The 352,369-nt window shown below is 52.3% G+C and carries 322 protein-coding genes and 2 riboswitches (1 of these 324 cut by a window edge); of the genes, 150 read left to right on the forward strand and 172 right to left on the reverse strand.

Features of this window, described 5'->3' with window-relative positions; translation table 11 throughout:
- The 6 genes in view from thiM to thiD are tightly spaced (at most 14 nt apart) and all read right to left on the reverse strand, a layout consistent with a single transcriptional unit that may run on beyond the window.
- Positions 1 to 446, reverse strand: the 5' portion of a protein-coding gene (gene thiM / locus FCL42_RS07230) for a hydroxyethylthiazole kinase (protein ID WP_136862733.1). Its footprint begins 361 nt before the window's first position; 446 of the gene's 807 nt are visible here — the first part of the coding sequence; its start codon is at positions 444 to 446; the stop codon falls past the left edge of the window.
- A 14-nt stretch (positions 447 to 460) separates the two neighbouring features.
- Positions 461 to 1,123 (reverse strand): thiaminase II, encoded by a 663-nt coding sequence (gene tenA / locus FCL42_RS07235; protein ID WP_136862734.1) that lies wholly within the window; start codon positions 1,121 to 1,123, stop codon positions 461 to 463.
- Positions 1,124 to 1,131: 8 nt separating this feature from the next.
- On the reverse strand, positions 1,132 to 2,070 hold the full coding sequence (locus tag FCL42_RS07240) for an ABC transporter substrate-binding protein (RefSeq protein ID WP_229359804.1): 939 nt from the start codon (positions 2,068 to 2,070) through the stop codon (positions 1,132 to 1,134).
- 14 nt (positions 2,071 to 2,084) lie between these two features.
- Entirely contained in the window at positions 2,085 to 2,846 is a 762-nt protein-coding gene (locus tag FCL42_RS07245; RefSeq protein ID WP_136862736.1) for an ABC transporter permease, read from the reverse strand.
- A complete protein-coding gene (locus FCL42_RS07250) occupies positions 2,833 to 3,591 on the reverse strand; it encodes an ABC transporter ATP-binding protein (RefSeq protein ID WP_136863034.1) in 759 nt (252 codons plus the stop codon). Before FCL42_RS07250 ends, FCL42_RS07245 begins: the two co-directional genes overlap by 14 nt.
- Positions 3,591 to 4,409 (reverse strand): bifunctional hydroxymethylpyrimidine kinase/phosphomethylpyrimidine kinase, encoded by an 819-nt coding sequence (gene thiD, locus FCL42_RS07255; protein WP_136862737.1) that lies wholly within the window; start codon positions 4,407 to 4,409, stop codon positions 3,591 to 3,593. The genes FCL42_RS07250 and thiD overlap by 1 nt, the downstream gene beginning before the upstream one ends.
- 59 nt (positions 4,410 to 4,468) lie before the next feature.
- Positions 4,469 to 4,566, reverse strand: a riboswitch (TPP riboswitch).
- A gap of 255 nt (positions 4,567 to 4,821) precedes the next feature.
- Between thiD and FCL42_RS07260 the strand changes: the two genes are divergently transcribed.
- Positions 4,822 to 5,307 (forward strand): VOC family protein, encoded by a 486-nt coding sequence (locus tag FCL42_RS07260; RefSeq protein WP_136862738.1) that lies wholly within the window; start codon positions 4,822 to 4,824, stop codon positions 5,305 to 5,307.
- Between the two features lie 48 nt (positions 5,308 to 5,355).
- Here FCL42_RS07260 and FCL42_RS07265 read toward each other — a convergent pair whose 3' ends face one another.
- From FCL42_RS07265 to FCL42_RS07280, 4 genes are all read right to left on the reverse strand, one after another.
- The gene (locus FCL42_RS07265) at positions 5,356 to 5,652 is read right to left on the reverse strand and encodes a DUF3325 domain-containing protein (RefSeq protein ID WP_136862739.1); all 297 of its coding nucleotides are present in this window, start codon (positions 5,650 to 5,652) and stop codon (positions 5,356 to 5,358) included.
- Positions 5,652 to 7,235 carry a PepSY-associated TM helix domain-containing protein gene (locus FCL42_RS07270; RefSeq protein ID WP_136862740.1) on the reverse strand — a complete coding sequence of 528 codons (1,584 nt, stop codon included), beginning with the start codon at positions 7,233 to 7,235 and terminating at the stop codon, positions 5,652 to 5,654. Before FCL42_RS07270 ends, FCL42_RS07265 begins: the two co-directional genes overlap by 1 nt.
- A gap of 4 nt (positions 7,236 to 7,239) precedes the next feature.
- On the reverse strand, positions 7,240 to 7,542 hold the full coding sequence (locus FCL42_RS07275) for an iron transporter (RefSeq protein WP_136862741.1): 303 nt from the start codon (positions 7,540 to 7,542) through the stop codon (positions 7,240 to 7,242).
- 181 nt (positions 7,543 to 7,723) lie between these two features.
- Positions 7,724 to 9,526 carry a methyl-accepting chemotaxis protein gene (locus FCL42_RS07280; protein ID WP_169308319.1) on the reverse strand — a complete coding sequence of 601 codons (1,803 nt, stop codon included), beginning with the start codon at positions 9,524 to 9,526 and terminating at the stop codon, positions 7,724 to 7,726.
- A gap of 963 nt (positions 9,527 to 10,489) precedes the next feature.
- Between FCL42_RS07280 and FCL42_RS07285 the strand changes: the two genes are divergently transcribed.
- The 9 genes from FCL42_RS07285 to FCL42_RS07325 all read left to right on the forward strand — a co-directional run bounded on the left by FCL42_RS07285 (position 10,490) and on the right by FCL42_RS07325 (position 22,326).
- Entirely contained in the window at positions 10,490 to 12,928 is a 2,439-nt protein-coding gene (locus FCL42_RS07285) for a TonB-dependent receptor plug domain-containing protein (RefSeq protein WP_169308320.1), read from the forward strand.
- Between the two features lie 80 nt (positions 12,929 to 13,008).
- A complete protein-coding gene (locus FCL42_RS07290; protein ID WP_136862744.1) occupies positions 13,009 to 15,837 on the forward strand; it encodes a M16 family metallopeptidase in 2,829 nt (942 codons plus the stop codon).
- 51 nt (positions 15,838 to 15,888) lie between these two features.
- Complete coding sequence (locus tag FCL42_RS07295) at positions 15,889 to 17,553, forward strand: ABC transporter ATP-binding protein/permease (RefSeq protein WP_136862745.1); 1,665 nt, start codon at positions 15,889 to 15,891, stop codon at positions 17,551 to 17,553.
- Between the two features lie 11 nt (positions 17,554 to 17,564).
- Complete coding sequence (locus FCL42_RS07300) at positions 17,565 to 18,329, forward strand: DUF3450 family protein (RefSeq protein WP_136862746.1); 765 nt, start codon at positions 17,565 to 17,567, stop codon at positions 18,327 to 18,329.
- Positions 18,326 to 19,564 (forward strand): MotA/TolQ/ExbB proton channel family protein, encoded by a 1,239-nt coding sequence (locus FCL42_RS07305; protein WP_136862747.1) that lies wholly within the window; start codon positions 18,326 to 18,328, stop codon positions 19,562 to 19,564. Before FCL42_RS07300 ends, FCL42_RS07305 begins: the two co-directional genes overlap by 4 nt.
- Entirely contained in the window at positions 19,561 to 19,965 is a 405-nt protein-coding gene (locus FCL42_RS07310) for a MotA/TolQ/ExbB proton channel family protein (RefSeq protein ID WP_229359805.1), read from the forward strand. Before FCL42_RS07305 ends, FCL42_RS07310 begins: the two co-directional genes overlap by 4 nt.
- Entirely contained in the window at positions 19,947 to 20,360 is a 414-nt protein-coding gene (locus FCL42_RS07315) for an ExbD/TolR family protein (RefSeq protein WP_136862748.1), read from the forward strand. The genes FCL42_RS07310 and FCL42_RS07315 overlap by 19 nt, the downstream gene beginning before the upstream one ends.
- Positions 20,357 to 20,995, forward strand: coding sequence for an energy transducer TonB (locus FCL42_RS07320; protein WP_136862749.1), 639 nt, complete (start codon positions 20,357 to 20,359; stop codon positions 20,993 to 20,995). The genes FCL42_RS07315 and FCL42_RS07320 overlap by 4 nt, the downstream gene beginning before the upstream one ends.
- On the forward strand, positions 20,992 to 22,326 hold the full coding sequence (locus tag FCL42_RS07325) for a tetratricopeptide repeat protein (RefSeq protein WP_136862750.1): 1,335 nt from the start codon (positions 20,992 to 20,994) through the stop codon (positions 22,324 to 22,326). Before FCL42_RS07320 ends, FCL42_RS07325 begins: the two co-directional genes overlap by 4 nt.
- Before the next feature lie 95 nt (positions 22,327 to 22,421).
- On the opposite strand, the gene FCL42_RS07330 is transcribed toward FCL42_RS07325, so the two are convergent.
- The gene (locus FCL42_RS07330; RefSeq protein ID WP_136862751.1) at positions 22,422 to 23,573 is read right to left on the reverse strand and encodes an ankyrin repeat domain-containing protein; all 1,152 of its coding nucleotides are present in this window, start codon (positions 23,571 to 23,573) and stop codon (positions 22,422 to 22,424) included.
- A gap of 366 nt (positions 23,574 to 23,939) precedes the next feature.
- On the opposite strand from FCL42_RS07330, the gene FCL42_RS07335 reads away from it, so the two are divergent.
- The 3 genes from FCL42_RS07335 (at position 23,940) to FCL42_RS07345 (ending at position 26,408) form a co-directional block, all read left to right on the forward strand.
- A complete protein-coding gene (locus FCL42_RS07335; RefSeq protein ID WP_136862752.1) occupies positions 23,940 to 24,629 on the forward strand; it encodes a tetratricopeptide repeat protein in 690 nt (229 codons plus the stop codon).
- An 85-nt stretch (positions 24,630 to 24,714) separates the two neighbouring features.
- On the forward strand, positions 24,715 to 25,797 hold the full coding sequence (locus tag FCL42_RS07340) for a sensor histidine kinase (RefSeq protein ID WP_169308321.1): 1,083 nt from the start codon (positions 24,715 to 24,717) through the stop codon (positions 25,795 to 25,797).
- Positions 25,798 to 25,814: 17 nt separating this feature from the next.
- Positions 25,815 to 26,408, forward strand: a complete 594-nt coding sequence (locus FCL42_RS07345) for a response regulator transcription factor (protein ID WP_136862754.1) — start codon at positions 25,815 to 25,817, stop codon at positions 26,406 to 26,408.
- Between the two features lie 112 nt (positions 26,409 to 26,520).
- On the opposite strand, the gene ssb is transcribed toward FCL42_RS07345, so the two are convergent.
- The 3 genes from ssb to FCL42_RS07360 form a co-directional block, all read right to left on the reverse strand.
- A complete protein-coding gene (ssb, locus tag FCL42_RS07350) occupies positions 26,521 to 27,168 on the reverse strand; it encodes a single-stranded DNA-binding protein (RefSeq protein WP_136862755.1) in 648 nt (215 codons plus the stop codon).
- Positions 27,169 to 27,234: 66 nt separating this feature from the next.
- Positions 27,235 to 28,389, reverse strand: coding sequence for a type IV pilus assembly protein FimV (locus tag FCL42_RS07355; RefSeq protein ID WP_136862756.1), 1,155 nt, complete (start codon positions 28,387 to 28,389; stop codon positions 27,235 to 27,237).
- Positions 28,390 to 28,406: 17 nt separating this feature from the next.
- Positions 28,407 to 29,762 carry an MFS transporter gene (locus tag FCL42_RS07360; protein ID WP_136862757.1) on the reverse strand — a complete coding sequence of 452 codons (1,356 nt, stop codon included), beginning with the start codon at positions 29,760 to 29,762 and terminating at the stop codon, positions 28,407 to 28,409.
- A gap of 200 nt (positions 29,763 to 29,962) precedes the next feature.
- On the opposite strand from FCL42_RS07360, the gene uvrA reads away from it, so the two are divergent.
- The gene (gene uvrA / locus FCL42_RS07365) at positions 29,963 to 32,785 is read left to right on the forward strand and encodes an excinuclease ABC subunit UvrA (RefSeq protein WP_136862758.1); all 2,823 of its coding nucleotides are present in this window, start codon (positions 29,963 to 29,965) and stop codon (positions 32,783 to 32,785) included.
- Between the two features lie 70 nt (positions 32,786 to 32,855).
- Here the strand turns inward: uvrA and FCL42_RS07370 are convergent, their stop codons facing one another.
- Both FCL42_RS07370 and FCL42_RS07375 read right to left on the reverse strand, forming a co-directional pair.
- Positions 32,856 to 34,448: a hypothetical protein gene (locus FCL42_RS07370; RefSeq protein ID WP_136862759.1), complete on the reverse strand. Its 1,593-nt coding sequence runs from the start codon at positions 34,446 to 34,448 to the stop codon at positions 32,856 to 32,858.
- A gap of 196 nt (positions 34,449 to 34,644) precedes the next feature.
- Positions 34,645 to 35,187 carry a CAP domain-containing protein gene (locus FCL42_RS07375; RefSeq protein WP_136862760.1) on the reverse strand — a complete coding sequence of 181 codons (543 nt, stop codon included), beginning with the start codon at positions 35,185 to 35,187 and terminating at the stop codon, positions 34,645 to 34,647.
- Positions 35,188 to 35,334: 147 nt separating this feature from the next.
- Between FCL42_RS07375 and FCL42_RS07380 the strand changes: the two genes are divergently transcribed.
- The 8 genes from FCL42_RS07380 (at position 35,335) to FCL42_RS07415 (ending at position 45,603) form a co-directional block, all read left to right on the forward strand.
- Complete coding sequence (locus FCL42_RS07380) at positions 35,335 to 36,336, forward strand: RluA family pseudouridine synthase (protein WP_169308322.1); 1,002 nt, start codon at positions 35,335 to 35,337, stop codon at positions 36,334 to 36,336.
- A gap of 336 nt (positions 36,337 to 36,672) precedes the next feature.
- Entirely contained in the window at positions 36,673 to 38,034 is a 1,362-nt protein-coding gene (locus FCL42_RS07385) for an ammonia-forming cytochrome c nitrite reductase subunit c552 (RefSeq protein ID WP_136862762.1), read from the forward strand.
- Between the two features lie 233 nt (positions 38,035 to 38,267).
- Positions 38,268 to 39,275 carry a hypothetical protein gene (locus FCL42_RS07390; protein WP_136862763.1) on the forward strand — a complete coding sequence of 336 codons (1,008 nt, stop codon included), beginning with the start codon at positions 38,268 to 38,270 and terminating at the stop codon, positions 39,273 to 39,275.
- 397 nt (positions 39,276 to 39,672) lie between these two features.
- Positions 39,673 to 41,175: a flavocytochrome c gene (locus tag FCL42_RS07395; RefSeq protein ID WP_136862764.1), complete on the forward strand. Its 1,503-nt coding sequence runs from the start codon at positions 39,673 to 39,675 to the stop codon at positions 41,173 to 41,175.
- Between the two features lie 12 nt (positions 41,176 to 41,187).
- Entirely contained in the window at positions 41,188 to 41,553 is a 366-nt protein-coding gene (locus FCL42_RS07400) for a cytochrome c3 family protein (protein WP_136862765.1), read from the forward strand.
- Between the two features lie 65 nt (positions 41,554 to 41,618).
- Positions 41,619 to 42,353 (forward strand): cupin domain-containing protein, encoded by a 735-nt coding sequence (locus FCL42_RS07405; protein WP_136862766.1) that lies wholly within the window; start codon positions 41,619 to 41,621, stop codon positions 42,351 to 42,353.
- A gap of 55 nt (positions 42,354 to 42,408) precedes the next feature.
- Positions 42,409 to 43,542, forward strand: coding sequence for a hypothetical protein (locus FCL42_RS07410; protein WP_136863036.1), 1,134 nt, complete (start codon positions 42,409 to 42,411; stop codon positions 43,540 to 43,542).
- 285 nt (positions 43,543 to 43,827) lie between these two features.
- A complete protein-coding gene (locus FCL42_RS07415) occupies positions 43,828 to 45,603 on the forward strand; it encodes a polysaccharide deacetylase family protein (RefSeq protein WP_136862767.1) in 1,776 nt (591 codons plus the stop codon).
- A 97-nt stretch (positions 45,604 to 45,700) separates the two neighbouring features.
- On the opposite strand, the gene FCL42_RS07420 is transcribed toward FCL42_RS07415, so the two are convergent.
- The 4 genes from FCL42_RS07420 to FCL42_RS07435 all read right to left on the reverse strand — a co-directional run bounded on the left by FCL42_RS07420 (position 45,701) and on the right by FCL42_RS07435 (position 52,245).
- A complete protein-coding gene (locus FCL42_RS07420; protein WP_169308324.1) occupies positions 45,701 to 46,453 on the reverse strand; it encodes a TetR/AcrR family transcriptional regulator in 753 nt (250 codons plus the stop codon).
- A gap of 196 nt (positions 46,454 to 46,649) precedes the next feature.
- Positions 46,650 to 48,224, reverse strand: a complete 1,575-nt coding sequence (locus FCL42_RS07425) for a methyl-accepting chemotaxis protein (protein WP_136862769.1) — start codon at positions 48,222 to 48,224, stop codon at positions 46,650 to 46,652.
- Positions 48,225 to 48,835: 611 nt separating this feature from the next.
- Positions 48,836 to 50,410: a methyl-accepting chemotaxis protein gene (locus FCL42_RS07430; RefSeq protein ID WP_136862770.1), complete on the reverse strand. Its 1,575-nt coding sequence runs from the start codon at positions 50,408 to 50,410 to the stop codon at positions 48,836 to 48,838.
- Between the two features lie 260 nt (positions 50,411 to 50,670).
- Positions 50,671 to 52,245, reverse strand: coding sequence for a methyl-accepting chemotaxis protein (locus tag FCL42_RS07435; protein WP_136862771.1), 1,575 nt, complete (start codon positions 52,243 to 52,245; stop codon positions 50,671 to 50,673).
- A 730-nt stretch (positions 52,246 to 52,975) separates the two neighbouring features.
- On the opposite strand from FCL42_RS07435, the gene FCL42_RS07440 reads away from it, so the two are divergent.
- From FCL42_RS07440 to FCL42_RS07480, 9 genes are all read left to right on the forward strand, one after another.
- Positions 52,976 to 54,586 (forward strand): methyl-accepting chemotaxis protein, encoded by a 1,611-nt coding sequence (locus FCL42_RS07440; protein ID WP_136862772.1) that lies wholly within the window; start codon positions 52,976 to 52,978, stop codon positions 54,584 to 54,586.
- A gap of 23 nt (positions 54,587 to 54,609) precedes the next feature.
- Entirely contained in the window at positions 54,610 to 55,809 is a 1,200-nt protein-coding gene (locus tag FCL42_RS07445; RefSeq protein ID WP_169308325.1) for a porin, read from the forward strand.
- A gap of 13 nt (positions 55,810 to 55,822) precedes the next feature.
- On the forward strand, positions 55,823 to 56,230 hold the full coding sequence (locus tag FCL42_RS07450; RefSeq protein ID WP_136862774.1) for a type 2 periplasmic-binding domain-containing protein: 408 nt from the start codon (positions 55,823 to 55,825) through the stop codon (positions 56,228 to 56,230).
- A gap of 258 nt (positions 56,231 to 56,488) precedes the next feature.
- Positions 56,489 to 56,731 (forward strand): DUF3297 family protein, encoded by a 243-nt coding sequence (locus tag FCL42_RS07455; RefSeq protein ID WP_136862775.1) that lies wholly within the window; start codon positions 56,489 to 56,491, stop codon positions 56,729 to 56,731.
- Between the two features lie 366 nt (positions 56,732 to 57,097).
- Positions 57,098 to 57,850, forward strand: coding sequence for a dimethylsulfonioproprionate lyase family protein (locus FCL42_RS07460; protein WP_136862776.1), 753 nt, complete (start codon positions 57,098 to 57,100; stop codon positions 57,848 to 57,850).
- Positions 57,851 to 57,907: 57 nt separating this feature from the next.
- Positions 57,908 to 59,020 (forward strand): OprO/OprP family phosphate-selective porin, encoded by a 1,113-nt coding sequence (locus FCL42_RS07465; RefSeq protein WP_229359806.1) that lies wholly within the window; start codon positions 57,908 to 57,910, stop codon positions 59,018 to 59,020.
- 359 nt (positions 59,021 to 59,379) lie between these two features.
- On the forward strand, positions 59,380 to 60,732 hold the full coding sequence (locus tag FCL42_RS07470; protein ID WP_136862777.1) for a sigma-54-dependent transcriptional regulator: 1,353 nt from the start codon (positions 59,380 to 59,382) through the stop codon (positions 60,730 to 60,732).
- A complete protein-coding gene (locus FCL42_RS07475) occupies positions 60,729 to 62,384 on the forward strand; it encodes an ATP-binding protein (RefSeq protein ID WP_136862778.1) in 1,656 nt (551 codons plus the stop codon). Before FCL42_RS07470 ends, FCL42_RS07475 begins: the two co-directional genes overlap by 4 nt.
- A gap of 194 nt (positions 62,385 to 62,578) precedes the next feature.
- Positions 62,579 to 64,333: a flavocytochrome c gene (locus tag FCL42_RS07480; protein WP_169308326.1), complete on the forward strand. Its 1,755-nt coding sequence runs from the start codon at positions 62,579 to 62,581 to the stop codon at positions 64,331 to 64,333.
- 76 nt (positions 64,334 to 64,409) lie between these two features.
- Here FCL42_RS07480 and nrfD read toward each other — a convergent pair whose 3' ends face one another.
- The 6 genes from nrfD to FCL42_RS07510 all read right to left on the reverse strand — a co-directional run bounded on the left by nrfD (position 64,410) and on the right by FCL42_RS07510 (position 71,967).
- On the reverse strand, positions 64,410 to 65,357 hold the full coding sequence (gene nrfD, locus FCL42_RS07485) for an NrfD/PsrC family molybdoenzyme membrane anchor subunit (protein ID WP_136862780.1): 948 nt from the start codon (positions 65,355 to 65,357) through the stop codon (positions 64,410 to 64,412).
- Positions 65,354 to 65,926 carry a 4Fe-4S dicluster domain-containing protein gene (locus FCL42_RS07490; protein WP_136862781.1) on the reverse strand — a complete coding sequence of 191 codons (573 nt, stop codon included), beginning with the start codon at positions 65,924 to 65,926 and terminating at the stop codon, positions 65,354 to 65,356. Before FCL42_RS07490 ends, nrfD begins: the two co-directional genes overlap by 4 nt.
- Before the next feature lie 12 nt (positions 65,927 to 65,938).
- Positions 65,939 to 68,218, reverse strand: a complete 2,280-nt coding sequence (gene phsA / locus FCL42_RS07495; RefSeq protein WP_136862782.1) for a thiosulfate reductase PhsA — start codon at positions 68,216 to 68,218, stop codon at positions 65,939 to 65,941.
- A gap of 313 nt (positions 68,219 to 68,531) precedes the next feature.
- Complete coding sequence (locus tag FCL42_RS21830) at positions 68,532 to 70,484, reverse strand: methyl-accepting chemotaxis protein (RefSeq protein WP_205729239.1); 1,953 nt, start codon at positions 70,482 to 70,484, stop codon at positions 68,532 to 68,534.
- 323 nt (positions 70,485 to 70,807) lie between these two features.
- Positions 70,808 to 71,743 (reverse strand): sodium-dependent bicarbonate transport family permease, encoded by a 936-nt coding sequence (locus FCL42_RS07505; RefSeq protein WP_136862783.1) that lies wholly within the window; start codon positions 71,741 to 71,743, stop codon positions 70,808 to 70,810.
- Positions 71,743 to 71,967: a hypothetical protein gene (locus tag FCL42_RS07510; protein WP_136862784.1), complete on the reverse strand. Its 225-nt coding sequence runs from the start codon at positions 71,965 to 71,967 to the stop codon at positions 71,743 to 71,745. Before FCL42_RS07510 ends, FCL42_RS07505 begins: the two co-directional genes overlap by 1 nt.
- Positions 71,968 to 72,095: 128 nt before the next feature.
- Here FCL42_RS07510 and FCL42_RS07515 point away from each other — a divergent pair, with 128 nt between their 5' ends.
- On the forward strand, positions 72,096 to 73,025 hold the full coding sequence (locus FCL42_RS07515) for a LysR family transcriptional regulator (RefSeq protein WP_136862785.1): 930 nt from the start codon (positions 72,096 to 72,098) through the stop codon (positions 73,023 to 73,025).
- 75 nt (positions 73,026 to 73,100) lie between these two features.
- On the opposite strand, the gene FCL42_RS07520 is transcribed toward FCL42_RS07515, so the two are convergent.
- Both FCL42_RS07520 and FCL42_RS07525 read right to left on the reverse strand, forming a co-directional pair.
- A complete protein-coding gene (locus FCL42_RS07520) occupies positions 73,101 to 73,391 on the reverse strand; it encodes a DUF3144 domain-containing protein (RefSeq protein ID WP_136862786.1) in 291 nt (96 codons plus the stop codon).
- 122 nt (positions 73,392 to 73,513) lie between these two features.
- On the reverse strand, positions 73,514 to 75,298 hold the full coding sequence (locus tag FCL42_RS07525) for a sensor histidine kinase (RefSeq protein ID WP_229359807.1): 1,785 nt from the start codon (positions 75,296 to 75,298) through the stop codon (positions 73,514 to 73,516).
- Between the two features lie 137 nt (positions 75,299 to 75,435).
- Here FCL42_RS07525 and FCL42_RS07530 point away from each other — a divergent pair, with 137 nt between their 5' ends.
- Complete coding sequence (locus FCL42_RS07530) at positions 75,436 to 76,056, forward strand: response regulator transcription factor (RefSeq protein ID WP_136862787.1); 621 nt, start codon at positions 75,436 to 75,438, stop codon at positions 76,054 to 76,056.
- Here the strand turns inward: FCL42_RS07530 and FCL42_RS07535 are convergent.
- The 6 genes from FCL42_RS07535 to FCL42_RS07560 all read right to left on the reverse strand — a co-directional run bounded on the left by FCL42_RS07535 (position 76,053) and on the right by FCL42_RS07560 (position 83,726).
- Complete coding sequence (locus FCL42_RS07535; RefSeq protein WP_136862788.1) at positions 76,053 to 77,906, reverse strand: tetratricopeptide repeat-containing diguanylate cyclase; 1,854 nt, start codon at positions 77,904 to 77,906, stop codon at positions 76,053 to 76,055. The two genes, FCL42_RS07530 and FCL42_RS07535, sit on opposite strands and share 4 nt — an antisense overlap.
- Positions 77,907 to 78,384: 478 nt before the next feature.
- Positions 78,385 to 79,128 (reverse strand): PIG-L deacetylase family protein, encoded by a 744-nt coding sequence (locus FCL42_RS07540; protein WP_136862789.1) that lies wholly within the window; start codon positions 79,126 to 79,128, stop codon positions 78,385 to 78,387.
- Positions 79,129 to 79,143: 15 nt separating this feature from the next.
- Positions 79,144 to 81,027, reverse strand: a complete 1,884-nt coding sequence (locus FCL42_RS07545) for a TonB-dependent receptor plug domain-containing protein (RefSeq protein ID WP_136862790.1) — start codon at positions 81,025 to 81,027, stop codon at positions 79,144 to 79,146.
- On the reverse strand, positions 81,024 to 81,809 hold the full coding sequence (locus FCL42_RS07550) for an ABC transporter ATP-binding protein (RefSeq protein ID WP_136862791.1): 786 nt from the start codon (positions 81,807 to 81,809) through the stop codon (positions 81,024 to 81,026). Before FCL42_RS07550 ends, FCL42_RS07545 begins: the two co-directional genes overlap by 4 nt.
- A complete protein-coding gene (locus FCL42_RS07555; RefSeq protein WP_136862792.1) occupies positions 81,802 to 82,785 on the reverse strand; it encodes a FecCD family ABC transporter permease in 984 nt (327 codons plus the stop codon). The genes FCL42_RS07550 and FCL42_RS07555 overlap by 8 nt, the downstream gene beginning before the upstream one ends.
- Positions 82,785 to 83,726, reverse strand: coding sequence for an ABC transporter substrate-binding protein (locus FCL42_RS07560; RefSeq protein WP_169308327.1), 942 nt, complete (start codon positions 83,724 to 83,726; stop codon positions 82,785 to 82,787). The genes FCL42_RS07555 and FCL42_RS07560 overlap by 1 nt, the downstream gene beginning before the upstream one ends.
- A gap of 123 nt (positions 83,727 to 83,849) precedes the next feature.
- Here FCL42_RS07560 and nikR point away from each other — a divergent pair, with 123 nt between their 5' ends.
- The gene (nikR, locus tag FCL42_RS07565; protein ID WP_136862794.1) at positions 83,850 to 84,275 is read left to right on the forward strand and encodes a nickel-responsive transcriptional regulator NikR; all 426 of its coding nucleotides are present in this window, start codon (positions 83,850 to 83,852) and stop codon (positions 84,273 to 84,275) included.
- A gap of 51 nt (positions 84,276 to 84,326) precedes the next feature.
- On the opposite strand, the gene metF is transcribed toward nikR, so the two are convergent.
- From metF to metB, 3 genes are read right to left on the reverse strand one after another with little or no spacing between them, the layout of a single operon-like run.
- Positions 84,327 to 85,214: a methylenetetrahydrofolate reductase gene (gene metF, locus FCL42_RS07570; protein WP_136862795.1), complete on the reverse strand. Its 888-nt coding sequence runs from the start codon at positions 85,212 to 85,214 to the stop codon at positions 84,327 to 84,329.
- 24 nt (positions 85,215 to 85,238) lie between these two features.
- A complete protein-coding gene (metL, locus tag FCL42_RS07575) occupies positions 85,239 to 87,608 on the reverse strand; it encodes a bifunctional aspartate kinase/homoserine dehydrogenase II (protein ID WP_136862796.1) in 2,370 nt (789 codons plus the stop codon).
- A 12-nt stretch (positions 87,609 to 87,620) separates the two neighbouring features.
- Positions 87,621 to 88,766 carry a cystathionine gamma-synthase gene (gene metB / locus FCL42_RS07580; protein WP_136862797.1) on the reverse strand — a complete coding sequence of 382 codons (1,146 nt, stop codon included), beginning with the start codon at positions 88,764 to 88,766 and terminating at the stop codon, positions 87,621 to 87,623.
- Positions 88,767 to 88,946: 180 nt separating this feature from the next.
- Between metB and metJ the strand changes: the two genes are divergently transcribed.
- A complete protein-coding gene (metJ, locus tag FCL42_RS07585) occupies positions 88,947 to 89,264 on the forward strand; it encodes a met regulon transcriptional regulator MetJ (protein WP_136862798.1) in 318 nt (105 codons plus the stop codon).
- Between the two features lie 62 nt (positions 89,265 to 89,326).
- Here metJ and FCL42_RS07590 read toward each other — a convergent pair whose 3' ends face one another.
- The 6 genes from FCL42_RS07590 to rpmE form a co-directional block, all read right to left on the reverse strand.
- Positions 89,327 to 93,889: a PKD domain-containing protein gene (locus FCL42_RS07590; protein ID WP_136862799.1), complete on the reverse strand. Its 4,563-nt coding sequence runs from the start codon at positions 93,887 to 93,889 to the stop codon at positions 89,327 to 89,329.
- Positions 93,890 to 94,087: 198 nt separating this feature from the next.
- A complete protein-coding gene (locus FCL42_RS07595) occupies positions 94,088 to 95,065 on the reverse strand; it encodes a cytochrome-c peroxidase (protein WP_136862800.1) in 978 nt (325 codons plus the stop codon).
- Between the two features lie 176 nt (positions 95,066 to 95,241).
- Complete coding sequence (locus tag FCL42_RS07600) at positions 95,242 to 95,559, reverse strand: hypothetical protein (protein WP_136862801.1); 318 nt, start codon at positions 95,557 to 95,559, stop codon at positions 95,242 to 95,244.
- A 118-nt stretch (positions 95,560 to 95,677) separates the two neighbouring features.
- The gene (locus FCL42_RS07605) at positions 95,678 to 96,925 is read right to left on the reverse strand and encodes a malic enzyme-like NAD(P)-binding protein (RefSeq protein ID WP_136862802.1); all 1,248 of its coding nucleotides are present in this window, start codon (positions 96,923 to 96,925) and stop codon (positions 95,678 to 95,680) included.
- A 335-nt stretch (positions 96,926 to 97,260) separates the two neighbouring features.
- Positions 97,261 to 98,262 (reverse strand): outer membrane beta-barrel protein, encoded by a 1,002-nt coding sequence (locus tag FCL42_RS07610; RefSeq protein WP_136862803.1) that lies wholly within the window; start codon positions 98,260 to 98,262, stop codon positions 97,261 to 97,263.
- 347 nt (positions 98,263 to 98,609) lie between these two features.
- Complete coding sequence (rpmE, locus tag FCL42_RS07615) at positions 98,610 to 98,825, reverse strand: 50S ribosomal protein L31 (protein WP_136862804.1); 216 nt, start codon at positions 98,823 to 98,825, stop codon at positions 98,610 to 98,612.
- A gap of 196 nt (positions 98,826 to 99,021) precedes the next feature.
- Here rpmE and priA point away from each other — a divergent pair, with 196 nt between their 5' ends.
- From priA to FCL42_RS07655, 8 genes are all read left to right on the forward strand, one after another.
- Complete coding sequence (gene priA / locus FCL42_RS07620) at positions 99,022 to 101,223, forward strand: primosomal protein N' (protein ID WP_136863040.1); 2,202 nt, start codon at positions 99,022 to 99,024, stop codon at positions 101,221 to 101,223.
- Between the two features lie 124 nt (positions 101,224 to 101,347).
- Positions 101,348 to 103,096 carry an arginine--tRNA ligase gene (argS, locus tag FCL42_RS07625; protein WP_136862805.1) on the forward strand — a complete coding sequence of 583 codons (1,749 nt, stop codon included), beginning with the start codon at positions 101,348 to 101,350 and terminating at the stop codon, positions 103,094 to 103,096.
- A 3-nt stretch (positions 103,097 to 103,099) separates the two neighbouring features.
- The gene (locus FCL42_RS07630; protein WP_136862806.1) at positions 103,100 to 103,663 is read left to right on the forward strand and encodes an SPOR domain-containing protein; all 564 of its coding nucleotides are present in this window, start codon (positions 103,100 to 103,102) and stop codon (positions 103,661 to 103,663) included.
- Between the two features lie 218 nt (positions 103,664 to 103,881).
- The gene (locus FCL42_RS07635; RefSeq protein WP_136862807.1) at positions 103,882 to 104,475 is read left to right on the forward strand and encodes a tRNA-uridine aminocarboxypropyltransferase; all 594 of its coding nucleotides are present in this window, start codon (positions 103,882 to 103,884) and stop codon (positions 104,473 to 104,475) included.
- Between the two features lie 41 nt (positions 104,476 to 104,516).
- Entirely contained in the window at positions 104,517 to 106,268 is a 1,752-nt protein-coding gene (locus tag FCL42_RS07640; RefSeq protein ID WP_136862808.1) for a DUF3131 domain-containing protein, read from the forward strand.
- Between the two features lie 88 nt (positions 106,269 to 106,356).
- Complete coding sequence (gene hslV / locus FCL42_RS07645; protein WP_136862809.1) at positions 106,357 to 106,887, forward strand: ATP-dependent protease subunit HslV; 531 nt, start codon at positions 106,357 to 106,359, stop codon at positions 106,885 to 106,887.
- A 5-nt stretch (positions 106,888 to 106,892) separates the two neighbouring features.
- Positions 106,893 to 108,218, forward strand: coding sequence for an HslU--HslV peptidase ATPase subunit (hslU, locus tag FCL42_RS07650; protein ID WP_136862810.1), 1,326 nt, complete (start codon positions 106,893 to 106,895; stop codon positions 108,216 to 108,218).
- Positions 108,219 to 108,226: 8 nt separating this feature from the next.
- Positions 108,227 to 108,613, forward strand: coding sequence for a gamma-butyrobetaine hydroxylase-like domain-containing protein (locus FCL42_RS07655; RefSeq protein WP_136862811.1), 387 nt, complete (start codon positions 108,227 to 108,229; stop codon positions 108,611 to 108,613).
- Between the two features lie 167 nt (positions 108,614 to 108,780).
- Here the strand turns inward: FCL42_RS07655 and FCL42_RS07660 are convergent, their stop codons facing one another.
- The 3 genes from FCL42_RS07660 to FCL42_RS07670 form a co-directional block, all read right to left on the reverse strand.
- Complete coding sequence (locus FCL42_RS07660) at positions 108,781 to 109,842, reverse strand: MJ1255/VC2487 family glycosyltransferase (RefSeq protein WP_136862812.1); 1,062 nt, start codon at positions 109,840 to 109,842, stop codon at positions 108,781 to 108,783.
- An 8-nt stretch (positions 109,843 to 109,850) separates the two neighbouring features.
- Positions 109,851 to 110,369, reverse strand: coding sequence for a phosphatase PAP2 family protein (locus tag FCL42_RS07665; RefSeq protein WP_136862813.1), 519 nt, complete (start codon positions 110,367 to 110,369; stop codon positions 109,851 to 109,853).
- A gap of 156 nt (positions 110,370 to 110,525) precedes the next feature.
- Entirely contained in the window at positions 110,526 to 110,774 is a 249-nt protein-coding gene (locus FCL42_RS07670; RefSeq protein WP_136862814.1) for a YgjV family protein, read from the reverse strand.
- Positions 110,775 to 111,113: 339 nt separating this feature from the next.
- Here FCL42_RS07670 and rraA point away from each other — a divergent pair, with 339 nt between their 5' ends.
- Both rraA and FCL42_RS07680 read left to right on the forward strand, forming a co-directional pair.
- Positions 111,114 to 111,599 (forward strand): ribonuclease E activity regulator RraA, encoded by a 486-nt coding sequence (gene rraA, locus FCL42_RS07675; RefSeq protein ID WP_136862815.1) that lies wholly within the window; start codon positions 111,114 to 111,116, stop codon positions 111,597 to 111,599.
- Positions 111,600 to 111,601: 2 nt separating this feature from the next.
- Positions 111,602 to 112,663 (forward strand): formimidoylglutamase, encoded by a 1,062-nt coding sequence (locus FCL42_RS07680; protein ID WP_136862816.1) that lies wholly within the window; start codon positions 111,602 to 111,604, stop codon positions 112,661 to 112,663.
- On the opposite strand, the gene FCL42_RS07685 is transcribed toward FCL42_RS07680, so the two are convergent.
- Positions 112,626 to 114,551: a bifunctional diguanylate cyclase/phosphodiesterase gene (locus FCL42_RS07685; RefSeq protein WP_136862817.1), complete on the reverse strand. Its 1,926-nt coding sequence runs from the start codon at positions 114,549 to 114,551 to the stop codon at positions 112,626 to 112,628. The two genes, FCL42_RS07680 and FCL42_RS07685, sit on opposite strands and share 38 nt — an antisense overlap.
- Positions 114,548 to 115,198: a transglutaminase-like cysteine peptidase gene (locus tag FCL42_RS07690; protein WP_136862818.1), complete on the reverse strand. Its 651-nt coding sequence runs from the start codon at positions 115,196 to 115,198 to the stop codon at positions 114,548 to 114,550. Before FCL42_RS07690 ends, FCL42_RS07685 begins: the two co-directional genes overlap by 4 nt.
- A gap of 243 nt (positions 115,199 to 115,441) precedes the next feature.
- Here FCL42_RS07690 and ubiE point away from each other — a divergent pair, with 243 nt between their 5' ends.
- The 12 genes from ubiE to FCL42_RS07750 all read left to right on the forward strand — a co-directional run bounded on the left by ubiE (position 115,442) and on the right by FCL42_RS07750 (position 124,348).
- The gene (gene ubiE / locus FCL42_RS07695; protein WP_136862819.1) at positions 115,442 to 116,194 is read left to right on the forward strand and encodes a bifunctional demethylmenaquinone methyltransferase/2-methoxy-6-polyprenyl-1,4-benzoquinol methylase UbiE; all 753 of its coding nucleotides are present in this window, start codon (positions 115,442 to 115,444) and stop codon (positions 116,192 to 116,194) included.
- Between the two features lie 156 nt (positions 116,195 to 116,350).
- Entirely contained in the window at positions 116,351 to 116,947 is a 597-nt protein-coding gene (locus FCL42_RS07700) for a ubiquinone biosynthesis accessory factor UbiJ (RefSeq protein WP_136862820.1), read from the forward strand.
- A 1-nt stretch (position 116,948) separates the two neighbouring features.
- A complete protein-coding gene (gene ubiB, locus FCL42_RS07705; protein WP_136862821.1) occupies positions 116,949 to 118,583 on the forward strand; it encodes a ubiquinone biosynthesis regulatory protein kinase UbiB in 1,635 nt (544 codons plus the stop codon).
- Positions 118,584 to 118,649: 66 nt separating this feature from the next.
- Positions 118,650 to 118,874: a Sec-independent protein translocase subunit TatA gene (gene tatA / locus FCL42_RS07710; RefSeq protein ID WP_136862822.1), complete on the forward strand. Its 225-nt coding sequence runs from the start codon at positions 118,650 to 118,652 to the stop codon at positions 118,872 to 118,874.
- 6 nt (positions 118,875 to 118,880) lie between these two features.
- Positions 118,881 to 119,255 carry a Sec-independent protein translocase protein TatB gene (gene tatB, locus FCL42_RS07715; RefSeq protein ID WP_136862823.1) on the forward strand — a complete coding sequence of 125 codons (375 nt, stop codon included), beginning with the start codon at positions 118,881 to 118,883 and terminating at the stop codon, positions 119,253 to 119,255.
- Positions 119,256 to 119,257: 2 nt separating this feature from the next.
- A complete protein-coding gene (gene tatC / locus FCL42_RS07720) occupies positions 119,258 to 119,995 on the forward strand; it encodes a twin-arginine translocase subunit TatC (RefSeq protein ID WP_136862824.1) in 738 nt (245 codons plus the stop codon).
- Between the two features lie 51 nt (positions 119,996 to 120,046).
- Positions 120,047 to 120,574, forward strand: coding sequence for a hypothetical protein (locus tag FCL42_RS07725; protein ID WP_136862825.1), 528 nt, complete (start codon positions 120,047 to 120,049; stop codon positions 120,572 to 120,574).
- 303 nt (positions 120,575 to 120,877) lie between these two features.
- Complete coding sequence (gene hemB, locus FCL42_RS07730) at positions 120,878 to 121,849, forward strand: porphobilinogen synthase (protein WP_407644369.1); 972 nt, start codon at positions 120,878 to 120,880, stop codon at positions 121,847 to 121,849.
- Positions 121,850 to 121,985: 136 nt separating this feature from the next.
- Positions 121,986 to 122,525 (forward strand): thioredoxin family protein, encoded by a 540-nt coding sequence (locus FCL42_RS07735; protein ID WP_136862827.1) that lies wholly within the window; start codon positions 121,986 to 121,988, stop codon positions 122,523 to 122,525.
- 225 nt (positions 122,526 to 122,750) lie between these two features.
- Complete coding sequence (locus FCL42_RS07740) at positions 122,751 to 123,086, forward strand: DUF3718 domain-containing protein (protein ID WP_169308328.1); 336 nt, start codon at positions 122,751 to 122,753, stop codon at positions 123,084 to 123,086.
- 106 nt (positions 123,087 to 123,192) lie between these two features.
- Positions 123,193 to 123,765, forward strand: a complete 573-nt coding sequence (locus FCL42_RS22040; RefSeq protein ID WP_136862829.1) for a type II secretion system protein — start codon at positions 123,193 to 123,195, stop codon at positions 123,763 to 123,765.
- 217 nt (positions 123,766 to 123,982) lie between these two features.
- Positions 123,983 to 124,348: a hypothetical protein gene (locus tag FCL42_RS07750; protein ID WP_136862830.1), complete on the forward strand. Its 366-nt coding sequence runs from the start codon at positions 123,983 to 123,985 to the stop codon at positions 124,346 to 124,348.
- A 55-nt stretch (positions 124,349 to 124,403) separates the two neighbouring features.
- On the opposite strand, the gene FCL42_RS07755 is transcribed toward FCL42_RS07750, so the two are convergent.
- From FCL42_RS07755 to rhlB, 4 genes are all read right to left on the reverse strand, one after another.
- Entirely contained in the window at positions 124,404 to 125,756 is a 1,353-nt protein-coding gene (locus tag FCL42_RS07755; RefSeq protein ID WP_136862831.1) for a CoA-disulfide reductase, read from the reverse strand.
- On the reverse strand, positions 125,756 to 127,150 hold the full coding sequence (locus FCL42_RS07760; RefSeq protein WP_136862832.1) for an L-cystine transporter: 1,395 nt from the start codon (positions 127,148 to 127,150) through the stop codon (positions 125,756 to 125,758). The genes FCL42_RS07755 and FCL42_RS07760 overlap by 1 nt, the downstream gene beginning before the upstream one ends.
- A 106-nt stretch (positions 127,151 to 127,256) precedes the next feature.
- The gene (locus FCL42_RS07765) at positions 127,257 to 128,177 is read right to left on the reverse strand and encodes a Ppx/GppA phosphatase family protein (protein ID WP_229359808.1); all 921 of its coding nucleotides are present in this window, start codon (positions 128,175 to 128,177) and stop codon (positions 127,257 to 127,259) included.
- Positions 128,164 to 129,459 carry an ATP-dependent RNA helicase RhlB gene (gene rhlB, locus FCL42_RS07770; protein ID WP_136862833.1) on the reverse strand — a complete coding sequence of 432 codons (1,296 nt, stop codon included), beginning with the start codon at positions 129,457 to 129,459 and terminating at the stop codon, positions 128,164 to 128,166. Before rhlB ends, FCL42_RS07765 begins: the two co-directional genes overlap by 14 nt.
- 322 nt (positions 129,460 to 129,781) lie before the next feature.
- On the opposite strand from rhlB, the gene trxA reads away from it, so the two are divergent.
- The gene (trxA, locus tag FCL42_RS07775; protein ID WP_136862834.1) at positions 129,782 to 130,108 is read left to right on the forward strand and encodes a thioredoxin TrxA; all 327 of its coding nucleotides are present in this window, start codon (positions 129,782 to 129,784) and stop codon (positions 130,106 to 130,108) included.
- A 205-nt stretch (positions 130,109 to 130,313) separates the two neighbouring features.
- Positions 130,314 to 131,579: a transcription termination factor Rho gene (gene rho / locus FCL42_RS07780; RefSeq protein WP_136862835.1), complete on the forward strand. Its 1,266-nt coding sequence runs from the start codon at positions 130,314 to 130,316 to the stop codon at positions 131,577 to 131,579.
- A gap of 64 nt (positions 131,580 to 131,643) precedes the next feature.
- Here rho and FCL42_RS07785 read toward each other — a convergent pair whose 3' ends face one another.
- Both FCL42_RS07785 and FCL42_RS07790 read right to left on the reverse strand, forming a co-directional pair.
- Positions 131,644 to 132,102 carry an NfeD family protein gene (locus FCL42_RS07785; protein ID WP_136862836.1) on the reverse strand — a complete coding sequence of 153 codons (459 nt, stop codon included), beginning with the start codon at positions 132,100 to 132,102 and terminating at the stop codon, positions 131,644 to 131,646.
- Positions 132,103 to 133,032, reverse strand: a complete 930-nt coding sequence (locus tag FCL42_RS07790; protein ID WP_205729243.1) for an SPFH domain-containing protein — start codon at positions 133,030 to 133,032, stop codon at positions 132,103 to 132,105.
- 111 nt (positions 133,033 to 133,143) lie between these two features.
- Between FCL42_RS07790 and ubiD the strand changes: the two genes are divergently transcribed.
- Positions 133,144 to 134,610 carry a 4-hydroxy-3-polyprenylbenzoate decarboxylase gene (gene ubiD, locus FCL42_RS07795; RefSeq protein WP_136862837.1) on the forward strand — a complete coding sequence of 489 codons (1,467 nt, stop codon included), beginning with the start codon at positions 133,144 to 133,146 and terminating at the stop codon, positions 134,608 to 134,610.
- An 80-nt stretch (positions 134,611 to 134,690) separates the two neighbouring features.
- Entirely contained in the window at positions 134,691 to 135,383 is a 693-nt protein-coding gene (gene fre / locus FCL42_RS07800; protein ID WP_136862838.1) for an NAD(P)H-flavin reductase, read from the forward strand.
- 68 nt (positions 135,384 to 135,451) lie between these two features.
- On the opposite strand, the gene ubiA is transcribed toward fre, so the two are convergent.
- The 5 genes from ubiA to FCL42_RS07825 form a co-directional block, all read right to left on the reverse strand.
- Positions 135,452 to 136,324: a 4-hydroxybenzoate octaprenyltransferase gene (ubiA, locus tag FCL42_RS07805; protein ID WP_136862839.1), complete on the reverse strand. Its 873-nt coding sequence runs from the start codon at positions 136,322 to 136,324 to the stop codon at positions 135,452 to 135,454.
- Positions 136,325 to 136,409: 85 nt separating this feature from the next.
- Positions 136,410 to 138,035 carry a methyl-accepting chemotaxis protein gene (locus FCL42_RS07810; RefSeq protein ID WP_136862840.1) on the reverse strand — a complete coding sequence of 542 codons (1,626 nt, stop codon included), beginning with the start codon at positions 138,033 to 138,035 and terminating at the stop codon, positions 136,410 to 136,412.
- Between the two features lie 113 nt (positions 138,036 to 138,148).
- Positions 138,149 to 138,652: an aminoacyl-tRNA deacylase gene (locus tag FCL42_RS07815; RefSeq protein ID WP_169308329.1), complete on the reverse strand. Its 504-nt coding sequence runs from the start codon at positions 138,650 to 138,652 to the stop codon at positions 138,149 to 138,151.
- 79 nt (positions 138,653 to 138,731) lie between these two features.
- Positions 138,732 to 140,912, reverse strand: coding sequence for a DNA helicase II (gene uvrD, locus FCL42_RS07820; protein ID WP_136862842.1), 2,181 nt, complete (start codon positions 140,910 to 140,912; stop codon positions 138,732 to 138,734).
- 71 nt (positions 140,913 to 140,983) lie between these two features.
- Positions 140,984 to 141,703, reverse strand: a complete 720-nt coding sequence (locus tag FCL42_RS07825; protein WP_169308330.1) for an HAD-IA family hydrolase — start codon at positions 141,701 to 141,703, stop codon at positions 140,984 to 140,986.
- A 281-nt stretch (positions 141,704 to 141,984) separates the two neighbouring features.
- Between FCL42_RS07825 and FCL42_RS07830 the strand changes: the two genes are divergently transcribed.
- The 7 genes from FCL42_RS07830 to FCL42_RS07860 all read left to right on the forward strand — a co-directional run bounded on the left by FCL42_RS07830 (position 141,985) and on the right by FCL42_RS07860 (position 146,197).
- On the forward strand, positions 141,985 to 143,328 hold the full coding sequence (locus tag FCL42_RS07830; protein ID WP_169308331.1) for an ATP-binding cassette domain-containing protein: 1,344 nt from the start codon (positions 141,985 to 141,987) through the stop codon (positions 143,326 to 143,328).
- Positions 143,318 to 143,944 (forward strand): energy-coupling factor transporter transmembrane component T, encoded by a 627-nt coding sequence (locus FCL42_RS07835; RefSeq protein WP_169308332.1) that lies wholly within the window; start codon positions 143,318 to 143,320, stop codon positions 143,942 to 143,944. Before FCL42_RS07830 ends, FCL42_RS07835 begins: the two co-directional genes overlap by 11 nt.
- On the forward strand, positions 143,945 to 144,481 hold the full coding sequence (locus FCL42_RS07840) for a core component of ECF transporter (protein WP_136862846.1): 537 nt from the start codon (positions 143,945 to 143,947) through the stop codon (positions 144,479 to 144,481).
- The gene (locus FCL42_RS07845; protein ID WP_136862847.1) at positions 144,481 to 145,203 is read left to right on the forward strand and encodes a DNA-binding protein; all 723 of its coding nucleotides are present in this window, start codon (positions 144,481 to 144,483) and stop codon (positions 145,201 to 145,203) included. The genes FCL42_RS07840 and FCL42_RS07845 overlap by 1 nt, the downstream gene beginning before the upstream one ends.
- Positions 145,204 to 145,214: 11 nt before the next feature.
- Complete coding sequence (locus FCL42_RS07850; protein WP_136862848.1) at positions 145,215 to 145,424, forward strand: hypothetical protein; 210 nt, start codon at positions 145,215 to 145,217, stop codon at positions 145,422 to 145,424.
- Between the two features lie 113 nt (positions 145,425 to 145,537).
- Positions 145,538 to 145,867: a DUF2956 family protein gene (locus FCL42_RS07855; protein ID WP_136862849.1), complete on the forward strand. Its 330-nt coding sequence runs from the start codon at positions 145,538 to 145,540 to the stop codon at positions 145,865 to 145,867.
- A gap of 69 nt (positions 145,868 to 145,936) precedes the next feature.
- Positions 145,937 to 146,197 (forward strand): cell division protein ZapB, encoded by a 261-nt coding sequence (locus tag FCL42_RS07860; RefSeq protein WP_136862850.1) that lies wholly within the window; start codon positions 145,937 to 145,939, stop codon positions 146,195 to 146,197.
- Here FCL42_RS07860 and FCL42_RS07865 read toward each other — a convergent pair.
- The 5 genes from FCL42_RS07865 to FCL42_RS07885 all read right to left on the reverse strand — a co-directional run bounded on the left by FCL42_RS07865 (position 146,194) and on the right by FCL42_RS07885 (position 150,252).
- Positions 146,194 to 146,406 carry a DUF1107 family protein gene (locus FCL42_RS07865; protein ID WP_136862851.1) on the reverse strand — a complete coding sequence of 71 codons (213 nt, stop codon included), beginning with the start codon at positions 146,404 to 146,406 and terminating at the stop codon, positions 146,194 to 146,196. The two genes, FCL42_RS07860 and FCL42_RS07865, sit on opposite strands and share 4 nt — an antisense overlap.
- A 496-nt stretch (positions 146,407 to 146,902) precedes the next feature.
- Entirely contained in the window at positions 146,903 to 147,502 is a 600-nt protein-coding gene (locus FCL42_RS07870; RefSeq protein ID WP_136862852.1) for a thiol:disulfide interchange protein DsbA/DsbL, read from the reverse strand.
- Between the two features lie 53 nt (positions 147,503 to 147,555).
- Positions 147,556 to 148,560: a serine/threonine protein kinase gene (locus FCL42_RS07875; protein ID WP_136862853.1), complete on the reverse strand. Its 1,005-nt coding sequence runs from the start codon at positions 148,558 to 148,560 to the stop codon at positions 147,556 to 147,558.
- Positions 148,544 to 148,873: a DUF3630 family protein gene (locus FCL42_RS07880; protein WP_136862854.1), complete on the reverse strand. Its 330-nt coding sequence runs from the start codon at positions 148,871 to 148,873 to the stop codon at positions 148,544 to 148,546. The genes FCL42_RS07875 and FCL42_RS07880 overlap by 17 nt, the downstream gene beginning before the upstream one ends.
- Positions 148,837 to 150,252, reverse strand: coding sequence for a protein adenylyltransferase SelO (locus FCL42_RS07885; protein WP_229359809.1), 1,416 nt, complete (start codon positions 150,250 to 150,252; stop codon positions 148,837 to 148,839). Before FCL42_RS07885 ends, FCL42_RS07880 begins: the two co-directional genes overlap by 37 nt.
- A 41-nt stretch (positions 150,253 to 150,293) precedes the next feature.
- On the opposite strand from FCL42_RS07885, the gene FCL42_RS07890 reads away from it, so the two are divergent.
- From FCL42_RS07890 to FCL42_RS07905, 4 genes are all read left to right on the forward strand, one after another.
- Complete coding sequence (locus FCL42_RS07890) at positions 150,294 to 150,653, forward strand: DsrE/DsrF/TusD sulfur relay family protein (RefSeq protein WP_136862856.1); 360 nt, start codon at positions 150,294 to 150,296, stop codon at positions 150,651 to 150,653.
- Between the two features lie 89 nt (positions 150,654 to 150,742).
- Positions 150,743 to 151,147: a nitrous oxide-stimulated promoter family protein gene (locus tag FCL42_RS07895; RefSeq protein WP_136862857.1), complete on the forward strand. Its 405-nt coding sequence runs from the start codon at positions 150,743 to 150,745 to the stop codon at positions 151,145 to 151,147.
- Between the two features lie 97 nt (positions 151,148 to 151,244).
- Positions 151,245 to 153,290 (forward strand): S9 family peptidase, encoded by a 2,046-nt coding sequence (locus tag FCL42_RS07900; protein ID WP_136862858.1) that lies wholly within the window; start codon positions 151,245 to 151,247, stop codon positions 153,288 to 153,290.
- A gap of 95 nt (positions 153,291 to 153,385) precedes the next feature.
- Complete coding sequence (locus tag FCL42_RS07905; protein WP_136862859.1) at positions 153,386 to 154,681, forward strand: hypothetical protein; 1,296 nt, start codon at positions 153,386 to 153,388, stop codon at positions 154,679 to 154,681.
- A 46-nt stretch (positions 154,682 to 154,727) separates the two neighbouring features.
- Here FCL42_RS07905 and FCL42_RS07910 read toward each other — a convergent pair whose 3' ends face one another.
- Positions 154,728 to 155,762: a hypothetical protein gene (locus FCL42_RS07910; protein WP_136862860.1), complete on the reverse strand. Its 1,035-nt coding sequence runs from the start codon at positions 155,760 to 155,762 to the stop codon at positions 154,728 to 154,730.
- Between the two features lie 194 nt (positions 155,763 to 155,956).
- Here FCL42_RS07910 and FCL42_RS07915 point away from each other — a divergent pair, with 194 nt between their 5' ends.
- The gene (locus tag FCL42_RS07915; RefSeq protein WP_136862861.1) at positions 155,957 to 156,538 is read left to right on the forward strand and encodes a hypothetical protein; all 582 of its coding nucleotides are present in this window, start codon (positions 155,957 to 155,959) and stop codon (positions 156,536 to 156,538) included.
- Positions 156,539 to 156,681: 143 nt separating this feature from the next.
- On the opposite strand, the gene FCL42_RS07920 is transcribed toward FCL42_RS07915, so the two are convergent.
- The 5 genes from FCL42_RS07920 to FCL42_RS07940 form a co-directional block, all read right to left on the reverse strand.
- On the reverse strand, positions 156,682 to 157,806 hold the full coding sequence (locus tag FCL42_RS07920) for a helix-turn-helix transcriptional regulator (RefSeq protein WP_136862862.1): 1,125 nt from the start codon (positions 157,804 to 157,806) through the stop codon (positions 156,682 to 156,684).
- A gap of 312 nt (positions 157,807 to 158,118) precedes the next feature.
- Entirely contained in the window at positions 158,119 to 158,691 is a 573-nt protein-coding gene (locus FCL42_RS07925) for a hypothetical protein (protein WP_136862863.1), read from the reverse strand.
- A 9-nt stretch (positions 158,692 to 158,700) separates the two neighbouring features.
- A complete protein-coding gene (locus FCL42_RS07930; RefSeq protein ID WP_136862864.1) occupies positions 158,701 to 159,894 on the reverse strand; it encodes a S1 family peptidase in 1,194 nt (397 codons plus the stop codon).
- A gap of 180 nt (positions 159,895 to 160,074) precedes the next feature.
- Positions 160,075 to 161,091 carry a helix-turn-helix domain-containing protein gene (locus tag FCL42_RS07935; protein WP_136862865.1) on the reverse strand — a complete coding sequence of 339 codons (1,017 nt, stop codon included), beginning with the start codon at positions 161,089 to 161,091 and terminating at the stop codon, positions 160,075 to 160,077.
- 37 nt (positions 161,092 to 161,128) lie between these two features.
- Positions 161,129 to 162,730, reverse strand: coding sequence for an SLC13 family permease (locus tag FCL42_RS07940; RefSeq protein WP_136862866.1), 1,602 nt, complete (start codon positions 162,728 to 162,730; stop codon positions 161,129 to 161,131).
- A gap of 320 nt (positions 162,731 to 163,050) precedes the next feature.
- On the opposite strand from FCL42_RS07940, the gene FCL42_RS07945 reads away from it, so the two are divergent.
- From FCL42_RS07945 to FCL42_RS07985, 9 genes are all read left to right on the forward strand, one after another.
- Positions 163,051 to 163,686 carry a hypothetical protein gene (locus FCL42_RS07945; RefSeq protein ID WP_136862867.1) on the forward strand — a complete coding sequence of 212 codons (636 nt, stop codon included), beginning with the start codon at positions 163,051 to 163,053 and terminating at the stop codon, positions 163,684 to 163,686.
- 11 nt (positions 163,687 to 163,697) lie between these two features.
- The gene (locus FCL42_RS07950; protein WP_136862868.1) at positions 163,698 to 164,168 is read left to right on the forward strand and encodes a CYTH domain-containing protein; all 471 of its coding nucleotides are present in this window, start codon (positions 163,698 to 163,700) and stop codon (positions 164,166 to 164,168) included.
- 15 nt (positions 164,169 to 164,183) lie between these two features.
- Entirely contained in the window at positions 164,184 to 165,503 is a 1,320-nt protein-coding gene (locus tag FCL42_RS07955; protein WP_136862869.1) for a hypothetical protein, read from the forward strand.
- 251 nt (positions 165,504 to 165,754) lie between these two features.
- Positions 165,755 to 167,128, forward strand: a complete 1,374-nt coding sequence (locus FCL42_RS07960) for an OprO/OprP family phosphate-selective porin (protein WP_136862870.1) — start codon at positions 165,755 to 165,757, stop codon at positions 167,126 to 167,128.
- 12 nt (positions 167,129 to 167,140) lie between these two features.
- Positions 167,141 to 167,968 carry a CYTH domain-containing protein gene (locus tag FCL42_RS07965; protein WP_136862871.1) on the forward strand — a complete coding sequence of 276 codons (828 nt, stop codon included), beginning with the start codon at positions 167,141 to 167,143 and terminating at the stop codon, positions 167,966 to 167,968.
- Positions 167,969 to 168,054: 86 nt separating this feature from the next.
- Positions 168,055 to 168,723, forward strand: coding sequence for a DUF47 domain-containing protein (locus FCL42_RS07970; RefSeq protein WP_136862872.1), 669 nt, complete (start codon positions 168,055 to 168,057; stop codon positions 168,721 to 168,723).
- Between the two features lie 18 nt (positions 168,724 to 168,741).
- The gene (locus FCL42_RS07975; RefSeq protein WP_136862873.1) at positions 168,742 to 169,791 is read left to right on the forward strand and encodes an inorganic phosphate transporter; all 1,050 of its coding nucleotides are present in this window, start codon (positions 168,742 to 168,744) and stop codon (positions 169,789 to 169,791) included.
- A gap of 275 nt (positions 169,792 to 170,066) precedes the next feature.
- Positions 170,067 to 170,402 (forward strand): gamma-glutamylcyclotransferase family protein, encoded by a 336-nt coding sequence (locus tag FCL42_RS07980; RefSeq protein WP_205729240.1) that lies wholly within the window; start codon positions 170,067 to 170,069, stop codon positions 170,400 to 170,402.
- A 152-nt stretch (positions 170,403 to 170,554) separates the two neighbouring features.
- Positions 170,555 to 172,357, forward strand: a complete 1,803-nt coding sequence (locus FCL42_RS07985) for a cation:proton antiporter (protein WP_229359810.1) — start codon at positions 170,555 to 170,557, stop codon at positions 172,355 to 172,357.
- On the opposite strand, the gene FCL42_RS07990 is transcribed toward FCL42_RS07985, so the two are convergent.
- Positions 172,354 to 172,953, reverse strand: a complete 600-nt coding sequence (locus FCL42_RS07990) for a LysE/ArgO family amino acid transporter (RefSeq protein ID WP_136862874.1) — start codon at positions 172,951 to 172,953, stop codon at positions 172,354 to 172,356. The two genes, FCL42_RS07985 and FCL42_RS07990, sit on opposite strands and share 4 nt — an antisense overlap.
- Positions 172,954 to 173,066: 113 nt before the next feature.
- Between FCL42_RS07990 and FCL42_RS07995 the strand changes: the two genes are divergently transcribed.
- Positions 173,067 to 173,954 (forward strand): LysR family transcriptional regulator ArgP, encoded by an 888-nt coding sequence (locus FCL42_RS07995; protein ID WP_136862875.1) that lies wholly within the window; start codon positions 173,067 to 173,069, stop codon positions 173,952 to 173,954.
- A 116-nt stretch (positions 173,955 to 174,070) separates the two neighbouring features.
- Here the strand turns inward: FCL42_RS07995 and FCL42_RS08000 are convergent, their stop codons facing one another.
- The 5 genes from FCL42_RS08000 to leuA form a co-directional block, all read right to left on the reverse strand.
- Positions 174,071 to 175,369: an outer membrane protein transport protein gene (locus FCL42_RS08000; protein ID WP_136862876.1), complete on the reverse strand. Its 1,299-nt coding sequence runs from the start codon at positions 175,367 to 175,369 to the stop codon at positions 174,071 to 174,073.
- Between the two features lie 485 nt (positions 175,370 to 175,854).
- Complete coding sequence (gene leuD, locus FCL42_RS08005) at positions 175,855 to 176,445, reverse strand: 3-isopropylmalate dehydratase small subunit (protein ID WP_136862877.1); 591 nt, start codon at positions 176,443 to 176,445, stop codon at positions 175,855 to 175,857.
- Positions 176,442 to 177,863 (reverse strand): 3-isopropylmalate dehydratase large subunit, encoded by a 1,422-nt coding sequence (leuC, locus tag FCL42_RS08010; protein WP_136862878.1) that lies wholly within the window; start codon positions 177,861 to 177,863, stop codon positions 176,442 to 176,444. The genes leuD and leuC overlap by 4 nt, the downstream gene beginning before the upstream one ends.
- 2 nt (positions 177,864 to 177,865) lie before the next feature.
- The gene (leuB, locus tag FCL42_RS08015; protein WP_136862879.1) at positions 177,866 to 178,975 is read right to left on the reverse strand and encodes a 3-isopropylmalate dehydrogenase; all 1,110 of its coding nucleotides are present in this window, start codon (positions 178,973 to 178,975) and stop codon (positions 177,866 to 177,868) included.
- A gap of 11 nt (positions 178,976 to 178,986) precedes the next feature.
- Entirely contained in the window at positions 178,987 to 180,537 is a 1,551-nt protein-coding gene (leuA, locus tag FCL42_RS08020) for a 2-isopropylmalate synthase (RefSeq protein ID WP_136862880.1), read from the reverse strand.
- 348 nt (positions 180,538 to 180,885) lie between these two features.
- Here leuA and FCL42_RS08025 point away from each other — a divergent pair, with 348 nt between their 5' ends.
- Positions 180,886 to 182,631 carry a tetratricopeptide repeat protein gene (locus FCL42_RS08025; RefSeq protein WP_136862881.1) on the forward strand — a complete coding sequence of 582 codons (1,746 nt, stop codon included), beginning with the start codon at positions 180,886 to 180,888 and terminating at the stop codon, positions 182,629 to 182,631.
- Positions 182,632 to 182,642: 11 nt separating this feature from the next.
- On the opposite strand, the gene recQ is transcribed toward FCL42_RS08025, so the two are convergent.
- Positions 182,643 to 184,469 (reverse strand): DNA helicase RecQ, encoded by a 1,827-nt coding sequence (gene recQ / locus FCL42_RS08030; protein WP_136862882.1) that lies wholly within the window; start codon positions 184,467 to 184,469, stop codon positions 182,643 to 182,645.
- 550 nt (positions 184,470 to 185,019) lie between these two features.
- Here recQ and FCL42_RS08035 point away from each other — a divergent pair.
- Positions 185,020 to 185,481 (forward strand): thioesterase family protein, encoded by a 462-nt coding sequence (locus FCL42_RS08035; protein ID WP_136862883.1) that lies wholly within the window; start codon positions 185,020 to 185,022, stop codon positions 185,479 to 185,481.
- A gap of 74 nt (positions 185,482 to 185,555) precedes the next feature.
- On the forward strand, positions 185,556 to 186,449 hold the full coding sequence (gene rarD / locus FCL42_RS08040; RefSeq protein WP_136862884.1) for an EamA family transporter RarD: 894 nt from the start codon (positions 185,556 to 185,558) through the stop codon (positions 186,447 to 186,449).
- 49 nt (positions 186,450 to 186,498) lie between these two features.
- On the opposite strand, the gene FCL42_RS08045 is transcribed toward rarD, so the two are convergent.
- The 4 genes from FCL42_RS08045 to hemC are packed head-to-tail and all read right to left on the reverse strand — an operon-like array spanning position 186,499 to position 190,632.
- On the reverse strand, positions 186,499 to 187,668 hold the full coding sequence (locus tag FCL42_RS08045; RefSeq protein WP_136862885.1) for a heme biosynthesis protein HemY: 1,170 nt from the start codon (positions 187,666 to 187,668) through the stop codon (positions 186,499 to 186,501).
- On the reverse strand, positions 187,668 to 188,975 hold the full coding sequence (locus tag FCL42_RS08050; protein WP_136862886.1) for a uroporphyrinogen-III C-methyltransferase: 1,308 nt from the start codon (positions 188,973 to 188,975) through the stop codon (positions 187,668 to 187,670). The genes FCL42_RS08045 and FCL42_RS08050 overlap by 1 nt, the downstream gene beginning before the upstream one ends.
- Before the next feature lie 2 nt (positions 188,976 to 188,977).
- The gene (locus tag FCL42_RS08055; protein ID WP_136862887.1) at positions 188,978 to 189,700 is read right to left on the reverse strand and encodes a uroporphyrinogen-III synthase; all 723 of its coding nucleotides are present in this window, start codon (positions 189,698 to 189,700) and stop codon (positions 188,978 to 188,980) included.
- A complete protein-coding gene (gene hemC / locus FCL42_RS08060) occupies positions 189,700 to 190,632 on the reverse strand; it encodes a hydroxymethylbilane synthase (RefSeq protein ID WP_136862888.1) in 933 nt (310 codons plus the stop codon). The genes FCL42_RS08055 and hemC overlap by 1 nt, the downstream gene beginning before the upstream one ends.
- Before the next feature lie 221 nt (positions 190,633 to 190,853).
- Between hemC and FCL42_RS08065 the strand changes: the two genes are divergently transcribed.
- A complete protein-coding gene (locus tag FCL42_RS08065; protein ID WP_136862889.1) occupies positions 190,854 to 193,208 on the forward strand; it encodes a class I adenylate cyclase in 2,355 nt (784 codons plus the stop codon).
- On the opposite strand, the gene cyaY is transcribed toward FCL42_RS08065, so the two are convergent.
- Positions 193,205 to 193,522: an iron donor protein CyaY gene (gene cyaY, locus FCL42_RS08070; protein WP_136862890.1), complete on the reverse strand. Its 318-nt coding sequence runs from the start codon at positions 193,520 to 193,522 to the stop codon at positions 193,205 to 193,207. The two genes, FCL42_RS08065 and cyaY, sit on opposite strands and share 4 nt — an antisense overlap.
- A 78-nt stretch (positions 193,523 to 193,600) precedes the next feature.
- Between cyaY and lptM the strand changes: the two genes are divergently transcribed.
- From lptM to xerC, 4 genes are all read left to right on the forward strand, one after another.
- A complete protein-coding gene (lptM, locus tag FCL42_RS21680) occupies positions 193,601 to 193,762 on the forward strand; it encodes an LPS translocon maturation chaperone LptM (protein WP_169308333.1) in 162 nt (53 codons plus the stop codon).
- Positions 193,763 to 193,854: 92 nt separating this feature from the next.
- Positions 193,855 to 194,682 (forward strand): diaminopimelate epimerase, encoded by an 828-nt coding sequence (gene dapF / locus FCL42_RS08075; RefSeq protein ID WP_136862891.1) that lies wholly within the window; start codon positions 193,855 to 193,857, stop codon positions 194,680 to 194,682.
- Positions 194,679 to 195,335, forward strand: coding sequence for a DUF484 family protein (locus tag FCL42_RS08080; protein WP_136862892.1), 657 nt, complete (start codon positions 194,679 to 194,681; stop codon positions 195,333 to 195,335). The genes dapF and FCL42_RS08080 overlap by 4 nt, the downstream gene beginning before the upstream one ends.
- Positions 195,336 to 195,341: 6 nt before the next feature.
- Entirely contained in the window at positions 195,342 to 196,241 is a 900-nt protein-coding gene (xerC, locus tag FCL42_RS08085) for a tyrosine recombinase XerC (protein ID WP_136862893.1), read from the forward strand.
- Between the two features lie 92 nt (positions 196,242 to 196,333).
- Here the strand turns inward: xerC and FCL42_RS08090 are convergent, their stop codons facing one another.
- Positions 196,334 to 196,606, reverse strand: a complete 273-nt coding sequence (locus FCL42_RS08090; protein WP_136862894.1) for a DUF1496 domain-containing protein — start codon at positions 196,604 to 196,606, stop codon at positions 196,334 to 196,336.
- Between the two features lie 811 nt (positions 196,607 to 197,417).
- Between FCL42_RS08090 and FCL42_RS08095 the strand changes: the two genes are divergently transcribed.
- The 4 genes from FCL42_RS08095 to FCL42_RS08110 are packed head-to-tail and all read left to right on the forward strand — an operon-like array spanning position 197,418 to position 202,119.
- Positions 197,418 to 197,606: a twin-arginine translocation signal domain-containing protein gene (locus FCL42_RS08095; RefSeq protein WP_136862895.1), complete on the forward strand. Its 189-nt coding sequence runs from the start codon at positions 197,418 to 197,420 to the stop codon at positions 197,604 to 197,606.
- A gap of 18 nt (positions 197,607 to 197,624) precedes the next feature.
- Positions 197,625 to 200,489 (forward strand): formate dehydrogenase subunit alpha, encoded by a 2,865-nt coding sequence (locus FCL42_RS08100; protein WP_136862896.1) that lies wholly within the window; start codon positions 197,625 to 197,627, stop codon positions 200,487 to 200,489.
- Positions 200,490 to 200,512: 23 nt separating this feature from the next.
- Complete coding sequence (gene fdh3B / locus FCL42_RS08105; RefSeq protein WP_136862897.1) at positions 200,513 to 201,088, forward strand: formate dehydrogenase FDH3 subunit beta; 576 nt, start codon at positions 200,513 to 200,515, stop codon at positions 201,086 to 201,088.
- 47 nt (positions 201,089 to 201,135) lie between these two features.
- Complete coding sequence (locus tag FCL42_RS08110) at positions 201,136 to 202,119, forward strand: formate dehydrogenase subunit gamma (protein ID WP_136862898.1); 984 nt, start codon at positions 201,136 to 201,138, stop codon at positions 202,117 to 202,119.
- 98 nt (positions 202,120 to 202,217) lie between these two features.
- Here the strand turns inward: FCL42_RS08110 and FCL42_RS08115 are convergent, their stop codons facing one another.
- Entirely contained in the window at positions 202,218 to 202,805 is a 588-nt protein-coding gene (locus FCL42_RS08115; protein ID WP_136862899.1) for a winged helix-turn-helix domain-containing protein, read from the reverse strand.
- 301 nt (positions 202,806 to 203,106) lie between these two features.
- On the opposite strand from FCL42_RS08115, the gene FCL42_RS08120 reads away from it, so the two are divergent.
- The 3 genes from FCL42_RS08120 (at position 203,107) to FCL42_RS08130 (ending at position 206,493) form a co-directional block, all read left to right on the forward strand.
- Positions 203,107 to 204,441, forward strand: a complete 1,335-nt coding sequence (locus FCL42_RS08120; RefSeq protein WP_136862900.1) for a coproporphyrinogen III oxidase family protein — start codon at positions 203,107 to 203,109, stop codon at positions 204,439 to 204,441.
- Between the two features lie 119 nt (positions 204,442 to 204,560).
- On the forward strand, positions 204,561 to 205,406 hold the full coding sequence (locus tag FCL42_RS08125) for a PfkB family carbohydrate kinase (RefSeq protein ID WP_136862901.1): 846 nt from the start codon (positions 204,561 to 204,563) through the stop codon (positions 205,404 to 205,406).
- Between the two features lie 34 nt (positions 205,407 to 205,440).
- On the forward strand, positions 205,441 to 206,493 hold the full coding sequence (locus FCL42_RS08130) for a GGDEF domain-containing protein (RefSeq protein WP_136862902.1): 1,053 nt from the start codon (positions 205,441 to 205,443) through the stop codon (positions 206,491 to 206,493).
- A 64-nt stretch (positions 206,494 to 206,557) separates the two neighbouring features.
- Here FCL42_RS08130 and FCL42_RS08135 read toward each other — a convergent pair whose 3' ends face one another.
- On the reverse strand, positions 206,558 to 208,189 hold the full coding sequence (locus FCL42_RS08135) for an electron transfer flavoprotein-ubiquinone oxidoreductase (protein ID WP_136863045.1): 1,632 nt from the start codon (positions 208,187 to 208,189) through the stop codon (positions 206,558 to 206,560).
- A gap of 205 nt (positions 208,190 to 208,394) precedes the next feature.
- Positions 208,395 to 208,527, forward strand: a riboswitch (molybdenum cofactor riboswitch).
- On the opposite strand from FCL42_RS08135, the gene moaA reads away from it, so the two are divergent.
- The 8 genes from moaA (at position 208,516) to FCL42_RS08175 (ending at position 213,515) form a co-directional block, all read left to right on the forward strand.
- Positions 208,516 to 209,496: a GTP 3',8-cyclase MoaA gene (gene moaA / locus FCL42_RS08140; protein WP_136862903.1), complete on the forward strand. Its 981-nt coding sequence runs from the start codon at positions 208,516 to 208,518 to the stop codon at positions 209,494 to 209,496. Its footprint overlaps the riboswitch before it by 12 nt.
- A gap of 70 nt (positions 209,497 to 209,566) precedes the next feature.
- On the forward strand, positions 209,567 to 210,091 hold the full coding sequence (gene moaB, locus FCL42_RS08145; RefSeq protein ID WP_136862904.1) for a molybdenum cofactor biosynthesis protein B: 525 nt from the start codon (positions 209,567 to 209,569) through the stop codon (positions 210,089 to 210,091).
- Positions 210,091 to 210,576, forward strand: a complete 486-nt coding sequence (gene moaC, locus FCL42_RS08150) for a cyclic pyranopterin monophosphate synthase MoaC (RefSeq protein WP_136862905.1) — start codon at positions 210,091 to 210,093, stop codon at positions 210,574 to 210,576. The genes moaB and moaC overlap by 1 nt, the downstream gene beginning before the upstream one ends.
- 1 nt (position 210,577) lies before the next feature.
- Entirely contained in the window at positions 210,578 to 210,826 is a 249-nt protein-coding gene (gene moaD, locus FCL42_RS08155) for a molybdopterin synthase sulfur carrier subunit (protein ID WP_136862906.1), read from the forward strand.
- Between the two features lie 2 nt (positions 210,827 to 210,828).
- On the forward strand, positions 210,829 to 211,281 hold the full coding sequence (moaE, locus tag FCL42_RS08160) for a molybdopterin synthase catalytic subunit MoaE (protein ID WP_136862907.1): 453 nt from the start codon (positions 210,829 to 210,831) through the stop codon (positions 211,279 to 211,281).
- Positions 211,282 to 211,284: 3 nt separating this feature from the next.
- A complete protein-coding gene (gene modA, locus FCL42_RS08165) occupies positions 211,285 to 212,007 on the forward strand; it encodes a molybdate ABC transporter substrate-binding protein (RefSeq protein ID WP_136862908.1) in 723 nt (240 codons plus the stop codon).
- Positions 212,007 to 212,693 carry a molybdate ABC transporter permease subunit gene (modB, locus tag FCL42_RS08170; protein WP_169308341.1) on the forward strand — a complete coding sequence of 229 codons (687 nt, stop codon included), beginning with the start codon at positions 212,007 to 212,009 and terminating at the stop codon, positions 212,691 to 212,693. Before modA ends, modB begins: the two co-directional genes overlap by 1 nt.
- Positions 212,694 to 213,515: an ATP-binding cassette domain-containing protein gene (locus tag FCL42_RS08175; RefSeq protein WP_136862910.1), complete on the forward strand. Its 822-nt coding sequence runs from the start codon at positions 212,694 to 212,696 to the stop codon at positions 213,513 to 213,515. It begins immediately after the preceding gene.
- A gap of 18 nt (positions 213,516 to 213,533) precedes the next feature.
- Here the strand turns inward: FCL42_RS08175 and FCL42_RS08180 are convergent, their stop codons facing one another.
- A complete protein-coding gene (locus FCL42_RS08180; protein ID WP_205729241.1) occupies positions 213,534 to 213,926 on the reverse strand; it encodes a GFA family protein in 393 nt (130 codons plus the stop codon).
- 52 nt (positions 213,927 to 213,978) lie between these two features.
- Here FCL42_RS08180 and FCL42_RS08185 point away from each other — a divergent pair, with 52 nt between their 5' ends.
- Positions 213,979 to 214,650, forward strand: a complete 672-nt coding sequence (locus FCL42_RS08185) for a TIGR01621 family pseudouridine synthase (protein ID WP_136862911.1) — start codon at positions 213,979 to 213,981, stop codon at positions 214,648 to 214,650.
- 41 nt (positions 214,651 to 214,691) lie between these two features.
- Here FCL42_RS08185 and moeB read toward each other — a convergent pair whose 3' ends face one another.
- Both moeB and moeA read right to left on the reverse strand, forming a co-directional pair.
- The gene (gene moeB / locus FCL42_RS08190; protein ID WP_136862912.1) at positions 214,692 to 215,444 is read right to left on the reverse strand and encodes a molybdopterin-synthase adenylyltransferase MoeB; all 753 of its coding nucleotides are present in this window, start codon (positions 215,442 to 215,444) and stop codon (positions 214,692 to 214,694) included.
- A complete protein-coding gene (gene moeA, locus FCL42_RS08195; RefSeq protein WP_136862913.1) occupies positions 215,444 to 216,691 on the reverse strand; it encodes a molybdopterin molybdotransferase MoeA in 1,248 nt (415 codons plus the stop codon). Before moeA ends, moeB begins: the two co-directional genes overlap by 1 nt.
- A 312-nt stretch (positions 216,692 to 217,003) precedes the next feature.
- On the opposite strand from moeA, the gene FCL42_RS08200 reads away from it, so the two are divergent.
- The 3 genes from FCL42_RS08200 to FCL42_RS08210 are packed head-to-tail and all read left to right on the forward strand — an operon-like array spanning position 217,004 to position 218,757.
- On the forward strand, positions 217,004 to 217,666 hold the full coding sequence (locus tag FCL42_RS08200; RefSeq protein ID WP_136862914.1) for a 7-cyano-7-deazaguanine/7-aminomethyl-7-deazaguanine transporter: 663 nt from the start codon (positions 217,004 to 217,006) through the stop codon (positions 217,664 to 217,666).
- Positions 217,666 to 218,310 (forward strand): HD domain-containing protein, encoded by a 645-nt coding sequence (locus FCL42_RS08205; RefSeq protein ID WP_136862915.1) that lies wholly within the window; start codon positions 217,666 to 217,668, stop codon positions 218,308 to 218,310. The genes FCL42_RS08200 and FCL42_RS08205 overlap by 1 nt, the downstream gene beginning before the upstream one ends.
- Before the next feature lie 12 nt (positions 218,311 to 218,322).
- Positions 218,323 to 218,757: a GNAT family N-acetyltransferase gene (locus FCL42_RS08210; protein WP_136862916.1), complete on the forward strand. Its 435-nt coding sequence runs from the start codon at positions 218,323 to 218,325 to the stop codon at positions 218,755 to 218,757.
- A 365-nt stretch (positions 218,758 to 219,122) separates the two neighbouring features.
- Here FCL42_RS08210 and elbB read toward each other — a convergent pair whose 3' ends face one another.
- On the reverse strand, positions 219,123 to 219,782 hold the full coding sequence (elbB, locus tag FCL42_RS08215) for an isoprenoid biosynthesis glyoxalase ElbB (RefSeq protein ID WP_136862917.1): 660 nt from the start codon (positions 219,780 to 219,782) through the stop codon (positions 219,123 to 219,125).
- 454 nt (positions 219,783 to 220,236) lie between these two features.
- On the opposite strand from elbB, the gene polA reads away from it, so the two are divergent.
- Entirely contained in the window at positions 220,237 to 222,981 is a 2,745-nt protein-coding gene (gene polA / locus FCL42_RS08220) for a DNA polymerase I (RefSeq protein ID WP_136862918.1), read from the forward strand.
- Between the two features lie 630 nt (positions 222,982 to 223,611).
- Here the strand turns inward: polA and yihA are convergent.
- On the reverse strand, positions 223,612 to 224,244 hold the full coding sequence (gene yihA / locus FCL42_RS08225; protein WP_136862919.1) for a ribosome biogenesis GTP-binding protein YihA/YsxC: 633 nt from the start codon (positions 224,242 to 224,244) through the stop codon (positions 223,612 to 223,614).
- 287 nt (positions 224,245 to 224,531) lie between these two features.
- Here yihA and FCL42_RS08230 point away from each other — a divergent pair, with 287 nt between their 5' ends.
- The 3 genes from FCL42_RS08230 to yihI all read left to right on the forward strand — a co-directional run bounded on the left by FCL42_RS08230 (position 224,532) and on the right by yihI (position 227,076).
- Entirely contained in the window at positions 224,532 to 225,161 is a 630-nt protein-coding gene (locus FCL42_RS08230) for a c-type cytochrome (protein ID WP_136862920.1), read from the forward strand.
- Between the two features lie 717 nt (positions 225,162 to 225,878).
- Positions 225,879 to 226,514, forward strand: a complete 636-nt coding sequence (locus FCL42_RS08235; protein WP_136862921.1) for a class I SAM-dependent methyltransferase — start codon at positions 225,879 to 225,881, stop codon at positions 226,512 to 226,514.
- Between the two features lie 37 nt (positions 226,515 to 226,551).
- Positions 226,552 to 227,076 carry a Der GTPase-activating protein YihI gene (gene yihI, locus FCL42_RS08240; RefSeq protein ID WP_136862922.1) on the forward strand — a complete coding sequence of 175 codons (525 nt, stop codon included), beginning with the start codon at positions 226,552 to 226,554 and terminating at the stop codon, positions 227,074 to 227,076.
- Positions 227,077 to 227,170: 94 nt separating this feature from the next.
- Here yihI and FCL42_RS08245 read toward each other — a convergent pair whose 3' ends face one another.
- On the reverse strand, positions 227,171 to 228,451 hold the full coding sequence (locus FCL42_RS08245) for a metal-dependent hydrolase family protein (RefSeq protein ID WP_136862923.1): 1,281 nt from the start codon (positions 228,449 to 228,451) through the stop codon (positions 227,171 to 227,173).
- Positions 228,452 to 228,688: 237 nt separating this feature from the next.
- On the opposite strand from FCL42_RS08245, the gene hemN reads away from it, so the two are divergent.
- Positions 228,689 to 230,059 (forward strand): oxygen-independent coproporphyrinogen III oxidase, encoded by a 1,371-nt coding sequence (gene hemN, locus FCL42_RS08250; RefSeq protein ID WP_136862924.1) that lies wholly within the window; start codon positions 228,689 to 228,691, stop codon positions 230,057 to 230,059.
- A gap of 60 nt (positions 230,060 to 230,119) precedes the next feature.
- On the opposite strand, the gene add is transcribed toward hemN, so the two are convergent.
- Complete coding sequence (gene add, locus FCL42_RS08255) at positions 230,120 to 231,130, reverse strand: adenosine deaminase (protein ID WP_136862925.1); 1,011 nt, start codon at positions 231,128 to 231,130, stop codon at positions 230,120 to 230,122.
- Between the two features lie 130 nt (positions 231,131 to 231,260).
- On the opposite strand from add, the gene FCL42_RS08260 reads away from it, so the two are divergent.
- Entirely contained in the window at positions 231,261 to 233,003 is a 1,743-nt protein-coding gene (locus tag FCL42_RS08260; RefSeq protein WP_136862926.1) for a DUF885 domain-containing protein, read from the forward strand.
- A 47-nt stretch (positions 233,004 to 233,050) separates the two neighbouring features.
- Here the strand turns inward: FCL42_RS08260 and FCL42_RS08265 are convergent, their stop codons facing one another.
- Positions 233,051 to 233,872 carry an alpha/beta fold hydrolase gene (locus FCL42_RS08265; RefSeq protein ID WP_136862927.1) on the reverse strand — a complete coding sequence of 274 codons (822 nt, stop codon included), beginning with the start codon at positions 233,870 to 233,872 and terminating at the stop codon, positions 233,051 to 233,053.
- A 121-nt stretch (positions 233,873 to 233,993) separates the two neighbouring features.
- Between FCL42_RS08265 and FCL42_RS08270 the strand changes: the two genes are divergently transcribed.
- Positions 233,994 to 234,296: a DUF1244 domain-containing protein gene (locus FCL42_RS08270; protein WP_136862928.1), complete on the forward strand. Its 303-nt coding sequence runs from the start codon at positions 233,994 to 233,996 to the stop codon at positions 234,294 to 234,296.
- A gap of 9 nt (positions 234,297 to 234,305) precedes the next feature.
- Complete coding sequence (locus FCL42_RS08275) at positions 234,306 to 235,241, forward strand: alpha/beta fold hydrolase (protein ID WP_136862929.1); 936 nt, start codon at positions 234,306 to 234,308, stop codon at positions 235,239 to 235,241.
- A gap of 61 nt (positions 235,242 to 235,302) precedes the next feature.
- Here the strand turns inward: FCL42_RS08275 and FCL42_RS08280 are convergent, their stop codons facing one another.
- The 9 genes from FCL42_RS08280 to ilvC form a co-directional block, all read right to left on the reverse strand.
- Entirely contained in the window at positions 235,303 to 236,421 is a 1,119-nt protein-coding gene (locus FCL42_RS08280) for a pyridoxal-phosphate-dependent aminotransferase family protein (protein WP_136862930.1), read from the reverse strand.
- 175 nt (positions 236,422 to 236,596) lie between these two features.
- Positions 236,597 to 239,668, reverse strand: coding sequence for an efflux RND transporter permease subunit (locus FCL42_RS08285; protein WP_136862931.1), 3,072 nt, complete (start codon positions 239,666 to 239,668; stop codon positions 236,597 to 236,599).
- Positions 239,669 to 239,677: 9 nt separating this feature from the next.
- Positions 239,678 to 240,760, reverse strand: a complete 1,083-nt coding sequence (locus tag FCL42_RS08290) for an efflux RND transporter periplasmic adaptor subunit (RefSeq protein ID WP_136862932.1) — start codon at positions 240,758 to 240,760, stop codon at positions 239,678 to 239,680.
- Positions 240,761 to 240,985: 225 nt separating this feature from the next.
- The gene (ilvA, locus tag FCL42_RS08295; protein WP_136862933.1) at positions 240,986 to 242,536 is read right to left on the reverse strand and encodes a threonine ammonia-lyase, biosynthetic; all 1,551 of its coding nucleotides are present in this window, start codon (positions 242,534 to 242,536) and stop codon (positions 240,986 to 240,988) included.
- The gene (gene ilvD, locus FCL42_RS08300) at positions 242,533 to 244,368 is read right to left on the reverse strand and encodes a dihydroxy-acid dehydratase (RefSeq protein WP_136862934.1); all 1,836 of its coding nucleotides are present in this window, start codon (positions 244,366 to 244,368) and stop codon (positions 242,533 to 242,535) included. Before ilvD ends, ilvA begins: the two co-directional genes overlap by 4 nt.
- Positions 244,369 to 244,406: 38 nt before the next feature.
- Entirely contained in the window at positions 244,407 to 245,393 is a 987-nt protein-coding gene (locus tag FCL42_RS08305) for a branched-chain amino acid transaminase (protein WP_136862935.1), read from the reverse strand.
- Positions 245,394 to 245,408: 15 nt separating this feature from the next.
- Positions 245,409 to 245,660: an acetolactate synthase 2 small subunit gene (gene ilvM, locus FCL42_RS08310; protein WP_136862936.1), complete on the reverse strand. Its 252-nt coding sequence runs from the start codon at positions 245,658 to 245,660 to the stop codon at positions 245,409 to 245,411.
- A complete protein-coding gene (gene ilvG / locus FCL42_RS08315; protein WP_136862937.1) occupies positions 245,657 to 247,306 on the reverse strand; it encodes an acetolactate synthase 2 catalytic subunit in 1,650 nt (549 codons plus the stop codon). Before ilvG ends, ilvM begins: the two co-directional genes overlap by 4 nt.
- 4 nt (positions 247,307 to 247,310) lie before the next feature.
- Positions 247,311 to 248,309: a ketol-acid reductoisomerase gene (gene ilvC / locus FCL42_RS08320; protein WP_136862938.1), complete on the reverse strand. Its 999-nt coding sequence runs from the start codon at positions 248,307 to 248,309 to the stop codon at positions 247,311 to 247,313.
- Between the two features lie 579 nt (positions 248,310 to 248,888).
- Between ilvC and FCL42_RS08325 the strand changes: the two genes are divergently transcribed.
- From FCL42_RS08325 to FCL42_RS08335, 3 genes are all read left to right on the forward strand, one after another.
- A complete protein-coding gene (locus tag FCL42_RS08325; RefSeq protein WP_136862939.1) occupies positions 248,889 to 250,397 on the forward strand; it encodes a YifB family Mg chelatase-like AAA ATPase in 1,509 nt (502 codons plus the stop codon).
- A gap of 101 nt (positions 250,398 to 250,498) precedes the next feature.
- Positions 250,499 to 251,377: an acyltransferase gene (locus FCL42_RS08330; protein WP_136862940.1), complete on the forward strand. Its 879-nt coding sequence runs from the start codon at positions 250,499 to 250,501 to the stop codon at positions 251,375 to 251,377.
- Between the two features lie 3 nt (positions 251,378 to 251,380).
- The gene (locus tag FCL42_RS08335) at positions 251,381 to 252,319 is read left to right on the forward strand and encodes an acyltransferase (RefSeq protein WP_136862941.1); all 939 of its coding nucleotides are present in this window, start codon (positions 251,381 to 251,383) and stop codon (positions 252,317 to 252,319) included.
- 65 nt (positions 252,320 to 252,384) lie between these two features.
- On the opposite strand, the gene FCL42_RS08340 is transcribed toward FCL42_RS08335, so the two are convergent.
- Positions 252,385 to 253,671, reverse strand: a complete 1,287-nt coding sequence (locus FCL42_RS08340) for an endonuclease/exonuclease/phosphatase family protein (RefSeq protein WP_136862942.1) — start codon at positions 253,669 to 253,671, stop codon at positions 252,385 to 252,387.
- Between the two features lie 262 nt (positions 253,672 to 253,933).
- On the opposite strand from FCL42_RS08340, the gene selD reads away from it, so the two are divergent.
- Both selD and mnmH read left to right on the forward strand, forming a co-directional pair.
- Positions 253,934 to 254,971, forward strand: coding sequence for a selenide, water dikinase SelD (gene selD, locus FCL42_RS08345; RefSeq protein ID WP_136862943.1), 1,038 nt, complete (start codon positions 253,934 to 253,936; stop codon positions 254,969 to 254,971).
- On the forward strand, positions 254,972 to 256,072 hold the full coding sequence (mnmH, locus tag FCL42_RS08350; RefSeq protein WP_136862944.1) for a tRNA 2-selenouridine(34) synthase MnmH: 1,101 nt from the start codon (positions 254,972 to 254,974) through the stop codon (positions 256,070 to 256,072).
- Positions 256,073 to 256,116: 44 nt separating this feature from the next.
- Here mnmH and cysQ read toward each other — a convergent pair whose 3' ends face one another.
- From cysQ to gspC, 14 genes are all read right to left on the reverse strand, one after another.
- Positions 256,117 to 256,926 carry a 3'(2'),5'-bisphosphate nucleotidase CysQ gene (cysQ, locus tag FCL42_RS08355; RefSeq protein WP_229359812.1) on the reverse strand — a complete coding sequence of 270 codons (810 nt, stop codon included), beginning with the start codon at positions 256,924 to 256,926 and terminating at the stop codon, positions 256,117 to 256,119.
- Positions 256,927 to 256,951: 25 nt separating this feature from the next.
- Positions 256,952 to 257,503 (reverse strand): ADP compounds hydrolase NudE, encoded by a 552-nt coding sequence (nudE, locus tag FCL42_RS08360; protein WP_136862946.1) that lies wholly within the window; start codon positions 257,501 to 257,503, stop codon positions 256,952 to 256,954.
- A gap of 202 nt (positions 257,504 to 257,705) precedes the next feature.
- Positions 257,706 to 258,458 carry a type II secretion system protein N gene (locus tag FCL42_RS08365; RefSeq protein WP_136862947.1) on the reverse strand — a complete coding sequence of 251 codons (753 nt, stop codon included), beginning with the start codon at positions 258,456 to 258,458 and terminating at the stop codon, positions 257,706 to 257,708.
- A 1-nt stretch (position 258,459) separates the two neighbouring features.
- Positions 258,460 to 258,936: a type II secretion system protein M gene (locus FCL42_RS08370; RefSeq protein WP_169308334.1), complete on the reverse strand. Its 477-nt coding sequence runs from the start codon at positions 258,934 to 258,936 to the stop codon at positions 258,460 to 258,462.
- Positions 258,936 to 260,129, reverse strand: coding sequence for a type II secretion system protein GspL (gene gspL / locus FCL42_RS08375; protein ID WP_169308335.1), 1,194 nt, complete (start codon positions 260,127 to 260,129; stop codon positions 258,936 to 258,938). The genes FCL42_RS08370 and gspL overlap by 1 nt, the downstream gene beginning before the upstream one ends.
- Positions 260,126 to 261,136 carry a type II secretion system minor pseudopilin GspK gene (gene gspK / locus FCL42_RS08380; protein ID WP_229359813.1) on the reverse strand — a complete coding sequence of 337 codons (1,011 nt, stop codon included), beginning with the start codon at positions 261,134 to 261,136 and terminating at the stop codon, positions 260,126 to 260,128. The genes gspL and gspK overlap by 4 nt, the downstream gene beginning before the upstream one ends.
- Positions 261,126 to 261,854, reverse strand: coding sequence for a type II secretion system minor pseudopilin GspJ (gspJ, locus tag FCL42_RS08385; protein WP_136862950.1), 729 nt, complete (start codon positions 261,852 to 261,854; stop codon positions 261,126 to 261,128). Before gspJ ends, gspK begins: the two co-directional genes overlap by 11 nt.
- Positions 261,835 to 262,212, reverse strand: coding sequence for a type II secretion system minor pseudopilin GspI (gspI, locus tag FCL42_RS08390; protein WP_136862951.1), 378 nt, complete (start codon positions 262,210 to 262,212; stop codon positions 261,835 to 261,837). Before gspI ends, gspJ begins: the two co-directional genes overlap by 20 nt.
- Complete coding sequence (gene gspH, locus FCL42_RS08395) at positions 262,209 to 262,790, reverse strand: type II secretion system minor pseudopilin GspH (RefSeq protein ID WP_136862952.1); 582 nt, start codon at positions 262,788 to 262,790, stop codon at positions 262,209 to 262,211. Before gspH ends, gspI begins: the two co-directional genes overlap by 4 nt.
- Positions 262,790 to 263,227, reverse strand: coding sequence for a type II secretion system major pseudopilin GspG (gene gspG / locus FCL42_RS08400; protein ID WP_136862953.1), 438 nt, complete (start codon positions 263,225 to 263,227; stop codon positions 262,790 to 262,792). The genes gspH and gspG overlap by 1 nt, the downstream gene beginning before the upstream one ends.
- Before the next feature lie 17 nt (positions 263,228 to 263,244).
- Entirely contained in the window at positions 263,245 to 264,462 is a 1,218-nt protein-coding gene (gene gspF, locus FCL42_RS08405; protein WP_136862954.1) for a type II secretion system inner membrane protein GspF, read from the reverse strand.
- A gap of 3 nt (positions 264,463 to 264,465) precedes the next feature.
- Complete coding sequence (gene gspE, locus FCL42_RS08410; RefSeq protein ID WP_136862955.1) at positions 264,466 to 266,007, reverse strand: type II secretion system ATPase GspE; 1,542 nt, start codon at positions 266,005 to 266,007, stop codon at positions 264,466 to 264,468.
- Positions 266,008 to 266,010: 3 nt separating this feature from the next.
- Positions 266,011 to 268,185: a type II secretion system secretin GspD gene (gspD, locus tag FCL42_RS08415; RefSeq protein ID WP_136862956.1), complete on the reverse strand. Its 2,175-nt coding sequence runs from the start codon at positions 268,183 to 268,185 to the stop codon at positions 266,011 to 266,013.
- A 23-nt stretch (positions 268,186 to 268,208) separates the two neighbouring features.
- Positions 268,209 to 269,129: a type II secretion system protein GspC gene (gene gspC, locus FCL42_RS08420; protein WP_136862957.1), complete on the reverse strand. Its 921-nt coding sequence runs from the start codon at positions 269,127 to 269,129 to the stop codon at positions 268,209 to 268,211.
- Between the two features lie 404 nt (positions 269,130 to 269,533).
- On the opposite strand from gspC, the gene hslR reads away from it, so the two are divergent.
- The 4 genes from hslR to FCL42_RS08440 all read left to right on the forward strand — a co-directional run bounded on the left by hslR (position 269,534) and on the right by FCL42_RS08440 (position 274,727).
- The gene (hslR, locus tag FCL42_RS08425) at positions 269,534 to 269,938 is read left to right on the forward strand and encodes a ribosome-associated heat shock protein Hsp15 (protein WP_136862958.1); all 405 of its coding nucleotides are present in this window, start codon (positions 269,534 to 269,536) and stop codon (positions 269,936 to 269,938) included.
- 15 nt (positions 269,939 to 269,953) lie between these two features.
- Entirely contained in the window at positions 269,954 to 270,817 is an 864-nt protein-coding gene (gene hslO / locus FCL42_RS08430; protein WP_136862959.1) for an Hsp33 family molecular chaperone HslO, read from the forward strand.
- Between the two features lie 231 nt (positions 270,818 to 271,048).
- Entirely contained in the window at positions 271,049 to 272,593 is a 1,545-nt protein-coding gene (locus tag FCL42_RS08435; protein ID WP_136862960.1) for a phosphoenolpyruvate carboxykinase, read from the forward strand.
- Positions 272,594 to 272,957: 364 nt separating this feature from the next.
- On the forward strand, positions 272,958 to 274,727 hold the full coding sequence (locus tag FCL42_RS08440) for a S8 family peptidase (protein ID WP_136862961.1): 1,770 nt from the start codon (positions 272,958 to 272,960) through the stop codon (positions 274,725 to 274,727).
- Positions 274,728 to 274,783: 56 nt separating this feature from the next.
- On the opposite strand, the gene FCL42_RS08445 is transcribed toward FCL42_RS08440, so the two are convergent.
- Genes FCL42_RS08445 through greB form a run of 4 tightly spaced genes read right to left on the reverse strand, consistent with a single transcriptional unit; the run spans position 274,784 to position 278,145 of the window.
- Entirely contained in the window at positions 274,784 to 275,554 is a 771-nt protein-coding gene (locus FCL42_RS08445) for an SdiA-regulated/phytase-like domain-containing protein (protein ID WP_136862962.1), read from the reverse strand.
- 38 nt (positions 275,555 to 275,592) lie between these two features.
- Entirely contained in the window at positions 275,593 to 276,891 is a 1,299-nt protein-coding gene (gene envZ / locus FCL42_RS08450; protein WP_136862963.1) for a two-component system sensor histidine kinase EnvZ, read from the reverse strand.
- Between the two features lie 39 nt (positions 276,892 to 276,930).
- Positions 276,931 to 277,656, reverse strand: a complete 726-nt coding sequence (gene ompR / locus FCL42_RS08455) for an osmolarity response regulator transcription factor OmpR (protein ID WP_136862964.1) — start codon at positions 277,654 to 277,656, stop codon at positions 276,931 to 276,933.
- A 9-nt stretch (positions 277,657 to 277,665) separates the two neighbouring features.
- Entirely contained in the window at positions 277,666 to 278,145 is a 480-nt protein-coding gene (gene greB, locus FCL42_RS08460; RefSeq protein ID WP_136862965.1) for a transcription elongation factor GreB, read from the reverse strand.
- Between the two features lie 91 nt (positions 278,146 to 278,236).
- Here greB and FCL42_RS08465 point away from each other — a divergent pair, with 91 nt between their 5' ends.
- On the forward strand, positions 278,237 to 280,576 hold the full coding sequence (locus FCL42_RS08465; RefSeq protein ID WP_136862966.1) for a Tex family protein: 2,340 nt from the start codon (positions 278,237 to 278,239) through the stop codon (positions 280,574 to 280,576).
- Positions 280,577 to 280,583: 7 nt separating this feature from the next.
- Here FCL42_RS08465 and FCL42_RS08470 read toward each other — a convergent pair whose 3' ends face one another.
- On the reverse strand, positions 280,584 to 281,048 hold the full coding sequence (locus tag FCL42_RS08470; RefSeq protein WP_136862967.1) for a hypothetical protein: 465 nt from the start codon (positions 281,046 to 281,048) through the stop codon (positions 280,584 to 280,586).
- 55 nt (positions 281,049 to 281,103) lie between these two features.
- The gene (gene bioH / locus FCL42_RS08475) at positions 281,104 to 281,892 is read right to left on the reverse strand and encodes a pimeloyl-ACP methyl ester esterase BioH (RefSeq protein ID WP_136862968.1); all 789 of its coding nucleotides are present in this window, start codon (positions 281,890 to 281,892) and stop codon (positions 281,104 to 281,106) included.
- Between bioH and FCL42_RS08480 the strand changes: the two genes are divergently transcribed.
- Positions 281,891 to 282,628, forward strand: coding sequence for a ComF family protein (locus FCL42_RS08480; RefSeq protein ID WP_136862969.1), 738 nt, complete (start codon positions 281,891 to 281,893; stop codon positions 282,626 to 282,628). The genes bioH and FCL42_RS08480 overlap by 2 nt on opposite strands.
- Here the strand turns inward: FCL42_RS08480 and FCL42_RS08485 are convergent.
- Positions 282,625 to 285,111, reverse strand: a complete 2,487-nt coding sequence (locus tag FCL42_RS08485; protein ID WP_136862970.1) for a M14 family zinc carboxypeptidase — start codon at positions 285,109 to 285,111, stop codon at positions 282,625 to 282,627. The two genes, FCL42_RS08480 and FCL42_RS08485, sit on opposite strands and share 4 nt — an antisense overlap.
- A 175-nt stretch (positions 285,112 to 285,286) precedes the next feature.
- On the opposite strand from FCL42_RS08485, the gene nfuA reads away from it, so the two are divergent.
- Positions 285,287 to 285,865, forward strand: coding sequence for a Fe-S biogenesis protein NfuA (gene nfuA / locus FCL42_RS08490; protein ID WP_136862971.1), 579 nt, complete (start codon positions 285,287 to 285,289; stop codon positions 285,863 to 285,865).
- A 74-nt stretch (positions 285,866 to 285,939) separates the two neighbouring features.
- Here nfuA and FCL42_RS08495 read toward each other — a convergent pair whose 3' ends face one another.
- Positions 285,940 to 287,280, reverse strand: a complete 1,341-nt coding sequence (locus FCL42_RS08495) for an MATE family efflux transporter (protein WP_136862972.1) — start codon at positions 287,278 to 287,280, stop codon at positions 285,940 to 285,942.
- A 19-nt stretch (positions 287,281 to 287,299) separates the two neighbouring features.
- Here FCL42_RS08495 and FCL42_RS08500 point away from each other — a divergent pair, with 19 nt between their 5' ends.
- Complete coding sequence (locus FCL42_RS08500) at positions 287,300 to 288,352, forward strand: polysaccharide deacetylase family protein (RefSeq protein ID WP_136862973.1); 1,053 nt, start codon at positions 287,300 to 287,302, stop codon at positions 288,350 to 288,352.
- Between the two features lie 58 nt (positions 288,353 to 288,410).
- On the opposite strand, the gene FCL42_RS08505 is transcribed toward FCL42_RS08500, so the two are convergent.
- The 3 genes from FCL42_RS08505 to FCL42_RS08515 are packed head-to-tail and all read right to left on the reverse strand — an operon-like array spanning position 288,411 to position 290,913.
- Entirely contained in the window at positions 288,411 to 288,878 is a 468-nt protein-coding gene (locus tag FCL42_RS08505; RefSeq protein WP_136862974.1) for a MarR family winged helix-turn-helix transcriptional regulator, read from the reverse strand.
- Entirely contained in the window at positions 288,826 to 289,851 is a 1,026-nt protein-coding gene (locus tag FCL42_RS08510) for a DUF2955 domain-containing protein (RefSeq protein WP_136862975.1), read from the reverse strand. Before FCL42_RS08510 ends, FCL42_RS08505 begins: the two co-directional genes overlap by 53 nt.
- 12 nt (positions 289,852 to 289,863) lie before the next feature.
- Positions 289,864 to 290,913, reverse strand: coding sequence for an HlyD family secretion protein (locus tag FCL42_RS08515; protein ID WP_136862976.1), 1,050 nt, complete (start codon positions 290,911 to 290,913; stop codon positions 289,864 to 289,866).
- A gap of 297 nt (positions 290,914 to 291,210) precedes the next feature.
- On the opposite strand from FCL42_RS08515, the gene FCL42_RS08520 reads away from it, so the two are divergent.
- Positions 291,211 to 293,130 carry a hypothetical protein gene (locus FCL42_RS08520; RefSeq protein WP_136862977.1) on the forward strand — a complete coding sequence of 640 codons (1,920 nt, stop codon included), beginning with the start codon at positions 291,211 to 291,213 and terminating at the stop codon, positions 293,128 to 293,130.
- Positions 293,131 to 293,225: 95 nt separating this feature from the next.
- Here FCL42_RS08520 and FCL42_RS08525 read toward each other — a convergent pair whose 3' ends face one another.
- The 7 genes from FCL42_RS08525 to FCL42_RS08555 all read right to left on the reverse strand — a co-directional run bounded on the left by FCL42_RS08525 (position 293,226) and on the right by FCL42_RS08555 (position 299,134).
- Positions 293,226 to 294,011: a helix-turn-helix transcriptional regulator gene (locus FCL42_RS08525; protein ID WP_136862978.1), complete on the reverse strand. Its 786-nt coding sequence runs from the start codon at positions 294,009 to 294,011 to the stop codon at positions 293,226 to 293,228.
- A 98-nt stretch (positions 294,012 to 294,109) separates the two neighbouring features.
- The gene (locus FCL42_RS08530) at positions 294,110 to 295,042 is read right to left on the reverse strand and encodes an alpha/beta hydrolase (RefSeq protein ID WP_136862979.1); all 933 of its coding nucleotides are present in this window, start codon (positions 295,040 to 295,042) and stop codon (positions 294,110 to 294,112) included.
- Between the two features lie 71 nt (positions 295,043 to 295,113).
- Positions 295,114 to 295,746, reverse strand: coding sequence for an SCO family protein (locus tag FCL42_RS08535; RefSeq protein WP_136862980.1), 633 nt, complete (start codon positions 295,744 to 295,746; stop codon positions 295,114 to 295,116).
- A complete protein-coding gene (gene cyoE, locus FCL42_RS08540; protein ID WP_136862981.1) occupies positions 295,740 to 296,711 on the reverse strand; it encodes a heme o synthase in 972 nt (323 codons plus the stop codon). The genes FCL42_RS08535 and cyoE overlap by 7 nt, the downstream gene beginning before the upstream one ends.
- Positions 296,705 to 297,703, reverse strand: a complete 999-nt coding sequence (locus tag FCL42_RS08545) for a COX15/CtaA family protein (RefSeq protein ID WP_229359814.1) — start codon at positions 297,701 to 297,703, stop codon at positions 296,705 to 296,707. The genes cyoE and FCL42_RS08545 overlap by 7 nt, the downstream gene beginning before the upstream one ends.
- A 9-nt stretch (positions 297,704 to 297,712) precedes the next feature.
- Entirely contained in the window at positions 297,713 to 298,255 is a 543-nt protein-coding gene (locus tag FCL42_RS08550) for a hypothetical protein (protein ID WP_136862982.1), read from the reverse strand.
- Positions 298,256 to 298,378: 123 nt separating this feature from the next.
- Positions 298,379 to 299,134 carry an SURF1 family protein gene (locus tag FCL42_RS08555; RefSeq protein ID WP_136862983.1) on the reverse strand — a complete coding sequence of 252 codons (756 nt, stop codon included), beginning with the start codon at positions 299,132 to 299,134 and terminating at the stop codon, positions 298,379 to 298,381.
- A 25-nt stretch (positions 299,135 to 299,159) separates the two neighbouring features.
- On the opposite strand from FCL42_RS08555, the gene FCL42_RS08560 reads away from it, so the two are divergent.
- Positions 299,160 to 299,375 carry a DUF2909 domain-containing protein gene (locus FCL42_RS08560; protein ID WP_136862984.1) on the forward strand — a complete coding sequence of 72 codons (216 nt, stop codon included), beginning with the start codon at positions 299,160 to 299,162 and terminating at the stop codon, positions 299,373 to 299,375.
- A 3-nt stretch (positions 299,376 to 299,378) separates the two neighbouring features.
- Here FCL42_RS08560 and FCL42_RS08565 read toward each other — a convergent pair whose 3' ends face one another.
- From FCL42_RS08565 to lexA, 6 genes are all read right to left on the reverse strand, one after another.
- Positions 299,379 to 300,257: a cytochrome c oxidase subunit 3 gene (locus FCL42_RS08565; protein WP_136862985.1), complete on the reverse strand. Its 879-nt coding sequence runs from the start codon at positions 300,255 to 300,257 to the stop codon at positions 299,379 to 299,381.
- On the reverse strand, positions 300,248 to 300,841 hold the full coding sequence (locus FCL42_RS08570) for a cytochrome c oxidase assembly protein (RefSeq protein WP_136862986.1): 594 nt from the start codon (positions 300,839 to 300,841) through the stop codon (positions 300,248 to 300,250). Before FCL42_RS08570 ends, FCL42_RS08565 begins: the two co-directional genes overlap by 10 nt.
- Positions 300,841 to 302,451 (reverse strand): cytochrome c oxidase subunit I, encoded by a 1,611-nt coding sequence (gene ctaD / locus FCL42_RS08575; protein WP_136862987.1) that lies wholly within the window; start codon positions 302,449 to 302,451, stop codon positions 300,841 to 300,843. The genes FCL42_RS08570 and ctaD overlap by 1 nt, the downstream gene beginning before the upstream one ends.
- A gap of 7 nt (positions 302,452 to 302,458) precedes the next feature.
- The gene (gene coxB, locus FCL42_RS08580) at positions 302,459 to 304,000 is read right to left on the reverse strand and encodes a cytochrome c oxidase subunit II (RefSeq protein WP_229359815.1); all 1,542 of its coding nucleotides are present in this window, start codon (positions 303,998 to 304,000) and stop codon (positions 302,459 to 302,461) included.
- A gap of 445 nt (positions 304,001 to 304,445) precedes the next feature.
- Positions 304,446 to 304,913: a SulA-like leucine-rich domain-containing protein gene (locus FCL42_RS08585; RefSeq protein WP_136862988.1), complete on the reverse strand. Its 468-nt coding sequence runs from the start codon at positions 304,911 to 304,913 to the stop codon at positions 304,446 to 304,448.
- Positions 304,913 to 305,533 (reverse strand): transcriptional repressor LexA, encoded by a 621-nt coding sequence (gene lexA, locus FCL42_RS08590; RefSeq protein WP_136862989.1) that lies wholly within the window; start codon positions 305,531 to 305,533, stop codon positions 304,913 to 304,915. Before lexA ends, FCL42_RS08585 begins: the two co-directional genes overlap by 1 nt.
- A 282-nt stretch (positions 305,534 to 305,815) precedes the next feature.
- On the opposite strand from lexA, the gene plsB reads away from it, so the two are divergent.
- Genes plsB through FCL42_RS08610 form a run of 4 tightly spaced genes read left to right on the forward strand, consistent with a single transcriptional unit; the run spans position 305,816 to position 311,108 of the window.
- The gene (plsB, locus tag FCL42_RS08595) at positions 305,816 to 308,197 is read left to right on the forward strand and encodes a glycerol-3-phosphate 1-O-acyltransferase PlsB (RefSeq protein WP_136863050.1); all 2,382 of its coding nucleotides are present in this window, start codon (positions 305,816 to 305,818) and stop codon (positions 308,195 to 308,197) included.
- Positions 308,198 to 308,248: 51 nt separating this feature from the next.
- Positions 308,249 to 309,484: an aromatic amino acid transporter gene (locus tag FCL42_RS08600; protein ID WP_136862990.1), complete on the forward strand. Its 1,236-nt coding sequence runs from the start codon at positions 308,249 to 308,251 to the stop codon at positions 309,482 to 309,484.
- Positions 309,484 to 310,203 (forward strand): tRNA-uridine aminocarboxypropyltransferase, encoded by a 720-nt coding sequence (locus FCL42_RS08605; RefSeq protein WP_136862991.1) that lies wholly within the window; start codon positions 309,484 to 309,486, stop codon positions 310,201 to 310,203. Before FCL42_RS08600 ends, FCL42_RS08605 begins: the two co-directional genes overlap by 1 nt.
- 2 nt (positions 310,204 to 310,205) lie before the next feature.
- Positions 310,206 to 311,108: a LysR family transcriptional regulator gene (locus FCL42_RS08610; RefSeq protein WP_136862992.1), complete on the forward strand. Its 903-nt coding sequence runs from the start codon at positions 310,206 to 310,208 to the stop codon at positions 311,106 to 311,108.
- Here the strand turns inward: FCL42_RS08610 and FCL42_RS08615 are convergent.
- The 7 genes from FCL42_RS08615 to FCL42_RS08645 form a co-directional block, all read right to left on the reverse strand.
- The gene (locus FCL42_RS08615) at positions 311,070 to 312,254 is read right to left on the reverse strand and encodes an adenosylhomocysteinase (RefSeq protein ID WP_136862993.1); all 1,185 of its coding nucleotides are present in this window, start codon (positions 312,252 to 312,254) and stop codon (positions 311,070 to 311,072) included. The two genes, FCL42_RS08610 and FCL42_RS08615, sit on opposite strands and share 39 nt — an antisense overlap.
- Before the next feature lie 147 nt (positions 312,255 to 312,401).
- Positions 312,402 to 315,536 carry an efflux RND transporter permease subunit gene (locus FCL42_RS08620; RefSeq protein WP_136862994.1) on the reverse strand — a complete coding sequence of 1,045 codons (3,135 nt, stop codon included), beginning with the start codon at positions 315,534 to 315,536 and terminating at the stop codon, positions 312,402 to 312,404.
- An 8-nt stretch (positions 315,537 to 315,544) separates the two neighbouring features.
- Positions 315,545 to 317,170: an efflux RND transporter periplasmic adaptor subunit gene (locus FCL42_RS08625; protein WP_169308336.1), complete on the reverse strand. Its 1,626-nt coding sequence runs from the start codon at positions 317,168 to 317,170 to the stop codon at positions 315,545 to 315,547.
- Between the two features lie 115 nt (positions 317,171 to 317,285).
- Entirely contained in the window at positions 317,286 to 317,696 is a 411-nt protein-coding gene (locus FCL42_RS08630) for a hypothetical protein (protein WP_136862995.1), read from the reverse strand.
- Between the two features lie 59 nt (positions 317,697 to 317,755).
- A complete protein-coding gene (locus FCL42_RS08635) occupies positions 317,756 to 318,193 on the reverse strand; it encodes a heavy metal-binding domain-containing protein (protein ID WP_136862996.1) in 438 nt (145 codons plus the stop codon).
- Between the two features lie 65 nt (positions 318,194 to 318,258).
- Positions 318,259 to 318,603 carry a hypothetical protein gene (locus FCL42_RS08640; protein ID WP_136862997.1) on the reverse strand — a complete coding sequence of 115 codons (345 nt, stop codon included), beginning with the start codon at positions 318,601 to 318,603 and terminating at the stop codon, positions 318,259 to 318,261.
- Between the two features lie 98 nt (positions 318,604 to 318,701).
- Entirely contained in the window at positions 318,702 to 319,247 is a 546-nt protein-coding gene (locus FCL42_RS08645) for a chorismate--pyruvate lyase family protein (protein ID WP_136862998.1), read from the reverse strand.
- A gap of 184 nt (positions 319,248 to 319,431) precedes the next feature.
- On the opposite strand from FCL42_RS08645, the gene FCL42_RS08650 reads away from it, so the two are divergent.
- Positions 319,432 to 319,854, forward strand: coding sequence for a flagellar basal body-associated protein FliL (locus tag FCL42_RS08650; protein ID WP_169308337.1), 423 nt, complete (start codon positions 319,432 to 319,434; stop codon positions 319,852 to 319,854).
- On the opposite strand, the gene glpG is transcribed toward FCL42_RS08650, so the two are convergent.
- From glpG to FCL42_RS08675, 5 genes are all read right to left on the reverse strand, one after another.
- The gene (glpG, locus tag FCL42_RS08655) at positions 319,848 to 320,675 is read right to left on the reverse strand and encodes a rhomboid family intramembrane serine protease GlpG (protein ID WP_229359816.1); all 828 of its coding nucleotides are present in this window, start codon (positions 320,673 to 320,675) and stop codon (positions 319,848 to 319,850) included. The genes FCL42_RS08650 and glpG overlap by 7 nt on opposite strands.
- Complete coding sequence (gene glpE, locus FCL42_RS08660; RefSeq protein ID WP_136863000.1) at positions 320,672 to 320,989, reverse strand: thiosulfate sulfurtransferase GlpE; 318 nt, start codon at positions 320,987 to 320,989, stop codon at positions 320,672 to 320,674. The genes glpG and glpE overlap by 4 nt, the downstream gene beginning before the upstream one ends.
- Before the next feature lie 150 nt (positions 320,990 to 321,139).
- Positions 321,140 to 322,165, reverse strand: coding sequence for an L-threonine 3-dehydrogenase (tdh, locus tag FCL42_RS08665; RefSeq protein ID WP_136863001.1), 1,026 nt, complete (start codon positions 322,163 to 322,165; stop codon positions 321,140 to 321,142).
- The gene (locus tag FCL42_RS08670) at positions 322,162 to 323,361 is read right to left on the reverse strand and encodes a glycine C-acetyltransferase (protein WP_136863002.1); all 1,200 of its coding nucleotides are present in this window, start codon (positions 323,359 to 323,361) and stop codon (positions 322,162 to 322,164) included. The genes tdh and FCL42_RS08670 overlap by 4 nt, the downstream gene beginning before the upstream one ends.
- Positions 323,362 to 323,542: 181 nt before the next feature.
- The gene (locus tag FCL42_RS08675; protein WP_136863003.1) at positions 323,543 to 324,208 is read right to left on the reverse strand and encodes a TetR/AcrR family transcriptional regulator; all 666 of its coding nucleotides are present in this window, start codon (positions 324,206 to 324,208) and stop codon (positions 323,543 to 323,545) included.
- A gap of 109 nt (positions 324,209 to 324,317) precedes the next feature.
- On the opposite strand from FCL42_RS08675, the gene waaA reads away from it, so the two are divergent.
- On the forward strand, positions 324,318 to 325,574 hold the full coding sequence (gene waaA, locus FCL42_RS08680; RefSeq protein ID WP_136863004.1) for a lipid IV(A) 3-deoxy-D-manno-octulosonic acid transferase: 1,257 nt from the start codon (positions 324,318 to 324,320) through the stop codon (positions 325,572 to 325,574).
- Here the strand turns inward: waaA and FCL42_RS08685 are convergent.
- Complete coding sequence (locus tag FCL42_RS08685) at positions 325,571 to 326,284, reverse strand: 3-deoxy-D-manno-octulosonic acid kinase (protein WP_136863005.1); 714 nt, start codon at positions 326,282 to 326,284, stop codon at positions 325,571 to 325,573. The two genes, waaA and FCL42_RS08685, sit on opposite strands and share 4 nt — an antisense overlap.
- 134 nt (positions 326,285 to 326,418) lie before the next feature.
- On the opposite strand from FCL42_RS08685, the gene FCL42_RS08690 reads away from it, so the two are divergent.
- The 3 genes from FCL42_RS08690 to hldE are packed head-to-tail and all read left to right on the forward strand — an operon-like array spanning position 326,419 to position 329,986.
- A complete protein-coding gene (locus tag FCL42_RS08690) occupies positions 326,419 to 327,459 on the forward strand; it encodes a glycosyltransferase family 9 protein (protein WP_136863006.1) in 1,041 nt (346 codons plus the stop codon).
- 54 nt (positions 327,460 to 327,513) lie between these two features.
- Complete coding sequence (locus FCL42_RS08695) at positions 327,514 to 328,512, forward strand: NAD-dependent epimerase (protein ID WP_136863007.1); 999 nt, start codon at positions 327,514 to 327,516, stop codon at positions 328,510 to 328,512.
- Between the two features lie 46 nt (positions 328,513 to 328,558).
- Positions 328,559 to 329,986, forward strand: coding sequence for a bifunctional D-glycero-beta-D-manno-heptose-7-phosphate kinase/D-glycero-beta-D-manno-heptose 1-phosphate adenylyltransferase HldE (gene hldE, locus FCL42_RS08700; RefSeq protein ID WP_136863008.1), 1,428 nt, complete (start codon positions 328,559 to 328,561; stop codon positions 329,984 to 329,986).
- 60 nt (positions 329,987 to 330,046) lie between these two features.
- On the opposite strand, the gene lpcA is transcribed toward hldE, so the two are convergent.
- The 6 genes from lpcA to FCL42_RS08730 all read right to left on the reverse strand — a co-directional run bounded on the left by lpcA (position 330,047) and on the right by FCL42_RS08730 (position 335,784).
- Positions 330,047 to 330,628 (reverse strand): D-sedoheptulose 7-phosphate isomerase, encoded by a 582-nt coding sequence (gene lpcA, locus FCL42_RS08705; protein ID WP_136863009.1) that lies wholly within the window; start codon positions 330,626 to 330,628, stop codon positions 330,047 to 330,049.
- A gap of 66 nt (positions 330,629 to 330,694) precedes the next feature.
- The gene (locus FCL42_RS08710; RefSeq protein WP_136863010.1) at positions 330,695 to 331,729 is read right to left on the reverse strand and encodes a glycosyltransferase family 4 protein; all 1,035 of its coding nucleotides are present in this window, start codon (positions 331,727 to 331,729) and stop codon (positions 330,695 to 330,697) included.
- A 41-nt stretch (positions 331,730 to 331,770) separates the two neighbouring features.
- On the reverse strand, positions 331,771 to 332,778 hold the full coding sequence (locus FCL42_RS08715; protein ID WP_136863011.1) for a WavE lipopolysaccharide synthesis family protein: 1,008 nt from the start codon (positions 332,776 to 332,778) through the stop codon (positions 331,771 to 331,773).
- Positions 332,779 to 332,833: 55 nt separating this feature from the next.
- The gene (locus FCL42_RS08720; RefSeq protein WP_229359818.1) at positions 332,834 to 333,832 is read right to left on the reverse strand and encodes a WavE lipopolysaccharide synthesis family protein; all 999 of its coding nucleotides are present in this window, start codon (positions 333,830 to 333,832) and stop codon (positions 332,834 to 332,836) included.
- A gap of 3 nt (positions 333,833 to 333,835) precedes the next feature.
- Entirely contained in the window at positions 333,836 to 334,915 is a 1,080-nt protein-coding gene (locus tag FCL42_RS08725; RefSeq protein WP_136863013.1) for a glycosyltransferase family protein, read from the reverse strand.
- A 2-nt stretch (positions 334,916 to 334,917) separates the two neighbouring features.
- Complete coding sequence (locus FCL42_RS08730) at positions 334,918 to 335,784, reverse strand: aminoglycoside phosphotransferase family protein (RefSeq protein WP_136863014.1); 867 nt, start codon at positions 335,782 to 335,784, stop codon at positions 334,918 to 334,920.
- 153 nt (positions 335,785 to 335,937) lie between these two features.
- Between FCL42_RS08730 and FCL42_RS08735 the strand changes: the two genes are divergently transcribed.
- A complete protein-coding gene (locus FCL42_RS08735; protein WP_136863015.1) occupies positions 335,938 to 337,032 on the forward strand; it encodes a glycosyltransferase family 4 protein in 1,095 nt (364 codons plus the stop codon).
- A gap of 48 nt (positions 337,033 to 337,080) precedes the next feature.
- Here FCL42_RS08735 and FCL42_RS08740 read toward each other — a convergent pair whose 3' ends face one another.
- The 4 genes from FCL42_RS08740 to rfaD all read right to left on the reverse strand — a co-directional run bounded on the left by FCL42_RS08740 (position 337,081) and on the right by rfaD (position 340,576).
- Positions 337,081 to 337,734, reverse strand: a complete 654-nt coding sequence (locus tag FCL42_RS08740) for a protein kinase family protein (RefSeq protein ID WP_136863016.1) — start codon at positions 337,732 to 337,734, stop codon at positions 337,081 to 337,083.
- 92 nt (positions 337,735 to 337,826) lie between these two features.
- Positions 337,827 to 338,603, reverse strand: a complete 777-nt coding sequence (locus FCL42_RS08745; protein WP_136863017.1) for a glycosyltransferase family 2 protein — start codon at positions 338,601 to 338,603, stop codon at positions 337,827 to 337,829.
- Positions 338,600 to 339,625 carry a lipopolysaccharide heptosyltransferase II gene (waaF, locus tag FCL42_RS08750; protein ID WP_136863018.1) on the reverse strand — a complete coding sequence of 342 codons (1,026 nt, stop codon included), beginning with the start codon at positions 339,623 to 339,625 and terminating at the stop codon, positions 338,600 to 338,602. Before waaF ends, FCL42_RS08745 begins: the two co-directional genes overlap by 4 nt.
- A gap of 9 nt (positions 339,626 to 339,634) precedes the next feature.
- Positions 339,635 to 340,576, reverse strand: a complete 942-nt coding sequence (rfaD, locus tag FCL42_RS08755; protein ID WP_136863019.1) for an ADP-glyceromanno-heptose 6-epimerase — start codon at positions 340,574 to 340,576, stop codon at positions 339,635 to 339,637.
- 200 nt (positions 340,577 to 340,776) lie between these two features.
- On the opposite strand from rfaD, the gene coaD reads away from it, so the two are divergent.
- Positions 340,777 to 341,262, forward strand: coding sequence for a pantetheine-phosphate adenylyltransferase (gene coaD / locus FCL42_RS08760; protein WP_136863020.1), 486 nt, complete (start codon positions 340,777 to 340,779; stop codon positions 341,260 to 341,262).
- 4 nt (positions 341,263 to 341,266) lie between these two features.
- On the opposite strand, the gene mutM is transcribed toward coaD, so the two are convergent.
- The 5 genes from mutM to radC all read right to left on the reverse strand — a co-directional run bounded on the left by mutM (position 341,267) and on the right by radC (position 343,887).
- On the reverse strand, positions 341,267 to 342,079 hold the full coding sequence (gene mutM / locus FCL42_RS08765; protein WP_136863021.1) for a bifunctional DNA-formamidopyrimidine glycosylase/DNA-(apurinic or apyrimidinic site) lyase: 813 nt from the start codon (positions 342,077 to 342,079) through the stop codon (positions 341,267 to 341,269).
- Complete coding sequence (locus tag FCL42_RS08770) at positions 342,079 to 342,528, reverse strand: hypothetical protein (RefSeq protein ID WP_136863022.1); 450 nt, start codon at positions 342,526 to 342,528, stop codon at positions 342,079 to 342,081. Before FCL42_RS08770 ends, mutM begins: the two co-directional genes overlap by 1 nt.
- 151 nt (positions 342,529 to 342,679) lie before the next feature.
- Positions 342,680 to 342,850, reverse strand: a complete 171-nt coding sequence (gene rpmG, locus FCL42_RS08775) for a 50S ribosomal protein L33 (protein WP_028112610.1) — start codon at positions 342,848 to 342,850, stop codon at positions 342,680 to 342,682.
- Between the two features lie 11 nt (positions 342,851 to 342,861).
- Positions 342,862 to 343,098 (reverse strand): 50S ribosomal protein L28, encoded by a 237-nt coding sequence (gene rpmB / locus FCL42_RS08780; protein WP_028112609.1) that lies wholly within the window; start codon positions 343,096 to 343,098, stop codon positions 342,862 to 342,864.
- Positions 343,099 to 343,212: 114 nt separating this feature from the next.
- Positions 343,213 to 343,887 carry a RadC family protein gene (radC, locus tag FCL42_RS08785; protein ID WP_136863023.1) on the reverse strand — a complete coding sequence of 225 codons (675 nt, stop codon included), beginning with the start codon at positions 343,885 to 343,887 and terminating at the stop codon, positions 343,213 to 343,215.
- A gap of 86 nt (positions 343,888 to 343,973) precedes the next feature.
- Between radC and coaBC the strand changes: the two genes are divergently transcribed.
- Genes coaBC through slmA form a run of 3 tightly spaced genes read left to right on the forward strand, consistent with a single transcriptional unit; the run spans position 343,974 to position 346,266 of the window.
- Positions 343,974 to 345,164 carry a bifunctional phosphopantothenoylcysteine decarboxylase/phosphopantothenate--cysteine ligase CoaBC gene (gene coaBC / locus FCL42_RS08790; RefSeq protein WP_136863024.1) on the forward strand — a complete coding sequence of 397 codons (1,191 nt, stop codon included), beginning with the start codon at positions 343,974 to 343,976 and terminating at the stop codon, positions 345,162 to 345,164.
- Positions 345,165 to 345,194: 30 nt separating this feature from the next.
- The gene (gene dut, locus FCL42_RS08795) at positions 345,195 to 345,653 is read left to right on the forward strand and encodes a dUTP diphosphatase (RefSeq protein ID WP_136863025.1); all 459 of its coding nucleotides are present in this window, start codon (positions 345,195 to 345,197) and stop codon (positions 345,651 to 345,653) included.
- A gap of 19 nt (positions 345,654 to 345,672) precedes the next feature.
- Complete coding sequence (gene slmA / locus FCL42_RS08800; RefSeq protein WP_136863026.1) at positions 345,673 to 346,266, forward strand: nucleoid occlusion factor SlmA; 594 nt, start codon at positions 345,673 to 345,675, stop codon at positions 346,264 to 346,266.
- Between the two features lie 81 nt (positions 346,267 to 346,347).
- Here slmA and pyrE read toward each other — a convergent pair whose 3' ends face one another.
- Together pyrE and rph are read right to left on the reverse strand one after the other, a co-directional pair.
- A complete protein-coding gene (gene pyrE / locus FCL42_RS08805; protein WP_136863027.1) occupies positions 346,348 to 346,989 on the reverse strand; it encodes an orotate phosphoribosyltransferase in 642 nt (213 codons plus the stop codon).
- A gap of 67 nt (positions 346,990 to 347,056) precedes the next feature.
- Complete coding sequence (gene rph, locus FCL42_RS08810; protein WP_136863028.1) at positions 347,057 to 347,776, reverse strand: ribonuclease PH; 720 nt, start codon at positions 347,774 to 347,776, stop codon at positions 347,057 to 347,059.
- 182 nt (positions 347,777 to 347,958) lie between these two features.
- On the opposite strand from rph, the gene FCL42_RS08815 reads away from it, so the two are divergent.
- The gene (locus tag FCL42_RS08815) at positions 347,959 to 348,822 is read left to right on the forward strand and encodes a YicC/YloC family endoribonuclease (RefSeq protein ID WP_136863029.1); all 864 of its coding nucleotides are present in this window, start codon (positions 347,959 to 347,961) and stop codon (positions 348,820 to 348,822) included.
- 231 nt (positions 348,823 to 349,053) lie between these two features.
- Positions 349,054 to 350,265 carry a tyrosine-type recombinase/integrase gene (locus FCL42_RS08820; RefSeq protein WP_136863030.1) on the forward strand — a complete coding sequence of 404 codons (1,212 nt, stop codon included), beginning with the start codon at positions 349,054 to 349,056 and terminating at the stop codon, positions 350,263 to 350,265.
- Here the strand turns inward: FCL42_RS08820 and FCL42_RS08825 are convergent.
- A complete protein-coding gene (locus FCL42_RS08825) occupies positions 350,258 to 351,196 on the reverse strand; it encodes a hypothetical protein (RefSeq protein WP_136863031.1) in 939 nt (312 codons plus the stop codon). The two genes, FCL42_RS08820 and FCL42_RS08825, sit on opposite strands and share 8 nt — an antisense overlap.
- A 393-nt stretch (positions 351,197 to 351,589) precedes the next feature.
- Here FCL42_RS08825 and FCL42_RS08830 point away from each other — a divergent pair, with 393 nt between their 5' ends.
- The gene (locus FCL42_RS08830; RefSeq protein ID WP_136863032.1) at positions 351,590 to 352,258 is read left to right on the forward strand and encodes an inovirus Gp2 family protein; all 669 of its coding nucleotides are present in this window, start codon (positions 351,590 to 351,592) and stop codon (positions 352,256 to 352,258) included.
- Positions 352,259 to 352,369 lie beyond the last annotated feature (111 nt).

The raw sequence follows: 352,369 nt of genomic DNA on the forward strand, positions 1-352,369 counted from the left end.
CTGTCCAAGGCGTCAACGCCTTTAGACTGAGCCTGTGCCCCAGCCATCGCCATGATCTCAGAGGCGTTGCCACGAATAGTCAGCTTGTTGGCAAGCTCAGCAAAGTCTCTGGCGGTATCGGTGCGCAATCGGCTGGCACCACAGCCAACTGGGTCCAGCACCACGGGTTTTCCAAACTCATTGGCTTGCTCGATGGCAAAGCGCATGCGCGAAATCCAGTGGCTGTCCAGCGTACCTATGTTGATCACCAGCGATCCGGCGAAGCTCATCATCTCCGCCATCTCTTGCCGGCTATGCGCCATGATTGGCGATGCGCCGATGGCCAGCAGTGCATTGGCACTGTTGTTCATCACCACATAATTGGTCAGGTTCACCACTAAGGGCTTTGCGGTACGCAGCTGCGTCAGCGCTTCACCAATTTTCTGAATGCATTCATTGTGATCCATGAACTTACCTCTACCTAAAGACAGGCATCAATACTCTGTTGCCAGAAAGCCACTTCCATACGCGTTGCGGTGGCGAAGATGGTTTTTAACTGATTGCCTCGCACACTATCAACATCTATCTCTGCCAACAATGTCTCAAGGTGGTCACGACTGCTGCTCACTCCAGTTTGGAACTCATCTCCCCCATAGAGGGCAAGCCAGCTGCCATAGGGGTTTGAGTCTAGGTCGATTTCGCTGTGAAACCGTTCTCGACCAATCTGCGCATACCCTAAGGCGCAGGGCGCTAAGGCAACGTACAGATCGGTGGCGTCTCCTTGGCAACCACTGTCCAGTACATAACGGGTGTAGGCTACGGTGCCAGGCGCTTCCGGCGTTTGCTCCATCGCTGCTTCGCTCAATCCCCACTGCTCACAGTAACTGACGTGATGGGCAATTTCGCTGTCCAAAAGCGCCTGCAAACTGGGCAGCCCATGGCGCATCTCAGCTAGGGTGCGCGCTTTGTAGATCGCCAGTGCGTAGGCGCGGGCATACTGCTTCAAAAACAGAAAGTCTTGCTGCAAGTAGTGTTGATACACCGCTTGGGGCAAGGTACCCGCCGCCAGTTGTTCAACAAATGGATGCTGGGTATAAGCTTGCCAATCGGATTGGCAATGCAGAATCAGGTCTTCAACTTTCATGACATCCCCTACGGCTGAATCACAAACTTAAGGGCAGGAATCGGTTTTTCAATGACTCCGTGCTTAGCCATAAATTGGCTGAAATGGTTGTAACCTTGCAGATCCATCGCCCCAGGGCGCAGGGCAAACCTCGGCAAGGTGTCTCGCCACGCCAATCGATTCAGTTCGGTATTCAAAGTATCTGGCGCGTAGGCCACAAATTCTTGCCAAGCTTGCTGAGGATGGTTGGTGATGTAAGTGACCGCTTGCTCAAGCGCAGCATTGAAGCGCCCTAGAGCATCGGCATCATAGTGCTCTGCATTCGCCACTACCACCAACTCATCGTAGTTTGGCACCCCATGCTCTTCTGGGAAAAACGCCCTCGCCGGGTGCCCCTCCAACGCCAACTGATTGGTCTCAAAGTTACGCAGGCCACCCCAGATGGCATCGACTCGGCCGGTTGCTAAAGAGGATGAGAGTGCCCACCCCACGTTGACGATCTTTACCTCATCGTATCGTATTCCAGCACTGGCCAGCATAGTGCCAATGGTCGCCTCTTCATTGCCGGCAATGGCAATGCCGATGGTTTTGCCTTTGAGATCGGCCAAGGAGCGAACGTTGCCCTTCTCCAATACCATGAGCGCATTCAAAGGGGTTGCGATCAGCGTTGCCGAACGTACCAACGGCAGTCCCGCGGCCACATCGATGGTTAAGCTGGTTTGATAGCTCACCGCAAGATCCACTTTCCCCGCCGCCACCAATTTGGCCGGTGTGCTTGGATCCGCAGGCTCTTGAATGGTGACATCTAGCCCCTGCTCTGCGAAATAGCCCTTCTGCTGGGCGATCACCACTGGGCCGTGATTAGGATTTACAAACCAATCCAGCATCAGAGTCAGTGACCGATTTTCAGCGACGGCCGAGCCACTCAGCAACAGCGTGATTAAGGTTAAACCTCGAACTAATTTCATCTTCATCTTCTTGTTTAATAGGTTGAGTGCCACCAGATGGCACGTCGTAATAAGCGATCAGTCACGAAATAGAGCGTCACTGCCATCGCCGCTAAAACAAATAGGGCTGCAAACATCTCATCAATGTGCATCCGAGCATTGGCTTGCAGCATTAAATAGCCTAAGCCAGCACTGGAGCCCACCCATTCGCCCACCACGGCTCCGATGGGTGCCACCACCACTGCCACTCGAATGCCTGACGCTAATGCAGGCATGGCGGCTGGCAGCCGAACGTGCCACAACAACTGCCAGCGACTGGCCGACAGGGTATTGGCCAGATCCAGATACCCTTGAGGCGTAGAGCGCAAGCCGTCGTAACAGCATGTGGTTACGGGGAAAAAGATAATGATCGCCGCCATCACCACCTTGGAGGTGATGCCATAGCCCAGCCACAGCATCAAAATTGGCGCAATGGCAAACACCGGAATCGCCTGACTGGCGATCAAAATTGGCAGCAACCAGCGCCTAAGTGGCGCAAACAGCAGCATCTGCAGCGCAAACACCAGCCCCATGACCAACCCCAGCATCAGCCCCAACAGAATCTCCTGGGCCGTCACCCAGCCATGCTCAATAAGCACCGGGTAACGGGTCACTAGCTTGGCCAGTACCGCTTGTGGACTTGGCAAAATGAACGAGGGAACCTGAGTAAAACTCACCACCGCCTGCCACAGCCCCAACAACACCAAGGCCGTAATAAGTAAACGGACTCCGGAGCCAACGCCCTTAAACGAGTTCATCGACCGCCTCCGGTTGCAGTTGCTGTAAAATCTGCTGTTGCAGCGCCGCCAACTCACCATCGAGCACTCTTGGCGCCGCTGTGTTAGGTAGCCTCAGCGCCACAGGCATCGCCGGGCGCCCCTGCAGCACATACAGCCGGTCTGCCAGTCGCAACGCCTCTTGGGGATCGTGGGTGATCAGCACCACGGTTTTGTTCGCCAACAATTGGGCCGCCAGATTTTGCAAACGGTGGCGAGTTACCGCATCCAAAGCAGAAAAGGGCTCATCCATCAGCACCAACGGTCGGTCTTGCATCAAGGTTCTCGCCAGCGCTACCCGCTGTCTCTGCCCACCGGACAACTGTTGAGGGTAAGCGTTCACCAACTTGCCCAAGCCAACCTGCTGCAGTAGTTGTGTCGCTCGCTGACGTAAATCACGTTGACTGTCCCCTACCGGAGCAAAGCGCTCGGCCACGCAAACGTTATCCAGCACGCTCAGCCAAGGCAGTAGCAGATCTTGCTGAGCCATGTAAGCCACCCGGCCCGAAAGCGACAAACCGTCATCGGTACGAATCTCTCCGTCACACTTTGCTTGCTGATCCAATAGACCAGCAAGCGCCCGCAGCAAACTGGTTTTGCCGCAGCCACTGGCACCGACAATGACGCTCCACTGACCGGGGGCAATACACAGGTTCAAGTCGTCAAATACGGGATCCTTATCGGCTTCATAGCGCAATCCGAAGCGCCAAAGCTCGATGCCGACCATCAACGGTTTAGCGCATAGAAGTGGTGCACCGGGCCATGGCCTCGACCCACACTGAGCTCATCCGCATGGGCGATGGCGTCACTGATGTAGCGCTTAGCCTGGGTTACCGCCTCAATAAGGTCACTCCCCTGAGCCAGATAACAAGCGATGGCCGCCGACAAGGTACAACCGGTGCCGTGAGTATTGTTGGTTGAGACTCGCGGCGAACTCAGGCGTCGACACTCTTGGGCAAGAATCAACAGATCCGTCGCCTCTGTGGTCTGCTCTAGGTGCCCCCCCTTCAGTAATACCGACTTGCAACCTAAGGCGCGCAGCCCACCGATGCATTGCTCCATCTCCGATTCAGAGCTCGGCACAGGCACACCCAAAAGCGCCGCTCCCTCCGGAAGGTTGGGGGTGATGATGTCTGCCAGAGGCAAAAGCTCCGATTTGAGGGTATCGATGGCCGAGTGTTCCAGCAGCAGGTCGCCGCTGGTGGCCACCATCACTGGGTCCACAACCACGAATTGGGGTTGGTATTGGCGAAGCTTAGACGCCACCGCTTGAATCACCGCACTGTCAGCCAACATGCCTATCTTGACCGCAACCACATTGAGATCGGTGAACACCGCATCCAACTGCTGCTCCACAAACTCAGGAGTCACCGCAAAAATGCCCGACACCCCTAGGGTGTTTTGAGCCGTCAGAGCGGTTATCACTGAAGCGGCATACCCTCCGGTGGCGGAGATCGCTTTAATGTCTGCTTGAATGCCGGCGCCGCCGCCACTGTCAGAGCCAGCAATGGTCAACACAATTGGAGTAGAGGTGGAACTAGACATGGTGTGGCCTTCTCATTGCGCAAGAAACCAAAGCCAGCACCTACGCCACAAAGGCGTGTTGAAGTGGATCATTAGTTCCCTACGTCAGAATTAACTGTTTCAGGTTCAACGGGTCCCGCATCTGCGGTCTCAGCACTAAGCTCCCCGACTAATTAAGAGCAGCCCTTTCGGACTGCCAGAGCACACGTTAGGCGATCCATGAGCCGGTTCGCAAGTCTTTCTCACTGGAACTCCATCCTTGGCCATGTTTTTCTCTACTCGGCGGTCACTTTAGCCACGAATCTGAATGTTTCCCTTTAATTTTGATAAATTTTTATAATCATAAAAATCAAAATTGATAATTTCATAAAATCATACCCTCTCCCTATACTGCCCTCATCAACACAAACACTGAGACATTTTGGAGCGCACTATGAAGATGAGTCACGTAGGCATCATGGTTGGCGACATGGACAAAGCCATCGAATTCTATACCCAAGCACTGGGCCTAAACGTTGTTATGGGCAAGAGTGAAGTACTGGAAGAGCGTAAGACCGCCATCGGCCGCATGTGCATCGCCGTGTTCGGTGAGAACTTTGAAAGCTTCAACATTGCCCACTTGCTGACCTCAGATGGCATTGGTGTTGAATTGTTCGAGATGAAAAATCGTCAACAACGCCACGAAGTCGATTTCAACCGAATCGGTATCTTCCATTTCAGCTTGGAAACCGACGATTTCGAAGGCGTCATCGAGAAAACGATCAAGTTTGGTGGCAAGCAGCGTATGGATGTCATGCGCTACCACCCAGAAGATGACAGCAAACCAGCGAAGATGGTTTATCTGGAAGACCCGTTCGGCAACCTGTTTGAACTCTACTCTCACTCCTATGCAGAAACCTACTCTTCCGAGTACGAGTAATCCAAATACAGACTAAACAGGGTTGGCCAAGAGCCAACCCTTTTCGGCTTAAGTGGACTGGCGTCGCCGCAATTGCTTTCGCTCGGCCCTTAAGGTCAACATAAGGGCTAGGCTTAAGGCGACAACCGTCATATCCCCAAACCAGAACAGCAATGCCAAGCCTAGGTTCATCTGCAACAGGCACCAGCCAAGGGCAGCAACTAAGGCCGCAGAGCCTAACCACTTAAGCAACAGGCAGCGCCGCTCAGAGGGCCGGCTTCCGAAGATATCTCGATAGGTCGCCACCGAGCTCAGGGCAAACAGGGAAAATGCCACCACATTGATAAAAGTCAGTATCAGCAACATTAAGAGCGCTCCTCAGCCATCGCGACGTCAGCCTTTGAATCAGCGCGCTTGCTGTAACGGGCGACCACCAGCAAAGCGGCACCGATCATCAACGCCATCACATCCACCCAAGCGATGAACCACTGCCCGCTGGCGATGTTGGAAATTAGATTCTGTGAGGAGGTCACGCCATTAATCAACGGCACTCCCAGCCACAACGCGGCACCGACTAAGGACGCGCTGCGCCAGCGAAGGCGCCCCACAAAGGCCAGAATGAGTGTCGCCGCCAGCCCAATAAAAAACAGATGAATCTCGGCATCGTATCGAGCCGAATAGCTTGCAGGAATCAAACGGTTGGCCCACAGATAACAGGCCCCAGCGATGGGCAACCCAGCGATCACACCCAAATTAAGGTTGTCCGTGATAAACAGCCCCTTAGATGGCTTAGCCCCTGTAGCCAGCTGCTTTTGCTGCTTCTGGCGCAGTTTTTTACTCCACAACAGTGAACCGGTGGCCACCATAACAAACCCAAGTACACCGCTGATAAACAGCGCAAAGCGCAGCATTGGCGTCGCAAACCGGCCTGCATGCAACCCGATCATGGTTTCATACGCTTCACTGACGGAGGAAACCGCACCATCAGAGCGACCTAGAAATGCACCGGTGACGCCATCAAAAAACAGTCTCGGCTCACTGTCACTGACTCGGTTATCGTTGCGCAGAGTCACCTGAATCTGACTGCCCGCTTGCATCGGCGACTGAATTCGAATATCGCGAATCGGTTGCCCCTGAGCCTGTTGCTCAATGTGGGGCAGCAAGCTGCTAACCGACACCAACTCCGTGTGCTCCGCCGTCGAGGTCATTTGGACAATCTCCGGCATTAAGTCCGCTCGTAACGCGCGGCGGTCACCCTCATAGGTCGCCTGCAGTACTGACGGCATATACATAAACATCAAGGCGATCAGGCCGGTATAGGTGATCATCAGGTGATAAGGCAGAGCCACCACACTGGATAAGGTGTGTCCATCGAGCCAAGAACGCGTCCCCTTCTTAAGACGCAGCGCAAAAAAGTCTTTGAAGATGCGCTTATGGATGACGATGCCTGAGATGATGGCCAGCAGCATCGCCATGGTCGCCAACCCCACCAAGTACCGAGCTAGCGCCACAGGCAGATAATGCAGATCAAAATGAAGCCGATAGAAAAAGTGCCCACCCTTGGTTTCCCGTACCTCGGTGATCATCGAGCCATCGGTCGCCACGATGTGTTCATGGAATTTCCCACGTCGCTGACCCTCTAGTGGTTTATCCTGCCAGCTAAAACTGACGTAGGGCACTCGGTGTGTTGGTAAGCGAAGCATCCAGCTTCTGGCATCTGGAGCCACCTGAGCCAGATAATCTTGACCCTGTTCTAAGGTCTGCGCCAGAGGCACCTGCGCGTATGTCTGCATTACATTAGTGTGCAGTTCAGGCTTCATCCATAGGCTAATTTCATAACGGTAATAGCTGAGTGTGCCGGCAAAGAACACCAGCAGCAGCAACCAAGAGGCCAACAAGCCAGTCCAAGTGTGCAACCAGGTCATGGTGCGGAAAAAGGTCTCTTTCATTCGGCTAATTTCCCTTCAACCACAGGCCAATAACACTGAGCAGAGTAACGCTCAACAGCACCGTCCAAGCACGGCGCTCGGAACGAACCGAAAAGACATAGATGCCCAACGTTGCCCAAATCAAAAAAGACAACATCATCATCAATAGGGTGCTGTCCGCTTTATGCAGGGGAAGTGCCAATGCAATGGCAGCTGACACCGCAGCAGTGGCGATGTAACCGCCAACGGTGGCCGCTAAGGTTCGACGCACCACTGTCCAAGGTGAACCATTTTGTTTAGGGGGTTTAGGAGTTGAGACTGCACTCATTCTAATTTCGTTATCGCGCTTACAGGTTTGCTGGCGAGTTTACATAAATGAGATGAGTATGATAATGATTACCATTGCCAATGCAATCTGAATGTGATTCCGATCGCACTAATCACTAAGGCACCAAAAACAAACAATAAAAAAGCTCGCTATGGGTAGCGAGCTTTTCCACCATTTACAATTACGCTTTAAAAGATGCTGCAAGGGTTTTCAATCGAGTGGAGATCTGATGCAGTTCATTACAAGACAGTTCCAACTCCTTGGCACTCTCCGTGGACAGGGTATTGATTCCCTTAATAGCTTCAATATTAGAAGAGAGCGTCTGCACAACATTTTGCTGCTCCTCCGTTGCCGTTGCGACCAACATATTCATGTTGGTGATGTTACTGATCGCATCCGAAATAGAGTCCAAGGTACTGGCAGCGTCGTCAGAAGCCTTGACCCCTTGGTGGGTGTTTTCAGTACTCAACGCCATGGCATCCACGGCATCTTGGGCTCCTTGCTGGAGTTGACTGATCATCTGCTGGATCTGATTAATGGAGTCTGCAACTCGGCTCGCCAGAGTACGCACCTCGTCCGCCACCACCGCAAAACCGCGACCATGCTCTCCCGCCCGCGCTGCTTCAATGGCAGCATTGAGCGCCAATAAATTGGTTTGCTCAGAGATTGAACGTATCACTTCCAAAATCGAACCAACGTTGTCGGTATTGGCCGCCACGTTGTGAATGATTCCAGAGGTGTTGCCAATCTCTTCGGCAAGCTGATTGATGGTGCTTTTGGCTGTACCCACAATCATCTTGGCATTGGCGGAGCTGTTATTCACATCCTCTGCTGACGTTGAAGCCAGAGAGGCATTGCTGGCATTCTCAGTAATGGTAATGCCCAGTTGATCAATGGCCATAGCCATCTCAATGGTTTGCTGGTTTTGCTCCTGGTTACGCTCTGACGCCAAACCCGCTTTGTCCATCAATGCCAAGGATGCTGCGTTCAACGCCTCGCCAGTTTCAATGATCTCCAATACCGCTTGCTGAATTTTGGAAACAAAACTATTGAAGCCTCGGCTCAAGTCCGTTAACTCATCCTGGCGATCCGCCAAATCAATTCGGTAGGTGAGATCGCCATCCCCTTCGCCAATATCAAGGAACACTTTCGTCACTTGCTGAAGAGGCTTATTAATGGAGTTGGCAATCACCAGCGCCAAACCAATTGAGACCACGACAATGGCGACGACAATCCAGATCACCTTGGCAAAAGCTTGGTTCAATGACTCAAAAATTTCCGATTTTGGCACTTGAGCAATCACATACCAGTCCATCAACGGGATATACTCAGCCGCCACGATGTAATTTTGACCATCAAAGTGGGTTTCAGCATAGCCAAAGCCAGATTGGCTTAATAATTGGCTACTGATGCCGCTCTGATATAGATCGTCCAGCTGCCGACCCACAATCTGCTTGCCCTGATTATGGACCTGGACAACACCTTCGGCGTCAACCAAATAAACAAATCCAGTTTGCTCCAGACGAAAGCCATTAATACGCTCAATCATATCTTCCAAGCTTCGAGATAATCCGGTTACCAAGCCCGATTCCGACAGCGTTTTATAATTGACGTAGATGCGGTGTTCATTCTTCTCAGCACTGGAATATATGTTGATCTTACTTTGCTCAACATCATTACGGAATTTGAAGAACCACTTATCACGCTCGGGCTGCATCACCCGCAGGAAACCGTTTTGGTTCCAGTAATGCCCAGTTTGCTTGTTAATCGCTGACACATCACTTAAATCATATTGACCGGCAATGGCACTCAGTATCGAAATGAGTATCTGCTCATCCCCCTCACTTAACTGGTCCGGCTCTGACAATATTCCCTGTACATAAGGATTCTCAGCAAGTTGTTCTGCAGCAGAAAACAGTGGTGAGATTTCACTTTCTATATCAGAGGTAATACTAGTTAATACCGCTGGAAATTCAGAATCCATCAACCTTGATTCCACTAGTGAGTACGACTCACCACGAATCAAGAAACTAACTAATAATGCGGGAATCACTGCAGACAATACTAATGACACAAGCAGCTTTTTTTTAATTGTCATTTTTATGGCGGGCATTTTAGATCTTATCCTCGAAATAGCAGTAGCCACGATACCGTGATTTATCCGCTATATTCCAAACGGCTCTAAGGGGAATTAAAAAGTGCATATTACTGATTCTTAGAGCCTGCGGTCCTTAGTTTCATCGAACAATGCTAAATGAAATACAGTTACACATCAACCAACAAGACGCACACTTTTGACACAAAAACAGTAGAATTATTGACCTAAAAATACACTTAAGAAATCAAATTACGCCGAAACATCACTGACAAGACAAGTTAAGACCTATTAAGAAAGGAGGGGGGGTTACTACTAAGCTTCAATGAAATTACTAGTATTTTTATTAATTCTTGCCCGAAACTTACAGTGATTCATCTAAACATCACGATATGAGATACGCGTCAAACTGCAGAACTGGACGTTATTTAAACGATCGCTATTCAACTAAATAGAAAAATTTCGAAATACCAATAATTAGACTTGCCAAATATTGGCATCAATTGTCTAAAACACTCAATAAACTACTTTAACCTACCCAATATTGCATTTAAGCCTCTGTACCGTCACTTTCACCAAAAACCTTCCTTCATGGTCATCGCCCCCCTCTAAAACGCGTCTTCCTATACCTATTTTCCCTAAGCCTTAGAGCGTACTCTTCCTGAAATCAGCAGATGACGTGGAAGCTAATAGGTATACCTGAGACTTAAAACCAAGAAAAATTAATAGGATAGATATTACATTTTTTGATCCAGATCACACAAAAAGTAATGCAAATCATTATCGTTTGGATCATCACTTTACCAAGAGCATAATCCTGCACAAATGATAATGATTACCATTAGGTGCATGATGAAACCGGTTCGAATCCCCTCCTTACTAGCAGCCAGCATCGGCTTAGCCTTATACGGCCCGCAGTTGCTCGCCCAAGACGCACTTCCTGTTCTTGAAGAGACCCAAACTCAAACCGTTGAACAAGCGGATGGTCTACTCATCGATCGCGCAGACATTGACGCCAAACCCATGGCCAACTCCACTCTGTCTCAGCTATTGAAAACTCAGCCTGGTATTGCCATTAACGATGCCACCGGTTCAGTACGCGCCGGCGATCTGGCTCCTGAGGAGATCTCACTGGCTAACGCCCGTCCCCACCAAACCAACTACATGATTGGCGGCGTGACCACCAACAACATCACCACATTTAAAGACTCCGACAGCGCTGGCAGCCTAGGCGGCCACACTTCTGGCTACTTCTTCGATACCGATCTATTGGAATCCGTGGAAGTGATGGATCGCAATGTTGATGCAGAATTCGGCAGCTTTACCGGTGGTGTCATCAACGCTGAACTGCGTAAGCCAACCGATACGTTCGAAGCCGAGTATAACTATCGAATGACCGATAGCAGCTGGAACAGCGATCCTAAACTCGATGAAGATAATGGCGATCTGGAATCGCCAGTTTGGGGTGACGGCCGTTACCAAGACAAATACCAAAAGCGTTTCCACAACCTATTCGTTGGCGGCGGCGTTAGCGAAAATCACAAACTGGGTTTTGGTCTCAGCCTACAGGAATCAGACATCCCCCTGATTTACAACGGCGAACGTAAAGATCAGACTCAAACCAACACCAATATGTTCATCAATCACCTAGCAACCCTAGGCGCTTGGGAACTGAGCAATGAGTTTCGCTACTCAGAGTTCACCGAAGAACGTTTCCTAAACGACACCTTTACCAATGAAACTGACGAAAACAGTGACTACGAAAATAGTCATTCTGGTTTTGGTTTTACCGTTAAGCTAAGTCGTGATTTCGAATTAGGTCACTGGCGCAATACCGTTGCCTTCGACCAGTTGAAAGACGAACGAAGTGCAGACGTTGACTACTACAAAACCCATTTTGACTACCGCACCGGTTTCAGCATGGGTTCCGAGGGCTCCTACGGTAACTTAGATCAAACTCAAGACAGCACTAAGCTAAAGTCAGCTTTTGATTTCAACGACATCTTTACTGGCGACGTGCGCCACAGCATCACCGTGGGTGCCGAAGCGACTCTTCACTCCGCTGAGGGTAACTTCCACAACGACTTCCACACTTTCTCTCAATTTAGCAACGCCGACGGTACCGTTGAGCTAGACAACTGGGTAGTGACCTCTGCGGGTAGCTACAAAGCCGATGCCAACCAATACGCGCTGTTTGCCACCGATACCATCGAGTGGAACAAACTGACGGTAGACCTTGGCCTGCGTGCTGAGCACATGGATCTCTTCGATCAAACTGTACTGGCACCTCGCGTGAAGGGCAGCTGGGACTTCGAAACTGACCGCACCAACCGCTTGAGCCTAGGTGTGTCCCGTTACTACAGTGGCAGCCTGCTGGGCTGGGCTTTAACTGCAGAAAAACGCGGCATGCAAGCCAACTACCAAGATTGTGTTGCCAGCATTGATGCCGACAACGTTAGCCTGAACCCGAACGATTACGTTTGTGAAGGCGCTACTCAGTATCAAAAGATCAACCTAAATCAAGCAGAAACTCCATACTCAGACGAAGTGGCGCTGAACTACGATCTGCAGCTTGGCAACATAGTCATGAATGCAGGCTACCTATTCCGCATGCAGCGTGATGGTCTGCAATCGGTTTACAACAGCACCCTTAAGCAAGATGAGCTGTTGAACAACATGGAAAGTGACAGCCACATCTACTCCATCCGTTTCAGCAACGCTCGTAATTACCACGCATTGGGTGGTCAATTCGGCGGCTTTTTGAATTTGGGATACGTCGATTCCAAAGGTTCCGGCAGCGTAACCTCTGTGTATGACAACGAAAACGATCTCAATACCGGCAGCCAACTGGAGTGGGTCGAGCTGGATGGTGAGCTGATGAAGCGTAGCGAGATGGATGCAGGTAGCTACAACAGCGATTTCACCGCCGCGCTAGGACTGAATGCCGCTTGGCCACAATACGGCCTGACTTGGAATAACCTCGTCAACTACGAAGGTGGACGCAAGCTGACGCTGTTCCAACGCCAAGAAAGCCGTGACATCGAGGGCGTTCCAACAGCCGTTGCCGTCATGTCTTCCGCCGAAATGGACAGCCTGATCACTTGGGATACCAAGCTAACTTGGACCCCAAGCATGGCTCACGACCACTTTACCATTGGCTTAAGCGTGACCAACTTACTGGATGAGCAAGTGAAAATCTCCAGCTCCGGCATCGATGGCAATAGCAAATTTACTGATGACTACTACAACAAAGGCCGGGAGGTCTGGCTGAACGTAGGCTTCAAACTTTAATAAAAACCAATATTTAAGTAGAAAACTGGCGGGGTCTTTGGGCTCTGCCAGTTCGTTGTTTCTAACTGGAATAAAACGCAATGAAACGATTAACTTTGAGTGTACTGATCAGTGCCGCCCTAGTGGCAGGCTGCAGCAACTCCGGCCTTAACCTAAACCCTAGCACCACGGATAATGGTGCTAGCTCAGTTTTGGCGCAACAGCCGCTACCAGAGCGCACTGACATCCAGCAAGGACAGCTGGCCAACGGCATGAACTACATTGTTCTGCCCAATGCTGAACCTGCGAACCGCATCTCTATGCAGTTAATTGTTCATGCCGGTTCCCTCGATGAAGCCGACGACCAGAAGGGCATTGCCCACCTAGTTGAACACATGGCGTTTAACGGAACCGAACAGTTCCCAAGTAACGGCATCATTGAGCATCAAGAATCCTTGGGCATGGTCTTTGGTCGTGACGTCAACGCCATGACCGAGTACTACACCACCTCCTACTACCTGCACCTACCAAACAACAGCAACAAGATGTTGGACGAAGCATTTAACATGTTTTCGCAGCAGGTTAGCGCTTTGACGTTCGATCAATCCGAGTTAGAAAACGAGCGCCCAGTCGTGGAAGAGGAGTGGCGCCGTGGCCTTAATATGATGGCTCGCCTAGGTACTGCCAACCGCAAGATTACCCTAAAAGGCAGCCGCTTTGGCGACCGCGACCCGATTGGCGATATGGAGCTGGTTCGCCACATCGGTGCCGATCGCATCGAAGCCTTCTACGATGACTGGTACCATCCAAACAACATGACCCTATTGGTTGTGGGCAGCGTGACCAAGGCACAAGTGGAAACCATGTTGGGTAAACACTTCGCCCAGATGCCAGCTAAACCTCTGCCTGCTCGTCCGGATCTGACCCTGCCTCTGCCGACTGAGTTGACCTTCGATACCATCGAAGATCCTGAGATCACCACAGAAGTGCTCTCAGTAAACCTGCGCGGCGAACAAGCGATGCCACACAACGAAGCCGAGCTGCGTGCAGAGCTTCTCAACAGCATCGCCATGACCATGATGGACAACCGTCTGCGAGTTCAGTATCAAACCGAAACCGACTACATCAGTCGCATGGTCTCAAGTGCCATGCCTCTGGCAACCGGTTACAACAACAACCGTGTTATGGCGATCTTGAAAGATGGCAACTACCTCAACGCCATGAACGAACTGTTCACTGAGGTGAGCCGCTATGCCGCCCACGGTTTTACTCAGCAAGATCTGGACACCGCACGCAAAGGACTCTCTGCCCGCTACCGCGCCATGGCCGATGGCCAAAAAGGCGCTAAAAACAGCCGCCAGATGATGGGGCTGTTCAACCAAATTCGCATGCAGAAGCCTCTGGTTGAGCTCAGCCAGTTTAATGAGATTGCCCAAGGTCTGATGTCGAGCATCACCATCGACGAGATCAACCAGCACTTCACCAAGGTAACTCAAGAACGTACTCCATTGGTGATCGCCCAGATCAACAGCGAACACGCTAAGCAGCTGCCAACTCAGGCAGAAATCGCCAGCCTATGGACCAAGGCTCTGGCCAATCCGCCAGCGGCTCTTGCTCAAAAAGTTCTGCCAAAGAGCCTGTTCGACAAAGCACCTGAAGCAGCCAAGGTGATCAGCCATGAGCAGTTTGACGATGTTCAGAAATGGACTCTGGCCAACGGCGCTCAGGTATGGTTCCAGCACAGTGATGAATCGGCCAATCAAGTTCAGATGCGCTGGCAAGGCTACGGTGGCACCAGTCTGCTGCCACAGGAAGATCGCCGCGCTGCATCTTTGGCAACTCGCAACTTATCCACCTTTGGCTATGGCGGCTTTAACGCCGAAGCATTGGCGGCAATTAACGCTGATCACAACATGCGCCAAATCGCTTACGTGGATCTGACCCAACAAGGCATCTTTGGATCCACCAGCAGTGACGCCGTTGAAGCCTGGCTGCAAAACGTCAACTTGATGCTGACCCAGCCGCAGGTGGACGAAACGATCTGGAAAGCCAAACAGACCTTCATGGCTCGCAGCATGGACCGCCGTAAGGATAACCCCTCTTCCCAATTTAACGAGAAGATCGATCGTCTGCGTTTTGAAAACACCCCATCCCAACAACCGATGACCCCAGAAGAACTTCGCAGCGTCAGTGCCGAGCAGATGCTCAAAGCGTACAAAGGGATCTTTGGAACCGCTGCTGGCCATCAGCTAGTGGTGATTGGTGATATCGACGCCGACACCGTAATTGATCTGGCCAGCCGTTATCTTGGTCACCTGCCAAGTGGCGAAGCCCACGGCGAGCCTAAGCTACCAAAACTGGCCACCGGCAAACACCGCATCTTGGTTGAAGGAGGTGAAGAGCCGCAGGGGATCACCAGCGTACTGTTCAACGCCGATTACCCATACAGCGATACCGCCAAGAATCAGGCTAACCTGCTAACCCGAGTTGTCTCCCTGCGCATGCGCGAGAAGCTGCGTGAAGAAGCCGGTGGCGTGTACACCAGCCGTTTTGGTATCCAACTGGAGCGTGCTCGTCAGCAAGCTTACGGCATGATCAGCTACTCCCACCAACCGGAGCGTGCCGACGAGCTGAAGCAGATGGCGCTGGCAATCGTGGATGAAGTGGCCAAAAACGGCATCACCCAAGAGGAGTTAGACAAAGTTCGTGAGCAGATCATCAGTGGTCTTAAGCCTGAGGCGATCAGCGACCGTGATCGTTATCGCTGGCTGACAGAGATGGCCGCCGACGACAACTACCGCGATCTATTGACTGACTACCTCACTTGGCTAAATCAGGTGACTCCGGATGAACTGCTGCCCATGGCACAAACCATCCTCAGTACCGACAACGTCATCGACGCGTTGTTGTTGCCAGAAAAAAAGTCTTAATTATTTAGCTACTTAAAGGAGCCCCGGCATGTGCTGGGGCTTAACTGGTTTATGAATCTGTTAAAACAGTTTTGGCGCTTGGCCGGACCTTACTGGTTCAACAAACGCAATTGGTTCTCCTGGGTGCTACTGGGCATGTCCATTGGCGCCAGCTTAACCATGATTGAGATCACCGTGTGGCTCAATGAATGGAACCGTGACTTTTACGACGCGCTGGCTGAGCTCAACGTCGACGCCATCTATCCGCTGCTGATCGATTTCTGCTGGCTGGTGGCCATCATTGTTCTACTGAAAGTGTACGCCGATTGGCTCGCTGAATTGGTGCAGATCCGCTGGCGTCAATGGATGACCGAAGGGCTGCTTGAGCGTTGGTTCGCCAACGGCACCTACTACCGCATGACCTTAGGGGAAGAGCCCGACAACCCGGATCAACGTATCGCTGAAGACGCCCGCCTGCTTACCAGCGACAGCGTTGAGCTGTTTGTAGGCGCCATCAAGTCCACCGCCGTGCTGATCGCCTTTACCTCGGTACTGTGGGAGCTCTCTGGCAACTTGGCGATTCCTTGGGATGGCGAGGTGATTCACATCACCGGTTACCTGTTTTGGGTAGCGCTGATCTACGCCATCTTCGGCACCGGCCTGACTCAATTTTTCGGCCACAAACTCCACGGCTTGAATTACCAGCAGCAGCGCAAAGAAGCTAACTTCCGTGCCAGCTTACTGCGTAAGCGAGACAACGCCGAGCAGATCGCGCTGTTCAAAGGGGAAGCCAAGGAACAGATGAACCTCAAAGGCGGCTTTACCGACATCATCGGCAACTGGCGCATGCTCATGAACCGCCGCAAAAACCTTGGTTTGGTGGTAAACAGCTATCACGAAACCGCCAAGATGGTACCGCTATTTGCTGGCATTCCGGCACTGATGGCAGAGGTGATCACCATCGGCGGTCTGTTTCAGGTACGCATGGCGTTTATGAAGGTGTACGCCGGTTTCAGCTGGTTTGTTCACAGTTACGAAAACCTAACTCGCTGGTCCGCCACCGTGGTGCGTATCGGCCAATTCCTCGAGGCCATGGAGCAGCAACAGCCCCTACCACAGCCGGAGAAAGACCAGCAGCTCGATTGCCAGCAGCTGGCGCTGTTTACCCCGAATGGCAAGCCGCTGCTGGATAAAGTCGAGCTGACACTGCCGCCACACTCACAACTGCTGATCTCTGGAGTCAGCGGACTGGGTAAGTCCACCCTACTGCGTACCCTAGCAGGGATCTGGCCCTTCTACGATGGCGAGTTTAAACAGGCGCAGGGGCACACCATGTTGATGCCGCAAAAACCCTACTTACCATCCGGTAGCTTGCGAGCCTGCTTGAGCTACCCCAGTGAAGCCGACTACGACGATCAACAGCTAGTGCAGGTACTGCACGACGTCAATTTGACGCACCTGAGTGACAACCTCAGCTTCGAATGCGAATGGCAACAGCGTTTGTCCGGCGGTGAGCAGCAACGACTCAGCCTCGCCCGAGCCCTACTGGCAAAACCGGATACCTTAATTCTGGATGAAGCCACCAGCAGCTTAGACGAAGCCAGCGCCAAAGCGATGATTGAAACCTTAAAACAACAGCTACCACAAACCAGCTTGATGATGGTGTCGCATCAACGCAGTTTGCAGCCGCTGTTTGAACGACAACTGGATCTGGGCCGCTTCGCCGCGGCGCAATAGAGAGGATCACCGTGTTATCGAAATCCCTAACCTACATCGTCCTTGGGGCGATGTCGGCTCACATAGGATTCGCTGTGGCCAGTTCTGCGGAGTTGGCCAAGCTCGACCTATTGGTGAGCCAGCAGCTTCAAGTCGAGCGAGCTACCTCAGCGCTGCAACTGGAAGCCCAGCAAACACTCGCGGATAACAAGCGTCTGATCGCGCTGTATCAGCAGGAACATAAGGCGCTGTCCAAAGCCCTAGCACGACAGCAGCAGCAACAGGATGAAGTGGCAGAAAAACGCACGGAACTGCTGGCAGCCCAAGAGGTACAGGAACAGCGCACTCAGGCTTACGAGCAGCAATTGGCTCAGGGCAGTGATTTCCTACTGGGTATCTGGCCACAACTGCCACCGCCAATCAGCAAAGCCAACCATGATCAGTGGCTAAAACTGCAAGACAACAAGCTGGGCTTAAGCGAGCGTTTCGCCGCCATGATCGACCTGCTCACCAAATTGGAAGAGTTCGATGCCAGCATCAACCTGCACCAAGGCCAACTGATGCATCAAGGCGAGCAGTGGCATGGCGAGCAGCTGTTTATTGGTTTGTCTCAGGCCTACTACCGCTTACCTAACGGCGAAGGCGTCGGAGTTGGTGGCGTGGTTGACGGCACTTGGGCCTGGCAAAGCAAGCCTGAGGCCCAAGCTGAAATTAACCGAGCCTTTGAGATCTATCAGGGCAAGCAAACCGTGGAGTTTGTCACCCTGCCTCTGACATCCGTGGAGGTGCAACCATGAAACGCAGATGGCTAACCGCATGTTTGCTCTGCCTACCTTTGGTATCCCACCTTGGATTTGCCAAAGACGATCTCAGTCAAGTGACCCGAGAGTTCGAGCGCAAACTCGCCGCTTCGCAGCAGCGCTATCAACAAGTCAGCGATGGCCTGCTAAAGCAGCGTAAACCGCAACTACAGAAACTGCAGAAGCTGGAGCGCCAGCTCATCGAGCTGCGTCAACAATTGGCTGGACATACCCGCGCCAAGGATGAGCAGTTTGTCTCTCTGCAAAGCATGCAAACCAGACTAGGAAAGTGGCAGCAGCAGAACCGCTACATCGATAACCTGCTAGGGCGTTACCTCGGTGGCGACAGCGACATCAAGGATACCAAGCTGTTTACCTCCCGCCTTGCGGCGCTATCGCAAGACCTGCGTCCAGAATGGCGCAGCAGTGAGATAGTTGGCCTGGATGGCCGCATTGTTCAGGGCCAGCAACTGACCGTGGGGCCATTGAGCTGGTTTAAGGACACTCAAGGCCAAGGCTATCTGGCGGACACCATCGCCACGCCCAATAACCTGTTGATGGCCGCCCCAATGGCCATCAACGACATAAACGCCATGCCAGTGGACATCAGCCAAGACAAGGCCATTCGCATCGCCTCCAGCGAAAGCAGTTGGCTATCTAAGTTGGAAAAAGGCGGCATCTGGGTTTACCCCATCTTAGTGCTGGGAGCCCTTGCCCTGTTAGTCGCCCTATACAAACTGGTTACCCTGGCTCGACTGGCAAAACTGCAACCCCAATTTGCCCGACAAGCCCTAGATGGCAATCAACCCGAAACCCACGGCTGGCAGCAACAGCTGTTCGATTTGGCACAAGCCCACCGCCATTGGCCTCATGAAGCTCTGGCCGACAAGCTTCACCACCAATTGCTGGAGTGGAAAGCCCAATTGGACAGCAAGATGGTGATGCTTGCTGCTACCGCTGCCGTAGCACCATTATTGGGTCTGCTCGGAACCGTGAGCGGCATGATTCATACCTTTGAGATGATGAATCTGTTCGGCAACCAAGACCAAAATATGCTGGCCGGGGGCATCTCCGAAGCGCTGGTTACCACCGAGCTTGGTTTGATTGTGGCTGTGCCCACTCTGCTGCTCCACGCCTACATTAATCGTGGCCACCAAGCCTATTTGGCGCAGCTGGAAGCGGACACAGTGCTTCTGGCAGAGCTAAGCAGTGCTAGCAAGGAGTCCTCATGAGCGAGTTGCTGTTATCAGGCAAAGGGATGGTGTTAGTTCTCATCAGCCTATTGGCGCTGGTCATCTATTGGCAGGTGTTCGATCTGATGCAGCGACTGTTCCTGATCAAAGGCCAAGATATGACGGAAATTCTGCAGTGCCAACTGCGAGGCCACCAGCTTTCAGGCTGGGTCAAGGTGCTGCCATTACTCGGCCTACTGGGCACCGTTGGCGGTCTGTTTGACAGTTTCAATGGCCTTGCCAGTGGCGATCAACAAACCCTAACCACCGGCATCGCCGAAGCGCTGTTGACCACTCAGCTTGGGCTGACCACGGCACTACCAGCCTTAATTCTGCTGATGTTGTGCCAGCGTCGCTGCGAACGACGTACTCTGGAGGAAACATGCACCGACACTCAATAACCGATAAGGGTGACCAAAATCTCACCATCGACATCGGTCCACTGCTGGATGTGGTGTTCATCTTATTGATCTTCTTCATCGTCTCGGCGGTATTCGTAAAGGAGACCGGCATCGAGGTCGACAGACCTTCGGCCATCAGTCAGGGCAATGCCGAGCAACAAGCGGTGATGATTGCCTTAAGCGCCGATGGCGAAGTGTGGCACGGCGGCATGCAGATCGGCATGGCTGGCGTCACGCCCATGCTCAAACAGCAACTGCGCAAAGGCCGCTCCGTAGTGATCATTCAGGCAGACAAACACAGCATGACCGAATCTCTGGTTCAATTGGTGGACTTGTGCAAATTGGCGGGCTTTGGTCAGGTCAGTGTTGCCACCAAGTCGGGAGCCAACGGATGACCCTACGCTGGAGCATAAATAGCATCGCAGCCCTGCTTTTGATGGCCGGCCTGTGGCTGTTGCTGCAAGCTCACACGGCGCCGCCACCGCCGCAAGACACCATGATGATCCGCAAACTGGATACCGCGTCGCTACCACCACCACCGCCGCCACCTCCTAGCCAGCCTCGGCCGCAGGAAACCGCCGCCGCCAGCCTGACGCTGTCGCAAGCGAAATCACCGGTAAAGCTGAAGGTGACGCCGCTGGACATGCCGCTGCCGGAGTTATCCGCCCCCAATGCCCTAAGCAGTGCTCCGGTGATGGAGAGCATCCGCTTCGATACCCAGGCGTTGGTATCCGCCATCACCACATTCAGCCTGGATCAGCTGGATGAGATGCCTCGATTGCTGACGCCGATCACCGTGCGCTTGCCCAAAACCCTACGCCAGCAGGGTATTCAAGACGCGCAGTTGCGACTGCATGTGATCATTCATGAAACAGGCAAGGTAGAACTGGTCAATGTGGATCAGGCTCAATATCCGGAGCTCTCCCCATTGGCACAAAAGATCATTAATCAGGCGAGGTTCAGCTCACCTCGCCGCCAAGGTAACAAAGTAAAGGCCGAATTTATCTGGCCTCTAAAGGTCTCTGCATGAAACAGATAATTTTTGCGCTGTGCTGCCTTAGCGCCAGCGCGTCCATCGTAGCCCAAGAGTTCAGTTGGGACGGTGGCGATCTACAATTCGAATTTAGCTCTCTCCCCTATCAACAGCGCGAGCCTAAAATTACTCAACAGGAGTATGAGGTGTTGGGCAAAGTGGTTGACCTAGTCAAACAGCAGCGGGAAGCCGACGCCATTGCCGAACTAAAACTGCAGATCGCCCGCAGCCCAAGTGCGGCGATGTGGTTCTCTCTGGCGCAGATGCAACAGCAGCAACAGCAACCAAATGAAGCGATCGCCGCTTTGGAGGAAGCGGTTAAGTTGATGCCCCACTTCACTCGAGCTCACGAATCTCTAGGAACTCTGCTCACTCAGAAAGGGGAGCTCAAACAAGCTCGTCCCCATCTACAACTGGCCGCCAGCCAAGGGGCGCCGGCACAGATCTATGCCATGTTGGGGTATGGCTACCTGCAAGACAACCAACCTCAAGCGGCCAAAGCCGCCTACAGCCAAGCGTTGATGCTCGCCGGTGATAACCCTCAGTGGCAGCGAGGATTACTCCACGCCGCCGTCACCGCCGGTGATGACGCTCTGGCTCGGTCCTTAACAGAGCAGTTACTGGTCGCCGCCCCCAATGATGCCCAATTGCACCAACTTAGAGCCAGCCTGGCTCAGCGCCAACAAGATTGGCCTCAAACCATTGCCAGCTTGGAAATAGCTCAACAGCTACAACCCCATGATGAAGTCAAATGGAAATTGGCGCAGATCTATCTAGATCAAGGCTACTATCAGCTGGCAGAGCCACATCTTAATCAACTGGTTGCCAAGGGAATTAACGGTCGTCAATCTCAACTTCTTGAGGTCAGTGATTATCTCATTGCTCAGCAGCAATATAAGTCTGCCGCCAGTTTGCTCAAATCCTTGGTAGACCACCAAGGCCTGACCCCAAGTCAAAACAGCCACGCTCTCACCAGCCAAGCCAAGCTATTGGCACAGCAGAATCCGAAACGCTCGGTGAGCACACAGATGGGGCTGCTTAACAAGGCTCTGAAACAGGATCCACTTAATGGCACGGCACTGATTGCATTAGCTCGACACTATGAGTCCAGTGACCAAGCGCAAGCGGAGGCCCTGTATCGCCGCGCCGCGGCCATCTCATCGGTGCAACTAGAAGCCCTGCAGCGCCACGCCCAACTGCTGCTGACCCAAGAAGCCTATCGACGGGCTGAACAGTTGTTGCAGCAAGCGGTGAAGCAGTCCCCTAATGACAAACAGCTGAGGGACAATTTAGCGCTAGTCACTCGGATGGTGCAAAGTCAGGGGTAGTTAACCGACGACAGCAAGCGAAGCAAACAGGCCGGCCCCCCCCCCTCTACTCTTTACCGATTAAAGGGCTGGTGCAGGTCTGTTTCTAATAATATCTATTCGTGAACCCTGTATTTTAGGAAAGCCTCTTCAATCAATTGCTGCTCGATTTTAGTTACCCTCAATGAATCAAGCATCTGAATTGCGGTTTCTCCCTGCCAATTGGCGGCAGTGGTATCAGCACCCTTGGCCAGTAGATATTTGGTAAGCTCAACATTCCCCACCATGACTGCATACATCAGTGGGGTAAACCCAGTTTCATTGCTTTGATTGATATCCGCCCCCGCATCAATAACAGCATCCAATACCTTTTGCTCAGAGCGATACCCATCGCTGATCTGCATAAAAAACCATGAACTCTCGGCTAATCTCGTTAAAGTTTCTGGCGCTATCGCTTCTAATTGCTCCAGATTGATTCCAGCCACCAGCAACTCCCCGAGCACACTGCGAGACGCTTCAATCTCATCCAAGTTCAGTTTTTCCAATAAGTTGGCGACATCGGTATGTTCATCTAATTGATACAGTTCGTTTTTAATTTTTTGCTCTTCAGTGCGCAGTGAATACCCCATCAGTTCGAGGTAAGCCAAGATCCGCTCTCTTTCTACGACACTAGGGTTAAAACTCAGTGCCCCTGTAAAACCCTGTCCGTCGTTGCCACCAGCCACTTCGATGCTGGCTCCTGCATGAACTAAAAACTCAAAGTCTTCAGATGTTCCATACATCGCAACGTAATACAGAGGCTTAGGGCCATATCGAGTCACCTGATCTAAATCGAACCCCCGCTCAACGAGCCAAGTGATCATCTGATAGTTATGCTGACGCAGATAGAATTCCAACACCCCTTCACTCTCACCAATTGGCCAATTGCCAAAGCGCTGGACGCTTTGCGCTTCCAAAAACCACTGCCACTGCTCGGCGGTAATGTGCTCCACCGTCAGCCCCCATGCATCCAGCTCAGAAACGATGAAGTGAGGCAGCGGCTGACTCAAGATTGCAGGTCGATTCTCCTCTGACTGAGGTGGTATTTCAGTATGGGAGTCGGCACCGCCAAGAGCCTCAGGGTTCTTGAGTGTCTCTTGTTGCCACTGTGGACTTTGGGTGTTGAATTGACAGAGTTCGGATTGGCATTGCCACACTAAGGCAATAGAAGTCAGCAATCCTAGCGATAATGCGCCATTTAGCACGCCGAGCATGCGGTTAAACTTCACTCGAGATACATCCCCAATTGATTTGAAACCCCCATTGTCTCGCCCAAACTCGCTAATGATATTGATTTTTATCAATATTTTTAATAACCAACCCAGCGAAGCCCAGCTCTGTGAGCCAGCCGGTGTACCGGGTTCAACAACAACGTCTCCAAGCCGAACACCTTAGTGTTCTTGGCATGAACCGCTGGCCGCTCCCCCTATCCAGTCGTTTTCGGCTTGAGAAAAGAGAGGCGTTATTCCCACTCAAAATCAACTCATGACATTTGTCATCACGATCCCATGACCTTTGTGCCTAATAAAGCAACGGCGGTTCTTTGATACTTAATCCACAGCAATACGCTGCCATTTACTTTAAAGGAATAGATTATGAAAACCGTTGTAATGATCGCTGGACTTGCCCTTTTCAGCCACACGGCTCACGCTGAAATCGCCAACATCGATGCTGCGGCGAACAGCATGGATATTAATAAACTAAAGCAGCTTGTTGTTACCGAACACGATTATAGTCAGGCCTACGCTAACTACCGTTTGGCCATCAGTGCCAATGTATTAGGGCAACCGCAAGTCGCCAAAACCGCTCTGGCTCAAGCACAAGCCACCCTAGAGCTTCTTAATAGCTCACAAGCTAATGGGGAAAACTACACCCTATTGGCCTCGGTTTACGGCATGAAAATCGCCTTGGAACCCATGAGCGCGCAAAGCTTTGGTATCGAGTATGCGAAAGCGCTTGCCAACGCCGAGCAATTGGATCCGCAAAACCCTAGGCTTAAACTGGTGCAGGCCATGGGTGCCTATAACACCCCTGCCGCCTATGGCGGCAGCCCACAACAAGCACTGGAGCTAGCAAATCAAGCCATTACGCTATTCCAAGCCCCTTGCGACACCATCTGCTGGGGTGAAGCGGAAGCCTACACCTGGCGCGGCTTGGCTCAACAAGCCCTTGGAAATGACACCGCTGCCATCGCCGATTGGCAGCAGGCATTAGCGGTGCAAAGTGACTATAGCTGGGCACAGTTTCTTATTCGAAAAAACACCCCCAATGATCAAAGCCAGTAATAACGAATGAAATCACAGCAAGCTAAGACAAATAATTTAGCTTGCTGTACCTTATCCAATATTAATGCGAACCCATGAGGCACCTATGGCTGTCAATATTCCTTCCGATCAAGATGCGGCCTCAGAGAAGCGATACGCGTGGGTCTACCTGCTGAATCTCGGCTTCTATTTCATTCCCCTCATACTAAGCGACCATCACCCATGGCAAATCGGCCTCAGTCTATTGACGCTGGTTCCCTTTGTATTTTTCTATTACCGCGCCTTTAATGCCGATCGTCAAAACGCTCTGTTGCCAATTGTTGGCATGTTGCTATTGGCCATTCTAATTACGCCGATTAATACAGGTTCCCTGTCACTGTTCACTTTCGCCGGTTTCTTTATCGGCTTTTTCTACTCAACCAGCGTCGCGTTATTCAGTTTAATCGGGATATCCATGACGCTTCTCGCCCTAAATCAACTCTTTGGCTTTGACCAATATTACTTTCCAGCCTACGGCACCTTGATCGTTGCCGTCGTGGGCCTATTTGGGGTAATAGAGAAGAGACGCCTAGAAAGCAAAAGGCTGCAGCAAAAAAGCAAAGATGAAATAGCGCAAATGGCGAAAATGGTCGAAAGGGAGCGCATCGCCAGAGATCTGCACGATGTCATGGGCCACAGCCTGTCATCCATCATACTCAAAGCCGAGCTTGCGGAAAAATTGATAGAAAAACAGGAGATAAGCCAGGCCAGTCAACAGCTCGCAGAGCTCGGTACGATTGCCAGAGACAGCCTAAGCCAAATTCGACGTACGGTTTCAAACTACAAACATACCGGCTTAGATGCCACCATTCAGCAGCTATGCCAACGCTTAAGAGATAAGGAGATAGCCGTCGAAGTGACCGGCGAGCTCCAGCCGTTACCCGCCCGTATCGAAAGCCAACTCATACTGATATTGACTGAGCTAGTCAGTAATATACTGCGCCATAGTCAGGCCAAAAATTGCCAAATCATTCTCGACCAACAACCTGACAAGGCCGAACTCAGCGTCATTGAGCAAGTAAAGCTCGATACACTCAAAGCCGGCAATGGCATTCAGGGAGTTAAAGAGCGTGTTGCCAGCCTAAACGGTCAATACATGGTTAAGCTGACCCCCAATTACCACACCCAAATAACCATTCCGCTGCAGTGAGAGGCACAGATAAACCCATGAAAATATTATTAGCGGAAGATCAAGCCATGGTCAGAGGCGCGCTGGCAGCCCTACTATCCATGGAAGGTTTTGAAATAATACAAGCGGAAAACGGCGATGAAGCACTGGCAATTCTAAAACAGATGCCAATCGACCTATTGCTAACCGATATCGAAATGCCGGGACTGAGTGGACTTGAACTTGCCCAGAGGATACAAGCACAACAACTCCCGACCAAGGCCATTATCATCACCACCTTTAGTCGAGTCGGCTACATCAAACGCGCCATTGAGTTAGGGGTGGATGGCTTTCTGCTGAAAGACTCCCCCTCGTCGGAACTCACCGCTGCCATTGCCAAAGTGATGACGGGCAAACGGGTTATCGACCCAGAGCTCGCCATTATGGCGGTGGGCGAGCACGACCCACTCAATGATAAAGAGCGCAAAGCACTGAGACTTGCTGGCGAAGGTCAGTCAACAGCCCAGATCGCCGCAAAGCTATTTATCGCCGAGGGTACGGTGCGTAACTATTTATCGGAAGCCATAGCCAAGCTCAACGCCGGCAATCGCGTTGATGCGGCTCGAATAGCCAAACAAAAAGGCTGGCTCTAATCACCGACAGCAATGCCAGCTTGGTTAATCGGTGTAGTCATTACTTTTCCCGCAACAAAAAAGCCCCTGCAGTGCAGGGGCTCTTAACGAATCGATTCAAAGGCTTAACGGCCTAGAACGGGATATCGTCATCCCAACCGTCGTCCAGATCAGGAGTGTAGTTCTGCTGAGCGGGTTGCTGAGGCGCTGGAGCAGATTGCTGCTGAGGCGCAGATTGCTGTGGTGCTGGCGCAGACTGCTGAGGTGCAGATTGCTGCGGACGTGACTGCTGCTGGAAACCACCAGACTGTTGGCCGCCCTGCTGCTGATAGCCACCTTGCTGACCACCACCGAAGTTACCACCGCCTTGCTGGCCACCTTGGTAACCACCAGGCTGTTGGCCGCCGCCAAAGCCGCCGCCTTGACCGCCTTGCTGGCCGCCACGGGAATCCAGCATCTGCATGTCGTTCACCAGAATCTCAGTGGTGTAACGATCTTGCCCGTTGTTATCTTGCCACTTACGAGTTTGCAGACGACCTTCCAAGTAAACCTTGGAACCTTTACGCAGGTACTCACCAGCAATCTCTGCCAGACGGCGATACATGGTAATGCGGTGCCACTCAGTTTGCTCTTTCTGCTCGCCGGTGTTCTTGTCTTTCCAAGTTTCGCTGGTAGCAACGGTGAAGTTAGCCACGGCGTTGCCGTTAGGCATATAACGAACCTCAGGATCTTGTCCCAGGTTACCCACAATAATTACTTTATTGATGCCACGGCTGGCCATCGCACTCTCCAAATGTTCAAACTGATATTAATCGGCAAAGGGTACCATACCCCCAGCCTTGGATCATCACCTAGTCAGGCTTCTAAAACGGGCTTTGGCCGCCACTTCATCGCGCCACTGGCTGATTGCTGCAGTGGATGGTGCCCTTAGCACCTCACAGATCAATCGGTTAGGGTTTCCAGAGGTAAAACAGCCAGGGTTAGACGTCAGTAACGCCATCATGCTGCCGTACTGCCCTAAACCAAACTTCGACGAACTGGCCTTGGAAAATGACCAAAACGACTGCCCCCCTAATGGCATCAAGGCACCTGGCTTAATGGAACTAGACCCACTGGCGGGGGCTGCCACCTTGGTTACCGGCGTCGGCGTAGCTACTGGTTTGGGCTTCGGCCTAGCCACAGGCTTAGTCACCGGTTTGGGCTTCACTACGACCTTAGGCGTGGTTTTCACCGCCACCTTGGCCACTGGCTTAGGTTGAGGCTTCGTCGGTATCGTCTGAGACTGACTTTTAGGTGGCGCCACAAGCCCTTGCTCAACACGAAGATCTGCGCTCAGTACCGCCGCATCGAAACGCCATTTGGCATCCACTTCATCCTGATAACGGGATAGAATCGCTGCCGAAGGGCACTGTAACTGCTTACAGATAAGATGGTTAGGGTTACCGCCTTCAAAACACTCGGGATTGGCTTCATGGAGCGCCATCAAGCTGCCGAAGTGGCCCAAGCCAAATTGCGGCGCCCACTCTTTGGACTTAGCCCACAGAGACTGCCCCTTGAGATCGCACATCGCCACCTTGACGCGGCGTTCTGCGGGCTGGGTTAGATTGACCCCAATCTGCTGAGTTTGCTTTTTAACCTCAGGTGCCGCCGCATTAGGATTCAAGGCCACGGAAAACTGCAGCACCTTGTTGGCTGAGTCGCGGAATAGGCTGGTCACCAAGATGGTGGCGTGAGTGCCAGCTACGGGTTCATTGCTGGTCAGCTCAACCAAGTAGTCGTTGATGTCGCGGCGCTTTAGCAACCAACGGCGGCCATCGGGCTGTTGTAGGAAAAAGCGCAGCTGTTGCACAACAAAGGGCTGGCCAACAATATTCATGGTTAAACGCAATGGCTGCTCAGGGCCTGAGTAGACCTCATTCACACTCAGGTGCTTGATGGTGGTTTGCGCCCAAGCCAATCCAGACACCAACCACAACATCAACACCGCGCTTCTCAGCCCCATAGCAACGCTACTCCGTATTAACCGACAATTGCCCGCGCTTGTTCGATTTCAAAACCATCCTCAACTTTCAAGTAAGCGGCTTGCTGCTCGATGATCACCGTCACCTCAGCAACGCCTGTTAGCTCTAATAATCGTTTTGCCAACAACTTAGCTTGAACGTCGTCCTCAACAGCGGCATCCATGGTAATGCTCTTTACCGATTTCGGGTTCTTCAACCCAAACATTGGCAGCAACCACAATGTGGTCAACGCAGCACACGCGAGGAAGACCCCTTCGCCACCAAACACGGTATACATGCCGCCGCCCACACTGCCGCCTAAAAATGCACCTAGAAACTGGCTGGTAGAGTAGATGCCCATGGCTGACCCTTTGTCTCCCGGCGGACTAAAACGAGAGATAAGTGTCGGCAATGATGCCTCCATGTAGTTGAATCCTGTGAAAAATACCAGAGTCGCAACCCCCAGAGCCCATAGGCTGTGGTCAGCGTACGCCATCATTAACATGGAAACAATCAGCAAGATCATGGCAAGTAAAAATGGGCTACGGCTGTCACCTTTTTTCACCGAATAGATGATCAGCGGTGCCATAAACAGGAAGGAGAGCAACAGCGCTGGCAGATACAATTTCCAGTGAGACGTTGCCACTAACCCAGCGTCCACGACCGTCAGTGGCAACGCCACAAACAGCGCGCACATAATGAAATGCAGGGAGAAAATACTGATGTCCAAGCGCAGCAACTGTGGGTTTTTCAGCATCTTAAGAAAACGAGCGGGTACCGCAACCACATCTCCGGTGGGGGCTTGACGCACCGCATTGGGCACCAAGGTGTGCACCACAATCAACGCCACAATAGACAGTACCGCGGTCATGTAGAACAAACCGCTGAGGCCAAGGCTCGCTGCCAGAGTTGGGCCTGCCACCAAACTCACCGCAAAGGAGAGCCCAATGAAGGAGCCAATGACCGCCATCACCTTGGGGCGCTGCTCTTCACGGGTGAGATCCGAGGCCAGTGCCAATACTGCCGACGCCACCGCGCCCATGCCTTGCAAGGCGCGACCGACCGTCACCACCTGAATGCTGTCTGCCATACCCGCCACTAGACTACCTATGGCAAACAACACTAAGCCGCCGGTGATCACCGCTTTACGACCAATTTTATCCGACAACATCCCCGCAGGGATCTGCAACAACGCTTGGGTTAGGCCATAGCCACCAATCGCCAAGCCCACCCACATCGGTGAAAACCCGTCGAGGTGCTGACCGTAGATCGCCAAAACCGGCATGATCAAAAACAGCCCAAACATACGCAGGCCATAGATGCTGGCCAAGGTGAACGCCGCGCGGCGCTCTGTTGGGGTTAACCCATTACTCACAGCTTGCTTCCTCAATGTTGGAGCACAATTTTCGGGCGCCAGTTTACCAGAGGTTAATCAAGTTCACATTGGCAAACTGACGCCGATTTTATCGGTGTGGATAACCAATAATGGCGATTAGGGCGATTGAAAGTTGGAAAGTGCCTTCGACAAAGAGATTATGCGATACTGATCAAATTGTTTTTTAGTCTGGCTGCATCATGGATCAGATCGAAGTTCGGGGCGCCCGCACCCACAACCTTAAAGATATCTCCCTGACCTTACCTCGTGATCAACTCATTGTGATCACGGGGCTTTCCGGCTCAGGTAAATCGTCTCTGGCATTCGATACCCTCTATGCCGAGGGGCAACGCCGTTACGTTGAGTCGCTCTCTGCCTACGCCCGTCAGTTCCTCTCCCTGATGGAAAAGCCAGACGTAGACCACATCGAAGGCCTGTCGCCAGCCATCTCCATCGAGCAGAAATCCACCTCTCATAACCCTCGTTCTACCGTGGGCACCATCACCGAGGTGTACGATTACCTGCGTCTGTTGTTCGCCCGAGTGGGTGAACCTCGCTGCCCAACTCACGGCCAACCTCTGGCGGCACAAACCGTCAGTCAGATGGTGGACAAAGTGCTGGAGTTACCCGAAGGCAGCAAACAGATGCTGCTGGCTCCGGTGGTTAAAGGTCGCAAAGGGGAACACACCAAGCTGCTGGAAGGTCTTGCAGCTCAAGGTTACATTCGCGCCCGTATCGACGGTGAGGTGTGCGATCTGTCCGATCCACCGCCCCTGGATCTGCACGTAAAGCACGATATCGAAGTGGTGATCGACCGCTTCAAGGTTCGCAGTGATCTCGCCCAGCGACTGGCCGAATCCATCGAAACCGCTCTGGAACTCTCCGGTGGCGTAGTGCACGTGGCCAGCATGGACGAAAAAGATGCCGAGCCACTGATCTTCAGTGCCAACTTCGCCTGCCCACAGTGTGGCTACGCCATGAGCGAACTTGAACCGCGCATCTTCTCCTTTAACAATCCTGCCGGTGCCTGCCCCACCTGTGATGGCCTTGGGGTACAGCAGTTCTTCGATGCCAATCGCGTAATCACCAATCCCGAACTGTCGCTGGCCGACGGCGCCATTCGCGGTTGGGACAAGCGCAACTTCTACTACCACCAGATGCTGAAATCTCTGGCAGAGCACTACAAATTCGACATCAACGAACCCTTTGAAGACCTGCCCAAGAAAGCCCGTGACGTGGTACTGCATGGATCCGGGCGCACCAACATCGCCTTCAAATACGTCAATGACCGGGGCGATGTGGTCAACCGTAACCACCCGTTCGAGGGAATTCTCAATAACATGCAGCGCCGCTACAAGGACACCGAATCCAATGCGGTACGTGAAGAGTTAACCAAGTACATCAGCAACACCAGCTGTCAAAGCTGTGGCGGCTCGCGCCTGCGAGAAGAGGCCCGAAATGTGTTCGTTGATGACATCAACATGCCAGTGCTGGCTGAATGGTCCATCGGCGATACCATGGCCTGGTTCGAAAGCCTAAAACTGGAAGGCCAGCGCGCTCAGATCGCCGATAAGATCTTAAAAGAGATCCGCGATCGCTTGGGTTTCCTCGTCAACGTGGGTTTGAACTACCTCACCCTATCCCGCTCCGCCGAAACCCTCTCCGGCGGTGAAGCTCAGCGCATTCGTTTGGCCAGTCAGATTGGCGCGGGGCTGGTGGGCGTCATGTACGTGCTGGATGAACCCTCTATCGGCCTGCACCAGCGCGACAACGAGCGACTGCTGAAAACCCTGACCCACCTACGGGATCTGGGTAACACCGTCATCGTGGTGGAGCACGACGAAGACGCCATCCGTCAAGCTGACCACATTGTGGATATTGGCCCAGGAGCCGGGGTGCACGGCGGTCAAGTGATCGCCCAAGGGGATTACCAAGCCATTTGCGACAACACCAACTCCCTAACCGGGCAGTATCTGTCCGGAGCCAAGCAGATTGGGGTTCCCAAATCTCGCACGCCCTACGACAAGTCTCAGGTCATTGAGCTCAAAGGGGCCAGCGGCAACAACCTCAAACAGGTCGACCTCACCATACCTTGCGGCCTGATGACCTGCGTCACCGGGGTTTCCGGTTCGGGTAAATCGACGCTGATCAACGATACCTTCTACAAACTGGCTCACACCCAGCTCAACGGTGCCACTGCCGATGAGCCAGCGCCCTATAAGAGCATCAAAGGACTGGATAACTGCGATAAGGTGGTCGACATCGACCAAAGCCCTATTGGCCGAACGCCTCGCTCCAACCCAGCCACGTACACCGGCATCTTCACCCCAATTCGAGAGCTGTTCGCTGGCACCCACGAATCTCGTGCTCGCGGTTACAAGCCGGGCCGTTTCTCGTTCAACGTTCGCGGCGGCCGCTGTGAAGCCTGTCAGGGTGATGGGGTGATTAAGGTAGAGATGCACTTCCTACCCGACGTGTACGTTCCCTGCGATCAATGTAAGGGCAAGCGTTACAACCGGGAAACCTTGGAAGTGCAATACAAGGGCAAAAACATCCATCAGGTGCTGGAGATGACCGTCGAAGACGCGCGCGAATTCTTCGATCCGGTTCCTGCCATCGCCCGTAAACTCCAGACGCTTATGGATGTGGGCTTGTCCTACATCCGCTTAGGTCAGGCGGCAACCACCCTGTCTGGCGGCGAAGCTCAGCGAGTAAAACTGGCTCGAGAACTGTCCAAGCGCGATACCGGTAAAACCCTGTATATCTTGGATGAGCCCACGACTGGCCTGCACTTCCAAGACATTCAGATGCTGCTGGACGTACTGCACCGTCTTCGCGATCACGGCAATACCGTGGTGGTGATTGAGCACAATCTCGATGTGATCAAAACCGCCGACTGGATTGTGGATTTAGGGCCGGAAGGCGGCTCTGGTGGCGGTGAAATTCTGGTAACCGGCACCCCAGAGCAGGTGGCGAAACACAAAACCTCCCACACCGCTCGCTTCTTGAAGCCGATGCTGTAAATCAAACGAGGCTTATGAACTCAGGTTCATAAGCCTCTGTTGCTTGTTAAGGGTTCGGGTTATTCGTTGACTAGGCTGCCAATGACTTCAGGTACCCGCCCTCCATCTCTTTGAGAATATTATCCAACTTAGCCTTACTTAAGGCTGCCTCTTCCAATACTTCCATTGGCGTATTCGAGAACGTCAGCACAGACATAATAAGCTCAACCTCAAGGTTCACGTTCCCCTTGTCGGCTAGCGGCTCGATCTGGCTACGTAAATGGTCTCGAGTCATTTGATCTGACGCTTCACCGTAGGCCTGCAGCAGATAGTCCAGAGCGATTGATTCCGAACGCATGGCCAGTATTTTGTCTAACTTTCGTTGGCTGACTTTGTCTCTCACATCGACTTTATCGGTATTTTTCTTATTCTCAGCAACGATCTTCTTGCTGACTTGCAACACATCGCCTTCGGGGTCGTTAAGCATAGAAATATAAAGGCCACTTTTCAGTCTCATCATGTAGGTGTAGCTTTCGACATAATCCTCGAACAAAAACTTGAGCTCTCTGGCACTGGAAAACGAATGGTCGCTGCCTGCAATAATGCGACCAATATCCAAGAAGCTTTTCCACAGCCCACTGAGATCATCATGAATTTTGGTAACACTACGCTTAAAATCAGCTAACGAGCCATTTTTATAATTAGAGAGTTCTTCCTTCTGTTCAACATACCAATTTTTTAATTTTTTCGCCGCTTGAATATCCAATATAAATGCTGTTATTAAAAAGGCCGACCCGACGAACACCAATGGCGTTGCCGCCCCCAATACGGTTACACCTATGCCGACCCCGTAAAATGCATTACTCACATGACGTAAGGTCTTACTGTACTTATTTAGCTCAAACCCTGGTATTTGACGACTCATGTGTGACGACGCATCAACAATGCACTTGCTAAAATTAGAAAATGCATCATTTATCTCCCTTAAATTTGCGAGTAGATGATGACTTTCAGTGATCACATTTAAACAATGCTTCAAATCATTATCTATCCCATAGGCCAAGCTAACACAGCTGTCGTAGCGTTCTTTATTACCTGGATACCATGTCGAACCTGCACCTCGCGACATCCCCTCAAGCGTATTGATGGTGTCCTTACGAAATTTATCACGATATACGTCAACATCTTTCTTTTGTTGCTCAAGTGCGTCGATTCTGGCGTTAATAATATCTGCAGAAAAATAATTCTGAGCTTCTTGCATTGTCGGAATAAATACCGCACTGTACCAATTAAAAGCAGTAACATTCTTTTTACTGGCAAAAGGTATTTCGATATAAGACTGGGACTCTTTATCAAAAATATTAATTACAAAAAAACTGGCATCGTCGTCTCGTTGGTGATTAAAGAGTCTAATATGTTCTTCATCTTCCTCATCATAATTAATTACATAAACTTTTTCGTTGTATTTAACAAGCTCAAACCACTCTTTAAATGTGTATTTGTAAACCTTTTCAAATAAGGTTTCTCTAAATGCCCCATGTTCAACTTTTATTTCAATGTTTCGGCTAAACTCTTCTTTATCAGAGTCGTATACCACCGTAAACGTTGTCGAAAACCAATCGCCATTTTCTTTAACCACTGGCAGTTCATGCTTAAATCGAATCGCTTTTCTTTGAATACCCATTTGAAGTCCCTATCATTATATGTTGATAAACGCTAGCTAGGTATAGTTCATCGTTCATTCTCCATGTAGGTAGATTGATACAGCCAGAGTGTGAGACAACGGCTTGCTTAACCCCCAGTCATTCCCCTTTAATCTCATTATTCTGGCGAGCACTATCAAGACCACATGCTCGGTAACTATTGGGATATACGCCGTATTACTGCCTCTTTGACTGCGGCGTCGCAAACACCTGTACCCAGTAATAACGGTAGTCTGACTCGCTGCCCACCACGCAGGCAAAACCGGTTTGCTGGTAATCAGGACTCATCAGATTGGCACAATGCTCATCGCTGGCCAGCCACTCTTTAACCGCCACCTCCACCTTTGGCTGACCTGCCGCAATATTCTCTCCAACCCACTGCCACGGATAACCGTAACTGCTGACCCGAAACCCCACATCACGACCATCTCGACCGGTATGACTCAGAAAGTTGTAGGACGCCATGTCGTACGCGTGCAGTGCCGCAGCGAAACTGAGACGGCTGTCGAGGCTTAATGCAGGAACAGCGGGTAGCTGCTGGTCACCACAACGCATCCCTTGGGTGCGGTGATGGTTCACCAACGCCAACAAGCGGCTGATGTCCGCTTCACAAGGCAAATAGCTGATCTGATCTTGTTGGCTCGCCGTGCTGGAAGCCTGTGCCAATAGGGGGATGAATGCCATGGCCACCGCCCCAAGCAAGCCCTTCTGTTTTCCCATGTTTGCCTAGCAGTCCTTAATCTCTATTCATTCAGTGTAGGTGGTCGCAATTCAGTTCGACAAAACTCGCTAGTTAGAGATCGGCATTTGGTCTCGCCTTAGGATTTCGCTACACTCAATCTGCCCATGCCGAGAAGACACTCCGGCATGCCTTCTCAACCTCTTTGCTCTAAGGCCACTGTGCACCTAACCACTCCTCCTCTCAGTCACCAGTTCAGCCATCACGTTGCCCACGGGCAATCGGGAAAGTCTGCTGAATGGGTTATCCGTTCGCTGTTTCCCTACCTAGATGCACTTATCTGGCAGGACTTTGTTATCGCCAATACGGTGGTCATCGATGGCAAGGTCAGTGACCTATCTGAAGTGGTTGAAACTGGACAGCGGCTGGATTTTAGCATCGAAAACTATCAAGAAGATGAAGTAGATAGCAACTGGAAACTGCTGTGGGAAGGGCAAGAGATCATCGCGGTTCATAAGCCGCCTACATTGCCAGTTAGTCGAACCACCCGCAACGTCTACAACAACTTAGTGCAACTGGTGCGCCGACAAAGTCCTTGGGGCGATGCCCACCTATTACATCGATTGGACCTGGACACCTCAGGCATTGTGCTGATGGCCAAAACCGGTGAGTTCGCCAGTAAATGGCAACCTCAGCTCAGACAACTTATGGAACAGAAGGTGTACCACGCCATCGTCCATGGCAGCCCCAATTGGCAAACCCGAGAGCTTTTGTGTGACCTCAATACCCGAAGCGACAGCCTGATTCGCTGCCAAATGCACATCTGCCTGCCCGGTGAGAAAGGCAAGTTCAGCCACACCCGATTCAAGGTACTTAAGCGAAGCGAGAACTTCAGCCTAATAAAGTGTCAGCTTATCACCGGCCGCAAGCATCAGATTCGCGCCCACTTAGCGCACCTGGATCACCCCATCGTGGGGGATAAGATCTACTCCAATAATGGCGACTATTACCTAAAGCGCCTGCAAGATGCGGTTACCGAGGCCGACAAAACCCAACTGGGCAGTGACCATCATCTGCTGTTGGCCCAGCAAGTGACACTGCGCCTAGATGCACAACAAACCGTCACCATCAGCACCCCACATCGCTCCAAATCCTGGCAAACACTGTGGCAGCAGCAGTTCAAAAGTTAACCCGCAAACCTCTCACCTCGAGTTGCCGGCATTGGCTATGAAATCTTGATCTCATCCAGAGCCAATTTGCCGAACTCGGTCACAAATTGAGCCAGATTTGTCGGCTTCAGTATTTCTGAAACTGTAACAAACCAAAATATAAAACCTACAAATCAATCCCTTAAGCCAAGAAATACCCATTAGTGAGTAGAGGCCATTTAGCAAAAAACTTCACTAACGGTGTGGGTATTTTAGAACCCCAATCCAGTTCCATTCCAATACCCCCAAAGGGGTATGTAGGGGAATTTTTATTCACCCTAATATCATCACAAATAACTACATACATCGGAGATGATCATGAAGCGTACTCAACAGTTTGCTTTATCCGTAGCCATCGCTGCCTTGTGCGGCACAGCAGTTGCTAAAAACAGCCCAGAAGACTACAGCAACCCAACTTGGAAGGAAAAATACCCTGAGCAGTATGCCTCTTGGGCCAGCACTTCTGAATCCACCGACAAAGGCGATATTCTGGCCGACAACCCCAATGCAGTGATCCTGTTTGGTGGTTACGGCTTTGCCAAAGACTACAACAAACCTCGCGGCCACCAGTTTGCCATCACCGACCTGACTCGCAGCCTGCGTACCGGCGGCCCAATGGACAACAGCCAAGGTCCAATGGCAGCAAGCTGCTGGGGTTGTAAGACTCCAGACATGATCCGTATGTACGACGAAGTGGGCGAAGCAACCTTCTCTGACAAGAAGTGGGGCGCTTGGGGTCACGAAATGTCTAACTCCATCGGCTGTGCAGACTGTCACGATGCCGAAACTGGCAAGCCAACTCCTGCTCGCCCATTCGCCATGCGCGCCTTTGTTGCAGCGGGTGAGAAGTTCGAAGATCAGGAAGAGAACATTCAAGCGGCCATGACCTGTGCTCAGTGCCACGTGGAGTACTACTTCGACGGCACCGACCACAAGAAAGTGAAGTTCCCATGGGACGGCGGTCAGAACCCTGATGCAATGCTGGCGTACTACGACGCACTGAACTTCAAAGATTGGACTCACAAGATCTCCAAGGCTCCAATGCTGAAAGCTCAGCACCCTGAGTGGGAAACCTGGAAGCCTAGCGTTCACGCTGAGATGGACGTGACTTGTATCGATTGTCACATGCCAGAAGTAGAAGCCAACGGCAAAACCTTTACTCGCCACAACGTGGGCAATGCCATCGGCAACTTCGATGTAACTTGCTCCGGTTGTCACGACAGCAAAGCCGAGCTGATTGAAACCCTGCACGACAACAAAGTTGCCGTGAAGGAAGCTCAAAGTGCTGCGGAAGCGGTAATCACCAAAGCCCACTTCGACGCTGGCGAAGCCTGGAAAGCCGGTGCAACCGACGCGGAAATGAAAGCGGCTCTGTACGACATTCGTCACGCTCAGTGGCGTTGGGACTACGCCATTGCGTCTCACGGTATCCACGCTCACAACCCAAGCCTGGCAATTGAGCAACTGGAACTGGCGAAGAAGACCGGCGAACAGGCTCGCGCTAAGCTGAAAACCATCCTAGCCAAGCACGGTGTGTCTAAGGTGACCTACCCAGACTACTCCACCAAAGCCAAAGCTCAGGTACTGGTTGGCCTAGACAAAGCCAAGCTGGACGCTCAGAAGAAGAAGTTCCTAGAGGAACGTGTTCAGAAAGAGTGGCCAAACAAAGTTGAGTACTAATACTCATTAGGCAGCTTTCCCACGGTTTCCGTTTCGGCGGAAACCGTTCTCTCCTACTCTCTCATCGCCGGAAGGCTGCCCTCTCCTCTTCCTAAGTCTTTTCAATCATAACCTCCCCCTCTCCGATAGACACAAAGAGAAAAAAATTTCTCTCGCCACCCATCACATAACCACCGTTGCATCATCGTTATGATGGCCGCCCTGTACCACTAACGATGAATAAGATTTCGACTATGTTGCGTCCAATACTCCTGTGCGCCAGCCTATGTGCCAGCACATCAGCTTTGGCTGGAGCCGCTAACCCTTCTGCCGCAGAGCAGGCTGCCATTCTCGCCCCCAGCCTATTTGGCGACATTCAGGTTCAGGCTCTGATGCAGGAGCACTCAATGTCTGAATTCGACGCAAAGGAGGCCAATCTCGGCCTAAAAGGCGGTGGCCAGTTGCCCCACTTCTATCTGGGCTACAACTTAATGGCGCAGTACTCCAATAATTTGGACGACATCGAAGTGCGTAACGCCTACGCCTTCTTAACCGCCGCCCCCGGTACCCTATTTGTGGGTAAAAGTGACTCAGGCTCCTACCAAGACGTATACAGCCATGTGGACATTCACCCGAACCTCAATGCCCACGGCACCGGCAAGCAAGCGCCTTTGCACGAGCAGGGGAAATGGGCCGACAATACCCTAGGCTACGCCAGCCCTTGGTGGCACTCCGGTGCAGGCGATCTGCAACTGAAAACCTCGGTAACGCCGATGGAAAGCAAGTCTGGCAATCATGGCGACGTGTGGATGGGGCGCATCAACTACCGCTACGACAACATCGAAGCGGTACTCAACTACCTAAACATGGCGGGCGACATTGGCGATCAAGACGAAACCTACCATCGAACGGCCATGACCCTTCGCGGCCAATTTGACGCAGTAAAGCTGGTGGCATTGGCTGAGTTGACCAACAACAGCTTCAGCCATGCTCAGAACACCTATGTGGCCTCCGCCAGCTACCAACAAGACCGGTGGCTGTGGGGCATCAGTCATCAATACAAAACCTTTGAAGATGAGCAGCGCTTCCCAGCATTAGGGCTGACCATCGCCTCAGTCAGGTACCAATACTGGCAAGACCTCAGCTTCTATGTTGAGGGCGCGGTCTACTCCGATGATCCAGCCGACTACGTCGACTTTAGCCAAGATCGCTTCGCTCACGCGGGCAACAGCCTCGCCTTAGGAATGCTGTTTAGCTTCTAGGTTCAACCGAGTTCATTCATCATCAAGTCAAAGGTGCCCCAGTGGCACCTTTTTTGATTCCCGTCACCACTCTCGTTGCGATACCCACTCCAATTCGAGTTGAATAACCTCCACCTTGGTTACCATAAAGAAACTTTTTCTCGATATGGCACTGCCAACTGGATCAAAAATCGACGTTTTTCGTCCTGATAGCGCCATCAAACTCCTTAATTAGTTGCGAAACGCTTCACAACTTCTGTGCATTTTGCTCTCCGGTTTTTCAAAACTGGTGGAAAATCCGCTCGGATTTTTGCCTCGGAGAAAAAAGTTTCTCTCTCAGTCAATCACGGTTTCCTTGTCAGGGCATCAGTAACCTTGTCAGCAATCAACAACCCCTGACATTCATAAGGTAAAGCCAATGTCTAGCAGACGTTCTTTCCTCAAACTCTCGGCCTCAGTGGCCGCCGGCGGTCTCACCGCCATGCCCGCTTTTGCAGCGTGCAACGACACCACCTCCTGGGATGAAGAGGTAGACGTTATTGTCATCGGTTCCGGTTTCGCTGGCTTGTCTGCGGCGTACAACGCCCACAAGAACGGCCTAGGTAAGGTACTGGTTCTGGAAAAAATGCAGGTTATTGGCGGCAACTCCGCCATTAACGGTGGCTGGTTTGCGGTGCCTAAAAACCCAATTCAGCTGGCCCAAGGCATTCACGACGACAGCCCGGCAGAGCTGGTGAAAGACCAGATCATCTCCGGCCGTGGCATGGCTAACGTAGAGGCCCTAACCCAGATCGCTGAACACGCTCTGGATGCCTACCACCAGTGCATCGACACCGGCGTAGAGTTCCGTGAAGGCTTCAACATTCAAGTTGGCGGTCACAATAAGGCTCGCGCCATTCGCACCAAGCACGGCGTTGGCGGTGACATCACCACCAAGCTGTATGAAGCCGGTGTGAAAATGGGCATCGAATACCGCCTGCAGAACTACGTGGAACAGTTCGTCATGGACGGCCAAGAGATCCAGGGCTTGGTGGTTCGTCACGGCTATCGCTTCCCAGATCAAAAAACCGGTAGCCTGCGCCGCATTAAAGCCCGCAAAGGCGTTGTGCTGGCCAGTGGTGGCTTTACCCGCAACATGGAGCTGCGCGCAGCGGTGGACCCATCTCTGGATCCAACTCTGGATGGCACCAACCACAAAGGTGCCACCGGCGAAGTGATGCTGGAAGCGATGGCCCATGGTGCCCTGCCGGTTCACCTGAACATGATCCAAACCGGTCACTGGGGCTCCCCAGATGAGGGTGGCTTCGGCTGGTCGAATGCCCTGCTGTCCATCGGTTGGCACCAAGGCATCTCAGTCAGCGTACTGAGCGGCAAGCGCTATATGGACGAACGAGCGGACCGTCTGACCTGCTCCACCGCCATTATGAAGAATCGCTACCAAGATGGCTCTCCGGCCTACCCTATCGTGTTCTTCAACCATGCCCCTTACGCCAAAGACGAGCGCGTTACTCGCGCCCTACGGGACAAGATGGCTTGGAAAGTGGACTCTCTGGAGGGGATTGCCAAGCAGTTCAACCTGCCATTGGCCGAACTGAAAAACACCGTTGCGCGCTACAACAAACACGTTGAAGCCCGTCAGGATCCGGATTTCGGACGCAAGATGGACACCGCAGAAGTGCTCACCGGCCCATTTGTGGTCTCGCGCATCTGGCCAAAAGTCCATTACTGCATGGGTGGTTTGAAGACCGATCTGGATGGCCGCGTTGTCGATGGCCGCACCATGAAACCGATCCGCAAGATGTATGCCGCGGGCGAAGTTACCGGTGGCGTACACGGCCACGCTCGCTTGAGCTCCACCTCCTGCCTTGAGTGTCTGGTAAACGGCATCATCGTAGGCAAAACCCTCGTTGCTGACGCCTAAGGAGACCCAGAGATGAAAGCACAACTTGTTGGCCTGGCTCTGGCCCTAATGAGCGCCCAGTTTGCCCACGCCGGTGATCTGGTTCCAATTAAAGGCAACATCGAAGGGCGCACCAATCACCAGTTCCTATACGAGGACGGCTGTAAAGGCTGCCACTCAGGCTCTGCTCGCAAATTGGTAGACGACAGCGCCTGTGTTGAGTGTCACGGCGACATCAACAGCATCGAAATTACCACTGAGTTGGTGTTGGAAGAGGCAAACCCTCATAACAGCATCCACTACAACAAAGGTGCCAGCTGCCTAGCCTGTCACAGTGAGCATGAAAAAAGTGCCCCACTATGCACCGACTGCCACCGCACTTGGTTTAACGAACGCTAATAACAGATCGGCGGCTGCAAGGCCGCCAACCCAAAATACTAATCACACTCATCTGGAGATGAACGATGAAAAAACTTGCTATTGCTCTTAGCTTAATCTGCTCTGGTTCTGCTTTGGCCGATGCTCACATGGAGATCGCCCAGCGCCCTTACCAACAGCCGACCGCTATCCCATACGACAGCACCCCATTCTCCCCTCAGACCACCATGCCTGAACAGTGTGCCGATCCGATGGTAGAGAAATACATCGCTGACTGGGAAGCGGGTAAAATCGACTTCGAAACCATTCAAGCCAATGACTCCATCGCCAAAGATCAGCGCTACTGCAAAACCTTAGACGACAACGGCAACATCTCTGAAGTTAAAGACTGTGACCGTACTAAGTCTCCTGTGGGCTACATCTGGAAAGAGCTGTCTGATTCCCCAATGGTTATCGGCATCACCGACGGCGGTAAGTCTGACCACGAACCCCACTTCCATGGCCAACCTGAGTGTTACTACGCCGTATCCGGTCGTGCTCGCACCTTATCCGATGGCCAGTACAAGTGGATGGAAAAAGGCATGTACTTCTACATTCCAGGTAACACCATCCACAACACCCCAATCACCGAAGAGGAAGGGTTTGGCGTGATGTACTGGTATCCAAAGAACGCTCACTTCGATGGCTTCAAATACTACTGGCGTAAAGACGTGAAGAACCTGCGCGTAGCTGAAGAAGCGTTTGATCGCGTTGACGCACTGCGTAAAGCGGCAATGGATCTGGGCCCATACGGCACCAACCAAGACAAATTCGCCAAATAAGCAGCACCGAATATCTGGGGGCCGAAGCTGATTGGCTCCCCCTGAAAAAATAATGATGATTGATATGACTAAAACAACTCTACTGGCCGCTGCCATTGCAGCTGCCCTATGCGGTACCGCTCACGCTCAACAACAAGAAGACGGCATCAATGTTGGCGGTGCAGTGCGCGTAAACTACGGCCTGAAATTCTACGATGACGCCTCCAAAGACAAAGGCGGCGACTTCGATTTCGACATGGCGGCCATCAAGTTCTCAGGCAAGCAGGGCGATTTTGGTTTGGCGATGGAGTATCGCTTCACCAAGAGCACCGATTACATCAAGTACGGCTACGGCTACTACGACTACAACGATGAAACTCAAGTTCAACTGGGTATCACCAAGGTGCCTTTCGGTAACCGTGAGTTCATCTCCAACAGCTGGTGGTTCGGTCTGCCTTACTACCTCGGCTTCGAAGATGATTACGATACCGGCATCAAGCTGACCAAAGATGACGGCAAATGGCACACCGACGTGGCGTTCTTCAAAGCGGCAGAGTACGGTCCATCTGAGAACAAGCGTTACTCTACCGACATCTACACCGGCACCATCAACGGCACCGAGTACTACAATGAAGAGACCAACCAGCTGAACTTCCGTCAGACCTACACCACGGATTTCGCTGGCGGCAAAACCACCATGGGTGGCTCGCTGCAATGGGGCCAAATCTACAACAGCAAAACCGGTAAAAACGGTGACCGCTATGCGGTAGCCGCGCACCTGGACAGCAGCTTCAATGGCTGGAACATCCAGTTGCAAGCGATGCAGTACGAATACGATGCAGAAAACCAAGCTGGCGTAGACAACAACAAGATCGGTATGTCAGTAGTGAGCTGGCAGTACGAGATTGCGGCCAAAGGTCAGGCGTACAACTTCAACATCGCCAAGACCATCCCAACCTCTTGGGGTAGCGTGAAGGTGTACAACGACTTCGGCATCATGACCCCAGACACCGATGACGACAGCTTCAACAACAGCTACCAAAACGTAACCGGTGCCGCCTTCTCTGCAGGTCCGGTATACATCATGGCGGACTTCGTTATGGGTAAAAACATGACCTTCTCTACCGAGAAAAACGATCACGTTGGCCTAGATGAAGTGGGCAGTGGCTGGGATCAGCGCATCAACATCAACTTCGGCTACTACTTCTAAGCCGCAACAAACCTTGATTCTTATTTGTTCCTGACGATACTGGCCTCCCTCTGGGAGGCCTTTTTTAATAATTAAAAATAAGCTTAGTCACAATAAATAGGACCAATCAATATAGTAATCACATTCAATCGTTTATTCTGCTGACCTGCATCTCACTTCTATAAAAACAAAACTAACATCTATGGGTTTCCGCATATAAATCAATAGTATAGCCAATCACAATAATGATGGCGGCTTTTTGATAATAGATGTCAAAGCTAAAGACAACAAAACGGAGACAATGAGATGAAAAACCAAAACATCTCAGCAACATTCTTTTTACTTAGCCTGCTAACTGGATGTGGTGGAAGTAGTGGTAGTGATCAAGAAAGTACAAAAGTAAATTACTGCAGCGTCATTGATTTCAACGAAATACCTACAGGCAGGATTGCGAAAGCAACAATATCAAATAATAACACCTTCTTGGTTTTAAAAAATAATGAACATGAACTTTATGATGTTAATAATCAGAAAAAAGTTCGGTGCGATTCATTAATTGAAAGTATTGAGCCCAATAAAAATGATGGAGTTTTCGTTTTTACAAACGATCGATTCTTCCAATATCACGACGGCAGCTTCAGTTCATATAAAAAATATGAAAGGTATTCAATATCTAATGGGGAAGTAATTTTTTCAGAAAATGAAAAACTTAATATATTTGATGGAAATGAAACTATTAGCTTTGGCGTAGGGAATCCAGTCGAAGGTGCTCACAATCAATATTTGAGTTGGAAAACTGATAACAAAGAACTCCAGATAACTAATAAAAATGGTGAGACATTTAATTTTGAAACACCTTACGAATCAATTGAGAGTGTATCAATCCCAACTATTAATGACTCTCAATTAGTAATAAATAAAGAAATATCAAATATTCGATATATCCCATCATCCAAATCCTTTATTGATAACAACTATGAGAAAGATTATCAAATTACTGATCTAATTTTCACACCGTCAGGCTACCTTAGTGAAGATGGAACGCTTTACAACATTGGCCTTCAAGAAATAAAAGTTGTAGATAAAGTTTCAGTATCCTCTCTCGAATTTATATCATCAAATAAAAATGGAGATATATTATTCTTAGAGGGTGACAGTTACTTTCTCAGAAGCAAAAACGGTGAGATCTATAAGCTAGATAACTATAATTTTAATCTCCAGTCAAAACTAGAAGATCTATCCTCAACGATCAGAAAGTTTCCCTACCCATATACATCAGCAATTTCATTGACTGATGATACTGGCTGCATCGATTGTGATTCTGAGTACAGGAACAGGAATTATTTAGAAAACTATGGGATTGGTATTGACTACGAAATAGTAACCTATGATTTCGATAGGAAACCATCTAAAGTCGAAGTGTTGCTAAACGATGTAATAGGGCATGGCCATAGCTTCTATGGGCATGGACATCAACATATCAACCATGACAGTCTCAGCTACGAAGACGCTTTAGCATCATTTAAAACATCAAAAGCGTCACTGGAAAGCTACGGATTAACCCCAGTTGCTTACGCTTATCCAGGCGGAAAAGGAATTGAGAAAGAAACACAACTAGCTCTACAAAAAAGTGGATTTTATTCTGGGCGTAGTTTCAATATGAGAGATTATCCCTACAACGATCTTTTCTTATATAAGTCAAAATCCGAATTTGATCACCCTTGGTTGCTACCAATTATTAGATTCGAAAATCAATCCTCCACTGGTTGCAATACTTGCGTGGATACTGATGAAGAGCTAATAAAATATACGAAGCAAAATAGAGAGTATGAATCCTGGATGATCTTTGTATTCCACTCAATTGGGTGGAAAGAAGGCTGGGGCTACACAGAACGAAAATTCTTTGAACATACTATTGATCATTTAGTATCTGAAGGAGATATTTGGGTGGCATCAATGAACGAAGTAACCAAACAAATCTACCAACATAAATATACAACTTTTTACAAGAGGGGCGAACAAAAGTTTATTGATGACGGTCTATTTGATAAAGTTTTTGACCGTACTTTAGAGTTTAATTAATACCCGTTATTTGTTAATACCTTAGCAATAGCCACCAAACAAAAAGCCCCGTGATTCGTCACAGGGCTTTCCATTATCTGCTTAGCGTCAGCTCGCTCTATTCCAGCGTTTGCGCATGGGTCTTCTGGCAGCGCTCACAACTGTTAAAGTTGTCTCGATTCTGGCTGTAATACATGTGCACGCGCATGCCGATGCGCTCAAAATCCGCCAACTTTAAGGTTTCCCGCCAGCGATAGGGCATGAACACCTTTTTCAGTTGCTTAAACAAAGTGATGCGTTTCTCCTGCAGGTAGTTCTTATCAATAAGACCGCTTTCAAAGGCACTGAGCGCACCACTAAGATAGAAGGTGATCGCTTGTGATAACTCCAGCACCTCCTCTTCTGAGGCATCCAGCTCACCCGCCTCCACCGCTTGCTGCACGTAGCCGGTTACCCAGTGCCAATATTGGTTAATGCGCTTTTTGAACACCAAATTCTTCTCTGGGCTGGCCAGTTTCCACACCATGCTATTCACCGCCACCTGGCGCACTAGATTGAAGCTTGGAGAAAAATAGGTGGCCTCAAAGGTAAAGATGATAGGAATCAGCACCTTTTCCATGGCCGTCATGTTGGGATGCAAGCGTTCAAAATCCGCAAACTGGTTGGCAGTGGCATTGCGAAGAAAACAGCACACCAACAGATCCTCTTTACTCTCAAACAACTTATAAAACGAGTTGTTGGACAGCCCGGAATCTGACACCACCTGAGACACTTTGAATGACACAATGCCCTGATTTGAAATCAGGTTTTCGGCGGCGTCCAACAGCTTTTGACAACGCTGTTGCTGCGCCGCAGTAACTGGACAATGCACAACGGCTACCTTACTAATAAAATGATTAATGAGATTATACGGGAATCCAGAGCCAGCAACCGTTTCAGGGCCATTTCAACCGAGGTTTCAGGGGCTTTTTTTCATTATTGCGGCGTGGGTCTAATATCCCTCAAGTTTGTATTCAGACACACAAAAACGGCGGCTCTGTGGCCGCCGTGTGATTTTGAGTTCCAGCTCAATACTCTCGTTGAACGCTCTGTTTCCAAAACTGACGCGACAGATGGTGAGTCTTATTCGACAGACGCAGCATCTGCTCACTGCGATCTTTGGCGTGCTCTGTTTGCACTAGGCTCTCTTGCGCCAGTTCGCTGATGACCTGAATCGACTTACTGATGTCGGTTGCCACCGTGCTCTGTTGCGCCATCGCCGCCGCGTTTTGTTCTGTCATGGAGCTGATCTTATTGATTGAGGCGCGCAGCTGCTCGAACGCGGCATCGGCCTCTTCTGCCAACTCAACCGAGGTCTTGGCTTGATCCTGTCCGGCCACCATCGCTTGAGTCGCACGAACTGTACTCTCTTGGAACTTGGCCACAATGGTCTCAATCTGAGCCGTTGACTCACTGGTGCGGCTGGACAGCTGACGCACTTCATCGGCCACCACCGCAAAACCTCGGCCAGACTCTCCGGCTCGAGCGGCTTCAATGGCGGCATTTAACGCCAACAGGTTGGTCTGCTCAGCAATACCACGAATCACCCCAAGCACCTCACCAATAGACTGGCTGTCCTGTTCAATGGAGTGCACCACATCGGAGAAGTGTCCCACTTCGGTACTGAGCTTGTTGATGGCATCGATCACCGTCACCAATCGCTCATGACCTAGCTCTGCGACCGTGTGGCTGGCATCCACTTCGGCAGCGGCCTGCTGAGTGTTTTCATTCACTTCATTGAAGCTGGCCGTCATCTCTTCCATCGCCGTTGCCGCTTGGCTGGTCTGTTGACTCTGGCTGTCTGCCCGAGTCCGAGTTTCGTTGATGGTCTCAGTCAGACTGCCGCTCTCCGAGCTGATGGAACCGGCGGAATCGGCCATGCGGCCCACCACGCCTCCGGTTTCTGTCACCAGATAATGGATGGCCATATCCAATTTGCCGATCTCATCACGGCGGCCGGTATAGATACCTTGAGCGATGGGATCGTCAATGATGGTAGTGGCAATACCAACCACGTTACGAAACGGGGCCATCAACTGGTAGATCCCTAGGCCACCAACCACTGCCGCAATCAGTCCAGCAAGCCAAGGGTTGTAGCTCGCCCCCAGCGCGGTAATCCCTGCCAACAACATAACAAACAGAATCAACCGACCAGCAAACCCCAACTTAGCGGGTTTTAGCACCCCAGGGACCTTGCCTTGATTGAGCTGCTGGTACACCGACTCAGCACTGGCAACCTGATTTGGAGTCGGCTTGCGGCGTACCGATTGCATCTCGACCGGTTGGCCATTCTCGAACACCGGTGCCACGTAGGCGTTGACCCAATAGTGGTCACCACTCTTACTGCGGTTTTTCACGATGCCCATCCACGGCTTACCCTGTTTAAGTCGAGTCCACATCGATTCGAACGCGGCTTCAGGCATATCTGGGTGACGCACAATATTATGAGGACTGCCGATCAGCTCCTCATAGGAAAACTCAGCAACGTCAACGAAGGTGTCGTTGGCGTACTTAATGTTTCCATGAAGATCCGTGGTAGAGAGTAGGATGCATTCATTGCTGAGCGGCTTCTCTTTCTGAGTAACCGGTTGGTTTACGCGCATAATTGATCTGCTATTTTTTTGTTCGATTTGGCGGTAGCTGCCGCTCTTATATCAAAAACCACCTCAGGGCTGGGGAGCAATGTGAGCTTTTGTGAACTGGATTACCTAACCACCTGATAAAGTTCACATTTTAATAGGACTATTCACACAAGATTTTCAATCGCCAGCGAAATGATAATGGAATTCATGACCATTCCCTTGGTTAGACAAGCGGGCAGTTGGCCGCTTAGATAGGCAGAGACAACGCAATAACGCTGCAGATTTACGCCTCATTTCACCTCATCATCATGCTCGTTTCGTCTCTGTCCGGCGCATGTTCGTTTCGACGGAAAAAACAAAAACGGCGGCCCGATGGCCGCCGCTTGAAGAGGAGCTTACCTTAGGGTCTGTTGACCTTTTGAGCTCATTTTTGTGCCACAAATTGGCCTTTTAGATCTGAATCTAGCCACTGGTGGCCGTTCGGATCGCAAACAATGGGTTTCTGGGTGCCCTAAGGGGGCCTGACTAACGGCTTCTACGATTTCAACGTAGAACCACTATGCATCAATCGTTTTCCTTGATCAAAAGCCGTTATCCTAGACCAAATTTTCATCACCAAAGATAAACAGACCCTAGTACTCTCTTTGCACGCTTTGTTTCCAAAACTGTTCAGAAAGATGATGGGTTTTATTCGACAGGCGCAGCATCTGCTCACTGCGATCTTTGGCGTGCTCTGTTTGCACTAGGCTCTCTTGCGCCAGTTCGCTGATGACCTGAATCGACTTACTGATGTCCGTCGCCACCGTACTCTGCTGAGCCATCGCCGCCGCATTTTGCTCAGTCATAGAGCTGATCTTATTGATTGAGGCGCGCAGCTGCTCAAAGGCGGCATCGGCCTCTTCTGCCAACTCCACCGAGGTCTTCGCTTGTTCTTGGCCCGCCACCATCGCTTGAGTCGCACGAACCGTGCTCTCTTGGAACTTGGCCACAATGGTCTCAATCTGAGCCGTTGACTCACTGGTGCGGCTGGACAGCTGACGCACTTCATCGGCCACCACCGCAAAACCTCGGCCAGACTCTCCGGCTCGAGCGGCTTCAATGGCGGCGTTTAGCGCCAGCAGGTTGGTCTGCTCGGCGATACCACGAATCACCCCAAGCACTTCACCAATAGACTGGCTGTCCTGCTCAATGGAGCGCACCACATCAGAGAAGTGCCCCACTTCGGTGCTGAGCTTGTTGATGGCATCGATTACCGTTACCAATCGCTCATGACCCAACTCTGCGACTGTGTGGCTGGCATCCACTTCCGCAGCCGCCTGCTGGGTGTTTTCATTGACCTCATTAAAGCTGGCCGTCATCTCTTCCATCGCCGTTGCCGCCTGGCTGGTTTGCTGGCTCTGGCTGTCGGCCCGGGTACGAGTTTCATTGATGGTATCGGTCAAACTGCCGCTTTCGGAGCTGATGGAGCCGGCAGAATCGGCCATGCGCCCCACCACACCACCGGTTTCTGTCACCAGATAATGAATGGCAAGATCCAGCTTACCGATCTCATCCCGGCGTCCGGCATAGATACCTTGAGCGATGGGGTCATCAATAATGCTGGTGGCGGTCTCCACTAACTTCCTAAATGGCGCCATGATCAGGTAGGCACCCAGACCGCCCAAGACCGCGGTCACCACACCGGCGATCACAGGATGATAAGTTGCCGCTGCAGCCGCAACCCCGGCAATTAGCATCGTGAACAGAATGAGTCGGCCCACAAAGCCCAATTTAGCCGGTTTAAGAACCGCTGGGGTTTTCCCCTGATTAAGCTGCTGATACACCGCCTCGGCGCTGGCAACTTGGTTTGCCGTTGGTTTACGGCGAACCGATTGCATCTCATGAGGCTGACCATTTTCAAATACTGGTGCGACGTAGGCATTTACCCAGTAGTGATCGCCTCCCTTAGCGCGGTTCTTAACGATGCCCATCCACGGCTTACCCTGTTTCAGCCGAGTCCACATCGACTCAAATGCCGCCGGCGGCATATCAGGATGACGAACGATATTATGAGGCTGGCCTCTTAGCTCCTCATATGAGTACTCACCAACATCGATAAAGGTGTCGTTGGCGTACTTGATATTACCTTGTAGGTCCGTAGTAGAGAGTAGGATGCATTCATTGCTCAGAGGCTTCTCTACTTGGGTAACCGGTTGGTTTACACGCATAATTTATCTGTTCATTTTTTAGTAAGCGGCCATTCTGACAAACCGATAGCAAATCGATTTTGATTCACATCAAAGTTAAACTCAGTTTATTTCTGTTAGCTTTTTATTCGATTTATCAATAGTTAGCGCTCTTATATCAAAAACCCCGCGTTGGCGAAGCGCCAAAACGGGGTTTTGTGAACTGGATTTTATAAACCGTAGTGGCACCTTGATGACGCTCAAATCTTACTCGCAAATGAGTCTCAATCACTTGATTTAGCTCAATACTCTCTCTGAGCACTCAGTTTCCAAAATTGCCGCGACAGATAGTGAGTTTTATGGGACAAACGGCTCATCTTTTCGCCTCGGGATTTGGCCATTTCGGCTTGCTGCAAACTCTCTTCCGCCAATTCACTCACCACCTGAATCGCGTTGCTGATCTCCTCAGCCACCGTAGTCTGCTGTGAAATGGCGGTGGCATTCTGCTGAGCCACTTCGGTAATTCGAGTAATTGATGCACGCAGCTGCTCAAACGCCGCATCCGCCTCCTCGGCCAGATTGACCGAACGAGTTGCCTGTGTCTGCCCGGCTTCCATCGCTTCTGTGGCCATCTGCGTACTGTGTTGGAATTTGGCCACGATGGATTCGATCTGTGCCGTCGACTCACTGGTTCGACTGGAAAGTTGCCGCACTTCATCGGCCACCACCGCAAAGCCTCGACCGGATTCACCCGCCCGAGCCGCCTCAATGGCTGCATTGAGCGCCAGCAAGTTGGTCTGCTCAGCAATGCCCCGAATCACCTCTAAAGCGCCAGTAATGTCACGACTGTCTTGTTCAATCGCATGCACCACATCGGAGAAGTGGCTAACATCTTGGCTCAGTTGATTGATCGCATCGATCACCGCCACCAGACGATCGTGTCCTAGAGAAGCCGCTTGCTGACTCTGTGCCATCTCAGTCGCCGCCGTCTGGGTGTAGGTATTCACTTCGGCGAAACTGGTGGTCATCTCCTCCATCGCCGCGGCCGCCTGGCTGGTTTGCTGGCTCTGACTGTCTGCCCGAGTCCGAGTTTCGTTGATGGTATTATTCAGATCATCGCTCTGAGCACTGATGTCCCCCGCCGAATCCGCCATTCGGCCGACAACGCCACCGTTCTCGGTAATCAAAAAGTGATACGCGAGATCCAACTGACCAATCTCATCTTGTCTACCGGCATAAACTGCGCGGGCAACGGGATCATCGATGATCTGTTTTGATTGCTCTACCAACTTTCTTAAGGGCGCAAGCAACACATATAAGCCGGTCACCCCCAGTATCGACCCGATAACGACGGCCAATAACGGCTGATAACTTGCAGCCAAACCGGTTAGGGAAACCACCAACACCAGCCACAGCAATAACCTGCCTGAAAGTCCCAAGCGACTGGGGCGAATGCTTCTAGGCTGTTTACCTTGATTAAGCTGTTCGTACAGCGATTTCGCCGCCGCCGACTGTTTGGCGGTTGGCTTTCGTCTTACCGCTTGAAATTCATGCAGCCGCCCCTCTTCAAAAACCGGCGCGATGTAGGTGTTTACCCAATAGTGATCGCCATTTCGACATCGATTTTTAACGATCCCCATCCAGGTCTTGCCAGTTTGCAGTCGCTCCCCCAACCCCGCGAATACCGCCTTGGGCATTTCAGGATGGCGAATGAGCGTTTCAGGCTGACCATGGGCGTCATCAAAGCTGTAGCCATTGACTCGGATAAAGTCGCCATTCACGTATTTGATCTTGCCTTGAAGATTGGTTGTCGACAGTAAGATATCGTCTTCCGTCAACGTCACTTCCTGGTGCGTTACTTTGGTTTCTTGTGTCATCGGTCGCGGCTCTTATCGTTGATGTATTGAGCATTCTGCAGAGCATTAGCTAGACAAAATTTGACCAGAATCAACGGCATCGTGCCTAAGTTCACCAAATGATTAAAGAATGACTTAGATCACAAGCAAGAAAAACTACGATCACTGACCTCAATGGTCAAAAAAACAGCATTCGTTTCTATTTCATGGCATATTTTAAGAAATCTGAGCCAATACTTTTAATTCCACAGAATTTAGTAAAATAATTTCAACAATTTAGGTCAGCTAAAATTTTAAAAATAGTTAACTCAATGGGGTCCATCCTTTGTTTTTATTACTACTAAAAATATCAAGTTAATAAAAATTGATTTGACACCTTCGAATTAATTATGGTTCGAATCAGCTTAAAATCCAGTCAACAAAAATCGCCATTTTTAGCTAGGCAACAGCCAAAACCTCATTGATTTAAACTGGCGTAAAAAGCTTATTCAGCATAACAAGCCAAGTCGTAAAACCTATCAAATTTCAACTCGAAAATGATTATAAATTAGACCTTACGAATGTGATCAAATTTTACACAAGATTATTCGTGTAAATACTCGATTAACAGATAAAAACGCTAAATGAATGAGATTCTGCAATTTTCGCTACAGTTTTTCACTAAATTTTCATGTTGAAAAGCACAATTCAACACGCTTACTATGCATTCCAAATTACACTGGATGTTACGGCCTAAGTTGTTGAGGTACGGATGTTAAAAAGTTTAAAAATCACCCACAAATTTTTCCTGTTAAGCTTTGCTTCCATCTTAGGATTTGTCCTTTTGCTCACCATCTTCAATGTCACGCTGTCGAAGAACAGCCGGATGTTGGAGTCACTTCAATTCAAACTCTATCCGGCACTCACCGAATCTCAAGCTAACGTTGTTCGCCTAAATAAAATTACAGAGGATATGGAAAACGCCGTAATGATGGGTGAATTAGAGATTCTAGATGAAACTCTCACTCTCAAAGATGAGATCAATAAGTCTCTAAACTCGCTTATCGGTTATGACGTTGCCCAAAGTGAAGTGACCGCCCTTAAACAAGCGCTGGAAAATTATCACTCACAAGCCTACTCCCTTGCCAATAAAATGATCGATGGCGACATCGATATGGCCGAGCTAGGAGCCCTAGCCGCGCGCTCCAATGAGCAATTTGAAACAACACTTAGCCTGTTCCAAGCCCAACGAGACCGTGCCAATGACGCCATCGAATCGAACGTCAATGCCACGAGCACTGATACCGCCAGCGCTCAGATTACCGCACTGGCTCTTGGAATAAGCGTGATTGTCATCACCGGCATTCTCACCATGCTGTTGGCCCGAACCATCATCACCGCCTTGAAAAGCGTGACACGCTCTTTGGAAGACATTGCTCAGGGTGAAGGCGATCTTACGGTGCAACTGAAGTATGACGGTGAAGATGAACTTGCCGAATTGGTTGATCACTTTAACCAGTTCATCTCAAAGATTCGCCATATGGTGGCGCAAACCGTTGACAGCGTAGAGCAAATTCAACAAACCTCATCGCAATTAGCGCAGCTGACCTCGCAAGCCACCAATAACATTGGCACTCAATCCAGCGCCATTGATCAGACCACCACGGCGCTGTCTGAGATGTTTGAAAGCATCCGTCACATTGCCGCCCACGCGTCACAAGCATCCACGGTGGCCAACGACGCCAAGCTCTCTGTGGAAGAGGGCAATGCCTTGATGACCTCCAGCATCGACTCCACCAACAAGTTGGCCGATGAAGTTGAGCACACCTCTGAAGAGATCACTCGCCTTGAGCAATACCGCAGCAATGTGGGGCTTATCCTCGACACCATCCGCAGCATTGCCGAGCAAACCAACTTGTTGGCACTGAACGCCGCCATTGAAGCTGCTCGCGCCGGCGAACAAGGGCGTGGCTTTGCGGTGGTCGCCGATGAAGTGCGCTCGCTGGCGTCTCGAACTCAAGACTCTACCGCCGAAATTCAGCAGGTTTTGGAGGAGCTACAACAAGCCTCAGAAGCAGCAGTGACCAGCATTGAGCAAGGCACCAAAATCGCGCAAGCCAGTGTGGAGAAGGTGAACCAGAGCGGTGACGCCATCAACAGCATCCACCAACAAGTCAGCAGCATTAACGACATCAACACTCAGATTGCCACTGCCACAGAGCAGCAAAACCAAACCTCGGAAATTCTGAGCCAGTACGTTAATGACATCAAAGAGTTAACCAGTCAGTCCATCCAGTCTATGTCGGAGTTGGAACAGGTCAGCCATGCGCTGCAGAGCATGAATGCCACCATCAATGACACAGTAAACCAGTTCAAAATATAACGATAAATTCTCGGAGAAGTATGATGAGAACACTACCTTTGGCTCTAGTGTCGAGCTGCCTATTGTCTGCGTTCGGCGCCCACGCCTCTGAATCTCAAGAGATCGACGCCCTAAAAGCCCGCGTTGCAGCACTGGAGTCCAGTGCCCAATCCGATAGCTGGGTAAACTCACTTAGCATCAATGGCTTTGCCAACATCGTCGTCGGTCAGTCTGATAATGATTCGGGCTACTTGGGCTATGACGAAGAGGTAGATTTCGAAAACGAGAGCCTGTTCGCGCTGCAGTTTAACTATCAAGTAACCGACCGCATTGAAACCGTGCTGCAACTGGCTGCCCGCGGTGAAAACGATTGGGATGTGGAAGCCGAGTGGGCGTACGCCTCCTATCAGTTCGACAACGCCGCCAAGATCCGTGCCGGTCGCCTGCGTTTGCCACTGTTCATGGATTCCGACTACCTAGAAGTGGGTTACGCCTACCCTTGGATGCGTCCATCCGATGAGGTGTATAGCTTATTCCCAGTTCAGAGCTACACCGGTATCGAATACATCAAGCCAGTATTGGTAGGCGATGGTGAACTGCGTATACAGGCCAACTACGGCCAGACCACCATCGATGAAAACTTCACTGAAAGCATGGATGTTGCGTCCATCAAGCTGCGAGACATCATCGGTGCCTCCTTTACCTACGAGTTGGATGAGCTGACTCTGCGCAGTAACTACTACGCCGCCAATCTAGAGTCCGATGAGGCTTACATGGATGGCTCAAAAGGCGAATTCATCGGCCTAGGTGGACGCTGGGATAACGGCAACTGGATGGTGTCCAGTGAATTTACCCGAATCGAAGTAGAAGGCTCTGTCGCTGACATCGACAGCTGGTATGTAGCTGGTACTTATCGTATTGGTGACTTCTCGCCGTACATCATGTATTCCACCACCACCACCAAAGATGCCGAAGAGCGCGCGCTTCCTGGGGATCTGGTGGCGCACCTTGATGTTGAACGCAATACCTACAGCGTTGGTGTTCGTTGGGACTTCACCGATAACCTAGCGATTAAAGCTGACGTAAGCCACACCACTGATTTTGATGGTACCTCCGGTTACCTACCCGGGAACCGCACCAACGTTGATCTCCCTGTTCCAGGTGGATCAGTATCCGTACCTGTAAACTCCGGTCAGTTCACCGACGCCACCGTTTACAGCATGTCCATCAACCTGGTCTTTTAAGTAGGAGCATCTGATGAAATTTATTGTATTGGCTCTGTCCCTGCTGGTAAGCAACGTCGCTCTGGCTCAGGTTGTTATTGTTGGTAGCCCATCGGCACCAGAGATCAACGCCGCTCAAGCAAAGCGCCTGTTTCTAGGTAAAATTAAAACCCTACCTGGTGCCGGATCCATCACTGTTGTTGAACGTCAAACCGGTGATGCCCTCAAAGCAGACTTTCACGCCAAAGTCACCGGTAAGTCTGAAGCCCAGTTGAAATCATACTGGTCAAAGCAGGTATTTACCGGTAAAGCCAAAGCCCCCGTTGAGGTGGACTCGGCGGCCATGGTGAAAGCCCAGATCGCCAACAACCCAGGTGCTGTAGGATACATCGATAGTGCCGACGTTGATGCGAGCGTTAAGGTGCTGTTCACTCCGAACTGATCTTCTCGCCACACCGAAAAGGCCGCTCGATTGGGCGGCCTTTGTTCTCGCTGTAGATTCAGTTGTTCGATGGCGCTGATACAAAAACCTCCCTCTCGATACAGTACACGCAATCGCCTCTCAGCAAGAATATAACCCCAAGTCACACAACGGCTTTTGAGACGCAAGCCTCCCTCTGATGGGAACTCAATCCTCATTGAGCGCACCCGCCATTCGGTCTATACTCGCCACGATTTTCACAAACTAAAGATGATGATAATGAGCGATACCAAGCCAGCCTTGCCAGATCACCTGTCTATTAACCCTCGTAGCCCACACTACGCAGAAGAGTGCCTGCAACATGACATCGGCATTCGCCTCAACGGCAAAGAGATCACCAATGTTGAGGAGTACTGCATCAGCGAAGGCTGGGTTAAAGTCGCCTCTCCGCGTGCTTTAGACCGCCGAGGCCAACCGATGTTGGTTAAGCGCAAAGGTACTGTGGAAGCGTTTTACGAATAATTCGCTCACCCGCAAGCGCCAAAAACCACAGTCACTCGGCTGTGGTTTTTTCTTTCATGATCACTACCAAGCAATCCACCATCAAGATGCAGCAGCCGTCTTGCTCGCACTATGATGTAATACCATCAAACTCCAAAAAAACACTAAAAACAAAAAGCTCATCATTAATTAATAGTGAGGAAGTTGACATTTTGCAATCAAAATAAAAAATTGCAAAGCCAATGCCTTCAATCAATATAAGCCATCCTCTTGGCACAAAATAAAAATATAAATAACTTATACAAAGTTACCCGTGATTTTCATCACTGTTCGAATAAGTTAATTGAATATTCTGAATTAGAACTTAATTAACTCGGAATAAGTATTATGAAAAATTCATTGGTTAGTTTATGCATAGCTACCCTGTTCTCTACTGCCGCCATTGCCGACTCCAACCCAAAAAATGGTGAGTGGGAATGGGAAGGGGAATATATCTCCGGCGCTGAGATGAAAAAAGGCGGCTACAACGAATACGGCACCAAGTATCCAGTACCGGGTCCTCGTGTAGAACTGCCTTGGAACATCAACGCTTACGATGAACTGCCGCAGATGAAAACCGCACGCTTCAAAGCTTATAAGAAATGGGCTGCGGACCATGGTATCGATGCCAGCAACATCGAAGCTAACCCAAGCTACACCTACACCTACCCAATGGGCCCTGGTGCTCCACTGGACGTGAAAAACATCATGGCTGGTACCTTTACCTTTGAACCGGGTGCCGTTTACGCCGTTGGCCAGCATCCGAGCTGGGAAACCTATGTGGTAGTTGGTGGCGAGGGTGAATTTTACAACTACGACCGTGTTGTAAAAGCCAAGCCTGGCACCTTCGTTCTAACCCGCCCATTCGACGTTCACGCCATTAAAAACACCGGTGATGAGCCACTGGAAGTGATCTGGTTCTGGTGGAAGGAAGACGACCAAGCATTCGATTCCATCCATGTTGGTGGCCTGCCGTTTATGCCTCAAGAGTGCTGGACCGACGACGATCCTCAGAAGCACTGCGTAATGCCACCTAAGCAGATCGCCCCAGCCGTAGGCAAAGAGGCTGAAGCCTGGATGTACTCAGACGCCGATAAATAACCCTTTAAGAGGCCGAGCACGTCTCGGCCTGTTTTCCCATTGATGATGATGAAAACCATGAAAAAATCACTTATTACACTCAGCATTATTTCAGCCCTATCGGCCAATGTTTTTGCCCATGACGGTGACTTCGATATTGGCGGCTCACTAAAGTACAACTACGCATACAAAGACTTTAGTGACTCCTCCCAATCCAAAGGCGGCGACCTCGACTTCAACAGCTTTGAAATCGTGGTTAAAGGCAACTGGGACGACAATTGGGGCTCCAAAGCCGCTTACCGCTTTATGAATGGCCATGATTACCTGAAGTATGGTTATGTCTACTACACCGGAGTCGAAGATTGGCGCTTTGATGCAGGCATCATTGGCAAGCCTTTCGGTAACCGTAACTATGCCTCTCACAACTGGTGGTACAGCCTGAACTACTACCTTGGTTTCGAGGACGCTTTCGACCTTGGTGGTAAAGCCACTTACCAAAAGGATGGCTGGACCTCAGAGCTGGCTTTCTTTAAGAACTCTGCCTACAAGGCCACTGACAAACGTGGCTTTGCCGCCGATGCCTATCGCGGCACCATCAATGGCACCGAATACAACAACGAAGAAGCCAACACCTTTAATGCTCGCCAAAGCTATGCCTTTGACGCTGTGGGTATCGATTTCGAACTGGGTGCGTCATTGGAATATGGCCAGCTCTACAACGCCAAATTGGATGACAACGGCACCTCTACCGCCTATGCCGTGCACCTAGATGCCAACTATCAGGGTCTGAACATTCAGCTGCAGATGGTGGATTACGATTACGATCAAGCCACCGATGGCAGCAACGACACCAACCGCTACGGCGTGAAAATGCTTAACAGCGCCTATGAGGTGGCAAGCAAAGGCCAGATCTACACTGCAAACATCGCTAAGAAGTTCTCCCGCAGCTGGGGTAGTTTTAACATCTACAACGACTACAGCATCGTAACCCCAGACACCGCCGATACCACTCAGGATGACTCCATCGTCAACACCACCGGGGTGAGCATCAAGGTAAATAAGTTTAAGTTCTACATCGACCACTACTACGCCAAAAACTCCGTATGGTTAGGTGATGCAGGACTTGGCCTAGATGATGCTGACGACAGCTGGAATAGCCGAGTTAACATCAACATCGCCTACTTCTTCTAATTTTTCATTCGTTCCTTGCCAGTTAGGCACCAGTTGCAATTTTGCAATTGGTGTCTTTTAACGCTATCGGTGGGTCACGCTCTGACAAGATAAAAACAGCGAAATACAGAATTGGGCGAAAGTTAACGCCTTTCATTAATCCAACCCAGTACTCTTGCCCCATACTTTCGAGGGGGAATGTCATCCTGCTTAGTTATCTGTTCAACTCAGAAGCGCTCTAATACACAAAGGCACTACTGAGAAGGAATGGTGATCCCTTTTTAGCCAATGTAACGCTGAACCGGTGCTGTAAAAGCACTTGTCGGAAGGCCGATTTATTTCAGCTAAATGGCCAGATAATTAATCCGGAAGGTATATCGATGAAGACCTTGAACACACTGATTCTCGACGACGAACCCGTCTGGGTAGACAACCTTAGCCAGCTGATCAGCGAGCTGCCGGTTGAGGTCAATATTATTAAGTCTTCCGATCCCAAGCAGTGTGCCAGTATTCTGGAAAGTGTCGAAATAGACTTGATTCTATTAGACCTAATGATGCCCGACATTAACGGCTTACAGATAATCAATGAGGTACATTGCCTCTACCCCAACATCACCTTGGTCGTAGTCTCCGGCATGGATAATTTGGCCACTGCAGTAGAATGCATGCGGGCCGGCGCCAGTGATTTTCTGGTCAAGGGTTCGGAAACAGAGCTGCTACAGCAACGACTGCAAACCATACTCGAAAAGACCAACCTAGAGATCAATTACCGCTCTCTGGTTGATCGCTACTTCGAGCCTAATGCCGAATTTGATGCCAATTACGCCAGTCTGATCAGTCGCAGCCCCAAGATGCAGCAGCTGATCGGATACGCCAAAACCATCGAACACAGCCATGCGCCAATCCTGATTCAAGGGGAAACCGGTACCGGCAAGATGACTCTTGCTCGCTGCTTAGGGGGTGAGCACGCCATAGAGCGGCTGCACTGCCATTCCGACAGTCAACAATGGTTACAACAACTGCTTGGCTATAGCCGAGGTTACCAAGGCTTTGGCCAGCCCCAATTAGGACTTTTGCACAAATTGCAGGACGGCTATCTGGTGCTATCGCAAGTCGAGCTCCTAGATTCCTACGCCCAGAGTGTGTTGTTTGAACTGCTTAATCACCACCACTACTCCCCTCTGGGCACCGATGCGCAGCTACCTATTCGCACCCGCATCATCTGCACCACACTGGTGGACCTACAACCTTTCGTTGACGCAGGAAAATTCCGTGCAGATCTCTACTACAAATTAAGTGTTCACCGCATGCGTGTTCCCCCTCTGCGAGAGCGAACTGAAGATCTGGAGTTACTGGTCCCCCACCTATTGCAGCAACTGAGTGCAGAAGCCGCCCTAGCCGAACTGCCCAATAACCTCTACGAACTGCTACGCAGCTACCCTTTCCCCGGCAACATCAGTGAGCTATCGGCACTGTTAACCGAAGCCTGGTATCAAGGGGAAGAGCAGTTATCGCTGCAAGTGCTGACCCAGCGCTGCAAAACGCAACCAAACTCAAATAGCGCCATCATCAGCCATAAAGTGGTGTTCCCCAACCCACTTCCCACTCTGACCGAAACCAATGAGCTGTTGATCAAAGAGGCGCTAAATCGCTGCAACGGCAGCCAAAAAGACGCCGCCGCACTGTTAGGGCTATCACCTGCCGCCCTGTGTCGCCGGATTGCCAAGCTATGATCTTAAGAACCTTTCGCCTGCTGCTGATGCTGCCTTTAGTCCTTAGCTGGAACGCTAGGGCAGACATCGTCTACGGCATTGACCACGACTTCGCCCCCTATGAGTGGATAAACGAACAGGGGGAACCCGAAGGTTTTAATATTGATCTGATGCGGCAAATTGCCGAACAGTTGAACGAAACCTTGGTGATTGTTCCCGGGCCGTGGCGAAAAGTGATGCAAGATTTCAATGCAAGCCGCATCAATGTGGTTGCCATCGGTATCAGCCCAGATGGTGGCCACAACCCAGGGCTCACTCCAGATTTTGAAGCCTATCCATTCTCATTAGCTTACAGCCACATATACAGCCACAAACACGCTCCTGGTATCCGGAAACTGTCAGATCTTAGTGGCCTAACCGTGGCTCTTAATCGTGGAAGCTATACCGAATTTGCCTTTCTAAATTCAGGCATCAATGCTCAAGTTCTGTACGCCGATTCAGAACGGCAAACCATCGAACTGGTCAGTGATGGCCTTGCCGATGCAGCCTTGGCCAATGCCGTGATCGGTCGTGATACTCTGGCCCGATACCCAACAGCAGCCATTGCCAGCAGTGGCCTGCCGTTGTTCCCTCGCTCCTACGCTTATGCCATCAAAAATCAGGACAAATGGTTGCAACAAGGCATCCACGATGCCCTGAATCAGCTCAGCAACGACGGCAGCTTATTTAAGCTGCGCCAGCACTGGTTTAGCACCACAGAACGCATTCGCCGCCATCAACAGCTTACCGATAACTTCATCAACATCACCGCCGCCGGAGTGCTGTTTTTCTTTGCCGTGCTGGTCTGGAACGTCACCCTGCGGCGCTCCGTCAACCGCCATACCGCTGAGCTTAAACGTCAATCCGCCATCGCTGAAGATAAAGCAAAGATGGCCACCCTAGGGATAATCTCCGCTGGTATCGCTCATGAGATCAACAACCCCAACGGCATCATTATGCAGGCATCCCAAAGTTGTCATGCCCACACCAAAAGGCTGCTGACCTTTCTTAAGCAGACCCCGGGGCTGGAACTGGATCTGCAGTTACACCAACTCAACCTTGAAGCGATCGCTAACGACAGTGAGCAGCAGCATCAGCAGTTGCACCTAGCCAGCAAGAAGATCGCCAATATCGTTAAAGAGCTTAAAGACTACGCTCGCCCAACACCGGCGACCGAATTCCAGCCACTCCAGCTCAATGAGCTGTTCCAATCCACGCAACTGCTGTGCAATAGCCTCAGCAACAGCCATAGAATTCCTCTGAAAGTGGAATCGTCCGAACTCGACATTAGGGTAATCGGTAATAAAGCGAGGCTAGAACAGGTGCTGGTAAACCTTATCGATAATGGCATGCGCGCCTGTCCTAAACAGGGAGGTGAAATTCGAGTTACTGCGAAGGTGCAAGCACAACATGCGGTAATCGAAGTGATCGACAACGGCCACGGCATGAGTGAACAGACTCTGGCCAACGCCACCGAAGGTTTCTTCACCACCCGGCGAACCGAGGGTGGATTGGGTTTAGGGCTGGCAATCTGCAAACGCATTATGCTGGAGCACAATGGTAAATTGGTGCTGCAGTCTCAGCCTGAACAAGGAACCTGCGTACAGATGTGGTTGCCGATCAATAAGGAATAAATTAAGAGCTATTACTCACTAATTAAATGGATGATTGCAAATATACAATCATCCATTTAATTTACCTTTCGCATTTTATATTTATATTTACCCAGCCCTCAACACATAAGAAAAATAAAGCCACAGCCACCACTTCAACCTTCGAAAATTCTTTTTATTATGGCCTCAATCCCAATCAGTACGGAAAAGCCATTATGAAAGTTTCCAAGTTATCTTTAGTTGTTTCCGGCGCTCTATTTTTTAGCGCTGGCAGTTTCGCCCAAGGCATTGTGCCGATGCATAAAGAGTTCACCAGCTGCGATAGTTGCCACAGCCAAGATATGGTCGTTCGGGATGCTCTCGCTCAAGAGAACGCCGCTTGTGTAGACTGCCACGGTGAATATGAGGAACTGGCCACGCCAGATAGCCATGATATCGATCCCCACGATTCCCACCTAGATCTAGGTAACCTCAACTGCACCACCTGCCACTCAGGTCATCAGCAAGGCAACCTAATGTGCAACTCTTGCCATGACTTCGACATGAGCCTGCCTGGCGGCAGCAATGAGTGGCAACCGACTAAGGTCGACGTTAACCCTGAGATGGTGAAAAAAGCGATCCAAGCCGGTCCAAAAGAGCAGCACGACATTATCGTTATCGGTTCTGGCGCATCTGGTACCACAGCAGCCGTAGCGGCATCACAAGCTGGCATCGACAACATCCTCATTTTGGAGAAAGAACCACTGCCGGGCGGTAACTCAATGTTGGCAGCGGGCGGCATGGCCTCGGCGGAATCCAGCACTCAAAAAGCACTTAAGATCGGCGACACCAAAGAGGTGTGGTACAACGACATCATGAAGGGCGGCTATCAGCACAACGACAAAGCGTTGGCGCGCACTCTGGCTGAAGGCGGCGCCGAAAGCATCGACTGGTTGAAAGATCTCGGTGCCGATCTGAACTCCGTTGGCCGTCCTGGTGGTCATAGCTACGAGCGTGTTCACCGCCCAACCGGTGGCGCCAAAGCGGGTCCACACATCATGAAGACCCTAATCGCCGCAACCGAAAAAGAGCAGATTGAAATTCGCGTCAACGCACCTGCAGTGAAGCTGGTGGTAGACGATAAAGATCAGATCCAAGGGGTTGTGGTCAAAGGTAAACACCAGGGCTACTACATGGTGGGTGCGAAGAGTGTGGTTATCGCCTCCGGCGGATTTGCTGCCAACAATGACATGGTAGCCAGCTTCCGTAGCGATCTAAAAGGGGTAGCGACCACCAACAACAAGGGTAACCAAGGCGATGGCATCAAGATGGTTGAGGAGATTGGCGGCAAAGTTCGTGACGTCAAAGAGATTCAGCTGTTCCCAACCGCCGCTAAAGGCAAGATCCTGATTACCGGAACCATTCGTGGTGCAGGCGCCATCTTGCTCAATGACCAAGGTGAACGCTTCGTGGATGAACTGGGAACCCGAGACGTGGTTTCTGGCGCCATCATCGATCAAAGTAACAACCATGCTTGGATGCTCTACGATCAGGACGTGGTCAATGAACTAAGCCAGGTGAAAGGCCTAGAGATCTTGGGGCTGGTGGACATCGTCAACAGCTACCAGGAGATGGAGAAGCTAACCGGCATGCCAGCCGCTAAAGCCAAAGCGACGCTGGAGCGCTACAACCAGTTCCAGCAAACCGGTAAAGACCTCGATTTCGGTAAGAAATTCATGAAGACCGACGTTCGCTTCCCAATCTACGTGGTTGATGTGGCACCGGCCATTCACCACACCATGGGCGGCATCGCCATCAATGAAAACACCGAAGTATTCTTGAACGATGGCACTAAGATCAAAGGGCTATATGCCTCCGGAGAAGTAACCGGTGGCGTGCACGGTAAGAACCGCCTTGGCGGTAACGCCATCGCCGACACCGTAGTCTTTGGCCGCATCGCCGGCGCCGAAGCAGCAAAGCAAGCGAAGTAATCTAAATTTTCATCATCACACAAACCAAAGGCCGCCTCATAAAGGCGGCCTTTTTCGTTATGGGAAGTCGGTTTTATTAGCTGATGTACATCTGGCCGGCATAAACCACGAAGTGACGCAGCGACAACACCCCTAAGATGGTGCAGCTGGATACGGCGATCAGATAGGGCTTGGTATGCCGCCAATGATGGGGGGCAAACAAGCTGGCCAGAAGCGGCACGGCGAGCCCTAGGCCCACGACCCCAATCCAGAACACCTGAGCCCAGACGCCGTGACTAATGGCTGCCGTCGCCGCTTGAGCAGCAGGGCCGGAGAAGTTCAATCCCACAAACAGCAGCACCAGACACAGGGCTTCATTAAAGGCCACTGGGTACTCAATACGATGCACATGCTCGATGCAATCTGACTCTTTTTTACTGAAAAACAGTGTCGCCACCAAGATGTTACCCGCCGAACCCACCGACAATGCCGACGCCAAGAACAGCGCAGGCAATACTGCGGTATTGAGGATTGGGTAACTGATCATCGCCGATAACAGGAAGCCGGTGTAGACGCCCACAGCGATCGACAAAGCGAAAATCAGTTTCAGCAGTAACGGCTCCACCGCTCGGCATAATTTGGCCAAACCGGTGAGGGCGGGAAAACGCTGCAGCAATGGCTTCTCAAACACCAGCGCCGAATAGACAAACACCAGCGGGATGTAAACCAACAGCGCCAATACCCCCCAAGCCATCACCGAAGTGAAGTTGTAGTTAATCAAAATCAGATAGAACTGAAACGGCTTAGTCAAATCCAGCACCAGTAATGCCATGCCCGCACAGATGGCCGCCGGGCCGATTATGGCCGATGCCTTGATCACCGGTAAGCCCTCTACCGGCAAACCTCGGCTCTGCTTAAACCAACGTAAGCCGATGGCAACCAACATCGAACCTGCTGACAGTCCCGCCATAAACAGATAGACGGCGATGATCCAGTTCCAAACAACGGGATCGTATTGATCCATCGGTCCCCAGATATTGTTCATGCTTTGATCCCTCCCTTGTTACCAGGAATGCGGTAGATGCGTGGCTCGGTGCCAAGATGCAGTTTGTCTTGATAGTTCAGCTTGGTATTGAGTAGGTGATTCACTTCGGAATTCGGGTCATTGGCGTCACCAAACGTCAGCGCCTTGGTTGGGCAAACGCTGACGCAGGCAGGCTGTTCACCGCGAGCCAAACGAGTGCTCTTACAGAAATCGCACTTATCTGGCACTCGGGTTTCTGGGTTGATAAAGCGCACTTTGTAGGGGCACGCTGCCACACAGTACAGGCAGCCAACGCACTTCTCTTTATCAACCGAAATGATGCCATCGTCGCCCACTGCCGCTGCGCCGGTTGGGCACACTTTCACGCACGGGGCATTTTCACACTGCTGACAGGAAACTCGGTGATACTTGTAATGCAGGTTAGGAAACTGGCCGAAGGGGCCTTCAATACGCACCTGCAGTCGAGTTACCTCATCGGGAATGCCGTTTTCACTGCGGCACGCCACGTTACAGGCTTGGCAACCGATGCACTTATTTTCGTCATGCACCATCACATATCGTTTATTCATCATCGACTCCAATTACAGTTTCAGCAGCTTGACGCCTGTGGTGTGAAGGTTCATGCCGACCACCGGAGAGGTGACATGGGGAAGCAGGTTGCCACAGTGCACGCCCTTACCATGGAACTTGGCCATCTCTTTGTTCTTCGAACCAAAGCCCATGTAGGTGAACACGGTGTCTGGGCGAATGCCTGGGGTCACCTGGGCCACGCTCTCTTCCAAACCGGTGTCGTTGTAGAGACGAATGCGGTCGCCAGATTTGATGTTGAGCAGGCCTGCGGTCAGCGGGTGAATCCAGACGCTGTTCTCTGGCATCAAGCGATGCAGCATCGGCACCGCATGGCTGGCACCATTGGTGTGTACCGCCACCTTGCCCTGAATAAAGAACAGCTCATCGGCTTTCTTCAGGGTGACCTCGCGGTACTGAATCATGCCGCGACCCGGAGCCATCTGCTCCACCTTGTCGGAGTAGAGCTCAATCTTGCCACTTGGGGTCTTGAACTTGATCTGGCTGGCATAGCTGCCATCAGCATCGGCAGCCAATGCCTGAGGATGCCGCGCGCGGAACTTAGCCACCGCCTTGGTATCTCGAAGCAGCAGTGGCGTGCCATAACTGACGTAGCCATCGTTGATGATCGCTTTGTACATCTGCGGATCGTTCTTGGTCTGCAGCATGCGCAAGGTTTCAATGCTGTCCCAAGGGAAGTACTGACCCAGATCCATCGCCTGTGCCAACTCTTTCCAGATCAGCCAGCTCGGCTTGGTATCCCCAATGGTCTCAACCACTTTTTGACGCACGTAATAAGCGGGCTGCTTACCGGATTTGTCGACGAACTCCTCGTCTCGCTCCAGATAGGTGGACTCTGGCAGAATGATGTCGGCGTAGGCGGCGGTTTCACTGACGTAGATGTCACAGCAAACCACCAGCTCCATACGCTGCATCGCCTCAACCACCTTAGCGCGGTCGGTCATGGTCTGCATCGGGTTGGAGCGACTGATCACCCAGCCACGAATGGGGTAAGGCTTGGACTCCAGAGTGGCATCCAAGATGGACTGATAGATGCCGCCGGCACTCCACAACATGGAGAACTGCTTATCCACCGCATCAATACGCTGAGCCTGAATCTCCGGCATCGACTTCACTGACGCTTTTGCCAAGCTTGGAGTGGCGTGCTCACCGGCAAACTTATTGTAGGTCTTTGCCTTTTTAGCCATGTACAGGCCGCCTTTGCACTCCAAATTACCAATCAAGATGTTGACCGCGTAGATGGCTCGGCGCATGTCAAACTCTTCGGTGGTAAAGGTGGTGCGGTGCCCAAAATCGACCAAGGCATGGGGGGCCGCGGCCGCCAGTTCGTGAGCGATACGGCGAATGTCTTTGGCGCTCACATCACTGATGGTCTCCGCCCATTCCGGGGTGTAGCTTGCCACCTGTGCGGCGAACTCCTCGAAACCACTGACGTAACGCTCAACAAAGGCTTTGTCGTAAAGGCCATCGTTGATCAGCACATGACACAGTGACAGGGCGACAGTGACGTCGGTACCCGGTTTGATGGCATGCCATTCATCGGCCTTGTCGGCCACAATGGAGAAGCGAGGCTCAAACACCACCAGCTTACAGCCACCTTCGGTCTGCGCTTTCATCAACCCTCGAGTCTCGGACATATTGATGCCCTCGTAGAGGTTGTGACCAAAGTTGATTACGTACTTGCTGTTGCTCAAATCCCGCTTCAGCGAACCGCCAAACATCGCCTTCGCGGCGACCTTATAAGCCACAGGACAGGTGGTGGCATGGGTAAAGGTGTTTGGGCTACCAAAGGATTTGGCCAGATGGAACAGGTGGTTGGCAAGGGAGCCAGACTTAGAAGAGAAGGCCACACTTTCCGGGCCGTGCTGCTCTTTGATTGCCTGCATCTTGGTGGCGATGTATTGATAGGCTTCATCCCACTCAATCTCTTGCCATTTGCCTTCACCGCGCTCACCGACTCGCTTGAGGGGCTTCACCAATCGCTGGGGATCGTAAAGCTGTGAATGGCCCGCACCGCCACGAGCGCACACCGCACCGCCAAAGGACTTGGCATTGCGGTTTCCCAAGATGGACAGATTTTTGCCATCCACCACTCGAGCAGTAATGGGACAGCGGGTGGAACACATCTCACACACACTGTGGGTAAAACTGCCGAGGCCATTAAGTGGCTGCGTCTCATACGCCGCCAATGTGCCAGGAAGGATACCGGACAGCGCGCATCCCGCCGTACCCACTCCTGCCCCTTTCAAGAAGGTTCGCCGATTCAGTGTCATTTGATTTTCCCCTATGCAGCGACATGGTTGTTAAATGAATTAACACCAGTGTTAAACAAGGTGAAATCGTCGAACATTGTGGTAAACCACATTTCGAATCCGCGATGGTTTAAGAGGTGATCTCCGCCGCATTGAGCCATTTTTGGCCAGCGCATAAGCGCAGGAGTCAATTGTGGTAAACCACATTTAGCGCAATGACATCTGGCTCTAACGGGCTGCTACACGCACCATTCTGAGACACAACACAATAAAAAAACCGGCTCAATCTAGGAGCCGGCTTTGCATTCGCAGTTGCGGTGTCACGCCATTGGGCTTATCTCACCTTAAAGAAGGACAGCTCCTGATTTTGCTGCTCGGCCAGCGCGGCTAGCTCTTGCGCCGCTTTTTGGGTTTGATTGACTGCCGCCACGTTTTCGTTCACCAGATCAAAGGTGCGCGTGGTGTTCTTGGCAATGTCGTCGGTCACGCAGCTCTGCTCTTGAGAGGCCGCGGCCACCAAGGCATTCATATCGGAGATCGATTTGATCGACTCTGAAATGTCATCAAACGACGCCTTCACACTGCGTGACAGTTCAACCGACTCCTGAATCGAGCTGACGTTAGAGATCATCTTATTGTTGGCTTCTTCCGACTTGGCTTGCAGCGTCGAAATGATCTCCTGAATGTCTTTGGTGGATTGCTGAGTCTTACTGGCCAGCACACGTACCTCATCGGCGACCACCGCAAAGCCTCGGCCGTGCTCACCGGCACGAGCCGCTTCAATTGCGGCGTTCAGCGCCAGTAGGTTGGTTTGATCGGAGATGGAACTGATGACGCTAGTGACCTCACCAATATTGATGGTGCTGTTTTTTAGATCTTCAATCATGTGCGCCGTATCTTGTGCCGAGTCACTGATCATCTGCGTCAGGGCTATGGATTTCTCCAGCGCCTCGTTACCCGTGCTGACATTATCAATCGCCTTTCTGGTCTCATCTTCCGCGTACACCGCATTGGAGGAAACCTCTTTCGAGGTATTGGACAGCTCGCTAATGGCCGTTGAGATCTCCTCAATCTGCGCCAGTTCATCTTGAGTGTTCTTGGCGGTATTCTGCATCACGGCAGTAAGCTCTTCAGAAGAGGCGCTGACATTATCCGAAATTGACAACGACGACTTAATGGTCGACGACAATCGATTATTCAAAGACAGAATCGATGAGTAGATGCCGGTTTCGTTATTGGTGATATTTAGATTGCTTGATAAATTGCCGTTTGAAATATCATTAACAATAAATTCAATATCTGTTGGCTCTCCGCCAATGGGGGTGGTAATAAATTTCTTAATCCAAACCAAAACAACAATGCAGAAAGAGGCCATCAGCACAAATAATGAAACGTAGATCATCACTTTAAAGCCATTTACGTCGCTAAACGCAACCGCTTCATCCATCTGCATGCCGACAATCCAATTGTTATGCATGCCCTTGGTGTACAGCACATAACTGTTTCCATCAATAGCGAAGGCATTGGCATTATTGTTGATCGCAGTTTGCATCTCGCTCAAGCGTGGCACCTCGCCTAAACCTTTCATCGCGACACTTTCGTCGCCCACCAAGTAATGGGTCAGAAATGCTCGGTTCTCACCGATTACAAACGCTTGCTGTCCTTCTCTTTGAATCTCTTCAACTAGGTTGCTCATAAACTCCAGACTGATGTCCAAAGTAAAGACTCCCCAGAACTCTCCATCGCGCATTACCTTCTTGGCGCAGGTCACCATACTGGCATTCGAAACCGGATCGACATAGGCATCAGACCAAACACAGCTGCCATTTATGCTACTGTTTTTCGCATCGAGATACCAAGAGTCAGCCTGATAAGGGCTGCTGTCGGCAGCGTTGTATGCATTATTTAATACTACCGAGCCACCTTTTACTTCCCAGAAAATTGAATCTTTCTCTTTATTTCCTGTTAATTTGTAGGGCTCAGGCCAAATACCGCCACCAACAACAATATCCGAACGATTAATGAGTGGTTCAAACGCCTCAATAAATAATTGCCGATCAAGTGGAAGCTTCTCCAATGACTTAGCAATATTGATAACGGTTGTTTCTGGGACGGCTAATTTATTTTCAATCTTTTCGGTGATTAACTGGGCTTCATTATTTAAATCTTGTTCAACTAACGTTGTGATGAAAGGTGAGAGTTTAACCTGCAAAAAAAGCGTGATAAACAATATCACCACCAGAGTTAATGTAGAAAGGCCTACAAAAACAGAGTTTTTTAACTTCATCTAAATTTCCCTGAAAATCCCGAAAACCACAAACCAAACCTCGAATACTCTTCATCGGCTTCATTGTCCTGCTGCCGAGAAACAGTATCGCATCTAAGATGAAGTCATGAACAGATCCAGATCACAGTGTAACTCAGGACAAACGAACAAATAACTAAAAAGAGCAGATCAAAGAGAGTTCAGCCCGCTTATTTTTATCATCCTAAAAATATCGACAAATAACCGAAATCTTGGAAAACATCGTTCAATTAACAATATTCAAGATCCATTTCACAACTGTGATTCATTGAAAATGAAATGGATAATTTAACCACGTGTCTCTGTTAACCCGACATCCAGTACGACGCCAACGCCAAATACACAGGAATGCCCACCATCACATTAAATGGGAACGTAATCGCCAGAGAGGCCGTTAGGGACAAGCTTAGGTTCGCCGATGGCAGCGACACCGACAAAGCCGCAGGCACCGCGATGTAAGAGGCACTGGCACCAAGTACTGCCATCAAGGTGGTGCCACCAATAGACAAACCTAAGCCGTAACCCAGTACGCCTCCGATGCCCGCCCCCAGCAGAGGCATCACCACACCAAAACTCAACAAAAAGACGGTTTTGCCCTTTAAATCCCCCAACCTTTGAGCCGCCACTCGCCCCATCTGCAGCAGAAATAGCGCCAAGACGCCGTGAAATAACTCAAAGAACAGCGGCGCGATATTGGCAACCCGCTCTCCCGCCCACCAGCCGATAAGCAGCCCGCCAATCAATAGCAGCACACCTTGATTCAACAACAGTTCATGGGCCAGTTTGCCCACTTGAGTGTTGTTGCCGTAACTCTTGGCCAACACCAATCCCACGGCGATTGCAGGCACTTCCAGTAAAGCCACGAACAGCGGCAAATACGCTTCATAATGGATCTGCTGAGTTTCTAGAAACGCCACTCCAACGGCAAAGGTGCCCACGCTGACCGAACCATAATGGGCCGCAGTCGCCGCCGCGTCGGTACGGGACCAACCACCGACCCAGCGCAGTAACGGAAATGCCAATAACGGCAGTAGGAAACCCAATGCCAGCACTGCCAATGACTGCCAAACTAGCGCGCTGCTCACGTGCTCATTCAGCGCCATGCCCCCTTTCAGGCCGATGGCCAGCAGCAGAAACAGAATCAGGGTCTGGTACAAGCCTTTGGGGAAATCGATGCGGCTATTAACCAACACCGACACCATGCCCAACACAAAAAATGCAACCACGATATCGATCTGCATTAACGACGACCTCGAGCCGGACTGCGCATTTGGGCTGGCAACAAGGCGTGCTGACGCTGACGGGTTACCCATTGATGGCACCACCCGCCACCGCTGACGACAATCATCAGCGCCGCAACCACGGCCAGTGACCAGTTAATCAGCCCCATTTGCGCCAGTTGACTGGCCGCCAGCAACAACGCCGAGCCACTGGCCATGCCAAATAGATATTGACGAGTTTGCATCTCAGTCTCCTTACAACCTAAATCTGCTGCGGATTCTGAACTAGGCAAAATATAAATAAAAATAGATAATTTCTATCTTTTATATAGATTATTATCTATATAAAACCTGTTCAGAATGGAAACCTTGGATGCCGTCCAGATTACACGCCAAGATCGGTACCCTGCGCCAATTGGAGATCCTGCTGGCCGTTTATCGGCACCGCAGCGTCACCGAAGCCGCCGAGTCACTGCACCTGACCCAACCCACGGTATCGGCTCAGCTTAAGAAACTGACCGATGCCATCGGCATGCCAATCTACTTCCAGTTGGGCAAAACCCTACAGTTCACCGAAGCTGGAGAGCAGGTGGTCAAAAGCGCCAGAGAGGTGATGGACAGCTTTTCACGGCTGGATATGCAACTGACCAATATGCGAGGACTCACGGCGGGTACCCTGAAGCTGTCGGTGGTGACCACGGCTCAGTATTTCGCCCCACACCTGATCGCCGACTTTTGTCGTCTCTACCCTCATATCGACGTGCATTTTACTGTGGGCAACCGCCAGCAGATTGTCGATCGCATGGAGCAGGGAGAGGATGATTTCTGTATCTTCAGCCATCCACCTCAGCATGAGGGCTACCAGTTGGTGGAATTTCTCCCCAACCGTTTGGTGGCCATCGCTCCGACGAATCACCCCCTCAGCCAGCAGTCTAAGGTCTCCTGGAAGGAGTTCTGTCAGGCACCGTTTCTGATGCGCGAGCGGGGATCGGGCACTCGCCATGCCATCGAAGAGCACCTAAAACAGCGCAGCAGTCAGCCCAATGTGCGCATGACCATTGAGAGTAACGAAGCGATCAAACACTCGGTGATGTCAGGACTCGGGGTTTCCATCTTATCGGAGCACACCCTGACCTTTGGCGGCCAGTCGGGCCTGTCGGTGCTGCAAATTGACCAGTTACCCATTGTCACCAACTGGTATCTGGTGCGCATTAAAAATAAGCCAGTAACGCCCATCGCCGACGCACTGTTAACCTTCGTTAAACAGATGGATCGTCAAGCGCTGCTGGCCGACATTGAGTAACGGCAGAGACGAAAAAGCGCCGCAGTCGCGGCGCTAAAATGAGCTCGAAAGGTCAACAGACCCTAGAGTGTGGGCTTACTGCCCTTTCATGTAGGCGTCGAAATTCTCGATGTATTCGTCCATGTGATTTTCCAACGCTTTACGATATTCGTTGACGTAATACTCCATCATCTCCTGCTTACGAGCTGCCATCTGCTCGCCACTTTCACAGCCTGCCGCCCCAAACCAGGCGTTGTAACGGGCCACACCCCACATGAAAGAGGCGCTCACTTCACCGGTTTTAAGTAGCGGATCTTTGTTGTGCTCATTCGCTAGGTTGATGTGGGCATTGGCACGGTCAAAAAAGGCTTTGTTGAATTCGGACATGTATGGATCTCATTTTGAAGGTAACAGAAGTTTCAACACTAACAGTAGTGCCTTTGCGCCGCCGTTTCCGTAATGATGTTCACAAAAGCACTCGCCACCTGACTGGGTCAGCCCTTCTCTGCCTAATCCATCAGTAGCGGCAGCGAAAACTGCGCTCGACATCCTCCCGTCTCTGGGCAGTTATCGATGCGAAACTGCCCCTGATGCTGTTTGATGAGATCGCTAACAATGGCCAATCCCAGCCCCAAGCCCTGCTCCTTGGTGGTACTAAAGCTGGCGAGCATTTTGTGGGGTTCCTCCTGCAATCCTGGGCCATTATCGGTGACCGACAAGGTCACCAGCTCCTCATTAAAGCTGACTTCAATGAAGATCTGTTTCAGGGTACTTTGGGGGGATTCGGCCATGGCATCGGCACTGTTTTTTATGAGGTTGACCAGCACCTGCAACAACCCGACCTTATCGGCCATGACAAACTTCGGCTCTCCGTTGACCTTACTTTGCACGCGAATCTGATGGCGCTCCAGCTCCAGCTTCAACAGATCCAAGCTGTCGTCCACCACGTCCAACAGGTTGGTTTTCTCCAACACGGTTTCGTGACGCTTCAACAGGCCGCGAATTCGATGCACCACCGCCCCAGCGCGCTTCGACTGTTGGTTGATCTTGTCGAGCAGCGCCACCATCTCGGTATCCGGTTGAGTTTGCCCCTGAAGGCGCATCAAGCCACCTTCGCTGTAGTTATTGATGGCGGCGATCGGCTGGTTAATTTCATGGGCCAAGCCCGCGCCAATTTCTCCCACTACGGCGGCGCTGTGCAGGCGTTCCAACTGAATCGCTTTCTGCTTTAGCTCTCGCTCAGTCTGCAACAACCGATCGCTTTTTTGGCGAAATTTAAACTCGATCCAGATGTGATAAAAGGTCGCCATCAAAAACAGCGCCAACGCCGTTAACCCCCAATGCTGATTCTTCTCGATCCAATCCTGAATTGGCTGCCAGTTATTGACCTCTTTGGCTTGGTAATCGAGATTGGAAAACAGCTGTATTACCTTGAGCTGACTGATCGGTGCGGTCCAGCCTAGGGTTTCCGCGGCAATGGCGGCGGGGTCACTGGCATCCAACTCAAACAGCGCTTCGGTTACCTGCTTGGTGATGTGTGGTAGCACCTGCTCACTGGCGGCAAAGGACCAATTGGGATAGAGCTGCGTACTGACCTGACAATCGTACCCCTCAGGTCGACTGGGGTTAAGAACTCGAAAATCGTTGCGACGAACCACGCCACGTTCGACCATTTTCTCCAGAGTGCAAAACGGGGTGATGGCGGCATCAATGTTCTTGTCTCGCACCTGAAACACCAACGGCCCTAAGGGAAACCCCAGAAAACGGATCTCTTTCCAGTAGGATTCAGGATCAATACCAAATTGGCGCATGAGCCCCAGCGCCGCCTGATAGCCACCCAAAGCGTAGAAACCACTGGCAGCCACGGTTTTATCTTTCAGATCGTACAAGGTTTTTATCTTACTGTCGGCGCGCACCACAATGGCAGAGCCGATGGCATAGGTGGTGCCACGGTGTTGACGCGAGCGCATGGTCGCCAGCCACGATAACGGGAACTGGTTGGAGAGGTGCAGGTACTGGCCTGGATTACTCACAATGAACTGAATCTGCCCCGCCAGCATCGCCTGATTCAGCTCTTCAAAGCTGCCTGGGACCACACTGAAACGTGCGCCATCCACACGTTCGCTCAGATAATCCATCATCGGCTGCCAGCGGCGCTCGGCTTGCTGACCGCCCCAGTTCGCCAATACTCCAACTTTGAGCTCTGCGGCCTCCGGCTCAGCCGCAACACAGCATGCCATCGCACCCACTTGGATAATCAATGCCATTAGGAACAGGGAAAAACGGCGGCTCATAAGCGCTCCAAAAACCATCACTAGACTCAGGTTAGTTCAGTCGGTGCTAACATCGATGTGAACCACCTCAAAGTTATCCAAAGGCGATCTGGTTTATGGTGGCGGATTGGGAGTTGCTTCTAAAAGTGAGACTGAACATGCCGAATAATACGCCGCTCTATTTGGTCGATGACGACGAAGCGATTCTCGATTCATTGAGTTTTCTGCTCGGTAATTACGGCCTGAATCCGAAAGCCTTCGCTTCCGGCTCGGCGTTTTTGGACAGCGTTGATCTGCAGCTTCCCGGCTGCGTGATTCTGGACAGCAAGATGCCGCAGCTCAGTGGCCAGGAGCTGCATCAACGGCTGCAACAGCAGCAAAGCCCTCTGGCGGTGATCTTCCTAACTGGTCATGGGGATGTGCCGATGGCGGTGGATGCCTTCAAACAGGGGGCGTTCGATTTCTTCCAGAAACCCGTTCAAGGGAGCGCTCTGGCTCAGTCCATTGAAAAAGCCTTTGAGTACAGCCTTCAGCGCCACCAAGCACTGCAGCAACTGGCCCGCATCGACAGCCTGTCCGACCGTGAACGGCAACTGTTTCAGTTGGTACTTGCCGGTCACACCAACAAACAGATGGCGGAAACTCTATTTGTTTCCCTACGCACCATTGAGGTACACCGAGCCAACATGATGCGTAAATTAGACGCCACCAACGTGGCAGAGTTACTGAAGTACGCCGCCATCGTAGAGGAGTCGTCGGCGGCCCAACCAGACAGTTAACGCCCAACCCGCACCGAGCAATTGCGCCCTAGCGCTTTCGCTTGGTACAGGGCGACATCAACCTCACTCAGTAGCTTATCAATTGGCAACTCACCGCGAGATTCACCATAGCCTATGCTAGCGGTGACCTGACCAATGCCTTCTGGTTGAAGCTGTTCAATGGCATGGCGCACTCGCTCAAGCACCACTTTGCCCTGAGATGCACTGGTTTCAGGCAGTAGGATCAGAAACTCCTCCCCGCCTAAACGGCCGCAGCTGTCTTCACTGCGCATCTGGTTTGAGAGCGCATCGGCGATAAGCTTCAGTACCGCATCCCCCTGCAGATGGCCGTGGGTATCGTTGATCTTTTTGAAGTGGTCAATATCGAGCATCGCCACTACGAAAGAGCGCTGATGACGGGCACTTAATGCCGCCAGTTTAGTTAACTGCTCCATAATACTGCGGCGATTAGGAAGTTGAGTCAGGGGGTCATGATAAGCACTGTGACGCAGTTTATTTGAGAAGGAATAACTTCGAAACCACATTAAGCTCACTAAAATAGCCAAGGTAACGGCAAACCAACTTACTATTTGATTCAGTTGATTCTCAGCCTGAGTTTTATCGATAACCGCTTGGCTAACCTGATATTTATAATTAAGAATCTCGTTTTTCTTTCGCTCGAGACTTTGCTGTAACTCCAATTGGTTTTTCGCAATTTCTCGCTGCACGTCCTGCTCGAAAATCACCTGCAAATGTTCAATTTTCTTATCTTGCGCCTGAAGCGCCATCTCTAACATGCCTAGGTGACGATACACATCAGCAAGAACGTTATAGATACGGCTCAAGCCGATGTGACTATTGGATTGGCGGTAGTGAGACTCGGCTTCCAGAGCCTCGGTGAGCGCTGGTTGGTACTGATGCAATTGAGTCAACCAAGTTGCTCGCTTTAGGTGGACGGTCGCACAGCCATCCACCTCTTTCAATCGATGAAAAGTCGCCGCCACCTTGTCCAAAGTTGATATCGCTAACTGATACTTCCCCTGATGAGCAAACGCTGTGGCAATGGCGATTTTGGCGTAACCTACGCCCGCGGCATCCCCCAATTCAATGGCGATTCGTTTTGACTCTGACGCTAAGCCAATGGCCTTATCAAAATCATCTTGATCAATGCTCACGCTGGCCAGATTGTTCAGCACCGTCAGTTCAGAAAGTCGGTCTTTGTGCTCTCGGGCCAGCAGCAGCGCTTGCTGATAGTTCTCCGACGCTAACGCCATGTTACCAATGTACTTGTAGGTATTGGCCATCGCATTGTAGATGTGCAGCTCATGATGGAGATCGGTCACGCCGCTGCGCTCATACAAGCTCAGCCCTGAATTCAGATTCTCTAGGGCATCCACATACAGCCCTTGGTAAGACTGAATACTCGACAAGGCCACCAACACCATCGACATACCGTAAGGGTTGGCCTCACCATCAACCGCTTTATGAAGCTGCTTAAGGAGCTTAATGGCGCGTTCGTTATGCCCTAAGCGATCAACGGCTGAGGCATAACAGGCACCAAGAGCCAATTGATGGTGGGGAAATCGCGCTAACTCGTCCTCATACTGACGATAGAGCTGTTGGACATCAGCATAGCGATTTAGGCCCAATAGGGCAGTACACCGATATTCTGAAATTTGAAGCCGTTGCTGACGGTTATCCGTGTCCTTTAGGTAGCGGGTACTTAAGAGAAGCGCGGTGGTTCGATTCGTGGTGGATAACCGTTTCAGGGCAACCAGCTTATCTGGAGCAATTGCTCTTACTGGAGCAAACAACGAGCCTATCAAGAGCGCGGTTAGCAGCCATTTCAAGGTTGTCGTCGAATGCGTCATAGAGAGATTGATCTCACTCTTTTGTAATCAGAGGTGCAGTAGCCGCCCAAAATTAACAAACGCCATCGTCTGTGTAATTTCCCAATAACTCAGCTCACTTTATGATCACACACCAACCCTGAAATGCAAAAAATTCTCACTATCAATGAGAAAACTTGTGAGGTAAATTGAAAAGTTAAATATAACAGTGAGCAATTAACTTTAATTTAACGGAAGTCAGGTTAAACAGATTAATTAAATGAAGTAAGGAAATTAATGAGGATAAATTCAGCTGGAGGTGATATTCAAAAATGAGAAAGGAAATATTGAACGGCGAATGAAAACATTTGTCACCATTGATAACGAAATTACATTCTAATAAAACTAATAAATCACAATAAACAAGATGAATACACCTCAATGTTGAATTTCAATCGTCAAAAATAAAGCGACCCGCCATCGGTCATGGATGGCCGCTTCAGTCATCACAGGGGCAAGGCTATGGAATCAACCGCTCCAGCTCCATCAGCCCCTGACGACGGTAGGGCTCAGCCAACGCGAAGCGGCTGTGACTACCTAAGCCACTGTGAAGATACAGCGCGCGATCCATCGCTCGCTGAACCTCACGCCCTCGCTGAGTTGGCGTCAATTCAGCAAACTGTGGGTGGATAGCCTGCTGCTCTTGAACACTCAATCGCTCACTAAAATGGTGACCAGAGAAGGTCATCTGAGCCGATAGACAATCCATCGCACGCTCCTTTTTCTCCCACACCGAGGCCAACGAAATGGTGCAATTTGGCGTTTGTGGACTCATGTAGTACACGGTGGCAACGGGATGTGGTTCAAGTTCGGGCATCTCCTCAAGCCCATAGTCACGACCGGCCAGCGCAATGGCTTCCAGCAGCAATAGCATCGCCGGACGACGATCCGGATCCAGATCCTCATAGCTGTGCTCAGGATCTTGAGTGATGATGATGTCTGGCTTGGTTTCCCGAATAACCCTGACCAATGCCAACTTGTATTCGCGGCGCAGGTCGATGTCGCCTCGCTCAAACTCATTAAAGTAGACCTTTTCCACCCCAAGCACCTGAGCGGCAGCCTGCAGCTCAGTCTGCATCTGTGATTTGGCCAACATGATGGAAGCAAAGGAGCGGCCGCCAGCTTCGGCGTTCAGCGCCAGTGCACCGCCACACTCCACCATCTCCATTCCATACACGCCCAAAAACAGCATCCGATGACTCATAATTATCTCCAATGTTTAAAACTGATAGCGGTAGGAAACTTGCAAATTACGCGGCAAGCCCAAGGTAGGAATCGGCTGTCGATGCCCTTCAGGAGCGGTAGAGCCTGGGTTAAATACACTGACTTTGGCATCCACATCGAGGGCATTTTCTAGGCGCAGGCTGAACTTATGCTGATGCCACTGATAGCTGGTGGATAGGTGCCATAACCAGTAGTCACCCACCTCAACGCCCTTGTCGGTGAACTTGCCGGTATATTGTCCCTGTATGCCCCAACGCCAGTGGCGGGTGACCTGCTGATCAAGGTCGAACTGACCCAACCATTGAGGCACCCCCGCCAGTTGCGACTGCCCCTTCTCTCGACTGTCCGCATAGGTAACTGCGCCGCTCACCTGCCACTGCTCCCCTTGCCAACTGCCGATCAGTTCAGCCCCTTGGGTCTCCACCTCTTTGTCGAGGTTGACGTAGCGATTGCCATCGATGCCGATCAGGTCTTCCACTTGACGCCAAAACAGCTGCGGCTCCCACTGCCAATCACCCACGCTCCACAGCAGGCCTAAGTTGGCACTCAAGCTCTGTTCCGGCTCAAGGTCTGGGTTACCAATGAGGCCCCCTTCCCGCTCTACCGAATACAGCTCCTCGGCACTAGGCAGACGAAAGCCGCTGCCAAACGACGCATTGATGCTGAGTTGCGACACCCACTGATGCTGACCACTGACGCTCCAGTTAAGGCTGTCTCCGGCATCGGAAACGTCGCTGTAACGCAGGCCAAATGCCAACTGGGTGTCATCAAATTCAGGGCGATATTGGGCAAACAGCGACTGCACCGATTCAGTTTCGCTGACAAAATCCATCACCTCATCTTCACCACTGTAGCGCTGCAGCTCGGCGCCAATTAACCAATCTTGCAGCGGGCCGGATTGGTATTGAGCGATGGCTTTCACGCCATAATCTTCAAAACCCCAATAGCTGTCGTCATCCATCACAATGATCTGGCCATCTTCGGTCTGATCCGTGCGGCTGTAATAACTGTCCCAGCCGTGGTAGTACCCCTTGAGCTGCAGCTTCCAGTTGTCAGACAGCGGGCGCTGATAATCCAGGGTGTAGATCTGCTCTTCTCGATCGTTGTTACTGTCGATAGTGGCATAGGGGCGCAGCCGCTCCAAATCCCCTTGATTCCACTGAGCCAACAGCGTCAGTTGCTGATCACCACTGCCAAGCCAGCGCAGCTTACCGCCGATGTTGGCCACCTTATAACCTCGCTCTACATCATCGGCTGCGGTCCAGTGGATCTGCTCATCTTTCCACAATTGATAGCCGTCGCTGTCGGCATAGGAGCCCGCTAAAATCCAGTCCACCTCTCCGACACTGCCACTGACCACGCCATCCACGCTGTGGCTGTTTAGAGTATCGCCTCCCAGACCCACTTCGCCCTGTCCCTCGCCCATGGACTCTCGAGTCACGATGTTGATGACTCCTGCGATGGCACTGCTGCCATACACAATGCCCTGGCTGCCTTTAAGCACCTCAATACGCTCAATGATGTTGGGATTGAGGCTGTCCAAATAGATGCCACCATAGAGGCGGTTATTAAGCCGATTACCATCCAACAGCCACAGGATGTCCTGCTTACGGGAGCCCTGAAGTGAGTAGTAGCTGCCGTCATAACGGCCATTGCGACCTGAGGCAAACAGTCCAGGTACCATCTGCGCTAAGATGGCATTGATGTCAGCCTGACCAAACTGAGCAATCTGCTCTCGTTCAATCACCACCAAGCTGTGGCCAAGATCGGCCTGATCCAAGCTGAGATTTTGCTCCAAAGTCCGGTGATTCACCTGAATCACTTCGTCCACTGGGGTGGCGCTGGCTGCCAACGCCGCCAACAGCATCATGCTGCTCATTCAATATCCTTAGTTGGGGCGAGCCCCATCACTGTTACTTGCACACATCCGTGGGGGCCCAGACTGATGTGGGCATCCACACCAAAAACCTGAGCCAAATGATCACGGGTTAAAACCTGTTCTGGAGTGCCGCAGGCCACCACACGTCCCGGAGCCATAAGCAGCAATTGATCGCAGTATTGCGCCGCCAAATTGATGTCGTGGAAGCTGGCGATCGTCGTCAACGGTTGCTGGCGTAAATTGCCTAGCAACTGATGCAGATGAAAAATATCGAGATGATTGGCGGGCTCGTCGAGCAGCAGCAGTTGGGTATCTTGAAACAGCGCCTGTGCCATCATGGTTCGCTGTAGTTGGCCCCCAGACAGGCACTCCAGAGGTCGCCCCGCCAATGGGGTCAACTGACATTGCGCCAATACGCGCTGCAAACGCGCGTAATCCAAACGCCGGGCCGGAGCGTTACCCAGCGCCACCACCTGCTCTACGGTCAGTCCCCCACAGGGACCGTTGTGTTGCACCATGATTGCGAGGTGCTCAGCACGCTGTCTGGCGCTCAAAGTAAGTAAGGACTTACACCGCCATTGAAGCTGCCCTGTTGCAGCCGGAAGTAGCCCGGCCAGCGTCTTCAATAGCGTGGTTTTGCCACAACCATTAGGGCCCAAGATGCCAAGCCATTGCCCTTGAGGCAGGCGCAAATTCAAGGGCGTCGCCAGGTGGATGCCATTGGCCGCCAGTTGTAGCCCATCGATCATCAAGGGGCTGTGGTCGTTATGCCCCTTACCCATGAGCTTGCCTGCGAATCAGAGAAAGCAGCAAAGGCGCCGTCAATAAGGCCAGCGGCACCGACAAGGGCAATTCTGTGGGGGCCAGTAGCCAACGACACAGCAGATCCACCGCCACACACAACGTGCCACCAACCAGCGCCGCCAGTGGCAGCAACAGACGGTGACTGCCACCAATCGCCAGACGACACAGATGGGGCACCAGCAAGCCAAGAAAACCCACCACCCCAGCGGCGGCCACCGACAATGCCGTTAATAGCAAGATAGCGACCGCTAACTGCCAACGAACCGCCACCAAATTCAGACCTAGAGACTGGGCTTTGTCTTCCCCAAGGAGCAGTCGATCCCATTGATGGCTATAACAAAACAGAAATGGCAGCAGCACCGTCAGAGCAATAACCAACGGCAAGAGATCCCACCACTGCGCCCCAACTAAGGACCCCATCAGCCAGCGCAGTATCTGACTCAATGCCCGCTCGTCACCCAATAGCATCATCAATGTCGTCAGGGCAGCACCCATGGCACTGATGGTGACACCACATAATACGAGCGCCATGGGTGCGAGTCTCAGCCCCCGTTGGTGGGCACTGACCATCACCAACAAAAAGGCCACCACCGCTCCCACGATGGCCAACAGCCATTGGGGTAGCGCCAATCCTAGGGTAATTCCAGTTACCGCCAGCAGCGACGCCCCATTAGCGACCCCCAAAAGATAGGGGTCCGCAAGGGGATTACGCACTAAGGTTTGGCTTAATACTCCAGCCACCGCCAGTGCCGCTCCGACCAACAGTGCCAACAACACCCGAGGCAAACGCATGTCATAAATGATGGTTTGCGCCAATGGCTGCTCTCCCGTTCGGCGCAGCCCCTGCCACAAGGCCTCCATGGAAAGGCTTAAAGGCCCCCAGGCCACACTGAGCGTCATTAAGGCCACCAGCAACAACAGTAAGGCCACAGTCACGCTACCCAAACGCCACATCAGAGTTTGACCTCGAGAAAGCGCTTATGGGCTAAAGCCATGCCATCAATAAGCCGTACACCGGCAACGGTTTCAGAAAAGCCGATGGGGACGAGTTGATTGCTTTTGACCGCCTGCAGTTGACGGCCGAAGGGCGAGCTGTGCAGATGTTGCTGCTTCTGGGCAAAGGAGGACCAGTTTGAGTCCACCATCAAAATCAGATCCGGTTGCTTGGCCAGCACCGCCTCCCACGACAAATGCCCCCAGTGTTTCGGTAACTCTTTGGCGACATTAATGCCGCCAGCGCGCTCAATAAGCAGATTCCCCGCTCCACAGCAGCCGGCCACATAAGGCAGTTCATACTCCCGCAGCCACAATAAAACTCGAGGCTTACGCTGATTCGCAGGCCAATCAAGCTGACGCAGGCGTTGCTGCTGCGCCTGCTGCCAGCGGCGAGCTTGTGACTGTCGCCCTAACAGTTGCCCCAGATGCATCACATCAGCAAACACCCCCTCTAGGCTCACCTCGGCCTGAGGACAACTGGACTCGAACAGGTAGCTGGGCACCCCATACTTCTGCCATCGAGTTCTTGGGCCGATCCCCCAGTCGCTAAAAGCACTGCTAAATCCAGCCACCAGCAGATCTGGTTGTAACCCCAATAAGGTTTCCGGGTTTGGGTACTCGTCAGCAAGCCGGGGAATCGCATTAAACCGAGCCAACCACCGACTGGGGGGCCGGTCATCCTGATAGGCGGTGCCGATAAGCTGTTTATCAGCCCCCAAGGCCAAGATCGCTTCTGCAGCGTGTTGATTCAGTGCCACAACCCGCTGTGCTGGGGCCTCTACGGGCACCGAAATCCCGCAGTTGTCGATGTGCTGCGCCTGAACTGCAGGCCAAAAGAGAGCCAGCAGCAAGGCAAAACCTCTCACCCAAGCCACTGACCATTTTGAAGAAAACGTCACAAAACCCACTCCCTTATCGCGATATTACGATCATAAAAAACTTCATAAATTGATTTATGGATCCAGATCACGAACAATAAGAAGGATTTCAAATTTGTAATACTTTTCTGGAGTAACGGACTGATGACCACCGAACGGATCACCGTCTCCCTCGACAGCGCCCTATTGGCGGACTTCGATCTGATGGCAGAGCAAGGCAGCTATCGCAACCGCAGTGAGCTGTTTCGAGACATGGTAAGAGAGCGACGAGCCGACAATCTGATTCAAGCTCAGCCGGAGATGGCCTGCATGGCCAACCTCAGCTATGTCTTCGACACTCGCAAGCGCACCCTAATGACCCGGTTAATGGAGAATCTGCATCAGCACCATCAGATCGTCCGCGCCACTCAAGTTGTGTGTTTGGACGACCACTTTAGAATGGAGAGCGTGGTGTTAACGGGTGCTGCGGAGGCCTTGCAGGAGTTTGCCAACCTGCAACTCAGCGAAAGTGGCGTCATGAATGGCTGCCTGCATCTGGTACCGATGATGGGCGGTTTCAGCGACAGCTAGATACAAACAAGGCAGCCTGAAGGCTGCCTTGTTTTTTCAGTTCTGTCCCCACTAACAGCTTGGCCGCACGCCCAATGCATGACAGATGGCGTAGCTTAGTTCTGCTCGGTTCAATGTGTAGAAATGAAACTCCTGCACGCCCTCTTTGGCCAGTACCTTAGTCATCTCAATGGCCACATTGGCTCCCACCAATTTTCGAGTGGCCGGATCGTCATCTAAGCCATCAAACATATGATGCAGCCAGTTGGGCACGTGCACCTTGGCAAAATCAGAGAACTTCAGCAGCTGACGGTAGTTGGTTACCGGCAGGATGCCCGGAACGATCTCGGCATCGATCCCCGCCGCCGCACAGCGATCGCGAAAACGCAGGTAGGCTTCGATATCAAAGAAAAACTGGGTGATGGCTCGATTGGCACCGGCATCGATCTTGCGCTTTAAGTTAATCAGATCCGCCTGCGGACTGCTGGCTTCCGGATGCACTTCAGGGTAGGCCGCCACCGAAATCTCAAAGTCATGCTCCTGTTTCAGCAGTGCCACCAGATCCGAAGCATAACGGTCGGGACGCCCCTGCCCCTCAGGCAAGTCGCCACGCAAGGCCACAATGTGTCGCACCCCTTGCTGCCAGTAGTTACGAGCCAACTGACGCAGCTCCTCCTCACTGGCATCCACCACAGTTAGGTGCGGCGCAGCCACCAAATTGGTGTCCTTGTGGATCTTTTCAATCACCTTATGGGTACGGTCACGCACGCCGGAATTGGCCCCATAGGTCACCGATACGAATCGCGGATTGAGCGGTTGCAGTCGCTCCACCGATTGCCACAGGGTTTTCTCCATCTCTTCGGAAGATGGTGGAAAAAACTCGAACGACACCTGAATGTCTTTTAGATGGCTCAGACGCTCATTTAAGGCTTCAAGCTGCTGCGCGTGATGAAATCCCATGTGGTCTACTCCTTGATAAAACCGTTAATGCAATAAACGTCGACAGATGGCCACAAAGTCCGATTGAACCGCGGCGGCGGTAACCGCTCTGCCAGCGCCAGGACCTTGGATAACCAAGCCATTGGGGTAATGTTCACTGACAAACAGAAACTGATTGTCTCCTGCTGGTAAGGTGGCAAAAGGGTGAGTTGCCTCCACATTCTCCAGCCCGACCCGCGCCGAAATCTTGCCATCGCCAATACGCAAACTGGCGGCATACCGCAGCACTTTGCCCTGAGCATGGGCCTCAGCGCTGGCCTTAGCCATCGGTGTATCCAGCTCACCAATGCGAGCCATAAACTGATCCAACGGCAACTGAGCCAGCGCCTCTGGCACCAACGATTCCAGCTCGATCTGATCCAGCTCTAGAGATACGCCTAGCTCGCGAGCCAAGATAAGCAATTTACGCTGCATGTCTCGGCCAGACAGGTCGTCTCTGGGATCCGGCTCGGTCAGCCCTTCCGCTTTGGCGTTGATCACCAGTTCGGAGAACGGCTGACCTTGATCGTAGTGGGCAAACAGCCAACTCAAGGTGCCGGAAAACACGCCGGAAACCGAGCTGATCTCATCGCCACTGCGTCCCAAATCATCGATGCTGTAGAACACTGGCAGACCGGCGCCGACGGAGGCGTTATAACGCCAGTAACGGTGGCAATGCTCTAACTGATGTTGCAGCTCATTGAAAAAGTGCTGAGGACCACTGCCCGCCTGTTTGTTGGCGCTGACCACATGAAGTCCAGCGGCCACCACTTCAGGGTAGTTCAGCCCCAAACTGGCACTGGCGGTGATGTCCAAAAGCACCAACTCGTCCAGATCCAATGCCTGAACCGGTGCTAACCACTCCAGTCCCTGATAATCCTGAGCTTGCTGGGCAAAGCCGGTCTGCCAACGACGGGCATCGATGCCCTCTGGAGCCAGCCAATATTGACGACTACCAAGAATGGCCACCAACCTAAGCTCCGCTTCCAGTTCTTGATTCAGCGCCTGCTGCTGCTTGGCAAACAACTCTAGCCACGCCTCACCGATGTTGCCTTTGCCAGCTAACACCACGCCGATGCGCTTACGCGGCCCCGCCAGACGGCGGTGCACCGATTCCACCAACGCCGTCACTTGAGCCACTGGAACTAGAGTAACTAAGGCGCAGGGGTGGCGATAGCAACTCAACGCGCTGCGGCTTAATAAGCGGGAAAACGCCCCTTGAATGCGATCCGCATGCTGACTTACCAGCCCCACCAGCCCATATCGCTCATCGCATCGTCCTTGAGTTAGCCCCAGTTGCTGCGCCTGCTGATCTAAGGTTTCCCCCAACTGACGGCTCTGCTCACAGGTCAGTGCCAGAGCCACCAACTGAGGGTAGACCGCCAGTGGCGTAATGCCCTGCTGTACCAGCCAAGCTTCAAGATGCGCAATTGCGCTGTGCTCACCACTCCAGCTGTGCAATGCCACTTGACGTAAGCTGGTGACCACCGGCTCCGTCTGCTCACAGCCACTGGCCAGGATCTGAGTGTACTCACTGTTTGGGGTGTAACTGGAACGTACGTTGAGTGCCATTGATAGCTGCGACAACGGCTGTAAGGTTCGGCTATGCAGTACCGGAGAGCCCAGTTTAGCCAGTTGATCCGCTTCTGCTAGGCTCAACTTTGTTTGCAGCCGCGCGTCCGCCAGCAGGTTAGGGTCGGCATTGTAGATGCCCGCCACGTCGGTCCAGATATTCACTTCCGAAACTTCGGCCAGTGCCCCAATTAAGGTGGCGCTGTAGTCGGAACCATTACGCCCCAGCAAACGGGTATTGCCTTCAACATCGGCGCCAAAATAGCCCGTGATCACCAACCTGGATTCAGGGTGGGCAGCGAGGATCTGATGCAGCTGTTCACTTGAGACAGACCAGTCTGCTTGAGGCTGCACCTCGCCCTCTAAGCGCAGAAAGCGGCGCGAGTCCACCGGCAGTGCCGTGGCTCCTTGCTGCTGAAGCAGCGCGGCTAACAGTCGCGCCGACCACAGCTCTCCATAAGCCTGAATGTCAGCACAGGCAATCTGAGCCTCACTCAACATCCCGTCAATCTGAACCGCATCCACACTGAGCTGAGCCAACAGCTCTGTACCCTGTAACCCCAGAGTGCTGTCAATGAGTTGCTGCTGAAACTCAAGCAGTGATGCCAAGGAGGTTTGCCAATCTTCACCCTGTTGAGCTTGGGTAACCAAGGCCAACAAGGCATTGGTGGTTCGGCCAGCGGCGGACACCACCACCAGATCGCCTAAGGTGCCTTGGGTCTGGATAATGTGAGCAACTCGGTGGTAACACTCAGCATTGGCCAAGCTGGAACCACCAAATTTGTGCAGCTGTCGTTGGGTCACGGCCATTCCCTCTTAACCTAGCGCCTGAGCCAGATCCGCCACCAGATCCTGACTGTCTTCAATGCCAACAGACAGGCGAATCAAAGTGTCACCAATGCCCGCCGCCTGACGTGCTTCGGGATCCATGGCGGCGTGAGTCATGGTTGCTGGGTGTGCCACAAGGCTCTCTACCCCACCGAGGCTTTCCGCAAGGGAGAACAGTTCGAGGCGAGATAGGAAAGCGCGCACTTCCGCTTCACCGCCCTTAAGCTCAAAGCTCAACATCGCTCCAAAACCCTGCTGCTGACGTTTAGCCAGTTCATGATTTGGATGGCTCTTAAGCCCTGGGTAGTTCACTTTCGCCACCGCAGGATGACCATCAAGTAGCTCAACGACGGCTTGCGCGTTGGCCTCATGCTGCTTCATCCGCAGTGGTAACGTGCGCAGGCCACGCAGAGTCAGGAAGGAATCAAACGGCGCTCCAGTAATGCCTAAGCAGTTACCCCACCACGCCAGCTTTTCTGCCAACTGTGGATCTTTAGCCACCACCGCGCCACCAACGACATCGGAGTGGCCATTAATGTACTTGGTGGTGGAGTGCACCACGATGTCGGCGCCCAGCGCCAAGGGTTGTTGCAGCACCGGTGATAGGAAAGTGTTGTCTGCGACCACGATGGCCCCCTGCGCCTTGGCCTTTTCGGCGATGGCAGCAACGTCCACTAAACGCAGCAACGGGTTGCTCGGAGTTTCCAACCACACTAACGTCGGCTTCAACGCCAGCGCTTCCTCTAATGCTTGTTCATCCCCTTGATCCACTACCGACAGCTCAAAGGCACCCTTAGCGGCCAAATTGGTGAACAGACGGTAACTGCCACCATAACAGTCGTGAGGCACCAGCAGACGATCCCCTGGGTTTAATAAGCTTACCGCCAACGTCACCGCCGACATCCCAGTGGCGGTGATCACCGCATCGGCGCCCCCTTCCAATTTGGCGATGGCTGACGCCAGCGTATCTCGAGTGGGGTTACCGGAACGGGTGTAATCGTATTTGCGGGGTTCATTGAAGTCGGCAAAGGTGTAATTGCTCGACAGGTAGATAGGTGGAACCACAGCGCCGTGGGCGGTGTCGGTGTCGATGCCTTCACGGGCAACTAGGGTGGCAGGCTGTAGGGGTTTCATCCGTGGCTCCTGATTATTCTGTGATCGCAAGAAGTCTAGACGTCCAAAGCTAATGGATCTTAATCTGGGCGTCAAGGCGTTTAGACGTCTAAACGTATAAAAGTTAAGATGTCGATTATTTGACTCGGCGGAATGAATCATTAAAATTTGCGCGTACACAGTAACTAAAAGGCAAAACGAATGAGCACTGAGTGGGATGGCGAGTACATCAGCCCCTATGCCGAACATGGCAAAAAGAGCGAGCAGGTTAAGAAAATTACCGTTTCCATTCCGCTGGGGGTATTGAAGCTGTTGACCGATGAGCGCACTCGTCGTCAGGTGAACAACTTGCGCCATGCCACCAACAGTGAACTGCTGTGCGAAGCGTTTTTGCACGCCTTTAACGGCCAACCTCTGCCGGTGGATGAAGATCTAAGAAAGGATCGCCCCGACACCATCCCTGCCGCTGCCAAAGCACAGATGCAGGAACTGGGCATCACCTGGGAAGACTTAGACTAAGCATAAGTGTTGTCCAGATAGAAAACTTCAAAAGGGATGCCGCTTGGCATCCCTTTTTCATTCTAATTCAGCTCAATCACGCCCGGGTAGTAGAGATCCGCAGGGCTCGTCTCTGGAATCTCCGTTAATCGAACTTGTCCCGTTATCAGTCCGAAGGCGAACAACTGCTCTCTTGTGCCTCTGACTACGCCAAGAACGTCTCCATCTTGATCCTCGCTCAAGTAACCTACGACTTTCGAACCGCTAAAGTTAGCCACCTCAGTGACGGTAAACGCCACCGAATCAAAACGCATTAATTTACCGTTCTCCGTTCCGTAATAGAGATATCCATCGGATGCCGATAACATTGGGGTACTGGGAATATCCGTCAAACCCGTTACCGCATCCGTCCTCACTGGATTTAGGCAATCGTTGGCGATGCGCTGAATTGTCCCCTCACCAGATGTACTGCTTTCACGAGTTGGGAGATACCACGCATCTTGATTTGCGACATAAGCCAGCCCAACTACAGGATCATGTGCTCCATTGATTGTGAATGAATGAGCCATAACCTTGGCTCGAGTCGTTAAGTTAAAGCAGTACAGGTTTACGTCAGACAGTATCCACGCAATTTGCCCTTGAAGCGCGAGCTCCGTGGTTGCATGGACATTGCCTGTGCTGTCGAATTTTTCGATTTGCGAAAACGCCAAGGAATCAGGATCTAGGCTATAAAGCACCTGCCTAAATGCATCACGAACATCGACTCCTAAGCCATACACCATGCCAGTATCGCTTTCAGCTAAAGCAATGCCAGGACGCACGGTGCCAAAGCCTGAGCCATATTCGATCAACGCCGTTACTGGATCATACCGATAGTTGGTTCCAAAGCCTTCAAAGTCAGGAGCGTATAGGACCGAAGCATATAAACCGCCGTTGCTATGAAGCAGGGGGCGCCCAAAGGTATAAGCGCCTTTTTGATAGCCTAAACTGGTGGTAGACACGCTGTTATCCAGCCTATCTAACGTTACGATCGCACCGCTTTCCATCTCGCCACCATCGTAGCTAATGATGCTAACGAAACGATCATCGACTGGATCATCTGGGTTGTTGGATATACCAGGGTCACCAACAAACAGCTTCCCTCGCTGTTCATCTCCGACAATCAGGGGCGAATCTGAGAAATTAACATTACGTACCTGCTTTACCTGTGATGGCATGTAGCTAAACGGCGAGTCACGGCCGGTGGTACGCTCAAACTCCAACGCCAATGAAGCTGCGGGATCGGTGGCATTGATGAACAGCAGTCCACCCGTTTCCGATGCGGCCAAGCCGGTAGGCTTCATACCTCCCCAATTACTAAATCGCCTCAAATTCACTGATTGGGCACTGCCTCGATTCACCTCCACTAAAATCGGCGGCTGGCTGTTCCCCAATCCTTGGCACAAACCATAGAGTTTTCGGGCATCCCAGGGGAACGTGCCCAAGGGGTTATAGCAATCAAAATTCACATAGCCCCCAGCTCCACCCGCTCGAGTCGTGACCTCAAAAATGGAATCAGGACTGCGATTCCAGACGTTGTAGATGGTATCGTTTTCATAGTGCTGAAAGCGGCCATCAAAAGGAACGGTGATATCAGCAAAACCTTTGGGTACCCAAGGCTTGCTTAGATCAGCAGGATCCGATGGCGTTAGCTCAAAGGCATTGGTTGTCGTCACGCCTTTGCGATTATGGTTTATCACCATAATCCGGTTGCTCCCGCTCCATTGGATATTCGCTGAAGGAATGCGTCCGAAAGTCAGACCACTGGCATCAGTATTGCCCAGTTCTGCAATCCAATTTAACTGGCCGAAGCTTTGACTATTGCGGTCAATATTCAGATGGTAGATACGGCCAGCATCATTAACGGAACCAAACTTAACTAAACCAAACAAGGCGGTACCATCGGGATGAAGCAACAATCGAGTATTAAAGCCATACACGCGATGGCCACTTAGAGTCTCCCCTTCGATGTGACGTATAATCTCGACGTGCTTAGAGACGGGGTCAAAACTGACCACCACACCACCGGCATACACTCCCTCTGTATCCAACTGAGCGTAAAATCGCTTGTCGTTAAGGTTATAAACCAGAGCCAAATCCGACTTGGCTTGAATACTTGGTTTACCACGAAGGCTGATCAAAGGTTGGATGTCACTCAGTGACGACTCACTGATAGAGTAAAAGCCACCCACCTGATTTTCTCCACCCAAGGTGCTGTTCAACACTAAGGTGTGCCCTTGAGGTACTGGATTAACCACAATAGAGCCAGATGGCTTATTGGTGACAGTCACAGTTACAGGCGCGCTAGTCAGTACGCCATCACTGACGACCAGTTGCGCCACAAAAGTACCCGCAACATCTAAGGTAAACTCGGTATCAACCTGATTCGTCGTGGCGAGGTCGACCTGACTGGTGGAAGGTTTGGAAACGAGAGACCATTGATAAGCCAAGGGATCTCCGTTGCCATCAAACGACGCGCTACCACTCAGCAAGACCTTATCCCCAATGTTCACTTGGCGGTCGCTTCCTGCGTCAGCAACGGGTGCCACATTACGCTGCTTATCGTGCACCAATATAGTGTCTGGCAGGCTCGTAGAGACACCATCGCTGACAACAAGCTGGACAAGATAATCTCCCTCCTCGTCGGTCACCAACACCGGATAAGCCGTATCCGCCATCGTTAACTGAGCCTGACTGGCCACCGGGCGACTCAGCAGCGCCCAACGATAGCTGAGTGCATCGCCGTCGGCATCATTGGAACTGCTGCCGTCTAAATTGATAAGCTGTCCAGCTTCAGCCACTTGATCCAGGCCGGCATTCGCAACTGGTAATGAGTTTTGACTTATTTCCCGAATCACTACCGTATCAGGAAGACTGTCAATTTCACCGTCATTGACCACCAATTGCACCACATAATCACCGTCCTCATCGGCCACAAAACTGGGAGTGGGAGTCATGGAGTTAGAGAGGATGGCATTGCTCAGTGCAGGCTTATTGATCAGCGACCAGTTATAGAGCAGTGCAGCGCCCTCTTCATCCGTTGAAGCACTGCCATCTAATACTACCAATTGCCCCTTTGAAACTGACATGCCCGAGCCCGCGTTAGCCCTAGGCATTTTATTTACTTCAGTAATCAATACGGTATCCGGAGCACTTACCGAACTGGCATCGCTGACTATCAACTGGGCGATGTAATCCCCTTCAGCATCTAATGTCAGTGTTGGTTGAGCTGTATTTTGATCCCGTAATTGAGCGTTACTCCCTTGGGGTTTACTGAGCAAAACCCACCGATACGTAATAGCGTCGCCATCAAAATCATAAGAGCCTGAGCCATCTAGGATTACCGTGTCTCCCGGCCCACCTCGTTTGGACAGGCCTGCGTTGGCGACCGGAGGCAAATTTCGCTCTCGATCGCTTAATCGCAGAGTGACCGGTGAGCTGTCTCTTTGACCATCATTTACAATTAACTGAATGATGTAGTCCCCATAGAGATCTGGGGTAAGTTTGGGGTGTACCGAGTGAGCATCAGTAAGCACACTGGCACTGCCATTGGGGGCTGACAAAATCGACCAACGGTAACTAAGCACATCGCCATCGGGATCGTAGGATGCACCACCATCGAGTTGAACAGAGTCGCCGTTGCTCACCCATTGATCATGACCAGCATGGGCTATAGGGGGGCGATTATCGCGGTGTAGGGTCGTAGTCACCAAATCACTAACGTAGACCCCATCACTCACCGTCAAGGCAATGACATAATCGCCTTCTATATCTGGGGTTAAGTTAACTTGAGCAAGGTCTGATGCACTCAATCGTGCCTGGCTATTAGGCGGAGCCGACACTAGGTGCCACTGATAGGTCAAAGCGTCGCCGTCTGCATCCGATGAACCACTGCCATCTAAGCGCACCGATGCACCAGGTAGGGCGTAGCCACCACTGATAATTCGGGCTACTGGCGCGATATTCACATCACTGATGCGGACACTATCCGGCGCGCTGGTTCCCGTGGAATCCGTTACCACCAATTCGGCTTCATAGTCACCGGCAACGTCAAGTTGTAGCACAGGAAAAGGCGTATTCTGCCGCTGCAATTGAGCCATACTTCCTGACGGACGGCTACTTAAGGTCCACTGATAACTCAGGCGCTCTCCATCGGGGTCGATACTCTGACTTCCATCTAGAGTTACCGAGGTTACGCCCGATGCACTGATGTCGTTACCTGCATTAGCTATGGGTAGCGAGCCAGAATCGCTGATGATCACAGTGTCCGGTTCGCTCTCTGATTCCCCATTGCTCACCACCAGAGAAATTTCAAATTCACCGACTGCATCCAAGTACAGCGCTGGATAAGGACTGGTTGCGTCACTCAATTCACTGCTGCTTCCAATGGGTCTATCGGTTATCGTCCAGCGATAACTTATCGACTTGCCTTGAGGGTCGTAAGAGCCACTGCCATTTAAGACTGCCGTTGCCCCAAGGCCGAGAGATTGAGCCAAACCAGCATCGGCAACTGGGCGGGTATCAACCGAAGGTGAAGAATCACTGTCACTGCAGCCAACTAAAAAAACTACACACAGAAAGATGGGGAAAACTTGCGACAATTGCACCGTTTCAACTCCTTTTGAACTGACACCTCGAACGCTAAATTCCGAACGTCCAATTAACTTTTTTATGGAAAAACAATGAAATCCTATCTGAGTTAAAAATTAGTAGAGGCTCTAGCAAGATCAAGTTTCAACAATTGGACGTCTAAAAGAAAAAGGGATACCCATGGGTATCCCTTTATAATTTCTGCTTAACGAGGTTTAGTCTGCAAACGGCGCTGGCTCTGGCGTTGCAGCCACTGACGGTGGCAACAGCGGCAATGTGATTGCAGGCTGCTTCCCGGTCAGGGTCTTTAAGAATGCGGTGATCTTCTCCGCATCACCATCGCTCAATTCACGCCCTAACTGCACCCGCTGCATAGTAATCACCGCCTGCTTCAGGTCGTAAGTGGAACCATCATGGAAGTAGGGGTAGGTCAGCTCAATATTACGCAGCGTTGGTACCTTAAACACCATGCGATCGTGCTCTTTACCGGTTACGTCCACACGCCCTTGAGCTGGGTTAGTGGTTTCAAATGGCTGCATCAAGCCCATCTTCTGATACATGGTGCCACCGGCAGCAGGGCCGTTGTGACAGGCAGCACAGCCGTTAGATTTAAACAGTGCGTAGCCCTGTTTCTCTTCTGCGGTAATGGCCTCTTTATCGCCTTTAAGCCACAAATCGAAGCGGCTATCTGGCGTTACTAAGGTCTCTTCGAAGCGAGCGATGGCGTCGGTTACGCGCTCCAGATCGATGTTGTCATCACCATAAACCCCTTCAAAGCTGGCACGGTATCCAGGAATCGAGCGCAGCACATCCAGCGCCAACTCATGCTTTAGTGCCATCTCTTTTGGATTGGCAATAGGGCCAGCAGCTTGCTCCTGCAGATCCGCAGCACGGCCATCCCAAAACTGCGCCAGCATATAGCGAGAGTTCAGCACAGTTGGGGCGTTGATTGGACCCTCTTGCCAGTTATGGCCGATGGAAGTTGGCAAGATATCCACACCACCTAGGCTTAAGTTGTGGCAGCTATTACAGGATAGAAAGCCCGATTTAGACAAACGCGGCTCAAAAAACAGCTGCTTGCCAAGCTCCACCTTAGCTGGGTTATCCACCTTAACGGCTTCAATAGGTTGAATTGGCTCGCCAGCCATCGCTGCGCCACTGACTAAAGATGCAATCAACGCCACGTATTTCATGGGTAGTCCCTCTATGAGTTAAGATTCATAGCCAGTCTATTCCCACATAGTAATTAGGGATATCGATTAGATACGATTGGAACAATCGCCTGATGAAGGTTCATTCATTGATTTAAATCAATAAATATTTGGTGGATTCATGGTGGTTACTCTGAACAAACCCAACCAAAGCGTGATCAGAATCGCTTTTCGGGTCGAGCAAAGTAACCTACTGGAAGCAGGTCATTACCGTCAAATCGAAACACCGACTGCATCAACACATGATCCTTAAGGCGTCTGGTATTCAACAACACCACACCTTCGGGCAGCGCCACCACACTCTGAACTGGGCCATCCAACTGCAGGCTGATCTCCGCCAGCATGGTCTCGCCTTGGGTTACCATTAGTCGACCCCAATGCTTACCCACAAGGGAACGAACCTCATACACCATCAAGGTTTGAGATTCGCCGAAGGGGTGCTCAGACTTCCATAACTCCTGAGCCACCGCAGGCAAAGAAATTACAAGCCAAACAAGAACGAGCAGGTTTCTAAACATAGTCTCAAGAATACAAAAAAAGGCAGCTAAGTCAGCTACCTTTTCGAAAATTTAATGTTCTATCGAATCAACAGTATTAGTCGATCATGTAGTGATCTGGCATGGCTTCCAGTTCCGCTACACCAGACTCAATGGCAGCTTTAGCCACCGCTTTGGCCACTCGAGGTAGCAGACGCGGGTCCATCGGCTTAGGCAGAACATAATCACTGCCAAACTCCAAGCTCTCCACCTTGTAAGCGTCTAACACGTTTTGAGGCACAGGCTCTTTGGCCAATTGGCGAATCGCTTCTACCGCGGCCACTTTCATCTCACTGTTGATGGCACGAGCGCGAACGTCTAGGGCACCACGGAAGATGAATGGGAAGCACAGTACGTTGTTCACCTGGTTCGGATAATCACTGCGGCCAGTACCCATGATCACATCCGGACGAACCGCCATGGCCAATTCAGGCTTGATTTCAGGATCTGGGTTAGAGCAAGCAAACAACACCGGCTTATCCGCCATCAACTTCACTTGATCCTCAGTAAGCAGATCTGGACCGGATACCCCCACGAACACATCGGCGTCTTGAATCACGTCGGTCAAAGTGCGCTGATCGGTATTATTGGCAAACAGCTTTTTATATTCATTCAGATCTTCACGGCGAGTGTGGATAACGCCTTTACGGTCCAGCATGTAGATCTTTTCGCGAACCGCACCACAGGTAATCAACAGCTCCATACATGCGATGGCTGCAGCGCCAGCACCAAGGCAAACGATCTTAGCGTCTTCCAGCTTTTTGCCTTGAATCTCCAAAGCATTCAACATGCCCGCTGCGGTAACGATGGCGGTACCATGTTGGTCATCATGGAATACAGGAACCTGACAACGCTCAATCAGTTGACGCTCAATCTCAAAACACTCTGGAGCTTTAATGTCTTCTAGGTTGATGCCACCGAAGGTGTCCGCAATATTGGCCACGGTATCGATGAACTCTTCTTGAGTGCGATGCTTCACTTCGATATCGATGGAGTCAATGTTGGCGAAACGCTTAAACAACAGAGCCTTACCTTCCATTACCGGCTTAGATGCCAGCGGGCCAAGGTTACCTAAACCCAAAATAGCGGTGCCGTTGGTGATAACCGCTACCGTATTACCTTTGTTGGTGTATTTGTATGCATCACTCGGATTCGCCGCGATCTCACGTACCGGCTCAGCCACACCAGGGCTGTAGGCCAGTGCCAAATCATGTTGAGTTTCGGCAGATTTAGTAAGGGCAACACTGATTTTCCCTGGTACAGGTTGAGCATGGTATTCCAGGGCTTGTTCTCGAAGATCTGACATTCTTGTTTTTTCCAATCACAAGGTACATAGGTAGGGTCGTTGCAACCTTACTCTCCTGAAGCGGATTTGCAACCGATGCGATCATTAATTCTTGATATAACGTGCTATTCCGACCAGTTTCATTGCCAATAGGGAAAAAGTAAAAGAGTTAGCGCCTTTAATTCAGAAAAAGTGACAAAAGGAAGTTGAAATAACTCCTTTGGTAATAAGTAATTACCTATTGTTAGGTGAAGCTGACCTTACAACCACGGTTAAGTCATCATACCAATGAAATCTGGTCTAAAAAATACAAAAAAGCGCCATTAAAAGGCGCTTTTTCTTTAATTATGTTCGGATTATTTCATACCAAACAGGTTTACCGTTACCTTACGCTCACTGCGATCAATATTGATGGTCGCGCCCTCCTCTCCAACCGACAGGATCTCGACTCGGCTCGCACCAATATTATGCTGCTCCACTAAGGTATCTCGTACGTGCTCGGCACGGCGTAATCCCAATTTTTGGTTGTAGGCAGCGTTACCAACTTTATCGGTATGACCAACCAGTTCAGCCCTGACCTCAGGATGCGCCTTCATGTAGCGACCAATGTCGGATAACTTATCGGCCTCATCGCCGGCAACAATATCAGAATCGAGATCAAAATAGAGTACTGTGGAAGGTGCAACCTCTTTTACTGGCGGTGGCGGAGGAACCGGCTTTGGCTCAGGTTTTGGTTCAGGCTCAACTACGGGTTCAGGTTTGGCGGCGACCACTGGTGCAGGCTTTGCACCGAAATGGTAACTCAATTGCAGCCCCCAATAATGGCTGCTTACCGTATTTGCCATTGATCCAGGATCCATGTCCATAAAATGACGGTAGCGCACCCCCAGTTCCCAATCTTGGCTGAGCTTATAGGTCACCCCAGCGCCAAGGTAAGGCTGAATGCCATCATCACTATTACTGAAGGTTGGCGTATCCACTTCGACGTCATACCAAAAGCCGCCAATTTCAGCATTGAAATCCAATCGCTCCATGATCGGCAGGTTACCAACGATACCAAAACGAACTCCTGAGCCATCGGTATTGCGGCTACTGAGCTGATCACTCCAATCCGCTTCGCCCAAATCCACATAGCCAAGCTCTAAGCCGACATTCGGATTAAAGCGGTAGCCACCGAAAATATCCCAAGCAAAATCATTATCGTCGCAAGATAGATCCCCTGTACCAGTGTCAGGGCAAACTCCTTGCCAGTCATTTTGACCAAGCCCCACCCCCAAGTACCAAGGGTTGTGAGAGTCGGCTACAGCTACTGAGGAGGCTCCCAGCAGCAACAGTGCGGTAACAGCTGAACGTTTCATACCATCTCCTTTGGGTGAAATATCGTCCACAGAACAGAAGCAGGCCACTTATTATGGTGATGCAGGCATAGACCATGCTTAAGTGGACAACACAAGATCCACTAAACTTACTATTAGCCATTTAAACCTAGAGGCTAATTGATACTTTGCCAGAAGAAAGTGACGGAAAAATAGACAAATAACAAAGAAAGGTTAAAAAAGTCACTTCCGCGTGCTGTTCGCAGTTTGAAATGAAGCCTCGGCACCAAAACACCTATTGCTAGCCAACATGCCTGCCTAATCAAAAACCAAACCCCAGAAACGAAAAAAGGCACCCGTGGGTACCTTTTTCAAAGCTGCTTGGCTGCTTACTTCTTGGAAGAAAGTGCACCAAAACGCTTCTTGAACTTGTCCACACGGCCGCCGGTGTCCAGAACTTTTTGCTTACCGGTGTAGAATGGGTGACACTCAGAACATACGTCCAAGTGCAGGTCCTTACCTACGGTAGAGCGAGTTTTGATAACGTTACCGCAAGAGCAGTTAGCGTTGATTTCGGCGTACTCAGGGTGAATACCTTGTTTCATTTGGAAAACCTCGGTTAAGGCCGTATCGCTATCCGATCCAAAGCCGGACACCATACGTCGTTATTGACAATTTTAAGGCGCGTAATAGTACACGATGCAACCAGCCCCCGCAAGACTAATCCCCCAGTCAATGCCTCTGTTTCTGCGTGTACTTAAAGAGTGTGATAGATTGAGCCATCCCAGCCACTGACCAATGATGAGATCGCCTGTGTACATTCAGGTTGCCCTACCGCTGCCTCTACGCCAAAACTTCAGTTATCTACCACGAGAAGGTGAAGCGCTTCCTGAAACAGGATGCCGCGTTTCCGTGCCCTTTGGCCGACAATCACTGGTAGGCGTGGTGGTGGGACACAGCCAAGAGAGCGAGTTTGACCCCGCAAAACTCAAGCCAATCAATTCCGTATTGGACTCAGCTCCTTTGGTCACCGGGCAGTTGTGGAAACTGGCCAATCTTGCGGCGCGGTACTATTTCAGCCCTCTGGGCATGGTGCTTCAGCAGATGTTGCCGGTAAAGCTGCGCCAAGGGGAGTCCGCCGACGCCGCTCCAGTTAAAATCTGGCAGCTCACTGACGCTGGAAAACAGTGCCAGCTCGACACCCTCAAGCGAGCCTTTCAGCAGCAGCGTCTGCTGGCCTACCTGCAAACCAAAATCGAAATCGAAGACGTGGCGGTTTCTCAGCTCGAATTCAGCCGACAAGCACTCAAGGCGCTCGCAGACAAAGGGTTTATTACCGAAGGCGAACGCCAAATCAGTTTCGATACTAACTGGGCGAATAACTTTGAGCTGGGCGAAACCCCGCAAACCCTCAACCGTGAGCAAGCGGTGGCAGTAGCAACGGTTAATGGTGATGGCCTAAATTATGGCGCCTATCTACTGGAGGGGGTTACCGGTTCGGGGAAAACCGAAGTCTACCTGCACTTGATGGAGCCAGTCATTCGAGCCGGAAAATCGGTGCTGGTGTTGGTGCCGGAGATCGGCCTAACCCCGCAAACCATCGAGCGCTTTGCCCGCCGTTATCCTGTCCCCACCGGAGTACTTCACTCCGGCCTGAACGACAACGAGCGACTGCAGGTTTGGCAGCAGGCCAAAGCTGGTGCCTTAGGCATCATCATCGGAACCCGTTCGGCGCTGTTCACCGATCTGCCCAACTTAGGCATGATCATCATTGACGAGGAGCACGACTCCAGCTTCAAGCAGCAGGATGGCTTCCGTTATCACGGCCGAGATCTGGCGGTGATGCGAGCTAACCTGCACAACGTGCCGATCATTTTAGGCTCCGCCACCCCCTCCATTGAAAGCCTGCATAACATCAGCATCGGCAAATACCGCCGGCTGCAGCTAACTCGGCGAGCTGGCGTCGCCCGAGAAGTCAGCCAAGAGATTGTGGACCTGCGCTTGCAGAATTTAGACGCGGGTCTATCGGCCCAATTACTCACCAAGATGGAACAACACCTTGAGGCCGGCAATCAGGTGATGCTGTTCTTGAATCGCCGTGGTTTTGCCCCCGCTCTTCTGTGTCATGAGTGCGGTCACCTTCACGGCTGTAGCCGCTGCGATGCATTTTATACGGTGCATCAGAGTAGCAACCTGGTGCAGTGCCATCACTGCGGCAGCCAAAAGCGCCTGCCCCGTCAATGTGAAGAGTGCGGTTCAACCCAACTCTTTACTCAAGGCGTTGGCACCGAGCAGTTGGAGCAAGCCCTTGCGGCACGCTACCCACAATATCCCCTGGTGCGTATTGATCGCGACACCACTTCCCGCAAAGGCAGTTTGGACAAGCTGCTGGAAAAGATCCGCCGCGGAGAGGCGCGCATTTTGATTGGAACTCAGATGCTCGCCAAGGGCCACCACTTCCCTGATGTCACATTGGTGGGGCTATTGGACGTTGATGGCGCCCTATTCTCCGCCGACTTTCGGGCCTCAGAGCGATTGGCTCAGCTCTATATTCAGGTTGCGGGCCGAGCAGGACGAGCCAGCAAACCGGGAGAGGTGGTGCTGCAGACTCATCAGCCAGATCACCCACTGCTGCACCAACTGACTACCTTGGGATACGGCCCTTTCGCTGAAGCGGCACTCAAAGAGCGCCAAGAAGCACTGCTGCCGCCAGCGGGTCAGATGGCGATCCTACGGGCGGAGGCCAGCCACGCCCATCAAGCTCAGCAATTTTTGGCTGAAGCCAACCACTGTTTTGATCAACTTGCCATTCAGCGTGTGGGCCCGATGCCTGCCCCCATGGAGCGCAAAGCCGGTAAATATCGATTGCATACACTACTGCTCGCCAATGACCGCAAACGGCTGCAACAGGCGATCGAATTGGCACTGCCAAAAATCGAAGCGTTGGCCTCTGGCAAGCGCTGTCGGTGGCACCTAGAGCGCGATCCGCAAGATTTATTGTAATCGCTGGCGAAAATACCAACATTTCTGCCTAACAAAGCGTTGGTATTGACATATTTAGTCGTTAAAATAATCGGTTTGATTATTGCCGTATTTCCGGCTTGCCCCCTAGTTTTTCGGTGTCGTGATGAAACAACATATTCAGCAATTACTTGAGCAGACCGTCGCTCTCCTAAAGGAGCGTGAGATCATTCCAGCAGAGGCCGCGCCTCGAGTTCAGGTAGACCGAACCCGCGACAAGAGCCACGGCGATCTCGCCACTAACTTGGCGATGATGCTGGCTAAGCCAGCCAAGAAAAACCCTCGTGAGCTGGCGCAGCTGATCATCGATACCCTGCCAGCTTCCGAATTGGTGGCCAAAACCGAAATCGCTGGCCCAGGCTTTATCAACTTTTTCCTCGATGCGGGCTGGTTGGGCAAACAGATCGAAGCCATTGCCGACAGCGACCGTGCCAACGTCAAAGCCGTTGACGCAGCGCAGACCATCGTTACCGACTACTCAGCTCCAAACGTGGCCAAAGAGATGGCCGTGCACCACATCCGCTCCACCGTAATTGGTGACGCGGTAACCCGAACCTTAGAGTTCCTAGGCCACAACGTGGTTCGCGCCAACCACATCGGTGACTGGGGCACCCAGTTCGGCATGCTGATCGCCTATCTGGAGAAGATGGAGAACGAGAGCGCCGCCGATATGGATCTGTCGGATCTGGAAGCCTTCTATCGTGAAGCCAAGAAAAACTACGATGACGACGCCGAGTTCGCCGAGCGCGCCCGTAACTACGTGGTGAAACTGCAAGGTGGTGACGACTACTGCCTGACCATGTGGAAAAAACTGGTCGACATCACCATGGCGCAAAACCAAGCGATCTATGACCGCCTAAATGTCTCTTTGACCAACGACAACGTCATGGGCGAATCCCTGTACAACTCCATGCTGCCAGAGGTAGTTGCGGATCTGAGTGAGCAGGGCTTGGCCGTAGAAGACGACGGCGCCACCGTGGTGTTCCTAGACGAATTCAAAGGCAAAGACGGCAACGCCATGGGCGTCATCATCCGTAAACGTGACGGTGGCTTCCTATACACCACCACCGACATTGCGGCTGCTAAGTACCGTGTCGATAACTTCAGTGCCGATCGCATCTTGTACTTCATCGACTCCCGTCAAGCGCAGCACCTGCAGCAAGCTTGGCTGATCGCTCGCAAAGCCGGTTATCTGCCAGAAACCACCACGACTGAGCACTGTGCGTTTGGCATGATGCTGGGTAAAGATGGCAAGCCATTTAAAACCCGTTCTGGCGGCACCGTTAAGTTGGCGGATCTGCTGGAAGAAGCACACCAGCGCGCCATCAAGCTGATCGGCGACAAAAACCCAGATCTGCAGGGCGAAGAGTTAGAATCCATCGCCTCCACCGTGGCCATGGCGTCAGTGAAATACTCGGATCTGTCCAAGAACCGCACCACCGACTACGTATTCGATTGGGACAACATGCTGACCTTCGAAGGCAATACCGCACCTTACATGCTGTACGCCTTCAGCCGCATCCAATCGATTTTCCGCAAAGCGGGCGTAAACGCCGCCGAGCTTAACGGCACCATCACCCTAAACCATGAAAAAGAGGAAGCGCTGGCACAGAAACTGGTACAGCTGAACGATACCGTTCACGCCGTAGCCAACAAAGGCATGCCACACATGATGTGCAGCTACCTGTTTGAACTAGCGGGTGCCTTCATGAGCTTCTACGAAGCCTGCCCAATCAACAAAGATGACGTCAGCGCCGAAGACAAGGCCAGCCGACTGCGTCTGTGTGCAGCCACAGCCAACACCCTGAACGTTGGCCTGAACCTGCTGGGCATCAACACGTTGGAGCGCATGTAACCAATGGCTACCCGGGATTACGCTAAGCGAGGCGGTCGTAAGCCTCGACGTGGCCGTAAAGCGGCTCCTAAACGGTCTTTTCCTTGGGTGGCCGCCGTTGCCGCATTGGCTTTGATTGGTGGCTTCGCCTATCTACTTTGGAACATCAGCGGCTCCTCAGACGAGGTGGTCGAACTTGAACCACAAACTCCTGTTGTTGAAGCTCCTAAACCCAAGATCAAGCCAAAAGAGGTCGACCCTCTGCCTGAGAAACCTCAGGAGACCTGGGAGTACATCGAGACCCTTCCAGAGCAGCAGATTGAAGTGGAAGTGCCAGAACAGAAGCTAGGTGGACCTTATCAGATGCAGTGTGGCTCGTTCCGCAAACAGAGCCAAGCTGAAGAGATGAAGGCCAAAATTGCCTTCTCAGGCCTAGAGGCTGAAGTTCGCCGCACCAAGGGTGACAATGGCGTGTGGTATCGGGTTCGCTTAGGTCCTTACGACCGTAAGCGCGTTGCCGACAGCGACAAAAACACCCTGAAACGGGCGGGTATCGCCACTTGCCAAGTTTGGTTGTGGACTAATTAACTCTCTGACTAAAACGGGCGAAATCGCCCGTTTTATACCAATTCAATTAAGGAAATAGTCAACTTAGTGCGCCGAGTAGATTGTCTCAATCTAGACGCTCAATGCCGTTGCTAGTGGTTCTAACAACAAATTGAGCAACGAAGAGTGCGGCAATTTAAGCAAGCAATAGTGACTGGATCTTTAGTTGAGTTGGTATTTTTATCTGAAATTCGGAATTTATGACCAAACGCCAACGATGCCAGCACTGCCAAAAGCCAATCTCGGTTTGCATTTGCCACGCCATCACACCGCTGTCCAGCCGCCATCAGGTGTGGATACTGCGCCACCCCAGCGAGATAAAATCCGCTAAGGGAACCGCTCAGCTTTGCAGTTTAGTGCTCAATAACTGCCAGCTTTTCGATGGCGAAACTGAAACGGATTTTACTGAGCTAAAGCAACGAATAGCCGCCAGCTCCAGGCCCACCTGGCTGCTCTATCCTGATGACAATGCCACCAGCGTTGAAAACTTGGGAAAACAGACCGCTGCCATCAATCTATTGGTGCTCGATGGCACCTGGAAAAAGGCGTATCGCATCTTGCAGATGAACCCTTGGCTACAGCAGCTGCCCAAGCTGAGCTTTGATGCCGCTCCCGAAGGGCAGTATCAAATCCGCAAAGCCAGTCGCAGCGACTCGCTGTCGACACTCGAAGCCATTGGCCACTGCCTGAATCATCTGGATGAGTGCGATACCCAACCGCTATTTACCGCGTTCGATGCCCTTAAACAGAGTCAACTGGCGCATATGCCGGAAAATATTCGCAAACGCTATTGATGTTCTAAACTGAAATTAAGATTTCAAAAACAGATGCATGGATGCGTTTTCTGCCACAACTTTGGGGGGTTCTGGCTCACCTTGCCGTCATTAGCGGTTTGAGCCTCGGTTTAGCGAGCGATGTTGTCGCTACTGATACGCCTTCACCACCTCAGACTCAACCACAGGAGTCGACCAAACCTAAACAGGCCACCTCAAAACAGGAGGCGGCTCCCATGCGCTTGGGCAATAAATCCCAAGCCAGCAGCAAAGTTACCGAGCACACTACCGACATTCAGCAGATTCAATTGCCCGGCGCCTCCCGTTTAAGCCTTGGGCGCAAACAGATTCAGCCTCCCCCCCAGTCTCCCCCCCAGTCTCCACAACAACCACCAGAGCCTGAGTCGAAACCGGCGCGCCAACCGCCCCTAACCAAACCCTTGGTTAAGGTAGCGAGCAAGCCCAGTACCGAAAACGCAAAAATCCTTACCCAAGCGCTCACCGATTCCCCGCTCCCCAAAGAGCAAGTCAAGGTCACCACTCCACGGCGAGCGGCAATGTTAGAGCTACTTGAACAGCAATCTCCTGAGTTCACCATTGCAGAACAAGCCGAACCAGAATCTCTGCTCAGCCTGCCAAAACTCGGCCAAGGGCGATTCGAGGAACTGCTCAGCGTCCATCGAAATATGGCCATCGCAGCTTGGGAGTATTTTGACAGCCAGTATCAACCCCAAACCGGGCTGATTAACTCAGTAAAAGGCTACAAAGAAACAACGCTGTGGGACGTCGCCAGCGCCATCGGCGGCACCGTTGCTGGCTATGAGTTAGCACTGATCGAACAAGACGAGTTCAAGCAGCGAATCGGCACCTTACTGGATACCTTAGGCAGTATGCCACTCTACAATCACCATCTGCCTGCACGTAACTACCACACCGACACCGGCCTGCCAGTCACCAATAAGAGAAACCGCCTTAAAAATGGCAGTGGCTGGTCTGCGCTGGACATCGCCCGAACCCTAGGTTGGCTGGCAATTCTAGAGAAACGCCACCCTCAATTTCAGCCGCAGATCGCCAAAATAAGCCAACACTGGCAGCTAAAAAGCCTAATCAAAGATGGCGACATCACCGGTGCTCGCTACAACGGCGTACGAGAACGGCGTTATCAGGAGGGCCGCTATGGCTACGAACAATATGCCGCTGCCGCTTTAAGTCTCTGGCAACTGGAGAGTCCCAACGCCAAGGACACCAGCGACATGAACACCACCGAGTTGCAGCAACTGATGGTCACCGTCGACAATCGCAATGTGCCCTTTTTAACCAGCGACCCCTTCTATTTGGCTCTGATTGAGCTTGGGCCCGCTGCTGAGTTTCTTGCCCAAGATAGCGCCACCATCTACGAGTTGCATCGTCGCAGGTGGCAGCAGGAAAATCAGATCTGGTGCTTTGGCGAAGACGCCAGTCAACACCCACCTTGGTTTCTCTACAATAACCTGTGGTATCAAGGCAAAGCGTGGCACAGCACCGACTATCGCGGACAGACCAGCAAACACACCCAAACCCTCAGTGCCAAATGCGCCCTCAGTTGGGCCGTGCTCAGCCAGGATGAATTTGGCGAAGAGTTATGGTTTCAAGCCAGGCAACTGTTTCGCAAAGAGGGCTGGTTCACCGGTCGCTTCGATGATCGCAGCGTGAATGCCAGCCACAACCTCAACACCCACGCGGTGATTTTGACGGCGCTGCTCTACATCCACAATGGAAATCAGCCGCTGATCATCCCCAATGTGGTGGTGCCAGAGCAAGAAACCCGCCTTTAAGGGTTGAAGCCTCTGAAATCGTCCCCAGATATATACCCAGAGTGATTTTCTGCGCACAGTGCGCATCAGTAGATTTTAAGGATCTCCAATGACCACCATTGTATCGGTTCGCCGCGGCGACAAAGTTGTGATCGCTGGTGATGGCCAGGTTTCCCTGGGCAACACCGTCATGAAAGGCAACGCCCGCAAAGTACGCCTGCTTAGCGGTGGAAAAGTGTTGGCAGGATTTGCCGGAGCCACCGCCGATGCCTTCACCTTGTTCGAGTTATTGGAAGCCAAACTGAACGCCCATCAAGGTCACCTCACTCGCGCCGCCGTTGAGCTCGCCAAAGCTTGGCGCACCGAGCGAACCCTACAGAAACTGGAAGCCATGTTGATTGTTGCTGACGAAGAGACCAGCTTGGTGATCTCCGGTAATGGCGACGTGGTGGAGCCAGAGCACGATCTGGTCGCCATCGGCTCTGGCGGTAACTACGCCCAAGCCGCCGCGCTGGCGCTGCTGCAAAATACCGACATGGACGCGCGCGAAATTGCCGAAAAGGCACTAAACATTGCTGGTGACATCTGCGTGTTCACCAACCACAGCCACACCGTTGAAGAATTGACTACTAAGGGTTAAGCCGTATGTCTGAGATGACCCCAAGAGAGATCGTATCCGAACTGAACCGTCACATCATTGGCCAGAACGACGCCAAAAAAGCGGTTTCCATCGCCCTGCGTAACCGCTGGCGTCGGATGCAACTTAACCCTGAGCTGCGTCAGGAAGTGACTCCCAAAAATATTTTGATGATCGGCCCAACCGGTGTGGGTAAGACCGAAATTGCTCGTCGTCTGGCCAAGCTGGCTCGCGCTCCCTTTATCAAGGTGGAAGCCACTAAGTTCACCGAAGTGGGTTACGTGGGCAAAGAGGTTGAACAGATCATTCGTGATCTCACTGACTCCGCCATCAAGATGACCCGCGAGCACGAAGTTGAGCGTAACCGCTTCCGTGCCGAAGAAGCGGCCGAAGAGCGAGTGTTAGATGCACTGCTGCCGCCAGCCAAAGATGAGTGGTCTGCAGACAACAACAAAGACTCCAGTACCCGCCAAGTATTCCGCAAGAAACTGCGTGAAGGCCAGCTGGATGACAAAGAGATCGAGATCGATGTGGCTCAGGCTCCGGCCGGGGTTGAGATCATGACTCCTCCTGGCATGGAAGAGATGGCCAATCAGCTGCAATCCATGTTCCAGAATATGGGCAATCAGCCAAGCAAGCGCCGCAAGATGAAGGTCAAAGACGCCATGAAGGCGATGATCGACGAAGAGGCCGCGAAGCTGGTAAACCCAGAGGAGCTAAAAGAGAAAGCCATTGAAGCGGTTGAGCAAAATGGCATCGTGTTCTTAGATGAGATCGATAAGATCTGTAAGCGCGGCGAAAGCTCAGGTCCCGACGTTTCCCGCGAAGGGGTTCAGCGTGACCTGCTGCCTTTGGTGGAAGGCTGCACCGTGAACACCAAGCACGGCATGGTAAAAACCGATCACATCCTATTTATCGCCTCCGGTGCCTTCCAGCTGGCGAAACCTTCGGATCTTATCCCTGAACTGCAAGGCCGCCTGCCAATTCGTGTTGAGCTGGAAGCCCTGTCTGCAGAGGACTTCGTTCGCATTCTGACCGAGCCTAACGCCAGCCTGACCGAGCAATATAAGGCACTGATGGGCACCGAAGGTGTAAGCATCGAGTTTGCCGAAGATGGCATCAAACGCATCGCCGAGGCCGCATGGCAGGTGAATGAGCGCACCGAAAACATCGGCGCTCGTCGTCTGCACACGGTGATGGAAAAGCTGATGGAGGAGATCTCTTTCGACGCTTCAGACCGATCTGGTGATACCCTGACCATCGATGCCGCATACGTTAACAGCCATCTGGATCAGTTGGTTGAAGACGAAGATCTGTCTCGCTTTATCCTGTAAGGAACACCATGAACATTGCCGTAACCAAACTCAAGCTCAAGCGTAAGTCCCGCCAACTGGAGGTGCACTTCAACACCGGCGAGCAAGCCTCGTTAAGCTGCGAACTGCTGCGAGTCTGCTCCCCCTCGGCGGAGGTGCATGGTCACGGCAACCCGGTATTGGTAACCAACAAGCGTGAAGTGAACATCAACGAGATCAAGCCGGTGGGCGGCTACGCCGTTAAGCTGGTGTTCGACGATGGCCACGATTCCGGCCTCTACTCCTGGGAGCTGCTGCATCAATATGCGCAAAACCAGCAGGAGTTGTGGCAAGACTATCTAGAACGTTTGGCGGCCGCCAAAGGCAGCCGCGAACCGCTACTGGACATCAAGGTGGACTACAGCAACAAGGGCTGAATTTAGCCTCAGTGACCCATCGCAAAACGCCCTCAGATGAGGGCGTTTTTTCGAAAAAATGCTTTTCAGACCATGAGTACGTAACCGGTTAGCCTGCGGCGGGCAAGGGCTTCACCCTCGGCGCACCCATTCGCCTCCAACGGAACGGAGTTCCTCACTCCACGCTATCAGTAAGCGTAAGCCCACTTATGCTTCCAGCTCTCCGGTAACTTAGCTTCACTCCACGCCTGCTGGCACAGCTCACTCACCTTATTCCACTCCCCCTGCTTAAGCCATTTGGCCAGCATGGGCCCCATCTGTGGGTAGTGAATGGGCTCACAGCTGCGGCTGTTGAGCCAAGTCTGAATCTCGTCACTACTGCCCTGCTGCATCACCTGCGCGGCACCCAAAAGCTCCAGTGCCAAAGCGTTAGAGGCCTGCTCAAACTGACCACCAAGGGGCTTTAGCAGCAATTTTTTCCCAAGCACCAATGCTTCAGATACCAGCTCAAATCCCGCCGAGCTTATCACCCCACAGCAGCCCGCGAGATGTTGCTGGAAGCCCAAACGGTCAAAGCCATGCCAATGAATGTGTGCTGGTAAGTCCGCTGGTGCCTGCTGAGCGTGATACACCCGAAACTGCACCTGTGGCAGAGCATCGAGCATATCACGAATGAATTGCGGCGACTCAAATGGCAGGTATACCAGTACGTGTCCCACCTCATCGCCACTTTGATGAGGCGCTTCAATGAACGGTGGCAACAGATCACAGCCGAAGTGATGCCAATGGCAACCGAGGAGGATGGAGGCCGGCGCAAAGTGGTTCATCACCTGCTTATCGATCCAAGACTGGCCAGTAACCGGCACGTCATGTTGAAATGCATTCTGGTGACTGACACTGATACAAGGCTTACCTTGCCGCTTAGCCGCCCACGCAGAGACCGGCTCAAAGTCATTAAGCACTAAGTCATACTGGCTCAAATCCAGCGCATGCACATCGCGCCAGAACTGCACCAATTTGTTATTCAGCGCAGTAGACACAATGTCGACTTTGCCATTACGGGTGGCAAACGTCAGTCCAGATAGGCAGCGAAAGTCCCCGAACGCCTGCATATCAAAAAACTGCGACTTTGCCCTGCCTGAAAACAGATAGTCCACCTCAATCTGTTCCGATTTGAGCGCCGGGGCCATCACTCTGGCTCGAGTCAGGTGGCCATTGCCCGTTCCTTGAATGCCGTAAAGTATCCGCATTGTCATTCCTAAATCACTACGGTCAAACTGATGGTTGCCGCCACTAGGCCAAGGCTAGCGCCCGCAAAGATGTCTCCTGGATAGTGCACCCCCAGTACCACTCGAGAGCAGGCAACCAAGGTCGCCCAACTCCAGGCCAGTATGGCCAGTTGTGGGATATACCAGCCCAACACGGTGGCAAACAGAAAGGCCGCGGCGCTGTGGCCGGAAGGAAAGCTGAATTTATCGTGGGGGTCGACCAAAGGCTGGCAACCCGTAAGCACCTGACAAGGTCTGGCTCGCTGCAACCGATTTTTGAGAAACCAATACGCAGGCAGCTCGATGGCGTAAGCCGTCAACAGCAACAGAAAGAAGGTTGGACCAAGCTCTGGGTCAGCAAAAGCAGCGATGACCCCGAACAAGGCATAGCCATAACCATCACCACTTCTTGAGAAATTTCTGGCCAACCACTGGCTCAGTGGCTGCCGCGAAAATTGGTGTAGCCAATAAAAGCCACGTTTGTCCCATAACGCCAGTTGTTGCCACATATCCAAGCTCTCACACTTTTCCAGTTAGGAGCAGATTAGGCAGTGGCAATGACACTCAAGTGACAGCCAAGGGTCAATTCGATGACAGCGAAGCCCAAGATCAAAAAAGGCCGCTCAAGGCGACCTTTTTAGATGATAACGTGTGGCGTCGTTGCGTTATGCCGTTTCAGGGGCAGAACTGCCGCGCTCACGGAACATCTTAACCAGGTAGTATACGTTCACGCTGGCAACAAAAGCGTTCATCATCCAAACCGGAGCTGCGTCGATCATCAACCCGTAGATCACAAACAGTGAACAGCCAATGAAGTTCAGTACACGCAGACGAACGATGTTTTTCATCATCAGTGAGATAGCAACCATAACGGAAGCCATGTGACCAATAACATCAACCAGGGTCAGTTCCATAACATACTCCAGAATTTATTTGACTATTCCCCTCTTCCTTGACTGGTAATGGAGACTCCGTGCCCCGAACTGTCTGGTGAATAAGTGTTCAAAATCGGAACAAATGGTAACAAACAAGTCGTTAACATCAACATGAACGCCATACAAATGTGATCGCGATCACCCAAAAATGAGCCACAACCCTGATTTATTTCGTAAATTTACAACATTCTGTTTTTGGATTAAAACTGGGCTAAAACTCCAATGACAAACAACGAGTTCTGTTAATCAACACCCATTCCAATCCGGTTAATAAGGGTTATACTGGAGCGGCACTATTCGTCCGATATCGAGGCAACTATGCACTACAACACCTCTGAACTTTGTGATCTTTACGCCGAGCAGGTCGACGTGGTTGAACCCATGTTCACCAACTTTGGTGGTTGTGACTCCTTTGGTGGAGAACTGCAAACCATCAAATGCTTCGAAGACAGCGTGCTGATCGCTGAAACTTTAGAACAAGATGGTACCGGTAAGGTTCTGTTAGTCGATGGAGGTGGTTCGCTACGCCGTGCCTTAATTGATGCCAAGATGGCCGAGCTAGCCGCCCAAAATAATTGGGAAGGGCTGATCGTTTACGGCAGCGTTCGAGAAGTAGATGCATTGGTCGACATCGATATTGGCATTCAAGCGCTGGCTTCCATCCCTGTTGGCGCCTACCAAACCGGCGAAGGCGCGGTAGACGTACCGGTCAACTTTGGTGGCGTTACCTTCCTGCCAGAAGATCACATCTACGCCGATTCCACCGGAATTATTCTGTCGCCGGACCCGCTCGACCTGGATTAATTATGCACCTCCACTTGGCAACGGATGCCGAACTCAATCGCTACTTAAGTCGGCGCGCTGGCGAGCGCCATCAAGGAGAAAGCTGGTTGCTTGGGGATCAGCTTTTGGGGGACTCCCTTACGCAGAAGCTCGCCTTTGCCAAGGCTCAAGGCATCCGCTTTGTGCTGCTGGGAATCCCTGAAGATATCGGCCCAAGGGCCAATCTTGGCCGAGGTGGAGCCGATGGCGGCTGGGACGCCTTTCTCAGCCAATTTGCCAATCAGCAGTGCAATGAGCTCACCTCTGGTGACGACATCCTGCTACTCGGCCACATCGACACCGCCGACCTTCAGTCGCGTTGCCACCAACTCGATGCCTCAAACGACGCGCAATTGCAGCAGCTACGCCATGCCACTGCCGAGCTTGATGCTCGCGTCACTCCCGTAATTGAAGCCATTGCCGCAGAAGGCCTAGAAGCAATTGTCATCGGCGGCGGCCACAACAATGCCTTGCCCATACTGGCAGGCTACCGTTTGGGGCTCAATCAGCCTCTTGCCGCAGTGAATCTCGATCCTCACAGTGATTTTCGAGCTACTGAAGGCCGACACAGCGGAAATGGTTTTGCCTATGCAGCCCAAGCCGGGCACCTGTGTCATTACCATGTGTTAGGCCTCAATGAGCTTAAAAACAATCAACACAGCTTAGATAGCCTTACCGAGCACGGTTTTGGGTGGCATAGCCTGCAGCAACTTTGGATAAGACGAGAGATGTCGCTGACAACGGCTCTATCGGATATCACCGCCTCTTTAAATGCCAAGCAATGTCCAGTGGGACTTGAGCTCGACCTAGATGCCATTGCCGGACTGGCCAGTTCGGCGGAGACCATGGCAGGCATTCCACTTATGGACGCGGCACACATTGTGTATGCTTTAGCCCAATCTCCTCGCTGCACCTACCTGCACCTTGCCGAGGGCGCACCAAGCTGCCACATCAGCGGTCTTCAAGCTGGCAAAAGACAGGTTGGCCAAGCGCTATCAGAGTTGGTATTCAGCTATCTGTCGGCTCGCCGCCAACCGCTTGGCTAAAGGTTTCTGGACCTGAGAAAGCAAACCCTTGCAGACCATCTATCTGATACTCATGCAGGCGCTGAGCCACCGCCTGCTCCTCGACCTGTTCGGCCACCACCAACACCTCTCGAGCGTGGGCGGCAGCCACCATCAGTGGCAGTAAAGATTCATAGCCACTTTGCTGATCCAGATGGCGGCTATAGGCAGCATCCAGCTTGATCCCCTCTACCGGCAATTGATGCAGCTCCGCCAGCCCCGCAGGAGTAATGTGGTCCAGCCATACGGAGATTCCCCGTCGCTGCGCCTGTTCGATAAAATACTTAACGCCACTTATGTGTTCCAGCACCACACTTTCCGCAATCTCCACCGCCAATTGCCCTCCCTCCTGAGTGATGCTGTTGGCCGCCTGAAATAACTGCTCCATAAAGTGCTGTGACAGCACTGCGCCAGAGGTCAGGTTAATGGCAACTTTGGCCTTAAGATCATGCTGTTGGCATTGTTCCATCAGGGTTTGCAAAACCAATACATCCAGCTCAACGCTGCGCTGAAGCCGCTCTGCCAACACCACTACCGCTCCCGGCGCTCGCCACTGCTTGCCATCAAAAAATCGCGTCAGCACTTCGTAATAGAGCAGCTCGGCATCACGGTTAATCACTTTGTGCAGCATCAGCTTCGGCTGCTGCGTCAACATGGCATCCAATCGCCTCTGCTGCTCTTCAATGGAGGTGCGATGACGATCGGCCTCCTTTACCTCCTCACCAGAAAAGTGACGTTGCAGCTGTTGATGCAGCTTCTCTTCAATGGCATCCACAGACTCACCAAACCGGAATGATTCACTGACGATGGCAACGCGCTCACCACCCGCCTGCTGGAGCTTTTCGCTCAGCTCAGCTCCCAGCTCCTCACCATTGGCCAGCCAATCCTGGGATTCCATTCCCGGAAGGATGATCCAGAAATCCACGCCACTCATTCGATAAACTCGAGCAAGAGGGAAGCGAGCGATACGCTCACGAATCGTTTCAGTCAGCGCTTTGAGCATCGGCTTAACTGCCGCCATACCGTGCTGACACTCCATCTGTTCCACCCCAGATAGGTGCACCTGCGCCACCACACCAGACTCCAACTCCCGATCCTTAAGCAGGTGATCCAGGCGATCTCGACCTCGCACGTCATTGGCCAAGCCGGTTTCACTGTCGATGAAGCAGGCTTTCTGAAGCTTATCGATGCGCTCACATTGCTTGTTATAGAGCGCCTCACTGTTCTCCACCATCTTGTTCATGGTCAGCGTCAGCGCTTTAAATTCGTCAATAAATGGCAACGACTCCTGCCGGATAAAACGCCGGCGCCGTAACCCCTCTGCCTGATACTGCGCCCCTTTAAGCGGCTTTAAGATCAACGTCAAAATCAATGCTCCACTGCCAATGGCCAACAACGCCACCACAACAGAGACCAGCAAGGCGCGATAAGCAAGCCGGTACAGATGCAGCAAGGCGGGCTCCGGGTTCGCCACCACCTCCAGCTTGGCCACCAGCTGCCAACCGGCATTGATTTCGGTGTGGCTGGGATCAATGCGCAGATCCATCAGCCCCCGAAACCAAGCCGGAGCGCGTTCACCTGAATGTTCAAAGCGGCGCAGCAGTTGCCGATCCGTTCCGGTCAAAATAAGAGTTTGGTAGTCTCCACGGTCAAAAATGGCATCCACCATTGATTCCGCCAACACCCAATCCTGCTGGGCCAGCACTGGCGATAATGACAACCCAAACGAGGTCGCCGTATCTTGAGCATGGATCGCCAGTTGCTGACGCAGGTAATCTTGGGTGCCTTTGAGAAACAGCACCAGATTGATGCTGGTTAGCGTGGTCACCAGTAACACCAAACACAGCAGTAATAACCTAAATAGGCTCATGATGACTCCTTCAACTGCAGACGCTCCAACAGCTCTTGCCACAACTCGATGCCATTGTCCCCTTGCCGAATCTGCTCACCTTTGTTGAAGGCCCGAGCTCGCCACAGACCTTCACCATTAAAACTGTATACCGGCACCAGATCCGGTCGCTGGGCACCAGGCAGGATTTTGGGATTGATGTTGTCCAGCACCAAGGGCATGGCACTGGAAGGTGGCTGATAGGTCAACACCATGTGGGCCTGATTGAGCTCTACAGCTTTAGCGTACATCAGCCTTAGCTGCGACGACGGCATACCAAGCACCCTTAAGGTGAAAAACTTAGCCAATGAGAAATCTTCACAATCACCGCCACCACTGGCGACAAACTCCAGCGGCGTGGCCCAGTAATCGGCACGCTGCCAATGCTGCTGATCAGAGATAAATTGGTATTGATTGAAAAAATCATTTACCCGCTGCAGCTGCTGTGGCGCGGCAACGGGTTCGGCCAGACTGGTCTCGATGAACGCCTTCAAGGCCATCACCTGCTCAACCCCTTGCTGACCAAATCGGGCTTCAATCATCCGCAGACGCGGCTCATCGAATAACTGTTGCCACTGTGTCACTTTAGGCGTTGCATTGACCGCACCCGTTCCAAAGCACAGCGCCATGCACAGCCACCCTAAAATTCGCAAATCCTTGTGTCCTTTTTTATGCCGTTTCCATCTAAGTTGTTACCACGATGGCTCACTTTGGTCGCACTTGGAAGATCAAGTGCTTAAAGGAACGGCAGCTTATTTTATCACCTCAACTGAGACCGGAACCTGACAGATTGATCTACCCCGTTTCTGTTCCGTGTTTTAAAGTGTAGACTGTGACCAATTTCCAGCTAGTTAACATAGGAATGCCCAGTCATGGCAGATAACGGGGATAAAACCCATTTTGGATACAAGACGGTAGAGTCCGATAAAAAAGCCGACATGGTTGCAGATGTGTTTCACTCTGTGGCATCCAAATACGATCTTATGAACGACCTGATGTCATTTGGCGTTCATCGCTACTGGAAGCGTTTTACCATCGAATGTGCGGCCGCACGTCCAGGCATGCGCGTATTGGATCTGGCCGGCGGTACCGGCGATCTAACCCAAAAGTTTTCTCAGTTGGTGGGTGAATCAGGCCAAGTCATTCTGGCAGACATCAACGAATCGATGCTGAAAGTGGGGCGCGCCAAGCTGCAAGACAACGGCGTCGTGGGCAACGTTAACTACGTTCAAGCCAACGCCGAGGCGCTGCCGTTCCCTGACAATCACTTCGATATCATCACCATCGCCTTCGGTCTTCGTAACGTCACCGAAAAGGCCAAAGCCTTAGCGTCAATGCAACGTGTGCTAAAGCCCGGCGGTAAGCTGCTGGTACTGGAGTTCTCCAAGCCGCAAAATGCCCTGATGCAGAAAGCCTATGACTTCTACAGCTTCCAGGTGATCCCTAAGATGGGCTCCATGGTTGCTGGCGACTCGGAAAGCTATCAGTACCTGTCTGAGTCCATCCGCATGCACCCTGATCAGGAGACCCTGAAACAGATGATGCTGGATGCTGGTTTTGATCAGGCGGATTACGTCAACATGACCAATGGTGTAGTGGCGCTGCACCGAGGCTACAAGTACTAACACCAATCTGAATGAATTCAGGGCACCATTGCTAGATGAGATCGGTACACGCTTGGCTTGCAAGGCTGAACCGATTTCATCAGGTAATTGGATAGCGCACTGAATCAGATTGATACAAGCCCGTTCACGGAAGTCACATAATAAAAAAGAGGCGTTATGCACCTTGCCACCCTGGTCGCAGGCAGCTTGGAAGCTGCATTAGGGCAACTGCTAAAGTATCACCCTCACCCTCGTCCCTTGGCCAAATGCCATGGGCAAGTTATCCAGCTTCAGTTGGCCGAGCTCCCTTGGCCACTCATCCTTATCATGGACGAACCCATCGCGGTTTATAGCCAATACGGCGCAGATGTGGATGCCCAGCTTAACATCAGCTTGTCAACACTGGCCGCCATCCGCAATGGCGAATCCCTGTCTGAACTGGTCAAGCAGCAAAAGCTTGAGATCACTGGCGACATGCAATTGGTGGGCTTGCTGGCTCAGCTGTTGGCCGCCATCGAATTTGATCCCACGGACCCATTGAGCAAGGTTGTCGGTGATGGCATGGCCCACCGAATCCACAAGACCGGCATGGGGCTGTTTAGCCGAGGTCAACAACACGCCAAACGTGCTCAAGCCCATTTGGGAGAGTTTCTGGTTGAAGAGCAACACTTGGCACCTGCCCCAGAGCAGATGCGTCAGTTTTGCGATGACGTGGATGCATTAGCAATGCGAGTCGATCAGATCGCTCAGCGCCTGACGAAGCTGGAGGACTAACATGGCCGTAAGTTCCCTTCGCCGCGCGTATCAAATTACCAAAGTTTTCCGTCAGTACCGCCTCATTGAGCTGATTCCTAAAGCCAAACGGCCGCTGTTACTGAGCCTGTTGGACTCGCTGCTGTTCTGGATGGGTCGCCGGGCCACGGATGCCAATGCCAGCACCCGAACCAAGTTAGCCCTGCAAACCCTAGGACCGGTTTACATCAAATTTGGTCAAATGCTCAGCACGCGCCGCGACCTACTTTCCGATGATTTCGCTGAAGCTCTGTCTCAGCTCCAAGATCAGGTGCCCCCCTTCGATAGCCATCAGGCTAAAGCTCTGATTGAGGAGCAGCTAGGCTGTGCCGTCGAAACCCGATTTGATCACTTCGATCTAACACCACTGGCGTCGGCCTCAGTGGCCCAAGTGCACACCGCACAGCTAAAGGGCACCGATGAAGAGGTGGTGCTCAAAGTCGTGCGTCCTGACATCGAACCGGTGATTCACGCCGACCTTAAGTTGATGGCCAGCTGTGCCGCGTTGGTGGACAAGAGCCAACTCGGCAAACGTCTGCGCGCCCCAGAAGTGGTGGAAGACTACCGCACCACCATTTTGGCCGAACTGGATCTGGTACAGGAAGCCAGCAATGCCCGTCGGCTGCGGGACAATTTTGCCGGTTCAGAAGCGCTGTACATCCCTAAGGTCTATCCCGAACTGTGCCGCCGCAAACTGCTGGTGATGGAGCGCATCTACGGCATTCCCGTCACCGACATCGACGCCCTAAAAGCCCAACAAACCGACATGAAGCTGTTGGCCGAACGTGGCGTGGAGGTGTTCTTCACCCAGGTATTTCGCGATAACTTCTTCCACGCCGACATGCACCCTGGCAACATCTTTGTGAGCCAGGAAGACCCTAGCAATCCGATGTACATCGGCATCGATTGTGGCATCGTGGGTCGCCTCAGCGAGGTGGACAAACGCTGCTTGGCGGATCTGTTTTTGGCGTTCTTCAATCAGGACTACAACCGCTTAGCCCAGGTTTACATTGGCTCCGGCTGGATCGATTCCGATACCAATCCGATGGAATTTGAGCGGGCTTTGCGTCAGGTGCTTGAGCCACTGGCCAACAAGCCACTGTCACAGATAAGCTTCGGCCACTTGCTGGTTGAGCTGTTCCGCTGCGCCCGCCAGTTCAACATGGAGGTGCAGCCACAGTTGGTGCTGCTGGAGAAAACTCTGTTGTATGTTGAAGGCTTAGGGCGTCAGCTCTATCCTCAGCTGGATCTGTGGCAAACGGCAAAACCCTTCCTAGAAGAGTGGATGCATGAGCAGCTTGGTCCTTCGGCACAAGCCAAGCGAGTCAAAGAGAACTTACCGTTTTGGCTGGAAAAGTTGCCAGAGATGCCCGATCTGCTCCATGACAATTTACAATTAAGTAAACAGCTATTAATGCACCCACAAGCGGCATTAGAGGGCTACATTAAACAGCGTAAGAAGATTCACAATAGTCACTATTTCCTAGTAATTGGGTCAGTTTTGTTGATCTGTAGCACAATAATGCTAGTGAATTTCAGTACAATCTGGCCCTCGAGCGCCACTGCAATTCTCGGAGTTGTGGCCTGGGTCAAGGCTTGGCGTCTCAACAATCGGTGATTTCTACTCCGATTGTTGATAAATTGAATAACGTTTTTAAATAGCTTCTACATACCCGGAGATAACATGGGCGGCATCAGCATTTGGCAACTTCTAATCATCGCACTGATCGTGGTTCTACTGTTCGGAACCAAGAAACTGCGCGGTATGGGCTCTGATCTGGGCGGCGCGGTAAAAGGCTTCAAGAAAGCCATGAGCGACGAAAAGCCTAAAGAGGAAGAGAAAGCCATCGAAGATCAGCAAGCAGAGCAGAAAACCGCTGCCGAGCAGAAGAACAAAGAACAGGCTTAATCCATTATGTTTGACGGAATCGGTATGTTCGAACTGGTTCTGATTGCCGTTATGGGCTTAGTAGTACTGGGTCCTGAACGGTTACCAGTCGCCGTGCGCAGCATTAGTCGGTGGATTACCACCATTAAGCGCATGGCGAACTCGGTAAAGGATGAACTCGAACAAGAACTGAAGATCGAACAGCTGCAATCGGACCTGAAAAAGGCCGAATCCAAAGGTCTAGAATCCTTAGACCCAGATCTGCAGCAATCGATTCAAGAACTTCGAGACGCAGCCCAATCGGTCAACCGTCCGTATAAAGTTGAAGAGGCTGACTCCTCAACATCGTCTGCGCCATCTGAAGCTGCTAAACCTAAGGCTTCGGACAAACCTTCAGAGTAAACATGTCTGATCAGCAACCTCTAGTCAGTCATCTGCTCGAGCTAAGAAACCGCCTGATGCATTGCATCGGCGGGGTCTTACTGGTCTTCGCCAGCTTGGCTTACTGGGCAAACGACATCTATCACTACCTGTCGCAGCCACTGCTGGCCGTGATGCCAGACAGTGCGTCGATGATCGCTACCGACGTAGCATCGCCGTTCTTTGCACCGTTCAAACTCACCATGGTGGTGGCGCTATTTGTGGCCATGCCATACGTGCTGTATCAGATCTGGTCCTTTGTGGCTCCCGGTCTTTACAAGCACGAGAAAAAGCTAGTTATGCCACTTCTGTTCAGCAGTTCACTGCTTTTCTACAGTGGTATCGCGTTCGCCTACTACATTGTTTTCCCCGTGGTCTTTGGCTTCTTTACCTCAGTAGCGCCAGAGGGAGTGCAGGTCGCAACGGACATTAACAGCTACTTAAGCTTTGTTCTTAAACTGTTTTTCGCCTTTGGTCTTGCCTTTGAAATCCCCGTTGCGGTTATCCTTATGTGCTGGACCGGCATGACCACCGCGGAAGATTTGAAGAAAAATCGACCTTATATTGTTGTCGGCGCCTTCGTTGTTGGTATGCTACTGACACCGCCAGACATCATCTCTCAAAGCATGTTGGCCGTGCCAATGTTGCTGCTGTTCGAGGGTGGACTGTTCTTTGCTCGCCTCTATCAGCCGAAAGATGATGAGGAGGAGGAAGAGGCATAACTCCGACTGTCGTGGCGGTTCTATGGATTATAAAAATAGAAGGACACTTTTATGAACAAGACCGCCACGCTCTGCTTTGCACTATTTTCCCCTCTGGCTCTAGCCGCTCAAAACTGCTCAGACATCTCCGATCAAAGACAGCGACTGGCCTGTTTCGACAAAGCCGCCACCGCTATGGCCAACTGCCAGAAATTTGAGGACAAGTTAGACCGCTTACTCTGCTTTGACGAGTTGGCAGGTAAACAACCACAAGCCGTTGCCGTGGTCGCCCCAGTCTCCAAACCCGCTCCAACACCTGCAGCACAAACCGCATCCGCAGAAGACCGTTTTGGCATGCCCAAGGTAGAAGCTGAAGATGAAGCACAGTCACTTAGCGCTACCGTCTCCAAAGTGAAATTCGATGCCTATGATCGTTTCATCATCACTCTGGATAATGGCCAGGTTTGGAAACAGGCCGAAAGCCGACGCTACAAAATCAAACCTGACTATAAGGTCACCATCGAAAAAGCCGCGCTAGGTTCATTCCTTCTGATCGCCGAAGGTCGCGGTGGTAGCACCCGAGTTAAGCGGGTTCAATAACCCCAAAAGCGAGCCGGTGCGCATTTTGCACCGGCGCTTAATATCATTTTCATCACGAGTGGAACCAAATCCGGTCACTTGAGTCTACTCAGTGCGCCCTCAAGGGCTCAAAATCTTTCCTTCACGCCCAACAGACCCCAGATGCCTGTTTTTAAGTGTGATTAACCTCCTATGCTTAACAGCAAGGTTTGCTAATATGTGTCGCAATTGATTGGTCTTCACGCTGTTGGTGAATGTCCTTCTAATGCGATTAACAAGGAGCAGCAAGTGACCGTTGTAACCGGACCTTTTACTCGTCGCCGCATGCGTCGTATGCGCCGCCATGACTTCTCTCGCCGCCTGATGGCCGAGAACCACCTAACCGTAAATGATCTCATCTACCCAGTGTTTGTACTCGAGGGCAACCAACGCCGCGAGCAGGTAGAGTCGATGCCAGGCGTTGAGCGCCTCTCCATCGATCTGTTGATCGAAGAAGCTCGCGAAATCGTTGAGCTAGGCATTCCGGCCATGGCACTGTTCCCGGTAACTCCACAAGAATTTAAGTCTCTGGGCGCCGAAGAGGCCTACAACCCTGAAGGTTTGGCACAAAAAGCGGTACGAGCCCTGAAGCGTGAATTCCCTGAGCTGGGCGTCATTACCGATGTGGCTCTGGATCCGTTCACGACTCACGGCCAAGACGGCATCATCGACGATGAGGGCTACATCCTGAATGACATCACCACCGAAGTGCTGGTGAAACAGGCGCTGTCTCATGCCGATGCCGGTGCCGATGTGGTTGCCCCTTCCGATATGATGGATGGCCGTGTGGGTGCCATCCGTGATGCGCTGGAAGCCGCAGGTCACGTCAATACTCAAATTCTGGCGTACTCGGCGAAATACTCCTCCAACTACTATGGCCCATTCCGCGATGCGGTCGGCTCTGCGGGTAACCTGAAAGGTGGCAACAAGCACACCTATCAGATGGACCCAGCTAACTCCGACGAAGCGATTCAGGAAGTGGCCATGGACATCGAGGAAGGCGCCGATATGGTGATGGTGAAACCGGGTATGCCTTACCTGGACATCGTTCGCCGCGTTAAGACCGAGCTACAGGTACCAACCTACGCATATCAGGTAAGTGGTGAGTACGCCATGCACATGGCCGCCATTCAGAATGGCTGGCTGGATGAGCGTAAAATCATCATGGAATCCCTGCTGTGCTTCAAGCGCGCCGGTGCCGATGGCATCCTGACCTACTTCGCCAAGCGCGTTGCTCAGTGGCTAAACGAGAAATAGCGAGTCGCTGACACCATATTCGAGGGCACCCAGTGTGCCCTTTTCCTTTGAATCAGCTCACACTCTCTACGACGCTTCGGCACTTTCTTGCCAATTTTGAATCAAATTTATTCAGACTCGACTTAGGTACTACAGCATGCAAAAATCTCTGCTCGCCAGCTTAATTCTGGCCCCAGCGCTTCTTAGCCCTAACGCCATGGCAAATTCCGGCTGCGGCTTTGAAGAGAATCAATCCGGCCCCTTTGCCACTTGCGATCAACCCAAGCATGAAGAGGTTATCTTGACTGGAGCACTCGAGATGGAAAACATCATGAACGCCATTCCTGGCTATTCCGAAAACTACGAGGCTTATCAACCTCAACAGGAGTGGATCAGCCGCATCGCCGAAGAGAAGACCGCCACCGAAATCGTGGTCATCATCGGCACTTGGTGTCCAGATTGCCACCGCGAAACACCACGTTTTGCCAAGTTGATCGACGCTGCATCCAACAGCAACATTCAGGTACGTTACATCGGCGTGGATCGCCAGAAATCTGATCCTGAAAACCTCTCTAAAGCCTATGACTTCAAACGCATCCCGACCTTCATTGTGATGCAAGAGGGCAAAGAGATTGGCCGCATTGTTGAATCACCGAAAACCACCCTAGAGCAGGATCTGGCCAACATCCTCAACTAAAGCTGGGTGAATTCGAGTGATCTAGGGTGCGTAAAGGCGTGCCCTTTTTTATGCCTTCGAACTATCAGCAAGGATTTATTTTCATTGAAATTGTATACACCACCGATTTAATTAGCCTGCTAGGCTTTAACTTTCGAAGTAATGGTTCGCTCCCGAAAGGACTCGATTCAGCGTCATCATCATGGATGTTGGATGTAACCGCTTCCTGATATGGAGTGTGATGTTATGAAATCGATTGTCCCTTGTTTAGCTCTACTGGCTTCTGCTCCCCTAGCTCAGGCCGCTAACTTCTTCATTAGCGACTCAACTCACGAGTCTAAAATCTGCCTCGCCGCCGCCAGTGGCACCCCAATTCAATTTGATCGAGCCATTAGACACTCTCCCATGAACTTTCGGACCGTGGCCAAACACCTGCAATGCAATCAGACTCCGGTTGCGGACTTCGCAAAACAGTTCTCCCAATACCCGGATATCGTCGTTCGCCTTGAGCCTTACCAAACCGGGGCCAGTGCTGCGGCCTCAGACGCCTCAGAGATCCTGATTACCGCTTCACTCCGATAGGGCGACTTAGGGTCACCCAGAAACCGGTGGCCCTAATCACATACACATTCACTTGAAAGTGTAATAATCTGCTGATCATTATCCGTTTTATCGCAGTAGGCCCAACATGAAAAAAGGATTTACGCTCATTGAGCTGGTCGTCGTTATCGTGATTCTGGCGATTTTGGCGGTCGTTGCTCTTCCTAGGTTCATGAACCTAAAGCCGGAATCGGAGCGTTCCGTTGTATTGGCCACTGCCGCCGCCTACGAGCAGGCTATCGATTTTGCCCACACCAGTTGGCAGATACACAGTGGGCCAAACCAACCCCTTAATGATCTGCCTGGTTATGTCGGTGATGTATTGGATCTTAACGCCAATGGCTATCCACTGGGCATAGACAAAAACAACCCCATGGGTCAGGCGGAGCAGATCGGCCAAGGCGATATAGGCTGCGTCTCCCTATGGCTAACCCTGCTGACCGATGCACCGAGTGTCTCCCTTCCTCAGGATGACCCCAATTTCGACGCCGACTACCATGCCTATCGCCACAATGAATCCGGTGACAACAGCCCCATGAGCCGCTGCAGCTACGTGTATCGGGCTGGAGGCGACCGTGCCGATAGAGACAGTGCCGATAGAGACAGTGCCGATCTGGTGATCGTCTACAACTCAGAAACCGGGGAAGTGACAGTCCCCTAGCCATCGAGAGTGTTTCAAAATGTCAGTGTTGGCAACACAAGTTGACATCAACTGAGTGCAATTGGCTTATAACATCATGATTTAATTTTAGTTTTGTAGCGCCGCCCTCTAATGGTGCAGTTCAATACTTACAGGAGTTCATAGACTCTTAATACATTCTTCAGCGATCTCTGCCATCTGTTAAGGCGTTCGTTTATCACTGAAGGAATCATGGATCATGAACAAATTTTCCACACTGACCGCCGCTGCCACACTCGCCCTAGCCAGCATGCCGATGGCTCATGCTGCTCCACAAGTAATCGCTGCGGATCAGCGCACTGAATCCCAGCTGTGTGCGGCGTCAGCCAACCTTTCGCTATTCCAATTCTCTCAATATGCTAAACAGAAAGGCTACAATCTAAAGTCGCTAGCTCGTCAGCTGAGCTGTAATCAACTGCCGTTGGCAGTGTTCGCTAAACGCTACAACGCCCACGAAAGTCTATCGGGGAAGATCGCCAAATTGAGCCGAGAAGAGGTACAAACTCAGGTTGCCTCGCAACAGCTGTTGGTGTTGAACCAGAGCCTGACCGTGTACGGAAGTTAAAAAAAGCCCAACAAAAAGGGAGCCCTTAGGCTCCCTGTTTCAGTTTGAGTCATCACTACTTAGCGACGTTGCCCGCCACATTGAGTGCATCCCAAGTACGAGCAAATGGCGGCGCATACACCAAATCCATCATCCCCAAATCCTCGGTGGTTAACCCGCCCTGAATGGCGGCGGCGATGGTATCCACTCGCAGCACCGAGCCTGCACCACCGGCAATCTGACCGCCAAGAATGCGTTTGGACTCCGCATCGTAGATGAGCTTGACTCGAATCGCTTGCTGACCTGCCACGTAATTCGTGGTGTTCTTATCGTTGATCACCACGGATTTCACCTGCCAACCCAATTGAGCGGCCTCTCGCTCACTGATGCCAGTTCGCCCGGCTTCAACGCCGAGTACCTTAACCCCAGCGCTGCCTAAGGTGCCGGAAAACACCTTAGCGCCACCACAGAGGTTTTCCCCAAGCAAGCGGCCAATCTTATTGGCTGTAGTTGCCAGCGGAATATACACCGCCTGCTGGCGAAGACGGTGCCAAACTGTGGCGCAGTCACCGGCTGCGTAGACGTTGCTTAATGAGGTTCGCCCCTGCTGGTCAATAACAATGGCACCATTGCCCAAGCGCTCAATGCCAGTGCTCGCTAAGAACTCAGTATTAGGCTTGACGCCGGTCGCTACTACAACGAGGTCGGCCGGATAGCGGCCGAGATTAGTGACAACCCAGCGGCTGCCCTCCTGCGACTCGATGGATTCGACTCGCTCGTTAAGGTGCAGTGCCACTTGATTATCAATCAGTTCTTGCTGAACCAACTCGCTCATCTCACTGTCGAACGACTCGGATAACACTCGCTCAGACAGCTCAATCAAGCGTACTTTCTTGCCCTGATGCACAAGGGCTTCCACCACTTCGAGACCGATGTAACCAGCACCGATAACCACGGTCTCTTGAACCGTCTCATCTTGTACCCGCTGTTTGAGGTTGATGCCATCATCCATGGTTTTTAAGAAAAACACCGACTCATCATCCAGCCCAGCTATTGGTGGACGAATCACCGAAGCACCGCTGGCAATCATCAGGCGATCGTAGCCTTGCTCAAACACCTCGCCGGAGGCCAGATCTTTCACCTTTAGACTTTGGGAATTGGCATCAACACTTAACACCTGATGACCTATGCGCAGATCAATGCCCGACTCACGAAACTGTTCAACGCTGCGCTCCGCCATGTAACTGGTGTCGTCGAAGTTATCCCCCACGTAATAAGGCAGACCACAGGCACCAAAAGAAACCACGTGAGACTGTTCAAACACCAAGATGTCCGCATGGCGATCCGTACGTCTGGCTTTGGCGGCGGCGCTCATGCCCGCCGCCTCGGCACCGATAATGACGATGGTTTGCTTAGTTTCAGTTGTCATTAGGCCGACTCCAGATCCACGTCCAACTCTTGCTCACCGTGGTAAACCTCCATATCAGTTTGACCAAGTACACGACTGGTCACAAAGCCCGCCGTCATGGCGCCGTTAACGTTAAGCGCAGTGCGGCCCATATCAATCAGAGGCTCGATTGAGATCAGCAAACCCGCCAGCGCGACCGGCATATCCAACGCGGTCAGCACAATCAGAGCCGCGAAAGTCGCACCGCCACCCACACCGGCCACACCAAAAGAGCCCACCACAATGGTGGCGATCAAGGTGGCGATGAAAGTTGGGGTCATAGGGTCAATGCCGATGGTTGGGGCGATCATGGCCACCAGCATGGCAGGGTAGATGCCCGCACAGCCATTCTGACCAATGGTGGCACCAAAGGAAGCCGACAAGTTGGCAATGCCATCAGGGATGCCCAAACGTTGAGTCTGGGTCTGTACGTTCAGCGGAATGGTGCCCGCACTGGTACGGCTGGTGAAGGCAAAGGTCAGGACCGGCAGTACCTTCTTAACGAAGATAACTGGGTTTCCCCCCACAAGAGTTACCAAAGCCAGATGCACCAAGAACATCAACGCTAACGCCAGATAAGATGCGCCCACAAAGCTGATCAGATTAAAGATGTCACTAAACTGACTGGTAGCCAACACTTTAGTCATCAGCGCCATCACCCCATACGGAGTCAGGCGCAGTACCAAGGTGACAATGCGCATCACGATGGCGTAAGCCACTTCAATGAAGCTGTCGAACTTAGCCGCCACATCGGGTTGCTTACGATGTAAGCCCAGACCGGCAATTCCAACAAACGCGGAAAAGATCACCACCGAGATGATGGAGGTATCTCGAGCGCCGGTCATGTCCAGGAATGGATTGGCAGGAATCAGATTTACTAGGGTGGATGCAATGGAGATGCCGGTGGCAGCGCTCTCACGAGACATCAGGTAAGAAGCTCGCTCCGCCTCACGAGCTCCTTGAGTTAGCCCTTCCGCAGTCAGGCCAAACAGGTTAGCGACAAAGAAGCCAATGAGGCCCGCGATGGCAACGGTAATCAGCAGGATACCAATGGTCAAACCGCTGATTTTGCCTAAGGCATCGGCGTCTTTAAGCTTCAAAATGGCGCTGATGATCGACACCATCACCAGCGGCATCACGATCATCTTCAGCAATTGCACATAGCCACTGCCGACAATATTAAAGTACTCAATGGAGCCCGATAGCGCTTGGGAGTCGACACCATAGATAAGCTGCAGCGCCAAACCAAAGCCGATACCCATGCCCAAACCGGCAAATACGCGGCGAGTAAATTTCACATGTTTTTGCTGCATGCGGTACAGCACAAACAGCAGCAGTAACATCACAGCTACGTTCGCCATTACCAGAAAACTCATAGGGTTATGCCTCTCTCATGTCTATTTCATCCCCGTAGAGATAAAACTACGGCCCGAACAAACTGCCCAGACCGTCATTGGATTTGTGGTGTTTAATGCCGCTAGATTAACAGCAATTGGCTTGCAGCTGCACTAGTACGCCTTCTCGTAAGGCTCCACCAGCGAGATCGAGACCATCAATGTGCAACAGCTCGAACAGCGCCAATAGGATAGCGACCCCAGCCACAAAGGTAGGACGGCGTTCTGCATCCAAAGACGCAAAAATGGGTTGGGGATCATGGCAAAGCTGCCGCTTCACTTCCTGAAGCTCAGCCCGAGTCACAAGACCTTGGGGCAACCAGCCACTTTCTTTAAGCTCAAACAGCGACCGAACTGTACCAGAAACACCTAAGCAGTGTTGCCATGGTTGCGCCAGCAGTTTCTCCATCTGAGGAGCCAGCGCCTTGGTAACCGCTTGATGGATGCTATCAAAGCTCGCGGATAGGCAGCCTTGAGATAGAAATTGTTGGTTGTAGCTGACGCAGCCCAGCTCAAAAGAGTGTTTAAAACCGATGCTGGTCTCATCGCCAACCACCAACTCAGTACTGGCACCGCCAATATCAATCACCAGTGCAGTACCATCCACCTGACTGCAGGCGCGCATTCCTTGATAGATAAGCTCGGCCTCTCTATCGCCGCTGATCACCTCGATGGGGTACCCCAGCAAAGGTAAAGCCTGCTGGCAGAAAGCATCGCCGTTGTTGGCATAGCGCAGTGCGGCCGTCGCCAACACCTCAACCCCGGCAACCTCTGCGCTTCGCAAAATGTCGCCAAACCAGCTAAGGCACTCAAGGCCACGGGCAAAAGCCTCGTCTCCTAATGCCCCTTGAGCCGTCATGCCGTCCGCCAAACGCACCTTGCGCTTGTGCTTAGCCACGACCTGAGGAATGCCTTGGGGATTCGGCTTAGCGAGGAGAAGATTAAAACTGTTTGACCCTAAGGTAACGGCGGCCAAAAGGCCGCCGTTAATCATGTTATCGCTTGTCATTACGTCGAGGTCCGCGAGGAGCTCCTTGGCGATCTCGACCATTTCCTGGGCGCTTAGCACCAGAGTTCGGCCGGCGATGACGATAAATACGATGTGGCTTTTTCAAGTCGTCCAGCAATGCGCTGGCATCGTAGTTGGTCACTGGAATGGAGTGATCGATGTAGGCTTCGATGTCCGGTAGGTTCAAGGCGTACTCTTCACAAGCAAAGCTGATGGAGGAGCCTTCAGCACCGGCGCGACCGGTACGACCGATGCGGTGTACGTAATCTTCGCAGTCATCGGGCAGATCGTAGTTGAACACGTGGGTTACATCAGAGATGTGCAATCCACGAGCCGCTACGTCAGTGGCCACAAGGAAATCCAGCGTGCCAGCTTTAAATTGCTCTAGGATGCGCAGACGCTTTTTCTGCGGCACATCGCCAGTTAGCAAGCCAACGCGATGACCATCGGCTTCCATCCAACCGTGCAGCTCTTCGCAGCGATGCTTGGTATTGGCGAAAACGATGGCTTTATCTGGCCATTCCTCTTCGATCAATGTCAGCAACAAACGCATCTTGTCTTCGTTAGAGGGGTAAAATAGCTCCTCTTTAATGCGCTTACCGGTTTTCTGCTCCGGCTCAACTTCAACATGAACGGGATCGTTCATGTGCTCGTATGCCAACTCTTTCACTTTGAAAGAGAGAGTGGCCGAGAACAGCATATTACGGCGGTCTTTCGCTGCTGGCATGCGGCGGAAGATATAGCGGATGTCGCGAATAAAGCCAAGATCGAACATGCGATCCGCTTCATCCAGCACCACCACTTGAATGGAGTTAAGGTTGTAGACGCCCTGTTTCAGGTAATCAATCATACGCCCGGTGGTGCCGATCAGCAGGTCGATACCACCTTCAATGGTGGCTCGCTGACTGTCGTAGTTTTCACCACCATAAGCCAACCCCATCTTCAGCCCAGCCGCCTTCGCCAATGGTTCAGCATCCTTGTGGATCTGAATCGCCAGTTCGCGAGTCGGTGCCATCACAATGGCTCGAGGGCTCTTACCGTCGTGCTGCTCTGGAGCAGGTCGAGTAATGAGTTCATGAAACGTAGCCGCTAGGAACGCCAGAGTCTTACCGGTACCGGTTTGCGCTTGGCCAGCAATATCTTTGCCTTCCAATACAACAGGTAGGGACAGCGCCTGGATCGGCGTACAGTGGGTAAACCCTGTCTGCACCAGCACATCGGCCACCTGAGGGGCTAACGGCAGATCGGTGAAGCGGGTGTCGGTCAAGTGTGTTTTGCTCATGGTTGGAAAGCATACCGGATGCGCTTGCAATAGAAAACGTGATCCAGTCAAATATTGTCAAATCCAATAGGGTTTACGCCATCCAAACTCATGGGCTGAACTGCAAAGCATCTTTTTAAGGTAATTAGTGGTTTCAGAAACGCCGATGGGGGCGCTGAATAATTGCTCTGAATGCCATGAACGAACGTGATTTTTGAACCTTTCACCGTAAATGGCACCTAATTTGGACAATTTTTCATCGCTGGGGGTTGAAAGGCTCGGATGCTAACCCAAGATCGCCAACAAGGGACACGATCCCACCCAAAAACAGACGGAGTAAAAAATGAGCGATAAGATTAAACAACTGAGTGACGACGCATTTGAAGCCGACGTCCTGAACTCTGACACCCCGGTACTGGTAGATTTCTGGGCTGAGTGGTGTGGCCCATGCAAAATGATTGCACCAGTGCTGGACGAGCTGGCCGAAGAGTACGGTGACAAGCTAGTTATCGGTAAAATGAACGTTGACCAGAATAACGCCACTCCAGCGAAATTCGGTATCCGTGGTATTCCTACTCTGCTGCTGTTCAAAGGCGGCGAGCTGGCTGGCACCAAAGTGGGTGCAGCCTCGAAAACTCAACTGAAAGAGTTTATCGACAGCCACCTGTAAAACAGATTCACACCCGGGTTCGCCCGGGTGTTTTCATCTATAACCTCAAAAAACGGTTTTAGACTGGACGCTGTTTTTCTTTAGTGCTAGTTTATTAGCCAATACTTCCCAGCCTTTGATGGCCGCCGTGCCTTAGGCACCCTAACCCCAACTTTTGTAACGATGTACCGGAAAAACCGGGCACCAAAACCACAAAGACCCACCCATGAATCTATCTGAATTAAAGCAGAAACCCGTCTCCGAGCTAGTTGCTCTTGCTGAGTCAATGGGACTCGACAATATGGCTCGCGCACGGAAGCAAGACATCCTATTCTCCATCTTAAAAACCCACGCAAAAAGCGGCGAAGACATCTTCGGCGGTGGCGTATTGGAGATTCTGCAAGACGGCTTCGGTTTCCTACGTAGCGCCGACGCGTCTTTCTTGGCCGGTCCAGATGACATCTACGTCTCCCCGAGCCAAATCCGACGCTTCAACCTGCGCACTGGTGATACCATCGCCGGTAAGATTCGACCTCCAAAAGAGGGTGAGCGTTACTTCGCCTTGCTGAAGGTGAATCAGGTTAACCACGATCGTCCAGAAAACTCCCGCAACAAGATCCTGTTCGAAAACCTGACTCCTCTGCACGCCAATGACCGTCTGCGCATGGAGCGTGGTAACGGCTCTACCGAAGACATCACCGCTCGCGTTTTGGACTTGGCCAGCCCTATTGGTAAAGGTCAGCGTGGTCTGATTGTGGCTCCGCCAAAAGCTGGTAAAACTCTGCTGCTGCAGAACATCGCCCAGTCCATCGCCTACAACCACCCAGACTGTGAACTGATGGTACTCCTGATTGACGAACGTCCTGAGGAAGTAACCGAGATGCAGCGTCTGGTTCAAGGTGAAGTGGTAGCCTCCACCTTCGATGAGCCAGCTTCTCGTCACGTTCAAGTTGCAGAAATGGTGATCGAAAAGGCCAAGCGTCTGGTTGAGCACAAGAAAGACGTGGTCATCCTGCTGGATTCCATCACTCGTCTGGCCCGTGCCTACAACACCGTAATCCCTAGCTCAGGTAAGGTACTGACCGGTGGTGTAGACGCCAACGCCCTGCACCGCCCTAAGCGCTTCTTCGGTGCAGCACGTAACGTTGAAGAAGGCGGTAGCCTGACCATCATCGCTACAGCGCTGATCGACACCGGCTCTAAGATGGACGAAGTGATCTACGAAGAGTTTAAAGGTACAGGTAACATGGAACTGCACCTGTCCCGTAAGATCGCCGAGAAGCGTGTCTTCCCAGCCATCGACTTCAACCGCTCCGGTACCCGTCGTGAAGAGCTGCTGACCAGCCAAGATGAGCTGCAGAAGATGTGGATTCTACGTAAGATTCTGCACCCAATGCAGGAGATCGAAGCGATGGAGTTCCTGATCGACCGTCTGGCCATGACCAAGACCAACGATGAGTTCTTCACCGCCATGAAGCGTTCTAAAGGCTAACCCCTTTTTACGCAGTCATAAAAAAAGCCGCATGATGCGGCTTTTTTTGTGTCCATGAACCGCGCTAGTCAGCCTTCTCAACCAACAGCATAGTGCCTTCGATGCTGACCACTTTCACGGTGCAATTCGCCGGTAGGGTTGTTCCCTCTAAACTGCTGGCCAACCAACTGCCATCGCCCACTTTGACTCGGCCGCCAGAGCGAGTTATGTCGGTCATCGCCATGCCACGTTCGCCAATCAAGCTCTTGGCCCGCTGATTCATCACTGAAGATTCAATGGCATGACGGTCTTTGTCCCGCTGGTAGAAATACCACGCCAAGGTGAAGATCACCGAGATGGCCCCAAACAGTACCCACTGCATCTCCGGACTTAAATCCGACAACCTGGCCACCACACTGACCGCCAGCGCCGAACCACCAATCCACAGCAGATAGCCGCCGGATCCCAGCAGCTCCAAAGTTAACAGCACTAACCCCAAAATCAGCCAATGCGTTGCAGTCATAGAGAGAAACAGTTCAATCACTTACTTCCCCTTCACTTGATTAATCAGTTCACTGATCCCCGCCACCGAGCCCATCAAATTGCTGCCTTCCAGCGGCATCAATACCAATTTGCTGGACTCCGCTTTACCGATGTCTGCCAGCGCCTCGGTGTACTTCTGGGCAATAAAGTAATTCACGGCGTTAAGGTCACCTTGGGCAATCGCGTTGGATACTGTGGTAGTCGCGTTGGCCTCCGCCTCTGCTTGACGCTCACGGGCTTCCGCTTCCAAGAACGCCGCTTGACGCTCACCTTCAGCGCGCAGAACGGCAGATTGCTTCTCCCCTTCCGCCTTCAAAATGGCCGCTTGGCGCACCCCTTCCGCTTCCAGAATTTCGGCACGCTTGGAACGATCCGCTTTAAGCTGAGCATTCATGGCATCAATCAGATCCATCGGTGGCGCAATGTCTTTGATTTCGATACGGGTCACTTTCACGCCCCAAGGCTGAGTAGCCGAATCCACCACGGTTAACAGGCGATCATTAATCTCATCACGACGGGAAAGCATCTCATCCAGCTCCATCGAACCCAATACGGTACGCAGATTGGTCATCGCCAAATTCTGGATGGCATTCTCAAGATGGTTCACCTCATAGGACGCTTGGGCAGGGTCGATAACTTGGATGAAGGTTACCCCATCTACGGTCACGTTGGCGTTGTCCCGAGAGATCACAATCTGACTCGGGATATCCAGCACTCGTTCCATCATGTTCACCTTGTGACCAATCTGATCCATAAAGGGTACGATCAGATGCAGGCCCGGCTTTAGAGAGCGGGTATAGCGACCAAAGCGCTCCACGTTCCACTCATAGCCCTGAGGTACAATCTTCACCGCAGTAAAGACGATCACCAAAGCGAACACCGCAAATACCAAACTGGGGCCCATGAACTGAATTAAGTCTGACACTTCCATTTCCTCTGTTTTCGCCGACAGCGACATTAGTCCTGTCCACTAGTATACTAGAGCGCAAATTGGTCGACCGATTGCCGATCAAAAAACGACCACGCAAGTCGAGAGTAACACATGAAATTCAGGGATATACGAAAATTTATCGACCACTTGGAAGGCGCCGGTGAACTCAAGCGCGTCACCACCGAAGTGGACCCTTATCTTCAAATGACCGAGATCAGCGACCGCGTTTTACGCAGTGGCGGTCCAGCACTGCTATTTGAGAACGTCAAAGGCAAACAGATGCCGGTTCTGGCCAACCTATTTGGCACCCCCAAGCGAGTGGCGATGGCGTTAGGCCGCGACGATCCAAGCGCCCTGCGAGAAGTGGGAGAACTGCTGGCGTTCCTGAAAGAGCCAGAAGTACCGTCAGGCTTTAAAGATGCCATCTCCAAGGTGCCGATGTTCAAGCAAGCCCTGAATATGCCGCCGAAACGCGTCAGCAAAGCCCCCTGCCAAGAGGTGGTCATCAGTGGCGATGACGTTGATCTGACCCAACTGCCGATTCAGCACTGCTGGCCCGGCGACGTGGCACCCCTGGTAACCTGGGGTCTCACCATCACCAAGGGCCCTAACCAGAAACGTCAAAACTTAGGGATCTATCGCCAACAGTTATTGGGTAAAAATAAGCTGATCATGCGCTGGCTGGCCCACCGTGGCGGCGCCCTCGACTACAAAGATTTCCAGCAGAAACATCCAGGTGAGCGCTACCCTGTTTCCGTGGCGCTAGGCTCGGATCCGGTCACCATTCTTGGTGCCGTCACACCGGTGCCGGACGCCATGAGCGAATACGCCTTTGCCGGGTTACTCCGCGGTGAGCGTACCGAGGTGGTTAAATCCATCAGCAATGAGTTAGACGTACCCGCCCACAGTGAGATCATCCTTGAGGGGTATTTAGAGCCAGGCGAAGAGGCCGATGAAGGCCCTTATGGGGATCACACTGGATACTACAATGAGGTCGAGCGCTTCCCAGTGTTCACCGTTACTCACATCACCATGCGTAAAGATGCCATCTACCACAGCACCTACACCGGCCGACCGCCGGATGAGCCAGCCATGCTGGGTGTGGCCCTAAACGAAGTATTCGTACCGATCCTGAAAAAGCAGTACCCAGAGATCGAAGACTTCTATCTGCCGCCAGAAGGCTGCAGCTACCGCATGGCGGTGATCACCATCAAAAAACAGTATCCTGGTCATGCCAAGCGAGTGATGATGGGCGCGTGGAGCTTCCTGCGTCAGTTCATGTACACCAAGTTCATCATCATCTGTGACGACGACGTCAATGCCCGCGACTGGAACGACGTTATCTGGGCACTGACCACCCGCGTGGATCCCACCCGAGATACGCTGATGGTAGACAACACCCCCATCGACTATCTGGACTTTGCCTCGCCGGTGGCGGGCCTGGGCTCCAAGATGGGCATTGATGCCACCAACAAGTGGGAAGGGGAAACCGACCGTGAGTGGGGCGAACCCATTGTGATGAGCGATGAGGTCAAGCAGAGCGTCGACGCCATCTGGGATCAGCTTGGCATCGATTAGGCCAACAGATAAATGTGACTGGCATCACATCAAGGGCGCAGATACAATGCGCCCAGTCATTAATGAATAATGAGATAACTATGACAAGGATCAGCTGTAAGATCGCTTCGGTAACGCCGTTTTGCGATACCGTATTTAAGGTGTGCTTGACTCCACCGCAAGCCATCCAGTTTCAAGGTGGCCAATACCTGACGATTGTCATGGGCGAGCAAGATAAGCGTCCGTTCTCCATCGCTTCCGGCCCAGATCGCAACCATGAGATCGAACTGCACATCGGTGCCGCCGTGGCTGAAGGCTACGCCATGGAAGTGATTGAACGGCTGAAATCCAGCGACAGCATTGAAGTAGAACTGCCTTTCGGTGACGCCCAGGTTCGCTTGGATAGCCAGCGCCCGCGCATTCTGATCGCCGGTGGCACTGGGTTTTCCTACATCAACAGCATCATGGAAGCTTTGATCGCAGCCGGAGATACCCAAACCACGTTCCTGTACTGGGGCAGCCGTGACAACGACGCCATGTACCTGAAGCAGCGAGCGCAGCAGTGGGCTAACGAGCATGCTCATCTGCACTTTATTCCAGTGTTTGAAGCTGAAGCCAGCGAGCGCCAAGGGACGGTAATCGACGCAGTCTGCGAAGACTTTGTGTCTCTCAAAGACTACGACGTCTACATTGCCGGCCGCTTCGAAATGGCCGGAGCAGCTCGAGAAGCCTTCCGCCAAAAGGGCATCAACGAAGACCACCTGTTCGGCGACGCCTTCGCTTACATCAAGTAAGCAAGCCAGACTGAACGCTCAAAAAAACCGCCATAGTGGCGGTTTTTTTATGGAACCGATTATAGGGCTCAGAAAGCACCACTTCCCAGCACCACGCCAGCGAACAGCGCCAATCCAGCCCACTGATTATTCAGAAATGCTTTAAAGCAGTTATCTCGGTCACGATTGGCGATCATCCGCTGCTGATGTACAAACAGAGTTGCCATCACGACAAGCGCCAGATAGTAAGCCACTCCCAATTGCTGCAGCCAGCCAATGGCAATCAATAACCCAAGAGTCATTACTTGCAAGCCCGCTATCCAGTGACGGTCCCAACGACCAAACCAGATGGCCGTCGAACGGATACCCACTTTGAGGTCATCTTCCCGATCCACCATGCCATACATAGTGTCGTACGCCACCGTCCAGCACCAGTGAGCCACAAACATCAGCCAAGTTATGGTGGAAACCTCACCGGTTTGAGCGGTAAATGCCATGGGGATCGACCAGCTCCATACCACGCCCAGCACCATCTGCGGCCCAGGAAAGAAGCGTTTGCTAAAAGGGTAAAAAATAGTGAGCGCCATCCCCACAAACGACATATAAACCGTGGTGGTATTGAGTGTTAGCACCAAGGAGAAACAGATCAGCCCCAGCACTACAAACAGCAGCAGCGCATCACGAGACTTAAGCTCGCCCGTCGCTAAGGGACGGGATCGGGTTCGAGCTACGTGGCGATCCAGGTTACGGTCGGCGTAATCATTGATGATGCAGCCATTGGCCCGGGTTAACCAAACACCAAGGAAAAACACCAAAAAGATGTAGGGATCTGGTCCAGCACTGCCGGAGGCAAGCCACAGTGCGGCCATGGTCGGCCACAATAAAAGAAAGGTCCCAATTGGCCGGTCCAATCTGGCCAAACGCAAATAGGGATCCAAACGATTTCGCATTACAGCAAGCATCTTCCGTGCCCGTCTTATCGCTTTTAGATGCTTGCCATTATGCGACATCGCTGTGGTTTTTCCTAACCGGAAATTTCAACTCCCACTAGAACCGAAACCGTTTAAGCTGCCCCAATAAGTGGTTGGATTGTTCAAGCAGCGACTGGCTTTCCAGTGATACCTGCTGAGATTGTGACTTCACCTCCAAGCCCGCATCACTGGCTTTGATGAGGTTCTGATTGATCTCTTCCGATACCGTACTTTGCTCCTCCGCGGCGGTCGCAATCTGGCCAGCGCGATCGTTGGCGTCACCAATCTGATTGGCGATGCTCTCTAGCGCCTGCGCCATCTGCTGGCTCTCTTTGGCCGATTCGCTGGCTCGACTGGCGCAATCTTGCATCGCTTCAACGGAGTTCAAAGCCCCTCGCTGTAGCGATTCCACCGTCGACTGCACCTGAGTGGTAGACTCTCGAGTACGGGCGGCCAGTTGTCGAACTTCATCGGCCACCACCGCAAACCCTCGGCCCTGTTCACCGGCCCGAGCGGCCTCAATGGCGGCGTTTAACGCCAATAGATTGGTTTGCTCTGAGATGGCATTAATCACTTCGGTGATCTCGCTGATCGCCTGAACCCCTTGATGAAGTTCGCTGATCTGAGCCGCGCTCTGCTCAACATTGACCACCAGTTCATTAATTTGAGCTTCGGTTAGGTGCATACGCTGACGGCCATCGTTACTGGCGCCAGACGCATTATGGGTCGACAACGCCGTTTGCTCCGCGTTGCCCGCCACCTCGGCGATGGTGTGGCTCATCTCATTGACCGCCGTTGCCACCTGTTCCAGTTGCGAATGCTGGTCCTCCGCAGCATGCTCGCCATCGGACGCCAATTGAGCCAGTGCCTGGGCATGGGCCTGGGCGTCGTTAGCGGTTTGCTGCACCTCGGTCAGCACCTTAACCAGAGCCATTCGCATCTTCGTCAGCGCATCAGACAGATGGCCTAACTCATCACCGCGATCCAACTGTGGCGCAGACGCTTCACTGAAATCACCATTGGCCATGGCATCGCAGGCGTGCTCTAGCTCGCCAATGGCACCACTGATGTCTCGGCGGATAAAGTGGCTCACTATCTGGGTCACTATGGTGGCGATCACCGATACCCACACCAGCTTCAGCACCAACTCAAAGAACAATTCCTGTAAGCCTTGGTGCACTGCACCAACGCCGACAATCCAGCCCCATTGGCTGTCACCAATCACATAGGAGGTTTTCTCAAGTTTGGGGCGATTGGGAATATTGAGGCGATAGGTAAGGAAGCCTTTACCCGATTTGGCCACAACGTCCACCATCGTCTGCCAATGATGCTGACCATCCGCATCGGTTTGGTCACGCATATCTTGGCCAAGTTGATCGCGACGATAGGGGTGTGCCTGTAGGCGCCCTTGGTTATCAAGCACCCAGAAGTAGTTATCGCCCTCAAACCGCAGCGCCATTACGGCGTCTCGGGCCCGCTGCTGCGCTTGTTCACGGCCAATTTCTGGCTCTAGGGACTGATAGTACTGAAGCAAGGAACTGGCTTGTTCCACATGAGACATCAAAGCCTGATCCCTTGCTTCGCTAATGCGATTTTGAAGCAAGTTTGCGGAGAAGATCAATAGCCATACCGTGGCCACAATTGACAGTATTACCAGTAGCCACAGCTTACTGCCAAGGGAAATCCGTTTTAAAAAATTCACTTTTCATCCGACATATGCAATTTTAACATATGCAAAAATTACCTATTTATTAGGTAATTACGATGATCCAGATCATATTAAATCGGATTATTTAGATTTGCTTATTTTGCTTTTTAATTGATGCGCCGCTGACCATAATCCACTTCCGGTTGAATACTGAACTGCCCGTGGCGATGATCAAGCATCAGCTTTCCAAAATCCCTCTGCATCACTTTAACCAGTTGCTGGTGATCCCCTGCTTCAAAGAAGACCTGCGACTGCTCCAGCAGGGTGTCATCCACAACCATCATCAGATGATAAGCCTGCCCCAGTGCTGGCACGGCACCAAATTGACAGTCAGGAAATCGCTGCGCCGCTTTCACCTCTGGTACAACAGAGAGACTGCGATCGAGCATCTGACCAAGAAGGTTCAGTCGTAGACGTCGATCCGCCGGTAAAATCGCCAACAATCGTTGGCCTTGATGGTCTTCCAGCAGCACCGCTTTGGCGACCTGTCGTTGTGGGATTCCGGCGCTGATGGCCGACTGAACGGCAGTTTCCGAGTAAGGGTGGGAAACCAACTTGAATGGGATCTGGTGGCTAATTAAATAGTCATTAACGCTGATTGCGATAGCCATAATAATGCCTCCTAAACCAGAGTTCTTATCAAGTTTAGGAGGCCAAAGCGCGAATGGCGAGCTGATTGATATTAGGCCGTTAAACCGCCTGTAATCGGGCGTAAGCCACCACCAGCCACTTAATACCCTGACCATCAAAGGCCACTTGTACCCGGCTTTGGGCGCCACTGCCTTCGTAATTAATGATCACCCCATCACCAAACTTAGGGTGTTTCACCCGCTGCCCCAATTTAAAGCCGGTGGCATCGAAGCTCTTTTCGGTCTGCGTAAAGCGGTTGGTCGGCTGAACCTGACTTACTTGGGTCTTAGGACGAATGTGCTCAAGATGCTGTTCAGGGATTTCGCTCAAGAAGCGTGATGCCTTGGCAAAGGTTTCTCGGCCGTAGATACGGCGACTTTCCGCATAGGTGATAAACAGCTTCTGCATGGCTCGAGTCATGCCCACGTAGCAAAGGCGGCGCTCCTCTTCGAGGCGATCCCCCTCCTCCACCGCTTTCTGGCTGGGGAACATCCCCTCTTCGACGCCACACATGAACACCAGCGGAAACTCCAGGCCTTTGGCGGAGTGCAATGTCATCATCTGCACCGCATCTTCACTGTCGCTGGCCTGATTGTCACCGGCTTCCAAGGCTGCATGGGCCAGAAAAGCGTTAAGATCGCTCATGTCTTCGGCCTCCTCCGGTTTCTCGAAAGTACCGGCGGCGGTCACCAATTCCTGTAAGTTCTCTACGCGGGCTTCGCCTTTCTCACCCTTCTCCTGTTCGTACATGGATTTCAGTCCCGAAAGCTGGATGACCTTATCGGTGGCCAGCTTCAAGCTGAATTCGGCAATCTCATCGTCGATGTCGCCAATCAGATCCATGAAACCACGAACGGCGTTGGCGGCACGCCCTGACAGCGCTTTCTCATTCAGCAGCTGCTGGCAACTGCGCCACATCGACAAACCATGCTGGCGAGCGGCGGTACGGATGATGTCCAAAGTGCGATCGCCAATACCACGGGCTGGGGTATTCACCACCCGCTCAAAGGCGGCATCGTCACTGCGATTGGCCACCAGTCGCATGTAGGCCAAAGTATCTTTAATCTCCTGACGTTCGAAGAATCGCAGGCCACCGTAAATGCGGTAAGCCACCTGCTGGTGCAGCAGTGCTTCCTCCAACACCCGAGACTGAGCATTAGAGCGGTAAAGGATGGCACAGTCAGACAAAGCACCGCCCTGCTCCAGATGTTGCTTGACTCGGCTGACAATAAACCTGGCCTCTTCCAGCTCATTAAAGGCTTGGAATACCGCGATCAGTTCACCATCCGAACCGTCGGTCCACAGCTCCTTGCCCATGCGTTCGGCATTATTCGCGATCAGGGTGTTTGACGCCTTCAGAATGTTGCCGGTGGAGCGGTAGTTCTGTTCAAGGCGGATCACCTCAGAGCCCTTAAAGTCATCGAGGAACTTATTGAGGTTTTCAATCTTGGCACCACGCCAGCCATAGATGGACTGATCGTCATCCCCCACGATCATCACGTTACTGGTGTTGCCCACCAACAGTCGCACCCAAGCGTATTGGATGGCGTTGGTATCTTGAAACTCATCCACCAGCACATGACGGAACCGCCCCTGATAATGGGCCAAAATATGCGGGTGACTTAGCCACAACTCGTGGGCCCGCAGCAGCAGTTCGGCAAAGTCCACCAAACCGGCGCGATCGCAGGCTTCTTGGTAGGTGGTGTAGATGCGCAGCAGCATCTGCTCCATAGGATGATGTCCAGCATCGATGTGCTTAGGACGTAAACCATCGTCTTTCTTGGCGTTGATGTACCCCATCGCCTGACGCGGTGGCCAGCGCTTCTCATCCAGATCCAAGCTTTTCAAGATGCGGCGGATTAAACGGTATTGATCATCGGAGTCGAGAATCTGAAACCCTTCTGGCAAATTGGCTTCCTGGTGGTGGGCTCGCAAAAGGCGATGGGCTAAGCCGTGAAACGTACCGATCCACATGCGATTCATCGGTCCGCCCACCAAGGATTCAATACGGTGACGCATCTCCGCTGAAGCTTTGTTGGTAAAGGTTACCGCCAGAATGGAAAATGGGCTCTCGCCCTGCTCATTCAGCAGCCAAGCGATGCGATGGGTTAGAACTCGGGTCTTACCACTGCCCGCTCCGGCCAAGACCAGCACCGAGCCTGGTGCGGATTCAACGGCGGCGCGTTGTTTGTCATTCAGAGAGTCAAGCAACTCAGAAGCGGTGGCCGGCGAAGGGGACATTGGGTAACTCCGATGAGAAAAAACGCCACTATAGCAAACTCCGCCCCCAAGCCACAAAAAACACTGAATATTTAACCAGTAGTTGGCAGTGCCAGCAGCTCCTTGAGGTCGGCGAAAGCCAGCGTTGGCAAACCATGAGTTAATGGCCGCACGGCCTGACCATAAGGCGGCGTTAACCAGCCACTTTGGCAACCTGCCAAGTTGGCTCCATGCACGTCGGCCTTGGGGTGATCGCCAATGTGAAGCAGTTGGCTAGGGTCAATATTCAGTCGCTGGCAAGCGATATCAAACAGTTGCGAGCTGGGCTTCATGTCACCATCAACTCCCGCCTTGAGCACCAGCGAAAAAGGCGCATCCGGCCAAAACTGCTCAAGATCCGCATTGCCATTAGTGATCGCCGCCAGCGGCCAACGCTGAGCCAGTTGATTTAGGGTCTCAACCACCTCGGTATCCAGCGCGATCTCTGAGCGCCAACGCAAAAATGACGTCATCGCTTGCGCCACTAACGCTTCCGCCTCCTTGCCATGGCCAAGCTCAATAAGACCCGCCAATAGGCAGTGGCGACGCAGCTCGGTGGTGTTATGAATCAGCTCAGGCTTACTCGCCAGTTGCTGACGTTTTTGATGCTGCCAAAAACCACGGTCACTGACCTCAGGAGCGGGCAAGCGCTCACCGAGCCACCGAAGCAGGTTGTGCTCGGCGGCAATCAACACCGGCTTGTTGTTGTAGAGGGTGTCATCCAGATCAAAACTGATGGCGGCAATGGGCCGTAAGCGACGATAAAACTTCATAACAGGCTGCATAAAAGAGTTTGCTCAAGCATACCTGCATTGCCGACAAAATGCCCATTCTCTGGCCAACAGCCCCTATGGATGCCACCCGCAATCAAAATGACTTCCCTGAGACTTTTTGTCTAAGCCCCGTTGTCATTTCTGGTCAGTTTAGTTTTTATTTGGGATTGCGTGTTGATCCAACTCGACAATTGCCGACGTCAATATTGAGCAGAATGTGATTCCGGTTTGAAATGCGGAAACTTGCTAATCCGTTTCAACCCCCTTTTCAGCATCAGGTCATGGTTCAACTCGCTCGCACTATCACATCCGCTACTCAGGCTGCCAACGCCCAAATAGCCAAACCTGTGATCTCCCTGAAGTCACTGACAGCAAAACGTCAGCAGCAACCACTATGGCCAGTGATCAATTTTGAGCTTGGCGCCGGTGAATTGGCGGTGATCAGTGGCCCAACCGGTTGCGGCAAGAGCACATTGCTGCAGATCATGGCCGACCTGATCGAGCCCAGCTCTGGCATGGTGATCGCCCCCGAGCAGGTGGCGCTGATTCTACAAAACCCCAGCATTCAAGTGATTCGGGAGCAACTGGGACCAGAAGTCGCTCTGGCGCTGGAGGCTCGTGGCATCGACAGTCAACAGATGCCCAAGCTTGCTCGCCGAGCTCTGGAGCAGGTGGGATTGGATTACCCCTTAGAGCACGGCACCCACGCGCTGTCCCATGGACAACAGTATCGACTGCTGATAGCCGCACAACTGGTGGTTTCACCCCAGCTACTGCTGTTGGATGAGCCCTGGGCGCAGTTGGATGATGTTGGCTTTTGTCAGCTGCTGCAGCTCATTGAGCAGCTACGCCAACAAGGGATGGCTGTGGTGATCTGTGAGCACTGGTCGTCGCCCTACGCCAACATTGATCATAAATCCTATCGATTGGATCCCTTAGGGCTCAGGCTCACTCAGGATGCTAATGCGCTGCCGATGACTGCGTCGATGCCCTTAGAGCTGGCTACGCCAAGAGTAACCGCCAAAATGGTGATGAGCCTGAATGAGCCCCTCCTAACTTTAGGGGAGCACAAGCAGCTTCAATGCCGCCAATTGCGCGCCTACCAAGGGGAATTTGTGGTGATCACCGGCGTCAATGGCAGCGGCAAAAGCTCGCTGCTCAACGCCATTGCAGGCATCACCCCGTGGCAACAGGGAAACAGTGACGCCCAAAGCCTACACCTAGTTTGGCAAGAGCCGAGCCGACAACTCTGTTGTCACAGCGTGGCCGCGGAGTTGCAACTGGGCCTGACTCGACTCGAGCTTACGGAGACTGAGCGTCAACGTCGCCTTAACGACACCTTGGCGGAGCTGGGGCTAACTGACATCGCCGAGCGCTCTCCGATGACCCTCTCCTACGGCCAGCAGCACCTCACCGCCATCGCCAGCCAGTTGTGTTTGCATCCCGAACTGCTGCTGCTGGATGACCCCTTTGCAGGGCTGGATCCCCTCAGTCAGCAGCGTTTGCTGTTGGCTCTGAAACAGCGCTGTGAAGCGGGAAGCTGCATCGTCATGACCAGCCACCGCCCTTTCCTCGGCGCCCACCGCCAATGGCGAATTGAAAATGGGGTGCTGGATGAACATTAAACCCAACACAATAACCCGAATTAAGCTTCTCTTGGTGCCTCTGCTGTCGGTAGCGGCGCTAGTGATTCCTTTGGAGGCGTTGCTGATATTGGCTGCAATGAATTTGTGGGCCATTCACCGCCAACCGAATGCGCAGCGCATCCACTACCAACTGTTTCGCGTAATGCTGATCCAGACGTTGATGATCGGTTTGGTCTACCTGCTTCGGTTTGGCTTCGAGCGCCTTCCAGATGCTCTGGAGCTTAGCCTGCGAATGCTGGTGATGATCCTGCCCGGATTGTGGTATTTCCTATCCACCCCCAGCCACAGAACCCTCAATGCGTTGCGAGGCGTGGTCAGTGATCGTCAGGCGTTGGTGCTGTCCACCAGCTTGTCACTGATGCCAAAGCTCATCAATGAAACCAAACAGCTGTATCAACTGCAGCGGATTCGAGGCGCCGCCATTGCCCCTAAAGACATGTGGCGCTTCAAGGCATGGAAAACCCTAACTCAACAGGTATGCCTTCCGGCGCTAATCCGCTTGATTCAACTCACCCAACAACAAGCCTTAGCCCTCAAAGCCAGAGGCTTCACAGACAACCCCAACCAACCCATTAGTCATTATCCGAGTGAATAGATGCGACGTTTTACCCTAGCCGATGCCCTACTGCTCAGCGGACTGGCCCTGCTGCTGGTCTGCTTCAAAGCGGTAGTGCGCCTAAAACTGGGCCTCACTGGCCACTCCATGTTCTTCATGGTGTTGATATTTCTATTAGCCCGAGGCCTCGTGCCTCGAACCGGCTCTGTACTCTACTGCGCCGTCATGACTGGGTTACTGGCGCTCATCATGGGGGTTGGCAAAGGCGGGCCTCTGATCTTACTGAAGTTTGTCCTGCCAGCCATGGCAATGGAGGCGGCCTTGCTGTTTGTTGCCAGTGCCCCTTGGGCTTTGATGCCATCCATTCTGGTGGCCTTAGCAGGCCTGATTGCTTGGGTTGCCAAGGGCGCTTTCGAGCTGTGGCTGGCTAACGCCGACATCGCCGTCATTCTGCTGCAAATGGGCTGGAAACTGCTTGGCGGCGGACTGTTTTCTCTACTCGGGGTTATCTGCGCCCGCAAACTGGTGCAACTGCTGGCCCATCATCAACTGATTCCTGACGCAAGGAGACCATAATGACTCTGTTTCTGTGTATCGACGATACCGATGAGATCGGCACCAAAGGCACCGGTGAACTGGCGGAAGAGTTGGCCACCATCATTGAAGGCTGCAATTGGGGGCAATGCTCTGCGGTCACTCGGCACCAACTCTATGTCCATGACGACATCCCCTACACCTCTCACAACAGCGCCATGTGTTTTGAGATAGAGAATCACGCCAATCCAGAAGCAATTCAGCAACTGGCCAGTGAGTTTCTACTTAAACACGCAGCCCCAGGCTCCGATCCTGGGTTGTGCTTGTATCAATACAACGAACAAACCAAGGAAGCGCTGATTCGTTTTGGTATTCAGGCGAAGGTGGAGGTGCTCAATAAGGCGCAAGCCTACCAAGTGGCGAAGGACAATGGCGCGCTGCTAACCGAACACGGCGGCACGGGCGATGGCGTGATCGGCGCCCTAGCGGGCATTGGCCTGCGAATGCAGGGGTGCGACGGTCGATTAAAAGGGCAACTTCAACTGGACAAAGACCAGCCGCGCTACACCGTGTTCGACCTGCTTCAACATCCCCTAGTTGATCGCGTCATGGATCAACACCACCACAGCCTCCGCTGCGATCTGGAGTTCGAACTAAAGGGCAAGTTAAAAGCCATACGCTGGCAGCACCAAAACTGCGTCATCCTAGTTCAGGAGAACAACTACTACCACAACGCCCAAAAACAGCACCTTAAACGCTACTAATGGAATCCGCGATGAACAACGCCCTAATTCACTACGCCCGAGCCCAAGGGAAGATGTGCACTTTGTATATGGATGACGATGAAGACGAGCAGGTGGATGAAGCGCCTCGCTCCTGCCTGAACTGCGGCTATCGGCGGTGGTTGGCCACCGGCTTTCGATGCGTATACCCCAACCACAGCAATCCACCGCAGTTTACTGGGGCCAATAGCCTGACGACATAACGAGCCTATCACCCGTTCAAAAATACAATGGGTTGGCCAGAAACTGCGATTGGGTATTGATTAAAAAGACTATCCGATACACTCTGGCCTCCTTGCCAACAAACGGGGCTGTAATGAAAAACAAACAACACCAAGCCATCTCGCCACAAACGGTCAGCGAAGCCGAACGCATCGCCAAGGCCACTCAGAAGCCGGGCCAAACCAAAGATCAGACCAAGCTGATCGCCAAAGGCATTGAGAAGGGCATTGCCGAATATAAGAAGCGGGAGAAAGCCAAAGCAAGAGAGCGAGACAAGCTAAAAAAGCGCACTGCCAGAGCCAAAGCTGAACCGGAAATGGAAACCTCAGTATCCGAAGCGCAACCAAACTCAACCACCTCACTGCTGCCTTGGGTTTTGTTGCTCTTAAGCTGGATCGGTTTTATCGCCTATCTATTGGTATAAAAGCCGTGATAACGCCTACCAGCGCTGATAGAATCAAGTTCTAGTCAATCCGTTAAGTAGTACATTCCTATGAGCTTAGAACTATTAGATAAATTGGAGTCTCGCGTTCAATCCGCGCTTGAGACCATCGAAATGCAGCAGATGGAGCTGGAAGATGAGCGTGCTCGCAATGAGCAGCTTGAACAGCAAGCCACTGAGCTGGAGCAGCGTAATCAAGAGTTGCAACAGCAACTGGATGCGTGGAATCAGAAAGCTCAGGGCCTACTGTCCCAATTCAATCAGTTGGAAGGGCAACAACAAGCTGCCCCAACCTTGAGCGAACTCGCTTAAGCCTGCGCGGCTGCTGCAGCATCAGGCTGTAGCAGCTGATTCAACTCTTTCACCACCTCTCGTACCTTCGGCAGTGTGTGCGCCGGCATCACAAACCGACCCGCTTTAAACTCCAGACGTCCCACATGTTTTACGAGCACCACGCCATCACGAAACACACGAGCGTGCTTGGCAATCATCCTTGGTGCATAGATAGGGAAAGTTCTCACCGAAAAAATCCTTGTTTTATTCTGGTAGATGCAGTCAATCAGACCGCGGCAATTGTATTTAGTTTTGCGGACAATACAACCTGCTAATAAAAGTTTGATGACAAGCAAGTCGTAACGATTATTTTCCTATTGCAAACTTGCATTATGTTAGCAACTTGTTAGTTTGAGGGAGCAGTGTTCCTAACCGCGAAGACAAGCGCGCTGTATCTCGATCTGGAAGGGTATGGGGCTGAAGGATTGATGAAGCTGGATTCGCATTTTGATCGGTAGAGTTACCGATCTTTTTTTGGCCCACCTGATTGCATTCAATATTCAAAAATAGCTAAATCCATTAACGGTCATAAAAAATGGGCCATTAAGGCCCATTTTCAAAGTCTTATACCAACCTGATTAAGTAGGTGCTCTACCTAGTGCACCGAAGAATGAACGTTTTAACCCCAGAACGGGCAGCCAGCACTCATGGTCAGGTCTCGATTCAAGTTGGTATCAATGTGGTTTAGTCGCGCTTTTTCGCCAGATAGTTCAGCAAATCAACCATCTGCTGCACGCTCTCGATGCCACCGAGCTCAACCTGATACTTGCCGTTAACGATCAGCGCTGGAACACCGCGGATATTCATGTCCACCTGCTCTTTCTTCCACTGCTTCATCTTAGAGTTCACCATGAAGCTGTTGGCGGCCTTGTCGAATTGGTCGCCGCTTACGCCGTTATCCACGAAGAACTGCTTCAGCTCGCTGGTGGTAGCGAAACGCTTGCCAGACTCCTGAACGGCCTTAAACATCGGCACCTTCAGTTGGCCCTCTTTCTTAAGCGTCTGCATCACTGCCAGAGATTTCACCATCTCAACGCCGTTGAAATCGACGTGCTTCTGCTCAAATTTCACATTGGCGTCCAAACCCTTTTTGATGTTTGGAATGTGGCGAGTCTCGAAGTTGTAGCAGTGTGGGCAACCAAAAGAGAAGAATTCGGTGATTCGAGGTTGTCCCTGAACGGGGGCAGAGCTCACCACTTTATAGTGAGTACCCTCGACAAATTGAGCCGCCATCGCCATCGGCGCCAGCAGAAGAGAGAACGCAATCGCAACCAGTTTTTTCATAATCATTTCTCAAACAATGTTGTGTTAATGCGGCTAACTGTGCCACAGGGCAATTAATAATTTAACCCTTGATTCAAGGAAATGGGAGCTTCTTGCAGGGCCGACAACTGCTCTTTCAGTGCCAAGACCTGCTCTTCCCAAAAGCGATCGCTACCAAACCACGGAAAATTTCGCGGAAAGGCGGGATCGCACCAACGCAGCGTTAACCACGACAGGTAATGCACCATGCGCAATGCCCGAAGCGGTTCAATCAACTGCAGTTGAGAGTGGTCAAAATCGCAAAAAGTTTCATAACCTTCCAGCAAAATGTCCAATTGCAGCAGTTGCTGGCTACGGTCGCCCGCCAGCATCATCCACAGATCTTGAACGGCTACGCCGGTTCTCGCATCGTCTAAGTCCACAAACCCTGGGCCATCCGGCGTCCATAAGATGTTGCCTGGGTGCATGTCTCCATGCAGACGTTGGGTAGGCATTGACTGCCACGGTGCCTTTGCCACCTGATCCAGTACCTGCTCCAGCACGGTAAAAAATGCGGTCTCGATGTGCATCGGCAACTGCGCCTGCTGCTGCAATACCTGCTTAGGTTGCCAACCATGAGTATCCAGCGTCAGCTTAGGGCGGTGCTGGAACTGGCCACCTTTGGCCACTTGGTGCATGCGGCCGAGAAACTGGCCGACCTGCTCCAACTGATCCAGATTATCCACCTCAAACTCACGTCCCCCCACACTGTCCCACAGGGCGAAACGGTAACCTTGATGCTCAAACAGAGTTTCACCATCAATACGCTTGGGTGCTGCCACCGGTACTTCAGCGTCGGCCAATTCATGGGCAAACTGGTGCTCTTCGCGAATGCAGGCTTCACTCCAGCGCTGCGGTCGATAGAACTTCACCACATAACGGCGGCTGTCTTCAGCGCGAAACTGGTACACCCGGTTTTCATAACTGTTCAGCGGCAGTAAACCGGTTTCCGGGTAAACGCCCAGAGACTCCACCGCATCCAAAATGCAGTCGGGACTCAGGGAGTGAAAATCAAATTGGGGATCATTGGCCACAGTCATACCCCTTCCAAAGCTGGGCTAGGTAAGCAGCAACATCCGCATCCGCTGGGCTCTGAGCCTGAATCCACAAGCTGTCGCACAGGGATTCAAACTGCAGCAACAGCTCTGTGCCTTCAAACCTAAGCTGCCACTGGTGACGGTCTGCGCCCCATTGATGCTGGCCCAGCTGCGCATCCAGTGCCAATGCCAATTTGGGAACCACAGCCAACAATTGGTCGTCATCCAACGGGATCTGCCAACTTAGATGGCCAGTTTCCGCGTTCCAGTGGCCTTGGCCTAACTGGAGCAGCTCAGGGGCAAGTGTTGAGCCCATGATGGGGGTGCCTCGCTAAAATGAGGAAAATCAGGGTGGTCATCATAGGGATGGCAAAGGGCTTGGTGCAAGTGTTTCACCAAAGCCATGTCGCCTTTCTCTGCTGCTTCAATGGCCTGCTGAGCCAAATGGGTTCTTAACACCACATTGGGATTCTGATAACGGCGCTGCTGCTGCCACTCGGATAAGTTGCCAAAATTCAGTTGCTGCCGATACTGGCGCCACCAGCTCTGCCAATCCGGATCTTGACTCAAAAGCTGCGCCAGCGGGTTGTCCTCTTGCTCAGGGTCAAGATGAGCAAACTGCCGAAAACCTTGATGAAAATCGCTCTGCTGCCGGGTCATCATCTGAATCAGACCGGAGATCAGATCCAGCCGAGCCTGAGTGTCGTTGCTGGCCTCCAGCCCCAGACGACCGTTCATCCGCTCAAGATAACGATTGACTAAGGTGGTCTCATAGTGGGACAGAGCCTGTTGAATCAAGGCGTCATCAAAGTGCTCGGCAAACGCCAGCGCCAAACGCTGCAGGTTCCACCAACCAATCCCCGGTTGCTGGTCAAAAGCGTAACGGCCTTGCTCATCAGAGTGATTGGGGACATAACTCGGGTCGCAGCGATTGAGAAACGCGAATGGACCATAGTCAAAAGTCTCGCCCAATATCGACATGTTATCGCTGTTAAGCACCCCGTGAACAAACCCCGCCGCCTGCCAATCGGCAATGGTGGTTGCGGTGCGCTCCACCACGGCCATAAACCAAGCAGAAAATGGCGCATCCCCTTGGCAGTGACTGAAATCGCGATGAAGACTGTACTCAAACAACCGATCCCTCAAGGCCACACGATCCGAGTGTTTTAGGTATTCAAAATGGCCAAAGCGCAAATGACTGCGACTCACCCGCACCGTAATCGCCCCTCGCTCCACCTGCTCTCGATAAACCGGCGTCTGTGACCCCAATACCGCTAAAGCTCGCGAGCTATTGATGCCAAGATGATGCAATGCCTCACTGGCCAAAAACTCCCGCAGCGCGCTGCGGATCACCGCTCGACCATCACCACCACGGGAGAACGGCGTTGGGCCGCTGCCCTTAAGAAACAGCTCCATGCCTCCCAGCTCACCAATGTGGCAGCCTCGGCCATCTCCAAGCCTTGGGGTATAGCCACCAAACTGGTGACCGGAATAGACTTGAGCAGTGGCAGGAACCGGAAACGGCCCTTCACCATTAAGCTGAGACAGATAACGCTCTGGCTCGGCCTTAAGCCCAAGCTCTGTGGCCAACACCTCACTCCAGCCGATGAGAAATGGCCGCTCCAGTGGCACTGGAGTGACCTGCTCTGCAATCTCTGGCAGTGCTTGATTGATTCCCGGTCTTAGATCCAACACACTCATATCCTTGTCGTTTTAATTTCTATCGAGGAAATACCATGACCAAAATTTTGCTCGTTGCCCACGACAGTCCCTACGGCAGTGAAAAACTCTATAACGCCCTGCGGATCGCACTCGCCATGCAGGAGCACGCCGACCGTCCGGTTGAACAGCGAGTCTTTCTGATGTCCGATGCCGTGGTTGCCGCCTTAAATGGCCAGCAAACCCCAGATTTGAGCTACCACATCGGCCAGATGATCGAGCTGCTGCTGGCTCAAGGCGTTACGGTTTCCATCTGCAAAACCTGCGCAGAAGCCCGCGGCCTAACCGAGGACAAGCTGATCGAGGGCGTGGCCATCGGCAACCTCATCCAACTGAGCCAGTGGACACTGGACAGCGACAAAGTGCTGCACCTTTGATCCCAGTCGCAATTATGACCCGCTACAATAGATAGATTATCAATACCTGTTAAGGTAAAGCCATAGTTGAGTCATTTAGTGGGTTATTGATGAACAGCGACATCTTAGAGGGGCGCCTAGCCTCAGAGTACAAGACCTTCGGTCACATGATGCAGATCTACTGTAAAGGCCAATGTGGCCAAGTAGAGCGCAATGACCAAGGTCTGTGCAGCGACTGCCAAGAGCTTCTCGATTACGCCGAGAAAAAACTCGATCGCTGCCCCTATGGCGACACCAAACCCACCTGTGGCAACTGCCCCATTCATTGCTATAAACCAGCCGAGCGCGAAAAAGCTCGCCACTGTATGCGTTATGCCGGGCCGCGCATGATTCTGCGCCACCCCATTGAAGCGATCCAACACCTTATCGACAACCGTCGCCCTGTACCGGAAAAACCACCGATGCGCAGTGCCCGTCGCCAACGTCAAAAAAGCGCACCGTCGAAGGGAGAATGATATCCGACCACTGTGATGCCAAAGTACGCGTTCTATCGCTACTCTAACTTTCAAGTTTTGGTTAAGATAAAGTCGCAATCACAGCAAGGATATACTAATGAAATTAGGAACTCTGGCTGCCAGCATGGCGGCCATTTTTGCGTGCAGCCCCCTTGCTGCCGCAGAGCGAACTCACGACATCACTCTGGACGACTTCTTCAGCATCGATCACATGAGTCAGGTGCAGTTATCGGCGGATGGAACCACCGCCGTTTGGCGTCAAGGCTACTGGGACAAAGCCAGTGATAAAAACTTAAAAGACCTGTGGAGTATTGAACTTGGCAGTGGTACCCCAACACGCCTGACCTTTACCCCTGAAAACGAATCCTCTCCTCGCATCAGTGCCGATGGCCAATACCTGTTTTTCCTCAAAGCGGAGAAACGCGGCGATGCCAAAGTGCCGCCATACAATGGCAAGTCTCAGATCTTCCGCATGCCTCTGGCCGGCGGCGAAGCCGTACCAGTGACCCGTGAAGTGGAAGGGGTTAAGTCGTTTGAGCTAGGCAACAAGCAGCTGTGGTTTGCGGGCAACCGTCAACATACTGAACAGGATGCCTTTACCAAGCACCGTAGCGCTAACGCAGGCCCGAACTACGGCCATGGCAAAGTGAAGGTCAATCCGATCTACAAACTGGATCTCAACAGCTTCCGCAAAGAGCTGGTGATTGACGATGACAAAGTGGTGTGGGGCTTTGATGTCAGCCCAGATGGCAAGCGTCTTGCCCGTATCACCACCACCGACAACGAGCTGATCTTCTACGAAGGCTGGTCACACGTAGAAGTACTGGATATCGCCTCAGGCAATAACCAAGTACTGCAAGACGATGCCTGGCGCAAACAAGCACCTTCCCCCTATGGCTGGATTATGGATCCCTTATGGAGCCCAGACGGCGACTCACTAACCTGGCGCGTCGATTATGACGGCCACCCTGGTCAGCTGTTGGTGGCGCACTTTGACGATCAGAACAAAGTCGATTGGCAGCTGGATCTGGTTCGCCAAGGGGACGATACCCTCAATGGTAGCGACAGCCACTGGCGCAGCAACAACGAACTTTGCTACCGCGTTGCCAACCACGGCTCGGTGCTATTACGCTGTACCGAAATTGATGACGGCAACCAAGGGGACACCCAAACCCTAACAAAAGGCGATTACGTGGTCGGCAGTTACGACTTCGGAGCCAAAGGGGAAAAAGTGGTATTCAGCCATAATGGCCTGAAGCACTTCTACGACCTGTATCAAGCCAAAGTCGGCAAGACGCCGACTCGGGTCACCAACATCAACCCACAAACCGACAATTGGAAACTGCCACAGATCAGCCGTTATCAATGGACCGCAGCCGATGGCAGCACCGTTGAAGGCATGCTGGAACTGCCTCCAGGCTACAAGAAATCCGATGGTCCACTGCCACTGGTGGTTCAGATCCACGGCGGCCCAACCGCGGCAACGCCATATGCTCTGCAGCACCGCTCCTATGGTCGCAGCACCTTTGCAGCCAAAGGCTGGGCGTTACTGTCACCAAACTACCGCGGCTCTACCGGATATGGGGATAAGTTCTTGGTGGAACTGGTGGGTCACGAGCATGACATCGAAGTCAAAGACATCGAAGCTGGCGTAGACGCCCTGATCAAAGAGGGCATTGCCGATGCCGACAAACTGGCCGTAATGGGCTGGAGTAACGGCGGTTACCTGACCAACGCCCTGATCAGCACCAATACCCGTTATAAAGCGGCCAGTTCCGGTGCCGGTGTGTTCGATCAGCGTCTGCAATGGCTACTCGAAGACACCCCTGGCCACGTTCTGAACTACATGGAAGGCTTCCCTTGGGAGAAGCCTGAAGCCTATACCCATGGTTCAAGCCTGACTCACGCCGCAAACATCACCACCCCAACGGTGATCCACATGGGTGAATTTGATGAGCGAGTCCCAGCGCCCCACGCCAAAGGGCTATACCGCACCTTAAAGCACTACCTCAATGTGCCTGCAGAACTGGTGATCTACCCAGGTGAAGGCCATGGCCTTGGCAAGTACTCCCACCGTAAGATCAAGATGGGTTGGGATCTGGCTTGGTTCGAGCACTATGTTCTGGGTAAGGAAGTTCAGTAAATAGACAATTTACTAAGTTAAATTAGCTAGTTATCATGAAGCCCTCTGCCTCGCAGAGGGCTTTTTTATGGGAGACAGTCATTAAAGGAAGAGTGATGTTAACGAGCTCCATCGGTACCATTTCATATCACAAAATCGACCGGCCCCCTCAGGCCACCAACCTATCTGAGTTTCTCAAAGAGCTCGCCCGGCTCATGGACGTGAATCAATCGCAGCTAAGTTACCTGTTTGAAACGTTGGATAAAAATATCGTCATTAGCGAGCATCGATTGAAAAAGTGGCTGCATTCAAGCGAGGCACCCATTCCTCAAAAAGGCGCTCGAGCTGCCATTCATAAATTGATTACAGAGGTGTGTGTCAGCGATGCCATCAGAGACGCTTGGTTAACCCGATTCCAAGATATTATCGGTGCAGAATTAAAGCGCCGAGACGAAAAAAAGACCGCCAAAAATCAAGTTAACCAAGCGGCCCCTTCTCAACACCACCTAACTGACACCACAACCTCAAACCCTCGCCCCGCCGATGACCGTTCAGACACAACACCAGAGGCCGACGCTACAGAAACACCCAAAAATCGGCGGCAACCTATTTTGATTCTGGCCGCAGTGGCTCTGGGTATCATCTATTGGGTATTTGCCATTTCCCAACCAAAGCCCGTTGACCAAATCACGACCACCGAATCCACACCTCCGCTTCCGAATCCTAACCAGGTTGAGCACACAGACAACGCGATTCAAGCGAGGGCAGACGACCTCTCTGAGCCTATGCCTAAAGCCAAGCCTGCAATTCAGGCTAAGCCGAGTATGGTGACGACAATCCCGGATTCAAATCAACACAAGCAGCCCCAACCAAACCTGTTGATGGATGCCTACATCATTGGCGATCTCTATAAACAACTGCCAAAAACACCAAGCGGCTACCAGATCCTTTCTCGCGTTCACTCTGGCAGCGCTCCCTTTACCTTTGCTGATCACTTAGTGGATGACACCCTGTTTGACGTTGCCGCGGATAAAGATGTCGGGCTGCATTACCATGGTCAATTGAACTTAGATGAAGCGGGGACACATCTATTTTCTCTAAGATACCAATCTGGTCGCCACGCCGTTAACCAGCTGCTGAAAAAGTGCCGTATCGTGCTGAATATCAATAATGAACAGCTCATCGATGGTTTCGTCCCTATTGGACTTGAGCAGACAAAAGCAGCCGAAGCTCAAGTGAATCTAAAGCAAGGAGCTAACGATTTTAACCTCTGGTTTGCCTGCCAAAACCTCAGAAGCTTTAACCCCAGCCAAGACTACCGAACCTACAAAGACACCACCCTTAGCATTAGCCATCGACAACCTAGCGATAGCAAGATCACTTTGCTTAGTTTCGACCGTTTTTCCCATTGAAATCAGGCTCTGTTTATTAGGGTAAACAGAGCCTGGCGTCCCCAGTTTAGATTAACCGTTGAAATGGAGTTCTATCAGCCATCTTAGTCTCCCACTGACGTTGGCAAGCGCAATCAGGTAATAACTCATCTCGAACAATACCAGTGTGTCGATAACGCTCAATGGCATCCAAATAGGGCTGATCGCAAATAGAGCAATTTGATGGCCCAGCAATGGGTGGAGGGGTATCACTGAAGCCACCGACAAACAACGGCCAGCCTCGAAGCTTGCCTTGCTCCATTATTTTCCAGATGGTTGACAACCACGGCGGACGAAATTCACCACAATGATATTGGGCTTCCAAAGCCGTTCCCTGCTGGACAAAAGCACAAGAGAGAGCAATTTCATCAACGCCCAAATCAATCAGATACTCAATACTATTAATGGCTTCATCATAGGCCTGCCTCTCCGTTAGCCCTGGGGCTTTTAAAAAAACATAGACCGACGATTTAATTCCCAGACCCTGCATCATCTTAATCTTGCGTTCGAAGTAGGAACGATCAATACCCTTCTTTAGAAGCCTATTTCGGATGATGTCATTGCGACTCTCAAAGCCAATCCCAACGAGTAGCTTCTTATCTCCAATTAACTCGATAGCTTCTTCTAATTTCGCTTGCGATATATATCTTGGATAGGCTTCAACCAACAGTTCATCAATATTTTCATGCTTAGAAACGTATTGATAAACGTAACGTTGGAAATCACTAGGAAGTTCAGAGTTTGGAAAAAAACTACCGCCATTAAAGATCGCAATCCGGTCAACTTCTGAGTTGTCAGATGTCAGCGAATCGAACATTGTCTTATAAAAGGCAGAATCTAATCGCCAAGATTCAAAGTATGATTCAAACCCTGCTCCTTTATTAACTTCACGAGTTAATCCCGGGAATGCACAAAAGGTACAAGCATCGCCTGATTTAACTCGATAATAGGTACAGCCCCCTCCCGGTAGCAATACCGTTTGCTGTATGAAAGTGCGGCCATTCACTGGATTGGCAACAACTTGCCGCTGCTGATCACAAGCGTATCCATCAATCTCTAACATATCGTTTTCCTCTGGTTAGTTAGGTCTAAAAACCGTAACCAGCGGTCCGTGGGAAAATCGCCCTACTCCAAGGGGAACACGATGAGAATTCCCAACTAAAATGGCAATTCCTACTTGAGTACCCTTGCAGTACTTCGACTTTCCTCTCCACAAGCGGCGATGGTGGTAGCCGAGTTAACCACAGGAGAACAACCATGCATGTACGTCAAGTTACCGAACAAGACCTTAAAGCCATCGAACGTTTAGAGATTTCGGTTTGGGGTGATGAAGCCGCCAACATCGATCTGATCTACTCTCGATTTGAAATATTTCCTGAAGGGAGTTTGGTTGTTGAAGACAAAGGGGAGATTGTTGGCTATTCGGCTATACAGCGAGTCAAGCGAATCTGCAGTGATGATTGGTTTGAACAAACGGATAACGGCTACATCAAACATTCGCACGACGATCAAGGACACATCATCTATGGCATCGGGATGTCAGGCACCAAACACGGCGTTTCCGAACTATTAATTAATTACGTTTACGACACCTTTATTGCTTCAGGGATGTGTTATCTCATCGCCCTTGGGAGCCGCCTCCCCGGATTTAAAGAGTGGTCAAAACGAACGAATAAAGGAATTAAAGACTATATAAAAACTCGAAAAGTCGATGGCCTATCAATCGACCCGGAGTTACGACTTTATCAAAAACATGGCTTTGAAGTACTATTTGAAATCCCTGATTATTTTCCTTGTCAGGATAGCAATAACTATGGAGCCATGATCATAAAGAAGTAAAGATTCAATAAGTCCAAAAACTAAACAGGCGCTAGTTTCTAGCCGTGCTAGCGCCTGAATAATGCCTTGGTTAAGTGAACCTCTCTTCCATCACATAAATCAAACAGTGTTACTCGCAAAGCCAGATTAATGTGGTTATTTTCCTAAAGATTATTTTCCAAGAAAAGCTTATGACTGGCATAAATTTCTGAGCGGTCTTGAATGTCCAACTTGTGTTTTACATTACCCCAATGAGCATGAGCCGTACTTTTCGCAATGCCATATTGATTCATGAAATCCACCACGCGGCCGCCATCAGCCAATACTTCAACCAACTGTCGCTCACGACTGGTTAAGCCAGGAGTTTCCCAAATGGGCTTGGTTGTTGGCCGAACTTGAGCACTCTCAACGGTCAATAATCGCAGTGCGGTATCCAAGCCAATCAAATCCTCTCCTTTACCCAGCAAGGTACAAGAAAAGCTCAGCCCGTCGATATCAAAATTCTCTTCTGGCGGGTTATCGATCTGATATTGGGCATTGCTAATATCACAAATCCTTCGACGCAGTTGCGCCCTGCCGAGCTTATCTTTGATAAACAGCAGCTCATCCTTAATTTTTAAACCGTCACCATCGGTCACCAGTTGCCTGGCTTTATCGTTCAAAGCTCGCACCTTAGTATGCCGATCCACCAAGAATGCCGCAGAATTTTGCTGCTCTAAAAAGTAATAAAACCCATCCGGAGAGCTCTTCGATAACCTGAAGGTATGCCCTAACTCCCAATACTGCCTTAAAATTTTCTGATATTGATTCAAGAAGTTAATGCATGCGGTTTTAACTTGAGAATCATCTGCATCAAAGTAGAGGTTGATGGAAACCCAATACTTGGAAGACTCAAAAAGCTCAAACACCACCGTATCGCTGATCTGCTGTGAATCTAGCCAGGGCCAAAATGCACTTTGCTTTAGCTTGGAGACTTCATAGTAGGAGGACAATGCATAAGGTCTAACGGGATGATGAACGTTCTCAATGGCGGTCCAGGGGTCACTTTGATAATAGTGATCAATGTACTCAAAGGTTTTTTCGGCAGAGAAGCCATAAAGCAGAGGGCTATCGAGCTCAAGATAGATACTTTGGGTTATATAAAGCTCAGCGGTTGCTTTGTCCCTGAGCATGATAATCCCTTTGCTGGCTCCGGTAAGCTGAGTGATCTCTTTAAGTACCGTTTTCCATAAGCTGATGTCCGATATCGTCTTGTATAACAGCTCAATCAATTTTTGACTAAGGTCCATACTTCATCCTTAATTCGAAAACGTTATCCTAGGTCCCTATTACGCTGGATAACTCGCTCACTACTTAACCAAGTAACTAAAATTACTGCAAAAAAAACATATTCTCAATCGGTTAATAAACAACATAGATAGAAAACTATCTATGCCTCAATAATTGAAAACTCCTCTATCTAACACAGCCACAATCTGTATTAACAACCATAGAGTCCCCAGCCATATCGATTCTCAACCAAGCTTTAAAAAGAGCTTAAAGGTACAGCCTAGATCAAAAAACGGCTCCGCTAGGAGCCATCATCATGCAGTAAAACAGCATTAGGATTCGCCGAAATACTCTCTGTATTCCGCAAAAGTCGCCTGAGCCTCATCATCTTCAATGAGGTCATTCAAGAAATGAGGCACGGTTTTTTCGATGAATAACTGTTCTGACGGCTTGCTGTCTCGTCCATCGGCAACGCCGCCGTTACTCCACATGCTTCCCACCTCGGTGCTCTCGATAATGTATTCGTAATTCGAGATCTCTTTGCCTTGAAGAAATACCTGATACACCACCTTGAACTCAGTGTTAGATACCACAGGAATGATGCCCAGAGTCGTTGCCGCTAGCAACCCACTGGAAAGGTTCGCCCCATCGCGCTTGGTGCGAACGGCCTTCAAAACGCGAATGCCGATAGGCAGACCGATAGAGTCCTTGTCCAACTTTTCAAATGCTTGAAATGACTCAAAGGTCGATTTCAGCTCTTGGTCTTCAATATTGGTTACAAATAGAACCGGAGGGTATTTATCCCCCTGATGCTGATACTCCAGCTTATTGATATCCAGTTCGGTATCCGCAATTGCCACACCACTAAACAGTAGGCCGATACTCAATGTCGTTAAAAATTTCATAATCAAACCTTACTGATAGCAGAGCACTTGGTTGGTGTATTTCAATGCTTGTTGAGAAGCCACCTCAAAATTGACGTCATCATTGGACATCACATATCCAACCTTGTTTTTATCAAGAAACTTCTTGAACAGCTGATGCTCCACGCCAAAGTTGACGTTTTGAGCTGTCGTCCCCGCCTTCTCAAGCATCATAGATTGATTCAAAGAGCTGGATACAATCCCCACTAAATGCCCCTGATAATCGACAACGGCTCCGCCACTGTTACCTGGCTGAATTGGCGCCGTAAACTGGAACTGTCCCTTCGCTCCCTTCAGACCGCCATAAGAGCTAACGTTACCCACAGTTAGCGACGGATAGTCGGATAAAATCCCCGAAAGTGGAAAGCCAGTCACAAACACCGGTTTACCTAGGTTTGGCTTATAGCTTTCGGTGATGTTGGCGTGATCGGTATTGGGAATGTCTGAAGAGATCACTGCCAGATCCAGCAAGTTACTTTTCTCTTTTAGCGTTGCCGCATACGTCTTGCCCTCATAGGCAATTTCTATCGCCAGACACTCATCCACTACGTGGGCAGCAGTCGCGACCGATCCCTGCTTATCAATAAAGAACCCTGTCCCCGATGAGTTCGGCTTGCTCTGATTAATTAAGGATTTAAGGTCAACGATTGGCTGTTTATCACCTTTAAATGCGGCAATACTTGCCGTTAGTTTGTCGGCGCCTTGCTGATTAACGAAATCAATTAATGACTCCTTCATTACTTTAGCCAACGCATTATAAACGGCATCGAAATCTAAATAGCCACCGCTGGAACCTTTCTTAGTTTCCTGAGAGAAAACAACATTACCCTGTCTATCAACAACTTCTAAATTAACAACAGAGTTATAACCGCCCCAAACGGTGTCCCAGCGGCTATTTGACTTCACTCTTAATAAATAATTGAAGTCACTTTCTGCATTAAGCATCTCTGCGTGACTAAACATATCAGAAGCCACTAATAATGAAGCTTCTTCCAACTTTCCGAAAAAGTTAATACCCGTTTCTGGCTTAGTCTTATCAACATAGATAGCCACAGGATAATCAACGGGTAGTTCAATGTTCTTTTTAAGAACTTTTTTAGTTTTAATCGCGCTTGCCGTCTCTACCGGTGTTGCTTCACACCCGACGAGCAGCGCCAGCAAAGCAACTACAGCTAATCGCTTCATAAGTGACCCTTAACGTTTTTAGTATCATACTGAACATTGTTTACGAGGTGGCAACCCCGACGTAACATGCGGATACTAGCACGATAATAAAGCCAGTGCTGAAAATAAGTCTCTTGAGATCATAAAGTTAAAAAAAAGGCCTCCTACAGAGGCCTTTTTTTAATCCCGCGCAATCAGCAATTAATCACGCTTAGGAATCAGGTGCTGACTGATTTCCAGAGTTTCCAGTGGCGTTTTCCCTAGGGTATAACGGCCGGCAATCGCAAACTGCTGGTTGTATTTCGCCATCCACTCCTGCAGTCGCTGCTGAATTTCCCCAACATCATCAAAGCGCTTAGTCTTAAACAGCGGTTCATAGAACTCATTCCAAACTAAGGTCTGAAAACGAGCACCAATGCCGTTTACCACAGGGCCGTTATAGGCGCGCATGTGGATATGGTTACAACCAAGGTAAGCCACCGCCCCCTGGAACGCCTTACTCTTGCTGCCGAAGAACTCAGCCCCTTTATCGGTCAGTAAGTTATCCATTGGTAGGCCACGTTCTTTATACCAAGGCGCCACATGTTCTAATAAAAATTGCCCTGCGTGCTCCGAGTCATTGCTGGTGGTAACCCAAGCATGAGCTACTTGACTGTAGGCATCAATAAAGGAGTGTTGGTACAAACGACCGACTTCAGCCACGTCGCCCAAACTGAACGTATCCTGCACCACCACGTCACCGGGATAGCGGCATTCCAGCCCCATCTGATCCTGCTTGATCTCATGTAGATGCGCCCCTTGATCATCCACCCCCTGTTGGCGCTGCTTCATGGCACTCTTCAAAGCCAGCAGTCGATTCTGTTTGGTTTCAAGGTTATGGCGAACCCAGATGGCTCGAACGCCAGAAGGGGAGATGGTGCAGCCACGTGCGGTCAATAGCTCCGCCGCTCGTGCTTGACCATAGTTAGGATAATCTAGAGCAATCTCGATCACTTGTGCCTCCACTTCGGGAGGCACACGATTCTTAATTGCGGGTTTACGGCGAGACAGGTTTCTCAGCCCCTGCTCGCCGGCACTCTCATACTGTTTTTTAAACCGGTAATAACTGTCGCGGCTGTAACCCATGATGTCACAAGCTCGACTGATGCTGCCTAATTCTTTGGCCAACTGCAGCAAAGCTAGCTTGCTGCGAATGTCACCATTGCTTCGATTATTCACGCCTTTGCCACAACATAGAACAAAAAGATATGTCAGATTACCAGAAAACTCCGTTAGGTGTGTAGCCCAACCACTTGAACCAGGTTTCTCCCAGCAAAACACTGGTGATCCAGCCAATCATCAGCATAGAAAACCCGAATTTAAAAGTATCAGAGAGAGAATAATGGTCAGTTGAGTACAACAATAACGACGGCTTGCTATTAAATGGCAGCACGTACACGTGCTCAATCAACAGCGCCACCGGCAGTGCCAAACTCATCACTGGGTAACCAAAACGCTGAGCGACGCCAATGGCGATGGGAACAAACAGCATGGTTCGCATGGTTTTAGATTGAAACACCAAAGAGCTCAATAACATACATCCCGTTAGCGCCACATAAAACACCCAGAATGGCGTACTGGTATCCAAACCGAAGTACTCCAGACCCGCATTCACCACGAGGTTAGGCAGATCCGTTTGTTTAAAGCCAGCTCCTAGGGTGTAGGCACCGGCTGAGAACATCAACAAGTGCCATGGGATATCAACCTGGTTCCAGTTCACCACCCCAATGCGTGGCGACAACGCCACAATGGCGCCAATAAAGGCCACCGCAGTTGCACTGACACCGTGATAACGGTCGGTAGCCCAAAATGCCAAAATGGTCACGAAGATCAGGATGGAGCGAATTTCCAAACTGCTGATCTTGCCCATGGATTTCAGCTCTTCCTGCAAGCGCTCCATACCGCCTTCAATCTGAGGAAGGCGCTCTTCTGGAGCCAATGGGAAGAAAACGCGTGTCGCCAACAGCCAACCAATAATGATCATGCACACCACAATCGGCAACGCTACGATCATCCAGTCAGCAAAGAAGAAGCTGCCGCCGATGGCACCAGCAATCAAGCTCGCCGCCAACAAGTTGGCGCCGGAGCCAGTCACGAAAGCACCAGCACAAAGGTTAATCTGCAGCAGGTTCTGCAATACTAAGTTACGACCAAAGTTATTCTTATTTTCACCACCTCTGGCACCGTAGACAGCCGCAATCACCATAAAGATGGGCATCAAAATGGCCGCTTTGGCCGTGGTTGCCGAGATGAAGGCCGACAACACTAAGTTGATCACCATGAAGCTATAAAAGATTGGCGTGGCACTGGTACCAAATCGACAGATAAACCACAGGGCAAATCGCTTTGCCGCGCCGCTGCTCACCAACATGGAAGCCAGAATGAATGACAAAATGTTGAGCCACATGATGGGGTGACCTAACTGTGCATAGGCCACTTTCTCAGGCAGTACACCGGTCAACACCATCATAATAATAACGATTAAGGAGGTGAGGTAGTTGGGAATGGCTTCTGTAATCCACAGAATCACCGCACAACAGAAGATAGCCAGCATTGCCACTCCATGGGCACTGAACTGACCGGCACCCACTTCATTGAAATGTACTAACGCCTTTTTGCTTAGGATACTGGAATCGATGTTCTGCAGAAATGCAGGGGCTTCACCCATCATCAGCAATGCAAATACCGCGATTGCGATGAAGATACCGCTTTTCTCCAACCACTGCTCAAAGGTTGATTTCACCCGAACAGGAAGATGCTCCATTCGATATTGACTCATATCGAGAGGATCATCACGTACCACTTTTTCGCTATTCATTGTGTCTTGCCTAGTCCTTGTTTGCATGGGCTATAAGCTACCGATTTCGATTCTAAAAAACCTAGATCCAGATCATCAATTAGCCCAAGAGATGACAACCAGATCATATCATTACCAACTGAAAAACGACAACAATCAATACAAAAATCCTTTCAAATCAAATATTTAAATTAACCAAAAACCAAAAACCAACAAGCAACATGTAAGATCAATTTGAAACTAATTGTAATAAAGGTGATCACGATCACGCCTTTTTAAGCTCAACCTCTCTAGCATAAATGGCGAATCATTAATCGTTTGATACTGAAAAGGATTGCCCCATGGCTGAACTAAAAATTGGTGAGATCTCCAAACCTCGTTTCGAATTCCGTACCTTTGGTCAGAACTTCGAAGCCGCTGCTGAGCGTATGGCTCGTCTGTCTCTGCCGGTACCAGAGAAGGTGTGGTGTCGTCACAGCGACGAGATCTACATCATGTCTCGCACCAACGATTTGAATAACACCAAAATTCGCGACGGCAAGATGGACGTTAAAACCTACGTTCAAACCGTTGATGGTCTAGAGCAATGGGATCCAAAACTGAAAGCCGAATTCCCAGTATCTAAGCAACAACTGGTTGACGAGATCTTCCCTGCATTCATGGTTGAGATGCCTGAACTGACCGAAGAGAGCTACGACTACCAAGCATTCTTGGCAATCATCGAAGCTCACCCAGATCTGCAGGCGGTACGCATCCATAAAGAGCGCTACGGCTACATGGTGAACGACACCATCTGTGAAGTGGCCAAAGTACTGGTTAACGGTGCTCAGATCGTTTCCATCAACTCTGAGTCCACCGAAGTGGAAGACATCAAGAAAACCCTGTCTGATGTTGGTCTAGAAAACATTGAAAACATCAACTATCTGCAGGCGATCAAGCGCGTTATCGGCATGATCAACAAGCCTCTGGCTAACTAAGGGAACGCACCATGAGCTTAGAAATCGAACGTAAATATTTGGTTAAAGACGACAGCTTCAAAGCCGCCAGCCATAAGCAAACTCGCATTGTGCAGGGTTACCTAAACTCCACGCCTGAGCGCACCGTTCGCGTTCGCATCAAGGGTGAAAAGGGCATTCTGACCATCAAAGGTATTGGCAACGAATCAGGTGCTTCTCGCTACGAGTGGGAAAAAGAGATCGCTCTAGAAGACGCTCAAGCACTGCTGAAGATCTGTGAGCCAGGCGTTATCGACAAGACTCGCTACCTCGTTGCTCATGAAGGTCACACCTTTGAAGTAGACGAATTCTACGGTGAGAACCAAGGCTTGACCGTAGCCGAAGTAGAACTGGAATCTGAAGATCAGCAGGTTAACCGCCCAGAGTGGTTAGGCGAGGAAGTAACTGGCGACGTACGCTACTACAACTCCATGCTGATGAAGACCCCATTTACTCGCTGGTAAGGCTGATATAAGTAAATGATTTCGCTGTCTATTGTCGATCGCTACCATCTCCAGCTTCAGGTTGAATTGCCTCAGCAAACGCGACGCGCTGAATGGAAACTGCACCTGTTGCTGCCTCAAGTGATGGTCAATGACAGCGGCTCCTCAGTGAGCCAACGATTTTATCGAAACCTCCTACAATCACAGCGATTGCAGCCAAGCAACTCGCCCACCACCTCCGATCTCAAAGCCAGCTGCCGACAGCTTCGACGGGGGGATGAGTTGTCCAGCAGTGAGTTCCGACTCACCTTGGCCAACCTCACCAATGGGCTACTGCAGCACTGTGATCAGCTCGAGGGTGACGACCTGCTCGCCCTTCGAGCTCTCCTATTTCAGTTCTTACGACTGCAATATCGTCTTAAGCGCGCCAAAACCAAGAAGCTCTACAAACTTGCTCGTCAGTTAGTGATTTTTAACTATCATCAAGCGCTACTGCGCGAGCGCCAAAGTGGTCGCTGCAGCGACGTTCAAAAAGTTCGCCGCTTCCAAAAAGTGGTTGAGCGTTATGCCAAACACACCACCATCAAACTGGGTCACAGTGACGATGCCGGCCGTGAGCGAATGATCGAAAAACTCAATCTGTGCAAGCGAATCATCGATCGCCCCTATCTGATTGAGCGCCGGCTACAAAGTGACGCCAAAATGGCCGAGCAACTGATCTTCGGCTTTGCTGCCGCACTTGCGATGGCGTTTGCCACTGGGATCGCCTTCGCCACTCAGCGAGCCTTTGGCAACTTTACCACCCCATTTTTCTTCTCCTTGGTGTTCTCCTACATCTTTAAAGATCGCATCAAGGAGTTAGGGCGCAACTATCTGGTTCAAAAGTATTACGCCCGCTTTTTTCAGCATCACTATCACCTGCATCAGGTGGATGCTAAAACGCAATTTGCCGATATAAAAGAGACTTTTTATCAACCTAAAGGCAAACAGTTTACGCAGTTGCTCAGTCGCTTAAAGCGCTCTTTGGCATCCGGTGAAACCAGTCGCATCGATGGCGCTTGGGTATACCACCGCCAGTACTATTGTCGACGCAATGGCCTCAAACCAACTAAAAAATTCTGTGACGATCTGACACTGAATCTCAGCCAGCCGTTACGACTACTGCCCAGTATGATTCAAACCATCTGGCAACAGGAGCCGTCCCAACTGCGGAAAGTGGATGTTCATCAGGTCACTCCCATCTATCTGATGCTGGAAACCAAAAACAAGGACAAAATAGAGCATAAGCTCTATCGATTGCATGCCAGCCGAAAAGGAATACATCGTATCAAACAGATTGAATTAGCCTCGAATTAGCGATCAGAACCATATTTTCCACTGTTTTCAGCAAATCTTCGGCTTTGCTAAGGGCTTTTTTGTTTTAAAAAAAGCCCTATTAAAACCGACACTTAGCAGAAGATCGCGAAAAGATGAAATGTAAGAAAAGGTTGAGATTAATTGATTTTGATCACATTAAAAACAATGGCTTGGAACTATTCTAACTCCGGACAATGAAGCACAAACTTCAATAATTAAATAAGGATGAACTCCATCGGAGGAGACACATTATGGCTCGTACTAACGTTACATCTGTCGCACTTGCCGTTTCTTTGGCTTTAGGCGGTTTCGCCTCTCAGGCTATGGCTACAGATTCCCAGAAAATTACCGAACTGGAACAACGCCTAGAAGCCCTTGAGATCGAACTGATCGAAGCTCGAGATGCCGCCAAGAAACAGGACCGAGTGAAATTCAGTAAATCGTCACCGACACCTAAATTTGTCTCTAAAGATGGTCGCAGCACCATGGAGTTCAAGGCCCGTATCCAAGCGGATTACATGGATGCCGATGAAATCGGTACTGGCAAGAAAGCCAGTATGGATGATGCAGAAAAAGCCACTGAAATCCGTCGTCTTCGCTTTGGTCTTGAAGGCCAATTCTCCCGCGATTGGGAATATGAGCTGGAGCTTGATTTCGCTGAAAACGAAGTGGACGTAAAAGACGCGAACGTCACCTGGGAAGGTTGGGAAAATCAAAAACTAACCCTAGGTTTCCAGAAGTACGCTTTCGGTCTGACCAACACTCAGAGCTCTGCCCATCAAGTGATGATGGAGCGCCCATCGGTAGACACCTTCTCCGCTGACCGCGCCATGGGCGCCCAGTGGCGCTACCGGGGTAACAACTGGGTATTCAGCCTAGGCCTGGGTATGGATTACAGCGAAACCGAAGAGACCATCATCGAGTTTGAAGAGAAAGACGGTGAGATCGAAGAGATTGGTCTGGAAGATGAGTCCATCTACGGCGAATCCATGTTCTACACCACCCGCTTCACCTATACCCCGATCAACAGCAACAACAACCTGCTGCATCTGGGTGCTAGCTACATGATGATGGACCTGGATCGCGACACCCAGGAGATGCGTTTCCGAGCTCGCCCTGCAGCCAAATACACCGGTCGCATGGTGGATACCGGCAACTTCGATTCCACCGGCAGCGATACCTATGGCATTGAAGCCATCTACCAGCATCGTAACTTCATGCTGCTGGGTGAATACATGAACTCCACCGCGGATCAAATTGACGATGAAGACGTTGAAGTGGACGCCTATTACGCCACCGCCTCCTACGTACTGACCGGAGAGCAATGGCGCTACAGCGGTAAGAAAGGGGTAATGAAGTCACCTCGTCCAGGCCAAGCGATCTCCGAAGGTGGCTGGGGAGCGTGGGAAGTGGCCGTTCGCTACGAACAAGCGAACTTCCTAGAAGATCACATGAAGTACGGCGGTGACCTGACCACATTGGTATTCGGTGTGAACTGGTACATGGAAAACAACTTGAAGATGCAGCTGAACTACATCGACGCCGAAGCCGACAACAAGGTCAAGGATGAGTACAGCACTCAAGACACCAACATCTTGCAAGCTCGCCTGCAGTTTGCATTCTAAGGAGCCAACACAATGCGTATGAATACGTTTTTGTGGAGCCTTGCCAGTCTATGCCTGAGCGCCAACGCTCAGGCCCTGACCAAGGACCACTTTGACAAAATTGAGTTTGCGGTGAACACCGGCACGGGCACCACCTTGCCTTACGCCACCGACTCACTGACAGAAGAGTTCAACAAAGCCTTTGGTTTCATCAATTTTGAAGAGGACCCCGCGGAAAAGTTGGTGACCTACCTGGACACTCCAGACCGCGCCCTAAAGGCTCAGTCCATCTCTATCCGCGTTCGTGAGCACGTAACTAAGCCCGGTAAGAGCAAAATCACCGTTAAGTTGCGCTCTCCAGAGCCTGTTGGCTTCGGTGAACTGTCAAACTATAAGAAAGCGGAGATCGATTACGACGGTAAGCAGGATAAGTACAGCGTCAGCTACGACATCCCCTACTCGCCGGATGAGATCAACGTGAAATCGGTGGATTTTGGCAAGGTAATCGACACCATCAAGCAGAATCAAGACGCTTGGGATGTAGTAAAAACCACCCTAAACCAACGTGGAAGTGACCTGAAGCAAACCATCGTGATGCGCTCCTATGGCTGGGAAGGGTTTATGACCGACAGTCGTTACGACAACATCGAAGTGGACTTCCAAGTTTGGACACCTTATTACCGCAAGCCTCGCATCTACTTTGCCGACTTCTCCTTTAAGGGGCTAACCAAAGACCGCGAAGACTTAACCAAAGCATTCCAACACCTGTACGACCAAGTACAAGCAACTGGACTGACGGAAGGCATGCACACCGGCTCTAAGACCGGCGCCACCTTCAAGATGTCAAAAGGCTTTCATTAATTGAAAGCACCGTGGAGCCCGCAATGGGCTCCACAGTCACCCTACACGCACCACCCCAATACTCTTTCCCGACACAAGGAGGCTCCATGCTTTGGTTTTCCAAGGTCTCGTCTTTACTCAATCAAAGCCAAAGTACTGAAACACAAGTGTATCAGTTCCTAGACCACGCCACGCTCGCCCACCATAAATTCGTTCGCCTGTGGCAGATATACCTAAAGAGCGGTGCCAACGGCATAGAGTTCGATGACACCTTGAAGGAACTGCAGCAGATCGAAAGCTCTGCCGACAAACTGCGCCGCGATATCGACACCCGTCTCTACGCCCGCACCTTAATTCCCGATCTGCGCTCCGATGTGGCGTTGCTCATTGAGCTCGTTGACAAGCTGATGAATCAACAAGAAACCATTGGCGTTCATCTGCGAATCGAGCAGCCGGTGATCCCAGCGGAGATTCATGACGAACTCAAAGATCTGCTGATTTTGGTGGGTGAAGCCATCGACCACACCATTTTGTGTGCCAAGAGTTTCTTGTCAGATCTACAACGCGTTCAGGAATACCACCAGAAGGTGATCCTGTTTGAAAGTGACGCCAACAAGGTATGTAACCGCGCCAAAACCGCCCTATTTGAAACCGACCTGCCGCTCACCAACAAGGTGCAGTTACGCTACTTCTTCGATCGCATCGATCAGGTGGCCAACATCGCCGAAGACATCAGTGACCGCGTCTCTGTCTTTACCCTGAAGCGCATGCAATAAGGAGGGAGTGCAACCACCATGGAACTGGAAATCGCAACACTCATCTTCCTCTCTAGCGGCCTGTTTCTAGGCTGGTCCCTTGGGGCCAACGACGCCGCCAATGTGTTTGGCACCGCCGTCGGCTCTCGCATGATCAAGTTCAGTACTGCGGCACTGATCTGTTCGGTCATGGTGATTTTAGGTGCCGTCATCAGTGGCGCAGGCGCATCCCACACACTGGGAAAACTGGGTGCCATCTCCGCCATGGGCGGCGCCTTTACGGTGGCACTCACCGCGGCTCTGACGGTTTACGTCATGACCAAATGGGGCCTGCCGGTCTCTACCGGTCAATCCATTGTCGGTGCCATCATCGGCTGGAATATCTTTAGCCAGACAAAGACCGACCCCGCCGTACTCACTAAGATCCTCACCACCTGGGTGGTGTGCCCAGTACTGTCGTTCTTTATCGCCATCGCGCTCTACAAAATGGTTGCCGCAGGCATTAACCGCATGCGCCCTGGGCTGTTTGCACTGGATAACTGGACCCGGATTGGCCTCATCCTCGCCGGTGCCTTTGGTTCATACAGCCTTGGGGCCAACAACATCGCCAACGTGATGGGCGTGTTCGTTCCCAGTGCGCCCTTCCCAGCAACCGAGCTGTTCGGCTTTCACTTTACTCCCGCCATGCAGCTGTTCCTTCTGGGCGGCATCGCCATTGCCGTTGGGGTATACACCTACTCCAAAAAAGTGATGATGACCGTTGGCGACAGCTTGATTCCCATGACACCAGTAACCGCTTGGGTGGTGGTAATGGCGCACTCCATTACCCTATTTCTGTTCTCCTCCCAAGAGCTGTCCAACTTGCTGACCAGCGTTGGCCTACCAGCCATTCCATTGGTGCCAGTCTCCAGCTCTCAGGCGGTGATCGGTGCCGTGGTCGGCATCGGCATCCTCAAAAAGCTGCCAATTCAATGGAAAGTACTAGGTCGAGTGGTGTTTGGATGGTGCTGCACCCCGATTCTGTCGGCCCTTGGCTGTCTGTTGTGCCTCTATTTTGTGCAGAACATCTTCCAAGTGCAGGTGATGTAATGGAGACAAATGGCAATCGCATGACCAAAGGCCAAAGCCAACGCAACCGCCGCAGCAACTGGTGGCACAGTCAAAGAAGGAAAACCACTGATTAAGCCTTCACAGAAAGGCAGTGACTCCTGACATTGCGCCCTTCGGGGCGCTTTTTTTAGTTTGCTTCCATACTCTTGGGCCCCCTCGCCCGCTGGCGGCGCTATCTCTGCTGCAATATCCACTCACATCCGTTACTCTTTCAGCCTATTTGACGATCATCATGCATCAAGAGGTAGTCGCTCATGATCAATAAACTCTTTGTCTATGGCACCCTGGGACCAGGGCGTCCCAATGAACATGTACTGGCAAAATTCGGTGGCCGTTGGCTAGAAGGCCACATTTTTGGGCGCCTTCAGCAACAGGGCTGGGGAGCAGAAATGGGTTACCCAGGCATCGTATTGGATGCCAACGCCGATAAGGTTCAGGGTTTTGTGTTCGTCTGTGACACCTTAGATCAGCACATAGCCGAGTTAGACGAATTTGAAGGTGAAGGCTACCAACGCACCGAAGTTCAGGTACACCTAGACAATGGTGACACCACCCAAGCCTATGTCTACGCCCTCGCCAACAACAGCTAATCAGCTCAAAGCGCTTCGAAAGGAATCAAAGCGCTAACCTACACACCAAACCAAGCTAAGCCATCCAACAGCCACTACCCTTACTAACACCACTTTACCTACTCTCTGGCAATCTCGTTTCTGCCCGATAGAGACTGATAAGGAAACGGCTTTTGGACTCTCCCCTGTTGGCACTGGCGATGATCGGCATGCTTTCCATTGGCTGCCAGTGGCTGGCGTTTAAAGCCAAACTGCCTGCGATCCTGCCCCTATTGCTCGTTGGCCTGCTGCTAGGCCCCGGAGTCGAACTGCTCTCCCCCGACCGACTGATGGCGGAGCTGCTGTTTCCCTTTATCTCATTGGCCGTGGCCATCATCCTGTTTGAGGGCGCACTGACGCTCAAGTTCTCCGAGCTGCAGGGACAAAACCAGATGGTGCTGAGGCTGGTCAGTATCGCCATGGTTATCACCTTTATGGTGGCCGCTCTGTTTGCCTACTGGCTGCTGCCCCTCTCTTGGCAAGCGGCCGCACTGCTGGGGGCGCTAGTGGTGGTCACAGGCCCGACGGTGATAGCGCCACTGCTTCGCAGTGTTCGCATCCAACCAAAACTGGCCACCTTGCTGCACTGGGAAGGGATCATCATCGATCCCATTGGTGCTCTGTTGGCGGTACTGGTGTTTGAGTTTGTTAGCGCCAGTCAAGGTGCGGCCCTAAGCCATGCCCTATCGACCTTTGGCTTAACGCTGCTAGCTGGAATTATTAGCGGCGTCGCTGGAGGCTGGCTACTGGCAGTGGCGCTTCGAAAACGGCTATTTCCCCGCTATCTAGAGAACGTCGCCGTACTCACCCTGATGCTAACCGCTTTTGCGATTAGCAATGAACTGATGCACGAGTCTGGTCTGTTGACCGTAACCATCATGGGGATCTGGCTGGCCAATGACGAACGTCTGGATCTCAGCGCCATCATTGAGTTCAAAGAGACCTTAACGGTACTGCTGATCTCCGGCCTGTTTATCCTATTGGCGGCCAGACTCAGTCGTCAGGATCTGTTGTCACTGGATGGCTCCGCCTGGCTGTGGTTGGCGAGCTTGTTGCTGATTGCTCGCCCTATTGGCGTCTGGTGTGCCAGTATTGGCAGTGACCTCAAATCAAAAGAGCGACTGTTGATTGGTTGGATAGCCCCAAGAGGCATTGTGGCTGCCGCCATCGCTAGCCTGTTTGCACTGAAACTGGAAACCCAAGGTTTTGCCGGCGGCGATCGCTTGGCTCCCCTTGTGTTTATGGTGATTCTGGCCACAGTAATACTGCAGAGCACCCTCACAAAGCCCATCACTCGACTCCTAGGTTTAGAAGCGCCGGACCGCAATGGCTTTATGATCTTTGGCGCCAACCCCTTTGCCATCGAAGTTGGTCTTTGCTTAAAACAATACGACATTCCAGTACTACTCAGTGACACCAACTGGGATAACCTAAGTCAGGCAAGAATGAAGGGGTTGTCGGTCTATTACGGTCACCCAACGTCGGAACACGCCGATAACCAATTGGATCTGTCTCTGATTCGGCGACTGCTGATCCTCTCACCTTATCGACAATACAATCTGGAGGTGGCCTACCACTTTCAGGACCGATTCGGCGTCGATAAGGTGTATCGCCTGCCTGAAAATCATCAGGACGCCCCAAGGAAAAAGCCCCTAGAGCGCCATCAACGTCTCTTCGCTGACGACGCCCACTACCGCCAACTGAATCAACGCATACAGCAAGGCCAGCAGCTAAAAGCCACTGGCCTATCGGAAACCTTTACCTGGGAAGATTATCAGCAGCGCCACCCCATAGCGCTGCCTCTATTCGCAATGACCGACAAACACAAGCTCAGGGTGTTTACTGCCGATGCGCCTTTTGAGCCCAAACCGGGCTGGGAGGTGATTGCCCTTACCCTACCTGAGTCCAAACGAGATGGGCCACAACCAGAGAGTTAGGAGAGCAGTAAGCGCGCGGCGATGGTCCACATCATGACCCACACCAAGGCATCAATGGCACGCCACACCTTGGGGTTAGACAACCAAGGAGACAGTTTCACTGCCGCAAAGGTGAGCCCCATAAACCACAGGAAAGACGCCGTTACCGTGCCAGCATAGAACGACCACTTACCGTCACCAAACTGAGCGCCAATGGAGCCCAGCAGTACCACGGCATCCAGATACACATGGGGGTTTAGCAGAGTCACCGCCAACGTAGTCAACAGTACCTTACGGCGGCTGGCCAGAGCCTCACCGGCTTGCATCCCCTCTTGCCCTTGAATCGCACGCTTTAACGAGGTGAATCCAAACCACAACAGGAACGCCGCACCGCCATATTGCGCCATCTGCATCAGTGCGGGCGATTCGGTGATCAGCGCTCCTAAACCGGCCACACCCACGCCAATCAAAATCACGTCCAATAAGGTGCACACCAGCGCAACCATCACGTGGTATTGACGCTTCAATGCCTGACTCAACACGAAGGCACCTTGCGCGCCGATGGCCATAATCAAGCCGGCGCCGACACCGAGACCATTTACGTATGCTGAAACCATGTTGCCGCGTCCTAAATCAAGTTAGCTGGGAGATTGGCGGTCATTGTAGGCTGGCTTTTTCATAAAAAATAATTAATAGTGCTAATCAAATATTAATTTTATTAATTAACAAAATGTTTGATTATAAGTTACTTCAGGCCCTGTCTGCGGTAGCTCGCCAAGGCAGTTTTGATCAGGCCGCCAGCGAGCTAGGACTGACGCAATCGGCAGTTTCCCAGCGGGTCAAACTGCTTGAACAGCGGCTAGGCCAACCCTTGTTAGTCAGGGCTCACCCCATTCGCCCAACCCAAGCCGGGCTAGCTCTGATGCGTCATCAACAGCAGGTGGAGATGATGGAGTCGGCACTGGCATCCAGCCTCAGCCAAGATGAAGACAGCCACTATCAGCGAATTCGCTTGGCGGTCAACGCAGACAGTTTGGCCACCTGGTTGCCCTCAGTGCTGGCCGGATTGCATCGTAAACATCGGGTTCTGAGTGAGCTAACCGTAGAAGATGAAGTGGTCACCTTAGAGCGGTTGCGGCGTGGAGAGGTGGCTGGTTGCATCTCGGCTCACGCTCAAGCGGTTCAGGGATGCCGCTCGACCTTGCTTGGTAACTTAGACTACATTCTGGTGTGCAGCCCAGAGTTTGCAAGTACTCACTTCAATGAGGGTGTGGATGCTCAGAGCCTGCGCCTAGCACCCACGCTAAAATACAGCAGCAACGATGATCTTCTGGCGCAATTTCTGCAAACCTTTTACCCCACAGACAACAGCTTGCCGCCACATCATCTGATTCCCTCAGCTCAGGGGTTTGTGGACGCGGTGCTTAATCACATGGGCTACGCCGCACTGCCAAGGCTGCAGATCCAGTTTGCGTTGAATAATGGTGAGCTTCAGCAGTTGGGGACGCACTCTTTAGCCGTGCCTTTGTATTGGCACAGCTGGCGTTTACAAAGCCCGGTGATGGAGCTGGTGGGCAAATCCTTACTGGCACAAAGCCGGATCAGCTTAAGTCGCTGACCCCAGCATAAGAGAAGTTTGCATTGTAAATGAGCACATCAAATACAATGCCTCCGGCAGGTAAGATCAAAAAAGCCGAACCCTAGGGGTTCGGCTCTGTTTTCGAATAAGCGAACTTAGAAACGGTAGCTCAGCTGAGCTCCAGCCAGCCACACATCGCCATCGATCTCGCCATTGTAGTTAATGGTCGCAGGTACAACGGTACCGCCAGCTGGCAGGTGCAGCTCCATGGTCTCATTGATCGGCGCATCACTTGGCATGGTGATGTGGGTAATGGCGAAGTCCAAAGTCAGGTCATCGGTCCACTGGTAACCGGCACCAAAGGAGATCCACAGACGATCGGAATCTGGGATTGTGGTAGTACGATGCTCATCATCAACTGCCGTTTGATCAAAGGCCAAACCGCCACGAACGACCCAGCGGTTGTTCAACTGATAAGTGGTACCAACCGCGAAACGCCAGTTGTCTTTAAAGTTCTCTTCCTTCATCACATCAGAAGGAGCGCCAGAATCAAAATCAACCACCAGAGCTTCAAATGCGCTCCAATCGGTCCAGTTTACCGAAGCGTGTACTGACAAACGCTCAGTCAGCTGATGGAAGCTGGCCAGCTCTGCGGTTGCAGGCAGCGGCAGTTTTAGGCTGCCTCCTTGGTTGCCATACATAAGGCCACTGGCGGTACCTTCCAGCTTCACTTCCACTTCAGAGTGGTAGCTCAAACCGATTCGATGACCCTTGGCTGGCTCCCACGTAGCACCCACGCGGAAACCGTAGTCAAAGCCATCGCCATCCACAGATTTCACTTGAGTACCGGCAGGTGGAATGCCATCGAGAGGCAGACTTGCAACCCAACCCGGAATGTTGGCAACCACTTTGCCATCGGCGTGCACAAATCGCAGCGCTGCACCTAGGCTCCACTGATCATTGAACTTGTAAGCAACGCTTGGTGCCAACTCAATGGTGGTGATCTCGGCATTGGAACCGAAGATCGACACGTCGGAGGCTTCACCCAACTCAGTCGACAGACCGTGAGCAGAGTTCACTGCCACACCCAGATACCAAGCATCATTCAACTGATGGCTATAGTAGAAGTTAGGAACCCAAGCATCTGGCGCAATCTCATTGTTGCTGCTTTTAGATGAATAAACTGGGTTGCCAGCTAGGCTCGCACTGGTGGTGCCTTCGGCATCGATGTTTGGATCGATGTAGATAACACCAAGAGAGAGCTGCTGACCCTTAAGTTGGGTCATCAAGGCTGGATTTCGGCCCTGAGAAGAGGCGTTATCAGCAATGGCTGCTTCACCGGCAAACGCTCGTCCTAAGCCAGTAGCAGAGTATTCCGCCAACTGAAAACCAGCACCGTGAGCCTGGCCTACCAACACACTTGCCACAACCGCTGCGACCGCACGAATCTTCATACAACTCCCCTGAGTAAATACTTTAAACAGGCGCATCTTAGGGGTTGTAAAACTTAGTGCAATTACCCGCCTCATAAACAGGGTTATATTCCACAAAAAAGCACAAATACAGACAAAGATACCGGACGATATTCACAAGAAATCAAATTCGGCGAACAATGCTGGAACAGGGATTCCGGTTTTTTCTATTAATAGAACTAAACAATTAGCAAATATAGATTAAAATCAATTGTTTACATGATAATTTTCAGCGTACAAACAACCCTCAAATACGCCAAGTAAAAACGCACAAAACTCTAGCCTAGTTGGCGCCACCAAAGCGATTAAAATAAACCTTTGAATAAAATAAGTTTTTTACTGGTTTGGCCAGTTTGAGATGAAAAATCTAGCGTACAGCTGCACCAGATTTTTATCATATTAAAGTCGACAGGGTGTTAGCTGAATCAACCTCAAACCAACACCCCCAATAGCGATTAATTAGAACACTAGCGCCAGCAAGGAAGCTGCGCTTCATGCTCCCCTATAGCAGCTTGATGCGCTAAAGTGAGGCCGATGGCATCCAAGCCATTGAGCAAGTTATGACGCGCATCCGCATCCAGTTCGAACTCCATCTCGAAGTCGCCACAACGCACCACGTTAGCAGCCAGATCGATGGTCACCGGCTTCTCCTTAGCAGCAATCATTAGGGCGCTCACCTCTACCTCATCTAAGGTCACCGGCAGCAAACCATTGTTGATGGCATTCTGATAGAAGATATCTGCAAAGCTAGGAGCAATAATGGCCCGAAACCCAAAATCCGCCAGCGCCCAGGGAGCGTGCTCTCGGCTAGATCCACAGCCAAAATTTTCTCCGGCAATTAAGATCGTCGCCGTATCATAAGGAGGTTGATTCAAAATAAATTCAGGATTCGGCTCGGCTCCATCGTGATCTAAATAGCGCCAATCATGAAACAGATGCACCCCAAACCCTTGACGAGTGACCTTGGCCAGAAACTGCTTAGGGATCAACTGGTCGGTATCAATATTGGCTCTATCTAACACCGCCGCAGTCCCTTGATGCTGGGTAAAGGCTTTCATTTTCGACCCCCTGACTGTATTTCTAATGTACGAATGTCCACGAAGCGCCCGGCAACCGCCGCCGCCGCCGCCATTGCTGGGCTGACAAGATGAGTGCGACTGCCACGGCCTTGACGCCCTTCAAAGTTACGATTTGAGGTGGACGCGCAGCGATCCCCCTCCTGCAAACGATCATCATTCATTCCCAAACACATGGAGCACCCGGGCAAGCGCCACTCAAAGCCCGCCTCGATAAACACCTTATCCAGCCCTTCGGCTTCCGCCTGCAGCTTCACAAGACCCGAGCCAGGCACCACAATGGCATCCACGCTGCTAGCCACTTTGCCCCCTCGGATAACCGCCGCCGCCGCCCTTAAATCTTCAATACGAGAGTTGGTGCAAGAGCCGATGAACACCTTATTAATGCTGACGTCGGTTAATGGGGTTCCCGGTTTTAACGCCATGTAGTTCAAGGCTTTCTCTGCAGCCGACTGGGCCACCAGCTCGCTGAACTGGGACGCCTCTGGCACCGGTTGGTCGATGGCGATCACCTGGCCCGGATTCGTACCCCAGGTCACCTGCGGCGCAATCTGTTCGCCCTTCAATACCACCTTGGCGTCAAACTCGGCGCCCGGGTCGCTGTATAACTGACGCCAATCGGTAACGGCAGCCTGCCAAGCCTCCCCTTGAGGTGCGCGAGGCCGGTCCTTGAGGTAGTCAAAGGTGGTTTGATCCGGTGCAATAAGGCCAGCTTTGGCGCCCAGTTCAATGGCCATGTTGCACACGGTCATCCGCCCCTCCATCGACAGCGCTTCGATGGCTGAACCGCAAAACTCCACCACGTAGCCAGTGCCACCGCCGTGGCCCACTTTACCGATGATCGCCAGCACAATGTCTTTGGCGGTGATGCCGGTAGCCACCTGACCGGTGACTTCGATCTTCATGGTTTTGGCGCGGCGCTGTCGCAAAGTCTGAGTGGCTAAGACATGCTCCACTTCCGAGGTACCAATGCCAAATGCCAATGCACCAAAGGCGCCGTGGGTGGCCGTATGAGAATCGCCACACACAATGGTGGTGCCAGGAAGGGTAAAGCCCTGCTCAGGCCCCATTACATGCACAATGCCTTGGTTCTGGTGATGGATGTCGTACAGAGTGATGCCAAACTCCTCACAATTACGCTGCAGGGTTTCAACCTGAGTCCGAGCCAACATAGGCAGCGCAGAAATACTGGCGGTCTTGGTCGAGGTGTTGTGATCCATGGTCGCCAAGGTACGCTCAGGGCAACGCACTTGACGACCAGCCTGGCGTAAACCATCGAAGGCTTGAGGCGACGTGACCTCATGCACCAAATGGCGATCGATGTAGATAAGTGGTGTCTCTTGCTCCGGCACCTGAACTTGGTGAGCCTGCCAAATTTTGTCAAAAAGAGTCTGTGCCATGGTTACGCTCCCTGCTCTGTGGCCGCGATAATACGAGCCACAATGGCGTCGCCCATCTGCGAAGTCGTCAGCGCTTGATGTCGCCGAGATTCTGGCAACAACTCTCCAGTAAGCTGCCCCGCCGCCAGAGTTTGTGCCACCGCAGCATCGATAGCATCGGCGGCTTCCTGTTCGCCCAAACTGTGTCTTAGCATCAAACTGGCCGATAAAATTTGGGCCACTGGGTTCGCAATACCTTTACCCGCAATGTCTGGGGCGCTGCCGCCAGCAGGCTCATACAGCCCAAAGCCGGTTTCATTCAAGCTGGCAGAAGGCAACAGCCCCATGGAGCCGGTAATCATCGCCGCTTCGTCTGAGATGATGTCGCCAAACAGGTTCGAACACAGCATCACGTCGAAATCATAGGGGCGGCGCAACAACTGCATGGCAGCGTTATCCACGTAGATGTGCTCCAGTTCAACATCCGGGTAGTCAGCGGCGATGGCGTTGACCTCCTCTCGCCACATCACGGAGCAAGCCAATACATTGGCTTTGTCTACTGACGCCACCTTACCTCGGCGCTTACGCGCCGCCTCAAAGGCTAAACGGGTAATGCGGCGGATCTCATGACGGCTGTACACCATGGTATCGAACGCGGTTTCCTGTTCGCCTTCACCTCGGCGGCCTTTTGGTTCACCGAAATAGATGCCACCGGTGAGCTCGCGCACCACAAGCAGATCCATACCCTGTTCGCTGATATCACTACGCAGAGGAGATAACGCCTCCAAGCCGGGATGAATTTGGGCAGGACGCAGGTTGCAAAACAGCCCAAAGTGACCACGAAGGGGCAGCAATGACCCGCGCTCTGGCTGCTCATGACCTGGCAAATGCTCCCATTTGGGGCCACCTACCGAACCAAACAAGATGGCATCGGCTTGCTCACAGCCCCGCTTGGTGGACTCCGGGAAAGCGGTGCCGTGATTGTCGATGGCGATACCGCCAATGTCGTGAGCGGTTCGCTCAATATCAAAACCAAAACGGGCAGATACGGCGTCCAGCACCTTATTGGCTTCAGCCATCACCTCTGGACCAATGCCGTCACCGGCCAATACTGCAATGCGATGACTGCTCATGCTCTCTCCTTTCATGCTTCCTCCAACGCCCGCTGTTTGTGTTGTTCGATTCGCTGTTGGCGGTGGATAAGGTTATAAACGCGTACCAATGCGATGGCCGATGATTCAATGATGTCGGTGGACAGCCCCATGGCGTGGAATGTGCGGCCGTCATATTCGGCGGTGATGTCCACTCGGCCTAGAGCGTCATGGCCGCCACCTTCGGCACCAATGTGGTAGCTCTTGATTGCCAACGCCTTTCCGGTAGCTCGAGCAATGGCCTGATAAGCGGAGTCCACCGGTCCATTCCCGGTCGCCGCTTCGGTAACAGTGGTATCCCCAATCTGCATCTCAATGGAGGCGGTGGCGAAATGGCTGCTGCCTGCCTGCACATTCAACTGATTGATGCGGTAGTGATCGTCGTCATCCTGCTGGTTTTCGAAGAACAGCAGAGCTTCCAAGTCGTAATCAAATACCTGCCCCTTCTTGTCCGCCAGCTTCAAGAAGCGGTCATAGAGGGTATCCAGATCGTATTCAGCGTCGGTGTAACCCATCTCAGCCATGCGATGTTTGATCACGTGGCGGCCTGAGCGTGAGGTCAAATTCAAGTGATTGCGCCCCAAGCCGATGGACTCTGGCGTCATGATTTCGTAGGTGTTTTGCGCTTTAAGCATGCCGTCTTGGTGAATGCCAGAACTGTGGCTAAAGGCATTGCCACCAACGATGGCTTTATTGGGCTGAATTGGCATGTTGCACAAACGACTGATGGTCTGGCTGACACGGTGGATCTCCTGAGGGTTGGCACCCACCTCCAAACCAAAACGGGCCATTCGGGTCTTTAAGATCATGATGATCTCTTCCAGCGCCGCGTTGCCCGCTCGCTCACCGATGCCGTTGATGGTGCCCTCAACCTGACGAGCTCCAGCCTCAATGGCCGCAATGGAATTGGCCACCGACAGACCTAAGTCGTCGTGACAGTGAACAGAGATAATCGCGTTGTGGATATTCGGCACCCGCTCATACAGGTTTCTGATGATGCCGCCAAATTCAGTTGGGGTGGTGTAGCCAACGGTATCGGGAATGTTCACCGTAGATGCGCCAGCGTTGATGGCTGACTCCACCATGCGACACAGGTTATCAATCGGCGTACGACCGGCATCTTCACAGGAGAACTCCACGTCATCGGTGAAGCGTCGTGCATATTTAATGGCGTCGGTAGCCATCTCCTGCACCTGCTCAAAATTACGCTTCAGCTTACTCTCAACATGAATGTCTGATGTGGAGATAAAGGTATGGATACGAAACTGGTCCGCGACCTTCAAAGACTCCGCTGCCGCATCAATATCCCCCTTCACCGCCCGCGACAACGCACAGACCCGACTGTCTTTGATTTGCGATGCGATCTGCCGTACGGAATCAAAATCCCCCGGTGATGACACAGGGAACCCCGCCTCAATGATGTCAATTCCCATTCGCTCCAGCGCTCGGGCAATCTGCAGCTTCTCTGTCACTGACAGGCTGGCTGCCAACGCCTGCTCACCATCTCGCAGCGTAGTATCAAACAAAATTACCCTATCGCTCATCTCTGTCTCCCAGATTCATATCCATTAGCCCTGGCTGCAGCGCGAGCATAAAAAAACCCGCGCTGTTAGCGCGGGTTGTTTGTGCTCGAGTCGTTTAACGTTAATCCACGACCGGCCCGCCCGCGCAGCGTCCTGCTAGGGTTAGGCTTAGTAGTAGGTTTAGGATTACGTTTTTGTTCATTATTCCAATTCTGTGTTCGCGGTTACGAAGTGAACTTAATATGGCGGTATTCTAGCCATGCTGTCAACCACCAATTTTGCGATCTTGCTCGTCAAAGATCGCTCAAGCGCTTTACCAAGCGTTAACAGACTCGGTATCCTGAGTGTAGATTAAAGGGAATTATATCTATGCGCCGATTGTTATTGGTCTTTCTGCTGTTGCCTATTTGGAGTGCGCTTGCGTCTGAGCTCTCCAACAAATTAGATCGGCTGACCCCCATGGTTCAGGTGTCGGATCCCAACGCCTATTCTGAGTTGGTTAAGTTAACCCCCGCCATCAGCCAAGCCAGCCCTGGCCTGCAAATACGCTGGTATGCGCTCTACTGCAATGCCGCGCTGAGCTCTGAGTCTCTCGAGACCGTTCAGCAGATCCGCCAAAAGGGGCTATCGCTCGCCTCGAGAGTAAAAGGAGGACAGCTTCCTCCCTACCTGGATGCCTGCGAGGCAGACAAACTGCGCCTATTGGGCCGTTATGATGAAGCGCTGACTCTGGTGGATGAATCTTTGCAGAAGTACCAATCTGCAAGCGCATTGTCAGTCAACCTATTAAAAAAAGCAGAGATTCTCGCCGATACCGGCGAACTTCAAGCGGCCCTAGACAACATTTATCAAGCGATCACCTGGTTGGAAAGCGATACTACCCAGCCACTTTATCGACCGCATCCCGCCAGCATCTCCTACGCATTAGCACGAATCTATTTTTATTTAGGAGATTACCTACGCAGTGACACCCTATTCACGGAAGCCACCCAGCAGATCCCTGCCAGCACCACCTTAGGCTGGATCATCCGCGTCAACCGAATCTACACCCTGATGCAGCAGCAGCGCTTCCAACAAGGTCGTCAGATGATGGAAGCCCTGCAGGGACAGCTTCCTCAAATTGATGGCGACGACCAAGCCCAGTTCCACCTGTTGTATGCTCACCTCAGCCTGAAAGTGCAAGATTTCAGTAAAGCCTTCAATGAAGCATCGTTCGCTGCAGAAGGATTTGCTGACTTTGGCATGCATGAGCGCCAAGCCCGAGCCTGGAGCTTGATGGCTGAAGCCGCTTTTGAACAGAAACAATTTGAACAAGGCACTCTAAATTTAGGGCGTTCCCGAGCCTACTATCAAAAAGTGGGCGACCAAAATATCCTGACGGATCTGCTGCGAATCGAAGCCGTAGGCTTAGCCAATCAAGGCCGATATCAACAAGCCTTTGCCGTACAACTGGCCTACCAACAAGAGTTTGCCAAACAGCAAAACCGAATGAGAGAGGATGCATTACTGCAGCAGCAAACTCAGCTTAATCAAAAACTAGAGCAGAGCCGCCAAGCATTTTCTGAGCAGTCTGCTCAGTACTTTGAGATTCACAGTCAGCTGCTGTTCTGGCAACTAGCAGCGGGCCTCAGTGCATTACTCTGGGTCTTTTTGGTTCTGTTTCGTTTAAGTAATCAAACCAATAACAACGCTGACAGCCATAAAGTCACTCGGATTCATTGGAAAGATCGCCTTGAGCAGGTGTTGGCTGCCACCGACCGAAGCCTGCCGGTCGTACAGATACAGTGGGATTCTGGGGAGCTCTCAGAGAGCGATAAGAAGCGAATATTACATCGAGATCTGCGGGCAAAAGACATTTTGATGCAGCCGGAAAGCAACCGTTTGTTATTGCTGTTGCCCGATGCCAGTGAAGCGGAAGGGGAACGCCTACGTTATCGAATCAGTCGCCATCTGGCCAACCAAGGGTATCGGCAAATCAGTTCCGGAGTGGCGAGGTCTCACCCCTTGGATCGGGCCGACTCCCTACTGGCGCGGCTGGAGTGCAATCAAATTCAGCACAGCTTGATGCATTCAGTGACCCCCATCGCCGAACGCAATCAACAGGTGATGAAGTAGTTGGTGGCGCGTTAGCTCGCCAAGTAATCTGAGATGGCTTCGATGAACTGCGGTCCGTATCGCTCCAGCTTTTTGGCTCCCACGCCATTAATTCTCAGCAACGCCCACTCTGTGGTTGGCAACTCAGAGGCCATTTCAGCAAGGCTGGCATCAGAGAACACCTGATATGGTGGAATCCCTGATTCATCAGCAAGTTGCCTTCTAAGCTGCTTAAGGTTAGCGAACAATTTCCGATCGTAGTTCTGCGGAAGCAGTCGAGAACGTCCTCGAGTTGGCTTGGCTAATACGATGCGAGGCTCCGCCAATTCCAGCTGCTTTTCCCCCTTTAACACCGCTCGTGCGGCGTCGTTTAAGGTTAATGCCATGGAGCGGGTAATGTCTTGGTTGGCGAATCCATGATGAACCAACTGTCGCAGTACCGACAACCAGTGATCACTGGAGCGATCGGTACCTATGCCCCACGTCGACAGCTTATCGTGCCCCCGCTCTACCACAGCGTGGTTCTTGCTGCCTCTAAGCACTTCAATCACATGCCCCATACCGAATCGCTGATTGACTCGATAGATGCAACTGAGAGCCTTACGCGCTTCGTCGGTGGCGTCGTAACGTTTGGGAGGGTCAAGACAGATATCACAGTTGCCACACGACTCATGGGCCGGCTCATCGAAGTAGTTCAGCAGCACCTGTCGCCGACAGGTTTGTGCTTCCGCAAACGCCGCCATGGCATTCAGCTTGTGAATATCCACAGGGTTTGGCGCCTTCTCTCCGCTCTCTAACAGTTGCCGCACCCTAGCGATGTCGCCGGGATCAAACAACATCAAGGCTTCCGCCTCCAAGCCATCTCGCCCGGCACGCCCGGTTTCCTGATAGTAACTTTCAATGGATTTCGGCAGATCCCAATGCACCACAAAACGCACATTGGATTTGTTGATCCCCATGCCAAAGGCCACGGTCGCCACCACGATATCGATCTGCTCTCGAAGGAAAGCTTCCTGAACCTGATTGCGAATCTCCGGCTCCAGCCCGGCGTGGTAGGCCTCCGCCGCAACGCGATCTTTACGCAGTTTTTCCGCCACCTCTTCCACCCGGCGGCGACTCCCACAGTAGATGATTCCCGCATTGCCCTGTTGCTGCAGCAGGAAAGTTTTCAACTGAGAGTATGGGCTGAGTTTATCCATCACACTGTAACGGATATTGGGCCGGTCAAAGCTGGATAGATGTTCCAAGGGCTGGTTCAACCCCAAGCGCTGCATGATGTCTTTTCGGGTAGCTTGGTCTGCCGTGGCCGTCAATGCCATCATCGGCACCTGAGGAAACGCCTGCTTGAGCTGGCCTAAGCGCGCATAATGGGGGCGAAAATCATGGCCCCATTGGCTGATGCAATGGGCTTCATCGATGGCAAACATCGACAACGGCCAATGATTTAACCGCTCAATCATGTCTGGCGCCAACAAGCGCTCTGGCGAAATATAGATGAGCTTTATCTTGCCATCTCGAATGGCAGCCAAGTTTGACAACCATTGCTCTCGGCTCAGATTGGAGTTGAGCGCCACCGCCCCGACACCAAGCTGGTTCAGCGCATCCACCTGATCTTTCATCAAGGACAGCAGCGGTGACACCACCACGGTTACGCCGGGAAGCAGCAAAGCGGGCAGTTGGTAACAGAGACTTTTTCCGCCGCCGGTAGGCATGATAACCAGCGCGTCTTGGCCCTCAATGGCGGCATCGACGACGCGGCGCTGGCCTTCACGAAACTGTCGATAACCAAACACCTGTTGCAGTAACAACTGGGCTTGATCTTCAACTTGTGACTGCGGCGCTAGGGACGTCAATTCCATGGAAAGGCTAAAACCAAATCAAAAAGGCTGGCCATTGTAATTCAACTGGCATAGCAAGCAAAACGGTTGTCACCTGTGTCCACGAGGGTCTATTTCTCTGTGGTGATGAAATTTTGACCTAGGATAACGGCTTTTAATTAAGGAAAACGATTGATAGCATGGTGGTTCTACGTTGAAATCGTTTGACGCAGAGAAATACCAATTACACTAATGGTCTGATGGTTCAGCTGAAATTAATCGGTTCTCAGGCAAGGCAGTAAAGCGAAGTTTTAGTGGGCCTAAAGAGAGGTTTTCTAACGCAGCATGAGGGCCGATTAAATCAGGCCTCCAGGAAGCTCTGAACTGCACAGAGCATTACTGCATTTGGTATAAACCGTTAGTCAGACCTCGTAGGGCGCCATGAAACCCATTGTTTGCCATCTAACCTGTCACAAGCGGTAAGATTCAAACCAAAAATACCAGCATGTGGCGCAAAAAGGATCACGAAAGGTCAACAGACCCTTGTGCTTTGATCTATCGATAATTAAACACTATGCAAGGAGTGGCCTAGATGGAACTGAGCCAGACGCAAGCGCTAGATTTCATCAACGAGCTGTTCGTTGATCGAATCCCTTTCCACCAAACCGTCGGGATTGAGGTTCACCAATACAATCTGGAGCACACCGAGGTCCACCTTCCCATGCGCCCGGATCTGGTTGGCAACCCGGCTCAACAGATCCTTCACGGTGGGGTAACCGCCACCATCTTAGATATGGTTGGAGGGCTAACCGCATTCGCCGGCGTTATCGCTACCCGAGAAAAGTGGCCGCAAGAGGTACTGATTCGACGCATTAAAACCCTCGGAACCATCGACATGCGCGTTGACTACCTTCGTCCGGGTCGCGGAGAAAAATTCATTGCCACCAGTAAAGTGATCCGTGCGGGAAACAAGGTGGCAGTGTGTCGAATGGAGCTGCATAACGAAAAAGGCAGCCACATCGCCTTTGGCACCGGTACCTACATGGTGGGCTAACTCAAAATTAAGAGTTGGGTCACCGTGCCAATGGCGGCATAATAACGACCCTTTTTTCTCACCAAACTGACACTATGGCCAACCAAGATTTTCGGCAAGGGGTGCTTTACGCCATTGCGGCCTACTGTATGTGGGGCGTGGCTCCTGTTTATTTTAAATTCCTCGATTCGGTTCCTCCCACCGAAATCCTAATGCACCGAGTGATCTGGTCTTTCATTCTGGTAACAATCCTAGTGGTGGTTAGCGGCCAAATTGCGTCAGTAAAGCAGATATTTAGGCAGCCCAAACAACTGCTGATATTAACCGTCACCGCCACCTTAGTCGGCTGCAACTGGTTACTCTTCATCTGGGCCATCAGTGCAGATCGCCTCGTTGACGCCAGCTTAGGTTATTTTATTAACCCACTGCTTAACGTAGCGTTAGGGATGCTGTTTCTAGGAGAGCGCCTGTCTAAGCTGCAATTAACCGCCGTTGGCATCGCCGCCTTGGGGGTTTTAGTGGAGCTGATTCAGTTCGGCTCGATCCCCTGGATTTCTCTGGCGCTGGCAGGCAGCTTTGGTCTGTATGGCCTAATGAGAAAGAAGGTCGGCTTACAGGCAGTGACCGGATTGTTTGTTGAAACCGCGCTGATGCTCCCAATCGCTCTGCTCTACTGGTGGTCACTGGATACGCCTACGGCGAACTTGGCCAACAACAGCGGCAACCTTAACCTACTGCTGTTCAGTGCTGGGGTGATCACCACCCTGCCCCTGCTCTCCTTTGCCGCAGCCGCAGTGCGTATTCCTTACTATCTGCTAGGGCTGATTCAGTACATCGGCCCAAGTCTGATGCTGATTCTGGCGATCACGGTATACGGTGAGACCATGGACGCGGCGACCTTAACCACGTTCGGCTTTATCTGGCTGGCATTGCTGATCTTTACTGGAGACACGTGGCAGCGACGTCGTCGCAATAAACGCGATGCCTGAACCGTCACAAAAAAAGCCGCACAGTGTGCGGCTTTTCTATTTCCACTCCCTAACTCAAACTGGGATCGAGTAGGTGACGGTAGCTATCCAAAGCTCCATGCTGCTCACCAAGCTGTTCTTGAAGTTCCGCCAGCTGAGAGTAGCGATACTTGGTCGGGGCAAGATCAATGGCCTTACGCTGCCAACGCTTGGCTTCTCGGTATTGACGGCTTTGACGACTTAAGTTGGCATAGCAATCAAACAGATCCGCATCTTCCACATTGGAATACTGACGCTTCAATACCTGAATCAAGCTTTCGGATGCGTCTTCGCTGCACAGTGGCAGCAGCGCCAACAATTGCGGCTGCGGCTGTTTCTTATCGAGCTGCTCCATCAACAGCTTGCGCGCTTCCGTTGGCTGCCGGAATCGAATCAGGCCATTCACATAGCTCAGCACCAGTTGATCCTGTTTCTTAAGCTTCTTCGGCAAACTGGCCCAGCGCTGCTGCAGTGGTTCCAGATCGGTGCAGGCATTCAATGCCCCAGACTCAATATCCACCGGCAATTGAGCGGCTTCGGTTTCACTCAGCAGCTTGTGCTTCACCAACGCCGGAGCGATGCGAGCAATGGCGTCCCAATCATTCTGCTTCTGGTACAGCTCATGAGCCAATTTCAGCACCGTAGGGCGGCTACGAAGCGATGCTGATAACCCCTCTAATGACTGCCGAGCACTGGCGAACTCTCCGTCTTGAATTCGATAACGGATGCGAGCAATGCTGACGGCGGCTTCGCTGTTATCAAATTCCGCAGCTTTATCCAGTAGCGCTTCGGCCTGTTCACGGTCCCCTTGGTGGTGGGCGGCGCGAGCGGCGGCAAGGAAATTCACCAGTGGCAGTTCACCGGCGCCGGCTCCTTTTGACATCGCTTTCTGCGCAAGTGACCAATCTTCTTCCGCCAACGCCAACGCCCCCTGCAGGGTAAATCGACGGGATGAACGTTGACGCCAACGGCTGGGCAGGCGCCAGGTGAATCCTGCGGTTTTCGCGATTTTCAGTAGCAGCCACTCCAACAGCTGCAGCAAGGCAAACGCCAGCAGCAACATCAGAACCGAGGCGATCACCGTGGTTTCAATGGTGTAATCGCCCACCGCAATCAAGACGTAGCCTTTGTTTTCTACCAATTTCGGACCAACAAAAGCACCAGCGAGGATGATCAAGGTGTAGATCAGCAGCCGAATCATTAGCGACTCTCCCTAACCGTGCCCAATCGCTCAGCCACTAGCCGCTCCAACAGCGGTTGGCTCGCCAGTTCAATCGGAAGTTTGGAGACAAACTCCACTTTGCGCAGCGCTTCCAAGTTGGACAGCGCACTGTCCACGGCGGCGTCATCGCGCTTGAAGTAGGTATCAATCCATCCTGATGCGGTGCCCAGTGCCTTTTGATAAGCGTCGGTATGGCCGTGATACAACGCCAGTTGCGCCTGCATCAGCTTGCCGCGAAGGTGCTCTCGCAGGTACCACTCCTGCTCAGGGGCCAGCAGCGGCTGTAACTCACCCTGACGACGACGCACAGTAATGAAGTCGTCCATCATGGCTTTCCAGTTGCGGGCTAGGTTGGCTTTCCAGTCGTCAACGGACTCGCTCGGCGTGTCGACCACTTCAGTCTCGGCGGCGTCGGGTAGCTCAACTCGATTCAATGGCAGAGTTTCCACGGCGGCAATCATCGATTCGATCTTCAATGCCACCCCGGCCAGATCTTGTCGCGGCAGCCCTTCTAGAGTAGCGATGTCTTTGGCCAATGCGGCACGAATCGGTAATTGAGCGCCGTCTTTCACCAGAGACAAGCTACGATCGGCATCTTTCAGTAGGGCAATGGCGGTTTGCTGATCCTGTTCAAGCCACAATTTGCGACCGGCCATCTGCACCAGATAATCCGCTTCCGCAATCAGCCAATCTTGGGGACGTAAATTGCGAGCTTTCTCTAGTGTCGCCTCCACTTTTGACAGTGAAGCACCAAGGGTTTCAATTCGTTGCGCCGCAGCTTGGTTCTGCCGCTGGACGTCTAGCAGTTGCGCTTCCAGCGAAAGGCGCAGATCTCGCTGCGCAGTTTCAAGGGCGGTCACACTGGCAGCCAGTTCATTAGACTGCAACTGATGCTGTTGACGCTGCTGCCACTGCCAGTAACTAAAGCCACCGGCACCCGCACCAATGACTAACGCCAATAGGGCTACCAGCAAAGCGGGGCCCTGACCTTTGGGTTTGGCAGGGGCAGGCTCAGCATGAATCTGTTCCGAGGCCGACGGTGGCGTTGGGATATCTTTGCTTGGGGACTCCGCCGGTTGCGAAGCCTCCTTAACGGGCTTGGTTTCAAGATCAACGTCAGACTGCGACGCGTCATCAGCCTCAGCTTGATTAGATTTGGTTGGAGCCGTTGGCACGGCTGCACTGGAGTCCACCGACTCGTCTTTAGAGACCTCTTCGGTCTGCGGAGTCTCTAGCGGCTCTTTTTCGGTGCTGGGAGAGTTGGAATGTTCCGGCTTTTTATCCATTACTAGCGTGTCTTCCAGTTGGCTATCGATTCGACAATAGCGTCGTCTCCCGCTCCTCCTGTTATAAGTATGTGCTGACAACCAAGGGTATGTGCCGCATCGGCAACCCGCTCTACCGGGACTAACCACAACTGCTGACGTAGCCAAGGGGTGGCGGACTCGGGAAGGGTGCTAAACAGGTTCTGCAAGATCTCAACGCTGGTTGCCAGTATGGCGTTTACGCCGCTTCGTTGCCAGCTTTGAAGTGCATCAATTGCATTAAAATTAGGAACCTGACGTCGATAAACCTGCCAATAATCCACCTGACAACCTATCTGTGACAACCGCTGAGCCATCTCCTCACGACCACCATTGCCTCGAACAATGGCGATGCGTTTGCCCGCCAAGGTCTGCATGATCGGCAGTTGCCACAAGCCCTCGGTGGTCTCATCGTGTTTTGGCGGCGTGATCGGCTCAAGACCAAACTGGCGCAAAGCATTGGCGGTGGCGGCGCCGATGGCCAGATATTGAATCTCGGGCCATTGCGGCAGATGCACGCTAGCATGCTCCACCGCATTTACGGACACAAAAAAAGCCGCATCAGCCTGATAAAGCGGGCTGACTCCCGGTTCAGGTTCTGCGGCAATTTCCATCATAGGGCAACAGCTCACCTGATGCCCCAGATCAACAAGGCGCTGGCTCAGCGCCTCATTACGACCCGCAGGACGGGTCAGTAGAATGTGCATTAGGCGTCCCCATACACCTCTTTCAAAATGGCACCGGCACCGGCTTGCAGCAACAGCTCAGCCAGCTCAATGCCCAGCTTTTCTGCGTTGTCTTTATGACCACGCACTTCATTGCGCAGCAAGATGCTGCCATCTGGCTTACCCACCAGACCACGCAGCCACAGCTCGTCACCTTCCAGTTCAGCGTATGCTCCGATAGGCACCTGACAGCCGCCCTCTAAGTGGGTGTTCATCGCACGCTCGGCGATAACGCGAGCACGGGTTTCCTTATGCTCCAGCACAGACAGCAGCTCCAGCAGTTCGGCGTCATCCAAACGGGCTTCGATGCCGACCGCACCCTGACCGTTTGCTGGCAGAGACTGTTCACTTTCGATGAAACTGGTGATGCGGTGATCAAACTCTAGGCGCTTCAGGCCAGCCGCCGCCAGGATAATGGCATCGTATTCGCCTTCATCCAGCTTGCGCAGACGAGTATTCACGTTACCGCGCAGGTCACGAATCTGCAGATCCGGACGCAGCTCGCGCAGCTGACACTGACGGCGCAGGCTTGAGGTGCCTACAATGGCGCCCTGAGGCAGCTCTTCCAGAGTCTTGTAGTTGTTTGACACGAACGCATCGCGAGGGTCTTCACGCTCGCAGATGGTGGTCAACCCTAAGCCCTCAGGGAACTCAACTGGCACGTCTTTCATGGAGTGAACCGCGATGTCAGCACGACCTTCCAGCATGGCCACTTCCAGCTCTTTTACGAACAGGCCTTTACCGCCCACTTTCGCCAGAGGGGTATCCAGAATGATGTCACCCTTGGTGGACATTGGCAGCAAAATCACTTCCAAACCAGGGTGAGCTTTTTCCAGTTCCGCCTTTACGAACTCAGCCTGCCACATTGCCAGCGGGCTTTTGCGAGTGGCAATTCGAATCTCTTTGCGTGCCATACGTCTCAGTATCCTTTGTTGTCAGTGGCGCTCTGCGCCAATACCTAGAATTGAATCTGGCGCTCATGTTGCCAGCATTTTGTTATCCATTAAAGCAAGCAATAGCCGTGAGTGATGTTTTGTGAATCAAATTTCCGAAAAATAGATCTTTTTCACGATTTCTCTTTATTAGCCACAAAATGTTATGCTGATCACACTTTTTGCTGTTTCGTGAGCTACGATTGCCCTCAGTTCGTGCCGATATCGCCCTCAGTGAGGCGCTCAACCAACATCGACTTTCCCAGTTCCATCAAGGGTTAAGTCCGCATCAACAGCACCTATTGCAACAGTGTTTAGCCTGCTTAGATGGCCATAATTATCTGCAGGAGTTGGGTTGTCCCAGCGCGCCTCAAGGTTTTCACAACGACCTCAGCACCGATGAGGCCGAGCTCATTGGTGCCTACGCCATGGGCAGCAGCGGCAATTTGGGCCAAACCCCAGAGTCCGATGTGGACATCTGGGTGGTACACCATGGCGAACTTAACCAAGATCAACGCAACCAATTGCAGCGTCGGCTTAAGTGGTTGGCCAATTGGCTAAACGAAAATGGACTGGAAGCCAGTCTGTTTGCCATCGATCCAAACCAATTTGGCCGCCCAACAGAGGCGAGCCTCGATCGGGATCACAGTGGCAGTGCCCAGCATTGGTTGCTGCTAGAGGAGTTCTACCGAACCCACATTCGCCTTATGGGCAAACCCATCGCGTGGTGGCCCGGCGCGCCAAAACACCGACACGAACTGCTTAATCTCGGCGACATTCAGCACCTACCAGCCAGTGAATACTTTGGTGCGGGACTGTGGCAACTGTTTAAAGGGGTGGACCGTCCCCACAAATCGGTTCTGAAAGTGTTGTTGCTGGAAGCCTACGTGGCGGATTACCCGGATCAGCGCATTCTTCGGGACCAACTCTGGTTCCAGATGAAATCTGGCAAGCCGTTCTCAGAGCTCGATCCCTATTTGATGCTGTACCTCAGAATCGAGGACTACCTAAAGCGCCAGCACTCTCCATCACGGCTGTCTCTGGTGCAGCGCTGCTTCTACCTCAAATGCGCCCCCAAGCTGACCTCAGCGCAGCAAGATGGCTGGAAACAGCAAACCATGAGACAACTGGTTGAATGTTGGCAATGGACACCACTGTTGTTGGAATCTTTAGATCAGGCGCAGCATTGGCATGCCGGACAGGTGCACTGGTTCCATCATCAACTCAGTGAAATGATGCTCACCAGCTACCAACGTTTGGCCAACTTCGCCAATCAGCAACGATTGCCGCGAAAGTTAAAAATTCAGGATCTGAGTCTGCTGACCCGCAAGCTATACACCGAGTATGAAACTCACACCAATAAGCTGATGCCGCTTAATCCGCTGTGGAGCAGTAAACTTCAAGAGCCCGACCTCACCTTGGTCCAGGTAGAGAGTCGACATGGCGCCAGCGATCTTTGGTACCTCTATCGTCAACCCGCCGATAAACGGCTGCTGTTTGGTGAAAGCCCGCTGTTTCATCACCAAAGCCGGTTGGCTTGTGTCGCTTGGGCGGCGCAAAACCACATTATCGATCGCCACACCCGAATCCACTGTTTCACTCAAGGGCAGGGCCACTTCAGCAAGCGCTTGACCGAACTGGGGCACACCTTGGCATCTAGGCTCAGCAATCAGGAATCGCCAAACCTGTCGCAACTGCAACAGCCATGGCACTTCAACCAGCTCACTCTGGTGGTGAATCTTGAGCAGGATGGTACAGAGGGCTGGAATGGCTCCGAAGGGCTGCTGGATATGCAGCCCGATAGAGTGCTCTCCAGTGGTCGCCCTGGGCGCTTTTTGTTGGGCTCTCTGGAACTGTTAACCCGAAACAGTTGGGGAGAGTTGCAATACCACTACTTCAACTCTGAACAGGGCTTGCTGAATCTATTGCGACAAGTACTGGGAGGCGTGGATATCGATCATCCGCCCCAAATGACCGTATTGTGCGTAGGCAAGAAAGGCAATCGCGCCATCAGCGACCGCCTTACTTTTCTATTGCAACAGTGTTATCGCCTCAAACAACAAAGCCGAATGGATCAGGTGCAGGTGCTTCCCATCACCTTAGGGGCAACACGCTATGGCCTCAGCTTCACCTTATCCGGCTTTGATTGGTCGCCCATCAAACAGATGCCCGATTTGCCCAAGGTGATTCGAGATGGGTTGGTGCACACCTTGCCTCACCCTAGTTGTGGTGAGGATCCCTATAGCTGCGCGCCGGCGCTATTGAGAAATCACAGTCGCTTGGGGATGCGGCAATATTTCGTGAGGGAACGTAACGGAGAGGTGGATCTCTATCTGCTGGATGAAGAGAACCAGATGCATCGCCAATGCCTGTCACGGCAACAGCTGCACGATCAGATAAACGCCGCCAGCCACATTGATGAGGTGCCTTATCAAAGCCACCGTCAGCAAGGCCGCTTTAATCTACCCCAGTTCTACCGTCTCGATAGACACCAGGGGCAGTTGGTGGTGAAACCGCTATCTGAGGGCGAGCTCACCACCGTAGGTAAGCCGAGTTAGAAGCGGATCTGCTCGCCGCCCTGCTTGGCCACCGCCTCGCTGAGGAAACTCAACAGCTCATGCTGCTCACGCTCTTCCAACCACTTGCCATCCACATAGTCGAAGCGAAAGCCGCCAAACTTTGTGGCCAACCACAGCTGGCACATCGCTTCCTGCTTGTTCAGCACAATGTGGCTACCGTCGATGCACTCTAGGTCCAGTACGTTTCCAGCCTGTTCGTAGTCCAGCTCCAACTCGCTGTCGTCAATGGTATCCACAATCGACTCTAGGGTTTCGTCGGCCAACTGGTGAAATTCAGATACTTCCATTGCCATCTCGCTATCTCTGTAGTTGCAATTCGTTGATGAGCTGCGATTATAGAGAGCTTAACTCAGAAGATCATTGCTTTTCCTATGACTCGATTCATCACCACACTATTGCTGGTCGGCGCCTGCGTCGGCTGTGGCCAGAAAGGCCCTCTGACTTTGCCCGAAGCGGATACCAACGCGGCCCAAACTCAGCAGAGCCAAGCCACTCAGGCAAAACCGGAACAGACCGAGAGCGCTAAGAATTAAAGTTCGCTCCTTTACGGCCGATGAAACGCTGGCAAGTTTTGGCTAAGCTGCCGTAAACTAAAAATTATTATTCAAAACCACTAGGTGATCTCTTGATTCACTTCTCCAAAATGCAGGGACTCGGCAACGATTTCATGATGATCGATGCCGTAACGCAAAACCTCTACCTGTCTCCGGAAACCATCCGGCGCTTGGGGGATCGGCATTTTGGCGTAGGTTTTGATCAACTGCTTTTGGTTGAACCCCCTTACGACCCGGATCTCGACTTTCACTATCGCATCTTCAATGCCGACGGCAGCGAGGTGGAAAACTGTGGCAACGGTGCCCGCTGTTTCGCCCGTTTTGTGCGTCTGAAAGGGCTGACCAATAAATCCAAGATCGGCGTTAGCACTCAGGCAGGCACCTTGAAGCTGCGCCTTGGCGACGGCGATCAGGTGACCGTCAACATGGGCCAACCTAAGTTCGAGCCAGGCCAAGTGCCGTTTCGAGCCAACAAGGTTGAGAAAACCTATCTGCTGCAAACCGACGACGGCGTGCACCTTTGCGGCGTGGTTTCCATGGGCAACCCCCACTGCGTCATTCAAGTTGATGACATCGATACCGCCGAAGTGGAGCGCATCGGTAAGCAGCTCAACGGCCACGAACGCTTCCCAAAAGGGGTTAACGTTGGCTTTATGCAGAAGATCAGCGACAGCCACATCAAGCTGCGGGTATTTGAGCGCGGAGCTGGAGAAACACTGGCCTGCGGTACCGGTGCCTGCGCCGCGGCAGTGATCGGTCAGTTTCAAGGGCTCTTAGGCACCAAAGTTCGTGTAGATCTCAAGGGTGGCACCTTGAATATTCACTGGCCTGGAAACGAGCAAGCGGTCGAAATGACCGGGCCTGCAGTGCACGTTTATGACGGTCAAATATCACTATGACACAAAGATTCAGCCACAATGTCGACGCCCTAAGCGCCAGCATCGTTCGCGACTACTTGTTGGAGAACTCCGATTTCTTCATCAAACACCCAGATCTGCTCCTCAGCCTACGCATTCCGCATACGGAGCGAGGCACCGTCTCACTGATTGAGCACCAACAGCAGAATCTGCGTGCCCGCGTCAGCCAACTCGAGGAAGAGATCACCTCGTTGCTGTCGGTGGCCTCCCGCAATGAAGATATCTATCGGTTCTACAACCAGCTGTTTTTCGATCTGCTAGAGGCGGTTTCCATTGAGCAGGTCAATCGCATTTTGGTCGACAGCTTTAAGCGCCGCTTCCGATTTGCCAAAGTTCGCTTGGTGTTGACCGACGCCTTTGGCCAATTCGATCAGCCAGAGCTCAACCTAATTTTGCGCCGTCGCCTTAATGAGCAAGGCTACTATTTAGGCCGCCTACCCGCTCAAGAGCAGAACCCCTTGGTGGCCCAGGATACCGGCTCCGTAGCGCTGGTTTGCATCGGCGAGCGCACCAAGCCCGTAGGCATTCTGGCCATCGCTTCCAACGATCCGGGCCACTTCTCCCCAGACATGGACACCACCATGCTGGATCAGGTGAAGCAGCTGATGGCCTACAAGATCCCTAAACTGCTGTAATCGATCATGACCTCGGCATCATTGCTGGCCCAATTTGAGCGTTACCTTCGCAGTGAGCGTCACTATTCGGCTCATACCTGTCGTAATTACCTGCGCGAGTTAACCCGCAGCCAGCCTCTGTTGGAACAGCAGGGGATGAAGCAGTGGCCCGAGGTCACTCAGAGCCAATGCCAACAGCTTATTGCCAAATTGCACCGTCAAGGGCTGTCCCCTCGCACTTTGTCACTGACACTGTCGGCACTGCGACAGTTTTTTGAGTTTTTAGTGGCGCTCAAGTTGATGCCGCACAATCCCGCCAAGGGCATTCGCACCCCGAAACAGGGCAAGCCTCTGCCCAAGAACCTCGATGTGGATCAGATGCAGCAGCTGCTGGAGATCGACGAAAACGATCCCGTGGCAGTAAGAGACCGAGCCATAATGGAGCTGTTCTACTCCAGTGGGCTGCGTTTAATGGAGTTGGTTGGCTTAGATGTGGGCGACTTAGATCTGGACGCCAAGCAGTTAAGGGTTCAAGGGAAAGGGGGTAAACAGCGCCAACTTCCTATCACCACGCTAGCCAGTGATTGTTTACGCCGCTGGATGCCTCTGAGAGGGCTCTGGAACGCATCAGGAAGTGATGCCCTATTCCTTTCCAATCGTGGCAACCGAATTAGCCACAGGAGCGTTCAGGCGCGTTTGGATAAGTGGGGCCGTCAACAACAGGTTGGGGCTAAAGTTCATCCCCACCGATTGCGTCACGCTTTCGCCACCCACATGTTGGAATCCTCGAAAGATCTGCGCGCGGTGCAAGAGCTATTAGGCCATGCCAACCTCAGCACCACTCAGGTCTATACCCATCTCGACTTCCAACACCTTGCCGAGGTGTACGACAGCGCTCATCCAAGGGCAAAAAAACGCAAAGAGTAACTGCCCCAAAAGCAGCTTCGTTTCGATGGTAGCGCGGAGAACGGCAACAGCTCACTTCCAGCACCCGAATGGGCACCAGAGCTCAACAAATCTTAATTGATGGTGATCTTGCTGCCGCCACGCTTAGGCCGAATCGGCTGTCCCTCTTCATCCAAAACCAGCCAGATGAGGCGACCGTTGTCTTCATTTTCAAACTTGGACCCGCAGATCAATTGGCGAGAGTCGAGATTGAGCACCGCACCTTCGGAGTATTCCTGTCCCTGATACCAGCAAACCGGCTGGGTCACTTGGGGCTGGGTCACCAATAGGGGCTCGGCAGAGTGAGCAGAAACTTGTGCCATTAAGGCGATAATAAGGGGATTCATATAAGCAATCCTTGGCCAGTAACAAAGCAACTAGCCAAGGATAACAGAAACTTTAGAAAGGATTTTGGTGCGATTACACCAGAGCGGCAGTAAACATCAGCACGGCATCAACTACAAAAGGAGCCAGCGCTAAAAACAGACCTGCAATCAAAACATAAAGATGAGGTAAACATGGACTTTTCATCGCGAAATTGTGCCTCAGGTTGCGAACTGGAATTCAGTCGGTCATTTCAACGGCGGCAAGGTTAACGAAATCCAGATTTTAATTCTTGATCCAGATCAACAAAGATCACCTTTGTTGAACTTCATCACAAAAACCTTGAATTTTGAATCCCTCATCGGTTTTACTTCTCGAAACCCACAAAACCGTGACAAAAGCCTCAAAACATTTTCCCATTTCTGTGCCTTCGACAGACTTATACCGATCCCAATTGAGAGACACTAAACTGAGTTACAGTCAGACAGGATCCTCGAGAAACATTTTATTAACTCCCCCACTGCCCCAAAGTGTCCCAGCCATAACCATATTGTGATCCATTTAGCGCAAAATCGGTCCAAAACCAACAAATCCACCACCAAACACACCCATGAACAAACTTCAGAATAACATCCAAAAAACAAGGTGACCTGCTTCAAATATCACATTGATAGACAACAATTTAGCCACTGAAATACGTTCAAGTTCACATTTTTTAGGGCTTTCAACAGGGACAATGCCGCCCGCTGTCATTTTGATAGCTCTTTACCAAATTGATTGCCAAATCAGTTCGGTCATGGGCAATTTCGTCGCCCCTACTTTCGAGGAAAGATGATGACTCAACAAAAAACCAACCTGGAGCGCCGCAATCTGCTGAAAGCTCTGGCTGTAGCTCCAGCTGCTGCCGGTGTGGTTGCCGTTGCGACTCCAGCTGCTGCCGCTGACAAGGCGGACGTTAAGCAGTCTGGCTACAAAGAAACCGACCACGTACGCAGCTACTACGCTAGCCTGCGCGGCCTGTAATCCAGGAGAGATATTGCAATGCAACTCACTCGTACCGCTACCGAAGTTAAGGTAGAAGAGAAGAAAGGACTGGGTCTTGACCGTCGTCAGTTCCTGAAAAATGCCGGTGTAACTACCGGTGGTATTGCTGCGGCCTCAATGCTGGGTACCGGCATGATCCGTAAAGCAAACGCGTCTGATCACCACGTTGATCCAAACGCTCCAATCGAAATCAAGCGCACCATCTGCTCTGCTTGTGCAGTAGGTTGTGGTGTTTACGCTGAAGTTCAAAACGGCGTATGGACTGGTCAAGAACCTGCGTTCGACCACCCATTCAACCGCGGCGGCCACTGTGCCAAGGGTGCAGCTCTGCGTGAGCACGGCCACTCTAAGCTGCGTGTGAAATACCCAATGAAGATGGAAGGCGGCAAATGGAAGAAACTGTCTTGGGAGCAAGCTATCCAAGAAGTTGGCGACCAGATGCTGAAAATCCGCCAAGAGTCAGGTCCTGATTCCGTTTACTTCATGGGCAGTGCGAAGTTCTCCAACGAAGGTTGCTACATGTACCGCAAATTTGCGGCCATGTGGGGTACCAACAACGTTGACCACTCTGCACGTATCTGTCACTCCACCACGGTTGCCGGTGTAGCAAACACCTGGGGCTTCGGTGCAATGACCAACTCGTTCAACGACATCCGTCACGCAAACGCCATCTTCTTTATCGGTGCAAACCCTGCAGAAGCTCACCCAGTTTCCATGCAGCACATCTTGACCGCTAAAGAACGCAACAACGCTAAAATCATCGTTGTTGACCCACGTTTCTCCCGTACGGCTGCTCACTCTGATCTGCACGTTGGCATTCGCCCTGGTACCGATATCCCATTCATCTACGGTATGTTGAATGTGATCTTCGAAAACGGCTGGGAAGACAAGACTTTCATCGACCAACGCGTTTGGGGCATGGAAGACATCCGTAAAGAAGCCGCTAAGTGGCCTCTGAGCGAAGTTGCTGAAGTTTGTGGCATCGCTGAAGAAAGCGTTTACGAAGCCGCACGCCTAATGGCTGAGAACCGTCCTGGTTCCGTTGTATGGTGTATGGGTGGTACCCAGCACACCGTAGGTAACGCCAACACCCGTGCTTACTGCTTGCTGCAGCTGGCTCTGGGTAACATGGGTAAATCCGGTGGTGGTACCAACATCTTCCGTGGTCACGATAACGTACAGGGCGCAACTGACTTAGGTCTGTTGTTCGACACCCTGCCAGGTTACTACGGCCTGTCTACCGGTGCGTGGAAGCACTGGAGCCACGTGTGGGAATTGGACTTTGACTGGGTTGCAGGTCGTTTCGACCAAGGCGAATACCTAGGCAAGAAGCCAATGAACACCCCTGGTATGCCTTGTTCTCGCTGGCACGACGGCGTGCTGGAAGAGAAGAGCAAACTGGCTCAGAAAGACAACATCCGCATGGCGTTCTTCTGGGGTCAATCAGTAAACACTGAAACCCGTCAGATGGAAGTACGTGATGCGCTGGATAAGATGGACACCGTAGTGGTTGTTGACCCTTATCCAACCATGGCCGGTGTAATGCACCGTCGTAAAGACGGCGTTTACCTGCTGCCAGCATGTTCTCAGTTCGAAACCGAAGGTTCTCTGTCTAACTCTGGTCGCTCCGTACAGTGGCGTCAGCAGGTTGTTGAGCCTCTGTTCGAATCTAAGACTGACTTGGAAATCATGTACCGTCTGGCTAAGCACTGTGGCTTCGCTGAACAGTACACCAAGCGCATGCAAGTTAAGAACAATGCACCAGTTATCGAAGACGTAACCCGCGAAATCAACCGCGGCATGCTGACCATCGGTATGTCTGGTCAGGGTCCTGAGCGTATTAAAGCTCACACCCAGAACTGGGGTAAGTTCTCTCACGAGAATCTGGAAGCCCTAGGCAACGACTTCAAAGGCGAGACCTACGGTCTACCTTGGCCTTGTTGGGGTACCCCAGAGCAGAAGCACCCTGGTACTCACATCCTGTACAACGTGGACAAGCACGTTCTGCAAGGTGGTGGTAACTTCCGTGCTCGCTTCGGTGTTGAACGCAATGGTGAGAACCTGTTGGCTGAAGGCTCCTACTCTGTAGGTTGTGAGCTGGAAGACGGTTACCCAGAATTTACCGCCGACATGCTGAAACAGCTGGGTTGGTGGGACGAGCTGACTGCCGCAGAGAAAGCAGAAGCAGAAGGCCGTAACTGGAAGACTGACCTATCCGGTGGTATCCACCGTGTGGCCATGAAGCACGGCTGTATCCCTTACGGTAACGCTAAGGCACGTTGTAAGGTTTGGACCTTCCCAGATCCAATGCCTGTACACCGCGAGCCTCTGTACACCCCTCGTCGTGATTTGATCGCTAAGTACCCGACCTACAACGATATGCAAGTACACCGTCTGCCGACTCTGTACAAGACTATCCAAGACAAGGTTATCAGCGACAACCTAGACAAGAAGTACCCACTGGCAATGACCTCTGGTCGTCTGGTTGAGTACGAAGGTGGTGGTGAAGAGTCCCGTTCTAACCCATGGCTGGCTGAGCTGCAGCAGGAGATGTTCATCGAGATCAACCCTGCGGATGCGGCTGACCGCGGCATCATCAATGGCGATGACGTTTGGGTTGAAGGTGCTGAAGGCGCTCGCATCAAGGTGAAAGCGCTGGTAACTCCACGCGTTAAGCTTGGCGTGACCTGGATGCCTTACCACTTCGCCGGTGTAATGCACGATGTTGATCTGGTTTACCCAGACGGCACCAAGCCTTACATCGTAGGTGAGTCTGCGAACACCGCACTGACCTATGGTTATGACCCGATCACTCAGATGCAGGAAACCAAGTCTTCCCTGTGTCAGATCGAGAAAGCGTAAGGTTTAGGTAGGAGAAAGCCACAATGGCAACTATGAAGTTTATGTGTGACACCAAGCGCTGCATCGAATGTAACGGCTGTGTCACCGCTTGTAAAAACGAAAACGACAGCGCTCTGGAGTGGGGTATCTCACGTCGTCGCGTTGTAACCATCAACGACGGTCAAAAAGGCGAAGCCTCTCTGTCTGTTGCGTGTATGCACTGTGCTGATGCCCCATGTATGGCGGTTTGCCCAGTAAACGTATTCAGCAAGACCGAAGACGGCATCGTTCTGCACGACAAAGAGCGTTGCATCGGTTGTGGTTACTGCTTGTACGCCTGCCCATTTGGCGCGCCTCAGTTCCCTAAGAAAGCGGTATTTGGCTCCAAAGGCAAGATGGACAAGTGCACCTTCTGCGCCGGTGGTCCTAACACCGAAGCGGGCAGCGCGAAAGAGAAAGAGCTGTACGGTGCCAACCGTCTGTCTGAAGGCAAACTGCCTATGTGCGCCGAGATGTGCTCCACCAAGGCTCTGCTGGCCGGCGATGCGGAAATGGTTTCCGACATCTACCGTCAGCGTGTTGCTGAGCGTGGCATGAAGCGCGGCGTATTTAGCAAGTAATGAGATGGCGGGGAGCCTGGCTCCCCGCTATTTTCTGGAGCATTTCAATGAATCAATTCATTAAAGCCCTACTGCTGATGATCGCGGTTGCGATGCCATCTCTGGCGATGGCGGAAGCCGCTGCCGGTGCTGAGCAAGCAGTAAGCGAGTCACAGGTTCTGTGGCAAGCAGTAAAAGAGGGAGCCACTGGCTACACCACCTCTAAGAGCGAATTCCACGCTCAACCGATCAACAGCTACGACGAGCGCATTCTGCCTCTGCGTAACGTGTTGATGGCGCCAGGCATCATGCTGGCTCTGTTCGGTATGATCGCGGTATTCATCCTGTTCATCATGGTGAACGGCATCTCCAAGCTGCACGACGGCTTCTCTGGCAAACTGGTTTACCGTTGGTCCAAATCTGATGTCGCCATCCACTGGTTGGGTGCGATTCCGTGCATCCTGCTGCTGTTGACTGGCATGCTGCTGCTGGCTGGTAAGTTCTTCATCGAACCTATCTTTGGCCAAGGCGCATTCGCTGCCATGATGGCCGTTGCCAAGCCTGTTCACGATGTTATGGCATTCCCGTTCATGGCGGGTTGGTTGCTGATGACCGTACTGTGGGCTAAGAACCAGATTCCAGCCAAGTACGACATCGCCTGGTTTATGGTTGTTGGTGGTTACATCAACTTTGGTCCTTTCAAAGGTAAGCACCCTGACGCTGGCTTCGCCAACGCGGGTGAGAAGATGTGGTTCTGGGCCTTCGCCCTGTTCGGTCTGGTTATCTCCGTATCTGGTGTGGTTCTACTGTTCCCACAATACGTTGAGCCTAGCCGCACTCTGAGCCTGCTGGCTCTGATTGCTCACGGCCTGTCTGCCATCATCATCGGTGCCTTCTCCATCGTTCACATCTTCATGGCGACCGCTATGTCTGAAGGTGGTATGGAGTGTATGGTTTCCGGCTACTGTGATGAGAACTGGGCTAAGCAACACCACAATCTTTGGTATGACGAAATCAAAGCCAACGGTACTCTGAAGTACAAAGAAGACTAAGTTTTCTTAAACTACTGAGACTTATGCTTTGCAAGCCCTGACTTCGGTCGGGGCTTTTTTTGTTGCTGCAGCAACCTAAAAGGCAACGACTTCACTCTTCAGAGAGGTTTTTGCTGTTGTTCCTGCGCTGGGGCATCCAACAACTGGCACTCTGCGGCTGGTTCCGCTCCAACATAAGACAACTGAACGATAGGCTCAGGACTGCCTTGCAATCGCTTCACCAACGTGGGTGGTGGGCTTTGGTGGTTAAGGGGCACATCGATGGTAATAGAGAACAGCACCGATGCCGCCATGACACCTCCAACCCCTATATGACGCCAATGCTCAGCAAACCAATGAGAGCTTGAGTAGTTCATAGGCTGCAACGCCTCTTGAGGTGCAACCAACCATTGATAACCGCGACTTCGATGGGTTTGGATAAATTTTGGCTGTTGGTGATTGTCTTTAAACGCCTTTCTTAACTCCTTCACTACCTGACGCAGTGCAGAATGACCCACAACTCGCCGGGGCCACACCTCATCATAAAGTTGATCGTAGGAGACCAATGATTTTGGCGATGCCAGCAACACCTCAAGAAAGGCCGCGCAAATGGGTTTGAGCCGGACGGCTTTACCCGAAGGACGAATAACCAACTTCCCTTTGGGAAAGTATTTAAACTCGCCGATCAACAACACTCTTTCACCCATCCATGGACTCCTGTTAACAACTGACCGCCTATTCAGGTTAATTGAATTTTTAGCTGTTTCAGGGAGAATTCGATTGAACTTGTTCTATCCCATTGAATCTTAGTCATCTATATCGATAGAATTTTTTGATATAAAAATACCCAATACATATTCCATGAGGACACAAGTGTGCTAAGTCACATTTTTGCGAGTTCATCTGTCCAGCTTTTTTCAGTTTTGCTTGACTTCACAGATGCTCACTAACTGCTCCATTACACTGTGCTCCCTGTACCACTAAACTGTCATAACAAGAGTAGTAAGTATGTCCCTCGCCGAACGCGCCCTTAATAATGCAGCCATTGAGGATGCCACCAAGATCACCACACCGACGTGGATGCTAAATAGCCTTGAGCGAGTAATGGAGTACTACACCAAGCGCCACCTCCGCATGGATACCCAAGCCTGCGAAAGCATGCCTGCTCCCATGCCAGGTCGTAAGTACATGCTGTATGCACACGTGCCTTTCTGCCACACCCTGTGCAGCTTCTGTACTTTCCACCGTTTTCTATTTAAGGAGGACAAAGCCCGAGCTTATTTCGTGGCCCTTCGTAAAGAGATGGAGATGGCCAAAAACCTTGGCTATGACTTTGAAGAACTCTACATCGGTGGTGGCACCACCACGGTACTGACAGACGAGTTGGCCCGTACCATTGAGCACGCCCGTAAGCTGTTCCCTTCCATTAAGCAGGTCTCTTGCGAATCCGATCCTTTGCACCTGACCTCTGGCGAGTTCATGCAATTGCACGGCTTGGTGGATCGCCTGTCTGTTGGAGTCCAGAGCTTTGACCGTGACATTCTGGCTCGCACCGATCGCCTAGAGAAATTTGGTGAACCAGAGGTCATCTTCGAAAAGTTGGCCCGCGCCAAAGAGAACTTCCCCATCCTGAGCGTCGATATGATCTTCGGCTTCCATGGCCAAACCGAAGAGGTTCTGCGCAAGGATATGGAAACCCTAGTAAAACTGAGCCCAACTCAGATCACCACCTACCCGTTGATGATCACCCATCAAACTCGCAAGAGCGCCAAAGGCACCCTAGCTAACCCTAACCAGAACATCGCCCGCGATTACGAGCTGATCCTCAACTCACTGAAAGGCCACTACGACCAGATGACCGCTTGGTCTTTCGGTAAGCGCGCCGATCAAAGTTTCGATGAATACGTGGTGAACTATGACGACTACCTAGGCGTTGGCTCCGGCAGCTTCAGCTTCCTGCACGATACCCTGTATGTGAACAGCTTCTCCCTACGTCGTTATCAAGAGAAGATCGCCAGCGGCAAGATGGGCGTTGAGTCCTCCAAGTTCTACAACGACAAGGCGATCATGCAGTATCGCTTCCTAATCAACCTGTTTGGCGGACGCCTGTCGAAGTCTTATTTCAAAGAAAATTTCGACAAAACTTTATGGCAAGGCCTCACCAAAGAGATGGCGTTTATGAAAGCCACTAACGGATTAATTGTCGATCCCAATGACCCTGACAAGCTGCAAGCCACTCCAAATGGCCTGATGATGGGCATGTTGATGATGAAAAATTTCTATGCCGGCATGGACAACGTACGCGCCGAGCTACGTCGCCCTCTCAAGGCGAACGACATGTAAAAGCTCAGCCCGACTGAGATCAAAATGGGGGCTTAGGCCCCTTTTTTTGATCTCAGTCTGTCAACCTGAGTCGGGGTTGGTATACTGAAACTCACTATCGTTATCGTACAATTCTTACCATGGCTCACATTCTTACCATCGCCAATCTCAACTGTGACCGCATCTTTCGTCTGAGTCGGCCCCTGCAAACCGGCGCTCGAATCCACTACGAAGACTTAGGAAAGCGCATCGGCGGCGGCGCGGCCAACACAGGCACCGCGTTAGCGTGGGCCGGTCATCAGGTTCAGTTGTTGAGTCAGGTGGGAGAAGACGATCTCGGAGACTGGCTGATTGAGCAGGCCTCGGGGCTGGGTTTGGATTGCAGTCAACTGCATCGACATCCTGGCCCAACACAGCCTCTGCAGCTGCTTATGGAGCCTGACGGCGAGCGCACCATCCTTCGCCCCAACCGCCCAAGATTGATGCTGCCCGCCAAACTCAACGACACCAACTTGGATGCCATCTACGTCAATTTGATGGCAGAAGGCCTCCACCAGCTGCTCCATCACGCCATTGAGCACTGCACCGTCATCGCTCAGCTTCCCAAAGATCTGTCCTTACGACCAAGCCACTACCTCATCACTTCCGAAGACGATCTCGCCCAACATGCCGTGGATGACCCTTGGCAGTTTGCGATAGGCATTGCGGGGCCTCAATTGAAAGCCTTCATTGTTACTCAAGGCGAAAATGGCTCCATTGCCTATACTCACAACTCCAGTGTGCAAGTCAGTGCAGTCGACACCAAGGTTGTGGATACAACCGGAGCCGGTGACGCCTATGCCGCTGGACTTTTGGATGGGGTAGTACGCAATCTCAGTCTTGAGCAAGCCATGGAGCAAGGTGCACTCTGGGCCAGTTATGCATTGCGCAGCGACAGTTCCATTCCATCGACGCAACTGAAAATGCATTTACGGCCGCCTCGTTAAAACCAACTGGGGCGCCATACTCAAGGAAGAGACTATGGTGATACAGCCCCAACAGCTTACCCAGCAACTCTACCCCTACCTGATTGCCGCATTATTGGTGCTCGGCGTCGGCCAAGCCCTGTTGATCATGCCCAGCGAATTGGTGTGGCAATCTGGTATCACCATGGTTGCGCTGGCTTCACTGTGGTTGCTGACTGGCCTAGGCCGATGGACACTCACCCCCACCTATCAGCGCATTCACGCCATCGGTGTTGGCCTCTGTTTAGCCGTACACCAGTGGCTGATGATTGAGGCCGGAAGCTTCAGCGCTATGATGCTCTACCTAAGCGACCTGCTGTTGATTTTAACCGTCAGCCTGACGCTGTTTTCCACACCTCTGCTTGGTGGCTTGGTACTCGCCCCCCTGCTACTGCCTCTGACCTTTCAGCTACAGCAAACCCCCATCACCGCCGAACATGGAGCGGCGTTAATGGCACTGAGTCTGGCCGTTGTTGCCAGTACCTTTGGTCAGCGATTGCTGCTCAAGCTAAACCGCTTCACCAACCTACAGCATCAACATTACCGCCAGCTCAAATCTCGACTATCACAAACCACCCAGCAAGATGGCTTAACTGGCATCGCCAATCGCAGCCGCTTTGATCAGCGCCTGCATCAGGTGGTGGCGGAAAATCGCCGCACCAAAAATCCGCTGACCTTGGTGATGCTGGATGTGGATTACTTTCGCAGCTACAACGAACATTACGGTCATCAGGAGGGAGACCGCTGCCTGAAAGGCTTAGCCAAACTGATTCTACACTGCAGTCGACGCCAAACTGACATCATCGCTCGTTACGGCGGAGAAGAGTTTGCCATCCTGCTGCCTGTAACCGACAAAACCGGGGCCGAGCGACTTCTAAGGCAGCTAAGAAGTGAACTCAACCAAGCCTCACTCACCCATGCCCACTCGCCCATCAGTGACCACGTCACTTTAAGCGCGGGAGTGGCTCAGTGGAAGCCCGGTCAAAATGCACAGTCTTTGGTAGAGCAGGCACAAAACGCTCTGGCCAGTGCCAAGCTGGAAGGGCGAAACCGCTACGTCATCGCCTAAATGGCTCATTAACCGAAGAATAAAAAGCCCGCATTTTGCGGGCTGTTTCATTCTGTCTAACCGGTTACATATTTGGGTAGTTCGGGCCAGAGCCCCCTTCAGGAACCACCCAAGTAATATTCTGGCTAGGGTCTTTGATGTCACAGGTTTTACAGTGGATGCAATTCTGACTGTTGATCACCAGCTTATCTTCACCGGACTCATTCACCACCTCATACACCCCCGCAGGGCAGTAACGCTGAGCAGGCTCTTGGTATTTGGCCAGATTGACCTTCACTGGGATCTCTGTGTCCGCCAGCTTAAGGTGACAGGGCTGCGACTCTTCATGGAAGATGTTCGACAGATACACGGAGCTCAAACGATCAAAGCTGAGCTTGCCATCGGGCTTGGGATAATCGATGGGCTTAGCGTTAGCCGCCAGCTGCATGCCGTCATAGTCGGCAGTGGTATCATGCAGAGTAAACGGCAGTTTGCCGCCAAACCAGTTCTGATCCAAATAGTTGAATGCGCCGCCCATCAACGAACCAAACTTGTGCATCGCTGGACCGAAGTTGCGAGCGTTGTGAAGCTCCTGATATAACCACGAGCTATTGAAGGCCTCCGCATACTGGCTTAGATCATCACCGCCTTGGTGGTCGTCAGTGAGTACCTTAGCCACCACTTCGGCGGCGATCATGCCGGATTTCATCGCCGTATGGGTTCCCTTGATCTTGGCAAAGTTCAAGGTACCGGCATCGCAGCCCAACAGAATTCCTCCAGGAAAATGCTGCTTAGGCAGGGCATTCAAGCCACCCTTGGTGATGGCGCGAGCGCCATAGCTGGTGCGCTCACCGCCGCTCAAGTATTGGGCGATCACGGGATGGGTTTTGTAACGCTGGAACTCTTCAAAGGGTGACAGATGCGGGTTGCTGTAGTTCAGGTCGATGATCAAGCCAACCCAGATCTCCTGATTCTCCGCATGGTAGAGGTAGCCACCACCGCTGCCTTCACCATCCAAAGGCCAGCCTGCGGTGTGCACCACTTTACCGGGCTGATGCTGCTCGGCGGGTACCTTCCAGATCTCTTTAAAACCAATGCCGTAGTGCTGAGGGTCGGCGTCTTTATCCAGGTTAAATTGAGCAATGGCCTGCTTACCCAGATGACCACGGCACCCTTCACTCAACAGAGTGTATTTGGCTCTAAGCTCCATGCCGGGCATGTAGCCCTCTTTCTCGTTGCCATCGGCATCCACCCCCATATCACCGGTGATCACCCCTTTGACCACACCCTGATCCACAATCAGTTCGGCGGCAGCAAATCCAGGGTAGATCTCCACCCCAAGTCCTTCCGCCTGCTCAGCCAGCCAGCGGCAAAGGTTACCAATACTGGTGATGTAGTTGCCGTGGTTGTGCATGGTTTTAGGTACGATGGCATTGGAGAGTTTGCGGCTGGAGTCGGCGTTAAGTAGATAGATGTCGTCACCGGTCACTTCGGTGGTCAGCGGTGCCCCTTGGCTTTTCCACTCCGGCAATAGCTCATCCAGAGCCCTTGGTTCAAACACCGCGCCAGAGAGAATATGGGCACCCACTTCGGCACCTTTCTCAACCACACACACATTTAGCTCAGGGTTTAACTGCTTCAAACGAATGGCACTGGATAATCCTGACGGGCCGGCCCCCACCACCAACACGTCAAATTCCATTGACTCACGTTCCATCATGGTCTTCCTTTATATTTGTTGTCCTTATGGGGCTAGCTTACTCCAATCCGCCAAGAATTAAACGCTTGTTTGACCAAAAAAGGGCCAATCACTGGTGTTACCAGTTGTCGAAAAAGTCAGCGATTATGACACCAATCAAGCCATAAAGGTGCCAGAGTGTGATCCAACCACATTGTGACAATCCCGCAGGTTGAATTAGACTTAAGTGACTGTGAACCGAGCCTGGGCTGCCTAAGTGAAGATATGGCACTCAGGCCGTGGCATTGTGCCACCAGGGTTGCGTAGAGAAATCTCGCTTCCTCCCGAACTTGGAAAGGTAACAGATGACCAATTTACAAGACCGCTATGGTCGCAGATTTGAGTATCTGCGCCTCTCTATCACTGACGTATGTAACTTCAAGTGTCAGTACTGCCTGCCCGACGGCTATCTGGGCGATAAACATCAGCACTTTCTGAGCGTGGATGAACTCCGCCGCGTTATGCATGCCTTTGCAGCGCTTGGCACCAGTAAAATTCGCCTTACCGGTGGTGAACCTTCAGTACGCAAAGAGTTTGAACAGCTGATCGAGATCGCCGCCAATACGCCGGGCATCAGCACGGTCGCCACCACCACCAATGGTTATCGCCTCGCCGCCAACGCCCACAAATGGCGTCAGCTCGGCTTATCGCAGATCAATGTCTCCCTAGACAGCCTCGACCCAGAGCTGTTCCGCCGTATCACCGGCAATGGCCGTCACCAAAAGGTGCTCGATGGCATCGAAGCGGCACTGGACGCCGAATACCGTAAGGTCAAAATCAATGTGGTGCTGATGAAGGATCTTAACCATCAGCAATTGCCTGCTTTCCTCGAGTATGTTCGCCAGCGCCCTGTAGACATCCGCTTTATTGAGTTGATGCAAACCGGCCTAGGCAAAGACTATTTCGATGCTCACCACATCTCTGGCGAGTCGATCAAACAGCAACTGGTGGCCCTAGGCTGGCAGGTACAGCCTCGAGGCCCACAAGATGGCCCTGCATTGATGCTACGTCACCCAGACTACGCCGGTGGCATTGGTCTTATCATGCCTTACAGCAAAGATTTCTGTGCCAGCTGCAATCGCCTGCGGGTTTCCGCTTTAGGCAAACTGCATCTGTGTTTGTTTACCGAATGTGGTGTCGAACTTCGAGACCTTCTCGGTAACGACCAACACCAAGAGATGCTGCAACAACGACTGCTGGCCCAACTTCAACAAAAAGACGCAACCCATCAGCTGCACCAAGGTCTTACTGGGGTTACCCAGCACCTGGCCTCGATTGGTGGCTAGCTGATCCAGCGCAATAAACCGTATTCAAAGCCGAATATACTAGTCGCTTAAACACACGAAGAGACAGATTATGGGACACCTATCACAAGCGAAATTTGTACCCCTGAATATTGCGGTACTGACGCTGTCCGACACTCGTACTTTCGACAACGATAAGTCCGGCCAATTTCTGGAAGACTCATTGTTGGCCGCCGGTCACACGCTGGCCGACCGCCGCATCATTAAAGACGACAAGTACCAAATCCGTGCTGTGCTGTCCGAATGGATTGCCAGCGACAAGGTGCAGGTGATCATCACCACCGGTGGCACCGGCTTTACCGACCGCGACTCCACACCGGAGTCGGTCGCCCCACTGTTTGATAAACACATTGAAGGCTTTGGCGAGCTGTTCCGTCACATCACCTATACCGAGCTGGGCACCAGCACGGTACAATCTCGTGCCATTGGCGGCATGGCCAACAAAACGGCCATCTTCTGTCTTCCTGGCTCCACCGGTGCCTGTCGCACTGGCTGGAATAAGATTTTGGTGGAGCAGCTGGATAGCACCCACACTCCATGCAACTTCGTCACTCATTTAAAACCGGTTGAGGCATAATCATGAGCGAATTTACTCATATCAACCCTAAGGGCGAAGCCCACATGGTGGATGTTACCGAGAAACAAACCACCGAACGTGAAGCTCGCGCAGAAGCCATCGTTAAGATGGCCCCAGACACTCTGGCCATGATCATGGAAGGCCGTCACCATAAAGGTGACGTATTCGCCACCGCTCGTGTTGCGGGCATCATGGCCGCCAAGAAAACCTCAGATCTGATCCCTTTGTGTCATCCATTGCTGCTGACCAAAGTTGAGTTAGAACTGACCCCTGAACCCGAGTTGCAGCAGGTTCGCATCCGCAGCCTCTGCAAACTGGCCGGACAAACCGGTGTAGAAATGGAAGCACTCACCGCCGCATCTGTGGCCGCGCTCACCATTTACGATATGTGTAAAGCGGTACAGAAGGATATGATCATCGAGGGTGTTAAGCTGCTCGAGAAGCGTGGCGGAAAGTCTGGCCACTTTAAAATTGACGAGGAATAACATGATTAAGGTTCTGTTTTTCGCCCAAGTGCGTGAAATTATCGGCGTTGACCACATTGAGCTGGAGTACCAGCACTCAATGACCACCAACAGCCTGCGCACTTTCCTAGCCAGTCAGGGTGACAAATGGGAACAGGCTCTGGGTTCTGACAACCTACTGGTTGCGGTCAACCAAACCCTGAGCCAATGGCAAGTTGAACTGGAAGATGGCGACGAAGTGGCCTTCTTCCCACCGGTTACCGGAGGCTAACCATGAATCGGGTACAGACCCAAGATTTTAGCGTTGCTGAGGAGTACGCCAAACTAGCGGACAACCCAGGCTGTGGCGCTGTCGTGACCTTTGTCGGCAAAGTCCGTGACTTTGGCGACAACCAAGGCGTGACCCAGATGGAACTCGAGCACTACCCAGGCATGACCGAAGCGGTACTCGAGCAGATTGAAGCGGAAGCTCGCCAGCGCTGGCCACTGGATGAGGTGATCATCATCCACCGCGTGGGTTCACTGGCGCTGACGGATCAGATCGTATTTATCGGGGTGTCCAGTGCACACCGAAAGGCTGCCTTTGCGGCCTGTGAATACCTGATCGACTTCTTGAAGACTCGTGCCCCATTCTGGAAAAAAGAACAAACCCAGGCGGAAGCGCACTGGGTTGATGCCAAAGACTCAGATGAACAAGCCGCTGCCATGTGGCTTGAGGACAAGTAAACAATGTTACGTCGCCTCGCAACTCTCCTACTGCTACTTCCTTTGTTTGCCCAAGGGGCAGAATTGAGAGTAGCGGTGGCGTCCAACTTTGCTCACACCCTAGAGCAGATCGTAACCGCCTATGAATCGGATACCGGCCACCGCGTCCGCGTCTCCACCGGCTCCACTGGGGCCCTGTACACTCAAATACAGCATGGAGCGCCCTACGATCTGTTTTTCGCCGCCGACGTCGAGCGCCCTAAGCTATTAGAGCAAAACGATAAGATTGTCGCTGGCAGCCGCACCACCTACGCCATTGGCCAGCTGGCTCTGTGGCAACGTCAGGGCAAGCCAAGCTCAGAAAGCCTCATACATTGGCAAAATAAACTGGCCATCGCCAACCCGCGCATCGCGCCCTATGGTTATGCCGCCGATCAAGTGCTCACCGCGCTGAAGATTAAACAGCAATTCCACGGCCGACTCGTTACCGGCGCCAACATTCTGCAGGCCTATCAGTATGTAGACAGTGGCAACGTTGACGCAGGTCTGGTGGCATTGTCGCAACTCAAAGCCGCCAACATTCCTGCTGAGCAGTACTGGTTGGTGCCACACAAACTCTATCACCCACTGGAACAACAGGCGGTAGTGCTAAAGCGCAGCAGCCATCCTAAGCTGGCGCAAGAGTTTCTGGACTACATCGAACAGCAGCAGCAGTTGCTGTCCAGTGCGGGCTATCAAACTCAATGATGCTATCTGGCGACGACATTGAAGCGCTGCTCGTTACTTTTAAGCTGGCAGCAATCACCACCATCGCACTGATTCTATTGTGCCCGCCTCTGGCATGGTGGTTGGCTCACAGCCGCTCTCGTATACGGCCAATGATTGAAGCCGTGGTGGCGCTGCCTCTGGTGCTGCCCCCCACCGTTTTGGGCTTCTACCTACTGCTGGTGTTTTCTCCACAAAACGCCATTGGTGCCGGTTTTGAATCGATTTTTGGCCACTCGCTGGCGTTCTCCTTCACCGGCTTAGTCATCGGCTCGATGATCTACTCCCTGCCTTTCGTGGTGCAGCCGCTACAGTCGGGCTTTGTCACCATGGGGACCGGTGAGATCGAGGCCGCCGCCACCTTAGGCATGAACCGCTGGCAGCGCTTTCACTACGTGGTCTTCCCTATGACCAAACGCAGTTTCATGCTGGCCGCCATGTTGGGCTTTGCCCACACTCTGGGGGAGTTTGGCGTAGTGCTGATGATTGGCGGTAACATCCCTGGGGAAACTCAGGTGATCTCCATTGCTCTGTTTGAGCACGTGGAAGCACTGGCTTACGACCAAGCTCACGCCCTCGCAGGGGGCTTGTTGATCCTATCGATGTCGTTACTGATCTTTATCTATGGCTTCCTGCAGCAGAATGAACGCCGCTGGGGGTACTGGTAGATGATGGACCTGAAACTGGATCTTCACGGCAAACTGGGTCAATTCGAACTCACCGCCAAGTGCGACCTGCACATGCGGGGCATCACCGGTCTGTTTGGGCCAAGTGGAGCCGGAAAAACCTCGCTGCTGCGCGCCATCGCTGGACTTGATAATCAGCTCAAGGGGCGCATCGAGCTCGACGACGTAGTGCTGCAAGATACCGACGCGGGCATCATGATGCCCGCTGAACAGCGCCGTATCGGCATGGTATTCCAAGACAGCCGCCTGTTTCCCCACCTGACGGTACGGGGCAACTTAGAGATCGCCAAACGCTGGGCCAAAGATCGCCATATTCCGCTGCAAAAGGTGATTGAAGGCTGCGACATTCGCGACTTATTGGACAAACCGGCTCCATCCCTGTCTGCCGGTCAACGTCAGCGGGTGGCCATCGCTCGCGCCCTCATGGCTGCCCCCAAAATCCTGCTGCTGGATGAGCCATTGGCGGCACTGGATTTCAACAGCCGTCAGCACCTAATGAGCTTCCTGAACGACAGCGCCACACCGTTTCCGATGATCTACATCAGCCACTCAGTGTCAGAAACGTTAAGCCTGTGTGACCCGCTGATTCTGATGAAACAGGGCGGCATCGATGCCATTGGCCCCACCGCCGAGGTGGCTCATAAGCTGCCTAAACGTCGAGGCCATGCCCGAGTCACCAGTTATGACGCCGAAAACGGCCAACTGGTGCTGGAGCTGGATGAGCACGCCCCAGAATTAGAAGCAGGGCAAACCATCGGCCTTGTGACCGAGCCTCGTTGGCTAAAGAGTCAGAACGGCGGTTAACTCAGAGCCGAAAACAGCTCAGTCGATGTGCTCAATCTGTTCAGGCAGCCTCACCCATGGGTGCTGTCTGGCTTCGTACACCGAAACCTGAGGTGCTGGAAAGTCACTGTCGGCAAATAATCCCACAGGCACCCCAATGACTCCAGGCAACGCCTGCAGTCGATAGCAAAGGGTGGTGGCACAGTTGGGACAAAACTCAAACCAGACGCCATTGCCTGAGTCCGCCTGACGACAATAGGATTTCACGTCTCCTTCCACTCGAATCTGTGCTTCTTCGAAGCGAGCTTGGGTCGCAAATACGTTGCCGGTTCGTTTTTGACAGGCACTGCAGTGACAGATGGAGATTCGGCTAGGCTCTCCCTCGGCAAACAGAGTCACTTGACCACAGCTGCAACTGGCTTTCCTTATCATGATCATATCCTTTGTCTGGTAAACTGATGGACGACTAACTAAAGAGTGCACCATGATCCCCGTTCTATTTCAATCCAGCGACTTTGTCGTCATTAATAAGCCCGCCGGCATCCACTTTCACAGCCAAAATGGCCAGCCAGGGTTAGTGGTTCAGCTTGAGCAGCAGCTAAGCTGCAAACTCTATCCAGTACATCGCCTCGACAGTGTCACCTCTGGCGTGTTGGTACTGGCACTTAGCTCTGAAGTCGCCGCCGCTCTAACCGAGCGTTTTAGCCAACACCAGATGGAAAAACGCTATCTGGCGATCAGCGACAGCAAACCAAAAAAGAAACAGGGCAGTGTTAAAGGCCACATCGTCAAGGCTCGCCGCGGTGCCTGGAAACTTGCCCGAGAGGGGCAAGGCAACCCCGCCCACACTCAGTTTGTTAGTCACGGGCTAGGGGAAGGCCGACGACTGTTCCTACTGCGCCCACTCAGTGGCAAAACCCATCAGATTCGAGTCACACTGAAAAGCCTCGGCAGCCCAATTTTAGGCGACGACCTCTATGGCGGCACCGAAGCGGATCGAACTTACCTGCATGCCTTATCCTTGAGCTTTGAGCTAGGCGGCAAGAGTTATCAATTTGAGGCTCCGATGGAGCAAGGCTACGCCTATCAAGACCAAGCTCTGTTGGCGCAAGTCGCCCTGTGGCGAGATAGTTCTCCCAGCTGGCCTAAGAAGTAAAAACAGCGCCGTAGTAGCGCTGTTGTATCTCATCTGTCGATTTAACTGCCGCAGACCGGGCAACCGGGCATCTTTGGCACCTTCATCTCACGAAACTCCATGGTCATGGCATCCACCATCAACATGCGTCCGTGTAACGGTTTACCCATACCGGAGATCTGCTTGATCGCTTCCGTTGCCTGAATACTGGAGATCATTCCCACAACGGGGGAGAGAATACCGCTCTCGGAGCAGGTCAGTTGCTGGTTACCAAACATGGCCGAGAAACACTGATAGCAAGGCTCATCGTCACCGTAATTCAGCACAGTCACTAGACCTTCCATGCGGATGGCCGCGCCAGACACCAGAGGCACCTTAGCAGCAAAGCAGCCACGATTGAGCTGATTTCGGGTATCTAGGTTGTCGGTGCAATCAATCACTATGGTGTGAGCCGCAATCTGCGCTGCCAGCTCATCATCGTCCAAACGACGGGTCAAGGTTTCTACCTCGACCAAGCCGTTTAGCTCGGCGATTGCTGCCTTGGCAGACTCGGCTTTGTTCATGCCCACCCGAGCGTCAACGTGCAGAATTTGGCGCTGCAGGTTGTGGGTCTCAACGTGGTCGAAATCCACCAGCGTCAGCTTGCCGATGCCCGCTGCCGCCAGATACTGAGCCACGCCACAGCCCAAACCACCGACGCCGATCACCAAGGCACGAGCCTGTTTCAGGGCTTCCTGACCATCCAGATCAAACGCCGGAATCACAATCTGGCGGTTGTATCTCATGATCTCCTGATCGCTGAGAATCTCCTCCATCACCAACCCCCAAGGATACGATTAAAGGGCTCCACCACCACGGTATCACCAGGCTGCACCCCTTCGTTGTCCCACGGCAGCACGATAAAGCAGTTAGCGCGGCTCATGGAGGTGGTCATGTCGGAGCCTTGGGCACCGGTGGTTTCTACCTGCAAGCTGCCATCGGCATTACGGCTTAACACACCACGTTGATACTCCTGACGGCCAGATTTTTTACGAATTTGATCGGTCAAGGTGGCATTAAGAGTGATAGCAGGCTTTGGCGTTTGCCCAGACAGATGAGTGATCATCGGCCCCACCAACTGATAACAGGTCACCATAGAGGAGACCGGATTGCCCGGCAGGCCGCAGAACCAAGAGTTCGGCAGCTTACCGAAGGCAAACGGTTTGCCTGGCTTAATGGCCAGCTTCCAGAAGTTCACTTGTCCCATCTCATCCAGCACAATCTTGATGAAATCAGCTTCACCTACAGACACGCCACCGGAGGTGATCACCACATCCGCCAGCTCATCGGCTTTATGGAATGCGGCACGAACTTGCTCTAGATCGTCGGGAATCACCCCAAGATCGATCACTTTAGCGTCCATTTCGGTCAACATGGAGCGCAGGGCATGGCGATTGGAATCAAAAATCTGGCCTGGCTGTAGGTCATCGCCAACCGGTTTTAGCTCATCACCGGTGGAGAACAGTGCCACGGTAATTGGCTGATTCACCTTGATGCTGGCGTGGCCGACTGTGGCCAACACGCCCACTTCCGCCGCACCGATGCGGGTGCCCTTGGACAGTACTTTTTGACCGTGCTTAAGCTCACTGCCACGGTGGCGAACGAAATAACCCGGTTCCACTTCCACGTTGAAGCTCACCTGATCGCCATCGACATTGGCCTCCTCCTGCATGATGATGGCATCCAGCCCTTCAGGCAGAGGCGCACCGGTCATGATGCGCACACAAGCGCCAGCGGGAATATCACCATCAAAAGGCACACCAGCAAAGGCTTTGCCGGCGATCGCCATCTTCTGGCCAGTTTTCACTTCCGCAGCACGAACCGCGTAGCCATCCATAGAGGAGTTATTGAATAACGGCAGATCGATGGCGGAGTGAATGTCCTCAGCCAAAACCCTACCCATCGCCTGCTCCAACGCCACCTCTTCGATTCGAATCAGAGGGGCCGCGGCGGCGAACATCTTTTCTAACGCATCAGCCGGCAACATGAGTCCCGGCTGGCTGCAACAATCCTGTTGTGCCATCTATCTGCCTCTTGAGCAATTTGAACGAACATTATGCCAAAGCCAACACCATAAACATACGATTAAGGGTACGTCTGCGAGTCAGGTTCAATTTCTCTTACGTGCTTTGGTTTTTGCTGTGTCTCACACAGTGTAACTCTGAACCAAGCTCATCAAATAGAACGGTATTGAGCGACATGTTAGCTCTTGTAATTTCCGCTTTGCTGACTATAATTTCGCCCCCTGGCTAGGCACCAGCACATCGACACTTTCGGTCGATGTTTCAATCGTTGTTCGGGTTCCCTCACCCCGTTTACCAAAAAGGTGACATTTATGTTGCAGCTAACCTCGGCACAGGTGAACCGTGCCCTGATCATTTTGGTCAGTTTTCATATTGCGGTCATTACCGCCAGTAACTACCTCGTGCAGTTACCGTTCCAGATCTTTGGACTCCATACCACCTGGGGCGCATTCAGCTTCCCGTTCGTGTACTTGGCAACCGACCTGACCGTTCGTATCTTCGGCCCGGCTTCGGCGCGCAAGATCATCTTTGGCGCCATGCTTCCGGCACTGCTGATCTCTTACGTCGTATCAGTGTTGTTCTTCGAAGGGCAATATCAAGGCGCCAGCGGTCTGCATGAGTTCAACACCTTTGTGGGTCGCATCGCGTTTGCCAGTTTTGCCGCCTATCTATTCGGCCAACTTATGGATATTAAAGTGTTTGCACGCCTGCGCCAGATGAAGCAGTGGTGGGTCGCGCCAGCCGCCTCGACCATTTTTGGCAATCTTATCGATACCCTAGTGTTCTTTTCGGTGGCATTCTATGCCAGCTCAGACCCGTTCATGGCTGAGCACTGGCCAGAGATCGCCAGCGTTGATTATGGGTTCAAGCTATTGATTAGCCTTGGACTGTTCCTTCCCGTTTATGGGGTATTACTAAGGTATCTGTCGGATCGCATTTTGATGACCGGCAGTACGACGAGGTCTAGTATCTAATGAGTTCGCGGCATTTTTCTGAATCACTAATCCAAGCCAGCCTAGAATGGCTTCAATCCGATCTTCAAGATGCCGCCCACGACATAGACCACATCCAACGGGTGGTGGCAGCAGCAATCAAATTGGGAAAGGCTGAGGGCGCCAATCTCGATGTGCTGATCCCTGCCGCCTACCTGCATGACTGCGTCAGCGTCGACAAGCGCGACCCTCGCCGCAGTCAGGCTTCCATTCTCAGTGCCGACGCCGCCATCAAGTGGCTACAGCAGCACGACTACCCCTGTGAACTGCTACCTGAAATTCATCACGCCATCGCTAGCCACAGCTGGTCAGCCAAGATCGAAACAAAAACTCTTGAAGCTCAAGTGCTTCAGGATGCAGATCGGCTCGATGCGCTGGGCGCCATCGGCACCGCTCGCTGCCTAATGCTGGGGGGCCAATGGAACAACACCCTCTACCATCGTGATGACTTATTGGCGCAACATCGAGATTTGGACGACAAAACCTATTGTCTCGACCATTTTTTTGTCAAACTTCAGCATCTCCCCGGCCAGCTAAAGACCGATGCCGGGCGCCAGGAAGGTGAACGTCGTTGGCGTTGGATGCAGGACTTTATTTCACAACTGCAATCAGAAGTATCGGAGTAGGAGATGATCTCTATGAATTGGCGTACCGGCAGCATTGACGAGGTTATGGCACTGGTCGCTCAGATCCCTGAGCTAGACAAGCCATACCCAAAAGAGGAATACCTCAATCGCCTAGAGCAAGCTCAGCATCTGATTCAGATCGCAGAGGTAGAAGGGGAACTGGCAGGCTTTAAAGTAGGCTATGCCCTCAGTGACACCGAGTTTTACTCATGGTTAGGCGCCGTCGCTCCAGATTTTCGCGGTATGGGTATCGCCAAGATGCTGCTAAGCGCGCAAGAAACATGGATCGAAGAACAAGGCTATAAGACCATTAAGGTAAAGAGCCGTAACCGTTACCCAGCGATGCTAAGAATGCTACTCGGCAAGGGCTACCACCTGGTTGACATGGAAAAAGCCAGTGACACCCCGCTGGACTACCGCATCCTGTTGGAAAAAAACTGCAAATAATTTGCACAAATAGTTGCAATGAGAATGAGAACGGTTATTATTTAAGTGCGTTCCAACTAAACCATCATTTTGAAGTTGATGGCCATAGCTTTCATAGCTATTTAGCTCACACAGCACTGCTTATTCGGGCCAGCTTTTTAGCTGGCCATTTTTTTGCTTCAAAATCACAACGCAGTGGCCAACAGTGAACCAGATCAAAAATATTTACGGAAGTGGTTGCATTGAAAATGAGAATGGTTATTATTTACTTGCGTTCCAACTTAACCATCATTTTGAAGTCGATGGTCTTAGCTTCTAAAGCTATTTAGCTCACACAGCACTGCTTATTCAGGCCAGCTTATTAGCTGGCCATTTTTTTGCCTAGGTTACGCATCCAGCCACTTGGCCAGCTGAGCCACCACTAAATCGATCCCAGATTGTGCTTCTAGAAGACTGCCCGCCAACATGTAAGCGGGGGTACTCACCACTCGGTTATGCTCATCGATGCAGATCTCATTGACCTCATGGAACTGATGTTCGCCTCCCATGGCATTGAACGCCGCTGCCGTTTCAGCGTCTTTTCCGATCGTGCCCTTCACCCCCTCACCATAAATCGCAGGCAGCATCATAGGTGCAATACAGAGGTAACCAGCGGGTTTTCCTGCCTCGGCAAAGGCTTTGGCGACCACAAAAAAATCTTCATCGACTGTGGACTCTGTGCCCACTAGGGCGAAATCACACAAATTCTTGGCCGCGCCAAATCCTCCAGGCACCAACAGAGCGTCGTAGTCATCAACCTGCAATTCAGATAAAGGTTGAACCTGACCGCGAGCAATGCGCGCAGCCTCAATCAAGCAGTTTCTGGACGCTTCCCCATCCACTTCCCCACTAAGGTGATCAACCACGTGTAATTGAGGCTTATCTGGAGCAAAGCATTGAAAATTAAGTCCATTACTTTCAAGCGCCAACATAGTTAGTACCGATTCATGAATCTCGGCGCCATCGAATACACCGCACCCACTGAGAATCACCGCCACTCTACTCATTTTCTCTCCTCATTCCATAAGATAATTAAAACGTCATTTTTATAACGAATAGTTCGAAATATATCCGCAACAAACCTATACATGGCGAAAATATATGCTATGTTATCACCCGAATTGTTGATTGATAATTCAGCTGTTTATCACTTCTTTCAAGACACTCCAAATAGAATCAATACCCTAGCTCAATATCCACAATAGGATAATTGACGGATCTTCATGCAAGATCGGCAGAGATCTTATTCGCAACCCCTTGACATTAAAGGGCTAGAGCGAATTCCTTGATCTAGGTCGTCTTTTGTATAGATCTCGGATCCCAATATTTACGCACAAAGTTATCCACAGGATGGGCTAGCCAATTTTGCTGTTGATAACTCTGTGGAGAGCAGCGGCTAAACTGGCTATATTCGCCTTGCCGTGGCATTCTTGAGCCATCTTTCACAATCATTAGATCAGCATGGCTCAGCTACCTGAAAATCCTCTCGTTCTTGTCGACGGTTCTTCCTATCTTTATCGCGCCTTTCATGCGCCACCACATTTGACCAACTCCGCCGGTGAACCCACTGGAGCGGTTTATGGGGTCGTCAATATGTTGCGCAGCTTGGTGCGTCAATTTAACCCGAGCCATATGGCCGTGGTTTTCGACGCCAAAGGCAAAACCTTCCGTGACGATATCTATCCGGAGTACAAGGCTCAGCGACCCTCCATGCCTGACGATCTGCGTATTCAGATACAGCCAGTCCATGACATCATCAAAGCCATGGGCTTACCACTGATTATGGTTGAGGGCGTGGAAGCGGATGACGTCATCGGCACCTTGGCCATGCGCGCCGAAGCGGAAGGTCACAAAGTGGTGATCAGCACCGGTGATAAAGATATGGCTCAGTTGGTGACCGACAACATCACCCTGATCAACACCATGACCGACACCGTTCTCGACCCTCAAGGCGTAGTCGACAAGTTTGGCGTTGGCCCAGAGCTTATCATCGACCTACTGGCGATGATGGGCGACAAAGTCGACAACATTCCTGGACTTCCGGGAGTGGGAGAGAAAACCGCTCTGGCGATGCTGCAAGGTATTGGCGGCCTAGATGCCATTTATGGCGATCCGGATGCGGTGGTAGAACTGGGCTTCCGCGGCTCCAAAACCATGCCGAAAAAGCTGCGTGACAATGAAGAGGAAGCCCGCCTCTCCTACTTGCTGGCCACCATTAAGCTGGATGTGGAGCTGAAAGAGAGCATTCAGGATCTCAAAGTTATTAGCCCAGACAAAGACGCACTGCTGGCCCTGTACGGCAAGATGGAGTTCAAACGCTGGTTGGCGGAGCTTTTAGATGGCAATTCGGCACCTGCCGCCGATGCCGAATCCAGCGAAGCCCCTGCGAAAGCAGCGCAGTTTGAGACAGAAACCATTCTCACCGACGCCCAATGGCAACAATGGCTAGCCAAACTCAGCCAAGCAGAACTGTTCGCCTTTGATACCGAGACTACCAGCCTCGACTACATGAAGGCCGAGATCGTCGGCATCAGCTTCGCTGTGGATGCGGATAAAGGGGCTTATGTTCCATTGGCGCACGACTACGAGGGGGCACCGCAACAGCTGGATCGCGACACCGTATTGGCTCAAATTAAACCACTGCTGGAAGATGCCAATCGTGCCAAAGTGGGCCAAAACCTAAAATACGATATGTCGGTACTGGCTCGCTATGACATCGAACTCAAAGGCATTGAGTTTGATACCATGCTGGAGTCTTACTGCTTTAACAGCACCGGTACCAAGCACAACATGGACGATTTGGCCCTTAAATATCTAAGCCATAAAACCGTTCATTTTGAAGATATTGCTGGCAAAGGCGCTAAACAGAAAACCTTCAATCAAATTGCCATCGAAGAGGCAGCACCTTATGCCGCCGAAGATGCGGTGATCACCCTGCAGCTGCATCAACACCTGTTACCAAAACTTAAAGAGCTTAGCGGCTGCCATCAGGTATTCACCGACATTGAGATGCCACTGGTGCCGATTTTGTCGAAGATTGAACGCCACGGCGTCCTGCTGGATAGTGATCGTTTGCACCAGCAAAGTAGCGAGATTGCTAACATTCTCGATGCCCTTGAGCAGCAGGCTCACGATCTGGCGGGCGAAAGCTTTAACCTCTCCTCCACCAAGCAATTACAGCGCATTCTGTTTGACGTTCTGGGTTACCCAGTTCTGAAAAAGACACCAAAGGGTGCCCCTTCGACGGCGGAAGAGGTGTTGCAGGACTTGGCTCAAGACTACCCGCTGCCAAAATTGATTCTAGAGCATCGCAGCCTGGCCAAACTGAAGAGCACCTACACCGATAAGCTGCCACTACTGGTTCAAGAAACCGGTCGAGTACACACCAGCTACCATCAGGCGGTAACCGCTACGGGTCGTCTCTCTAGCTCGGATCCTAACCTGCAGAACATTCCAATTCGTAGCGAACAGGGTCGCCGCATTCGTCAGGCCTTTATTGCGCCGCAAGGGTACAAACTACTGGCCATCGATTACTCCCAAATTGAACTGCGAATCATGGCGCACCTATCTCAAGATAAGGGTCTGCTCGACGCCTTTGCCCAAGGCAAAGACGTTCACCGCGCCACCGCCGCCGAGGTATTTGGTGTCGATTTCGATGCGGTAACCAGTGAGCAGCGTCGCCGTGCTAAGGCTGTCAACTTTGGCCTAATCTACGGCATGTCTGCCTTTGGTTTAGCCAAACAGTTGGGGATTGCTCGCGGTGAAGCCCAGAGTTACATCGATGTCTACTTCGACCGTTATCCTGGCGTTAAAACCTACATGGAAGATACTCGTAAGCAAGCTCACGATAACCAATATGTGGAAACGCTATTTGGGCGCCGCTTGCAGCTACCCGACATCAACGCTCGCAATAAGATGCGTCAGCAAGCGGCAGAACGCACCGCCATTAACGCACCGATGCAGGGTAGTGCCGCCGACATCATCAAACGCGCCATGATTGCCGTTGCCGGTTATCTTCAACAGCAATCGGAAGACGACATCAAACTGTTGATGCAGGTACACGATGAACTGGTGTTCGAAGTTAAGGCTGACTCTGCCGAGACGCATCAGCAAAAATTGTGCGCTCTGATGGAAGGTGCTGCCGATCTGGATGTGGCTCTGATCGCCGATTGGGGTCTGGGCGATAACTGGGATGAGGCCCACTAAACGGCATTCGGCCGATGGCAAACTAAATTCACCCTAGCAATGGCGAGGTTTTTGGCTTTTGCCGTTGCTGGTGAATTGGTCAGATAACCGATTTTTATGTAGTTATTTGATCAAATGTTTTGGTTTGCCATGTATAAGAGCGATCTTGATCACAAAACACGCAAAGGACGCGCATTTTGCCTTTCACTGCCAAATTCGGTTGGCTATGCTTCATTCCGTAGGGTACAGAGGTAAGATGTTCTATCTTAACAAACCTTATTTGACCACTTAGTTGGTCAGCCAAAATATATGGCGCCCCGATGATTTCGATCATCGGGGTTTTTTTCTGCCTGAATCTCAGAATCTTTCTTTCACCGACAAAAAATGCACTGTTTTTTTGTGCAATTTTCCTAGAGCAAATGCTTTAACTAAAACCCGATCGGCGTTATGATTTGGTTGTGGAATCATTAACAGACCTCGTCTTGGTGATTCTCGTCTTGTTATCGTTGAAAAAGCTTCTCCCCAAAAACTAGCTTTTTACATGCCGATGATGGCTTTCATCATCGGCGTTTTTTCATCTGCGCTCATCAGGCCAAAAAAAACGACCGCCGCAGCGATCGTCTTTCTATATAGCTAATTCGCTCTGGGAAACTATTCCGCTTCCAGCTCAAGCTCATCTTCGGCAGTCAACCAACCGCTAATGATGCGAATCGCTTCGCCACGACCAGTGCCTTTCAGAGATGAAAAGAGCTGCACGGTGATGTCGCCACCGAAATCCTTCACCTCAGCCTTCACATCACGCAGGGTCTTTTGCTTAACATTCTGTTTCAGCTTGTCAGCCTTAGTTAGCAGCACCAATACTGGTAGATCGGCCGCGATGCCCCAACGGATCATGTTTACATCCAGATCTTTCAAGGGATGACGACAATCCATCAATACCACCAAGCCCTGCAAGCATTGACGTTTCTCCAGATACTCTGCCAACGCTTTCTGCCACTTTTTCTTCATCTCCAATGGCACTTGAGCGAAACCGTATCCAGGCAGATCCACCAAACGGCGACCTTCAGCGACCTCGAACAGGTTGATCATCTGAGTGCGGCCCGGGGTCTTTGACGTACGCGCTAACCCTTTCTGATCCGTCATGGTATTTAGGGCGCTGGATTTACCGGCATTAGAACGACCGGCAAATGCCACTTCCACACCCACATCAGCAGGCAGAAAGCTGATGTCTGGGGCACTGGTTAAATACTTGGCACGACGAAAATCGATTTGAGTGTCGGTCACCTACTCTCTCCAACAGATTCATTACCAATCTCAGTTAGGCCACGTTCATCAATACGATAACCCCATGCCAGCAGCTTGTAGCCATCGCATGGTGTCGAATTCGTGAACCAATATTGAGTCAGATCGGTATAACTAAAAAACATTGCGTGCAGTCACAAAAAGCTAATTATTTAGATCTAAAGACGAATTAGTGTAAAATGCGACCTGCGAGCCTCTCCATACATTCTATCACGTGGCGAGGCTGGACAGGGAAAGAACAAGCCAAGCAAATAATAAGTTGGAACCACATGAAAAAATTCGCACTCGCACTGTCTGTGCTCGCCGCTGTTAGCTGTACTGTTCAGGCTCAAGGTGACGCTGAAGCCGGTAGGCAGGTTGCCTCCACTACCTGCCTAGCCTGTCATGGAATGGATGGCAACAGCCTAGTTAACCTTTACCCCAAACTGGCTGGCCAACACGCCGGATACCTAGAAAAGCAGCTGAAAGAGTTTAAGCAGGGCGCCATGACTGGCGGCAAACAGGGCCGTAACGATCCCATCATGGCTGGCATGGTCATGACGCTGACTGAACAGCAGATGGCAGACGTGTCTGCTTTCTACGCTGAACAGAAGGTTAGCGCCGGAAAAACCATCGATGCTACCACCGCAGCCGCTGGCAAGAAACTCTACATGAGTGGTGATGCTAACCGTGGCATCACCGCCTGTGTTGCCTGTCACGGCGTTAACGGTGAAGGCATGAACCTCGCTGGTTACCCAGCCCTTCATGGTCAACACCCTGAGTACCTCAAGTCTCAGCTTGAAAAGTTCCGCTCGGGCGCTCGTGCTAACGACATGAATGGCATGATGTCTGGTGTTGCTAAACCGCTGTCTGATGACGACATCGCTTTGCTGTCAGACTATATCTCTAGCCTAAAATAACAGCGCTTTTAAGAGATAATCACTAGGCGAGCCTCGGCTCGCCTTTTTTATGTCTACAATTCAATGTAACTCGCCAAAGGAACCTTAGCGACTTTCTGCCAATCCCGTGTAAGACATTGACCATTGCTGCTGTAGTCCAAAGTGAGATTCTTCACCTTCGAAATATGCTCAAGCCTCGATAAAACAACACCTTAATTTGTTAACAATCACTTCCGGTCATAACAGATTGGGAAAAAAAAGTTGCGATCCAAATCAAACTCCGTAAAGTAGTGGGCATCCAAAGGGGGGACGTTAACCAAGCTTCTGAGCTTCGAGTTAGCAAAGTAACAACGGACTTAGCTGCTCTTCCCTGGAATAAACAAGCCGGAGAGCTTGGACCTAACTACTTAGGGATTAACAAGGATGGTTACCTAGCATCAGGAAGATGTCAGTCGAACAGGAAGCTCGACGTTGATTGTTAAGGAAAACCACAGGAAGACCAAGAAAGCGTCAGGAATGACCGACAACGAGAAAGTCCGCACGGAAGCATTAACAAAAAGACGGAACTAGACCGGGATAGTCACATCGCAGGTAAGGATTGCCTGAATACCCGAATGAGAGAGTGTCTTAAGACACCTTGTTGCAAGGCAGCAGAGCCAACCTCTGCTGCCTTTTTTATATTTTGTTGTTTTCTCAAAAACCATATACTAGGCACCTGACCCAACACTAGGAAATACGATGCCCTGTCCGCTTTGTCACCACTCAGACACCCCTCACTACCATCAGGACAAAAAACGGCACTATTTCCAATGCAATCGCTGCCATCTGGTGTTTGCTGATCCCAACTCTTTACTACCACCTAATGCAGAGAAGCAGCAATACGATCAACATCAAAACAACCCAGCAGACATGGGCTACCGTAAGTTCCTCGGCCGCTTAGCAACGCCGCTGTTAAAACGCGTCCAGCCTAACTCTCAAGGGCTGGATTTCGGCTGCGGCCCTGGCCCAACCTTGTCTTTGATGTGCCAAGAGCAAGGGCATCAGATGGCGGTCTACGACCCTTATTTCTTCCCAGATCGCCAACCACTGCGCCAGCAGTACGACTTCGTCACCTGCACCGAAGCCATCGAGCACTTCTATCGCCCAAGCCGGGAGTGGCAACTGCTGCTTAGCCTAGTGAAGCCCGGTGGCACTTTAGGGTTGATGACCAAGCTAGTGAAAGACGTGGATGCCTTTGCCAACTGGCACTATAAGAACGACCCGACTCACGTCAGCTTTTTCAGCCGCCTAACCTTTAGGTACTTAGCTGAACAGGACAACCTGCAGATAGAATTTATCGGTAACGACGTTATCTTGCTGCAAAAATCGGCGTAATCTGGTATAAACGCCGCCCTAACTGGAGGCAGGACCCATGACGAGACAAAAGAAATCCCGCAAAATTAACTCGAACGGCCCACGCGCCCTAAGCCGAACCGAAAAAGGCAACGGCGTAGAAGGCAAGCGTAAGAGTAGCAAAGGCAAGTCTGCCGGCTCTCGTCAAAACGAGGGCAAAAAGGCCAAGCAGATTCAAACTGGTGCCAAGGTGGTCAAAGACCCACGGGTTGGCAGCAAGAAGCCGATCTCTTTAGAAGTGCCAGTAACCAAACCCACTGCCGAAGTCGCCAAACCTAAGAAGCTGGCTCCAGAAGTCGAGTTGCAACAACTGGAAGACAACCCACGTCTACTGGCACTGCTGGATCGCCTTGAGCAGGGAGAAACTCTCGAAGCGGCCGAGCAGCAATGGCTAGACACTCAGCTGGATCGCATCGAAGCGCTCATGCAGCAGCTGGGTATCGAAGTAGAAGAGGAAGAGGAGCCTCAAGCCAAAGACGCCGAGGTGGATCTGATGGAGCAGTTTGAGTCCGGTAGCGATCTGTTGGATCAATACAAAGACTAGGGGCTGACGAACGGCTTCTGCTCTGCGACAAACGATTTCGACCTAGAGCCAGACAACGCCCAGCACCGCTGGGCGTTGTTGTATTTATCGCCACTTAAAATTGGTAAACCACGCTGCCACCCTTATAGACCTGAAAAGGTTGCTCGAGCACAGCGATGTTCTCTAGTGGGTCGCCTTCGACCACCACCATGTCGGCATAACGGCCCTCACTGATGCTGCCCAACTGATCTTCTGCCCCCAACAGCGTTGCGGCATTAACCGTGGCACTTTTGATCGCTTCCATCTCTGGCATGCCTGCCTTAACCATCAACGCAAACTCCCGAGCATTGTCTCCGTGGGGGAAAACTCCGGCATCGGTACCAAAGGCGATGGGAACGCCAGCAGCATAAGCCTTACCAAAAGTATTGATAATTTTAGGGCCAATTCTCGCTGCCTTAGGCCGCACTACCTCCGGATAGAATCCCTCAATGGCCGCCATCTCCGCCACGTAAGCCCCCGCCGTTAGCGTGGGTACATACCAAGTTCCATGCTGTTTCATCAGTGGGTATAACGCGTCATCCATATAGGTGCCATGCTCAATGGAATTCACCCCAGCCTCAATGGCGCGGCGCATCCCCTCTTTGCCATGGGCGTGCACCGCCACTTTAAAGCCATAATCTTTGGCCGCCGCCACCACCGCCTTTAGCTCTTCATCACGAAATTGTGGATTGTCACCGCTTTTGGCCACCGACAATACTCCGCCTGTGGCGGTCAACTTAATCACATCCGAGCCATCTTTATAACGCTGACGTACCGCCTTAAAGGCATCTTCCGGATTGTTGATCACCCCTTGCTTAGGACCAGGATCCTGACGCAAAGCCTGATTTCGACCATTAGTGGGATCCGCATGGCCACCAGTGGTTGCCAATGCCGTGCCAGCGGCAAAGATGCGCGGTCCAGGTAGGTAACCTTTGTCGATGGCATTACGCAGAGCAATCACCGAATTCCCCGCATCCCCCAAATCACGCACCGTCGTAAACCCCGCTTCCAAGGTCTGCTTAGCGAAGAGGGCACCCCGAAGCGCGTGATCAGTGGGATCTAAGGTGAAAGGTTCCATATAGGATTGGCGACTGGGGGTGTACGCCAGATGCACATGCATGTCGATAAAACCCGGCAGTAGGGTTTTGTCTTTCAGATTGACTAGGGTATCGCCATCGCTTGTTTTCAGGTAGCCCGGGGCCACCTTCACAATGCGCCCCTCTTCCACCACCACAGTCATTTTGGCCCGTGGACCGTCACTGATCCCATCAATTAACTTGCCTACGTGAAACACTGTGGCAGCCATCACATTGCTGCAAAGCAGCAGGGAACCAATGCCGAGTATTGTGGTTTTCATTTAGCACTCCTTGCTAGCCGAGAGATTCAGAACGCCCCATGAGAGGTGGGAGATTCGTGAACTAATCTGCTCAAACATCCTTGAATTTGAGTCACGGATCAAAGGCAAGATGCAACAAAGTGTGCATAATGCACCCATTGTGATAGCAAACGCTATAAACTAGGCTACCTAAGGGTGGTTCACGCCACCAAGGTAACAGGCCCACAGCCCAAATAGACACCGCCGGAGAAGATCGCAGTGCAGGAAAAGATAAGCTGGAACCAGGCCCTAATCGAAAAATATAATTACAGCGGCCCGCGCTACACCTCCTATCCAACCGCCATCGAGTTCCACAAGGAATACACCGATGCGCAGTTTAAGGAAGCCATTGTTGAGTCCGACAAGCGCAACTTGTCCCTCTACATCCACATCCCGTTCTGCCACAAGCTGTGCTACTACTGTGGCTGTAATAAGATCATTACTCGTCATGCTCATAAGGCAGACCAGTATCTGGATTACCTTGAGCGTGAAATCAACGCGCGCGCCGAACTGTTTAAGGATTACACCGTTACCCAGATGCACTGGGGTGGCGGCACACCAACCTTCCTTAGCCACGATCAGATCCGCCGACTGACGTCACTGCTGAAAGAGAAATTCAACTTCGCTGACGAAGGCGAATTTGCCATCGAAGTGGATCCTCGCGAGATCGAGCTGGACACTTTGGAAGTGCTAAAAGAGGTTGGCTTTAACCGTATCTCTGTGGGCGTTCAGGACTTCAATAAAAAAGTTCAGGTTGCCGTAAACCGTGAGCAAGATGAGCAGTTTATCTTTGATCTGATAAACCGTGCCCGCGAACTGGGTTTTGGCTCCACCAACATCGACCTGATCTACGGCCTGCCATTCCAGACTCCAGAGAGCTTCGCCAAAACACTAGAGCGTGTTCGCGATCTGGATCCGGATCGTTTGAGCGTGTTCAACTACGCTCACCTGCCGCACCGCTTTGCAGCGCAGCGTAAGATCAAAGATGAGAATCTGCCAAGCGCGCCAATGAAGCTGAAGATTCTGGAAAACTCCATCAATACCTTGGTGGACTACGGTTACCAGTTCATCGGCATGGATCACTTTGCCAAGCCTGATGACGAGCTGTCACGCCTACAAAACGCCGGCCAGCTGCACCGTAACTTCCAGGGCTACACCACTCAGCCAGATGCAGACCTACTGGGTCTGGGTGCCTCTGCCATCTCCAACATTGGCAAGTCCTACGCCCAAAACGCTGTTGACCTGAAAGATTACTATCAGGCGATGGACGACAATGGCCATGCAATGATCAAAGGCTGTGGTTTGGAGACCGATGACTTCATCCGCCGTGAAGTGATCAAGCAACTGATCTGCCACTTCAAACTGGATAAGAAAGCCATTGAGTCGCAGTGGGACATCAACTTCAACGACTACTTTGCTGAAGATGAAAAGCTGCTGAAGCCGTTCATCGAAGATGATCTGGTCGTCCTAACCGAAGACCGCATCGAAGTGACCGCTCAAGGTCGCCTGCTGATCCGCAACATCTGCATGTGCTTTGACCGCTACTTGCGTGACAAAGCCCGCCAGCAGCAGTTCTCCCGGGTCATCTAATCCCGGTTTGAGCATAAAAAAGGGTTGCCGATGGGCAACCCTTTTTCATTTCCGTTCCGTTTAGTTTTGAACTTTGGCCGCTTTTTTGGCTGCCAGTTCTTGGCGAACACCGTCCGACACAAACGCCAGCTCCAAACCATTTTTCTGCAGCTGCAGCAACTGGGCATCGCTCAAACCAATGCCCTCTTTGGCCATCTTGTATTCAAATGGAATCGAATTGGCAGATACCCCAGGATCATCGGTATTCAGGCAAGCCTTAATGCCATGCTCCAAAAACAGCTTCACCGGATGCTGGGGGTAATCAGCAACAGTATTGGCATGCACGTTAGAGGTTGGGCAGGACTCAACCCCAATACCCTGATCACGAAGGAAATCCATCAACTTAGGATCTTCTGGAGCTCGAGTAGCGTGTCCAATTCGGGTCGCACCCAGCTCTCGCACCGCCTGCAAGATCGAGCTCGTCGGCCCTGGCTCACCGGCGTGAATGGTGACGTTCAAGCCGGCATCTCGCACCCGTTTAAAGTGGTCAACGTAAAGATCCCCAGGGAAGCCCTCTTCATCGCCCGCCAGATCACAGGCAACAAACTGCGATTTCTGCGCCAAAATGGCATCCAGTTCACGGCGGCAAGCCTCTTGACCATCACCACGGCACAGGATTCCGATAAGGTTAATCATGATGTCACGATCGCGAGCCCCTGCTTGAACGCCATCAATCACCGCTTCCACCACTCCAGCCATCGGCAGTTTATGGGGGCCAGCCATGTAGGCCGGCGAGAAGCGCAATTCGGCGTAGTCGATGCCGTTATCAGCCACGTCCATGGCATTCTCATAGGCCACTCGGCGTACGGCATCCAGATCACCTAACACCGCCACTTGATAGTCCAGCTTGGCCAGCAAGGCTTCTACTGAAGGGCAGCGATCAATCACCTGCAGATAGGGGCGAAGAGTGGGCATGTCATAGGCAGGCAGTGGAACATTGAACTGGCGAGCCAGCTCCAACACGGTTTGCGGTCGTACCGAGCCATCAAGATGGCGGTGCAGATCAGTTACTACTAAGGAATTATCAATCATCAGTCGGCTTTTTTAGTAAAGGGGTGTTAACAGCCATTAACACAGCCCAAGGTTGTATTTAGTATATTGTTCAGCCGCCTTCCTTGGTCGCGAACTTAGGATAAAACAATAAACAAAAAAGGGATATGAGATGATCAGAACTTGGATCGCCAGTGCACTGATTGCAGTCTGTGCCGGCTGCGCCAGTACACCGGAACCACAGTCACCACTGCAGCAACTGATGGATGACACCTGGCAGCAACAACTGAACGCCTCACCACAGATGGCCGCTCGCTTTGGTGACGACTCCGCCCGAAGCCAACTGGCCGATTACTCTCCGCAGACCTTGGCTCAGCATCAACAGGTCAACCTAGCACTGCTTGAACGGGCCAAAGCCATTGATGTCGACAGCTTAAGTGCAGATGATCAGGTCAACCTGGCCATCGTGACCGGCATTCTTGAAAATCGCACCGACAGCTATCGATTCAAAACCCACTACATGCCGTTAAATGCAGAGGGTGGCTTTCACAACTACATCAGCAGCATCAGCCAAGTCACCCTGTCCAATCAACGCGACGTAGACGCCTACCTAAGCCGCTTGAGTCAGTTGCCTAGACTGTTTGACCAACAGATCCATTGGATGCGCCAAGGATTGGCTGAAGGCTACACTCAGCCCCAAGTGGTACTGGAAGGCTTTGAACAATCGATCAGTGCTTATCTGCCAGAAGACGCGACTCAAAGTAGCTACTACAAACCCTTTACCAAACTTGGCGGCGAATTCAGCGACCAACAAATTGCCCAAATACAGGCACAAGGCCTCAGTGCAGTGCAGCAACAGGTGTTGCCCGCCTACCTTAAGTTCTTCGACTTCTTTGTGAACGAATACCGCCCCAACGCCACCACTCAAGTTGGTGCCCAATACCTACCAGAGGGAATGGCGTTCTATAACAACCGCGTTAGTCACTTTGTTACCTTGCCGATGACCGCCGATGAGGTGCATCAGTTGGGCCAACAAGAGGTAAAGCGGATTCGTGCCGAGATGGAGCAGATCATCACCGATCTCGAGTTTGAAGGCAGCTTCGCCGACTTCCTCCACTTTCTACGCACCGACCCACAGTTCTACGCCAACACCCCTGAAGAGCTGCTCAAGGCAGCCGCTTGGCTGGCCAAACAGGCTGACGCCATGTTGCCAAAATTCTTCGATACCCTTCCTCGCACTCCCTATGGCGTAATGGCGGTACCGGCGGAGATCGCGCCCAAATACACCACTGGCCGCTATTCAGGCCCCAGTGGCGAACATCAGCCCGGTTATTATTGGGTGAATACCTACGCCTTAGACAAACGCCCTCTTTATGCGCTTCCTGCTCTGACTCTGCACGAAGCAGTGCCTGGCCATCATCTGCAAATTGCCCTGACTCAGGAGCTGGGCGAAGTGCATCCGCTGCGCCGCTACCACTACATCAGTGCCTTTGGTGAAGGCTGGGGTCTGTATTCCGAAAAACTGGGGGTGGAAGGGGGCTATTACAAAGACGCCTACGCCAACTTTGGCCGTTTGAGCTATGAGATGTGGCGAGCCTGTCGCCTAGTGGTGGATACCGGCTTGCACGCCAAAGGTTGGAGCCGCCAGCAAGCCATCGACTTTATGGCCAGCAACACCGCCCTGTCGCTACACAACGTCAACACAGAGATCGACCGCTACATCTCCTGGCCAGGGCAAGCGCTGTCCTACAAAATGGGGGAACTCACCATATTGCGCTTACGCAGTGAAGCGGAGCAGCAACTGGGGGACAAATTTGATATTCGCGGATTCCACAGCGCCATCCTCAAGAACGGCTCGGTGCCGCTGGCTCAGTTGGAGCGACAAGTGCGCCAGTGGATTGCCAGTCAGGCGTAATCCCGTCCACTACCAAAGATAAAACGGGCGCTGATCGCCCGTTTTTTCTATTTCTGATCCCTTAACCAGTCATTGATGGTATCGGCGACTGCCTGCGGTCGCTCCATGGGAAGCAGGTGACCGCAGTCGTCCAACTCAATCAAGGTGGCATGGGCACTGAGTCGGCCTAACCGCTCAAAGGCGGCCTTTGTCAGGGTTTGCGATTTAGCACCACGGAGACACAGCGTCGGCACCTTAAGATTGCGCAATCTAGGCCAGATCCACGGCGGCGTCTGGTAGATGTGCGCTTCCCACTCACGGCTGTAACGCAGCACCACATCACTGCTGTTCGCTTCAGTAACAAAAGCAGCCTGAATGTAATCATTCAGAGCGGAATCATCCATCCCTGCGTAGGCCCGTTTGCCGCGGTGAAACTCGAAGGCCGCTTGATGATCCGAAAACCGATTAGGCCGCCCCAGAGTCTTAGCCACCAACACCTGACGCTTACGGAACCGCTTTGGCAACAAACGGATCGCACCAACTAAGCGACTGGCAAGAAACACGGGGTCCAGCAACACCAAAGCTTTGACTTTCTCCGGTCGCTGAATAGCCGTTAAGCAGGAAACCACCGCGCCCAATGAGTGCCCCACCAAAATCTGCGGTTCATCGCAGCCATCCAGATACGCAACCAACTCCTCAGCAATACTCCACCAAGCATGGCTGTCCGCTTCAGTCACCGGTACCGTCAGGGGTTTAAGCAGCGCCCCATTAATGCGTCCCCCCAGTGCCTCAAATAGCTGACTGTAGGTCGATGGCGGAAACCCATTGGCGTGGCAGAAAATCAGTTCACGATCGCTGCCTGAGGCATCGCCAAAATGTTCAAACTTCATGATATCGATTGCTCTTAGCAAACTTCTGATTCGTATCACTTTACCCACAGTTGCTACTATAGTCACTGTCAAAACCGAACAGTTACAGTGTCGCTTTTTGTCAGTTATAAGGAGTTAAGCCATGGATAAACAAACTGAAATCGAGGTTGAAGCCGCCACATTTCGCCGTTTACTTAATCATCTGGATAGCCACAAAGAGGTGCAAAACATCGATCTGATGATTTTGGCGGACTTCTGCCGTAACTGTCTGGCAAAATGGTACTTGGCAGAGGCGGACAGTCGGGGTGAAAGCATCGATTACGATCAGGCTCGTGAACGGATCTATGGCCAACCCTATGAGGAGTGGAAGCGTCAACATCAAACCCCAGCCACACCAGAGCAACTGGCGGCTTGGGAGGCGCACCACAAAGCGAAACAGAAGTAAGGAAAGACCATGATTCAAGCGGCAACGGCCACCACCTCATTTTGGCAGCAAGCGACCCAAGGTGAGTTTACCGGAGTGGGTGACGTCACTCTGCCCTATGTCTACTTTAAGCAGGACAACCCCAAGGGCACCTTGGTGCTGTGCACTGGCCGCTGCGAAACCTACCTTAAGTATCAGGAACTGTTGGAGGAGCTTTTCCAACAAGGCTGGAACCTGTTTAGCTGGGATCATCGAGGCCAGGGGTTGGCCAAACGACTGGTGCCAGGTTCCCACATGGGACATGTGGAGGACTTCAACTTCTACGTGGATGACATGGCCAGCTTCATCGATCAGATCGTCACACCACAACAAGTCGGCAAACTGTTCCTTGTAGCCCACTCCATGGGCGGTGCCATCAGCACTCGCTATCTACAAACCAGGGTTCATCGAGTCAGCGCCGCAGTATTAAGTGCCCCCATGTATGGCATCACCCTACCCGCGCCTCAGTGGCTGCTATCTCCTGTGGTGGAACTGCTAACCCGCACTCATCAGTGGCGCGGCCGCGCCGGTTACGTACCCACCGGACACGATTACGTGGAAGACCCTTTTGAGGGCAACCCTTACAGCTCCAGCCCAGAGCGCTACGAAGCAAGCCTAGCGCTGTATCGCAATCAGCCAGAGCTGCAATTGGGCGAACCCAGCTGCCAGTGGCTGCAACAATCCTTCAAGGCGATGGATGCTCTGCGCCATGAGGTCGACCAGCTTCAAGTGCCGACTCTGGTGCTGCAAGGGGAACTGGAACAGGTGGTGTGCAACCGCGCCATGGATCGCGTCTGCAACCTCAGCGCCGCCATCACCAAAGAGGTGATCCTAGGGGGCCGTCACGAGCTGTTCATCGAAGACGACCCCATGCGACGCAAAGCCCTAGAGCACACCTGCCAATGGCTAGAGCTTCACAATCAGTAACTCGATCGTCATCCGACAAAAAAGCCGAGCTAAGCTCGGCTTCTCTATTCAATGCTTGTAATCAATTTAGCACTTCGTTGAGCGCCCCTAAGCATAGAGTAACGTTCTCTTCTCGAGCAGCGTAGCCCATCAGGCCGATGCGCCACGCTTTGCCTGCCAGATCGCCCAGTCCAGCGCCGATCTCCAAATTAAAGCGATTCAACAGTTGGCTGCGCACCTCGGCGTCATTCACCCCGTCAGGGATGTAGACCGCATTCAGTTGCGGCAGGCGGTGGGCCTCATCCACCACAAAGCTTAAGCCCATCTGCTCCAAACCCGCCTTAAGCTTCTGGTGCATGGCAGCATGGCGCGCCCACGCGTTTTCCAGCCCCTCATCATGCAGCAGGCGCAGGGATTCATGCAAAGCATACAAGCTGTTTACCGGCGCGGTATGGTGATAGCTTCGTTTCCCCTCGCCGCTCCAATAGCCCATCACCAAGGTTTGATCCAAGAACCAGCTAGACACCGGAGCCTGACGGGCCTTGAGTTTCGCCACCGCTTTCGGGCTGAAGGAGACCGGTGAGATGCCCGGCACACAGGAGAGGCATTTTTGGCTACCAGAGTAGATGGCATCGATGCCCCAATCATCAACCCGCAGTTCCACCCCACCTAACGAGGTCACCGCATCCACGATCGACAAACAATCATATTGCTGCGCTAAAGCACACAGGGCCTTAGCGTCAGACAGTGCCCCAGTGGAGGTCTCTGCGTGCACAAAGGCCAAAATACTGGCATCTGGGTGAGCTTTTAAGGCCGCTTCAACCTTCTCCACGCTCACCGGCGTCCCCCAGGCATCATCCACCACAATGGCTTCGCCACCTAGGCGTTCCACATTCTGGCGCATCCGCTCACCAAACACCCCATTGCGACATACAATCACCTTCTCACCGGGCTCCATCAGATTGACGAAACAGGTCTCCATGCCCGCGCTGCCTGGGGCAGAAACGGCAATGGTGAACTCATTCTGAGTTTGGAATGCGTACTGCAGTAGGGATTTCACCTCATCCATCATGCCGATGAAGCTAGGATCTAAATGACCTACGGTGGGTTTGCCGAGGGCCTGCAGTACCTGAGGGTGAACGTCCGATGGTCCTGGTCCCATCAGGGTGCGGGCGGGTGGGTTGAACGGTTTGAATGACATAGTCGACCTTCCTGCTATTGGTCCAATGACGGTATTTAGCCCAAGTTATCACGGTTTTAATCCAGTGGGGACTGGATCACAGAAATTAGCCGTTTTAAACGCTTTTCCAGACAAATAGGCACAAAAAAACCGCCGATTTACGGCGGTTTTGCTTACGTCAAAGTCAGGTCTTGGCTTACTGGCTGGTTTCCGCCAGTAGCGCCGCTTCCTGTTGGTTGTCGATGGTATGCGCCAGCAAGGTGTACATCACTGGCACCACGAACAGGGTAAACAGGGTGCCGATGGACAATCCGACGGTGATCACCAGCCCCATGTTAAATCGAGAGATGGCACCGGCACCGGTGGCCAATACCAGCGGCATTACGCCAAGTACCATAGCCGCGGTGGTCATCAGGATAGGACGCAGACGCAGAGCGGCAGCTTCCACCACAGCTTGCACCTTATCCTTGCCTTCACGCTGCAGTTGATTGGCAAATTCCACAATCAAGATGCCGTGCTTGGAGATAAGTCCCACCAAGGTAATCAGACCTACCTGGGTGTAGATGTTCAAGGTCGCGACGCCGAGGAACAGGGGAATCATCGCCCCGAAGATCGACAGCGGTACGGTCATCATCACCACAATGGGATCGCGCCAGCTCTCAAACTGCGCTGCCAATACCAGGAAGATCACCATTAATGCCAAGGCAAAGGTCACGTACAAGGCACTGCCTTCTGACTCAAACTGACGGCTCTGACCCGAGTAATCGTAGGCGTAGCCCTTAGGTGCAATCTCCTGCAAAGCAGTACGCAAAAACTCGTGAGCATCAGCAATGGTGGCCGCCCCCGGCATCGGCAGTGCCTCAAGGGTTGCCGAGTTCAGTTGTTGGAACTGAGTCAACGAATTTGGAATCACCTCGTTGGACACGGTCACCACAGTAGACAGGGGTACCGACTTGCCGTTAGAGCTACTTACATAAAGATCCGCAATGCGCTCGGCGGTGCTGCGATACGGCGCGTCCGCCTGAGGGATCACCTCGTAGCTGCGACCGGCAATATCAAAGTAGTTGGTTCTGAAATCCCCTAACTGAGTCGACAACACCGAGCCGATGCTCTGCATGGAGATACCTAGCTGACCGGCTTTTTCACGGTCGATGGCGATGTGCACCTGCGGCTTGTTCATCTTCAGTGTGGAGTTCACCACCATGAACAAACCACTTTGCAGCGCCTTGGCTTTCAGCTCTTCCATCACATTAAACAGAGTTTGGTGATCGGCAGTGGTGGTCACCACAAAACCGACCGGTAAGCCCATGGCCACACCTGGCAGTGCTGGAGGGTGTATGGTAAAGATGTCGACACCGGCGATGGTTTTCGCCAGCCCCTGCACCTCAGGCTGAATCTCCATCTGGCTGCGTTCACGTTCACTCCAAGGCTTTAATACCACACCGGACATAAAGCCACTTTCGGTGGGGAAACCGGCAAACATGAAGTTGTCTTTGTACTCTGGCAGTGACTTGGCCGCCTCAGTAAAGGCATTGGCATAAGCAACGGTGTAGTTGATGCCAGCGTTATCCGGGCCCTGAGCGATGTTAAACAGGAAGCCTTGGTCTTCCGTCGGAGCCAGTTCAGACTTGGTCGTCATAAACATGGCACCAATGGCCAACAGCAACAACATGGCGCTGACCACAATGGCCGCTTTGTAGTGCTTAACTACCTGAGTCAGTATTCTCTGATAACGATTCAACACCTTCTCAAAAGTACGGTCGATCAACTGTGGCAGAGGCTTATGCAGATCTTCTGCAGTCAGCATCTTCGAACTCATCATCGGCGATAAGGTCAAGGCCACAAAACCGGAGATCAGTACCGCTGCTGCCAACGTAAACGCAAACTCGGTAAACAGCGACCCGGTCAAGCCCCCCATGAAACCAATTGGGGCGTATACCGCCGCCAAAGTAATGGTCATGGCGATAACCGGCAGGGCAATCTCACGGGCGCCCACCACTGCTGCGCGCAGTGGGGTTTTGCCCTCTTCAATGTGACGGTGAACGTTCTCCACCACCACGATGGCGTCATCCACTACCAGGGAGATCGCCATCACCAGCGCCAACAAGGTCAGCAAGTTGATGGAGAAACCCAGCCCCAACATAAACAGGCCCACGCCAATCAGGCACAGTGGCACAGTCACAATAGGAATAATAACGCTGCGCAGTGAGCCTAAGAACAGGAACACCACGAATACCACGATGATCACCGCTTCAACCAAGGTGGAGATCACCTCATCGATGGACTCTTGAATGTACTCGGTGGAGTCATGGTTCATCACCTGGGTCAGGCCATCTGGCAGGTTGCGTTCAATCTCAGGCAGCACCTCGTAGACGCCTTTAGCCACGTCCAGCGGGTTGGCTTCTGGTGTGGTTTTAATCCCCACCATGATCGCCGGACGGCCGCTGACCATGGCGAAGACCTTGTCACTCTGTGCCGCCAACTCGATGCGGGCAATATCCCGCAGACGCACAACATCGGTACCATTACTCTTAACGGTGATGTTACCAAACGACGCTTCATCCTGGAGTGAGGTAGACGCACGCACCGAGGTCACGGTGTACTGATCGCGCACTTCACCGGCAGCTGACTGGAAGTTGTTCTGGGTCAATACCGAGTTAACGTCGTTGGTGGTGACGCCGTTGGCCTGCATGCGAACCGGATCCAACCAGATGCGCATAGAGAACTCTTTCTGGCCATAGAGCTCAGCTTCCGCTAAGCCATCCACTTCGGTCAATTTAGGCTGCACCACCCGTTTCAGGTAATCGGTGATCTCAACGCCGCTCATGGTGTCACTCATGTACGCCAGATACATAATGGCATCACCACCAGAGGTGCTCTTGGCGATGATCGGCTCATTGATGTCTGCGGGCAGGCGGCCTTTGACTTCGTTAAGCTTGGTGAGAATCTCCGCCATGGCGGTGTTGGCGTCATAGCCCAAATTCAAAAATACCGAGATGGTAGACACACCCGCCGAAGAACTTGCAGTAATGTAGTCAATCCCTTCGGTAGAGGAGATCACCTCTTGAATCGGGTTGGTAACAAAGCCTTGTACCAACTCGGCGTCAGCACCAGGATAGCTGGTAGTGATGTCAACCTGGCCAATCTCCATGTCTGGGTATTGGCGCACCTGCATGTCCATGAAGGCACGAGCACCGAACACCAACAACAAGATGTTCAGTACCACCGCCAGCACCGGCCGGCGGATAAAAACGTCGGTAAAACTCATGCTTACCCCTTACAGACGAACAGCGTCAGACAGAATCAACTTGGTGCCGTTTTCCAACTTATTGGTACCGGAATCAACCACCTGCATACCCGCTTCAAGGCCACTGACGATGGCAACGTCATTGCCACGCTGCTCACCCACTTGGATGTACACACGCTTTGCCACAGTCGCACCTTGATCGTCGTTATCGACAACAAACACAGCATCACCAAATGGACTGTAGACAATGGCGGTTTTTGGCACTACCACTGGGGTAACGGTCTCTTTCATTAGCAGACGAATATCGGCGTACATGCCCGGATGCAGCAGACCGTGATCATTAGGCACTTCGGCGCGAATACTCACATTTCGAGTCTGCTCATCGACCTTAGCTTCGATGGCAGTTACCTTGCCACGAAACTCCTGATTAGGCGCCGCGCTCACGGAGAACAGCACTTCCTGACCATCATAAAGGCGAGGTAGGAATTGCTCAGGCACGGCAAAATCGGCATAGAGGGAAGAGACGTCCTGCAAAGTCACAAACTCTTCGCCATTCTTAACATACTGACCCAACGAAAATTGACGAATCCCCAGAGTGCCACTGAACGGGGCGCGAATCACTTTCTTAGCAATGTTGGCTTCAGTCTGCTGCACCATGGCGTTGGCCACTTTAAGGTCGGCACTGGATTGATCGAACTCAATCTCAGAGATGCTCTTCTGTTTGAACAGATCTTTGTTGCGCTCAAACTTGATCTTCGCCAATTCGGCTTGGGCTTTGTAACTGGCTAATGTCGCTTTCTCAACATCGTTGTTCAGCGTCAGCAGCAATTGGCCCGCTGACACTTTCTGACCACTTTTGAAATGGACCTCATCTACGGTACCAGACACTTCTGCCGACAAAGCGATACCTTCGATGGCGGTCAAGGTACCCACGCTGGTCAGCTGCGGTCGCCACTCTACGGTGTGAGCTTCTACCGCAGACACCGTTGCTGGGGGCGGTGCAAAATTGGCAAGCTGAGCCATCCCTGCTTGAATCTGTTGAAATTTGATATAACCGATGCCCCCAAGGAGCACCAGCACACCACCAACGACAATAACAAAACGCTTAAACATCCCCGCTCCTCACCCACACCATCGTTTCGATCCAATGACGTGGGTCCTTCATCGCGACTCTCAAAAATCGGTTGCCAAAAGCAGCAACCCCAAAAATAATGAAACTGATTTTACAGACATACACGTATGTATGTCGAGAACCAAATGTAAATATTCTTTTTTGAGAACAGCAATAAGCCCAATAATTCAGTTAATTGAGCTATTAATTTTTGCTAAACTTGAAGTTTATTTAAGGAAGTACTGATAACTTGGGCTGGTGGTTACTTCACGACACTCTAAAGGAAGCGCCGCTAAAAACTGCGACAAATCATGCTCTAAGCCTTGTGGGCACTCCAATCCCATTAGCACGCGGCCATAGGCGGCCCCATGGTTTCGATAGTGAAACAGTGAGATGTTCCAGCGCTGACCCAGGCGGGTCAAAAACTGCAATAGTGCACCAGGGTGCTCAGGAAAGGTCACGTGATAGAGCTTTTCGTTGATCGCCTTAGGCGGTTTGCCCCCAACCATGTAACGCACATGAAGCTTGGCGGTTTCATCTTGAGACAAGTCCTGATGGGCATAACCATGCTCATTCAACAGACTGCTGATGGCCGCCAGCTCCTGCGCTCCACTGACTCGAAGACCAACGAAAATATTGGCGCTGTCGCCATCGGCTAGACGATAGTTAAACTCGGTGATCGCTCGCTGACCAAGTAACTGGCAAAAACGCAGAAAACTGCCCTTCTGCTCAGGAATGGTCACCGCCAATACCGCCTCTCGGCCCTCACCCAACTCGCAGCGCTCCGACACATAGCGCAAGCTGTGAAAATTCACGTTAGCGCCGGAAAGAATCGCCGCCAATTTCTGTGAGTCTTCACGGCCTTGGCGATATCGTTTTAGGCCAGCGAGAGCCAGCGCCCCCGCCGGTTCAGCGATGGCGCGGGTATCTTCAAAAATGTCTTTTACCGCGGCACAGATCTCATCGCTGGTCACGGTCACTACCCTGTCCACGCACTGCTGAGCCACCGCAAAGGGCGCTTCGCCGATGCGTTTAACCGCCACCCCATCGGCAAACAGACCGACTTTTTCCAGATCGACTGGGTGACCTGCCTCAAGGGCCGCTTTCAGACAGGCAGCATCTTCCGGCTCAACACCAATTACCTCGATGCTGGGATCCAGCGCCTTAATGTAGGCGGCTACCCCCGCAATCAAACCGCCACCGCCAACAGGCACAAACACCGCATCCAATTGACGCTGCTGCTGCAACAGCTCTTGGCCTATGGTGCCCTGACCGGCGATCACCGCAGGATCATCAAAAGGGGGAATCAGAGTAAAACCTTCATCGGCAGCAAGAAATTTTGCATGCTGGTAAGCAACGTCAAAACTGTCACCGTGAAGCACCACTTCACCACCGTGGCGACGCACGGCATCAACTTTAATTTCAGGAGTGGTCGCGGGCATCACAATCACCGCCCGAATACCAAGACGAGCTGCAGACAAGGCTACGCCTTGAGCATGGTTGCCCGCAGAAGCCGCCACAACCCCAGCTTGGCGCTGGGCATCACTCAGACTTTGAATGCAATTGAATGCGCCTCGAAGCTTAAACGAATGCACCGGTTGCTGGTCTTCCCGCTTCAGCCACAGCTCGCAGCCCAAACGCTGAGACAACTTAGGCAGCGGATCCAGATCGGTTACTTTGGCGGCTTGATAGACCGGTGCCAACAATATCTGGCGCAGATACCACTGCGCCAGATCCTGAGGTGGTGTATCCACTGCAGCTTGGGCTAAGGCACTCATAGCGCCTCCAACTTCGCAAGATCTCGAACTGCACCTCGGTCGGCACTGGTGGCTAAGCTTGCGTAGGCTTTTAGGGCTGGGCTCACCTGGCGCTGACGATATTTAGGCTGATAACTGCAGTGCTCGGCTCGCTCCGCCAACACGGCGTCGTCCACCGCCAAGCGGATGCTGCGCTTAGGAATGTCGATGGTGATGATATCGCCATCCTCTACCAAAGCGATCACGCCGCCACTGGCTGCCTCTGGAGATACGTGGCCAATGGAAAGCCCAGAAGTGCCCCCGGAGAATCTGCCATCGGTAATCAGAGCACATTTCTGCCCTAATCCCATGGATTTCAGGTAGCTGGTTGGGTAGAGCATCTCCTGCATCCCTGGCCCGCCTTTGGGGCCTTCGAAGCGGATCACCACCACCTCACCAGCCTTCACTTCCCCCTCGAGGATGCCTGCCACTGCGGCATCTTGGCTTTCATAAACCCGAGCGGTTCCGGTAAAGACCAAGCCGTCATCGGGCACCCCAGCGGTTTTGACCACGCAGCCGTTGGCAGCCAAATTGCCACTTAGCACCGCCAGCCCGCCCTCTTCTGAAAACGCGTGTTCGGCGCTGCGAATGCAGCCTTGGGCACGGTCCAGATCCAGCTCTGGCCAGCGGCAATCTTGAGAAAACGCTTTAGTGGTGCGGATTCCCGCTGGACCCGCACGATAAAACTTAGCGATATTAGGATCCTGACTGACGGCAACGTCGTATTTCGCCAGCACCTGCTCCAAATTGATGCCCGCCACGTGGGGCACCGAGGTATCTAGGAGGTTGGCTCTGGCCAGCTCCCCCAAAATGGCCATCACGCCACCGGCACGATGCACATCCTCCATGTGGTATTTCGGTGTTGATGGCGCCACCTTGCACAATTGCGGCACTTTGCGAGACAGGGCGTCCATGTCATCCATGGTGAAGTCCACTTCTGCTTCCTGTGCCGCCGCCAGCAGGTGCAATACGGTATTGGTGGAGCCGCCCATGGCGATATCCAGCGCCATGGCATTGTTGAAGGCCGCCTTAGTCGCGATGCCTCTTGGCAGCGCCGTCGCATCGTCATTTTGATACCAGCGACGGGCCAAATTCATGATCTTCTGCCCAGCTTCTAAAAACAGCTGCTCTCGGTCAGCGTGAGTCGCAAGCATCGAGCCATTGCCTGGCAGCGACAGCCCAAGCGCTTCCGTCAGGCAATTCATGGAGTTGGCGGTAAACATGCCGGAGCAGGAACCGCACGTCGGGCAAGCACTGCGCTCTACCTGCTCCGCTTGCTCATCAGATACAGAAGGATCGGCGGCTTGCACCATGGCATCCACCAGATCCAGCTTGATCAGTTGATCCGACAGTTTGGTTTTGCCCGCTTCCATGGGGCCACCAGAGACAAAGATCACCGGAATGTTCAGGCGCAGCGCCGCCATCAACATGCCTGGGGTGATTTTGTCGCAGTTAGAGATGCACACCAACGCGTCGGCACAATGGGCATTGACCATGTACTCAACACTGTCGGCAATCAGTTCTCGGCTGGGTAAGGAGTAGAGCATGCCACCGTGGCCCATGGCGATGCCATCGTCCACGGCAATGGTATTGAACTCTTTGGCCACGCCACCGGCTTGCTCAATGGCGCCCGCCACCAACTGCCCCATGTCTTTCAGGTGCACGTGGCCGGGCACAAACTGAGTGAACGAGTTGGCAATGGCAATGATCGGCTTCCCAAAATCCTCATCGGTCATACCGGTGGCGCGCCACAGAGCACGCGCCCCCGCCATGTTTCTTCCAGAAGTCGAGGTGGCGGAACGCAATTTAGGCATGGTGTTTCCTTAACAAATACAGCAGTTACAGCTCAGTGCTACAGCACCTTAGCGGTGGTATGAGCGGAAAACGCTTGCGCGTCTTCTTTCGGGGCATCGCCATCATCACTGACGTAATCCAGCCAGCCCCACTTATCTTCGGTGACGCCACTAAACAACCCAAAGAAGGCCGCTTGCAGATCTGCGGTTATTGGGCCGCGATTGCCGGCCCCCACCTGAATGCCATCCACCGAACGCACAGGCACGATCTCGGCGGCAGTACCTGTCATGAAGATCTCATCGGCCAGATACAGGGCCTCTCGTGCGATCGCCTCCTCTTTCACTTCATAACCCGCTTCGCGAGCCAGAGTGATGATGGTGTCCCGAGTAATTCCCGGCAAAATCGCTGCGGTTACCGGAGGGGTAATCAACACGCCATTTTTCACCACGAACAGGTTTTCGCCGGCGCCTTCGGAGATCTGACCATTCACGTCCAAAGCGATGCCTTCGGCGTAACCGTGACGCTTGGCTTCACCGGAGATAAGTTGCGAAGACAGGTAATTTCCCCCCGCTTTCGCCGCCGTTGGCATGGTATTCGCTGCCAATCGATTCCAAGAGGAGATGCACACATCCACCCCTTGCTGGGTGCTTTCCTCACCCAAATAGGCATTCCAAGGGAATGAGGCAACGATCACTTCCGCTTGGGAACCTTGAGGCACATTGAGTCCTAACCCCACATGACCATAAAAGGCCAAAGGACGGATGTAAGCGCTGTCTAGGCCGTTATCAACGATGGTATCGCGGCAAGCCTGTTCAATCTGTTCCGCGCTATAAGGGATCGGCATTCGGTAGATCTTGGCCGAATCAAACAGTCGCTGAATGTGCTCTTTCAAGCGGAATACCGCAGGCCCTTTGGGGGTGTGGTAGGCACGAATGCCCTCAAAAACCGATGACCCATAATGAAGGGCGTGGCTTAATACGTGTACCTGGGCATCTTGCCAAGGCACCGTCTTGCCGTTAAACCAAATAAAATCCGCTTGGCTCATAATTCAATTCCTTTTCTAGCCGTTGGCGATACGGGCGGCAGACACCTCGAGACGACACTGCTGAACGTCGTATAACTTATCGAGCTGCTTAGTTAGGTGCTCAATAGGACGTTCACTGGCAACGGTGACCGCAATATTGGCTTTGCGATCCATGCTGCTCATGTGCATGTGACACACGTTAAATCCACGGTGACGAGTCACCCTCAATACGCGCTCCAACACTTCTGGCGTCGGATTCATCTCGATATACAAGGTGTGCTGATTCATGACTGCTTCTCCATCATATCGCTATTGGACGCCCCAGGTGGTACCAAAGGCCAGACGTTCTCTTTTTCTGAAATAGACACGTGTAACAAGAATGGGCCATCGCTGTTGATCAGCTGGTCGATGGCCGACTCCACTTGATCCTGACGCCAAATGTGGGCGCCGGGGATATCGAATGCCGCAGCCAGCGGCACAAAATCGGGGTTATCAGACAGGTCGGTTTCGCTGTAACGCTCCTCAAAGAACAGCTCCTGCCACTGCTTCACCATGCCAAGGCGCTGGTTATCCAGCAGCAAAATCTTCACCGGCAACTTGGCGCGCTTGATGGTAGCCAGCTCCTGCACATTCATCATGAAAGAGCCATCACCAGAGACCACCAATACGGTGCCGTCAGGACGGGCAAATTGGGCACCGATGCCCGCAGGAATACCAAAGCCCATGGTGCCTAAACCGGCACTAGACAGATGATTCTCTGGGCCATCAAAGCTCATGTGCTGAGCAACCCACATCTGGTGCTGCCCCACATCGCAAGCCACCGCGCTGCCCTTGGGTAAGCGCTCAGAGATGGTTTTAAGCAGTGCCGGAGCAAAAATGCCTTCCCCTGGAAACTGATAGTTAAACTGCCAGTCCTCGGCCTGTTGCTGACATTGGCGACACCAAGCGTCGGTCTCAAGGGGCAGTGCCATCGCTGGCAATACCAATTTCAGATCGGCGCTGTGGCTGATGTGCGCTTGGCGACGTTTGTGAAATTCCGCTGGGTCCACGTCCAGATGAATCACCTTGGCATCGGGAGCAAACTCATCCAATTTGCCGGTAACTCGGTCATCGAAGCGGGCACCAACGGCGATCAGCAGGTCAGAGTTTTGCACCGCAGTATTGGCCGCTTTGGTACCGTGCATCCCCAGCATGCCCAAGAAACCTGGAGTACCCGGAGCCACCGCACCAATGCCCTTCAAGGTGGTCACCGATGGAATGCCGGTAATCTCAATAAATTGACGCAACTGAGGCACCGCTCCGGCCATGCCCACGCCACCGCCAACGTACAGCACCGGCTGCTTGGCTTCTTTAAGCATCTTATGAGCGGCTTCCAGTGGGAAGTCACCAATGCCAGCACCATTTTCATGGGCCACCAGTGGTGGGTGGAACTCCACCATCGCCTGCTGTACATCTTTTGGGATATCAACCAGAACTGGTCCTGGCCGCCCCTCCTGTGCCAGCGCAAACGCACGCTGCAACACGTCACACAGCTCATCAACGTGACTCACCAAAAAGCTGTGCTTGGTGCAAGCTAGGGACAATCCCAACACGTCGATCTCTTGGAAGGCATCGGTACCAATAGCACCACTAGGTACCTGTCCGGTAATGGCGACCAGCGGAATGGAATCCATGTAAGCATCGGCCAACGAGGTAATGAGGTTGGTTGCACCCGGTCCCGAGGTGGCAATGCAGACGCCCACTTTGCCCGAGGCTCGGGCAAATCCGATGGCGGCAAACGCCGCCCCCTGCTCATGACGACACAGAGTGTGTTCCACTGACGAATCCAACATTGCATCGTACACCGGCATGATGGCACCGCCTGGGTAACCAAATACCGTTTTCACCCCGAATCCCTCGAGGGTACGAACCACTGCTTCCGCTCCGCTGATCATGCCGTTACTCCCCTCGATTTAACCAGCTCATGCGGCCACGTAACTCGGCGCCCACTTTTTCGATTGGGTGCTCGCATTCCGCTTGCTGAGCCGCACGATAGTTGCCGCTTCCCGCCTTGTACTCTTCAACCCACTGCTTGGTGAAGGCGCCGCTTTGAATCTCTGACAACACTTGTTTCATGGTCTCTTTCGCGCGGTCATCGACGATACGGTCACCGCGAGTCAGGGCGCCGTACGCCGCAGTATCGGACACAAATTCATGCATTTTAGAGATGCCGCCTTCGTACAACAGATCCACAATCAGTTTCAGTTCGTGCAGACATTCGAAGTAAGCCAACTCAGGTTGATAACCCGCTTCCACCAAGGTTTCCCAGCCCTTGCGAACCAAAGCGACTGCGCCGCCACACAATACCGCTTGCTCACCGAAGAGATCGGTTTCGGTCTCCTCTTTGAAGTTCGTGGTCAGTACGCCACCTCGGGTACCACCAATGGCATCCGCGTAAGCGAGGGCTCTGGCGTGAGCTTCTCCGCTGGTATCTTGGTGCACTGCCATCAAGCAAGGTACGCCCGCGCCCTTTTCATATTCGGTGCGCACCAGATAGCCAGGCCCTTTCGGTGCCACCATGGCCACATCGATGTCACTCTTTGGTTCAATCATGCCGTAGTGCACGTTTAGGCCGTGGCTGAACATCAACATGGCGCCGGGCTTGATGTTGGGCTCGATGAACTCTTTGTAGTTGTCCGCTTGAGCCATATCAGGAATCAGCACCATCACCACATCCGCATCACGAACCGCATCGGCGAATGGCACCGGCTGCCAACCTTCCTCTTCCGCCTGTTTCCAACTGGCGCCACCAGGACGCAGCCCAATGACAACATTAACGCCGCTGTCGCGCAGGTTCAGTGACTGGCCTCGTCCCTGACTGCCATAGCCCAGTACGGCTACGGTTTTGCCTTCTAACATTGCAGGGTTGGCATCGGCTTGGTGGTACATCTGAGTCATCATCTTCTCCGTGGAACTTTCCTTAGGGCTAAAAAAAACCCCCGGACCTTTCGGTGCGGGGGTTGCTGTTTGGTTGTTGTCTCAGGCTAGCTTTGCCTCGACCAAACGCGATCCCCGCCGGTGATAATAATCACCACGGTTAGGACCACGACTAGTAGTAGGTTTAAAGACTGAGAAAACATTTCAATTCATTCCAATTATTTGGCCTCGAACTCCTTCCGAGGCACGACTAATTTTTAAGCTTATTTAGAATTAGCACAGCGCCTACACGGATGCAAAGATTTTTTTCCATTTGTGAAAACAATTCAAATGTAACAAATGATGTCATATGCGAATGACACCGATTTTTTACTCTAACTAGGCGGGAAATGGAAATTAAATACTGGCTAATCATTAGCTTAACCAACACTCAGTAGTAATGCACTGATCAGCCAAGCTCAATAACAGCCAAGCTTCCGTCTATTGAGACATCATCATATTTAACACTGCTCACCCATGGCGAATTGGATTCACCGCAAGGCCGTGCTCAAAACTCAGTCGACTACGCTTTATGAGACGCTGCTGTTTTGGAGGCTAAGGATGGCCATTGCTCAGGTGTACACGCGCGCTTTAGTGGGCATTGACGCGCCCGAGGTGCGGGTGGAGGTTCACATTGCCGGTGGGCTGCCGAGCTTTGCCGTCGTCGGGTTACCGGAAGCCTCAGTTCGGGAAGCCAGAGAGCGAGTTCGAGCGGCATTACAAAACAGTGGCTTTGAATTTCCTGCCCGCCGAGTCACGGTCAACTTAGCACCGGCGGATCTGCCCAAACAGGGCGGCCGCTTCGACTTAGGCATTGCCCTCGCCATCCTAACAGCCACCGGCCAACTTCCACCGCACTGCATTCAAAACCGAGAGTTTTATGGTGAACTGTCGCTAGCAGGAGAGATTCAGGGCAGCAGCGGCCTGCTTCCCGCCGCCCTCGCCTGCCAACAAGCCTCCCGGCAGATGGTGGTTGCCAATAACGACGCCCAACAATTGCAATTGATTCACGATCTGAACGCCATATCCGCATCCACGTTACCGGAGATGATTGAACTGCTATTAAGCCATCAAGGTGAAGGTCGCCTTCCGGTTATCGAAGCCACCTCGGCAGCACCTGCCGCCCAAGATCTCAGCGATGTCATTGGTCAACATCAGGGAAAACAAGCGTTAATGATCGCCGCTGCAGGCCAACACAATCTGATGTTGGTTGGCCCGCCAGGCACCGGCAAAACCATGTTAGCCAGTCGCTTGAGTGACCTGCTGCCTGAACTCAGTATGAGCCAAGCCCTCGAAGTAGCATCCATCCACTCCATCGCAAGTCTGGATCGCCATCCGGCTCAATTAACACAGCGCCCGTTTCGCGCCCCCCACCACTCCAGCTCATCCGCCTCACTTGTGGGCGGGGGCAGCGTGCCTAAGCCTGGAGAGATCTCTCTGGCCCACCATGGCGTGCTGTTCTTAGACGAGTTGCCCGAGTTTCCAAGAACGGTGCTAGACAGCCTTCGAGAGCCGCTGGAATCAGGGCAGGTGGTAATCTCCAGAGCCGCAGCCAAGCTTAAGTTCCCCGCGGAATTTCAATTGATTGCCGCACTAAACCCCAGCCCGTGTGGTGAAATTGGTGCTCAATCGCGCTCAACGCCAGAGCAGATTCGACGTTACTTAAGCCGCATCTCTGGTCCTTTTCTCGACCGGTTTGATCTCAGTGTCGACGTCAATCGGCTGCCGCCGGGTCAGTTGAACCAACCGGTTACTAACCCCCTAACCACGGCGGTAGCCAAAGACAAAGTAGCGCAAGCACGACGATGGGCACTCTCACGGCAAAACTGCCTAAACTCGCAGCTAAGTTCATCGAAGTTAAATCAAAATGTAGGAATAAGTCGGGAAGTTATGCTGTTTGCAGAAGAGAGTATTCAGCGGCTAAAGCTGTCCATTCGTGCCTACCATCGAATCTTGAAAGTCAGCCGTACCATCGCCGATCTTGCCCAGTGTCAGCAGGTTGAAACCTCTCACGTAGCACAGGCACTAAGCTACCGAGCAATGGATAAATTACTGGCACAATTGATGTAATTCGTTGCATTTTGACCGCCATTCGAATCCATTTAGTATTGAGACTCCAGCCTGAGCTGTTTAACATATCATCAGTTATCTTTTGTAAATGGACAGTTCAAGTGAGCACCTTAACCGGCGTATTGGCATTTTGTGGATATGTCATCAACACCCTATTCTGGTTCCCATTGGTATTCGGTCTGGGTTTGGTGAAGTTGATCCCTATCGCTCCGTTGAGGCGCTTTTGCAGCTGGGCAGTGGATCGCTGTGCGACCGCGTGGATCAGCATCAACAACCTCAATCAGAAACTACTCAGCGGAACCCAAGTGGTTGTGGGTAAGCTGCCAGAGCTCTCGCCCAAACAGTGGTATCTGTTGATTTCCAACCATCAGTCTTGGGTTGATATTCTGGTGCTGCAGCGGGTGTTTAACCATAGAATCCCCTTCCTGAAATTCTTCCTGAAAGCCGAACTGATCTTTGTCCCTTTCATCGGCCTATGCTGGTGGGCATTGGACTTTCCGTTCATGCGCCGCTTCTCCAAAGCCTATCTGGAGAAGCACCCAAATATGAAAGGTAAAGACATCGAAGCCACTCGCAAAGCCTGTGATAAATATAAAAACTCTCCGGTTACCATCACCAACTTTGTCGAAGGAACCCGATTCACAGAATCCAAACACAAACGTCAAAACTCCCCTTTTGATCAACTGCTCAGACCAAAGGTTGGCGGCGTTGCGTTTACCCTAGACGCCATGAGTGGACAACTTCAGCAGCTATTGAATGTCACCATTCACTACCCCTACGGCATTCCCACATTTTGGCAATTCCTGAAAGGGCAAGTGCCTCAAATCGACGTAAGTGTGAGTACCCACTCACTGGAACCCCTGCTGAATTGGCGTTACCAGACCCCAGAAGATAAAATCCGCTTTCAAACTTGGTTGAATGATCTTTGGCAAGAAAAAGACAGGCAACTGAATGAACTCAGTAACAACGGTAAGTCGTAATCTATGTTGAGCTTTTTACCTCGCCCTTTGGTGGCGCTCATCAATGCCCTCTTGGCCACCCTGAATATTCTGTGGTGGAGTTCGCTGATCTTCATCATCGGCATTATCAAGATGATCATTCCCCATCAGGGTACTCGAGTTAAGCTGTCGTGGCTGCTTAACCACCTAATGCGAGGCTGGGTAATAGGTAACGAGTTCATTTTCAAAACCACCACCGCCACCCGTTGGCAGATCGATGGCCTCGATGACCGCCTGACGACTCAAGGCTGGTATTTGGTTATCTCCAATCACATGAGCTGGGCAGACATTTTTGTGGTTTCCATCGTACTTCGCGACCGTGTGCCCATGCTGAAGTTCTTCCTGAAACAACAGCTCATCTATGTGCCTATGATGGGCATCGCCTGTTGGGCGTTAGACATGCCTTTCATGCGTCGCTACTCCAAGTCAGAAATAGCTAAAAACCCGAAATTGAAAGGCAAGGACATCGAAACCACTCGCCGCTCCTGCGCCAAGTTTCGCGATCTACCGACCACGGTAATCAATTTCATCGAGGGTTCACGTTTGACTCCCGAGAAACACAAGCGCCAACGCAGCCCCTACCGTTACCTGCTCAAACCCAAAGCCGGTGGTATCGCCTTTGCCATGGCAACCCTAGGGGATCAATTCAAAGAGATGCTGGACATCACCATCGTCTACCCAGGCGCCTCGGAAAACATCATGTGGGACATGCTAGCGGGCAAAGTGAACACCATAGCCGTCGATGTGGATGTGCTGAGCATGACCCAGGTACCCAAAGGGGATTACGACAAAGACAAGGCCTATCGGGTCGAGTTTCAAGGTTGGCTCAACGAGCGCTGGCAACGTAAAGACGATCGCATCGAACAACTGCTGAGTCAGCAAGCCAGCGAACACAATTTCTATCAGGCTATCGAGCCTCAATAAAACCCAAAAATGGAAAAGGTCAGCAAGCGCTGACCTTTTTCATGCTCAGATTTCACCACTCAACATCAATTGATGGTTACGTCCATCCACACCAAACGGTGAGAGGAGCTGGCATCGGCATCATTGACCAAATTGCCATCGCCATCACGCAGGTAAAATAGCGCCTCGTTATCACCGCCAACCTGCTCCCAGACAATGCCCTGCCCCGAGAAATTAAGTTGCTGCTCCAACATGATGTAGTCGCTTCGGATGCCATCTAGGCTGGTCCAAATCTCAGGCATATCATGAGTGCTCTGAGTGGTTTTAGCGTAATCTACCGCCGCCTGAGTCGTTGGCGCTTCCCAGTTAACTCCGGTAAAGCGATTCAAGCTGCTGGAGTTAACCAGGCTGCGCATCGCCGATGAATCCCCAACGTAGGACGGCTTACCTTCAGCATCAACGGCCCAAGCGCCCTCATGATCGTTGTAGAAATTCCCCAGCAGCACAAATGGGCGGCTGTCATCGTAGCCACCTGTGCGCTGACCGCTGTCAGTTTTGTCGTTAACGATATAGTGATCCGCACCTTCACCAAGATAATCCGCGATGAAGCTAAGCTGGGCGCTATTGCGCTGGTAACCGCGATCGGAACTGTCGATCTCCTTCGGCGTTTCCAAATAGGTTGCCATCAACTGAATCTTACGGCCATCGGGTAGGCTGAGCGGAATATCAATAAAGTTACTGTTTAACAGCGGCATCTGTTGCCAAGTGTCGTGAGTAAACCAGTTAGCACCGCTGGCATCTTTAGGCTCGGTCACGCCCGGTACCGCGCTCCACTTCAGCTCGCGGAAGTTGCGCACCCCGTTGGTATCCAGCTGGTATTTTGACAGAATCGCAAAGCTCTTCTGGCCCCAATAGTTACCGTAACCAACGGCATCTCCAGGCAGAGTGCCGGCAGCGCTGCCGTCGCGATCAATGTCTTCCAGCACCGGAATGCCAGAGTTACTCTGGGCCATATAGACATAACGGTATTCCACCGCCTTAACATCCGCATCTTGGGCAACGCCCACGTAGGAATCCAAGAACTGATTCAAGGCACTGTAACGATACCCATCGTTACCGCTACCATCCGCACCGGAGATGCCGGTCAGCAGCAACACATCCGCGTTTGCAATCTGAATGACTTCAGCAACATTCTGCAGACGCTGAACGTTACCGGAGGCGGTTTCGCTCAGGGCCGTATTAAAGTCGCTGTACTCCATGTCCACATGGTAGGTGGCGAAGCGAATGTCTCCAGAAAAGTCGGAAGAGCCACTGGAACCACCGCAGCCGGCCAAACCCAGCACCACAGCAGCAGGAACTGCATACTTAAACATGGTTATATATCCCAATTGCCAATAGTAAAATTCGCGCTCAAATTACGACCATATTGGGATTTTAGCAAGCCTTAGATTGTTGCTAACTTGTTAAGTTAATAATGTTGTTAATCAAATAGTTAGCTTCAAAAGCACCTTAACCGACACTGAACTTGAATTCCCCCATTATCACATAATTAGAAAAATCGAATTTTTGGTCGCGTTCATGGTCATTGCTTGGGGTATGATTTACAAAACTTTGCCACACGTTTCAGAGGCGTTTATGACCCAAGAGATCAAGTTAACCGAATATAGTCATGGTGCAGGCTGCGGCTGCAAAATCTCACCCAAAGTTCTGGACACCCTGTTGGCGACTCAACTGACGCCGATGTCGGACGAGCGCCTGATTGTGGGTAACGACAGCCGCGACGATGCTGCAGTTTACGATCTTGATGGCAACACCGGCATCATCAGCACCACCGATTTCTTTATGCCGATTGTGGACGACCCATTCACCTTCGGTCGCATCGCCGCCACCAACGCCATCAGCGACATCTACGCCATGGGCGGCAAACCCATGATGGCCATCGCCATCTTTGGCTGGCCGATTAAGCTTCTGAGCCCGGAGGTGGGTCAACAGGTGATTGAAGGGGGCCGTGCCGCCTGCCGTGATGCGGGTATTCTGCTAGCCGGAGGCCACTCCATCGATGCTCCAGAGCCAATCTTTGGTCTGGCGGTAACCGGTCAGGTAGCGCTAACCGATCTGAAGCGCAACGACACCGCCACCGCTGGCAGCACCTTGTACCTAACTAAACCCATTGGTATCGGCATTTTAACCACGGCGCAAAAGCAGAAAAAGCTGGCACCGGAGCACTCCGATATCGCCGTGGATGCCATGTGCTTAATGAACAAAGTCGGCGCCGAGCTTGCTCAAATTCAAGGGGTGAGCGCCATGACCGACGTCACCGGCTTCGGCTTGGCGGGCCATCTGATTGAGATGTGTGAAGGGGGTAAGGTGAGCGCAGAGATCAACCTTGCTGAGATCCCGCTGCTGGATCAAGTTGACCACTACCTGAGCCAAGGCTGTGTTCCTGGCGGCAGCAGCCGCAACTTTGAAAGCTACGGCCACAAACTGCCTCAACTGTCTGATCGCAGCCGCACCCTGCTGTGCGACCCACAAACCTCGGGCGGATTGCTGGTTGCCGTCGAAGATCATGCTAAAGATCAGGTAGAATCTCTGCTGGCAGCACAGGGCCTTGGCATTCACGCCATCGGCAAGCTGCACCCTCAACAAGATCAACTGATTAAGGTAAACGACTAAATGACTACAGTGAGCGCCGCAGACTATGCCGACATTCTTCTAAGCGATCGGCCCCTTATCGATCTGCGTGCGCCCATCGAGTTCAACAAAGGCGCTTTTGAGCAGTCGGTTAACCTGCCGCTGATGACCGATAGCGAGCGGGCCGCCGTTGGCACCTGTTACAAGAAATCAGGGCAGATGGCGGCCATCGAGCTGGGGCACAAGCTGGTTCAAGGCAAAGTTAAGGCTCAGCGGCAACAAGCTTGGGCCGAATTCATCGCCGCTCACCCAAACGCCTACCTCTACTGCTTTCGAGGCGGACTCCGCTCCCAGATCAGTCAGCAATGGCTCAAAGAGATAGGAATCAACTTGCCATTCATCGAAGGCGGCTATAAAGGGATGCGCGGTTTTCTTATGCAGCAAACCGAACAGATCGCCGCAGCACTATCGATGTGGATCGTAGGCGGCATGACTGGCTGCGGTAAAACCGACTTCCTAAAATTACGTCAAGATCAGATCGACCTTGAAGGACTAGCGAACCATCGCGGCTCCAGTTTTGGCCGCCAAATCAATGAGCAGCCCGCGCAGATCAGCTTCGAAAATACCTTAGCAGTTCAGTTGATGCGTCACCAACGTCAGGGTCACCAACACCTTGTGTTAGAGGATGAGAGCCGCCTGATTGGCCGCATCTCCATCCCACTAGAGATGCACAACTTGATGCAGCAATCGCCGCTTGTGCTGCTGGAGGTTACTCAGGAAGACCGAATTTCCCGCATTGTTCGTGACTATGTTATCGACATCGAAGTGGCTTTCGTTGCTCGAGATGGCGAAGAGGAAGGCCGCAGAAACTTCGAGACGCACCTGCTCAGTGCCCTAGACCGCATCCACAAGCGCCTTGGGGATCTGGCTCATCGTGAGCTGCGCATCAGTATGGAGCAAGCACTGCAAGCCCAGCGTCAAGGACGCTTCGATCTTCACCGAGACTGGATTGAGCGCCTGCTAACAGACTACTACGACCCCATGTATCGCCATCAGCTCAAGAGTCGCCAACAGCGCATCGCTTTTAAAGGCACTCATCAAGAAGCCCATGAATGGCTCGACGCCAAACTGGCGCATCAGTAGAGACAAAAAAACGGCCCTGAGGCCGTTTTTTTATATCTTTAGGCTTACCCCTGCAGAATCTGGTTCCAAGGCAGCCCAGGGGCTCCTAACACCAAATAGTTGGGGTTTTCTAAGCTTTCGCGCTCATTGTAGGATAGGGGCTGTAACCGAGTATCAAGGATGCGACCGCCCGCTTGTTCGACGATGCACTGCGAGGCACCGGTGTCCCACTCACCTGTGGGTCCCAAACGCAGATACACGTCCGCCTCCCCTTCCGCCACCATGCAGCTTTTCAGCGACGCGCTGCCAAAGGGCACGAAGCGGTAATTGCGCCCTGGCTCAAGCAGTTCAGTTACCGCTTCCAGTTTTTGACGGCGACTCACGGCAATCACCATCTCCTCTTCGGCCTGCTTAGCGTCTCGGCTGTGAATCGGAATGTCGACGCCATCGACTCGTTTAAACGAGCCATTGCCACTGACACCGAAGTAGCACACGCCAGTCATCGGGGCATACACTACCCCCATCACAGGGTGATGATCATCGATAAGCGCAATATTAACGGCAAAATCGCCACTGCCAGCGATGAACTCCTGAGTACCATCTAAGGGGTCAATCAGCCAATAGCGACGCCAATCATGGCGCTTCGCCAGAGGAATGTCGGCGTCCTCTTCAGACAAAATGGGAATGTCTGGTGCCAACTCAGTCAGCTTAGACACAATCAGTTGATGGGCAGCCAAATCCGCCGAGGTAACCGGGGTATTGTCGGATTTGGTGATCTGCTGGTATTGACCAGCTTCGTAGATTTCACGGATGGTCTCGCCAGCTTGGCGAGCCACGGCGATCACTGGCTCTAACAGGGCATTAATTCTTTCCACAAACTCCACCTACTGCGGCAATGCGTTACTTTAGTTTCAGTGCTTTTCTCGCTAAAAACAAGGCGGTAATCGCACGAGACTCTGAAAAATCGTCTCTGGACAACAGTTCATCAAGCTGATGTATCGACCAAGGCACGGCAACCAGAGGTTCTGGCTCGTCCCCTTCCAGCACACTAGGGCTCAAACCTTGAGCTAAAAAGATCTGCATCTTACTGGCGAAGTAACCCGGCGCTAGGGAAACCTGCTTAAGGGGAATCAAGGTATCCGCTTTAAACCCCGCCTCCTCTTGCAGTTCGCGATTGGCGGCCTGCTCCGGAGTTTCTCCGGGGTCGATCAGCCCTTTGACGAAGCCAAGCTCATACGTTTCCGTGCCCACGGCATACTCTTTCATCAACAGCATGGTGTCATCATCAAGCATGGGCACAACCATCACCGCGCCACGACCGCCACCTTGCATGCGCTCATAGGTACGCTCGGCACCGTTGCTGAATTTTAGCTGCACCTGCTCAACGCGAAACAGGCGGCTCTGAGCAACCAGCTCAGTACTGAGAATTTCAGGCTTTTTCTGCTCTTCCATAGCTCTTAAAGTCAGGAGTATCCATGGGGCTAACTAAGCCAGTCATGGCACTCGATCAGTTGAAGTCACATCGTCACCGGCAAAGTGAGACTGAGCTCACACTCGGGTGTCCACAGACAGGATACACACTCCCCCAAGCTTTGGCATCCAAAAACGAAAAGGGCCGCCCTCGGCGACCCTTTGCAACGTTACATTCAGAATTTTACATCCCAGGGATGCGGCCCGAATAGGTAATAGGATAAACCCCATTAGCATCCTGATTGCCTAGGAAACTGAGGTTCTTTTTCAGCATTTCCGGCTGCTGCGCAGTCTCGCGAATGCCCGCATTCACCTCAACCTGATTGTTGGCTTTCAGCACCAAATTGCCTGCCACACCGATGCGATTATCTCGCTCAGTCATGGCCAGCTGAATGTTGCCCTGCTGACAGCTGAGTTGCCCAGCCAAGTTGCCCAGCTCAAACTGACCAAACTGGTTATTTACGTTCAAACCCAACAGAGTCAATCGCCCATTGAGACGCTCACACCACGGCGTACCCTGAGCAGCGTCCGACAGATTTAATTGAATTTCCGCAGCCACCTGGGTTCTAAACGGCAGACGACGCTTGCCCAGCAAGGTTCCCGCATCGCTATCCAGTTTCAGGTTCTCCACGGACAGGCCTGACAACCCATACTCCACCACGCCGCGGCCTTGAATATCGCCAGCCAGAGTCACGTTGGCGCGCACCTTGGCAGAAAGCAGTGCCGCAGGTTGCAGCTCCCAAGTCAGATCATTGAACTGACGACCGGCAATGGACGCCGCTTGAACTCGCCCTTGCCATAGGTTGCCACTGATCCCATCCAACTTGATGCCGTTGGGTTTGGGCGCCCAATTCCACACCAGCGAGGCTGGCACGGTAACCACTAAAAACACCAGATAGAGCGCAACTGCACCTACGCCGTACTTAAGCCACTTCATATTAACCCTTCACCAACTGCAGTCGGCGTACTTCCACTTTTCCTGCGGTGTCGGTGGCAGACAGATCCACCGCTTCCACTCGAATACCCTGTTGTGACAGATAAGCCAACCAGTTCACTAACGCATCAAAACTGCTTTCCGTTAACCACACCTGGAGCTTCTGCCCCTGAGGTTGCATCCGCTCAATGCTAAGCCCATATTGCTTAGCGCTTTGAGTGACGATCTGGCTGACGCTGCCAGAGGCACTGACTTGGCCACCGGATTGCTTTAGGCTCAGGTAGCGATTGGCGTCGCGCTTGATGTCGGCCAACTTCACCTGCTCCGCCTTCAGCGCACGCTCGGCGTTGTCCACGGCCAAATTGATCGGTTGCCATATCAACCAATAGAAGCCGCCAATGATGGCCACCGGGGCAGCGACGGTCAGAAGCTGACGTTCACGGTCGTTTAGCTTCTGCCACCAAGTTCGTAGCTGTTGCATCATTTCACCTTCACCGTTACCGAGCCGCTTACGCCCTGCTCTTCGTTATTCATGGCGCCCGTTTCAACTTGGAATTCGGCACCGGCCAGCTTTTGAAACTGCTCAAACTGGGCGAAATTGGCCGCTTTCAGCTGCATCCGCAGCTCGTTGCGATCCGCGTTAAACCGCAGAGACTCGGGTTTCAGCTCGGGAATGGCGGCGAAACTGGGTTGCAGTTTTTCCAGCAAGGTAAGCAGTTGCCCCTGCTCACCGCTTCCCCCCATGGAACGCAGTTTACTGGCCAACAGCTGCTTTGGATGCAGCGCCTTGTTGGCACGCTCATTGGGGAACAGTTTCTTATAGATGGCATCGGATTGGGCCCGAAGCTGCTGACGCTCCTTATCCAGCTGCACCCAGCGTGCCCCTTGGAACACCAAGGTCATCAGCAGCGCCACACCAGCAAGAATCGCTACTTTGCCCCAAATTCCCCACGCTTTTCCATATTCGCGTTTAGGCGCGTAGGGGCCACTCAGTAAGTTACAGCGACTCTGTGATAACCCTTGGGCCAAAATCTGCATTGGCAACTCCAGCTGTTGCTGTTGCCAGCTGATGTTGTCGATCTCCAGTTCAATTGGCGTGTAGTTGGCTAGGGTGATCTCAGACTGCGCTTGATCGGCACACACCAAAGGCATCCAGTCACTGTCGACGCTGCTGCCAGTCAGGCCAAACCGGCACAACCACTGCTGCTCCAGTTGCATCACGGCGCCATCGAGCCCAGCAGGAATTGGCATCGCCATCACATCAGGAACAATCTGATCCGCTTGTAGACCCGCATCCGCCAGCCACTGTTGCCATGTCTGCATCTGCTGATGGCTGACTACAGCAACCCCAAGGTCATCGCCGCTGCGCTCTGCGGTGACAAAATGCAGCTGCTCCACATCCTGAGCCAGCTCCTCCTCCAGCATAAAGGGCAATCCTTTAATGCCTTGGCGAGCCATCTTAGCTGGCAGCATCACTTGAGTCAGGGTCAATGCACTGGAGTCCACCAACACATGAACTGGGCGTCCACCGGCACGCTCCTTCAAGCTGGAAAGTGCCGCCGCATCCGCCAGCACTCCAGAGCTGATGACGCTCTGCTGCTCTTGTGACCAGGTAATCCAACTGATGGGTGCGTCGGCGTGCTCGCCCAATCGCACCACTACTCTTTCGCTCACTGTTGGCCTCCATACTGCCGGGTTAGGGTCACAAACTGACTGCTGCCCGACCGTTGTAAAATCGATTCAAGTCTAAACACGGTGTTATCCACTTTGGCGGCACCTTTGAAGCGGAAGTAGCTGCTGTCCACCACAAAGGCACTCTTGGCGGTATCGTTCAGCGTCACGTTTTGCACTGCCGATTCACTCCAAAAATCTTCAATGCTCTCCCAGCCTTCCAAAGGACGGTTGGCGATCAAGTCTTCCACTTCGCCTCGGCTCAATTCGCCTTCGAACATCCCCACTAGGAGCGAAGCACGCTCCGCCTCAACGGTGTTAACGTTAACCACTTGGGTGTCGTCTCCCGGAATGGCGCACACTGATTTTTTGAGCACCTCATACATCGGCTGAGAGATCCCCAGAACCGCGCGCATCTCACTGTGGTGCCACATCAGTTGGTTCGCAGCGCGATAGGGAACCTCACGAGCCTCGTAATCGCCATCTTCGGCGCCGTAGCTGCCGGAAGTTCGATCGTCAGAATCGATGTAGTCGTGGATGCGCTCCGCCGCCATCTCCGCCAGATACAGGTCTAACCCCATGTCCTCTAGCATTGCTTGAAACTGCTTCTGAACCAAGGGTTTTTGATTGGGGTTGGTCTGTTTTTCGGTATCGGTCAAACCTTGGGACAACGCGTTGATGTTGAAGCAGCTGCGCATGTCTTCGACGCTGCCGATGATCTGGCCGCCTTCAACGGGGTAGATCACTTCGTTGGTGGCCCAGTATTGCTGCAGATGAACGGTGCCGTCGGCGTCTTCCATATCCTGCTTGAGGGCTCGCTTAGCCAGCTCCTCCGCCGACAACGCCAACCAGGAAGCTTGCAAATATTGACTGTGATTGACCGAACGGCGAATCGCCATCCGACTGCGCTCGCTGAACGACGCCGCAATGGTGGTCATCACCGCCAACACCAACAATACCGTCAGCAGAGCGATGCCTCGTTGACGTTGCTGAGGCGTTTTAATCATCATTGGCGCCTCCGCTCTTGTTGTTGTCATTGCCAGAACCGGTTCCGGTGTCGTTATTCCCGTTGTCAGCTCCAGTGTCACTTTCATCACCGCCGCCGGATTTGGCACTGCCAACGCCATCGGCAACCAAGAAGCGGCGCTCTATCTTGCCAAAGTCTTCGGTCTCAAACTCAATGGAGATCGCCCGTACATTAGGGCTGCCGGAAAACTTGGTCTGCCACTGATCTTCGATAAAGAAGGAGAACTTAAGATCCAACACATTTTCAAGCAGTGGCAACACTTCAGGCTCGGTGCCTTCAACGGAATCGGGGTAGATAAAATAGAGTCTCTGTAGCTGGTTTTCCTGCAAGCGGTACCCCACTTGCTGTAAGCTGCCTCGGGGCAACTGACCACGGGGATTGAGCCACCCCAGATGATAAAAGCTGAAGCCATCGGCATCGGAATCCAGCCAGCCTTCACCAAACTGATAGTTGGAATCGCTGGGCTCGGCTCCTTCGGCACGCACTGGACGCATCACCATCTGTTCGATATCCCGCTGGATGATAGACATGGCGCGCTGCATGTCCTTTAGGCGAGTATGGTGCTGTTTACTGGATTCACTGATGTCGAGCACATTGGAAAGGACCGCCGAGGTCGCCACAGCCAACATCGCAAACACGGCGATGGCCAGCAACATCTCCAGCAAGGTAAAGCCAGACGCCTTAGTCCGGTTTAGCCACATAGGTGGTTACCTCGCTGATAATATTATCGAAACTAGAATCCAGGCTGACCTTGATACGAATGGCTCGAAACTCTTCGTCGGTGGTTTTCACCACTTCCTGACGCCAGTACCACTGCTGATCCGCCAGCTCTACTCGGCCCTTCTCTTTATTGCCTAGATCGGGGAAATCGCTGGCAAGACGAGCATCAACCATCTTGTTGTGAGCCACAATGTCGGCAAACATGCGCTCTTTCAATACCGGAATGGTGCCCAGTTGTTCACTGGCACTTTTCAGTACAGCGATGGCGGCCATGGCGAATACCGCTAATGCCACCATCACTTCGAGTAAGGTAAAGCCTCGAGATCGGATGCGATTCATTCTGCTTCCTCCGCCGGCATAATCTGGCCGATGGCGTTACCCTTGAGTTCGATGGACAACTTAGGGCGAGCACTGTCGTTTTCAAACTCCACCAAAAATGGCGTGATCTCACCACTTGGCAAAATCAACAGCTGCGGCTCCGGGCTTTTCTTCTTGTCCTCTTCGCTCTCTTCGAACAGAGATTCATCAAAGCCAAATTCACTTTCATCATCCTCATCCGCCTGCTGCAGCGGCAGCCCTTCGATGGTGAGGCTCATGAAAGTGTCTTCAGGTAAGCGACGCTCTCGATACAGGGCATCCCCAACCAGAGGTTCCCAATCGTTTTCATCAATATTAAAGCGGGCAAAAAAGTAATGATCGGGCTCAACCACCACCCCAAGCTCCTGGCCTGATAGCACCGACTCTTCGATGGCCATCGACACCACGGTTTGGAACTCATTTGCCGCCTCTTGGAGGGCTTCACGGCGAGGATCGCCGCTGATCGTTAGGGTGACGGTCATTGCCGCCACCCCAATCAAAAACAGCACCAGTAGCATCTCCAACAGGGTAAAGCCCTGCTGCTGTCTTAGCTTTTGCATTACTGGTAGTCCGTCAGGTTCCAGTTGCAGATGTCATCATCACTGCCGTAGGTGAAATCTGGGCCACTGGAACACAGATCAAAACGGCCTTTCTCACCAGGGCTCAGCAACACGTAGTCGTTGCCCCAAGGATCCTTAGGCAGACGCTTAATGTAACCACCTTCGCGATAGTTGCGTGGTTCTGGGGAGTAATTTGGGCGGTTTACTAGGGCATCAACACCTTGTTCTGTGGTTGGGTAGATGTTGTTGTCTAGGCGGTACATGTCCATGGCGCTTTCCAAGGAAACAATGTCAGCCACCGCTTTCTGAATGTCTGCCTTATCTTTAGAGCCCATGATGTTTGGGGCGATAAGGGATGCCATGATACCGATGATCACCAGTACCACCATCACTTCCAACAGAGTAAAACCGCGTTGACGGTTATGTTTGTTTTTCATTTCGAACCTCAAAGGCGTTAAATAAAGGTGTTCATTGCCATCATAGGCATCATGATGGCAATCACAATAAACAGCACCACCGCCGCCATTGTCACTACGATCAAAGGTTGCAGTACCGCCATGGCGACACTGACTAGAGTTTCGAACTCACGGTCCTGGTTGTCGGCAGCTCGAGCCAACATGGTGTCCAGCTCACCGGACTTCTCGCCGGAGGCGATCATGTGCAGCATCATCGGCGGGAACAGCTTGGTGTGATGCAACGACGCTCGCAAGCTGGCCCCCTCTCGCACCTTGGTGGTGGCGTCTGCCACTGCATCTCGAACCTTGATATTAAGCAGCACATCGGACGCGATGCCCATGGCTTCCAATAGCGGTACACCGGAAGCCGACAGGGTGCTCAAGGTTCGGGCAAAGCGCGCGGTGTTTAGGCCACGGGCCACCTTGCCGATCACCGGCAGATGCAGCACGGTATTGTGCCACTTGAGTTTGAAGTCGCGGTTACGCTGAGCCTGTTTGAAGCCAACAATGGCCAACAGCACCGCCACAACAATATAGAGTCCATAGGCCTGCAAAAATTCCGAGGCATCGATGAGGAACTGGGTGGTCCAAGGAAGAGTTTGTCCCATGGAGCTAAACTGCTCAACCACCTGAGGCACCACCGCCACCAACAGAAAGGACACCACGCCAACGGCCACCAACGTCAGAATAATGGGGTAAACCATCGCCTGAATCAGCTTGGAATTGAGCTCCTGTTGACGCTCTTTGTAATCGGCCAGACGCTCCAGCACCACTTCCAGGTGTCCAGATTTCTCACCGGACGCCACCATGGCAACGTAAAGCTCATCGAAAATGGACGGGAATTCGCGCATGGAGTCGGCGAGGGAGTACCCCTCCACCACCTTGGCGCGCACCGACATCAGCATGCTTTTGATCTTGGGCTTTTCGTTCTGCTCCGCCACCGCTTTCAGCGCTTCCTCAATGGGAAGACCACCGGCCAGCAGGGTCGCAAGCTGACGGGTCAAAAGCGCCAGATCCGAGGTGGAGATACGAGGCGTGAACAGGGTAAATCCGGACTTGGATTCGCTTTTCTGCTTGGCCGCGGCCACCTGAATGTCCAGAGGCACCAGCCTCTTTTCTCGCAGCTGGTTACGCGCCAACCTGGCGGTGTCCGCTTCGATGATGCCTTTTACCTGACGGCCTTTGGCATCCATCGCCTTGTATTCAAATGCTGCCATGACCTACTCCTCGCGGGTGACCCGAAGCACCTCTTCCAAGGTGGTTTGGCCTTCAAGTACCTTTAAGCAGCCATCGGCGCGGATGGATGGCACGCTCTGGCGCACGTATTTCTCGATCGCCAATTCGCCCTTGCCACCATGAATCAACTCGCGAATCTCATCGTCCACCACCAGTAGCTCATGGATGCCGGTTCGGCCTTTATAGCCACTGCCGTTACACGCTTCACAGCCGTTGGCACGGAAGATGGTCACCGGCTGCTCTACGCCAAGCAGCGCCATTTCTCGAGGATTGGCCTCATGGGGCTGCTTACACTCAGGGCAGAGAGTTCGCACCAAACGTTGCGCCAACACCCCCAACAGAGAAGAGGAAACTAGGAAGGGTTCGATGCCCATATCCTGCAAACGAGTGATGGCACCGGCGGCGGTGTTGGTGTGCAGGGTCGACAATACCAGGTGACCGGTTAACGACGCTTGCACCGCAATGGAACCAGTTTCCAGATCTCGAATCTCACCCACCATCACCACATCAGGGTCTTGACGCAAAATGGCGCGCAGACCGCGGGCGAAGGTCATGTCGACCTTGGTGTTTACCTGAGTCTGACCAATGCCCTCAATCTCATACTCGATCGGGTCTTCACAGGTCAGAATATTGCGCTCACGGCTGTTGATCTCAGTCAGACCCGCATACAGGGTGGTGGACTTACCGGAACCGGTTGGGCCGGTCACCAACAAGATGCCGTGAGGCTTGCGGATCAGTTGATCAAACTCTTTACGGATGGAGTCGCTCATGCCCAACTGTTTGAGATTGAGCATGGCTTGGTTCTTATCCAAAAGACGCAATACCACCCGTTCGCCACGGGAGCCAGGCATGGTAGATACCCGCACGTCGACGGCACGGCCACCAATGCGCAGGGAGATGCGACCATCTTGAGGCACTCGCTTCTCGGCGATATCCAGACGAGCCATTACCTTGATACGAGACACTAACAATGAGCTGATCTTGCGCTGCTGTTTCAGAACCTCACGCAGCACCCCATCCACACGGAAGCGAACAATCAACTCTTTCTCATAGGTTTCCACGTGGATATCAGAAGCACCCAGCTTGATCGCTTCCGATAACAGGGCGTTAATCAAACGGATGATCGGCGCATCATCTTCCGCATCCAGAAGATCTTCGGTCTCAGGCAGTTCGTCTGCCAATGAGGTTAGGTCGTCATCTTTACCGATGTCTTCCATCAACTGCTGAGCTTCAGAGCTGTCTTGCTGATAAACCTCGGTCAACTTGAGGTCAAATGCCGACTGCTCAACTGGCTGCAACTTCACCGGCACGCCGGCAATGCGACGCGCTTCCAGCAGGGCTTTCGGGGTGCAACTGGCCACATAACTTAGCAGCAGTTCATTGTGTTCATCTTCCCAAAGCACCAGCCCAAACCGACGGGCGAAGGCAAAAGGTAAACGCTGAGGCGCTACCGTCTCTTCCGACAGCGCCTCCACGTTATCCAAGGCCGCCTGCTCTAGAGCATCCGAGGCGTGGTTGTCACTCATGGATTACTCCTGCACCGGCGGCACATCGGTACCGAGGCCATTGGTTTTGTCTTTCTTCACTCGCTCAAGCTGCTCGTTCATCCAGCCAGAGTCATCGCGGATTGGGGTCTCCATATCATTACCGTTTTGGTAATTTTTCAGGATCTCCATCGCTTCCGGGCTTAGATTTTGCGGCTTAGGCTGCTCCCACTCAGGCAGCACTGGCACGTTGGTGTATGGCATCAACGCCACACCATCCTCTTGCTGTTCCAGCTGAGCAGCACGGATGAAGTTGTACTTACGACCAGACAAACCGCCCATGGTGACACCGTCACGGATGATGGTCGGCTTCAAGAAGATCATCAGGTTACGCTTGGTCTTCTTAGAGGAGGTCGAGGTAAACAAAGCGCCCAGATAAGGGATGTCACCCAGCCATGGCACCTTAGACACACTCTCTTGCACGTCTTCGTTCAACAGACCGCCCAAGACGATGGTTTCACCGGAATCCGCCAGTACGGTGGTTTTCAGCTCACGCTTACTGAAGGTTACGTCCACTGAGGTACGGCCGTTAACACCGGAGCTCTCCTGAACGATCTCCATCTGTACCGCGTCACCTTCGTTGATCTGAGGGCGAACGGTCAGCTTGATGCCCACCTCTTTGCGGTCTACGGTTTGGAACGGGTTGTCGTTGCCAGAGCTGGCCGCCGACCCGGTGATCACCGGAACTTCGTCACCCACAATGAAGCTGGCTTCTTGGTTATCCAACGTGGTAATACTTGGGGTCGCTAGAATGTTGGAGTTGGAATCGGACGCCACCGCTTGTAGCAGGGCACCAAAATCGCCCATAGGCACACCCCAAGCCATGCCATTGACGCCTGCCAATGCTGCCGCCAAAGTGCTGATGTCTCCCGGAGTATCTGGATTTTGGGTACAGGTTAGGTTGTCGCCGGAACCGGTACAGGTTTGCGTCGCCTCTTTTTCTTGTGCATCCCACAAGCCGGCGCCAATCTCGCCAATGGTCACGCCAGTGCCGTTGTTGTACTGAATCAGGCCACCATCCTCGGAGTACCACTGCACGCCAAAGGCCACATCATCGCCTTCGGCGATCTCAACGATAATGGCTTCAACCAGCACCTGAGCTCGGCGAATATCCAGCTGGCGAATCACGCTGTCCAGCTCCTGCATCTGGTCAGGCTGAGCGTTAATCACTAGGGCGTTGGAGTCAGCGTGAGCCATGATGGTAATGCCTTGGCTCTTGCTACGGCTTGTTGGGCTCTTGGTGGCTTCTTCCGCCTGCTCCAAACTCTCCGCAAAACCAGATAACACCTCTTGCAGCTCTTCCGCCTGGGCATATTTTAGGTAAAACACCCGAGTGTTACCGGCGTTACGCATGTCTTGGTCCAGTGAATGCACCAAGTTCACCGCGCGTTTGCGCGCTTTCTCGTCACCGCTGATCACCACGGAGTTAGTGCGCTCATCAGCAACCACTTTAGGGATGCTGCCAGCGTTCGCTGATTGCTGGCCACCAGTACGGTACAGAGCGTCGATGATGCGTACCATCTCACCCGCTGACGCGTACTGCAGTTTCACCACCTGAACCTTGGTGTCACCCTGCAGGTCAACGCGCTTCACGATCTCTACCAGTTTGTTCACCGTGGCAGCACGACCGGTAATCATCAACACATTAGAGGGATCGTAGTTCACGACGTTGCCGCCGCCGGTGTTGTCGTTCAGCTGGCGCAGCAATGGTGCCAACTGCTTGGCTTCCACGTTGTACAGCGGCACGATGCGGGTGACCATTTCGTCACCTTCGCCCGGGTTGCGATCGTCGGCCACCATGATATTGGCATTCTTGGAATCTTTGGCCTTCACCACCTTGATGATGTTGCCGTCCATCTCAATCACCGCGAAGCCATAAACCTGCAACACATTGAGGAAAAATTGGTAGTACTGATCGTCGTTGAGCAGGTCATAGCTGCGCACGGTAATCTTACCGCGAACCGTTGGGTCGACGATGATGGTTTTCTGCAGGTTCTTACCAACAATATTGATAAATTCCTGAATATCCGTGCCCTTAAAGTTGGCCGCATATTGCGCCGCCATAACCGGCGTGCCTACCGCAAGGATGGAGGCTCCAGCGATCACCCCAGCGGCAATCTTATTGCGCAGCCAGGTGGTACGTCGTTTTTGTGTCTTCATTCTAATCCCCATAACCCCGGTCGTTATTGGTTGGGTAGGCTAAACATAATTTCATTCAACTGGCCGTCTCGCTCCACCATTACCGACATCTCTGTCAAGGCTGGTAGCTCAGCCAACAACTGCATCGCTTCTGACATCTGAGTTAGGTCATAGCCGTTAATCGACACCGCAAGATCTCCAGGCTGTAAGCCAGCCTCGGAGAACAACGCGCGATCTTTGCCAGGATTCAGACGATAGCCCTTAAGCCCATCTTCGGACTTCACTGGGCTAATGGCGATGTAATCGGTTAACTTGCCGGGATCATCCAGAAGCTGTGCTCTAGCTTGATCCAGCTGCTGAGAGACTTTTGCGTTACTGCGAAGGTCCCGTTGCTGGGGCTCTCCATCATTATTTTTCAGTCGCTTAGTCTCATCAGATAATGTCTGGGTGTACTCAATACCATCGAGCATCAAGGTTTCGTAACGGCCTCGGTTCACAATGATGGCACGATCCGCATACACCTCATGCAACGTCGCCGAGGTGGACTTAATCTTATCGCCAATACCGTATGTATCTTGGCTGCCGCTGCTTTCAATAATGGCGATGCCGCGCTGCTGTTCAGAACTGGCCACCAAGCCAGTCAGCAAAATTCGCAAGGTGGTTTTGGGGGCATCGGTAATTAAGTTGGTTTCAACCACCTGAGGCTTGCTCTGTTTGGATTGATCAAAGGAGCCAAAGAGTTTGAGAGAAAGCAGGGGTTCTAAATTGGTGGAGGTGGCAGTGCCATTTTGCGAGAGCTTCGCTCGCCAAGGCGTAGCGGCGGTTTGGGGCTCGGGCACCAGCATCCAGGTCAGTTGTGATGCCAGATAGATGACATAGATTGCCAACAGCAGGCTGATCACTCGGGCAATGGCAGCTTGTGGCAGCTTAGCCAAGCCATTCATCCCTTGTTGAAGATAGTCCATAGTTTTCGTGCTCTTAATTACTAGGGCCTGCTGACCTTTTACTCATCATTTTGCGCCATCATAGCGTCAATGCCTAGGTAGGAATTAACACAGTGTCGTGGCCGCAGCTATTTCGCTTTGGTTAATTAATCCAAAGTTTGTTCTAATTATGGTGTCTAAAGTTCAATCTATCTGACACTCACCGTTTCGACGGGTGACGAAAATTGTTCAAGTTTCGTCATGCTACTGAGGCTTAACAAGACACACAAGCATTAAGCCTTAACAAATCAGCGATCTAGCAACCAAATGGTGAATTTCGGCCAATTATGCTACCTTTGGCGACCTCAATATGCTGTGAAGCCTTACCCGTTTTTTAATTTTTACTAGCAAGCAATGTTCGAATTGCTGTCATCATCAAATTCTCTATGGCCAAAAAAGATTCAAACCAACCGCTGACCTCGGTACGCCTAGATAAATGGCTATGGGCCGCCCGTTTCTACAAAACGCGAGCCTTGGCTCAAGAGATGGTCAGTGGTGGTAAAGTGCACTATAACGACCAACGTTGTAAACCCAGCCGCAGCGTAACCTTGGGTGCCACCATCAGTTTACGGCAGGGAAATGACGAAAAGATTGTGGTGGTAAAAGGCTTATCAGAGAAGCGTTTATCTGCCCCATTGGCGCAAGAGTTGTATCAAGAAACTGAAGATAGCTTGAAAAAACGCGAAGCCGCCTCCACATCCAGACACATTCAGGCTGCGGGCAAACCGAATACCTCGGTTCGTCCCGACAAAAAGCAGCGTCGTCAAATTATGAAGCTGAAGCATCAGTAAGTTCGAGAGTCGATCATGAGCCAAGACAAATTACAGCGTTACCTATTTGAGAAAGCCGATGTGCGCGGCGAGATCGTACAGCTAGATGAAAGCTATCAGCAGATGCTAGCGGGCAAACCATACCCTGCCAGTGTGGCCAAATTGCTCGGCGAAATGTTGGCAGCCACCTCGCTGCTGACCGCCATTTTGAAATTTGAAGGCGAGATCGCCGTTCAGCTTCAGGGTGATGGCCCAGTAAATCTGGTGGCCGTCAATGGCAGCCATAAGCAACAATTGCGTGGTGTGGCTCGTTGGAAACAGGACGTCCAAACTGACGACCTGCAACAATTGATTGGCAAAGGCCAGCTGGTGATCACCATCACCCCAACTCAAGGTGAACGCTATCAAGGCATCGTTGGCCTGACGGAATCCACCCTAGCGGGGTGCTTAGAGCAATACTTCCTGCAATCGGAACAGCTGAAGACTCGTCTGTGGCTGCACGCCGACGGCGCCCATGCGGCTGGTATGCTTCTGCAAGCCCTGCCGGAGAGTGATAAGTCACAAGAGGTGGAGTTTGAGCACCTTGAGTCACTCACCGACACCATTAAAGCGGAAGAGCTGTTTGAGCTAGAGGCTGAACAGGTTCTGCATCGCCTCTATCACCAAGAAGAGGTGCGAGTATTTGAGGCCACCGAAGTCAGCTTCAAGTGTGGCTGTAGCCGCGAACGCAGCCTAAATGCCCTCAGTTCAGTATCTAAAGCCGAATTGACCGAAGTTTTGGAAGAGCGTGGTCACATCGACATGCACTGCGACTACTGCGGCAGTAACTACCGTTTCGACCTGATCGACATGGAAGCGTTCTGGGCCGGCGGTCAAACCTCATCAGAGCAGCAGCACTAACCCTGCTTGCCAGCTTGCTCGCCTCTCTCTAGGCCAGCATTTATCTGTAAATAACGGCGACCACTGGTCGCCGTTTGATTTTTATCACAAATATCGATTTTTTGTGACACCCCCGCTACACTCCGCCTAGGACATTGCTTTTTCCGGAAATTCCCCCGAACCGTCGGGAATTCTCCCCTACCCTAACTAGCAAAAGATGGCGGCGGCCATCGCCAAGGAGTCGATAGAACGATGGCAACAAGCAGGACGCAAATAATCAAAAATCTAACCAGTAGTGAACTGGTTGAATACGCACTCAAACGTGGTGAAGGAGTACTGGCGGATAATGGTGCCCTAAGCGTTGAAACCGGCGCTCGAACCGGCCGCTCGCCGAACGATCGCTTCATCGTGCAAGAGCCCAGCACTCAAGCCGACATCGACTGGGGTAAAGTCAATAAGGCGATTGACGCCGATAAATTCGATGCCCTTTGGGCTCAGGTAGAAGCCTATCTGGCGGAACGCGAATGCTTCCAGTCTGAATTGGAAGTAGGCGCCGACCCTGAGCACTACCTTCCGGTTCGCGTCACTACCGAAACCGCTTGGCATCAGCTGTTTGCCCGCAACCTGTTTATCGTTCCAAAGAAGTTCAACCAGGCCGACAAAGCCGAATGGCAGATACTGAACGCCCCAGGATTTCAGTGTGTCCCAGAACGGGATGGCACCAACTCCGAGGGCTGCGTCATCATCAACTTTGCGCAGCGCAAAGTGCTGCTGGCGGGCATGCGCTATGCCGGTGAAATGAAAAAATCGATGTTCTCGGTGCAGAACTTCCTGTTACCAGCCAAAGGAGTATTGCCGATGCACTGCTCTGCCAATGTTGGCGAAAAAGGCGATACCACTCTATTTTTCGGCCTCTCCGGCACTGGGAAAACCACCCTATCCGCGGATCCGAAACGCTCTCTGATCGGGGATGACGAACACGGTTGGGCTGCGGGCGGTGTATTCAACATCGAAGGCGGCTGCTACGCCAAGTGCATCGACCTGTCTGCCAAAAATGAACCGGTAATCTGGAATGCCATCCACTTTGGTACTGTGCTGGAAAACGTTATCCTCGACGACAATCGCACTCCAGACTACAAAGACGATCGCCTGACTCAAAACAGCCGTGCCGCTTACCCACTGGAGCACATCGAGCGTCGCATCGAAGCCAACCGTGGCGCCGAGCCCAATGCCGTAGTGTTCCTAACCTGTGACGTTTCTGGTGTCCTGCCTCCGGTCTCCTGTTTGAGTAAAGAAGCCGCCGCGTACCATTTCCTTTCCGGTTACACCGCGAAAGTGGGTTCCACCGAGATGGGTTCCAGTGCTGGCATTGAGTCCACCTTCTCCACCTGTTTTGGCGCCCCATTCTTCCCGCGCCCAGCAGGGGTGTACGCAGAGCTGCTGATGAAACGCATCGAAAGCTTCGATACCAAGGTCTACCTAGTTAATACCGGTTGGACCGGCGGCCCATACGGTGAAGGTAAACGCTTTGATATCCCTACCACTCGCGCCATCATCGATGCCATCGTATCCGGTGAGTTAGCCGATGCGCCAACCGAGCACCTGCCGGAGCTGAACCTGTCAATTCCCACTGAGGTCACCGGCGTCGATAGCCAGTTGCTCAACCCTAAAATGACATGGAAGGATGGTCAGGCTTATGACCGCTATGCGGCTAAACTGGCCGCTGAGTTTCGTGAAAATTTCACCAAATATGAAGTAGATGAGCGTATTGTTGCTGCCGGTCCGGCCGCGAGCTGACGCTCAATAACCTAAAAATTTCCTTGGCCGCAACTATTGCGGCCAATTTTTTTTCTGAGATTTTTCTGATCTCGGCTCACAAAAACACTCGCCAATCACTTACAACCGCCATTGGAACAACTGAAAGTGCAGAAAGTATACAAAATGACAACTGCTTGATTGCACTGGTTTTGCAGGAAATTGCACCAAGCTGAATCAGAGCAAAGCGCTATTTTCAATGAATTCATAACTGTAAAAGTTTAATTACATTCTGAACTAAGTCATAAATCACGCACATTGTTCGGTTTTTCTGGTGCTGCTACTTTCAAATTGGTCTCAGCAATGACGCAGAGGCTCAATCATTCATAAAAGAAAGGAAGCAACAATGACAACCAGACATTCACTCAGCAAGCTGGCCATCGCCAGTTCGCTCGGACTGATCTGCAGCGGTGTATCTGCAAGCCAATCACCTCTGGAACTGAATGCCTCCGTTTCACCACAAGCTGGCGTAGGTAAACACACCCGTTTCATCGTGAAGTACCACGATCAAAACGTTGGCCCATCCCTGATGTCCAGCCTAGCGGGCAGCGAACAATCCAAGTTGATGCGCCAAAAAGCCACAGAGCTATCAAGCCAACTAGGCAACCGCATCGAATTCGTCCGCAAAATGGGCCTGGCGCAACACCACGTATTCCGCATCGACGCAAATCTGGATGCCAGCCAAGCAAAACAGACCATGCGTGCAATGATGGCCGCGGACGCCAACATCGCTTCCATCGAAATCGATCGCATGATGCAGCCAATGGCCACTCCAAACGACAGCCGTTATGACGATCAATGGCACTACTTTGAAGCAGCCGCTGGCATGAACCTGCCAGCGGCTTGGGATAACGCTACCGGTGCCGGTTCTGTCGTCGCGGTACTGGATACAGGTTATCGTCCTCACGCCGATTTAAACGCCAATTTGTTACCGGGTTATGACATGATCAACGATACCTTCGTATCCGTTGATGGTGACGGCCGCGACAACGACGCAACCGACCCAGGTGATCACGTTCTTCAAGGCGAGTGTGGCAATGGCTACCCTGAGCAGGACCAAGGCTCCAGCTGGCACGGTACCCACGTAGCTGGCACCGTAGCAGCAGTTTCCAATAACAATGCGGGCGTTGCTGGTGTGGCGTACGACGCCAAAATTGTGCCTGTTCGAGTTCTAGGTAAGTGTGGTGGTTACACCTCTGACATCGCCGACGGCATCATCTGGGCTTCCGGTGGCAGTGTTTCTGGCGTACCAGCCAACGCCAACCCAGCGGATGTCATCAACATGAGCTTGGGCGGCGGCGGCAGCTGTAGCTCCGTGACTCAGTCTGCAATCAATACCGCTCGCGCCAATGGCGCTACCGTGGTGGTGGCAGCGGGTAACTCTAACGCCAACGCCTCCAACTACACCCCGGCTAGCTGTGATGGCGTCATCACCGTTGCGTCTCTGGGTCGTGATGCATCCCGTGCCTACTACTCCAACTACGGCAGCGTCGTTGATGTGTCTGCACCAGGCGGTGCCATGAGCTTTGCTGGCGATCCAAACGGCATTTTGTCGACTTACAATTCGGGTTCAACCACTCCAGGCAGCGACAGCTATGACTACCTGCAGGGTACCTCCATGGCTGCACCTCACGTGGCCGGTCTGGTTGCCCTGTTGTATGAAGCCGACAGCAACATGACTCCAGACAACGCCGAGAGCATCCTGAAGAGCACTGCCCGTGCCGACGATTGTTCCAACTGCGGTGTTGGCCTAGTTGACTCAGCTGCAGCAGTCACTGCCGCCATCAACGGCGATAACGGTGGCGGTGGTGGCGATGCCGACACTGTGACCTATGACAATCTGTCAGCAAGCCGCCGCCAGTGGGTGTACTACACCGTTGACGTACCTGCGGGTGCCACTAACCTAACCGCTACCATCACCGGCGGCAGCGGCGATGCGGATCTGTATACGCGCTTTGGAAGCCAGCCAACCACTGGCAGTTACGAGTGCCGTCCATACGAAAATGGCAACGAGGAAACTTGCTCGAAAGCCAACCCTCAGGCAGGCACTTGGCACATCGGCGTACGCGCTTACCGCGCTTTCTCTGGCGTGAGTCTAACCATTAGCTATCAGTAATAGCTTTGGCTTAAACGAACAGGGCACCTTGCGGTGCCCTGTTTTTCCATAAGACGCTATTTAAAATCCGGTTTCCACAACTGCCACTTGCGGTCGCTAACGTCGCTGGACTCTCTAGCCAAAAGCAGCGTCTTAGCGTCAATCCAAGTGATCGCCTCCCACTGGCCGTCAGATACCGGCTTATATTGTTTGGCACTGTCCCAATCAACACCATTCTCATCCATGTTGGCAATCCAGACGAAAGGGTTGAAATCCAGACCACCGCGATATCCTAAGAGCGCAATTCGACCTGACTCTTTATTCCATTCCGCCGCCGTAATCTGCCCCCAAACCGGCAGTGTCTGTATGGCTTCAATTTCATAGTCGCCCGGTTGCTTGGAGAGCTTATAGACGCGGCTCTGCTGATCGCCCCAGTTCTTACTGAAGACCCACAGTGACTTTTCCGTCGCCGCTAGCGCTTCACAATCGAAGTTATGGGTATACCCCTTGCGACTAAAGTTAGTTTGCTCTTTAAACTTGAACCGGATCGGTACCGCACTCACCTCGTCGCTGTCTGTTGCCGGAATTGGGGTGCGATAGACAGTAAGATCGCGGCGATTGCCGCGGTTATTGCCGCAATCGGCCGCAAACAGGTACTTACCGTCGTTAGTTACGTCTTCCCAATCTCTGGCATCCGCCCCCTCAAATTCCAGCTCATTGAGGAACTCTCCTTGGCTGGTAAAACGAAACAGTCTGGGACTATCGCCGCTGTCATTATGAGCCCACAAGTTGCTGCCATCCCAGGTGACCCCTGAGATCTCTTTGAGTGCATAAGGAATGGGTTTCATTGGCGCCGCCTCAATCGTTAAGGCGGCAGTTAACACTATTATCGAGGTAACCATACGATCGCTTCTAATCCTCCTTGGGGACGGTTGGCTAAGCGAATACGTCCACCTTCCCCATCAATCACCCGTTTTACAATGGCCAAGCCTAAGCCGGACCCAACACTGCCACGGGCGATATCGCCCTGAGTGAAGGGCTCAAATAAAGTTTCAATCTGAGATTCTGGAATGCCAGGGCCATTATCAGCGATGCTGAACCACACCCAGTGCTTATCAAAGCCGGATCTCAACTTGAGGTCACCTCCACCATAACGGACACCGTTCTCCACTAAATTGGTAATGACGCGCTTGATGGCCACCAAAGGTAACTCAATCTCAGGAGTATCACCGAGATCCAGCTCAACCTGTGTGTGCCGAAGCTCTTCTTGATGAGCGGCCTCCTTAAGCAGGGTATCTAGGGAGCATGACGTTGCGACTTCATCTGGATTACCACGAACAAATTCAATGAATTGGTCGATGATCTGGTTCATATCATCGATGTCGTGCTCGATGCCCTCTTTCAAGAAGGCATCGGCATCACTCATCATTTCGCTGGCAAGGCGGATTCGAGTCAGAGGGGTACGCAGATCGTGGGACACCCCTGCCAGCAGCAGTTGCCGGTCCGCTTCTAGCTGCTTCATTGAACGGGACATCTGGTTAAACGCTTGGGTCACCGCCACCACTTCCGCCGGGCCTTTCAGTGGCAGAGGATCTGGGAAGCGTCCTCGAGATACCACCATGGCCGCTCGCTGCAACCGCCGCAGTGGCCGACTTTGCTGCCGAGCAAACCACCAACCGCCAGCCACCGAAAGCGCGCCAATCACCATCAGGTAGATGGTTAGGGGCGAGATCACCGATTCATCAAACCCGGTCAACGGCACTCGAAGCCAGATGGATGGGGCTTGAGGCGGGCGAATCCAGATTAAATACTCTTCACCGAAGGAGATGCGAACCTCGGCATCCCCCCCCAAGTATTCCGACATCTGCTTGGAGAGCACCATATAAAGCCGAGCCTGATTGAGGCCATGCTCTCGAGCTTCGGGTTGAGTGAAGGCTTCCATATAACCATCATCAGCCAGCTTATCTCGCAACGCATCCACCACAGTCAGGCGACTGCGGTCGGTCTCAAGGTCTCGAAACAACAGCTCGACCTGCCGCGCCAACAGTTGGTTGATCTGCTGAGTTGAGGGCCTCACCACATAGATGTCCATGGAGATGTAGGACACCAACTGGTTAATCAGCAGCAAACAGCCGATCAACAGTACGGTTTGACCAAAATTACTTCTGGGCAGCAGTTTAGCCATTAACAATGTCCACTATTGGCATCACGCAACACGCCGCAGTTACTTGGCTGAAGCACCATCAGGCACAAATACATAGCCCAAACCCCATACGGTTTGAATGTAACGGGGGCTGCTTGGATCTTCTTCAATCAACCGGCGCAGGCGAGAAACCTGTACGTCAATGGAGCGCTCCAACGCACTGTAATCACGACCACGGGCCTGATTCATCAGCTTATCGCGGCTCATGGGCTCTCGAGGGTTAGACACCAGCACCTTCAACACCGCAAACTCTCCGGAGGTCAGGGCGATGGCTTCATCGGACTTAAACATCTCTCGAGTCGCCAGATTCAGGCGATATTCACCAAACTCAACCACCTGTTCGGTCTGGGAGGGTGCGCCAGGCAGTTCCGCAGGATTACGACGCAGTACCGCTTTGATGCGCGCCAATAGCTCACGAGGGTTGAAAGGTTTTGGCAGGTAATCATCAGCACCCAGCTCCAAACCGATGATGCGATCCACTTCATCCCCTTTGGCGGTAAGCATTACGATAGGGATCGGGTTATTGGCTTGGCGCAGACGGCGACAGATGCTGAGCCCATCTTCGCCGGGCAGCATCAAATCCAACACGATCAGGTGAAAGTTTTCCCGCTCCAACAAGCGGTCCATCTGTTCCGCATTCGCGGCGGCACGAACTTGATAGCCCTGCTCACCGAGATAGCGCTCAATCAATGCGCGTAGTCGTAGATCGTCATCGACCACCAAAATCTTGGACGTTTCCTGATTCATTGTGTCCCCTTACTCTGCCTTATAGCGAATCTGGTTGATGTAATAGAGCTGTTCACTCTCTGGCGTGCGAACCACCACCTCGTCATCCACCTGTTTGCCCAGCAATGCTCGGGCCAGCGGTGAATCGATACTGATCTTTCCCTCTCGCACATTAAATTCGTCTGGGCCCACCAAGCGGTAGGTGACCAGGTCGCCGGCCTCCGACTCCAACTCCACCCAGGCACCAAAATAGACCTTGCCCTCCTGACGAGGGTCCGGTTCGACGATGCGTATCTGCTCCATCCGTTTTGACAGAAAGCGCACTCGGCGGTCGATCTCTCTGAGCCGTTTCTTACCATAGATGTATTCGGCGTTCTCCGAACGATCTCCCAAAGCGGCAGCCTCTTGCACCGCTTGGGTCACCCGTGGGCGCTCATCCTTCCACAGGAACTTCAGCTCCTGCTCCATGGCATTCCACCCTTCTCGGGTGATCAAATTGGCTTTCTTCATCTGGCTTCAAACTATTAGTGGATCAATCGCGAATCGGTCTGTGATAGATTCTGGAGACTTTAATTCAACCCATACAGGTAGTTCGCTCTCCATGCAGACCATCGCTCACATACTCGCACAAGAACTCGATGTCCGCACCCAACAAGTGGAAGCCACCATCGCTCTGTTCGATGATGGCGCTACGGTGCCCTTTGTTGCCCGTTACCGAAAAGAGGTAACCGGCGGTTTGGACGACGGTCAGTTGCGACAACTCGATAGCCGATTAACCTACCTGCGTGAATTGGACGCACGACGTCAAACGATTCTGCAAAGCATTGAGCAACAAGGCAAGCTTGATACAAGTCTGGTTACAAAGATTCAAAATGTCACCACAAAAACCGAACTTGAAGACCTCTATCTGCCCTATAAACCCAAACGCCGTACCAAAGGCCAGATCGCCATCGAAGCAGGCATCGAGCCTTTAGCGGATAAATTACTGGAAAACCGTCAGTTGGATCCGGAAACCACCGCCGCTGAATTCTTCAATGCCGAGTCCGGCTTTGACAACACCAAAGCGGTACTCGATGGCGCCAGAGCCATCCTGATGGAACGTTTTGCCGAGCAAGCACCTGTGGTCTCCGCCGTCCGCCAACACATGCAGCGACACAGCGAAATGCAGGTTCGCGTGGTTGCAGGCCAAGAGCAGGCGGGCGCAAAGTTCCGCGATTACTTCGAGCACAATGAAAACTGGAAACGGATCCCCTCTCACCGAGCCCTAGCCATGCTGCGGGGGCGCAACGAAGGGGTATTGTCTCTGTCGCTGGAAGCCGACCCGAATAAGGATCCAGCCCAGAAGGGCAGCGTTTGCGAGGCGATCATCGCCGACCAACTGGATCTGCGCCTGGGCAACCACCCAGCAGATCAATGGCTTAAAACCGTCGTTCAGTGGACTTGGAAGGTAAAACTGAGCCTGCAGATGGAGAGCGAGTTGATTGCCGATCTACGCGAGCGGGCCGAAACCGACGCTATCAAGGTTTTCGCCGACAACTTGGGCGATCTATTAATGGCAGCCCCTGCGGGCCCACGCGCAACCCTGGGCTTGGACCCAGGTCTTCGCACTGGAGTGAAGGTGGTGGTGGTCGACCACACCGGTAAACTGCTGGCAACCGACACCATCTACCCTCATGCGCCGCGAAATCAGTGGGATCAATCCATCGCCAGCTTGGCGAAGCTTGCTAAAGCCCATCAGGTGGAGCTGGTGGCCATCGGCAATGGCACCGCCAGCCGCGAGACCGACAAACTGGCGGCGGATCTGGCCAAACGTCATCCAGAGCTGAAACTGCAGAAAGTGATGGTCTCCGAAGCCGGTGCCTCAGTTTATTCCGCTTCGGAAACCGCCGCTAAGGAGTTCCCTGAGCTGGATGTGTCTCTACGAGGCGCAGTCTCTATCGCCCGCCGCCTGCAAGATCCAATGGCGGAGCTGGTGAAGATCGACCCCAAATCCATTGGTGTTGGCCAATATCAGCACGACGTCAGCCAAACCCAACTGGCTCACTCTCTCGATGCGGTAGTGGAAGACTGCGTAAACGGCGTGGGTGTGGACGTGAATATCGCCTCCGCCGCCCTGCTGAAACGAGTTGCTGGCCTGACGCCGACGCTGGCACAGAACATCGTCGATTACCGCGATGCCAACGGCGTCTTCGCCGAGCGTAAACAGCTGCTTAAAGTGCCGCGCTTGGGGCCAAAAGCCTTTGAACAGTGCGCTGGCTTCCTGCGAATCACCAAGGGCAAGAATCCGCTGGATGCCTCCGGTGTGCACCCAGAGTCTTACAGCCTAGTGAAAGCGATCAGCACACACACCGGCAAAGGCATCGATGAACTCATCGGCAACAGCTCGCTGCTCAAATCATTGAAGCCAAATCAGTTTGCCACTGACCAATTTGGACTCCCTACGGTTACCGACGTACTCGCTGAGCTGGACAAGCCGGGCCGAGATCCTCGGGGCCAGTTTGAGACCGCTGAATTTGCCGACGGCGTAGAAACCCTCAAAGATCTTGAGCCAGGAATGGTGCTACAAGGGGTGGTGACCAACGTGACCCACTTTGGCGCCTTCGTCGACATCGGTGTACACCAAGATGGTTTAGTGCACATCTCCGCCCTATCGCACCAATTTGTGGACGACCCCCGCAAGGTGGTGAAAACCGGCGATGTGGTTAAGGTGAAAGTGATGGAGGTGGAGATCGACCGCAAACGCATCGGCCTATCTATGCGTCTAGACGATGAGCCAGGTCAAAGCCGCGCCAAACCTGCAGCTCGAAGCGATAAGCCTCGTACCAATGGGAATCATCGCGGGGAGCGGCAATCACAGCCTCGACAGCGCCAAACACAGAACACGGGCAACAGCGCCATGGGCAGCGCCTTCGCCGATGCTTTTAAAAAGGCCAAGCGCTAGCTTTTACTTAAGCTCGGCCCTGAAAGGCGGGCGGTTCAACGGGAAACGCCCGCTGCTGATAATAGCGACTGAGCACTTGGGTAAAGCGCTGATATTCATCATCACTAAGCTGAGACACTGGGTGATTTTGCTTGTAACGTGAGATCGGCTTGGCCATCTCACGATTCGCACTGGGGCGATCGAAGGTGGGAGGCTGCCACAGCTCAAAATCAAAGCCGGAACCGCCCTTCTGTTCAGACGAATCTTGAGCGTCTTCCTGCTGATCTTCCTGTTGATTACTGCGGCGTTTGAGGGGTTTCCCGTGCTCGGCAATGCGCTCATGTTCCGGATCCAATGCCCGCTCAGAGGCGGATTTATCCGCCTCTTTGGGGGGAACCACAGGCGCATGAGTCACCGCCTGCTGCCGAGCACTGTCGGTAGCCGGATTGGTGGTGACTATGGGCACTTGTGGATAATTGGAAACCAGAAACATCGCTTCTCCTCTTCTGGTTAATTATTCTCCAATTATCCTAAAAAGTAAAAATCGTTCAGCGTCTTATAAAGGCAGAGATTGACTCGATAACCTGCTGAGGGTGGGAGATAAACGGCGCATGAGACGCCTTCTCAAGCACCACTCGCTCCGCGCTAGGGGCGACGTGTTGTCGCTGCCCTTGGCCACGAGCGGGAACCAACGCATCCAATCGGCCCTCAATTTGCAGCCAAGGTGCTTTAATTTCAGTAAGTTGGCTACGAAGATCCACCTGTTGTAACAGCAGCAAGCCATCGACTAGCGCCTTAGGATGTGGGTCTGGGCTGTCCGCCAGTCTCAGCCGCAACGCCTTGATGTCCTGACGTGCGGTATCGCTGCCCATGGCCTGCAGGGCAATAAAACGATCCAAGGTGGCATTGATGTCGTCACTGAGTGCTTGGGCAAACCCCGACAGCACCTTAGGTTTAATGCCGGGCCAATCCTCATCGGCAACGAACTTCGGCGTACTCGCCACGGTAATCAACTGGCTCACCAACTGAGGGTGCTCGATCGCCAGCTTAGTCGCCACCAATCCACCTAGAGACCAGCCTAACACCACCACATCAGGCGTACCCTCAAGCTGTTTGGCGAGCTCATCCACCATGGCCTCCAGCGTCAACTCAGGCCAAGCCGGCGAGTGGCCAAAGCCGGGTAGATCCACAACTCCAACTCGATAGCCTTGTGTCTCAAGCTTGTTGGCAAAGTCATTGAACACTTCCCCGTTCATGCCCCAGCCGTGAATCAGCAACAGCGGTATCCCCTTCTGGCCACGCCAAGTTAACTGCATTGGGGCTAAGCTTACCGTCATGAATTACCTCAAAAAGACCGCACTGTGGTTGTTGGACGCCAGTCTACCCAACCGCTGTTACTTGTGCCACGTTCCAATGCAGGACGGAGGTGGCCTGTGTGCCCTATGTCTGTCTGATGCACAATTGGGGCAAGTCTGCCTTCATTGCCATAAACCATTAGCCCATGCGCCACCCCATCGTTGTGGTTCCTGCCTCAAGCGCCAGCGGTGGCGCCCTACAATCAGCGGCTTAAACTATCACCATCCCGCTGGACGCTTTGTTGGGCTAGGCAAACAGCGGCGTCAGCCCTCGCTGTACACTGCTGCATTGGCGCCCCTAATCACCAAACTCAATCAGCTTCAGCAGCAGGGTTTACTGATTACCCCCGATGCCTTAGTGGCGGTGCCTATCCATCGCACACGACTCAGGCAACTTGGGTTTAATCATGCCCATATCATCGCCAAACAGTTGGGAGACGCGCTGGGAATCGAGGTGATAGAGAACCTAGTCGGCAAGCACCACTGCACCGCCAATCAGCAGCAACTGGACGCCAAAGCCAGACGTCGCAACCTCAAACAGGCGTTCTCAGTAACACAAACAGGAAAAGGGCAAAATCTCGCCCTAATTGACGATGTGATCACCACGGGTTCCACGTTGTCGGAGCTCAGTGGTGAGCTCACCCGAAACGGATTTCGGGTGAGTCAAAGTTGGACTCTGGCCAGTGCCCTCTATCGAACACCGAACCAGTCAAACTAATGCAGTGCAGGCACCATAAACAGAGCATTGGCCACAATGCGCTCAGAGCCCAGCCAGAAGTTACGGAACAGTGGATTGTCCGACAGTGCCACCACCACACCTTGGCCTACAGGGGTTACCACGGCACTGGCTTCATTGCCCACCGTTTGCTGGTAGGCCTCAGCCATGAAGCCCGACAGCAGCGGCTGCTCATCATAGGTCGCCACCACACGGCCAATTTCAGACGGCGCCAAGACCATCTCTCGGTCTTTCATCATCGGCAGTTGATGGCCTAAGCCATAAGCCAGAGGATGGCTCACATCCAACTGCCAGTTGACGATGGCACCACCAATGGTGCGCTTAGCGCGATCCGCCGAACGCTCAGCAAATTGCGGGCTAGGCTCATCAAACTGTTGTTGCAGATCCTGGCGACCTTTAATGTCAAATGGCGCCATGCCTTTACGAGCCAGCGCCTCAGCACCGCCTTGCCAAGCCACCAACACGCCCCCTTCCCGCACAAAGCGTTCAATGCGGGCCTGGAGTTTGGCGTCCAATTGACGATAGCGACCGTCCACCATAAACAGGTGGGTAAAATCTTCCATCGGCACCCGAGCGGCGTATTCACCATCAACCAAGGTTGCGGCAATGCCCACCTGTTGATCCAAGTAATTCCACAACTGGCCCACCTCATACTGGCTGGTGTTTCGACCCACCAAAATCATCGGCTTAACTGCGTTTAGAGAGTGGAACTTGCGGCTACCCAAATCTGGACCGTTCAAAGCCTGACCGCGAACAATGGCCTCTGGTACCACTCCCATTTCCGCAATCTGAGGCAGCAGAATCTCCAAGTTGGGCTGTCGCCCCTGAATCATCAAGGCTCCGGGCTCAACGTCAACGCTACCCGTTCGCCCTTGCAGCCGTGCTTCAGTTTCTATGAAACGCACTCGCACGCCGGCATTGAGCAGTGTGTTGAGCGCTTTGGGGGTGGCGCGGTGCTCCCACGGGATCACCCAAGCCAGTGCCGGTTGATAATCAAATGATACGCTGGAATCAGAACTCGGTCGCCAATCGGGCTCTCGGCGCAGATCGGCAACCTCCAAGTTAAAGGCTAAGTCCACCGCAAACGCCGACACATCGTAAAAAGTGTTGTCCTCAAACTCGGTACGATGATCAAATAGAGCCTCGACTAGGGCGTACTTAGGCTGGGCAAACGGGATAAATAGACTGTCACTGGCGAACTGAATGTCTGATGCCTCAAGCGCCTCTTCGGTCCAGCCAAACTGAACCTGATGGGCGCTCAATACCTCCGCGAGCGCCGCCAAACGCCCTTGATCACCTCGGGCACCAACCACTAAACCACTGCCTTTACTATCTTCACCTCGTTCAAGGGAGTCGACATAAAAATCACGCTGATACTGCACCAACGCCTGCTGCTGCTCATAGCTGCCACGCACGGTTGAAAACGACGTCGCCAATTGATTGCGAATCGCCTCACGGAAGGTGCGCTTGCCAAAATCGGTGTCACGAATGTGGCCTCGCACCGACGCCTGCTCAAACAGAATGCCAACGCCACCATTGATGTCAGGATAGGTTGAGCCCTTGCCATAGTAAAAGTCATCAAAGGACTCTTTAGAGAAGTATGGTTGACCAATGGCGTCCAGAGCTTCGGCATGATAACGACCCAACGCCGCCGTCAATGACTGGTTCTGGGTTGGCGTTAGCGGATGAGTTCGGCTTGGCACTCCCGGCTGAAAGAAGTAACTGGCGTTGTGGCCCATCTCGTGGAAATCTCCCACCACATGAGGCTGCCAACGCTGGTACACCGCCACTCGGCCTCGACTCTCTGGATGACGCAGATAGAGCCAGTCGCGATTAAGGTCCGCCATAAAGTGGTTCACTCGACCACTGGGCCACCCCTGGAAATGTTCCCGGTGCCAATCGCTGCCGTTGAGGTTATGACCGGTGTAACTGTTCACCCAGTTGGCGAAGCGATCATTACCATCAGGGTTCTGGCTCGGGGTAATCAGAATGACCATCTCATCCAGCCAACGCTCCACCTCTGGCGAGGTTGAGGCCGCCAGATAGTAAGCAAACAGGGTGCCCGCATGCAGACCACTGGCCTCATCCCCATGAATGGAATACGCCAGCCACACCACCGTTGGGCCGCCAACGGCATCACCATTGGTGACCTTGGCGCGCTTAGCCAAAATATTGTCCAGATTCTGTTGGTTACGCTCTGAGGTGATCACCGCCGCAATCTGCTGACGACCTTGATGACTCAGCCCCGCGGATTCAATCGCCACTCGGGGGGACTGCTCCGCAAGGGTGCGAAAATAGTGCAGCACCTGATCGTATCTCAGATGACGCTTACCCACCGGTTGGCCAAAGGCCTGCTCCGGCTGAGTAACAGTGTTTAGGTAGGTATCGTCGGGCAGCAGCGGGTCAGAACTGGCCCAAGAAACAATGGGGAGTAGAAGTAAAAACAGCAGTAATTGACGCATCATTCCATGACTATCTTGTTGTTATATGTTCACGCCATGCTACCAGCTACAGGGGGTCACTATCCAACAAAGCGTGATCGAGATCCCAAGCTAGGGCTATAATCTGCCCCCTCAAGGGAGTATGATTCGAGTATCCGACTCCATTAGTCAGGCATTAGCCGCAGTGTAGAGAGCAGTTATGATCACCATTACCGAAGCCGCTCAGGGCCATTTCAAAAAGTTGCTTGAGCAGCAGCCGGAAGGCACCAATATCCGAGTTTTCGTTATCAATCCAGGCACCCCTCAAGCGGAGTGCGGGGTATCTTACTGCCCTGACGATGCCGTTGAAGCGGATGATACTCGCCTTAACTTTGAAGGCTTTGACGCACTGGTTGACGAGAAGAGCGTACCTTTCCTAGAGGAAGCCTTCATCGATTACGTCACCGATCAGTTGGGTTCTCAACTGACCCTGAAAGCCCCGAACGCTAAGATGCGTAAAGTGGCCGACGATGCGCCTCTGAGAGAGCGCCTAGACTACGTTATCCAGTCTCAAGTTAACCCTCAGTTGGCCAGCCACGGCGGCTTCATCACTCTGGTCGAACTGACCGATAACGGCACTGCTGTCATCCAGTTCGGCGGTGGCTGTAACGGCTGCTCCATGGTAGACGTGACCCTGAAAGATGGCATCGAAAAACAGCTGCTGGAAGAGTTTGCTGGTGAACTGAGTGCCGTTAAAGACGTGACTGAACATGAACATGGCGACCACTCATTCTACTAAGCGTTAACACCAACAACGCTGGATAAGATCGCCAAACGCCAAGGCAGTTGCCTTGGCGTTTTTTATGGCGAAGCTCAATCTAATTTAGCCTGCTCTGGCAGCCGAAGCCGATATCGGTAGTGCCACGCCAGCGTCAGCCCTCGCAGCAGCATAAAGCCATCCAGCGCCAGCCACAGTGCGTGATTGCCCCAATCTCGACACAGCCAAAACAGTACAAAAAAGCCGATGGCCGACACCAACATCGAGTTGCGCATGATGCTACCTTGGGCCGCGCCGATGTACACCCCATCGAATAAAAAGCAGCTGAACGCCAACACAGGTAACATCACCACCCAAATAAGGTGAGTACTGGCCACTTGCTGCACTTCCTCAATACCGGTCATCAAACTGATAAACCAATCCCCCAGCCCCCAAAATAGCAGCGCAAAGATCAGAGCGGTCATTGCCGACCACACCCAACACAGCAGCACCGCTTGCTTTAGCTGTTCGGCTTTTTTGGCCCCCCAAGCCCTGGCTACCTCCACTTCGGCGCTGTAGGCAAAGCCATCCAGAGCGTAGGAGATCAGCAGCATGAAATTCAGCAACACCGCGTTCGCCGCCACCACCAAATCCCCCATTCGAGCCCCCATGATGGTGATAAAGCTCAAGCAGGCCTGAAGGCATAAGGTACGAATAAAGATGTCTCGATTCAGTCGCAGCAAACGCCCCACCCCCTGCCACTGCGGCACTAACTTAGACCAAGCGAGAGCATCATGCTGCTTAAGCACCTTGGCCACCAGATATAGCGCCAGCATCAAGGTGCCATACTCAGCCAGCACGCTGGCCCAAGCGGCACCGGCAACGCCCCAACCAAAGCCCACCACAAACAGCAGATCCAAACTAATATTGAGGCCATTACCCAGAATAAGCTGCCACATGGCCACCTTAGGCATGCCTCGCCCAAGCAGGAAGCCCAGTAGCACCAGATTGGTCAACGCCGCTGGCGCCCCCCAGATTCGGATGCCAAAGTACTGGGCGCCATAGTGCTGAACTTCACTGCTTCCCCCCGCCAAAGGAATGCCCCACTCCATAACTGGCCACTGCAGAACCAACGCGGTGAAGGCCAGCAGCAGCGCCAACATCACCCCTTGGGATAACACCCGAGTTTGCGCTGAAAAATCATCAGCGCCATGCCCCTGAGCCACCAGTGCAGTGGTGCTCATGCGTAAAAAACCAAGAATCCACAGAATTAGGGTTATAATCATCGACCCTAAGGCGACGCCCCCGAGATAGTAGGCGTGGTCAAGATGACCTATCACCGCCGTGTCCACCAGACCCAATAGGGGAATGGTGATGTTTGACAGTATCATGGGCCACGCCAGCGCAAAGGTGCGCTTGTGGGCCTCAGGCTGCTTAAGGATGGCGGCTATGGACATAAAACGTTGGAACCCTAAGATGAATAGACTTTTCAATGGGCTGATGTTGATCATCAGCCTAGCGCTGCTAGTGCCAGCTCATGCTGGTGTGATTCTGCAGTACCACCATGTTAGCGACAATACGCCCGCCAGCACCAGTGTTACGCCGCAGCAGTTTGCCGAGCAGATGGCTTACTTAAACGACAACCAGTTTAATGTGGTGCCCCTGTCGACCTTAATCGATGCCATCAAACAGAAGCAGACCTTGCCGCCGAAAACCGTCGCCATCACCTTCGATGATGGCTACCAAAACGTGGCCGACAATGCTCACCCCATTCTAAAGCGCTACGGCTACCCCTACACCTTGTTTGTCAGCATTGAGCCCATTGAAAAGGGCTTCAGAGAGATGATGGACTGGGATGCTCTGCGAGTGCTGTCGAATGAAGGTGCGACCATCGCCAACCACAGCTATGGTCACGAACACCTGATCCACATGCTGGATGGCGAAACCCAACAGCAGTGGCTAGCTCGCATCATCGATAACATCGAACGCACTGAGGCCGCGATTGAAAAAGAGGTAGGTTATAGCGTCAAACAACTGGCCTACCCTTATGGCGAGTACAATCTGACGTTGGCTGCGGCACTGGCAGAGCTGGGCTATGTGGGCATTGGTCAGCACTCCGGCGCGGCAGGCCCTTATTCCGATCTAACCGCCGTTCCCCGTTACCCTGTCGCTGGCCCCTATGCGGAGATGTCGAGCTTAAAAGTAAAACTGCACAGCCTCAACATGCCGGTGATTAAGATCCAAGGCAACGAACCACAACTGATGGACAATGACCGCCCTCTGCTGTCGGTCACTCTAGCCAGCGACGATCTGCGCCGCGATACCCTGATGTGCTACATCCAAGGCCAAGGCGGTAAAAAACCAACCTGGAGTGATGATCACAGCTTTACCATTCAAGCCGATCTGCCTCTGCCTGCAGGACGCAGTCGCTACAACTGCACCGCCGCCAGCAAGTCGAGCAATGGTTACTACTGGTTCTCCCAACCTTGGGTAAAACCCAACAGCGACGGCAGCTGGCCCGCCGAGTGATACTGGCTGACCACGATCAAAAAGGGCTCACTGAGCCCCTTTTTTCTGTTTACAGAAGTTAGTCCACCAGCACATCACTGCGTACCAACTTCTGCATTAGTCTAGATAGCTGCTGCTGTTCATCGTCAGACAGCTGAGTCAGAAAGTGATCTTTGCCCGCAGCGACTAACGGCGCGCAGTTTGCTACAACCTGCTCCCCTAAAGGAGTGAGTGACAATAGCTTAGTCTTCTTGTTTTCTAAGCTTTTACTGGCTTCAATCAGTTCCAGCTTAATGCCGTTATCCACTAAACGTTTAGCAACCGAACGATTGCGAAGCAGGTAATCCGCTAACTGCTGCTGGCTGATCTGGCCATGCTGGCTCAAAACTCGAAGAGCGCCAAACATCTCCAAAGAGATCGAATGCTTGCCACCAGGCAGGCTCCCCAACTCCGCCCGAAACTGTTTGTAAGCTAAACCCATTAAAAACATCGGGCTAGCATCCAATTCGGCCACCCCGGTGATCGACACTGTGCTTTTGTCTTCCATAGATGACTCCCTGCCAGACAAATAGTAACCCCAGCACCACGGTCATATACCAAGCGCGCATGGCAGTATCTTGCACGCCTAGGTCGGTACTGGTCATGTATAACTGAATGGGCAACATTATGCCTAAAAGCCCACTGTAATGCGTAGCTTGATCCGCTAAATCGCTGCAAATCATGCTGTAAGCAACAACCCCTACCAACATCAACAGCATCACACCAAATACCATCATCGATCCCTGGTGCCCCATCAACAAAAACTGAAACATCAACGCAATGGAACAGCCGCCTACGTGCGCCTTAAAAGTGTTGATCAATACCCCTTGATAGGCGGGCCGCTGAGCCTGACTGACAGCAATGATCACCGGCACCATGCAGAAAGCCGCCGACAATAGGTTCACCATCATCAAAAATGCCAAACCGATTCCAAGCGACGCCACAAAGAACATCCGCTGACCAAAGGTGACGTCAACCGTCGGTGGCTGGGGACGGCTCACGTCCGGGGCAGGTAAAAACCAACACACCAAACGCACCACCAGCAGAGTCACCAAAATACTGGCGACCATGTCTCTAACCCAACCGGTCATATCGATAGGTGATTGTTGGGAAAACACGATAATCAAAATCCAGGTCAGCACAGGCATCACCATCTGTCCCACTTTGGCTGGGCTATTGGCGCGGCGTCTGACTAAATCAAACACCCATAGGCTAATGCACCAGATCACAAAGGGGTGGGCGGAAAACAGCTCATGGGTAAACCTGGCGCCAACGGCGAAAGCCAACACGGGCAAAAATGCTTTCATTAGCCCTTCGGTCGACAGGCTTGGCGCTCGCGTTACTGCAACCACCGGAAACAGTGCCAGATAGACTGAAGTCGTGAACTGCAACAGATGCTGACTGAGCATAGTCAAGGTCACAATCAGCGTGATGCGGGCAATACTTGTCCATTGCACTTGAGTCAAACCAAATAGCGCCATGAGCTGTTTTCCTTAAACGAGGTAACGAAGGAGTGAGAGTGCCGCCATCCAGCCTTGAGCAATGCCATCCCAAACTGAGTTGCTGGAAACCACCATCACACTGGCCTTGGATCCAGAAAACAGAGCAGCATCTAACGAGTCCACATGAATTTGAGTACGCACTTTCTGTTGATCTCGAATCCAACGGTCATCATTAACCACCTGAGCAAGGCCAGTTGCGTCACTAGAAGAGTCGTAAATTGCTTGCTCTCGGCTGTGCAATTGCCCCTCAAACACCTGACCCGGTAGACCATCAAAAACCAAGCGAACCTGAGTGCCGGGCTGCAGCTTAGCCAACCCCTTCTCATTGAAATCGGCATTGATCCAGCTGTGCTTAGCATCCACTAGGTAGAGGATTGGCGAACCGGCACTGACGTAGGTTCCCTGACTCAAATTGAGATTACTGATTACTCCATCCACAGGAGCAACAATGCGGGTTTTAGCCAGATCCAGCTGCGCCAATTCCAATGCAGCTTTCGCAGAGGCGATGGCCCCCTGCTCGCTCATTTGTGCCAACTCCGCTTCTAATCTGGCAACGTCTGCAGTCGCAGCACTTACCGCTTGTTCACTGACCAGTTCCGCATTACGACTGTCGTCCAGTTGCTGCTGACTCACCAAACGCTCTACAAACAGAGTTTCATCACGCTGACGCTTACGGTCCGAATTCAGATGCTCCTGCTGGCGCTGACTCAATGTGGCCTTAGCACCATTAAGCTGCTGTCGCTTAGCAATCTCACTCTGCATCGCCTGTTGCAGCGCTGCTTGAGCTTGCTCCAACGCCAGTTGATAACGAGTGGAGTCCAGCTGCACCAGCAGCTCTCCTTTCGTCACCCTCTGACCATTGGTGACCGCCAATTCACTAATGGGAGCGGAGACCTCTGCGGCAATGCGACTCGTAGGGATATGCAGCTGAGCCTGAGTGGTAAACGGCGATACGGTATCGCTCACCACCAAAAAAATGGAAAACAGTGCGCTGCCAGCCAACACCAGATACAACGCCCATTGATAGACTTTTGAACTCATATTGTTTCACCTGCAACATAATCAATGAGCGCAAGTATACCGCTCATTGTTTCAGATGCAACAAAAATATTATTCTCAAACCAATAAAAATCACTGCGGAGATTCAACCTAAGCAGCTTCATCCAACTCTTGCCACTGAGCGGCCTCAGTGATCTGACTCATAAATTCCAAGCTCAAAAGGGGTTTTCTATGAGTAGTGACACCTGCTTTTCCAAGCCGTCAATTTCACACTTTAGCGGTTGAAACTCGCCCTCTTAAATGAGTTTTACCATCGATAAATCGAATCGGAGATGAAACGTGAAATTAACCCCCTTGGCAATTGCCACCGCCCTCACCCTGTCCCTGTCGGGCTGTGGCAGTGACAGCGATAACTCAGTGGAAACCCCAACCCCTGACTCAGGCTATCCACTCGAAAAGTACGTCGTAATGGACGTGGATCATCAACCTAAAACAATACGCACACACAAAGTGGTTTTTGGCCGCTTCGACGACAAGATCAAACCGTGGTCCAGAGACATTGCCTCCTTTGAAGATGGTAGCCCTAAACCCGACTATGACGCTGACAATGACGGTCGCATCACCGTCTGGGATGCCGAAGCCGCGGGCATCGTCAACCCAAGCATTGATTACCAAAATATCTCATCGAAACTCGTGGTTGAATTTCTGGCTCAAAACCCCGATGGCTTAGGACAATACAGCACTCGACCCGATGTATTTGTGCAAGGGCAATACAGCGTCTTCGACCTATTAAGATACATGGTCTATAGCGACGACAGCCTAAGATTTGAGTCAGTGACGCCCTATACCGAGTCCAAGTACAAAACCACCGAATTTGTGCTGTCACAAGACATCAACGGTGACGGTGACTTCACCAATGATGGCGAATACTCACAGTCATCCAATTGGTATTTCCGCTTCAAAACCAGCGGTGGTGATTTCATGCGTGCCATTGGCGAGCCCGACGGCGAAGCCACCTATCTGCGAATGGATGAGATGTGGGCCCAGGATGATATGGTGATTCGCTTCCAACCCTTCTATGAAGTCACCACCAAACGCCGACAGTACATCTGGCAAAAGGAAGTTGAACGCTTGGCCGCTCAAGGGGGCAAGTACCTGCTCGAACAACTTCGGGTGGTACCAAAGGCTGGCGGCATGCACAACCTAGTTGAAAACCTAGAGGTGACTGCCCATAACCTTCGCCCAGATGTGTTCCAGCCCGGTGTGATCACTGGTGTCGATCTGTTTATGTCCGCCATCGACCAAGGTTACGACATTAAACTAAGCTATTGGCCCACTCTGGATACTGGCGCGTCAGTTTACTCATACTCAATCAATGAAATTGAGGGCGACACCTCTTCTTCAGGTCAGGGTTGGATGATGCTGATAGGTGAGGACGAAATCGGCAAAGATTACGGCAATAAGCTAAACGCCTTGCCTCAATGTAATTGGGATCAAACCGGCGCTTCCGCCAGCAGCAGCGACTTCCCCATTGATGAGTGTTTGGCAGACTACCAATTTGGCTTCGGCGCCAACGTACTGCACCTGATGACTGACGTCTACGTCATGAATTATCCAAAGCAGTTTGCCCAAGCGGTGTGGGGAAGCCACTACCCTCAATGGGGCATGGAAGAGTATAACGGTAATGATGGCAGTAAAGACTATGACTTTGGGCAAGGCGACAGTGTCAGCCTAGAAAAATTAGTTGCTGAAACAGCCAGTGATTCAGCCACCATTTTGACTCCAACCCATTATGGCTGGGGCAAAGCTGACTGCATGTTGTGTCACGATGCAGACACCGGCCACAAAAACGGTGCCCCACTGCCGATCAACAGCGTCGATGGCTTTGATGAACCTCAAGCCTACTTCTGTGCCACCTGCCACGGCAGCAACGGCGCCCCGAAAGGGCACGGCGCCAGCGCACGCTGTTTCTGGTGTCACTCCAATTCAAAAACCCCAGACTTCCACGGCGACGCCTTTGCAAAACGCACCGTAAACAGCAAACTGGACGATATGCATCAAGCTTACGTGGATGGCGAACTGCCAGAGGATGTCTACTTCAATCATGGCTCGAAAACCAACACCATGACCCGAGATAAATCAGGTAACGCAGCATCTTACCCAGAATCCGGCGTCCAAAGCGGCACGAACTCTGATTGGAGTATGTCAAAGACCTTCCCAGATCCATACTCCTGTATGACCTGTCACGCGAATCCATAACCAAAAAAATCCGCCCCTAAGCATACGCTTAAGGGCGGATTCCACAATCGATCTCGGTTGCGTTTAAACGCCCTTCAAATAAGCCAGCACCGCCTTTATGCCAGCACCTTATACTTGTAGGCATAGGCCACCAACTGGGCATTATTCTTCGCATTGAACAGCACCTTCAATTTATTAAGGTGGTAGTCCACTCCTCGTTCCGTCAAAAACAGCATGGAAGCAATTTCAGAGCGCGCATGGCCATCGGCGACCAACTGCAAAACCTGCCGTCCCTTATCATTAACCAATCCTAAACCAACCAATGGGTTGATATCAGGAACAATACGACTGGCAAACAATACCTTATGAAAGTTCTCAAGACGCTCAATCAACTCCTGCTTAAAAGTGGACACCGCTTGACTCAATTCGTCTGGATGGCGGTCACTCATCAGGAAAAATTCTGCCGTGAACTCCGAATACTCGGGATCGCGATAGCGGAAGAAAAATCGGCTTCTGACGCCATATTTATCCAAAATAGTACGGCAATGCCGGCAGGCTTCATCGTCACCTTCGTAACTGAAGATCACCGAGTCATTATCCAAGTAAGCCCGCATGTTGGGCTCAACTTCAATGCAGGAACTGGCAAACTCATGCCTGAGTCGTCTCATACTGGAGTTGGAAAACAGGAAGTTGTGCCGCTGGTGAGAGCGTTTTTTAGAAACCGGCTTGTAGAGCAGAGAGTCTCTGACATTGACCTGTTTACTTAACGAAACAATGTAGATGCCACCATCAAACTGATATTGGCGCACCAAAGAGTCAAACAGGGCTTGTAACTGTTTGACCCGTTCCCCACCCTGAGGAGTGATGCCATCGTTATCTAGTTGAAGGTAGCTGGTACTCATGGCTTTGAATGTGTCTCTAGAAAATCCAAAACCAGTATAAGATTCCCGAATGATACTCGCCGTGAGCTATCACATAACTTTTCCGCAACTGTGACTAGTCATAGTTTAATTGCCGTTTGCAACCAGCCTTGCAGCAACTGATGCTCGTCGTTGCCGATGATCCCAACTTGAGGGTGCAACAAACCGGGGAGGTTAACCACCTGTACCTGATCCGAACTGAGGGGCGCCGCTTTGGCATAGGGTGAAACGTCATCGCCATCAGAAGCCAGAACCAAAATCGGCAGGGTCAAACTGGAGAGCTGAGCGGTGGCGTCGACTTGGGATTCTTCAAGCTGCAACCGCGCCAAAGCCAATTGTGCCCCCTGGCGCAGATCGCCTTCTGGCACCCAACTTAAGTACCAAGGTTTAGGAAAAGCGACCAAGGAATCACCGAGCCCCATCATTGGCGCTTGTAGTATCAGCCCGCTGACATCATCACGACGCTTGACCAAATTCACCGCGGCTATAGCGCCCATCGAATTACCGATGACCAATAGTGGCTGCTTCGGGTTGTGGCGGTTAAGCCATGCGTCCAGTAGCTCACCGTCTCGCACCCCAAAACTGAACTCATCGGTGGCGCCACCATGACCTTGAAGATCCGGCAGCAGCACCCGATAACCAAGGAAGCGCCAATACAGCGCATTGACAGCCATGGTCTCCTTATTCATGCGATAACCATGAATCATGACGACGGTGCCCTGTTGCGAAGTCACCTGTTCACGTTTGAGGTTGAGCTGGAATAGCTTGCCAAAGATCTCCCACTCAGCATTGAGCTTGTTTGCCTTAATCGGCTGACCTTCTAGATAGGCGAGGCATTGAGATTGATAACAAAATCGGCCGGTCTTAAAGCCATCTTTAATCAATTGCTGTTGGTCTTCGGCGCTCACCTCGAGAGAGTCAAACGCCAACAGACGATCCGCCACCATATTAGCGCAGCCCGTTAACCACAACGACATGACCGCCAGCATGGCTGCCACTCTCAATCTCTTCATTCCTCGTCCCTGATCACTTAAGCATCCAATCGCCAGTGAATCAGCTTAAAGAGCAGAATTCAATCACTCGGTTAGTAGCTGCGGTAATCGGCAATGATAGGAAGGTCTTGTTTCATCTGTGCCACCGACACCAACCTGAGCTCTCCCGGCTCCCCTTGCGGGCGGAAGATCGCCTCCAACTGACCTTGGGGGTTGATCAGCACAATGTCAGCACTGTGGTCGACGCTGTAGCCCTGCCCATCGGGCAGATCCACCATGGCGTACACCAACCCCAAGTTCCGGCTCAAGGCATACAACTGCGCATGCTCCCCAGTCACCGCTTTAAACTCCGGATTAAAATACTGAATGTAATCCTTCAGCTTTTGGCCCTGGTCTCGCTGCGGATCCACCGACAGCAACACCACCTGTACAGGCATATCTTTTGAAACCGCCGGGTAGATGGACGTTAAACGCGCCAACGTCGATGGGCACACATCCGGACAGGAGGTAAAGCCCATAAATAGCAGCGTCCACTGCCCAGTTAATTGGGCTTGGGTAAACGCCTGTCCCTGCTCATCCACCAACTGAAAGTCTTTAATGAGCCTAGGCTCTGGCAGCCACAACGCCGACACCTTGGGCTGCTCGCTGCTGGACAATGACAATGTCATGCCGGTGGCCAACGCCGCTACGGCCACCAGAGCATACAACCAACGGAGATTTACCATAGGGAGGCTCCGATTTGCGGGTTAAACGGCAGATAGTGATCCACCAACAGCAGCACAAACAACGCCAAAAGCTGCCAAATGGAGAACAGGAATAGATTAATGGCTGACTTAGATTTTGGGGCGAACTTTAGCTGCCACGCTTTCACCACAAACCACAAACTCAGTACCGTGGAACCAAACAGGTACAGCGCCCCACTCATGCCCACCAACACCGGCAGCATGCAGGCAATCACCAGCAGCAAGCTGTACAGCAAAATCGAGGTTTTGGTGTACTCCTCGCCATGGGTAACCGGCAGCATGGGGATATCGGCTTTGGCGTACTCCGCCTTACGGTGCACCGCCAACGCCCAAAAGTGGGGGGGTGTCCAGGTAAAAATGATGATCACCAGCAGCAAGCCGTTACCATGGAAATCCCCAGTGACACTGGTCCAGCCCAGCAGTGGCGGCATCGCCCCAGCCAGACCACCAATCACGATATTCTGTGGTGTCGCTCGCTTTAAAAATCCGGTGTAGATCAGGGCATATCCCACCAAGCTGGCGAACGTTAGCCAAGCCGTCAGAGGATTGATCAGCCCATAGAGCATCACAAACCCCAAGGTGCCAATCACAAAGGCAAACACCCCGCCCTGCAGCGGCGTCACTCGCCCAGTGGCTACGGGGCGATTGTGAGTGCGAGCCATGATGGTATCGATACGGCGATCCAGAAGGTGATTTACCGCCGCCGCGGCTCCTGCCATTAACCCGATTCCCGTCAGGCCAGCAATCAACACCACGGGGTCGATCCAACCTGGGGACGCCAATGCCATCCCCACTAAGGCGGTTACCAGCATCAGCAGCACCACCTTGGGCTTAGTCATCTCAAGGTAATCTCGCCATGTGGCTGCAGTTTCCACACTAGAGTGAGCAGAAATTTGTGCCGCCTGAGCTCGTGAGCCGCTGGGCTTTATGGTTGTAGTTCTTAACATTCTGCCTCCTTAAGCTGTGCGCTGGTTTCAGACACAGACACCCAAATTCGATAGTTAACCGCCACCGTCGTCAGCAACAACAATGCCGCTACGCCATTGTGGGCCACAGCGATGGCCAGCGGCAGTTGCCAAACTACGTTGGCTAAGCCCAGCCCAACCTGAACTAGGGTTAACAGGGCCAGTGCACCTGCCAACTGACGTTGATGTCGCCATAACTTAAAGGCCAAAGTCAGCAGCAGCAGAGCGGTGACCACCGCCCAGATGCGATGACTCACATGGATGGTCATCCGCGCCGCCCAATCTAAAGTGCCGAACTCATAACTGTGCGCCGGCGGTTGTATGGGCTGAAAGCCGGCGGCGAAGTCCAAGCGTTCCTGCCAGCCGGGTTCACACAGGGGGAATTCCGTACAAGCCAGGGCTGCGTAATTGGCAGAGGTCCAGCCTCCAAGGGCGATCTGAACAACCAACGCCAACAGGGCCACGACGGCCAATCGGCTGCCCAGAAAACCAAGCCGAGGTAAAGATTGACGGCGTAGCCACAATAGCCCCAATAGGCAAAAGAGGGAGAAACCGCCGAGCAGGTGCCCCATGACGATAACTGGCATTAAATTCAAGGTTACGGTCCACATCCCCAGCGCCCCCTGAAACAGCACCAAAGCAAACAGGGCTAAGCCATGGCCGCGCTGAGGCGTAGACCAACTTTTGACGGCAATGATGATGATCAGCAGACCTAGGATAGAAGCGATGTATCTGTGCCCCATCTCTGCCCACGCTTTGGCAACCTCCAGAGGCCGCTCGGGAAAACGCGCTTCGGCAACCGCTTGATTGGCCTTTGCCTGTATCGGCGTTGCATAACCGTAACAGCCAGGCCAATCCGGACAGCCCAGCCCCGCATCCGTAAGCCGAGTAAACGCACCAACCACAATCACCAGCAACGCGAGGGTCATGGTGGCCACAATCCAACCATTTATTGAGGCAAACCAAGGTTTCATCTTCACCCCCTACCCGATTCGAGACAGCTTAAGCAGCTTACGCAGATCCGCCAGCACGTCTTTGGCTTGTAGAATCTGCTGCTCTTTGTCTTCCACTAGGGGATAGGCCATCACCCACTGCCCCATGGGGTCGACGATCACCAAGTTGTAGGGTGCCAGCGCCGTCGCCGTCGCCCCATTCGCCACTTCAAATTCGAATCGGCGTGCCGACAGGTGCTGCTCTAGCTTGGTATCAACCTGTTGCTCATGAAACACCACTGGTACTAAGCGATCCTGTTCACGCCCCAGAGCCAATAGGGTTTGCTGCATGGCGGTCAAGGTGTCTTCACAGACTTGGCGACAATCACTTGGCAGTAAGGTGAGCAACTGCCAGTGTTGCTCGGCGGGATTGGCTTGGTTAAAGGTGTGATAGTTGGTATTGGCAAGCAGTGTGCCTTTGTTGGTCACGCCGCCTTGGTACCAACCTTGAGACAGATACAGGTACGCCAGTAGCACCGGTGCGATAAAGACCCCAGATAAGATCAGTAAGGTATAGCGGTTGCGGGAGTTCATGGTTGCTCCTCTCTGATGAGGTGCGCAGGCGTGCAGCCAAACGCAATTTCAAGTTCCTCCCCCATTACCGCTAGGAGAGACTGCTCACTTCTATTCATTCACTTTTGAGGACTGTTGCTAATCTCAACGCCCCGTTTCGGTTTGTGGTTCGCAAACACTGCGGCGAATTAATATCGCCGCAATCACCAACCACGCGATGGCCAAGCCAAACCACTGCAAGGCATAGCCTTGATGCTTCTCAGGGCTCAGGCTTATGGGCTGCCAACGTCGAGGAAAGCCAAGCTGAGCAGGCTCCTCAACCATCACCAACCACGGCAGTATCCGCTGCCCAAGTTGCGCTTCCAGCTCAGTAAAATTCACCGCTTGAATACGGGTGGCCCCAGATAGGTTCTCCTCCAGCAACGAGCTGGATAATGGGTTAACACCGGGACGATACAAGCGCCCTTCGATCGCCAATTTGTCCGCAACTTCGGGCAAATCCGGTAACACTCGACGGTCGTTACCCGCAGCCACAAACCCGAGTTCTAACAACAACCAAGGCTGTCCTGGAGCCACCTCTACCGGCAGTAACCACTGATAACCCACCTTGCCCTCAAAGGTGCGATTATCCAGTAACAGGCTCTGCTGCGGCTGGGACGTTACCTTAGTCACCAATCGAGTTCCTGCTAGGTCGGCATCGGCTTGCAATAGCAACTCGGTCCAACTCAGTTGCTGCTGTCCCTGCATCTCGAGTTGCTGCATTAACGCCAGCTTCTCTTCGCCACGGCTTAACTGCCACAGGCCTAACTTGACCAGCAGGGCAAATCCCATCACAGTAATGAACACTAACCCTAACCGTTTCAATGCCACCTCTGCTGTACCGGAATTGAGCCTAATCACTCACGAACACTCATGAGGGACAGCCATGCCTTTGCTCTTCAAACTCGTTATTGTCGGCCTATTATTGGTGATCATTTTTAATCTGGGTCGAGCCCTAGTGATGATGCTCAAAGAGGGCGACAACGCGCGCCCCATGAGCCACTATCTCGGCCGCAGGGTTGGGCTATCCGCCATGATCATCATCCTGTTGCTGATCGCCATGGCTGCAGGCTGGATCACCCCAAACCCCCGTCCGTACTAACTTCTAAAGGATGTAGACAAAAATAAACAGCAGCAGCCACACCACATCCACAAAGTGCCAATACCAACTGCTGGCCTGAAAACCAAAATGCTGCTGCGGCGTAAAGTGGCCTTTCATCACTCGGAAAAACATCACAATCAACATGATGGTGCCCAAGGTTACGTGCAGGCCGTGAAAACCGGTCAACAGGAAGAAGGTATTGCCATAGATGCCGGAGCTTAAAGTCAGGTTCATCTCTTGATAGGCGTGAACGTACTCCTCAACCTGAAGCACCAAGAAGCCTAAGCCAAGCACAATAGTTGCCCCTAACCACAGCTTCAATTGCTGGCGCTTGTCCTGCTCCAAACCCACATGAGCAAAGTGCAGCGTGATGGATGAGGTAAGCAGAATCAGGGTGTTATAGAGAGGTAGACCCTGCCAGCCCATGGCTTCGGTAGTTTGTCCCGAAGGCGTTACCACCAAGGGCCAAATCGCTTCGAAGCCGGGCCATAGCACTTCGCTGGTCATGGCATTGTTGCCTTCACCACCGAGCCAAGGCACCGCCACCATACGTGCGTAGAACAGCGCCCCAAAGAAGGCGCCAAAGAACATCACCTCCGAGAAGATGAACCAGGACATGCCCTGACGGAAAGAACGATCCATCTGCTTGGAGTACATGCCCGCCATCGATTCGTCGATGACGTTCTTAAACCAACCCACCACCATCACCACGATGACCGCAATGCCAGACAGCAGCACGTAGCCAAAGATGCCGGTATCACCACTTTTCAAGCCACCGACGTAATTGCCAGCACCCAATGCAATGAGAAACAGACCGATGGCACCAACAATGGGCCAATAGCTCTGCTCAGGAACGTAATATTTTTCATGCTTCATTCTGATAATTCCTTATCAAGTTCTGAAGTCGCCTCTTTAGCACTGACTTTGTCAGTGACGTTGTAGAGGGTGTATGACAGGGTCAAGGTGTGAATCTCTTCCGGCAGCGCCGGATCCAGATAGAACAGCAGCGGCATCTCTACCGATTCGCCACCTTTAAGGGGCTGATGGTTAAAACAAAAACACTCTATCTTGGAGAAATACAGCGCGCCGGTTCCCGGAGAAACCGAAGGCACCGCCTGACCAATAATGTCTTGTTGAGAACGGTTCTGTGCCAGAAACGCCACCTGTTTGGTTTCACCCGGATGCACCTGAATGCGATTAACCTGAGGCTCAAACTTCCAAGGCATATTGCTGTGCACAGAAGTGACAAACTCCACCGTCACCAATCTCTGGCGATCGACTTCGCCGCTTTGACTGGCGGCGGTGGTGCTGGTTTTGCCATTGATGCCAGTAACTTCACAAAACACGTCGTATAAAGGCACTAGAGCAAAACCAAAACCAAACATCGCCAACGTCACCAACAGCAGGCGTTTTACTAGCCTACTGTTGGCGTCTTTTGGCTTAGACGGCTGCGCAGGGCCGCTCATTATTTCACCTCAGGCGGGGTATCGAAGGTATGCAGCGGCGCTGGCGACGCCACGGTCCACTCCAAGCCTTCCGCCCCGTCCCAAGGTTTGGCTTGCGCTTTCTCACCACCGCGAATGCACTTGATCACCAAGGCGAGGAAGATGAGTTGCGACAAACCAAAGGCGAACCCACCGATGGAGACAATTTGGTTGATATCAGCAAACTGCAGCGCGTAATCAGGAATACGGCGCGGCATTCCCGCTAAGCCTAAGAAGTGCATTGGGAAGAACAGCACGTTGACCGAGATAATCGAGCACCAGAAGTGCCACTTCGCCAACGTTTCGCTGTACATGTGACCGGTCCATTTCGGCAACCAGTAGTACGCTCCCGCCATGATGGAGAACACCGCTCCAGTCACCAACACGTAGTGGAAGTGAGCCACCACAAAATAGGTGTCGTGGTACTGGAAATCCACAGGGGTAATTGCCAGCATCAAGCCCGACAAGCCACCAATGGTAAACAGCACGATGAAAGCCAAGGCGAACATCATCGGGGCTTCAAAGCTGATGGAACCACGCCACATGGTGGCTACCCAGTTAAATACCTTCACCCCAGTCGGCACCGAAATCAGCATGGTGCAGTACATAAAGAACAACTCGGCGGCAACCGGCATCCCTGTGGTGAACATGTGGTGGGCCCACACTAGGAATGACAACAGGGCAATGGAGGCCGTGGCGTACACCATGGAGGCATACCCAAACAGCTTCTTACGACTGAATGCCGGCACAATGGCTGAGATAATGCCAAACGCTGGCAAGATCATGATGTACACCTCAGGGTGACCAAAGAACCAGAAGATGTGCTGGAACATCACCGGGTCACCGCCACCGGCGGCATCAAAGAAGCTGGTGGCAAAGTACTTATCGGTCAGCACCATGGTTACCGCGCCGGCAAGTACTGGCATCACCGCAATCAATAGAAAAGCGGTGATCAACCAGGTCCAGACGAACAGCGGCATCTTCATGTAGGTCATGCCCGGCGCTCGTAGGTTCATGATGGTCACAATCACGTTGATGGCGCCCATGATGGAGCTGATCCCCATGATGTGGACCGAGAACACGAATAGGGCGGTGGAGTCACCACTGTAGGTGGTGGATAGAGGCGCATAGAAGGTCCAACCAAAAGCAGGACCGCCTCCCTCCATAAACAGACTGCCCAGTAACATGGCGAAAGCAAACGGCAGAATCCAGAAGCTCCAGTTATTGAGTCGAGGCAGTGCCATATCTGGCGCGCCAATCATCATTGGAATCATCCAGTTAGCCAATCCAGTAAAGGCGGGCATTACCGCACCAAATACCATGATTAGCCCGTGTACCGTGGTCATCTGATTGAAAAAATTCGGCTCAACCAGCTGCAATCCTGGCTCAAACAGCTCCGCACGGATCACCATGGCCATGGCGCCGCCAACGAGGAACATGATGAAGCTGAACCACAGATACAAAGAGCCAATCTCTTTATGGTTGGTGGTCAACAGCCAACGCTTTAAGCCTTTTTGAGGCGCATGATGGTGATCATGAGCCGGAGTTTCGATGTGGCCGACATCGGCCTGATGATCTCTAACTGTTGTCATGGCTGCCTCACTGTCCCTTAGAGGCGGCAACGTCCGCCGTGGTAACTAGATCGCCGGTGTTGTTATCCCAGGCGTTTCGCTCGTAGGTGATGACCGCAGCCAACTGTCGCTCCGACAATTGAGCTGAGAATCCTTGCATCGCAGTTCCAGCTTTGCCATTAAGAACAATGTCGATGTGGGCAGCGACCTCCCCTTTCACCATTGGGCTGTCTTTCAGCGCGGGGAACGTCGGTGGCAGCCCCATGCCGGTTGGCATGTGGCAAGCACCGCAATAGGTGTTGTAGACCAGCTGACCCTCCGCCATGGCGGTCTCCATGGTCAAAGGTTCTTGAGATGCTTCAGGTGCAGCAGCTTTCGCTTCGATTGTCTCTTCAGCGACCGCCACTGCTTCAACCGCGGTTTTGGCCTCAGCCTGATTAGGTTCAGAACTAGATCCACCGCCGGCAACATCCGCAGGTTGAGCGATGTCTCCCATGTTGTTGCCCCACGCATTTCGCTCATAGGTCACCACCGCTGCGATCTCTTTAGGCGTCAGCTGAGCCGCAAACGCCTGCATGGCCGTGCCAGGCTTACCGTTCACCACGATGTCGATGTGAGCGGCAATGTCACCCTTAGCGATGGGGCTGTCTTTCAGGCCAGGAAATACACCAGGCAACCCCATGCCGTTTGGCATGTGGCAGGCGGCGCAGCGGGCGTTGTAAACCGATTCACCCAGAGTCATCGACTCTTCCATGGTGAGCGTCTCGTTGAGGGACGCATTTGCAGCCGCCTCCGCTTCGGCAGCCGCTTGCTGCTGATCTGCCAGCCAATTGTCGAAATCCGCTTCAGCAAGGACTTCAACCACCACGGGCATGAAGCCATGGTCTTTACCGCACAGCTCCGCACATTGGCCTCGGTAAGTGCCCGGTTTATCCACCTTGGTCCAAGCTTCGTTGATAAAGCCTGGGTTGGCGTCTTTCTTTACCGCAAACGCTGGCACCCACCAAGAGTGGATAACGTCATCGGAAGTCATCAAGAAGCGCACTTTGCGATTGGCTGGAATAACCAAAGGCTTATCCACCTCAAGCAGGTAGTTCTCGCCTTTGGCTTCCGCGTCTTTGATTTGAGCTTGGGGAGTGGACAGTAAGCTGAAAAACTCAACGCCCTTGTCAAAATACTTGTAGTGCCACTTCCATTGAGAGCCCGTCACCTGAATGGTGAGCTCCGATTGGCTAGGATCTTCCATGGCCACTAGGGTTTTGGTGGCTGGCACTGCCATCACAATCAAAATCAGGAACGGGATCACCGTCCACAGGATCTCAACCTTGGTGCTTTCATGGAAATTGGCAGGAACTGCGCCTTTGGACTTACGATGTTTGATCAGCGAATACAGCATGATCCCAAACACCACAGCCGCAATACCACAGCAGATGTAGAAAATGGTCATGTGCAGGCCGTAGACCTGCTGACTGATGTCGGTAACACCCGGGGTCAGATTAAAATCCGACACATCGGCGTGCACCCAGACTGGGATAAGCAAACCTATCACCAGTAGATACAAACTTCTCACAACAACGGCTCCTCTGTGTATTGCGTAACGCAATATCCAGAGAAGAGCAGCACAGTAATTCTCAGCCCTATGAAGCTCCCCTCCCCTTATTTATTCGGTTTGGGCAAACTACGGAAACGGCTTATCCCGAGGTTACAGCAGCCTTGTATCTCACTTCATTGTGGCTAAACGGAGTTGCGTTCCAACCATTGATGAAATTGATACAACGATTCTTCGATCGTCTGTTTTCTTAACCTAAAGACTAAATTTAGATTGATCAAGATCAAGAATCTGATTCAACCCAAAATACCAACTAACTTAGTCTGGAATAGATCCGCAGTGCGCTTTACTTAACTATTGGCTGAAAAATCTAAAAACGCCTAATAAAAAAGACAAATCAGATTGAATGGAATTCATATTGGCGATCTACCTGCAAATATTTCAGAAGATCGCCCTTTATCTAGGTTTAATGAATCCAATTGCTGCGATGAGCAGGGATAATTGCATGGGTAAGTGACTGGGAAGGCTTAGGTTGCTGAAACAGGTACCCACGGCATTGCGCCTTCTTACTGGCTAGATTCAGTCGACGCCAGTCGCGCTCTTCCAGCTTAGGCAACCAAGCAAGCACCGCACTGGCAGTACGACCGGCCAACGCTTGCTCTACCGCCCACTGGCCTTCCAATTCGTCTTGGCAGCGCACGATCAACAGACGATCCATGGCCACACCCGCTTCTTCTAGAATCGCTTTCCAACCACTGCGAGGTGGGTTTACCAACACCAACCAACGCTGTTGCTGACTCAGCTCCGCCAGACTGGAAGCCAAAGATTTCAGCGTGCTCAAGCTGCTGTCAAATCGAGTCAGCTTTGACTCAGATTGCCAGTTGCCTTGCCACAGGCCAGGGTGACGAAACTGCGCTCCATGCTGCACTTTCATTAATGCAATCCTCCATTACGTATCACCCCTACCGCCAAACCTTCAATGGTGAGAGGTTCCTGCTCCAGATCAACCCGAATCGGTTGATACTCACTGTTCTCGGCGTGCAACAACACGGTGTCGCCGTTGCGTTCAAAACGCTTAACGGTAACGTCATCGCCTACGCGCGCTACCACAACCTGACCGTTTCGTGCCTCTTTCTGACTGTGTACCGCCAGTAGATCGCCATCCATGATGCCAATATCGATCATCGAATCGCCGCGAACACGCAGTAAATAGTCGGCATTAGGGCTAAACATGCTGGGATCAAGCTGGCAATGTTGTTCAACGTGCTGTTGAGCCAAAATTGGCTCACCCGCTGCAACCTGACCAATCAGAGGCAAGCCCAGTTGCTCAGGCTCAGGGCCGGTATCCAACAAACGAATGCCGCGAGAGGTACCAGGAACGATCTCGATTACTTCTTTCCGAGCTAACGCTTTTAGATGCTCTTCGGCGGCGTTGGCACTACGAAACCCCAACTGCTTGGCAATCTCAGCACGAGTTGGCGGCATGCCAGTCTCAGCCATGTGGTTACGGATAAGTTCCAGAACTTGAGTTTGCCTTGGGGTTAACGGCTTCATATCTTTACCTGTTTATCTATACAGTACCACTGTGAGTATATACAGGCCGGTGATAATTTCAACAACTTATTTTGTTTGCGAGTGTCTAGATAAAGCTGAATCACAAGAATGACATGCCAAATCGATGCACCAATTTCACTCGCTGGGGCATTCGAACCGAGATCACTGCTAAAATCTGCGCACCTCTAAGGTGCCGAACTGTGGGGTTTCGGTGTATTATCAACGACAATTACAGAACCATAAGTGAAGACTACGGTGACCCAAGACTATCTATCACCCTGGATGAAGGGTGCCCGCTGGCTGCAAAAGCCGGTGGTAAACAGCCGATTGGTGCCAGCCGATCCCATTGGTGAACTCGACATCGACCTCGAGCGCCCAGTGGTGTACGTGCTTAACCACGAGTCCCATTCTGATCTACTGGCACTCCATGAAGCCTGCCTAAATGCTGGGCTTCCAAGCCCGCTTGAGCCTCTGCAAGTGGAAGGCGAAACCGTCAGCCGCGTGGTGTTCCTCAATGGCGCAACCCCGCTGATCGGCAAACGCAAAAAAACCGATTTCCTGCAGCGCTTCGAACAGCTGCTGTCTCTGCATCAACGACACACCGAACTGGATATCCAGGTGGTGCCCGTTGCCCTGATGTGGGGCCGCGACCCAGGTAAAGATGAGAGCGTAAGTGCAACGCTACTCAATAAAGACTACCCAACCTGGCTGCGAAAATTCTTTATTATGATGATGCTGGGCCGCGACAGCTTTGTGCGCTTCTCTCGCCCGGTATCTCTGCGTTATATGGCGGATCGCCACGGCACCGACGACAGCATCGCACACAAGTTGGCGCGGGTGGCTCGAGTGCACTTTGGCCGCCAGCACACAGTTGCTACTGGCCCGAAACTGCCGGACCGTCAAGCTCTGTTCCACAGCCTATTAGCCTCTGACGCCATCAAAAAAGCCATTGCTGAAGAAGCCAAATCCAAAGAGATCAGCGAAGACAAAGCCAGAGAGAAAGCCACCGAATATCTGGATGAGATTGCGGCCGCCTACTCCAGCAACTTGATCCGTGTCGGTGAACGTATCCTGGCTTGGTTATGGAACAAGATCTATAAGGGCATCAACGTGCGGGGCGCCGAAGAGGTTCGCCGCCTGTCTCAAGATGGCCACGAGATCGTGTTCGTTCCTTGCCATCGTAGCCACATGGATTACCTGCTGCTGTCCTACATCATCTATCAACAAGGGATGGTGCCACCGCACATCGCAGCTGGGGTAAACCTGAACTTCTGGCCAGCGGGTCCCATTTTCCGCAAAGGGGGCGCGTTCTTCATTCGTCGCTCCTTTAAAGGCAACAAGCTGTACGCCGAGGTGTTCCGTGAATACCTGCATCAGCTGTTCGCACGGGGCTACTCCATCGAATACTTCTGCGAAGGCGGCCGCTCCCGCACTGGCCGTCTGCTGCCACCTAAAACCGGCATGATCGCCATGACATTGCAGACCGTAATGCGTGGCATCGAACGTCCAGTTACCTTGGTGCCTATCTACCTGGGTTATGACCACGTGATGGAGGTCTCTACTTACCACAAAGAGCTAAAAGGTAAGAAGAAAGAGAAGGAAGGCGTATTCCAAGTATTCTCTGCCATCAAGAAGCTGCGTAACTATGGTCAAGGTTATGTGAACTTTGGTGCGCCAATCACCGTGCATCAGTTCTTGAACGACAAAGTGCCGCAGTGGCGTGAAGACACCGCTGAGAATGGCGATCAGAAGCAGCCTTGGTTAACTCCAGTGGTGAACGACATCGCCCATGAGCTGATGTGCAACATCAACGATGCGGCGGCGGTCAGTGCAGTAACTCTGACGGCCACCACCTTGCTGGCAACCCAACATCACGCCATGTCCCGCCATGCACTGGAGAACCAGCTGGATCTTTACCTGAAACTGCTGCAATCGGTGCCGTACACCACCTACACCACGCTTACTGAAGGCGATGGTAAATCGGTGCTGCAAGATGCCTTGGATCTGGAGAAATTCCAGCTGACCGACGACGACCTAGGTCAGATCGTCAGCATCTTTGATAACCAAGCGGTCACCATGACCTATTACCGCAACAACATCTTGCACTTGATGATTCTGCCGAGCTTGTTGGCCTCCTTGGCGCTAACCAACAAACGTAATCAGCGTGAACAGTTGATTGAACAGGCTAAGACCCTGTATCCACTGGTGCAAGCTGAGCTGTTTATGGGTCTTGGAGAGCAGTTGGAAGAGTACTTGCACGCTCAGCTCAACGAGTTCATCAACCACGGTCTATTGACCGAATCTGACGGCGAACTCAAGGTCAACGACGCCAAGCGCGACATGTTGATGCAACTGGGCGCCATCAGTCAGGAAACCCTTCAGCGTTATGCCATCTTACTGTCTCGTCTGCAGGCGGAGCCGACCATCGAGCGTGGTTCGCTGGAGAAGGAGTCCACCAAGCTGGCCGAGCGCCTGTGCAAACTGCACGGCACCAACGCACCGGAGTTCTTCGACAAGAAAGTGTTTAACACCCTAACCTTACGTTTGAAGGAGATGGGCTGCATTGGCGACGAACCCGATACCGATAAGATCAAGGTATTGGCTCAACTGGTACTGACTCAACTCCCCATCAGCATGCGAGCTTCCATCAGTCAGGTGGGATAACGCATCGATACTCAAGGGCCCGCAAGGGCCCTTACAATTTTTGGACAACACATGAAACAACACGCCTCTCCTAGCCTACTTGGCGGAGCCATGATCATCGCCGCCACCACCGTAGGTGCCGGTATGTTTTCCCTGCCCGTTACCGCTGCCGGTATGTGGTTCAACTACAGCATCATGGTGTTGGCTTTCGCATGGCTCTGCATGCTGCTCTCTGGCCTATTCGTACTGGAAACCAACCTGCGTTTTCCTGTGGGTGCCAGCTTTGACACCATGGTTGGCGAAACCCTAGGCCGCCCTTGGCGTGTGGCCAATGGCATCTCCATCGCCTTCGTACTCTACATTCTGACTTACGCCTACATCAGTGGCGGCAGCTCCATCGTCAGCCACGGTGCCGCCAGCGCCTTTGGCATCGAGATGAACAGTACTGTCGCCGCCCTGTGCTTTGCCTTAGTGCTGGCCAGCATCGTGTTTGTGGGTGCCAAAGCGGTGGATCGCATCAGCACCATCATGATTGGCGCCATGATTCTGACCTTCGGCGCTTCCACTTTGGATCTGGCCCCAAGCATTCAGGCCGCCAATCTATGGCCAGAGAACAGCGATGGCCAAAGTTACGCCATCTTCGGCCTTGCAGCTCTGCCCTTCATGCTGGCCTCCTTCGGCTACCACGGCAACGTACCTAGCCTGGTGAAATACTATGGTAAGCAGCCTAAACGCATTGCACTGGCCCTACTGCTCGGCACCGGTCTGGCCTTCACCATCTACCTACTGTGGCTGACCCTGAGCTTCGGCAACTTAAGCCAACAGCAACTGCTGCCGGTAATTCAGGCCGGTGGCAACATGGGCGATCTGGTGGCCGCGCTGGAGCGCAGCGACAACGGCAATCTGGGCACCATTCTGTCGCTGTTTGCCAACCTGGCTGTGGCCAGCTCCTTCTTGGGCGTGACGTTGGGGCTGTTCGATTACATTGCCGACCTGTTTGGCTTCGACAACAGCATTTCGGGACGCAGCAAAACGGCGGTTATCACCTTCCTGCCCCCCCTACTATTGGCATTGGCTTGGCCCCACGGCTTCATCTACGCCATCGGTTTCGCCGGTTTGGCGGCAACCCTGTGGGCTGCCATCGTGCCAGCCCTGATGGCCAAAACCGTGCGCACCCTAGACAGCCAAGGCGATTACCAAGCGCCAGGCGGTCAAGCAGGCATCTATCTGGTTATCGGTTTCGGTCTAACGGTGGCGGTGTGTGAAATCGCCAGTAAATTGAAACTGCTGCCGGTGTTTGGCCAATAATGGACAACGCCGTTATCACCCTGCGGACTCGGCTAATTGCCGAGTCCAGCAAACCCTATCAGTCTCGTGGTGCCACCGTGGTGCGCTGTGACCGCTGCCAGATCGCTGAGTCTCACTGCTGCTGCAGTTACAAGCAGCCGCAGCAACTGCAAGCGGCCTTCTGCCTGATCATGCATCGCAAAGAGCCGATGAAGCCCACCAATACCGGTCGCATCATCGCCGAAATTCTGCCGCAAACCGCCGCCTTTGCCTGGGATCGCACCGAGCCAGATCCTGAGATGCTGGCCTTTTTGGCGGATCCACAGTGGCAACCCTATCTGGTATTTCCTGAAGCCTATGTGGAAGACCAGCCCGTAGTAGAAGCACCCCGACCTTGCCCAGAGGACAAGCGGCCGCTGTTTATCCTGCTAGATGCGACTTGGGCTCAGGCACGTAAGATCTACTTTAAGAGCCCCTATCTGCAGCAGATGCCGGTACTGAGCATCAACCCAGAGCGCCTCTCCAATTACAAGCTGCGTGAAGCCGCCCACGATCACCAACTGGCCACCGCCGAAGTGGCGGCTATGGTGTTGGAGCTGGCCGGAGAGTCCCATGCCGCAGAAGTCTTGGATGCCTATTTTCAGCTGTTTTCTCAGTGCTATTACGCAGGCAAGCGCCAACTGCCAGTGCCGACCAGTGGTGAGGCCTTCGACCGGCTTAAGGCCTGCAAAGGAGAGTGAGCATGAAAGCCCGTTTCGATCAGTGGTTAAGTTTTCGCACCGTGGTCAAACGGGGCAGCTTTGCCGCCGCCGCTGAATCATTGGAGCTGTCTCGAGCCTTGGTCTCCGGCCACGTACGCCAACTGGAGGAGCACTACGGAGTCAGGCTACTCAATCGAACTACCCGCAGGTTATCACTCACCGACGAAGGCCAGCGGCTGCTGGAGCGCATTGCGCCGCTGCTGGACGAAGCCGAGTCTACCGAGAAACAGATGCAGGACCTGGCCAATGAGATCCGTGGCACGCTGCGGATTCAAGTGCCCGCCGTACTGGACGCCGAGCCACTGCACCACTGTCTGGCGAAGTTGATGCTGCAACACCCTGGGGTGAAACTGGAGGTGTTGATTGGCGAGTCGATAGACGACCTTGTGGGCCGAGGCATCGATCTGGCCCTCTACATTGGCACCCTAGAGGACAGCTCCATGGTGTGCCGCCCTCTATGCCAGCTGGAAACCAAACTGGTGGCCAGCCCAACCTATTGGCAGCAAGCGGGCATACCCTCTCAAGTCAGCGACCTGTCCCAGCATCGCTGCATCCACTATCGTCACTGCTTAACTGGCCACAATTGGGATTTCCTCGACCAAGATGGCCAGCCCATATTGGTCAAACCCAACTTCGTGATGGAAACCGACAGCGAAACCATGGCACTTCGACTGGCCAAAAGCGGCGTTGGGGTCACCACCGCCTTGGCATTTTTGTGTCAACAAGCCTTAGCTCAAGGCACGCTGGAAGCCCACTTAGATTGCTATCTACACCCAGTGCCTCTGTCGGCGGTTTACCCTGCCAAGCACAATAAACCGCTTCGTTTGCAGCGATTGCTTGAGTTGTTAGCTGAGACCTTTACGAATCCAATGATCCACCGCTAATCGAGCCACCTGCATCTCAATACCTCTTGGCACCGGCTGAGGCGCATTGGCGTATTCTCTGGCATTTTTGGCCATGGCCGCCAGACTCAGCGCTTGCAGCGCGAGCCCCAGATCCATGATCTCCACTGGGTTGCCATCTCCTGCGGCCAGATTCACCAGATTACCGCCACTGAGTAGGTACAGAGTCTTACCGCGGAACTCAAACGCTTCCACCTGCTCCCGAATGCGGCGAACCTGTGTCGCTTCGCTGCGCAGATAGTCCAGCTCCATCTCGGTAGCAAAGTGACCGGCATTGGCCAAGATCACGCCATGTTTGAGCAGCGGGAAGTGTTCTCGAGTGATAATGCCATCGTAGCCAGTCACCGTGACCACCATGTCGGCATCGCCAATGGCGGGTTCTAGATCCTCCGTTGGAAAACCTTCCATATGCGCTTCTAATCGAATCAAAGGATCCTGCTCCACCACGGTTACATGGGCCCCCATGCCTCGCAGGCGCATGGCCACGCCGCTGCCACAATAGCCATAACCGATCACCGCCACACGCTTACCATGTAGCATCACATTGGTGGCTCGCATAATGCCATCCACCACAGAACTGCCTACACCATAACGGTTTTCTACGATGCGTTTGGCTTGGGTGTCGTTGATCACCAAGGTGGGGAAGCTCTGCTGCGGTGCCAACTCCCGCAGGCGAGTCGCTCCGGTCGTGGTCTCCTCGGTGGCACCGATAACTTGCGGTATCTGATCTGCAAATTCCTCTTCACTAAACAGCAAGCTGTGGAGGTCAGCGCCATTATCAGACAGCAGCTGCGGCTTGGCTCTAAGTACCTGACGACACTGCTCTATGTGGTCATCAAAGGTCTCGTTGCGATGCCCAAGCACCTGCACACCGTAATCGGCACGAATGGCTTCGGCGGTGTCATCTTGAGTGGTGCCTGGACTGCCGGTGATCACCACATTGGCGCCGCCCTTGGTCAACGCTTCCAGCCAGACGCCAGTCTTGGCTTCCACATGCAGGCAGATGCCCAGAGTTAGCCCCTCAAAAGGGCGAGTCTTAGCAAACTCTTGTCCCAATGCAGCAACAATGGGCATGTGAGCTTTGGCCCACTGAATGCGATTGCGGCCTGATTGCAGTGTGTCGGTCATGGTGTTTCTCCTTATCAATTTGTGCACCGTCATTGTCGACGGCGGCAATTAGGAGAAAAACGGCCAGCGCTGAATGGACTGTTCAGAAAATCCAACAAATAGGGGCACCAACGTGCCCCTATTTATCGATGATGACCCGAACTCTCATCAGCTCGTTTTTAGTTTGCCTTGGTAGATCAGCAGATACAGTGCTGGTATCACGAACAGGGACAGCAGCGGTGCGGTAACCATTCCGCCAACCATAGGCGCAGCAATCTTCTGCATCACGTCATTACCAGAACCTGCACCCCACATGATCGGCAGCAAGCCAAAGAAGATGGTGGCTACCGTCATCGCCTTAGGACGGATGCGCATAACGGCGCCCTCCATCAATGCATCTTTGAGGTCCTCACGGCTGTGGTAGTTGCCCTCTCGCTGACGCTGTTTAATGGCGTTGTTGAGGTAAACCAGCATCACCACCCCAAACTCCGCCGCCACACCAGCTAGGGCGATCATGCCCACCGCTACCGCCACCGACAGGTTAAAGTCCAGCAGATACAGCAGCCACGCCGAGCCCACTAGGGCGAAAGGCAGACTAAGCATGATAACGCTGGCCTGCACCGTCGAACCGAAGGTCAACATCAACAGCAGGAAGATAACTGCCAGCATCATTGGAATCACCTGAGTCATCTTGGCTTCCACCCGCTGCATGTACTCATACTGACCCGCAAAGCTGATGCTGTAGCGAGGAGGCAGCTTGAGTTGGCTATCTAACGCCGCTTGGGCACTGTCGATGTACTCTCCAATGGACACGTCTTTGATGTCCACGAACACCCAGGAGATCAGGCGGCCGTTCTCGCTTTTCAGCATCGGCGCACCATCGCTGATGCTGATCTCCGCCACGGCAGACAATGGCAAGTAATGACCATTACTGGTCACCACTGGCAGTTGCCTGAGCTTATTGATGTCGTCACGCAGCTCCCGTGGGTAACGAAGGTTGATCGGGTAGCGCTCAGCGCCCTGCACCGATTCGCCAATTTGCATGCCGCCGATGGCTAGGCGTACCACATTCTGCACATCATCCAAAGACAAGCCATAGCGGGCAGCTACCGCCAACTTCGGCTCGATGTCGATATAGCGGCCACCACCAACACGTTCGGCAAAGGCGGAAACCGTTCCGGGAATTGGCGCCAAAATGGCTTCAATCTCGCCGCCAATTCGCTGTAATTCGTCGACATCCGCCCCAGATATCTTAATGCCGATTGGCGTCTTGATGCCGGTAGACAGCATATCAATACGGGTTTTGATCGGCTGTACCCAGGCGTTGGTCATGCCCGGCACTTTAACTATGCCTTGCAACTCATCGACGATGCCAGCAAGCGTCATTCCCTCACGCCACTGCGCTCGTGGCTGCAACATGATGGTGGTCTCCAGCATGGTCAGCGGCGCCGGATCCGTGGCGGTTTCCGCACGACCAACTTTACCAAATACCCGTTTTACTTCGGGCACGGTCTTAATCAGCCGGTCGGTCTGTTGCAGGATCTCCGCCGCCTTTCCAGCACTCACCCCTGGCAAGGTGGTTGGCATGTAGAGCAGATCTCCCTCCTCCAACTCTGGCATAAACTCAGATCCTAAGTTGGACATGGGATACCAGGCACTCACCAACACCGCCAACGCCACCGCCAGCGTCAATTTCGGGAATCGCAGTACGCCATTTAGGCAAGGACGATAGATGGCAATCAGCACTCGACTGATGGGATTTTTGCGCTCATCGGGGATGCGCCCGCGAATGAAGTAGCCCATCAATACCGGAATCAAGGTGATCGCCAGCAGCGCCGAAGCCGCCATGGCGAAGGTTTTGGTGTAGGCCAGCGGGTGGAACAACCGACCCTCCTGAGCTTCCAAAACAAACACCGGCATAAAACTTAAGGTGATGATCAGCAAGCTAAAGAACAGCGCTGGCCCTACTTCGACCGAAGCCTCTTTGATTAGCTGCCAGCGAGCTTCCCCTTGAGGCTCATCGCCATGCTGATGACGATAATGCTCCAGATGTTTATGGGCGTTCTCCACCATCACGATGGCCGCATCCACCACGGCACCAATAGCGATGGCGATGCCACCAAGACTCATGATGTTGGCATTCACCCCCATCCAGCCCATGACGATAAAGCTGATTAGAATCGACAACGGCAGGGTGATCACCGCCACCAGAGTGGAACGAGCGTGCAGCAGGAACAGCAGACATACCAAGCCCACCACTAGCATCTCCTCGATCACCTTGCTCTTAAGGTTATCTACCGAATTTAAGATCAACTGGGAGCGGTCATAGGTGGTCACCACCTCAACCCCTTCCGGCAAACCCGCTTTAAGGCTCTGCAATTTCGCTTTAACCGCATCGATGGTCGCTAGGGCATTTTCGCCGTAACGCATAACGATGATGCCGCCCACCACTTCGCCTTCACCATCAAGTTCAGCAATGCCACGGCGAGACGCCGGACCGATACGTAACATGGCCACGTCTTTTAGCAGCACCGGGTTGCCCGCCTCGCTGACGATGCCCAAGGGGATGTCGGCAAAATCTTCTAGCCGCTGGCGATAGCCAGTCGCACGGATCATGTATTCCGCTTCAGCCATCTCGATAACTGAGCCACCCACCTCGGCGTTAGCACGCTCGACAGCCTGTTTCACCTTACCGATGTCCAGCTTATACAACGCCAACTTGTGAGGGTCGACCACCACCTGATAGCTCTGCTCCATGCCGCCGATGGTCGCCACTTCTGACACCCCTGCGACGCTTTGCAGCTCTAGCTTCAGATACCAATCCTGCAGACTGCGCAGTTGCGCCAAATCGTGGGTTCCGGTTCGGTCCACCAGGGCGTATTCATACACCCAGCCAACCCCGGAGGCATCCGGCCCAAGCTCTGGCACCGCCGCCGCAGGCAAACGCCCTTGAACCTGAGACAGGTATTCCAACACTCGAGAGCGTGCCCAGTAGATGTCGGTGCTATCCTCGAAGATGACATACACGTAGGAGTCACCAAAGAAGGAGTAGCCCCGCACCGTCTTGGCGCCGGGTACAGCTAACATGGCAGTCGATAAAGGATAGGTCACCTGATCTTCCACCAGCTGAGGGGCTTGCCCTGGATAGCTGGTTTTGACGATCACCTGAACGTCGGAGAGATCCGGCAGTGCATCCAGTGGTGTGGTTCGAAGCGCCTGCCAGCCGATGAGCGCCACGACGGCGGTCAACACCAGCACCATGACGCGCTGCCTAATTGAGGCAGCAATGATCTTTTCTAACATGCGGCCTCCTAGTGCTGATGACCAGCGTGAGATTGCATCGCTGCTGCTTCGCCATCCTGCGAGGAGCTTAAGCGCATCAAACTGCCTTTAAGGCTGGCTTCAGAGTCAAGCAGGAACTGGCCTGAAACCACCACCTGCTCTCCTGGCTCAACCCCGCTGAGCACTTCCGCCTTACCTTTGGCCACCATACCTAGGCGCACCTCTTTAACCACAAACTCCTTGTCACTGCGCTGCACCACCACGCGGTTGCTCGAGCCGGTTTGAATCAAGGCTTCCGTAGGCACTAAGGTCAACCCACGCTTGGCGGTGCCATAGAGCTCCACATCCACAAGTGAACCGGGACGCAGCTTCCCTTGGGGGTTGGCCAACTGAACTCGTACTTGCAGGGCGCGGGTTACCGGATCCAGCTCTGGATAGAGGTAATCAATTTTCCCTTCCAGCTCAAACAAGCCCAGCGCCGCTGCGGTAACCGCCGCATCTTGGCCCGGCTTAAACCAACCTTGTTGCTGCTCAAACACCTCGGCAATCACCCAAACTTGGCTGAGATCCACCAACTTCATCACTTCGGTATTAGGTTGAATATACATGCCATCACGAACGTTAAGCTCACTGATGACGCCATCGTGTTTGGCGTAAAACGGCACTCGATAGAGGCTTTTTTGGCTGCGCTCTAGCTGGGCGATCAGCTTGGCATCCATCCCCAATAGCTCTAGGCGCAACTTGGCTTTGCGCAGCAGCTCACTGCCTCGCAGCTGATCCCTCTTCAGGCTATCGATAGCCAACAAAAAATCATCTTGAGCATTCACCAACTCCGGGCTGTAGAGCTCAAACAGCAGATCGCCTTTTTTAACCTGATCACCGGCGGCAGCAACCCCCAGGGTTTCAATCCAACCGGAGACCCGGGCATGCACATGACTGATGGCATCCTGATCGTACTCCACGGTACCAATGGTGTTGATGTAGCGCCACAAAGTGCCCTGTTTGACCTCGGCAATCCGGATACCCAGTGCTTGTTGCATGCCTCCTGGCACACCAACCACCACCTCTTCACCGACGCTGCCCATCTCTACCGGTTCCAAATCCATGCCGCATATGGGGCAAGTTTCACCGGGATGATCAGAGACAATGTGTGGATGCATCGGACAGACGTATTTCACGGTTACGCCGGATTGCGGCGTGTCTGAGTTAGCCTTGGTCAGAAACTCAGGCTGTGGCATCTGAGTTGCTGGCGTAAAGCTCACCTCATGGGCTGGCTGTTGACTATGGGCATGGCCACTATGATCTTCAGCGGCAGTTTCAGGATTATCCACCGGGGTCATATACATATTGCAGATGTCGCAGCGGTCGCCAATCTTACCAGTTTGGTCTGGATGCATCGGACAAGCGTAAGGCGCGGCCACTGGCGTTAGAAACATCTTACATTCAGGACAACGGTCACCCTTCTCACCGGTTTGATGCAGATGCATGGGACACGCGTAGGTGGCTGTCGCCGGTGTTTCACTGGCGGTTTCGATGGCATGAGGGCCGTGACCTGCCGCCAAAACAGAAAAGCTTGGGGTGATGGCAAAACTCAATACCATCACAACGGTTACTATGCCGGCAATGCGCTGACAAAGAGAAAAACTGGGGAACATCGCGTTCTCTCCCTCGAGACCTAAGATACAGGCATCGATCATCAATTTTCTAAAGATGGCAGAAAATCGTTCTGCCACAAACAGTTAAGTCAAAGTCGTCGTTTGAAAATTGAATTTAGGCGATGGGAGGACGGTTGTCAGACTCCAGCACAACGGAGTCAAATTGGTAGGTTTGCACCACAGGCGCAATGCTTGGCATCTCATGCTGGTGCCAAGTGAAGGTGATCAATACCGAGACTGATGACATCCCAGACTGACATTGGCTGCAGCCATTATCACATTCCACTTGAGCAGAATGATTACAGTGATCGCTGTTGTGCATGCCACCGCAGCAATCGCTGGCTTGCTCAACCATCGACTCCATCTGGCCATGGCAATCCATAGCTGGTTGAGCCATCACCGCCTGCATCTCCAGCGCATTTAGCTTAGGTGCAGCCGCCATCGCTCCTTGACCAATAAAGGCCAAAGACAACAGTAGCAAGGCGAGCCATTGCTGAAGTCGAGATTGCGGTGAAGTACGAGTCATGATGGTGGTTATAACAAATTCCCCCCACCAGCGCCAACTAGCAGGGGGCATAAGTTATGTTAGTGCTTGTGACCGTGGCCATGGCCTGCATCGGCCATCGGCTCTAAATCCATGCCGCACTTAGGGCAGGTATCACCAGCATAGCCTTGAATCTTAGGATTCATTGGGCACGCGTGAGTGTAGCCTTCCGCTTTCTGTTCAGACTTCATCGGTTCCAAGTCCATGCCGCACTTAGGGCAGGTATCACCAGCATGACCTTTGATCTTAGGGTTCATCGGGCAAGCGTGGGTGTACTCTTCACCGGCCGCTGCATCACCGTGATGATGACCATGATGGTCTTTCATCTTCATTTTACAACTGCCGTCGCACTTCCCCTCTTTGGCATGGGGGCAGTGTTGCTCAGTCTGACCATTGTGATCATGATGATGACCAGCCATAACGAAAGGGGCGGATACCAGAGCGATGCTCATGGCCAAGATAGCCAGTAATTTTTTCATTTTTACTCTTCTTTTCAATAAATTATTTTGTTCGGGACTGAATCTTATAGGAGGGTAAACCTCAATTAAGCCCCGAGGATGGGCGGCCTGAGCTCCGCATCCAATATTAGTGAAAGGAGTAAAGGCTCTGTCGTTGTGGGAACAACCGAAGCCAGCAAAGGCAGATGCCATTGGCTGTGTGAGGCAATCAACACCAGAGGTGAATAGGAGGTAACTTGGCAGTGGCCACACTCACCACCACAGTGATGGCAGGGTGAGTCGGTTGCCATTTTTCCACAGTGAGCATGCCCATGATGGCCACTCATTTCGGCTTGGCTTTTAGACGGGATCGGTTCATTAGCCGCAGCGGTATTCACCACTAAGCTAAAGCTGAACAGAACTAACATCATTAAGCGAAACAATGGCTTCACAGATCCACTCGAGGAAATCTCAATCTCTTATATTAGTGTCTGTGATTTCCGACAATGAGAACCAAACTCAGTTCACATTCTGGAAAATCATCCCTCGATTAAGACAGGCGCGCAGCCGCAAAAGGTAGGAACACTTCGGTTACCCGAAGGCTAAGCGCATTAACGGAAAACTCACGTTGGCGACCCCAAAGCCCATTGTCCACCGGCATTCCGAGAAGCCGAGCGTGGTTCGCGGCGGTCGAGTGATCATCATAATGACGCACCTCAATGGGGCCCCGGATCAGATCATCGGCGGCAAACAGACGCTCACCTAAAGGCTGGTTGCCCAAAGATGCAAAATCGATGCTGGAGCCCTGTACGGCTTCAAGGGGAACTTCAGTATTGGCGTAAACCCAAGGAATGCCGTCGAGCTTAAGCAACACTTGGCGCTGCCAAATTTGCTCTCCCTGTTGCCAGCTGGGGCCAGACTCTTGGGCCGGCGCCATGCCTTCAGACAACAGCTGAACTTCGAAGCGGCGGCAGAGATTCTTGAGTTTCAAAGTCAAAGAGCCACGGTCTTGCAACCACGACATCAAGATATGAGGAGGTGTTGTCCCTGAGTGAGATGCGCCGAAAGCCGGTGCGTCCATCGTTGCTGTGGTCATTACTGCTCCCTGACTAAGCCTGCCTTTTTAGCCTGATTAATGCCAATTCTCAAAAATACTTACGAGTGACTCAATCAATTCGGCTTAAAAAGACGATAAAACGCATAATAGCAAAACTCCCATTGGAGCTAAACCGCCGCCTGTATTAGAGTAGTTAGGATAATCACCATGACGTGGAGCCATTTTGGCCATGAGACTCGCATTACTCCTTGTTCTGTCTAGCTTAATCTTCTCCCCCGTTAGTCTAGCTGAAGAGGAGCCGACGGCACCGGCCGCCGCAGGCGACAGTTTCGGGTACTACGGCCTCGAGCCAGAGATCGTCACCAACTACGTCACCAAAGGCAATCGTTTAGGCTATATCCGCGTGAACATCGAATTGATGATCAAAGAGGCCGATACCATGGCCATCGTTGAGCATCATGCGCCGCTGATACGCTCCGCCATCATTGAGATTTTGGGAGAGCAGCCAGAAGATAAGATCAAATCCTTGACCGGACGGGAAGAGATTCGTCGCCTGTGCTTCACCACAGTCAATGGCCTTCTGGAACAAGAGGTTGGCCAACCGCTGCTGGTCAACCTGCTGTTCACTAAGTTCCTGTATCAGTGACGCTGACGGCTATCAAGCCCCGCCTGCGCCAAGCCGACGACCAGCCCACCTAGGTGGGCCCAGTTGGCCATATTCATAAAGCCAGCAAAGCCTGCCACCATCCACAGAACCAAGAACATCATGTAACTCTGAGGTAGGCCAATGCCACTCTCAGGGCGTAAGCGCCCCATCATCCAGCAGTAGCCAACTAAGGCATACACCACCCCGGACAGGCCGCCAAAATTAGGACCAACCATGGCAAACTGCACCAAGTTTGGCAGTGTGCCGCCGACGATCAGCACCACAAACAGCTTTCCGGTTCCAAGCCGCCGCTCGATCAAACCGCCGAGCTGCCACCACCACAACAAGTTGAACACGATGTGCATGGGGTCAAAGTGGATCAGTGTCGGAGTAAAGATGCGCCAGCCTTCCGCCAGCGAAAATGCCTGCCACGACTCGAAGAAATGCAGTACGTTGAAGATCGGCCGTTGCCAACCTAAAAACCACGGCAGGTAGATCGCCAAACACAGCACCATGATGGTTAGGGTTAACGGCCCCGCTTTGCTGCGAATCGATGCCATCATCGATGCGCCTTTGCCGTAGCTCAGCCCGCTGTGGGTGTCGCCGCTGTGCCATGACGCTTCGTGATAGCGAGGGTGATTGGGCTCAGCCACGAAACGTTGCCACTCTCGTTCGGCAACCGCTTGATCCTGTTCCAATACCCAGATCTCCAGCAGAGACTCCCCCTGCTGCACCTGAGCCTGAATGCCCATTCCCCTTAGGTAATCCATAAAGGCTTGTGCCGCTCTTGCCTGAGTCAGCTGGCCAATACGAACCTTCACTGGACTATCTCCTGACCCGCACGGACCCAGGCTTCCATACCGCCCAGTAAGCTATAAACCTCATCAAAGCCTTGCTCGGCAAGATATTGCGCCGCACTTTGGCTGCTGATGCCGTGATAGCACACCACTAACAGTGGATCGTCATAGTCGGCATCCATAATAAACTGAGCAATGTTGCCCTGATGCAGATGCAGCGCTCCCTCGATATGACCCGCCTGATAAGCCTCAGGGGCTCGGATGTCCACAATCTGCACCTGTCCCTGCTGCTTCAGCTGTTCCAGCTGCGCCAGCTCGATGTTGCTGTAGTTCGCCAAAGCCTACACTCCTTAATTTGCGTAATGCTCATCATATTAAAGATCTGGGCCCCATTACTAGGCTGCCCCATCCTCAACTGCATTGGCACGCCATTCCCAAAGCAAACAAAAAGGGCCGACATCGTCGACCCTTTATTTGTTGATACGGTATCAGTCCCAGCTCAGGATCACTTTACCCGACTGGCCTCCGCGCATCACATCAAAGCCTTCTTGGAAGTCATCCACATGGTAGTGGTGAGTGATGATTGGGGTGATGTCCAAACCGGATTGGATCAAGCTGGCCATCTTATACCAGGTCTCGAACATCTCGCGGCCATAGATGCCCTTGATCACCAAGCCTTTAAAGATAACCTTGCCCCAATCAATGCCCATGCTACCTGGAGGAATGCCCAACATGGCAATCTTACCGCCGTGATTCATGGTCTCCAGCATGGAGTTAAAGGCGCTCGGTACTCCGGACATCTCTAGGCCCACATCGAAACCTTCGGTCATGCCCAGCTCGGCCATCACCTCTTCGAGGCTCTCTTTGGCTACGTTGACGGCACGTGTGGCGCCCATCTTCTTGGCCAGATTCAGGCGATAATCGTTAACGTCAGTGATCACCACATGGCGAGCACCAACGTGTTTGGCAACCGCAGCCGCCATGATGCCGATTGGGCCCGCACCAGTAATCAGCACATCTTCACCAACCAGGTCAAAGGACAATGCCGTGTGCACAGCGTTACCAAAGGGGTCGAAGATCGACGCCAAATCATCACTGATGTCATCAGGGATTTTGAACGCGTTGAATGCTGGGATCACCAGATACTCGGCAAAAGCGCCCTCACGATCCACACCCACACCCACGGTGTTACGGCACAGATGAGTACGGCCGCCACGACAGTTACGACAGTGGCCGCAGGTGATGTGGCCCTCTCCGGAAACTCGATCGCCAATGGCAAAACCACGCACCTCTTGGCCCATGTCCACCACTTCGCCTACGTACTCGTGGCCCACGACCATTGGCACGGGAATGGTTTTCTGCGACCACTCATCCCAGTTGTAGATGTGCACGTCGGTACCACAAATGGCGGTCTTCTTAATGCGAATCAGCAGATCGTTGTGGCCCACCTTAGGTTTGGGGGCGTCCACCATCCAGATGCCTTGTTCGGGTTTTAATTTTGACAGGGCCTTCATGCGATGATCTCCAGCTCTTTACCGATGCGAATAAAGGCATCGATCGCCTTGTCTAGCTGCTCACGGCTGTGGGCGGCAGACATCTGTGTACGGATGCGGGCCGCGCCTTTTGGCACCACAGGGAAAGAGAAACCAATCACGTAAATCCCTTCCGCCAGCAAGCGGTCTGCAAACTCAGCCGCCAAGGCCGCATCGCCAATCATCACCGGAATGATGGCGTGATCGGCACCAGCCAAGGAGAATCCTGCTTCGCTCATGCGAGTGCGGAAGTGTGCAGCGTTGTCCCACAGTTTAGCCCGCAGTTCGCCGCCTTCGGCGATCATATCCAACACCTTGATGGACGCGGATACGATAGCGGGTGCCAGTGAGTTAGAGAACAGGTATGGGCGACTGCGCTGACGCAACCAATCGATCACCTCTTTTTTACCGGAAGTGAAACCACCGGAAGCCCCACCCAGCGCCTTACCCAAGGTGCCGGTAATGATGTCGACACGATCCATCACCTTGCAATGTTCGTGGGTGCCTCGCCCGCCTTCGCCCACAAAGCCAACGGCGTGGGAATCATCCACCATCACCAATGCGCCATATTTGTCTGCTAAGTCGCAGATGCCCTCGAGATTGGCGATCACGCCGTCCATGGAGAACACACCATCGGTGGCGATCAACTTATGGCGACAACCCGCTTCGGCGGCTTCCTGCAGGCAGCGCTCCAGCTCAGCAAGGTTATTGTTGGCGTAGCGGAAACGTTTGGCTTTACACAGGCGCACACCATCGATGATGGAGGCGTGGTTCAGCGCATCGCTGATGATGGCATCTTCAGGGCCAAGCAGAGTTTCGAACAGGCCGGCGTTGGCATCGAAGCAGGAGGAGTACAGGATGGTGTCTTCCATTCCTAAGAAGCTGGACAGCTTAGCTTCCAGCTGCTTGTGAATGTCTTGGGTACCACAGATAAAGCGTACGGAAGCCATACCAAAACCGTGGTCACTCAGGCCCTGCTGAGCCGCTGCAACCAACTGAGGGTCGTTGGCCAAGCCTAGGTAGTTGTTGGCGCAGAAGTTAATGACTTGCTCGCCAGTGCTGACTTCGATTGCGGTGTGTTGTGGAGTGGTGATCACTCGCTCGTGCTTGTAGAGCCCATCGGCTTTTACGTCGACCAGTTGCTGCTGAATCTGAGCGTAAAACGCGGAAGATGACATGCTGCCTCCCAATGGCATTAAAGATTATGATGCTACTGGTCACCACCTAAGAGGGTCTTAAGCCAGTGTCGGTACCAGCGCTTATTGTAGTCCCGACATTCTAACTGGGCTTTGCCTAAGGCGCAGCAGCTAAATCACAAAATTTTTGCTTGGGAAGCAGCAAGATTTGCTATCGCTTGAATTAAATCTCAGCAGTTTCTGCAGCAGAATCCTTCAACAACTGGCGATACTGGGTTTCGATGCGGTCGAACTCAGGACGCGCCTTATCGGCAATGTAGCCGCGGAAAGTGGTTAGTACTCTGAGCACACCTTGATAGATCTCGTTCTTGGTTACGGTACCGTCGATCTTCTGGGTACTTTGGAAACCGATCCAGCAGGCCACAATCATCTTCAGTGTTTGCGCTAGATCCGCAATGTAGATGTCTTCCAGCTCTACGGTGCCATTGTCTCGCAAGATGCGCAGTGCACTGGCTGACTGCACGTCCATCTTCTCCTGCACCTTAACGTAACGAGCGCGAAGCTCATCATCACGGTTAAGGATGTCGCCCAAGTTGGCGTAGAAGAAGCGGTAGCGCCACATCACCTGCAACATACCGTCGAGGAAACGCACCATAAATCCGAGATCACTTTCATGCTCTACGTCATAGGGGCGGAACGCCTCCACGATGTAGCTTTCATACTCGGTATAGATACATCGAATGATGTCTTCTTTGTTGCGAAAGTGGTAATAGAGATTACCGGGGCTGATACCCAAATGAGCTGCAATGTGATTGGTTGTAATCGCGCGTTCACCGTGTTCATTAAACAGCTCAAGACTGGCTTTAATAATTCTATCTTTAGTTTTCATTGAGCTCACCTTGATTACACTTGCCCTAGCTTACCTCGGCTTACACGGATTTGAAACACTCGCCTAGGCTGCACTATTATGCAGGCCTGAAAATTCACAAGCGACCACCATGAATCGAATCAGCTACAGCATATTGCTTTGGTTAGCCTGCCCCGTAGTCATACTCTACTTTCTCTGGCGTGGCATCAAAAGTCCAGATTACCGCGGCCGGCTAAAAGAAAGATTCGGCCTGGGGTTGCCTCGGCCTCACCAGCCAATCCTTGTGCACTGCGCCTCCATGGGAGAAACCCTCGCTGCGGTGCCGCTGATTAAAAAACTGCAACAGGCCAATCCAGAAACTTCGTTTGTGATCACCAGCAGTTCACCCACGGGTTCCGCTCAAGTCAAAACCCACTTTGGCGACAGCGTTGAACACTGCTACTTGCCCATTGATCTCAGCCTATGGCTGCGGCCTTGGCTAAAAGCGATGCGCCCTAAAGCGGTGGTATTAATGGAAACCGAACTGTGGCCCAACCTGATTCATCAAAGCCACAAACTGAATATTCCCGTGGTGGTGGCCAATGCTCGCTTGTCTGAACGCAGTGCCCGAGGCTATGGCAAGGTTCATAAGCTGGTGACGCCAATGCTGGAAAAACTCAGTGCCGTTGCCGTCCAGAACAGCACCGATGGTGCCCGCTTGGTCTCCCTTGGTGTGAACCCCAGCATCCTAACCGACTGCGGCAGCCTTAAGTTTGATATCCAAATTGATGATGAAAAGCGCCAACAGGCGCTATCTGCTCGCCAAAACCTGCTACTGGGGCGTCAAAACTGGGTCGCTGGCTCAGTACATCCCGGAGAGATGGAGATGGCACTCGCGGCCCACAAACGGCTGCTGGATACCGACGCCAACTGGCTATTGGTAATGGTGCCTCGCCACCCAGAGCAGTTTGAAAGCGCCTTCAACTTGGCGCAACAAGCGGGCTTTAACGTTCAGCGCCGCAGTGACATTGAGCAGATTGATGAAGACACTCAGGTGCTGATTGGCAATACCATGGGCGAGCTGCTGACCTTCTACGGTGCCAGCGAACTGTGCTTTGTCGGTGGCAGCCTGATTGAACGTGGCGGCCACAACCCACTGGAGCCAGTGGCTTTCGATAAGCCAGTACTGATGGGACCGAACTACTTTAACTTCCAAGAGATCGCCACAGGGCTTAAGGCTAAAAAGATTCTTATTGAAGTGGCTGACCAACAGCAGTTGGCCGAGCAATTGATTGCCTGTGATGACCAAGCTCGCTCAGAGATTGCCAAGCGAACCCAAGGCTTTATGGCGCAAAATGGCGGAGCCACTCAGCGCCAATTTGAAGTGATTCAGCAGCAGCTAAGTTAACCGGCTTTTCCCTGATAACCTTCCATCAAGTGTTGCCACTGTTCGGGCTTCCAATGAAGCCCGTCGACCCGACCCATCTCTTTGTGCAATGAGCGCTTAAGGCGCTCTAGATTCGCCTGTTGCCAACTCGCTTCGCTCTGGCGCAGCTCGCCACGATCAAAATCGATAAGGAAAAACTGGTTCTCATCCAGCAGAATGTTTCTGGCATTAAGATCCGCATGATAAACGCCAGCGTCATGGAAGCGGCGCAGCAACGCGCCCAACTCAAACCATCGAGACTTGGGCAACTCACCTTGAGTTAATGCCCCCACCAGATCCTGACACCCGCACAGCTGTTCGGTAATCAGGTCAGCCCGATACCCTAACCCGCTGCGCTCAACTCGTGCCGCCAGAGGTTTGGAAACCGGCAACCCCAATCGCACCAGTTGCTCCAACAGAGCCAACTCTTTGAAAGGGCGAGTTGCCTCCAGCCCAGGCCACAAATACCAGTCTTTGATCACCTTTCCCGGTAGGCCGCCACGATAATAATGACGCAGCACCGCCCGACGTTCATCCAGCTTGAGAAACCACGCAGGATTGCGGCCACTGGCACTGGAGTGCCCCACCACGTGATGATTCTGCATCAACCAATCTCGATCAAACCAGCGCCAATCGGCTTGGACGCCATCGGCACTGAGTAAGGTGACTTTGCCTTGAGCCTGCTGCTGCATACCCGGTCTCGCTACGGAAATTTTGTTGCAGTATAACGGCAAACCCCAAAGAATCCCCCGCGATGCCGTTGATTTCCTTGGTCGATGGTCAAAATTTATTTAAACTTGGCGTTTTGCTTCCAACAATGACGCCCATGCCCATCCCAAACTCTCCCAACTCCATCTGCATCATGCGCCTTTCAGCCATAGGCGACGTATGCCATGCCGTTGCTATGGTGCAAGCGGTGCAGCGCCGTCATCCTCAGGCCAAGATCACCTGGGTAGTGGGTAAAGTTGAGGCGCAGCTACTGGCAGGCCTTGAGGGCGTTGAATTGGTGGTGTTCGATAAGCGCCTCGGCTGGCAGGGCTACAAACAATTGTGGGCGGCACTGAAAAGCCAACGCTTTGATGTACTGCTGCACATGCAGGTGGCGCTGCGAGCCTCCATTGCCACCTTAGGCATCAAGGCCAAGGCCAAAGTTGGCTTTGATAAAGCCCGCGCCAAAGAGGGGCAATGGCTGTTTGTAAACCACAAGATTGAGCCTCAATCTGAGCCTCACGTACTCGATGGCTTTATGAATTTCGCCAGAGCCGTCGGCGTCACGGATACCAAGCCAACATGGAAGATGCCCCTAACTGACGCCGAGCTTAGTTTTGCTGAGCAGCACATTGCAGGGGACCAGCGCACCCTGATCATCTGCCCCGCGGCCAGCAAAGCAGAACGCAACTGGTTGGCAGACCGTTACGCCCAAGTGGCGGACTTCGCCCTGTCTCAAGGGATGAAAGTGATGCTCTGCGGTGGACCGGCGGAGCTGGAAAAACAGTTGGCTGCCGACATTGTCGCCCATGCCCAAGGCAAGATAACCAACCTCGTGGGTCAGACCAACCTAAAACAGCTTTTGGCCCTACTCGGTCGAGCCAGTTTGGTGATTGCCCCCGATACAGGTCCGGCCCACATGGCCGTGACCCAAGGTACACCGGTAATCGGCCTTTACGCCCACTCCAACCCAAAGCGTACCGGCCCCTATTTAAGCCTAGATCGGGTCGTCAGTCGCTATCAGCAGCACATTGAAGTCCAGACGGGAAAACCGATGGCACAGATCCCTTTCGGCACCCGAGCCAAAGGCAGTGAACTCATGCACGATATCGACGTCGAATCGGTTATTGAGCAGGTAAAACAAGCTTTAAGGGCTTAAACTTAAGCGAAATCAGCCTTAAGCCCAAGAGACCACACATACAGGACTCTCTGAATGCGAATTCTAGTTACCGGCGCCGCCGGCTTTATTGGCTACTACGTAAGCCAACGTCTATTAGACGCAGGTCACCAAGTGGTTGGCCTAGACAACCTGAATGATTACTACGATGTCGAGCTTAAACAAGCTCGACTTGAGCAGTTGACGCCACACCGCCACTTCCAATTCATCGAAATGGATCTGGCCGATCGCGATGGCATGGCCAACCTGTTTGCTGGCGACAAATTCGATCGCGTGATTCATCTGGCCGCCCAAGCAGGGGTGCGCTACTCCATCGACAACCCAATGGCTTATTTGGACTCCAACCTAGCGGGCATGCTGACCATCTTGGAAGGCTGCCGCCAGCAGAAGGTTCCCCATCTGGTTTATGCCTCTTCGTCATCGGTGTACGGCATGAATAAGAAGGTGCCATTTAGCGAGTCTGATGCCGTCGATCACCCAGTGAGCCTCTACGCCGCCACAAAGAAATCCAATGAGCTGATGGCACACACCTACAGCCACTTATACGACCTGCCGACCACCGGCCTGCGTTTCTTTACGGTGTATGGACCAATGGGTCGCCCAGACATGGCCTACTTCAGCTTTACTAAGAAGATTTTGGCTGGCGAGCCTATCGATGTATTCAACCATGGCAAGCTGTCTCGGGACTTCACCTATATCGATGACATCGTCGAGGGCGTGCTGCGCGTAATGGAGGAGATCCCATCTCGAGATGACAGCAACGACTGTTCCTCTCCCGATCAATCCAGCGCCCCATATCAGCTGTTTAATATCGGCAACCACCAGCCTGTGGAGCTATTAACCTTCATTCAGACTCTGGAGCAGGCGCTGGGCGTCAAAGCCAAGCTGAATATGAAGCCGATGCAGCCCGGCGACGTGTACACCACTTATGCGGATACCGACAATCTTCAGCAAGCGGTGGGCTTTAGCCCTGACACCTCTTTGGCCGAAGGCCTAGGTAAGTTTGCCCAGTGGTATCGCAGCTTCTACGGCTAAAGCCGTGGTAGACTCCATTTTCAGTTTTCAAAGAGTTTGATTGGCAATGAAAGTTTCTCTGCCCTCCTACAAAAACGCACAGGTTCTGGTCGTCGGTGATGTGATGCTGGATCGCTACTGGGTTGGTCCTACTGGACGCATTTCGCCAGAAGCGCCGGTTCCAGTAGTCAAAATTGACACCATCGAAGACCGCCCTGGCGGTGCCGCCAACGTGGCACTTAACATTGCGGCTCTAGGTGGCAATGCCGACTTGGTTGGCCTGGTAGGCGCCGATGAAGCCGCCGACGCCCTTAGAAGTAAGATCAGCAACCTAGGCGTTACGCCCAAATTGGTGGAGGTCGACAATGCACCCACCATCACCAAGTTGCGAGTACTATCTCGAAACCAGCAGTTGATCCGCTTGGATTTTGAGGAAGCCTTCGGTCTGAGCGGTGAAGAGCAGATCAACGAACAGACTGAAGCCGCCTTGGAACAGGCCAAAGTGGTGATCCTATCTGACTACGCCAAAGGGGCTTTGTCTAACCCGCAAGAGATCATCCGCTTGGCTCGCAAAGCTGGCGTGCCTTCTCTGGTGGACCCCAAAGGCACCGATTTCGAAAAGTACCGTGGCGCCACGCTTCTAACCCCAAATATGGGTGAGTTCGAAGCCGTTGTCGGCAAGATCAAAGACGAAGCCGACCTTGTTGCCAAAGGCTTAGCCCTAATTGAACAGTTTGAACTGGATGCGCTGCTGGTGACACGCTCAGAAAAAGGCATGACCCTGCTGCGCCCCGGCCAAACGGAACTGCACCTGCCAGCAATGGCTCGTGAGGTCTACGACGTCACCGGCGCTGGCGATACCGTTATTGGTACCCTAGCCGCCTCTCTGGCCGCAGGTAGCGAGCTGGATCAAGCCTGCGCTCTGGCTAACGCCGCCGCTTCTGTGGTGGTAGGCAAGCGCGGTACCTCAACCATCTCTGCGGTCGAGTTGGCTGCCATGGTGGCATCCATGCACGACGAAAGTGGCTTCGGTGTTATGGATGAAAGCCAGCTACTGTACGCCGTTGCCGACGCCAAAGCCCGTGGCGAAAAAGTGGTGATGACCAACGGCTGCTTCGACATCCTGCACGCAGGCCACGTCAGTTACCTGAGCCAAGCGAAAAAACTGGGTGACCGCTTAATTGTTGCGGTTAACAGCGACGACTCCGTTAAACGCCTTAAAGGGGAGTCTCGCCCGGTCAACAACATCGACCGCCGCATGAGCGTACTCGCCGGCCTTGGCGCCGTCGACTGGGTGGTGGAGTTTACCGAAGACACGCCGCAGCGTTTGATTGCCGAAGTGTTGCCTAACCTGCTGGTGAAAGGCGGCGACTATAAGGTTGAAGAGATTGCTGGTCACCAAGAGGTGCTGGCCAACGGCGGTGAAGTGCAGATTCTTGGCTTTGAAGATGGGGTTTCTACCACCGAGATCATCCGCAAGATCACCTCGAAGTAACAAGCCCCAACCATGAAAAAACCCGCCATCTGGCGGGTTTTTTATTGAAGCTATTGATGATTACTTTTCATCGGCCATCAGCTGCTCAATCAGCATGATCAAGATATGAATCACCTTGATGTGCACCTCTTGGATGCGATCGGCATAACCAAAGTGAGGTACGCGAATCTCGACATCGGCGAGGTTGGCCATCTTGCCGCCATCTTTACCGGTTAACACTACGGTCTTCATGCCTTGGGCTTTGGCCGCATCGATGGCATTGAGAATATTTTGGGAGTTGCCGCTGGTGCTGATGCCAAACAGTACATCACCACTGCGACCAACGCCTTCAATATAGCGGGAGAACACGTGGTCGTAGCCAAAGTCATTACTGACGCAAGACAGGTGGCTAGGATCGGAAATGGCAATGGCACCATACGCAGGGCGATTATTTCGGTAACGGCCGGTCAGCTCTTCGGCAAAATGCATGGCGTCACAGTGAGAGCCTCCATTACCACAGGAAAGCACTTTCCCCTGCTGTTTTAAGGAGTCCGCAATCAGGGCCGCAGCCTCTTCAACTCGAGCCATCTGCTCATCATCGGCAATAAAGCGATTGAGCACTTCAGCGGCTTCAGTTAATTCTTTACGAATCTGCTCTTTCATCGATACATCCTAATTTAAAGTCTGCCAGTAACCATATCACAGCCAATGTGAGCTATTAGTAAAAATTTACACCGTGGTCAGGCTGTTATATAGGGCAAGATAACGCTCGCAGACGCTTTGAGGGCTAAAGTCCCGCAATCGTTCCTTGGCTCCTGCGGCAAGCTGTTGCTGCAATGATTCATCAGCAATCAAGGTAAGCAGCGCCCGCTCCAACGCTTGGTCATCTCCAGGCTCAACCAACAGCCCGGTTTGACCATCGACGATCATATCGGGAATGCCACCGGCATTGGCGCCAATGACCGGTGTGTCGTGTTGCCAAGCTTCCAATACCGTTGAGCCCAAGCCTTCGTTCAAAGAGGGGAACAACATCAATTTCATTGCAGCCAGATAGTTACCAATGTCATCGCAATGGCCAAGAAATTCAATATTATCGATGCCTTGAGCCTGCTGCTTCAGTTGTGACTCGTCCTTGCCGCTGCCCAAAAACAGAAACTGCAACTGTGGATGGGTTTTCGCCAACCGGCGCGCCACTTCAATAGTGAGATGATAGCCCTTGTGGTGCAGCAACTTGCCCACCTGACCAATCAAGATTTTATCCGGATACTGAGCCTGAATCTCCGCCACTCGCTGCGGATCCGCCGCGAAAGTCGAAAAACTGCTGGGAATCACTCGAGTGGTAATCCTGTTATCCAGAGTCAATATCTGTGCCTCAATGGCACGGCTAAGGCCAACCACAGTGGCGGCATTGCGATACGCCAGCCGGGTCAGCGCACTGGATTTAAGTTTATTGTCCACCCGCCGAGTAATGATGTAGCGATTACCATGCAGCAACCCTTGCAGTGCACACCAGTACACCGCTTTGCCATCGTGGGCATGCAGCATTACCGACTTAGGTAACCAGCGACGATGGTGACCAAGCAGATGGTGCTTGGCATGTACCACGGTGACATTCAAACCTGCCAATTTGTCGTTGAGCGGGGAGTCTGGGCGAATCACAGCCCATTGCTCTACCCCTTGGGCCGCCAAAGAGCGGATTAGGTTAAGGGTTTGACGCTCACCGCCACTGAACCCTTTCGCCAAATTTACATGGCAGATCTGCATGAACATAACCTTCTAAAAACAAACCGATACAGTCTACTCGGTTACTCACCTCGGTTTCTAGTAACCTGATGTTCCGCCCAGCGCAGTTTCAAGGTTTGTTTCACCCCTTGCCCCAAATACGCCAAGCCGCGAATCAAGCGATGAAATGCCCGGTAGGTCAGCTCCTCAGAAAATCGCTGCTGAGGTTGGCAATAGCGTTTATATAGTTGCAGCCAACGACGGAAGGTGTAATGGGTATAAGGAAAGCCATCGTTTTGATCCAAGCGCTTAGGCACCACCAAGCCAAGAACCTTGCGGTCTAAGATAATGAGATTATTCGCAAAAATCTGATCGGATAGACGCTTCTGACCCGCACTCATATCAAACTTATGTCGAAACTGAATCTGGATGTGCTTGCGCAAATATGCAGTCCACAACATCTGCTCTACGTGCAATTGATGGAAGGGGTAGTTGGCATGCTGGCGCTTACCCGATAGATTCCGGTTAAATTCATAATCGCTCCACAGGGGCAGATCCCATAGGTCCAACAGATCTTCAGTTAAGCCAAAATGGAAAAAATCCGACGGGAAGAACGGAATCGCTTTCCCCTGAGAGTACTCTTTGGCGAATAAGTTGGAAGCCACTACCCGCTGACGGAAAAAACTAAACTTGTCGTCACGATGATTAAACTGCTGATACAGAGACACAAACTCATTAGAGGTTAATAAGTTATCGCTGCGCAGTTTGATGGCATAAGGGGTTCCAACCTGCTTTAAGCCCGCCATGGTACAGACAATCTGACGATTGATGTTGACCGTATGAGGCTTATCTTTCTTGTTGAACTTGGTTACCGTTGGCCCGGAATCTTGGCTGAACACTAACTCGTCATAGTCCAAACCCTGAGCATCCATGCCCTGCCAAGTCGATAAGATGATCTTGGCGCCAGGCAGGTACTGTCGTACCGACGCCAAGCACCGCTGGGTCAACTTAGGACCACGAGGATCCTCCTCGCTGGTATGCAGCGGCCCTTGAACCACCACAGAAATTTGCTCAAAACGGATGCCGTCCATATCGCTCCCTTAAGGAAAACTGGGCCTGACATCCATTTCAAAGCGCCTACATAAACTAACCGCGAACCTTTTTAAAAAGGCGACCGCGACCTTCTAGCCACTTAGGTGGCAGCAATAATGCTCTTAAACTGGTAATGCGTAACCAATCTTGCAAATCCCCCTGAATCTTCCAGTTAGGATCGCAATAACGACGATACAGTCGCTGCCAGCCAAGATGGTGTAGGTAAGTAATCAAGCTGCCAGTTCGGTTGGCACGCTCATTACCGCTGAACTTAGTATTCAGACCCAAACCAATAACTTCAGGTTCACCCACCACCAAGTTATTGGCATAACAGTAATCGGAAACTCGACGCAGCTCAGATGAATAGTCATGCAGATGTTTGATGCCGATACTGGAATCAAACTGCTGCAGCGCTGCCAACCAGAGGCGCTGAGTACAATCGGGCATGTAGTAAGGGTAGCCGTCATGCTGCTCAATGCCCGCTTTCGATGGGTCATAAACCAGATCTTGAAACAGCGGGAAGTCCCAAAGCGCGATGACATCCTCGGTCAGCCCGAAGTAGAAGAAATCACAGGCATGGAACACCACCGGCAAGCCTTTGGCGTACTCACGAGTAAAGGTGTTGTTGACCACCACCCGCTCTTTTAGAAACCGGTACTGCTCGCCACGTTTGGGAAACCCTTGCTGAAGCCGTTTGAAGTTGTCGCTTGTCAGAAAATTATCTGAGCGTAACTTCATGGCGTACTTAGTTTTGACCTGTTTCAAGCCATTGATGGTGGAGACAATCTGGCGATTGTTGTTCACCTTATCTGGTTGACCATCGGCCTTGTAGCGGTTGATATTTGGGCCAGGGTCTTGATTTAGCACCAGCTCATCATAGTCCAACCCTTCCACCGGTTGCCCCTCCCAAGTGGAGAGGATGATGGTGGCTCCGGGCAGATGCTGACGGATGCTTTTTAGCACCCGCACCGTAATGCCCTCGTCCATAGCGCGATCCGCAAGGGCCTGAACCGGCCCCTGCACCACCACACTGATGTCGGTGTTATCGATCATCACTTACTTATCCAGATCGATGTGGAAGCCAACGGAATCTTCCAACTTGTCTTTCAGATCGCTGCTGTTGCGCTTGATGTTGATGGCATCGCAGCTCTTATAAGGGTTGGATTTGGCGTAGTCGTTAATCACGATACGGCGACCGTGCACCAAGCCCATGATCAGCTGGTGATAACGAATACCAAGGCGTTCACACTGATCAATGGTGGTCTGACGGAATTTCTCTTTACGAGAGGTGGTTAGAATGATTTCAACCTTGCCGCTGGCGTACAGCGCGTTAAGCGTATCAACGTTTGGCGCAATGGCATCGGTAGTGCCCCACTTCGGCTCAGTGTATTGGCCGGAGTTGCGAACCAGAGTGCCATCCAAGTCTACAAACAGGGTGGAGTACTGGGCTTTATAAGCGTTCCACTCTTTGATGGTGCCCCAGTCAACGTAATCGCTAACCAACTGATGGCCAAAGCCTTTGCCGTCCAGAATCATCTTGAAGATGATGTGAGACAGGTACAGATCCTCTTCCACTTTCATGGCGTTAAAGTACTGCATGTACTCTTCGGCACTGGCGAAGCTGTAACCACCAACGCAGAAGGTGCTGGAAACGATCTGCTTTTCCACGATGTTGATGATCTGCCCGTCCGCATTCACCTCAACGTAGCTCTTATTGCGAGCATTAACGTTTTCCAGATTGTGCAGGTCATAGCAAGATACGGCGTTGCCTGGTTGTGGTTTGTCTTGGAAATAGTTGTCAGAGTCTTTGATGTAGATAGGGCCTTTAATATTGCCCTGCTCGATACCACGAGCCACGGTCTCAGGCTGGTTGCGGGTCTGCTCTTCCAGCAGCACGAATTCAATCAGTTCGGCAATGCCCTGCTCTTCGAACTGCTCAGTCAGCGCGGAAACGAAGCCGTACTCCAGTTCGTGCTCTTTCAGGCCCACGAGATAGATTTTGCTGACCTGCTCCAGATCCAGGCCTTTGATCGCCTCAACCACCATAAAATCACCACGAGGATGAGTCAGCATCCACTTAGGCTTTAGGTCTGGAAAGCGGGATGAGCGGCCTGCAATAGGGATAATGATGTTCATAGTTAATATCCTAATCTGGTAAGCGTAGAGGTCGTAAATTCGGTCACTTTCTCATGTTTTTCATAAGGAAAGATTCGGGCAATGTTGATCGCCTGAATTAAACCGTAATGCTTGGTATACCAATCGTAGCGATGGAAGTACTGATCCAGTTGGCGGTCAATGTACTCCATCACCATCAAATAACGAGCGTGATCTATAGGTTCACTGGTCATCAGCTCAGACCAATGAAACTGGGTATCTTGGCGTAGCTTAGCGATATCGAGCAGCGGCGAATCTAGGTAGCTATCGAGAAAATCAAAAATGCCAATCTTACTGCCATCAGCACTGATCATCATGTTGGCCAAGGTCAAATCGCCATGAATCGGTGCCAACGGCAGATTCACCGGAGCATGTTGCAGTTCGGCACGAATCCGCTCTAATTGCTGGCGCTTTAACGTCTCTTTGGCGCTACCCTTGATCTTGAGGTCGATCTCATCCAATTTTTTATAAAAGATATTGGGATCCACCGTTTCAATAACCGCAGCTTCCAGCTCCATCTCGATAATTTGAATTGCGTTATTAATAAAATTATCGATTTTTTTTAGCGAAGATTTTAAAAAGAACTCCGCATAATCCTGATAATTTAAATATTCCATTACCGCTGCATAAGCCACCTGGCCTTGCTCCTCGATCTCCATCTCATCAAGGACTTTCGGGATGTGAACGAAAGGTAGACTAACGGTTTCGTAAGCGTTGCGCTGCTTGGTGATCTGCGCTTTTAGGCGATCCACATAAGCCTGGTCTCGGGCCACTTTGGTGACACTATATCGACCTTCAGTTTGTGAAATATGCAGCTCACAGCCTGAATTACCACTTACTGAGATTTTCATATAAACCCATTACTCCAAAAATCGGCGATGGAGAGCAGATACTAGTACAAATTAAACCTAATATTATTAATCACTAGGTAAAACAGACAATCCGATTATAATACCACATCAACCATTGCTTGGTAGAGATCGCCCCATATTCGGAGACCGTCGATGGCACTAAAATTACTTATTATCAGCTCCTACAAAGACACGTGGAACAGCGTCCGTCCTGAAGCCGAAATCTTCATTGGCATGGCCAAGCTGGGCGTTGAGGTCACTCTAATGACCCAAGGCGATGCCGATTACGTGCCCCGCTTTAAAGAGCATGGTATCAACATCATCGACTTCCATCCGACCAAAAAGTTTCAATGGTCGGCCATCAAACGCATCCGTAAAGAGATCCAAGCCGGTGGTTTTGATGCCGTTTACATGTTCAACAACAAGGCGATCACCAACGGCTTATTTGCCGCCATCGGCCTGAACGTGAAAATGGTCAGCTACCGTGGCCAGACCGGCAACATCAAGCGCATCGACCCCAGCAGTTATCTGACTCACATGCATCCCCGCTTAGACGGCATCCTCTGTGTGGCCAACGCGGTTCGAGATGATCTGCGCCAGCAGGTGTTCCTGCCCAAAGAGCGTGTTACCACCGTCTATAAAGGCCACGATCTGGATTGGTATCAGGATACCCCTGCGGATCTAAGCCAATTTGGCATTCCTGAAGACGCCTTCGTCTTCAGCTGTGTCGCCAATGCCCGTCCTCGCAAAGGCTTACCGGTACTTTTGGCTGCAACCCATAAACTGCCAAAAAAGAGCAACATCCACATTCTGTTGGTTGGTGGCGGCATGGACACCGACGAGATCAAAGCCCAAATCGACGCCAGCCCTCTGGCCGGTCGCATCCACCTTGCGGGTTTCCGCACCGATGCTCCAGCCTTGATTGCCGGCTGTGACGCATCAATTCTGCCATCCACCAAACGTGAAGGTTTACCAAAAACCGTCATCGAAGCCATGGTTTACGAAAAGGCCCCGATTGTTGCCGACACCGGCGGCAGCGCCGAGCTGATTGTGGATGGCGAGAGCGGCATTGTGGTTCCACCAGGCGATGAAGACGCACTGGCAGAAGCCATGCTGACCATGTGGCAAGATCCAGAAAAAACCCAACAGATGGGTAAACTGGCTAAGGTTCGCATCAACGAACACTTCCACACTCGCCTATCGGCACAACAAACCAAAGACTACTTCGAAGCTTTGATTAAAGAGTGAATCAAGACCCTTAATCGAAATACCCAAAGGAGCCTGCTGGCTCCTTTTTTATCGGTGTTGTCTGCGCCACCCGCGCCAATGATCTCGCAGCCCCAGTAGCAGCGTTGATACGCCAAAATAGCTGGCTAGTAGCGGCCGTAACCAACGGGGCACAGCCGACAAGTAGTAATGCAGAAAACGGGCAAACAGCCGACGGCTATGCAGGAGCTTCTTACGGATAAAGTGCATCTCCCGTGACAACGACAGCCAAAACTCCAATCCCTTGCCTTTAAACAAACGCGATTTACCAAAATCGATGAAATAGAGCTGACCATCTTCTCCCTGAAGCAGGTTGCCATCATGGGCATCGCGAGTAATGACATTATTGCTGTGGATGGCAACAAACAGCTGCGCCACTGGCTGCAGTCCGGTCAAGCTAGGCTCTGCCAGCCTACTTCCGGGGATAAACTCTTTGTAGAGCACCGCGCCATCATCGGACATCTGGTAACCGTAACAACGTGGTACCGGAACCCCACGACGATGCAGGTGGTTTGCCACCTCGTATTCAGTAACCCACTCCCGTTTATGGGATTTCTCAGAGACGAACTCTTTTACCACCATGCCGTCACGGGACACTCGAGTCACTCGACCCTTACGATCATCACGATGAACGTCGGCACCGCTGAGATGGCGTCGCTGATGCTCCAATACCAAGATAGACATGAAAAAGGCTCCCACTGAAAAGTCACCAGCCTAATGCCGAGAACCTTAATGGAAGCCTAACAGGTAGAATTTTTACTCAAATTTAAAGCACGCTATTTGAGCTTGTTTTGCCGCACCCATAAGCCGAAATACTTATTAAAAACATAATGGCTCGATTGCAGTGCCAACAGCAGACCATGACGCCCTTCTAAGAAGCCTAGCTGAAGCAAGTACTTACGAAGAAAACACCAAAAGCTTCGCCCTATGATGCCCGCCACCGAGGTGCGTTTGCCCTTAGCATGACGCGCTTCGGCCCACGCATCGGCGTATTGCAAAGACTTAGCCATGTAGCCCCGATAATCGTCAGAGGTGTAGTGCAGCAGATCGCCAGATAGGGATTTCAGCTTCCCCTTAGGCACCTCAATTCGCTCGTGCACCAGCGCATCGTTGTAGTGATAACGGTTGGTGGCATGCAGACGCACCACCGAATCCGGGTACCAGCCACTGCGACGGATAAAGCGGCCAAAGAAATCACTCAAACGATTCACTTCATAGGCGATGCTGGGATCAGGCTCACTGGAGATCACCGCTTCGATGGACTGGCGTAGCTCGGGCGTTACCACCTCGTCGGTATCCAGCCACAACACCCAATCCGCACTCACGTGCTGCTGAGCCCGCTGACGCTGAGGACCAAAGCCCGGCCAGTCTTCACTTTGAAACACTTTGGCACCAGCGCGCTCTGCCACCTCAATGGTGTCGTCGCTGCTGCCGCTATCGAGAATCACAATCTCATCAACCCAATCGACGCTGGCCAGCACCTCTGCAAAGCGAGGGCCCGCGTTCTTTGTGATTAGGGCACAGGCTAAACGGGGACGGTGGTGGTGATTCATTGGCAGTGGCCTTCAATCGCGGTCATCACTTGCTGCACCGAGATCTCCGTCAAGCACTTGTAGTGGCCAAATGGACACTCGCGCTTGAAGCAAGGCGCGCAATCAATGGGTTGGGTTACTACTACGGCGTTATCGCTCAGTGGAGGTGTAAATTCGGGGCTGGAAGAACCGTAGATACCGATGGTTTTCACTCCGGTAGCCGCCGCCACATGCATCAAGCCAGAATCGTGGCTAACCACAGAGTGGGCACAGCTAAACAGATCGATGGCGTCCACCAACTGAGTGCGACCACACAGGTTGTGAATATCAGCATGACCGGACGCAGCAATCACATCCCCAGCCGCCGACTCCTTGGGTGAACCAATCACCCAAACCTGATGGCCGTTGTCCACCAGTTGCTCAGCTAACTGCTGATGCTGCTCCAGCGGCCATTGCTTAGCTGGGCCATATTCAGCGCCAGGGCAGATGCAGACCACAGGCTTATCTAGGGTTAATCCCAGTTTGGCTAACACCGCATCTCGGTTGCCAGCGTCGACCGCCAACACTGGGTTTAGCACCTCAATTGGCTTCGCGGCGGTTTCGGCATCCAGACCTAGGGCGATAAAGCGGGTCACCGTTTGATCGGTAATTTTGCCATCCACTTCCCGAGGCTTGCGCTTGCGCACATCGGTCAGCATCCAGTTTCTTAGCTCGCCACCGTAACCTACTCGCTTGGGCACTCCGGCAAAAAATGGCGTGACTGCAGTTTTGAACGAACGAGGTAAGACGATCGCTTTATCATAGCCATTGGCTTTGATCTGCTTACCCAACTGACGACGCGCGCCAAAGGCAAACTCACCGTGCTTAAATGGCAAGTCCAGCGCCTGATTCACCTCAGCCATCCGCTTTACAACCGGCAGGGAGAAAGTCGGTGCCAATACATCAATCACCGCGTCAGGATCGTCTTGTTTGAGACGGCGCAACAGACTGTGCGCCATCACCATGTCGCCGATCCAAGCCGGACCAACCACCAAATATTTCATCGCCTAGCCCTACTTGTTCAGCCACGCCATGTATTCAGAAACCCCTTCCGCCACGGTTTTAAATGGCTTGTCATACCCAGCTGCGTGCAGCTTATCCATATCCGCTTCGGTAAAGCTCTGGTAAGCGCCCTTAAGGTGATCTGGGAAATCGATGTACTCAATTTCGCCTTTACCGTGATACTCAATCACCGCTTCCGCCACGTGACGGAAAGGTTCAGCAGCGCCGGTACCTAGGTTGTAGATCTCAGACTTCAAGCCTTGCTGCCATGCCCACAGGTTCACGGCGCACACATCACCAACGTAGATGAAGTCGCGGGTTTGACCACCAGCTTCATAGCCGTCGTAAGCACCGAACAGTTTCGGATTCTTACCTTGGTGAATTTGGGTATTAAGGTGAAACGCGACGCTGGACATGCTGCCTTTGTGCTGCTCACGGGGGCCATACACGTTGAAGTAGCGGAAGCCAACCACCTGGCTCTCTGCGGTCGGCAAAATGCGGCGTACGTAGTGATCGAACAGCACCTTGGAGTAACCGTAGACGTTCAGTGGCTTCTCGTATTGGCGCTCCTCTTTAAATTTCGGGCCCATGCCATAGGTCGCAGCCGAAGAGGCATACAGAAATGGAATTTTGCGGTCTAGGCAGTAGTGCAGCAGCGTTTTGGAGTACTGATAGTTTACTTCCATCATGTACTTACCGTTCCACTCAGTGGTGGCAGAGCAAGCGCCTTCGTGGAATACCGCTTCCACATCACCAAAGTCATGGCCAGCTTTGATCATCGCGAGGAAGTCGTCTTTATCCTGATAATCGGCGATGTCACAGTCAGCCAAATTGACGAACTTGGCGCCCTCTTCGAGATCATCCACAACAAGAATGTCGGTGCGCCCTTGGGCGTTGAGTGCTTTAACCAAGTTGCTGCCGATAAAGCCGGCGCCGCCAGTTACGATAATCATGATAATTAACCCTGCGTCTAAAAGCGTTTTGCATAGAGGGAGACCCCTCGATACGGCATCGGTTCAGTATACCTGTCTGTAAAATGCTCTCCAAACCTCAAACGCAGATAAACCTCTGTTTTGGTGTTTGGATCATTGGGATGCATTTGCAGTAATTTTGCCTTAGCATCAAATCATCTTAGATTTTACTTGGCCTCAACATGACTCAAATTGCCATTTATCCTGGAACCTTCGATCCCATCACTAACGGTCATCTGGACCTGATTCGTCGCAGCGCCAAGCTGTTCGACAAGGTGGTCGTGGGCGTTGCCGCCAGCGCCAGCAAGAAACCGCTGTTTTCACTGGAACAGCGAGTGGAGCTGGCCAAAGAGGTAACCGCCGATCTGGAGAACGTCGAGATTCATGGTTTTTCTGGGCTCTTGGTGGATTTTGCCAAAGCAGAGAATGCCAGCGTGCTGATTCGTGGCTTGCGAGCAGTCGCGGATTTTGAGTATGAGTTTCAGCTTGCTGGCATGAACCGCCATCTGCATCCTGAGATGGAAACCATCTTCCTCACTCCGGCTCAGGAATACACCTTTATCTCATCCAGCCTAGTGAAAGACGTGGCGTTTCATGGCGGAAACGTCAGTGAATTCCTGCAACCTTGCGTCGAACAGGCGGTTAAAGCGCAACTGGCTAAGCGCTAATCCGCTATTTTTGGCAGCGGTCGCAGAATACCGTGGCTCGCTGCCCCAGCTTGACCTCGCTTAGCGTCTGTTGGCACACCGGGCAAGCCTCACCACCTCGGCCATAAACCAATAACTCCTGAGCGAAATAGCCCGGCTTACCATCGGCCTTAGAGAAGTCTTTTAGGGTAGTGCCGCCCTGAGTGATCGCCCGCGCCAACACGGTTTTAACTTCATCCACCAAGTTAGCCAGTCGCTCCTGGTTGACCGCTCCGCAGGGGCTGCGAGGGTCGATACCAGCGCAAAACAGCGCCTCATTGGCGTAGATATTGCCAACTCCCACCACCACGTGGTTGTCCATCAGAGCCAGCTTAATCGCTTTCTTTTTGCCTTTGAGCTTCTCTGCCAAATAGTCTGCATTGAATGCCGAAGTCAGAGGCTCTGGTCCCAAAGACGCGATCAATGGATGGCTATCTACCGGATCTGTCCACCAAATTGCCGCCCCAAAGCGCCTAGGATCGTTCAGGCGAAGCACCGAGCCATCTTCAAACACCAAGTCCAAGTGATCGTGTTTGCCCGCCTCTGAAGGCTGCTCAAGCACTCGTAAGCTGCCTGACATCCCCAGATGCAGAATCAAGGTGCCAACTGCGGTGTTCAACATCAGATACTTGGCTCGACGCTCCACGGAGATCACCGTCTGCCCCTGCATCTGCAACGTCTCTGGCACCACAGGCCAACGAAGTTGTGGCTGGCGTACAATCACTTGTGTGACTTGCTTGCCCACGATCAATGGCCGGATTCCCTGTCCGGTCACTTCCACTTCTGGTAATTCTGGCATCAGGAGTCCTTTCGAATCAGCAGATCGCTAACTTGATGGCTGGTCAGTCGCCACCACTGCTCCTGCCCTAGTAACTTGAGTAAGTTGTAATCTGGGTAGAGTAACAAGGTAATGGGAGCCTGTTGGTTGAGATAAAGATCCACTTGCACCGGCGACGTTGGCAGCGGTTCGGGCACTGCGATTGGCATTAGGCCGGCATGATGCCAGCGGTGCATCAACAGCTCCAGCTGTTCCGATGGATGTTCCGGTGCCGACAACCAGCCCGGCGACTGGCGGCGTATCACAATGTTTTCCGCTACCAAGGCTTCAATCTGAGCGCCCTCGGGCAGCAGGGGATAACTGTTTTCGTTATCCGGACTGATCAAATTGGTCACGTACAGCATCATCATGCCGAACAGCGACAAGATGATGATCAGCGCATTGTTGTACTTACGGCGACGGTTAGCCAAGTGGTTGTCCTTTGAGCAATCCTTACAATGATTGTACGGCGAACTTAGGCCAATTTCACTATGGATTTGGCATCTTGTAATTTTTCCATCGCCGACAAACAGGCATAAAAAAACCCAGCCGAAGCTGGGTTTTTCAAGAGGTTAAAATCAATTACTTGATCTTAGCTTCTTTGTACAGAACGTGCTTACGAGCCTTAGGATCGAATTTTTTGATTTCGAACTTTTCAGGCATGTTGCGCTTGTTCTTGTCAGTAGTATAGAAGTGACCAGTACCTGCAGTGGATACCAGACGGATCTTCTCACGACCACCTTTAGCTGCCATGATTTATCTCCTTAAACCTTCTCACCGCGGGCACGCAGTTCTTTAAGAACTACTTCGATACCCTTCTTATCGATAATACGCATACCTTTAGTAGATACGCGCAGCTTCACGAAGCGCTTCTCGTCTTCAACCCAGAAACGGTGAGTTTGCAGGTTTGGCAGAAAACGACGCTTAGTGTGGTTTTTTGCGTGGGATACGTTATTCCCGGTTACCGGACGCTTACCGGTAACTTGACATACTTTAGACATTTCAGTCTCCAAAATATTGCTCGAGCATCATTGTGCCTCGTATGGCCGTCGCCCGAGGCACACGAAGGGCGCATTTTATACAAGATAAAGAAGCAAAGATCAAGCAAACTGACGTTAAAGCCATCCCCTTTGTGCGAATGAGCAACATTCGCCATGGCCGATGACCAAGTGATCCAGCACCGATACATCGATCAGTGCCAAGGCATTCTGTATCCGTTTTGTAATGGCACGATCCGCCTGGCTAGGCTCACTGACGCCACTTGGGTGATTGTGGGCCAGGATAACTGCAGCGGCATTTGCAGCCAGTACAGTCTTCACCACCTCTCGGGGGTACACATTAGCGGCGTCAATGGTACCACGAAATAATTCAGTAAGCTTCACTACTCTGTGTTGAGAATCGAGCAATAACATCGCAAACACTTCGTGGGACCGATTCGCCAACGCCGATTGCAGATATTGCTGGGCAGATTGTGGGCTGGTAAGCGCATTTTCTCGCTCACTTTGCTCTCCTAAACAACGCCTAGATAACTCCACCGCCGCCTGAAGCTGCGCATATTTTGCCGGTCCCATGCCGCGAAGTTCGCTGAACTGCGTCGAACTCATGGCAATAAGCTGATTCAAACTGCCCGCGGCCGACAACATCTCGCGTGCCAAATCCACCGCACTGGCACCACTGACGCCGGTACGCAAAAAGATCGCCAGCAGTTCGGCATTACTCAACGCTGCGGGCCCCTGTTGCAACAATCGCTCTCTGGGGCGCTCCCCCTCCGGCCAATCACAAATCGCCATCGCTCCTCCTTGAACATCCGGTGATTGATAGCCCACAGGCTACCTGTGTTATCTTAGGCGGCATTAGTTAAAAGCGACCAATGATCATGAGCATAAAACCCCGCAACATCGTCTTGGGCATCAGTGGCGGCATCGCTGCTTACAAAGCCCCTATTCTGGTACGACGCCTGAAAGAGACCGGCGCCGACGTCCGTGTGGTACTCAGTGGCGGAGCCAAAGCCTTTGTGACGCCGATGTCACTGCAAGCGGTTTCTGGCCACCCTGTGGCTCATGATCTGCTCGACCCCGCCGCCGAACTGGGCATGGGCCACATCGAACTGGCTCGTTGGGCCGATGAAGTGATTCTGGCGCCCGCCAGCGCTAACCTTATTGCTCGCATCGCCGGTGGCATGGCCGATGAACTGATCACCACCCTATGTCTGGCAACCGAAGCGCCGATTCGAGTGTGTCCGGCCATGAACCAAGTGATGTATCAGGCTCAAGCCACTCAAGATAATCTGGCTGTTCTCAAACAGCGCGGCATGACCCTTTGGGGCCCAGCCAGTGGTGACCAAGCCTGTGGCGAAGTTGGCCCCGGCCGCATGCTGGAACCGGAAGAGATCACCGCCCTATCTCTGGCTGCCGCCAGCGAAGAGCAGCCGCTAGCTGGCACCTCGCTGCTGCTGACCGCCGGCCCCACCCGAGAAGCGCTGGACCCAGTGCGCTACCTCTCCAACCACAGCTCCGGCAAGATGGGCTTCGCCATTGCCGAACAGGCTCAGCGACTAGGTGCCAAAGTCACCCTAGTTGCCGGTCCAGTTAGCCTGCCAACGCCTGCTGGGGTAACCCGCATCGATGTTGAGTCCGCCCAGCAGATGTTGGATGCGGTTATGGCTCAAGTAGAGGAACATCAGCTGTTTATTGGCTGCGCCGCCGTGGCCGATTATCGCCCTATTGCGGTTGCTGATAACAAGATCAAAAAATCTGCTGAATCGATGATGGTAGAAATGGTGCGTAATCCTGACATCCTTGCTACAGTGGCGGCCCACAGTAAGCGACCGTTCACTGTCGGCTTTGCCGCCGAGACTCAGGACGTTGCGCATTACGCCATGGACAAACTCAAGCGCAAGAATCTGGATATGATTGCCGCCAATGACGTCTCAAAGCCGGAGCAAGGCTTTAATGCCGACAGCAATGCCCTCACCCTGTACTGGGATGGCGGCAGCCAAGCGCTGGGCTACAGTGGCAAATCCGATCAAGCGAAACAGCTGCTGCTGGCGATTGCCAAGCGCCTGTGAATCACGAATAACAACAACCAAGAGCCAATAATGAAAACACCGATCGAACTGAAAATTCTCGATTCCCGCCTAGGCACCGAATTTCCACTGCCTGACTACGCCACCCCAGGCTCCGCAGGCATGGATCTGCGTGCCATGGTGGACCAGCCGCTGATTCTAGAACCAGGACAAACCGAACTGGTTGCTACCGGCATGGCAATTCACATTGGCGATACTGGCTTGGCCGCTCACATCCTGCCTCGCTCTGGCTTAGGCCACAAAAAAGGCATCGTGCTGGGTAACCTAGTTGGCCTTATCGATTCCGATTATCAAGGGCCACTGATGGTGTCTCTGTGGAACCGCAGTAACACCGCCGTTGAAATTGAACCAGGTGAGCGTGTGGCTCAGTTGGTGTTTGTTCCAGTTGTACAAGCGGCTTTCACTCAAGTTGATGAGTTTGATAGCAGCGAGCGTGGTGAAGGTGGCTTTGGTCACTCTGGCACCAAGTAAGTGAGAAGAAAGACCCTAAATGAGCAGTAAACCTAAAAGCAATCGTCGCGAGCAGATTCTGCAAGCGCTAGCTCGTATGCTGGAAACCTCTCCAGGTCAGCGTATTACCATCAAAAACCTAGCCGACGAGGTTGGGGTTTCTGAAGCGGCACTTTATCGCCACTTCCCCTCTAAAGCGCGGATGTTTGAAGGCCTGATTGAGTTCATCGAGGATTCGATTCTGGGCAACATCAACCTGATCATGGAAGAGGAAGACGACACCATGGTGCGCTGTCAGCTGATGCTGCAGCTGCTGCTGACCTTCGCCGAGCGTAACCCTGGCATGACCCGTCTGATGACCGGTGACGCCTTGGTAGGCGAGCAGGAGCGTCTTCGTGGCCGCATCACCAGCTTGTTTGACAAGGTTGAGCTCAACATCAAACAGGCGCTGCGTGAGAAAGCCCTGCGTGAAGGCAGCGGATTCCATCTAGAAGAGGGCATTCTGGCGAACCTGCTGCTGTCTTACGCCGTGGGCCGCATCGCCCAGTACGTACGCAGTGAGTTTACCCAGTTGCCAACGGATAAGTTCTCAGAGCAGTGGGCGTTCATTCAGCGCCAACTTCTACAAAGCTGATGACAACGTCGTCGAAATAATAAAAAACGGCGCCCTTAATTCATCAAGTGGCGCCGTTTTTGTTTCTCGAAAAAGTCGGTACTAGATGCCGTATTCGGCGCGGTAAGCACTCACTTGAGCCAACTCCGCTTCACGGCCTGGTTGCTCTTCCAGATAGGCAATCAGATCCGCCAAAGTCACAATGGCAATGATGCTGCAACCATAGTCACGCTCAACCTCTTGAATGGCAGATAACTCGCCCTTGCCCTTCTCTTGACGATCCAGCGCAATCAGCACTCCAGAAAGGCTGGCATGGTTGGTCTTGATGATCTCCATCGATTCACGGATGGCCGTGCCTGCGGTGATCACATCGTCCACCAGCATCACTTTACCGGTGAGCTCAGAGCCCACCAGATTGCCGCCTTCTCCGTGATCTTTCTTCTCTTTACGGTTAAAGCAGTAGGGCTTGTCGATGTCGTAGTGATCCGCCAACGCCACCGCCGTGGTGGTCGCAATTGGAATGCCTTTGTAGGCTGGGCCAAAAAGCAGGTCGTAATCGATGCCGGAATCTGCCAACGCCGCCGCATAGAAGCGACCTAGGCGTGCCAAATCACGGCCAGTATTAAACAGTCCAGCGTTAAAGAAGTAAGGGCTCTTGCGGCCAGATTTCAAAGTAAACTCGCCAAAACGCAAAACGTTACGCTCAAGGGCAAACTCGATAAACTCTCTTTGATAGTCTTTCACTTTGTCTCGACCTTTATTGTCATTGTGGGTACAAAAAAGCGACCACTGTGGGTCGCTTCAAAAATCATTATCCGGCGGCCAGTGCCGCCTTCTGTGCTTCGATGATATTGCCAATGCCGGTCTTAGCCAGCGCCAGCATCTCGAGCAACTCTTCGTGGCTAAAGGGTTCGCCCTCAGCGGTGCCCTGCACTTCAATCATGCGGCCATCTTCCGCCATCACCACGTTCATGTCGGTTTCGGCAGCAGAGTCTTCCACGTACTCCAGATCGCATACCGCTTGGCCATCAACCACGCCTACGGAAACCGCCGCAATCATAAACTTCAGGGGATCTTGCTTCAGCTTCTTATCACGCTGCAGACCGTTCAGAGCATCCACTAGCGCCACGCAAGCACCGGTAATTGACGCAGTACGAGTGCCGCCATCGGCCTGAATTACATCGCAATCGATGGTGATGGTGTATTCACCCAGCTTCTCCAAGTCCACCGCCGCACGCAGAGAACGTGCGATCAGGCGCTGAATCTCTAGGGTACGACCGCCCTGCTTACCACGGGCAGCTTCGCGGCCACTGCGGCTGTGAGTAGCACGAGGCAGCATGCTGTATTCAGCGGTTACCCAGCCTTGGCCCTTGCCTTTCAAAAAGCGTGGCACGCCCTCTTCTACCGTGGCGTTACACAGCACCTTAGTATGGCCAAACTCCACCAGTACCGAGCCTTCGGCATAACGGGTGTAGTTACGAGTAATGGTGATATCACGAGTTTGATCGACGGCGCGATTGTCAGGACGCATGCGGATAGCCTTAGCAATAAATTTGGGGCGGTATTATACCTGTCGGCCGCGTAATTCGCGAGCCAGCCGCCACTGCATTTTTCACCAGGGCAGTTTGGCTCAAGCCATTTTGTGCCAATATTGGTGATACCGACCACCGTTGGTATACTGCCGCCAGTATTTAATCAAAAGGCCAATTGCTCATGATCCACAGCATGACCGCGTACGCCCGCACCGAAGTCAAAGCCGACTGGGGTAACGCCTCCTGGGAAATCCGCTCTGTAAATCAACGCTATCTGGAAACCTACCTGCGTCTACCGGAGCAATTCCGTTCCCTAGAACCTATGCTGCGCGATCGCCTACGCAAGCGTCTGGCTCGCGGTAAAGTGGAAGTAAACCTGCGCTTCGAGCTGGCTGACAACGCCAGCGATACCCTGCAGATGAACGAAAAGCTGGCTGGCCAGCTGATTGAGAAAGCTCAACAACTGCACACCATGGCAGGCATTGGTCAGCTCAACCTAGTTGAACTGATGCGCTGGCCTGGTGTTCTGGCCGCTGACGAGCGTGATATGGACGCCATCGGCAAAGAACTGCTGGCTAAATTCGACGAAACCGTCGATGCCTTCCTAGAAGCTCGCGGCTCTGAAGGTACCGCACTTGAGAAGATGATCAATGAGCGCCTTGATGGTGTTACCGAGCAAGCCACCTTCGTTCGTGGCCGCATGCCTGAGATCATGGATTGGCAGCGTCAGAAACTGAATGACCGCCTGGAAGAGGTTCGTGAAACTCTAGATTCTGCTCGGATTGAGCAGGAGATGATTCTATTGGCGCAGAAGATGGACGTCGCCGAAGAGGTGGATCGTCTGGACGCCCACGTGGCTGAAACCCGCAAGATTCTGAAGAAAGGCGGCGCCTGTGGCCGTCGCTTGGACTTCATGATGCAGGAGTTCAACCGCGAATCCAATACTCTAGCCTCCAAGTCCATCAGCACCGACATCACCAACGCCGCCGTTGAGCTGAAGGTACTCATTGAGCAGATGCGTGAGCAGATCCAAAATATTGAATAGGCTCTACGCCATTTCGCCAAAATTCATTAAGTCCTGTTTATACAGGGCTTTTTATTATCTAACGTCTATCAAGATTCATGATAAGTCATCCTTTATCATCATCTAATGGGTATCAAAGAGGGTAGCAAACTTACAAATACCCCAATTTGTGGACTCAAAAACCCTATTTACTACCCACCAAGCCCAAATCCTGCTAAAACAGTGGGTATCAGTGCAGCAAGGAACGAGAAAATGGGTAAGTTGAGCGCAAAGGGCGTGCAGTCGATTGTGAAAGAGGGGAAAGCTGGCAGGTATGGTGATGGAGATGGCCTGTACCTGATGTTACCCAACAGCGGCAAACCCTACTGGATGCTGCGCTATACGCTGTTCGGAAAGCGGCGCTCAATGACTATCGCCAAGCTCACTGATCTGTCCTTGGCAGATGCACGCGTAAAAGCTGCATTGCTTAAACAGAAAGTAAGAGGCGGGGAAGACCCAATAGCGCAACGCAGCGCCGAAAAAAAAGTGGTGCTCCGCACCGTTGATGACTTGTTTGCTGACTGGTACCAAAGCCTCGAGAAAAGGCTAAAGCATCCAGGTATTCCTAAGCGGATTTACACCAAAGAGATTGAGCCTCACATCGGGCAATACCCACTCGATAAAGTCACACCATTAGAGATTCGCAATATCATCCGCACGGTTGCAGACAGCGGCAGACCAAGCATTGCCAACGACACACTGATGTACCTGAAGCAGCTGTTTAACCATGCTTTGAAGCTGCACCTACTCATGCACAACCCTGCTGCAGCATTCAAAGTCGATGATGCTGGCGGATTAGAAAAGAGCCGAACAAGGGCTCTGAGCTTGGATGAACTTGAGCATGTCTTTGGAGTGTTCAAAGAAAACGCCACCAGCTTTACCCGAGACAACTACCTTGCTTGCGCTCTGCTTGTGACACTCGGAGTTCGGAAGACAGAGCTCACTGAAGCCAAGTGGGAAGAGTTCGATCTAGACAAGGCACTCTGGAAGCTACCAGAGCAGCGCAGCAAGACCGATACAGCGTTAACCATTCCATTACCACCGCCAGCAGTCGAGTGGTTAAAAGAATTGGAGATCCGCGCTTGTGGCTCTGAGTACGTATTCCCCAGCCGTCGAAGCTCCAAGAACCCACACATGGGCAAAGACACACTTAACCGTGCCATCGCCAAGTTGTTTGGCCAGGAGCCAGGGAAAAAGGTACAGCCGCCAAACCGCATGGGTGACCTTGAACCATTCACCGTGCATGACCTACGCCGTACCTGTCGCAGCCTCTTGGCCGCAGAGGGGATCGCTCCACACGTTGCCGAACGGTGCCTTAACCACAAGTTAGGTGGAGTAGAAGGCATCTACGACCGGCATGATTACCTTGAAGAGCGTAGAGAAGCGCTGGAGCGGATCTCAACACACATTTCCGCGCTCACTTAAGGCTTCCTATTTGCTGAACATACGAATCATCAATCAGCTTCTCGACAAGCTGATTGATGTGTATACCTTGTGCCTTAGCCATTTCATCAAGCTTAGATTTTGCGTCTTCTCTAATCACAAAACTACAAGCTTTTTTTCCTTTTCGATTGTCTCTCAATTTTTTCTGCTGCCATGCTCGATTAAAACTTTGAGCAAACATTTTTTTAAGATCAGGAATACAATTCCATGCATCAAAGGCAGCATAAATGGATAAATACATCTCCTTCAACTCAACAGGTTGAGTTGGAGGAAGTACCGGCTTTTGGTGCAAGCCCTGCTTACCACCATAAGATTTTATATAATCAAATGCCCAGCGACACTGCTCTTCATCATCCTCTTTTAGCCAAGAAAATGGTTTTTTATCTGAATAAATTTTTGCCCATTCCCTACTCAACTCATCGATAAGATCTAACTTCCAGCCTAATGGTTGATTCACTCTATCGAAGAATCTAACAAGTTCCTTAAACCTATCTTTTGAGCTAGAAATAATCATTTTTAAACCATGGTTCTTATAGGAGACGAGATCTAACTCATACTCTGCCACATTTAATTCTGCACAAGGCATAAATGGAGACGGCTTATAGCTAGAGTGGGCAACTGTCATCCAAACCCAATAAATTGCCCTATCACTACATTCAATCCATTTAAATTTATCTATTGGCACTAAGGAATCTTTAGCCTCCAGCACTAACTCTCGTAAAAGTCTCAATTTCCTCTTGTCATCTAAAGCAACCATTTTGTGAAAGTGTGACCTTATTATTGAAAGCCCAGCTGCTGTAGTATCTATAGATACAAATTCTATACATTTATTTTTACGTAGAATCGCCAAGCATGATTCAACCACTCTTCTGTTATACCCAACAACGGAAACCAACTCACTATCGAAACTCATACAGACCAATTACTTAGTAACATAACAGTACACGCACAAGTATCACTTATGTCACCATACAGTCCACATCACATATACGTCGAAGTAATAACCAAGTAGCCTCAGAGTACTTTTTTGAGAGTTAAATCACAGAAAGAGCTCCACTGCTGCCTACTTTTTAGCAAAGTTAACTAGAGAGCAATGATTGTTACCCTACCTGCGGACTAGCTTTGATAGCACGCTCAAATCTGGCAGCCTGTTCAGCGCTAGTGAGATATGCCTACTGTCTGATTGGTAATATTACAGGTAGGACTAACCAAACCTGTTACTAATTCACCACCAGACTAATCAATGACATTTTTATCATTCAATACCTCTCCTATAGACATCTAAAAAACGATAGGAGAACTAGCAATGACGCATTCACAACATCTACCTTATGGGCCATTAAACCAATGCTATTTAGATAGAATTGAAGCTACCTTGATGGCTTCATTAAACACACACCCAAGACTAATGGTTGTGCGTATAGATTTACGCATACCTGACAATGGTCAATACTCTGATAATCAATTGAGTTATGACACGCCAACGTTCTTTATGAATACAGGTCCAAATCTAATTTCAAGATTCACTAAGTCACTAAAAGCACAAGTTACAGCCGAACAATATGCAAAGCTAAAAAAGGGCAAGCGAGTACACCCTTGCGACATCAACTTTGTTTGGACCAGAGAGTATTCCCAAAACAATAAACCTCACTATCATCTAGCACTGTTTGTAAATAGGGATAGATACCATTCTTTAGGCAACAAGAATGCTCCAGGTTCTTTCGCATGGATAATCAAAAAAGCATGGGCAAGTGCATTAGGTCTACCAGTTGATGAGTTTTCAACACTAGTCCACATTCCCGAAAATCCAATTTATGCGCTCAATCACAATGCTCCGCACCAAATGTTTTTAGAGCAACTGTATCCAGTGCTAAATCGTCTGAGTTATTTAGCCAAAGAAAAGACAAAGATCTACGGCACTGGTCAGCGTAACTTTGGTTGCAGCAATCCAAAAAAAATGGTTCTTCGCGGATGAGCGGGGAATAGATACAGAAACGGCTGGTTAGGTTAGAGTTTCATCGCCAAACAAAACCACTCACCAGCCACCAGCCGTTTCGATGTCGCAGCTTACCTTTCCTATTGAGCT

The sequence above is a fragment of the Ferrimonas aestuarii genome (genome assembly GCF_005116665.1).
Lineage (GTDB): Bacteria > Pseudomonadota > Gammaproteobacteria > Enterobacterales > Shewanellaceae > Ferrimonas > Ferrimonas aestuarii.

Bases quoted from the DNA above. Each gene is read 5' to 3' on its own strand.
- FCL42_RS08645 (WP_136862998.1), bottom strand. From the start codon at position 319,247: ATGACCACAGCAACGATGGACGCACCGGCTTTCGGCGCATCTCACTCA.
- lexA (WP_136862989.1), bottom strand. From the start codon at position 305,533: ATGAAGCCGTTAACCCCAAGGCAAACTCAAGTTCTGGAACTTATCCGT.
- FCL42_RS07280 (WP_169308319.1), bottom strand. From the start codon at position 9,526: ATGGATTCTGAATTTCCAGCGGTATTAACTAGTATTACCTCTGATATA.
- selD (WP_136862943.1), top strand. From the start codon at position 253,934: ATGACCCAAGAGATCAAGTTAACCGAATATAGTCATGGTGCAGGCTGC.
- FCL42_RS07760 (WP_136862832.1), bottom strand. From the start codon at position 127,150: ATGAGTTTTCTGGTAATGGCGAACGTAGCTGTGATGTTACTGCTGCTG.
- FCL42_RS07980 (WP_205729240.1), top strand. From the start codon at position 170,067: ATGATCAATAAACTCTTTGTCTATGGCACCCTGGGACCAGGGCGTCCC.
- FCL42_RS08290 (WP_136862932.1), bottom strand. From the start codon at position 240,760: ATGTTTAAGCGTTTTGTTATTGTCGTTGGTGGTGTGCTGGTGCTCCTT.
- hldE (WP_136863008.1), top strand. From the start codon at position 328,559: ATGAAAGTTTCTCTGCCCTCCTACAAAAACGCACAGGTTCTGGTCGTC.
- FCL42_RS07320 (WP_136862749.1), top strand. From the start codon at position 20,357: ATGACCCTACGCTGGAGCATAAATAGCATCGCAGCCCTGCTTTTGATG.
- FCL42_RS08115 (WP_136862899.1), bottom strand. From the start codon at position 202,805: ATGGGTGAAAGAGTGTTGTTGATCGGCGAGTTTAAATACTTTCCCAAA.
- moaE (WP_136862907.1), top strand. From the start codon at position 210,829: ATGAATCGGGTACAGACCCAAGATTTTAGCGTTGCTGAGGAGTACGCC.
- gspJ (WP_136862950.1), bottom strand. From the start codon at position 261,854: ATGTGGCTAAACCGGACTAAGGCGTCTGGCTTTACCTTGCTGGAGATG.
- FCL42_RS07940 (WP_136862866.1), bottom strand. From the start codon at position 162,730: ATGAATAGCGAAAAAGTGGTACGTGATGATCCTCTCGATATGAGTCAA.
- FCL42_RS07700 (WP_136862820.1), top strand. From the start codon at position 116,351: ATGCACCTTGCCACCCTGGTCGCAGGCAGCTTGGAAGCTGCATTAGGG.
- FCL42_RS08630 (WP_136862995.1), bottom strand. From the start codon at position 317,696: ATGACTCGTACTTCACCGCAATCTCGACTTCAGCAATGGCTCGCCTTG.
- nrfD (WP_136862780.1), bottom strand. From the start codon at position 65,357: ATGAACAATATCTGGGGACCGATGGATCAATACGATCCCGTTGTTTGG.
- moaB (WP_136862904.1), top strand. From the start codon at position 209,567: ATGGGACACCTATCACAAGCGAAATTTGTACCCCTGAATATTGCGGTA.
- thiD (WP_136862737.1), bottom strand. From the start codon at position 4,409: ATGTCTAGTTCCACCTCTACTCCAATTGTGTTGACCATTGCTGGCTCT.
- FCL42_RS07880 (WP_136862854.1), bottom strand. From the start codon at position 148,873: ATGGGCTCAACACTTGCCCCTGAGCTGCTCCAGTTAGGCCAAGGCCAC.
- FCL42_RS08035 (WP_136862883.1), top strand. From the start codon at position 185,020: ATGGAACTGAGCCAGACGCAAGCGCTAGATTTCATCAACGAGCTGTTC.
- FCL42_RS08535 (WP_136862980.1), bottom strand. From the start codon at position 295,746: ATGGTAAATCTCCGTTGGTTGTATGCTCTGGTGGCCGTAGCGGCGTTG.
- argS (WP_136862805.1), top strand. From the start codon at position 101,348: ATGAAACAACATATTCAGCAATTACTTGAGCAGACCGTCGCTCTCCTA.
- nfuA (WP_136862971.1), top strand. From the start codon at position 285,287: ATGATCACCATTACCGAAGCCGCTCAGGGCCATTTCAAAAAGTTGCTT.
- nikR (WP_136862794.1), top strand. From the start codon at position 83,850: ATGACCACCGAACGGATCACCGTCTCCCTCGACAGCGCCCTATTGGCG.
- FCL42_RS08685 (WP_136863005.1), bottom strand. From the start codon at position 326,284: ATGCAGCAGCAGGCTCAAGGCAAAGTCACCTTACTCAGTGCCGATGGC.
- gspE (WP_136862955.1), bottom strand. From the start codon at position 266,007: ATGAGTGACAACCACGCCTCGGATGCTCTAGAGCAGGCGGCCTTGGAT.
- FCL42_RS07430 (WP_136862770.1), bottom strand. From the start codon at position 50,410: ATGCGTGTAAACCAACCGGTTACCCAAGTAGAGAAGCCTCTGAGCAAT.
- FCL42_RS07335 (WP_136862752.1), top strand. From the start codon at position 23,940: ATGAAAACCGTTGTAATGATCGCTGGACTTGCCCTTTTCAGCCACACG.
- FCL42_RS07515 (WP_136862785.1), top strand. From the start codon at position 72,096: ATGCCGTCCAGATTACACGCCAAGATCGGTACCCTGCGCCAATTGGAG.
- FCL42_RS08695 (WP_136863007.1), top strand. From the start codon at position 327,514: ATGCGAATTCTAGTTACCGGCGCCGCCGGCTTTATTGGCTACTACGTA.
- FCL42_RS07965 (WP_136862871.1), top strand. From the start codon at position 167,141: ATGCGTATGAATACGTTTTTGTGGAGCCTTGCCAGTCTATGCCTGAGC.
- FCL42_RS07635 (WP_136862807.1), top strand. From the start codon at position 103,882: ATGACCAAACGCCAACGATGCCAGCACTGCCAAAAGCCAATCTCGGTT.
- phsA (WP_136862782.1), bottom strand. From the start codon at position 68,218: ATGACACTGAATCGGCGAACCTTCTTGAAAGGGGCAGGAGTGGGTACG.
- greB (WP_136862965.1), bottom strand. From the start codon at position 278,145: ATGAAGAAAGCCAATTTGATCACCCGAGAAGGGTGGAATGCCATGGAG.
- dut (WP_136863025.1), top strand. From the start codon at position 345,195: ATGAAAACACCGATCGAACTGAAAATTCTCGATTCCCGCCTAGGCACC.
- FCL42_RS07275 (WP_136862741.1), bottom strand. From the start codon at position 7,542: ATGAGTGCAGTCTCAACTCCTAAACCCCCTAAACAAAATGGTTCACCT.
- hslV (WP_136862809.1), top strand. From the start codon at position 106,357: ATGACCACCATTGTATCGGTTCGCCGCGGCGACAAAGTTGTGATCGCT.
- ilvM (WP_136862936.1), bottom strand. From the start codon at position 245,660: ATGAATCAGCACACCTTGTATATCGAGATGAATCCGACGCCAGAAGTG.
- uvrD (WP_136862842.1), bottom strand. From the start codon at position 140,912: ATGTCCCCTTCGCCGGCCACCGCTTCTGAGTTGCTTGACTCTCTGAAT.
- tenA (WP_136862734.1), bottom strand. From the start codon at position 1,123: ATGAAAGTTGAAGACCTGATTCTGCATTGCCAATCCGATTGGCAAGCT.
- FCL42_RS08335 (WP_136862941.1), top strand. From the start codon at position 251,381: ATGTTGAGCTTTTTACCTCGCCCTTTGGTGGCGCTCATCAATGCCCTC.
- FCL42_RS08825 (WP_136863031.1), bottom strand. From the start codon at position 351,196: ATGAGTTTCGATAGTGAGTTGGTTTCCGTTGTTGGGTATAACAGAAGA.
- FCL42_RS08280 (WP_136862930.1), bottom strand. From the start codon at position 236,421: ATGTCATTCAAACCGTTCAACCCACCCGCCCGCACCCTGATGGGACCA.
- ompR (WP_136862964.1), bottom strand. From the start codon at position 277,656: ATGAATCAGGAAACGTCCAAGATTTTGGTGGTCGATGACGATCTACGA.
- FCL42_RS07875 (WP_136862853.1), bottom strand. From the start codon at position 148,560: ATGACTGTGGCCAATGATCCCCAATTTGATTTTCACTCCCTGAGTCCC.
- leuD (WP_136862877.1), bottom strand. From the start codon at position 176,445: ATGAAAGCCTTTACCCAGCATCAAGGGACTGCGGCGGTGTTAGATAGA.
- FCL42_RS07355 (WP_136862756.1), bottom strand. From the start codon at position 28,389: ATGGGGCTGAGAAGCGCGGTGTTGATGTTGTGGTTGGTGTCTGGATTG.
- gspD (WP_136862956.1), bottom strand. From the start codon at position 268,185: ATGAAGACACAAAAACGACGTACCACCTGGCTGCGCAATAAGATTGCC.
- trxA (WP_136862834.1), top strand. From the start codon at position 129,782: ATGAGCGATAAGATTAAACAACTGAGTGACGACGCATTTGAAGCCGAC.
- gspG (WP_136862953.1), bottom strand. From the start codon at position 263,227: ATGAAAAACAAACATAACCGTCAACGCGGTTTTACTCTGTTGGAAGTG.
- radC (WP_136863023.1), bottom strand. From the start codon at position 343,887: ATGGCGATTTGTGATTGGCCGGAGGGGGAGCGCCCCAGAGAGCGATTG.
- add (WP_136862925.1), bottom strand. From the start codon at position 231,130: ATGATTGATAATTCCTTAGTAGTAACTGATCTGCACCGCCATCTTGAT.
- ubiE (WP_136862819.1), top strand. From the start codon at position 115,442: ATGGCAGATAACGGGGATAAAACCCATTTTGGATACAAGACGGTAGAG.
- FCL42_RS08570 (WP_136862986.1), bottom strand. From the start codon at position 300,841: ATGAGCGGCCCTGCGCAGCCGTCTAAGCCAAAAGACGCCAACAGTAGG.
- FCL42_RS07460 (WP_136862776.1), top strand. From the start codon at position 57,098: ATGAAAAATTCATTGGTTAGTTTATGCATAGCTACCCTGTTCTCTACT.
- ilvG (WP_136862937.1), bottom strand. From the start codon at position 247,306: ATGATCAGCGGAGCGGAAGCAGTGGTTCGTACCCTCGAGGGATTCGGG.
- FCL42_RS07390 (WP_136862763.1), top strand. From the start codon at position 38,268: ATGTTGCGTCCAATACTCCTGTGCGCCAGCCTATGTGCCAGCACATCA.
- FCL42_RS08180 (WP_205729241.1), bottom strand. From the start codon at position 213,926: ATGATAAGGAAAGCCAGTTGCAGCTGTGGTCAAGTGACTCTGTTTGCC.
- FCL42_RS07455 (WP_136862775.1), top strand. From the start codon at position 56,489: ATGAGCGATACCAAGCCAGCCTTGCCAGATCACCTGTCTATTAACCCT.
- FCL42_RS07915 (WP_136862861.1), top strand. From the start codon at position 155,957: ATGCATGTACGTCAAGTTACCGAACAAGACCTTAAAGCCATCGAACGT.
- FCL42_RS07925 (WP_136862863.1), bottom strand. From the start codon at position 158,691: ATGAAATTTTTAACGACATTGAGTATCGGCCTACTGTTTAGTGGTGTG.
- leuB (WP_136862879.1), bottom strand. From the start codon at position 178,975: ATGAGCAGTCATCGCATTGCAGTATTGGCCGGTGACGGCATTGGTCCA.
- metF (WP_136862795.1), bottom strand. From the start codon at position 85,214: ATGGGATTTCATCACGCGCAGCAGCTTGAAGCCTTAAATGAGCGTCTG.
- rfaD (WP_136863019.1), bottom strand. From the start codon at position 340,576: ATGATTATCGTAACTGGCGGCGCCGGCTTTATCGGCAGCAACTTGGTT.
- uvrA (WP_136862758.1), top strand. From the start codon at position 29,963: ATGGATCAGATCGAAGTTCGGGGCGCCCGCACCCACAACCTTAAAGAT.
- FCL42_RS08740 (WP_136863016.1), bottom strand. From the start codon at position 337,734: ATGTCTATCTTGGTATTGGAGCATCAGCGACGCCATCTCAGCGGTGCC.
- FCL42_RS07680 (WP_136862816.1), top strand. From the start codon at position 111,602: ATGCACCTCCACTTGGCAACGGATGCCGAACTCAATCGCTACTTAAGT.
- FCL42_RS08120 (WP_136862900.1), top strand. From the start codon at position 203,107: ATGTCCCTCGCCGAACGCGCCCTTAATAATGCAGCCATTGAGGATGCC.
- FCL42_RS07835 (WP_169308332.1), top strand. From the start codon at position 143,318: ATGAACATTAAACCCAACACAATAACCCGAATTAAGCTTCTCTTGGTG.
- FCL42_RS07530 (WP_136862787.1), top strand. From the start codon at position 75,436: ATGCCGAATAATACGCCGCTCTATTTGGTCGATGACGACGAAGCGATT.
- rph (WP_136863028.1), bottom strand. From the start codon at position 347,776: ATGCGTCCTGACAATCGCGCCGTCGATCAAACTCGTGATATCACCATT.
- FCL42_RS07295 (WP_136862745.1), top strand. From the start codon at position 15,889: ATGAATCTGTTAAAACAGTTTTGGCGCTTGGCCGGACCTTACTGGTTC.
- FCL42_RS08325 (WP_136862939.1), top strand. From the start codon at position 248,889: ATGGCCATTGCTCAGGTGTACACGCGCGCTTTAGTGGGCATTGACGCG.
- slmA (WP_136863026.1), top strand. From the start codon at position 345,673: ATGAGCAGTAAACCTAAAAGCAATCGTCGCGAGCAGATTCTGCAAGCG.
- FCL42_RS08725 (WP_136863013.1), bottom strand. From the start codon at position 334,915: ATGAACATCATTATCCCTATTGCAGGCCGCTCATCCCGCTTTCCAGAC.
- FCL42_RS07685 (WP_136862817.1), bottom strand. From the start codon at position 114,551: ATGAGCCTATTTAGGTTATTACTGCTGTGTTTGGTGTTACTGGTGACC.
- FCL42_RS07325 (WP_136862750.1), top strand. From the start codon at position 20,992: ATGAAACAGATAATTTTTGCGCTGTGCTGCCTTAGCGCCAGCGCGTCC.
- FCL42_RS07735 (WP_136862827.1), top strand. From the start codon at position 121,986: ATGCAAAAATCTCTGCTCGCCAGCTTAATTCTGGCCCCAGCGCTTCTT.
- FCL42_RS08530 (WP_136862979.1), bottom strand. From the start codon at position 295,042: ATGAAGAGATTGAGAGTGGCAGCCATGCTGGCGGTCATGTCGTTGTGG.
- FCL42_RS08495 (WP_136862972.1), bottom strand. From the start codon at position 287,280: ATGTCCATAGCCGCCATCCTTAAGCAGCCTGAGGCCCACAAGCGCACC.
- FCL42_RS07670 (WP_136862814.1), bottom strand. From the start codon at position 110,774: ATGGAACTGACCCTGGTTGATGTTATTGGTCACATGGCTTCCGTTATG.
- tatB (WP_136862823.1), top strand. From the start codon at position 118,881: ATGTTTGACGGAATCGGTATGTTCGAACTGGTTCTGATTGCCGTTATG.
- bioH (WP_136862968.1), bottom strand. From the start codon at position 281,892: ATGACGGTAAGCTTAGCCCCAATGCAGTTAACTTGGCGTGGCCAGAAG.
- FCL42_RS07250 (WP_136863034.1), bottom strand. From the start codon at position 3,591: ATGGTCGGCATCGAGCTTTGGCGCTTCGGATTGCGCTATGAAGCCGAT.
- gspI (WP_136862951.1), bottom strand. From the start codon at position 262,212: ATGAATCGCATCCGATCTCGAGGCTTTACCTTACTCGAAGTGATGGTG.
- moeB (WP_136862912.1), bottom strand. From the start codon at position 215,444: ATGGAGGAGATTCTCAGCGATCAGGAGATCATGAGATACAACCGCCAG.
- FCL42_RS07465 (WP_229359806.1), top strand. From the start codon at position 57,908: ATGAAAAAATCACTTATTACACTCAGCATTATTTCAGCCCTATCGGCC.
- recQ (WP_136862882.1), bottom strand. From the start codon at position 184,469: ATGGAATTGACGTCCCTAGCGCCGCAGTCACAAGTTGAAGATCAAGCC.
- FCL42_RS07370 (WP_136862759.1), bottom strand. From the start codon at position 34,448: ATGGGTATTCAAAGAAAAGCGATTCGATTTAAGCATGAACTGCCAGTG.
- ilvC (WP_136862938.1), bottom strand. From the start codon at position 248,309: ATGACTCAGATGTACCACCAAGCCGATGCCAACCCTGCAATGTTAGAA.
- FCL42_RS07765 (WP_229359808.1), bottom strand. From the start codon at position 128,177: ATGACAAGCGATAACATGATTAACGGCGGCCTTTTGGCCGCCGTTACC.
- FCL42_RS07850 (WP_136862848.1), top strand. From the start codon at position 145,215: ATGAACAACGCCCTAATTCACTACGCCCGAGCCCAAGGGAAGATGTGC.
- FCL42_RS07270 (WP_136862740.1), bottom strand. From the start codon at position 7,235: ATGAAAGAGACCTTTTTCCGCACCATGACCTGGTTGCACACTTGGACT.
- FCL42_RS08260 (WP_136862926.1), top strand. From the start codon at position 231,261: ATGATCAGAACTTGGATCGCCAGTGCACTGATTGCAGTCTGTGCCGGC.
- FCL42_RS07920 (WP_136862862.1), bottom strand. From the start codon at position 157,806: ATGGACCTTAGTCAAAAATTGATTGAGCTGTTATACAAGACGATATCG.
- FCL42_RS07540 (WP_136862789.1), bottom strand. From the start codon at position 79,128: ATGAGTCATCGGATGCTGTTTTTGGGCGTGTATGGAATGGAGATGGTG.
- FCL42_RS08820 (WP_136863030.1), top strand. From the start codon at position 349,054: ATGGGTAAGTTGAGCGCAAAGGGCGTGCAGTCGATTGTGAAAGAGGGG.
- FCL42_RS21830 (WP_205729239.1), bottom strand. From the start codon at position 70,484: ATGAAGTTAAAAAACTCTGTTTTTGTAGGCCTTTCTACATTAACTCTG.
- FCL42_RS08340 (WP_136862942.1), bottom strand. From the start codon at position 253,671: ATGTTTAAGTATGCAGTTCCTGCTGCTGTGGTGCTGGGTTTGGCCGGC.
- ilvD (WP_136862934.1), bottom strand. From the start codon at position 244,368: ATGCCTAAATTGCGTTCCGCCACCTCGACTTCTGGAAGAAACATGGCG.
- FCL42_RS07555 (WP_136862792.1), bottom strand. From the start codon at position 82,785: ATGTGGCGTTTGGGTAGCGTGACTGTGGCCTTACTGTTGTTGCTGGTG.
- FCL42_RS07665 (WP_136862813.1), bottom strand. From the start codon at position 110,369: ATGTGGCAACAACTGGCGTTATGGGACAAACGTGGCTTTTATTGGCTA.
- FCL42_RS08720 (WP_229359818.1), bottom strand. From the start codon at position 333,832: ATGATCGATAACACCGACATCAGTGTGGTGGTGCAGGGGCCGGTTCAG.
- FCL42_RS07990 (WP_136862874.1), bottom strand. From the start codon at position 172,953: ATGGTTTCAGCATACGTAAATGGTCTCGGTGTCGGCGCCGGCTTGATT.
- FCL42_RS07660 (WP_136862812.1), bottom strand. From the start codon at position 109,842: ATGCGGATACTTTACGGCATTCAAGGAACGGGCAATGGCCACCTGACT.
- hslR (WP_136862958.1), top strand. From the start codon at position 269,534: ATGGCCAAAAAAGATTCAAACCAACCGCTGACCTCGGTACGCCTAGAT.
- FCL42_RS08175 (WP_136862910.1), top strand. From the start codon at position 212,694: ATGATGGACCTGAAACTGGATCTTCACGGCAAACTGGGTCAATTCGAA.
- FCL42_RS08605 (WP_136862991.1), top strand. From the start codon at position 309,484: ATGGACAACGCCGTTATCACCCTGCGGACTCGGCTAATTGCCGAGTCC.
- priA (WP_136863040.1), top strand. From the start codon at position 99,022: ATGAGATCGCCTGTGTACATTCAGGTTGCCCTACCGCTGCCTCTACGC.
- FCL42_RS08525 (WP_136862978.1), bottom strand. From the start codon at position 294,011: ATGAGTACCAGCTACCTTCAACTAGATAACGATGGCATCACTCCTCAG.
- FCL42_RS07830 (WP_169308331.1), top strand. From the start codon at position 141,985: ATGGTTCAACTCGCTCGCACTATCACATCCGCTACTCAGGCTGCCAAC.
- FCL42_RS08305 (WP_136862935.1), bottom strand. From the start codon at position 245,393: ATGAGCCAAGCGGATTTTATTTGGTTTAACGGCAAGACGGTGCCTTGG.
- FCL42_RS07740 (WP_169308328.1), top strand. From the start codon at position 122,751: ATGAAATCGATTGTCCCTTGTTTAGCTCTACTGGCTTCTGCTCCCCTA.
- FCL42_RS08635 (WP_136862996.1), bottom strand. From the start codon at position 318,193: ATGAAAAAATTACTGGCTATCTTGGCCATGAGCATCGCTCTGGTATCC.
- rho (WP_136862835.1), top strand. From the start codon at position 130,314: ATGAATCTATCTGAATTAAAGCAGAAACCCGTCTCCGAGCTAGTTGCT.
- FCL42_RS08505 (WP_136862974.1), bottom strand. From the start codon at position 288,878: ATGGAAGACAAAAGCACAGTGTCGATCACCGGGGTGGCCGAATTGGAT.
- FCL42_RS07245 (WP_136862736.1), bottom strand. From the start codon at position 2,846: ATGAACTCGTTTAAGGGCGTTGGCTCCGGAGTCCGTTTACTTATTACG.
- FCL42_RS08745 (WP_136863017.1), bottom strand. From the start codon at position 338,603: ATGAATCACCACCACCGTCCCCGTTTAGCCTGTGCCCTAATCACAAAG.
- gspF (WP_136862954.1), bottom strand. From the start codon at position 264,462: ATGGCAGCATTTGAATACAAGGCGATGGATGCCAAAGGCCGTCAGGTA.
- FCL42_RS08200 (WP_136862914.1), top strand. From the start codon at position 217,004: ATGTTGCAGCTAACCTCGGCACAGGTGAACCGTGCCCTGATCATTTTG.
- FCL42_RS08620 (WP_136862994.1), bottom strand. From the start codon at position 315,536: ATGTTAGAAAAGATCATTGCTGCCTCAATTAGGCAGCGCGTCATGGTG.
- FCL42_RS08080 (WP_136862892.1), top strand. From the start codon at position 194,679: ATGACACAAAGATTCAGCCACAATGTCGACGCCCTAAGCGCCAGCATC.
- modB (WP_169308341.1), top strand. From the start codon at position 212,007: ATGCTATCTGGCGACGACATTGAAGCGCTGCTCGTTACTTTTAAGCTG.
- hemC (WP_136862888.1), bottom strand. From the start codon at position 190,632: ATGGCACGCAAAGAGATTCGAATTGCCACTCGCAAAAGCCCGCTGGCA.
- FCL42_RS07750 (WP_136862830.1), top strand. From the start codon at position 123,983: ATGAACAAATTTTCCACACTGACCGCCGCTGCCACACTCGCCCTAGCC.
- FCL42_RS08510 (WP_136862975.1), bottom strand. From the start codon at position 289,851: ATGGCGCTATTTGGTTTGACTCAAGTGCAATGGACAAGTATTGCCCGC.
- FCL42_RS07895 (WP_136862857.1), top strand. From the start codon at position 150,743: ATGAACAGCGACATCTTAGAGGGGCGCCTAGCCTCAGAGTACAAGACC.
- FCL42_RS07930 (WP_136862864.1), bottom strand. From the start codon at position 159,894: ATGAAGCGATTAGCTGTAGTTGCTTTGCTGGCGCTGCTCGTCGGGTGT.
- elbB (WP_136862917.1), bottom strand. From the start codon at position 219,782: ATGAGTAGAGTGGCGGTGATTCTCAGTGGGTGCGGTGTATTCGATGGC.
- FCL42_RS08480 (WP_136862969.1), top strand. From the start codon at position 281,891: ATGAATTACCTCAAAAAGACCGCACTGTGGTTGTTGGACGCCAGTCTA.
- mnmH (WP_136862944.1), top strand. From the start codon at position 254,972: ATGACTACAGTGAGCGCCGCAGACTATGCCGACATTCTTCTAAGCGAT.
- ubiB (WP_136862821.1), top strand. From the start codon at position 116,949: ATGGCCGTAAGTTCCCTTCGCCGCGCGTATCAAATTACCAAAGTTTTC.
- FCL42_RS07840 (WP_136862846.1), top strand. From the start codon at position 143,945: ATGCGACGTTTTACCCTAGCCGATGCCCTACTGCTCAGCGGACTGGCC.
- gspK (WP_229359813.1), bottom strand. From the start codon at position 261,136: ATGATGATTAAAACGCCTCAGCAACGTCAACGAGGCATCGCTCTGCTG.
- envZ (WP_136862963.1), bottom strand. From the start codon at position 276,891: ATGGCTAAACTGCTGCCCAGAAGTAATTTTGGTCAAACCGTACTGTTG.
- ctaD (WP_136862987.1), bottom strand. From the start codon at position 302,451: ATGACAACAGTTAGAGATCATCAGGCCGATGTCGGCCACATCGAAACT.
- FCL42_RS08615 (WP_136862993.1), bottom strand. From the start codon at position 312,254: ATGACCGACACACTGCAATCAGGCCGCAATCGCATTCAGTGGGCCAAA.
- FCL42_RS07640 (WP_136862808.1), top strand. From the start codon at position 104,517: ATGCGTTTTCTGCCACAACTTTGGGGGGTTCTGGCTCACCTTGCCGTC.
- FCL42_RS08130 (WP_136862902.1), top strand. From the start codon at position 205,441: ATGGTGATACAGCCCCAACAGCTTACCCAGCAACTCTACCCCTACCTG.
- FCL42_RS07630 (WP_136862806.1), top strand. From the start codon at position 103,100: ATGGCTACCCGGGATTACGCTAAGCGAGGCGGTCGTAAGCCTCGACGT.
- FCL42_RS07910 (WP_136862860.1), bottom strand. From the start codon at position 155,762: ATGTTAGAGATTGATGGATACGCTTGTGATCAGCAGCGGCAAGTTGTT.
- FCL42_RS07870 (WP_136862852.1), bottom strand. From the start codon at position 147,502: ATGAAAAAACTGGTTGCGATTGCGTTCTCTCTTCTGCTGGCGCCGATG.
- metJ (WP_136862798.1), top strand. From the start codon at position 88,947: ATGAGCACTGAGTGGGATGGCGAGTACATCAGCCCCTATGCCGAACAT.
- FCL42_RS07425 (WP_136862769.1), bottom strand. From the start codon at position 48,224: ATGCGCGTAAACCAACCGGTTACTCAGAAAGAGAAGCCGCTCAGCAAT.
- FCL42_RS08710 (WP_136863010.1), bottom strand. From the start codon at position 331,729: ATGCAGATCTGCCATGTAAATTTGGCGAAAGGGTTCAGTGGCGGTGAG.
- ssb (WP_136862755.1), bottom strand. From the start codon at position 27,168: ATGGCCAGCCGTGGCATCAATAAAGTAATTATTGTGGGTAACCTGGGA.
- metB (WP_136862797.1), bottom strand. From the start codon at position 88,766: ATGAAACCCCTACAGCCTGCCACCCTAGTTGCCCGTGAAGGCATCGAC.
- FCL42_RS07470 (WP_136862777.1), top strand. From the start codon at position 59,380: ATGAAGACCTTGAACACACTGATTCTCGACGACGAACCCGTCTGGGTA.
- FCL42_RS07550 (WP_136862791.1), bottom strand. From the start codon at position 81,809: ATGGGTAAGGGGCATAACGACCACAGCCCCTTGATGATCGATGGGCTA.
- gspC (WP_136862957.1), bottom strand. From the start codon at position 269,129: ATGGACTATCTTCAACAAGGGATGAATGGCTTGGCTAAGCTGCCACAA.
- FCL42_RS07510 (WP_136862784.1), bottom strand. From the start codon at position 71,967: ATGCAAACTCGTCAATATCTATTTGGCATGGCCAGTGGCTCGGCGTTG.
- FCL42_RS08055 (WP_136862887.1), bottom strand. From the start codon at position 189,700: ATGCACATTCTACTGACCCGTCCTGCGGGTCGTAATGAGGCGCTGAGC.
- FCL42_RS07440 (WP_136862772.1), top strand. From the start codon at position 52,976: ATGTTAAAAAGTTTAAAAATCACCCACAAATTTTTCCTGTTAAGCTTT.
- FCL42_RS08485 (WP_136862970.1), bottom strand. From the start codon at position 285,111: ATGATGCGTCAATTACTGCTGTTTTTACTTCTACTCCCCATTGTTTCT.
- FCL42_RS08560 (WP_136862984.1), top strand. From the start codon at position 299,160: ATGCCTTTGCTCTTCAAACTCGTTATTGTCGGCCTATTATTGGTGATC.
- FCL42_RS08440 (WP_136862961.1), top strand. From the start codon at position 272,958: ATGACAACCAGACATTCACTCAGCAAGCTGGCCATCGCCAGTTCGCTC.
- FCL42_RS07860 (WP_136862850.1), top strand. From the start codon at position 145,937: ATGAGCTTAGAACTATTAGATAAATTGGAGTCTCGCGTTCAATCCGCG.
- FCL42_RS08230 (WP_136862920.1), top strand. From the start codon at position 224,532: ATGAAAAAATTCGCACTCGCACTGTCTGTGCTCGCCGCTGTTAGCTGT.
- FCL42_RS08370 (WP_169308334.1), bottom strand. From the start codon at position 258,936: ATGCAACAGCTACGAACTTGGTGGCAGAAGCTAAACGACCGTGAACGT.
- FCL42_RS07410 (WP_136863036.1), top strand. From the start codon at position 42,409: ATGATTGATATGACTAAAACAACTCTACTGGCCGCTGCCATTGCAGCT.
- waaA (WP_136863004.1), top strand. From the start codon at position 324,318: ATGAATCGAATCAGCTACAGCATATTGCTTTGGTTAGCCTGCCCCGTA.
- FCL42_RS08050 (WP_136862886.1), bottom strand. From the start codon at position 188,975: ATGGATAAAAAGCCGGAACATTCCAACTCTCCCAGCACCGAAAAAGAG.
- FCL42_RS08135 (WP_136863045.1), bottom strand. From the start codon at position 208,189: ATGGAACGTGAGTCAATGGAATTTGACGTGTTGGTGGTGGGGGCCGGC.
- rhlB (WP_136862833.1), bottom strand. From the start codon at position 129,459: ATGAGCAAAACACACTTGACCGACACCCGCTTCACCGATCTGCCGTTA.
- FCL42_RS08110 (WP_136862898.1), top strand. From the start codon at position 201,136: ATGAATCAATTCATTAAAGCCCTACTGCTGATGATCGCGGTTGCGATG.
- FCL42_RS08470 (WP_136862967.1), bottom strand. From the start codon at position 281,048: ATGTTTCTGGTTTCCAATTATCCACAAGTGCCCATAGTCACCACCAAT.
- FCL42_RS08815 (WP_136863029.1), top strand. From the start codon at position 347,959: ATGATCCACAGCATGACCGCGTACGCCCGCACCGAAGTCAAAGCCGAC.
- FCL42_RS07520 (WP_136862786.1), bottom strand. From the start codon at position 73,391: ATGTCCGAATTCAACAAAGCCTTTTTTGACCGTGCCAATGCCCACATC.
- FCL42_RS07825 (WP_169308330.1), bottom strand. From the start codon at position 141,703: ATGAAGTTTTATCGTCGCTTACGGCCCATTGCCGCCATCAGTTTTGAT.
- FCL42_RS07815 (WP_169308329.1), bottom strand. From the start codon at position 138,652: ATGGCTATCGCAATCAGCGTTAATGACTATTTAATTAGCCACCAGATC.
- lptM (WP_169308333.1), top strand. From the start codon at position 193,601: ATGACTCGATTCATCACCACACTATTGCTGGTCGGCGCCTGCGTCGGC.
- xerC (WP_136862893.1), top strand. From the start codon at position 195,342: ATGACCTCGGCATCATTGCTGGCCCAATTTGAGCGTTACCTTCGCAGT.
- leuC (WP_136862878.1), bottom strand. From the start codon at position 177,863: ATGGCACAGACTCTTTTTGACAAAATTTGGCAGGCTCACCAAGTTCAG.
- rpmG (WP_028112610.1), bottom strand. From the start codon at position 342,850: ATGGCAGCTAAAGGTGGTCGTGAGAAGATCCGTCTGGTATCCACTGCA.
- FCL42_RS08500 (WP_136862973.1), top strand. From the start codon at position 287,300: ATGAATAGACTTTTCAATGGGCTGATGTTGATCATCAGCCTAGCGCTG.
- mutM (WP_136863021.1), bottom strand. From the start codon at position 342,079: ATGCCAGAATTACCAGAAGTGGAAGTGACCGGACAGGGAATCCGGCCA.
- FCL42_RS07260 (WP_136862738.1), top strand. From the start codon at position 4,822: ATGAAGATGAGTCACGTAGGCATCATGGTTGGCGACATGGACAAAGCC.
- yihI (WP_136862922.1), top strand. From the start codon at position 226,552: ATGACGAGACAAAAGAAATCCCGCAAAATTAACTCGAACGGCCCACGC.
- FCL42_RS08585 (WP_136862988.1), bottom strand. From the start codon at position 304,913: ATGAAAGTGCAGCATGGAGCGCAGTTTCGTCACCCTGGCCTGTGGCAA.
- lpcA (WP_136863009.1), bottom strand. From the start codon at position 330,628: ATGAAAGAGCAGATTCGTAAAGAATTAACTGAAGCCGCTGAAGTGCTC.
- cyaY (WP_136862890.1), bottom strand. From the start codon at position 193,522: ATGGCAATGGAAGTATCTGAATTTCACCAGTTGGCCGACGAAACCCTA.
- FCL42_RS07435 (WP_136862771.1), bottom strand. From the start codon at position 52,245: ATGACACAAGAAACCAAAGTAACGCACCAGGAAGTGACGTTGACGGAA.
- FCL42_RS07450 (WP_136862774.1), top strand. From the start codon at position 55,823: ATGAAATTTATTGTATTGGCTCTGTCCCTGCTGGTAAGCAACGTCGCT.
- FCL42_RS07240 (WP_229359804.1), bottom strand. From the start codon at position 2,070: ATGAAATTAGTTCGAGGTTTAACCTTAATCACGCTGTTGCTGAGTGGC.
- FCL42_RS08515 (WP_136862976.1), bottom strand. From the start codon at position 290,913: ATGAGTTCAAAAGTCTATCAATGGGCGTTGTATCTGGTGTTGGCTGGC.
- FCL42_RS07855 (WP_136862849.1), top strand. From the start codon at position 145,538: ATGAAAAACAAACAACACCAAGCCATCTCGCCACAAACGGTCAGCGAA.
- FCL42_RS08730 (WP_136863014.1), bottom strand. From the start codon at position 335,784: ATGAAAATCTCAGTAAGTGGTAATTCAGGCTGTGAGCTGCATATTTCA.
- FCL42_RS07310 (WP_229359805.1), top strand. From the start codon at position 19,561: ATGAGCGAGTTGCTGTTATCAGGCAAAGGGATGGTGTTAGTTCTCATC.
- hslO (WP_136862959.1), top strand. From the start codon at position 269,954: ATGAGCCAAGACAAATTACAGCGTTACCTATTTGAGAAAGCCGATGTG.
- coaD (WP_136863020.1), top strand. From the start codon at position 340,777: ATGACTCAAATTGCCATTTATCCTGGAACCTTCGATCCCATCACTAAC.
- waaF (WP_136863018.1), bottom strand. From the start codon at position 339,625: ATGAAATATTTGGTGGTTGGTCCGGCTTGGATCGGCGACATGGTGATG.
- fdh3B (WP_136862897.1), top strand. From the start codon at position 200,513: ATGGCAACTATGAAGTTTATGTGTGACACCAAGCGCTGCATCGAATGT.
- FCL42_RS07375 (WP_136862760.1), bottom strand. From the start codon at position 35,187: ATGGGAAAACAGAAGGGCTTGCTTGGGGCGGTGGCCATGGCATTCATC.
- FCL42_RS07975 (WP_136862873.1), top strand. From the start codon at position 168,742: ATGGAACTGGAAATCGCAACACTCATCTTCCTCTCTAGCGGCCTGTTT.
- FCL42_RS07445 (WP_169308325.1), top strand. From the start codon at position 54,610: ATGAGAACACTACCTTTGGCTCTAGTGTCGAGCTGCCTATTGTCTGCG.
- ubiA (WP_136862839.1), bottom strand. From the start codon at position 136,324: ATGCTTGCTGTAATGCGAAATCGTTTGGATCCCTATTTGCGTTTGGCC.
- moaA (WP_136862903.1), top strand. From the start codon at position 208,516: ATGACCAATTTACAAGACCGCTATGGTCGCAGATTTGAGTATCTGCGC.
- FCL42_RS08715 (WP_136863011.1), bottom strand. From the start codon at position 332,778: ATGGACGGCATCCGTTTTGAGCAAATTTCTGTGGTGGTTCAAGGGCCG.
- FCL42_RS07490 (WP_136862781.1), bottom strand. From the start codon at position 65,926: ATGAATAAACGATATGTGATGGTGCATGACGAAAATAAGTGCATCGGT.
- FCL42_RS07905 (WP_136862859.1), top strand. From the start codon at position 153,386: ATGTTAACGAGCTCCATCGGTACCATTTCATATCACAAAATCGACCGG.
- FCL42_RS07610 (WP_136862803.1), bottom strand. From the start codon at position 98,262: ATGAAACGTTCAGCTGTTACCGCACTGTTGCTGCTGGGAGCCTCCTCA.
- FCL42_RS07725 (WP_136862825.1), top strand. From the start codon at position 120,047: ATGAACAAGACCGCCACGCTCTGCTTTGCACTATTTTCCCCTCTGGCT.
- FCL42_RS07655 (WP_136862811.1), top strand. From the start codon at position 108,227: ATGAACATTGCCGTAACCAAACTCAAGCTCAAGCGTAAGTCCCGCCAA.
- FCL42_RS08185 (WP_136862911.1), top strand. From the start codon at position 213,979: ATGATCCCCGTTCTATTTCAATCCAGCGACTTTGTCGTCATTAATAAG.
- FCL42_RS07415 (WP_136862767.1), top strand. From the start codon at position 43,828: ATGAAAAACCAAAACATCTCAGCAACATTCTTTTTACTTAGCCTGCTA.
- FCL42_RS08600 (WP_136862990.1), top strand. From the start codon at position 308,249: ATGAAACAACACGCCTCTCCTAGCCTACTTGGCGGAGCCATGATCATC.
- rarD (WP_136862884.1), top strand. From the start codon at position 185,556: ATGGCCAACCAAGATTTTCGGCAAGGGGTGCTTTACGCCATTGCGGCC.
- tatA (WP_136862822.1), top strand. From the start codon at position 118,650: ATGGGCGGCATCAGCATTTGGCAACTTCTAATCATCGCACTGATCGTG.
- rraA (WP_136862815.1), top strand. From the start codon at position 111,114: ATGCACTACAACACCTCTGAACTTTGTGATCTTTACGCCGAGCAGGTC.
- FCL42_RS08210 (WP_136862916.1), top strand. From the start codon at position 218,323: ATGAATTGGCGTACCGGCAGCATTGACGAGGTTATGGCACTGGTCGCT.
- FCL42_RS08125 (WP_136862901.1), top strand. From the start codon at position 204,561: ATGGCTCACATTCTTACCATCGCCAATCTCAACTGTGACCGCATCTTT.
- FCL42_RS07505 (WP_136862783.1), bottom strand. From the start codon at position 71,743: ATGCAGATCGATATCGTGGTTGCATTTTTTGTGTTGGGCATGGTGTCG.
- rpmE (WP_136862804.1), bottom strand. From the start codon at position 98,825: ATGAAACAAGGTATTCACCCTGAGTACGCCGAAATCAACGCTAACTGC.
- FCL42_RS07790 (WP_205729243.1), bottom strand. From the start codon at position 133,032: ATGGAAGTGTCAGACTTAATTCAGTTCATGGGCCCCAGTTTGGTATTT.
- cyoE (WP_136862981.1), bottom strand. From the start codon at position 296,711: ATGTTAAGAACTACAACCATAAAGCCCAGCGGCTCACGAGCTCAGGCG.
- FCL42_RS07890 (WP_136862856.1), top strand. From the start codon at position 150,294: ATGACCAAAATTTTGCTCGTTGCCCACGACAGTCCCTACGGCAGTGAA.
- hslU (WP_136862810.1), top strand. From the start codon at position 106,893: ATGTCTGAGATGACCCCAAGAGAGATCGTATCCGAACTGAACCGTCAC.
- FCL42_RS08245 (WP_136862923.1), bottom strand. From the start codon at position 228,451: ATGAAAACCACAATACTCGGCATTGGTTCCCTGCTGCTTTGCAGCAAT.
- tdh (WP_136863001.1), bottom strand. From the start codon at position 322,165: ATGAAGGCCCTGTCAAAATTAAAACCCGAACAAGGCATCTGGATGGTG.
- fre (WP_136862838.1), top strand. From the start codon at position 134,691: ATGACAAGGATCAGCTGTAAGATCGCTTCGGTAACGCCGTTTTGCGAT.
- moeA (WP_136862913.1), bottom strand. From the start codon at position 216,691: ATGGCACAACAGGATTGTTGCAGCCAGCCGGGACTCATGTTGCCGGCT.
- polA (WP_136862918.1), top strand. From the start codon at position 220,237: ATGGCTCAGCTACCTGAAAATCCTCTCGTTCTTGTCGACGGTTCTTCC.
- FCL42_RS07945 (WP_136862867.1), top strand. From the start codon at position 163,051: ATGGCTGAACTAAAAATTGGTGAGATCTCCAAACCTCGTTTCGAATTC.
- FCL42_RS08675 (WP_136863003.1), bottom strand. From the start codon at position 324,208: ATGAAAACTAAAGATAGAATTATTAAAGCCAGTCTTGAGCTGTTTAAT.
- FCL42_RS07595 (WP_136862800.1), bottom strand. From the start codon at position 95,065: ATGAAATACGTGGCGTTGATTGCATCTTTAGTCAGTGGCGCAGCGATG.
- FCL42_RS07960 (WP_136862870.1), top strand. From the start codon at position 165,755: ATGGCTCGTACTAACGTTACATCTGTCGCACTTGCCGTTTCTTTGGCT.
- FCL42_RS08445 (WP_136862962.1), bottom strand. From the start codon at position 275,554: ATGAAACCCATTCCTTATGCACTCAAAGAGATCTCAGGGGTCACCTGG.
- FCL42_RS07955 (WP_136862869.1), top strand. From the start codon at position 164,184: ATGATTTCGCTGTCTATTGTCGATCGCTACCATCTCCAGCTTCAGGTT.
- FCL42_RS08275 (WP_136862929.1), top strand. From the start codon at position 234,306: ATGATTCAAGCGGCAACGGCCACCACCTCATTTTGGCAGCAAGCGACC.
- FCL42_RS07605 (WP_136862802.1), bottom strand. From the start codon at position 96,925: ATGTCAGATCTTCGAGAACAAGCCCTGGAATACCATGCTCAACCTGTA.
- FCL42_RS07525 (WP_229359807.1), bottom strand. From the start codon at position 75,298: ATGAGCCGCCGTTTTTCCCTGTTCCTAATGGCATTGATTATCCAAGTG.
- plsB (WP_136863050.1), top strand. From the start codon at position 305,816: ATGAAGGGTGCCCGCTGGCTGCAAAAGCCGGTGGTAAACAGCCGATTG.
- FCL42_RS07380 (WP_169308322.1), top strand. From the start codon at position 35,335: ATGCCTTCTCAACCTCTTTGCTCTAAGGCCACTGTGCACCTAACCACT.
- FCL42_RS08205 (WP_136862915.1), top strand. From the start codon at position 217,666: ATGAGTTCGCGGCATTTTTCTGAATCACTAATCCAAGCCAGCCTAGAA.
- FCL42_RS08545 (WP_229359814.1), bottom strand. From the start codon at position 297,703: ATGAAACCTTGGTTTGCCTCAATAAATGGTTGGATTGTGGCCACCATG.
- FCL42_RS07285 (WP_169308320.1), top strand. From the start codon at position 10,490: ATGAAACCGGTTCGAATCCCCTCCTTACTAGCAGCCAGCATCGGCTTA.
- FCL42_RS08095 (WP_136862895.1), top strand. From the start codon at position 197,418: ATGACTCAACAAAAAACCAACCTGGAGCGCCGCAATCTGCTGAAAGCT.
- FCL42_RS22040 (WP_136862829.1), top strand. From the start codon at position 123,193: ATGAAAAAAGGATTTACGCTCATTGAGCTGGTCGTCGTTATCGTGATT.
- FCL42_RS08365 (WP_136862947.1), bottom strand. From the start codon at position 258,458: ATGAAGTGGCTTAAGTACGGCGTAGGTGCAGTTGCGCTCTATCTGGTG.
- FCL42_RS07970 (WP_136862872.1), top strand. From the start codon at position 168,055: ATGCTTTGGTTTTCCAAGGTCTCGTCTTTACTCAATCAAAGCCAAAGT.
- FCL42_RS07290 (WP_136862744.1), top strand. From the start codon at position 13,009: ATGAAACGATTAACTTTGAGTGTACTGATCAGTGCCGCCCTAGTGGCA.
- FCL42_RS07950 (WP_136862868.1), top strand. From the start codon at position 163,698: ATGAGCTTAGAAATCGAACGTAAATATTTGGTTAAAGACGACAGCTTC.
- modA (WP_136862908.1), top strand. From the start codon at position 211,285: ATGTTACGTCGCCTCGCAACTCTCCTACTGCTACTTCCTTTGTTTGCC.
- FCL42_RS08045 (WP_136862885.1), bottom strand. From the start codon at position 187,668: ATGATTCGGCTGCTGATCTACACCTTGATCATCCTCGCTGGTGCTTTT.
- ilvA (WP_136862933.1), bottom strand. From the start codon at position 242,536: ATGAGTGCCTTAGCCCAAGCTGCAGTGGATACACCACCTCAGGATCTG.
- FCL42_RS07475 (WP_136862778.1), top strand. From the start codon at position 60,729: ATGATCTTAAGAACCTTTCGCCTGCTGCTGATGCTGCCTTTAGTCCTT.
- FCL42_RS08025 (WP_136862881.1), top strand. From the start codon at position 180,886: ATGCGCCGATTGTTATTGGTCTTTCTGCTGTTGCCTATTTGGAGTGCG.
- rpmB (WP_028112609.1), bottom strand. From the start codon at position 343,098: ATGTCTAAAGTATGTCAAGTTACCGGTAAGCGTCCGGTAACCGGGAAT.
- FCL42_RS08435 (WP_136862960.1), top strand. From the start codon at position 271,049: ATGGCAACAAGCAGGACGCAAATAATCAAAAATCTAACCAGTAGTGAA.
- FCL42_RS08100 (WP_136862896.1), top strand. From the start codon at position 197,625: ATGCAACTCACTCGTACCGCTACCGAAGTTAAGGTAGAAGAGAAGAAA.
- FCL42_RS07340 (WP_169308321.1), top strand. From the start codon at position 24,715: ATGGCTGTCAATATTCCTTCCGATCAAGATGCGGCCTCAGAGAAGCGA.
- FCL42_RS08735 (WP_136863015.1), top strand. From the start codon at position 335,938: ATGGCACTAAAATTACTTATTATCAGCTCCTACAAAGACACGTGGAAC.
- FCL42_RS07995 (WP_136862875.1), top strand. From the start codon at position 173,067: ATGTTTGATTATAAGTTACTTCAGGCCCTGTCTGCGGTAGCTCGCCAA.
- FCL42_RS08830 (WP_136863032.1), top strand. From the start codon at position 351,590: ATGACGCATTCACAACATCTACCTTATGGGCCATTAAACCAATGCTAT.
- FCL42_RS07900 (WP_136862858.1), top strand. From the start codon at position 151,245: ATGAAATTAGGAACTCTGGCTGCCAGCATGGCGGCCATTTTTGCGTGC.
- FCL42_RS07400 (WP_136862765.1), top strand. From the start codon at position 41,188: ATGAAAGCACAACTTGTTGGCCTGGCTCTGGCCCTAATGAGCGCCCAG.
- FCL42_RS08465 (WP_136862966.1), top strand. From the start codon at position 278,237: ATGCAGACCATCGCTCACATACTCGCACAAGAACTCGATGTCCGCACC.
- FCL42_RS08550 (WP_136862982.1), bottom strand. From the start codon at position 298,255: ATGAACTCCCGCAACCGCTATACCTTACTGATCTTATCTGGGGTCTTT.
- FCL42_RS08690 (WP_136863006.1), top strand. From the start codon at position 326,419: ATGCCCATCCCAAACTCTCCCAACTCCATCTGCATCATGCGCCTTTCA.
- FCL42_RS08670 (WP_136863002.1), bottom strand. From the start codon at position 323,361: ATGTCATCTTCCGCGTTTTACGCTCAGATTCAGCAGCAACTGGTCGAC.
- FCL42_RS07395 (WP_136862764.1), top strand. From the start codon at position 39,673: ATGTCTAGCAGACGTTCTTTCCTCAAACTCTCGGCCTCAGTGGCCGCC.
- FCL42_RS07385 (WP_136862762.1), top strand. From the start codon at position 36,673: ATGAAGCGTACTCAACAGTTTGCTTTATCCGTAGCCATCGCTGCCTTG.
- FCL42_RS07755 (WP_136862831.1), bottom strand. From the start codon at position 125,756: ATGACAACTGAAACTAAGCAAACCATCGTCATTATCGGTGCCGAGGCG.
- FCL42_RS07345 (WP_136862754.1), top strand. From the start codon at position 25,815: ATGAAAATATTATTAGCGGAAGATCAAGCCATGGTCAGAGGCGCGCTG.
- nudE (WP_136862946.1), bottom strand. From the start codon at position 257,503: ATGGAAGAGCAGAAAAAGCCTGAAATTCTCAGTACTGAGCTGGTTGCT.
- FCL42_RS08270 (WP_136862928.1), top strand. From the start codon at position 233,994: ATGGATAAACAAACTGAAATCGAGGTTGAAGCCGCCACATTTCGCCGT.
- FCL42_RS08285 (WP_136862931.1), bottom strand. From the start codon at position 239,668: ATGAGTTTTACCGACGTTTTTATCCGCCGGCCGGTGCTGGCGGTGGTA.
- FCL42_RS07845 (WP_136862847.1), top strand. From the start codon at position 144,481: ATGACTCTGTTTCTGTGTATCGACGATACCGATGAGATCGGCACCAAA.
- FCL42_RS08610 (WP_136862992.1), top strand. From the start codon at position 310,206: ATGAAAGCCCGTTTCGATCAGTGGTTAAGTTTTCGCACCGTGGTCAAA.
- FCL42_RS07535 (WP_136862788.1), bottom strand. From the start codon at position 77,906: ATGACGCATTCGACGACAACCTTGAAATGGCTGCTAACCGCGCTCTTG.
- ubiD (WP_136862837.1), top strand. From the start codon at position 133,144: ATGAAATTCAGGGATATACGAAAATTTATCGACCACTTGGAAGGCGCC.
- FCL42_RS07305 (WP_136862747.1), top strand. From the start codon at position 18,326: ATGAAACGCAGATGGCTAACCGCATGTTTGCTCTGCCTACCTTTGGTA.
- tatC (WP_136862824.1), top strand. From the start codon at position 119,258: ATGTCTGATCAGCAACCTCTAGTCAGTCATCTGCTCGAGCTAAGAAAC.
- gspH (WP_136862952.1), bottom strand. From the start codon at position 262,790: ATGCAAAAGCTAAGACAGCAGCAGGGCTTTACCCTGTTGGAGATGCTA.
- FCL42_RS08235 (WP_136862921.1), top strand. From the start codon at position 225,879: ATGCCCTGTCCGCTTTGTCACCACTCAGACACCCCTCACTACCATCAG.
- leuA (WP_136862880.1), bottom strand. From the start codon at position 180,537: ATGAGCGATAGGGTAATTTTGTTTGATACTACGCTGCGAGATGGTGAG.
- FCL42_RS07265 (WP_136862739.1), bottom strand. From the start codon at position 5,652: ATGTTGCTGATACTGACTTTTATCAATGTGGTGGCATTTTCCCTGTTT.
- FCL42_RS07545 (WP_136862790.1), bottom strand. From the start codon at position 81,027: ATGAGCAGCATGATGCTGTTGGCGGCGTTGGCAGCCAGCGCCACCCCA.
- FCL42_RS07690 (WP_136862818.1), bottom strand. From the start codon at position 115,198: ATGGCGCTGTGCTTTGGAACGGGTGCGGTCAATGCAACGCCTAAAGTG.
- moaD (WP_136862906.1), top strand. From the start codon at position 210,578: ATGATTAAGGTTCTGTTTTTCGCCCAAGTGCGTGAAATTATCGGCGTT.
- FCL42_RS07315 (WP_136862748.1), top strand. From the start codon at position 19,947: ATGCACCGACACTCAATAACCGATAAGGGTGACCAAAATCTCACCATC.
- FCL42_RS08000 (WP_136862876.1), bottom strand. From the start codon at position 175,369: ATGAAGATTCGTGCGGTCGCAGCGGTTGTGGCAAGTGTGTTGGTAGGC.
- FCL42_RS07480 (WP_169308326.1), top strand. From the start codon at position 62,579: ATGAAAGTTTCCAAGTTATCTTTAGTTGTTTCCGGCGCTCTATTTTTT.
- FCL42_RS08265 (WP_136862927.1), bottom strand. From the start codon at position 233,872: ATGAAGTTTGAACATTTTGGCGATGCCTCAGGCAGCGATCGTGAACTG.
- FCL42_RS08625 (WP_169308336.1), bottom strand. From the start codon at position 317,170: ATGTTCCCCAGTTTTTCTCTTTGTCAGCGCATTGCCGGCATAGTAACC.
- FCL42_RS07405 (WP_136862766.1), top strand. From the start codon at position 41,619: ATGAAAAAACTTGCTATTGCTCTTAGCTTAATCTGCTCTGGTTCTGCT.
- FCL42_RS08090 (WP_136862894.1), bottom strand. From the start codon at position 196,606: ATGAATCCCCTTATTATCGCCTTAATGGCACAAGTTTCTGCTCACTCT.
- hemB (WP_407644369.1), top strand. From the start codon at position 120,878: ATGCGTCGTATGCGCCGCCATGACTTCTCTCGCCGCCTGATGGCCGAG.
- coaBC (WP_136863024.1), top strand. From the start codon at position 343,974: ATGAGCATAAAACCCCGCAACATCGTCTTGGGCATCAGTGGCGGCATC.